Annotated in this window: 307 protein-coding genes, 4 tRNA genes and 1 riboswitch; of the genes, 172 read left to right on the forward strand and 139 right to left on the reverse strand. The window is 57.0% G+C overall.

Annotated elements, in window-relative coordinates; genetic code table 11:
* Nucleotides 1-47: 47 nt before the first annotated feature.
* The 3 genes from PQR63_RS10400 to PQR63_RS10410 form a co-directional block, all read right to left on the reverse strand.
* Nucleotides 48-8,867, reverse strand: coding sequence for a glycoside hydrolase family 94 protein (locus tag PQR63_RS10400; protein WP_408167795.1), 8,820 nt, complete (start codon nt 8,865-8,867; stop codon nt 48-50).
* A 529-nt stretch (nt 8,868-9,396) separates the two neighbouring features.
* Complete coding sequence (locus PQR63_RS10405) at nt 9,397-10,332, reverse strand: exopolyphosphatase (RefSeq protein WP_408167796.1); 936 nt, start codon at nt 10,330-10,332, stop codon at nt 9,397-9,399.
* A 366-nt stretch (nt 10,333-10,698) separates the two neighbouring features.
* Nucleotides 10,699-11,115, reverse strand: a complete 417-nt coding sequence (locus PQR63_RS10410) for a winged helix-turn-helix transcriptional regulator (protein ID WP_408167797.1) — start codon at nt 11,113-11,115, stop codon at nt 10,699-10,701.
* Nucleotides 11,116-11,225: 110 nt separating this feature from the next.
* Here PQR63_RS10410 and PQR63_RS10415 point away from each other — a divergent pair, with 110 nt between their 5' ends.
* Nucleotides 11,226-12,077, forward strand: a complete 852-nt coding sequence (locus PQR63_RS10415; RefSeq protein ID WP_408167798.1) for an SDR family oxidoreductase — start codon at nt 11,226-11,228, stop codon at nt 12,075-12,077.
* 68 nt (nt 12,078-12,145) lie between these two features.
* Here PQR63_RS10415 and PQR63_RS10420 read toward each other — a convergent pair whose 3' ends face one another.
* The 4 genes from PQR63_RS10420 to PQR63_RS10435 all read right to left on the reverse strand — a co-directional run bounded on the left by PQR63_RS10420 (nt 12,146) and on the right by PQR63_RS10435 (nt 15,758).
* Nucleotides 12,146-13,459 (reverse strand): NAD(P)/FAD-dependent oxidoreductase, encoded by a 1,314-nt coding sequence (locus PQR63_RS10420; RefSeq protein ID WP_408167799.1) that lies wholly within the window; start codon nt 13,457-13,459, stop codon nt 12,146-12,148.
* A complete protein-coding gene (locus PQR63_RS10425) occupies nt 13,456-14,229 on the reverse strand; it encodes an amino acid ABC transporter ATP-binding protein (protein WP_408167800.1) in 774 nt (257 codons plus the stop codon). The genes PQR63_RS10420 and PQR63_RS10425 overlap by 4 nt, the downstream gene beginning before the upstream one ends.
* Nucleotides 14,226-14,882: an amino acid ABC transporter permease gene (locus PQR63_RS10430; protein WP_408167801.1), complete on the reverse strand. Its 657-nt coding sequence runs from the start codon at nt 14,880-14,882 to the stop codon at nt 14,226-14,228. The genes PQR63_RS10425 and PQR63_RS10430 overlap by 4 nt, the downstream gene beginning before the upstream one ends.
* Nucleotides 14,883-14,978: 96 nt before the next feature.
* Nucleotides 14,979-15,758, reverse strand: a complete 780-nt coding sequence (locus PQR63_RS10435) for an ABC transporter substrate-binding protein (RefSeq protein ID WP_408167802.1) — start codon at nt 15,756-15,758, stop codon at nt 14,979-14,981.
* 201 nt (nt 15,759-15,959) lie between these two features.
* Here PQR63_RS10435 and PQR63_RS10440 point away from each other — a divergent pair, with 201 nt between their 5' ends.
* Nucleotides 15,960-16,763, forward strand: coding sequence for an IclR family transcriptional regulator (locus PQR63_RS10440; protein ID WP_408167803.1), 804 nt, complete (start codon nt 15,960-15,962; stop codon nt 16,761-16,763).
* 111 nt (nt 16,764-16,874) lie between these two features.
* Here PQR63_RS10440 and mgrA read toward each other — a convergent pair whose 3' ends face one another.
* Nucleotides 16,875-17,912: an L-glyceraldehyde 3-phosphate reductase gene (gene mgrA, locus PQR63_RS10445; RefSeq protein WP_408167804.1), complete on the reverse strand. Its 1,038-nt coding sequence runs from the start codon at nt 17,910-17,912 to the stop codon at nt 16,875-16,877.
* Nucleotides 17,913-18,408: 496 nt separating this feature from the next.
* On the opposite strand from mgrA, the gene PQR63_RS10450 reads away from it, so the two are divergent.
* The 8 genes from PQR63_RS10450 to PQR63_RS10485 all read left to right on the forward strand — a co-directional run bounded on the left by PQR63_RS10450 (nt 18,409) and on the right by PQR63_RS10485 (nt 28,964).
* Complete coding sequence (locus tag PQR63_RS10450; protein WP_408167805.1) at nt 18,409-18,717, forward strand: hypothetical protein; 309 nt, start codon at nt 18,409-18,411, stop codon at nt 18,715-18,717.
* 302 nt (nt 18,718-19,019) lie between these two features.
* Nucleotides 19,020-19,490: a (2Fe-2S)-binding protein gene (locus PQR63_RS10455; RefSeq protein ID WP_408167806.1), complete on the forward strand. Its 471-nt coding sequence runs from the start codon at nt 19,020-19,022 to the stop codon at nt 19,488-19,490.
* Nucleotides 19,487-21,742, forward strand: coding sequence for a xanthine dehydrogenase family protein molybdopterin-binding subunit (locus tag PQR63_RS10460; protein WP_408167807.1), 2,256 nt, complete (start codon nt 19,487-19,489; stop codon nt 21,740-21,742). Before PQR63_RS10455 ends, PQR63_RS10460 begins: the two co-directional genes overlap by 4 nt.
* 84 nt (nt 21,743-21,826) lie before the next feature.
* Nucleotides 21,827-22,246, forward strand: coding sequence for a CHRD domain-containing protein (locus tag PQR63_RS10465; RefSeq protein WP_408167808.1), 420 nt, complete (start codon nt 21,827-21,829; stop codon nt 22,244-22,246).
* 640 nt (nt 22,247-22,886) lie between these two features.
* Nucleotides 22,887-24,170 carry an MFS transporter gene (locus PQR63_RS10470; RefSeq protein ID WP_408168082.1) on the forward strand — a complete coding sequence of 428 codons (1,284 nt, stop codon included), beginning with the start codon at nt 22,887-22,889 and terminating at the stop codon, nt 24,168-24,170.
* A gap of 46 nt (nt 24,171-24,216) precedes the next feature.
* Complete coding sequence (gene garD, locus PQR63_RS10475) at nt 24,217-25,800, forward strand: galactarate dehydratase (protein WP_408167809.1); 1,584 nt, start codon at nt 24,217-24,219, stop codon at nt 25,798-25,800.
* 93 nt (nt 25,801-25,893) lie between these two features.
* Nucleotides 25,894-26,979 carry a lactonase family protein gene (locus PQR63_RS10480; RefSeq protein WP_408167810.1) on the forward strand — a complete coding sequence of 362 codons (1,086 nt, stop codon included), beginning with the start codon at nt 25,894-25,896 and terminating at the stop codon, nt 26,977-26,979.
* A gap of 245 nt (nt 26,980-27,224) precedes the next feature.
* Nucleotides 27,225-28,964 carry a methyl-accepting chemotaxis protein gene (locus tag PQR63_RS10485; protein ID WP_408167811.1) on the forward strand — a complete coding sequence of 580 codons (1,740 nt, stop codon included), beginning with the start codon at nt 27,225-27,227 and terminating at the stop codon, nt 28,962-28,964.
* 297 nt (nt 28,965-29,261) lie between these two features.
* Here PQR63_RS10485 and PQR63_RS10490 read toward each other — a convergent pair whose 3' ends face one another.
* The 6 genes from PQR63_RS10490 to imuA form a co-directional block, all read right to left on the reverse strand.
* The gene (locus PQR63_RS10490) at nt 29,262-30,698 is read right to left on the reverse strand and encodes an aldehyde dehydrogenase family protein (protein WP_408167812.1); all 1,437 of its coding nucleotides are present in this window, start codon (nt 30,696-30,698) and stop codon (nt 29,262-29,264) included.
* Between the two features lie 103 nt (nt 30,699-30,801).
* A complete protein-coding gene (kdgD, locus tag PQR63_RS10495; RefSeq protein WP_408167813.1) occupies nt 30,802-31,716 on the reverse strand; it encodes a 5-dehydro-4-deoxyglucarate dehydratase in 915 nt (304 codons plus the stop codon).
* Nucleotides 31,717-32,001: 285 nt separating this feature from the next.
* A complete protein-coding gene (locus PQR63_RS10500) occupies nt 32,002-32,790 on the reverse strand; it encodes a FadR/GntR family transcriptional regulator (RefSeq protein ID WP_408167814.1) in 789 nt (262 codons plus the stop codon).
* A gap of 190 nt (nt 32,791-32,980) precedes the next feature.
* Nucleotides 32,981-36,136 (reverse strand): error-prone DNA polymerase, encoded by a 3,156-nt coding sequence (locus tag PQR63_RS10505; protein ID WP_408167815.1) that lies wholly within the window; start codon nt 36,134-36,136, stop codon nt 32,981-32,983.
* 14 nt (nt 36,137-36,150) lie between these two features.
* Entirely contained in the window at nt 36,151-37,611 is a 1,461-nt protein-coding gene (locus PQR63_RS10510) for a Y-family DNA polymerase (RefSeq protein WP_408167816.1), read from the reverse strand.
* Entirely contained in the window at nt 37,541-38,236 is a 696-nt protein-coding gene (gene imuA, locus PQR63_RS10515; RefSeq protein WP_408167817.1) for a translesion DNA synthesis-associated protein ImuA, read from the reverse strand. The genes PQR63_RS10510 and imuA overlap by 71 nt, the downstream gene beginning before the upstream one ends.
* A 187-nt stretch (nt 38,237-38,423) precedes the next feature.
* Here imuA and iscR point away from each other — a divergent pair, with 187 nt between their 5' ends.
* The 9 genes from iscR to iscX all read left to right on the forward strand — a co-directional run bounded on the left by iscR (nt 38,424) and on the right by iscX (nt 44,842).
* Nucleotides 38,424-38,927, forward strand: coding sequence for a Fe-S cluster assembly transcriptional regulator IscR (gene iscR / locus PQR63_RS10520; RefSeq protein ID WP_094564528.1), 504 nt, complete (start codon nt 38,424-38,426; stop codon nt 38,925-38,927).
* Nucleotides 38,928-38,943: 16 nt separating this feature from the next.
* Nucleotides 38,944-40,197: an IscS subfamily cysteine desulfurase gene (locus tag PQR63_RS10525; protein ID WP_094564527.1), complete on the forward strand. Its 1,254-nt coding sequence runs from the start codon at nt 38,944-38,946 to the stop codon at nt 40,195-40,197.
* Between the two features lie 64 nt (nt 40,198-40,261).
* Nucleotides 40,262-40,666, forward strand: a complete 405-nt coding sequence (gene iscU / locus PQR63_RS10530) for a Fe-S cluster assembly scaffold IscU (protein WP_007880057.1) — start codon at nt 40,262-40,264, stop codon at nt 40,664-40,666.
* A gap of 36 nt (nt 40,667-40,702) precedes the next feature.
* Nucleotides 40,703-41,026, forward strand: coding sequence for an iron-sulfur cluster assembly protein IscA (iscA, locus tag PQR63_RS10535; protein ID WP_094564526.1), 324 nt, complete (start codon nt 40,703-40,705; stop codon nt 41,024-41,026).
* A gap of 199 nt (nt 41,027-41,225) precedes the next feature.
* A complete protein-coding gene (gene hscB, locus PQR63_RS10540) occupies nt 41,226-41,741 on the forward strand; it encodes a Fe-S protein assembly co-chaperone HscB (RefSeq protein WP_408167818.1) in 516 nt (171 codons plus the stop codon).
* A gap of 6 nt (nt 41,742-41,747) precedes the next feature.
* Entirely contained in the window at nt 41,748-42,362 is a 615-nt protein-coding gene (locus PQR63_RS10545; protein ID WP_408167819.1) for a LysE family translocator, read from the forward strand.
* 7 nt (nt 42,363-42,369) lie between these two features.
* On the forward strand, nt 42,370-44,235 hold the full coding sequence (gene hscA / locus PQR63_RS10550; RefSeq protein ID WP_408167820.1) for a Fe-S protein assembly chaperone HscA: 1,866 nt from the start codon (nt 42,370-42,372) through the stop codon (nt 44,233-44,235).
* A 17-nt stretch (nt 44,236-44,252) separates the two neighbouring features.
* On the forward strand, nt 44,253-44,591 hold the full coding sequence (gene fdx, locus PQR63_RS10555; protein ID WP_007880067.1) for an ISC system 2Fe-2S type ferredoxin: 339 nt from the start codon (nt 44,253-44,255) through the stop codon (nt 44,589-44,591).
* A gap of 56 nt (nt 44,592-44,647) precedes the next feature.
* Nucleotides 44,648-44,842 (forward strand): Fe-S cluster assembly protein IscX, encoded by a 195-nt coding sequence (gene iscX, locus PQR63_RS10560; protein ID WP_408167821.1) that lies wholly within the window; start codon nt 44,648-44,650, stop codon nt 44,840-44,842.
* A 92-nt stretch (nt 44,843-44,934) separates the two neighbouring features.
* On the opposite strand, the gene PQR63_RS10565 is transcribed toward iscX, so the two are convergent.
* Both PQR63_RS10565 and PQR63_RS10570 read right to left on the reverse strand, forming a co-directional pair.
* Entirely contained in the window at nt 44,935-46,254 is a 1,320-nt protein-coding gene (locus tag PQR63_RS10565) for a DUF1501 domain-containing protein (protein ID WP_408167822.1), read from the reverse strand.
* Between the two features lie 7 nt (nt 46,255-46,261).
* Nucleotides 46,262-47,764 (reverse strand): DUF1800 domain-containing protein, encoded by a 1,503-nt coding sequence (locus tag PQR63_RS10570; protein ID WP_408167823.1) that lies wholly within the window; start codon nt 47,762-47,764, stop codon nt 46,262-46,264.
* 489 nt (nt 47,765-48,253) lie between these two features.
* Here PQR63_RS10570 and PQR63_RS10575 point away from each other — a divergent pair, with 489 nt between their 5' ends.
* The 3 genes from PQR63_RS10575 (at nt 48,254) to PQR63_RS10585 (ending at nt 51,060) form a co-directional block, all read left to right on the forward strand.
* Nucleotides 48,254-49,507, forward strand: a complete 1,254-nt coding sequence (locus tag PQR63_RS10575) for an EAL domain-containing response regulator (RefSeq protein ID WP_408167824.1) — start codon at nt 48,254-48,256, stop codon at nt 49,505-49,507.
* A 159-nt stretch (nt 49,508-49,666) separates the two neighbouring features.
* Complete coding sequence (locus PQR63_RS10580; RefSeq protein ID WP_408168083.1) at nt 49,667-50,356, forward strand: response regulator; 690 nt, start codon at nt 49,667-49,669, stop codon at nt 50,354-50,356.
* A gap of 8 nt (nt 50,357-50,364) precedes the next feature.
* Nucleotides 50,365-51,060 carry a response regulator gene (locus PQR63_RS10585; RefSeq protein ID WP_408167825.1) on the forward strand — a complete coding sequence of 232 codons (696 nt, stop codon included), beginning with the start codon at nt 50,365-50,367 and terminating at the stop codon, nt 51,058-51,060.
* A 205-nt stretch (nt 51,061-51,265) separates the two neighbouring features.
* Here the strand turns inward: PQR63_RS10585 and PQR63_RS10590 are convergent, their stop codons facing one another.
* Nucleotides 51,266-51,730 (reverse strand): rhodanese-like domain-containing protein, encoded by a 465-nt coding sequence (locus tag PQR63_RS10590; protein WP_408167826.1) that lies wholly within the window; start codon nt 51,728-51,730, stop codon nt 51,266-51,268.
* 370 nt (nt 51,731-52,100) lie between these two features.
* Here PQR63_RS10590 and glnA point away from each other — a divergent pair, with 370 nt between their 5' ends.
* The 4 genes from glnA (at nt 52,101) to ntrC (ending at nt 56,961) form a co-directional block, all read left to right on the forward strand.
* Nucleotides 52,101-53,516 (forward strand): type I glutamate--ammonia ligase, encoded by a 1,416-nt coding sequence (glnA, locus tag PQR63_RS10595; RefSeq protein ID WP_007880082.1) that lies wholly within the window; start codon nt 52,101-52,103, stop codon nt 53,514-53,516.
* 116 nt (nt 53,517-53,632) lie between these two features.
* Complete coding sequence (locus PQR63_RS10600) at nt 53,633-54,115, forward strand: DUF4124 domain-containing protein (RefSeq protein WP_408167827.1); 483 nt, start codon at nt 53,633-53,635, stop codon at nt 54,113-54,115.
* A gap of 167 nt (nt 54,116-54,282) precedes the next feature.
* Nucleotides 54,283-55,356 carry a nitrogen regulation protein NR(II) gene (gene glnL / locus PQR63_RS10605; protein WP_094564514.1) on the forward strand — a complete coding sequence of 358 codons (1,074 nt, stop codon included), beginning with the start codon at nt 54,283-54,285 and terminating at the stop codon, nt 55,354-55,356.
* A 108-nt stretch (nt 55,357-55,464) separates the two neighbouring features.
* Entirely contained in the window at nt 55,465-56,961 is a 1,497-nt protein-coding gene (gene ntrC, locus PQR63_RS10610) for a nitrogen regulation protein NR(I) (protein WP_408167828.1), read from the forward strand.
* A 216-nt stretch (nt 56,962-57,177) separates the two neighbouring features.
* Here ntrC and PQR63_RS10615 read toward each other — a convergent pair whose 3' ends face one another.
* Nucleotides 57,178-58,470 carry an MFS transporter gene (locus PQR63_RS10615; RefSeq protein ID WP_408167829.1) on the reverse strand — a complete coding sequence of 431 codons (1,293 nt, stop codon included), beginning with the start codon at nt 58,468-58,470 and terminating at the stop codon, nt 57,178-57,180.
* 313 nt (nt 58,471-58,783) lie between these two features.
* Nucleotides 58,784-60,424 (reverse strand): propionate catabolism operon regulatory protein PrpR, encoded by a 1,641-nt coding sequence (gene prpR, locus PQR63_RS10620; protein WP_408167830.1) that lies wholly within the window; start codon nt 60,422-60,424, stop codon nt 58,784-58,786.
* A gap of 273 nt (nt 60,425-60,697) precedes the next feature.
* Here prpR and prpB point away from each other — a divergent pair, with 273 nt between their 5' ends.
* From prpB to PQR63_RS10675, 11 genes are all read left to right on the forward strand, one after another.
* Nucleotides 60,698-61,588 (forward strand): methylisocitrate lyase, encoded by an 891-nt coding sequence (gene prpB / locus PQR63_RS10625; RefSeq protein WP_408167831.1) that lies wholly within the window; start codon nt 60,698-60,700, stop codon nt 61,586-61,588.
* Between the two features lie 45 nt (nt 61,589-61,633).
* On the forward strand, nt 61,634-62,797 hold the full coding sequence (prpC, locus tag PQR63_RS10630; RefSeq protein WP_408167832.1) for a bifunctional 2-methylcitrate synthase/citrate synthase: 1,164 nt from the start codon (nt 61,634-61,636) through the stop codon (nt 62,795-62,797).
* Between the two features lie 105 nt (nt 62,798-62,902).
* The gene (acnD, locus tag PQR63_RS10635) at nt 62,903-65,512 is read left to right on the forward strand and encodes a Fe/S-dependent 2-methylisocitrate dehydratase AcnD (protein WP_408167833.1); all 2,610 of its coding nucleotides are present in this window, start codon (nt 62,903-62,905) and stop codon (nt 65,510-65,512) included.
* A gap of 23 nt (nt 65,513-65,535) precedes the next feature.
* Nucleotides 65,536-66,729 (forward strand): 2-methylaconitate cis-trans isomerase PrpF, encoded by a 1,194-nt coding sequence (gene prpF / locus PQR63_RS10640; RefSeq protein ID WP_408167834.1) that lies wholly within the window; start codon nt 65,536-65,538, stop codon nt 66,727-66,729.
* Nucleotides 66,730-66,843: 114 nt separating this feature from the next.
* Nucleotides 66,844-67,239 carry a hypothetical protein gene (locus tag PQR63_RS10645; protein WP_094564507.1) on the forward strand — a complete coding sequence of 132 codons (396 nt, stop codon included), beginning with the start codon at nt 66,844-66,846 and terminating at the stop codon, nt 67,237-67,239.
* Between the two features lie 295 nt (nt 67,240-67,534).
* Complete coding sequence (locus tag PQR63_RS10650) at nt 67,535-69,433, forward strand: propionate--CoA ligase (protein ID WP_408167835.1); 1,899 nt, start codon at nt 67,535-67,537, stop codon at nt 69,431-69,433.
* A 115-nt stretch (nt 69,434-69,548) separates the two neighbouring features.
* On the forward strand, nt 69,549-70,040 hold the full coding sequence (locus PQR63_RS10655; RefSeq protein ID WP_408167836.1) for an arsinothricin resistance N-acetyltransferase ArsN1 family B: 492 nt from the start codon (nt 69,549-69,551) through the stop codon (nt 70,038-70,040).
* A gap of 11 nt (nt 70,041-70,051) precedes the next feature.
* Nucleotides 70,052-70,315 carry a hypothetical protein gene (locus tag PQR63_RS10660; RefSeq protein ID WP_408167838.1) on the forward strand — a complete coding sequence of 88 codons (264 nt, stop codon included), beginning with the start codon at nt 70,052-70,054 and terminating at the stop codon, nt 70,313-70,315.
* Nucleotides 70,316-70,378: 63 nt separating this feature from the next.
* A complete protein-coding gene (locus PQR63_RS10665) occupies nt 70,379-71,191 on the forward strand; it encodes an AraC family transcriptional regulator (RefSeq protein ID WP_408167839.1) in 813 nt (270 codons plus the stop codon).
* 90 nt (nt 71,192-71,281) lie between these two features.
* Entirely contained in the window at nt 71,282-71,683 is a 402-nt protein-coding gene (locus PQR63_RS10670) for a cupin domain-containing protein (RefSeq protein ID WP_408167840.1), read from the forward strand.
* Between the two features lie 245 nt (nt 71,684-71,928).
* The gene (locus tag PQR63_RS10675) at nt 71,929-73,242 is read left to right on the forward strand and encodes an MFS transporter (protein ID WP_408167842.1); all 1,314 of its coding nucleotides are present in this window, start codon (nt 71,929-71,931) and stop codon (nt 73,240-73,242) included.
* A 70-nt stretch (nt 73,243-73,312) separates the two neighbouring features.
* Here PQR63_RS10675 and xth read toward each other — a convergent pair whose 3' ends face one another.
* The 4 genes from xth to PQR63_RS10695 form a co-directional block, all read right to left on the reverse strand.
* Nucleotides 73,313-74,077: an exodeoxyribonuclease III gene (gene xth, locus PQR63_RS10680; RefSeq protein ID WP_408167843.1), complete on the reverse strand. Its 765-nt coding sequence runs from the start codon at nt 74,075-74,077 to the stop codon at nt 73,313-73,315.
* 127 nt (nt 74,078-74,204) lie between these two features.
* The gene (locus tag PQR63_RS10685) at nt 74,205-75,071 is read right to left on the reverse strand and encodes a dienelactone hydrolase family protein (protein ID WP_408167844.1); all 867 of its coding nucleotides are present in this window, start codon (nt 75,069-75,071) and stop codon (nt 74,205-74,207) included.
* A 98-nt stretch (nt 75,072-75,169) separates the two neighbouring features.
* Nucleotides 75,170-75,919 carry a MipA/OmpV family protein gene (locus tag PQR63_RS10690; RefSeq protein WP_408167845.1) on the reverse strand — a complete coding sequence of 250 codons (750 nt, stop codon included), beginning with the start codon at nt 75,917-75,919 and terminating at the stop codon, nt 75,170-75,172.
* A gap of 138 nt (nt 75,920-76,057) precedes the next feature.
* The gene (locus tag PQR63_RS10695; RefSeq protein ID WP_408167846.1) at nt 76,058-76,513 is read right to left on the reverse strand and encodes a winged helix-turn-helix transcriptional regulator; all 456 of its coding nucleotides are present in this window, start codon (nt 76,511-76,513) and stop codon (nt 76,058-76,060) included.
* A gap of 290 nt (nt 76,514-76,803) precedes the next feature.
* Here PQR63_RS10695 and PQR63_RS10700 point away from each other — a divergent pair, with 290 nt between their 5' ends.
* The gene (locus PQR63_RS10700) at nt 76,804-78,024 is read left to right on the forward strand and encodes an MFS transporter (RefSeq protein ID WP_408168084.1); all 1,221 of its coding nucleotides are present in this window, start codon (nt 76,804-76,806) and stop codon (nt 78,022-78,024) included.
* 8 nt (nt 78,025-78,032) lie between these two features.
* On the opposite strand, the gene PQR63_RS10705 is transcribed toward PQR63_RS10700, so the two are convergent.
* Nucleotides 78,033-78,737 (reverse strand): S24 family peptidase, encoded by a 705-nt coding sequence (locus PQR63_RS10705; protein ID WP_408167847.1) that lies wholly within the window; start codon nt 78,735-78,737, stop codon nt 78,033-78,035.
* A gap of 80 nt (nt 78,738-78,817) precedes the next feature.
* On the opposite strand from PQR63_RS10705, the gene PQR63_RS10710 reads away from it, so the two are divergent.
* Nucleotides 78,818-79,057: a transcriptional regulator gene (locus tag PQR63_RS10710; RefSeq protein WP_408167848.1), complete on the forward strand. Its 240-nt coding sequence runs from the start codon at nt 78,818-78,820 to the stop codon at nt 79,055-79,057.
* Nucleotides 79,058-79,182: 125 nt separating this feature from the next.
* Nucleotides 79,183-79,878 (forward strand): hypothetical protein, encoded by a 696-nt coding sequence (locus PQR63_RS10715; RefSeq protein WP_408167849.1) that lies wholly within the window; start codon nt 79,183-79,185, stop codon nt 79,876-79,878.
* Between the two features lie 112 nt (nt 79,879-79,990).
* Here the strand turns inward: PQR63_RS10715 and PQR63_RS10720 are convergent, their stop codons facing one another.
* A complete protein-coding gene (locus PQR63_RS10720) occupies nt 79,991-81,514 on the reverse strand; it encodes a leucyl aminopeptidase (protein WP_408167850.1) in 1,524 nt (507 codons plus the stop codon).
* 112 nt (nt 81,515-81,626) lie between these two features.
* On the opposite strand from PQR63_RS10720, the gene lptF reads away from it, so the two are divergent.
* The 3 genes from lptF to PQR63_RS10735 are packed head-to-tail and all read left to right on the forward strand — an operon-like array spanning nt 81,627 to nt 84,281.
* On the forward strand, nt 81,627-82,754 hold the full coding sequence (gene lptF, locus PQR63_RS10725; protein WP_408167852.1) for an LPS export ABC transporter permease LptF: 1,128 nt from the start codon (nt 81,627-81,629) through the stop codon (nt 82,752-82,754).
* Nucleotides 82,754-83,887, forward strand: coding sequence for an LPS export ABC transporter permease LptG (gene lptG, locus PQR63_RS10730; protein ID WP_408167853.1), 1,134 nt, complete (start codon nt 82,754-82,756; stop codon nt 83,885-83,887). The genes lptF and lptG overlap by 1 nt, the downstream gene beginning before the upstream one ends.
* Nucleotides 83,888-83,903: 16 nt before the next feature.
* A complete protein-coding gene (locus tag PQR63_RS10735) occupies nt 83,904-84,281 on the forward strand; it encodes a sirohydrochlorin chelatase (RefSeq protein ID WP_408167854.1) in 378 nt (125 codons plus the stop codon).
* Here the strand turns inward: PQR63_RS10735 and PQR63_RS10740 are convergent.
* The 8 genes from PQR63_RS10740 to PQR63_RS10775 all read right to left on the reverse strand — a co-directional run bounded on the left by PQR63_RS10740 (nt 84,273) and on the right by PQR63_RS10775 (nt 91,749).
* Nucleotides 84,273-84,644 carry a tRNA-binding protein gene (locus PQR63_RS10740; protein WP_408167855.1) on the reverse strand — a complete coding sequence of 124 codons (372 nt, stop codon included), beginning with the start codon at nt 84,642-84,644 and terminating at the stop codon, nt 84,273-84,275. The genes PQR63_RS10735 and PQR63_RS10740 overlap by 9 nt on opposite strands.
* 61 nt (nt 84,645-84,705) lie before the next feature.
* Nucleotides 84,706-85,464 carry a uroporphyrinogen-III C-methyltransferase gene (gene cobA / locus PQR63_RS10745; RefSeq protein ID WP_408167856.1) on the reverse strand — a complete coding sequence of 253 codons (759 nt, stop codon included), beginning with the start codon at nt 85,462-85,464 and terminating at the stop codon, nt 84,706-84,708.
* A gap of 102 nt (nt 85,465-85,566) precedes the next feature.
* Nucleotides 85,567-86,892, reverse strand: a complete 1,326-nt coding sequence (locus PQR63_RS10750; RefSeq protein WP_408167857.1) for a sulfate adenylyltransferase subunit 1 — start codon at nt 86,890-86,892, stop codon at nt 85,567-85,569.
* Nucleotides 86,892-87,827 carry a sulfate adenylyltransferase subunit CysD gene (gene cysD / locus PQR63_RS10755; protein ID WP_408167858.1) on the reverse strand — a complete coding sequence of 312 codons (936 nt, stop codon included), beginning with the start codon at nt 87,825-87,827 and terminating at the stop codon, nt 86,892-86,894. Before cysD ends, PQR63_RS10750 begins: the two co-directional genes overlap by 1 nt.
* A gap of 92 nt (nt 87,828-87,919) precedes the next feature.
* Nucleotides 87,920-88,654 carry a phosphoadenylyl-sulfate reductase gene (locus PQR63_RS10760; protein ID WP_408167859.1) on the reverse strand — a complete coding sequence of 245 codons (735 nt, stop codon included), beginning with the start codon at nt 88,652-88,654 and terminating at the stop codon, nt 87,920-87,922.
* Nucleotides 88,655-88,683: 29 nt separating this feature from the next.
* Nucleotides 88,684-89,211, reverse strand: a complete 528-nt coding sequence (locus PQR63_RS10765) for a DUF934 domain-containing protein (RefSeq protein ID WP_408167860.1) — start codon at nt 89,209-89,211, stop codon at nt 88,684-88,686.
* Nucleotides 89,204-90,898 (reverse strand): nitrite/sulfite reductase, encoded by a 1,695-nt coding sequence (locus PQR63_RS10770; RefSeq protein WP_408167861.1) that lies wholly within the window; start codon nt 90,896-90,898, stop codon nt 89,204-89,206. Before PQR63_RS10770 ends, PQR63_RS10765 begins: the two co-directional genes overlap by 8 nt.
* 77 nt (nt 90,899-90,975) lie before the next feature.
* Nucleotides 90,976-91,749 carry a sulfite exporter TauE/SafE family protein gene (locus tag PQR63_RS10775; protein WP_408167863.1) on the reverse strand — a complete coding sequence of 258 codons (774 nt, stop codon included), beginning with the start codon at nt 91,747-91,749 and terminating at the stop codon, nt 90,976-90,978.
* Between the two features lie 195 nt (nt 91,750-91,944).
* Here PQR63_RS10775 and PQR63_RS10780 point away from each other — a divergent pair, with 195 nt between their 5' ends.
* Both PQR63_RS10780 and PQR63_RS10785 read left to right on the forward strand, forming a co-directional pair.
* A complete protein-coding gene (locus tag PQR63_RS10780) occupies nt 91,945-92,886 on the forward strand; it encodes a CysB family HTH-type transcriptional regulator (RefSeq protein WP_408167864.1) in 942 nt (313 codons plus the stop codon).
* Between the two features lie 57 nt (nt 92,887-92,943).
* Nucleotides 92,944-94,257 carry a chloride channel protein gene (locus PQR63_RS10785; RefSeq protein WP_408167865.1) on the forward strand — a complete coding sequence of 438 codons (1,314 nt, stop codon included), beginning with the start codon at nt 92,944-92,946 and terminating at the stop codon, nt 94,255-94,257.
* A gap of 106 nt (nt 94,258-94,363) precedes the next feature.
* Here PQR63_RS10785 and PQR63_RS10790 read toward each other — a convergent pair whose 3' ends face one another.
* Both PQR63_RS10790 and PQR63_RS10795 read right to left on the reverse strand, forming a co-directional pair.
* Nucleotides 94,364-96,310 carry a chemotaxis protein CheA gene (locus PQR63_RS10790; RefSeq protein ID WP_408167866.1) on the reverse strand — a complete coding sequence of 649 codons (1,947 nt, stop codon included), beginning with the start codon at nt 96,308-96,310 and terminating at the stop codon, nt 94,364-94,366.
* Nucleotides 96,310-97,029 carry a protein phosphatase CheZ gene (locus PQR63_RS10795; protein ID WP_408167867.1) on the reverse strand — a complete coding sequence of 240 codons (720 nt, stop codon included), beginning with the start codon at nt 97,027-97,029 and terminating at the stop codon, nt 96,310-96,312. Before PQR63_RS10795 ends, PQR63_RS10790 begins: the two co-directional genes overlap by 1 nt.
* 439 nt (nt 97,030-97,468) lie before the next feature.
* A riboswitch (cobalamin riboswitch) is annotated at nt 97,469-97,783 on the forward strand.
* A 62-nt stretch (nt 97,784-97,845) separates the two neighbouring features.
* On the opposite strand from PQR63_RS10795, the gene PQR63_RS10800 reads away from it, so the two are divergent.
* The 3 genes from PQR63_RS10800 to PQR63_RS10810 are packed head-to-tail and all read left to right on the forward strand — an operon-like array spanning nt 97,846 to nt 101,621.
* Nucleotides 97,846-99,795 (forward strand): TonB-dependent receptor family protein, encoded by a 1,950-nt coding sequence (locus PQR63_RS10800; RefSeq protein ID WP_408167868.1) that lies wholly within the window; start codon nt 97,846-97,848, stop codon nt 99,793-99,795.
* A gap of 27 nt (nt 99,796-99,822) precedes the next feature.
* Nucleotides 99,823-100,806, forward strand: coding sequence for a FecCD family ABC transporter permease (locus tag PQR63_RS10805; RefSeq protein ID WP_408167869.1), 984 nt, complete (start codon nt 99,823-99,825; stop codon nt 100,804-100,806).
* The gene (locus PQR63_RS10810; RefSeq protein ID WP_408167870.1) at nt 100,803-101,621 is read left to right on the forward strand and encodes an ABC transporter ATP-binding protein; all 819 of its coding nucleotides are present in this window, start codon (nt 100,803-100,805) and stop codon (nt 101,619-101,621) included. Before PQR63_RS10805 ends, PQR63_RS10810 begins: the two co-directional genes overlap by 4 nt.
* Before the next feature lie 26 nt (nt 101,622-101,647).
* Here PQR63_RS10810 and PQR63_RS10815 read toward each other — a convergent pair whose 3' ends face one another.
* The 5 genes from PQR63_RS10815 to PQR63_RS10835 form a co-directional block, all read right to left on the reverse strand.
* Nucleotides 101,648-103,369 (reverse strand): methyl-accepting chemotaxis protein, encoded by a 1,722-nt coding sequence (locus tag PQR63_RS10815; protein WP_408167871.1) that lies wholly within the window; start codon nt 103,367-103,369, stop codon nt 101,648-101,650.
* A 230-nt stretch (nt 103,370-103,599) separates the two neighbouring features.
* Entirely contained in the window at nt 103,600-104,535 is a 936-nt protein-coding gene (locus PQR63_RS10820) for a cobalamin-binding protein (protein ID WP_408167872.1), read from the reverse strand.
* On the reverse strand, nt 104,535-105,374 hold the full coding sequence (gene panC, locus PQR63_RS10825; RefSeq protein ID WP_408167874.1) for a pantoate--beta-alanine ligase: 840 nt from the start codon (nt 105,372-105,374) through the stop codon (nt 104,535-104,537). The genes PQR63_RS10820 and panC overlap by 1 nt, the downstream gene beginning before the upstream one ends.
* Nucleotides 105,375-105,453: 79 nt before the next feature.
* Nucleotides 105,454-106,329: a segregation and condensation protein A gene (locus PQR63_RS10830; protein ID WP_094564465.1), complete on the reverse strand. Its 876-nt coding sequence runs from the start codon at nt 106,327-106,329 to the stop codon at nt 105,454-105,456.
* Between the two features lie 9 nt (nt 106,330-106,338).
* Nucleotides 106,339-106,545: a DUF3460 family protein gene (locus tag PQR63_RS10835; protein WP_408167875.1), complete on the reverse strand. Its 207-nt coding sequence runs from the start codon at nt 106,543-106,545 to the stop codon at nt 106,339-106,341.
* 84 nt (nt 106,546-106,629) lie between these two features.
* Here PQR63_RS10835 and PQR63_RS10840 point away from each other — a divergent pair, with 84 nt between their 5' ends.
* Entirely contained in the window at nt 106,630-107,142 is a 513-nt protein-coding gene (locus tag PQR63_RS10840) for an outer membrane protein assembly factor BamE (RefSeq protein WP_408167876.1), read from the forward strand.
* Nucleotides 107,143-107,173: 31 nt separating this feature from the next.
* On the opposite strand, the gene PQR63_RS10845 is transcribed toward PQR63_RS10840, so the two are convergent.
* From PQR63_RS10845 to metG, 6 genes are all read right to left on the reverse strand, one after another.
* Nucleotides 107,174-108,874 carry a Na/Pi cotransporter family protein gene (locus PQR63_RS10845; RefSeq protein WP_408167877.1) on the reverse strand — a complete coding sequence of 567 codons (1,701 nt, stop codon included), beginning with the start codon at nt 108,872-108,874 and terminating at the stop codon, nt 107,174-107,176.
* Nucleotides 108,871-109,668, reverse strand: coding sequence for an HAD-IIB family hydrolase (locus tag PQR63_RS10850; RefSeq protein WP_408167878.1), 798 nt, complete (start codon nt 109,666-109,668; stop codon nt 108,871-108,873). Before PQR63_RS10850 ends, PQR63_RS10845 begins: the two co-directional genes overlap by 4 nt.
* 1 nt (nt 109,669) lies before the next feature.
* Nucleotides 109,670-111,208, reverse strand: coding sequence for a glycerol-3-phosphate dehydrogenase (gene glpD / locus PQR63_RS10855; RefSeq protein WP_408167879.1), 1,539 nt, complete (start codon nt 111,206-111,208; stop codon nt 109,670-109,672).
* Nucleotides 111,205-112,251, reverse strand: a complete 1,047-nt coding sequence (locus PQR63_RS10860; RefSeq protein WP_408167880.1) for a sugar-binding transcriptional regulator — start codon at nt 112,249-112,251, stop codon at nt 111,205-111,207. Before PQR63_RS10860 ends, glpD begins: the two co-directional genes overlap by 4 nt.
* 237 nt (nt 112,252-112,488) lie before the next feature.
* A complete protein-coding gene (locus PQR63_RS10865; RefSeq protein ID WP_408168085.1) occupies nt 112,489-112,968 on the reverse strand; it encodes a GNAT family N-acetyltransferase in 480 nt (159 codons plus the stop codon).
* A gap of 27 nt (nt 112,969-112,995) precedes the next feature.
* A complete protein-coding gene (gene metG / locus PQR63_RS10870) occupies nt 112,996-115,074 on the reverse strand; it encodes a methionine--tRNA ligase (protein WP_408167882.1) in 2,079 nt (692 codons plus the stop codon).
* A gap of 243 nt (nt 115,075-115,317) precedes the next feature.
* On the opposite strand from metG, the gene apbC reads away from it, so the two are divergent.
* The 7 genes from apbC to PQR63_RS10905 all read left to right on the forward strand — a co-directional run bounded on the left by apbC (nt 115,318) and on the right by PQR63_RS10905 (nt 120,462).
* Nucleotides 115,318-116,406, forward strand: coding sequence for an iron-sulfur cluster carrier protein ApbC (gene apbC / locus PQR63_RS10875; RefSeq protein ID WP_408167883.1), 1,089 nt, complete (start codon nt 115,318-115,320; stop codon nt 116,404-116,406).
* A 111-nt stretch (nt 116,407-116,517) separates the two neighbouring features.
* On the forward strand, nt 116,518-116,946 hold the full coding sequence (locus tag PQR63_RS10880; RefSeq protein ID WP_408167884.1) for a DUF4399 domain-containing protein: 429 nt from the start codon (nt 116,518-116,520) through the stop codon (nt 116,944-116,946).
* 111 nt (nt 116,947-117,057) lie between these two features.
* Entirely contained in the window at nt 117,058-118,494 is a 1,437-nt protein-coding gene (gene gltX, locus PQR63_RS10885; protein WP_408167885.1) for a glutamate--tRNA ligase, read from the forward strand.
* Between the two features lie 73 nt (nt 118,495-118,567).
* A tRNA-Ala gene (locus tag PQR63_RS10890) sits at nt 118,568-118,643 on the forward strand.
* Nucleotides 118,644-118,748: 105 nt separating this feature from the next.
* Nucleotides 118,749-118,824, forward strand: a tRNA-Glu gene (locus PQR63_RS10895).
* A gap of 41 nt (nt 118,825-118,865) precedes the next feature.
* Nucleotides 118,866-118,941 (forward strand) — tRNA-Glu (locus PQR63_RS10900).
* A 729-nt stretch (nt 118,942-119,670) separates the two neighbouring features.
* Nucleotides 119,671-120,462 carry an enoyl-CoA hydratase-related protein gene (locus tag PQR63_RS10905; RefSeq protein WP_408167886.1) on the forward strand — a complete coding sequence of 264 codons (792 nt, stop codon included), beginning with the start codon at nt 119,671-119,673 and terminating at the stop codon, nt 120,460-120,462.
* 77 nt (nt 120,463-120,539) lie between these two features.
* On the opposite strand, the gene PQR63_RS10910 is transcribed toward PQR63_RS10905, so the two are convergent.
* Both PQR63_RS10910 and PQR63_RS10915 read right to left on the reverse strand, forming a co-directional pair.
* The gene (locus tag PQR63_RS10910) at nt 120,540-121,121 is read right to left on the reverse strand and encodes a DJ-1/PfpI family protein (RefSeq protein WP_094564453.1); all 582 of its coding nucleotides are present in this window, start codon (nt 121,119-121,121) and stop codon (nt 120,540-120,542) included.
* A gap of 78 nt (nt 121,122-121,199) precedes the next feature.
* Entirely contained in the window at nt 121,200-122,117 is a 918-nt protein-coding gene (locus PQR63_RS10915; RefSeq protein ID WP_408167887.1) for a LysR family transcriptional regulator, read from the reverse strand.
* Between the two features lie 165 nt (nt 122,118-122,282).
* Between PQR63_RS10915 and PQR63_RS10920 the strand changes: the two genes are divergently transcribed.
* The 3 genes from PQR63_RS10920 to mmsB all read left to right on the forward strand — a co-directional run bounded on the left by PQR63_RS10920 (nt 122,283) and on the right by mmsB (nt 126,039).
* Complete coding sequence (locus PQR63_RS10920) at nt 122,283-123,497, forward strand: ABC transporter substrate-binding protein (RefSeq protein ID WP_408167888.1); 1,215 nt, start codon at nt 122,283-122,285, stop codon at nt 123,495-123,497.
* Nucleotides 123,498-123,604: 107 nt separating this feature from the next.
* Nucleotides 123,605-125,113: a CoA-acylating methylmalonate-semialdehyde dehydrogenase gene (locus tag PQR63_RS10925; RefSeq protein ID WP_408167889.1), complete on the forward strand. Its 1,509-nt coding sequence runs from the start codon at nt 123,605-123,607 to the stop codon at nt 125,111-125,113.
* A 32-nt stretch (nt 125,114-125,145) separates the two neighbouring features.
* Nucleotides 125,146-126,039: a 3-hydroxyisobutyrate dehydrogenase gene (gene mmsB / locus PQR63_RS10930; protein ID WP_408167890.1), complete on the forward strand. Its 894-nt coding sequence runs from the start codon at nt 125,146-125,148 to the stop codon at nt 126,037-126,039.
* A 204-nt stretch (nt 126,040-126,243) separates the two neighbouring features.
* Here mmsB and denD read toward each other — a convergent pair whose 3' ends face one another.
* On the reverse strand, nt 126,244-127,218 hold the full coding sequence (denD, locus tag PQR63_RS10935) for a D-erythronate dehydrogenase (protein WP_408167891.1): 975 nt from the start codon (nt 127,216-127,218) through the stop codon (nt 126,244-126,246).
* A 169-nt stretch (nt 127,219-127,387) separates the two neighbouring features.
* Here denD and PQR63_RS10940 point away from each other — a divergent pair, with 169 nt between their 5' ends.
* Nucleotides 127,388-128,164 carry a FadR/GntR family transcriptional regulator gene (locus PQR63_RS10940; protein WP_408167892.1) on the forward strand — a complete coding sequence of 259 codons (777 nt, stop codon included), beginning with the start codon at nt 127,388-127,390 and terminating at the stop codon, nt 128,162-128,164.
* Between the two features lie 53 nt (nt 128,165-128,217).
* On the opposite strand, the gene PQR63_RS10945 is transcribed toward PQR63_RS10940, so the two are convergent.
* From PQR63_RS10945 to PQR63_RS10965, 5 genes are all read right to left on the reverse strand, one after another.
* Complete coding sequence (locus PQR63_RS10945) at nt 128,218-128,766, reverse strand: DUF4865 family protein (protein WP_408167893.1); 549 nt, start codon at nt 128,764-128,766, stop codon at nt 128,218-128,220.
* A 147-nt stretch (nt 128,767-128,913) separates the two neighbouring features.
* A complete protein-coding gene (locus PQR63_RS10950) occupies nt 128,914-129,330 on the reverse strand; it encodes a MarR family winged helix-turn-helix transcriptional regulator (RefSeq protein WP_408167894.1) in 417 nt (138 codons plus the stop codon).
* A gap of 205 nt (nt 129,331-129,535) precedes the next feature.
* Nucleotides 129,536-130,111, reverse strand: a complete 576-nt coding sequence (locus PQR63_RS10955) for an elongation factor P (RefSeq protein WP_408167895.1) — start codon at nt 130,109-130,111, stop codon at nt 129,536-129,538.
* Nucleotides 130,112-130,255: 144 nt separating this feature from the next.
* Nucleotides 130,256-131,443, reverse strand: a complete 1,188-nt coding sequence (gene earP / locus PQR63_RS10960; RefSeq protein WP_408167896.1) for an elongation factor P maturation arginine rhamnosyltransferase EarP — start codon at nt 131,441-131,443, stop codon at nt 130,256-130,258.
* Between the two features lie 138 nt (nt 131,444-131,581).
* Entirely contained in the window at nt 131,582-132,373 is a 792-nt protein-coding gene (locus PQR63_RS10965; protein WP_408167897.1) for an SDR family NAD(P)-dependent oxidoreductase, read from the reverse strand.
* A gap of 90 nt (nt 132,374-132,463) precedes the next feature.
* On the opposite strand from PQR63_RS10965, the gene PQR63_RS10970 reads away from it, so the two are divergent.
* The 3 genes from PQR63_RS10970 (at nt 132,464) to PQR63_RS10980 (ending at nt 134,655) form a co-directional block, all read left to right on the forward strand.
* Nucleotides 132,464-133,420, forward strand: a complete 957-nt coding sequence (locus PQR63_RS10970) for a bifunctional helix-turn-helix transcriptional regulator/GNAT family N-acetyltransferase (RefSeq protein ID WP_408167898.1) — start codon at nt 132,464-132,466, stop codon at nt 133,418-133,420.
* A 138-nt stretch (nt 133,421-133,558) separates the two neighbouring features.
* Nucleotides 133,559-134,035 (forward strand): MarR family winged helix-turn-helix transcriptional regulator, encoded by a 477-nt coding sequence (locus PQR63_RS10975; RefSeq protein ID WP_094564440.1) that lies wholly within the window; start codon nt 133,559-133,561, stop codon nt 134,033-134,035.
* Between the two features lie 194 nt (nt 134,036-134,229).
* Complete coding sequence (locus tag PQR63_RS10980; protein ID WP_408167899.1) at nt 134,230-134,655, forward strand: organic hydroperoxide resistance protein; 426 nt, start codon at nt 134,230-134,232, stop codon at nt 134,653-134,655.
* 273 nt (nt 134,656-134,928) lie between these two features.
* On the opposite strand, the gene PQR63_RS10985 is transcribed toward PQR63_RS10980, so the two are convergent.
* Genes PQR63_RS10985 through PQR63_RS10995 form a run of 3 tightly spaced genes read right to left on the reverse strand, consistent with a single transcriptional unit; the run spans nt 134,929 to nt 137,289 of the window.
* Nucleotides 134,929-135,792, reverse strand: a complete 864-nt coding sequence (locus tag PQR63_RS10985) for an intradiol ring-cleavage dioxygenase (protein ID WP_408167900.1) — start codon at nt 135,790-135,792, stop codon at nt 134,929-134,931.
* A 52-nt stretch (nt 135,793-135,844) separates the two neighbouring features.
* Nucleotides 135,845-136,921 (reverse strand): maleylacetate reductase, encoded by a 1,077-nt coding sequence (locus tag PQR63_RS10990; RefSeq protein ID WP_408167901.1) that lies wholly within the window; start codon nt 136,919-136,921, stop codon nt 135,845-135,847.
* A 53-nt stretch (nt 136,922-136,974) separates the two neighbouring features.
* A complete protein-coding gene (locus PQR63_RS10995; RefSeq protein ID WP_408167902.1) occupies nt 136,975-137,289 on the reverse strand; it encodes a Dabb family protein in 315 nt (104 codons plus the stop codon).
* A gap of 136 nt (nt 137,290-137,425) precedes the next feature.
* On the opposite strand from PQR63_RS10995, the gene PQR63_RS11000 reads away from it, so the two are divergent.
* Nucleotides 137,426-138,367, forward strand: coding sequence for a LysR family transcriptional regulator (locus PQR63_RS11000; protein ID WP_408167903.1), 942 nt, complete (start codon nt 137,426-137,428; stop codon nt 138,365-138,367).
* On the opposite strand, the gene PQR63_RS11005 is transcribed toward PQR63_RS11000, so the two are convergent.
* Genes PQR63_RS11005 through PQR63_RS11030 form a run of 6 tightly spaced genes read right to left on the reverse strand, consistent with a single transcriptional unit; the run spans nt 138,339 to nt 142,827 of the window.
* Nucleotides 138,339-138,863: a DUF2867 domain-containing protein gene (locus PQR63_RS11005; RefSeq protein WP_408167904.1), complete on the reverse strand. Its 525-nt coding sequence runs from the start codon at nt 138,861-138,863 to the stop codon at nt 138,339-138,341. The genes PQR63_RS11000 and PQR63_RS11005 overlap by 29 nt on opposite strands.
* Nucleotides 138,864-138,870: 7 nt before the next feature.
* Nucleotides 138,871-139,092 carry a cytochrome bd-I oxidase subunit CydX gene (gene cydX, locus PQR63_RS11010; RefSeq protein ID WP_408167905.1) on the reverse strand — a complete coding sequence of 74 codons (222 nt, stop codon included), beginning with the start codon at nt 139,090-139,092 and terminating at the stop codon, nt 138,871-138,873.
* 43 nt (nt 139,093-139,135) lie between these two features.
* A complete protein-coding gene (cydB, locus tag PQR63_RS11015) occupies nt 139,136-140,278 on the reverse strand; it encodes a cytochrome d ubiquinol oxidase subunit II (RefSeq protein ID WP_408167906.1) in 1,143 nt (380 codons plus the stop codon).
* Nucleotides 140,279-140,306: 28 nt separating this feature from the next.
* The gene (locus PQR63_RS11020; protein WP_408167908.1) at nt 140,307-141,923 is read right to left on the reverse strand and encodes a cytochrome ubiquinol oxidase subunit I; all 1,617 of its coding nucleotides are present in this window, start codon (nt 141,921-141,923) and stop codon (nt 140,307-140,309) included.
* Nucleotides 141,910-142,200 carry a cytochrome oxidase putative small subunit CydP gene (gene cydP / locus PQR63_RS11025; RefSeq protein WP_408167909.1) on the reverse strand — a complete coding sequence of 97 codons (291 nt, stop codon included), beginning with the start codon at nt 142,198-142,200 and terminating at the stop codon, nt 141,910-141,912. Before cydP ends, PQR63_RS11020 begins: the two co-directional genes overlap by 14 nt.
* A 3-nt stretch (nt 142,201-142,203) precedes the next feature.
* Complete coding sequence (locus PQR63_RS11030; RefSeq protein WP_408167910.1) at nt 142,204-142,827, reverse strand: GbsR/MarR family transcriptional regulator; 624 nt, start codon at nt 142,825-142,827, stop codon at nt 142,204-142,206.
* Between the two features lie 266 nt (nt 142,828-143,093).
* On the opposite strand from PQR63_RS11030, the gene PQR63_RS11035 reads away from it, so the two are divergent.
* Together PQR63_RS11035 and PQR63_RS11040 are read left to right on the forward strand one after the other, a co-directional pair.
* Nucleotides 143,094-144,053, forward strand: coding sequence for a YihY/virulence factor BrkB family protein (locus tag PQR63_RS11035; protein WP_408167911.1), 960 nt, complete (start codon nt 143,094-143,096; stop codon nt 144,051-144,053).
* A gap of 51 nt (nt 144,054-144,104) precedes the next feature.
* Nucleotides 144,105-145,787, forward strand: a complete 1,683-nt coding sequence (locus tag PQR63_RS11040; protein ID WP_408167912.1) for a tetratricopeptide repeat protein — start codon at nt 144,105-144,107, stop codon at nt 145,785-145,787.
* On the opposite strand, the gene PQR63_RS11045 is transcribed toward PQR63_RS11040, so the two are convergent.
* Nucleotides 145,778-147,190 carry a heavy metal sensor histidine kinase gene (locus tag PQR63_RS11045; RefSeq protein WP_408167913.1) on the reverse strand — a complete coding sequence of 471 codons (1,413 nt, stop codon included), beginning with the start codon at nt 147,188-147,190 and terminating at the stop codon, nt 145,778-145,780. The genes PQR63_RS11040 and PQR63_RS11045 overlap by 10 nt on opposite strands.
* A gap of 10 nt (nt 147,191-147,200) precedes the next feature.
* On the reverse strand, nt 147,201-147,872 hold the full coding sequence (locus PQR63_RS11050; RefSeq protein ID WP_007878153.1) for a heavy metal response regulator transcription factor: 672 nt from the start codon (nt 147,870-147,872) through the stop codon (nt 147,201-147,203).
* Nucleotides 147,873-148,175: 303 nt separating this feature from the next.
* Here PQR63_RS11050 and msrP point away from each other — a divergent pair, with 303 nt between their 5' ends.
* From msrP to PQR63_RS11075, 5 genes are all read left to right on the forward strand, one after another.
* Nucleotides 148,176-149,156: a protein-methionine-sulfoxide reductase catalytic subunit MsrP gene (msrP, locus tag PQR63_RS11055; RefSeq protein ID WP_408167914.1), complete on the forward strand. Its 981-nt coding sequence runs from the start codon at nt 148,176-148,178 to the stop codon at nt 149,154-149,156.
* Nucleotides 149,157-149,169: 13 nt separating this feature from the next.
* Nucleotides 149,170-149,853, forward strand: coding sequence for a protein-methionine-sulfoxide reductase heme-binding subunit MsrQ (gene msrQ / locus PQR63_RS11060; protein WP_408167915.1), 684 nt, complete (start codon nt 149,170-149,172; stop codon nt 149,851-149,853).
* Nucleotides 149,850-150,560, forward strand: coding sequence for a peptide-methionine (S)-S-oxide reductase MsrA (gene msrA, locus PQR63_RS11065; RefSeq protein ID WP_408167916.1), 711 nt, complete (start codon nt 149,850-149,852; stop codon nt 150,558-150,560). Before msrQ ends, msrA begins: the two co-directional genes overlap by 4 nt.
* 305 nt (nt 150,561-150,865) lie before the next feature.
* Entirely contained in the window at nt 150,866-151,264 is a 399-nt protein-coding gene (locus tag PQR63_RS11070; RefSeq protein ID WP_408168086.1) for a DUF305 domain-containing protein, read from the forward strand.
* Between the two features lie 56 nt (nt 151,265-151,320).
* Nucleotides 151,321-152,727: a YncE family protein gene (locus PQR63_RS11075; protein ID WP_408167917.1), complete on the forward strand. Its 1,407-nt coding sequence runs from the start codon at nt 151,321-151,323 to the stop codon at nt 152,725-152,727.
* 3 nt (nt 152,728-152,730) lie between these two features.
* Here PQR63_RS11075 and PQR63_RS11080 read toward each other — a convergent pair whose 3' ends face one another.
* The 6 genes from PQR63_RS11080 to PQR63_RS11105 form a co-directional block, all read right to left on the reverse strand.
* Nucleotides 152,731-155,439, reverse strand: a complete 2,709-nt coding sequence (locus PQR63_RS11080) for a bifunctional diguanylate cyclase/phosphodiesterase (protein ID WP_408167918.1) — start codon at nt 155,437-155,439, stop codon at nt 152,731-152,733.
* Nucleotides 155,440-155,853: 414 nt separating this feature from the next.
* On the reverse strand, nt 155,854-156,243 hold the full coding sequence (locus tag PQR63_RS11085) for a hypothetical protein (protein ID WP_408167919.1): 390 nt from the start codon (nt 156,241-156,243) through the stop codon (nt 155,854-155,856).
* A gap of 513 nt (nt 156,244-156,756) precedes the next feature.
* Entirely contained in the window at nt 156,757-157,380 is a 624-nt protein-coding gene (locus PQR63_RS11090) for a TetR/AcrR family transcriptional regulator (protein WP_408167921.1), read from the reverse strand.
* A gap of 239 nt (nt 157,381-157,619) precedes the next feature.
* Nucleotides 157,620-158,315, reverse strand: a complete 696-nt coding sequence (locus tag PQR63_RS11095; RefSeq protein WP_408167922.1) for a Pr6Pr family membrane protein — start codon at nt 158,313-158,315, stop codon at nt 157,620-157,622.
* A 488-nt stretch (nt 158,316-158,803) separates the two neighbouring features.
* Nucleotides 158,804-159,421: a TetR/AcrR family transcriptional regulator gene (locus PQR63_RS11100; protein ID WP_408167923.1), complete on the reverse strand. Its 618-nt coding sequence runs from the start codon at nt 159,419-159,421 to the stop codon at nt 158,804-158,806.
* Between the two features lie 128 nt (nt 159,422-159,549).
* On the reverse strand, nt 159,550-160,377 hold the full coding sequence (locus PQR63_RS11105; protein WP_408167925.1) for a helix-turn-helix domain-containing protein: 828 nt from the start codon (nt 160,375-160,377) through the stop codon (nt 159,550-159,552).
* Between the two features lie 233 nt (nt 160,378-160,610).
* Between PQR63_RS11105 and PQR63_RS11110 the strand changes: the two genes are divergently transcribed.
* Nucleotides 160,611-160,961, forward strand: a complete 351-nt coding sequence (locus PQR63_RS11110) for a nuclear transport factor 2 family protein (RefSeq protein ID WP_408168087.1) — start codon at nt 160,611-160,613, stop codon at nt 160,959-160,961.
* Between the two features lie 70 nt (nt 160,962-161,031).
* On the opposite strand, the gene PQR63_RS11115 is transcribed toward PQR63_RS11110, so the two are convergent.
* The gene (locus PQR63_RS11115) at nt 161,032-162,066 is read right to left on the reverse strand and encodes a M48 family metallopeptidase (protein WP_408167926.1); all 1,035 of its coding nucleotides are present in this window, start codon (nt 162,064-162,066) and stop codon (nt 161,032-161,034) included.
* A complete protein-coding gene (locus tag PQR63_RS11120; RefSeq protein ID WP_408167928.1) occupies nt 162,063-163,181 on the reverse strand; it encodes a YjgN family protein in 1,119 nt (372 codons plus the stop codon). The genes PQR63_RS11115 and PQR63_RS11120 overlap by 4 nt, the downstream gene beginning before the upstream one ends.
* Before the next feature lie 695 nt (nt 163,182-163,876).
* Between PQR63_RS11120 and PQR63_RS11125 the strand changes: the two genes are divergently transcribed.
* The 9 genes from PQR63_RS11125 (at nt 163,877) to PQR63_RS11165 (ending at nt 174,826) form a co-directional block, all read left to right on the forward strand.
* Nucleotides 163,877-164,407 carry a bactofilin family protein gene (locus PQR63_RS11125; RefSeq protein ID WP_408168088.1) on the forward strand — a complete coding sequence of 177 codons (531 nt, stop codon included), beginning with the start codon at nt 163,877-163,879 and terminating at the stop codon, nt 164,405-164,407.
* 498 nt (nt 164,408-164,905) lie between these two features.
* The gene (gene purU / locus PQR63_RS11130; RefSeq protein ID WP_408167929.1) at nt 164,906-165,775 is read left to right on the forward strand and encodes a formyltetrahydrofolate deformylase; all 870 of its coding nucleotides are present in this window, start codon (nt 164,906-164,908) and stop codon (nt 165,773-165,775) included.
* A 375-nt stretch (nt 165,776-166,150) separates the two neighbouring features.
* Nucleotides 166,151-167,779, forward strand: coding sequence for a methyl-accepting chemotaxis protein (locus PQR63_RS11135; protein WP_408167930.1), 1,629 nt, complete (start codon nt 166,151-166,153; stop codon nt 167,777-167,779).
* 46 nt (nt 167,780-167,825) lie between these two features.
* Nucleotides 167,826-168,287, forward strand: a complete 462-nt coding sequence (locus tag PQR63_RS11140) for a chemotaxis protein CheW (RefSeq protein WP_408167931.1) — start codon at nt 167,826-167,828, stop codon at nt 168,285-168,287.
* Nucleotides 168,284-169,645, forward strand: coding sequence for a CheR family methyltransferase (locus PQR63_RS11145; RefSeq protein WP_408167932.1), 1,362 nt, complete (start codon nt 168,284-168,286; stop codon nt 169,643-169,645). The genes PQR63_RS11140 and PQR63_RS11145 overlap by 4 nt, the downstream gene beginning before the upstream one ends.
* Complete coding sequence (locus tag PQR63_RS11150) at nt 169,638-170,384, forward strand: chemotaxis protein CheW (protein WP_408167933.1); 747 nt, start codon at nt 169,638-169,640, stop codon at nt 170,382-170,384. The genes PQR63_RS11145 and PQR63_RS11150 overlap by 8 nt, the downstream gene beginning before the upstream one ends.
* Nucleotides 170,381-172,723 carry a hybrid sensor histidine kinase/response regulator gene (locus tag PQR63_RS11155; protein WP_408167934.1) on the forward strand — a complete coding sequence of 781 codons (2,343 nt, stop codon included), beginning with the start codon at nt 170,381-170,383 and terminating at the stop codon, nt 172,721-172,723. The genes PQR63_RS11150 and PQR63_RS11155 overlap by 4 nt, the downstream gene beginning before the upstream one ends.
* A gap of 1 nt (nt 172,724) precedes the next feature.
* Complete coding sequence (locus PQR63_RS11160; RefSeq protein ID WP_408167935.1) at nt 172,725-173,774, forward strand: chemotaxis response regulator protein-glutamate methylesterase; 1,050 nt, start codon at nt 172,725-172,727, stop codon at nt 173,772-173,774.
* Between the two features lie 17 nt (nt 173,775-173,791).
* Nucleotides 173,792-174,826, forward strand: a complete 1,035-nt coding sequence (locus PQR63_RS11165; RefSeq protein WP_408167936.1) for a diguanylate cyclase — start codon at nt 173,792-173,794, stop codon at nt 174,824-174,826.
* 99 nt (nt 174,827-174,925) lie between these two features.
* Here PQR63_RS11165 and PQR63_RS11170 read toward each other — a convergent pair whose 3' ends face one another.
* From PQR63_RS11170 to PQR63_RS11200, 7 genes are all read right to left on the reverse strand, one after another.
* The gene (locus PQR63_RS11170) at nt 174,926-176,575 is read right to left on the reverse strand and encodes a fatty acid--CoA ligase (protein ID WP_408167937.1); all 1,650 of its coding nucleotides are present in this window, start codon (nt 176,573-176,575) and stop codon (nt 174,926-174,928) included.
* A 95-nt stretch (nt 176,576-176,670) separates the two neighbouring features.
* Nucleotides 176,671-176,940 (reverse strand): copper-binding protein, encoded by a 270-nt coding sequence (locus tag PQR63_RS11175; protein WP_408168089.1) that lies wholly within the window; start codon nt 176,938-176,940, stop codon nt 176,671-176,673.
* A 128-nt stretch (nt 176,941-177,068) separates the two neighbouring features.
* Nucleotides 177,069-177,590 carry a cupredoxin domain-containing protein gene (locus PQR63_RS11180; RefSeq protein WP_408167939.1) on the reverse strand — a complete coding sequence of 174 codons (522 nt, stop codon included), beginning with the start codon at nt 177,588-177,590 and terminating at the stop codon, nt 177,069-177,071.
* Between the two features lie 14 nt (nt 177,591-177,604).
* A complete protein-coding gene (locus tag PQR63_RS11185) occupies nt 177,605-178,987 on the reverse strand; it encodes a multicopper oxidase family protein (RefSeq protein WP_408167940.1) in 1,383 nt (460 codons plus the stop codon).
* A complete protein-coding gene (locus PQR63_RS11190; protein WP_408167941.1) occupies nt 178,980-180,389 on the reverse strand; it encodes a TolC family protein in 1,410 nt (469 codons plus the stop codon). The genes PQR63_RS11185 and PQR63_RS11190 overlap by 8 nt, the downstream gene beginning before the upstream one ends.
* Before the next feature lie 111 nt (nt 180,390-180,500).
* Nucleotides 180,501-180,947, reverse strand: a complete 447-nt coding sequence (locus tag PQR63_RS11195) for a hypothetical protein (protein WP_408167942.1) — start codon at nt 180,945-180,947, stop codon at nt 180,501-180,503.
* Nucleotides 180,948-180,981: 34 nt separating this feature from the next.
* Nucleotides 180,982-182,211: a citrate synthase gene (locus PQR63_RS11200; protein WP_408167943.1), complete on the reverse strand. Its 1,230-nt coding sequence runs from the start codon at nt 182,209-182,211 to the stop codon at nt 180,982-180,984.
* Between the two features lie 114 nt (nt 182,212-182,325).
* On the opposite strand from PQR63_RS11200, the gene PQR63_RS11205 reads away from it, so the two are divergent.
* The gene (locus tag PQR63_RS11205; RefSeq protein ID WP_408167944.1) at nt 182,326-183,717 is read left to right on the forward strand and encodes a CoA transferase; all 1,392 of its coding nucleotides are present in this window, start codon (nt 182,326-182,328) and stop codon (nt 183,715-183,717) included.
* Between the two features lie 6 nt (nt 183,718-183,723).
* Here the strand turns inward: PQR63_RS11205 and PQR63_RS11210 are convergent, their stop codons facing one another.
* Complete coding sequence (locus PQR63_RS11210; RefSeq protein WP_408167945.1) at nt 183,724-186,015, reverse strand: heavy metal translocating P-type ATPase; 2,292 nt, start codon at nt 186,013-186,015, stop codon at nt 183,724-183,726.
* A 388-nt stretch (nt 186,016-186,403) separates the two neighbouring features.
* Between PQR63_RS11210 and cadR the strand changes: the two genes are divergently transcribed.
* The gene (gene cadR / locus PQR63_RS11215) at nt 186,404-186,856 is read left to right on the forward strand and encodes a Cd(II)/Pb(II)-responsive transcriptional regulator (protein WP_094564376.1); all 453 of its coding nucleotides are present in this window, start codon (nt 186,404-186,406) and stop codon (nt 186,854-186,856) included.
* Between the two features lie 106 nt (nt 186,857-186,962).
* Nucleotides 186,963-187,727: a DUF3658 domain-containing protein gene (locus PQR63_RS11220; RefSeq protein WP_408167946.1), complete on the forward strand. Its 765-nt coding sequence runs from the start codon at nt 186,963-186,965 to the stop codon at nt 187,725-187,727.
* A gap of 84 nt (nt 187,728-187,811) precedes the next feature.
* Here the strand turns inward: PQR63_RS11220 and PQR63_RS11225 are convergent, their stop codons facing one another.
* The 3 genes from PQR63_RS11225 to PQR63_RS11235 are packed head-to-tail and all read right to left on the reverse strand — an operon-like array spanning nt 187,812 to nt 191,744.
* A complete protein-coding gene (locus PQR63_RS11225) occupies nt 187,812-188,804 on the reverse strand; it encodes a Gfo/Idh/MocA family protein (protein ID WP_408167947.1) in 993 nt (330 codons plus the stop codon).
* Between the two features lie 46 nt (nt 188,805-188,850).
* Nucleotides 188,851-189,261, reverse strand: coding sequence for a Cu(I)-responsive transcriptional regulator (gene cueR / locus PQR63_RS11230; RefSeq protein ID WP_408168090.1), 411 nt, complete (start codon nt 189,259-189,261; stop codon nt 188,851-188,853).
* Nucleotides 189,262-189,263: 2 nt separating this feature from the next.
* On the reverse strand, nt 189,264-191,744 hold the full coding sequence (locus tag PQR63_RS11235; protein WP_408167948.1) for a heavy metal translocating P-type ATPase: 2,481 nt from the start codon (nt 191,742-191,744) through the stop codon (nt 189,264-189,266).
* A gap of 168 nt (nt 191,745-191,912) precedes the next feature.
* On the opposite strand from PQR63_RS11235, the gene PQR63_RS11240 reads away from it, so the two are divergent.
* Nucleotides 191,913-192,110: a heavy-metal-associated domain-containing protein gene (locus PQR63_RS11240; protein WP_408167949.1), complete on the forward strand. Its 198-nt coding sequence runs from the start codon at nt 191,913-191,915 to the stop codon at nt 192,108-192,110.
* A gap of 12 nt (nt 192,111-192,122) precedes the next feature.
* Here PQR63_RS11240 and PQR63_RS11245 read toward each other — a convergent pair whose 3' ends face one another.
* The 3 genes from PQR63_RS11245 to PQR63_RS11255 all read right to left on the reverse strand — a co-directional run bounded on the left by PQR63_RS11245 (nt 192,123) and on the right by PQR63_RS11255 (nt 194,837).
* Nucleotides 192,123-193,292 (reverse strand): vWA domain-containing protein, encoded by a 1,170-nt coding sequence (locus PQR63_RS11245; protein ID WP_094564374.1) that lies wholly within the window; start codon nt 193,290-193,292, stop codon nt 192,123-192,125.
* Between the two features lie 21 nt (nt 193,293-193,313).
* Entirely contained in the window at nt 193,314-193,901 is a 588-nt protein-coding gene (locus PQR63_RS11250) for a GNAT family N-acetyltransferase (RefSeq protein WP_408167950.1), read from the reverse strand.
* Between the two features lie 81 nt (nt 193,902-193,982).
* Nucleotides 193,983-194,837: an AAA family ATPase gene (locus PQR63_RS11255; protein ID WP_408167951.1), complete on the reverse strand. Its 855-nt coding sequence runs from the start codon at nt 194,835-194,837 to the stop codon at nt 193,983-193,985.
* Nucleotides 194,838-195,014: 177 nt separating this feature from the next.
* Here PQR63_RS11255 and PQR63_RS11260 point away from each other — a divergent pair, with 177 nt between their 5' ends.
* From PQR63_RS11260 to PQR63_RS11270, 3 genes are all read left to right on the forward strand, one after another.
* A complete protein-coding gene (locus PQR63_RS11260) occupies nt 195,015-197,144 on the forward strand; it encodes a site-specific recombinase (protein WP_408167952.1) in 2,130 nt (709 codons plus the stop codon).
* A gap of 243 nt (nt 197,145-197,387) precedes the next feature.
* A complete protein-coding gene (locus PQR63_RS11265) occupies nt 197,388-197,702 on the forward strand; it encodes a c-type cytochrome (protein WP_050476919.1) in 315 nt (104 codons plus the stop codon).
* A 12-nt stretch (nt 197,703-197,714) separates the two neighbouring features.
* Nucleotides 197,715-198,068, forward strand: a complete 354-nt coding sequence (locus tag PQR63_RS11270; protein WP_408167953.1) for a c-type cytochrome — start codon at nt 197,715-197,717, stop codon at nt 198,066-198,068.
* 132 nt (nt 198,069-198,200) lie between these two features.
* Here the strand turns inward: PQR63_RS11270 and PQR63_RS11275 are convergent, their stop codons facing one another.
* The gene (locus PQR63_RS11275) at nt 198,201-198,623 is read right to left on the reverse strand and encodes a DUF1841 family protein (RefSeq protein ID WP_094564368.1); all 423 of its coding nucleotides are present in this window, start codon (nt 198,621-198,623) and stop codon (nt 198,201-198,203) included.
* A 197-nt stretch (nt 198,624-198,820) separates the two neighbouring features.
* Here PQR63_RS11275 and PQR63_RS11280 point away from each other — a divergent pair, with 197 nt between their 5' ends.
* Nucleotides 198,821-200,035: a branched-chain amino acid ABC transporter substrate-binding protein gene (locus tag PQR63_RS11280; RefSeq protein ID WP_408167954.1), complete on the forward strand. Its 1,215-nt coding sequence runs from the start codon at nt 198,821-198,823 to the stop codon at nt 200,033-200,035.
* A 243-nt stretch (nt 200,036-200,278) separates the two neighbouring features.
* Here PQR63_RS11280 and PQR63_RS11285 read toward each other — a convergent pair whose 3' ends face one another.
* Nucleotides 200,279-200,803: a fimbrial protein gene (locus PQR63_RS11285; protein WP_408167955.1), complete on the reverse strand. Its 525-nt coding sequence runs from the start codon at nt 200,801-200,803 to the stop codon at nt 200,279-200,281.
* 674 nt (nt 200,804-201,477) lie between these two features.
* Between PQR63_RS11285 and PQR63_RS11290 the strand changes: the two genes are divergently transcribed.
* Complete coding sequence (locus tag PQR63_RS11290) at nt 201,478-202,005, forward strand: fimbrial protein (protein ID WP_408167956.1); 528 nt, start codon at nt 201,478-201,480, stop codon at nt 202,003-202,005.
* Between the two features lie 208 nt (nt 202,006-202,213).
* On the opposite strand, the gene nth is transcribed toward PQR63_RS11290, so the two are convergent.
* The 5 genes from nth to fdxA all read right to left on the reverse strand — a co-directional run bounded on the left by nth (nt 202,214) and on the right by fdxA (nt 206,959).
* The gene (gene nth, locus PQR63_RS11295) at nt 202,214-202,864 is read right to left on the reverse strand and encodes an endonuclease III (protein WP_408167957.1); all 651 of its coding nucleotides are present in this window, start codon (nt 202,862-202,864) and stop codon (nt 202,214-202,216) included.
* A gap of 22 nt (nt 202,865-202,886) precedes the next feature.
* Nucleotides 202,887-203,600, reverse strand: a complete 714-nt coding sequence (gene rsxB / locus PQR63_RS11300) for an electron transport complex subunit RsxB (RefSeq protein WP_408167958.1) — start codon at nt 203,598-203,600, stop codon at nt 202,887-202,889.
* A gap of 177 nt (nt 203,601-203,777) precedes the next feature.
* Entirely contained in the window at nt 203,778-205,013 is a 1,236-nt protein-coding gene (locus tag PQR63_RS11305; protein WP_408167959.1) for a polyhydroxyalkanoate depolymerase, read from the reverse strand.
* 344 nt (nt 205,014-205,357) lie between these two features.
* Nucleotides 205,358-206,440, reverse strand: coding sequence for an NAD(P)/FAD-dependent oxidoreductase (locus PQR63_RS11310; protein ID WP_094564362.1), 1,083 nt, complete (start codon nt 206,438-206,440; stop codon nt 205,358-205,360).
* 195 nt (nt 206,441-206,635) lie between these two features.
* Nucleotides 206,636-206,959: a ferredoxin FdxA gene (gene fdxA / locus PQR63_RS11315; RefSeq protein WP_007878247.1), complete on the reverse strand. Its 324-nt coding sequence runs from the start codon at nt 206,957-206,959 to the stop codon at nt 206,636-206,638.
* 391 nt (nt 206,960-207,350) lie between these two features.
* Here fdxA and PQR63_RS11320 point away from each other — a divergent pair, with 391 nt between their 5' ends.
* From PQR63_RS11320 to PQR63_RS11335, 4 genes are all read left to right on the forward strand, one after another.
* Nucleotides 207,351-208,511: an ABC transporter substrate-binding protein gene (locus tag PQR63_RS11320; protein ID WP_408167960.1), complete on the forward strand. Its 1,161-nt coding sequence runs from the start codon at nt 207,351-207,353 to the stop codon at nt 208,509-208,511.
* A gap of 205 nt (nt 208,512-208,716) precedes the next feature.
* Nucleotides 208,717-209,889, forward strand: coding sequence for a nicotinate phosphoribosyltransferase (gene pncB, locus PQR63_RS11325; protein ID WP_094564360.1), 1,173 nt, complete (start codon nt 208,717-208,719; stop codon nt 209,887-209,889).
* 157 nt (nt 209,890-210,046) lie between these two features.
* The gene (locus PQR63_RS11330) at nt 210,047-211,468 is read left to right on the forward strand and encodes a sodium:proton antiporter (RefSeq protein WP_408167961.1); all 1,422 of its coding nucleotides are present in this window, start codon (nt 210,047-210,049) and stop codon (nt 211,466-211,468) included.
* A gap of 18 nt (nt 211,469-211,486) precedes the next feature.
* Complete coding sequence (locus PQR63_RS11335) at nt 211,487-212,470, forward strand: 2-hydroxyacid dehydrogenase (RefSeq protein WP_408167962.1); 984 nt, start codon at nt 211,487-211,489, stop codon at nt 212,468-212,470.
* A 113-nt stretch (nt 212,471-212,583) separates the two neighbouring features.
* Here the strand turns inward: PQR63_RS11335 and PQR63_RS11340 are convergent, their stop codons facing one another.
* On the reverse strand, nt 212,584-212,838 hold the full coding sequence (locus tag PQR63_RS11340; protein WP_094564357.1) for an acyl-CoA-binding protein: 255 nt from the start codon (nt 212,836-212,838) through the stop codon (nt 212,584-212,586).
* A 37-nt stretch (nt 212,839-212,875) separates the two neighbouring features.
* Nucleotides 212,876-213,232 carry an FKBP-type peptidyl-prolyl cis-trans isomerase gene (locus PQR63_RS11345; protein ID WP_050476931.1) on the reverse strand — a complete coding sequence of 119 codons (357 nt, stop codon included), beginning with the start codon at nt 213,230-213,232 and terminating at the stop codon, nt 212,876-212,878.
* 286 nt (nt 213,233-213,518) lie between these two features.
* Between PQR63_RS11345 and PQR63_RS11350 the strand changes: the two genes are divergently transcribed.
* From PQR63_RS11350 to PQR63_RS11370, 5 genes are all read left to right on the forward strand, one after another.
* Nucleotides 213,519-214,511, forward strand: a complete 993-nt coding sequence (locus PQR63_RS11350) for a YVTN family beta-propeller repeat protein (RefSeq protein ID WP_408167964.1) — start codon at nt 213,519-213,521, stop codon at nt 214,509-214,511.
* A complete protein-coding gene (locus tag PQR63_RS11355) occupies nt 214,511-215,356 on the forward strand; it encodes a polysaccharide deacetylase family protein (protein ID WP_408167965.1) in 846 nt (281 codons plus the stop codon). Before PQR63_RS11350 ends, PQR63_RS11355 begins: the two co-directional genes overlap by 1 nt.
* Before the next feature lie 71 nt (nt 215,357-215,427).
* Nucleotides 215,428-216,414, forward strand: coding sequence for a sterol desaturase family protein (locus PQR63_RS11360; RefSeq protein ID WP_408168091.1), 987 nt, complete (start codon nt 215,428-215,430; stop codon nt 216,412-216,414).
* On the forward strand, nt 216,414-217,244 hold the full coding sequence (locus PQR63_RS11365; protein ID WP_408167966.1) for an EI24 domain-containing protein: 831 nt from the start codon (nt 216,414-216,416) through the stop codon (nt 217,242-217,244). The genes PQR63_RS11360 and PQR63_RS11365 overlap by 1 nt, the downstream gene beginning before the upstream one ends.
* 72 nt (nt 217,245-217,316) lie before the next feature.
* Nucleotides 217,317-218,126, forward strand: coding sequence for a competence/damage-inducible protein A (locus PQR63_RS11370; RefSeq protein ID WP_408167967.1), 810 nt, complete (start codon nt 217,317-217,319; stop codon nt 218,124-218,126).
* 313 nt (nt 218,127-218,439) lie between these two features.
* Here PQR63_RS11370 and phaP read toward each other — a convergent pair whose 3' ends face one another.
* On the reverse strand, nt 218,440-219,006 hold the full coding sequence (gene phaP, locus PQR63_RS11375) for a TIGR01841 family phasin (RefSeq protein ID WP_408167968.1): 567 nt from the start codon (nt 219,004-219,006) through the stop codon (nt 218,440-218,442).
* 222 nt (nt 219,007-219,228) lie between these two features.
* Here phaP and PQR63_RS11380 point away from each other — a divergent pair, with 222 nt between their 5' ends.
* Together PQR63_RS11380 and PQR63_RS11385 are read left to right on the forward strand one after the other, a co-directional pair.
* Nucleotides 219,229-220,131: a histone deacetylase family protein gene (locus PQR63_RS11380; RefSeq protein WP_408167969.1), complete on the forward strand. Its 903-nt coding sequence runs from the start codon at nt 219,229-219,231 to the stop codon at nt 220,129-220,131.
* 82 nt (nt 220,132-220,213) lie between these two features.
* Complete coding sequence (locus PQR63_RS11385; RefSeq protein ID WP_408167970.1) at nt 220,214-221,140, forward strand: DMT family transporter; 927 nt, start codon at nt 220,214-220,216, stop codon at nt 221,138-221,140.
* Nucleotides 221,141-221,163: 23 nt separating this feature from the next.
* On the opposite strand, the gene PQR63_RS11390 is transcribed toward PQR63_RS11385, so the two are convergent.
* Complete coding sequence (locus tag PQR63_RS11390; protein ID WP_408167971.1) at nt 221,164-221,958, reverse strand: helix-turn-helix transcriptional regulator; 795 nt, start codon at nt 221,956-221,958, stop codon at nt 221,164-221,166.
* 164 nt (nt 221,959-222,122) lie between these two features.
* On the opposite strand from PQR63_RS11390, the gene PQR63_RS11395 reads away from it, so the two are divergent.
* From PQR63_RS11395 to pbpG, 3 genes are all read left to right on the forward strand, one after another.
* Nucleotides 222,123-222,884 (forward strand): class I SAM-dependent methyltransferase, encoded by a 762-nt coding sequence (locus tag PQR63_RS11395; protein WP_408167972.1) that lies wholly within the window; start codon nt 222,123-222,125, stop codon nt 222,882-222,884.
* Between the two features lie 115 nt (nt 222,885-222,999).
* Nucleotides 223,000-223,932 (forward strand): DMT family transporter, encoded by a 933-nt coding sequence (locus PQR63_RS11400; protein ID WP_408167973.1) that lies wholly within the window; start codon nt 223,000-223,002, stop codon nt 223,930-223,932.
* Between the two features lie 144 nt (nt 223,933-224,076).
* Nucleotides 224,077-225,195 (forward strand): D-alanyl-D-alanine endopeptidase, encoded by a 1,119-nt coding sequence (gene pbpG, locus PQR63_RS11405; RefSeq protein ID WP_408167974.1) that lies wholly within the window; start codon nt 224,077-224,079, stop codon nt 225,193-225,195.
* Nucleotides 225,196-225,302: 107 nt separating this feature from the next.
* On the opposite strand, the gene PQR63_RS11410 is transcribed toward pbpG, so the two are convergent.
* Nucleotides 225,303-226,097 (reverse strand): IclR family transcriptional regulator, encoded by a 795-nt coding sequence (locus PQR63_RS11410; RefSeq protein ID WP_408167975.1) that lies wholly within the window; start codon nt 226,095-226,097, stop codon nt 225,303-225,305.
* 429 nt (nt 226,098-226,526) lie between these two features.
* Between PQR63_RS11410 and PQR63_RS11415 the strand changes: the two genes are divergently transcribed.
* From PQR63_RS11415 to PQR63_RS11455, 9 genes are all read left to right on the forward strand, one after another.
* Nucleotides 226,527-227,540 carry a sulfate ABC transporter substrate-binding protein gene (locus PQR63_RS11415; RefSeq protein WP_408167976.1) on the forward strand — a complete coding sequence of 338 codons (1,014 nt, stop codon included), beginning with the start codon at nt 226,527-226,529 and terminating at the stop codon, nt 227,538-227,540.
* 113 nt (nt 227,541-227,653) lie between these two features.
* Nucleotides 227,654-228,244 (forward strand): NADPH-dependent FMN reductase, encoded by a 591-nt coding sequence (gene ssuE, locus PQR63_RS11420; RefSeq protein ID WP_094564344.1) that lies wholly within the window; start codon nt 227,654-227,656, stop codon nt 228,242-228,244.
* A gap of 130 nt (nt 228,245-228,374) precedes the next feature.
* Nucleotides 228,375-229,343: a sulfonate ABC transporter substrate-binding protein gene (locus PQR63_RS11425; protein WP_408167977.1), complete on the forward strand. Its 969-nt coding sequence runs from the start codon at nt 228,375-228,377 to the stop codon at nt 229,341-229,343.
* Nucleotides 229,344-229,408: 65 nt separating this feature from the next.
* On the forward strand, nt 229,409-230,617 hold the full coding sequence (gene ssuD / locus PQR63_RS11430) for an FMNH2-dependent alkanesulfonate monooxygenase (protein ID WP_408167978.1): 1,209 nt from the start codon (nt 229,409-229,411) through the stop codon (nt 230,615-230,617).
* A 9-nt stretch (nt 230,618-230,626) separates the two neighbouring features.
* Nucleotides 230,627-231,487, forward strand: coding sequence for an aliphatic sulfonate ABC transporter permease SsuC (gene ssuC, locus PQR63_RS11435; protein ID WP_408167980.1), 861 nt, complete (start codon nt 230,627-230,629; stop codon nt 231,485-231,487).
* Nucleotides 231,488-231,501: 14 nt separating this feature from the next.
* Nucleotides 231,502-232,347: an ATP-binding cassette domain-containing protein gene (locus tag PQR63_RS11440; RefSeq protein WP_408168092.1), complete on the forward strand. Its 846-nt coding sequence runs from the start codon at nt 231,502-231,504 to the stop codon at nt 232,345-232,347.
* Between the two features lie 47 nt (nt 232,348-232,394).
* Nucleotides 232,395-232,610, forward strand: coding sequence for a TOBE domain-containing protein (locus PQR63_RS11445; RefSeq protein WP_007884497.1), 216 nt, complete (start codon nt 232,395-232,397; stop codon nt 232,608-232,610).
* Nucleotides 232,611-232,748: 138 nt separating this feature from the next.
* Complete coding sequence (locus tag PQR63_RS11450; protein WP_408167982.1) at nt 232,749-233,609, forward strand: EAL domain-containing protein; 861 nt, start codon at nt 232,749-232,751, stop codon at nt 233,607-233,609.
* Between the two features lies 1 nt (nt 233,610).
* Nucleotides 233,611-234,231, forward strand: coding sequence for an RBBP9/YdeN family alpha/beta hydrolase (locus PQR63_RS11455; protein WP_408167984.1), 621 nt, complete (start codon nt 233,611-233,613; stop codon nt 234,229-234,231).
* Nucleotides 234,232-234,677: 446 nt separating this feature from the next.
* Here PQR63_RS11455 and PQR63_RS11460 read toward each other — a convergent pair whose 3' ends face one another.
* Nucleotides 234,678-235,433: an SDR family NAD(P)-dependent oxidoreductase gene (locus tag PQR63_RS11460; protein ID WP_408167986.1), complete on the reverse strand. Its 756-nt coding sequence runs from the start codon at nt 235,431-235,433 to the stop codon at nt 234,678-234,680.
* A 149-nt stretch (nt 235,434-235,582) separates the two neighbouring features.
* Between PQR63_RS11460 and PQR63_RS11465 the strand changes: the two genes are divergently transcribed.
* The 3 genes from PQR63_RS11465 to PQR63_RS11475 all read left to right on the forward strand — a co-directional run bounded on the left by PQR63_RS11465 (nt 235,583) and on the right by PQR63_RS11475 (nt 239,566).
* Nucleotides 235,583-236,473: an AraC family transcriptional regulator N-terminal domain-containing protein gene (locus PQR63_RS11465; protein WP_408167987.1), complete on the forward strand. Its 891-nt coding sequence runs from the start codon at nt 235,583-235,585 to the stop codon at nt 236,471-236,473.
* A 529-nt stretch (nt 236,474-237,002) separates the two neighbouring features.
* On the forward strand, nt 237,003-237,506 hold the full coding sequence (locus tag PQR63_RS11470) for a DUF3304 domain-containing protein (protein ID WP_408167988.1): 504 nt from the start codon (nt 237,003-237,005) through the stop codon (nt 237,504-237,506).
* 89 nt (nt 237,507-237,595) lie between these two features.
* Complete coding sequence (locus PQR63_RS11475; protein WP_408167989.1) at nt 237,596-239,566, forward strand: T6SS phospholipase effector Tle1-like catalytic domain-containing protein; 1,971 nt, start codon at nt 237,596-237,598, stop codon at nt 239,564-239,566.
* A 143-nt stretch (nt 239,567-239,709) separates the two neighbouring features.
* Here the strand turns inward: PQR63_RS11475 and PQR63_RS11480 are convergent, their stop codons facing one another.
* The 7 genes from PQR63_RS11480 to PQR63_RS11510 all read right to left on the reverse strand — a co-directional run bounded on the left by PQR63_RS11480 (nt 239,710) and on the right by PQR63_RS11510 (nt 247,841).
* A complete protein-coding gene (locus tag PQR63_RS11480; protein ID WP_408167990.1) occupies nt 239,710-241,206 on the reverse strand; it encodes a mannitol dehydrogenase family protein in 1,497 nt (498 codons plus the stop codon).
* Nucleotides 241,207-241,218: 12 nt separating this feature from the next.
* Nucleotides 241,219-242,097, reverse strand: coding sequence for an ABC transporter permease (locus tag PQR63_RS11485; protein ID WP_408167991.1), 879 nt, complete (start codon nt 242,095-242,097; stop codon nt 241,219-241,221).
* A 29-nt stretch (nt 242,098-242,126) separates the two neighbouring features.
* Nucleotides 242,127-242,996 carry an ABC transporter permease gene (locus PQR63_RS11490; protein WP_085942288.1) on the reverse strand — a complete coding sequence of 290 codons (870 nt, stop codon included), beginning with the start codon at nt 242,994-242,996 and terminating at the stop codon, nt 242,127-242,129.
* 5 nt (nt 242,997-243,001) lie between these two features.
* Nucleotides 243,002-244,111, reverse strand: a complete 1,110-nt coding sequence (locus tag PQR63_RS11495; protein ID WP_408167992.1) for an ABC transporter ATP-binding protein — start codon at nt 244,109-244,111, stop codon at nt 243,002-243,004.
* A gap of 89 nt (nt 244,112-244,200) precedes the next feature.
* Complete coding sequence (locus tag PQR63_RS11500; protein ID WP_408167994.1) at nt 244,201-245,388, reverse strand: extracellular solute-binding protein; 1,188 nt, start codon at nt 245,386-245,388, stop codon at nt 244,201-244,203.
* Nucleotides 245,389-245,543: 155 nt separating this feature from the next.
* Nucleotides 245,544-246,965 carry a glucuronate isomerase gene (uxaC, locus tag PQR63_RS11505; protein WP_408167995.1) on the reverse strand — a complete coding sequence of 474 codons (1,422 nt, stop codon included), beginning with the start codon at nt 246,963-246,965 and terminating at the stop codon, nt 245,544-245,546.
* Nucleotides 246,966-247,100: 135 nt separating this feature from the next.
* A complete protein-coding gene (locus PQR63_RS11510) occupies nt 247,101-247,841 on the reverse strand; it encodes a FadR/GntR family transcriptional regulator (RefSeq protein WP_408167997.1) in 741 nt (246 codons plus the stop codon).
* A gap of 439 nt (nt 247,842-248,280) precedes the next feature.
* On the opposite strand from PQR63_RS11510, the gene cysT reads away from it, so the two are divergent.
* From cysT to PQR63_RS11530, 4 genes are read left to right on the forward strand one after another with little or no spacing between them, the layout of a single operon-like run.
* Nucleotides 248,281-249,144 (forward strand): sulfate ABC transporter permease subunit CysT, encoded by an 864-nt coding sequence (gene cysT / locus PQR63_RS11515; protein ID WP_408167998.1) that lies wholly within the window; start codon nt 248,281-248,283, stop codon nt 249,142-249,144.
* Nucleotide 249,145: 1 nt separating this feature from the next.
* On the forward strand, nt 249,146-250,072 hold the full coding sequence (gene cysW / locus PQR63_RS11520; RefSeq protein ID WP_408167999.1) for a sulfate ABC transporter permease subunit CysW: 927 nt from the start codon (nt 249,146-249,148) through the stop codon (nt 250,070-250,072).
* 17 nt (nt 250,073-250,089) lie between these two features.
* Nucleotides 250,090-251,190, forward strand: a complete 1,101-nt coding sequence (locus PQR63_RS11525; protein ID WP_408168000.1) for a sulfate/molybdate ABC transporter ATP-binding protein — start codon at nt 250,090-250,092, stop codon at nt 251,188-251,190.
* On the forward strand, nt 251,187-252,122 hold the full coding sequence (locus PQR63_RS11530) for a CysB family HTH-type transcriptional regulator (RefSeq protein ID WP_408168001.1): 936 nt from the start codon (nt 251,187-251,189) through the stop codon (nt 252,120-252,122). Before PQR63_RS11525 ends, PQR63_RS11530 begins: the two co-directional genes overlap by 4 nt.
* Nucleotides 252,123-252,194: 72 nt before the next feature.
* Here PQR63_RS11530 and PQR63_RS11535 read toward each other — a convergent pair whose 3' ends face one another.
* A complete protein-coding gene (locus tag PQR63_RS11535) occupies nt 252,195-253,202 on the reverse strand; it encodes an SDR family NAD(P)-dependent oxidoreductase (RefSeq protein WP_408168002.1) in 1,008 nt (335 codons plus the stop codon).
* Nucleotides 253,203-253,311: 109 nt separating this feature from the next.
* Here PQR63_RS11535 and PQR63_RS11540 point away from each other — a divergent pair, with 109 nt between their 5' ends.
* Together PQR63_RS11540 and PQR63_RS11545 are read left to right on the forward strand one after the other, a co-directional pair.
* Nucleotides 253,312-254,223: a LysR family transcriptional regulator gene (locus PQR63_RS11540; protein WP_408168003.1), complete on the forward strand. Its 912-nt coding sequence runs from the start codon at nt 253,312-253,314 to the stop codon at nt 254,221-254,223.
* A gap of 10 nt (nt 254,224-254,233) precedes the next feature.
* Nucleotides 254,234-254,881, forward strand: a complete 648-nt coding sequence (locus tag PQR63_RS11545; protein ID WP_408168004.1) for a tRNA-uridine aminocarboxypropyltransferase — start codon at nt 254,234-254,236, stop codon at nt 254,879-254,881.
* On the opposite strand, the gene PQR63_RS11550 is transcribed toward PQR63_RS11545, so the two are convergent.
* Nucleotides 254,862-255,329 (reverse strand): Lrp/AsnC family transcriptional regulator, encoded by a 468-nt coding sequence (locus PQR63_RS11550; protein ID WP_408168006.1) that lies wholly within the window; start codon nt 255,327-255,329, stop codon nt 254,862-254,864. The two genes, PQR63_RS11545 and PQR63_RS11550, sit on opposite strands and share 20 nt — an antisense overlap.
* 133 nt (nt 255,330-255,462) lie before the next feature.
* Between PQR63_RS11550 and ocd the strand changes: the two genes are divergently transcribed.
* The 5 genes from ocd (at nt 255,463) to PQR63_RS11575 (ending at nt 260,103) form a co-directional block, all read left to right on the forward strand.
* Nucleotides 255,463-256,527 (forward strand): ornithine cyclodeaminase, encoded by a 1,065-nt coding sequence (gene ocd, locus PQR63_RS11555; RefSeq protein ID WP_408168007.1) that lies wholly within the window; start codon nt 255,463-255,465, stop codon nt 256,525-256,527.
* A gap of 84 nt (nt 256,528-256,611) precedes the next feature.
* A complete protein-coding gene (gene rocF, locus PQR63_RS11560) occupies nt 256,612-257,520 on the forward strand; it encodes an arginase (protein ID WP_408168008.1) in 909 nt (302 codons plus the stop codon).
* Between the two features lie 246 nt (nt 257,521-257,766).
* Complete coding sequence (locus PQR63_RS11565) at nt 257,767-258,546, forward strand: basic amino acid ABC transporter substrate-binding protein (RefSeq protein ID WP_408168009.1); 780 nt, start codon at nt 257,767-257,769, stop codon at nt 258,544-258,546.
* 85 nt (nt 258,547-258,631) lie between these two features.
* Complete coding sequence (locus PQR63_RS11570; RefSeq protein WP_408168010.1) at nt 258,632-259,384, forward strand: amino acid ABC transporter permease; 753 nt, start codon at nt 258,632-258,634, stop codon at nt 259,382-259,384.
* Entirely contained in the window at nt 259,381-260,103 is a 723-nt protein-coding gene (locus tag PQR63_RS11575) for an amino acid ABC transporter ATP-binding protein (protein ID WP_408168011.1), read from the forward strand. Before PQR63_RS11570 ends, PQR63_RS11575 begins: the two co-directional genes overlap by 4 nt.
* Nucleotides 260,104-260,327: 224 nt before the next feature.
* On the opposite strand, the gene PQR63_RS11580 is transcribed toward PQR63_RS11575, so the two are convergent.
* The 4 genes from PQR63_RS11580 to PQR63_RS11595 form a co-directional block, all read right to left on the reverse strand.
* Entirely contained in the window at nt 260,328-261,362 is a 1,035-nt protein-coding gene (locus tag PQR63_RS11580; protein ID WP_408168013.1) for a quinone-dependent dihydroorotate dehydrogenase, read from the reverse strand.
* Nucleotides 261,363-261,464: 102 nt separating this feature from the next.
* Entirely contained in the window at nt 261,465-262,190 is a 726-nt protein-coding gene (locus PQR63_RS11585; protein ID WP_408168014.1) for an arginyltransferase, read from the reverse strand.
* Nucleotides 262,191-262,346: 156 nt separating this feature from the next.
* Nucleotides 262,347-263,069 carry a leucyl/phenylalanyl-tRNA--protein transferase gene (gene aat / locus PQR63_RS11590; protein WP_408168016.1) on the reverse strand — a complete coding sequence of 241 codons (723 nt, stop codon included), beginning with the start codon at nt 263,067-263,069 and terminating at the stop codon, nt 262,347-262,349.
* A 10-nt stretch (nt 263,070-263,079) separates the two neighbouring features.
* Nucleotides 263,080-263,655 (reverse strand): NUDIX hydrolase, encoded by a 576-nt coding sequence (locus tag PQR63_RS11595; RefSeq protein ID WP_408168017.1) that lies wholly within the window; start codon nt 263,653-263,655, stop codon nt 263,080-263,082.
* 259 nt (nt 263,656-263,914) lie between these two features.
* Between PQR63_RS11595 and PQR63_RS11600 the strand changes: the two genes are divergently transcribed.
* A tRNA-Met gene (locus tag PQR63_RS11600) sits at nt 263,915-263,991 on the forward strand.
* 160 nt (nt 263,992-264,151) lie between these two features.
* Here PQR63_RS11600 and PQR63_RS11605 read toward each other — a convergent pair.
* Nucleotides 264,152-264,367, reverse strand: coding sequence for a hypothetical protein (locus PQR63_RS11605; protein ID WP_408168018.1), 216 nt, complete (start codon nt 264,365-264,367; stop codon nt 264,152-264,154).
* 165 nt (nt 264,368-264,532) lie between these two features.
* The gene (locus PQR63_RS11610; protein WP_408168019.1) at nt 264,533-264,958 is read right to left on the reverse strand and encodes a hypothetical protein; all 426 of its coding nucleotides are present in this window, start codon (nt 264,956-264,958) and stop codon (nt 264,533-264,535) included.
* Between the two features lie 205 nt (nt 264,959-265,163).
* Between PQR63_RS11610 and aroQ the strand changes: the two genes are divergently transcribed.
* Nucleotides 265,164-265,754 carry a gamma subclass chorismate mutase AroQ gene (aroQ, locus tag PQR63_RS11615; RefSeq protein WP_408168020.1) on the forward strand — a complete coding sequence of 197 codons (591 nt, stop codon included), beginning with the start codon at nt 265,164-265,166 and terminating at the stop codon, nt 265,752-265,754.
* A 21-nt stretch (nt 265,755-265,775) separates the two neighbouring features.
* Here aroQ and PQR63_RS11620 read toward each other — a convergent pair whose 3' ends face one another.
* A complete protein-coding gene (locus tag PQR63_RS11620; RefSeq protein ID WP_408168021.1) occupies nt 265,776-266,648 on the reverse strand; it encodes a M15 family metallopeptidase in 873 nt (290 codons plus the stop codon).
* Between the two features lie 112 nt (nt 266,649-266,760).
* On the opposite strand from PQR63_RS11620, the gene PQR63_RS11625 reads away from it, so the two are divergent.
* Nucleotides 266,761-267,012: a hypothetical protein gene (locus tag PQR63_RS11625; RefSeq protein WP_408168022.1), complete on the forward strand. Its 252-nt coding sequence runs from the start codon at nt 266,761-266,763 to the stop codon at nt 267,010-267,012.
* A 316-nt stretch (nt 267,013-267,328) separates the two neighbouring features.
* Here PQR63_RS11625 and PQR63_RS11630 read toward each other — a convergent pair whose 3' ends face one another.
* Both PQR63_RS11630 and PQR63_RS11635 read right to left on the reverse strand, forming a co-directional pair.
* Nucleotides 267,329-268,129: a MetQ/NlpA family ABC transporter substrate-binding protein gene (locus PQR63_RS11630; protein WP_408168024.1), complete on the reverse strand. Its 801-nt coding sequence runs from the start codon at nt 268,127-268,129 to the stop codon at nt 267,329-267,331.
* 135 nt (nt 268,130-268,264) lie between these two features.
* Nucleotides 268,265-269,062, reverse strand: a complete 798-nt coding sequence (locus PQR63_RS11635; protein ID WP_408168025.1) for a phosphodiester glycosidase family protein — start codon at nt 269,060-269,062, stop codon at nt 268,265-268,267.
* Between the two features lie 525 nt (nt 269,063-269,587).
* Here PQR63_RS11635 and PQR63_RS11640 point away from each other — a divergent pair.
* The 5 genes from PQR63_RS11640 (at nt 269,588) to PQR63_RS11660 (ending at nt 274,470) form a co-directional block, all read left to right on the forward strand.
* Nucleotides 269,588-270,730, forward strand: a complete 1,143-nt coding sequence (locus PQR63_RS11640) for a branched-chain amino acid ABC transporter substrate-binding protein (RefSeq protein WP_408168026.1) — start codon at nt 269,588-269,590, stop codon at nt 270,728-270,730.
* Between the two features lie 104 nt (nt 270,731-270,834).
* A complete protein-coding gene (gene livH / locus PQR63_RS11645) occupies nt 270,835-271,761 on the forward strand; it encodes a high-affinity branched-chain amino acid ABC transporter permease LivH (RefSeq protein ID WP_094564309.1) in 927 nt (308 codons plus the stop codon).
* Entirely contained in the window at nt 271,761-272,987 is a 1,227-nt protein-coding gene (locus PQR63_RS11650; protein ID WP_408168027.1) for a high-affinity branched-chain amino acid ABC transporter permease LivM, read from the forward strand. Before livH ends, PQR63_RS11650 begins: the two co-directional genes overlap by 1 nt.
* A complete protein-coding gene (livG, locus tag PQR63_RS11655; RefSeq protein ID WP_408168028.1) occupies nt 272,984-273,766 on the forward strand; it encodes a high-affinity branched-chain amino acid ABC transporter ATP-binding protein LivG in 783 nt (260 codons plus the stop codon). The genes PQR63_RS11650 and livG overlap by 4 nt, the downstream gene beginning before the upstream one ends.
* Nucleotides 273,766-274,470 (forward strand): ABC transporter ATP-binding protein, encoded by a 705-nt coding sequence (locus PQR63_RS11660; RefSeq protein WP_408168094.1) that lies wholly within the window; start codon nt 273,766-273,768, stop codon nt 274,468-274,470. The genes livG and PQR63_RS11660 overlap by 1 nt, the downstream gene beginning before the upstream one ends.
* 199 nt (nt 274,471-274,669) lie before the next feature.
* Here PQR63_RS11660 and PQR63_RS11665 read toward each other — a convergent pair whose 3' ends face one another.
* Nucleotides 274,670-275,296 (reverse strand): hypothetical protein, encoded by a 627-nt coding sequence (locus tag PQR63_RS11665; RefSeq protein WP_408168029.1) that lies wholly within the window; start codon nt 275,294-275,296, stop codon nt 274,670-274,672.
* Between the two features lie 304 nt (nt 275,297-275,600).
* On the opposite strand from PQR63_RS11665, the gene PQR63_RS11670 reads away from it, so the two are divergent.
* Nucleotides 275,601-276,236 (forward strand): FMN-binding negative transcriptional regulator, encoded by a 636-nt coding sequence (locus PQR63_RS11670; RefSeq protein ID WP_408168031.1) that lies wholly within the window; start codon nt 275,601-275,603, stop codon nt 276,234-276,236.
* Between the two features lie 51 nt (nt 276,237-276,287).
* Here PQR63_RS11670 and PQR63_RS11675 read toward each other — a convergent pair whose 3' ends face one another.
* Together PQR63_RS11675 and hppD are read right to left on the reverse strand one after the other, a co-directional pair.
* The gene (locus tag PQR63_RS11675; RefSeq protein ID WP_408168032.1) at nt 276,288-276,575 is read right to left on the reverse strand and encodes a hypothetical protein; all 288 of its coding nucleotides are present in this window, start codon (nt 276,573-276,575) and stop codon (nt 276,288-276,290) included.
* A 380-nt stretch (nt 276,576-276,955) separates the two neighbouring features.
* Nucleotides 276,956-278,050, reverse strand: coding sequence for a 4-hydroxyphenylpyruvate dioxygenase (gene hppD, locus PQR63_RS11680; protein ID WP_408168095.1), 1,095 nt, complete (start codon nt 278,048-278,050; stop codon nt 276,956-276,958).
* A gap of 179 nt (nt 278,051-278,229) precedes the next feature.
* Between hppD and PQR63_RS11685 the strand changes: the two genes are divergently transcribed.
* The 4 genes from PQR63_RS11685 (at nt 278,230) to PQR63_RS11700 (ending at nt 281,945) form a co-directional block, all read left to right on the forward strand.
* Nucleotides 278,230-278,748, forward strand: coding sequence for an Lrp/AsnC family transcriptional regulator (locus PQR63_RS11685; RefSeq protein WP_007882311.1), 519 nt, complete (start codon nt 278,230-278,232; stop codon nt 278,746-278,748).
* A gap of 111 nt (nt 278,749-278,859) precedes the next feature.
* A complete protein-coding gene (gene ada, locus PQR63_RS11690) occupies nt 278,860-279,963 on the forward strand; it encodes a bifunctional DNA-binding transcriptional regulator/O6-methylguanine-DNA methyltransferase Ada (RefSeq protein WP_408168096.1) in 1,104 nt (367 codons plus the stop codon).
* Nucleotides 279,960-280,607 carry a DNA oxidative demethylase AlkB gene (alkB, locus tag PQR63_RS11695; protein WP_408168033.1) on the forward strand — a complete coding sequence of 216 codons (648 nt, stop codon included), beginning with the start codon at nt 279,960-279,962 and terminating at the stop codon, nt 280,605-280,607. Before ada ends, alkB begins: the two co-directional genes overlap by 4 nt.
* Before the next feature lie 102 nt (nt 280,608-280,709).
* A complete protein-coding gene (locus PQR63_RS11700; protein WP_408168035.1) occupies nt 280,710-281,945 on the forward strand; it encodes an MFS transporter in 1,236 nt (411 codons plus the stop codon).
* A gap of 81 nt (nt 281,946-282,026) precedes the next feature.
* Here PQR63_RS11700 and PQR63_RS11705 read toward each other — a convergent pair whose 3' ends face one another.
* Together PQR63_RS11705 and PQR63_RS11710 are read right to left on the reverse strand one after the other, a co-directional pair.
* Nucleotides 282,027-283,163 carry a DNA topoisomerase IB gene (locus tag PQR63_RS11705; RefSeq protein ID WP_408168036.1) on the reverse strand — a complete coding sequence of 379 codons (1,137 nt, stop codon included), beginning with the start codon at nt 283,161-283,163 and terminating at the stop codon, nt 282,027-282,029.
* A 410-nt stretch (nt 283,164-283,573) separates the two neighbouring features.
* Entirely contained in the window at nt 283,574-284,857 is a 1,284-nt protein-coding gene (locus PQR63_RS11710; protein WP_408168037.1) for a D-amino acid dehydrogenase, read from the reverse strand.
* Nucleotides 284,858-284,961: 104 nt separating this feature from the next.
* Here PQR63_RS11710 and PQR63_RS11715 point away from each other — a divergent pair, with 104 nt between their 5' ends.
* From PQR63_RS11715 to PQR63_RS11755, 9 genes are all read left to right on the forward strand, one after another.
* On the forward strand, nt 284,962-285,450 hold the full coding sequence (locus tag PQR63_RS11715; protein WP_007882305.1) for an Lrp/AsnC ligand binding domain-containing protein: 489 nt from the start codon (nt 284,962-284,964) through the stop codon (nt 285,448-285,450).
* Nucleotides 285,451-285,505: 55 nt separating this feature from the next.
* Nucleotides 285,506-285,958: a MarR family winged helix-turn-helix transcriptional regulator gene (locus tag PQR63_RS11720; RefSeq protein ID WP_408168038.1), complete on the forward strand. Its 453-nt coding sequence runs from the start codon at nt 285,506-285,508 to the stop codon at nt 285,956-285,958.
* A gap of 668 nt (nt 285,959-286,626) precedes the next feature.
* Nucleotides 286,627-288,198: an ABC transporter substrate-binding protein gene (locus tag PQR63_RS11725; RefSeq protein WP_408168039.1), complete on the forward strand. Its 1,572-nt coding sequence runs from the start codon at nt 286,627-286,629 to the stop codon at nt 288,196-288,198.
* Nucleotides 288,199-288,522: 324 nt separating this feature from the next.
* Nucleotides 288,523-289,464, forward strand: coding sequence for an ABC transporter permease (locus PQR63_RS11730; RefSeq protein ID WP_094564295.1), 942 nt, complete (start codon nt 288,523-288,525; stop codon nt 289,462-289,464).
* Nucleotides 289,465-289,496: 32 nt separating this feature from the next.
* Nucleotides 289,497-290,330, forward strand: a complete 834-nt coding sequence (locus tag PQR63_RS11735) for an ABC transporter permease (protein ID WP_007882299.1) — start codon at nt 289,497-289,499, stop codon at nt 290,328-290,330.
* 26 nt (nt 290,331-290,356) lie between these two features.
* Entirely contained in the window at nt 290,357-291,385 is a 1,029-nt protein-coding gene (locus PQR63_RS11740; protein ID WP_408168041.1) for an ABC transporter ATP-binding protein, read from the forward strand.
* Nucleotides 291,382-292,380: an ABC transporter ATP-binding protein gene (locus PQR63_RS11745; protein ID WP_408168042.1), complete on the forward strand. Its 999-nt coding sequence runs from the start codon at nt 291,382-291,384 to the stop codon at nt 292,378-292,380. Before PQR63_RS11740 ends, PQR63_RS11745 begins: the two co-directional genes overlap by 4 nt.
* A gap of 225 nt (nt 292,381-292,605) precedes the next feature.
* The gene (locus PQR63_RS11750) at nt 292,606-294,942 is read left to right on the forward strand and encodes an FdhF/YdeP family oxidoreductase (RefSeq protein ID WP_408168043.1); all 2,337 of its coding nucleotides are present in this window, start codon (nt 292,606-292,608) and stop codon (nt 294,940-294,942) included.
* Nucleotides 294,943-294,964: 22 nt separating this feature from the next.
* Nucleotides 294,965-295,225, forward strand: a complete 261-nt coding sequence (locus PQR63_RS11755; protein WP_408168045.1) for a helix-turn-helix domain-containing protein — start codon at nt 294,965-294,967, stop codon at nt 295,223-295,225.
* A gap of 16 nt (nt 295,226-295,241) precedes the next feature.
* Here the strand turns inward: PQR63_RS11755 and PQR63_RS11760 are convergent, their stop codons facing one another.
* Complete coding sequence (locus PQR63_RS11760) at nt 295,242-296,699, reverse strand: aminotransferase-like domain-containing protein (RefSeq protein ID WP_408168046.1); 1,458 nt, start codon at nt 296,697-296,699, stop codon at nt 295,242-295,244.
* A gap of 69 nt (nt 296,700-296,768) precedes the next feature.
* Here PQR63_RS11760 and PQR63_RS11765 point away from each other — a divergent pair, with 69 nt between their 5' ends.
* From PQR63_RS11765 to PQR63_RS11800, 8 genes are all read left to right on the forward strand, one after another.
* Nucleotides 296,769-297,437: a glutathione S-transferase gene (locus tag PQR63_RS11765; RefSeq protein ID WP_408168047.1), complete on the forward strand. Its 669-nt coding sequence runs from the start codon at nt 296,769-296,771 to the stop codon at nt 297,435-297,437.
* Nucleotides 297,438-297,736: 299 nt separating this feature from the next.
* Nucleotides 297,737-298,381: a PepSY-associated TM helix domain-containing protein gene (locus PQR63_RS11770; RefSeq protein ID WP_408168048.1), complete on the forward strand. Its 645-nt coding sequence runs from the start codon at nt 297,737-297,739 to the stop codon at nt 298,379-298,381.
* 49 nt (nt 298,382-298,430) lie between these two features.
* A complete protein-coding gene (locus PQR63_RS11775; RefSeq protein ID WP_408168049.1) occupies nt 298,431-298,967 on the forward strand; it encodes a DUF2271 domain-containing protein in 537 nt (178 codons plus the stop codon).
* A 14-nt stretch (nt 298,968-298,981) separates the two neighbouring features.
* On the forward strand, nt 298,982-299,800 hold the full coding sequence (locus tag PQR63_RS11780) for a DUF4198 domain-containing protein (RefSeq protein WP_408168050.1): 819 nt from the start codon (nt 298,982-298,984) through the stop codon (nt 299,798-299,800).
* A 181-nt stretch (nt 299,801-299,981) separates the two neighbouring features.
* Nucleotides 299,982-300,989, forward strand: a complete 1,008-nt coding sequence (locus PQR63_RS11785; RefSeq protein ID WP_408168052.1) for an FAD:protein FMN transferase — start codon at nt 299,982-299,984, stop codon at nt 300,987-300,989.
* The gene (locus PQR63_RS11790) at nt 300,986-302,635 is read left to right on the forward strand and encodes a sulfite reductase subunit alpha (RefSeq protein WP_408168053.1); all 1,650 of its coding nucleotides are present in this window, start codon (nt 300,986-300,988) and stop codon (nt 302,633-302,635) included. Before PQR63_RS11785 ends, PQR63_RS11790 begins: the two co-directional genes overlap by 4 nt.
* A gap of 97 nt (nt 302,636-302,732) precedes the next feature.
* Entirely contained in the window at nt 302,733-304,049 is a 1,317-nt protein-coding gene (gene paeA / locus PQR63_RS11795) for a polyamine export protein PaeA (RefSeq protein ID WP_198361704.1), read from the forward strand.
* Nucleotides 304,050-304,236: 187 nt separating this feature from the next.
* Complete coding sequence (locus tag PQR63_RS11800; protein WP_408168097.1) at nt 304,237-305,043, forward strand: DNA ligase; 807 nt, start codon at nt 304,237-304,239, stop codon at nt 305,041-305,043.
* An 11-nt stretch (nt 305,044-305,054) separates the two neighbouring features.
* Here the strand turns inward: PQR63_RS11800 and PQR63_RS11805 are convergent, their stop codons facing one another.
* Both PQR63_RS11805 and PQR63_RS11810 read right to left on the reverse strand, forming a co-directional pair.
* The gene (locus PQR63_RS11805) at nt 305,055-305,504 is read right to left on the reverse strand and encodes an NINE protein (protein ID WP_408168054.1); all 450 of its coding nucleotides are present in this window, start codon (nt 305,502-305,504) and stop codon (nt 305,055-305,057) included.
* A 204-nt stretch (nt 305,505-305,708) separates the two neighbouring features.
* On the reverse strand, nt 305,709-306,614 hold the full coding sequence (locus tag PQR63_RS11810; protein WP_408168055.1) for a DMT family transporter: 906 nt from the start codon (nt 306,612-306,614) through the stop codon (nt 305,709-305,711).
* 207 nt (nt 306,615-306,821) lie between these two features.
* Between PQR63_RS11810 and PQR63_RS11815 the strand changes: the two genes are divergently transcribed.
* From PQR63_RS11815 to PQR63_RS11845, 7 genes are all read left to right on the forward strand, one after another.
* Complete coding sequence (locus tag PQR63_RS11815; RefSeq protein ID WP_408168056.1) at nt 306,822-307,586, forward strand: AraC family transcriptional regulator; 765 nt, start codon at nt 306,822-306,824, stop codon at nt 307,584-307,586.
* A gap of 270 nt (nt 307,587-307,856) precedes the next feature.
* On the forward strand, nt 307,857-309,206 hold the full coding sequence (locus PQR63_RS11820) for an MFS transporter (RefSeq protein WP_408168057.1): 1,350 nt from the start codon (nt 307,857-307,859) through the stop codon (nt 309,204-309,206).
* Nucleotides 309,207-309,301: 95 nt separating this feature from the next.
* Nucleotides 309,302-310,018 carry a DUF4197 domain-containing protein gene (locus tag PQR63_RS11825; protein WP_408168058.1) on the forward strand — a complete coding sequence of 239 codons (717 nt, stop codon included), beginning with the start codon at nt 309,302-309,304 and terminating at the stop codon, nt 310,016-310,018.
* Between the two features lie 468 nt (nt 310,019-310,486).
* Nucleotides 310,487-311,200, forward strand: coding sequence for an ABC transporter permease (locus PQR63_RS11830; protein ID WP_408168059.1), 714 nt, complete (start codon nt 310,487-310,489; stop codon nt 311,198-311,200).
* A gap of 20 nt (nt 311,201-311,220) precedes the next feature.
* Nucleotides 311,221-312,144, forward strand: a complete 924-nt coding sequence (locus tag PQR63_RS11835) for a glycine betaine ABC transporter substrate-binding protein (RefSeq protein WP_408168061.1) — start codon at nt 311,221-311,223, stop codon at nt 312,142-312,144.
* 10 nt (nt 312,145-312,154) lie between these two features.
* On the forward strand, nt 312,155-312,805 hold the full coding sequence (locus PQR63_RS11840; RefSeq protein WP_408168062.1) for an ABC transporter permease: 651 nt from the start codon (nt 312,155-312,157) through the stop codon (nt 312,803-312,805).
* Complete coding sequence (locus PQR63_RS11845; protein ID WP_408168064.1) at nt 312,802-313,935, forward strand: osmoprotectant ABC transporter ATP-binding protein OsmV; 1,134 nt, start codon at nt 312,802-312,804, stop codon at nt 313,933-313,935. Before PQR63_RS11840 ends, PQR63_RS11845 begins: the two co-directional genes overlap by 4 nt.
* 65 nt (nt 313,936-314,000) lie before the next feature.
* On the opposite strand, the gene PQR63_RS11850 is transcribed toward PQR63_RS11845, so the two are convergent.
* Together PQR63_RS11850 and PQR63_RS11855 are read right to left on the reverse strand one after the other, a co-directional pair.
* A complete protein-coding gene (locus tag PQR63_RS11850) occupies nt 314,001-314,486 on the reverse strand; it encodes a GNAT family N-acetyltransferase (protein ID WP_408168098.1) in 486 nt (161 codons plus the stop codon).
* A 46-nt stretch (nt 314,487-314,532) separates the two neighbouring features.
* Nucleotides 314,533-315,957 carry a DEAD/DEAH box helicase gene (locus PQR63_RS11855; RefSeq protein ID WP_408168065.1) on the reverse strand — a complete coding sequence of 475 codons (1,425 nt, stop codon included), beginning with the start codon at nt 315,955-315,957 and terminating at the stop codon, nt 314,533-314,535.
* A gap of 248 nt (nt 315,958-316,205) precedes the next feature.
* Here PQR63_RS11855 and PQR63_RS11860 point away from each other — a divergent pair, with 248 nt between their 5' ends.
* Nucleotides 316,206-316,583 (forward strand): heavy metal-binding domain-containing protein, encoded by a 378-nt coding sequence (locus PQR63_RS11860; protein ID WP_408168066.1) that lies wholly within the window; start codon nt 316,206-316,208, stop codon nt 316,581-316,583.
* A 70-nt stretch (nt 316,584-316,653) separates the two neighbouring features.
* Here the strand turns inward: PQR63_RS11860 and PQR63_RS11865 are convergent, their stop codons facing one another.
* Nucleotides 316,654-316,971: a DMT family transporter gene (locus tag PQR63_RS11865; protein ID WP_408168067.1), complete on the reverse strand. Its 318-nt coding sequence runs from the start codon at nt 316,969-316,971 to the stop codon at nt 316,654-316,656.
* Nucleotides 316,972-317,056: 85 nt separating this feature from the next.
* Here PQR63_RS11865 and PQR63_RS11870 point away from each other — a divergent pair, with 85 nt between their 5' ends.
* Entirely contained in the window at nt 317,057-317,491 is a 435-nt protein-coding gene (locus tag PQR63_RS11870) for a winged helix-turn-helix transcriptional regulator (RefSeq protein ID WP_408168068.1), read from the forward strand.
* Nucleotides 317,492-317,514: 23 nt separating this feature from the next.
* Here PQR63_RS11870 and PQR63_RS11875 read toward each other — a convergent pair whose 3' ends face one another.
* The 3 genes from PQR63_RS11875 to PQR63_RS11885 form a co-directional block, all read right to left on the reverse strand.
* Nucleotides 317,515-318,270 (reverse strand): alpha/beta fold hydrolase, encoded by a 756-nt coding sequence (locus tag PQR63_RS11875; protein ID WP_408168069.1) that lies wholly within the window; start codon nt 318,268-318,270, stop codon nt 317,515-317,517.
* 12 nt (nt 318,271-318,282) lie between these two features.
* Nucleotides 318,283-318,762 (reverse strand): VOC family protein, encoded by a 480-nt coding sequence (locus tag PQR63_RS11880; RefSeq protein ID WP_408168070.1) that lies wholly within the window; start codon nt 318,760-318,762, stop codon nt 318,283-318,285.
* Nucleotides 318,763-318,902: 140 nt separating this feature from the next.
* Complete coding sequence (locus PQR63_RS11885; RefSeq protein ID WP_408168071.1) at nt 318,903-319,700, reverse strand: inositol monophosphatase family protein; 798 nt, start codon at nt 319,698-319,700, stop codon at nt 318,903-318,905.
* Nucleotides 319,701-319,888: 188 nt separating this feature from the next.
* Between PQR63_RS11885 and PQR63_RS11890 the strand changes: the two genes are divergently transcribed.
* Nucleotides 319,889-320,662 carry an RNA methyltransferase gene (locus PQR63_RS11890; RefSeq protein ID WP_094564266.1) on the forward strand — a complete coding sequence of 258 codons (774 nt, stop codon included), beginning with the start codon at nt 319,889-319,891 and terminating at the stop codon, nt 320,660-320,662.
* Nucleotides 320,659-321,381 (forward strand): pseudouridine synthase, encoded by a 723-nt coding sequence (locus PQR63_RS11895; protein WP_094564265.1) that lies wholly within the window; start codon nt 320,659-320,661, stop codon nt 321,379-321,381. The genes PQR63_RS11890 and PQR63_RS11895 overlap by 4 nt, the downstream gene beginning before the upstream one ends.
* A gap of 159 nt (nt 321,382-321,540) precedes the next feature.
* Here PQR63_RS11895 and hslO read toward each other — a convergent pair whose 3' ends face one another.
* Both hslO and PQR63_RS11905 read right to left on the reverse strand, forming a co-directional pair.
* Nucleotides 321,541-322,461 carry an Hsp33 family molecular chaperone HslO gene (hslO, locus tag PQR63_RS11900; protein ID WP_408168072.1) on the reverse strand — a complete coding sequence of 307 codons (921 nt, stop codon included), beginning with the start codon at nt 322,459-322,461 and terminating at the stop codon, nt 321,541-321,543.
* An 80-nt stretch (nt 322,462-322,541) separates the two neighbouring features.
* On the reverse strand, nt 322,542-323,066 hold the full coding sequence (locus tag PQR63_RS11905) for a gamma carbonic anhydrase family protein (RefSeq protein WP_408168073.1): 525 nt from the start codon (nt 323,064-323,066) through the stop codon (nt 322,542-322,544).
* 91 nt (nt 323,067-323,157) lie between these two features.
* On the opposite strand from PQR63_RS11905, the gene PQR63_RS11910 reads away from it, so the two are divergent.
* Both PQR63_RS11910 and PQR63_RS11915 read left to right on the forward strand, forming a co-directional pair.
* Complete coding sequence (locus tag PQR63_RS11910; protein WP_408168074.1) at nt 323,158-324,012, forward strand: ferritin-like domain-containing protein; 855 nt, start codon at nt 323,158-323,160, stop codon at nt 324,010-324,012.
* Between the two features lie 101 nt (nt 324,013-324,113).
* Nucleotides 324,114-324,485 (forward strand): hypothetical protein, encoded by a 372-nt coding sequence (locus tag PQR63_RS11915; protein WP_408168075.1) that lies wholly within the window; start codon nt 324,114-324,116, stop codon nt 324,483-324,485.
* Nucleotides 324,486-324,583: 98 nt separating this feature from the next.
* On the opposite strand, the gene PQR63_RS11920 is transcribed toward PQR63_RS11915, so the two are convergent.
* The 5 genes from PQR63_RS11920 to PQR63_RS11940 form a co-directional block, all read right to left on the reverse strand.
* Entirely contained in the window at nt 324,584-325,516 is a 933-nt protein-coding gene (locus tag PQR63_RS11920) for an esterase/lipase family protein (protein ID WP_408168076.1), read from the reverse strand.
* A gap of 76 nt (nt 325,517-325,592) precedes the next feature.
* Nucleotides 325,593-326,084, reverse strand: coding sequence for an RDD family protein (locus tag PQR63_RS11925; protein WP_408168099.1), 492 nt, complete (start codon nt 326,082-326,084; stop codon nt 325,593-325,595).
* A gap of 245 nt (nt 326,085-326,329) precedes the next feature.
* Nucleotides 326,330-326,989: a DUF3106 domain-containing protein gene (locus tag PQR63_RS11930; RefSeq protein WP_408168077.1), complete on the reverse strand. Its 660-nt coding sequence runs from the start codon at nt 326,987-326,989 to the stop codon at nt 326,330-326,332.
* Nucleotides 326,990-327,013: 24 nt separating this feature from the next.
* Nucleotides 327,014-327,424, reverse strand: coding sequence for a DUF3619 family protein (locus PQR63_RS11935; protein WP_408168078.1), 411 nt, complete (start codon nt 327,422-327,424; stop codon nt 327,014-327,016).
* The gene (locus PQR63_RS11940) at nt 327,421-327,990 is read right to left on the reverse strand and encodes an RNA polymerase sigma factor (RefSeq protein ID WP_408168079.1); all 570 of its coding nucleotides are present in this window, start codon (nt 327,988-327,990) and stop codon (nt 327,421-327,423) included. The genes PQR63_RS11935 and PQR63_RS11940 overlap by 4 nt, the downstream gene beginning before the upstream one ends.
* Nucleotides 327,991-328,517: 527 nt before the next feature.
* Between PQR63_RS11940 and PQR63_RS11945 the strand changes: the two genes are divergently transcribed.
* Together PQR63_RS11945 and ilvN are read left to right on the forward strand one after the other, a co-directional pair.
* Nucleotides 328,518-330,236, forward strand: a complete 1,719-nt coding sequence (locus tag PQR63_RS11945) for an acetolactate synthase 3 catalytic subunit (protein WP_408168081.1) — start codon at nt 328,518-328,520, stop codon at nt 330,234-330,236.
* Nucleotides 330,237-330,238: 2 nt separating this feature from the next.
* Nucleotides 330,239-330,730: an acetolactate synthase small subunit gene (gene ilvN / locus PQR63_RS11950; protein ID WP_007882202.1), complete on the forward strand. Its 492-nt coding sequence runs from the start codon at nt 330,239-330,241 to the stop codon at nt 330,728-330,730.
* Nucleotides 330,731-330,887 lie beyond the last annotated feature (157 nt).

The following is a 330,887-nucleotide window of genomic DNA, read 5'->3' on the forward strand; positions in this document are numbered from 1 at the left end:
ATCGGGAGCCTTTTTTGTCTATGTCTGACATAAACGATACGACCCCGTCAGCGAGACAGCATGACGTCGATCTGATGCTCCTCGTGATCGTCTACCAGCGTCACAAACGTCTCAGGCACGTCAATGCCGTCGAGCCTGAATCGGCCTGCAGTCCCTGGTTCGTTGTCTGTCTCCGTCCTTGCTGTGTTTTCCATCACCTGCCCGAGTGTGATGGCTATCCGATAACGGGTTTCACCGTAGCGATAGTCGATGCCATAGCCGTTCCATTCGGGAGGGATGCACGCGTCGATGGTCAGTTTGTTGTCTTCGATGTGCAAGCCCAGCAAGGATTCGACGAGCAGGCGGTACATCCAGCCGGCTGAGCCGGTGTACCACGTCCAGCCGCCACGACCGGTATGCGGTGTCACGGCGTAGACGTCTGCTGCGATCACGTAAGGTTCTACCTTGTAGTTGGCGATTTCCTCAGCGTTGCGGGTGTGATTGATGGGGTTGATCATGCGCACCAATTGCCATGCAGACTGGTGATCGCCCATACGCGCAAATGCCATGATTGTCCAGATCGCTGCGTGCGTATATTGCCCCCCGTTTTCGCGTACGCCGGGAACATAACCGCGGATGTAGCCGGGGTTTTGATCGGAGTGGTCGAATGGCGGATCGAGCAGTTGAATCAACTTGTCCTCATCGCGCACCAGGCGTTGCCGCACCGACTGCATTGCCTGCTGTACGCGACCAGAATCGCCGGCGCCCGACAGTACCGCCCAGCTTTGTGAAATGGAGTCGATCTGGCATTCAACGTTGGCGGCAGAGCCGAGCGGACTGCCATCATCGAAGTAGGCGCGCAGATACCAGTTGCCGTCCCAGCCGTTTTGTTCGATGTGCTTTTGCAAGGTCTGCGCATGTTCACGGCAACCAGCGGCAAATTCCTGATCCTGATGCAGCGTTGCGACATCGGCGAAGCGCATCATGACTTCGTAGAAGAAGAAGCTGAGCCAGACGCTTTCTCCCTTGCCATGCTCGCCGACCTTGTCCATGCCATCGTTCCAGTCGCATGAGCCTATCAGAGACAAGCCATGCTGGCCGAACTGCAGTCCGTGCCGGATTGCGCGCACGCAATGCTGATAGAGGCTTGCGCTCTCGGCCGAGCGTTGGGGAAGGTCGTAGTAAGAATCTTCTTCCGGACCGACAGCACGGCCCTGGAGGAAGCTTACTGTCTCGCTCAGCACAGAGACATCACCGGTGATCGTGACATAGCGATGTACCGCCAGCGGCAGCCACAGGTAGTCGTCCGAGCAATGCGTGCGTACGCCGCGATCGGTGGGCGGATGCCACCAATGCTGGACGTCGCCTTCGACGAACTGATGCGCAGCACACAGCAGCAAGTGGTTGCGTACCAGTGCAGGTTCGCTATAGACCAGCGCCATGCTGTCCTGCAACTGATCACGGAAGCCAAACGCGCCGCCCGATTGATAGTAGCCGCTGCGTGCCCACATGCGGCAAGCCAGCGTCTGGTAGAGCAGCCAGCCATTGGCCAGTACGTCCAGTGCAGGCTCCGGCGTGTTGACCTGAATCGTGCCCAGCGTGTGCTGCCAGTAGTCCTTGACCGATTGCAATGCTGTGCGCGCAGTGGCAGCGCCGCGATGGGCAAGGATCAGTGCGCTGGTATCGGCATGGCGGGTATCGCAGAGGCCCAGCATGAACACCAGTTCGCGCTCTTGCCCGGGAGCCAGGTCAAACACCGTCTGTATCGCGGCGCAGGGATCGAAGCCGGCACCGATCTTGCCGGACAAGCGTTGCCGTTCCATCGCGACAGGATTTTGCAGAGAACGATTGCGTCCGATGAACTCATTGCGATCGCAAGTGACCGTCTTTGTTGTGGCGTCCAGGTCGAAGAAGGCGACGCGTTGCGGGAACTCGGTGTTGTAGTGATTGCTTGCCAATAGCGCGCCAGTGGTGGTGTCGGCTTCACTGTTCACATGCATCGCGGTCTTGGCGCGCAAGTCGCCCAGCACCCATTCGACATAGCCGGTGGCAGACAACTGGCGTTGCATCCGGGAGTCGTTGCGTACACGCAGCACCATGTATTTCACCGGCGCATCGAGTGCAACAAACATGGTCAGCACGGAAAAAATGCCTGCTTCGCTATGCTCGAACACGCTGTAGCCGAAGCCGTGGCGTGTCAGATAATCGCCGCTGCCGCGTCGCGGCAATGGTGTCGGCGACCAGCTTGCACCGCTATGTTCATCACGCAGATAGAAAGCTTCGCCACCGCCGTCACTGACGGGATCGTTGGCCCACGGGGTCAGGCGGAATTCGTGTGCGTTCTCGGCCCAGCTATAGGCCTGGCCGCTTTCCGACACCACGCTGCCGAACTGTGCGTTGGCGATGACGTTGCTCCACGGCGCCGGCGTATAGCGATCTTCGCCGGTGGTGATCAGATATTCCCGCCCATCGGCACTGAAGCCGCCCGTGCCGTTCTCCAGCAATAGCAGCGGTGGAGTGGCAATCTGTGCCGACGGCAAAGCAATGTCGACATCCGATACCGGGCCTGTCTTGGGCGACAGCAGCGGCATTTTTACTTCCGGGGCATCGCGGCGAGCGACTTGTTCGGCCAGCGTGCCGCTGGTGTCTTTCAGAATCACGCGTGCGACCGACTGGAACAGGATGCGGTCTTCGTCGGAGATCTGATCCAGCAGGCGCACAAAGATGCCACCCGGGCGGTCGATCGTATGCGCGCCGGTGACGGAAGAGATCAGATTCAGAATCTGTTCTTGCAGTACTTGCCGATAGCCGGCGTGATCTTCGTTCCAGATGACCAGATCGACGGCAAGTCCCTTGGATCGCCAGTAAGCATGGGCCTGTACCAATTGGCGCACCAGCTCGATGTTGACCATGTCGCGGATCTGTACCAGAACGATGGGCAGATCTCCCGATATTGCGTAGCTCCATAACGCCGACTGGCCGCGCCGGTTGCGCGCCAGAATGCTGGCTTCGGCGCGCAGCAAAGGATTGGCATAGACCACCGAGTTGGCCAGACGGCCGTAGAGCTGAGCGTCTGCCTCGCTGGCATTGAGTTGGCGCAGCACCACCTGATTGTGGGTCCATGCCAGTTCCATGACGCGGTCGGCCAGATGGCGATCCTGATATTTGCCGATCAGCTCTTCACAGATATCGCGGCTGGCAGCGACGCCGGTCACCATATCGATGGTGACGGATTGCTCCGTTTCAAGCGTGATGCGGCGACGGATCGACATGATCGGATCGAGTACCGAACCTGCGCTGTTCGACAATGGACCGACCTGGCCCATGACTTGCGGCGTGGCGGGCGTGTTGCCGCGACCGAGAAACTGCATGCGGTCGGTTTCGTAAGAGGCCGCGTCAGCCTCGGCGCCGTGCACCGCCATCAGATGGAACATCCACGGCACGTTTTCGTTGGCCGAACGCGGTCGGCGTGTGCACAGGATGGCGCCACGCTGCATGTCGATCTCGGTCTGGACGAACAGGTTGCTGAACGCCGGATGCATGGCGTCGGCAGCTGCCGGTGCGAGCACGACTTCCGCGTAGCTGGTGATTTCCAGTGTGCGCGTCGAGCGCGAACGATTGGTGATCTTGGTACGGCGCAGTTCAATGTCGTCTTCGGGCGAGACCACGATTTCGGTATGCATCTCGATATCACGGTCGTTGCGCCTGAACTCGGCACGGCCTTCGGAAAAAATGACCTCGTAATGCGTCGGCGTCGTCAGACTCGGTTGATAGGCCGTCGACCAGAATTCATCTTCCCGGATGTCGCGCACATAGCAGAAGCTGCCCCAGTGATCGCGCGTGGTGTCTTCGCGCCAGCGTGTGACGGCGATGTCGTTCCAGCGGCTATAACCACCGCCCGCACTGGTGATCATCACGTGATAGCGGCCGTTGGAGAGCAGTTGTACTTCCGGCGTGCGCGGATCGGGGCGACGCACCACACGGATCTGCTGATCCTGATCACCGGCGGCGATGCGCACGTCAGCCAGTTCTGATGCGCTGGAATAATTGGCGCCGGCCTTGGGAACGCGCTCATGCAGCAGCGACATGGTGGCCTGAAACAAGGGATAGGATTCGAAGCGGCGTTGCATCGGCCGATCCAGCAGCAGGTAAGCCAAGGCTAAAAAGCCCATGCCCTGATGATGCGCCATGAACGAGCGGATCACGGCGTTGCTTTGACCACGCGGCAGGCGCGACGGTGTGTAGTCGATCGCTTCGTACATGCCGAACACGCCTTCGAATCCGGCGGTACTCATCTCCTGCAAGTTATTGCAAGCTTGCTCCGGCGCCACCATCAGCGCCATCATTGAGGCGTAGGGGGCAATCACCAGATCATCGCCCAGGCCACGCTTGAAGCCCAGGCCCGGCACGCCGAAGGTTCGGTATTGATAATTCAGACTGGCGTCGAAGCTGTGATAACCCGACTCGGACATGCCCCAGAATACGCCGCGCTGCGCACCGTAGCTGATCTGCCTTTCGACAACCGAACGATAGGTTTGATCGAGCAAAGTACCGGTGAACGTCGGCATGACCAGCAAGGGCATGAGGTATTCAAACATCGAACCGCTCCACGACAGCAGAATAGGTTCGCCGCCGGCGATGGTGAGTCGTCGGCCCAGCGCAAACCAACTGTCTTGCGGCAGTTGCCCTTGCGCGATACCGACGAAGGTCGCCAGTCGCGCTTCCGATGCCAGCAAGTCGTAGAAACCGGTGTCGCGCCGGCGATCAGTAACGTTGTAGCCAATTGCCAGAAGATGAGTCGCCGGGTCGTACAGAAAACGGTATTCCATGCGCGAGAATTCTGCTGCTTGCATCACCAGCATGTCGATTGCAGCAAGACGCGAGGCCGCCAGATCGCTGCCTTCTTTGAGCAAGCCTTGCAAGGCTGTCAGCGCGACCTTGTTTTCGTCGCTATCGCTGTCTGAAGTTTGCACAGGAAGAGACAACGTAGGCAGTTGGGCAATCTGGCGCAGCGTGAGCGCGCCATTGAGAACAGCCGCGAGCGATGGAAGATTGTCGCTGCAGCGTTTGAAGTGATTGGTGCGTAGCCACGGCGCCAGCGCATGCAGTTCTGCCAGCGCCTCGCGGCATTGACTGGAGATCGCGCGTTCCCATTGGCGGAGCTGACTCAGCCGTTGCAGATATTTGTCGGGTGGCGCGTTGGGTGTAATAGCTGAGGCGGCAGCGCCAGCAATCTGCGCGCTGTTTCCCTGATTCAGGCCACGTGAAAAATCGGCCAGGTGGCGAAGCAGGCCGTCGAGTACTGTGCAAGCATCACTCATTGATGAGGGGGGTGTTGCGCATGCCGCCAGCAATTCGCGCCCGAATAGCGGCGACAGTTGTTGCGCCTCAGGGAGCGGCAAGTTATGCGACAGCTCGTCGAGAATCACATAGGCTGAGCGGAGTCCGGGAAACAGATTCGGATGCAGCACCGGCGCATCGGCCAATGCCTGCAACCCCGGCAGCAAGGTGAGCAAATGACCGGCAAGGTTGCCGCTGTCGACGGTTGAGACATAGGCCGGCGGCAGTGGGTGGAGATATTGCGTGTCGTACCAGTTGTAGAAATGACCCTGATACCGCTCCAGCGCGGACATGGTCTGAAAGGTGTTGCGGGTGCGTTCCAATAGTTGGCCGCCGGGGATGTAGCCAAAATCATACGCCGTCAGATTGGCCAACAGCGACAGTCCGATATTGGTCGGGGAAGTGCGTCGCGCCAGCACTTCCACAGGATGCTCCTGCATGTTGTCGGGAGGCAGCCAGTTATCGGCCGGGCCGACATAGGTCTCAAAGAAGAGCCAGGTCTTGCGCGCCAGCGAATTCAGATAAGTCTGCTGGGTATCGCTCAGATGCGGTGCGCGCTGCGTGATCGGCTGGCTGATGCGGAACACGATAACCGGTGCGAGCCACCACAGAATCAGGATTGGTGCGGCAGCAGCCAGCGCGACGGGGTGACGCAAATCGAGATACAGCGCCACGGCCAGCGCCAGCAGCGGTGACTGCCACATCGCCGCGTAGTAAGAACGCAGCCGATTACCGGCGCGTGCATTGACCTCGCTGGAGCTGTTCCACTCCAGCAGGCGTTTGCCTGAGATGTGCAGACGCCATTGCGTACGCAGGATGGCATCCAGGTGGTACCAGCTCTCATAAGGCAGCAGGCTGATGGCCAGACCGGCGTGCACCAGCTGAGCGCCGAGCGCTGACAGCGATGCCGAGATGTGTTGCTGCAGGCGAATCTCGCCGGATTTTTTCAGCAGATTGAGCAACAGCGAGCACAAGGCAGGCGTCAGCGATACAACCAGTACCAGACCCGTCCAGAGCCATGCCTTAGGCAACAGAATCCAGCCACCCAGTGTCGCCAGTGTCAGCGCCGGCGCAACCAGGCTGCGGCGCAAATTGTCGAACAGCTTCCAGCGCGACAAGGCCGACAGAGGTGTCTTTTCGTAGTGAAGCTTTCCTTTTGCGTCGCGGTTCATTGGTACGCGTGGCCATAACCAGGCGGCAATCTGCCAGTCGCCGCGAATCCAGCGATGGCGTCGGCTGACGTCGGCACTGTAGCGTGACGGGTATTGCTCGTATAACTGCACGTCGCTGATCAGGCCTGCGCGCGCGTAACAGCCTTCCAGCAGGTCGTGACTGAGAATACGGTTTTCAGGCATGCGTTCCTGCAATACTTGTTCGAACGCGTCGACGTCGTAGATCCCCTTGCCGATGAACGAGCCTTCGCCGAACAGATCCTGATACACATCGGAGACGGTGCGGGTATATGGATCGATACCCGTCTCGCCGCCGTACAGCAACTCATAGCGAGAAGCCTGGGCGCTGGGGGAACTGACCGCGATGCGCGGCTGCAAAATGCCGTAGCCGTCGCTGATTTTTTTCTGCGCTGCGTCGTAGACGGGACGATTCAGTGGATGCGACATCGTTGCGACAAACTGGCGGGCCGCGTCGCGTGGCAGTTCGGTGTCGGTGTCGAGCGTGATGACGTAACGTGTGTTTACGAGGCCGGTAGTGTCACCGACGACGGCGCTGAAAGCATCGTGGCTGCTCCCTCGCAGGAAGGCATTGAGATCTCCTAGTTTGCCGCGCTTGCGCTCGTAGGCCATCCACGTCGCTTGCGCCGGATTCCAGCGGCGTGGGCGATGCAGGAGCAAGAAGCTGTCGCCGCCCGCACGCGGATATTTGATATTGAGCTCGGCCATCAGCTGGGTAGAAAACGTCAGCAGGGGAGCATCTTCGGGCATGCTCTCGCTAGTGGCGTCGGCGAAATCGGTCAGCAGACAAAAGCGCAGATTGGCGTCTTGATTGGCGAGAAAGCGTACTTCCAGCGCATCGACCAGAGCCTCAGCGCCGGCGGTCGTGCTGAGCAAGGTCGGCACCACGACGAGGGTATGGCATTCAGGTGGAATGCCACCGGATAAGTCCATTCTAGGTAATAGTCGTGGCGGCGTCAGCATGGGTACCAGCCAGTTGACGACAGATTGCGCCAGCTGGCTGGCAGGCAGCGCGATTAACAATCCCAGCAAGGCTAGCCACAACGGATACCATTGATCTGCGCTGCCACGGTATTCATGATGCACTTCAGCCAGCACCCACCAGGTCGCCAATGCGGTGATCGTAAATATGGTGCCGAGGTACATCGTCATCGGGCGCGCCTTCGCCATTCGTGCCAATTTTGCGCGTAGTGGAACGTGCTGGGTCGCGACCGTCTGCAATGCTTCCAGACCCTGGCCGATAAGGTAATAACCAACGTGCGCGCGGCGATCGCCTCTGTCGATCTGCGTCGCTGCAGTCTGTGCCATCGCAATGGCCTCACGTGCGACTTCGGTCTCGGACAACGCGCCTTCGCGCGATATTTTTTCGACGACATGACGGTAGCGATCACGTGTCGCAAAGTCCATGCGTGCGTAGGTATCGCTGGGGTCTTCGCGCAAAATGTGGTCAACAGTGCTCATGGTCTCGACGAATTCGCGCCAGTCCATACTGGTCAGGAAGCGCAGCGAGCCGATGCTATTGCTGATGGAAACCTGGTCGGCGGCCTGATGCTGGCTTTCCTGCTGAACCAAGTGTTCGATGGTGGTGCCGGATGCGGCCAGGCGTTGGGCCAGCCACGTCAGCGGCAAGGTAAGTGTTGGGCTTTGACCTTGCAGGCGGCGCACCAGCTCGGCGACGAATGAACTCTCCATCGGTGGCGCGGAGCGCGCCATATCGGCCACCAGCAGGATCAGGTTGCTGGGATTCTTCTCGGCCACTTCGAGCATGTCGTCGGCCCAGAAATGTGCAAGGTTGCGATTGATGCGTGTCGCCGACAGGCGTGCCGCAACGCGTCGCAGATTTTCGATCAGTGCCAGCCGCAGCATGATGGGAATCGCCCACAGCTCGCCCAGATTGAGCGTTGTTGTCTGCTGATACGCCACCACGAAGCGGCTCAGGCTTTCCGGATCGACCCGGCCGTCGCCGTGCGAGATCGTTTCCAGCGCAATGTCGTAGACACGCGGACTGCCGGCAGAATGGCCGTGCAGCAGACGTGGCAATTCCTTGCTGTAATTTTTGGGGAGATGGCGTTTGGCGGTACGGATCTGTTCTTCGATCAGATAGAAATTGTCCAGCAGCCATTCCGCGGCAGGCGTGACCTGGCGCCCGGCCTTGATCGCTGCAGTCAGGCTGGTGCAGGCATCGATGATGGTGGCTTCATTGTCGGCCAGTCGTGCCAGCAACTTGTCGGGGCCGTAAACCGGATCAAGCTTGTGTGCATTGGCCAGTACCCGGCCATGCTGTTCCATTTGCTGGGCGCTGAACAGTTCGGCGCGCAGCGGGAGTTCTTCTTCGATTAGTGTCTGGTCTTGGTTCACGATTCACGTCTTTCATCCTGCGTGTACGAACGCCGACGCCTTCGGTCGCAATAGCGTCGAAGGTGCATTTCGTACAAGCGTATAAACGCCGCCGACTACGCCGTTGTGCGCAGAGAGCGGTCATGGGGGAAGTGCGGAAAGAGCTGAATCCAGGTTTGTGTGCTCCAAGTCACACGCAGGATGGCTGGGTTCGATGCAAGTTGAATCACCGTGAGAGCACCTGGGTAGGCGGGGCGATTCAGAGAGCGATTTGGTTGTCGCGTTGGTGTAACTGGCTAGCTTAGTTGATCAGCGTAACTTGTTACTGGTAATTGTCCTGAGTGTACGTGAATTCCGGTCATCCTGTCGGATTCGGCGGGAAGGGCGCAATATGGAGACCGATGCTGAATTTTGGCTGCTTATTTGTTTGCGCCAGTCCAGCTATTCCCCATTGCTGGAAGGTGCAACAAAAAAGCTCCACAAGGGAGCTTTCTTTTCGTACTGCCTGATGCCGATGCGTTCGCGTTTTCAATGCGAGCGCACGGGGCTTTTAACCATCCGCGTTAATGCGCGAAATCAGCACCTTCAACACTTCTTCCGCCTTGTCGTTCTCTACCTGGCAAGTACCCGCATTCTCATGTCCACCGCCACCGTATTCCAGCATCAGCGCGCCGATGTTGGTCTTCGACGTACGGTTGAGGATCGATTTGCCGGTGGCGAAGACGGTGTTCTGGTTCTTCAGACCCCACAGCACGTGGATGGAGATGTTCGTTTGCGGGAACAGGGCGTAGATGATGAAGCGGTTGCCGGCGAAGATGACTTCTTCGTTGCGCAGGTCCAGGACGACCAGGTTTTTGTGCACGGTAGCGCAGCGGCGGATTTGATCCTTGCACTTTTCTGCGTGCTCGAAGTACAGATCCTTGCGTTCCTTGACGTCGGGTGAAGCCATGATCTGATCGATGGTGTGCGTTTTGCACAGTTCGATCAGATCCATCATCAGGTTGTAGTTGGAGATGCGGAAGTCGCGGAAACGGCCGAGGCCGGTGCGGGCATCCATCAGGAAGTTGAGCAGATCCCAGCCTTCCGGATTGAGCACTTCCTGCTCGTTGAAGCGTGCGGCGTCGCCCTTGTCGACGGCGGCCATCATTTCGCCCCACGATGCGGGGAAAGCTTTTTCAGCGCCGTAGTAGTCGTACACCACGCGCGCGGCCGATGGCGCGTCGGGATGGATCACGTGATTCTTGCGCTCACCGGTATTGCGGATGGTTTCCGACAGATGGTGATCGAAGGCGATATGCACGCCCGGTACGAACGGCAGGTTGGTGGTGATGTCGTTGTCGCTGATGGCGATTTTTCCGTCCTGCATGTCTTTTGGATGCACGAACAGGATTTCGTCGATCATGTTCAGGTGCTTCAACAGCACCGCGCACACCAATCCATCAAAATCGCTACGCGTCACCAGACGATATTTTTTTGTTTCCGACATGAGTGTTTCCCCCTCGTTGATTGAAAATTTTGCCTGGCATTTGCCACCACGACGCAATGGCTAATAATACAACTCAAAATTATGCATGGACAGCAATTGTTGCTATTTGAAGCCTATCTCACATAGCCATGGAACAAGCTTCTGTTTTGATGTGCAGGAGGAGGCAAGCGCTGCGCAGGCCTTTGATTTTGATGTCGCGGAATGGACCCAATTTGTCTTTTTTCCACAAATTTGACAATGTTCTGAAGGCAATACTCTTTCGCAGAGATTTATTTCATCTACGACGTTGTTACTGAAATAAAAAACCGCACCAGGCGAGACGCCGATGCGGTTTCTTGTTATGTGCAGAACTGGCGTGTGCTTGCCCTAAGTCCTTTGTATCTCTTCCCGTATTTCCATAATCCGCGGCAAGCTTGATTCTATCCAATCCGTCAGCGCTTCCACGCGTTGCGCCGCTTCCAGTCCCAGTGGCGACAAGGTGTAGTCCACATGGGGCGGCACTACATCATAGGACTTGCGGATCACCAGGCCGTCTCCTTCGAGATCTTGCAGGGTCTGCGCGAGCATTTTTTCGCTGATGCCGCCGATTTTGCGGCGCAGGTCGCTGAAACGATGCGTGCCGGCCAGCAACGCCACCAGGATCAGCACGCCCCAGCGGCTGGTGATGTGCTTGAGGACGCCGCGCGACGGGCAATCGCCGGAAAACAGCTCGCCGCGGCGCAGCCGTTCTTTGAGCGAAACGTGGTCGTCAAGCGCGCCTGGAAGGGGATCTCGTGTATTCATGCGATTATTTTACACTAACCTTTTTGTGTGTACTTACTAAAAGTTAGTACATCCGGTAATCTGCGATTTCTTTCCCCGTAATCTCCATTTTTATTGAATAGGAAATCGTCATGATCGTCGTTACCGGAGCTGCCGGCCAACTGGGCCGTCTCGTCATCGCAGCATTGTTGAAAACCGTCTCCGCTGGCCAGATCGTCGCCGCCGTGCGCAGCCCTGAAAAAGCCGGCGATGTCGCGGCCTTGGGTGTACAGGTGCGCCGCGCCGACTATACCGACGCTGCCAGCCTTGATGCGGCGTTTCAAGGTGCCACTAAGGTCTTGCTGATCTCGTCGAATGAAATCGGCGCGCGTCTCGCTCAGCATCGTGCCGTTATCGATGCCGCCAAGCGCGCCAAGGTGCAATTGCTGGCCTACACCAGCGTCCTGCGCGCGGACACCTCGTCACTGGGACTGGCTGCCGAGCATTGGGAGACCGAGCAAGCCATCAAAGACAGCGGCGTGCCTGCGGCCATCTTGCGCAACGGCTGGTATACCGAGAACTACACCGTCGGCGTGCCGGGTGCGGTAGCGCAAGGCGCCATCTACGGCAGTGCCGGTGAAGGCCGCATCTCGTCTGCAGCGCGCAACGATTATGCCGAGGCTGCTGCAGTAGTGCTGGCAGGTGAAGGGCATGCCGGCAAGATTTATGAGTTGGCCGGCGACAGCGCTTACACGCTGGCCGAACTGGCTGCGGAAGTATCCCGTCAGTCCGGCAAGTCGGTGGAATATCGCAATATCCCGGAAGCGGATTACAAGGCTGCACTGGTTGGTTTCGGCTTGCCGGAAGTTGTTGCAGCTCTGTTATCCAATTCGGATACGGCGGCCTCCAAGGGCGCGTTGTTTGACGAAGGACGACAACTCTCGGCCTTGATTGGTCGTCCGACGACGGCGTGGACGGCATCGGTTACGGCGGCGTTGAAATAAGCTGAATATATCGGCCAAAGCGAACCGGCAAGCATTGCGCTTGCCGGTGTTGACGAAGAGTCGTTCGCTTACGACAGCTTGTCGAGAATGCTGTAGTAGGCCACGCCGGCAGCGATATAAAAACGCTGAAGTCCATGAAAAGGAATCGGCTGTATCGTGCTGATCGGAAACGGGAAACTTGCTGATGCAGTACCGTCGCCTGTGAGGCGTTGCGCCAGGCAGCGCCCCATGGTGCTGGCCATGGCAATACCACGGCCGTTGTAGCCGAGGGCGATCGTTAGCCCGGCGGCCGGTTCGTGGACATGCGGCAGGAAGTCGCGCGTGATCGCCACGCGGCCAGCCCAGCGATATTCATATTCAACGTCCGCCAGTTGCGGAAACAGCAGCGCCAGCGAACGCTCCAGATGCGCAAAGTCCTGCGGTCCTTGCGGATCAGGAAAGGGCCCCCGCCCGCCCATGAGTAAACGGCCCTCGGCATCGCGGCGGTAGTACAGCAATAGCCGCCGTGAATCGGACACCACTTCCTTGTTTCCCAGAATACTGTCGCCCAAGGCTGCAGGTAGCGGACGTGTCGCGACGATGAAGCTGTTGGCGGCAATCACGGATTGCTTCAATTGCGGCCACAGCGAACCGGTGTAGCCATTGGTGGCGATGATGACGCGCTCGGCGGTGATGATGGCGCCTTGCTCGGTATGCAGCAGCCAGCGTTGTCCCTGGCGCTCCAGTTTGATGACAGGTGTACGGCCATGAATAGTTGCACCTTGTGCCAATGCCGCACGTGCCAGCCCGCGGCAATATTTCAGCGGATGGATACTGCCTGCGCGGCGATCAACCCAGGCGCCGACATATGCAGAGGTGCCGATGCGGCGCGCGACCGCGTCACGATCCAGCAACTCAATCGGTGCACCGCGTTCGGCCCATTGCGCCGCACGTTTTTCCAGCGTGGGCATGACGGCTGCTGAATGCGCCGGCTGGATCCAGCCGTTGCGCACGGCATCGCAGTCAATGTTGTGACGTGCGATCAGGTCGAACACGGTATCGGCGGCTTTGCCTATGGTGTCGATCAGGCCTTCCGCTTTGGCGGAGCCGAACATCACGCGCAACTGATCGGGGTCGTATTTGAGTCCGGGAATCACCTGGCCGCCGTTACGCCCGGAAGCACCCCAGCCGGGCTCGCTGGCTTCCAGCACGCAAACCTTCACGCCGGCTTCAGACAGATGCAATGCGGCGGACAAACCGGTGTAGCCGCCGCCGATGATGGCGACGTCGACGGTTTTTGATTCGGTGCAGGGCGGTGTTGGTGCGGCTTCCGTTGCGGTGGCAGCCCAGAGTGAAGGCGGCAGCGCCGCGCCAGCCAGAGATTGATGCAAGGATTTGCTCATGGTGTCACCACCATTCCCTGATGACCGCCTTGTTCTCCTACTTGCGGCGCCAGAATGCGACGCAGAAAATCCTTGGTGCGTGCGTGTTGAGGTGCGCCAAGTACATCCTTGGCCGGACCTTCTTCGACGATGGTGCCACTATGCAAAAAGCAGACACGGTCGGCCACTTCTTTGGCGAAACCCATCTCATGCGTGACCACGATCATGGTCATGCCGTCGGCTGCCAGCGTGCGCATGACGGCCAGTACTTCGCCGACCAGTTCGGGATCGAGCGCAGAAGTCGGCTCATCAAACAGGATCGCCTGCGGCTGCATCGCCAGTGCACGGGCAATCGCCACGCGCTGTTGCTGGCCGCCGGACAACTGGCTGGGGTAAGAATCGGCGCGTTGCGCCAGGCCGACTTTTTCCAGCAGCGCCATGGCGGATTTTTTCGCGACGTCCGGTGCGATCCTGTTGACAAAGATCGGGCCTTCGACCACGTTCTCCAGCACGGTGCGATGCGGGAAAAGATTAAAGCGCTGGAACACCATGCCGACTCGTGTGCGCAGTTGATGGATGGATGGGGACATGCTGTCGACACGTTGTCCGTTGATGAGAATCTCGCCGGCTTCGTAAGTTTCCAGTCCGTTGATGCAGCGGAGCACCGTGGACTTGCCCGAACCGGACGGGCCGATCAGGCAGACGACTTCACCTTGTGCAACTTGCAGCGACACGCCTTTCAATACTTCATGCTTGCCGAAACATTTATGAATCTGCTTGACCTCGATCATTTGGCTTTTCCTTTGCCGGTAAGGATTTCCAGACGTCGGATGATGTACACCAGCGGCAGGCTCAGCAGCAGATACAAGATCGCGACCATGGTGTAGACCGTCATGTTCTGGAAGGTGGAGGAAGCGATCATCTGCCCGGCGCGTGTCATTTCCAGCACGGTGATTGTCGACACCAGCGATGAATCCTTGAGCATCATCACCAGTGTATTGCCGTAGGGTGGCAGGGCGATGCGAAACGCCTGCGGCAACACCACGCGGCGCATGATCATGGGATTTTTCATGCCGATCGATTGTGCCGCCTCAATCTGACCGACGTCGACGGCTTCGATGCCGGCACGGAAGTTTTCCGCCTGATAGGCGGAGTAGGCAATCCCGAGTCCGATCACGCCGGCCTGGAAGGCGCTCAGCTGGATGCCGAATTCAGGCAGCACGAAATAGATGTAGAACAGCTGCACGATGATTGGCAGCCCGCGAATGATATTGATGATGGTCGCGGCGGTGATTGCCAGCGGCTTCCAGCGCGAGAGTTTCATCAGCGCAAAGGCGAGGCCGATCACCGAGCTCAGGATGAAAGCGTAAATCGTGACCTCGATGGTCACCCATGCGCCACGCAGCAGGATGGGCAGGAAATCGAGCATGTTCTGGATAAGCATGGCGTTTTCGCGGAGATAAAAACCGGCATTAAAGAAGGGAGGTTCCGCCGAAGACTGCGCGACCGTGTGGCCGGCAGTCTGGCGAAGAGAGGATGCTTAGTTGAGATTCCACTGCTGCACGATACGTGCAATCGTACCGTCAGCCTTCGCCGTTGCGATGGCCTTGTTCAGGCGTTCCAGCAATTGCGTCTCGCCCTTGCGCACCACCAGGCAGACGTCGCCCATCAGTGTCGATTGATATTCCTTGACCAGGCGTACTTGCGGATTGGCACCCTGCGACAGCTGATACGCCACGATAGGACGATCGCCGAAGCCGGCCTTGATGCGGCCCAGGCCGACGTCGCGCATCATGTCGGCGATGGAGTCATAGACGCGCACTTCCTTGAAGCCGCCTTTCTTGTTGAGCGCGTCAACAAACACGGTGCCAACCTGTGCGCCGACGATCTGATCCTTCAGATCATCCAGCGATTTGTAGACGTGCTTGTCTTCAGCGTTGACGAACAATCCCTCGCCATACGAATAGACCGGATCGCTGAAGTCCACGATCTGCGCGCGTGCTGCGGTTTTGAGCATGGCGGCGGCGATGATGTCGATCTTGTTGGAAGTCAGCGAAGGGATCAGCGCTGCAAAAGGCGTCTGTTGCACGTTGACGATGAAGCCGGCGTTCTTGCCGACGGCGGTCACGGTGTCGACCATCATGCCTTGCAACTTGTTGGTCTTGATATCGAGAAAAGTGAACGGCACACCGGTCGACGTTGCGCCGACGGTGTAAGAGCTTTGTGCGAGGACGGTAGATGGTGCAGAAAAGGCGGAGACGGCGGCAAACATGAGGGCGGCGTGGAGCAGATGTTTGCGGAGAGCGGTGAACGGTTTCATACATTTCCCTTTTGGTATGAGTCCGGCCGTGATCGGCGGGCGACCGGGTTTGACGGAATGAACATCAATAAACGCGACGAAAATAAGTATATTCGCATTTTAAATATCGTCAATAGATATTATTGTATCGATATTCGATACGATTTATAATGTGCCTACGTTGGTCATCCATCACCAAAAATAGCCATCAAGAGGTTTGCCATGAGCGAGACGGACATCAAAGAACCGCGTGAGGGTTCGGATCTGTTGTTCAACCAGTCCCTGGAGAAGGGGCTAGCGGTATTGCGTGCCTTCAGCGCACAGCGCCGCACGATGACGCTGGCTGAAGTGGCGGAGGCGACGTCCATCACCAAGAGTTCTGCCCAACGCATGATCTACACGCTCGAAGCGCTGGGGTATGTGCGCAAGCATTCGCAGACACGGCGTTATCAACTGACGCCCAAGGTCATGGAAGTGGGCTACAACTATCTCGCCGCCGATATCCTCGTCGACGTCGCTAATCCTTTCCTGTCCGAGCTGGCGAACATCACCGGCGAGACCGTCAATCTGACCGAGCCCTATGATCAGGAGATGGTCTATGTGGCGCGCTTCGTGAGCAGCAAATTCATTCCCATCCACATGCCCATCGGCAGCCGTATTCCCATGTATTGCACGGCCTCGGGTCGTTCGTATCTGAGCGCCTTGCCGCCTGATGAAGCGCGCGCCCAGTTGCAAGCCACCGAGCTGATCGTGCGCACGCAACATACGCGCACCGACATCAACGAGATCCTGCAAGTGCTGGAGACAATTCGTGAAAAGGGCTACGCCTGCAATGTGGAAGAACTCTTCCTCGGCGACATGACGATTGCCTCGCCCATCCTCAACAATCAAGGCATGCCGGTGGCGGCCGTGCACGTGGTAGCGCCGACCAGTCGCTGGACGCAGGAAGAAGCGGAGAAGCGTCTGGGGCCGCTTGTACTGGAGTGTGGACGTGCGATCAGCAATTCGATACGCACGCTGACCTGACTTCTTGCGATCGCAGAAAAAGAAAAACCGCCGCAGAAATTTCTTTCTGCGGCGGTTTTTGCTGTGCCGGCAAGAACGGCAAGACCAGGATATGCCGATCATTTTCAATGTTTATTTATGGCGTGACGACACTTCCCACAAATTGAGGTGACCGTCTTTTGCCTGCTCGTCGATCGCCGCCAGTTCTTGTGCGGTGAAGCTCAGCTTGTCCAGCGCCGCCACGTTTTCGCGGATCTGCTTGCTGCTGCTGGCGCCGATCAGTGTCGACGTCACGCGCGGATCACGCAGCACCCAGGCCAGCGCCATCTGTGCCAGCGTCTGGCCGCGCGCCTTGGCGATGTCATTGAGCACGCGCACGCGCGCCAGGTTTTCATCACTCAGATGATCGCCCTTGAGCGAGCCGCCGCCGGCACGGTTGACGCGCGCATCTTCCGGAATACCGTTGAGATACTTGTCGCTCAGCAGGCCTTGCGCCAGTGCGGTGAAGGTAATGCACCCCATGCCCTGGCGCTCCAGTTCATCGAGCAGGCCTTGCTCGATCCAGCGGTTGAACATGTTGTACGACGGTTGATGGATCAGGCAGGGGATTTTCCACTCCTTGAGCAACGCAGCGGCTTCCTTGGTCTTTTCCGGCGAGTACGACGACACGCCCACATACAGCGCCTTGCCTTGCTGCACAGCGGTCGCCAGCGCGCCCATGGTTTCTTCCAGTGGGGTGTCCGGATCAAAGCGGTGCGAATAGAAGATATCGACATAGTCGAGATTCATGCGCTTAAGGCTCTGGTCCAGGCTTGCCAGCACGTACTTGCGCGAGCCGCCGCCCTGGCCGTAAGGGCCGGGCCACATATCCCAGCCGGCCTTGGTCGAGATGATCAGCTCATCGCGATACGGCTGAAAATCCTGTTTGAACAGGTGGCCGAAGTTGGCTTCTGCGCTGCCGTACGGCGGGCCATAGTTGTTGGCCAGGTCGAAGTGGGTGATACCCAGGTCGAAAGCGGTGCGTAGCATTTCACGCTGGTTCGCCAGCGAACTGGTATCGCCGAAGTTGTGCCACATGCCCAGTGACAGTAGCGGCAATTTCAGGCCGCTGCGTCCGCAGTTGCGGTATTGCATGGTTTCGTAGCGGGTGCTTGAGGCCAGGTAGGTCATGGATGTCTCTCCTTGATTCTCGGAATAGTTGATGCACGCCAGCAGGCGAGGCCATGATCTTAGACCAATGCGGAAAAACGCGTCGTACTACACCATGCCGTGTAGCAACCTACAGATTCAGTTGTGATCATTCAGTTGCGATCAATCAAGCATGTGGTTGGCGTGAGTCTGCGATGCAGAGAGTCGAATTTGATTGCCGAAAAGCAAGGTAAAAACCATCACTTTCCTGACAAAAAACTGACTCCTTGCTGACGTGAAACCCTTTACTGGCGCGCTTCTTCAAGTCGTCTTGGTATGTTGTAAAGATTTGTTGCGAAGCGCTGAAAAATGCCGCTTAATATCGGCTGTCCGGGATAAGTTTTTTTGAAACATGAGACGCCCGGTCAAGCGTCTTGGGGGGATCCAAGCACAATAGCAAGTGAAGAGGGTGCGCAAGACATTGCGCACTTGCAGTGACGAGTTATAACAATGATTAACCACTCGGCTGGAGAAGTGCATGCAAAACCTTTTGATCGGGACAGGTGCGGGGCTGTTCGGCGCGGCGTTGATATGGCTGCGCTACGGCAAATCACCAAATTTTGAAAAACCAGTCTCCGACTTCCAGCGCAAGCTGAATTTCATCCACGATATCTGCGACGGCAATCTGAAAAAATCAAACGCGCTGCTCACGGAAAAAATGGAGCTCGACAAATCCTTGTCCTATGAACAGGCCGTCGATTTGGTCTATGCCGACATGCTGGAAATCACCAGCGAAGAACGTGCCGCCGTGCAGAAGTATGGCGAGCGTCGCAAGAAAAAGCGCTGATATATCTCCGGACATTTCGCCATCATTGAACGGCTGCTGATTCGCGTAATCACAGCCGTTTTTCATTGTTGGATCTCTATCTGCTTTGGCGCTTTTGGCCATGGCAGGTGTCGCTTTGACAGTTGCTCTCGGCAGTTCTACGTTCATGAAAATGGCGTGTGGACGGTCGCGGAGAGGATTCCGCCAGCATGCTAGAATCCATCGCGCTACAGGTGTGCAAGTGAAAATAAGTCCAACAACAGATTTGTCCTCAACGTTTCACAGATCGCTTCACAGACCGCTTCACAGACCCGGAGAGCGTCATGCCTACCATCTCTTTCATCGTCAACGGAACGCGCCGTTCCGTTGATGTCCGCGATCCTGAACAACCTCTGCTTTATGCGCTGCGCAACACCATTGGCCTGACCGGACCCAAGTTCGGTTGCGGTCTGGGGCAGTGTGGCGCATGTACGGTCTTGCTCGACAAGACGCCGCTGCGCAGTTGCATTACGCCCTTGTCGGCGGTTGCCGGCAAATCCATCACCACTATCGAAGGTCTCGGCACACCCGACAAGCCGCATCCGGTACAAGCGGCATTCATCGCCGAGCAGGCCGCCCAGTGCGGCTATTGCGCCAATGGCATGGTCATGACCAGCGCCGCCTTGCTGGCCTCCAATCCTAAACCGAGCGAAACCGAAATCAAAGACGCCTTGTCAGCGAATCTCTGCCGCTGCGGCACGCATGTGCGCATTGTGCGCGCGGTGATGCGTGCCTCCGGGAGGACACCGGCATGAACGCGCCATTCGATCTCCAAATGAGCCGGCGCCAACTGCTCAAGGCGGGCGGTGCGCTGGTGGTGACGCTGGCGCTGCCGCTGTCTGCGCGCGCAACCGAGCAGGTGTTACGCGACAAGCGCGGCAACGCGCAGCCCCACGCGTTGTTGGACAAGACGCTGGACGTCAGCGCTGTGGATGGTTTTATTGCCATTCATCAGGACGGTACGGTGACGCTGTTTTCCGGCAAGGTCGATCTGGGTCAGGGCTTGCGCATTGCGATTCGCCAGATGGCCGCGGAAGAGTTGGGCATCAGCGTCGACAAGATCGAGATGATCGAAGGCGATACCGCGCTCACACCCGATCAGGGCCCGACTGCCGGCAGCACCGGCATCATGCGTGGCGGCGTACAGATTCGCCAGGCTGCCGCGACGGCGCGCGAGGCGCTCATTACCATGGCGGCAGAGCGTTTGCAGAAACAACCATCCGAACTGATGGTGCAGGATGGCGTGGTGCGGCCCAAGAGCGGCGGTGGTGGTGGCGTGAGCTACGCCGAGCTGGTCGGTGGCAAGCGCTTCAACCTCAAGCTGGATGCCAAGGCGCCGCTGAACAATCCGACCGCTTATCGCGTCGTCGGCAAACCGCTGTTGCGTCCCGACGTGCCGGCCAAAGTAACCGGCACGCATACCTATGTTCATGACGTGAAGTTGCCGGGAATGCTGCATGGTCGTGTACTTCGTCCGGCGGGTGAGGGCGCGCAGATCATCTCGGTGGATGAATCGTCGGTGAAGAAATTTCCCGGCGTGAAGATTGTACGCATCGGCGACTTTCTTGCCGTTGCAGCGCCCGACGAATGGGATGCGATACAGGCTGCCGCTGCATTAAAGGTGGTCTGGAACGACACCGGCAAGCTGATGGGACATGACAAGGTCGAGCAATGGCTGCGTAGCGGTCCTTTCGACGGTGAAGAAACGCTGGTCAACAAAGGTAACGCCGCTGCCGCATTGCAGGCAGCATCCGGCAAGCTGAGCGCCAGTTATTACTGGCCGGCGCAAACGCACGGCTCCATCGGGCCGTCGTGCGCGGTGGCTGATGTTGGCGCCAAGCAAGCCACGATCTATACCGCCTCGCAGGGCACCCATCGCTATCGTCCCGCTTATGCACAAATGCTGGGTTTGCCGAATGAGGCCGTGCGGTTGGTCTACGTCGACGGCGCCGGTTGCTATGGCATGAATGGGCATGACGATGCTGCGGCCGATGCCGCGCTGATGTCAAAAGCGCTGGGCAAGCCGGTGCGGGTGCAGTGGTCGCGTCAGGACGAACACGGTTTCGATCCCAAAGGTCCGCCGCAGGCGCTGACGCTGGAAGCGGTGCTCGGCCCCGACAACACGATCGCGGCCTGGCGTACCGAGATGTGGTTGCCGCGCGCAACCGCGAGTCTACCGACAGTGCCCTTGCTGGCGCCGCAGACTGCAGGCATGCCGCAACCTAAGGGAATCTCGACCGGCCTGATTACGCAGAACGGCGATCCGCCGTACGAGGTTGCCAATGTTTCGGTCGGCGTGCACTGGCACGACAGCGCGCCTTTGCGTCCGGCCAACATCCGCGCGCCGGGCAAGATCGCCAACATCTTTGCCGTCGAGTGCATGACTGACGAACTCGCGGCCAAAGCTGGTATCGATCCGCTGGCGTTCCGTTTGCAATCGCTCAAGGATGCACGGGGTGCGGAAGTGATCAGACGCACGGCATCGCTGTTCGGTTGGGAAGCGCGTGCCGCCAGCGCCAGCGCGGGAAGTAAAACCAATCAACGCGGACGCGGCATCGCCTATTCGCACTACAAGCACAACGAGACCTACGTTGCCATGGCAATGGAAGTTGAAGTCAATCGTGCCAGTGGTGAGATCCGTGTGCTGCGCGTCGCGTGTGCGCATGATTGCGGACTGATCATCAATCCCGACGGCTTGCGCGCCCAGGTGGAAGGCAGCATCTTGCAGACCATCTCGCGCAGCTTGTTTGAAGAGATCCGCTTCGACACGCGCCGGGTGCAAAACGTCGATTGGGCAAGTTATCCCATCTTGACTTTCCCGGCGATGCCGGAGGTGCGCATCGACCTGATCGACCGGCCAACCATGCCGCCGCTGGGAGGCGGGGAGGCTGCTGCTTCTCCGGTGACGGCGGCCTTGGCGAATGCGGTCTGGGATGCGGTGGGTATTCGCTTGCGCACCGTGCCGTTCACGCCGGAACGCGTCAAAGCGGCGCTGGCAAGCGTCTGAATCGTTTGTGTTCTACACTGCGTTGGCGGTTTTCCAAGATGTAATGACTGAGATTCAACCGAGATAAAAACTAAGGAGAACATCATGATCAAGACACAAAATATCAAGGCAGCGTTGTTGACAGCGATGCTGTTGACCGGTGCATCGGCAATGGCGCAAACCGTCAGCGTCGAACTCAAGAGTAGCAATGAAGTGCCTGCCAATCCATCCACTGCCAGCGGCACCGGCAGCATCAGCGTGGCCGCCGACAAGACGGTGAGCGGCAGCATCACGACCACGGGCATCGAGGGCAAGATGGCGCATATCCATACCGGTGCCGCCGGCGCCAATGGTCCGGTGCTGGTTGGGTTGACCAAGAACGGCGATAACGGCTGGACCGTACCGGCAGGCGCCAAATTCACCGATGAGCAATACGCTGCTTATATGGCTGGCGGTCTGTACGTCAACGTGCATAGCGCAGTACATCCGGGTGGCGAGATTCGCGGTCAGTTGTTGCCGAAGTAAGTCGTCATCCATTCAGTTCGTTCAGAGGAGGAGGGCAGTTCGCCTTTCGTCTGAACAATCTGAATCGGGGAAAGCCGTCATCGTCAGGTGACGGCTTTTTTCATGGGCGAAGCCGTCGTTGTACGCCGATCGTTCCTTATAAATCATCAGACAACATCATTACTATCACGCTGTAAAAAGCCCGATTTTTGTGTGGCAGAAGGCCGTTTTTCACGTCCTGAAATTACAAAAGAAAGTGCGGTTTCACATACTTTCTTGTTGGCTTGTAATCCGCTATGGATAAGGCTTTGCGGGTTTTTTAATTTGTCCTCGATAATTCGTTTGCAAAATGAAATTGGCGTGTTTATACTCCGCTTCATGTTGTATGACGACTGATAACAAATCGGTCGCATGACAGTCCTTTAATAATAATTACTGCTGCTGCAAGCCTGTTGCGCGCCGCAAGACAATAAGCAGGAGACCGCCCTCGGCGCATCAGCCTTTGGCATCCGGATTATTCGTCTTCGTCTCCTCGCACGTCGGCCGAAGCGCGGTACCGGTCGGGAGATAGTCCGTGAGTATTGATCAAGTCGGCGCAAAGGTAGGCGCCTCCGTGCGCGCAGGCGCAAAAGCAAGCCATGTTCGTTATCTGATTCTGTTCATGCTGTTCGTGGTGACGACGGTCAACTACGCGGATCGCGCCACGCTGTCGATTGCCGGCACGTCGATGAAGTCCGAACTCGGCCTCGACCCGGTGATGATGGGTTACATCTTCTCGGCGTTCAGTTGGGCCTATGTGCTGGCACAACTGCCGGGCGGCTGGCTGCTTGACCGTTTCGGTTCCAAGAAGATTTATGCACTGAGCATTTTCCTGTGGTCCTTCTTCACACTGCTGCAGGGCGGCGTTACCTGGTTCGGGACGGCCGCAGCGGTGGTGCTGCTGTTCCTGTTGCGGTTCATGGTCGGTCTGGCGGAGGCGCCGTCGTTCCCGGCGAACGGCCGTATCGTGGCATCTTGGTTCCCAACGGCGGAACGCGGTACCGCGTCGGCGATCTTCAACTCGGCGCAGTATTTTGCTGCGGTGTTGTTCACCCCGCTGATGGGCTGGATCACGCATGTCTATGGCTGGCACCACGTGTTCACCGTCATGGGCGCATTCGGCATCTTGATGACCTTCATCTGGATCAAGGTCATTCACAGCCCCAAAGATCACCCAATGATCAACAAGGCCGAGCTGGAGCACATCGAGCAGGGCGGTGGTCTGGTGGATATGGATCAGGCCAAGCCGAAAGCGGCCGCCGGCACCGACGACGGCAAGGCCAAGTGGGGCTACATCAAGCAATTGCTGAGCAATCGCATGCTGCTGGGTGTGTACATCGGCCAGTACTGCATCAACACGATTACCTATTTCTTCCTGACCTGGTTCCCGGTGTACCTGGTGCAAGAGCGTGGCATGTCGATCCTGAAGGCGGGTTTCGTCGCGTCGATTCCCGCGGTGTGCGGTTTCATCGGCGGTGTCGTCGGCGGCCTGATTTCGGATCGTCTGATCAAGCGCGGCAACAGCGTCACCATGTCCCGCAAGATTCCTATTGTCGGCGGCATGCTGCTGTCGACCACGATGATCCTGTGCAACTACGTCGATGCGCAATGGCTGGTGGTCGGCATCATGGCCGTGGCTTTCTTCGGCAAGGGCGTCGGCGCACTCGGCTGGGCTGTTGTGGCGGATACCGCACCGAAGGAAATCGTTGGTTTGTCGGGCGGTCTGTTCAACACCTTCGGCAATATCGCCGGCATCACGACACCGATCGTGATCGGCTATATCCTGAAAGAAACCGGTTCGTTCTCGGGTGCACTGGTGTTCGTCGGCGCCAATGCGCTGGTGACCGTGATCAGCTATCTGGTCATCGTCAAGGAAATCAAGCGTGTTGAACTGAAGCCGCTTTGATCTTGTCGTTTTATCTTGTAATAAGTTGCAGCAGATGGGAATAGCCATGAGTACCGAAACACACAGCGAAGCCAGTACCAACGTCAACACGCCGCGTTATATTTTGATGCACGAGAACGACAATGTCGCCATCGTCGTCAATGACCGCGGCCTGCCCGCCGGGACAGTTTTTCCGGACGGCCTGACGCTGATCAGCCAGGTGCCGCAAGGACACAAGATCGCTTTGCGCGATATTCCCCAGGGCGAAGCCATCATCCGTTACGACGTCGCCATCGGCTATGCCGCGCGCGATATAGCCAAGGGCAGCTGGATCGAAGAATCGGTGGTAACCTTGCCGCCGGCACGCGAGCTGGACAACCTGCCGATTGCCACGCGCAAGGCTCCGGCGCTGGCTTCCGTGCCGCTGGAAGGCTATACCTTCGAAGGCTATCGCAATGCCGACGGTTCTGTCGGTACACGCAATCTGCTGGCGATCACGACCACCGTGCAGTGCGTGGCGGGGGTGGTCGAGCATGCGGTCAAGCGCATCCGCCAGGATCTGCTGCCGAAGTATCCCAATGTTGAAGACGTGGTCGCACTGGAACACACCTACGGCTGCGGCGTCGCCATCGATGCACCCAACGCCGACATACCGATCCGCACCTTGCGTAATATCAGCCTGAACCCCAACTTCGGTGGTCAGGCGATGGTGGTCAGCCTCGGCTGTGAAAAGCTGCAGCCGAACCGCTTGCTGCCGGAAAGCATCATCCCCATCCACAAGGAGGGCGAGCCTTACGTCGTCTGTTTGCAGGATTCGGAACATGTCGGCTTCAACTCGATGATCGACTCCATCCTGCACATGGCTGAAGCGCGCCTGAAAGAACTGGACAAGCGCCGCCGCGTGACTTGCCCGGCATCTGATCTGGTGGTCGGCGTGCAGTGTGGCGGCAGCGATGCTTTCTCGGGTGTGACGGCCAATCCGGCAGTAGGTTTTGCGACTGATCTGCTGGTGCGTGCAGGCGCTGCCGTGATGTTTTCGGAAGTGACGGAGGTGCGTGACGGCATCGATCAACTGACTTCGCGCGCTATCAATGCAGACGTTGCACAAGCGATGATTCGCGAGATGGACTGGTACGACAATTACCTCAAAAAGGGCGGCGTCGACCGCAGCGCGAATACCACCCCCGGCAACAAGAAGGGCGGTCTCGCCAATATCGTCGAGAAGGCCATGGGCTCCATCGTCAAGTCGGGCAGCAGCCCGATCTCAGGCGTGCTGGCTCCCGGCGACAAGCTCAAGCAAAAGGGTTTGATCTACGCCGCTACACCAGCCAGCGATTTCGTCTGCGGCACCTTGCAACTGGCTGCCGGCATGAACCTGCATATCTTTACCACCGGCCGCGGTACGCCTTACGGTCTGGCTGCGGTACCAGTGATCAAGGTTGCCACGCGCAATGATCTGGCGCGTCGTTGGCATGACTTGATGGACGTCAACGCCGGCACCATTGCCAGCGGTGAAGCGACGATTGCCGACGTCGGCTGGGAGCTGTTCCAACTGATGCTGGATGTCGCCAGCGGCCGCAAGCAGACCTGGGCCGAGAAGTGGAAGCTGCACAATGCGCTGACGCTGTTCAACCCGGCGCCGATTACCTGATTCACGTTCCGCAGCTGTACATAACAAAATCAACAAGCCTCTCGTCGATTGCTCATCGCAGGGCAGGGGCATTCTTTACCCTAAGGAGGAAGCATGAGAGTCATGAATTTCGCGCTGAAGTTGGGCGTAGCAGCAATCTTGAGCGGTTCAGTCTGTGCCGGCGTCAACGCTGCGACGATGGTGTACGTGTCCAATGCCGACAGCAAAGATATCTATGTCATGCGATTGAACAAGGACGGCAGCGTCACGCCGGTCGAGCAAGTGCAGACCGGCGGCACCGTGATGCCGCTGGCGTTCAGTCCTGATCACACGCGTCTGTATGCTTCGCTGCGCTCGCAGCCTTATTCGGTGACCACCTTTGCGGTAGACCAGCAAAGCGGCAAACTCAAGGCGCTGTCCACCGTGCCGCTGGCCGACAACATGGCCAATCTGGCGACCGACAAGACAGGCCGCTTCCTGTTTGCGGCGTCCTATACCGGCCACAAGATTTCGGTCAATCCGATCAGCGCCACCGGTCTGGTGCAGCAGCCTGCTACCGTGATCAACACCGGCAAGAATGCCCACGCAGTGGGCAGCGATCCGAAAAACAAGTTCGTCTTTGCTTCCAATCTAGGCAGCGACGTCATCCTGCAATTCAAGTTTGATGCCGCCACCGGCACACTGACACCGAACACGCCTCCGTCGGTCGCTACCAAGGCAGGCGCCGGCCCACGCCATTTCGTGTTCCATCCAAATTTGCGTTACGTGTTCTCGACCAATGAACTCGATGGCACGGTCAACACCTACGCTTACGATGCAGCGCACGGTACGCTGACCTTGCAAGGCACCGTCTCGGCAGTGCCAGCCGGATTCAAAGGCGATGCGCCGGCTGCCGCCGATATCCATCTGACACCGAATGGCCGCTTCCTGTATGCGTCCGAACGTACGTCGAGCACCTTGGCCGCTTATCGCGTCAATGCCAAGACCGGTGTGCTGACGCTGATCGGCAATGTGCCGACCGAGACCCAGCCGCGTGGTTTCAACATCGATCCGCAAGGCAGGTATCTGCTGGCTGTCGGCCAAAAATCCAATGGCCTGACCAGTTACGCCATCAATCAGAAAACCGGTGCGCTGACCCCCTTGCAGCACTACGAGCTGGGCAAGAATCCTAACTGGGTGGAGATCGTCCACTTCCCCTGAGTTGCCGGGCTTAGCCGACTTGCCTCACAGCATGGGTTCTCGATAATCCCCCGCGATGTTATGCGGGGGATTTTTCGTTGAACGTGCAAAATTGCCGATTCGGCAACGTTGTCATTGATTTTTCGCAAAAATGATGCATAAAAGCGGGCTGTCATTTCAAGCTTGTTTTAAGATGGCAAAGGCACGTCGGCGGATCAGTCGCAGCCTCGTGGAATCAACATAATCAAAATAATCAGGAGCAGGGAATGCGAAATATCACCGTTCGTTTCAGCCTCATGGGCGCATTGGCGCTATTCGCCGCCATGATCGCACTGGGCGCTGCTGTCGGCATCTTTGCGCTGGGACGTGCGAACGAATCGACCGTCATGGTGCACGACGTCACCGCGCGTGCCTTGACCATCAACGACGCATACAAGGACACCACGCGCACGCGGGCGGCATTGACCCGCGCCTACAGCGCGTTGAAAGAGCAGAACGATCAGGAGGTGAAGAGTTCGGCATTGAAGAGCGCACAGACCAGCTATGACCGTACGCTCAAACTGCTCGATGAATTCGACAAGGCTCCTGCCTTCAAAGGACAGGACGATAAACTTAAAGCCGATCTGGTCGACGCCGGCAAGCAGTTGTCGGGTGTATTGAACAAGGCTGCCGACGCCTTGCGCAATAACGATACCGCCGCCTACGCCGAGATCAACGGCCGCGACATCACTGCCAAGGGCGCCAGCTTCTCGACATTGCTGGAAAAATTCCAGAAACTCACCAAGGATCTGTCGGAAGACATCGTCGCTCAGCGCGAGCGCGAGTACAACATGGTCGTCTGGCTGGTGGTGATCGGTCTGATCGCTGCCTTGGCGCTGGTGCTGACTGTGCACTTCGTCTTGCGCGGTATTGTGTTGACGCCGCTCAATCGCGCCGTCACCTTGCTGGATCAGGTTGCCAATGGTGACCTCACCATGAAAATCGCCGATCCGGGCCGCAATGAAATCGGCCGCTTGTTTGCCTCCATCCGCAGCATGCAACAAGGTTTGCTCGACACCGTCTCGCGCGTGCGCAGCAGTACCGACATCATCAATACCGGCGCACAGGAAATCGCCGCCGGCAATCTCGACTTATCGGCGCGTACTGAAACACAAGCCAGTTCGCTGGAAGAGACTGCGGCATCGATGGAGCAATTGACCGGCACCGTGAAGCAGAATGCCGAAAACGCCCAGCAAGCCAACCAACTTGCCCATTCCGCATCCGAGACCGCAGTCAAGGGCGGCGAAGTGGTGGCGCAGGTGGTCGACACCATGAATGCGATCAACGAATCCTCCAAGAAGATCGTCGACATTATCAGCGTGATCGACGGTATCGCTTTCCAGACCAACATCCTCGCCCTGAACGCTGCGGTTGAAGCCGCGCGCGCCGGCGAGCAGGGACGTGGCTTCGCAGTCGTGGCATCAGAAGTGCGCAGCCTGGCGCAGCGTTCTGCCGCTGCCGCGAAAGAGATCAAAGGATTGATTACCGACTCGGTAGAGAAAGTCGACTCCGGCAGCCGCCTGGTTGAGCATGCCGGCAAGACCATGAGCGAAGTGGTCGAGAGCGTGCGCCGCGTCACCGACATCGTCGGCGAGATCAGCTCGGCCAGCCGCGAGCAGAGCGACGGTATCGGTCAGGTCAACAATGCCATCACGCAGATGGACGAAGTGACTCAGCAAAATGCCGCGCTGGTGGAAGAAGCCGCCGCCGCTGCGCAATCCTTGCAGACGCAGGCGGTAACGCTGGCCGATGCCGTCAGCATTTTCCGTATTGATGCCAACGCACAGGTGCTTGCACCGGCGGTGCGTCCGAGGGCGGTATCTGTTTCTGCGCCGAAGGCAATGGCTGCAGCGCCTACGCCAACTAAACCGACCTTGGCCAAGCCTGCATCGAATGCAATCGCTACATCGAAAGTTACCCCGAAGTTGTCGTCACCTGTTTCCGACGGCGACTGGGAACAGTTTTGATTCAGTAGCAACCAAACTGAACAGCGCGCCATATCGTTGGCGTTGTTCAATTGAGAGATTTTTCATCTATCGCCGTCGTCCCAGCGAACGCTGGGATCCAATGTCGTGACTGAGGTCAACAAGACGCTGGGTCCTGACTTTCGTCAGGACGACGGCTTTTTTACATCCCCTTTTTTATCTTTCGAACCCGCATAAAAAAAGCGCCGGAGCATACGCTCCGACGCTGGAAACCGCCGTTACCGGCGGCTGTGGATACCTGATGAGGTCAGGGTTCTTTACGTGGCATCGCCGGCAAAATTACGCGGCGGTGTACGAGGTCTTCACGGTGGTGTAGAACTCGGCTGCGTAAGCGCCTTGCTCGCGCGGGCCGAAGCTCGATGCCTTGCGGCCGCCAAACGGGACGTGATAATCGACGCCGGCAGTTGCCGTGTTGACCATCACCATGCCTGCTTGCGCATTGCGCTTGAAATGGGTGGCGTACTTCAGCGAGGTGGTGCAGATGCCCGACGACAGGCCGAACTCGGTGTCGTTGGCCAGTTGCAGCGCGTGTTCGTAATTGTCGGCGGGGATCACGGATGCGACCGGTCCGAAGATTTCTTCACGCGAGATGCGCATGTCGTTGTTGCAGTCGGCGAACAGCGCAGGCGTCATGTAGAAGCCATCGGTGTCGCGCTTGACGCGCTCACCGCCGAAGGCCAGGCGTGCACCTTCCTGCTTGCCGATTTCCACGTACGACAGGTTCTGGTCTAGTTGCGATTGATCGACGACCGGGCCGATGTTGGTGTCGGCAGTCAGCGCGTGACCGATCTTCAGGCCGGCCAGTTGGTTGCGTGCAGCTTCGATGAAGCGCGGGTAGATGTCTTTTTCGACGATGATACGGCTCGAGGCGGTGCAGCGCTGGCCGGTCGAGAAGAACGCGCCTTGTACGGCTGCCGTGACGGCGACGTTCAGGTCGGCATCGTTCAGGACAACCAGCGGATTCTTGCCGCCCATTTCGAGCTGGAACTTTGCCATGCGGGCGACGCAGCCTTGCGCCACGCGTGCGCCGGTCGAGACCGAACCGGTGAAGGTCAGGGCGGTGACGCGACGGTCGTCGATGAAGCGCTGGCCGACCACCGAACCACGGCCCATCACGAGATTGAACACGCCGGCCGGGATACCGGAGCGGCTGATGATGTCGGCAATCGCCCACGCGCTGCCAGGCACCAGTTCAGCCGGCTTGAAGACGACGGTGTTGCCGTAGGCCAGTGCCGGTGCAATCTTCCATGCGGGGATTGCCATCGGGAAATTCCATGGTGCGATGATGCCGACTACACCGACCGGTTCACGGGTGATTTCGATGTCCATGCCGGGACGCACGGATGCCAGTTTCTGGCCCTGGATACGCAGCACTTCGGCAGCGAAGAATTTGAAAATATTGCCGGCGCGGCCCGCTTCGCCGATACCTTCGGCCAGGGTCTTGCCTTCTTCACGTGACAGCAGACGGCCGAGTTCTTCCTTGCGCGCCAGAATTTCAGAGCCGATCTTGTCCAGTGCGTCGGAACGCGCCTGGATATTGCCGACGCTCCATGCAGGGAAAGCGGCGTGCGCTGCGGCGATGGCGATGTCGGCTTGTGCTGCGTCGGCTTGTGCGTACTCGCCGATGATGTCGGTCAGGTCAGACGGGTTGACGTTCTTGTTGATGCTGGCGCCTTGCAGCCATTCACCGTTGATGTAGTTCGCGAATTGAGTCATCGATTTCTCCTGGATGTGGAAGCCAAAACTGACCGCGGGACGAATCCGGCGGTCAGTCGAGAGGTTTAGTTAGTTATTGTGTCGTGCAATTTCGGCGCTTCAATTACTGAGGTCCCAGACGCTTGATCAGCGCGGCCAGTTCTTCGTGCTCGGCTTCGGTGCAAGCGGTCAGCGGTGTGCGGACCGGGCCTGCATCGTGACCGACAACCTTGGCGCCGGCCTTGACGATACTCACTGCATAGCCGGCCTTGCGATTGCGGATAGCCAGGTATGGCAGGAAGAATTCGTCGATCAGCTTGCCGACGGTGGCGTGGTCTTCCTTGGCGATGGCGTGGTAGAAGTCCATCGCTGTCTTCGGGATGAAGTTGAACACGGCCGACGAGTAGACCGGCACGCCCAGCGCCTTGTAAGCAGCTGCGTAGACTTCCGCAGTCGGCAGGCCGCCGAGATAGGTGAAGCGATCGCCCAGACGGCGGCGAATCGTGACCATGGATTCGATTTCACCGACGCCGTCCTTGAAACCGATCAGGTTAGGGCAGCGCTCGGCCAGGCGTTCCAGCATGTCGGCGTTGAGCTTGCAGACGCCACGGTTGTAAATGATGACGCCGAACTTGACCGATTTGCAGACGGCTTCAACGTGGTCGGCGATACCGTCCTGGCTGGCTTCTGTCAGGTAATGTGGCATCAGCAGGATGCCGTGTGCACCCAGGCGTTCGGCTTCTTGTGCGTAAGCGATCGCAGCGCGGGTAGCGCCACCGGCGCCGGCGATGATAGGCACCTTGCCTTTGCAGGTTTCCACCGCAGTGCGGATGATGTCCGAGTATTCGCCCGGCACCAGCGAGAAGAACTCACCTGTACCACCGGCTGCGAACAGCGCGCTGGCGCCGTAAGGGGCTAACCATTCCAGACGTTCGATATAGGTCTTTGGACGGAAGTCGCCTTGCTCGTCGAAGTCGGTCAGCGGGAAGGAGAGCAGGCCGGCGGAAAGAATCTGTTTCAGGTCTTGTGGTGTGTACATGTCAGTAGGTGCCAGGTGATGAAGTTAAAAATGCCGTCGCGCTTGATCACAAATTCCGAACATAGTCAGCGCTTCTGGATGGAACTTGTTCTTAAGCGTCTTAAGATATCAGTCATCGTACAACATGAATTAAGAGAAAGCCAGCAGTTTTTACTGCCGACTGACGTTACGTTGGATTTTGTGTTGATTTGCCTGGTTCTAGCGTGGTTCTGGGCTGAGGTGCGTTATCAGTTTGTTGCGATCGTGCAGGGCAATTCAGGAATACGTCGTTGCGTTGCTGCGCTGTCAGGTAGCCGATGGCTCCGACGCCTTTTGTGCATCTGCCGCCGACTCGGCTGCTTCCTGCGCACGGCGCAGGCGCTCGCGGCTATTGGTCAGGTGGTTGCGCATGGCCGCGCGCGCCGCTTCGGTGTCGCGGCGGGCGATGGCTTCGTAGATGTCTTCGTGCTCACGCTGCACACGGTCCAGGTAGCTGGCTTGCGGGTCGCGTGCCAGTTCAGCCGTGTTCAGGCGTTTGCGCGGAATCACGCCGGCGCCGAGGTGGCTCAGGATCTCAATGAAATAGCGGTTGCCGGTGGCGGTGGCGATCTGGAAGTGGAAGCGGAAGTCGGGGCCGACGGTGTCGTTGCCCTTTTTCAGGTTCTCGTGGAAGGCGTCGAGCGCCTGGCGGATTTCCAGCAATTGCGCGTCGGTGCGGCGTGCGGCGGCCAGACCGGCGGTTTCGGTTTCCAGGCTGATGCGCAGTTCCAGCAGCGCCAGCAGATCCTTCATCGTGGTGATGGTGGCCGGATCGATATTGATGTTGCCGGCCTTTTGCGCCTCCAGCACGAAGGTGCCGATGCCATGCCGTGTTTCCACCAGTCCGGCAGCCTGCAGACGCGAAATCGCTTCGCGCACCACGGTGCGGCTGACGCCCTGGGTGAGCATGATTTCGGACTCGGTCGGCAGTTTCTCTCCCGGCTTGATGGCGCCGCTGGAGATCATTTCAGAAATCGCGCCAACCACTTCCTGAGACAGGCTCTGGGTCTTCTTGCGTGGGCGCATCAGCGGGCTGGGGGTCTCGTTAACTTCCATTTTTATAGGTCGATATGTATGAAGTACTTCGCACGGAACCGCATTCGGATGAACGCGGCGGGCCTGCAAAAAGATATGAGACATCTTACCAGAGGATGACTGGGTTTCGTACCCTTGATGCGGACTTAAATGGCCTTGGAGCCGCGTTGCGACAGGGTTTGAAGAGATTTTTTGGCTTTTTCCGACGGGTTCAGCAGAAATCCCGGCTGCCGACGTGGATTTCACCCAGCAGATGGGACATATCCACTAAGCGTTTTGCCACCAGATGCTGCACGCCCGCGTGGGTTTGCCAGATGCCGTAGACGCCGAGCAGGGAGGCGTTGAGGACTTCGTTGCGCTGCTTTTCCACCAGCGAGGGCCAGAGGATGACGTTGGTGGAGCCGGTTTCGTCTTCGATGGTGATGAACAGCACGCCCTTGGCGGTGCCGGGACGCTGGCGTACCGTGACAATGCCGCAGCCGCGCGCGAACTGGCCGTCCTGAAAGGTCGTCATGACGTCGTGCGGCAGGAACTTATGCTTGGTCAGTATGGGACGCAGCAAGGCGAGCGGATGGCGTTTGAGCGTCAGGCCGGCGCTGCGGTAATCGGCGACGATGTCTTCTGCTTCGGACGGCGCCGGCAGGCGCAGGATCTCTTCGCGTGAGGGGGCTGTATGCAGCAGATCTTTGGCTGGGGCGGCATCGAGCGCTTGCCACAAGGCTTCGCGGCGATGGCCGCTGAGTGCGACCAGTGCGTTGCCGGCGGCGAGTGCCTGCAGGGTGTGTTTGTCGAGCCGGGCGCGGCGGGCCAGGTCTTGCAAGTCGGAAAACGTCTCTTCATGGCGCGCACGTTCGATGCGCAAGGCGGCTTCTTCTTTCATGCTGCCGAGCAGGGACAGGCCGAGCCGCACGGCAGGACGGATGTCGGGGTGTGCGGGATCGAAGTTTTCCAGCGTGCTGTCCCAGTTGCTGTGCATGACGTCGGCCGGCAGCACGCGTACGCCGTGACGGCGCGCGTCCTGGATCAGTTGCGACGGTGAATAGAAACCCATGGGCTGGCTGTTGAGCAGCGAGCAGAGGAAAGCTTCCGGCTCGTGGCATTTGAGCCAACTGCTGGCGTAGGCAAGGATGGCGAAGCTGGCTGCATGGCTTTCGGGGAAGCCATATTCGCCGAAACCTTTGATCTGTTTGAAGATGGCATTGGCAAAATCTTTTTCATAGCCGCGATCAAGCATGCCTTGCACCAGTTTGTGTTCGTGCTTTTCCAGTCCGCCTTTGCGTTTCCACGCGGCCATGGCGCGTCGCAAATCATCTGCTTCGCCCGGTGTGAAACCAGCGGCGAGCACGGCGATCTGCATCACTTGTTCCTGAAAGATGGGCACGCCGCGCGTGCGTTCCAAAGCTTGCCGCAGGATTTCCTTGGGATAGGTTTCCGGTTCCAGTCCTTGGCGGCGGCGTAAGAAGGGATGCACCATGCCGCCCTGAATCGGTCCGGGGCGGACGATGGCGACTTGCACGACAAGGTCGTAGAACTCTCGCGGCTTCAGGCGCGGCAGCATGCTCATCTGCGCGCGGCTTTCGATCTGGAAGACGCCGATGGTGTCGGCCTTGCAGATCATGTCATAGGTAACGGGATCTTCGGCGGGAATGTCTTGCATGCGGAAGACATTCCCGCGCCGTTTGGCGACCAGTTCCAGCGCGCGGCGCAAGGCTGACAGCATGCCCAGCGCCAGCACATCCACCTTGAGCAGACCGAGTGATTCGAGATCGTCCTTGTCCCACTGGATGACCGAGCGGTCGGGCATGGCGGCGTTTTCAATCGGCACCAGGCGCGAGAGCTTGTCGCGTGCGATGACGAAGCCGCCGCTGTGCTGCGACAGATGGCGCGGGAAGTTCATCAGTTGCAAGGACAGGATGGCCCATTGATGGGCAATGGGAGATTCCGGATCGAGGCCGCATTCGGCGAAACGCTGCATCATGTTGTAGCGGTCGTCGAACCATTGATGCGACTTGGCAACCTTGTCGACAATGGAGGCGTCGACTCCCAGCGCTTTGCCGACGTCGCGCAGCACGCCGCGCGGACGGTAGGTGTGGACGGCGGCGGCGATGGCGGCGCGCATGCGGCCGTATTTGCGATAGATGTATTGGATGACTTCTTCACGCCGCTGGTGTTCGAAATCGACGTCGATGTCCGGCGGTTCGCCGCGCTCCTTGCTGATGAAGCGTTCGAACAGCATGACCGAGCGCGTCGGGTCGACTTCGGTCACACCGAGGCAGTAGCAAACCACGGAGTTCGCGGCCGAACCTCGCCCCTGACGCAGGATGCCGTTGTCTTTGGCAAAGCGTACGATGTCGTAGACCGTGAGGAAGTAAGGCTCGTAGGCCATGTCGTTGATCAGTGTGAGTTCGTGCTCGATCTGATCGGTGACTTTTTGCGGGATGCCGGAGGGGTAGCGCAGGTGCGCGCCGAGAAATACTTCCTGACGCAGATAGCCGGCGGGCGTCTGGCCTTCGGGAACCAGTTCTTCGGGATATTCGTAGCGCAGTTCGTCAAGTTTGAAGGTGCATTGAGCCGCGATGCGAAGTGTTTCGGCGAGTGCCGCTGCAGAAAAAATATTCGCCAGCCGCAGGCGTGAACGAAGATGCTGTTCCGCATTGGGCGCGAGCTCGTAGCCGCAGTCGCCGACCGCCTTGCCAAGACGTATTGCCGTCAGCGTGTCTTGCAGGAATTTGCGTGAACGCACGTGCATGTTGACCTCGCCGATGGCGGTGACCGGCAGGTCGTGGCGGGTGGCGGCTTCTTGAATAACACCGCGATGCAGTTGATCGTAAGGGCGATACAGCTGCGTTAGTCCAAGCCAGGCGCGCTGCGGGAAGGTGCGCGCCAACCAGGCAGCTTGCTGTTCCAGCATAGTTGCATCGGCAGGATAATGCGGTGCCAGGATCAGCAGGCAATCGGGCAGACCGCGCAGATGTGCGTGCGATACCTGTGGCGCCGAAAAATCATTGATGTCGATACGATAGCTGCCCTTGTCGGCGCGTGTGCGGCCGAGTGTGATCAGTTCGGACAGGTTGCCGTAGCCTTCCCGATTCCGGGCCAGTGCGATCAGGGTCATGGGCGGTTTTCCGGTTTCCCATTCGATGCGAAAGCAGGAGCCGATGATGAGTTTGAGGTCCGCTTTTTTTGCTTCCATATGCGCGCGCACCACGCCGGCCAGCGAGCATTCATCGGTGACGGCAAGCGCGGTGTAGCCGAGTTGCACGGCGCGCGCGGCGAGTTCTTCCGCGTGCGAGGCGCCCTCCAGAAAGCTGAAATTGGACAGGCAGAACAGTTCGGCGTAGTCAGGAATGGATGAGGTGTCGGACATGATTTTTTCTCGCATCATCCAAACATGCCGTGCAAATACCAATGCGGTTCGACACCGTCGACATCCCCAATGCGCTCGCGATAAATCCAGTAAAGGCAGTGATCGGCTCCTTCGGCAATGTAATAGTCGCGTGTCACCAGGTCGCCGTTCCACCAGCCTGCTTCGATACGTTCCGGCGGCGAGACGGGGCGCAGGCGCGAACCGTAATAGGGACGATGCTGGCGCATGGTCAAGGCAATCGGTTTATCCAGCAGCCATGTAGGGCGCGGCGGCAACGGACGCTCTTGCAGCGGAGCGGCGGCATCCATGACGGAACACCATCGATTGGCTTGTTCCGGCCGGTAGTCGGCGAGCGGGGCGGCGTGCAAGACATTATCCGCACCCAGTCGCGCGACCAGCAGTTCTATCAGGCGCTTGTGGTCTTCCGGCGAGCCTCCGGGTTCGGGAAACAGATTGTCGCTGGCCGGCGCCATGGGTTCGGTTTGCGCCGCTTCCAGCACGACGGCGATGATGGGGGCGGTAATTTCCAGCCGCGCCAGGCGTTCTTTAAGCAGCCTGATCAGGTGCGCGTCTTGCCAGGTCGGTTCGGCCAGCATGAGTTCGATGGTCGTGGGAGCGACTGCCTGGCGGCCGCGTTCGTGTTCAAGTTGGACACGAACTTGCGTGACGGCCAGATGGCGCGCCGTCAGCCAGCCGCAGAGTTGAGTGAGCAGGGCCTGGACGGTGTATTGGGCGGCGTCAGCGTGTTCGATGCGTTCGCTTAATTCAATGCGTTGCCGAAAGCTGGGCGGCACTTCGAGCCAGGCGTGCAATTCCGGTGCATCGCCATAGGCGCAGTCTAGTGCATCCAGCATGTGCGTGTCGCCGCGCCGTTGCAAACCGGCGCGCGGCAGGCGGCGCAGGTCGGCCAGCGTGCGGCAGCCGATGCCGGAGAGCCAGTCGAGATAAGGCAGCGCTGCCGGTAATGTAGCGACCGGCAGGCGGCCGAGATGCCGGTGCAGGCGATGTTGTTTCAACGTCCGGGCGCCGGTGTGTCGGGCGAGTAAAGCGGCGCCGTTGGCAGTCGGTGCGCAACTGATGACGGCGCTCAGACCGAGTTGCCGGACGGTGGCGCGCACGCGGCGACATAAAACGCGGATGCCGCCGAACAGGCTCAGACTGGCGCCGATGTCGAGCAGGATGGTGGATTCTTCCGCGAAGCTGGCCTGCGGGGTGTATTGCAGCAAGGCGATGGCGGTGCCGAACAATGTCTGTGCCTCGCGATCGGAAGCGCGCTCGTGCATAAGCGCTTTGGGGAGCAGCGCCAGCACGCCGCCGCGGCGCATGCCGATACGCACGCCGGCTTCGCAGGCGCATTGCGAAGCCGCCATGACGCGGGTGTGCTCCAGCACGACGGCAGAGACTTCATCCGACCAGTTCGGATGAAACACTTCCAACGACAGCAGGGGCAGATGTACGGCGATCCACAGGCGCATGATGCAAAAGATTCAGAGAGGGCAAAGAAATAAACAAGGGCGTGTCACGCTGCGGTCCGCGGCGTTTGACGAAACTGACTTCAATGCCGCCGGCTGCGGCTGCCAGCGACAAACGTAGTGGGGCCGGCGAAGCATCCTGCGCACAACTGAGCGGACGCAGCATGACGAACAGGGTGCTGCCGGTTTGCGCCGCCAGATGCAAGCGGCGCAGGCTGTCCTTGCGCATGTGCCGCTGCCAGAACAGCAGCGCGGCGCAACTGCCGGATTTCAATATCTGTTCAGCGGCCCAGGCGGCATCGGCGCTGGTGGCGGCACGCACCGACAGCAGCCGCGCGGCGTCGACACCGATCTGGCGCCAGCCGATGGCTTGCGGTGCATGCGGCGTCTGCACCAATGCGATGCGGCGCGGCGACAGGGATTGGAGTGCCGGACCCAGCAGGCGCAGTTCGCCGACGCCGGGTTGCGGCAGCAGCAAGTCGATCAGCGCGCCGGTCGGCCAGCCTTGCCCGGGGAGCTCTTTAGACAGCGCATCAAATCCGGTATCGAGTCCGCGCACCGTGCTGCGGGCAAGCTGTGAAGCGAGCCAGAGCGAGGCGTGAATACTTTGAGGAAGAGGCGCGGACATGAGCAAGTTTCGAAATACGTGTACTGTATAAATATACAGTAATTGTCGTGCTCCGGCGATCTTGATCGGGTGAGGTTTCTGCGGGTTTTGCAGTACCTGACAAGATTACTCAAGTTTGATATACTTGACGTAAATATTCGGGAATTCAGGGAGTGGTTCTGAAAACTGTTTCTGGAGTCGAGATTTCATGCGATTAACTACTAAAGGCCGTTTTGCTGTGACAGCAATGATTGACTTGGCGTTGCGCCATGGCAATGGACCCGTCACGTTGTCCGCCATCAGCGAGAGGCAGGAAATTTCTTTATCATATCTGGAGCAGTTGTTCGGCAAATTGCGACGCCACCAGATCGTTGAGTCCGTGCGCGGACCCGGCGGCGGTTACAACCTGGCGCGCAAAGCAGGTGATGTGTCGGTTGCCGACATCATCATCGCCGTCGATGAACCCCTGGATGCAACGCAATGCGGCGGCAAGGAAAATTGCCATAGCGTCACCCACCCCGGTGGCACGCGCTGCATGACGCACGACCTGTGGTCGACGCTGAATGAAAAGATGGTCGAATATCTCGACTCGGTCTCCTTGCAAGACCTGGTTGACCAGCAGCACCAGAAAGAACAGAAGCAGCCGGAACACAGAACTCTCGGCACTGAACAAAGCGTGGTTGTCATGCACCGCCCTCACGCAGCGGTTTGATTGGAGCTAGAACAAAATGAATGCACCTCTGGAAAAAAGCCTGTTGGACACCATCAAGGCGCCGCATTTTCCAATTTATCTGGATTACTCGGCAACCACGCCGGTCGACCCGCGCGTGGCCGACAAGATGATTCCGTACCTGCGCGAGCAGTTCGGTAATCCTGCGTCGCGCAGCCACATGTATGGCTGGACCGCAGAGAAGGCCGTGGAAGATGCACGCGAAGAAGTCGCCAAATTGGTCAACGCGGATTCGCGCGAAATCATCTGGACTTCCGGCGCGACCGAAAGCAACAACCTGGCAATCAAGGGTGCTGCGCAGTTCTACAAGACCAAGGGTAAGCACATCATCACGGTCAAGACCGAGCACAAGGCTGTGCTGGATACTTTCCGCGAACTGGAGCGCCAAGGTTTCGAGGCGACTTACCTGCAACCGCAAGACAATGGTCTGGTAACTGTCGAGCAAATCGCCGCAGCCGTGCGTCCCGACACCATCCTGATCTCGGTCATGCTGGTCAACAACGAAATCGGTGTTATCCAGCCTGTGCCTGAAATCGGCGAATTCTGCCGTTCTAAGGGCATCATTTTCCACTGCGACGCTGCGCAGGCAACCGGCAAGGTCAAGATCGATCTGGAAAACTGGAAAGTCGACCTGATGAGCTTCTCGGCGCACAAGACTTACGGTCCCAAGGGTATCGGCGCGCTGTACGTTCGCCGCAAACCACGTGTGCGTATCGAAGCGCAGATCCACGGCGGTGGTCACGAGCGCGGTCTGCGTTCCGGCACACTGGCAACGCACCAGATCGTCGGCATGGGCGAAGCCTTCCGCATCGCCCGCGAAGAAATGGAAACCGAACTGGCCCACATTCGCGCCATGCGCGATCGTCTGGCCAAGGGTTTGCAAGAGATCGAAGAAACCTATATCAACGGCGACATGGAACACCGTGTGCCGCACAACCTGAACGTCAGCTTCAACTACGTCGAAGGCGAATCCCTGATCATGGCGATCAAGGACATCGCGGTCTCGTCCGGCTCGGCTTGCACCTCGGCCAGCCTGGAACCGTCGTATGTGTTGCGCGCCCTGGGCCGCAGCGACGAACTGGCGCATAGCTCGATTCGTTTTACCATCGGCCGTTTCACAACCGAAGAAGATATCGACTTCACCATTGATCTGATCAAGAGCAAAGTCGGTAAGCTGCGCGAATTGTCGCCGCTGTGGGATATGTACAAGGACGGGATCGACATCAGCACGATCCAATGGGCTGCACACTAATATCGCGAAAATGAAAACCGCCCCCATATAGAACGCAGGGGCGACCTCATCAAGGAGCATCAAAATGTCTTACTCGGAAAAAGTACTCGATCACTACGAAAACCCACGTAACGTCGGCGCCTTCGAAAAGGGCGACGAGACCGTAGGCACGGGTATGGTCGGCGCGCCCGCTTGCGGCGACGTCATGAAGTTGCAAATCAAGGTCGGCGCTGACGGCGTGATTCAGGACGCCAAGTTCAAAACCTACGGTTGCGGTTCGGCGATTGCTTCGTCGTCGCTGGTGACTGAATGGGTCAAGGGCAAGACATTGGATCAAGCCTTGTCGATCAAGAACACCCAGATCGCTGAAGAACTGGCGTTGCCGCCGGTGAAGATCCACTGCTCCATCCTGGCAGAAGACGCCATCAAGGCTGCGGTGCAAGACTACAAAGCCAAGCACGGCAGCGTTGAGCAAAAGGCTGCGGCTTAATTCAAGTCGCAAGCGAAGCGAAAGAGGGCAGGCATCATGGCAATCACACTGACTGAAAAAGCTGCAAAACACATCAGCCGCTACATGGAACGTCGCGGCAAAGGTCTCGGCTTGCGCCTTGGCGTGCGCACAACCGGCTGCTCCGGTCTGGCTTACAAGCTGGAATATGTGGACGAAGAAACACCAGAAGATCAGATGTTTGAATCGCGCGGCATTCGCGTCTATGTGGATCCCAAGAGCTTGCCGTACATCGACGGCACTGAATTGGATTTTGCGCGTGAAGGCCTGAACGAAGGCTTCAAGTTCCAGAATCCGAACATGAAGGACGAATGCGGTTGCGGCGAAAGCTTCCGTATCTGATCTCATGATCACCACCGCGATGTCGGCACAGCGATGTGCGACATCACGGCGGCGATTGAAACTGATCACATGTCTAGTGCTTAGCCAGAATCGCGTTGTATCGTTCAGCGATAGCCTCTGAAGAGTAGTTCTGCCAAGCCTGTTGAAGTCCGAACAGGCTTTTTATTTTTTGTTCATCTGAACAATCTTTGCACAACGTATGCAAAATCACTTCGCACTTTTCCAATTGCCGCAACGCTTTGCCGTCGATCAGACTGCGTTGGAAAAGGCGTACCATGGCGTGCAGAATCAGGCGCATCCGGACAAGTTTGCCAATGCGACCGGCGCCGAGAAGCGCGTTGCCATGCAATGGGCCACACGCGCCAACGAAGCCTACCAGACGCTCAAAAATCCCCTCAAGCGCGCCTCCTATCTGTGCGAGCTTAATGGCGTCGATCTTCAAACTGAATCCAATACGTCCATGCCGCCGGCATTCCTGATGCAGCAAATGGAATGGCGTGAAGAGCTCGACGATGCGCGTGCAGGCAAGAATATCGACGCGCTCGAGCAGCTTGATGGTGCCTTGCGCAGCGGGAAGAAAGACACCGTCGCCCGTATCGAAACGCTGCTCGACGCGAATGACTTCACTGGTGCCGCCCAACTGGTGCGCCAACTGATGTTCCTTGAAAAATTCGGCGAAGAGATCGGCAATACCTTCGCCCTGATCGAAGGTTGATGCGCTATGCCTGACGTGTTCCTGTTTCTGATTGCTGCCATGATGCTGACCCTTGCTCCTGGACCGGACAATATTTACGTACTCACACGCGGCATCGCGCAGGGGCGTAAGGCCGGTCTGGTTGCAGCACTCGGTTTTGCTTCTGGATTGTTCTTTCATACCTTGCTGGCAGTGCTCGGCTTTGCCGCCATCATCAAGGCGTATCCGGCCGCTTATCACGCCCTGCAATACGCGGGCGCGGCGTATCTGGTCTATCTCGGCGTCCGCACCTTGCGCTCTGCTGCGTCGATGTCACTGGATGCGACCATGACGCCGGTCAGCCTGTCGCGCATTTACTGGCAAAGCGTAATCGCCAATATTCTCAATCCCAAGGTGACGCTGTTTTTTATCGCCTTCCTGCCGCAATTCGTCAACGTGCACGCCGGTCATGTGGCCTGGCAGATGCTGTTGCTGGCAGTGGTGTTCATTCTTCAGGCGCTGGCAATTTTCAGCGCGATTGCGTTTTTCTCCGGCATCGTCGGCGCGTATTTCAAGCGTCAGGCGCGTGCCGCTCTCTATTTGAACAGGCTTGCCGGCTGTGCGTTTGTGGGACTGGGTATCCGCATCGCCTTGCCGGAATAAATCGACTATGGCTCTTCTCCAAATTTCCGAACCGGGCATGTCCACCGCACCGCATCAGCATCGGCTAGCGGTAGGCATCGATCTCGGCACCACCAATTCGCTGGTCGCCACTGTGCGTAACAGCATCCCTGAAGTCCTCAACGACGAAGAGGGCCACAGCCTGTTGCCATCGGTAGTGCGTTACCTGCCTAATGGCCATGCCAATATCGGCTACAAAGCACAAGCTGCACAAACCACTGATCCGAAGAACACGATCGTTTCGGTCAAGCGCTTCATGGGCCGTGGCCTGAAAGACATCGCTTACGTCGAAAACCTGCCTTACGATTTTCAGGATGCGCCAGGCATGGTGCAACTGAAAACAGTTGCCGGTGTGAAGAGTCCGGTCGAGATTTCGGCGCAGATTCTGGCGACCTTGCGTCAGACTGCGGAAGATGCGCTGGGCGACGACCTGGTCGGCGCGGTGATTACCGTGCCTGCTTACTTCGATGATGCACAGCGCCAGGCAACCAAGGATGCGGCACAACTTGCCGGTCTCAATGTCCTGCGTTTGCTCAATGAACCGACTGCAGCTGCGATTGCTTACGGCCTCGACAATGGCTCGGAAGGTACGTTCGCGGTCTACGATCTGGGCGGCGGCACCTTCGATATTTCCATCCTCAAGCTGACCAAGGGCGTGTTTGAAGTCTTGTCGACAGGTGGAGATTCCGCACTGGGCGGCGACGATTTTGATCAGCGCCTGTTCTGCTGGATTTGCGAACAAGCGCAGTTGGCTCCCTTGTCGGACGAAGACACGCGCATTCTGCTAGTGAAGGCGCGCGAGGTGAAAGAGCTGCTGTCCTCCAAGGCTTACACGCAAATCGATGCGGCCCTGAATTCGGGTGAAGAAGTACATCTGTCTATTACGGCGGAAGAGTTCACTGCGCTTACTCAGCATCTGGTCGCCAAGACCATCACGCCATGCCGCAAGGCACTGCGCGACGCGAATCTGTCCGTGGACGACGTCGACGGCGTGGTGCTGGTCGGCGGTGCGACACGTATGCCGCATGTGCGCAAAGCCGTCGGCGAATTCTTCCAGACTACACCATTGGCCAATATCGATCCGGACAAAGTCGTGGCATTGGGTGCCGCCGTGCAGGCCAATCTGCTGGCGGGCAATCGTGCCGCGGGTGATGATTGGTTGCTGCTGGATGTGATCCCTTTGTCGCTCGGTATCGAGACCATGGGCGGCCTGGCAGAAAAAGTTATTCCACGTAATTCGACCATTCCATGCGCACGCGCACAGGAGTTCACGACCTTCAAAGATGGTCAGACCGCGATGGCGATTCAGGTGGTGCAGGGCGAGCGTGAGCTTGTCGCCGACTGCCGCTCACTGGCGCGTTTCGAGCTGCGCGGCATTCCGCCCATGGCAGCAGGCGCGGCACGTATCCGTGTTACCTATCAGGTTGATGCCGACGGTTTGCTGTCAGTGTCTGCACGCGAAATGACCTCGGGCGTGGAAGCGGCGATCACCGTCAAGCCTTCGTACGGTTTGGAGGATGATGACGTCGCGCGCATGCTGCAGGATTCCTTCCAGTCGGCCGATGAAGACATGAAGCGCCGCGCCTTGCGCGAAGAGCAGGTCGAAGCCGAGCGCATCATTCTGGCGACGGAGTCGGCGCTGAATGTCGACAGTGCCTTGCTGAATGAGCAAGAGCGCATCGACGTCGCCGCATTGATCGAAGTCGTGCGCGAGAAGGCGCAGGGTGATGATCATCTGGCGATCAAGGCGGCAGTGGAAGCGCTGGCGCATGGCACTGAAGAATTCGCTGCCCGCCGTATGGACCGCAGCGTTCACGCCGCGCTGGCCGGCAAGAAATTGGATGAAGTTTCGTAAAGATAGAGGTTAATACCGTGCCACAAATCGTCATACTCCCACACCCCACTTTTTGCCCTGATGGCGCAGTCATCGACGCACCGGTCGGCAAGACTCTGTGCGACGCCATGCTCGATAGCGATGTCGATATCGAACACGCCTGCGAGAAGTCCTGTGCCTGTACCACTTGCCATGTGGTGATCCGCGAAGGTTTTGACACGCTGGATGACCCGACCGACAAAGAAGAAGATTTGCTCGACATGGCCTGGGGTCTGGAAGCGAATTCACGCCTGTCGTGTCAGGTGGTGCTGGGCGACGACGATCTGGTCGTCGAAATTCCGAAGTACACCATCAATCACGCCAGCGAGAATCACTGATTCAGCTGAGGGCTTACGGCTGGCGTGGGTGACTGATCAACATTAGCGAGGCAGCCATGAAATGGACCGACATTCAGCGTATCGCTGAAGAGCTTAACGACAAGTTTCCTGACACCGATCCCAAGACCATACGGTTCACCGATTTGCATCGCTGGGTGATGGAACTGGATGATTTTGATGACGATGCCAATCGCTCCGGAGAGAAGATTCTGGAAGCGATTCAGGCAGCATGGATCGAAGAAGCCGAGTAAGTCGCAGCAGCGTTGCAGCCTGTGGACGTAAAAAAAAGGAGCGTAGACCGCTCCTTTTTTTATGCCCATCATGTTGCTATCTGTACCTGCAATCACACCAGAATATTCGATACGTGCTGCATGCCCGTCGTGTATTGCGGAAAGATCTGTTGCATGGCGCTATCCGGGATACGCATGTGTTTTTCTGCCAGTGTCGACATCACCGCGCGGAAATCAGTTGTGATCGCCAGATCGCGTCCTTCATTGAGTTCTGCCTTGTTCAGCCCCGGCCATTGACCGTAAATGGTGTGTCCACGCACATTGCCGCCGAGTAGCCACATGACGTTGCCATGGCCGTGATCGGTGCCGCCGTTGCCGTTTTCACGGAAGGTGCGGCCGAATTCTGAAACCACCACGATCACCGTGTCATTGAACGCCGGGCCAAGCTCCTGCGCCAGCGTTGCCAATCCGGTCGCCAGCGGCGCCAGGCGATTTGCCAGCTGACCGGCGCCATTGCCCTGATTGGCATGGGTATCCCAGCCACCGACTGCAAGAAAACCCAGGCGAATCTTTGGATCGCCGCGCATCAGGCGACCCAGGCGGGCCGTATCGATGGACAAGCCATTCGGCAAAGGCGCACCGTTGTTGGCCATGCGCTGCTCGTTGCTGCTCATTTCCGCCATCAGCTCTTTGCGTGCCGCGATGCCGTCGCGGTAAGCCTTGCCCAGAGCATCGTTGTCTGCGTACATCGCACCGTAGGCCTGATTGACCTTGGGCTGATCGATCAATGTCTGGCGAGCGGCGTCGCGGCCGGTCGGCATGTTGGCGACGACTTGCCGGCCGCTGAGGATGCGTGGTGTCGATTCGCCCAACGTCAACGCTTGTACCGGCGAATCGGAGCGCGGCAACTGGCCTTGCAGGCGATTCATCCAGCCGTCGCGGGTGTTGTGCTGGCCGGGCGTACCGGTTTCCATGTAGTCCTGCGCTTCGAAGTGCGAGCGAGAACCGTCCGGTGACCCCGACGCGTGCACGAAAGCCAGCTGGCCGTTTTCCCAATAGGGCATCAAGGGTCGCAATGACGGATGCAGGCCGAAATAGCCGGTGAGGTCGATCGCACCATTGTTCTGTCCGGGACGCGCCACGGCGATGCTGGAGCGCGCCTGGTAGTACTCGCGGTCGCCATGCGGCACCACCACATTGAGACCGTCGACGGCGCCACGCAGGAAGACGACAACCATGCGTGGCGTACCGTCGCCGTTGGCGTGGGCACGTTGCTTCGGCGTGCCGTAAGCGAGCGGGGCGTTGCCGGATGAGGATGTTGCTGCGGATGGTTGGCCGACCGGTGCTACGGCGCAGCCGGACAGGCCGATGGGAATGACAATGGCGCTGCCGCCGGCAATGCCCATGTAACGAATGAATTCACGACGGTTCATGATGGTCCTAACGTTTCATGAATGCAGGGCTGCCCAGAATCAGGCCGACCTGCAAGTTCGCGGGTGATGACGAGATCGTCGTCACGTTTTCCTGGCTCAGCGTCGGCGACAGCGTTTGTAGTAATTGCACCGGATCGACGGGGACGACATCGGGTGATGGTTGCGTGCCTTCGGGGCGAGCAATCGGCGATTTGCCGTTGCTCAGGCCGTTGACGAAATTGATCCGCCGCAACAGTGCATCAGGATTGAGCCAGGCTTCTTCCGAATACTTGTAACCCTCCGGAGTCAGCCAGCCATACAAAGGCATCCCGAATTGGTTTAGAACGCCGCTGACGGGTTTGCCGTTGACCACTGGCGTTGCAGTCGCGCGCAGGGACGAGATGACGTACTGATAGGGCGTCTTGAACTGACTTTGATAATTCTTGCGCGCCCAGAATTGCGGACTGTCGAACAAGACGCGCAGCACCGATTTGATATCGCCATTGGTGGCGAGGAAGCGCTGCGACAGTTGATTGACCAGTTCCGGATCGGGCTGGTCGGAGACAAAGTACTGCGCCAGCTTGGTCGAGATGAACCGCGCCGTGGCAGGATGGCGCGCCAGCATGTCGAGCGCGACTTCACCTTCTTGCTGGCCGCCGCGTGGAATGACTCTGCCGAGGAATTGCTTGTCGCCCGTATCGTGACGCCCTGGGCGGAAAATGAAGGTGGCATCGTCTGCATCATCTTTCATCTCGCGCACAGCGATGGTCCAGCCGCTGAGGATGCGCGCCAGAGAAATCACGTCGGCCTGGCTATAGCCGCCGTTGACGCCCAGCGTATGCAGCTCCATCAGCTCGCGTGCATAGTTTTCGTTGAGTCCTTTGAAGCGGCCCTTTGCCTGAGGCGTATTGGCGCCGCTGCTGAGCCAGTTGTCGAGGTAATACAGCATCGCAGGATGATGCGCGACGGCGCCCAGCAGCTGGCGGAAATTGCCGAGAGCATTGGGTCGAATAGCATTCTTTTCGTAGTCTGCATTCCAGTAGCGAACCCATTCTTTTCCTTCAAAAACATTGAAGTGGTTAAACCAGAATTCGGTCATCACCTCTTGCAACTGGCGTGGACTCTCCGTTGCCATCCACAGGCGGGCTAAATGACTGGCCGGCGTGATCTCTTTGGCGGCGCGCTGACGTGCGGCATTTTTTTCTTCCGGCGTTGCCGTGTTGGCAGGGAAGGAGGGCGGACCATATTGGATATAGAGCTGTGACGCGTTCAGATTGTAAGTTGGCAAGCCATCGAGTCTCGCCTGCAAGTCTGCCGGGAAGCGAATATGGTCGGGGTCAAGTTGCGCCTCGATATAGCGTTGCACGCCCATTTTTTCCACCGCGGCGACATCCCCGGGGCGCGGTCCATAGGCTAGGCGATTGAGGACATGCAGGGCTTTTTCCTGCGAGGTCAGCGCTTGCGCAGATGCAATGCTGCACAGACACAATGCCAGCAATCCGATCAAGCCATTTCTGAGCGAGGTTTGCATGATCACTTTGCGGAAAAGAGGGGATGACCTCCAGTATGTACATCCTCGTTTCCTCTCGCTGTAATAAAGTGTAAGGGACGAAACAAGCCTGACAAAATGCTGTCGCTCGAGCGATCAATGGAAATGATCTCGGATATCGAGCCGCAGATATGCATATCTGAAAAAGAAAATACTCTCGGTTATTTTCTTTATCGTGAATGTGTTTCTGTTCAAAATTCTTGTGGACTTTATGAAGCAGTTTTTGAAATGGAATTTCACTCTTAACGTGAAATCCCATTTATCCGCGGAATAAAATTTAGTAAAAATATTGATTTTCCTCGACTGAATTCTTTCCCTGAAGGCGTCCTGAAATTCTTTCGTTATTTATCAAAAAACGAAGACTGAAATTAAGAAGATTCTCATTTACGCTTACTGACAGGGCCGTCAGAATGCCTCCTTGAAATGAGCTATGTAATGCGCTGCAACAAGCGCCACCACGTTGGAGCGACTATGAGAACTATTGCTGATCTATCTATCTTGATCGTCGAAGACGAACCTCTTCAGCGCGCCTTCATCGCTGCAAGAATTAAGGAGCTTGGCGCCATCGATATTCGGGATGCGGCGGATGGCCTCGACGCAACGGCTACGCTCAGAGAGCGCGCAGCCGATTTGATATTTTGCGATATCGGCATGCCTAACATGGACGGCTCGCAATTTGTGTTGGCGCAAACGGCATTGCCAATGCGCAGCAGAGATCTTCCCATGCTGATCTGGATGAGTACGCATGACGGCGATCTGTTGGAGTCGCATCTGCAGATGGCGCGATCGGCCGGATTTCCTTTTGTTGATACGCTCGCCAAGCCGGTGACCTCGGTGGATTTGAGCGCCGCCATCGAGGCCGTTCTGGCCATATTGAATGCGCGTAGTGTTGTGCCGCAAAAGACTCCAAAATCGACTCGGGTTTTTTTTGAAGATGTCATCAATGAAGATGATATTTTGCGGGCAATTTGCGATACCAGCGAATTTGAGGTCTGGTACCAGCCACACATTTCTCTGAAAACGAAGATGGTTACTGGAGCCGATGCACTGGTGCGTTGGAGTCATCCCAAATTCAGTGGCTTATCGCCAAGCCAGTTCATGGAGCTGATTGAGAAGCAGGGACTCGGATTGATGTTGTTTTACCGCACATTCAATCATGCACTGAAGACGCTGGAAAAATTGGAAAAACTCGGTTGCAGCATGCCCATCTGTGTGAAGGCTTCCGCCACAACATTGGAGGCGCCGGAGATCGCCGACTATCTCTACGAACGCATTCAGCGGCATGAAATACCTCCCTCGCTTCTCGTCGTCGGCATTTCGGAGGAAGAGCCGCCGCAACAGGCCTTGCAGCTGGCGGCTTCGCTCAATCGCTTGCGTCTGCGTGGATTTGGCCTGTCCATTGATGATTTCGGCTCGGGGATTTCGACCATGAAGCTGTTATCGCAGATGCCTTTCACCGAAATCCGCATAGACGGTCATTTCGTCCGCCAGTTTCTGCGTCAGGCGCAGTGTCGCGTGATGGTTGAGTCGATCATCGATATCGCCAGTCGACTCAATCTCAAAGTCACAGCGGAAGGCATTGAGAACGCGCGACAGATGGAGGTGCTGGCCGCAATGGGGTGCCTGTATGGACAAGGAGCGATTGCCAAACCAATGCAACAGGAAGAATTTTTGAGTACTGTCGGTGCTGCGCAGCTATTTAACAACGGTCTCGTAGATGCGTGAACTTGCTATTGCATTTTTACTATCTTTGATACACTTGACCATGATTCGTTTGGTCGCGGGCCCGAATGTTGTCGTGATGGGATCCAAGCGAAGCAAGCCATCGATGCCGATCTTTATCGGTTTTGCTGCTTAAATGGGTGCTCGTGAAAGGACGTCATGATGGCATGGGCAGGAACAAATGCAATTCGCATCGCGTTGCTGGATGATCATGCTGTCGTCAGGCATGGGCTTGCAGCGCGACTGAAGGAAGAGTCTGACTTTGAGGTGGTCGGTGCTTATGCGACCAGCAAAGACATGATGTCCGCACTGCGTGCTTCTCCTGCGGACATTCTATTGATTGACTATTCTTTGAGTGTCAACGACATTGACGGGCTGAATCTGATTCGCGCCTTGAAGGTGCGTTTCCCTGGCAGCAAAATCATTGTGTCATCTTCCCATTACAACCCCGCAACGGTCGCGCTGGCCATGAGAGCGGGCGCACGGGGATTCGTCGGTAAGGAGCAGGAGTTGTCGGAGCTGATTGCCGCGGTGCGTTCAGTATCCGTTGGGCGGGTGCATCTCAATCCGCTGATGGCAGCCGAGATTTCCTCCATGCTGTCCAACAACAATACGCAGGAAGATGATTTGTCGGGGGCAGGTGACTCCCTGACTGATCACACCGAATTGTCTCCTCGCGAAAGAGAGGTCTTGCGCTGTTGCCTTGAAGGGATGAGTGTGACGCAGATCGCTGAAAAATTCGCTCGCAGCGTCAAGACCATCAGTGGTCAAAAGCAGGCGGCATTCCGAAAGCTTGGCGTACGCAACGACAATGAATTGTTCAAGATACAGCATCAGCTTCAGGATTTATAAGGCGCATCATGACCACCATTTCGTCGACTCCCAAACCATTGATTCTCGTCGTTGATGACTCCGCCACCAGCCGTGTCGTCATTGAAAAGCAACTGAAGAAGTTGGGATGCAGTGTGGCGACGGCCAATGACGGCACGTCCGGTTTGGAAGCGATGTCAAAGATCGAGTTTGATCTCGTTCTACTCGATTGTCAGATGCCCGATATGAGTGGTTACGACGTGGCAAGGCAGGTGCGCAAGCGTGAACGGCAAGAGGAAAGTGCGCATACGCCGATCATTGCCATCTCGGCGGAAACCGATGCAGCTCATATGCAAATGTGTATGGACAGCGGCATGGACGGTGTGTTGAGCAAGCCTCTTCCGGTGGATGAGCTGACGAAAATATTGTCGCTTTGGTGTGATGTCGAAACTGTTTCGCATCCTGTGACGACTGCAGATGAAGCAAAGAGTGTCGATCTGCAATCGTTGTTTCGTTCGACTTCTCAGGAAGACTTCAGCACCATGCAGACCTTGCTTACGCAAGCCGATGCCATGGGTGTGGGACGCATGGCGCATCGGATGAAGGGCGCTGCATTGACGATGGGCGCATCGCAGATCGTTGAGACGCTTGTGCGTATCGAAGCAATCGCCGTACATAAGACAGCACCATTTTCCGAACTGAATGCCGAGCTGGCTATCTTGAAGCAGCAACTGCAAGCCGTTTGATTTGAACTGAGCTGAATACATGTACATGGAGGTACAGATGCCCAGCACAGCTCAATCACGCTGAATAGCGCCCTCAAGCATTCGACGGTAAATCCTCGCGCATACTGCTTCAGTTTTTTCGGCGGCCCGCCGATTCCGCCGTACTTCCAGCTTCATCAAGCCAGTCGCCAGTCCAGCGGAACGATCGCTAATGCCGCAGCCCTGTTCAAGCGCCTGCCCATGGCAATCCAGCCTTGCACCAGCCTTCTATGGTCTTGCGGTGACCTGCGCTGTCCTTGTTGCCTTCGAAGCCTTCCAGAATATCGTAGCACTGCGTGTAGCCATTTTCGGTCGCAAGCTTGGCGGCATGACGCGAGCGCACACCGGAGCGGCATAGAAAGAGCAGCACGGCGTCTTTGTCGGCCACTGCTGCAAGTTGTTCCAGGAATTGCGGATTTGGCGTGCCTTCCGGATACAGGTTCCATTGCACCGCCAGGTGCTGCTCAGCCGGCAATGTTACCTGGCCGATCCAATCGCGTTCGGCCTTGGTGCGGACGTCAACCAGCTTGACCGTGTTATTGCCTTGAAGCAATGACCATGCTTCTTGTGGTGTTACAGCTCCCGCGTAAGGGAACTGACCGGTTTGGGCACGTTGTTTGGCAGAAGAAAAAATGTCGTTGCTTGAGCTCATGGTGCTTCCTGTTAAATTAATAAGAAAATTTTAAAAGTTGCTAAATAGAACGATTTATCAAACCAATGGCACTGCAATGGTGCAATACGTAAAAAATGTTTTTAATTGGTGCATTTAATTAAATTTGCACCATAATGATTCAATCAAAAGACGTCCATGCACTGCTCGGAAACGCCTGTCCTCCAATAACTCCCTAAAATATGCCATAAGCATCAACACAAGGCAGTTGATGGCATGGAATCTGCTATCATTCCCGCCTGAGTTCTGGCGCACTATCTGTTGTATTTGCTGCACACATCAAGTCGCACGTAGTCGGCTCATCACCCAAATTGTACAAATTTATACTACTTCCTCGTTTTAGGAGATTCGCATGGCAAGGACGGCCGCAGAGGTTTTGAAGTTGGTGAAAGACAATGAAGTCAAGTTTGTTGATTTCCGTTTTGCCGACACCCGGGGTAAAGAGCAGCACGTAACGGTTCCTGTTTCCCATTTCGACATCGACAAGTTTGAATCCGGTCACGCATTCGACGGTTCGTCGATCGCCGGCTGGAAGGGTATCGAAGCTTCGGACATGTTGCTGATCCCTGATCCAAATACTGCCAATATCGACCCGTTCATGGAAGAAACCACATTGTTCATGCAATGTGACGTGATCGAGCCATCCGACGGCAAGGGTTACGACCGTGACCCACGTTCCATCGCCAAGCGCGCTGAAGCGTACCTGAAGTCCTCGGGCCTGGGCGACACAGCCTACTTCGGTCCTGAGCCAGAATTCTTCATTTTCGACGGCGTACGTTGGGGCGCGGACATGTCCGGTTCTTTCGTCAAGATCGAATCCGAAGAAGCATCGTGGAGCTCCGGCGCCAAGCTCGAAGGCGGCAACACCGGCCATCGTCCAGTCGTCAAGGGCGGCTACTTCCCAGTGCCACCAGTCGACAGCTTCCAGGACATGCGTTCGGAAATGTCCCTGATCCTCGAATCCCTGGGCATTCCAGTTGAAGTGCACCACCACGAAGTGGCCGGCGCAGGTCAAAACGAACTGGGCACCAAGTTCTCGACACTGGTTGAGCGCGCTGACTGGACACAAACACTGAAGTATGTGATCTGGAACGTTGCTCACACCTACGGTAAGACAGCGACCTTCATGCCTAAGCCACTGGTCGGCGACAACGGCTCGGGTATGCACGTTCACCAATCGGTCTGGAAAGACGGCAAGAACCTGTTCGCAGGCGACGGCTATGCTGGCCTGTCTGAATTCGCGCTGTTCTACATCGGCGGTATCATCAAGCATGCCAAGGCGCTGAACGCGATCACCAACCCAGGTACAAACTCGTACAAGCGTCTGGTTCCAGGTTTCGAAGCACCGGTCAAGCTGGCTTACTCGGCACGTAACCGTTCCGCATCGATCCGTATTCCACACGTTGCGAATCCTAAGGGTCGTCGTATCGAAACACGTTTCCCGGATCCACTGGCGAACCCATACCTGTGCTTCTCGGCTCTGCTGATGGCAGGTCTGGACGGCGTGCAAAACAAGATCCATCCAGGCGAAGCAGCTTCGAAGGATCTGTACCATCTGCCACCAGAAGAAGACAAGCTGATCCCAACAGTGTGCGCATCGTTGGAAGAAGCTCTGGACGCACTGAACAAGGATCGCGAGTTCCTGACACGTGGCGGCGTCTTCACTGACAGCATGATCGATGCCTATCTGGACCTGAAGGGCCAGGAAGTGCAACGCTATCGCATGACGACACACCCAATCGAATTCGACATGTACTACTCGCTGTAATCGTCGATTTTGTATTGATAAAAAAGGGAAGCTTGCTTCCCTTTTTTTATGGCTTATCGAGACTGGAGATGTGTTGTCATACACTAATCGGCATTTCGATAAGTGGACGCCGGAAAATGAAGTTTCTCGCAGTGGGCGTGTTGTTGTGCGCGGCTTGTCTGGGCGACGCACAGGCGCAAAATGACGTGTACGTCTGCACCGATGAAAACGGTGCTAAAGAATACAAGAATACCGGGACGACCAAGGGTTGCCGCAAAGTCGAATTGCCAGGTTTGCCGACAGCAGTATCGCAGCCAAAGCGTGCGATGCAGGGCGGGGCAACAGGAGCGGCAGCAACTGCTACTTTCCCCAAGGTCGATACCAACGCGCAGAAGTCGCGCGACAGCGATCGCAAGCTGCTGTTGCAGGATGAATTGCATGCGGAAGAAAAGAAGCTGACGGGTTTAAGGGCGGACTTCAATAATGGCGAGCCGGAACGTCGTGGCGACGAGCGCAACTATGCCAAATATCAGGAGCGCGTCGCCGGGATGAAAGACGATATTGCACGATCGGAACGCAATATCGCGGCGCTCAAGCGAGAGCTTGCTAACGTACGTTAATGAACGCGTTCTTCATTGCGTTCGTCAGAAATGCAGCGTCGTCGCAGGCTTGCCCAAATCTTGCTTAGCTGAAGAGAAGCTGACAATCACCTTTGTATGACTGGTTCGATTGTTGGTTGTCTGTCACAGGCATTTCACAAGCATTACACAAGCTTTAACCGGAACGCATGAAAACAACGCTACCTTCACTGGATGGACTTGATCTGCTGGCGTCAGCAGTCATCATCCTCGACGCAAACGGCGGCATCGTCTATGCCAATGCCGCTGCCGAAAATCTGCTGGAGAGCTCCTTCAAGGTGCTTTCCCAACAAAAGCTGAGCGAGCTTTTCCTCAATGGAAAAGAACTCGCCACGCTGTTCTATCAGGCCGTCGCCCATCAGTTTGCCGACAAACGGCTGGACCTCGTTTTGGAGCGCATGGGACGCGAGCCCTTGCAAGTCCATACGATCGTTACCGCGCTCGACAGTGCCGCCACGCCGGTCTTGCTGGAGCTGCGTGAAAACGTCCAGCAACTCAAGCTGGATCGGGAAGAGCGTCTGCTCGATCAGAGTCAGGCCAACAAAGAACTCATCCGCAATCTTGCGCACGAGATCAAGAATCCGCTGGGCGGTATTCGTGGCGCGGCGCAACTGCTGGAACTGGAGTTACCTGAGCGTCATCTGAAAGAGTTGCGCGAATACACCCAGGTCATCATCAAGGAAGCCGACCGCCTGCAGACGCTGGTGGACAGGCTGCTGGCGCCGCACCGCCGGCCGCATATCGTTGGCGACGTTAACATTCATGAAGTCTGCGAACGTGTGCGCAGCCTCATCCTCGCCGAGTTCCCGAATGGTCTGACCATTCGCCGCGACTATGACTTGTCGATTCCCGAATTCCGGGGCGATAAGGAACAGTTGATCCAGGCCTTGCTCAACATTGTTCATAACGCTGCGCAAGCACTTGCCGATCGCATTCGCGCGGGCGACGCCGAGCTGGTTTTGGCAACGCGAGTTGCGCGTCAAGTGACGCTGGCCAAGGTCCGTTACCGGCTGGCACTAGACTTGCATATCATCGACAATGGCCCCGGTATCTCACCAGACATCCAGGACCGTATTTTTTACCCGCTGGTTTCTGGGCGGGAAGGAGGTAGCGGTTTGGGACTGACGTTGGCGCAAACATTCGTGCAGCAACATATGGGCGTAATCGAATGTGAAAGCCGGCCGGGATATACGGATTTCAGAATTTTGATCCCGCTTCCCTGATCACGGTTTTTTACTGGTCGGGAAGGTGGGGACTGAAGCAAATGCAACACCGGCATATGCCTTTGATGCTGTCTATTACACGCTACCAAAGCAGGAAAAGATAAGACTATGAAACCGATCTGGATTGTTGACGACGACGAATCGATACGCTGGGTATTGGAAAAAGCCCTCGCGCGAGAAAATCTCGCCACACAAAGTTTTTCCAGCGCGCGTGATGCGATGCAAGCATTGCAGACCGGCACGCCGCAAGTATTGGTTTCCGATATCCGCATGCCTGGCGCATCCGGTCTGGAGCTGCTCCAGACCATCAAAGCCAAGCATCCCGGCATTCCGGTCATCATCATCACCGCCTTCTCGGATCTCGACTCGGCAGTGTCGGCGTTCCAGGGTGGTGCTTTCGAATATCTGGCCAAGCCTTTCGATGTCGACAAAGCCGTTGAACTGATTCGTCGTGCGCTGGAAGAAAGCCTGCGTGAAACCGCAGTCGAGCAATCGTCTGCAGACGCGCCGGAAATCCTCGGCCAGGCACCGGCGATGCAAGATGTCTTCCGCGCCATCGGCCGCCTGTCGCAATCGAACGTGACGGTGCTCATTACCGGCGAATCGGGTTCCGGTAAAGAACTGGTCGCACGCGCCTTGCACAAGCACAGCCCGCGCGCTGCACAGCCTTTCGTCGCACTGAACACGGCGGCGATTCCGAAGGACTTGCTGGAGTCGGAACTGTTCGGCCATGAGCGCGGCGCCTTCACCGGTGCACAAGCTATGCGCCGAGGCCGTTTTGAGCAGGCCGAAGGCGGCACGCTGTTCCTCGATGAAATCGGCGACATGCCGCTCGATCTGCAAACGCGTTTGTTGCGTGTGCTGTCGGACGGACATTTCTATCGCGTCGGCGGCCATCAATCCTTGAAGGCCAATGTCCGCGTCATCGCAGCGACGCACCAGAATCTGGAGCATCGCGTACGCGAAGGCTTGTTCCGCGAAGACTTGTATCACCGCCTCAACGTGATCCGTTTGCGCTTGCCGAGTCTGCGTGAGCGTCGCGAAGACGTGCCGATCCTGGCGCGTCACTTCCTCACACAAAGCGCGCGTCAGCTCGGCGTCGAAGCCAAGCGTCTGTCGCCGCAAGCGATGCAGTTTTTGTCGCAGCTGGAATTGCCGGGCAACGTGCGCCAGTTGGAAAACCTGTGCAACTGGATCACCGTCATGGCGCCGGGGCAGACAGTTGAAGTCAAGGACTTGCCGCAGGATCTTATCGAAGAACGCAGCAGTAACTTCCAGCCGGTATCGTCACAGGCTGCGCCATCGTCCGCACCTGCGATGGAGTCGCATGGTGGCGCGGCAGCGGCGAATGTCGACGGTGACTTCGGTGGTGCTGATCGCAACTGGATCAGTCTGCTGGAAACCGAAGCCGCGCAAATGCTGGCGGAAGAACGTCCGGAAGTCATGGACATCCTCGGTCGCCAGTTTGAAGCGGCCTTGATCAAGATCGCGCTCAAGCATACTCACGGCCGCAAGAACGACGCAGCTGTGCGCCTGGGTATCGGCCGCAATACGATCACGCGCAAGATTCAGGAGCTCGGCATCGGCGGCGCTGAAGACGACTGATGGTCAAGCAAAAGTACAAGCACAAGTTAAGGGAAGTGGGAGAGCAGTAGCGGTAGAGGGGTAGGGAAGCAAACATCGTCACGGATATGCCTCGCAAAGAATGCAAACCGTACGATGAACAACAAAATGAAAAGGGCCGGATTCGTTGATGAATCCGGCCCTTTTTTTACGTCCAACTTTACTTGCGTCCGACCTGAGCCGGACGCAGTACTAAGATCAGCGCAGTTTCAAAACATAACGTGCCGATGCCGAAGCGATCAAGCTCAACGCAGCGCCGAAGATCACGAAATAGCTGACCGACAGCTTGTTGCCGGTGGTCTGAATCAGCCAGGTAATGATCAGGCCGGCAAAACCGCCAAACAGCATCACAGCGATGTTATAGCTCAGCGACATGCCTGTACCGCGCGTCTGCACCGGGAAGATATCCGACAGCAATGCCGGCATCGACGCAAAGTACATTGTCATCAGAATACCGATCACGATTTGCAGCAACAGCAGATTGATGAAGCTTGGCGAACCAGTCAGAAATACGAACATCGGATAGGTCAGCACAACAAAGGCCAGGCTGCTGGCAATCATGAACGGCGTGCGGCCATGTTTATCCGACAGTTCACCCACCAGCGGTGACGCCAGCATCATGATCAGACCCGACACCAGTGTTGCCGCGTAGGACGACCATGCCGGCATGCCCAGTTGCTTGATGGCGTAGGTCGGCATGTACAGCGACAGATAAACCGACACGGTCGCCATGATCACGCTGCCGGTACCGATCAGCAGGCGCATCTTTTGGGTAGTGAAGGTGTCGCGCAACGGTGTCTCGGTGCGTTCTGCAACAGCGAACTCAGGCGACTCTTCCAGGTGGCGACGGATGTAGAAACCGGCAGGGCCGATCAGCAGACCGAACAGGAAAGGCAAACGCCAGCCCCAGGAGTACAACTGTTCCGGCGTCAGCCAGCCGTTCAGACCGGCGCCGAAAGCGGCTGCCATCAACAGGCTCAGACCCTGGCTGGCAACCTGCCAGCTGGAGAAGAAGCCGCGGCGATGCGGTGCGTGTTCCACCAGAAATGCCGTCGAGCTGCCGAATTCACCGCCCGCCGAGAAGCCCTGGATCAGGCGCGCCAGAACGATACCTGCAGGCGCCCAAAGACCGATGCTGGAGTAGGTCGGCATGAACGCGATCATCGCGGTGCCGATAGTCATCAGCACGATCGACAGCGACAATGCCGCCTTACGTCCAACGCGATCGGAATATGCGCCGAGAATAACCGCACCGAGCGGACGCATGAAGAACGAGACGCCGAACGTTGCAAAGGTCACCAGCAGCGAGACCGTTTCATTGTCGGTCGGGAAAAACAGCTTGGCGATGATCACGGCAAACGCGCCGTAAATCAGGACGTCAAACCATTCCAACGCATTGCCGATAGAAGACGAGATAACTGCTCGCCACGTTTGTGGATGAAGCTTGACTGACGCATCATTGCCGGTTGCTGCAGAACTCTTATTATTCATGCGTTCTCCCGTTGGTGAGATTGTTGAGGGGTGCTGTTTTAGTCGGGGATTGTTTGCCAGGATTCCGATGAGCGGAATGCTTAAAACAATATGCGCACTATCCCCGATATGCCGATGTCTATAGGCAACCGAGCGAGAATACGTGGAGGGGAGAGAGGCTGTCAATCACGCATTTGAGTCGTGCCGTGATGCGATTCTTATTCTGCGGGAATGAGCGCGATTGCTTCTGTCGTTGATTCACCGGTGAATCAACGACAGGTCTCAAATGGCCGGCGATCCGATGTGTAATACATACCTGAAATGCAAAATCGGCTTAAGTTTTTTCGCCCAGTTTGCGCCATAAAGTCGTGCGACTGATACCGAGATATTTTGCTGTCGCAGCACGATTGCCGTCGAAGCGTGCGAGTACATCTTCCAGAGATTCGTCCACCTCCGTGCTGAGTTGTTTGGCAGCTGGAAATGCTGCAGTGCGCATTGTCGATACGTCATCGCTCACAATTTCCGGTGCCACGCGCGCGATCAGGTTCGGTGTCAATGCCTGCAAAGGTTCGGCCGCGAGGAACAAGGCAAGCCGCTCCATCATGTTGCGTAGTTCACGGACATTGCCGGGCCAGTCATGACGAGCCAGCAGCGGTGTGCAACGCAAAATCTCGGCGTGCAGATTGGCATGTGGGCGAATGTCCATCGCCGCGAGCGCGTTCTTCAGGCACCACTCCGCCAGCGGCGCCAGATCGTCGGGACGCTCGCGCAGCGGTGGCAAGGTCATGCGCAACACGCTCAGCCGATAGAACAGGTCGGCACGGAAGCGTCCTTCCTTGACGCGGCTGTCGAGGTCGCAATGCGTCGCACTGATGATGCGAACATTGACGGAGATCGGCCGCGTGCCGCCGACGCGTACGACTTCACGTTCTTCCAGCACGCGCAGCAAACGTGTTTGCAAAGGCAAGGGCATCTCACCGATTTCATCGAGAAAGAGGGTGCCGCGATGCGCCGCTTCGAACAAACCGGCGCGACCGCCGCGGCGCGATCCGGTGAACGCGCCTTCTTCGTAACCGAACAGTTCCGACTCCAGCAACGACTCCGCCAGCGCACCGCAGTTGACCGCGACGAAAGGATGATGTGCTTGCACCTTACCTTGCATTTGCGGATGTGCACGGTGAATAGCTTGTGCCGCCAATTCTTTGCCAGTACCGGTTTCGCCCTGGATTAATACCGTGGCGGGAGATTTGGCAAATAGCGTGATCGACTGGCGCACCGATTCCATCGCCGCAGAGTCGCCGCGTAGATCGTTGAGGTGATGCCGTGCGCGCAAGGTGTCGGCGACCGGCAGGATACGTCCGCGTGTCGACTCCAACTGCGTCAGGCGAGCCAGTTCCAGCGCATCGTCAAAAGCCTGGCGAATGCTGGCGGCGGAGTAGACGAAGATGCCCGCCAGTCCTGCCTCCTGCGCCAGACCGGTGATCAGGCCGGCGCCAACGATGGCCTTGATGCCGGCAGCTTTCAGTTCGTTGATTTGCGAGCGAGCATCTTCTTCGGTGGCGTAGGTGCGCTGCACGATGTTCAGGCCGAAGGTGCTCTGGAAGTCGACCAGTGATGGCATGGTTTCCTGATACGTGATCATGCCGATATCGGGAGAAATCTTGCGCGCCTTGGCCAGTGCCTGCATTACATCGAAGCCGCTGGCTTTGGCGATGATCACCGGCACCGACAAGCGGCTCTTCAGATAAGCGCCGTTGGAACCCGCAGCGATCACGGCATCGCAATGCTCGGTAGCGAGGCGTTCGCGAATATGGCGTACCGCGTCTTCAAAGCCGAGTGGGATCGGCTCGATATCTGCCTGATCGTCGAACTCCAACGTGATGTCGCGGAACAATTCGACCAGGCGCGACACGGAGACTGTCCAGATGACGGGTTTGTCGCTCTGATCCCGATGCTGAGGGCGAGGGTGTTTCATATCTTTTGTTTCATATGCATGTTTCAGTGTTTCAAATGTAACACGAAATGAAACGTTTCAAGATGCGTTAGTGCTCCATTGTCAGAGAAATAACTAGTTCGTAAGTGGTTGATTTTGCATGTTCTTATGGCTTTTCTCCTATGAGATCAGGAGCAAGTTCGAAATGTGACAGGCGGTGGCATGGTGATTGCAATGAAGGGCGCAGTAGCTGCGGATGAAACACTTGAAGTTTCGAAACCCCGCAGCGCATGCAAACACAACCGAGGTGAACACATGGCCATCCAATCCGCCGGCGCCGCATTCCGCAAAGCCGTTCAAGAAGAATCCCCACTGCAAGTCATCGGCGCCATCAACGCCAACCACGCCTTGCTCGCCAAACGTGCCGGCTTCAAGGCCATCTATCTGTCGGGTGGAGGCGTTGCTGCCGGCTCGCTGGGTTTGCCTGATCTGGGTATCTCAAATCTCGACGATGTCCTGACTGACGTGCGCCGCATCACTGACGTGTGCGATTTACCGCTGCTGGTTGATGTTGACACCGGCTTCGGTTCTTCCGCATTCAATGTGGCGCGCACCGTCAAGTCGATGATCAAGTTCGGCGCTGCCGCTATCCACATCGAAGATCAGGTCGGCGCCAAGCGCTGCGGCCATCGTCCCGGCAAGGAAATCGTCAGCAAGCAGGAAATGGTTGATCGTATCAAGGCCGCCGTTGATGCGCGCACCGACGACAACTTCGTCATCATGGCGCGTACCGATGCGCTCGCAGTGGAAGGTCTGGACGCGGCTATCGAGCGGGCTGTTGCCTGCGTTGAGGCTGGTGCCGACATGATTTTCCCGGAAGCCATTACCGATCTGCCGATGTACAAGCAATTCGCTGCGGCAGTGAAAGTACCTATTCTTGCCAACATCACAGAGTTCGGTTCGACACCGCTGTTCACCGTGGACGAACTCAAGAGCGCCGACGTTGGGATCGTGCTGTATCCACTGTCAGCCTTCCGCGCGATGAACAAGGCTGCAGAAAACGTCTATACCGCGATTCGCCGCGACGGCACGCAAAAGAATGTGGTCGACACCATGCAGACCCGCATGGAACTGTATGACCGTATCGGCTACCACGCTTTCGAACAAAAACTGGATGCCTTGTTCGCGCAGCAAAAGAACAAGTAAGAACAGATAGCAATCCAACCCCATACAACCCTTCAGGAGGATTTGATGAGCGAACAAAAAGACGCACCGACACCAGGCTTCAAACCGAAAAAATCCGTCGCCCTGTCCGGCGTCACTGCAGGTAACACGGCACTGTGTACCGTCGGCAAGACCGGCAACGATTTGCACTACCGCGGCTACGACATTCTTGACGTCGCCGACAGCTGCGAGTTCGAAGAAATCGCCCACTTGCTGGTACACGGCAAACTGCCGACCGCAGCAGAACTGAAAGCCTACAAGGCCAAACTGAAAGCATTGCGCGGCCTGCCGGCCAACGTCAAGGCGGCGCTGGAATGGCTGCCTGCGGCCTCGCACCCGATGGACGTGATGCGCACCGGCGTGTCCGCACTGGGCTGTGTGCTGCCGGAGAAAGACGACCACAACACCCCAGGCGCGCGCGACATCGCCGACCGCCTGATGGCGTCGCTGGGTTCGATGCTGCTGTACTGGTATCACTACAGCCACAACGGCAACCGCATCGAAGTGGAAACCGACGATGAATCCATCGGTGGTCACTTCCTGCACTTGCTGCACGGCGAAAAGCCGTCCGAGCTGTGGGAAAAGGCGATGCACACTTCGCTGATTCTGTACGCAGAACACGAATTCAATGCATCCACCTTTGCCAGCCGCGTCATCGCCGGCACCGGATCCGACATGTACTCGGCTATCACCGGCGGCATCGGTGCGCTGCGCGGCCCCAAGCACGGTGGCGCCAATGAAGTCGCGTTCGAAATCCAGAAGCGCTACGACAATCCCGACGAAGCCGAGGCAGACATCAAGCGCCGTGTCGAGAACAAGGAGGTCGTGATCGGCTTCGGCCATCCGGTCTATACGATCTCGGATCCGCGCAACAAAGTGATCAAGGAAGTCGCGCGCAAGCTGTCCAAGGACGCCGGTTCGCTCAAGATGTTCGATATCGCCGAGCGCCTTGAAACCGTCATGTGGGACATCAAGAAAATGTTCCCCAACCTCGACTGGTTCTCGGCCGTGTCGTACCACATGATGGGTGTGCCGACAGCGATGTTCACGCCGCTGTTCGTGATTGCGCGTACTTCGGGCTGGGCGGCGCACATCATTGAGCAACGCATCGACAACAAGATCATTCGTCCATCGGCCAACTACGTCGGTCCGGAAGATCTGAAGTTTGTGCCGATCAGCAAGCGCAAATAAGCAATACGCTAAGCAACACATACGCAACATCTGCAGCCTGCCGCGCCAATATGAAATGGTGCGCAGGCTGCCACTCTTACCTAAAGTTTTTCTCGGGACCGAGCCATGAATACCGCAAACCGCAAACCTTTACCTGGCACCAAGCTGGAATACTTCGACGCCCGTGCCGCGGTTGAATCGATCAAGCCAGGCGCCTGGAACACCTTGCCTTATACCTCGCGCGTGCACGCAGAAAACCTGGTGCGCCGCTGCGATCCGAGTATCCTCGTCGATTGCCTGAAGCAGATCATCGAATGCAAGCGTGAACTCGACTTTCCGTGGTTTCCCGCCCGCGTGGTGTGCCACGATATTCTCGGCCAGACTGCACTGGTCGACCTCGCAGGTCTGCGCGACGCGATTGCCGATCAGGGCGGTGACCCCGCCAAGGTGAACCCGGTGGTACCGGTGCAACTGATCGTCGATCACTCGCTGGCAGTGGAGTGCGGCGGCTTTGATCCGCAGGCGTTTGAAAAGAATCGCGCCATCGAAGATCGCCGCAACGAAGACCGCTTCCATTTCATCAACTGGACCAAGAAGGCGTTTGAAAACATCAACGTCATCCAGCCCGGCAACGGCATCATGCACCAGATCAATCTCGAAAAAATGTCGCCGGTCATTCATAACGAAAACGGTCTGGCCTATCCGGATACATGCGTCGGCACCGATAGCCACACACCGCACGTCGACGCGCTGGGCGTGATCGCCGTTGGTGTTGGCGGTCTGGAAGCAGAGAACGTCATGCTCGGCCGCGCATCGTGGATGCGTCTGCCCGAAATCATCGGCGTTGAACTCTCCGGCAAGCCACAGCCCGGGATCACGGCTACTGACGTCGTGTTGTCGCTGACTGAGTTTCTGCGCAAGGAAAAAGTGGTTGGCGCTTATCTGGAATTCCGCGGCGAAGGCGCTTCTGCCTTGACGCTGGGCGATCGTGCCACGATCTCCAACATGGCACCGGAATACGGCGCGACTGCTGCGATGTTTTTCATCGACCAGCAAACCATCGACTACCTCAAGCTCACCGGCCGTGAAGACGAGCAGGTCAAGCTGGTGGAAATCTATGCCAAGGAAGCCGGCCTGTGGGCTGACAGCCTGGCGTCTGCGCAATACGAGCGTACGCTGAAGTTCGATCTGTCGACCGTGGTTCGTACGCTGGCCGGCCCGTCCAATCCGCATCGCCGCTTGCCGGTGTCGGCGCTGGCCGAACGCGGCATCGCCGTCGATCTCGACAAGGCGCAAGCACAGGAAGCCGAAGGCCTGATGCCTGATGGCGCGGTTATCATCGCCGCCATCACCAGCTGCACCAACACCAGCAATCCGCGCAACGTGATCGCCGCCGGTCTGCTGGCGCGCAATGCCAACAAGCTCGGCCTCACGCGCAAGCCATGGGTCAAGTCTTCGCTGGCGCCGGGATCGAAGACCGTCGAACTTTATCTTGATGAAGCCGGTCTGGGCACCGAGCTGGAGAAGCTGGGTTTCGGCATCGTCGCCTTTGCCTGCACCACTTGCAACGGCATGTCGGGTGCGCTCGATCCGGTCATCCAGAAAGAAATCGTCGACCGCGATCTTTACACAACCGCCGTGTTGTCCGGCAATCGTAACTTCGACGGCCGTATTCATCCTTACGCCAAGCAAGCTTTCCTGGCATCGCCGCCGCTGGTGGTGGCCTACGCGATCGCCGGCACCATTCGCTTCGATATCGAGAAAGACGTGCTGGCCGTGGTCGACGGCAAGGAAATCCGTCTCAAGGATATCTGGCCGACGGATGAAGAGATCGACGCCGTGGTCAAGTCCTCGGTCAAGCCGCAGCAGTTCCGCAATGTCTATACGCCGATGTTTGCCGTGCAGGCTGACAACGGGGAGAAGGTCAGCCCGCTGTATAACTGGCGTCCGCAGAGCACCTATATCCGCCGTCCTCCGTATTGGGAAGGTGCGTTGGCAGGCGAGCGCACCATGACCGGCATGCGCGCACTGGCAGTGCTGCCGGACAACATCACGACTGACCACTTGTCGCCGTCCAACGCCATTCTGGCCGATTCCGCAGCCGGCGAATACCTGACCAAAATGGGCTTGCCGGAAGAAGACTTTAATTCTTACGCCACCCATCGCGGCGACCATTTGACGGCATTGCGCGCCACCTTCGCCAACCCGCAGCTGGTCAACGAAATGGCAGTCGTCAACGGTGAAGTCAAGAAGGGCTCGCTGGCCCGCGTCGAACCGGAAGGCCAGGTCATGCGCATGTGGGAAGCCATCGAAACTTACATGAACCGCAAGCAGCCGCTGATCATCGTCGCCGGCGCCGACTACGGGCAAGGTTCGTCGCGTGACTGGGCGGCCAAGGGCGTGCGTCTGGCAGGTGTGGAAGTGATCGCAGCCGAAGGCTTCGAACGCATCCACCGCACCAATCTGATCGGCATGGGCGTGTTGCCGCTGGAGTTCAAACCAGGGGTGACGCGCAAGACGCTGGGCATTGACGGTACTGAAACCTTTGACGTGATCGGCAAGCGCACACCACGCGCTGATCTGACATTGGTCATCACACGCAAGAACGGCGAGCGCGTCGAAGTGCTGATGACATGCCGTCTGGATACCGCAGAAGAAGTGTCGATCTACGAAGCGGGCGGCGTGCTGCAACGGTTCGCGCAAGACTTTTTGGCGTCGACGGTCAAAGCAGCTTAAGGTCACAAACAGGACACATGCATATGAACCACGTACCGCAAATCAAAATCCCCGCCACCTACATCCGTGGCGGCACCAGCAAAGGCGTGTTCTTTCGCCTGCAGGACTTGCCGGCATCGGCACAGCAGCCGGGCGCCGCACGCGACGCCTTGCTGATGCGCGTCATCGGCAGTCCCGATCCGTACGGCAAGCAGATTGACGGTATGGGCGGTGCAACGTCCAGCACCAGCAAAACCGTCATCCTGTCCAAGTCCAGCCGTCCCGGTCATGACGTCGACTATCTGTTCGGCCAGGTGGCGATCGACAGCGCTTTTGTCGACTGGAGCGGCAACTGCGGCAACCTGTCCGCAGCAGTGGGGCCGTTTGCCATCAGCAACGGTCTGATCGATCCTGATCGCGTACCGATCAACGGCACCTGCACCGTACGTATATGGCAAGCCAATATCAGCAAGACCATCATCGCGCACGTGACGATCACCGACGGTCAGGTGCAAGAGACCGGCGACTTCGAACTCGACGGCGTGACCTTTCCTGCGGCTGAAGTACAGCTTGAATTCCTTGATCCGGCGGATGAGGGCGATGGTGACGCGGGAGGCTCGATGTTTCCGACCGGCAATCTAGTCGACGATCTGGAAGTACCGGGTGTAGGCACCTTCAAGGCGACCATGATCAATGCCGGTATCCCGGCGATTTTTCTGAATGCGGAAGATATCGGCTACACCGGCGCTGAGTTGCAGGACGCCATTAACAGCGATCCCAAAGCGCTGGCAATGTTCGAGACCATCCGTGCCTACGGCGCCGTGCGCATGGGGCTGATCAAGCATGTGGATGAAGCTGTCAAACGCCAGCACACGCCGAAGGTCGCCTTCGTCGCCAAGCCGCGCGACTACACTGCATCCAGCGGCAAGAAGGTCGCCGCCGGCGATGTCGACCTGTTGGTACGCGCAATGTCCATGGGCAAGTTGCATCACGCCATGATGGGCACGGCCGCAGTCGCCATCGGCACCGCAGCGGCGATTCCCGGCACGCTGGTCAATCTCGCAGCAGGTGGCGGTGAACGGACGGCTGTGCGTTTCGGACATCCCTCCGGCACGCTGCGCGTTGGCGCAGAAGCAAAATTGATCGACGGCGAATGGAACGTCACGAAGGCCATCATGAGCCGCAGCGCACGCGTGTTGATGGAAGGCTGGGTACGTGTTCCCGGCGACGCGTTCTAAGGGTAGCAATGACGGGCAGCATGTTGCAATGCAGTGGCAGGAAAGCGGAACAAGGGAACGAAAGTTGGTAAGATGCCGTCCACATTCTCTTTTCACCCTGCACTGGATTAAAACATGACTTTTTTGCAACGTGCTTCCGTACTGACTCTGTCCATCTTGCTGGCCGCCTGCGCATCTGAAAATGTGCCGCTGACCGAAACCAAACCGGTGCCGGCGCCGTTGCAACCGGTTGCAGCTGCTGTGAATCCTGCGTGGGCCGGGCGATTGGCGACCGGTACTTTTTCCTGCGAGATGGGGAACAAGGTGGAAGTCAAGGTCGACGCATCCAATAACGTGAACTTGGTATGGAAAGGCAGCACCTACAAAATGACGCCGGTCTCGACATCCACCGGCGCGCTGCGTTTTGAAGACAAGGGCGATGGCCTGGTCTGGATTCAGATCCCATCGAAGTCGATGTTGCTGAATTCGAAGATCGGCCAGCAGCTCGCGAATGATTGCAAGAATCGCTGATTATTTTTTGACGCCGATTGCTTGCCGATGTGCAGGTAATTCGTGTGTCATCCGATGATTAAAAAAAGGGTGCTCGCGCATCCTTTTTTTCGTCTTGGAAGAATGATTTGAAGTGACGGATTTTGCGAAGAAAAACGCCTCAATTAAGCTGGGCGTAAGCAAGCGCTGTCACTGTAAACATCAATGCACCACAGCACACAACACAGAAAGAAGATGCAGCGCAAAGACGCCGCACTCACTGTGCAATGACATCCCTATCACGTCATTGCTTATCCGATTGCCATGAGGAGACATCATGAGTTTCGCATCGTTTTATCAGCAGTCTGTCGACGATCCCAACACCTTCTGGGCGAACGAAGCCCGGCGCGTCGACTGGCATACACCATTCAGCAAAACACTCGACTATTCGCGGCCGCCGTTTGCACGCTGGTTTGTCGGCGGTGAGACTAATCTGTGTCACAACGCCATTGACCGGCATCTGGCGCAACGTGGCGACCAGGCGGCATTGATCGCCGTTTCGACGGAAACCAATACTGAAAAGACGTATAGCTTTCGCGAGTTGCATCGCGAAGTCAACGCCATGGCGGCGACCATGCAAGCCCTCGGTGTGCAACGGGGTGACCGCGTGCTGATATACATGCCGATGATCGCCGAGGCGGTGTTTGCAATGTTGGCGTGTGCGCGGATCGGTGCTGTGCATTCGGTGGTGTTCGGCGGTTTTGCTTCCAACAGTCTGGCGACGCGTATCGACGATGCGCAGCCGACCTTGATCGTGTCCGCCGACGCCGGATCTCGTGGCGGCAGAGTGGTGCCTTACAAAGGCTTGCTCGATGAGGCAATCCGGCTGGCGCAACACAAGCCGGCGCACGTGCTGCTGGTGGATCGTGGCTTGGCGGAGATGGCGCGCACTGATGGACGCGATATCGACTATGCCGCCGCGCGGGCGCAGCATCTGGATGCGCAAGTCCCGGTGGTCTGGCTGGAGTCGAACGAGCCGTCCTACATCCTCTACACATCCGGTACCACCGGCAAGCCGAAGGGCGTGCAGCGCGACGTCGGCGGCTACGCAGTGGCGCTGACTGCATCGATGCAGCATGTGTTCTGCGGTAATCCCGGCGAGACGTATTTCTGCACTTCCGATATCGGCTGGGTGGTCGGTCACTCGTACATTGTGTACGGACCGTTGATGGCCGGCATGGCGACAATTCTCTATGAAGGATTGCCGGTGTTGCCTGGAGAAACACCGGACGCCGGTATATGGTGGAGTCTGGTGGACAAGTACAAGGTCACGCGCATGTTTTCTTCGCCGACGGCAATCCGCGTGCTGAAAAAACATCCGCCGGAATTCATGAGCAAATACGACTTGTCCTCGCTCAAAAGTTTGTACCTTGCCGGGGAACCGCTGGATGAGACAACATCGAACTGGATTTCCACTTCGCTGGGCGTGCCGGTGATCGACAACTACTGGCAGACCGAAAGTGGCTGGCCGATTCTGTCGATCGCCAAGGGCGTCGACGACAAGCCCACGCGGCTGGGTAGCCCCGGCGTGCCGCTGTATGGCTACAAGATGCACATCATGAACGAATCCACCGGGGAGCTGTGCGGTCCTAATGAGAAGGGCGTGGTGGTAATCGAAGGGCCGTTGCCACCTGGCTGCATGCAGACCGTGTATCGCGACGACGCGCGTTTCGTCAATACCTATTGGTCCAACTTCCCGAAGCAGGTGTATTCAACCTTTGACTGGGGCATTCGCGACGAAGACGGTTACTATTTCATTCTCGGCCGTACCGATGACGTGATCAATGTCGCCGGTCATCGGCTTGGTACACGTGAAATCGAGGAAAGTATTTCCAGTCATGCCAACGTCTCCGAAGTGGCTGTGGTCGGCGTTGAAGACAAGCTGAAAGGGCAGGTCGCGATTGCCTTTGTGATCCCCAAGAAAGCCGATGGTGTCGCTACACCGGAGGGCCGTCAGGCGCTGGAAGCGGAAATCATGCGCGTGGTTGACAAGCAGATCGGCGCCGTCGGTCGGCCATCGCGCGTGTACTTTGTCAGCCTGCTGCCGAAGACGCGATCCGGCAAGCTGCTGCGCCGGTCGATACAGGCAATTTGTGAAGGCCGGGATCCGGGAGATCTGACGACCATCGAAGATCCTAGTTCGTTGCAGCAGATCAAGGCGGCGCTGCAGAGCTAAGGCCGCCTGGGCGTCTGGCGAATCTTCTCGAATCTCCTTAACGATTCCTGATGAGCCAGACGTCCGCAATTTGGTTACACTACGTGTTATCAAATTTTCCTCCACGCCATCTTCCATGAGCTTTTCGATTCGCCCGGCTACTGTCGCCGATGCCGCCGCTATTTGCGAAATTTACAACTACTACGTCCTGAACACCGTCATCAGCTTTGAGCTGGAAGCCGTCTCCGTGACCGAGATGGAAGGCCGTATTACCGAGATATCTTCGCAATTTCCTTGGCTGGTGTATGAAGAAGACGGGCGTATCCTTGGTTATGCCTATGCCACCAAATGGAAGGCACGCAAGGCGTATCAGCATTCTGTCGAAAGCTCGGTTTACATGGCACAGGGCAGTGGCGGCAAGGGTATCGGGTCCAAACTGTATGGCGCTCTGTTTGCGCAGTTGAAAGAACTGGGCGTACATGCGGTGATGGGTGGTATTGCCCAGCCGAATGCCGGCAGCGTTGCCTTGCATGAAAAGATGGGCTTCGTCAAAGTCGCGCATTTCACCGAAGTTGGCCAGAAGCACAATCAATGGATCGACGTCGCCTACTGGCAATTGATCCTGTAAGGAGGAGGCACATGAGATCCACCAGAGCCACCGGCGCCATTGAACGGCTAAACGCCCGCGCAGAGACGAAACAATATTCCATGGTGCGCACCTCGAGTGAACTGTTCTTCCTGGTGCAGCGCACGGCCGGCAATCCGGTCGAAAAATTGAGCGAACCTTTGCCGCTCGACGAATTTGTCGCCTTCGTCAATGCCTATGGCCCGCAAAAGCCGAAGCGCATCAGCAAGCTCGACGTTGCATTCGAAAAGCAGTTGGTCAAGAAGAACAAAGAATAGGGCAGCAACAAGGCAGCAATAAGGCAGCAATAAGGTAGTAAATCAGTGTTGGCAGGAGCATTCATGGAAAAACAGGATCAAGGCAAAGACTGGATACTGCGCACGCAGTCGTCCGGTGTCGAACGCATTGAAGCCTTCTTCCATGGCAGCGGCTACGCCATGCATCGCCACGACACCTACGCGCTCGGCATCACGATGGCGGGTGTGCAATCTTTCCAGTACAAGAAATCCCTGCGCAACAGTTTGCCGGGCAACACGATGGCGCTGTATCCCGACGAGCCGCATGACGGGCAGGCCGGCACCGAGGTAGGTTTTCGTTATCGCATGTTGTACGTCGAACCTTCGGTGCTGCAGGACGCGCTGGGTGGCGTCGCTTTGCCCTATATCGAAGGCGGTATCTCGACCGATCCGCGCATGTTCCATGCCCTCAGAAATCTGTTGGAGCAAATGGATGGTAATGTCGAACCGTTGCAGCAGGATGACGGTATCTTTGAGCTGGCTGCTGCGATGGACGCGGTTTCCGGCAAGCGGCCACGCCGTCACGCCGCTGATTTCCATGCCGCGCAGCAGGCGCGCGAATACATTCATGCGTCACTGGATCGCACGCTCACGCTGGATGAACTGGCACAGGCATGCGGTCGCGATCGCTGGAGCCTGACACGCGACTTTCGCAGCTTCTTTGGAACCAGTCCTTATCGCTACCTGAGTATGCGTCGTCTGGATATGGCACGCCGCCTGATGACGCAAGGGAAGTCGCTTGTGACCGTGGCTGCCATGACGGGTTTTGCGGATCAAAGCCATATGACGCGATTGTTTACCAAGACCTACGGCATTGCTCCGGCACGTTGGCTGCGCATGGTGCAACCGGTCAAATGAAGCGCTTTGCCTGAAAGTTGCACAATCGTTCAAGACCGCGCGAAGCAGACTGCGTAATCTCGCTCCTTGTTATCGACACAGGAGCAAAACATGTCCCTCAATATCGCATCTCCCTCGAATTCTCTACGTGACTACAAGGCCATTAATTTCAGTCAGAAGCTGAGTCTGTTCAGCGAACAATGGTCGCAACGCGTTATCGCCGAAATGAACGACTATCAGTTCAAGCTGGCCAAACTGCAAGGCGACTTCATCTGGCATGACCATGCCGATACCGATGAGGTGTTTATCGTATTGGAGGGCGAACTGCGCATCGATTTTCGCGATGGCGCCGTGCATCTCTCGGCTGGTGAAATGTTCGTCATTCCCAAGGGCGTGCAGCATAAGCCTTATGCGGAAAAAGAGGCCAAAGTGCTGTTGGTCGAACCGCGGGGTGTGGTCAACACCGGCAATGAAGAAAGCGACAGGACGCGGCAGAACGATGTCTGGATCTGATGTAATACCTTGATGGCTTCAGGATCGTATCCGTAATCGTTGTTTTCAGCATTCTATCGGGAGACGATTCGTAAAATCTCTGTATATCCAGACTGATTGCACAGAGATGCTGATGCTATGTGGTCTACGCGTAAAAAGTGCAATGTGCCGTGATATTTTCCGATGCTCACATCGCATCATGTTCTCTCGTATCGAGAGCAGGCATGTGCGATCAGCAGCAATCGAAAAATGATAAGGAGATATCTGTGCACATTGCCATCGACGAGCAAAAACTGATCGACAAAATGGCCTGGAAACTGATGCCGTTTCTGGGATTGTTATATCTGGTCGCTTACATAGATCGTCAGAACGTAAGCTATGCCAAGCTGCAAATGGTCGCCAGTCTGGGACTGAGCGAAGCATCCTATGGTTTGGGTGCTTCCTTGTTTTTTATCGGTTATCTGCTATTTGAAGTCCCCAGCAATGTGATCTTGCACAAGGTTGGCGCACGCATCTGGTTTGCACGCATCATGTTTTCATGGGGGCTGGTGACACTGGCGCTGGCATATACACAGAATGCGACGATGTTCTACATCTTGCGCTTTTTGCTGGGTGCGACGGAGGCGGGCTTTTACCCGGGTGTGCTGTATTACCTGACATTGTGGTTTCCGCAAAAACATCGCAGTCGCATGATTGGTTACTTTTTGATCGGTAGCAGTATCGCCAATATGATTGGTGCACCGATTGGCGGCGCGTTGCTTGATCTGGACGGTTTGTTCGGCATGCAGGGTTGGCAGTTGACGTTTATCTTTACCGGATTACCTGCGGTGGCACTGGCGTTCGTCGTTTTTTATTGTCTTCCGGCCTCACCTGAGCAAGCAAGTTTTCTTAATCCGGAAGAGCGCGGCTGGTTGCAAAGACGGCTCGCACGCGAGCAGAAAGAGTTGGAGCAAACGGGCGAGAGTGGCCACGCTAATCCTTTCAAGACTTTGCTCGATTATCGGGTGTTGTTGCTGGCGTTCTTCCTGATCTTTTTTCCGCTGTCTTCTTACGGGCTGAGCTATTGGCTGCCTACTATTGTCAAGAGTTTTGGCGTCGGCAATACGCTCAATGGCTTTATCAATATGATTCCATGGGTGCTCGTGACGCTGGTCTTATGGTGGGTGCCGCGTAAACCGGGACGCACGGAAGATCCTATCCGCAATATTCTGTTTCCGGCCTTGTTCGGTGCAGTTTGTCTGATCGGTAGCGTGTACTTCGGCAATCCCTTCGTAAAGTTCGCCATGCTCTGTCTGGCAGCAGCGTGCAGCTTTACCGTCTTGCCATGTTTCTGGACCTTGCCCGGCCGCTTTTTGACCGGCGCGAGTGCAGCGGCAGGTATCGCTGCGATCAACTCCATCGGCAACCTGGGTGGCTTTATTGCGCAGAATGTCGTGCCGATGATTCGCGAAAGCACCGGCAGTACGATTGCCCCCATGTTGTTTTTGGCGGCGTGCATGGCCTTCGGAGGATTATTCACGTTAGTGGTGATGTATTGCATCCGGCGTCATGAGAGAACTCTGGTGCCGCTATCTGTGTGAATGTAAAAAAGCTCACCAAGGTGAGCTTTTTTCTGCGCAAGTTTGTCATCCATGGATCTTGTGACGGGCACTATTCCAGCGTCGCAATAACCGGCGTGTGATCCGACGGCTGTTCCCACTTGCGCGGCACCTTATCGATCACGCAAGCAGTACATTGTGCAGCCAGCGGCGCGGTCAACAGGATATGGTCGATGCGCATGCCCTTGTTGAGGCGGAAACCCATCTGGCGATAGTCCCACCAACTGAAGAGTTTCTCTGGTTGCTCAAACATGCGGAACGCATCGGTGAAGCCCATCTTTTGCAAATGCTGAAACGCGGCGCGTTCCGGTTCCGATACCAGATTCTGACCGACCCAAGCGGCTGGATCGTGCACGTCGCGATCTTCCGGTGCGATGTTGTAGTCGCCAAGCAGGGCCAGCTTGGGGTGCTGCAACTGCTCTTGCGCCAGCCATTCGTGCAGGGCAGCCAGCCATTTCAGCTTGTACTGGAATTTTTCCGAATCCGGTGCCTGCCCATTCGGGATGTACGCACAAACAAAGCGGACACCTTCGATGGTCGCGGCGATGATGCGCTGCTGTTCATCTTCGAAAAGGGGATTGTTCTTGACTACGTCATGGATCGGATGGCGCGACAGGATGGCAACGCCGTTGTAAGTTTTTTGACCGGTATAGACGACCTGATAGCCGGCCGCATTGATTTCGGCAAGAGGAAACTTGTCGTCGGTCAGTTTGGTTTCTTGCAGGCACAGCACGTCGATGGGATTGTCGCCCAGCCATTGCAGTACCTGAGGCAGACGAACCTTCAGAGAGTTAACGTTCCAGGTGGCAATCTTCATGAGCAAACTAAGCCTTTGTACAAAAAGTTTCTTGAGCACTATGCGCCTGCAAGAAACAGTGAGCGGTAAAAATAATGAAGTGGGATATTACCCCATTCGCTTGCGATCCTGTCCTGCAAAGGAGTAGTCAGTCACTTTTCTCGTGAGATGGCTGAGTCGTCAAGGGTAGGGCCTCAAGCAGAGAAGCGGCGCGTTGCATGACATCTTCTTTCGCCGCACGGTTCTCTGCGACGGATTGGCGAGACCGACCAGGATCATCGAAGTCATGCGTTGCGCCGGGATATGCGATGACGTTGACCAGATTTGCCGGATCATTGGACGGCATGATGCTGAGGCAATTGCGGGGAGAAACCTCTTCATCTTTTTCTGCAAGAAAAATCCAAACATCGGTATCGCTGCGATAGCGCCGCGTCAGGATTGAACGTGAGCCGCAGCCGGGATAAAGCACCAGTGCGGCGCGAAAGCGCAAAGGTGCGGCCGATGAAAGTCCTTGCGCCTGGCGATACATCACATTGAGCGCCGTGCTGCCACCATTGGACCAGCCTTGCAGCATGATGTGATCTTTGCGTACATCATTGCGGTTCGCCAGGTAGGCGAGAGCGCCTTCGGCGTCGAGAGGGCGTACCGTCATTTCGTTGACCGCCTGGCGTTCGGGCAGGTCATGTGAATTGCGACCGTAGCCGTGCGCGCGATCACGCGGACCGAAGCTGTCTACGTGCAAGGCGAGGTAGCCGTGGTTGGCCCAGTATTCCCCCCACATCTTGTGTCGCTGCGATAGCGTGCCTGCATGGCAGGGCGACGAGACATCGCGCCCGACATGTGAGCATTTTGCATTGACATTGCTGGAGTAGGGGCCACCACGTCCATGCAGCATGACGATGGCAGGATGGAGTGCGTTGCTGTTGCCGGGCGGCTGGAACAGGTAACCCACCAGTTCGGTACCATCCCCGGAAGGGAAATAGACCGTAACGGGCGACGCTGCGAACGCGGTCATCGGCATGTTCCAGAGCAAGGCCGCCAGAAGTGCAATGACGGCTCTCGGACAGATGCAGCGATGGGAGGAAACACGTTGCATCCACATCGCGCAGCGGATTATTTGAAGTGATAGTTGATCGCGACCAGCCCCATGTTCTCGGTGCTGTGATTGACGATGGGGCTATTAGCAATGCCGTTGCCCAGCCACTTGCGGCGGAAGGTGATGTTGCCTACCCAGTTTTCGGCGATCGGCATTTCTATGGTCAGGCCGAGCATAGGCGTGGTCGATGCGCCGGCGTGATATTGGCGGAAACCGCTGGCGGCGGATTCGGAGGCCGTGACGCCGTAGAAGTAGTCGTTGTAGGCGCTGCTGCGGCGTTCAATGCCCACTTGCGGATAGATATGCGCGCGGCCGATGTCGACCTGTGCCGCGTAGATGGCTTCCAGCAGGGTGCCATTGGATTTGTTGACGTCATAGAAGGCGTTAAGGAAGAAAGCGCCGAAACGCGTTTCTTGCAGGGTGCCGATGCCGATAGGGATGGAGTTGGAGCGGCGGTTCAGCCCACGCTCTGCATCCATGTGATCAAAGTTGACGCGCGCAGCCAGTTCAAGATAGCCGGCGCCCATCTTCACGGTTTTGAACCCGAAGGTATCCAGACGCGCGAAGAAACGCTTGTAGTCGAAATAGGCGTAAGGCAGTACGGACGTCTTGTCGCTCTTGCCGAGGATGTTGCGCTCCAGGCGGAACACGCCTGGGCCGATGTCGCCCGTCAGATGATCGGGAAAATCAGCATCAGGGGTAGCTTGCTGCGCGCACGCATGGCCGGCAAACGACAGGAGCAGCGTGCAGAGCAAAGTTTTGTTCATTGTTCACTTTCAAGTAAGTGGAGCCGGAAGGGCCGGTTCGTTTGTTTTGTTCTTTTCAGTATTGCTTTGCCACCCGGGACGACTGGTTTGTCTTGCCGGCAGCAGGGCGGATCGCTTGAATTCATGCCGGTATCAACGTCAATGCGCCCCGGCTTTTTTCTTGATGACCGTATCTTCGGGCTTCAACGGCTTGCCGTCGCTGGTATGCAATTTTATCTTGGGGACGGGTTTGCCGCTGGTGCGCTCCACCATCGGTGCGCAGGACTCGCCTTTTTTGAACAGATGGCCTTCACCCCATTGACGCAGACACAGCACGACTGAAAACAGTTCCTTGCCTTTTTGCGTGAGGATGTATTCCTGATAGGCGCTGCCGTCCGAGGCTGGTACGACGGTCATGATGTCGGCATCAACCAGGTCGCGCAGGCGCGTGGAAAGGATGTTCTTGGCGACGCCCAGACTTTTTTGAAACTCACCGAATCGTCGCATGCCATCGAAGGCATCGCGAATAATCAGCAGCGCCCAGCGGTCGCCGACGACATCGATGGATCGCGCCACCGGACAGGGATCGCTCTTCAGACTTTTCCGCTTTGCCATCGTTTTGCTGCTTCCTCGTGCATGACCAATGGTTGCATTTTAGAACTCACTGACCTACACTTCAACTGGTTTCAATTTAAAACTACTTTGATGTTGTTTTGAAATTGGCTTCAAAACTCAGCTTCACGCTGAATCAGCGAAACATAAAAAGGGGGCGGCGGATGGCCGAAAACAAGGGGCTTGGCAGTGTGGATCGATCTGGCGGCGTTGCCGCCGGGACGCTGTTGGCGAAGCATGAAGTGACGCGGAATGGGGCAGCAGACGATGTCTTCACGCCGGTAGTGTCAGCCATGCCACGCGCCATGGTGCTGTTGTTTGCCATCGCATGCGGTGTCAGCGTCGCCAATGTGTATTACGCCCAGCCACTGCTGGATGCGTTGGCCGCAGAATTCGGCTTTACCCAGGCGACGGTCGGTGTGGTCGTTACAGCAACGCAGATTGGTTCTGCGCTGGCACTGATTCTGGTTGTACCGCTTGGCGATTTGCTGGATCGGCGGCGCCTCACACTGACGCAGCTTCTCTTGCTGCTGGCGGCGCTGGCCGGTGTTGCAACCGCATCGTCTCCCGCTGCGCTGTTGGCAGGGATGCTGTTGGTCGGCATGCTGGGTACGGCCATGACGCAGGGATTGATTGCCTATGCCGCGACGCTTGCAGCTCCCGACGAGCGCGGCAGAGTGGTCGGTACCGCGCAGGCGGGCGTGGTGATAGGGTTATTGCTGGCGCGTACCATGGCTGGATTTGTCGCTGATATCGCTGGTTGGCGCATGGTCTATTTCGTCTCTGCGGCATTGGCGGCGATGCTGTTGGTATTGCTGTACGGCCGCCTGCCCAAACATGGCGAGCATGGCAATCAGGTTCATGGTGGATCAGCGAACGCGCGCCTCTCCTATTTTCAATTGCTTGCATCGATGGTGCAATTGATGTGGCGTGATCGTGTGCTGCAGATACGCGGCGTGATCGCGATGCTGATGTTCGCCGTAATGAATATCTTTTGGAGCGCGCTGGTGCTGCCGTTGCGCATGCCGCCTTATTCGCTATCGCATACCGCCATTGGCGCTTTCGGCCTGATCGGCGTTGTCGGCACCCTTGGCGCCGCAAGAGCAGGCAAACTCGCGGACGGTGGAAAGGGGCAGTGGACCAGTGGTATGGCATTGCTACTTCTGTTGGGATCCTGGCTGCCTCTGGCTTTGCTATCGCAGAGTCTGTGGTTGCTGGCGGCAGGTGTGCTCATGTTGGATCTTGCCGCACAGGCGATTCATGTTACTAATCAAAGCATGATTTTTCGCGCGAATACGGGGGCTCACAGCCGGATGGTAGCGTGCTACATGATCTTTTATGCTGTGGGAAGCGGTGCCGGAGCGATCGTGTCGACGGCGGCATTTGCGGCGTGGGGATGGCTTGGTGTCTCGTTATTGGGGGCCGGCGTGAGCTTGCTGGCGCTGCTGTTTTGGGCCGGGAGTTTGCGGTATATGCCCGTCAGTCAAGGAGGGCAGACATGCCCGGCTACTTAGCCTGAGCGTCAGATCTGTTCGCTGGCCATCAGGATGACGCGACCGATGACGACATCTTTCTTGTCATTGAATTCCTGGCGTTGATATTGTTTGCGGCTTATGTTGTCCGAGCTCAAATACCATCGGCCGAAATCCAGCGCCATACGCCTGACCACGGCCTCGCCCTGATAGTTGATCAGGTAGACGGCATTGTCCTTGACTTGAGTGTCCGCGGTATTGACGACAACGACGTCGCCGTCTTTCAAGGCCGGGGCCATGCTGGAGCCCGTCACACTGATCGCCAGCAGTTTGTCGGCGGACAAATGTCGCTCTTTGAACCAGCTCTTCGAAAATCGCCATACACAGAGCGTTGGATCCACTTCCTCAGATTTGAAGCGGGCCGAACCTGCAGTCAATTTTAATTTGACCTGGAGGATGCGAATTGATTCGTCCGTCCTGGCATCCGTTCTGGCGTGCTGTTGATAGAGCTCCTGAGCAGCGCTTTCACCAGTCGCGAGAAGGTCGAAATAGAGGAAACTCAGTCCCAGTCTGCCTTCCAGGCTGCGCGCTGCTTTTTCGCCGAAGCCCTGGCCGTCCCGGTACGATGCGGAAAGCAGTTGCGCCAGACGCGACTCGCTCATCTCACTGGCATCGCAGAAGGTTTTGCGGTCACCGCCGTAGTTATCCTCAATGAGAGCCTGTAGCCTGTTGCGTCGATGTTCGTGCATATCCATGACGGCATTTGAACGCAAATTTAGCATTTGGTAAATTAGCTTTTGCTTGACTTGTCTGTAGCAAATGCTAAATTATCAATATGACACTGATTGCATATCTCAATTCTCTCTCTGCAGAAAAGCGTAGCCAGCTGGCGCAGCGTTGCGGCACATCGTTTGATTACTTGCGCCAGATTGGCTATGGCAATCGCGCTTGCTCTCCGCTGATTGCTGTTTGCATCGAGGCAGAGTCTCTGGGCGCTATTACCCGCAAGATGCTATTCCCGGACGATTGGGGCAAGCTCTGGCCAGAGTTGCTGGAGAAGCGCGGTGACGGTTGATTTCGCCTCACGGACTTCCTCGCAGGACAAATTGCTGCCGCCTGCATGCCTTTGCTGTGCCTGCGATTCGCGAGCAGCGACAAGTTGGCGCCGCTCCTGATCAAAATCCTCTTTCCAGTCCTTTCATGTCTTTTCTTCTCTCCGCATCGTGCAAGACAGTGGGCGCAGCGGGTACGTCCGTGATTGCGCAGTCATTTCTCTTTGCTGCGACGGTGGTGATATTGCCCGCGACGTTTTACTGGCAATACATACGCCGTCAATGGTGGCGACTGGGGGTTGGGCTGAGCGCTTTTGTCTTAATGCAGGACTGGCTGATGTGGAAAGACAAGGGCAGTCTCGGAGAGACTTTTTTCGGTGCGACAGCATTGTTTGGAATTCTGTATCTGCCGATTGTCGCGCTGTGGGAAGGTAATCGCCGTCTCGCTCGCAAACTTGCCGGTGATGCTTATGCGGAGGTTCCGCTGCGTGCATCTGAATGTCTGCTTCTCATTGCCTTGTCGATCCCGATGCATTTGCTTATGTTTGTTGTCATCAACGTGATGAGTGTGACGAATGTTTTCGCTCTTGATGCTTTGCAGGCCGGCAGCGACGTCGTGAATTGCTTGTTCAGTTTTGCACAGCCAGTGAGTTTGCAGGCGTATCGGGATGCTCTGAATATCCTTTTGGCGGCGATTCCCGTGTTGTTGTCGGTGACTGTACTGGCGTCATGGTTTCGTCGTAGCCGAAGGGACCATCTTGCGATGTCATGGCATGTGTATTTCGCGGTGACACCGGGAGTGCTATGCGGCGGCATGTTGCTGGCGTCGTTGTTCACGCGCTAGCGAAAATAAAAAAGCCGTCATCGTTGAAGATGACGGCTTTTCGTGCTGTGGAGGGGGGCTTAACCAGGCTGGATAAGCCTCCTTGAATCGCGTTAAAACTCCCTCCGTAGATTTACGCGCGTGCTTTTTGTGCCTTCTTGGCTTGATTCAGCAAGAAGGTGGTCAGCAGCGGGACAGGGCGGCCACTGGCGCCCTTGGTCGCGCCACCGCGCCATGCGGTGCCGGCGATGTCCAGATGCGCCCAGGTGTACTTCTTGGTGAAGCGTTCCAGGAAGCATGCCGCGGTGACGCTGCCGGCCGGTTGGCCGCCGATGTTGGCGATGTCAGCGAAGTTTGATTTCAACTGTTCCTGATAGACGTCCTGGATAGGCATGCGCCATGCTGTGTCGCCGCTGGTCTTGCCGGCTGCCAGCAACTCGTTGGCGAGCGCATCATGTGCGTCGTCTTCGCGTGTGAACAGGCCTGAGTTGTGATGACCCAGTGCCACCACACAAGCGCCTGTCAGCGTGGCGATGTCGACCACGACGGCTGGTTTGAAGCGTTCAACATAAGTCAGCGCATCGCACAGGATCAGGCGGCCTTCAGCATCGGTATTCAACACTTCAATGGTCTGACCCGACATCGAGGTCACGATATCGCCTGGCTTGGTAGCGCTGCCGGAAGGCATGTTTTCGCAGGTAGGGATGACGCCGATGACGTTGAGCTTCAGTTGCAGCTCGGCGATGGCGCGGAAGGTGCCCAGCACGGAAGCGGCACCGCACATGTCGTACTTCATTTCATCCATGGCTGCACCCGGCTTGAGCGAAATACCGCCGGTGTCGAAGGTGATGCCCTTGCCGACCAATACGGTCGGGGCTTCCTTGGTTTTGCCGCCCATGTGCTTGAGGACGATGAACTTTGGTGGTTCGTCGCTGCCATTGGTGACCGACAGGAAGCTGCCCATCTTGAGTGCTTCCAGTTGCTTGCGGTCGAGCACTTCGACGCCCAGCTTGTATTCCTTGGCCAGTTTCTTTGCCGTGTTGGCGAGATAGGTCGGCGTGCAGATATTGCCCGGCAGGTTCGCCAGATCCTTGCTCAGTTCCATGCCGTTGGCCAGCGCTACCGCTTCGGCCAGGCCAGCTTTGGCAGCGGCTGTTGCCGCTGTGGAGACACCGATGGCGATTTTCTTCACGCCGGTCGGGACGGGATCTTTTTTGCTCTTCATCGCGTCAGAGCGATAATTGTTGTCGCGTGCGGCCAGCACCAAAGCGCGAATGGCCCAGGCAATGTCGCGGCCCTTGATTTTGTCCAGCGGCAGTGCAACCAGTGCATCGTTGGCGCCGACGGTTGTCAGTGCGCGCACGGTCGCTTGTGTTGCGGCGGAGAAACTTTTTTCGACGATGTCGTCATCAGCACCCAGGCCGACCAGCAACACGCGTTCGGCGGCAACGCCGGTCAGGCCGCGCAACAGTAAAGTGGAGCCGGGTTTGCCGGTGATGTCGCCGGATTTGAGCGCGTTGGTGATCGCGCCCATCGTATCCAATGCTTGCGCAGCTGGAGTCAGCTTGCGGTTTTCAAAGACGCCAATCACGAGTGTGCCGGTCTTGGCGGCGGTGACGGAGGTTTTTGCGTCCAATGTTTTTATGCTAAAGTCCATCGCTTGTCCTTAGTTTGCTGTTTGCTTCCTGATTTTGCTACATCGTTTGCAGTATCTACTACGCATTCTGCTTCGTTTTCTGCTTCATTGACCCTTGTGATTATAAGCCCGAATGATTTTTGAGCGCGCTCTTCGACGCGAATTGATGAGCACCGCCGGCGCAGTGTTCACAACGCTATTTACCATCATCCTCACTGTGATGTTGATCAAGATCCTCGGCCAGGCGGCCGGTGGACAAGTCAACTCGCAGGACGTGCTTGCGCTGATCGGCTTCCAGGCACTGAACTACATGCCCATCATTCTGATTCTCACCGGTTTTATCTCGGTGCTGCTGGTGGTCACCCGTAGTTATCAAGATTCCGAAATGGTGGTCTGGTTCGCCTGTGGCCTGAGCCTGACGCGCTGGATCAAGCCGGTGCTGCGTTTCGGCTGGCCGATCATTCTGCTCACGGGCATTCTCAGTTTCGTGGCGACACCTTGGGCCAACCAGCAAAGCGCGCAGTTCCGCGAACGCTTTGAGAAACGCGAAGACATCGCCCGTGTCTCGCCCGGTAAATTCCAGGAGTCGGCAACTGCCAACCGGATCTTCTTCGTTGAAGGTATTTCCGGCGATGCCAGCAAGGTCAAGAATGTTTTCGTCAACACATTCCGCGACGGCAAGAATAGCATTGTGGTTGCCAAAGAAGGTGAGATGGAAGTTGATAAAGACGGTGAAAAATTCGTCGTCATGAGCAAAGGCCGGCGCTATGACGGCGTACCGACACAGCCCGACTTCCAGATGGTTGAATTCGAACGTTACGGCCTGTTAGTCGGCGGTCAATCCCAGGCCTCGATTGGTGAAAAATCGGTGCGTGCATTGCAAAGCTGGGAATTGCTCGCACTAAACAATAATTTCAGTCGTGCCGAGATGCTCTGGCGCCTGGCATTGCCGCTGATGTCGTTAACACTGATCCTGCTTGCGATTCCACTTTCGTTTGTCAATCCTCGCGCGGGTCGTTCCATCGGCCTGTTAGTCGCGCTGCTGCTGTTCGTTGTCTATAGCAATACCGTCAGTGTATTCCAATCATCGGTGGCGCAAAGCCGCATCTCATTCATGCTGGGATGGTGGCCGCCGCATCTGGTGGTGGCGCTGATTGTGGTCGGGTTGTTCTTCTGGCGACTGAAGGTCAACAGTCGTTATCATCCGGCCGTCTTGTGGTCCGGCATGCGCCGTGCGCTTACTCTGAAACGGCAGGGCTGATGAGAGTCTTACAACGTTATATCACCGCCGAGATCGTACGCTCGGTGGCATTTGCCCTGGCGGCTTTTTTGGCGCTGTTTGCTTTCTTTGAACTGATGGGGCAACTGGAAGCTGTCGGCCGCAATGGCTATCAGCTGCAAACCGCCTTGCTGTATGTCGCGATGGGTTTGCCCGGGAATGTCTATGAACTGATGCCGACAGCGGTGCTGATTGGCACCATCTACGCGTTGGCGCAATTCGCCGCCAACTCCGAGTTCACCATCATGCGCGTGTCCAGCATGTCGACACGCATGACCGCCAAGGCGCTGGCGAAGATCGGATTTGGCTTTGCCATCTTCACGATTTTGTTCGGTGAGCTGGTTGCGCCGAAAACGACCGAGTTTGGCGAGAAGCTTAAACTGCAGGCGCAAGGCTCTTCGCTGTCGCAACAATTCCGCTCCGGCCTGTGGGCCAAGGACGTGATCAAAGACAATGGGTTGGACGGCAACGTCATCGGCACGCGCTTTCTGAATATTCAACGCATGACTCCTGAGGGCATGCTGGAAGGCGTGAAGATCTATGAGCTGGACAAGGACTTCCACATGTCCGACATGATCGTGGCTGCCCGCGGCGACTATTTGGGTGAGCACAAGTGGCAACTGACCGATGTGCAGAAGACGACCTTCATCGCCAATGACAAAGCCAGCGCTATCACGTCGCCAATCACGACCAGCAAAAACAAGACGACGACCTTCATCTCCGAGGTGACACCGGAGATTCTGTCGGTGCTGTTTGCCGATCCTGATCGCATGTCGGCTTACGATTTGCGTGCCTACACCAAGCATCTGGAAGCCAATAACCAACGCACCGAGCGCTACGAAATCGCTTTCTGGAAGAAGGTTGTGTATCCGCTGTCGATCTTCGTGATGATGGCGCTGGCCTTGCCGTTTGCGTATTTGCATTTCCGTGCCGGCGGCGTCAGCCTGAAGATCTTTACCGGCATCATGATCGGTGTCAGTTTTCAGCTGATCAACAATCTGTTCTCACATCTTGGCTTGCTCAACAGCTGGCCCGCGCTATTGACGGCGGCATTGCCAAGCACCTTGTTCATGCTCATGGCAATCGTCGCGTTACGTTGGGTTGAGCGGCGCTAGTTCACAATACACTCTCATGAAAAAATCGCTAATTCTTTTCGCCCACGGCGCCCGTGATCCCAATTGGGCGGAACCGTTTCGCCGCTTGCGCGCACTGACGCAGGTGAGTCTACCGGACGTGGCGGTCGAGTTGGCTTTTCTGGAGTTGATGACACCTGACTTGCCGCAACTGGCGGCGCAGCAGATTGCCGATGGTGCGCAGCAGGTGACGATCGTACCGGTGTTTTTGGGCCAGGGCGGACACGTCCGGCGTGATTTGCCGACGTTGATCGATCAGTTGCGGCAAGCCCATCCGGGTATTCAATTTCAGGTGACAGAAGCGGCCGGTGAAGATGCCGGCGTGCTGCAGGCGTTGGCGAACTACTGTGTCGCGAGTATCAGTAGTTCAAAATAAGCGCGAACCGTCAGGCACAGCCTGATCAGGTGCGAACAACACCACTTCTCCTTGTGCGTCGGGGAATCCCAGCGTTAATACTTCCGACATGAACTTGCCGATTTGTCGTGGCGGAAAGTTGACCACGGCCGCCACCTGCTTGCCCACCAATTGATCAAGCTGATAGTGCGTCGTGATCTGCGCGCTGCTTTGTTTGATGCCGAGCGTAGGGCCGAAGTCAATCTTCAGCTTGTAGGCTGGTTTGCGGGCTTCAGGGAAGGCTTCGGCAGAGAGGATCGTGCCGATGCGAATATCGACCTTGAGAAAATCGTCGAAACTAATCGGCGCTGCGGCCGGGGCGCTGGAGTCGTGTAGCAGGTGCATGCGATGTGCTCAGAAAAATAAGCGTTGTTGCAAGGTGGCTCGGCCGCAATTCAGCCGCGGTTCAGCCGCGATTCGCCAGCGCTTCGCCAATCATGACGAGCACCGGGCCGCTGCACTGAGTCAGGCCTTGTTCCAGCGTGCCGAGTTCCAGATCAAGGATACGCTCGTTGTCGCGGCTGCAATTTTCCACCACCACCACCGGCGTCGTCCGGGCATAGCCGAGGGACAGCAAACGCTGGGCCGTTGCCGTCGCTTCACGGCCGCCCATGTACTGCACCAGCGTATCGCCGTTGGGCATGATGAATTCGGTCGGCTCATCCGGCGCCGTGCTGGAGGTGAACAGCGACACGCTGCGCGCGATCCCGCGTTTGGTCAGGGGGCGTTGCGCGGACGATGCTGCCGCCAGCGCGGCAGTGATGCCGGGAACAATTTCGTAAGGAATGTTTTGGCTGTCGAGGGCGCGCAATTCTTCGTCGGCGCGGCCGAACAGCATCGGGTCGCCGCCTTTCAGGCGCACCACCATACGATACTGGTGTGCACATTCAATCAGGCGTTCATTGATGACTTGTTGCGCCGTAGAGCGCTGGCCACTGCGTTTGCCGACAGAGATCTTGACGGCTTGCGGGCATAATTCGAGCATTTCTTCGGTGACCAGCGCATCGTGCAACACGACATCCGCCAGGGCAAGCAGACGCGCGCCACGCACTGTAATCAGATCTGCAGCACCGGGACCGGCGCCGATCAGATAAACCTTGCCGATGGGTGTCGCGGAAAGAGGAGGCGTTGGCGCGTTGGCTGAATTGGCTGGGGCTGAGCTCATGCTGAAAATAATAAGAATCGCAGCCCGGCACATACCGGCTGCTGTGCGTTCCAGCCCGTCATTTCGGGTGAAATTTAGGGTGAAACGCCACAGCAGCGATTATCAGGCATCCAGACGGATCATGCCAGCGGCAACCGTTTGATGCGTGACTTCGTCGATCAGGATGAAGGCGCCGGTCGCGCGGATGGTGTCGTAGCTGTCGACAGCAATGGCTTGCTGCACGTTGATCGATACACGGGCAATGTCATTGAGCTTGAGCGATTCGGCCGGATGACGTTCCTGTGTGTTGATATCAAGCAAGGTATCAACCTTGGACACGCGCGCCGCGACCTGCTTGGTGGTGTGCTTGAGCCAGTATTTACGGCGTGGATCGAGCGCGTCTTCCGACAGCCAGCACAGATCGGCGTTGACGGTCTTGAGCAGTGTCGGCGCATTTTCCGCCGAGGCCAGCATGTCGCCGCGCGAAATGTCCAGATATTCGTCCAGTAGAATCGTCACCGATTGCCCGGCCGATGCCGATTGCAGCGAACCGTCCAGTGTCAGGATATCTTTGACCGTCGCGGTCTGGCCGCTTGGTTGCACCAGTAATTTGTCGCCTTTGCTGACTTTGCCAGCTTCGATACGGCCCATGTAGCCACGGAAATCGTTGGCTTCGTGGCCGTTGTGGCGCGCCACAAGTTGTACCGGGAAACGGAACGGCTCTTCGTGTGCATCTTCGTACACCGACAGCGATTCCAGAAGTTCGATCAGCGTCGGGCCTTTGTACCACGACAAGTTGTCGCCGGCGGTCACAACGTTGTCGCCCGCCAGCGCCGACAGCGGAATCGGACGTACGTCCTTCAGGCCGAGTTGCGCCGCGAACTCCTGATACGCGCCGACGATGCGGTCGTACACGGTCTGGTCATAGTTCACCAGATCCATCTTGTTGACCGCGACCACGACGTGCTGGATTTGCAGCAGGTGAGCGATGGTCGAGTGGCGCTTAGTTTGTGTCAGCAATTCAACGCTGCCGTCGTCGCCCAGTTTGACCTTGGAAACGTCGATCAGAATGATCACCGCATCGGCGGTCGAGGCGCCGGTCACCATGTTACGGGTGTACTGCTCGTGGCCTGGCGTATCGGCGATGATGAACTTGCGCTTGGGCGTGGCGAAATAGCGGTAGGCCACGTCGATGGTGATGCCTTGTTCGCGCTCAGCTTCCAGACCGTCGGTCAGCAGTGACAGATCGATGGTGTCGCCCACGGTGCGCTTGTGCTTGGCGCGCGAGATGGAGGCGAGCTGGTCGGCGAAGATGCCCTTGCTGTCGAACAGCAGGCGGCCGATTAGCGTGCTCTTGCCATCATCCACCGAACCGGCGGTGATGAAGCGCAGCAGGCCACGTTCATGGGACGTAGTATTCAAGTCTTTTTCGGCAACAGTGGCATTCATCAGAAATATCCTTCTTTTTTACGTTTCTCCATCGACGCTTCGGAGGTCTGGTCATCCATGCGCGTCGCGCCGCGTTCGGTGATCTGGGTGACGGCGGTTTCAGCGATGATGGCTTCCACGGAAGCGGCATCGGATGCCACCGGGCAGGTGCACGAAATGTCTCCCACGGTGCGGAAGCGCACGATACGGTTCTCTACGGTTTCGCCGTCCTTGGCCGGTGTCAGGTCGGTCAGCGGCACCAGCAGGCCGTTGCGCGGGATCACCTGGCGCTCATGCGCAAAGTAGATTGGCGGCAGCGCCAGTTTTTCGCGGGCGATGTATTGCCAGACGTCGAGCTCGGTCCAGTTGGAGATCGGGAACACGCGCATGTTTTCGCCCGGATGGACACGTGTGTTGTACAGGTCCCATAGTTCAGGACGTTGTGCCTTCGGATTCCATTGGCCGAACTCGTCGCGGAAGGAAAAAATACGTTCCTTGGCGCGGGCTTTTTCTTCGTCGCGGCGTGCGCCACCGATACAGGCGTCGAACTTGAATTCTTCAATCGTTTCCAGCAGCGTCACGGCTTGTGCTGCATTGCGTGAATCGGTCAGCGGGTTGCGCAGACGCACTGTGCCGCGCTTGATCGAATCTTCGACTGAACGCACCACCAGCTTTTCACCCAGTTCAGCGGCGCGCTGGTCGCGGAAGGAAATGACTTCCGGGAAGTTGTGGCCCGTGTCGATGTGCACCAGCGGGAATGGAAATTTGCCGGGGCGGAACGCCTTCTCGGCGATACGCAGCAGCACCACGGAATCCTTGCCGCCGGAGAACAGCAGGGCAGGGTTGCTGCACTCGGCCGCAACTTCGCGCATGATGTGGATGGCTTCCGATTCCAGCCAGTCCAGATGGCGGCTGCTGGCGTTATCCAGGAAAAGTTGTTCAACTGCTGTGTTCATACGATGACCTTTGGTTCAAGTCGAATATCAAGTCGAAATCTGCGATGGCGGCAAGGCTGCGCATCGGTGAAAGTAGTTGCGGCGAAAGGAAATCAGGCAGGCGCGGTTTGCGATTTGATGCGGATCAGCTTGCCGTCCACTACGTGCAGGCCGCACTCTTTGGAGTCGGGGTTTTCCCACCACCAGCGGCCGGCGCGTACATCTTCGCCCGGCTGGATCGCGCGGGTACAAGGCTCACAGCCGATCGACGGATAACCCTGATCGTGCAGCGGGTTGTAGGGCACCTTGTTGTCGCGGATGTATTGCCAGACGTCTTCTTCCGACCAGTCGGCCAGCGGATTGAACTTGGCCATGCCGTGTGACGGATCGTCCTCTTGCACGTCGAGTGCAGCGCGTGTCACCGATTGCGCACGGCGTTGGCCGGTGATCCAGGATTTGTTGCCGGCCAGCGCGCGGTTGAGCGGCTCGATCTTGCGGATGCGGCAGCATTCCTTGCGCATCTCGACGCTGTCGTAGAAAGCGTTGAGTCCGTTCTGGCTGACGTATTGTTCGACGGCGGCAGGTTCCGGACGATACGGCGTGACGTCGTAGTCGTAGGTTTCCTTGATGCGGTCGAGCATGCCCAGTGTCTCTTTGTGCAGGCGGCCGGTTTCCAGCGTAAAGATGCCGATCTTGTCCTGCAGCTTGTTGCGCAGGATCATGTCGGTCAGCACCATGTCCTCCGCAGCCATGCTGGAGGCGAACACGGCCGGGGTATATTCGGCGGCGATCTTTTCCAGCGTGACGCGGGTGGCGGCAATCAGGTCTTGCAAAGCTTGTTCGGACATGGCGTTACTTTCTTCCCTTGATGCTGGAATCAATCGCGGGTGACAACCGTCTCGCGTTTGGCGCGACGGAACAACGGGTTCTTCTCATCCCACGAGGTCTGGTACTTTTCCGAAAAATCGGTCAGGCCCTTCAATGCATCGTGGATATCCTTGTCGGCACGCACGGCGAAGGCGTTGAAGCCCACGCGCTGCATGTAGAACAACTGGTCGCGCAGCACATCGCCGACAGCGCGCAATTCGCCGGTGTAGCCGAGGCGGGCGCGCAGGTTATAGGCGATGGAATAGCCGCGGCCATCGGCGAACTTCGGGAAGTCCACGGCGATGACCTGGAATGGCGCCAAATCATCTTTCAGTTCTTCCGGACGCTCGTCGCTGGCGAACCAGACGCCGAGTTCCTTGCGGCCTTGCAGCGCCGCGCGTTGCGCCTGCCATACCTTCAGCGGCACGATGATCTTGCCTTCAGGGACGGCGACGCCTTCCGGCGTTTCGCCTTCGGTCAGGCGCAGTACGGTCCAGTCATCGCTGATGACGACTTTGTCTTTAATCAGATTAGGCACAGACGTCTTCTCCAGTGACATGATCAGCTTTGATCGGGGTTGCATAGACGAAATCCTTGAACGGCGTGACGCCGACGCGGCGCACGGTGTCGATGAAACGTTCGTCTTCGATGCGTTGTTTGACATAGACCTGCAGCAGGCGGTCGATCACGGTCGGCATCTGATGCGCCGAGAACGACGGGCCGATGATCTTGCCGATGCTCGACGTATTACCTTGCGCACCGCCCAGCGAAACCTGGTACCACTCGGCGCCATCCTTGTCGACACCCAGAATGCCGATGTTGCCGACGTGGTGGTGGCCGCAGGCGTTGATGCAGCCCGAGATGTTCAGTTCGATGTCGCCGATGTCGTGCTGGAAGTCGATATTGTCGAAACGTTCTGCAATGGCTTGTGCGATCGGGATCGATTTGGCATTGGCCAGCGAGCAGAAGTCACCGCCAGGGCAGCAGATGATGTCGGTCAGCAGGCCGATGTTTGGCGTGGCCAAGCCGTGCGCCTTGGCTTCTTTCCACAGCGCGTACAGTTCGCTTTTCTTGACGTCGGCCAGCACCAGATTCTGCTCGTGCGTGACGCGCAGTTCGGAGAAGCTGTAGCGGTCTGCCAGATCGGCAACGAAGTCCAGTTGGTCGGCGGTGATGTCGCCCGGCGGCACGCCGGTTTTCTTCAGCGACAGGATCGCAGCGGCGTAGCCGGGGACCTTGTGTTCCTTGACGTTGCGCTTGATCCAGTTGGCGAAGCCCTTGTCTTCAGCCTTCAGGCGTTCGTATTCGGCGTCAGTCGCCGGTAGCGTTTCGTAGGCAGGCTCGGTGAAGTAGTTCGCGACGCGTTGCAGTTCTTCTTCGGTCAGTGTCGAAGGACCGTCCTTGATGTGCTGCCATTCTTCTTCGACCTGGCGTGCAAATTCTTCAGGGCCGATGGCCTTGACCAGGATCTTGATGCGGGCCTTGTAGATGTTGTCGCGGCGACCGTACTGGTTGTACACGCGCAGGATCGCTTCCAGGTAAGACATCGCGTGCTTCCATGGCAGGAAGTCGCGGATCTGGCTACCGAGGATTGGTGTGCGTCCCATGCCGCCGCCGACCAGCACGCGGAAACCGACTTCGCCTGCTTCATTCTTGATCACGTGCAAACCAATGTCGTGCACGGCAGTCGCAGCGCGGTCTTGCTCGGAACCGCTGATGGCGATCTTGAATTTACGCGGCAGGTAAGCGAACTCGGGGTGGAAGGTGCTCCACTCGCGGATCAGTTCGGCGTAAGGACGCGGATCGACGATCTCGTCGGCAGCGACGCCGGCCAGTTCGTCCGAAGTCGTGTTGCGGATGCAGTTGCCGGAGGTCTGGATGGCATGCATTTCAACCGTGGCAAGTTCGGCCAGGATGTCCGGCGAATCTTCCAGCTTGATCCAGTTGAACTGGATGTTCTGGCGGGTGGTGAAGTGGCCGTAGCCACGATCGTATTTGCGCGCGATATGGGCAAACATGCGAACCTGGCGCGATGCCAGCAGACCGTAGGGAACCGCGATACGCAGCATGTAGGCGTGGCGTTGCAAGTACAGGCCGTTCTGCAGGCGCAGGATGCGGAATTCATCCTCGATCAGTTCATCGGAGAGGCGGCGGCGCACTTGGTCTCGATACTGTGCAACTCGCTCTTTGACGATCAGATGATCGTATTGGTCATAGCGGTACATCTTGTGGTCCCTGTTAACGTCTTGTCGAAATCTTGCAGTCGAGATTCCGTGTGATTAAAAAAATAAAGGCCTGTAACTTAAAAAACCAGCTTCAGGGCAACGCTCGTCAGCGTAACTGCCAGCAGGCCGCGCAAAAATTTCTCCGGCACCGCACGCGCAGCGAGCGAACCGATGGTGATGCCTGGCACCGAACCCAGCAACAAAGCGCCCAGCAGGCTCCAATCAATCGAACCCAGCCACCAATGGCCGAATGCAGCGATGGCCGTCAGCGGTACCGCATAAGCGATATCGGTGCCGGCAATCTCAGCGGGCGACAAACGCGGATAAAGCAGCACCAGAAGAGTGGCGCCGACAGCACCGGCGCCAATCGACGAAATCGTTACCAGTGCACCAAGCACAGCACCTGAAAGCATGGTGGCATTAGCAAGTTGACGACCTTGCAACTGGCGGTCAGGATGGGCATTCAGCCATGCCTGAAGTTTACCCTTAAACAGCAAAGCAATCACCGTGAGCAAAACGGAAATGGCGATGGAATAGCGGATGACCTGACCGATCTCATTACTGACCGCGCCGAAGTGCTTCAGCAGCAGCGTCGTTACCACGGCGGCGGGCAGCGCGCCGTAGGACAGGCGACGCACGATATCCCAACGCACAGTACCTTTGAAACGATGCGCAAACGTTCCGGCCGTCTTCGTCGCCGAAGCAAAGGCCAGGTCTGTGCCGACCGCCACGCTGGGGTGGATGCCGAACAGCAACGTCAGTAAGGGCGTCATCAGCGAGCCGCCACCGACACCGGTCAATCCGACCAGCAATCCCACAGCAAATCCGCTGACTACATAAGAAACAGTCATAACACCTCGTCTATAACGGGTCGAATCGTAATAAACTTAGGCCCTAAACCAAACTACTTACTATTTATTTGCTTATATGCACATTCGGCATATACAAATACAGTCGCTGAAAAACCTGTTGAAAGTCTTCCTGCGAGGCCATGAGACCTCTTGTTGCGGACTTAAGCGGGTTCCGAACATACAGAAGGACGGGTCATGAATCTGCATCAATTCCGCTTCGTCAGGGAGGCGGTAAGGCAAAACTACAACCTCACCGAAGCCGCCAAGGCGTTGTACACCTCGCAGCCGGGTGTCTCAAAGGCAATCATTGAGCTGGAAGAAGAACTTGGCGTTGACATCTTCACGCGGCACGGTAAGCGTATCCGCGGCCTGACCGAGCCGGGGCGCGCGGTGTTGCGCTCGGTTGAGCTGATCATGCAGGAAGTCGACGGCCTGAAGCGCATCGGCAAGGAATTCGCTGCCCACGACAGCGGCAGTTTCACTATCGCCACCACGCATACCCAGGCGCGCTATTCGCTGCCGAAGGTGGTGCAGGCGTTCACGCAAAAATATCCCAAGGTCAGGTTGTCGTTGCTGCAAGGCAATCCAAAGCAGATCACCGAGATGGTGCGCAATGATCAGGCCGACATTGCCATCGCGACCGAAGCGTTAGCCTCGGGTGAAGGACTTGTCTCTTTGCCATGTTATCAATGGGAGCATGTCGTCGTCGTATCTGCCGATCATCCCTTGCTGAAGTCGAAAAACTTGTCGCTTGAAGAAATCGCCAGCTATCCGTTGATCACCTACGATGCCGCCTTCAGCGGCCGCAGCAAGATTGACCACGCCTTTTCTTTGCGCGATCTGAAGCCGGACATCGTGCTGGAAGCCATCGACGCCGACGTTATCAAGACCTATGTCGAACTCGGTATGGGCGTGGGCATCATCGCCGGAATGGCCTTTGACGCCGAGCGTGATCGCGGATTGCGGTCGATTCCTGCCGGCCATTTGTTCGGCACCAATGTGTCACGCGTGGCGTTGAAGCAAGGCGCCTACCTGCGCAGCTATGTTTACACCTTCATCGAATTGCTCGCCCCAACGCTGAATCGCAAATTGATTGCGCAAGTGATGGAAGGTGAGAAGGATATGTACGAACTCTGATGAATTTTGACTACATCGGCTGGTGTGGGTGCCGGCCGATGATCTGGAACTGATGCAATGATGCGAATGCTTACCGGCCTGCATGGCCATACTCTGCGGCGTGTACGCCGTCTCTGGCTGCAATACGGAATTCTCTGGACGGGCGCGGTGCTGGTCGGTTTGGTGGCGGTGATGTATGCGTGGCTGATTGATTTCGGCTTTACGATGTTCCGCTCGATGCAGCGCAGTCACGAATGGCTGCCGCTGATCCTGACACCCGCCATGAGCGCCTTGTGCGTATGGCTGACGCGACGTTTTTTTCAGGGGGCGGAAGGCAGTGGTATTCCGCAGGTCATCGCCTCGCTGGGCGAAGAGGGCGAGCTGCATGCCAAGCGTGCGCCCAAGCTCCTGTCCTTGAAGATCCTTGCCGGTAAGATCGGTGTGTCCTTCCTCGGTATTCTTGGGGGTTTCACCATCGGGCGCGAAGGGCCGACCGTGCAGGTTGGCGCGGCGCTGATGTTCCAGATGCGCCGCTTTTATCCGCGTCCCAGTGCCTTGCTGGAAAAACGCCTGATTCTCGCTGGTGCAGCCGCGGGTTTGTCGGCCGCGTTCAATACACCCTTGGCCGGTATCGTTTTCGCAATTGAAGAGCTGTCACGCAATTTCGAGCAGCGCGCCAGTGGCATCGTCATCACTACGATTATCTTTGCTGGTATCGTGGCGTTAGGATTGAACGGCAACTACACCTATTTCGGCACGATCAATGCCGGCGGCGACAGCGCACGCGAGCTGATCGTCGCGGTGGTCGTCAGCGGCGTGTTGATGGGCGTGGCAGGCGGTATCTTTTGCTGGTTGCTGCTCAATACCCATAAATGGATCCCCGCGCCTTTGCGTACCTTGCGGGCAGAGCGCCCGGTTGTATTCGGTGCATTGTGCGGTCTGGTCGTGGCAATTGTCGGCATCTGCGCCGGTGGCATGACCTTCGGCAGCGGATACGCTGAAGCCAAGGGCGTGCTCACCGACCAGACGCAATTGTCGGCGTGGTATCCACTCGCCAAAATGGTGTCGATGGTGGGGTCTTATTTGCCGGGTATTCCGGGAGGCATCTTCGCACCATCGCTGTCGATCGGTGCCGGTTTTGGCAATCTGCTGCACATGGTGTTTGAGCATACCTCGCTGTCGATGCTCATTGCGCTGGCGATGGTGGGCTATCTGGCGGCAGTGACGCAATCGCCGATCACCGCGTTTGTGATCGTGATGGAAATGATCAACGGCCACGCGCTGGTGATTTCATTGATGGCGACCGCCTTGCTGGCGAGCCGTGTGTCGCGTTTCTTTGCGCCGCCCTTGTATGAAGCGTTGTCGGAGCGTTACGCGCAGCCGCATCATTGATGCATTAGCTTGATTCATAAAAAAAGCTGAGACCGCGAACGGGCTCAGCTTTTTTATTTGCTTCCTGGCTTACTGCTCAGTCTGACCTTGCTAGTCAGTCAGAGTATCAGACCTGCGCAACTGCCTTGGTAGCGGCGCGACAGCCTTCCAGCAGGAAGGACAGGCCGACCACCAACACCAGCTCACCTTCCGCAGAGCGCGCGGTACCGGTGATGCCGTTGGTTTGGATTGCGGTCAATGGTTTGATCACCAGATCAGCGGTGCCTTCCACGGCTTCGACGCCGAGGATATACGGATGCGGCACAGCCATGACGATGCCGACGCGTTCGCTACCGGGTTCATAGCCAAGCACGCCAGCCAGCGAGTGCACCGGCAATGGTCGACCCTGATCGCGCAGCACCGGCGCACCACCGACTTCGTCGAACTCGGCTGGCAATTCCACCACACGTTCCACGACTGCCATCGGCAATGCCAGCGCGGCACCGGCGGTACGCACCAGCATGGTCGGGATGATCGACAATTCAATCGGCAAACGGATAGAGAAGCGGGTACCGACGCCCAGTGTGGAATCGATGCGGATTGTGCCACGGTGTTTTTCCACCGCAGTTTTCACCACGTCCATGCCGACGCCGCGGCCGGATACGCTCGACGCCACTTCCTTGGTCGAGAAGCCCGGCAGGAAAACCAGTTGCAGCGCTTCGTCATGACTTTGTGCTTCGTGTTCGCCGATCAGACCCTTGCCGATTGCCTTCTTGCGCAGGAAATCGGGATCCATGCCCTTGCCGTCGTCAAAGATTTCAATCATGACGCTGCTGGCTTCTTGCCATGCCTTCAGCGAAATGGTTGCCTTGTTCGGCTTGCCGGCAGCACCACGGTCGGTTTCAATACCGTGGTCGAGTGAGTTGCGCAGCATGTGAACCAGTGGATCGTAGAGGCTGTCCACGACCACGCGGTCCACTTCGGTTTCTGCACCGGAGATCGCCAGATCAACGTCTTTGCCCAGATCCTTGGCCAGTTCGCGCACCAGTCGTGGGAATTTTTGGAACAGACGGCCGACCGGCTGCATGCGCGTTGACAGTGTGGCGCGTTGCAGTTCGCTGGAGTAGCGCGAAGCACGGCCCAGAGTTTCGGCGAGCGTCGACATCAGCGAAGCGGCGGTGCCTTCGAACTTGAACTGTTGCAGCTTTTCCAGCAACACGGCAGCCTGATTGGCGGCCTGTACGGATTCACCTGCAACTTCCAGCAATGCATCGAGCTTGCCGGCATCGATACGGATGCTTTCTTCTTTGCCGCCGCCAGGTTGATTGTCGGTTGCACGACGGGCAGGCGCCGCAGCGGGTGCAGCTGCTTTCGGCGTTGCCGAAGGCAGCGATTTTGGATGGCCGGAGGCGGCAGCTTCGGTGCCGGCTGCTTCAGAAGGCACATCAGCCGCGACGGTAGCTGCTGCAACTACCGGAGTACTACCGGCAGAGGCATTGTCGACACCGCCGGAAACCGCCTGATACAACGCGTTCCAGTCCAATGATCCATCTGCGCCAAGAACACTGGCGCCGCCATTGGCGGAAGGCGTCGAGACCGCAGACGATGTTGCCGAAGCTGCTGCCGGAGCAGAAGCCGGAGCCGGAGCTGTCGCTGGAGCAGGCGTCGCAGCAACAGGCGCTGCCGCGTTGCCCTCAATGGCCTGCGTCAGGATGTCTTCCAGATCTTGCGGCATCGATGCGAGGCTCGCAGGATCGGCACCGTTGGCCAGCTCCGTGAGCTGATCGGCGACAAAACCGCTGGCTTGCAGCGCTGCCTCGATCGCCAACGGCGTGACCGGTGCTTTACCGTTACGCAGTGCATCGAACAGGTTTTCCGTCAAGTGACAGGCCGATACCATGGCCGGCAGATTGACGAAGCCAGCCCCACCTTTGATGGTGTGGAAGGCTCGGAAAACCGCATTGAGAATTTCCAGGTCGTCAGGATGCCGTTCAAGAGTCAGCAGATGCTCTTCAACGTTAGTCGCGAGGTCCAATGCCTCGACGACAAAATCCTTGAGCATTTCGTCATCCATTAGAACCCCAGGCTATCGAGTAAGTCGTCCACATCATTTTGCACCATGGCGGAGCCGGGAGCGGAAGGCCCGTTAAGCAGTTCTGGTGGTTTTTCCATCGCCGCTTTGACTTCCGGCGGTGCGTTGTCGCGCAGCAGTTGTGCCAGTTCGCGCTCGGCGATGGCGGTGATGCCGACAATCTTCTTGATCAGTTGACCGGTGATGTCCTGAAAGTCCTGCGCCATCATGATTTCCAGCATGCGGGCTTTTTCGACCTCGGTAGCTTCGATGACGGCGGAAGAAAACTTTTTGGAGTCAGTCGCCAGATTCTTGAATTCATCGATATTCATCTGGCCGGCGAACAGGCGCGCCCAGCGGTCGTCGATATCCTTGGCTTTACTGGCTAGCGCATCCTGGGCTGGCATGCCGGCATCGATCGTGTTCAAGACCTTGTTGGCGGCTTGTTCGGTCAGTGTCGCAACGTGTTCCAGGCGGCCTTGTGCATCGCCGATCTGCGATGCGACATCAGACAGGGAACGGTCATAGCCAAGCTCCCGCATCGAATCGTGCAGCAGGCGGACAATGCCGCCCAGACGTTCGTACATGGGTTTGTCGGACTGATCTTCTAGCGATGCAGCCGGGCTCGCGGAGGGCGCCGGTTCTGCTGCTGCCGTAGCAGCAGGCAGCGTTTGCGCTGAAATCTCGTCGAATAGTGCCTCTAAATCAACATCGTCACTCATGATCTTCTTTTCTCCATACAAATTTGATGCGTTATTTGCTTCTGCCGCAGATGCAGACAATCTGTCACAACTGAATTACATGGGATTACGACGAGATGGTTCGGTGATAGAGGCTCCTGTTCTGACAGATGGCTCAGGCAATTCATGTCGTCTATGCATATCGGCCAGGAAAAACAAACCTGTAGCAACCTGACCGTTGCACTCGCTTGCTGTACCGGATGTGTTCTGTTGCTGAATTCCCCGCGTGATGCCTCGGTCGAGGCAGACTTCTGCTATTTGTTGAACGGATTATAAGTCCCTGTCAAGCAGCTCCATCGGCTAAAAAGCGATGAAAATTCCCCATTTCAATGACGTTATAACGACGACGTTTGTTTGCAGACAATCTTACTGCAAGGGTGCTTCGTTTGTCACGACAGATTGCCGGACGTGGCGTTGCCGCATACAATTGCGCCGTTTTGGTGCTCGCTGGCGCATGTGCGCCCCTCGTCCAGCTAGTTAAACGGGAAGTACGGCGCGGAAAGACCGTTCAAATATTGTCGGCCCGCCAACGTACGCTGCCCCCGCAACGGTAAACAAGCGCTGTCGTGATCGATAGCAAACTGCCATGGTTCGCCACTGTGCTCGTCCTCGTCCTGACGCTGTTCAAAGCATAGTCAGTATGCATGGGAAGGTGTGGTAGTCGGCACGGCCGTTGTTTTTTTGGCCATTTATGCCAGCGTGTAGCCCGGATACCGGCCAGACAGGGGAAGGGTAATACCTTCAAATTCAATCCGGCTTGCGGGGAGGCAGGCTGGAGATGCATAGCAGAAACAGATCATGAAACATTTCGCTTTGTCTTGGCGCGTTGTCGCTGGGCCCGCCATTGTGGCTTCCGCCACCTTATACGTTCAAAGTGCTACGGCACAAACATCAACGCAGAGTGCCACCGGTTCAAACTTAGAACCGGTTGTCGTGATCGCTTCGCGCTTTCCCAACGACCCTGCATTCAGTCCGATCGGCGCCACCGTCATCAGCGCCGATGACATCCGTAACGCCGGCATCGACAACGTCAACGAAGCCATCCGCAAACTCGGCGGTGTGTATGGACGTCAAAGTCTGGCCGGGCCGGGAGACCATGCACTCGACATGCGCGGGTTCGGCAGCAACGGCGATCAGAACATGGTGATCCTGATCGACGGCGTGCGCCTTTCGGAAAACGAATTGTCTACCGCCTTGTTATCGTCGGTGCCCATCGACAGCGTCGAGCGTATTGAAATCATTCGCGGTGGCAGCAGTGTGTTGTATGGCGACGGCGCGACCGGCGGCACGATCCAGATCATTACAAAGCGACCGACGACGGATGCTATTCATGGCACGGTGATCGGTGAGGTAGGCAGCTACGGCCTGCGCAGCGGACGGGCCAGCGTCGCAAAGGGATGGGACGGCTTTGCACTCAATGCTGCTTACAGCAAACAGCGTGCCGACAACTATCGCGACAACAACAATAGCGATCAGGAAAATTTCAGCGGTACAGCGCAATGGTTTTCCAATCAAGGGCGCTTTGGACTGCGCATTGATCTGGCGCGCGCCAACTATGGTTTGCCAGGCTCGCTGTCGATGGCGCAGTTTCTTGCCAATCCACGTCAGACCGTCAATCCGAAGGACTATGGTTCTTATGACAGTGATCGCATCACCGCCTTCTTCGAGCGCAAGTTGGGCACATTTGATCTTGCCGCAGAGCTGTCGCATCGCGAGAAAATTTCGCGCTCCAGCTATGGTGGCGCTGCCGTCACCGAAGTGCACAGCCGCACCACGCAGTTCTCACCGCGCGTGCGCCACGTTGCTGAAGGCCGGTTGTTGAAGAACGAAGTGGTCACGGGAATCGATTATTCCGAATGGCAGATCGGCAACATCAACGGTAGCAGCGATGCTTCGCAGGCCGCGCGCGCTGCTTATGTGCGCGACGAATTGCAGATCGCCGGGAACACGCGCATCGCGCTCGGCGTACGCCGTGAAGTATTCGACAAGAAGAGTGTCACCGGCGGCTATGACAAGGGGCAGGGAGTCAACGCCTGGGATGCGCAATTGAGCCACGCGGTCGCGCCGTCCATGCGCATCTTCGGAAAGACAGGGCAAAGTTATCGTTTGCCGACTGCGGATGAAAATGGGTTCACTGCCTTGGCCACAGGACAAATTCTCAAGCCGCAAACATCGCACGATCTGGAGTTCGGCGCGACGCTGGGCGAGGCGAACAACAACGCCACGCTCAAGTGGTTTCGCCATCGTCTCAAGGACGAGTTGTTTTTTGATCCGACTGTTGGCGCATTCGGCGCCAATGTTAATCTGGACCCGACCAAACGTCAGGGCGTCGAATTGGAAGCCAGCGCGCGTCTGAATCAAGACTTCAGTCTGAAAGCCAACTTCCAGCATGTCGTCGCCACCTTCACCGGTGGCCCCAATGCCGGCAAGGAAATGGTGCTGGTGCCGAAGAACACCGCATCCGCTCGCCTGAACTGGAATTATGGAAACCAGACTGTCAACGTTGGTGTGTTGTGGGCCGATTCCCAACGCTACGGCAGCGACTTCAGCAATACCTGCAATGCCCGCATGCCGTCGTACACGACGTTCGACGCGCGTTACGCTGTACGCGTAAGTGCGTGGGAGTTCGCGCTCACAGGTAGCAATCTGACCGGCAAGGACTATTTCTCGCAGGCTTTTGGTTGCGCCAGCGGCATCTATCCGGATAGCGGGCGTGCAGTAAAATTCACCGCACGTTACGACTTCTAAAGCAGACCGTCGACTTCAAAGGACTTCATGCGCCGTGCAATCCTGCTGCTAATTTCCCTGACGGTACTCGCCGGGATAGTACTCATCTTCGCAGGTCTCTGCGGCAGCACCGGTTGCCTGCGCCTGAATGGCGACCCGGACAATATCGCCATGCTGCTGGCCTTGCGTGTGCCGCGTGCGCTTACGGCATTCACCGTCGGCGCGTTGCTGGCGATGGCTGGCGCATTGATGCAGGTCTTGTTACGCAACCCCTTGGCAGAACCATACGTGCTTGGCGTCTCCGGCGGCTCTGCTGCAGGTGCTTTATTGGCGATGCTGATGGCGGCTTCCATCGGCCTGCCGCGCCAACATATCGCGGCTGTCGGCGCAGTGCTGGGGGCGGGTGTCGCGGTCGTCTTGTTGTTCGGACTGGTTGGCAAGTCTCTGCGTCGTTTGCCGCTATCGCCGATGGCGGCGGGTCATCGATTGCTCCTGACCGGGGTCATGCTTGCAGCGGGATTTGGCGCGGTGATAACACTGGTGCTGACGTTGGCGGCAGACACGCAATTGCGTGGCATGGTGTTCTGGCTCATGGGCGATCTTGAAGACAGTCGATTTCTACCGATTGCCGCGCTGATCGCTTTGGCAGTTTTGCTGTGGTCGATATGGAATGCGCCGCGGCTGAATTTGTTGGCGCGCGGTGAGAGTTTTGCGCAGTTGCTGGGCGTGCCTGTCGTGCGCTTGCGCGTAGCTACCTTGTGCGCAGCATCGCTGGCCACTGCAGCGGCGGTCACGATGGCCGGTACGATCGGCTTTGTCGGTCTGGTGGTGCCGCATGGTTTGCGTTTGTTGATCGGCAACGACCAACGCGTCTTGTTGCCGGCGGCGGCGCTGGCTGGAGGTGCAGGACTGACGCTGGCCGATCTCGCTGCACGCACGGTGGTTTCACCCACACAATTGCCTGTAGGCGTCATCACTGCTCTGATCGGCGTACCGTTATTTCTGTGGTTGCTGTCGAGGAGCCGCACATGATGACGACAGTACCCCAAGGAACCAAGACCGACATGATTGCCGGTAAGGTCGCGGATGTCTTACTTCATGCCGATAGACTGACGCTGCGCAATGGTGGAACGACCTTGCTAGCGGATTTCAATTGGCAGGTGCGTGCCGGCGAATTTTGGTGCGTATTGGGTAAGAATGGCATTGGAAAAAGTACGCTGCTGCATGCGGTGGCAGGCTTGTTGTCACCGGAGGGAGGATGTATTCGCTCTCCTGATGGCGACATTGCCGTATCGACTCCGCAGCAACTCGCGCGATGGCGAGGTATGGTGGCACAACAGCAATTCGACGCTTTTTCATGCAGCGTGATCGATTACGTGATGGCAGGTTTGCATCCGTATCGCCCTGGTTGGGGATGGCCTGACGAGGCGGATCGACGGACCACGCTCGCGGCGTTGGATAGGCTTGGCATGGCGTCCTGCGCCGATGCCGATGTCACGCAGTTATCCGGCGGCGAGCGTCAACGTATTGCGATCGCCACGTTGATGCTGCAAGCCCCGCAACTGTATCTGCTTGATGAGCCGGCCTCGCATCAGGACGTCGCCTCTCAGCAGATGCTCCTGCGATTATTGCGGGGATTGGCAGACGACAAGCATGCCGTTGTCGCCAGCATGCACGACATCAATCTGGCGGCGCGGTTTGCGACACATATCATCCTGATCGGACCACAGCGATGGTGGAGTGGTGCGGTTGACGATGTGCTGCAGCCGGAACTGCTGCAAGCCGCGTTTGGTTGCCGCTTCAATGTCATTTCTTCAGAACAGGGAAAGTGGTTTTCCCCGTTCTGAGTGTGTCAATGTGCATCTCGACTTAACTAGAATGTTTCCCAGTCATTGCCGTCGGATGTAGCCGAAGCTTGTGGCCTGTGCGTCAGTTGCGCAGGCTGCGATTGTGATTTGGCCGGCAGATGCTTCATGCTCGTGCTTGCGACTGTCGAGGGCTTGTGACGCAACACGGGTTTGTGTAAGGGATCTGCGAGGCCGGACTGTTCGGTCAGCTTGAAGACACTGACCACACGCGACAGATTCTGGGCCTGGTCTTCCAGCGATTTGGCTGCTGCGGCGGCTTCTTCCACCAGCGCCGCATTTTGCTGTGTGACTTCATCCATCTGCCCGATGGTGTTGTTGACCTGTTCGATGCCGCTGCTTTGCTCCTTGCTGGCGGCTGAAATTTCAGACACGATGCCGGTGACGCTGCGTACACTGTCAACCACTTCATTCATGGTAGCGCCGGCTTGTTCAACCAGCTTGCTGCCGGACGCGACCTTTTCCACCGAATCATCAATCAGGCCTTTGATTTCTTTGGCCGCCGTAGCCGAGCGTTGCGCCAGACTACGCACCTCCGACGCCACGACAGCGAATCCGCGACCCTGCTCACCGGCGCGCGCAGCTTCCACGGCCGCATTCAGCGCGAGGATATTGGTCTGAAAAGCGATACCGTCAATCACACTGATGATGTCGACGATTTTGCGTGCGGAGGTGTTGATTGAGTTCATGGTCTCAATGACCTGGGCGACGACGGCGCCGCCGCGAATGGCAATGTCGGAAGCAGAGCTCGCCAGGCGGCTGGCCTCTTCAGAGTTTTCGGCGTTGCTTTTGACGGTTGACGTCAGCTCCCGGGTCGATGCCGCAGTTTCCGCCAGCGAGCCGGCCTGTTGTTCGGTTCGATTGGAGAGATCCAGATTTCCCTGCGCAATCTGGCCTGATGCGGTGGCGATCGTTTCGGTGCTCTGGCGGACTTCGCCGACAATCTTGAGAAGATTGTCGTTCATGTCCTTGAGGGCACGCAGCAACTGACCGGTTTCATCCTTACCCGACGGCGGGATCGAAGAGGTCAAATCGCCGGCCGCAACGGTTTGTGCGATCCTGACTGCAGCAGCCAGAGGGCGCGTGATATTGCGATTGAGCCAGTAAGCCAGAATCATGGCGGCCAATACGCCGATGACGCCACCTGTGAGCAGTGTCGCCGTAGTGGTCGATGTGAGTGAGCTGACGGCTTGCGACCGACTATTCATCAAACTGGTTTCTGCGGTTTTGATGTCGCTGAAAATCTGCCGCATGTTATCCATCAACGTCCTGCCTTTTGCTGCCTGCTCAAAACCGATGACTTTTGCGATGCTGCTTTCCGCGTTTTCGCGGCGCATGGCGATGGATGGCGTCACAGCGGTGTCCATCCATTGACGTTGGAGATCGATCAGTTTGCTGATTCGTTCCTGCTGCTGAGGGTTGTCACTGGTCAGATCCTTGGCGCGCGCGATTTCCTTGTTGAAGGATTGCTGCCCGGCGGTAAGTGGTTCCAGGGATGCCTCTTTGCCGGTCAGGGCGAAACCGCGCTGTCCGGTTTCCATGTTGATCAGGGATAGCAAGCTGCCATCGACGGTAGCAAGCACTGTATGGCTGTGCTCGTTCCAGTCGTTCGCTTCTTTGAGGCGAAAGAAGTTGAGGTAGGCAATCGCGATGATTATCACGAGCAAAGCGGCTAGCGCGCCGAAACCCAGATACAGGCGTACGCCGATTTTCAGATTGGATGTTTTCATGGATCATCTCCGGAGTGCCGCAATGGAAGAACATTGACCGTCCTGCCAACGGACAATGAGAGACGCTACGCAAAAGCTGAAATCGATCCTATGCAATGCCGCATAAACTTGTCAATTTGAAAATATTTTTATTTGGAAAATCTAGAATAAATTCGAGAGATGCTGAAAAGTAGGATGCTTTTCGAGCGTGATGGATGGTGTTGCGGATTTTGCCGACGTGAAGCCGGTGCTTATCGGGCGGGCTTAGTAGATAGGGGGGATGGGGCTGATTTCGCCGAACGTTTGGTTCGGACTTGGTCCAAAAATTCACAGACTTGTTCCGTCGCATCGAGAATGCGCGGTCCCGGCCGGTTAAGCCAGTCTGCATTGACGGTGAAGAGGGTGTTGGCGCTTACTGCTTTCATTTTGCCAAAACGGCGCCAGTCGTCCAGCGGATGATCTTTGGCGTCGTCGGGCGCGAGAATGGCATCGGGATCGGCTGCAATCACCGCTTCCAGACTGACGTGCGGAGCCAGTTGCGGCAGCTCTGCAAAGATGTTGCTGCCGCCGCAAGTGCGCAATACGGTCGACACCATATGCCGCCCATTGAGCGTCATCAAGGGCTGTCCCCAGATTTGATAGAACACGCTGACCGGTTGCCGGTCGCGGTATGTCCTGGTCAGGGCTTGCCAGCGTGCGCGGAAATCAGCGGCTGCCTTGCTGCCTTTGCTCTCCGTTCCGCTGAGCATTGCAAGTCGTTCAAGCGAGGTCGCAATTGTTGCATAGTCTGCCGGCTGGCTTTCAAATACGGGTAAGCCGAACGAGCGCAATTTCTGCAATTGCGCTGCCGCATTGCCGCTGTGCCAGGCAACGATCAGATCGGGTTTAAGGGTGAGGATTTTTTCAATGTCGACGGCGCTGATGCGGCCGACTGATGCGACTTGCAGCGCTTCCGAAGGATAGTTGCTGTAGTGGCTGACGCCTACCACATATGGCCCGGCACCGGCGGCGTAGAGCAACTCCGTGGTGTGCGGCGACAAACTGACGATACGACGGGCGGGGCGTTCGAGATGGACGTCGTTGCCGTAATCGTCCTTGACGGTGATGCCGGTCGCAGATGCGATATTGGTTGCAGCGCTGCTGACGCAGAACAGGGGTATCAGCGTCGCTGCGAGCCAACGCCGCATCAGATTTCCAGATTGTCGATCAGGCGTGTCTTGCCGAGTTTTGCAGCGGCGACGACGACCAGTTTTTCACCTTGCGCCAGATCCTCGGCCGACGGCGCTTGCAGATCCATGCGCTTGCGGATCGAGATATAGTCCGGCTGCCAGCCGCGCTGGGCCAATGCATCCATGGCTTTGCGCTCAAGCTGAAGCACGTCGAGATGGCCGCCACGTACTTCGTCGGCAACCTGATTGAGTACTTTGTAAAGCGCCGGTGCTTCGGCGCGCTCGTCGGTCGAGAGATAACCGTTGCGCGACGACAGCGCCAGGCCATCATCCGCTCGCCAGGTTTCGGCGGCGATGATTTCGGTCGGCAGGGCGAACTGGCGCGCCATATTGCGCACGATCATCAACTGTTGATAATCCTTCTTGCCGAAGACGGCAACGCGCGGCTGCACACAGGAGAACAGCTTGAGCACTACTGTCGTCACACCAGTGAAGAAGCCAGGACGGAATTCGCCTTCGAGGATGTTGCCAAGGTCATCCGGCGGTTGGACGCGATATTCCTGTGGTTCCGGATAGAGATCTTTTTCGGTCGGCGCGAACAAGACGTAGACGCCTTCTTTTTCCAGCTTATCGATATCTGCCTGAAAAGTGCGTGGATATTTGTCGAAATCTTCGTTTGGTCCGAACTGCAAACGGTTCACGAAAATCGATGCCACCACCGGATCACCATGTGTGCGTGCAAGGCGCATCAACGACAGATGGCCCTCATGCAGATTACCCATGGTCGGGACGAATGCTGTGCGCAACTGGCCACGCAGTTGATCGCGCAGTTCTTCGATGGACGAGATGATTTTCATGTTGTGTTTCTTTGAGTAGGGTACGGAGGCAGGCTGGGCAGATACCAGAACTAGGAGCCAGATTCAGCGCGCTGAAAAATCAGCTCGGAGAATACGACAGCCGCACGTAAATCGGTGCAAAGGCTTCGGCCTGGGTGATCTCGATCAGCGTTTCCTTGGCCAGTTCGAGCAGGGCGATGAAGTTGACCACGACCACCGGTACGCCGCGCATCGGGTCGAACAAGTCGGCGAACTCGACAAAGCGCGCCGATTGCAGACGACGCAGAATACCGGTCATGTGCTCGCGCACCGACAGTTCTTCACGGCTGATGTGATGGTGGGCAGTCAGTTTTGCACGACGCATGATGTCGGCCCAGACAGACTGGAGATCGTCGAGATTGACGTCCGGCCAGCGGGTCACCACGGTTTGTTCGACATACACCTGAGTGCGCACATAATCGCGGCCGACTTGCGGCAGCGAGTCGAGTTCTTGCGCAGCCAGTTTCATTTGCTCGTACTCAAGCAGGCGGCGCACCAGCTCGGCGCGTGGATCTTCCGCCTCATCGCCGGTGTCGGCCTTCTTAACCGGCAGCAGCATGCGCGATTTGATCTCGATCAACATCGCTGCCATGAGCAGGTATTCTGCGGCCAGTTCGAGGTTGTGCTTGCGGATCTGTTCCACGTATTCCAGATATTGCAGGGTCACCTGCGCCATCGGGATGTCGAGAATATTGAAGTTTTGCTTGCGGATCAGATACAGCAACAGATCCAGCGGACCCTGGAACGCTTCCAGGAACACTTCGAGTGCATCGGGGGGGATGTACAGGTCTGTCGGCAGCTTGAACAGCGGCTCGCCGTACAGCTTGGCGAAAGCAACGCCATCGACCACATCCGGCGTCGTGTCCGGCTGGCCCGCTACCGTTAGTTCTGCTGCGTCGGAGGATTGATTACCTTGACTCCCGGCGTTTTCGATCATGCTGACGAATTAGTGATTTTGATAGACGTAAGGCTGTTGCTGGACGCGGGATTCTTTTTCGCGTGCGGTCTTGTCCAGATCCAACGGAGCCTTGTCCCACAGCAGGGCGCGGCCGGCGCGTTGTTGCTCTTCCAGTTTCGGATTCTTTTCCTTGAGTTCGGCGATGAATTTAGTCGCTTCGGATTCGTAGGATTTGAAAAGTTTGAAGAGTGGCATGATTTTTCCTGAAATTCTTATTAACTGGGTAATAGGCGCTATTCTACCCTGTCTTGAAGCCCTAATAGGATGACAGGCGCAAAGATGGCAACGATGAGAAACAGGGTATTGGCGTGGTGCATGGCCGCTTGCGCGGCGCTGCTGGCGCTGGGATGTGATCGCAATGGCAATCCCATACAGGAGTTTGGCTTGGATAAGTTGAATAAAGGTGTCTCGACCGAGGCGGACGTACGTGGCGTCATGGGACAGCCCGACAGCGTGCGCGAGGAGAGCGGTGAACGGATTTTGGAATACCCGAAAGGGCCGCAGGGAGTCCGCACCTGGATGTTCCGTATCAGCGCTGATGGAAAATTATCAGATTATCAACAGGTGTTGACGGACGAAAACTTCGATAAGGTGCAAAAGGGCATGACCCGCGACGAAGTGCGCAACATGCTCGGCCGTCCACGCACCGTGGTGCCGTTTTCCCGCAAGCAGGAGGAAGTGTGGGACTGGAAATACCTGCACGTCCACGAAGAGCGCTTGTTCAATGTCCATTTCGACATGCAGACCGGCAAGGTCGTGCGGATGTCGATTTCAGAGATTTCCGGGCACTGATCATACGGATCAAGTTCGCATGCCCGGGCAATCAGGGCGGATGCGAGTAATCGCCGAATTCCTGCCGGGCTTGCACCACCACCGGATCGTCGCCGATGTTCATACGGCTTTTACGTAGCATGCCTGCCTCGTCCAGCACTGCATAGGCGGTCGAGCAAAACAGCGAATGCATCCGGCGCATGTCGCTGATCAGATCCAGATGCAGCGAGCTGGTTTCGATGCTTTGCTGGGTCTCACCAGCCAGGCGAATAAGATGAGTCTTTGAATAAGCGCGTTCGAGATCGCGGAAAGCTTCTTTCTCGACCAACAGTTTTTGCGCGCTCTTCAGGTCGCCATCAAGGAAGACGGACAGGCCCAACTGCAAGCTCGCCACCAGACGCGTGTGCATTTCGCAGACTTCCGTCATGCCGGCGTCGGAGAAGGTGCGTTGTGGCGCGATCTTCTTGCTCTCAATTCCCTTGACGATACGTTCGATGATGTCGCCGGCCTGTTCCAGATTGATGGTCAGCGTGACGATATCGGTCCAGCGGCGCACTTCCTTGTCGTTCAGCTCTTCACGCGACACCCGTGCCAGATACATCTTCACAGCCGTGTAGAGTTTGTCGACGTCGTCGTCAAGTTTGCGGATTTGCTGTGCACGCAATTGATCATTGTTGCGGATGACGGGCAGCAAGCTCAGCAGCATCTTTTCAATCAGATCGCCAATACGCAGCACTTCACGCGACGCGTTTGCCAGGGCGAGCGATGGTGTATCGATGGCAGCCGGATCAAGATGACGCGCGGCGATGGTAGCGTCGTCGTCCTTATGCAACTCCGGTAGCAGACGCGTACAAAGACGCGCCATCGGATCGACCAGCGGTAACAGCAGTCCGCAACGCACGGTGTTGTAAATCACGTGGAAAGCGACCACGCCGAAGCGCAAGTCTTTGGTCAGCAGACTGATCCATACTTCCAGATAATTGATGAAGGGCAGCACCACGATCGCGCCGGAGAGCCGGAACAGCATGCTGCCCAGCGCCACACGTCGCCCGGCCACATTCTGGCTGGCTGCCGTCAGCAAGGCCAGGATGCCGCTGCCCAGATTGGCGCCGATGACCAGGCACAACGCCACCTTCAGCGAAATGATGCCGGATGTCGCCAATGTCGCTGCCAGCAGCACTGCGGCAAGGCTGGAGTAGGTCAGCATGGCAAACACGGCGCCGATCAGCGCATCAAGAATGATGTCGCCGGTCAGCGTCGAGAACAGCACCTTGATGCCCGCGCCCTGGATCATCGGACGCGTCGCGGCAGTGATCATTTCCAGCGCCAGCAGGATCAGGCCAAGACCGATCACGGCGCGCGCCATACGTCCGATCGAGGTGTGACGGCGCGACAGATACACCACCACACCACCGAAAATCAGCAGTGGAGAAATCCACGACAAATCGAAACTCAACACGCCCGTCATCAACGCCGTGCCGACATCCGCACCGAGCATGATCGTCAGTGCTGGTGTCAGGCTGACCAATCCTTGCGCAACAAAAGAGCAGACGATCACGGCGGTAGCATTACTGCTCTGCACCAGGCTTGTCACGCCGACGCCGGCCAGGAAGGCTAGGCTGCGGCGTTTGATACTGGTGCTCAGGATGCGGCGTAGCTGCGCGCCGTACACGCGCAGCACGTCGGTGCGCACGATGTGGGTGCCCCAGACCAGCAAGGCCAATGCAGAGAGCAGGTTGAGTAAGGTGGTCATGGCTCCAGCAAATGTTGAGTCAGTTCGGCAAATCCGGCACCGCTGGGTTGGTGCGTGATGAAGCGAGGCGGATGCGGCAGTCGGTCGGCAAAATCAAGCACGTTGGCCACGCCCACTGAAAGCGGGAAATAGGCGAACATTGGCGCATCGTTGGGCGAGTCACCCGCGAACACGCAACGATGGCGTTCGGTGTCGTCGTCCAGATTGATGTCGTAGCGCTCCTGCATCATCAGGCGCGCCATGCTGAGTTTGTCGTAATCGCCGAACCAGCCATTGACGTGAATCGAGCTGATTTTGGCAGTCATGCCAGCATCTTCCATAATCCTTACGATGCAATCGATTACATCAAGTTCCAAAGGAGGGACGTCTTCGCAGAAATCAATGGCCAAATCGTACTGGCGGCAGAACTGGTCCGAAGCGACCGCGCAGCCCGGGACTTCGCGCAGAATTTTTTCGCGCACTGCAGCAAGGCGCGCCGTATTTTCGCGCCGGATGTTTTCTTCCAGCAGATGGCGCGTATGCAGCTTGCCGGTTATGTTGTCGTGCCACATATACAGTGCGCCGTTCTCGCCGATGACGCCGTCAACCGGCCACATGCGCGCGATGTGATCGCACCATCCCGCAGGACGTCCGGTCACGGGGATGACACGCAGACCGCTGCGTTGCAACGACTCCAGCGCCTCATACGCCTGGGCGCTGAGCTTGCCGTCTGTGGTGAGCGTGTCGTCGATGTCGGTAAAGACCGTCCGGACTTCTCTGGCTTGCGTACGCGGCAATTGACTCAAAGGTTGCATGTCAGCTCCGGCGCGCGCAGCGTTCGTTGAACCAGACGGAAAATTCGGCGCGCTGTTGCTCGGTCATGTGCAGGCCACACTTGGTGCGGCGCCACAGGACATCGTCCGGCTGATAAGCCCACTCATGCGTGATCAGATAGTCGACTTCGCGCTGCACCAGTCCACCACCAAAATCGAGGCCGAGTTCGGCCGGCGTTTGTGCCTCTTTCAGGATCACATGCGCGTTGCGTCCGTGGCGGCCGAAGAGGCGTGTCAGGAAATGCGTGTCGAGCTGGGCGTACTTCTTTTTCAGGTAATCCAGTTCCTGCGCACGGTCGGCGCGCTTGAACTTGCCGCCGGGAAGGGCTTCCTGATTGCTCCACGAACCGCGGCGCGTCTTGGTCCAGGGGGCCAGCTTTTCCAAGACCGATTCAGCGAGGCGACGATAAGTTGTGATCTTGCCGCCGTAGACGGACACACAAGGCGTGTTCTCTGCGTCTTGCAACACCAAGGTGTAATCGCGCGTGACGGCCGAGGGGTTGTCTGACTCGTCGTCGAATAACGGACGCACGCCGGCATAGCGCCAGACGATGTCGGCGTTGCCGATTGGTTTGGCAAGATACTGGTTGACGGCGCGCAGCAGGTAGGCTTCTTCTTCCGTGCTGATCTTGGCGCCGTTGTCCATATTTTCTTGCGGGACGTCGGTGGTGCCGATCAGCGTGAATTTGTCTTCGTATGGAATCATGAAGACGATGCGCTTGTCGTCATTTTGCAGAATGTAGGCATGTTCGCCTTCAAACAGGCGCGGCACGATGATATGGCTGCCACGCACCAGCTTGACTGCGGCATGCTTGCTGCCTTGTGAAGAAGGATTGAGCAATTGATCCATCTTCGCAACCCACGGACCGGCGGTATTGACGATGGCGCGCGCGGTGACACTTTGGCGGGCACCGCTGATGCTGTTTTCCAGTTCGCATTGCCAGACACCGTTATTGCGTTTGGCACCGGCCAGGCGGGTGCGGGCAAAGATGTCCGCGCCATGCTCCTGCGCGCTTTGCAAATTCAGAATCACCAGGCGGGCATCGTCGACCCAGGCGTCGGAATAAGCGAAGCCACGGGTGATGTCGGCGCGCAGGCCGCTGGGTGCACCCATACGGTCGAGCCCGATGCTTTGCGAATGCGGCAGCGTGATTCGGCCGCCTATATGGTCGTACATCCACAAGCCGAGACGGATCATCCAGCGTGGGCGCAGGCCTTTGACGTGCGGCATGACAAAGCGCAGTGGCCACGCAATGTGAGGTGCGATGTTGAGCAGGTGTTCACGCTCGGCCAGCGCTTCGGCGACCAGGCGGAATTCGTAATATTCAAGATAGCGCAGGCCGCCGTGAATCAGCTTGGTGCTGGCTGAGGAGGTGGCGCCGGCGAAATCGTTCTGTTCGCACAAGGCGACTTTGAGGCCACGACCGGCAGCGTCGCGCGCCACACCGGCGCCATTGATGCCGCCGCCGATGATGAGGAGATCGTAGGTTTCCGAACTGGCTATAGGAGTCAGTGAGGTCATTGCTTTGCTCGCTTGCGGTTGGTTTTGTTGTTTGGTGCGGTGTTGGTTGCTGTATCTGTTGCCACTGCTTCTTCTTGCTGTTCCAGTTCTTCCACCAGCAATCTGGCGGTCGGTTCATCAATCACCAGCTCGTTGATGTAGCCACCCTGCAGCGCTGCGCGCAGGCCGGGAATCTTGCCCTTGCCGCACACCACGCAGATGGAGTGAGGCGCACGCTGGAAGCGATCCAGATCCGGGCCGCTGCTGCGCGCGTTCAACGCGACGTCTTTCCAACTGCCGTCTTCGCGGAAGAATACTGTCGCGATGTCGCCAATCACGCCATCCTTCAGAATGTCTTGCTGGTCCTGCTTGTCGAGGTAGCCGCCGGTGTGGATGTGGCTGCCGGTTTCTGCGGCGCCGATACTGAAGAGCAAAATTGAGGCGCTGCTTTGCAAGGTGCGGATGGCTTTGATGCTGCGTTCGCGCCAGAGGGCGTTCCGCGTGTCGGCGTAGTCGAAAAAGGCCGGCACAGGAAAGCTATGCGCCTGCGCGCCGTAATTCTGTGCGAAGCGAGAGACGATGGATTCGCCGAAGGTGTTGACGATGTTGGCGCCGGCGCCAGAGCCGTTCAATTGAACCACTGCGACACCGTGCACATGTTTTGGCACCAGATTGTCTGCGATGGCGGCGACGGTATTACCCCAGGCCAGGCCGATGACGGTCGACGGCAAAACCAGCGAATTCAGATAGGCCGCTGTATGTGCGGCAACGCGTTGCATGCTTTCACGTTCGTTGGCCGAGACCGGAACAGGCACGACCTGGATCGAGCGCAGTGCATAGTGTTTCTTTATCGCCGCTTCCAGATTGCCTGACAACTCCAGCGGATCATGTACGCGGATTTCGACCAGACCGTTTTCCATGGCGTAGGACAGCAGCCGCGACACGGTGGCGCGCGAGGTGCCCATCTCTTCCGCGATGGCGGCTGTTGTCATGTTCTGGAAGTAATACAGGCGTGCTACGCGAACGGCGGAATGCGCGATGCTCTGACGATCTGCTGTTGCCATATTTTCAATTTGGACAAATGATCATTGATGTTGAACGTTTGTACAATAATCCAACTTCCAGGAGAAATCAAGCAGCGAACGCAGCCGGGTGTCGCATCTCTACGTGACGAGCGATGTCAACGATGACATGGGGAAACGGAATGTGGATGCAGGCGGATGCATTCAGACGTAAAAAAACCGTTGTCTGCCGGCAGATGCCGGTCGACAACGGTTTAGAGGCGCGTCTGATTCAGGGAATCAGTTGCGCAGCCAGCGACGCATCACGATAGGAGAAGGTTCCATCGGATTGGCGCGGGTGTATTCCAGTTCCGGGGCGATTTCAAAACCGAAGGCGGCGTAGACGTCGAGCAATTGTTCCTGGTCGGTTCTGACTGCCAGGCGGAGTTCACCGATGTCGGCGGCCAGCGCACGGTGGATCAAGGCTTCCATCAAGTGCTGCGACAGGCGCTCGCCGCGATAGCTCGGCAAGATGCCCATGCGGAGGATTTCCCAAACGTCGAGTTCGGTATCCAGCGGCAGCCAACGCACCGATCCCGCCGGGGTGTTGTCGCGCAGCAGTACAAAACCGCCGCCACGCTGCAAGTCTTCGGCAACGCGTTTCGGATCTTCTCGGTGGCCGCTGGAGCTTGGTGCCACCTTATTGGCCCAGCTGCCACGCGTGATTTCCGCGATCAGCTCGGCGTCGTCGACGGTCGCTTCACGAATCAAAAGGTCAATGTCTGCCATGGAGTGCGATAGTCAGGATTAACGAACGCGCATGCCAGGCTCGGCACCTGGCCATGGGTTCAGCACGTAGATGCCCGGTTTTGCCTTTTCATCCTTGGCGGAGGCGGCCAGCACCATGCCTTCGGAGATGCCGAACTTCATCTTGCGCGGTGCCAGGTTGGCAACCATTACGGTCAGTTTGCCGACCAGCTCTTCCGGTTTGTAAGCCGAAGCGATGCCGGAGAAGACATTGCGCATGCGACCTTCGCCGGCGTCCAGTGTCAGGCGCAGCAGCTTGGTCGAACCTTCGACTGCTTCGCAGTTCACGATCTTGGCAATGCGCAGATCGATCTTGGCAAAATCATCGATGCTGATTTCAGGCGCCAGATCTTCGATGCCGGCATCGGCGGTCTCTACGGGAGCGCCAGTTGCTGGAGTAGCCGCCGCTTCGGGCGCATCGAACAGCGCATCCAGCATCTTCGGATCGACGCGTTGCATCAAGTGAGCGTAAGTGTTGATGACGTGACCGTCAGGCAGCGCAGTTTGCACATCAGCCCAGGAGAACGGTGCGACATTGAGGAATCCTTCAACTTGTGCTGCCAGTTGCGGCAGCACCGGTTTCAGGTAGACGGTCAGGATGCGGAAGGCCTCAAGCAGGCGGCTGCAGACTTCGTGCAGTTGGGCGTCCTTGGCGGTGTCCTTGGCCAGTTCCCATGGTTTGTTGGCGTCGACGTAGGCGTTGATCACGTCGGCTTGCTCCATGATCGCGCGCAGGGCTTTGCCGTATTCGCGTTGTTCGTACAGCGCCAAAATTTCAGGAGCAATGCCACGCAGCTTGGACAAGAATGCGTCGTCGGCAGTCGCCCACGCAGTCGACAGCTTGCCGTCGAAGCGTTTGGCGATGAAGCCCGCCGCACGGCTGGCGATGTTGACGTACTTGCCGATCAGGTCGGCATTGACGCGTGCAACGAAGTCGTCCGGATTGAAGTCGACGTCTTCTACCTTGGCGTTCAACTTGGCGGCGATGTAATAGCGCAGCCATTCCGGATTCATGCCGATGTCTAGGTAGCGCAATGGCGAGATGCCGGTGCCGCGCGACTTCGACATCTTCTCGCCGCTGACGGTGATGAAGCCGTGCGCGAACACATTGTTCGGCGTCTTGCGGCCGGCAAACTTCAGCATTGCAGGCCAGAACAGCGTGTGGAAGTAGGTGATGTCCTTGCCGATGAAGTGGTACTGCTCGGTCTTGTCGTCGGCCATGAAAGCGTCGAAGTCGCGGCCTGTTTTGCCGAAATAATTCTTCAGCGAAGCCAGGTAGCCGATCGGCGCATCCAGCCAGACGTAGAAATACTTGCCCGGCGCATCGGGAATTTCGATACCGAAGTAGGGCGCGTCGCGGCTGATATCCCAATCGCCCAGACCGCTCTCGCCGTCCAGCCATTCGCGGCATTTGTTGGCCACTTCCGGTTGCAGACGGTTGTTGTCGAGTGCCCATTCGCGCAGGAAGGCAACGCATTTCGGATCGGACAGCTTGAAGAAGAAATGTTCCGACGACTTCATCACGGGCGTTGCGCCGGACAGGGTCGAGTACGGATTCTTCAGGTCGGTCGGTGCATACACGGCACTGCAGTTTTCACAGGAGTCGCCGTACTGGTCCTTGGTGCCGCACTTCGGGCATTCGCCCTTGATGTAGCGATCCGGCAGGAACATGCTTTTGACCGGGTCAAAGAACTGGTCGATCGTCTTGGTCGTGATCAGCTTGGCATCGTCGCGCAGCGCGCGGTAGATATCTTGCGAGAGTTGATGGTTTTCTTCGCTGTCGGTCGAGCTCCAGTTGTCGAAGGCGATGTGGAAGCCATCCAGGTATTGCTTGCGTCCGGCCGCGATGTTGGCGACGAACTGCTGCGGCGTCACGCCGGCTTTTTCAGCCGCGATCATGATCGGTGCGCCGTGGGCATCGTCAGCGCCGACGAAATGGACTTCATGGCCCTGCATTCGTTGGAACCGGACCCAGATGTCGGCCTGGATGTATTCCATGATGTGGCCGATGTGGAACGCGCCGTTGGCGTAGGGAAGGGCGGTGGTAACGAAAAGTTGGCGTGGCGATGAAGTGCTCATTGGCAATGCTTACTGGGTGGGTAATGGAGAAAAGAGGGTCATTTTAGCAGTCACAGGGCCTTTGGCGCAGGGTTGATGGACAAACAGGGTGCAAAGCATGGTCGCCGGAGTAGTGGTTTGATGTCTTAATGGCAATTTTGTGCCGGCGATGCTTTGCCGATCTGCCTGTGGCAGTGGCCCGATTAGTTTAGACTTGCGGGTGCATTAAGGCTGGACCATCAGCCGGTCTATCAAGGAGAGGTAATGAGCATCACCCCAGAAGTCGTCAAAACAGCGCTTTCCCAGGTCGTCGACCCCAACACCGGCAAGGATCTGGTCGCAGGAAAGTCGATCAAGAACATCCAGCTCGATGGCGCCAATGTCGCCTTCGACGTCGAGTTGGGCTATCCCGCCAACAGCCAGATCGAACTGATCCGCAGCGCCGCCGAGGCCGCCGTGCAGGGTGTGGCGGGTGTCGGTTCGGTCAAGGCCAACGTCTATTTCAAGATCGTCGCGCACGCCGTGCAGCGCGGCATCAAACTCAAGTCCAACGTCAAGAACATTATTGCCGTGGCGTCCGGCAAAGGCGGCGTCGGCAAGTCGACCACCGCGGCTAATCTGGCGCTGGCGCTGGCAGCTGAAGGCGCGCGCGTCGGGATTCTGGACGCCGACATCTATGGCCCGTCGCAGCCGATGATGCTGGGCATCGACGCCAAGCCGGAAACCAAGGACGGTAAAACCATGGAGCCGCTGGAAAACCACGGCCTGCAAGTGTCTTCGATCGGTTTCATGATCGATCCGGACGAGCCGATGGTATGGCGCGGCCCGATTGTCACGCAAGCCTTGCAGCAGTTGCTCGACCAAACCAACTGGCGCGATCTGGATTATCTGATCGTCGACATGCCGCCGGGCACCGGCGACGTGCAATTGACGCTGTCGCAAAAGGTGCCTGTCACCGGCGCAGTGATCGTGACCACACCGCAGGACATCGCCTTGCTGGATGCGCGCAAGGGTTTGAAGATGTTTGAAAAGGTCGGTATTCCCATCCTCGGTATCGTCGAGAACATGAGTACGCATATCTGCTCCAACTGCGGCCATGCTGAAGCAATCTTCGGCACCGGCGGCGGCGAGAAGATGTGCGCCGACTTCAACGTCGATTTCCTGGGCGCCTTGCCGCTGACGATGACGATCCGCGAACAGACCGACTCGGGCCGTCCGACCGTCGTGGCCGACCCGAACGGACCGGTTGCAGAAATTTACAAGAACATTGCGCGCAAGGTCGCTGTCAAAGTGGCGGAAAAAGCCAAGGACATGACCAGCAAATTCCCGAGCATCGTGATCCAGAACGACTGACGTCGCTCATGCCTGGCCAAGCCTGCGGGTGTTGTTTGCGTGTTCTGTCTGTGTTCTGTCTTTTTCGTCGCCGTTGTATTTGACCAATGTAGTGTATTGAGGAGACATGTAATGACACCCCTGGCATCGCGTTTGATTCAAACCTTGTTCTGTTCGGCTGTGTTGCAGGTATCGGCAGCATCGACGGCATCGCTGGCGCAGGCGGCAGAGCCGTCCGTTTCCTTCACTGCGCCGATGGACGGCGCCACCGTCACCAGTCCGTTCGACGTCAAGTTCGCCGTCTCCGGTATGGAGATCAAGCCGCTGGGCGACATGACGCCCAACACCGGCCATCATCATCTGCTGATCAACACCGGCCCGATCCCGAAGGGGGCGCCGATTCCGATGGACGAAACGCACCTGCATTACGGCAAAGGCCAGACCGAAGCCAAGATCACGCTGCCGCCGGGCAAGTACAAGCTGACCATGCAATTCGGCGACGGTGCGCATCAGTCCTATGGCCCGGCCATGAGCAAGACCATCAATATCACCGTCAAGTAAATCGCGGTTGGTGCGCGGCATGATTCCATGACTGCGCCCGACGCGGTAAAATGACGGCTTTCCGATCAGACTGACAACGGCTTTGGCGTTCCAAGGCCGTTTTTATTTATCATGACATCCACAGACCAGACTGCTCCTGCCACCGAATCCGTACACACGCCGGTTCGTACCCGTTTCGCCCCCAGCCCGACTGGCTATCTCCACTTGGGTGGCGCGCGTACGGCCTTGTTCTCGTGGGCCTATGCACGTCGTTTCGGCGGCACCTTCATCTTGCGTATCGAAGACACCGACCTGGAGCGTTCCACTCCGGAAGCGGTGCAGGCCATCATCGACGGCATGCAGTGGCTCGGTCTGGAGCATGACGAAGGCCCGTTCTATCAGATGAAGCGCATGGAGCGCTACCGCGAAGTCGTGGCGCACATGCTGCAACAAGGCACGGCTTACTACTGCTATTCCTCGCCGGAAGAAGTCGAAGCCATGCGCGAGCGTCAACGCGCCGCGGGCGAGAAGCCGCGTTACGACGGTACCTGGCGTCCTGAGCGCGGCAAGACCTTGCCGGAAATCCCGGAAGGCCGCAAGCCGGTGGTGCGCTTCCGCAATCCGCTCGATGGCGACGTGACCTGGGACGACGTGGTCAAAGGCCCGATCACCATTTCCAATCGCGAGATGGATGACCTGGTGATCGCGCGTCCGGATGGCACGCCAACCTATAACTTCTGCGTCGTGGTCGATGACTGGGATATGAAAATCACCCACGTGATTCGCGGTGATGATCACGTCAACAACACGCCACGCCAGATCAACATTCTGAAAGCGCTCGGTGGCACGCTGCCGCTGTACGGTCACGTACCGATGATTCTCGGCGCCGACGGCGAAAAGCTGTCCAAGCGTCACGGCGCAGTCAGCGTGATGGATTACCCGGCGCAAGGTTTTTTGCCGGAAGCCATGCTCAACTATCTGGCTCGTCTGGGCTGGAGCCATGGCGACGAAGAAATTTTCTCGATGGAACAGTTCTGCGAATGGTTCGACCTCGACCATCTGTCGAAATCGCCGGCGCAATTCAATCCGGAAAAACTGGCGTGGCTGAACAACCACTACATCAAGCTGGCGGACAACGAGCGCCTCGCTGCGCTGGTGCGTCCGTTGCTGGAAAAAGATGGTGCGCAATTCGACGGCGCACCGGCACTGGCGCAGACCATCGCGTTGCTCAAAGAGCGTGCCAACACCGTCAATGAACTGGCTCCAGCCGTCATGATGTTCTATCGCCAGCCTGCGCCTGATGCTGCACTGGTCACGCAACACATCACCGACGCCATCAAGCCGGCGCTGCAAGACTTCGCAGCACGCTGCGCGACAGTCGAGTGGAACAAGGCGGCGCTGGGCGCGATGATCAAAGAAGTGCTGGCTGCGCATACGCTGAAGATGCCATTGCTGGCGATGCCTTTGCGTCTGATCGTTGCCGGTCAGTTGCAGACCCCGGCGATTGATGCAGTGTTGGAATTATTCGGCCGCGAGGTCGTGCTGGCGCGTTTGCAAAACTATTTGTAATAAAGAAGAGGGTTTTTCAGAAAACCCTCTTGCTATTTACCAATGCATGTTGCATAATCTCGCTTCTTCGCAAGGGGGTATAGCTCAGCTGGGAGAGCGCTTGCATGGCATGCAAGAGGTCAGCGGTTCGATCCCGCTTACCTCCACCAGCGGCTCAGTATTAACTGAGTGGTAAAAGTAGTAGAGTAAATGCTAGTAATAAACTGTGATGCCACACAGTCGGTAGTAAGGTAACAGCTGCGGGACAACACAACGTCCCCATCGTCTAGAGGCCTAGGACATCACCCTTTCACGGTGAGTACGGGGGTTCGAATCCCCCTGGGGACGCCAGCGTTATCGAGTACTAACTGAATTACTGCAACCGGACAATTGTCCCCATCGTCTAGAGGCCTAGGACATCACCCTTTCACGGTGAGTACGGGGGTTCGAATCCCCCTGGGGACGCCAAAACATAAAACGCCCGCTTCTGCGGGCGTTTTTGTTTTTGCGTCACCAAGTGATGTGCCTGCGCACATCACGCGGGGGATTCGAAGGGTTTCGCTTACCAGCGAAACCGCGGCCTGCCGAAGGTAGGCGAATCCTCGGACGCGCAGCGTTCGTTAGCCGGCGGGCGGGCCCGCACCGAAAAAATAAATTCCAAGAACAAACAGCAATGTTTCTGCAAAGCCGAAACGAACACGTCCGCAACGCGGACGAAGCTGAGGTCGGACCCGCGCAGCAATCAGTCCAGCAAAGAAAGCAGCGATGTTCCAGCGAAGCCGGAACCAGCAGCGCGCCCGCAAAGCGGGCGAAACAGGCGTCCGAGAAAACGCGGTAGCGAGTCAACGCCATCAGCCAAAAACATCGCTCCACACACGCTAAAACGCGACGTCGCAATCATCCATCACCAGCAACGCCACTGGATTCTCGCGTTCGCGAGAACGACAGACAGGAAGAGGGCAGAATGATGAAGTACATCAATTCATCAACCCACCAATTTCTCCAGCCAAATTTTTTGCGGTGCATCTCCACCCAACCCCAAACTTTGTCCTCCCAAAGACAACCCATCCCCCCATTTCCCGCTAATCTCCCTCCTCAAATTCCACCAATCCCATTTTTCTTTTACTATCTATCGATAGCAGCACCAAAACCAGACGCCCAAGGCGCACCGAAGAACCGACACCCAAGGAGCACACCATGAGCCAAGCCGCCGATCTCGTCATCGACGCGCGCGGGGTAGCAACCATCACCCTGAATCGACCCGAAGTCCACAATGCCTTCGACGACCTGCTGATCGCGCATCTGATCAATCTGATTGCGCAGGCCAGAGACAATCCGCAAGTCAAAGCCCTGGTACTTGCTTCAACCGGCAAATCTTTTTCTGCCGGCGCCGATCTCGGCTGGATGCGCCGCATGGCGGATGCCTCGCGTGAGGACAACATCAAGGATGCGCATCAGTTGTCGGCACTGATGGAAGGCCTGAACAATTTTCCTTGTCCGACTGTCGCCAAAATCCAGGGCACGGTCATGGGCGGCGGCGTTGGCCTTGTGGCTTGCTGCGATATCGCCATCGCCAGCGACAACGCTTTTTTCGCCTTATCCGAAGTCAAGCTTGGTCTTGCTCCCGCCGTCATCAGTCCGTATGTGATCGCCAAGATCGGCGTCTCTCAGGCGCGCCGTTATTTCGTTTCGGCAGAGCGCTTCTCTGCAATTCGCGCCGCCGCCATTGACCTCGTGCATGAAGTGGTGCTGGCGACTGAGCTGGATGCAAAGACCGAGCAGATCATCGCCACGCTGCTGGCTAACGGTCCGCAAGCCATGCGCCGCGCCAAGGAGCTGGCGCAAGCGGAAAATCCGTTGCCGTGCACGCCGGCGCTGCGCGACTACACCACGGGAGTGATCGCAGATCTGCGTGCTTCGGAAGAGGGAAAGGAAGGGTTGCGTGCTTTCCTCGAAAAGACACAGCCCGGCTGGATTGCCAAACACTGACCGGGCATCTTTGCTGGCGTCAAAAAGAAAAAGCCGCCGTCCATTACAGACGGCGGCTTTTTTATCGCACCGAAATCCTAGAGCTTGATCTCGGTTCCCAGCACTTTGAGGAATTGCGCCAGCCATTCCGGGTGTCCCGGCCAAGCAGGCGACGTCACGAAATTGCCATCGGTGACGGCGCTGTCGACTGCAATATCCGCATAGTGACCGCCAGCCAGTTTGACCTCCGGAGCGCAGGCCGGATAGGCCGAGATCTTCTTGCCTTCAATCACACCTGCAGCAGCCAGCAACTGCGCGCCATGGCATACGGCGGCGATCGGCTTCTTCGCTTCCGCGAAATGACGCACGATGGCAATCACCTTGTCGTTCAGGCGCAGATATTCCGGCGCACGGCCACCGGCGATGACGATGGCGTCGTATTTGGCAGGATCCACATCATCGAAACTGGCGTTGAGGGCGAACTGATGACCTGGTTTTTCTGTGTAAGTCTGATCGCCTTCAAAGTCATGAATGGCGGTCTTGATCTTGTCGCCGGCTTTCTTGCCGGGGCAGACGGCGTGCACGGTGTGACCGACCATTTGCAGCGCCTGGAAAGGCACCATGGTTTCGTAATCTTCGGCAAAGTCGCCGGTCAACAATAAAATCTTCTTTGCTGCCATGCTGATCTCCTTGGTTGCGGGCCGGATGGCCCGGTTGGGGTGTTTCACTTCCGTAGCTTGCGCGCTGATAGCGCGTTCTTATTTGATCCACGTCATCTGACGCGACTTCCCCATTAAAAATTCCTTGTTCGGCTCCATGCAGTCGCGCAAATAACTCCACAGTGCCGATACCCGCGCCACATGTCGTTGCTCGCTGGCCGCGACAAGCCAGAACGAACGCATGATTTCCACTTCATTCGGCAGTACCGGCACTAACTCATCCGATTGCTGCGCCAGGAAGCAGGGCAGGATCGCCAGTGCCTGACCGCTGCGCGCCGCCGTGTATTGTGCGATGACGCTGGTACTGCGAAAGGCGCGGAAGGCTTCCGGCGCGATGTTTTCCTTGTAGCGCAGCTCTTCGCTGAATACCAGGTCGTCGATATAGCCGATGAAGTTGTGGCGTTCCAGATCGGCGACCTTGCCGATGGCGGAGTGATTTGCCAGATAGGCCGGTGTGGCGTAGAGCTTCAGTGCATAGTCCGCCAGTTTCGTGACAACGTAATTACCGCTGACAGGCCGCTCGATGGTAACGCTGATGTCGGCTTCGCGTTTTGACAAATTGACGAAGCGCGGCATCGGCAGCATATCGACCGAGATATGCGGATTGCGCGCGCAGAAGTGGGCGATATGCGGCGCCAGTACAAAGGTGCCGAAGCCCTCCGTCGCCCCCAGCCGCACCTGGCCCGACAGCAGGCGGTTGTGGCCGCCCAGTTCTTCGGAGGCGGCATAGACGGTGCTTTCGATCTTTTCGGCGTATTCGACCAGGCGGTAGCCATCGGCGGTCAGACTGTAGCCGTGGTTGTTGCGGTCGAACAGCTGGCTGCCGACTTGTTCTTCAAAGCGTTTGATGCGGCGCGACACGGTCGAGTGATCGATGCCAAGTTTCTTGGCGGCATCGACCAATCCCTGACTGCGCGTGAGTTCCAGAAATACGCGGAGGTTATCCCAGTCCAGCATGTTGTCTCCATTCAGCACTTCGATCTGCTTTGTTGCAGGTGTTTTGCAATTATGCAAAAGCCTTTTGAATTATTGGTTATTGTAACGATATTAACGCACATGCAAAATGAGTCTCGAAATCGCCACAGAGCAATTTCATAAAAAAACATATAACGAGGAGACTCCATGCAAAAAAACATCCGTGCCGCCCTGGCAATGGCTGCGCTTTCCCTGACCTGTATTTCCGCCGCCGTTCAGGCGCAAAATTCCGACACCGTCAAAATCGGCATCCTGACCGACATGTCCGGCCCGTATTCCGCCATGGGTGGTCAGGGCTCGGTAGTCGCCGCCAAGCTGGCGATCGAGGATTGCCTCAAGGCCGAATGCAAGGGCATGAAAATTGAAGTGCTCTCGGCTGACAATCAGAACAAGCCTGACGTCGGCGTCACACGTGCGCGTGAATGGCTGGACCGCGACAAGGTCGAGGCGATTGCCGATCTGACCAATTCGTCGGTGGCGCTGGCGGTGCAGAAACTGATCAAGGAAAAAGGCGGCATCGCCATGTACAGCGGCCCGGCAACCGGCGCGCTGACCACCGCTGAGTGCGCGACGAACGGCTTCCACTGGATGTTCGACACCTATTCGCAAGCGGCCGGTGCAGCTGCTGCGCTGACCAAGCTGGGTAACAAGTCGTGGTATTTCGTAACCGTTGATTATGCCTTTGGCCATTCGCTGGAGAAGGACGCTTCCGACGTCGTCAAGGCCAACGGCGGCACCGTGCTGGGTTCGGTGCGCCACCCGCTGAACGCTTCCGACTTTTCGTCCTTCCTGCTGCAGGCGCAGGCTTCCAAGGCCCAGGTGATCGGCCTGGCTGACGGCGGCACCGACGTCGTCAATGCGATCAAGCAGGCGCGCTCATTCGCCGTGGGCGGCAAGGATCAACGCTTGGTCGCGCTGCTGGTGTTCCTGTCCGACGTCCATGCGTTGGGCCTCGATGCGGCCCAAGGCCTGGTCTACACCGATGGCTTCTACTGGGATTACGACGAACAGACACGCGGCTTCTCCAAGCGTTTTGAAGCGCAATTCAAGAACAACAAACCGACCATGGTGCAGGCCGGCGTGTATTCCAGCGTGTATCACTTCCTGAAGGCGCGCGCCGCAGCGAAGACGTCGGACTGGAAGGTCGTCTCGCAAAAGATGCGTGAGATTCCAATCAGCGACGTCGTCATGCGCAATGCGTCCATCCGTCCTGACGGCCGCGTGATCCATGACATGTATCTGTACCAGGTCAAGTCGCCGGCCGAATCCAAGGCGCCTTGGGATTATCTGAAATTGTTGTCGACCATTCCGGCACAGCAGGCTTTCCGTCCTATGGATGCCGCTTGCCCGCTGGTCAAGTAAGTTAGTTCAAGCAGAGATTCAAGATTTCCCGAGAGTCGTGTTTCAACATTGTCTGTCATCTCCGACATGGCTTTCGGTTTCTACTTCATCACTATGGAAAACGCATCATGAGCCAAGCCAACATTCCTAACGTTCCCCTCTACATCAACGGCGAACATGTCCAGTCGACTTCCAAAGAATGGCGTGACGTGATCAATCCGGCCACGCAGGAAGTCGTCGCGCGCGTGCCGTTTGCGACTAAAGAAGAAGTCGATCGTGCCGTCGCCAACGCCAAAGAAGCCTTCAAGACCTGGCGCAACACCTCGCTGGCGCAACGCATGCGCATCATGCTCAAGTTCCAGCAACTGCTGCGCGACAATATCGCACCGTTGGCCGAACTGATCACGCGCGAGCACGGCAAAACCTTGCCGGACGCCGAAGGCGAAGTCATGCGCGGTCTGGAAGTCGTCGAGCACGCCTGCTCGATCACCTCGCTGCAACTGGGTGAACTGGCCGAGAACGTGGCCGGTGGTGTCGACGTCTACACCATTCATCAGCCAATCGGCGTGGGCGCAGGTATCACCGCGTTCAACTTCCCGGTGATGCTGCCTTGCTTCATGTTCCCGATCTCGGTTGCCTGCGGCAATACCTTCGTGCTGAAACCATCCGAACAGGATCCGACATCATCGCTGTTCCTGGTCGAACTGGCCAACAAGGCCGGTCTGCCACCAGGCGTGCTGAACGTCGTGCATGGCGGCCCTGACGTTGCCAACATGATCTGTGACCATCCCGATATCAAGGCCGTGTCCTTCATCGGTTCGACCCATGTCGGTACGCACGTTTATCGTCGTGCCAGCGAAGCAGGCAAGCGCGCGCAATGCATGATGGGTGCAAAGAACCACTGTATCGTGCTGCCTGATGCACCGAAGGATCAAGCCATCAACAACTTGCTCGGCGCAGCATTCGGTGCAGCGGGTCAGCGTTGCATGGCCAACTCCGTGGTGGTGCTGGTCGGTAAGACCAAAGAATGGATTCCGGAAATCGTCGAGCGTTCCAAGGCCATGAAGGTCGGTCCAGGCAGTGATCGCAAGGCCGATGTCGGCCCGCTGGTTTCCAAAGCCGCGAAAGAGCGCGTCGAACGTCTGATCGGCATCGGCGTGGAGCAGGGCGCCAAGCTGCTGCTGGATGGTCGCAATTGCAAGGTCGCCGGTAATGAAGCAGGCAACTTTGTCGGTCCGACTGTCTTCACTGGCGTCAAGGCAGGCATGGACATTTACGAACAGGAAATCTTCGGACCAGCGATGTGCATCGTCGAAGTCGAAACCCTGGACGAAGCGATCGCCTTCATCAACGCCAATCCGAACGGCAACGGTACTTCGATCTTCACATCGTCGGGCTGGGCTGCACGCAAGTTCCAGAACGAAATCGACGTCGGTCAGGTCGGCATCAACGTGCCGATTCCAGTACCTGTCGCGTATTTCAGCTTCACCGGTTCGCGCGCTTCCAAGCTCGGCGATCTGGGCCCGAACGGCAAACAAGCCGTGCTGTTCTGGACGCAAACCAAGACCGTGACAGCGCGCTGGTATGCGCCGGATGAAGAAGCCGGTCAGGTCAATACCACGATTTCGCTGAAGTAATCCGCATCCACTCAGAGAAAAAGGAGAACAACATGAGCGCCGATATCGCTTTCATTGGTCTGGGTAACATGGGTTTGCCGATGGCGCAAAATCTCGTCAAGGCGGGATATTCGGTTAGCGGCCACGACCTCGTCAAAGCCAGTGTCGACAAACTGGTCGAAACCGGTGGCGTGACCGAAGCCGATGCCATGGCTGCGGTCACCAAAGCCAAGGTGGTGATTACCATGCTGCCGGCGAGCAAGCATGTGGAATCCATCTATCTCGGCGACAAGGGTATCCTGGCCAACATCAAGCCGGGCACCTTGCTGATCGACTGCTCGACCATCGCACCGGAAAGCGCCCGCAAGGTCGCCGCCGCAGCGCTTGAGAAGGGCTTCACCATGCTGGATGCGCCGGTCTCCGGTGGCACCGGCGGCGCAACGGCGGGCACGCTGACCTTCATGGTCGGCGGCACCGACGACGGCTTCGGTCTCGCCAGGCCTTATCTGGAAAAGATGGGCAAGGCGATCTATCACGCAGGCGGCAGCGGCAGCGGCCAGACCGTCAAGGTCTGCAACAATATGCTGCTGGGCATCCTGATGATCGGCACCTCGGAAGCAATTCGTCTCGGCATCGCTAACGGCATGGACCCCAAAGTCCTGTCGGAAGTGATGTCCAAGAGCTCTGGCCGCAACTGGACGCTGGAGGTCTATAACCCTTGCCCCGGCGTGATGGAAACGGCGCCGGCGTCGAAGGGCTATGCCGGAGGTTTCGGCGTCGACCTGATGCTGAAGGATCTGGGGTTGGCGGTAGAGAACGCACTGGCTACGGGCAGCAGCGTGCCGATGGGTTCGCTGGCGCGCAACCTCTACGACATCCACAGCAAATCAGGTGCGGGCGGCTTGGATTTTTCCAGCGTGTTCAACATGCTGGCGAAGGCGAAGTAGCAGGGAGTTGTAGTTGGTAGTTGCTGTTTAGCTGCGCGCCGTGGCGGGGGAGTCGACACGGTTGCGCGGTCTCCGTTGGTATCATCTGGCGCGGATGTCCTTAGTGATATCCGCGCTTTTTTTGTACATATAGATGGTGTGCGCAGAAAAGAAAAACGGCGTCATTGCGGACGCCGTTTTTTCTTGGAAAATGAATGTGGAAAATTACTTCTTCACTTCATCTTCAATATGCGCTTTCACGATGCTGGCGAAGTCGCTGTCGGCGGTGAAGCCCAATGCCTTTGCGCGTTTCGCTTCAAAGTTGCCAGGCCAGGAGTTGACAATGCGCTTGATGGCTTCGTCTTCTTTCCATTCGATCAGCTTGACCACGTCGGCACCGGCGACTTGTTCCAGTGCATCGACCATCTGACGCACGCTGACCGACAAGCCGTCGATGCTGAGGAAGCGTGCCAGGCCCAGATCGGCGCCGTTGATTTCGTGACCATGGATCAGGTTATCGATTGCTTTGCGTGGCGACATCAACCACATGCGCGTGTCAGGGCTGACCGGGCACACCGAAGGCTGACCGTTCAGCGGTTCGCGGATGATGCCGCTGGCGAAGCTCGATGCCGCCTTGTTCGGTGCGCCGGGACGCACGGAAATAGTCGGCATGCGCAGCGCGCGGCCGTCGATAAAGCCTTTGCGGCTGTAATCATTGACCAGCAATTCGCCCATGACCTTTTGCGCGCCGTAGGAGCTTTGCGGCATCAGCAGGGCGTTGTCCGGAACTTGTGCCGGTAGTTCGCCCCCGAACACAGCGACTGAGCTGGTGAACACCAGACGCGGTTTTGTGCCGAGCGCGCGGGCGCGTTCCAGGATGATGCGGGTGGCGTCGAAGTTGATCTTCATGCCGAGTTCGAAATCGGCTTCGGCGTGGCCGCTGACGATGGCTGCCAGATGGAAGATCGACTGCGTGTCCTTGTTGATGACGCGCTCGATCACGGCGGCATCGGCGATATCACCGACCACAGACTCAATGCGCGCATCGTCGAAACCTTGTGCAGCGACCACGTCGAGCAGGGTGATGCGGCTGATGGTTTGCTGCTTGCCGTCGCTGCCGGTCAGTTGACCGCGCTTGAGCAATTGACGCGCCAGACGGCTACCCAGAAATCCAGCGCCGCCGGTAATAACGATATGCATGTGATGTTCTCCTGAAACCCGCTCATGGTCCTGCAGGAAGGCCCTGAACGGTTTTGTTAGTTAAGTGAAATCTTAAAGTTGTCATACAACTTTGCGGTCAGTGTAAAAAGAAAGCGGTATCATGTCAATCAACATGAAAAATACTCAGCTCTCAAAAACTAATCTCAACATGCCGCTGCCCACCAGTCTGGTTTCGGCCAAGGGTACGCTGGCCGACCGCGTTACCACGACCTTGTACGACCAGATCCGTCAGGGCGATTTTGCGCCCGGCGAGCGCATGCCGTCGGAGAATGAGTTGACCGAGCGTTTTCAGGTTAGCCGTACTGTGATTCGCGAAGCCATCTCGCGGCTCAAATCGGAAGGGCTGGTCGGGTCGCGCAGAGGCAGCGGCACTGTCGTTCTGGCGCCAAACAACGCCACGCCGTTTCGCCTCGATATCGATGTACAGGACTCGATTCAGGCGGTGTTGCGCGTGATTGAGTTGCGGCGCGGCGTGGAGGGCGAGATGGCCGCGCTGGCGGCTCAGCGGCGCACCAAGGCGCAGAACCTGCGCATTCAGCAGGCGCTGAAGAGCATCGACAAAGCGGTGCACGAGGGCAGGGATGGCGTGCAGGAAGATTTCGCTTTCCATGCGGCTATATCCGAGGCGGCGCACAATCCGCTCTATACCTCGTTGCTGGAATTTCTGAGCCAGTTTTTGCAGGCGGCGATCCGCGTGGCGCGTATCAACGAAGCGCGGCGCGAAGATTTTCGGCAGCAGGTGCGTGATGAGCATGCCGTAATTGCGCAGGCCATTACTGATGGCGATGCCGATGCGGCGCGTGCGGCGGCATTGCGGCACATGGAGAATTCAGCAGTACGCATTCATGCTGCTGACAAGGAGTTCTGGGCCAGCGAAGGCGGCAAGGCCGCCCGCCATCTGGCGCAGGTAAAAGGGCTGGAATAGATTGCAGGCAGATGCAGGTTGATCTGCCTTTTTGCCTTATTTGGTTTTCCGACTCATGCCATGCCCGGTGCCGAAAGATGCGCCACTTCAAAACTTTTCCCTTGGTGGGAAGATACCGGTGCCACATGCCACAGCGATATCCTCATTAATTTCCACGCATTGGTGTCCAGCCCGAGAAAGACGGAGTGCAGACCATGTTCATGCGTCATCGCTTCGGCATCGGTCGCTTGCAACTCGCACAGTTGCGCCAGATCGACGTCTTCAGGGATATCAATGAATTGCTGAATCGCCAGTACCGGCGTTTGCGTCGCCGCCTGTCCTTTGAAGAAGGCGATCTTGTTCCAGCGCTGTACGACCGGGCGGCCATACTTGGCAATCACCGCGCGAAAGGCATCCGACAGCAGGAAGTCGCTCATGCCACTTAATTCATTCCAGATATAGAACGGCGTGTAGCGCGCCGGACTTCCATCGATGGCGTCCGCGACCAAAAAGGCTTTTGTATAGAGTCCCGGAAGCTGATCAAATCGGCTGCCGATTTCTTTGACGCGTTGCCTGACGGCTTCCGCATCGGTAACGTCAAATCCGTATTGCATGGCGAACATGGTTTTCTCCTGGTGTTGAAAATGGAAGTGGGGGTGAATCAAATGGGTCTTTGCCGATGGGCTGTGGTACGCGTATTTGTTGGGCGCAAGTAATTAGCAATGCAACTATATTGGCTAAAAAATAGGCGCCGGCATAAGGAGTAAAAATCACTCCAGCGCAGCGCGCACATCTCTGATTTTCAGGACTGCATCGGCAAATTCTTCCTTGCCCAGAATCTTTCTTATCTTCTCTGCTGCGCCGCCTGCAGAAGCATTCAATGGCACTTTGATTTCTGTGCCGGCAGCAGTCGGATAAACCGATATCTCCCGGCCATCTCCTTCTGTACGACGGCGTTCAAGGAGGCCTTTTTGTTCCAGCGTGTCTAAGGCGCGCGTGGTGGTCGAGCGTGCGATGGCAAGCTCTGCCGCCAATTCGCTCTGCAGCATCCCGGGCCTGTCGATAATGGCCCTGAGCATGAAGCCCTGCGGTGCAGTCAGGCCAAACGGCGCGAAGGCTTCCGCCCACTCACGCTCAAGCCGGCGGGACAATGCTGCGGTATTGAAATAGAGGCAGTGATCAAACATGAATCAACGATACGGCAATTTAATTCGCAATGCAACTATATTTTTATTAGATGTATTCTGTAGTGCAGTGCCAGGTAACGTCGGGGGAAGGGGCGGATGGAAAACGGCAGGGAGGAGGGGATTCTGATATTTGGGCGAATGTCCGAGAAATAAAAAACGCCGCGAAGAACGCGGCGTTTTTATATGCACTTCTGAATAACTAGAATCAGTTACGAACAACCTTCTTGTATTCGTTGGTGCGTGTGTCGATTTCGATCTGGTCATCCTGGCTGACGAACAGCGGAACCATCACGACGATCTGATTTGCTTCGATCGCGTTTTCGATCTTGGCTTCCTTCAGGACGTTGCCCGAAGTGTTGCCCTTGACTGCCGGTTCCGAGTAGATAACCTGACGAACGATAGTTGTCGGCAGTTCGACCGAGATTGCCTTGCCGTCATAGAAGACCGCTTCGCATGTCATGCCGTCCTTCAGGTAACCCAGTGCGTCGCCCAGGTTTTCGCCTTCGATTTCGTACTGGTTGTATTCGGAATCCATGAACACGTACAGCGGATCAGCGAAGTAGGAGTAAGTCACTTCCTTCTTGTCCAGCACGACCACTTCGAACTTGTCGTCGCCGCGGAAAACGTTTTCTTGTGGGCTGTTGGTCAGCAGGTTCTTCATCTTCCACTTGTAAGTGAAACCAGTGCGGCTCGAACCGTTGACGTCAGAGCGCAGGACGATCATTGGCTTGCTATCAACCATAATGATGTTGCCGACGCGAATTTCTTTTGCAAATTTCATAGCGAATATACGTAAAAAGTAGGTTGCGTAAAAATCTTCTGTAGCCTACTGGCAAAAAAACACCGCAAGCCCACGTACGATTAAATTGTTAATGCATTGATGCTTAAAAATTAGCCCTATATTTTAACCTAATTTTCTGGCGCTTCAGACTCTCGGTGGAACTGTTTCTACAAACTTCAGCAAATTCGTCGCCAAATCGCCGTTTGCCAGCAACACCTGCTCCCAATCCGTGGACAGGCTGGCAATGTTTGGCAGGTCAGCTTCCAGGTTGTGCCACAGCGCAGCGACGTTGACCGCTTCTGCCGCAGCGCCATTCCATGCCAATGCCAGTGCGGTCAGGCTCTCTGTTGCCGCCGTGCAGGTTTTCAGGAAAGCCTTCAGTTTGACGTGATGCAGGTTCTCGTCTTGTGGATAGATATGCCAGATAAAAGGCTTTGCGGCCCATTGCGCGCGGACGAAGGAGTCTTCGCCGCGTACAAAATTGACGTCGCAGGCCCATAGCAATTTGTCGTAGTCGGGTTGCGGCACAAAGGGAATGACGCGCACGGTCAATCTACCGCGCGTGGCATGCGCACCCGCAGTCACGGGCTGGCCGAGAAAGTCCGTCACGGCATCACCGCCGACGCCTTCCGGCACCAGGCACAAAACGTCCCGCTCGCTTGTGTTCGCTTGCCACGCCGCAAACAAGTCCGAGATAGGTGCTTGCGGATAGCAGAAAAGCGACATCTTGAGCGCGGCCATTTCTGTGACGGTCACGCCGAGCCGCGCAAGAAAATCGGCAGCAGCGACAGGATCAGCCAGAAAAGCTTCACGTTCTGCAATCAGGTCCGATTCCACTTGCAGGCCGCCGGTGCGCTTGTTGAAACCGGGAAAGAAGAAGTACTTCGTCAGCGGCAATTGCGGATGTGGCGAAGGCAGCATATGGCAGCCTTCCACCCAGGTTTCGGCCGTCAAGCCTTCCAGATTCAGCCACGCCGGACGCGGAGTGCATTCGGACATCGCCTTGATGTAGCCAGGCGGGATATCACAGGCGAAGAATTCAATAACGATGTCGGCAACGTCGTCGGCGGCAAAGACGCCATGTTGATCGCGCCAGTGTCGCACGGTGATGCCCAGTACATTTTGCACATCGGCATTGCTGTCGACGTCGGGGCAGATCCGCTTGAAGCTCGCCAGATCGTCAACCCACAAAGTGACGGCAACGCCATGTTCGTGCGCCAGTTGCCGCGACAGCCGCCAGCAGATGCCAATGTCGCCGAAGTTGTCGACCACCTTGCAGAAGATGGCGAACGAGATGTCGAGAGACGACTGCGAGGATATTTTCGAATGCATTTCTGGAGTGTTCGGTATGCGGATGGCAGGCAATAGTCGGCATTTTTTCGACCGTTATCGTGCAGCCACGCATGATACAGGGGATTCGCGGCGTCGAGCGAGGGCTTGTACATGCGGGCGCACACTGGCCGTAGGCGTTCATGACGCGAGGAATCCTCCATCCGCGGCCAGCACATGACCGACAACATAAGATGCTGCATCCGATAGTAGCCAGAGCACGGCTTCGGCGACTTCCTCAGGTTGTCCCATGCGTTTGAGTGGCAAGCCCGCCGCCACTGCGGACATGTCGGCAATGCCTGATGCCAGCATCATGTCGGTGACTACCCGGCCCGGAGCAATCGCGTTGATGCGGATGCCTTGGGGTGCGTATTCCATGGCTGCCGATTTCATCAGAGAGATGGTGGCGGCCTTGGAGGCGGAGTAGAGCGCCAGTCCGGGATTGGGATTGCGTACACCGCTGACAGACGTGTTGATGACGATGCTGCCGTTGCCGCGCGCCAGCATGGGCGGCAATTGATATTTCATGCACAAAAATACGGCACGGACGTTGGCGTCGAAGACGGCGTCGTAAATGCCGGATTCCTGTGCGTGCAGAGATGCGCGCCGTTCCTGGCGGCCGGCGTTGTTGAAGGCCGCATCCAGGCGTCCGAAGCGTGTCAGGACAGTGTCGATCAGCCGCTGGACGTCGTTTTCCTGTGTCACGTCGGTTTGTACGTAGCAGCTCTGTGCGCCGGCGGCGAGGCATTCGGCGGCTACGGCTTCTCCCTCTGATTGACGCCGGCCTGCAATCACCACGGCGCTTGCCCCCGCCTGCGCCATGCGAATCGCTGCGGCACGGCCGATGCCGCTACCGCCGCCTGTCACCAGAACAACCTTCCCGGCCATGTTGTGCGGACTGGCGTTGGATTCCTTTTTCGGCATCGTTTCCATGTGGTTTCTCCTGATGAGAGGCATTTCTAGCGTGATGATTTTTGGATTTATAGTTGTATAATACAACTATATTGAAAAGGAATGGAAAACATGCAAAAAGCGGACTCCTCAGTAGATTTTTCTTTCGTCGACGGCATCCGTACCGCTTCGCGCCGGATGGTGCGCGAGCTGGGCTTCATGCAATCCACACTGGCGGCGACCGACTATCCGCCGTCCGCAGTCCATGCGATTATCGAGATCGGCGCACGCAAGTCGATGAGTGCCGCACAGCTTGCCGAATTCCTCGGCCTGGAAAAATCCAGCGTCAGCCGTATGGTGCGCAAGCTGGTGGAGGCCGGCGAATTGCAGGAGCAGGCCAGCGACGTTGACGGCCGCGTCAAATGGCTGGCGCTGACGCCTCAAGGCCGCCGTACACTAACCGCCGTCCAGTCGTTTGGTCGCAAACAGGTCGTTGGCGCACTGGAGCAACTGAATGCAGATCAGCAGCAGGCTGTGGCCCAGGGACTGAGCGTGTATGCCCAAGCGCTGGAGGCGCGCCGGTCGGGCGAGGCGATCGTGCAAGCCGATGACATTCGCATCGTTGCCGGTTATCACACCGGAGTGATCGGCCGAATCGTGCAGATGCATGCGATGTTTTATGCGCGCAGCGTGGGCTTCGGCAGTTATTTCGAAAGCAAGGTGGCGGCAGGACTGGCGGAATTTGCTCCTCGTCTTGAGCATGCGCGCAACGGGCTATGGTTGGCGTTGCAAGGGGAGCGAATTGTCGGCTCGGTCGCCATAGATGGCCAGGATCTGGGCGACAACAAAGCGCACCTGCGCTGGTTCATCGTCGACGATGGTTTGCGTGGGGCAGGGGTAGGACGCCGTCTGATGGATGCCGCCATGGTATTTTGCGATGCGCAGGAGTTTGCCTCCATCCAGCTATGGACCTTCAGGGGACTTGATGCGGCACGCCGTCTGTATGAAGGCTACGGCTTTCAGCTCAAGGAAGAATGGCCGGGTGCGCAGTGGGGCAAGGAGATGGTGGAGCAACGCTTTGAACGTTGACTGGCGTTGGTGGTGTATTGAAACAGGCTGATTCAAAGGCAAACTTGCATCTTCGCAAGTTTGTTGTATTTTTAAATCAGTGCAGATTTTCATTTAAATTGCTTGCAATTTAATTTTTGACTATGTATTATTCAATCCATGGCAAACGCAAACACATCGACGACACAGGCAGCAGCGATTGATCAGGCACTCATGCTTGAAAATCAATTGTGCTTCGCCATGTACTCGGCGTCGCTGGCGATGACCAAGGTGTACAAGAAGATACTGAAAGACATCGATCTGACGTATCCGCAATATCTCGTGATGCTGGTCTTGTGGGAAAAGGACGAAGTCACGGTTTCCGATCTGGGCGGCAAGCTGTTCCTCGATTCGGGCACCCTGACACCTTTGCTCAAGCGCATGGAAACGATGGGTTTGCTGCATCGTGCCCGTGATGTGGAAGACGAGCGCCGCGTGGTGGTGCGCCTGAGCCAGGAAGGCCGTGCTCTGCGCAAACGGGCAATCGCCGTTCCGCAGCGACTCATGTGCTCCTTGCCACCGCTCGAACAGGTTGCTAATCTGCGAGAAGAGCTTAAAGTCCTGCGCAAGGGCTTGCTGGATGGCGCAGAAGATTAGTCGTACAGGTTGATCGTTTCACCCATGCTGTCGTTATAAAAGTGACAGCAATCGGTAAGTAGCAGAAGTGAGTTTTTATACATATTATTTATATTGTTAACAATTTTATTGTTTAAAATTTATTTGCAGTTCCCTATGTAATTTAATCGATGCTTCCCCTGCATCATTCTTCATACCACTCGAAAGGAATCAAAATGAAAATCGAAAAAGCACTCTACCAAGCAACTGCAACTGCAACCGGCGGCCGTGAAGGTACGGCTAAGTCGTCCGACGGCATTCTGGATATCAAGCTGACCACACCGAAGGAACTGGGCGGCGCCGGCGGCGCAGGCACCAATCCTGAGCAACTGTTCGCAGCCGGCTATTCGGCTTGCTTCCTGGGCGCACTGAAGTTTGTCGGTGGTCAGGAAAAGGTTGCGATTCCAGCGGATGCCAGCATCACCGGCACAGTCGGCATCGGCACCATCCCAGGCGGCTTCGGCATCGAAGCAGCGCTGGCCATTTCCCTGCCAGGCCTGGACCGCGCTGTTGCACAATCGCTGATCGAAAAGGCACACCAAGTTTGCCCCTATTCGAACGCAACACGCGGCAACATCAACGTCACACTGACACTGGTATAAACCATTCGTTAGCTGGTTGCATCGTTGGATGTAAAAAAACGCCCTTCATAGAAGGTAATGCTGTTCAGTTAAGACAAAAAACGCCGCTGCGAAGTAATTCGAAGCGGCGTTTTTCTTGGTTTTACGGCTCTTTTAGCTTCAAAAACTGAACCTGATTGAGCTTAACTGAACGGCATTACCTTCATAGAAGGGCGTTTTTTGTTGATGCGATCGTAAGGATGTATCGTCATCTGAAATGCATCAGGTATCGACTGCGTACCGATCAAATCCCGATCAAGCCGGTGCCAGCCTGAAGTCGTAACGCAAAGCTGCCGTTGCAGCGGCAATCGCATTGCCGCGTGCGGTGATGCCTGCCGCTTGTGCTTCCAGCTTGCAGATCAAGGCGTCTTTGACGCCGAACACCACGTCTGAATCGAGGTAGGGATCATCAGCCAGGAACAGGTGTGTCACCAGTGTGTCGCAGCCCGGTGCGCTGATCATGAAATGCACATGTGCCGGCCGATAAGGATGGCGGCCTTGCGCATCCAGCATCTTGCCGACCGGACCATCGTTGGGAATCGGGTAAAACGCCGGCACGATCGAGCGAAACCAGAACCGGCCGTCGCTGTCGGTGACGAAGCGCGCACGGTCGCTCAGATGTTGCAGACCATCTTGGCGCTGTACATCGTAGTAGCCGTCGCTGTCCGAATGCCAGACATCAACGACCGCACCGGCGATGGGTGTTCCATCGAGCGCTGCAACGCTGCCTTCGACCAGCAATGGCGCGCCATCGGCATCGTGCGAGATCATGTCGCCCAGTGCATGTTGCTTGGCGTTCTCGACATAAAACGGGCCTAGTACCGTGGTTTGCGTCGCCTCGCCTGGATGACGGTGGTTGATGGCGTCGACCAGCATCGATGCGCCCAGTGTGTCGGACAGTAGAATGAATTCCTGGCGCGTGTCGCTGCACATCTGTCCTGTCGCGGTGAGAAACTCGATCGCCGCCAGCCACTCTTGCTGACTTGGTTCGATTTCTTGAATCAGTGCGTGCAGATGGCGAACCACCGCCTCACTGATCTGGCGCGTACGTGGCGAGACGGAGTTTTGCAGTCGCTCCAGTACGGCGCGGGTGATATTGTTTTCGTCGAAATTTCGCATTGTCTCTTCCTGTCACCGCAATTCAATTCGGCTTGGTTCTTCTTGGTTCAACTCAACTGGCTGGTGTCTCACCGGCCCACGCGCGCGCCAGCATGGCGGCAATGGCTTGCTGCTCCAGCGGGCGTGGATTCCAGTAAGCATCTTGCATGACCAGTTCTGCTGCGCGTGCGACGCCGCTTCCCGGCATGCCGATATCGCGCAAGGCCAGCGGCGTATCCAATTGCTGTGCCAGCGCATACATGCCGCGTACGGCATCGTCAGTGCCGAGTGCATCGGCGATCACACGCATCGCTTGCGGCGCCGCCGGCGCGTTGTAGGCAAGCGCATGCGGCAGCATGACGGTGTGGGTGGGGGCATGCGGCAAATCAAAGGTGCCGCCAAGCACGTGGCAAATCTTGTGATGCAGGGCCATACCGACTGCCCCCAGACAAGTGCCGCACAACCAGGCGCCGTATTGCGCGTCGCTGCGGGCGGCAAGGTCATCAGGATGCGCGACCACGCGCGGCAGACTGCGCGCCAATGCCCGTATGCCCTCAGCCGCCATCAGCGAGACGATCGGGTTAGCATCCTTGGCATACAAGGCTTCGACTGCATGCGCCAGCGCGTTCATGCCGCTGGTGGCGGACAAGGCGGGTGGTAGTGTCAAGGTCAGGTTGACGTCGTAGATCACTACTTCAGGCAAAATGCGCGGCGAGCGCTGCGTGGTCTTGATGCCATTTTCGGTCTGGCCCAGGATGGCGGTTACTTCCGATCCCGCATAAGTGGTTGGCAGCACCACTTGCGGCAGATCCGTGCGCAAGGACAGTGCTTTGCCCAAGCCGATGGTGGAGCCACCGCCCAGCGCCACGATGCTGTCGCATTGCTGCGCCTGCAGATAGGCGAGGGCTTTTTCAGTGACGGCCACCGGTGTGTGCATGACTGCTTCGGTGAAGCTGCCGCCGTAGAGTTCGCCGAGCTGCTGCGCGATTTGTTCCGCCAGTTGCTGCTGTGCCGGCGTCGACAAAATCAGTGCGCGGCGGCATTCGAGGCGGCGCAGTTCGTCGGCAATTTCCGCAGCGCGGCCAGCGCCAAACAAGATGCGCGCCGGCGCCGCGTTATAGGTAAAGGTTTGCGTTTGGTTCTGGGTCATGATGCCGTCCGTTCAAGGCAGGGGGGATTCGCTACTGCGCTACTCTACACGGGCTAGTTGAAGTAGTAGTCGACCTGATGCCGCGCGACGCGGATCTCGCCTATCTGCTGCTTGGCCGCCATGTGAGCCGGATGCTGCTGATAGACGGCCAGCGCCTCGGGACTCTCGAATTCGCTCAGCAAGACCACGTCGCATGCGTAGTCCACGGCGCTGTAATCGATGCCGATCTCCAGCTTGAGCAAACCGGGAATCGCGCCGCTGTCCGCGAGCGTCTCGAAGGCCTGTTTTAGCGTAGCCAGATTGGCTGCGTGCTCGGGGCTGCCGCGCGTGCCGGCGACATCCCACATCACGATGTGTCTCACTTTCATTATTACCTCATGGTTTTTTGGGTAATATAGTTGATCAAATAATGAAAAAGAATGCCTTATTTGAAATTCTTATTTTCATTTAATGAAAAACTGAGTGCGAGACTGAGATCGCCAATCCAAGTGCAAAGACCTCATCATGGATCGCTGGACCGAATACGAATTGTTCGTCAATACCGCAGAACTCGGCAGTCTCTCCAAGGCGGCCGAGCAGATGGATATTTCCAACGCCACGGCAAGCCGCTACCTCGCTTCACTGGAACAGCGCCTGGGCACACGGCTGATCGAACGCAATACACGCCGCCTCATGCTGACGGAGGCCGGCGAACATTTTTGCCGTAGCTGCAAGGCCGTGCTGGCCGAGATCAGCGACGCTGAAGCCGCTGTCAACGCCACCAATGTTGCCGCCAGCGGCACCTTGCGCATTACCGCTTCGCTCTCGTTCTGCCTGAAGCACATCACGCCCTTGCTGCCGGAGTTCACACGGCGCTATCCCGACATCGAGGTGCAGATTGTCGCAGCCAATCGCTACTTCGATCTGATTGAAAGTGGTATTGATATCGCCATTCGCACGCGTGAATTTGAACCGGATTCGGCAATCACGGTACGCAAGCTGGCCAGCACACCGCGTGTGCTGGCAGCCTCACCAGCTTACCTGCAGCAACACGGCACGCCCACTACGCCGGATCAACTGGCGACCCACAAGCTGCTGCTCTACACCCATGCCAACAATATGAACGAGCTGCGATTCACGCGTAAGGGCAAGACCACGAATGTACGCGTGCGACAACTGCTGGAAGCCAACGATGGGCAAATCCTGCGTGCGGCTGCGCTCGACGGTCTCGGCATTCTGGTGCAGCCGAGCTACATCGTGCATGACGACATCGAAGCGGGGAGCTTGATCAAGATCATGCCGGATTGGGAGCTGCCGCTGCTGGCGATCAATATCGCCTATCAAAACCGGCGGCATCTGCCGGGCAAGGTGCGTGTTTTTATCGATTTCCTGGTCGAGCATTTCAGGACTGTCGACTATGAAAAACGGTGGCGTGGCGTCAGCGGGTCAAACGGTTCAGCATCGTAGGCACGATACGACGGTGAAACGGCATGATCACGGCCAGGTAAGCGCGTCCCAGCCATTGATTGGTGCGTACGACCGTCGTCACCGTCAACTGTGCCGACAACTCAGAGGTGCCAGGCTCACGCCGCACCCAGATCCGAAAATCCAGATGCTTATCGTCAAAACCAAGCTGCACCTGATCTTCACTTTGCGTCACCACAGGAAACCCGGCGACCGATGTCGGTCTCGATGAAGCATCGCCGTCGATGTGCAAGTCGGCTTGCTTCAAGCCAAACAGTGCGACCACGCGATTGCGGGTTGCCAGCAGCAGCGACACCCATTCCGGCGTGCGGCTGAACATTTGACGTGTCAGCTCGCCGGCCGACAAGCGGCCTTGCTCGTCGGTCAATGCGATACGAAAAGTATCCGCAAAGTCGGCACCGGCCAGCGCTTGCAACAGCGCCGGATCGGTGGCGACCAGGCGCGCCGAATGGGATGAGCATGCAGAGACAGCGCTCATGATGGCCTCACTTTGTACCGGGGCCAGGACGAGTGCCAGGACCAGAACTAGGGGCGGGGCCGGGACGTTTTCTGGCGAGTTCGGCTTTGGCGTTGGCAGACGCAAAGCGCTCGTTGGTTTCATCCTCGTTGCGGCGGCCGAAAGCGTAGTTGGCTTCGAGCCACATGACGTTGATGATGCCGAAGGCCAGTGCCAGGCCGACGCCGAGTATCCAGGCGAAATACCACATGATGTTTTCCTTCTCTGAATCAGTTAATCGGTTACTCAGGTTGTTAATAAGCGGTGTGTTCGTTGTCGGCAATGTGCTTGAGCGTCACTTTGCCCCGCATCACGCGATACACCCAGGCGGTGTACAAAATGATCAGCGGCAGGAAGAACAGCACCAGCCAGAACATGATGCCCAGCGTTTTCTGGCTCGACACGGCATCCCAGACGGTGAGGCTGCTGCGTGGATCCAGTGATGACGGCATGATGAACGGGAACATCGCAGTCGCTGCCGTCAGGATGATGCCCGCCACGGCGATGCCGCTGCAAATGAAGGCCAGACGTGCCTTGCGCCATGCGCCGAACGCAGCGACCAACAGCAATGCCACGATGGCGGCAATAGGAATCGCCTTGGTCTCAGGCCAACGCTCGTAGTTGTCCATCCAGGCACCCGAGGTGATTTCCACCGTCTTCGCCAGCGGCATGAAGGCGGAGTTCGCGCTCGGCATGGAGGTGATGCTGTATCCGTCGATGCCGCGCGCCACCCAGTAACCACCGATCACGAATAGCGCCAGTGTTGCCAGCGAGGCGTAGATGGCGATCTTGCGAACACGTGCGGCGATCTCGGCTTCGGTCTTCACCATGGCGAAGGTTGCACCATGTGTCAGCAGCATCGCCACGCTCAACAGGCCGGCCAGCAGACCGAAGGGATTAAGCAATTGGAAGAAGTTGCCCGTGTATTCCACCCGCATGGTGTCGTCGTAGTGGAAAGGCACGCCCAGCAGCAGATTACCGAAAGCCACGCCGCAGATCAGCGGTGGGACGATACCGCCCACGAACAGACCCCAGTCCCAGGCATTGCGCCAGCGCGGGTCGGCAACCTTGCTGCGATAGTCAAAGCCGACCGGGCGGAAGAACAGTGAAAACAGCAGCACCATCAGCGCAATATAAAAGCCCGAAAATGCCGTCGCATACACCAGCGGCCACGCCGCAAAGGTGGCGCCGCCGGCGGTGATGAACCAGGTCTGATTGCCTTCCCAGGTCGGGCCGATGGAGTTGATCAGCACACGGCGTTCGGCATCGGTTTTGCCGACGAAGGGCAGCATCATGCCCACGCCAAAGTCGAAGCCGTCGGTCAGGGCAAAGCCGATGATCAGCACGCCGACGAATGCCCACCAGATGATTTTTAAAGTTTCGTAATCGAAGATCATGATTGTTTCCTTGGGTGTTCTTCTGCAATCAGCGGGTTGGTTTCGGCAGCGGCGGACGCGGAGGCATTTTTGACGGGGCGGCCGGCTTCTTGTCCAGCAGCTCCCAGTGATACTTGCCGGTGTGCAGGCTGCTCGGGCCGCGCTTGGCGTACTTCACCATCAGCACCATTTCAACCACCAGCAGGAAGGTATAGAACAGGATGAATCCGGCCAGGCTGAAGTACAGGCTCGACGGCTGCAAGGTCGAGGCCGACAGATGCGTAGGCAGGATGCCGGCAATCGTCCATGGCTGACGGCCGTATTCGGCAACGATCCAGCCCAGCTCTGCGGCGATCCACGGCAGTGGAATGCTGAACACCGCCAGACGCAGCAACCAGCGTTGCGGCGCGAGCTGTTTGCGGATCAGGAAGTAGAACGAGGTCGCGAAGATGAACAGGAACAGCATACCCAGCGCCACCATGCCGCGGAACGACCAGAACAGCGGCGCGACATTTGGAATAGTGTCGTCGACGGCTTTGGCGATCTGCTGCGGTGTGGCGTCGATCACGTTCGGCGTGTACTTCTTAAGCAGTAAACCATAGCCGAGATCCTGCTTGAGCTTGTCGAACTCGGCGCGTGCAGCAGGCGATTTGTCGCCGGACTTCAGTCGCGTCAGCGCAGCGTAGGCGAGCATGCCGTTGCGGATGCGGACTTCGTGTTCCTTCTTTAGATCCTTGATGCCAACCACCTGTGTGTCGGTCGAGCGCGTCGCAATCAGGCCCAATACGTAAGGGACTTTGAATGCGTAGTCGGTGCGTTCGTTTTTGCTGTCGGGCATGCCGAATATCGTGATGCCGGCAGGGGCCGGATGGGTTTCCCATTCGGCTTCGATGGCGGCTAGCTTGACCTTGTTGACTTCGCCTGCGGTGTAACCGGATTCGTCGCCGAGCACGATTACCGACAGCGTCGACGCCAGGCCGAAACCGGCGGCAACGGCAAACGAGCGCAAGGCGAATTGCGTGTCGCGCGCCTTGAGCAGGTAGTAAGCCGATACGCCCAGCACGAACATCGACGCCGTTACATAACCCGCCGCCACGGTGTGCACGAACTTCACCTGCGCTACCGGATTGAAGATTACATCGGTCATGCTGACCAGTTCCATGCGCATGGTTTCAAAATTGAATTCCGCGCCGACCGGATTGTTCATCCAGCCGTTGGCGATCAGAATCCACAGCGCCGAAAGGCTGGAGCCCAGTGCCACCAGGAAGGTCACCATCAGATGCTTGACGCGAGACAGGCGATCCCAGCCAAAGAAGAACAGGCCGACGAAGGTCGATTCAAGGAAGAACGCCGCCATGCCCTCGATCGCCAGCGGCGTGCCGAAGATGTCGCCGACGTAGTGGGAGTAATACGACCAGTTGGTGCCGAACTGGAACTCCAGCGTGATGCCGGTAGCCACGCCCATGGCGAAGTTGATGCCGAACAGTTTGCCCCAAAAGCGGGTCATGTCCTTATAGATCGGGCTGCCGGTCATGACATAAACAGCCTCCATGATGACCAGAATCCAGGACAGGCCCAGGGTAAGCGGAACAAACAGGAAGTGATACAACGCCGTCACGGCAAACTGCAGCCGCGACAGACTGACGACCTCGTCAATGGGAAGCATGGGTGACCTCGGAAGTGGATGGTAATGTGGAGACGGCGCTTGTCGTTATTGTTGGGGCAGAAGCAGGCGCCGGCGCCAGCAGATGCTGCTCCACCTGCTCGGTGGGCATGCGCATCTTTTTGGCTTGTGGTTCAGAAAAAAAAGTTTTTGCCAGCACGGTCAGGATCGCAATCTTGACCACCAGGATGAGCGCGATTTCCGCGCCGAGCGGCAATTGCGTGAGACGGGGCAGGCGGGACAGATGATGAATACGGAACAACCATGAGGGCCTGGACATTCTTCACTCCTTCTTGGGAGATTCGGAAAACTCTTCTTCAGTTGCGTCCTTGCCGGTCTTGCTGCCGGTTTTATCGCTACTAAAGCGGAATTTATCTTTGACGTCCAGCAATTTCTTGATCTTTGAGCCCATCTTCATCAGCGAAGACAGCGTCTCCGGTGACAGACGCTGGACGTCGTCGAACCAGGAACTGGAAAGCTCGATCAGGTCGTACATCTCACGCATGCGTTTTTGCGCGTGCTTGTCATCGGGATTGGCCGGGGTTTCCAGCAGCGCGTCGCGCAGCATCGACAGCGTCGGCTCGATTTCGCGGCGACGGCGCTCTTCCAGCAAAGCCTTGAAAATGTCCCAAATATCCTTGGGCGGCTCGAAATACTCGCGGCGATCACCGGGCTGGTGGAGCAATTTGACCAGCCGCCAGGATTGCAGCTCTTTCAGACCCATGCTGACATTTGAGCGCGAAAAGCTCAGATATTCGGCGATTTCGTCGGCATTGAGCGGTTTAGCCTGTACATAGAGCAGGGCGTATATCTGTCCGACGGTGCGATTGATGCCCCAGCGGCTGCCCATTTCGCCGAAGTGAAGGATGAAGCGTTGCATCAGGGGGCTGAGTGTATTAGGTTCCATTAATTCTTGAATTTTCAGTAATTACTGAAATATACGGCAATGCGAAAATTTAGACAATTGGACTATTGCGCAAAGGTGCACGCACAGCTTTGCGCCAGATCATAAGAAAGGGATTTATCGGCAATGCGAAGCGATTTGTCTCGATGCGATCAGTGATAAATCGCGATAAACAGGATTTCTTGAATTTTTGGAAGGATAAAAAGGCAAAAAATGCACTCCGACTCTTATCTGTATTTAAAAAATTGGAAGATTTGGAGAGAAGCACCATGGATCAAAGTCTGCACAACCCAACCAAGCGCCGTTTCGTGCGCAAGCTGCCCAACGAAAGTCGCCTCCAGCAAGCCTGGCAATTGAGCAAGGGCGCGATCACCGCGTGGCTGGATGACTTTGCGCCCAGCATGGGGGCGGCGATTGCGTATTACACGATTTTTTCGCTGGCGCCGATGCTGGTGATTGCGATTGCCGTCGCCGGGATGATTTTTGGTCACGACGCCGCACAGGGCGAAATCGTCGGCCAGATTCAGGGCATCGTGGGGATTGAAGGCGCGATGGCGGTACAGGGTTTGCTCAAATCAGTCAGTGAGCCGCGCGACGGCATCATTGCTGCCGGCCTCGGCATTGTGACGCTGGTGATTGGTGCCACCGCTGTGTTTGCCGAGTTGCAAAGCGCACTCGACCGCATTTGGCGCGTGCCGGCAGTGCCGAGGGAGAGCGGCATCATGCCCCTGATACGCAAGCGTTTGTTGTCGTTCGGACTAATCTTGGGGCTGGGGTTCATGCTGACAATCTCGCTGGTCGCCAGCGCCGGCCTGGCGGCATTGGGAAAATGGTGGGGCAGTTGGTTCATCGGCTGGGAAATCCTGCTGCAAATTCTCAATTTCGTGATTTCCTTCCTTGTCTTTACGGGACTGTTTTCGGTCATTTACAAATACATGCCGCGCGTGAGTCTGTCATGGCATGACGTGCGCACCGGCGCCATTGCGACCACACTGCTGTTCATCATTGGCAAATACCTGATCGGTCTCTATCTCGGCCGCACCAGCATGACATCAGGTTTCGGCGCAGCCGGTTCGTTCGCGTTATTGCTGGCGTGGATCTACTACTCGGCACAGATTTTTTTGCTGGGGGCGGAATTTACCTGGGTGTATGCCAACAGATACGGATCGCGGTCGGGATCAGCTTTGGCTTCAACTGCCACCCCGAAAGAGCAGGTCACTGGCCCCTAAAGCCGGCGACGCGGCAGCACCGAAACGCGCGCGCATGTTAACATCCGGCGCATGAATAACGACGCCATTGCCCAAGCCTATCTGTATTTCCAGCACGGCAAGCTGGAAGCCGCGCACGCCATTCTGCAACCGCTCACGCTGGGCGCTGCCGATTTCAATCTGCTGCATTTGTCCGGTGCGGTGGCTGCCGGTCTCGGTCTGCACGAACAGGCGATCGACTGGTATGTCCGCGCGCTGGCACTCCAGCCCGGCGATCTGGCAGTCAGCTACAAACTCGGACGTGTTTTCTATGACGCCGGTCGACGTACTGAAGCGTTAAGCCTATATCTGCAACTGATCGCCTCCGGCGTGCAGCATGCCGACATTTACGTCGCCGCAGCTTTGCTGCTGCAGGATGCTCAGCGCAACGACGAAGCCTTGCAGACGCTGGAACATGCCTTACGTCTGGCGCCGCAAAACGTAGAGATCTGGTATCGCCATGCGGTAGCGCTCGGGCGACTGCAACGCCATGCCGACGCCTTGCACAGCATCCAGCAGGCGATTTCGCTGGCGCCTGACAACCTGCAATATCGCCTCGATCTGGCATTGACGCTCTATCGTCTGCATCGCAACGAGGATGCATTGCTGTGTATCGATCAACTTCTGTCGGCCGCACCGAATGCTGCTGATGCATGGGCATGCCGGGCGGCCGTGTTGAGCCGTCTGTGCCGGTATGAAGAATCCATCGCCTGCAGCGAAAAGGCGCTTGCACTACAACCTGGCGATGCAGATTCCAATGTCAATCTGGCGCTGACCAGTCTGACCTTGGGCAGGCTTGACAGTGCGTGGCCGTTGTACGAGTCACGCTGGCAGGGTGAGCTTGCCGATCCGGCACGGCATCAGGACATCCCCCGCTGGAACGGATCAGACGAGGTCGAGGGCAAGACGATTTTGTTGTGGGCGGAGCAGGGCCTGGGCGACACCATTCACTTTTGCCGCTACGCACAGCAAGTCGTAGAACTCGGTGCATTGGTGGTACTGGAAGTCCCAGCAACATTGACGGCACTCATGGAGACGCTGGCCTCCAGCGGCCGCATTCAAGTCATCGCAGTCGGGGACGCCATTCCGCGCGTGGATTTGCAATTGCCGCTGATGAGTTTGCCTGGTGTGTTCAGCACCACGCTGGAAACGATTCCGTCCCGCTCTGCGTATCTGCAAGCGGATACGTCGAAGCAGGCGCAATGGCAGGTTTCGCTGACGCAAAAAAAACACCAGCATGTCATGCGCATCGGCATCGTTTGCTCCGGCAATGCAGGCAATCACAACGACCGCCGCCGTTCGATTCCGCTTGAAGCTTTTGCTCCGCTGCTTGCCGTGAGTGAGGACATCGAATTCATCCTGCTGCAACCAGAAATCCGCCAGAGTGACGAAGCTTTTCTGCAAGCCAATCCATGCATCCTCTGGCCGGCACCACAACTCCGTGCATTTGATGACACCGCTGCACTGGTGGCGAATCTGGATCTGGTCATCGGTGTTGATACAGCGGCCATCCATCTGGCCGGAGCGCTTGGCGTGCCGGTATGGGTCATGTTGTCGAAAGCCGCTGACTGGCGCTGGTTCCTGGGGCGCAGCGATAGCCCTTGGTATCCGTCAGCCAGCTTGTTCCGTCAGGCGATCGCTGATGATTGGGACGAGCTTGTCGGCCGCGTGCGTCAGGCTTTGACCTCCACGCTGGCAAAAATTAATCAGTCTTGACGGTCTGGAAAAAACAGACTGAAGCTGATCCATCCATCACCGGTGCACGCCACCGCAGCCGTCCCGCGATGCAGCGTCATGATGGCCTTGACGATAGCCAGACCAAGCCCGTTGGACTCGGTGTATTCGCTGCGTGATTTGTCGCCGCGATAGAAGCGGTCGAACATGCGTTCCATCTGCTGCTGCGTCATGGCAGCGCCGCGATTTTCTACGGCGATGACGACGCCGTCAGCGCTGCTTTGCACCTTGATGCGAATCGCAGTGCCTTCTTCACCATAGCGCACGGCGTTGACCACCAGGTTGCTGACCGCGCGCCGCCACATGATGAGATTGGCGCGGCAGGCGACACCCTGATTGGCGCTGACTTCAAAATGCATGTCGCGCTCGGCGGCGACGCCTTCAAAATAATCGGCGATCTTATGCAGTTCATCTGCCAGTGCAATTGGCGTGCGGTCGACGGTGAGATCGGCGTGGTCCGCCTGCGCCAGGAACAGGATGTTTTCAATGATGCGCGACAGGCGCGTCAGTTCTTCAAGATTGGATTCCAGCAGCTGTTCATATTCTTCAGTGTTGCGGCGCTTGCCCAGCGTGACTTGTGTCTGGCCCATGAGGATGTTGACCGGCGTGCGGATCTCATGCGCCAGATCGGCGGAGAATTGCGACAGATGTTCGTAGCCGTTTTCCAGGCGATCAAGCATGGCGTTCAAGGCACTGGCAAGCTGACGCAATTCAGCCGGTGCGTCTTCTTCGCGCAGCCGGGTGCTCAGATTGGTCGGCGTGATTTCAGCCGCGCGCCTGCTCATGCGTGTGAGCGGCATCAGGTCGCGGCGCAATACGGCAAAGCCCAGCACTGCGGTCAGCAATACCGTCAAGGCCACCGCCGCGATCACGCGCCACAGATACACCGTCATCATGCGCGACTCTTGCGTCATGACGTAGGCGGCGACGATTTCCACCGTATCGTTGTGATTGCCGACGTCGGCCAGCGCGGCTACCCAGCGCACGCGCACGCCGTCGGCACGCATGCCGTCGTGCAGCGACGTGATTGCCAGCGGCATGCCGATTGCGACAGGCGCCATGGGTGGTGGCGTCAGGTTGTCGGGATTGATGTTGATGAAAGGCGCCTCGCCCTGACGGCGAAAAATGCGTACATCCTGCTCGTTGCCGAGCATGCTTTCAAACAGCGCCGGACGCTGTTCCATCTGTTCGACGTTGTAGAGATCGTGCAGGAGGTTGCGGAAATGTTCGACGCGGCCGATCAGCGTGTAATCGGCGCGAATTTCCAACGACTGCCGTGCCGAGTTGTAGAGGTACATTCCCAGGCCGGTGACGACCAGGCAGGCGATCAGCGCGAAAAGGGCGCTGACGCGGAAGGCCAGCGTCCAGGAACGCCATGGTTTCATGCTGATGCTTTCATGGTGTTTCCGAGAACATGTAGCCGATGCTGCGCACGGTATGGATCAGTTTCTTTTCGAAAGGGGCGTCGATCTTCGCACGGAGCCGTTTGACGGCAACGTCGACGACGTTGGTGTCGCTGTCGAAATTCATGTCCCAGACTTGCGAAGCGATCACCGAGCGTGACAAGGCTTCACCACGGCGCTTGATCAGCAGATGCAGCAGCAGGAACTCCTTGTTGGTCAGCACGATATTGACGCCTTGCCGCGTTACCTTGTGACGTACGTGATCCAGCTGCAGATCGGCGACCTGATACACCTCTGCATCGCGCGTGACGCCACGGCGTAATAATGTGCGGATACGCAACACCAGTTCAGTGAAAGAAAAGGGTTTGACGAGATAGTCGTCAGCACCCAGTTCCAGCCCGCGGATGCGGTCATCCACCTGATCGCGTGCCGTGAGAAAGATGACCGGCAGGTCGCGTTTGGCACGCAGGGCGCTCATGACTTGCCAGCCGTCGGTGCCGGGCAGCATGACATCCAGCACAACCAGGTCGTACTCCTGTTCCATCGCCATGTGCAGGCCATCGGTGCCGTTGCGCGCCAGATCGACCGTATAGCCGGATTCGCGCAACCCTTTTTTGAGGTAGTCGCCGGTTTTGGGGTCGTCTTCGATGACAAGGATGGCCATACGGAATTCCAGGTGAGTGTTGCTACGGTGTTGCTGCGGCGCTGCGACAATTGCTGAATAGTTGCGGATGCGCCTTTCATGGAGGCATTCTAACAACTCGCCATGGCCTGAACGATGACAAATTTGTCATCAAAATGCCATGTTGATGACACTGCGCATGCCCTAGGATGATCGTGCGAGAAAAGTCTTTTGCCTTCCGCGATATGATTTACCTTCAGTGAACGCTTGTTTGTCGCGGTATTTATTCATCCAAGGTGCCTCAGGGCAACAGACCGAACCCATTCATTATTTCAGGAAAACGCCATGCTGATCAAAATCCGTCCCGACCAGATCGATATTCCTCTTGCTTCAGAGATCACACCGCAGGAAGTTTTTGCCTCGCGCCGCGCGTTCATCGCGAAGATGGCCGCAGGCGCCATCGCCGGCAGCGGCATGGGTCTGATCGGATCGGGCAACGCGTTTGCCCAGTCCGCCACCGCGCGCAAGCTGGCAGCCAAGCTCAACAGTTCGTATGCCGTGATGGAAAAGCCGACGGCCTATCAGGATGCGACTACCTACAACAACTACTACGAATTCGGTACCGACAAGTCTGATCCGGCTAAAACCGCAGGGACGCTCAAGACCAATCCCTGGACCGTCAGCATCGAAGGCGAAGTGAAAAAGCCCTTCACGCTGGATCTGGATGCCTTGACCAAACTGGCTCCGCTGGAAGAACGTATTTATCGTCTGCGCTGTGTGGAGGGCTGGTCGATGGTGATTCCTTGGATCGGCTATTCACTGTCGGCGCTGATCAAGAAGGCCGATCCGACCGGCAACGCCAAGTACATCGAATTCGTTACCCTGGCCGACAAGAAGCAGATGCCGGGCTTGTCCGATCCGATTTTGCAATGGCCGTACACCGAAGGTTTGCGCATGGATGAAGCGAATCATCCGCTGACCTTGCTGACATTGGGTATGTATGGCGAAGTGCTGCCGAATCAGAACGGCGCACCGGTACGTGTGGTGGTGCCATGGAAATACGGTTTCAAATCGGCCAAATCCATCGTCAAGATCCGCTTCCTCAAGGAACAACCGAAGACCGCCTGGAATATGTACGCCGCGCGGGAATACGGGTTCTATTCCAACGTCAATCCTGAAGTCGATCATCCACGCTGGTCGCAGGCGACTGAGCGTCGTATCGGTGAAGACGGTTTCTTCGCCCGCAAGCGCAAGACCTTGATGTTCAACGGTTACAACGACGTTGCAGGTTTGTACACCGGCATGGATCTCAAGAAGTATTTTTAAGCAGGGTAGGAAGATGAACGCACTGAACGCATTGAAAAATCTCTCGACGAGGCAGGTTTTATACCTGCGCAACGTCTTGTTCGTACTGGCCTTGTTGCCTTTGGCGCGTCTGGTGCTGTTCGTTTTCCTGGACAAGCTCGGCGCCAATCCGATCGAGTTCATCACGCGCAATACCGGTGACTGGGCCTTGTACTTCTTGACGATCACGCTGGCGGTCACGCCGCTGCGCCGGCTGACGGGATGGAACTGGCTGGTGCGCCTGCGCCGCATGCTGGGCTTGTATGCGTTCTTCTATGTGTTTCTGCATTTCACGATCTTCTTCTGGCTCGATCATTTCTTCGATTTTCAGGAAATGTGGAAGGACATCGTCAAGCGTCCTTTCATCACCATCGGCGTGCTGGCTTTTGCATTGCTGATTCCGTTGGCGATTACCAGTACCAATGCCATGGTGCGCCGTCTCGGCGGCAAGCGTTGGCAATGGCTGCATCGTCTGACCTACGTCATCGTGCCGCTGGGTGTGCTGCATTTCTGGTGGGTCAAGGCAGGCAAGAATTTGCTGGCGCAGCCGATCCTGTTCACGACTATCGTGGCTGCTTTGCTGCTGATGCGTATCTTGTCGCAAAAAAATCGTCAGCAACTGACGCAATTGTTTTCCCGGCGTGACGCCGGTGTGGGTTTAGTGAAAGAGAGTAAATGATGAAAGCGCATTTTAAGAAATTCGGCTTGCCGGTGATGCTGGCGGCAGCCGCAATGACGATGCAGATCCCGTTGTCGCAGGCAGCGGAATCCGCATTCAAGATTCCGGCACCAAAAAGTGCCCCGGCAGCTTCCACCGCAACAACCGAAACCGTAGTTCTCGCGGGCGGTTGCTTCTGGGGTGTGCAGGCGGTGTTTCAGCACACGCTTGGCGTGACCAGCGCCGTGTCGGGCTACGCCGGTGGCAGCAAGGAGAATGCGCATTACGACATGGTCGGTTCCGGCTCCACCGGACATGCCGAGTCGGTCAAGGTAACTTTTGATCCGCGCAAGATTTCGTACGGAAAGATTTTGCAGATCTATTTTTCCGTTGTGCATGACCCCACGCAGCTCAATCGTCAGGGGCCGGATATGGGCACGCAATATCGCTCCGCGATCTTCTATCAGAGCGACGATCAGAAGCGTATTGCAACTGACTATATCGCCCAGCTTGATGCGGCGAAAGTCTACCCGGCGCGCATCGTTACGCAATTGACGCCACTGCAGCCTGCGGCGTTCTATCCTGCTGAAGACTACCATCAGGACTTCGCCACACTGCATCCGCAGCAGGGCTATATTGCACGTTACGATCTGCCCAAGATCGAAAATTTCAAACAGATGTACCCCTCCGACTATCGCGCCGCGCCGGTCACTGTCTTCCGCAATTAATTTGTTCTGATTGCTTCCGTCCATTCGGGCGGAAGCATGACAAATTTGTCACCGCTTTGTCATCCGTTTAACTCCGCTCGGCTTCTAGACTGATCGTATGTGCTGCTTACAGGTTGATTTACCTGTGGCGCGCCGTATTGATGCGATCAACAGAAAAAGAGGAGGTTTTAATGCAAACAACACTGACGGCAGTGAACCGTTTTGTGCGTCCACACCGCCATGTCGCTGCAGCAGCTGTGATAGCCGGTTCGGTGGTCATGGCTGCGGTTTTTTTATGCACCAGCGGCAACGCCATCGCCCAGGAAATGCAGGATATGCAAGGCATGCAGGGAATGCACCATCATCATGGTGCAGAACCGGCTGCTGCTACCACCACTGCTAAAGATGCACCACCAGTCTTCATCGCCAGTACCGCAAAACCGTTTTCCGGTTTGATGGATGACGCCATGGCCGTCATGGATCACGGCATGACGCACGCGCCGATGAATGACAACGCAGAGCACGACTTCATCACCATGATGATGCCGCATCACCAGGGCGCAGTGGATATGGCCAAAGCAGTGCTGCTGTATTCCGACGATCCGGAAATCCGCAATCTCGCGCTGGGCATCATCACCGAACAGCAAAACGAAATCCGCGTCATGCAGGCATGGCTCCAGCGTCACGCTGACAAGACCGGCAAGTCAGACAAGACAAATAAATAAGTTTTACGCAGTCGTTTTTTGAATTTTTTTACACCAACACCAGGGACAACATCGATATGAAAAAAATCTCTCTCATCGCCAGCGCGGTGTCCGTATTGTTTGCTCAGGCGGCGTGGGCGCTGCCATCGGCGCAGGATCGCGTTTATACCGCCGACCAGAACAGCAACACCGTGACCGTCATCAACCCGGCTACCAACACGCTGGTCGGTCAAATCCGCCTTGGCAATCCGCGTCCCGATGTGCTGTCGCCGCTGTACAAGGGACAGATCAATGTGCACGGCATGGGCTTCTCACCGGATCATAAGACCTTGCTGGTGGTGTCCAACGGTTCCAACTCGGTGACCTTCATCGATACGGCGACCAATCAAGTCAAGGGCATCACCTATGTCGGCCGTTCGCCGCATGAAGGTTTCTTCAGCGCCGATGGCAAGGAAGTGTGGGTAGTGGTGCGCGGCGAAGATTACATCTCGGTTATCGATCCGGTCAGCTTTAAGGAAACGCGCCGTATCCAGACCGGGGTCGGTCCGGGCATGGTGCAGTTCATGCCGGATGGAAAACTGGCGTTCGCGGTATCGAGCTTCACGCCGCAAGTTGATGTGATCGATGTCAAGTCGCATCAAGTGATCAAGAAGATCGACGTAGTCAGCCCGTTTTCACCTTTCCTGCAATTCACGCCGGATTACAAGGAAATCTGGATGACACATAAGGATGTCGGCAAGGTCACCCGCATCGATACCAAAACGATGGAAGTGACCGGCGTCATCGATACCGGCTTCATCACCAACCATTTGTCCTTCGCCAAGGTCGATGGCAAGGTGCTGGCGTATGTGACGATCGGTGGCGAGAACGTGGTCAAGGTATTCACCACCGACAAGGTGGCGAAGCTGGTGGCGACTATTCCGACCGGCGCATTACCGCACGGGATATGGACTTCCGATGACAGCAGCCGCATTTATGTGGGATTGGAAAACGGTGATGGCGTTGAAGTCATCGACCCGGCCAGCAACAAGGTGATCGCACATGTCGGCGGCGGGCAAGCGCCGCAAGCGTTGGTGTATCTGTCGCATGTGGTGGGCGCGGATGGCGGTACGAGCAATCTGGTGCCGCGTGTCAATAGCGATCCGCTGAACATTCGCCTGCAGGCGGTAGTACAGTCTGCGGAACCGGCGCGCGGCTTTGTCGTGTCGCGTAATCTGGGCGTCATCGATGCGCTGGAAGTCTCGCTGTTCAAGCTCAAGCCGCAGACCACCTACAGTGTCTATCTGGACGGCCAGTCGGCACCGGTGGCGCGCTTCCTTACCGATGCCAAGGGTGTCGCCAACGGTACCGCCATCGGGCCGTTGCGGGAACCTGCAGCGCCCGGCGCGTCGCCGGTTGCAACAACCGGCTCCAGCCGCATCATCGTGATGGAAGGCAATCAGCCGGCCGATGCCAGCAAGGCAGTGCTGGTCGAAGCGAAATAACAATCAGGCAGGTGTGAGCGGAGAGACAGGGAACAGATAGCGGCGACGCATCAATCCCGGGATCTCCGCCGCCGGCAGCGGGTGCGAGATGTAATAGCCTTGCACCTCATCGCAGCCGAGCGCTTGCAGCAGTTGCAGTTGCTGCACGGTTTCCACGCCTTCCGCCACGACGGTCATATGCAGGGCATGTGCCATGGAGACGATCGCGTTGAAGAAGACTTCACCTTCAGCCCGTACGCCCAGCTCGGCAGTGAAGGCCTTGTCGACTTTCAGTACGTCGAGATCGAGGCGCTGTAACTGCGACAGCGATGAATAACCGGTGCCGAAATCGTCGACCAATAATTTGATCCCCAGCTCCTGGAACGACGCCAGTTCTTCAGCGATTTCAAGCGTGTCGGCCATCATGCAGGATTCGGTCAGCTCGATCTCTATTTGTGCCGGATCGATGGCGTAATCCCTGAGTGCCGTGGCGATGATGGTATTGAGATTGCCCTGGTTGAGCTGACGCGAAGAGACATTGACCGACGTCGGCAATGCAGGCAATCCTTCCGCCTTCCATTGCGCCAGTTGGGCGCAGGCCTTGCGAATGATCAACTCGCCGAGTTTGAGGATCAGACCGGTTTCTTCTGCCACCGGAATAAACTCCAGCGGCGACACCATGCCACGTACGGGGTGCTGCCAGCGCGCGAGTGCCTCCATACTGCAGAATTCACCAGTCGCCGTGTTCACGCGTGGTTGGAAGTGCAGGATAAACTCATCGCGTTCAATTGCCAGGCGCAGGGCGTTTTCATTTTCCAGTTTTATCTGCAGGCGTTCAGACAATTGCGGCTGATAAAAACGGAAGCGTTTTTTGCCATCCGATTTGGCAGCGTGCATGGCAGTGTCGGCATGTTTGAGCAAGGCATCGACACTGTCGCCATCGCGCGGATACATGCTGATGCCGATCGACAGACTGACTTGCAATATGCTCTGGTTGGACAGCATGATCGGGCGGGAGAATGCCTGCAAAATGCTTTCTGCGAGCTGAGCGGCATCTTCGACGCTCCCGCTTTGTTGCTGGATGATCGTGAACGCGTCACCGCTGAAACGAACCAGTTCGTTTTTCATCGGTGATAAAGGGCGCGGATTGTCGAGTTCCGATGCGACCGCATTCGCGGCGAGCAGTTCTTGCAGGCGCTGCGTGACTGATTGCAAGAGCATGTCGCCACTGGAGTGACCCATGGTGTCATTGATGTTCTTGAAGTCATCCAGATCGAGGAACAGCACTGCAAAGCCGCGTCGTTCGCTGGCGGCATCATTGAGCACTTTGTGCAGATGATCGATAACCCAGTGCCGGTTGTGCAGACCGGTCAGTTCGTCTGTATTGATCTGTTCGAGCAGGGCCAGCTCATGTGCTTTGGCTTCGCTGATGTCGCGCACGGTAATCACGAGGCCTAGCTTGTTGCGCACCATCTTGCGATACAGCCAGGTCGACTTCAGCGGGCTGTCGTCGGGGATCATGTACTCGTCTTCGTAGAGACCGACCTCCATGGCTTTCTGAAATGTCGGCAGCAGCTTGACGAAATATGCCGGGGAATAGTGTCGCGACATGTAGCTGCCAATGAACTCAGCCTTGTTCTTGCCGAAGACCGTCGCGCCACGTTCATTGCAATCGAGCACTTCAAAGTCGATCACGGTGCCTGCCTTGTTGCGCACCGCGCGCCACATGTAGAAGCCGTCATTGCCGCCTTCGGTGACAACGCCGTAGGCTTCACGGGCTTTTTCGGCTTCGCTCTTGCGAATGGCAAGACGCAGCGACAGCAGCGTGCCGACCAATGCGCACAACGCGAGGAAAACCGAACATGCCGTTGCGATGACGGTGTAATCGTTTGCGCGCTCGCGGAAGGATGCGTAGATATCTTTGGTCGACATGCCGGTCACGGCAAGCAGGGGATAGTCGTGCAGGGCATACCAGGAAACGATGCGCTCTTCTCCGTCGTTGAAGGCAGAGCCCGGCATGACGCTGACGCCGCTATCGCCCGACAATGCAGGCAGGGATTTGAAGATGTTTTGCTGGGCGATAGTCGCTTCGGTTGTACGCGATACCAGCGCGGTGCCATCCTGCTTGAACAGTGCCATGAAATCGTTTTTGCCGATGGCGGATTCATCCTGCGAGGGTGCGAGGAAGGCCGGTTCCACCGCCACCATCACCAGACCATCGAAAGTCCCGTCTGCGGTATCGAGGCGGCGAGAAAAACGAATCAGCGTGCGTTGCGAACGCAAACCGACGGATGGGTTGCTGATGAGCAATCCACTGTTCGGATGTGATTTGTGCGTGACGAAATAATCGCGCTCTGCCACGCTGACCAGATCTTTCAGCGGCAGCGAACTGGTTTTCAATATACCGTCACGATCGGAAATCGTGGCATACAACAAAGCGGACGTCGGATAGAGACCTTGTCGTTGCTGGTCTTCTACACTTAGGTTCCCGTTGGTATAGGTCCAGTAGTACTTGAGATTGAGCGTGATCTGGTCAACCTGAGAAACCGAACGGGCCAACTGATCTGCATACGATTTGGAATGTGCGCGTGCCTCTTGAACTGCTGTTTTGCCGATTTCGGCTTCCCGGTCGCTGAGCCGGGATAGCAGCAGGGACCACATCAACATGGCAAGAAGCAGGCAGCCAACAGGCCACGAGAGAATGCTGATGACTTTGAGTAAACGCTTCTTCACTGTCGTCTGCTTATAGAGTGATATCTCGTTGTGATGTGAATGCACATAATGCGTGATCGGCCCGGTCGATGTGATTCTTTAATCCATTTTGTTTTTATTGATCTGCACCGGGCAGATTTGATATTGGTAAATGATTATATAGAAACGTTCGTACGGTTTATACGATTCTGCGCATCATAAAGAGAGATGATTGTCGCTACCGTTTGGTAGGCACAAATGGGCGGATGTACTGTCCGCATCGTGGTCGTGAATTGTGTTTTTCGCGGTGACAATCTACAACGCGATTGGCACGATAGTCGCGGCAAGGAGTTCGGCGAAAACTGCGGCAGTGAACCCGCCTTGAATCGGATAGTCACTGATATCGGCTATCGCCGATGTCGTGAATGTGACATGCGCGGATGACGGCGACTGAACTCAATTGCACTGGCCACGCGACAGTCTCCTGCAGTTCCAGATCCTGACGCCGAGGGCGCACCAGATGAGGAAGATCATCATGTTGGCCGGCAGCCACACGAGTTGCAGCCAGACGTAATAGCGCATCCAATCGCTCCAGTGCTCGGCCTGCTGCATGTTGCCGAGACCCAGCCAGGGGACGGGGCCTTTGACCGAGACGTATTGCGACCAGCCGAGAATCACCAGCACGGGGATCAGGATAAAACTCCAGAAGAACCATGTGCGATGTACCGCCACACGGCAAGATCCGGCGTTGGCGCTGCATAGCGCGTTGTGGTGATCATTCCGCTCATCGCGATCGCCGTGATGATGGTTCAGATTGACGGTATGATTTGCGACATCGTTTTGCATAGTGCCCCCGCATTTGCAAACTGGCTTGGTTGAATTTGTTTGGTTTCTTATTTCTTCACAGCGCTATTGCGTGGGATCACATCATGGCAGCATTCGTGCGGATATCAGGGTGCCCGGGCCATGGCGAACGGCTACGTGCCTTCTGACGGACAAGCGTCGTGACACGTCACTGCAAATGGTCAAGCGACCGCGCGCAGAAGGCATCAGCGAAAATACGAGTGAAGGAGCCGACGAAAGAGAGTGCGAAACGACGCGCGAAATTATCCGCGACGACGGGGCCGTACTGCACAAATGCATGCGGTTCTCTGGCTGACCGGAAGCAGCCAAACGGTGACAAGGCATTTACGGTTCTCGCTGATGTGACAGATCCATCCTTGTTATTGCCAGCAAATAGCATTCGCAGCAACGTGGACAGATAAGTTTGTTATGCAATAGGAAAAACAAGACGATACGTTTCGTCTTGGATTTTAGGTGCAAAATTCCTACTACGCAACAAAACTTACGAGAATGTTGTTAAATTAATTCGGTTTTTGGTTTTGCGTGAGAGATACCGTCGAGCACGAGGGCAACGTGCAAGTCGATATGACGCTCGTCGATACCGGCATGACGCATCAGCATGCGCTGAATAATCGGGCCGTAAAGCAGGTCGAAAACAACATCGAAGTCGAGATCTTCCTTGAACTCACCGTTTTTAATACCGCGCAACAAGACTTGTTTTGCGGCACTGCGACGTGGGTCGAGGAAGTTGTCATTGAAGAGACGCATGGTTTCTGCGTCGAATTGCGACAGGCCGATCATTTCACATACGACGCGACCGGTCTTGCCACGGTAAAGCTTGGCCAGTTTGCGGATCTGGTTCTCGACGTCATGGCGGGCCGATTCTGTTTCCGGAAAGGCCACGGTAGGGCCGACTTCGCGCAGCAAGGCTTCCATCGCCAGCGAACTCTTGTTGGGCCACCAGCGATAAATCGTCGCCTTGCCGACACCTGCACGCGCAGCCACGCCTTCCAGAGAAAGCTTGTCGAACCCGATTTCATCCAGCAGGACACACGTGGCGTCAAGGATGGCGTCATGGGTTGCAGGGTTGCGGCGTCTGCCTGTAGCGGGATCAGGCATATAGGTGAGAGAAATGGTCATGCTCCAATAAGGAAGTGCAGTCTGTCTACAGCCTATATCGGTCGCATATGTCACAACTTGAGAAAGAAACGGCTCCTGCGCCAACTTTTCATAACATTTTTTTACATACCGTTTGGAATGAGGCGGTGGACGAGGTGCCGCCGGCATGATGCGAAGCCTGTTGATTATTTCGTGCGGTCACGGAAATTGCGATTCGGCAATGTTTGTGTTGCCGGCGATAGATAGCCGTGCCGGGCGAGTCAACGTCGCAGCAGCAGGGTCTTGCCGGATTCGTTGATAAAGATCAGCAAGCCCATCAGCACCAGAAAGCCGGCCACCAATCCTGTTGCATTGAGCAGAACGTGCGGATAGCCGAGTTCATTCACATTGATGAACGGGTAGGGATAGAAACCGGACATGCCGCCACGCCACAAGGTGATGAACAGATAGGACATTGGATAAATCAGCCACAGCAGGCTTTTCTTCAGACTTGGCTGGAAGCGCGGTACGAAAAAAATCCAGTACACCATCGACAGTAGCGGTGTCACCGTATGCAGGCTTTCATTGACCAGGGCGCGAAAGCCGGTCGGCTGCCACAGCTGGCGTAGCAACACGTTATAAGCGATGCCGACAAAAATCATATAGGCGACCACCGCCGTGATGACTTGCGGCTTGCGGAAGAAGCTGCTGATCGGATTGCTGTTGCGCAGGGCCAATGCAGAAAAGCTGACGGCGCTGAGCAAGATCGTCAGATTGGTCAGGTAACTCGTCAAACGCTCCACGCCATCCAGTACGGTCATGCCGCGCACCAGCACACGGTCGATAGTGATGTCGGTCTGGGCGCTCAGTGCAAACCAGCTGATGACGGCAATGAGCAGCGCCAGCATGCAAGAGAGGCTGGAGAGTTGGCGATCGGGGAATATTTCAGCGGACAGCGTTGGTTCGGGCGTGGACATCGGCAGGCTAAAAAGGTGGCGTCATGAAGGGGCTCATACAACGGGAGTTGCGCTACAGGCGTCGTGCACAGCTCAGCGATCATTGAATCACGATATGGAGTGGCATGGCCACATATTGTTCCCGTTGAGCGCTCAGTTCACGGCGTTTTACACCTGCTTACCTGTAACTTGTCGGCGCGCTGTGGGGGGCGGGCTGGCAGCAAGTTTTCGGTTCTTTTTCCTATGCGTCTGTTCCGTTCGGGCGTTGTGTCAGATGAAAACGAAGTCTTCATTCTGATTTGGCACCAGCTTGATGGTTTGCAGCAGTTGGAACAAGAGTGACGCCCCGATGGGCAAAGTGATGACGCCGATAGTAACCAACATGATGCTCTCCCTATTTAGCACGATAGTGCGAAATTAATTTAAAAAAATGCAAAAACGAATTTTTGTCTGAAAAACAAACCGGCCGAATCTGTAAAGCTTGCCCTCGGATAGAACTAGATGCGAAATCAACCGTGATAATTAAAGCTGCGGTAGGTTGAAATCAAGCGTTCATACGCCGTCCGCACGCGCTCCAGCGCCTTGGGATCACGCAGGAAGCGCGCATCGTGCATCAGCCCGACCATCAGGCAATACAGTTCGAATACCAATTGTTCCGGATCGGTATCCGGACGCAATTGGCCTTCTTCCAAGGCTTGTTCTACCGTCCGATGCAGCATGCCGCGCCATTGCAGGATGTTTTGCTTGATACGATCGCGCATCGGGTTGTCGACGTCGTCATATTCAAAGGCACCCGCGATATAGAGGCAACCGACCTCATTGCTCGTGCGCTGCAGCCAGTTGCGAATCATCGCGTTCAGGCGCGGCAGCCCACGTGGCAAGGACATGGCCGGTTTGAAAATTTCTTCAACGAAACGCCGGTCGAATTCATCCAGTACCGCTTGTTGCAAGGCCTCGCGCGAACCGACTCGCGAGAAGACACCACTCTTGCTGATGTTCAGGCGCTTGGCGACTTCGCCCAGCGACAAGGCTTCAAGGCCTTCGTTTTGCGCCATATCAAGGGCGGTGTCGACGATGGCTGCCAGGGTGAGTTCGCTTTTGGCGGTACGGGGAATGACGGTATCCATGGGACGTAATTTAGCACACATGTGCGAAATGTAAAGATGGATCTTCTCAAATATGGAGGGCGCGTAGAACTACGGTAGCCGTACGTTGCATGCAAGCGTCGATGATGCCGTATGGAAATTTTTGTGAGCTACGGCAGCAGTCGCTGCAGCGCTGCCGAGGTTTCCATATCGGCGGGGAAGAAGCATTCCATCGCCAGTTCGGACAAGGTGATGTCGACCGGCGTACCGAAAATTGTTGTCGTGCTGAAAAATGACAGCAGGCCGTATTCTGTCTTCAGTTGAAAAGGCACGGCCACGGCGGCGTAGGGCGAGAGCGCCTGTTCATTTGAAGGCACATCGTGGCCGGGCGTCGGATAGGCGTGCAACTCCTTGTTCAGATCGATCAGGACGGGATCGGCGCTTAAGGCAATTTGCTGGCGCAGACGATCCAGCATGTGCTGCCGCCATTCTGCAAAGTTGGCAATACGGGGCGCCAGTCCTTGCGGATGCAACGTCAGGCGCATGACATTGACTGGTGCTTCCAGCAGCGCAGGTTCAACACCCGCCAGCAAAAGAGGAATGATGCGATTGGCAGAAACCAGATTCCAGTGACGGTCGACCGCCAAAGCAGGAAACGGCTCATGTCCGGTGAGGATCTGGTCGATCGCCTTGCGTGCCGCCAGCAAAGCGGGGTCATGCAGTGCCCGTTCCGGAAACAGCGGGGCGAAGCCGCCGGCCATCAGCAAGGCATTGCGTTCGCGCAAAGGTATTTCCAATCGCTCTGCGAGGCGCAGCAGCATTTCACGACTGGCTTGCGAGCGCCCGGTTTCGAGAAAACTCAGATGGCGCGTCGAAATTTCAGCCTCACAGGCCAGATCGAGCTGGCTCATGCGACGGCGCAGGCGCCAGTCGCGCAACATGTCGCTGACCGACCGCGCAGGCGAGGAGGAAGGTGAGAGCGTAGGTGTCGTGATCATGCGTCGATCATAGCGTATCGATGCTGCAGATCACATTACCTCCGAGGTAATTGTCCGGCATCAGGCCCTGCGCAATGATGTGCCTGACGTTGCGCTTGCCGTACTGCAGGACGTGCCGGACAGCGGTCACACTTTTCGCTTTCTTCTTAATTTTTATGGAGCTCAGCATGGCAAATTCAATCAGTACAACGCATTCAAGCCACTCAACTTCGGCAACCGCCACTGGCGAACAAATGAACAATCTCGTGGATCTATACATTGCGGTCTGGAACGAAACCGACGCTGTACGCCGCGCCGGCCTGATTGCCGAAATCTGGACCGCCGACGCCAGCTACCGCGATCCATTGATGCAAGGCGATGGCCATGCTGGTATCTCGCAACTGGTAGCGGCAGTGCATGAACGCTTCCCGGCCTTTCGTTTTAGCCGCATCGGTGAGCCGGATTTCCATGGCGACCATCTGCGTTTTTCCTGGGCGCTGGGTCTCGATGGTGAAGAAGCAATGGTCAAGGGAACCGACTTCGCGGTGCTGGAGGAGGGACGGCTGCGCAGCGTAACCGGCTTTCTGGATCAGGTGCCGGCCTGAGTTCAACAGATTCGGGCGGGGCAGCGACGGTGATCGTTACAACTGTCGCTGCTCAATCTGATAGATCAGGTTATCGCGCGTTCAGGATGCGTTCCACCCGTTCGGCGCTGGCGGGGTGGCTGGACAGATAGGGCGGTACGCCGCCTCCACCGGCTTCTTTCTCTCCCAGCTTTTCAAATACATAGGCCAGCTTTTGACGGCTCATGCCATTGGCCTTGAATAGAGCGATGGCATAGTCGTCGGCTTCACGTTCGACATCGCGCGAATACTTCATGTCCAGCAAGACGGTTGGTATGTTGGCGATCACCGCAGAAACATCGCCGAACAGCACCGTTGCCGCCGCGCCGATGGCCGAGCTCTGGATCAGCCTGCGCATCAGATGGCGCCGCTGCAGATGGCCCAGTTCGTGCGCCAGCACGCCCATCACAGCATCGTCGTCGTTGAGCATGGTCACGATCTCGTCGGTCAGCACGATCTGGCCGGAAGGCAAGGCAAAGGCGTTGGGGCCGATGCGGCTCTTGCGGAAGACGATCTCGTACGGCGGTATGGGCTCAACCGCATCCATCGAAGCCGTCAGCGTCTTGAAGCGCGCCGTGATTGCTGCCCGTTGCGCGCTGGGCAGCGCCGTCGGAGCCAGGATATGTTTATCGAGGAAGTCCAGTGCACCTTCGCCGATACGCTGTTCCACGCTGATCGGTAACGAGCGCGCAATCACACCGGAGGCAGCCGGCAGCAGGTAGAGGTAACTCACGATCAGCAGCACGATCAGCGCGGCCGCAGCCGCCAACGTCGCGCGCCAGTTCTGCTGCATACGCACCACCAACGAGTCGCGATGGCTGGTGCTCTCCAGTAAGACGGCGAACGCTGCCTGATCCTGGATTTCCAGATAGGCACCATCTGGATAGGTCACCTTGCGCGCGGCCCGACTGAGCCGTTCGGATACCCTCAACTGTGTGATCGGGCACACGCGCTCCATAGGGGCTGTATCGCCAGAGCTCTCATGGCTACTGTAAATACGCGCCATGCCGTCAATCACCTCCAGCGTGACGGCGTGGCGGCGTGAGGTTTTACCGTCGAAATAAAAAGCGGCGACTGCTGTCGTCATAGCGACAAATCAAAATCGAGCAAGTCCGTCATGCCTTCGCCCATGGCCGAACCGGATGGTTCGTTGTCAGCGATGAAGTCATCCAGGCTGCCTGCAGGATGCAGGCTCATCGATTCCACCCGATAGCGCAGCGCACGAATCTGAGCGAAGGGCGTGTACAAGCCCAATGTGCAAACGATGCCGATGATATTGGTAAAGGCGATGAACATCATGCGGCCCCAGCGCATCTCGCTGCGAAAACCGTGTTCGCCAAGCTTGGTGTGATTCCAGATCAGGTTTTGCATCAGCGTCAGAAACAGCGGATACATCAGGAAAGTCCAGGCGTACAGCGCCAGAATCACCAGCACGAACGAAAAGACATGTCCGGCGCCGAACGATTGATCGCCCACGAAGGGATAAGCGCTCGCACCGATCGTGAGCAAAATGGCAACGAAGCCGGCAAGGTAAATGCCGAAGCCGATCAGATAGGTTTTGTAAAATGCGCCCACCGACCCATCGAAAGAAAAATGGCTGGCGCCGAAGCGCGACTCAGTATGTTGAAAGCGTTTGATACGCTGGTGTGTAAATGGTGTCAGTAAATACAGCGTGAAGAAAGTCAGCAGCGGCAGCCACAAATACACTTTGTAGGCACCGGCAGCGTTCCCGCGAAAACCGAAGCGGATACCGCGATAGCTGGTGTTATAGAGCTTGAACTGCAAGCTGCGCCAGATCAGCCAAGGCATCGCCACCATGAAGGCGATCAGCACCAGCAAGCCAATCAGGGCGTTGAGCTTGAACGCAAACTGATAGCCGAACAGCAGCACGACAGTGATGATGCGACCCTTGAGAATCGCCATCGGGTTGCCGTGATATTCAAAGCTGGTGCCTGCGACCGTGGTGTTGTCATAAAAATAACGCAGCCGCCGTACCTTGGCCCAGGCGGAATAAATCCCCAGCGTGACGACCGACAGCAGCAGGTTGACGATCCAGATGCGGAAGTATTCGGACCCGCGTCCGCTGAAAGAAAATGCCTCCACGGGAGCCTGCGCAGGTGGTGCAGGTGGTGCAGGTGGTGCGGAAAAATTCGGGCTGGCAGGGAAGTCGGGCTGGCCGGGTTGGTCGAAAGTGTCGCTCATGTGTTCCCCATCCGTTTGTTTTTGAAGTTGATTGATCCCTCAGAGTGCGCCAAAGAATCTCTTGCGGCCTTAAAAAAGTCAAGCGCGTCCGGTTACATTTTTGGGCGCGGCGCGAGTTCGTCGGTCGCGATCCTTTCTCAAAAAAATGTAACAGCACTTGCATTGCTTCATATCGCCGTATTGACTTCGAATGATCACATCGGGAAGCAGTCGCGAGTAGTTAAATACGACGAATGGATGCGCTGAATGAATCGCCGGTTGAAGACGTAAAGTGCCGCGCAAATTGGGGTGACGTATGCTCGATCAGTACGGTTGCCTCTCTACGTTTGCGAGACGTGTTGCGCGATGAAGGCGCAGACATTCGCAGTAATAAACGTCGTCGAAAAATAGCAGACACAGTTAGCTCAGCGCAAAAAATTCGCAGCGCGAAAATGTGATGCGCGCACACGCGGAAAATATTTGCGATCTCATTTCACTGTTACAAAATTCTCGTGAACTTTCTATTTATTGATGTGCCGAAACGCTGAGATCATTGCACAGCTCGTGTCCTTCAACATCAGTCGGCATCAGCTTTTCAGCGATCTCGCCCTCCGCGGCGGAGATGTTCATCGCGATTGAAAAATTGGATGAACGCATCGCCGATTCGTTTTATCAGTGCCACGTCTTGCACCGCACATTTATCTTCAGGAGATACCATGCTTCGCTCAGAAACTCTCTTTGGCAAAAAAGAGACCAATTCGCCAAATTCCCCTTTCAGCGCCAGTAACAATTTGACGCAACCGGGCGTATCCAATGTGTCCAAGACGAACAATATGACCAACACACCATCTTCTTCTACCGGCTCCCAATCGAGCTCCGGCTCCGGCGAAATGGGCAGCAAGCTGATCGTCGGTCCCAACATCAAACTGAAGGGCGTGGAAATCAATGACTGCGACACGCTGGTTGTTGAAGGCCGTGTTGAAGCGACGATGGACTCGCGTGTGATTCAGATCGCAGAGAAGGGTGCTTTTAAGGGCTCGGCGGAAATCGATCTGGCAGAAATTCGCGGCGATTTCGACGGCGATCTGACCGTGCGTCAAAAGCTGGTTATTTATTCCAGCGGCCGGGTTTCGGGCAAAATCCGTTACGGCAAACTGGTCATTGAAGAGGGCGGCCAGCTCAGCGGCGACGTGCAGGTTGGCGGCGCAGCGGAGCAGCGCGAACTTTTGCAAGCTAAAACCGCGTAATTCAGCCAGGGCCTCAGGGCCTGAACCACGGAGAGCCTCAGTCAGGCGTGGATTAGCACACTGATCGGTGTGCATGTCGCTGTGCCGGTAGCTGCGTCTGTCTCGCGGAAACGCATCGCCGTTGTTTGTAGCAGCAGCGGTGTTTGTTCTTGTCACCGCAAATGAAGCCTTCCGGGCGGCGTCCGGACGGTTTTATTGCTGCGCACGGGGCAAGGGCATGTTTGCGCGGCGAAAATCGCTGCCTGCTTCGTGCTGCCTTGACACTCCATTTCAAGGCGTATCCGGGGCGGGAGCAGCTTTTTTGCGCGTCTCCATTTTCCTCGTTGGGCCTCGTTTTTACCTTTCCGATCCGCCTGTGGGGCAGGCGGGGGCTTTGTGCGCGTGCGCCGGGCATGCGACAATAGCGCTTTTTCGTCCTTCGATATGCTTTTTTACTGCACTCGGGAAACATCCCGGTAAGGTACGGAGCAGCGGACGGCTGTGTTTTTAAGATTGACTATGACCCACCCGGAATACATTCTTACCATTTCCTGTCTCGACCAGCGCGGCATCGTGCATCGCGTGTCGGGTTTTCTCGCCGATCACGGCTGCAACATCATTGATTCGGCGCAGTTCGGCGATGCGCAATCGAAGCTGTTCTTCATGCGCGTGCATTTTTCTTCGGAAGACACCAGCGTCACCGACGAAGCGCTGCGGGCCGATTTCGCTGTGTTGGGCGGCTTGCTCAACATGGATTGGGAACTGCACGACGCCGCCGCCAAGCCACGCGTTATGCTGATGGTGTCGAAGATCGGTCACTGTCTCAACGATCTGCTGTTCCGCTACAAGAGCGGCCTGTTGCCGGTCGAGATTCCGGCGATCGTGTCCAATCACACTGATTTCTATCAATTGGCGGCGAGCTACAACATTCCGTTTCATCACCTGCCACTGGCAGCCGGTGCCTCGGAAGACGCCAAACTGGCGCAAGAAGCGCGCATCCTTGAAATCGTTGAAGCCAACCAGATCGATCTGGTGGTGTTGGCGCGTTACATGCAGATCTTGTCGCCGTCCATGTGTGCTGCGCTCAAAGGTCGCGCCATCAACATCCACCATTCCTTCCTGCCGAGCTTCAAGGGTGCCAAGCCTTACTATCAGGCGCATGACCGCGGCGTGAAGCTGATCGGCGCCACGGCCCACTTTGTCACCAGCGATCTGGACGAAGGCCCGATCATTGAGCAGGGCGTGGAGCGTGTCGATCATTCGATGGGGCCGGATACCTTGACCGCCATCGGTCGTGATATTGAATCCGTGGTGCTGGCGCGTGCGGTGAAATGGTTTACAGAACACCGCATCCTGCTTAACGGTCACAAAACGGTCATTTTCAACTGATTCAGGCTCCATGATTCAAGCCCTTTGGTGTAAGCCAGAGGTGGAGATAGAGTGAGTTTTCCAACGCCGGCGCAGATCCTTTCTGCCGCCGGCGTTTTTGCGTCTGCGGCCTGAGTTTTTTGCGGGTTTGCGCCGGGTTTCGGCCGCGGGTCGGGGCATGCCCTCTATTTTTGGCCAAAAAGCAGGCTCCACGCGGGAATCCGCTGTTTTCACGTATGGCAATACGGCAACGATTCGGCCATAATGCCGGTGGAGCAAGAATCTCGCGTTTTATCGATATTTTTGCAAAATAAATTTCGCCTCACGCAGCTCTACGCAGCTTTGCGCTGCTCGTGCCGTTGCACCGCATCTCTTCTTCAGGAAAGCCCGCTCAGTATGAAAAATTGGACGATCAAACAGCGACTACTCAGCAGTTTTGCGGTCATCCTGATCCTGATGGTCATCATGGCGGTAGTGGCTTCCACGCGCCTGGCGAAGATCGATGACGAGGCGACAAGCCTGCGGCAGGACTCCACGCCGGGTTTGTACTACAGCACCATGATCAACGCCGCCTGGTACGAGAACCTGCTGCTGGGCCAGCAGATTGCTCAGGTTGACGAAAGCGACGCCGCACGTCAGGCCGACATCGCCCTGTTGCGCGCCAACAGCGAGCGCCTGAATCATTTGCAGGAAGAGTACGACAAGACCATCTACACCACACGCGACCGTACACTGTTCGACCAGTTCAAGCAGGCGCGCATGGCCTATCGCCAGATTCAGCAAGATATCCTGAAGATGGATCTGTCCAGTCCGAGTCCTGCCGTCAACAAAATCATTGCCGAGCAACTGCGCCCAGCCTGGCGTACGGGTTACGCCCTGACGCAAAAGATGGTGGAGATCAACAAGACCATTTCCGACGATTCCGCCCAGCGCATTACCGACGCTGTGACGCAAGCCAAGACCAGCATGCTGATCTCCGTGATTGCAGCGGTGGCGGCGGCGGTCGTGTGCGGTTATTTCCTGCTGCGCGCGATTACCGGCCCGATGGAACGCCTGATGGGAATCCTCGACGTCATGCGTGCCGGCGATTTTTCGCAGCGCTTGTACTTTGAGCGCCGCGATGAGTTCTCGCATCTGGCCGCAGGATTTAACCGCATGACGGATGAGCTGACCGCGCTGGTGGGGCAGGCACAAAAATCTTCGGCTCAGGTCTCGACCTCGGTGACCGAAATCGCGGCCACCTCCAAGCAACAGCAGGCCACTGCTGCTGAAACTGCGGCGACGACGACAGAGATCGGCGTCACCTCGCGTGAAATTTTCGCCACCTCGCGTGATCTGGTGCGCACCATGAACGAAGTCTCGCTGGTCTCAGAACAGGCGGCGACACTGGCAGGCAGCGGTCAAGGCGGTCTGACGCGCATGGAAGAGACGATGCACGACGTCATGGACGCGGCCGGTTCGGTCAGCGGCAAGCTGGCGATCCTCAACGAGAAAGCCGGCAACATCAATCAGGTTGTCACCACCATCACCAAGGTCGCCGACCAGACCAATCTGCTCTCGCTCAACGCCGCCATCGAAGCCGAAAAAGCCGGTGAATACGGCCGTGGCTTCTCAGTCGTCGCGACTGAAATTCGCCGTCTTGCTGATCAGACTGCAGTTGCCACTTACGACATCGAACTGATGGTCAAGGAAATCCAGTCGGCAGTCGCCGCCGGCGTCATGGGGATGGACAAGTTCTCCGATCAGGTGCGTCGCGGCATGTCCGAAGTCCAGCAGGTCGGCACGCAACTGTCGCAGATCATTGCGCAAGTGCAGGCGCTGGCGCCGCGCTTCCAGATGGTCAACGAAGGCATGCAGGCACAGGCCAACAGCGCCGAGCAAATCAATCAGGCGCTGCTGCAACTGAGCGAAGCCGCTCAGCAGACCGTTGAATCGCTGCAGCAATCAAGTCAGGCCATCGACGAACTGAATCTGGTATCCAACGGTTTGCGCAACGGCGTTTCCCGTTTCAAGGTATCGGCCTGATGGTAAAGACAGGAATGACTGCAACACGCACAGCACGAGTCTGAGCATGCTCTTTTTGATTTTTCAGATTGGCAATGATCGCTACGCCCTGGATACCAGCCAGGTCGCCGTGGTATTAGCCCCTGCGTTATGCAAGCAGGTGCCGGATGTGCCGGCGTGGGTGCGTGGCATTTTCAGCTATGACGGCCGCAATGTGCCGGTGCTGGATGTCAGCATGCTGGCAATCGGCAGACCGGCGGCAGAGCGCTTGAGTACACGTCTGGTGCTGGTGCATTACACCCCCGCAGGGCAAGAGCCGCAGTTGCTCGGCCTGATCGTTGAAAAAGCCACCGATACGCTGCGCTGCGACGCTGAGGACTTCACTGCATCCGGACTGCTGCACGAAAATGCGCGTTACCTCGGTCCGGTCATGCGGCATCAAGGCGAATTGATCCAGTGGGTCAAGGTCGCAGATATGCTGGACGAAGCGGCGCAAGCCTTGCTGTTCCCGGAAGAGAGCCGGGCATGAGCGCGCAGATAAACAGCCTCAATCATGGCAATCATGGCCTCGGCAATGGCTCAGCCAATGCTCAGGTGATTGAGCAGATTGCCTCCATGCTCAAGCAGCACATGGGGCTGGATGTTGCCGCAGTCGGCAGCTCGCTGATCGAGCGCGGTGTGCGTGAGCGCATGAGCCAGCTTGCCCAAAACGACATCTACGGCTATCTGCATACCTTGCAGTCGGGCGTAGGCGAGCTGCAGGAACTGATCGAACTGGTGGTTGTGCCTGAAACCTGGTTCTTCCGCGATCGTGAAGCGATTCTCTCCGTGGCGCGCCTGGCGCGTGACAAGATCGTGCGCTCGCCCAACGCTCACGTACGGATTCTGAGTCTGCCATGCTCGACCGGCGAAGAGCCGTATTCCATTGCCATGGCGCTGCTGGATGCGGGTGTGCCCGCGGGGCAGTTCCGGGTTGACGGCATCGATATCTGCAAACGCTCGTTGTCGATTGCTCAGCGCAGCATTTACGGTCGCAACTCTTTCCGCGGCAAGCAGCTGGAATATCGCGACCAGCATTTTTCCCCCTTCGACAATACGGCATCGGCCTTGTCGGAAGAAGTGCGCCGCCAAGTCAGTTTTCGTCATGGCAATATGCTGGCCGGCGATTTTCTGGCGAGCGAAGCACCCTACGATTTCATTTTTTGTCGCAACGTGCTGATCTATTTTGATCGCGATGTGCAGGCGCAGGCCGTCAAAGTGCTGGAGCGTTTGCTCGGCCAGGACGGTTGTATTTTTGTCGGCCCTGCCGAAGCGGGCATCATGCTGCGCCCGCATGTCGAATCGATCGGCATTCCTTTGACTTTTGGTTTTCGCCGCAAATCGGTGACGACGGCAAAAGCAGGGGAGATGCCTTTGTCTCCAGCGTTTGCGAAACCGGCTACACCCGCGTGGATGCCGGCACTGACACCGACACCTGTAATACGGGAGCGCAGCAAAACCGTTGCACCATTGCCGGTCACCAGGCCGGCCATCGAGAAAATATCTGCTCCGGCGCAAGATGACTTGCTCGTGCGCGCACGTGTCTGCGCCGATCGTGGCGAGCTGGCAGAAGCGGAATTCCTGTGCGAACAGCACCTGCGTGCCGCCGGTCCATCCGTTGACGCCTATTATCTGCAAGGCCTGATCAACGACGCGCGGCAGGACACAGCGACCGCCTTGCAGTTGTACCGCAAGGCCATTTATCTGCAACCTGATCATCGCGAGGCCTTGTTGCATTTGTCCGCCTTGCTGGCGGCGCAGGGCGATGTCGCCGGGGCACAGCGTCTGCAGCAGCGTGCCGAACGTGTACAACTGACGAAGGGCAACGAGGAGCAGCCGCATGTCTGATGTTTTGCAAACGATGCCCACCGTGGAAGTCGCCGTTGACGACTGTTGGAATCGCATCGGCGTGCGTGGCGACAACAGCTGTCCCAAGCTCAAAGACTATTTCCGCTGCCTGAATTGCCCGACCTTTGCCACAGCCGCTTCGGCTTTGCTGGACAGACCCGTCTCGGCGGCAGGTTTTCGTCAGACAGATGAGATGCCATTGCAGTCCGGCGGCGATCAAGGCGATGTGGACAATATGCTCAGGCGCGGCCGTGGGGACGCGACGGCATCGATGCTGGTGTTTCGTGTCGGTGAAGAATGGCTGGGCCTTCCGACGACCGTCATTGTTGAAGTGATTGAAGCGCGCGCGATTCATTCCCTGCCGCATCAGGCCAACCAGTCGGTGCTGGGGCTGACCAATATTCGCGGCGCGCTCAAGATTTGTGTATCGCTGGGACGCATGCTTGGCATTGGTGGCATTGGTGGCAACGGTGGCAGTGGCAGTGGCAGCAACGGCATCGCTGCTCATGCCGGTCAGCGCCTGCTGGTGGTGTCGCATGAAGAACAGATTCTTGCGTTTCCCGTCAATGAAGTATCGGGTGTGCATGCCTATGCGGCCGATGCCGCGCAGTTGCCGCCGTCCACTATCGCTCAAACCGGCTCTGCTTATACCCAGGCAGTGATCGGCTGGCGCGACAAGAAAGTAGGCTTGCTCGATTGCGGCCTGTTGTTCTATGCCTTGAATCGGAGCCTGACATGAGTTCGACCGATATTCGGCAGATGACCATGCTGGAGTTGTTCCGGCATGAAGTGGAAAGCCAGGTGGAAGTACTTAACGCCGGTCTTCTGGAGCTGGAGCGCCAGAGCGATCACAGCGACCGCGAAGCTTTGCTGGAGCCCTTGGAAGCATGCATGCGCGCGGCGCATTCGCTCAAGGGCGCGGCCCGCATTATCAGCCTCAATGCAGGCGTCAACGTCGCCCACGTGATGGAAGACTGCTTCGTACTGGCACAACAGGACAAACTGCGTCTGCGGCGCAAACAAATCGATGCGCTGTTCAAAGGTGTCGATCTGCTGACGCGTATCGCCAACGCGCCGGGAGACGATGAGACCTGGGGCGAGCATGCCGGCAAGGTGGAGATCGACACCTTCATGCTCGCGCTCAGTACCGCGATGGCGGACGTCAGCGACGACGAAATAGCACCTCCGGCTACTGCAATAGCAGCAACTACAGAATCAGCTCAACCTACAGCGCCTACAGCATCTGCAGCATCTGCAGAGAGGGCTGTGCCGGTCGCGCAGAACGATGGGCGAGAGCAGCGTGAACAACGCGATTCCGCCTCACCCAACGGCGTGCGCTCGGTACGCGTGAGTGCCGACAACCTCGACCGTCTGCTGAGTCTGAGCGGAGAGTCGCTGGTCGAGTCGCGCCGTCTGAAACCATTTGCTGCCTCGATGCTCCGCCTGAAGCGCTTGCAGCGCGATGCCGCGCAGGCGCTGGATCTGTTGCAGCAAAAGATGACCGGCAGCGATGAGGCCACGCAAGTGGCGCTGGCGGAAGTGCGCACACTGATGCTGCAATCTCAGCATATGGTCGGCGATCAACTGGCCGAGCTGGAAATGTTCGACCGCCATTCCGTCAATCTGTCGCAACGCCTGTATGAAGAGGCATTGGCTTGTCGCATGCGTCCGTTTGCCGACGGCACCGGCGTCGGGTCGGGCAACTATGCGCGCATGGTGCGCGATGTCGGACATACGCTGGGTAAATCGGTGCGACTGGAAATCGTCGGCAACGCCACCCAGATCGATCGCGACATTCTGGAAAAACTCGATGCGCCCATTGGTCATCTGCTGCGCAATGCGGTCGACCATGGCATCGAATCGCCAACGCAGCGCGCGCAGGCCGGCAAGCCGGAGCAGGGCAAGATCACGCTGGAAGCCCGGCATAGCGCCGGCATGCTGCAGGTGAACGTCATCGACGATGGCGCCGGTATTGATCTTGAGCGTCTCAAGCAAAACATCGTCAGTCGCAAGCTGTCCACCGAAGAGATCGTGGCGCGTCTGAGCGAGTCGGAGCTGCTCGATTTTCTGCTGCTACCGGGTTTTAGTCTGCGTGACACCGTCACCGAGATTTCCGGTCGAGGTGTCGGTCTCGATGTAGTGGCCGACATGCTCAAGCAAGTGCGCGGCACCGTGCGCATTACAAGCACCGCGGGGCAGGGCACGCGTTTTCAAATGCAGTTGCCGCTCACCTTGTCGGTGATCCGCAGTCTGCTGGTCAGTATCGACAACGAACCCTATGCTTTTCCGCTGGCTTACGTCAATCGTACGCTGGAGTTGCAACGCGATCAGTTGGATATACTCGAAGGCTATCAGCATTTTCATTTTGAAGGCCGCCAGATCGGCCTTGTCAGCGCACATCAGATTTTGCAAAAGGGCGAGTTGCGCGCCAAGGGCGAATCGGTCATGGTGGTAGTCATCGGCGACAACGAAAATACCTATGGCCTGGCAGTCGATCGCTTCCTGGGTGAGCGCATGCTCGTCGTGCAGGCGCTTGATTCACGCCTCGGCAAAATCCCTAACGTGCAAGCCGGTGCCTTGATGGAAGATGGTGCGCCGGTGTTGATCCTTGACGTCGCCGACATGCTGCGCTCGGTCGAGAAGCTGAGCGTCTCCGGTCAGTTGGAGAACGTTCGTCAGGCCGCCAGCGAAGACGCGGGTGCGGCGCGCAAGAAAGTGCTGGTGGTGGACGACTCGCTGACCGTACGCGAACTGGAGCGCAAGCTACTGACTAATCGCGGCTATCAGGTCACCGTGGCGGTCGATGGCATGGATGGCTGGAATGCGGTTCGTACCGAACAATTCGACCTGGTCATTACCGACATCGACATGCCGCGCATGGATGGTATCGAGCTGGTTACGCTGATCCGGCAAGCACCGCATTTGCGTACCTTGCCGGTGATGATCGTGTCGTACAAGGACCGGGAAGAAGATCGCCAGCGCGGGCTGGAAGCCGGCGCGGATCATTATTTCACCAAGAGCAGTTTCCACGACGAGACCCTGTTGCAGGCCGTGGTGGATTTGATCGGAGCGGCCTGACGTGAAGATTGCAATCGTCAACGACGTACCCATGGTGGTGGAAATCTTGCGGCGGGTACTGGCCGATTGGCCGGAGCATCAGCTGTTATGGGTAGCTCAGGATGGTGCTCAGGCAGTGGAGTTGTGCGCCTGGCAATTGCCGGACATCGTCCTGATGGACATTGTCATGCCGCATCTCGACGGCGTCGAAGCGACACGCCGCATCATGCAGAAGACCCCGTGCCCCATTCTGATCGTGACTGCCGATATCGGCGCCTGCGCTGATAAGGTGTATCAGGCGCTCGGTTACGGCGCGCTTGATGCTGTTGATACGCCGGCCTTATCCGGTAGTGGCAGCGACTGGCGCCAGGGTTCGGCGGTGCTGATGGACAAGATCGCGCGCATCGGCCGCATGGAGCACAAGCCCGCTCCAGCGAAGGTGACACCGCAGCGCGAGCGGAGCGCTGCCAAGCCATCGATACTGGCGGGCGACGCAGCGCCGACAGGCGCTTCCAACAAGTTGGTGGCCATTGGCGCATCCGCGGGCGGCCCCGGCGCATTGGCGTCGATATTGCGTGAACTACCCAAGGATTTCCCAGCTGCGGTGGTGATCGTCCAGCATATCGATCCTGGTTTTGCGGGCGGCATGGCAGCGTGGTTGCAGCAGCAAACCGGATTGAAAGTGCGCGTGGCGCAAGAAGGCGACCGGCCGCAATCCGGTACCGTGATCATGGCCGGCACCAACCAGCATCTGTTGTTCCGAAATCGCGACAGCCTCGGCTACATGCCGGAGTCGCCGGAGGATGTCTACCATCCCTCGATTGATGTGTTTTTTCATAGCGTGGTCCGGCAGTGGCGCGGTCAGGCTGTGGGGGTATTGCTGACCGGCATGGGGCGCGATGGCGCCATCGGTCTCAAGGCTCTTCGCGATGCGGGCTACCACACCATCGCGCAGGATCGACAAAGCAGTTCCGTGTACGGCATGCCGAAAGCCGCCGCCGCACTGGACGCCGCCACCGAAATTTTGCCTCTCGGCGCTATCGCCAAGGCATTGGTCAGTCAATTTACGTAATGCAAAGGAACGACAACATGGAGTCACCGACTCTTAACAATAGCGACGACAGCGAGCTGGGCATACAGCTGCCGCCGGCGGATTACAAGATCATGGTGTTGCTGGTGGATGATCAGGCGATGGTCGGTGAGGCAATTCGCCGTGCTTTGCTGAGCGAATCCGACATCGATTTTCACTATTGTCCGCGTGCTGAAGATGCCGTGCGTGTCGCCGAGAAAACCCAGCCTACCGTGATCCTGCAGGATCTGGTCATGCCGGGTGTCGACGGTTTGACGCTGGTCAGGCAATACCGAACCAATCCGCTGACGATGGATATTCCGATCATCGTATTGTCGAGCAAGGAAGATGCCCTGATCAAGCGCGATGCCTTTGCCACCGGCGTCAACGACTACATGGTGAAGCTGCCGGACAGTATTGAACTGATTGCGCGCATTCGCTACCATTCGCGTTCGTACAATAATCAACTGCAACGCGATGCCGCCTATCGTGCATTGCGCGAGAGCCAACAGCAATTGCAGAAGACCAATTTTGAGTTGCAGCGCCTGACCAATACCGACGGGCTGACAAGTATCGCCAACCGCCGTTATTTCGATGACTACCTCAATGCTGAGTGGAAGCGCGCCAAGCGCGTGCAGCAAGAGATTTCGCTGCTGCTGATCGACGTCGATAATTTCAAACTGTACAACGACAACTACGGCCACGTGGCCGGCGATCAGGTGTTGAAGAGCGTTGCACGGGCGATGGAATCAAGCGCGGTGCGCTCATCGGATCTGAGCGCGCGTTTTGGCGGCGAAGAGTTCGCTGTGATCCTGCCGAGCACCGATGAAGTCGGGGCTGTAGCCGCCGGCGACAAGCTGCGTGAAATGGTGGAAGCACTGCATATCGGTCACGCGCATTCGACGACCGGCGAATGGCTGACCGTCAGCGTTGGCGTTGCGACCATGATTCCGAAAGACGATCAGACGCAGAGCGATTTGATCCGTCTGGCTGACAAGCGTCTGTACAAGGCCAAACAGCAGGGCAAGAATCGCGTAATAGCGAAAGACGACTGAGCCGGCTCAGTGCAATTCAGTACAACTCAGTACATCAACTTACGCTGAACACCTGCCTCGATTCCGGAAATAAAGATCCGGAATCGAGGCAGGTTTTTTTTAGCCAGGATATTGTTCGCGCATCACGCGTTTGTTGAGTTTGCCGACGCTGGTGCGCGCCAGCTCGCTGACGAACTCAATGCGATCCGGTACGCCGTATTTTGAGATCAGGCCGTCTTCGGCTGCGGCCAATACCAGCTTGCGAATATCGTCAACGGTGACCTCGGCAGCCTGACCGGCTTTGAGCACTACCAGGGCCACCGGGCGCTCGCCCCATTTGGCGTCTTTGATGCCGATGACCGCCGTTTCCGCCACTGCCGGATGACGCGCGATGATCTCTTCGATTTCCAGTGACGACACCCATTCGCCGCCGGTCTTGATCACATCCTTGATGCGATCAGTGACTTGCAGATAGCCGCGCGAATCGATGTTGCCGATGTCTTCCGTATGCAGCCAGCCGCCTTCCCACAAGTCTTTCGACGCTTCCGGATTGTGCAGGTAGCCTTGCGTGAGCCAGGGTGCGCGCACTACGACTTCACCAGTGCTCTTGCCATCGTGCGGACAATCGTTCATGTCGCCGTCGACCGTACGTAAGGTAACCAGCGGTAGCGGGCGGCCGGTTTTCACGCGTGTGGCAAGGTCTTGCTCCGTACCCAGCTCTGCCGTCGGCACATGCGCCAGTGACAGGATGGGGCAGGTCTCCGACATGCCGTAACCGGTGAAGACGTCAATGCCGCGCTCGCGTGCCGTCTGCGCCAGAGCGCTGGTCATGGCGGAGCCGCCGATGATCATTTTCCATTTCGACAGGTCGACATCTTTTGCTGTGGGGGCGCTCAGCACCATGTGCAGGATGGTTGGCACACAATGCGAGAAGGTGACTTTTTCGGTCTCAATCAGCTTGAGGATAGTGTCGGGGACGTAGCGGCCGGGATAGACCTGCTTGAGTCCGGCCATGGTCGCTACGTAAGGAAGACCCCAGGCGTGCACATGGAACATTGGCGTCAGCGGCATATAGACATCGTCGCGATGCAGGCGTCCTTGTTGCGGTGCCAGCGCCAGTCCGGCGGTTACCGCCAATGTATGCAGTACCAACTGACGATGGCTGAAGTAGACGCCCTTGGGCATGCCTGTGGTGCCGGTCGTATAGAAGGTGGTGGCGCGCGCGTTCTCATTGAAGTCGGGGAAGTCGCATTTGGGCGAGGCCTGTGCCAGCAATTCTTCATATTCGCCGGCGAAGCCGGGGCCGCGTGGTGCAGGTGTGTTGTCATCGGTGATCAATACACAGCGCGTGAGCGTGGTCAGTTCGCCGCGGATCTGCTTGAGCACCGGCATGAAGTCGGAGTTGACCAGCAGCACGTCGGCCTGGGCATGGTTCAGGGTATAAGCAATCTGTTCCGGCGACAGGCGTACGTTGACGGTTTGCAGCACATAGCCAAGCATCGGAATGGCGAAGAAGCATTCCAGATAACGATGGCTGTCCCAGTCCATCACGGCGACGGTATTGCCGGGTTGCAGACCCAGCTCGCGCAGCATGTTGCCCAGACGCTGTATGCGTTCGTACAGATCGGTATAAGTATGGCGGCGCTGGTTGGCGATACCGTAGACGATTTCCTGATCGGGCGCGGTCGCCAGCGATGAGTGAAGCAACTGCTTGATCAGCAGCGGGTAGCCGTAGGCCTCGGGCGTGGTGTCGATGATGTGGACGCTCATGGGGTCTCCTGTCGTTGTTGTAAAGGACGGCGACGTGGTCTGCCGCCGTCCTCATGTTCATCGACCGATGATAGCCCGAATTGCTGTCGTCAGTCTTACTTCTGAGGAAGAAGCTCGATACTGGTGACGGTCAGTGCGCCGTTACTCTTCTCCGCAGTGAAGAGCACCTGATCGCCGCCTTTTACCGTACTGAGCATATCGGGCGAAGCGACACGGAACACCATGGTCATGGGTGGCATTTCCAGATTGGGGATCTCACCGTGACGAATCGTGATCTTGCCGGCATCGGTATCGATCTTGCGGATTTCACCGTTGACTTTTGGGGCTACATTGCTCTGCACCGCGGCAGGCATTGGATGGTGCATCGTATCTGGTTTCAGGTCTTGCGCCGCTGCGAACAGAGGCACCGACATCGCTGAAGATGCAGCGGCAAGCAAGATGGTGCTGACGAAAGCAGTTTTCATATTTTTCCTTTCTTGATAACGGATTGGTCTCAGTGTTTGTGCGCGTCGCCAGCGGCATTAGCAGTGGCGACGGTGACGTTGCCTTTCATGCCGGCGTCGTAATGGCCGGGCTGCAGACAGGCGAAATTGGCAGTGCCGGCTTGTGTGAACTGCCAGATCAGCTCACCGCTCTTGCCGGGGGCCAGGCTGATCTGGTTGTCGTCGGCGTGTTCCATCTCCGGATTTTTCAGCATCGCGGCGTAGTGGGATTTCAGTTGCGCATCGGTGCCAAAGACCATTTCATGTTTGATCTTGCCGCTATTGCTGACGACAAATCGAATCGTGTCGCCGGCTTTCACCTGCAGTTTTTCCGGCGTGAAGCGCATGTTGTCGCTCATGTCGACTTTGATGGTGCGCGTAACTTTGCCTGCGACGCCAGGCTGGCCGACCATATCGTCTGTATGTTCAGCGTGATGGTGCGACGTGCTTCCCATGGTTTGTGCACCTGCATGGAACGAGACTGCGGCCAGCAGGGCGGTGATGAACAGATTTTGTGTGTACGTATGTTTCATGGTTTTTTCCTTGATCAGTGTGGATGATTGCGTCGGGTAACGTTGACGGCATTGCCGTCCGTGCCGGCTTTTTTATCGGGTGCAAAAGTTGACGGTTGTTCGGTGCCGCGCCATTCGTAGGCGACCGTGCCGGGAGGTGCTTTGTACCAGCCGGGATCGCGGTAATCGTCGCGTGCCAGGTTCTTGCGCACTTTCACGACGCTGAACATGCCTCCCATTTCCAGCGATCCGTAAGGACCGCTGCCTCCCATCATCGGCAACGTGTTGTCGGGTAGCGGCATTTCCATCTCGCCCATGGAACCGCCTTTATCACCCATCACCATGTAGTCGGGTATGAGCTTGTTGATCTTCTTCGCCAGATCGCGCTGGTCGACGCCGATCATGGTCGGCACGTTGTGGCCCATGGCGTTCATGGTGTGGTGCGCCTTGTGGCAATGCAGCGCCCAGTCGCCTTCTTCGGTGGCATCGAATTCAATGGCGCGCATCTGGCCGACGGCGATGTCGGTGCTGACTTCGGGCCAGCGTGAAGCCGGTGATGTCCAGCCGCCGTCGGTACCGGTGACGACGAATTCGTGACCGTGCAGATGGATAGGATGATTGGTCATCGTCAGGTTGCCGACGCGGATGCGCACGCGGTCGTTTTGCCGCACCGGTAGCGGATCGATACCGGGGAAGACCCGGCTGTTCCAGGTCCACAGATTGAAGTCGAGCATGGTGTTGACCTTGGGCGTGGCGGCACCGGGATCGATGTCGTAGGCATTGAGCAGGAAGACGAAATCGCGATCTACACGCATAAAGTTCGGGTCTTTGGGATGCGTGATCCAGAATCCCATCATGCCCATCGCCATCTGCACCATTTCATCCGCATGCGGGTGGTACATGAAGGTACCGGCGCGCCGTGCGGTGAACTCGTAGACGAAAGTCTTGCCCGGCGGGATACCCGGCTGTGTCAGGCCGGTCACGCCATCCATGCCGTTGGGCAGGCGCTGTCCGTGCCAATGTACGGAGGTTTGTTCGGGCAGCTTGTTGGTGACGAAGATGCGAACGCGATCGCCTTCGACGACTTCGATCGTCGGGCCGGGACTTTGACCGTTGTAACCCCACAGGTTTGCCTTCATACCTGGTGCGATTTCACGTACCACCGGCTCGGCGACGAGGTGGAATTCCTTGACGCCGTTGTTCATCCGCCAGGGCAGCGACCAGCCGTTGAGCGTGACGACAGGATGATAGGGGCGGCCATTGGGCGGCGTCAGCGGTGCTTGCGTGCCGGCGCTGTTTTGCGTGACAGCTTCGGGCAACGATGCGGCGCCGATGCGTGTGACGGCAGTCGCGCCGACGGCTAGCGCAGAGCCTTGCAGGAAGGCGCGCCGGCTTAGTGTGTTGCTGGAATTACTCATGGATTTTTCCTTCAGTCTTGTTCTGTGCCGATGTCGTCATGGAGAGGTTTGACGTTGGCCCGCCCAGCGCCAGTTGCAAGTCGCTGTCGGCGATCCAGTAATCGCGTGCGGCATCAATGGCGGCGTTGACGGCATTGGCTTGTTCGCGTGCATCGGCCAGCAGTTCGAACACACTCGCCAGCATGCCGTTGTAGCGCAGCAGGTATTCGTCGGAGATGCGTTTGCGCAGTGGTACCACTTCGTCCTGATATTGGCGCGCCAGCAGGTAGGCATGCTGTTGCACGGCATAGGCGCTGCGTACTTCCGACTGTGCTTGCACTGCAGTGGCAGCGAGACGATGCACGGCCTGCATGTAGATTGCCTCGGCCTTGGCGACGCGGGCACCGCCCCAGTCGAACAAGGGAATCTCGATGCTGGCCTGATAGCCGATTTCGGCAGGCTTGCCGCTTTCTGCATTGCGGACGTAGCCAAGATCGAGCACGTTGATGAAGCGCGTGGTTTTGGTCAGACCGAGCGAGCCTTGCAGCGCAGAGACTTCCAGCTTTGCCGATTGCACGTCGAGCCGCTGTTCCATGGCGACTTGTTCGCTGTTGTCGAGCGTGATGGCGCTCTTGGGTAAATCGGGCAGGCGAGAGGGTAATTGCAACATGCCATCTTGTTTGCGCAGGCCAAGCAGGCGCATGAGGTTTTCGTTTTCTTGCATCGCCTGTGTGCGAACGCGCGTCAGTTGCGTAGAAGTCTCCAGATAAAAGGCGCGTTCGCGTGCTACATCCAGTTGCGAAAAATTGCCCTGCTTCGCCATGCGGGCGGCCAGTTCATGTGCGACTTCCGCGGCCTCGCGAACCTGCTCTTGGTAGCGCACGCTCTGCGTTGCCGCGATGCTTTGGTAGTAGGCCTTACGGGTCATTGCGGCAGTTCGCAGCATGACGTCGGCTAGTTTCAGCTTGGTCTGTTCGAAGCGGCGTGCTTCGATGCGCGAAGCCGCCGGCATGGTCAGCAAACTCATCACCGACAGCGTCAGACTGCGGTCGATCTTGATGTCGTCGCCGGTGTGCGTGCGGCCGAAGCTGAAGCCGGGATTGGGCAGTCGTCCGGCTTGCACCAGATCGGCTTCAGCAATGCCGAGTTCACTGTAGGACGCTTGCAACTCGCGATTGTTGAGCAAGGCGATCTGCACGGCGTCATCGACGCTAAGAGATTTGGATAGCATGGCGCGCACGCGTTGTGTCACGCCGTCGGCGTCCTGTTCGGAACGGCTCCAACCGGTTTGTTTATTAAGCCGCTGCTGTGCGGTCTGGTTGACGGCGTCAAAGCCGCCGTCGGCGCTGAAGCTCGCACAGCCGCTCAGCACAAGGGCGAGCAGCGGCGGCGCGAGTTTTCGCAAAGGGGGAAATGTATTCATGTAAGCCTCGTGCAAACGAAGAGTTCACCGGCGGGAGTTAAACGCCGGAACGGTTGCAAGAAGATGCAGGCCGAGCAATACCAACTTCCTCGACTCAGGCAGCTTCAGTGATTACACGGGCAGTGAAGGGGGACGTTCGGGATTTTCCGGCGTATAGCCGACGAAACCATGTTGTGCCATGGCGACGTGGATGTCCGCCGAGACGGGCAGGTTGATGAGTTTGTCCAGCGCCAGCGGCAGGATGGCGCCGATGGTGCAAACGCTGCAGGAACTGCACGAAGCGGCGGATGCTTTGTGCTGATGTGGCATTGAGTGATCAGCGGCCGGGCCGGAGTCGGCTTGCGCAGTGATGCTCGCGTCATCCATGGTGTGCATCGCATGCATGTCATGACCGGAATGCTCATGCAGTGAGGCGGCTGGTGAGGGGGCGGCGACCTCATGGATTGCCGGCCTCAGCTGCGAAGGCGCGCAACCCATCTGCACCGCGGCAGCGAATCCCTGAACGGGAATCGCAAAGGCCAGCAGCCAGAGCAGGAAGATTTTTACGCGCGAAGTCATGAGCCGTAGTGTAGCACTGCTTGAAATGGCCTCGTTATTTTGCGAGGCGCTGTACGAGATTCGTGGGGGAAGAAAGCGGGCGCGGCCCGGTGTAAGCCGCGCGTGGCCGGATCAGTTCGCCGGTGGCGCGCTGCTCCAGCGCCTGCGCGATCCATCCCATGCCGCGTCCCAGCGCAAACAGGCCGAACGCCGCGCCGACCGGTAACTTCAAATGCCGTCGTACGGCGACCAATGCAAAATCAACTGAGGGATGATGGCCGATCAGGGCATGGGCCGCCTTGGTCATTTCCTGCCAGGCTGGATGCTGCGGCAGGATATTTTCGAGCAAGGCGATGGCGCGCAGGTCGCCATCGGGATACAGGTGGTGGCCGAAGCCCGGCAGGTCTTCGCCGCGTGTCAGGCGCTGCTGCATTTTGTCGGCAATATTTCTGCTGCCGGCTTGAATATCAATTTCATCAAACATCGCTTCAACGCGCGCCGTCGTGCCGCCGTGCTTGCCGCCGGTGAGCGCTGCCAGTCCGGCAATCGCCGAGGCGCGCAAGCTGGTGCCGGTGGAGGCTACGCAACGCGCCGTGAAGCTGGAGGCATTGAGTTCGTGATCGGCGCACAGGATCAGCGCCATGCGCACCAGTGCGGTACCTTGCTCGTCGAGCTTCCACGCTTTGGCGCATTGTTCGTGGATCGGAGCGGCGCTTGGCCGTGTGCTGAGCAAGCTGGCGGCGAGCAGGCGCAGGAGTACGCCGCAGCCTTCGGCTATGCGCTCTGGAGAAGTTTGCCAGGCGGCGGTGGCGGCATCGTCGCTGGCGATGGTGAACAGCGGTAGCAGCGAGTCTTCGGCGCGGCGTTCGCTGAAGTGTTTGAGCATGCCGGTATAAGCGGCGTGGACTGGTACCTCGGTGGACGCGAATGCCTGCTTCGCGCTGCAATTCCACAGCAGAGCGGCGACGTCTTCCACGCTTTTTGTTGCTGCAAGAGTGACCGCATCGTGGCCGCGATAGTAGAGCTGGCCGTCTTCGATCAGCGTAATAGCGGATTCCAGGACTGGTAATCCCCAACTGAGCGTGGCTTTGGCGACTTCTTTCGGTTTGCGTCCGCGTGTGCGTTGCGTGGCGAGACGTTTGACTTCTTCTTCGAGGTAACGGCTTTCGCGCACCTTATTGTCGGATTGAGCGGTCAGCAGGCCACGGCTGACGTAGGCATACAAGGTCTGGCGCGACACGCCGAGCGCAGCGGCAGCTTCGGCGGAACTCAGGTAAGTAGGCATGGTGTCGAATAAAAAAGGGCGGCTTATATTGATTATATTAATCAATATTGACAATTAAAACGAGCGGAATATGCTTCAGTCATCTTCATTTATCTTCACGATGCGAGGTCCGGTATGTCCACTTTGTCTGCTATTTCCGAAGCAAGCGCACGCGGCTTTCTGCGTGAAATCTGGCTGGCTGCCAAGGGCGAGCGCCATTATCTCGAACAAGTACAACTGACCGACAGTGGCAGCTTGCCGTCAATCTTTGCGGTGACTGACCTTGCGGTCGGTGCAATGGGTGCCGCAGGTCTCGCCGTTGCCGAATTACTCCATGCCGCCGGCAACGATCTCGCCGAAGTACATGCCGACCGTCGGCTGGCCTCATTCTGGTTCGGGACTTCAATACGGCCACAGGGTTGGGAGCCTCCGGCTTTGTGGGATGCGGTCGCGGGCGACTATCAGGCTGCCGACGGTTGGATACGTCTGCACACCAATGCGCCGCATCACAGGGCGGCAGCATTGACCGTGCTGGATGCAACGGTGGATCGTGCAGCGGTCGCAGCGGCCGTGGCCGGCTGGTCGGCGGAGGAGTTGGAAATTGCCGTGGTCGCCCAAGGCGGTTGCGCGGCGGTCATGCGCACAACGGATCAGTGGCGCGCTCATCCGCAAGGCATGGCAGTCAACAGCGAACCCTTGTTGCACATCGTTGATGGGCCGGCGGCGGCCAAACCTGACTGGACCATCGGCAGACAACGTCCTTTGCAAGGCATTCGCGTGCTGGATCTGACGCGCGTGCTGGCGGGACCGACGGCAACGCGTTTCATGGCCGGGTTCGGGGCCGACGTGTTGCGCATTGATCCGGCAAGCTGGGACGAACCCGGCGTGATCCCGGACATGGTGCCGGGTAAGCGCTGTGCGCGGTTGGATTTACGCACGTCGCTGGGACAGGAAATCTTTACGCAGTTGCTGGCGCAGGCTGATGTGCTGGTGCATGGCTATCGCTCGGATGCACTGGCTGGCATGGGCTTCGATGCGGAAAACCGTCGCCGCATTAATCCCGCACTGGTTGATGTCAGTCTCGATGCTTACGGTTGGAGCGGCCCGTGGAAGACGCGCCGTGGTTTCGACAGCCTGGTGCAAATGAGCAGCGGCATTGCCGAGGCAGGCATGCGCCAGCTCGGACGTGACAGGCCGACACCGCTGCCGGTGCAGGCGCTCGATCACGCTACCGGCTATCTCATGGCGACGGCAGCCATCCGTGGACTGACGCAAAGGCTGAAGACCGGGAAGGGCATGGAGGTGCGCACTTCGCTGGCACGCATGGCGCAATTGCTGGTGACGGGTTCGGGACAGCAGGTTGATGAAATCCTGGTGCCGGAAAACAAGGACGATCTGGCGCCGGCAATTGAACAGACCTTCTGGGGGCCGGCACAACGCCTGCACGGTGCAGTCAAGATTGGCAGTACAAGCATGTCATGGGATCGGCCGGCTGCGCCCTTGGGTTCGGCGCAACCGGAGTGGTAGGGCGAGTTAAAGCGAACGCACCAGCCGCAGGCCGTTGAAGACAACGATCAGGCTCGCGCCCATGTCGGCGAATACGGCCATCCACAGGGAGCTTTCACCGGTCAGCGCGAGGACGAGGAAAACTGCCTTGATGCCGAGCGCAATCGTGATGTTTTGCATCAGCACGCGATGGGTCTTTTTGCTCAGGCGGATAAAGTCGGGAATCTTGCGCAGATCGTCATCCATCAGCGCGACGTCGGCAGTTTCCAGTGCGGTATCGGTACCTGCAGCGCCCATGGCGAAACCGATCTGCGCACGTGCCAATGCGGGTGCATCATTGATGCCGTCGCCGACCATGCCGACGTAAGCGTGTTTCTCGATCATGTCGCCGATGGCGTTGAGTTTGTCTTCCGGCAGTTGATCTCCACGCGCATCGTCGAGTTGCACGATGTCAGCAATGGCGCGCGCGGTATGGGCGTTGTCGCCGGTCAGCATGGTGACGCTGACGCCGAGTGTTTTCAATTGGGCAATCGCATCGCGGCTGCTGTCGCGCACCGTATCGGCGACCGCCAGGAGCAACTCCGCCTTGCCGTCGCGGCACAGGATGGTTGTCGTCTTGCCTTGCTTTTCCAGCGCCAGCAAACGTTCTTCCAGCGCCGGGCTGCACATGCCGAGTTCGTGCACCAAGCGATGATTGCCGAGATAAAACGCGCTATTACCGATGTTGCCTTTCACGCCGCGTCCGGTCAGCGCTTCAAAGTCGCTGACGTCTTTTGCGATCGCATCGGCCTGCTGCGTTTTCCAGAACGCCACAATCGCCGCCGACACCGGATGATCAGAGCGCAGGGCGAGGCTGGCGGCATGCGTGAGCAGGTTTGCCTCATCGCCGTCGGACAAGCGTTGTACGTCAGTGACGACGGGTTTCCCGTGCGTGATGGTGCCGGTTTTGTCGAGTGCCAATGCCTTGAGCAAACGGCCTTGTTCCAGATAGACGCCACCCTTGATCAGGATGCCGTGGCGCGCCGCCGCAGCCAGTCCGCTGACGATGGTCACGGGCGTGGAAATCACCAGTGCACAAGGGCAGGCGATCACCAGCAATACCAGCGCCTTATACAGCCATGGATAGAACGGTGCGTTGAACAGCAGCGGTGGCAACACTGCCACCAGCACGGCCACCGCTACCACGGCGGGAATGTAATAGCGCGCAAACTGATCGACGAAGCGCTGCGTCGGCGCGCGCTGACCTTGTGCCTGCTGCACGCTTTTTACGATGCGTGATAGCGTTGATTCGCTTTGCACGGCGGTGACGCGATAGTCGAAGGCGGTATTGCCGTTGATGGTGCCGGCAAACACCTGATCACCTGACTGCTTGGCGACCGGCATGCTTTCACCGGTAATCGGCGCTTGATTGATGGCGGGTTGACCATTGGTGACGACGCCGTCAAGCGGGATGCGTTCACCCGGCTTGACGCGCACCTCAGTATTCAATGCCACTTGTTTGGCGGAGACGTTGACCCAATCGCCACCCTGCAACACCGTGGCCTGATCCGGCGACATGGCCATCAATCCGGCGATGGCATTGCGCGCCCGATCCAGCGACAGCGATTCGATCATTTCGGCCAGCGTGAACAGGACGATGACCACCGCCGCCTCCGGCCATTGGCCGATAATGGCCGCGCCGATGACGGCCAGCGACATCAGGAAATTCATGTTCAGCGACAGATGGCGTAGCGCGATCCAGCCTTTTTTCAGTGTGTCGACGCCGCCGACGGCAATCGCGAACAATGCCAATGCGATGACGCTGAGCGAGCGGTCGTTGCCGGTGGTCCAGGCGATGACTTCCGACGCGAGCGCGGCAACGGCAGCGACGCCGACCATCAGCCATTTGCGTTTTGGAATGGCGTAGGACGCGCTGTGATCGTCATCATCGATACCGACTGTCGCGTCGAGCGTATCGCTCTTGACCTTGGGCAGCATGTCGAGCGCAGCGAGCGTGGTCACGATGGGTTCCACCGAGGGCAGGCGATGTTGCACCGTCAGTTCGCGCTGAATCAGGTTGAACTGCATCGCGGCGATGCCATCCATGTTGGACAGGCGTTCGCGGATCAGCTTTTCCTCGGTCGGACAATCCATCTTCTGGATGAAGAAAACGGCTTCCTCGGAATCTGTCAGGCTGCTCGGCTTGATGTTGTCGACGGTAGACACGGCTTCGCCATGATCATGCGCGTGGTCATGATTGTGTTCATGGCCATGATCATGTTGATGGTCATGGTTTTTGCCATGTTGATGGCCGTGATCGTGGTTACAGCAATTGGACATGCGTGCTCCTGATATGCAGAATATTAGGGCCTGTTATCAAGTAATTTGCGAGATGCGTTTCAACCAGAAGGCGTGTTGGCAAGGCGCGTGGCGTAACAGGTGGTAGGCCCACCTGTAAGCCATGCAACGCCGCCAGCGCGCCTTCTGGTTGAAACCCTTCGGGAACGGCTGCAGGCGTCGCCTGCCGTTGTTGCGACTCCTTGCCGTAGCACCGCTACGCCGCGTCGCCGCGCCTAGGCAGTCAACGCCTGCCGCGCGTTCGCATTCGCAAATTACTTGATAGCAGGCCCTAGGCTTGCTGTATATTAAAAACCCTAAACCAACTACAGGGTCAAGCCTTTAATGACCCTGCTTGCAGGGCGGTTATGCAAATACAAAGGAGCACTCGATGGACAACCTGAAGATAGGCGAACTGGCGGCACGCACCGATTGTCCGGTGGAAACTATCCGTTATTACGAGCGTGAGGCTTTGTTGCCGCAACCGACGCGTTCGCAAGGCAACTACCGCTTGTATGGCGATGGTCACGTTGAGCGCCTGCAATTCATTCGCCACTGCCGTTCGCTTGATATGACGCTCGACGAAGTGCGCAGCCTGTTGCAATTCCGCGATGCGCCGGAAGACAACTGTGGCGAGGTCAATGCCTTGCTGGACAAACATATAGGTCACGTTGCCCAACGCATCAGCGAATTGAAGAAATTGCAAACGCAATTGAAGAGCTTGCGGGCGCAATGCGACAGCGCGCAGGCGGTCAAGGATTGCGGCATCTTGCAGGGGCTTGCCAATATGAGTGACGACAGCAAGCCGGTCAATCTGGGCAGTCACGGCAGCGGATGTCATTAGGCGGGACGTCGTACATTTAGCAGCTTTTCCAAACTTCTTTCGACGAACTCTATCCCCTGTGTCATTTCTAACGACGTTCCACATCCCCTATTCGATAAGGACGGTCGTGACAGAATTTCATCTGGTTAGTCCCGCCAGCACTGGCGGATCAATGCGCATGGCCTTTCCTCATGCCCAAGTATTTTGTGCACTGGACGACTATGGACTGGGGCCGCTTGGCGACGAAAGCGCAAGAGATGCTTTCTGGCGGGACATCGGGGGCGGCTACGACGACGAATACTGGAAGTCTACGTCGGACTGTTTCACACCCTGGCGCGAATTGCACACGGCACTAGCCCAACAGCCAGGATGCCCTGTGTATATCTGGCACAGTGGCAGTGGGGCCGAATATGTTTTTTTACGGATGGCATGTTATTGGCTGGCCGATGTGGAGCATCCACTGTTGGCAGTCAGTGTTCCTGCGCACGAAGAAGGGCTGCATTCGACGGCCGTCTGGCCACCGGAGCGGCTGAGAGAATTTGCTGCGAATGCGGTGAAAATTTCTGAAGTCCAGCGTCGGACGTGGGCACAGGAATTCGCTGGCATCTCGGCGCGGGCGGAGATGTTGCGCGAATGCGATGACATCGGATGTTTGCATTTTCGCGATTTGAACGTGCATGACGATCTGTTGCTGGCGTCTTGTTCAGATCAATGGGAAATCGCTTCGGCGGTGGTGGGGGCTGCGATGGTGCGGTCAAATCCCCGCAATGCATTGAGCGATATTTTTCTGAGTTCTCGTTTGCAATGTCTCATTGACGCCGGATTACTGGATGTCGATGGAGAGCGTACCGCGATGAGGAAATATCGAGTACGCCGACGGTCAGGAATATAAAACATAGTAAAACGGCTCGCGGGGACTATGCCGCGAGCCGTTTTGCCATGAGCAAGCTTATTGCAGCGTGCTGTGCCTGTGGCGTTAAGAGAGATTGCCCAGAATGCTGTCCATTGCCCAGCTCGTATGCGCCGCCGAACGTCCGTTCGATGGATGTTTGCCGGTGCCGCGTAAATGTTCGTGCATCTTGCGCACGTGGTAGAGCTGGATATTTTCGGGGTGCGCAATATCCAGTTGCTGTGTGCCGCCAGCATTGGTCAGCGTCAGCGGTACATCGCCAAAAATAGAAAAAACAATCTTTCCTTCGCTGCCGGTGATCTCAACATGGTCAACGCGCTCGAAGCTGCCAAAATTCCAGCTGCCGCTGCCGGTCACGCCGGAAGCGTGCAGCCAGCTCGCGCTCACCGCGTCTTTGGCGGAATACAGTCCTTGTTGATTGGTGCTGGAGCCTGACGCTTCCAGCATGTCGCCGAAATAATGCGCGAACAGATTCAGTCCGTGACTGGCCAGATCGTCGAAGTAGCCGCCCGGCGCAATCCTGGCGTCGGTACGCCAGTTGGCCTCGCGGCCCAGGTCGGTGAGCGAAGGCGTGCGGCTGAATTGCCAACTGACGTGTCGTGCGGTTCCTATCTTGCCTTCGTTGATCCAGCTCTTGATCTGCGCAAAGCGCGGTAATGAACGCCGGTAGTAGGCGACGAACAAGGGCAGGTTCAGCGTTTCGAAAGCGGCACAGATCGTCAGGCAGTCGTCGTAACTTGGCGCCATCGGCTTTTCGATGCAGCAGGGTTTGTTCGCTGCTGCGACTTTGAGTGCGTAATGCAGGTGTGTGTCGGGCGGTGTGGCGATGTAGACGGCGTCAATGTCCGGATCTGCGATCAGCGCGTCGGCGTCGCTGTAATGTTTGGCGACGCCGTGGCGCTGCGCATAATCGGCTGCTTTTTCTGCATCGCGGCGCATGACGGCATGTAGCGCGAATCCGGGCGTCTTTTGAAAGGCCGGGCCGCTCTTGCGTTCGGTGACGTCGCCGCAGCCGATGATGCCCCAGCGGATGATTTCGGGAAGATCGGTTTTTATCATGATGATCGATTCTTGTTTTGTTACCGAGACTGATTACGCCATTACATCACGTCGCGTTCGCGCTGGGAAGCGTTGCGCCAAGTGCGTCAAGTATCGGGCAGTCCGGACGGTTGTCGCCATGACAATCATGCGCAAGATGTTGCAGCGTCGACTTCATCGCCTGCAGTTCATGGATCTTCGCGTCCAGCTCGGCAATATGCTCATTCGCCAGCTGTTTGACCTTGCGGCTCGGGCGTGATTGATCCAGCCACAGGCCCATCAGATCGGCAATCTGTTTCATCGAAAAGCCGAGTACGCGGGCTTGCCGGATAAAGCGCAACAGATGCACGTCGCGCTCGCTGTAAATGCGATAGCCGGCGTCGGTGCGCGCCACCTTGGGCACCAGACCGATCTCTTCATAGTGACGAATCATTTTTGCCGATACGCCGGAGGCTTGTGCGGCGTCGCCGATGTTCATGCTCATGTTGATTCTCCTTTGCGGCCTTTTTTATCTTGTGGCTGCCAGCGCTTCAGCAGCAGGGCATTGCTCACGACGCTGACGCTCGATATCGCCATTGCCGCACCGGCGATCATCGGGTTCAGCAGGCCGAATGCCGCCAGCGGAATACCGACGATGTTGTAGATGAAGGCCCAAAACAGGTTCTGGCGGATTTTGTTATAGGTGCGGCGCGAGATGTCGATTGCATCGGCCACCAGCGCAGGATCACCACGCATGAGCGTAATGCCGGCTGCCTGCATGGCGACGTCGGTGCCGGTGGACATGGCAATGCCGACATCGGCCGCCGCCAGCGCCGGCGCATCGTTGATGCCGTCGCCGACCATGGCAATGCGCTGGCCATGCTGGCCGCTTTGATTGTTTTGGCGCAAGTCGGTAATGGCTTGCGCTTTGTCTGCCGGTAAGACGTTGGCGCGGAAGTCGTCGAGACCGAGTTCTTTTGCCACGTGTGCCGCCGCGCCTTGATTGTCGCCGCTCAGCATGACCGTGCGGATGTGCAAGTGATGCAGGCGCTCAATGGCTTGCCGTGCATTGCTCTTGATAGTGTCGCCGAAGGCTAGCAGGCCCAATAGCGTCACTCGATTATGTGTATCGGCTTGCGCCAGCCACGAGATGGTGCGGCCTTGCTGTTCCAATTGTTTTGCTAGCGCATGGAGTTCTGGCTGACTATCGGGCGTCGCACCGAGTTCCTGCATCCAGCGCGCACTACCGAGATAGGTGAGGTGACTATCAATCAGCGCTTGTGTGCCGCGTCCGGGAACGGCCTTGCTGTCGCTGGCATCGGTCGGGGTAAGGTCTTTGCCGCGAGCGGCATCCATAACGGCATGGGCAAGTGGATGTTCGCTGTGGCGCTGCAAGGCTGCTGCAATGCCGAGCAGCTTGTCGTCATCGTGGTCAATCGCCTGCAGCGCTGCCAGCACTGGTTTGCCTTCGGTCAGCGTGCCGGTCTTGTCGAAGGCGACAACGCCGATGCGATGGGCGATTTCGAGTGCTTCCGCATCCTTGATCAGAATGCCGTAGCGCGCCGCCACGCCTGTGCCGGCCATGATCGCAGTCGGTGTCGCCAGACCGAGCGCGCACGGGCAGGCGATCACGAGTACCGCCACCGCATTGAGCAGCGCTTGCTCCCAATCGCCACCGATGAGGCCCCAGCCGATCAGCGTCAGCAGCGCCAATACCAGTACCACGGGAACAAACACGGCACTGACCTGATCGACCAGACGCTGGATCGGGGCCTTGGCGGCTTGCGCATGTTCAACCATACGGATGATGCGTGCCAGGACTGTTTCGGCACCGATCGCGGTGGTGTTGACCAATAACAGGCCGTCACCGTTGATGGCACCGGCGGTGACTTTGTCGCCGGGCTGTTTTTCCATGGGCAGGCTTTCGCCGGTGAGCATGGATTCATCCAGATGGCTAAGACCTTCTTGCACGATACCGTCGACGGCTACGCGTTCCCCGGGGCGCACAACGACCTGGTCGCCGATGCGGATGGAGGACAGCGCAACGTCGCTGTCGACGCCGTTGCGCCTTAATGTGGCTTTGTCGGGCCGCAACGCGTTGAGTGCACGGATGGCGTCAGCGGTCTGGCGCTTGGCGCGCGTTTCCAGCCATTTACCGAGCAACACCAGCGTGATCACGGCCGCCGATGCTTCGAAGTAAAAGTGCGACACATGATGCCCGCCGTGGGTGTTCATGAATTGATTGAACAACTGATATAGCGACAAGCCATAAGCGGCGCTGGTGCCGAGCGCCACCAGCAGATCCATGTTGCCGGTATGTGCTTTGACGGCGCGCCAGCCGGCACGATAAAAACGTGCGCCCAGCCAGAACTGCACCGGCGTTGCCAGCAGTAGTTGCCAGACGCCGGGCAATTGCCACTCGGTGCCAAAGGGCATCAACAGCATCGGCAGCATCAGCGGCGCTGTCAATGCCGCTGCAACCGCGACCGGCCACCAAGTCGGCAAAGCAGGGCGCGCAGGTTCGGTTTGCGCGATGGACGGCAGCGCGGCGTTGTAGCCGGCGCGTTCGACGGCGGCGATCAAGGTATCGACGGACACTGCGCTGGTGGTGGTCAGCGTGGCCTTTTCGCTGGCAAGATTGACGGAGACCTCGCTGACGCCTGGAACTTTGTAGAGTGCTTTCTCGACACGGCCAACGCACGAGGCACAGCTCATGCCGTTGATGTCGAGTGTGATCTCTTCTTGTTTAACGTCATAGCCGGCCTTGTGGACGGCGGCGATCAACTGGTCGGCATGCACGCCGGGTTCAGCTTGTACGGTGGCCAATTCAGTCGCCAGATTGACGCTGACGTCACGCACCGAGGGTACGGCGCGCAAGGCCTTTTCCACACGGCCGACGCAGGAGGCGCAGGTCATGCCTTCGACGGCGAGGGTCAGTTCTTGCAAGTGGTGTGAAGCCAGGGGAGTAGAGATAGTAGACATGATGGTCTCATTGACGGTTTGATCATGGACTCAGCATGATCCTTCCCATCATGGTAAGGTCAAGGCCTATTTTGACACGATTGTTGAGAATGTGCGCTTGACCTTGCCCTTGTGGCAAGGTTTAAGCTGCCCTCATCAATTCTCACTAACTGAAAAAAGGAAAACATCATGCTGACATTCAACGTTCAGGATATGACTTGCAACCACTGTGCGAGCGCTATTACGCGTGCCGTGAAAGAAGTGGACGCCAACGCCAAGGTTGACGTTAAGGTTGCGGAGAAGCTGGTCAATATCGACAGTGGCGTGGCCGCGGCGGAATTTGCCGAGGCTATCAAAGAGGCCGGCTATACGCCGGTAGCCGCTTAAGTTTGACGATGACTATTTGCTGAGCAATCGCATCGCGCGTTCCAGCCCATCAATGGTCAGCGGAAACATGCGCTGACTCATCAATTGCTGGATGATGGCGATCGATTGCCGGTATTGCCACAAGCCTTCGGGTTCCGGATTGAGCCAGGCAAAATTGCTGAAAGTGCTCGTGAAGCGCTGCAGCCAGACTGCTCCGGCCTCGGCGTTGTTGTATTCAACCGAGCCGCCGGGTTGGACGATTTCGTAGGGGCTCATGGTCGCGTCGCCGACGAAGATCAGTTTGGTGTCCGCTGAGTACTTGTGCAGCAGATCCCAGGTCGGGAAACGTTCTGCATGGCGGCGGCGATTATTCTTCCATACGTAGTCGTACACGCAGTTGTGGAAGTAGAAGAACTCCATGTTCTTGAATTCGGTCTTGGCTGCGGAGAACAATTCTTCGGTACGCGCGATGTGATCATCCATCGAACCGCCGACGTCGAACAGCATCATCACCTTGATGTTGTTGCGCCGCTCCGGCTGCATCTTGATGTCGAGGTAACCGGCATTGTTGGCCGTGGCGCGAATGGTGTCGTCCAGCGCCAGCTCTTCCTCGGCGCCATCGCGTGCAAACTTGCGCAGGCGGCGCAGTGCGACCTTGATGTTGCGTGTGCCGAGCTCACGCTCGCTGTCGTAGTCCTTGTAGGTTCGTTCATCCCACACCTTCACGGCGCTGCGGTTCTTGCTCTCGCCGCCGATGCGGATGCCTTCCGGGTTGTAGCCACTGTTGCCGAACGGTGAGCTGCCTCCTGTGCCGATCCACTTGTTGCCGCCTTCGTGACGTTCGTGCTGCTCTTTGAGCAACTCCTTGAGCCGATCCATCAGCTTGTCATAGCCGAACTTTTCCAGTGCCGCTTTTTGTTCCGGCGTGAGTTCGCGCTGCATGCGTTTCATCAACCAGTCGAGCGGAATCTCGGGATTCTTTTCGAAGATCGTTTCTATGCCTTTGAAGTAGCTGCCAAAGGCTTTATCGAATTTGTCGTAATTGGCTTCGTCTTTGACTAACGTGATGCGCGAGAGATAGTAGAAGTCATCGATAGCCGGCGAGATGACGTTCTTTTGCATGGCCTCAAGCAGGATCAGGAACTCTTTGATGGAGACCGGAATCCGTGCGTCTTTGAGCGTAAAAAAGAAGTCGATCAGCATAAGTAAATAGTTGAATCTGAATCAATGTCCAAGCTTGAACTGCAGATGGCGCTTGACCGCAGGCCATTCGGATTCGATAACCGAAAATACCACCGTGTCGCGCAGCGAGCCGTCAGGTGCGCGCTGATGATTGCGCAGGATGCCGTCCTGTTTCGCGCCAAGCCGCAGGATGGCTGCGCGCGATTGCTGGTTCAGCCAATGCGTGCGGAACTCCACGGCGATGCAATGCAATGTTTCGAAGGCGTGGGTCATCAGCATCAGCTTGCACTCGGTGTTGATACCGGTGCGCTGGGCGCTGGCGGCAGTCCAGGTTGAGCCGATCTCGACGCGGCGATGTATCGGGTCGGCGTTCATGTAAGTCGTCATTCCGCACAATCCACCGGTGTCATGGCGCCGTGTGACGAAGGGCAGCATCGAGCCTTGTTCTTGCAGCTTGAGGCGGCGTTCGATTTCGGCGCGCATGTTTTCCGGCTTGGGAATCGAGGTGTACCAGAGCTTCCACAGCTTGCCGTCCGATACCGCAGCGATCAGCGCATCGTGATGGTCGAGCGACAGCGGTTCAAGCGTGGCGTACTGGCCTTTGAGCGTGATCGGGTGCAAGAACTGCATGGTGGACTCCCAGGGGTGGCGACAGTGGATGACGATTTATCTGCTTCTTCTCGATTTCTTATTTTCTGATTGCGTGGTTGCCTAGCGATTGTTGCGCGACATGAACACCAGACGCTCGAACAGGTGCACATCTTGTTCATTCTTCAGTAATGCACCATGCAACGGCGGAATGGCAGCTTTGCCATCCTTGCTGTGCAAGGTTTCCGCCGGAATATCTTCGGCCAGCAACAGCTTGAGCCAGTCGATCAGTTCCGACGTCGACGGTTTTTTCTTCAGGCCGGGAATATCGCGCACTTCGTAGAAAGTTTGCAGCGCCTGCGCCAGCAGATCGCGTTTGAGATCGGGGAAGTGCACGTCGACGATTTGCTGCATCGTGTCCTTGTCAGGAAACTTGATGTAGTGGAAGAAGCAGCGGCGCAGGAAAGCGTCCGGTAATTCCTTCTCATTGTTCGAGGTGATGATGACCAGCGGCCGGTGCTTTGCGCGCACCATCTCGCGCGTTTCGTAGACATAGAATTCCATCCTGTCGATCTCGCGCAGCAAGTCGTTGGGGAATTCGATGTCAGCTTTGTCGATCTCATCGATCAGCAGGACTTGCGGCTCGTCCGCGCTAAAGGCTTGCCACAATACGCCTTTGAGGATGTAGTTGTGGATGTTCTTGACGCGTTCGTCGCCAAGCTGGGAGTCGCGTAATCTCGATACGGCGTCGTACTCGTATAAACCCTGCTGTGCCTTGGTGGTTGATTTGATGTGCCATTGCAGCAGCGGACGATTGAGCGCCGCAGCAACTTCTTCGGCCAGCATGGTCTTGCCGGTGCCGGGCTCGCCTTTGATCAGCAGCGGGCGTTGCAGGGTCAGCGCGGCGTTGACGGCCAGTTTCAGGTCATCGGTGGCAACGTAACTGGAGGAACCTTCAAAACGTGTTTCTTGTCGCATGGCGGGATGTCATCAGGACGAAAATAAATCTGAGTATAAGGTAAAAAGATTCACAGCCATTTTCCCCGTTATTCGATTGAATTCACGCTTTTCATCCCCAAATATTGTAGTTACGAGGTTCTGACTTGCCTGACGGGTAAGTCGGGATCCTTTTCCCTCATAAAAACAGAGTGAGGCATGAAGTTTCTTTTTCTTAAAATACGCGTGATCTGGCGACGTTTTCGCTATGGTCAGCAAGCGCGTTATGAACATCACATTGATTATGCGCCGCAGCTGGAAGCATTGATGCGGCGGGCGGACATCGACGCAGTCTGGCACGACCGCGCCAACTGGATGATCGACGTCGCCGAATGGCTGCGCCATCAGCCGAAAGTTTCGCTGCTCGATGCGGAAGGACGTCGCCGCGTCAGGCATCAGCGCGTGCGCGCCATGCTCGATTGGCTGGATGAGCATCGCGATGTGCGCCGGCTGGTGCAGAATTGCCTGCAAAAGACGTTGCGTGAGGCGAGCGGGCCGGAGTTGTTTTCGGTCACGGGTCTGCCACACGAATCGGCGTTTTTCAGTGAGCTGACTGAGCGCGCCTTCAAGATGGTGCTGCCGCGCCACTTGTCGCCGAGCGAATTGCCGACTTTGTTTGCGGCCATGTTTCCTGATCCGGAAGATGCCGAGTGGCTGCTTGAACTCGATCAGGATCAGCAAGAGCGTCTCTGGAAGCTGGCTGCCGACGACGGCATCTCTCACGCCTACTGGCAGCAGATCGAAGAAGCCTTGACGTACCTGACCACCGTGGTCGTCGCTGACGGCATCAGTCCGGCGTTTCGCCAACGGCTGGAGCCGAAGATGCCTTTGCAGGCAACGCCTTTCATGGCCTTGCGGCGAGAGATGGAAGCCTATCTGCGCGCCAGTCCGAACGATGAAGGCGCATTGCGCAGTGCGCGCATGCTGATCGCCGTGTGCCAGGCACAGACCGACCGCATCTACGCGCATCTGGATGAATATGGCGTGTCCGTAAGCCTGGTCTACCGTATTGAACGCATGCGTGCGCAGCTTACGCGCATGGGGCGATTGATCGATGTGCGCTCGGCGACGTGGCGCGAGCCCGGCCCAGGAGCGGGTGGAAGTGCCGGACGCGTGCAACTGCTGCTGGCTGATCTGATTGCCGCGCATCACAGCCGCTCATCGGTGCGCAGCCTGGTGCGCCGCAGCTTCGCGTTGTTGGCGCGCAAGATGGTTGAGCGCAGCGCTGACCATGGCGAACATTACATTGCGCGCGATCGCTCCGGTTATCGTGCGATGGTCAAAGCAGCCTGCCTGGGTGGTGTCGTCACAGCCTTTACCGTGCTGATGAAAATTGCGCTTGGCAAGCTGGGGCTGGCGAATTTCTTTGAAGGTGCATTTGCTTCAATCAACTACGCGATCAGTTTCCTTGTGATTGCCGCCATTGGTGGCGTGCTGGCGACCAAACAGCCGGCAGTGACCGCACCGGCGCTGGCAGCCAAGATGGGAGAGCTGGATACGGTCGATGGCCTGCGCGCCTTGCTGGGCGAGACGGCGATGCTGCTGCGCTCGCAGGCAGCGGCGATCTTCGGCAACCTGACGGCAGTGATTCCGACCATGTTGCTGATCACGGCCGGGTTCATGCTGGCGTCGGGTACGGCATTGATGAATCCGGACAAGGCGGCTCGTGCCATGCACGATCTGTCGCTGATTGGTCCTACGCCTTTGTATGCGGCGTTCACCGGGATTTTGCTGTGGCTGTCCAGTCTGGTGGCAGGGTTTGCCGACAATTGGTTCGCCCTGCGTCGTCTGCGCGAGGCGCTGGCGCATCAGCGCCGGCTGGTGCATGCGCTGGGCCCGACCCGTGCTGCGCGCTGGGCGGCGTGGCTGGAGCGTCATGTGGCAACCATTGCCGGGAACGTCTCCTTGGGTGTTTTGCTGGGGATGACGCCGGTCGTGGCACAGTTTTTCGGCCTGCCGCTCGATGTTCGCCATGTCACGCTGGCGACCGGTACGCTGGTGGCTGCGTCCGCAAGTCTGGGTTGGGGCGTCATGTCGACGCCACCGTTTTGGCTGGCTGTCAGCGGCATCGTATTGATCGGCGTCCTCAACGTCGGTGTGGCGTTTGCCAGTGCCATGGCGCTGGCTTTGCGCGCACGTGATATTCCGGCGAGGATACGACGTGTCGTTTTTCGTGCTGTGCTGCGACGATTTACGGCTTCGCCCTTGAGTTTTTTCTTCCCTGAAAAAGCCGCGACGGCTTCTGCCAAGCCTGTTCCCAGCGAATCGGAAACGGAAGAAGAGCGCTGAAGCACTGCAATAAGAGAATCGTAAGCGGGAGGATGTTGTAATTTGGAGCGCCCTGACAGTTTGACTCAGGGCGCTGTTGGGGTAAAATCAACCGGTTTTTTGGCATCGCAGGGGACGGGCGAGAATGCTTAAGCCGAAATGGTTGAGCCAATAATGTATAGCCAAACCTGTGGGACCAGCTTCGAACAGTGTCGTTTTCGACTTAGTTTGTGCCTTAGTTTGATTTTATTTACCCCTGCCAATATGAAAAAACTATTCGTACTGCTCGCATTCGCGGGTGTTGCCAGCGCGGCCTCGGCCGTCGATCTTGCAGGTAACACCGGTAAGGTCAATGTGTCGATGTGCATCGGTTGCCACGGCATTCCAGGATATAAAGCGACCTTCCCCGAGGTCTATCAGGTCCCCATGCTGGGCGGCCAATCCGCAAAATATATCGAAAATGCGCTGAAAGCCTATCAAAAAGGCGAGCGTAAGCATCCGTCCATGCAGGGTATCGCCGGTAGCTTGTCCGACAAGGATATCGCCGAGCTGGCTGCTTACTACTCACAGCAAAAATAAGGGAAGCACGAGATGAAAAAGATCATGACTTTGGCGGTTTTCGCCGCTTCTTTCGTTGTTTCCCTGAGTGCGGTGGCTGCCGGCAATGCTGAATCCGGCAAGCTGCTGACCGAGAAATACAACTGCGCGTCCTGCCACGGCAAGGATTTCAACTCGCCGATCGACCCATCCTATCCGAAGCTGGCCGGCCAGCATCAGGACTATCTGCAACATGCGCTGGTGGCTTATCGCCGCGGCAATGACGGCATGAATGGCCGCACCAATGCCATCATGTCGGGCCAGGCCAAGGCGCTGACCGACAAGGACATCCAGGACATCGCAGCTTATCTGCATAGCCTGCCGGGTTCGCTGGTGCTGGAAAAGTAAAGGCAAAGCTGGCGAAGTTGACGTCATTGACGTCGCCAACTTCTCTGGCCTGCAATAAAAAGCCACGGCATGCCGTGGCTTTTTTCATGGGCGCGTCATTTGCGTGTCATCTGTAGGGAGCAGACTGCAAGTTCAACGGCGCCGGATGCTTTCGATATAGGCGGCGCTGTCAGGCGGCAAGCCGCTGCGCTGGGAGTTCCAGATGACTTCGCCCAGGCATTCCATGATTTCGTGCTGGGCTTCGTGTTCGGACCCCTTGCGCTGTGCCAAGGCCTGGAAAGCTTTACGGATGCCGGGAGGCTGATCGATGGAAATCTGCTCGCTGATCGACAGATGCATCGACAAATGCAGGAAGGGGTTGGTCTGGCCTTGCTCGACCGAGTAGTCGGCTTCCAGCGCGCGCTCGACATCGATCAGTTCGTCGTCGTACTCGGGATGCTGGATGATCCAGTCGCGAGCGATGGCTTCGAGCGGGGTCAGGATTTGATTTTCGCGATGTTTGCGGAAGGCTTCACAAAAGAAGCGGCGTACATCGTGCTGGCTTGGGTTGAACATTGCGGCTGCTAGGACGGCGTAAAGCCATCATTGTACGTCTTATCACCGAACTCTTCCCGCCGCAGGGTCGGGATGCAGGGACTTCCTCAGGCTGTCATACTTCATTGCACCAAAATATGCAGGCTTGAGTTGTCGTGCGGTAATATGAGTGCAGATGGCGAGGACACATCGCCACATTTCGGAAAGGGACGCCGATCATGAAGCACCGGTTTTGCACCTGGAGTCTGCCTTCGCAGCTGGTTTCGTTGGTATGTGCACTTTGCCTTGCAGCGAGTCCGGACACGCTTGCTTCGCTGAAAACAGACAGGGCAGAAAAAGTAGAAAAAGCCGGCAAGGAAACGCAGACCGTACTCATTGGTTACGCCGGACCGCTGAGCGGTACGTCATCAGGTGTCGGCAAGAGCATGGCAAACGCCGCCCAAATGGCCGTCGATGAAGCCAACAAGCGCGGCTTGCAGATCCAGGGCAAGTCTGTGCAGTTGCAATTGCTGCTGCAGGATGATCGCACCAATCCTCGCACGGCAGAATTCATCGCCCGTTACCTCTCCAAAACTGGTGTGATCGGTGTGATTGGGCACTGGAACAGCGCCGCCAGTCTTGCAGCGGCACCCATCTATAACGCCGCCGGCGTGATCCAGATATCGCCGGCGACGATGAGTACGCTCTATACCCAGCAAGGCAATCGCGCGACCTTTCGCACCATCGGCAACAACAGTAACGCCGGCAGCTATACCGCCGACTACGCCGTGAAGGTTCTGCAAACCAGACGCGTTGTTGTGGTCGACGACGGTACGCCGTTCGGGCGCGGTTTCGTTGAGCAATTCAGTCGTACTGCCAAGGAACTCGGAGCGCAGATCGTGGGGGCGCATACCGTCAGCGACAAGACCTCGGATTTCAATGCCGTGCTGGTGGATACGGAGAGGCTGCATCCTGACGCAGTGCTATTCGGTGGCCTCGATCTGCAAGCCTCGACGTTGGCGCGGGCCATCAAGCGACGCAAGCTGCAGATTCGTTTCCTTGGCGCAAGCGGTACAGTCGGCTTGCCGTTTTTGAGAGCTGCAGGAGCGGACGGCAATGGCAGCATCGTGGTGGAGCCGGGACTGCCGATGGACAAGCTGCCAGGCTGGAAGAATTTTGAGAAGAGCTATATGCAGAAATTCGACAGCAATATCGATTTGTATGCACCGTTTGCTTACGATGCTGCGCAGGTGTTGATTGCCGCCATGCGCCAGGCCAACTCGATCGATCCGAAGAAGGTGGCGGAGGTGCTGCACGACATTCGCTTTGTCGGGATGACAGGGACGATTTCATTCAACCATGAAGGAGATCTTATCAATCCTGCTTTTACCATTTACGAAGTGCAGGATCAGAGTTGGGTGGTGCGTAAAATCATTTCTGGTAGTGTGAACTAGGTCGCTGGCAGTGGGGGTGATCAAACACGCTTAGCGCGTAATTGAGCAGTGATCTCCTCTTGATTATTCTTCGTTGAGTGATATTCCCGCTGCGGTACATCAACTACTTCATCACCTGCGCATCATTTCATTCAGCCTGACTCAACATTTCTGGTCATTGGATCTTGATCGCCTTGCTTCATGAGCCATCATTTTCTAAGCTGTCGTTCTGCCTACTCAACCTGAGCCGCTCAGTTCAAGCGATCATTGAAACTCGATGGTGTAAGTCACGCTGGTTGTGACCGTGCCAGAGGTTGCGGCACCTGTTGCTACATATTGCGCCATGTAAGTCAGGTTGGCGTTGCCGCTCGAGATTGGCACATAAGTAGTGCCTTGCGCGCCGGAGGCAGCACCGACTGCGATATTGCTGCCATCAACATTTGTCAGGCCAATTTGCACATTCGTTGCGGTACCGGTGTTCTTCAGACGACCGGTCGCAGTGTCGACATTCGCGCCGACTTCAAAAAAGGCGCGGACGTTGCCGCTGGCCGGAGTGCAACCCGTCAGAGCGATGGTGAAAGGCGTTGCACCTGCCTTGGCGCCGGCAACGGCCAGTGCAGTAGCGGAAATCTTCGGCAGGGTAACGGCGAGGTTAGGTGTGCCACCGTTGATAGTGCAGGTCTGAGCAGTGATGCTGCCGCTGAAAGTGATGGTGCCATCTGCAGCGAAGGACGCCAGAGGGGCCAGAGTAGCGATAGTCAACAGGGCTTTGAGGATCGATTTTTGCATGATGTTCTCTAGGAAATTTATTAAATAGGTGTCTGTTTGAATTCGGTGTTTTGCTGCGTTTTGTTCTCAACCACAGGACACATGTTACGGATTGATGGTCGCTGAAAATATAGGAAAACTCTCAAAACGAAGAACTGTTACGACCAAGAACTCGACGAATGACGATTCAATAAAGAGAGGTGATTTGATCCGCAAAAGAAAGATGTGCAGCGCTTTACGAAAGAGCAGAGGAGCAGCGAAGAGAGAGGACTGTTTTAAGGAGAATTGGGGCAGTCAATACCAGCAGGCGGAATTGGCCTCGCTGATGCCGTGCTGCAATGTGCCGCGAGATGCCGGCCACAGGAGAAGGGTTTCATGGGGAAAGTACGATGGTTCCTGCAGAAAGCACTGTTGTTATGCCACATCCGAAGTGTGGCATCCCGCGCTCTTCATAACAGACACCTTGCTTCGACGACATCTGACATCCGGCCCCGGCATTTCTTGATGTGGTGTTTGTCCCTGGAAAATTCAGATGACGGTCATCTTTGTGCGGGATTTCTACATCGATGTTTTTTGAGAGTTTTCTTATATTTGTCCGGATAGTTAATCCGTAAGATTCGTCTTGTGGTGAGAAGCAAACGCAGCAAAACACCGAATCAACGACAGACATCTACTTAACTTTCTTGGGGAATATTATGCAAAAATCGATCATCGCTTCGTTCCTGGCTATCGCTGCTCTGGCTCCTGCTGCGGCCTTCGCTTCCGACGGCACCATCACCATCAGTGGCACTGTGACTGCTCAGACCTGCACCATCAACGGCGGTACTGCGAACTTCACCGTGACACTGCCCAAAGTGCCGGCAGCTTCCCTCGCAACGGCTGGCTCCAAGGCAGGTGCAACACCTTTCACCATCGCCCTGACAGGTTGCACCGCAGGCAGCGGCAGCGCCCGTGCCTTCTTCGAAGCCGGTCCTAACGTCGATACGGCAACAGGTCGCCTGAACATCGCGGGTGGTGGTGCGGGCAACGTGCAAGTCGGCCTGGCAACAGCCGCGGGTACGGACATCAATGTCGGTGCCGCATCCGGTGCACAAAACTCGACTTATGTTCCCATCGCCAGCGGTAACGCCAATCTGACGTATCTGGCTCAATACGTGGCTACTGGCACGGCAACAGCGGGCGCTGTCACGACTTCCGTCACCTACACGATTGAGTTTCAGTGATCGTTTAGGCCGTATTACTGAGAACGTATCTACGATCTCAATAATTTACGAAAATACCGTGATGAAAAAAGGCGGTTCAGGCGTTGGAGTGAAGCAAAGAGGGCTTGGGCGAAGAGCGCAGTATTCTGCGCCGGCACCGGTTATACGTGGCAGTCGTTTGAGCAAGGCATACCTGACATCTTGGGCGCAAACCTGACTGTACAGGTTCTTAGACGCCTTTTTGCGGCAGCGGTGTTTTTTGCTTGAACTCGCACAAGTCAGCAATGATGCAGTTCCAGCATTGCGGCTTGCGCGCGATGCAGGTGTAGCGGCCATGCAGGATCAGCCAGTGGTGGGCGTCCTGCAAAAACTCGGGCGCGACGAATTTCATCAGCTTGCGTTCAACTTCATCCACGTCTTTGCCTGGCGCGATGCCGGTACGGTTGGAGACGCGGAAAATATGCGTGTCGACGGCAATAGTTGGATGACCGAACGCGGTATTCAGCACCACGTTGGCAGTCTTGCGGCCTACGCCGGGCAGTGCCTCCAGTTCTTCACGTGTCTGCGGGACTTCGCCGCCGTGCTGCTCCAGCAGGATGCGGCAAGTCTCGATCACGTTCTTTGCCTTGGTACGGAATAGGCCGATCGTCTGGATATAAGGAATCAGTTCATCCACGCCGAGTTTATAGATCTTGGCGGGCGTATTGGCGACAGGATAGAGCTTGCGCGTGGCCTTGTTGACCGATACGTCGGTGGCTTGTGCCGACAGCAGCACGGCGATCAGCAACTCGAACGGCGTCGTGTATTCCAGCTCGGTGGTCGGGGTAGGGTTGGCCTGACGCAGGCGGGTGAAAATTTCGCGGCGCTTTTCGCTGTTCATGGCTGGCTGGTGGCTTGGCTGTTCAATGTGGTTTAGCGCTGGGATTGTCGCCAGTCGCTGCTGCTTGTTCCTTCTTCAGGCGTGCGCGTTCGATGGCGGCCTGGATGATGGCTTTCTTGCGGTCTTGTTCGGCTTTTTCTTCCGGCGACAAAGCACTCGCCGATTCTACTTCTTTCAGTTTCGCAGCAGCCTTGGCGGCGAGGCGGGCGTCGTTTTCTTCTTTCTCGCGGCGCAGCCGGAAGCTGCGGAAATCGTGCTGCGCTCGTGCGGTGTCGGCCTGCTCTTGCGACCATGCGTCCCAGCCGGTTTTGCCAGGCGTCACCTCGATCATGGCGATGCAGTCGACCGGGCAGGGCGCGACACACAGGTCACAGCCGGTACAGGCGTCGGTCAGTACGGTATGCAATTGTTTCGCTGCGCCGACGATGGCGTCGACAGGGCAGGCCTGGATGCACAGCGTGCAGCCGATGCAAATCGCCTCATCAATGACGGCGCGGGTACGGCTGCGCTCAATGCCATTGGCCGGATTAAGTGGCAATAACGGGCGCTCCAGCAATTGGGCGAGGCGAGCGATGCCCTCGGCACCACCTGGCGGACATTGATTGTAGGAGGCGCTGCCTTCGGCGATGGCTTCTGCATAGGGACGGCAGGCAGGATAGCCGCACTTGCTGCATTGGGTTTGCGGCAGCAGGTTTTCGATCTGGTCGGCGAGTGACAGGACAGCGGAAGAAGACACGGTGAATGCGTAGCGTTGGCAGTGGAAATTGCAGTAGTGGTAAGCAGCGTCGAGGACGATACAAGGATTTGGAGCCGTATTATCCGGGAAACCGGCCTGGCGTGGGAAATCGCCTGACAATAAAAAAGCCTTTGCCGGTTTGAGCCGGCAAAGGCTTTTTGTTCAAACCGTCCGGTTTCAGGAATTCGCTTGGATGAATTCGCCGATTTTTGGACAGATCGTTTCACGCCAGCGGCGCCCCGAGAAAATCCCGTAATGGCCACACTTCGGTGCAGTGAAGTGCTGTTTGCGAGATTTTGGAATCGACGAACACAAGTCTTGCGCCGCCTGCGTCTGGCCAGAGCCGGAGATATCGTCCAGCTCACCTTCGATGGTGAAGAGGGCAACAGACTTGATGTCTTGCGGGCGCACGGTTTTGCCGTCGATCTCCCATGTGCCTTTCGGCAGGTCAAAGTCCTGGAACACGATCTTGATGGTTTCCAGGTAAAACTCGGCAGGCATGTCCAGCACGGCGTTGTACTCGTCGTAGAACTTGCGATGGCTTTCCGCGGACTCGTCGTCGCCGTCGCGCAGATGCATGTAGAAGTCCCAGTGGCTTTCGGCATGGCGGCGCGGGTTCATGGCGACAAAGCCGGCGTGCTGCAGGAAGCCGGGATAGACCTTGCGGCCAAAGCCGGGGTAGTTCGGCGGCACACTGTAGATGACGGTGTTTTCAAACCAGCTGAATGGCTTTTCGGTCGCCAGATCGTTGACGGCGGTCGGCGATTTGCGGGCGTCGATCGGGCCGCCCATCATGGTCATGCTCTTGGGCAGCTTGGGATCGTTGGCGCTGGACATCAGTGCAATCGCAGCCAGTACCGGCACGGTCGGCTGACAGACTGAGATCACGTGGACATCCGGACCCAGCGTGCGAATAAAGTCTTGTATGTAGTAGACGTAGTCGTGCAGGTGGAAAGAGCCTTTGTCCTGCGGCACCATGCGAGCATCGGTCCAGTCGGTGATGTAGACGTCATGGTCAGGGAGCAAGCCGCGTACGGTGTCGCGCAGTAGCGTTGAGTGGTGGCCGGACAGCGGTGCAACGAGCAGAACGGTCGGTTGCTTCAGTGCGGCCAGTTGCTTGGCGTCCAGATCCTTGCGGAAGTGGATCAGGCGGCAGAATGGTTTTGTTTCAGCAACTTTTTCGATGATCTCGACGGTCTTGCCGTTGATTTCGGTCGATTCAATCTGGAATTCGGGTTTTTCGTAGTCTTTGCCAAGGCGGTAGAGCAGTTCGTAACCGGCGGCAATGCGTTGTGCGAAGGGCGTATGCGCGAATGGAGAAACTGGATCAGAGAAGAGTTTTGCTGAAGTTTCCGCCCATTGCATCAGGGGATTGAGAAAGGTGCGATTTAATTCGTGAAGTTGATAAAGCATGGCTAACCTTTACACATATTACGCATGAAGCTGGCTGATATATCCATAACGGCATTGTGTGCCGTTCAGACTACAAAAACTTGCTATGTTGCAATGCAATATTTTACCACGGTTCGCCCTTCGCCGTCCTTGCTGGGGCCATGATAAAAACACCAAATGTTGACAAACAATTTTCAGGTTGTTGATTAAATAAAGACTTTTTATTCAACGATTTATATCGACATTATTGGCATTAGTATGTCTTTTCTCGGGCTATATGGGGAGGGGCATGCAAGAAAAAAGCCCCTGTCCGGAAGGAGAGGAGCTTTTTCTTCAGGCCGACCTGATCCGCAATGTTGCGCAGATCAGTCGAAAACTGGCGTTTCCACGCCGAGGATTTTGTGCAGTTTCGGCGACGTTGTCGTGTATTGCATGTGGATCTTCTTTTCAGGGAAGATGTACGGCGCCGCGCCGAAGGCTGCCAGTGCAGCTTCGTGGAAGCCCGACAGGATCAGCTTTTTCTTGCCTGGGTAGGTATTAATGTCGCCAACCGCGAAGATGCCCGGAACGTTGGTTTCGAATTTTTCGGTGTCGACCACTTTCAATTGTTTGCGCTCAATATCCAGGCCCCATTCAGCGATCGGGCCCAGTTTTGGCGACAAACCGAAGAACACCAGCAGCATGTCCAGCGGCAGGCGGCGGGTCACGCCATCGGCGCCGGTGACTTTGATCTCGGACAGCTTGCCGTCCTTGGCTTCAAAACCGGTAGCCTGCCCAACCAGGAATTGCATTTCGTACTGTTCGCACAGTTCCTTCATCTTGGCAACCGATGCAGGCGCCGCGCGGAATTCTTCGCGACGGTGCAGCAGCACGACGGATTCAGCCTTGCCGACGAAGTTCAGTGCCCAGTCCAGTGCGGAGTCGCCGCCGCCGCAGATGACAATGTTCTTGCCTTCAAACTGTGCAGGATCCTTGACGCGATAGAACAGTTGCGAGCCGTCGAAGGCTTCGATACCGTCAACCTTCAAGGTGCGAGGCTGGAACGAACCCACGCCGGCTGCGATGAAGATGGTCTTGGTGATGAATTTGGTACCTGCGGATGTTTCCAGGTCAAAGCGGCCGTCTTCGCGCTTTTGCACGACGGTGACTTCCTGGCCCAGATGGAAAATCGGATCAAACGGCTCGATCTGCTTGAGCAGGTTGTCGGTCAGTTCCTGGCCGGTGCAGACAGGTACGGCTGGAATGTCGTAGATCGGCTTGTCCGGATACAGTTCGACGCATTGGCCGCCGACATTGGCGAGCGAGTCGATAACGTGCGCCTTGATTTCCAGCAAGCCCAGTTCAAATACCTGGAACAGGCCGACAGGGCCTGCGCCGACGATGACGGCATCGGTTTCGATCGGCGTTGTTTTGCCGGCGTCAGCGGCCGCAATCTTGAAGTTGTCCATAAAAAATCCAATTCCCGTTTCAGTTGAGAGGTGTTTCCAGACTCAATTGGCTATCGGCCAAGGCAGGTTCGCGCGGCATGGTGCTACTGCCTGTGCATTCCCGATCTTGGCTATATGGCTAGAGGTGAAGGCTGTGTTCGTTGCAGTCAATTGCTGGTGGAGGTATCCAGCACCAGCATTTGACTGTTGCGGCGCTTAGCGTTGCAGGAACTCCAGTTTGTTCTTGGCGTCTTTCCATTCCTCGGCTTCGGCCAGAGGGGCTTTGGTCTTGGTAATGGAAGGCCAGTTGCGCGCCAGTTGCTCATTGAGCTTGATGAATTCTTGCTGATCGGCCGGGACGTCTTCTTCCGCATAGATCGCGTTGACCGGGCATTCTGCGACGCAAACGGCGCAGTCGATGCACTCGTCCGGATCAATGGCGAGAAAATTCGGGCCTTCGCGGAAGCAATCAACCGGGCATACATCAACGCAGTCCGTATAACGGCAGCGGATGCAGGAGTCGGTCACAACGTGGGTCATAACAGTCCTATCTGTAAAATTTCTTTAAAACCGATGTCAAACTCAGCCGGATTTAGTGGCAATATGGCGCGCAATGTGTCGCGATTAGGTAGCGATCAATTTGCGTATGTATTGTTGCCGCAGCTTTCGCTGATTGTTGTGCGTTTTCAGGCAGACTCGGTGCAAATCCGTGACTGAAGCAACAATTCCTAGGTAACCGGCTGGAAAGCCTTGTATTTTAAGGCAATTCAACTTTTCTCACAAATGAGGCTTATACAGATTACGTATAAGTAAATATGAAATATTCATTCGTCAAAGGACAGGTTTAAAAGTGCACGCCGGACAAACAAAAAGAAAAGTACTACTCGGCCGCCTGACCAGCCCGACAAGCCTTGTTGCAGCCTGCCTGTTCATGCTGACGGCAATTGCGCAAGCACAAAATATCCGCATCGGCGAAATCAACAGCTACAGCGGTGTGCCGCAATCCAGCCAGTCGTACCATAACGGCGCGGAACTGGCTGTGGCGGAGGTCAACGCTGCGGGCGGCGTGTTGGGGCGCAATATCGAGTTGATTTCGCGTGACGACACTGGGATGCCTGATGAAGCGGTCAAACATGCCGAACAATTGGTCAAGACCGACAAGGTGGACGTGCTGAGCGGCTCCATGCTGTCGAATGTGGCGCTGGCCGTGTCCCGGGTTGCTGCGTCGGAAAAGAAGCTGTTCCTCGTCGGCGACGCCCTGTCGGATGCGATTACGCTGGATAAGGGCAATCGCTACACGTTTCGTTTGCGTCCATCGACCTACATGCAGGCCGCGATGCTCGCCGAAGCCGCCGCCAAGCTGCCGGTTCGCCGCTGGGCCGTCATTGCGCCCAACTATGAATACGGCCAGAGCGCTGTTTCCAACTTCAAGTTGCTGCTCAAAGAACGCCGTCCCGACGTCGAATTCGTCGCCGAACAATGGCCGGCACTGGGCAAGCTGAAGGCTGCCGATGCGGTGAAAGCGTTGCGTCAGGCGCGTCCGGATGCGATTTTCAACGTGACTTTCGGCACAGATCTGCAGCAATTCGTGGAAGAGGGGAGCCGTCAGGGTTTGTTTGCCTCCAGCACGGTGTACTCGATGTCCGCCGGTGAGGCGCTGGGTGATATGCAGGCGCAATACGAGGCGATACGAAACTGGGTCGTGCTGGGCTATCCCACGGATCAGATCGCCACGGCGGAGCACCAGCGCTTTCGCGAAGCCTATCTGAAGCGCTATAACGAAAAGCCGCATCAGGCTGCCATCTTTGGTTACAGCACCATCATGGCGCTTGTTGGCGGTATCAAGAAGGCCGGTTCGACTGACTCGGACAAACTCGTGATTGCCATGCGTGGTCTGAGCATGGACAGCCCGGTCGGCCCTATCGTGTTCCGTAGCCAGGATCAGCAATCCAGCATGGGCGCTTTTGTCGGTACGCTGGGTTACAAGGATAGTCGTAGTCCGTCGAGCGACTGGCGCTATCTGGACGGTACACGCTACATGCCCGACGAAACCTACGTCAAAGGCCGTCGTCCAGCTTCGGCAATGCGATAAAGGTTGCCGGCATTAGCTGCAGCGAAAGTCTCAATAACGAGGTTCTCGGCTGGTGTTGCCGGCAACATCGCGGAATGCTCGTATCGTGCCTGATGTGCATGAAAATAAACCATGCACACAGGCGGGGCAACTTCTACGCGTTCCAAGGTAAGATAGTGCCCCTTGTATCCTCTATCGCACACATGGTGGTGCGTCGCCAGGTCCCATGATTATTTCTTCTTTGCTCGATACCGATCTGTATAAATTCACCATGATGCAGGTCGTATTGCATCATTTTCCCGGTGCCCAGGTCGAATACCGATTCAAATGTCGCAATGACGATGTTGACCTGACACCCTACATCGATGAGATCAAGGCCGAAATCGCCGCGCTATGCCGCTTGCGTTTTCAGGAGTCGGAACTGGCTTATCTGCGTAGTTTTCGCTTCATCAAAAGCGACTTCGTCGACTTTCTCGATCTCTTCCACCTCAACGAAAAATACATCAGCGTCACGCCGTCGCCTCTCAACAATGGTGAGATCGACATCCAGGTCAAAGGGCCATGGCTGCACACGATCCTGTTCGAGGTACCGGTGCTGGCGATTGTCAACGAAGTGTATTTCCGCGCGACGCAGCGTGCACCCGACTACGAAACCGGTCGTACGCGTCTGCGCGACAAGATTGCGCTGCTGACGGACAACCCTTTGCTCGAAGGCTGCAAGATCGCTGATTACGGCACGCGTCGTCGCTTCTCGCGCAGCTGGCATGCAGAAGTGATCCTGGCGATGAAAGACAAGATGGGTAGCCATTTCGCCGGTACCTCCAACGTGCAGTTCGCGATGCAGCATGATCTGACGCCGCTGGGCACCATGGCGCATGAGTATCTCCAAGCCTGCCAGGCCTTGGGGCCGCGTCTGCGTGATTCTCAGATTTACGGTTTTGAAATGTGGGCGCGCGAGTATCGCGGCGACCTCGGCATCGCCTTGTCGGACGTCTACGGCATGGACGCTTTCCTGCGTGATTTCGACATGTATTTCTGCAAGCTGTTCGATGGTGCGCGCCACGATTCCGGTGACCCCTTCGAATGGGGTGAGCGCTTGCTGGATCACTACAACAACAACCGCGTCGACGCCAAGAGCAAGGTCCTGGTGTTCTCGGACGGCCTCGATTTCGACAAAGTGGTTTCGCTGTATCTGCGCTTCAAGGATCGCGCGAAAGTGGCATTTGGTGTCGGCACCAATCTGACCAACGACCTCGGCTATACGCCGCTTCAGGTTGTGATGAAAATGGTGCGCTGTAACGGCCAGCCGGTCGCCAAATTGTCCGACACGCCAGCCAAGAATATGTGCGATGACGAGGCGTATGTGAAGTATTTGCGGCAAGTGTTCGAGATCAAATAATTGCCTGCATCAGGCGCAATTTTGCTAGAAACTTGCGCGAGTTGAAATATTTTAAAGCAAGCCGATTCCGGCCATCCGGGCCGGTCTTGCTGGTATAGTGTGCCCTCGATTGATTCGGATTTCTCGAACGGATTTCCTCGACTCTATAGGGCCAAAATTGCATAAAAAACTCCTCACAACCTCGGCCTCGCTGGCCCTTGCCTTGCTGCTTCCCAACCTGGCTTTTGCGGCCGATCTTGATGGCAGTACCTTGTCTGCGTTGTGGGGAATTCCCTTCATTGGTCTGCTGTTGTCGATTGCTCTCGGGCCGCTGTTGTTCGCGCATTTTTGGCATCATCATTTCGGCAAGATCGCCTTGGCGTGGGGTGCGGCATTTTTGCTCCCTTTCGCGCTGGCATTCGGTGGTTACGCGGCAGTGGCAGGGACGGTACATGCCTTGTTGGCGGAATATATTCCTTTCATCGCCTTGCTGACGGCATTGTTTGTCGTAGCCGGTGGTATCTGCGTGCGCGGTAATCTGCACGGCACGCCGGCACTCAATACCGGTCTGCTTGCCTTGGGCACCGTGCTGGCCAGTTTCATGGGGACGACGGGCGCATCGATGCTGCTGATTCGGCCGCTGATTCGCGCCAACGACAATCGCAAACATGCCGTGCACATCGTCGTCTTCTTCATTTTCCTCGTAGCCAACGCGGGCGGTTCCTTGACGCCGCTGGGCGATCCGCCGCTGTTCCTCGGTTTTTTGAAGGGCGTGGATTTCTTCTGGACCATGCAGCACATTTTTCCGGAGACGCTGTTCGTCTGCATCTCCTTGCTGGTGATCTTTTATCTTCTGGATCGGCATTACTATCTGAACAAGGAAGAAGAGCTGCCGCCGGCGCTCGATCCGACGCCGGATTCGCGGATCCGTTTCGAAGGAAAGATCAATTTCGTCTTGCTGCTGGTGGTCATCGGCCTGGTTCTCATGAGTGGTTTCTGGAAGTCGGGTGTGGAGTTCTCCATCATGGGGACGCCCGTCGAATTGCAGAATATTTTGCGCGATATAGCTTTGGTTGCGGTGATATTGATTTCGCTGTGGGCGACGCCGAAATCGGCGCGAGAAGGAAATGACTTTGCCTGGGGACCGATTGCCGAAGTGGCGAAATTGTTTGCTGGCATTTTCATTACCATCATTCCCGTCATTGCCATGCTTAAAGCGGGGGAGGCGGGTGCCTTTGGCGCAGTCGTGCGTGCCGTGACGGGGGCTGATGGTCAGCCTGTCAACGCAATGTACTTCTGGATTACCGGTCTGTTGTCGTCTTTCCTCGATAATGCCCCGACTTATCTGGTCTTTTTCAATACGGCCTCAGGCGACGCCAAAACCTTGATGACGACGCTTTCGTCGACCTTGGCGGCGATCTCGGCCGGCGCGGTGTTCATGGGTGCCAACAGCTATATCGGCAATGCGCCCAACATGATGGTCAAGGCCATTGCCGAAGATCGCGGCATCAAGATGCCATCGTTCTTCGGCTACATGGTGTGGTCGCTGGCAATCCTGATGCCGCTGTTCATTGTGATGACCTTCATCTTCTTTGTTTAACGATAAAAAGAGACAAGCATGAAACCTAAGATTTTTGTAGCCCGCGCAGTGTTTCCTGAAGTGCTGGAGCGCTTGGCGCAACATTTCGACGTCGAATCGAATCAGGAAGATCGCATCTTCACCGCCGATGAGTTAATGGAAAAAGTGCGCGGAAAAGACGGCCTGTTTTCCACGCCCAGCGAGCCGGTAACGGCGGCCTTGTTCGCCGCCAATCCGCAATTGAAAGCGGTCTGCAATATGGCCGTCGGCTACAACAATATCGATGTTGCTGCGGCTACGCAGGCAGGTGTGCAAGCCACTAATACACCAGACGTACTCAACGAAACCACCGCTGATTTTGGCTGGGCCTTGTTGATGGCGACGGCGCGCCGAGTGACTGAATCCGAACACTGGCTGCGGGCCGGCCATTGGAAAAAATGGAGCTACGACAGCTTCACCGGCCCTGATGTGCATGGCTCGACGCTGGGCATCATCGGCATGGGACGTATTGGTCAGGCGATTGCCCGCCGCTCGATGGGTTTCGACATGAACGTGATTTATCACAACCGCTCACAGCTGTCGCCGGAACTGGAAGCTCGCGCCAACAAGGCTCGTTATGTCGGCAAGGAAGAATTGCTGAGTACGGCTGATCACGTGATCCTCGTGTTGCCGTATTCGAAAGAATCGCATCACACCATCAAGGCTGCCGATATTGCATTGATGAAGCCGCAGGCGACGCTGATCAATCTGGCGCGTGGCGGCATTGTTGACGATGCGGCCCTGATTACGGCGTTACGCGACAAGAAGATTGCCGCAGCCGGACTGGACGTATTTGAAAACGAACCTGCTTTCAATCCGGGTTTCCTCGGTCTGTCGAACGTGGTGCTGACGCCGCATATCGCCAGCGCCTCGACGCCAACCCGGCTGGCGATGGCCAATTGTGCGGCGGATAATCTGATCGCCGCCTTGTCGGGCAAGACACCGCCCAATCTGCTGAATCGCGATGTTCAGCCGAAACGTTGATTTGTGTCGATTGATGTTGCTGTTTGATCAATAAAAAACCCGCCGAGGCGGGTTTTTTATTGTGCTTCTCCTGAATAGGTTGAAACCGGAAGGGCTGCATTCAGCCCCTGAGTTCAACCCTTCAGGTCAGCGATCAGGTCGATGTATTGCTGTTGCGCTTCTTCTTGCGGCAGACCCTTGATGGCGGCCCATGCATCCCACTTGGCGCGCGCCACAAAATCCGTCATGCCTGGACGTTCACCTTGCACATCGCCGCTGCTGCCTTGTTTGTACAGACCGTACATCTTCAGTAGCGTCATGTTGTCAGGGCGTTCCGACAGGTTCTTGGATTCCGCTACTGTTTGCTCAAATTGTTCCTGCAGACTCATCGTCTTCTCCTTCAATAGGGAATAAGGCTAAACGGCCTCAGACAGCCAGCAGTTCGACTTCAAAAATCAGCGTTGCGTTCGGCGGGATGACGCCACCGGCGCCGCGTGCGCCGTAACCCAGCGAGGCTGGAATGATCAGCTTGCGGATACCGCCGACTTTCATGCCCTGAACGCCTTCGTCCCAGCCCTTGATCACATGACCTGCACCCAAAGGGAACGCAAATGGATCGTTGCGGTCTTTACTGGAATCAAATTTGCTGCCGGCGCTGCCATCCGGATTTTGCAACCAGCCGGTGTAGTGCACGCTGACATGGTTTCCCGCTTTGGCTTCGTCGCCTGTGCCAACCTGGATTTCTTCGTATTGCAGTCCAGAGGAGGTAGCGATAGTAGACATTTTTATCCTTTCAAAGAGTACGTTTATGCCATTTTGAGGCAATTGATTAGCTGTTTTTTTCGCCGCGCGTTCGGGAGGTAAGACCTTTGAAAGGCCCGATCTCCCTGTGTTCTGCGCATCTAGATGCTGCGTTACTGAACGGGGTTGGTCGCAGTGTAAACCAAAACATAGTGTTCAACATCTCTCGTGTCAGCCGAATCGGCATCAGAGGCGTTATGTGCCCTGGGGCGTGCTTTTCACCGATGTTTCGCACGATAAGATCGCAAATTTTTAAGTAAAGTTCTTCATGCTGCATAGTTTTGCCCGACTTTCCCGGGTTTCCCGGTTCTTCTCCTTGGTGCTGTCGCTGTGCATGCTGCTTGCTGCTCCGGCATATGCGAACGTCGTCGTCGTTCTTAATTCCGGCGACGCGACCGTGACCCTGCTTGATCAGTCGACTTATAAGGAAATCAACACATTTTCCGTCGGCAAGGAGCCGCATCACCTGATGGCGACTCCGGACAACAAGTCCCTGATCGTCGCCAGCGCCACCGGCAATCAACTGATTTTCCTCGATCCGAAGACGGGCGAAATTCAACGCCAGTTGCGCGGCATCATTGATCCATATCAAATTGGCTTCTCGCCAGACCAGAAGTGGTTTATCGCCAACGGCCTGCGTCTGGATCGCGTCGACGTCTATCGCTATGATGGCCGCGATCTGGAATTGGCCAAGCGTGTCCGCCTGGCAAAAACGCCAAGCCATATCGCTTTCGATGCCGCCAGCACGACTGCCTTCATCACCCAGCAAGGCAGCAACGAAATCAGCGCTATTGATCTGGCCACCCAGCAGGTCAAATGGACCATGCCGGTCGGCAAATTGCCTGCCGGTATTTTCATGACGCCTGACAACAAGTATTTGTTGGTTGGCATCATGGGTAAGGATTACGTCCAGGTCATTGACTGGCGTACTCAAAAGACAGTCAAGACGATTCGTACCGGCGAGGGCGCGCATAACTTCCGCGCCCATGGCGACAAGCGCTATGTCTATGTCTCCAATCGCGTCTCCAACACGATCAACGTCATTGACCTGCAAACTCTGGAAAACGTCGGCAATATTCAAGTGCCAGGCGGTCCGGATTGCATGGAAATCACTGAAGACGGCAAGACCATGTGGGTAACTCTGCGCTGGATCAAGAAAGTGGCGGTCATCGATCTCGCCAGCAAGAAGGTCATGAAAGTCATTCCGGTCGGCCGTTCGCCGCACGGTATTTATTTCTTCAATCGGGCTCCCGACCTCTGATGCGGACTTCGCTGCCAGTGTTGCCGTCTCGCTTGCGCAAGATCGCCGCGCTGGCTGCCACAGTCGCTGCAGGCGCTGCAATCTGGCCAGCGCAAGCTGCGACCGATAATGTCGCTTCTTGCAAAGGCACGATTTATCTGACCTTTGATACCGGCAGCCAGTCGCATGCGGATTACATCGCCCAGACGCTCAAGAAGCATCACATCAAGGCGACTTTTTTCCTCGCCAACGAAAAAACCATACACGGCGATTACACGCTGGACCCGGCCTGGGCACCTTACTGGAAGTCCCGGGTGGCGGAAGGGCATGCTTTTGGCACGCATACTTTCGATCACGTGTATGTCCAGCGCGATTTGCCGGATGGCCGTATCGAGGTCAAGCCGCAGTTCGGCGCACAAGCCGGCAAGAAAGAAGTCTGGACCGCAGCTCAGTATTGCAGCGAACTACAACGGGTTGCAGACCGTTTCACCGAGCTGACCGGAGCCAAACTGGATCATCTGTGGCGCGCACCGGGCGGCAAGCTGACGCCGCAATTGCTCGCAGCAGGCCGTGCTTGCGGTTATTCTCATGTTGCCTGGGCAGAAGCGGGTTTCTCCGGTGATGAGCTGCCGAGCGACAAATGGCCGAATGCCATGCTGCTGCAAAAAGCCTTGCAAAAACTCAAGGACGGCGACATTGTGATGGCGCATCTTGGCATCTGGTCACGCAAGGATCCATGGGCTCCGGCTGTGTTGGAGCCGTTGATTTCCGGACTGGAGCAAAAGGGCTATTGTTTTGCGACGTTACGCGACCATCCTGCTTACCAGGCTGCCCTCAGCAAGCAACAGACCGCCGTGATCAAGTGAATACACTCTGATACGGATAGTTAGCCAGGCAACGAATTACGTATTGAATTACTGAGTGACTCATGATGCACCTGATCCAAATTTTTTCAGATTTGTTCGCCACGGCACAAGGATGGCTGTTCGAGACGTTCGTTCAGCCCGCAGTGTTTGCACTTGGCTTGGGTGAATTCGTTGAAGAGGCATTTACCGGCACCGAATGGTTTCTGGTCGGTGTGTGCGAGCTGGCCGTGCTGTTCATCATCCTGCGCCCGCTGGAATCCATGATTCCCGTCCACCCAATCTTGGACAAGCGCGCCCGCTGGAACGATTTCATCTATACCGCCTTGCATCGCCTCGGCGCGTTTTCCATTATTGTCTTCTTCCTGCTCGATCCAGCGATGTCCTACATCAGCGAATTTTTGCATTGGGAAGGGTGGGGCACCTTTAATCTTGACGACGTCTGGCCCGGCGTGACCGACCAGGCCTTGGTCAGTTTCCTGTTCTACCTGATCGTGCTGGATTTTTGCGACTACTGGTATCACCGCGCTCAGCATGGTTTTCGCTGGTTGTGGGCTTTGCACAGCTTGCATCATAGCCAGGAAAACATGAACCTCTGGAGTGACGACCGCAATCACCTGCTCGACGACTTGGTGAGGGACGTGCTCATGGGATTGGTCGCGTTGGCGATCGGCGTGCAGCCGGGGCAATATATTCTGCTGGTATCGGCATCGCGCATGTTGCAAAGTTTGCAGCATGCCAATGTGCGTATTCATTTTGGCCGTATCGGTGAATACCTGCTGGTGTCGCCGCGTTTTCATCGCCTGCATCACGCCATCGGCATCGGCCATGAAAGCCGTGGCAAGAATTCGCTCGGTGGACATAATTTTGCGGTGCTGTTCCCGATCTGGGACGTCATCTTCCGCACGACGCATTTTGGTGAGGCGTTTGCCATGACCGGTGTGCGCGATCAATTGCCGCCTCCCGCTGGTAAAGGACGCAATTACGGGCGCGGTTTCTGGGCGCAACAGTGGCTGGGCCTGAAGCGCATTGTCGAATTCTCTCGCAAGGCTGCCCGCTGATGCGCCTGTTTGCAACCTCATTCGGTCGGGCGCTGTTGTCGCAGCTGCACATCAGGATGCTGTTGCTGACCGTGCTTCCCTTTGCCTTGTCCATCCTGATCTGGGGCATCGCCTTGTGGTGGGGATTGCAGCCGATGATCGACTGGCTGCAGGATTATTTTGTCGGGCATAACGGCTTCGGCGTGGCCGGCTCAATACTCAACTGGTTCAATATGGGGGCGCTGAAAACGGTCATCGTCCCGTTGATCGCGATGTGGGCCTTGCTGCCGCTGATGATTCTGACTGCGCTGGTGTTTGTCGGATTGTGGGCAGTGCCTGCGATTGCGCGCCATGTCGGCAGTCGCCACTATCCGCATCTCGAGCAGCGCCACGGCGGCTCGTGGTGGGGCAGTATCTGGACCTCGCTGTGGTGTTTCGCCGTATTTGTTTTTGCGTGGATCATTACGCTGCCGATCGCCATTTTTCCGCCGCTGGCCTTCGTGATTCATCCGGTGCTGTGGGGCTGGCTGACTTATCGTGTGATGGCCTACGACACACTGGCTGATTATGCGACGCCTGCCGAGCGGCGCGCCATACTGCATGAGCATCGCTGGCCTTTGCTGTTGGTGGGTGCGATCGCCGGCACCATGGGCGCTGCGCCAACTTTACTGTGGCTGGGCGGTGCACTGTCGGTGATCTTTTTCCCTATTTTGGCCGCCGGTGCTATCTGGCTGTATGTACTGGTGTTCGTCTTTACCGGCTTGTGGTTCCAGTACTATTGCCTGGAGGCCTTGAGCAAGCTGCGCGCCGGTAATCCTGCAGCGGTTGATGTGCTGGAAATCCAAAACTAGAGATCGTCCAGCCTGATTTTTCGGATCAGGGCATAATTCCGGGTTACCACCTGCAGGAGTGAACGGATACATATGGCTATCGGACTCATCATCATCGGCGACGAAATCCTGTCTGGAAAACGCGTCGACAAGCATTTCCCCAAAGTACTTGAACTGCTCACCGCACGGGGCCTGCAACTGGCCTGGGTGGAATATCTCGGCGACGACCCGGAGCGGATTACCGCGACATTGAAGAGAACCTTCGCCAGCGAAGATATCGTCTTTTGTACCGGCGGTATCGGCGCCACGCCGGATGACCATACGCGCCAATGCGCCGCAGCAGCTTTGGGTGTCTCGCTGGAACTGCATCCCGACGCCAAGGTAAAAATCCAGGAGCGTATAGCGGACACCGCGCGGGAAGCCGGCATTACACCTGTCTACGATGCGCCGGAAAACCTGCATCGTCTGAAGATGGGTGAGTTTCCTGTCGGCTCCTCAATCATTCCGAATCCTTACAACAAGATTCCCGGCTTCTTCGTCCCCAATGTCAGCGGCGAAGGTGCGCATTATTTTGCGCCCGGTTTTCCTGTGATGGCGTGGCCGATGTTCGAATGGGTGCTCGATACGCGCTATGCGCATTTGTTTCACCGTCTGGCCTGGGCGGAAAAATCGGTGCTGGTTTATGAAATGCCGGAGTCCACGATTACGCCGCTGATGGAAGCGATCGAAGCGGAATATCCGCTAGTAAAAGTATTTAGCCTGCCGCACGTCGGCGACGAACAGACGCGCCGCCATATCGATCTTGGCGTCAAGGGCGAGCCGTCGCAGGTGGAAGATGCATTCCGCAAGATGGAAGACGGGCTGCGCAAGCTGAATGCGGACTATCAGCAGAACAGCAAATAAACGATATCGAAATAAGAGGCAGCGGAGCGGGCAGGAGGGCTGAGTCGAACGGGCAAAAAAATGCCCCGGCTCACCGAGGCATCAGAAACGGTATCTTAGGAGGAAAATCAGATACCGAGGAGACAAAGATTGCTCTGAGGCGCTACGGGTAAAACGGGGTGCGCCTCTTTGCTGAATTCGTGTCTTGCACAAGCGTCGTTGCGTGAAACTCAGGGAATCTTGCAGCGTTACAACTGTGTCAACGTGATGAAGCAACCGGGCAGAACAGTCATCATATCCAATTCTGTCCGCCCGGGTTGGGTTGTTGCTCAAATTATTTTTTCGAGCCGCGGCTTGTTGCTTTTACGGTTGCTTGCGATAACTGGTCAACCGCAGTCGTCACATTGGATTCCATCGCTTCAGCGGCTTGCTTCGCGCTCTTGGTGAGCTGCTCATAGCCTGCATTGAAATTACCAATCGCTGTCTTGACGAAAGAGATGGCGCCTTCTGTACCGGCAGGTGCATTCTTCGACGCTTCGTCAATGATCGAAATCACCTTGCGATTGACTTCCGCCAACTGGGCTTCGGCTGTCTTGGTCAGTTCGGCCTGGGTGCTGGAGAAGATGCCGGCGACGTGGCGACCATAAGCGATGCCTTTTTCCACGCTCGGCTGGGCTTGTGCACCTGACAACGAAAAGAATTCCTGGGCATCCTTGGCGGTCAGCAGTTTTTGAACTGCATCATGCGTTTCTTCCAGGGAAGATTTTGTGGCTTTCAAATTCAGATCCACCAGCTTTTCGACGCCCTCGAAAGTTTTGCTTGCGAACTGGTTGAACAGTGCGATTTGAGCTTCGAAGTTCGCTTTGGTAGCGGCGGAAAATTGGTCGGCGAGAGTCGTCATATTCGTGGTCCTTTGGTTCGATTAAAAATAGAATGAAGGGTTCAGGGAACATGCACACGTATTGTTGGAAACTGAATTTGTGCGGTGCACAATTAGGATTTTAGGTGAAAATACTTACAAGTCAATATTTTTTGTCGGCGATTTTTAAAAAGATTGTCAGCTGTTTTTTTACGCCAACATACATACTTCCGCGTCGGTTTTTTTGAGAGAAAGAAGGCTGTTTTGAGAGCGTTTTATAGTGACCATTTTGTGCTGCCGCTACCGGCCGGTCATCGCTTCCCGATGGTGAAATACCGCATGATTCGTGAGGGGGCGGCCAGTGCTGTACCTGATCTGGAATTCCATGAAGCGGTGGCTGCCAGCGATGGCGTGCTCGCGCTTGCTCATCATCCGAAGTATGTTGAGTTGGTGTCGCGTGGTCAGTTATCCGACCATGCGCAAAAAGAAATCGGCTTTCCCTGGTCTCCTGAAATGGTCGAGCGCTCCCGGCGGTCGGCGGGTGCGACTATCGCCGCATGTCGCAGCGCAATAGAGCAGGGCGTCGCCGTCAATCTTGCCGGCGGTACCCATCACGCCTATGCAGATCATGGTGCCGGGTTTTGCGTGTTCAACGATGCCGCCGTGGCATCGCGTCTGATGCAGGCCGAGCGTCGCGTGTCTCGCGTCGCGATCGTCGATCTCGATGTGCATCAGGGTAATGGCACCGCATCGATTCTTGCCAATGACGATTCCGTTTTTACTTTGTCATTGCATGGCGAGCGCAACTATCCCTTCGAGAAAGAACAAAGTGATCTCGATGTCGCTTTGCCGGACGGTGCCACCGATGCGCAATATCTATCGACCTTGCAAGACGCATTGAGTCAATTGATGGTGCGTTTTGATCCGCAATTGATCATTTATCTGGCGGGGGCCGATCCGCATGAGGGCGACCGGCTTGGTCGCATGAAGCTGAGTCTGGCAGGCCTCGCCGAGCGCGACAAACTGGTGTTCGAACTGGGTCGCCAGCAAAAAATTCCGATCGCGGTTACGATGGCGGGCGGTTACGGAAAAAACATCGAAGACACCGTCGCCGTTCACATACAAACAATTACGCTTGCCAGTCGATATGCTGCCGACTGGCGTTGATCGCGCTGTGCCGACCTCATGACTTGAGGCCCATCATACGGTGCGATCCGGCGGAGACACCAGGCAGTCGTTTTGGACAATCATGATTCGCGTCACCACCGGTAACCAGTCCGATCCTAAACAGGAAAATCGTTCCTGGCATCCTCAGTTGCTCAATCTTGTGCCGCTGGCATTTGTACTGATCTGGAGCACGGGCTTCATTGTCGCCAAGTTCGGGCTGCCTTACGCACCTCCGTTGACATTTTTGATACTGCGCTTCATTGGCGTGTTGTTGTTCTTGCTGCCGTTGGTGTGGGTGTTGCGTGCGCCATGGCCGCGCGGCAAGCAGGCTGTGCATATCGCAATCTCCGGCATCCTTCTGCATGCGGCTTATCTGGGTGGCGTCTGGACGGCGATCAAGCTGGGCATGCCCGCCGGACTCAGTGCATTGATCGTGGGCTTGCAGCCGGTGCTGACGGCTTTTGCTGCGCCGTTCGTCGGTGAGCGCGTCAAAGGGCGGCAGTGGTTGGGGCTGGGACTGGGCCTGTGTGGCGTCGGCTTGGTGGTCGCCAACAAGATTTCACTGATCGGCCTGTCATGGACGGCGATCTGGTTATGCGTGATGGCGCTGGTAACCATCACGATCGGTACCTTGTATCAAAAACGGTTTTGCGCGCATTTCGATTTGCGTACCGGCACCATCATTCAATTCTTTGCCTCTGCGCTGGTGTTGTTGCCGTTCGCGATTTTCGTAGAGGATTTCAGTCTTGACCTGCATACGGTCACGTGGACGTCGCATTTCATCGGCGCCTTGCTGTGGTCGATTTTTGCTTTGTCGATCGGTGCGATCTTCCTCTTGTTCGCCTTGATCCGTAGCAGCGCGGCGACGCAAGTTACCAGCCTGCTTTATCTGACGCCACCGACGACAGCGGTGATGGCCTGGCTAATGTTTGGCGAGGCATTCAGCATGGTGGGTATTGCCGGCATGGTGGTGGCCGTGATCGGTGTCGCCTTCGTCGTCAGGAAATGAGGCGAACCTGAAGCATTGCAGAGTCAGGCCGGCATCAGCGTAATCAGTTTGAGGTCCGGCCGGTTTGCCACACGAAAATTCACTTGCTGATATTTCAACGCCCCGCGCACAGGATGTTGGAATAAACGCTCGCCGCCTTCACGTTCGACTACGTCCTGCAAACTCCACGCGCGCTTAAAAAGACTGCTGCGTGAAGAGAGTTCTTCAATCATCTGCTTGATCTGGGGATCGTCCAGATACTGTCCACAATCAGCACGAAATTCGCCAACAAGACGGCGGGCCCGTTGCTCCCAATCCGTGATCAATCCCTGCGACGCTGATGTGCAAAAGGTGAAATAGAGAAGGTTGCTGTGTTCACTTTTGGGGCTCAGCCAACCCGTGAATAAATTCTTTGCCGGAACATTGCAGGCCAGCGCATTCCAATAGCGATCCAGCACGTAAGCAGGCTGGCGAAAATTGCGCACCACATCCAGGATTTCCGGTGCCACGATTTCCGCATGGTCGTCCTGATGCACGGGATCTTTCTTTTCCGCCAACTCAAACAGATAGGTACGCTTGGCGCGCGGCAGGTGCAAGGCGTCGGCAATACGCGACAAGGCTTGTGGTGATATCGAGTCGGTTCGTCCTTGTTCTATCCAGGTGTACCAGGTCACGCTGATGCCACACAGTTGTGCCACTTCTTCACGACGCAAGCCCGGCGTACGGCGGCGAGTGCCATGCGACAAATGACTGAGGCCGGCCAGCGCGGGCGAGGTTTGCTCGCGCTGTGACTTGATGAATTCGCCGAGTGCTTTGCGTTTGATGTCGTCGTTTTGCATGGTGTGCGGATAGGGCGGCGTGAGGCGTCAGGGTAGTAGTCAGTCCATCAAGACTATTGGTTTTGATAATAGTATAAACACTGAACTTGTACCAGAATAGAAGATCGCTAGACTAGCACTTCCCAGCCGTTGTTATTAACTCTCTTTCCCATCAGGAGCCAGGAATGCGTAGCCATAACCAAGTGATCTCAGAACAATTCGGTACCACCGCAGCGTCGTATCTGACCAGTGCCGTCCACGCCCAAGGCGCAGATCTGCAAGATCTCGCAGCTTACGCTGCGGCCTATCCACAAGCGCGCGTGCTGGATCTGGGTTGTGGTGGTGGCCATGCCAGCTTTGCCGTCGCGCCGTTTGCGACACAAGTGGTTGCTTATGACTTGTCGGCGCAGATGCTGGAAGTCGTGCGTATCGCGGCAGAAGACCGCAAGTTGCCAAATATCGAAATCCAGCAAGGCAGCGCCGACAGTCTGCCGTTTGCCGATGCAAGCTTTGATGTCGTCTGTACACGTTTCAGCGCGCATCACTGGCGTAATTTGCCGAAAGCCTTGAAAGAAGCTGCGCGGGTACTGAAGCAGGGCGGTCGTTTCATCGTGATCGACACTGCTGCGCCCGCAGACGTGTTGGCCGACACCTACGTGCAGGCGATCGAACTGTTGCGCGATACCTCGCATGTGCGCAACGTCAGCATGTCGTCGTGGAAGAAGCTGATTGCTCAGACTGGTTTGCAAGTGGAGTTCTCCAAGAGCTGGAAGCTCACGCTGGAGTTTGCTTCGTGGGTGGCGCGCATGCGTACTTCGCCCGAACACATCACCGCGATTCAATCCTTGTGGCGTGCTGCCCCTGCCGAGGTGCGGGATTATTTCCATGTCGGCGAGGATTACTCTTTCGACATCGATACCGTGTTGATCGAAGCGATCAAAAAGTGACGTTTGGTAAATAATATAAACTGCGACTCAAATCTGTCTCAATAATATATTAGACCAAGGATGAGGCGGCGCTTAAGCTTGCGGGATTTCTTCTCACGCCAGTCTCTGCCAGCCTATGAAAGCTCCGCGCTCATCCAGCTCATCCAGCTTCCTCGCCGTTCTGGCGCTCGCCACGGCAGCGCTGTTCTGGGCCGGCAATATGCTGGTCGGCAAAGCGCTCAATCAGCAAGTTGCTCCGATGGCACTGGCATTTTGGCGCTGGGTGTTGATCCTTGTGATCCTGGCGCCGTTTGTGCTGCGCGACGTAGTGCGCCATTGGCAGGCAATCCGAGCTGCGCTGCCGCTGCTGACCTTGTTGGCCTTACTCGGCACGGGCTTGTACAACGCTCTCATTTTTGGTGCCTTGCACTTCACCAGCGCGACTAACGCCGCCTTGCTCAATTCCTCAATTCCAGTCTGGACACTGCTGCTGTCGGTATTGCTGCATCGGCGTCGTCCGGGACGCATGGAGCTGGCCGGCGTGATCGTTTCTCTCTATGGCGTGGCGATGATTATCAGTCACGGTTCGTTCGGCGGTCTGGCAGATTTTCAACTCAATCGCGGCGACGGCTGGATGCTGGTAGCGATGGTGATGTGGAGTCTCTATTTACTGCTGTTGCCGCGACGTCCGCGCGCTTTGCCGAGCTTTGCTTATCTGTGGGTGACGGGGGTGATCGGACTGATCGCATTAACTTTTCTGATGCTCGTCAACGGAGGCGGGCGGGCGTTCGTTATACCGCTCAATCAAAGCAGTTTGATCGGTGTTTTTTATCTGGCAGTGTTTCCCAGCATTCTCGCAACACTGGTATGCAATTACGGCATAGACCGTATCGGTTCCGTCAGGGCATCTCAATGCGTTCATCTGGTGCCGGTATTTGCGTCTGTTATCGCGATGGCGTGCCTCGGGGAGACGTTACACTGGTATCATGCTTTGGGTTTTATTTTTGTACTGGCGGGTCTGGTTATAGCAAATTACAGGGGTATCGCGACACAGAAAAAAGTCGCGTAGGTTTCTAAAAAGTAAAAAAAAGCGCATTGTTGAAGAAAGTTGTTTAAATAGTTGCGCTAACTACCTAATTATCTTGCGATTTTTCCTTGATTTGCTACACTGCCAACAGTTTCTTGTATGTATCAATCAGGGGGAGGTTCACCAATGCTTAAATCTGCGCTAGCTGTCGTTACTACGCTACTTTTCGTGGTGGCCGGCATTTCTCCCGCACAGGCCCAAACGTCGGCCAATACCAAGAAAACTGCAGCTAAAAAGACCGTAGTCAAGAAAGCCGTCGTCAGACGACAAGCTGCTCCCAAGCGCGCCGCCCCTCAAGCATCCCTCGATCACCGCGAAAAACTCGTCAAAAAAGTTGCTTACGTACACGGCAAGCGCCGCGTCGTTTATCAGCGCGTGTCCGCGATGCCGACCGTGCCGGTCGTTCCTCCAGTCATGACTGCCGGTGACATGGCCGGACTGAACCTGACACAAGATCCGTTGGCACTGCGTTCCAACGTTGCACTGGTGATCGACCAGGCGAGTTCGCAAGTTCTGTTTGAAAAGAATTCCTCCGTTGCCTTGCCGATCGCTTCGGTTACCAAGCTGATGACATCGCTGGTCGTGGTTGAAGCGCGCCAGAATATGGAAGAGACATTGACCGTCACCGATGACGACGTCGATCGTCAAAAGCACAGCAGCTCCCGTCTGCGCGTCGGTGCGCAACTGTCGCGCGACGATATGCTGCACATCGCGCTGATGAGCTCCGAAAACCGCGCGGCATCAGCACTGGGCCGCAACTATCCGGGCGGTCTCCCGGCATTCGTTGCCGCGATGAACGCCAAGGCACGCTCGCTGGGCATGATGGATACGCACTACGTCGATTCGACCGGCCTGTCCAGCAACAACGTTGCCAGCGCACGTGACCTCGCCAAACTGGTGGTCGCTGCTTACAACTATCCAGTCATTCGCCAATACTCGACTGATGCCAAGTACATGGTCGAACCTAGCGGCCACGCTCTGCAATACGCCAGCTCCAATCGTCTGGTTGCCAGCAAGGATTGGGATATCGGTCTGCAAAAAACAGGTTACATCAACGAAGCGGGCCATTGCCTGGTCATGCTGACCAAGATCGAAGGCCGTTCGGTTGTGATGGTGTTCCTTGATTCCAAGGGCAAGCTGTCGCACGTCGGCGATGCTGCGCGCATGCGCAAATGGCTGTCCGAACAAGGCCCGCAAAATCTGACCCGCGTGAATCTGCGTGGCGGACGTGCTGACGAAGGTTGATTTCAGATCAAGTCGGCTATCTCGGATATGCGAGATAGCCGAACAAATAAAAAAGGCGAACTGAGGTTCGCCTTTTTTATCGCCTGTTTCCAGGCTAAATCATGTGATTAAGCTGCGCCATCCTGCTGACTCACAAAACCCAGCGCAGAAGAAATCTGCGCCGCAGTCGTGATCAGATCTTCCACCCAGTCTTCCTGCAGGCGGTCTGCCGGCGCTGAGATCGAGAGGCCTGCAACCAGCTTGCCGGAGTCGTCGCGGATGCCGGCTGCCATGCAGCGCACACCCAGTTCCAGTTCTTCATTGTCGCGCGCGTAGCCAAGCGCACGCACCATGCTCAGTTCGCGTTCCAGCTTGCTGAGATCGGTGATCGAATTTTTGTTGTGTCCGGCCAGCCCGGTACGGGTCGCATAAGCGCGTACTGCCTTGGGATCGTCAATCGACAGGAACAGCTTGCCGGTCGATGTCAGATGCAATGGCGCACGGCCACCAATGGCGCGCACCACTTGCATGCCTGAGCGTTCGGAGAAAGAACGGTCGATGTACACGATCTCATCGCTCTGACGGACCGATAAGTTGATTGTTTGATGCGTCTTGCGGTGCAGGGCGCGCATGAAGTCGAGTGCCGCTTCACGGACGCTCAGGCGGCTCTTGACGATATTGCCCAGCTCCAGCAGGCGCATGCCAAGGCGATATGAGCCAGGCTCGGAACGGTCGACGAAACGCTTCACCACCAGATCGTTGAGGATGCGGTGAGCGGTCGAGGGGTGCAGCTTTGTCGCAGCCGACAATTCCTTCAGGCTGACCGGATCCGGATACATTGCCAGAGCGTCCAGCAGAGATACCATGCGCTCAATGACCTGAATCGATATCGCGCCTGTCTCGTCTTGGGCTTCTTTTTTCATATCAGTGTTTGATGCATTGCAATAGGTTCTTTATACCACATTGTGAAAAAGAGAAGAAGGCGGTGCGCTAAGACGAGGCATTTTTCCGGGCTTTCCAAGGCGCTTCCAGTAGTTCTACTGGCATCAAAATGAAACGGCATTTATATATACAAGTGAAAGCAACTGAGGTCGTTTCGACAGCGCAGATCGAAAGAAACGGTCGAACATTGATTCGGCGATAGGTCGCGATACCACGCCCAAACGCTATATTGCTGCCAGTGATTCCCTTATACGAATTTGATATGAACAGGCGGCGTCTATATTCAGCGGCGTTGCTATTGCATATCTGTTTTTCGCATATTGAGAGAAGAAAGTATTCGTTCGTTTTTTCTTGCCCACTCATTAATCTGTGACCTCCAGAACAAAACTGAACCAAGAGGGATGCAGATCATGTTGAAAAAGTTTATCAAGTCGGTTGCGGTGGCAGCCTTGTTTTCGCAGGTCGTGCCGCTGGCGCACGCCGCAGATATCTCGTTGCTGAACGTATCCTACGACCCGACTCGCGAACTCTACGCGGACTACAACAAGGCCTTCGCCAAGTACTGGAAAGCCAAGACCGGCGATAACGTGACCATCAAGGCATCCCACGGTGGTTCGGGCAAGCAAGGCCGCTCGGTCATTGACGGTATCGATGCTGACGTCGTCACATTGGCGCTGGCTTACGATATCGATGAAATCTCCGAAAAAGCCAAGCTGCTGCCGGCTGACTGGCAAAAGCGCCTCGAGCACAACAGCTCGCCGTACACCTCGACCATCGTGTTCCTGGTGCGCAAGGGCAATCCAAAGCACATCAAGGACTGGGACGATCTGATCAAGCCGGGCGTGTCGGTGATCACGCCGAATCCGAAGACTTCCGGCGGCGCACGCTGGAATTACCTTGCGGCATGGGCCTACGCATTGAAGAAGGGCGGCAATGACGCCGCAGCACGCGACTACATCTCCAAACTGTTCAAGAACGTGCCGGTGCTGGATTCTGGCGCACGCGGCGCTACCATCAGCTTCGTTGAACGCGGCCTCGGCGACGTCCTGCTGGCATGGGAAAACGAAGCGCTGATCTCGCTCAAGGAATGGGGCCCGGACAAGTTCGACGTTATCACACCATCGATCTCCATCCTGGCTGAGCCGCCTGTCGCAGTCGTCGACAAAGTCGTTGATCGTCGCGGCACACGCAAGGTCGCAGAAGAATATCTGAAGCACCTATATTCCGACGAAGGTCAGGAAATCATCGCCAAGAACTACTACCGTCCGATCAATCCGAAGATCGCTGCGAAGTACGCTTCGCAATATCCGAAGGTCAACCTGATCACGGTCGACAATACTTTCGGCGGCTGGCAAAAAGCCCAGAAGGATCACTTCTCTGACGGTGGCAGCTTCGATCAGTTGTACGTGCCGAATAAGAAGTAATGCAGGAGTAATTAAGAAGTACTTCAGCTACCGTACTTCAGCTACGCATGAATCCGGAAGCCTGACAACGGCTTCCGGAGTCTTCACCGAGATTCACCCTTAGAGCTTTCACCATGACGATTCTTTTGCTGGCCGGTAGTCCCTCCGCACCATCCCGTTCCACGCGCTTGCTGCATCATGTCGGCGACAAGCTGGCGGCCTTGGGACATCGCTATTCCAAACTGGATGTACGCGACTTGCCGGGACAGGCGCTGATCCGTGCCGATTTCAACGATCCTGAAATCAAGGCTGCGTTGGCCCGTGTCGAAGAAGCTTCCGCTGTTGTCGTCGCAACGCCCGTCTATAAAGCAGCGTACAGCGGCGCGCTGAAAGCCTTCCTCGACTTGCTGCCGCAATTCGGCCTGACCAACAAACTGGTGTTGCCGCTGGCGACCGGTGGTAGTCAGTCACACATGCTGGCGCTCGACTATGCGTTGCGTCCGGTGTTGTCGTCGTTGAATCCCAAGCATGTCTTGCCAAGCATCTACGCAACGGAAGCGCAGGTGGTGTGGTCGGATCAGGATGGCCTGGTGCTCGATGCGCCGATCATTGCGCGTGTCCAGGAAGGCGTCGAACAACTGTCGAGCAGCCTGATTGCTCTGCACAAGACCGCACCGGGAGAATTCACCGACGTTCCGTTTTCGCAGATCCGATGTAGCGTTTAGACGCAGCATTTAGCACTCATCATTCAGCAATACTCAGCGCTTCACTTTTAACCAGAACATTCCACTATCCGCGACATGCATAGCAACGCGGAGGGATCTTGTTACGCCAAAAAAACATTCGGGAAACAACATGAGCACACAACAATATTTTTCCAGACGCCGCGTTCTTAGCCTGTTTTCGGCCTTGACCGTCGCTGTAACTGCTGTTGGCTTCGGCAATGTCGCCTCGGCACAGTCCAAGCCTGTCTTGCGCATTGGCTATCAAAAAGCCGCCAGCACATTGGTGCTGCTCAAGGCGCACGGCGCATTGGGAAAACGTCTGCAAGCGCAAGGCGTGGAAGTGAAGTGGGCCGAATTCACCGCAGGTCCGCAACTGCTAGAAGCATTGAACGTTGGTTCGGTCGACTTCGGCTATGTCGGCGAAGCTCCGCCGGTATTCGCACAGGCAGCGGGCGCCAACTTTGTCTACACCGCCTATGAAATCCCGACACCGAATGCCGAAGGCTTGCTGGTGCAAAAGGATTCCCCGATCAAAACCGTCGCCGAACTCAAGGGTAAGAAGATTGCCTTCAACAAAGGTTCCGACGTGCATTGGCTGGTCGTCGCCTTGTTGAAGAAAGCCGGTCTCACATACAGCGATATCCAGCCGGTCTACCTGGCGCCCGCCGATGCGCGCGCTGCATTTGAAAAAGGCGCTGTTGATGCGTGGGCAATCTGGGATCCGTTCCAGGCCGCCGCCGAAAAGCAAATCGGTGCACGCCGTCTGGCTACAGGTGTCGGCGCAGTCAGCCACCACCAGTTCTTCCTGAGCGCACGTCCGTTTGCTGAAAAGAACGGCGAGATCCTCAAAGTCCTGTTGGAAGAAATTACCAAAGAAGGTCAATGGATCCGCGCCAACACCAAAGAAGCAGCAGCACAGCTGGCACCGATTCAAGGTCTGGACGCCGACGTGATCGAAGTCAGCCTGAAGCGCTACGAGCACATCTTCAAGCCGGTCGACGCCAAGGTGCTGGAAGAGCAGCAACGCATCGCCGATGCCTTCTTCGAGCTGAAGCTGATCCCGAAAAAACTGAACGTCAAGGAAGCGGTGCTGAAGTAACAGCATCCGTGTACCGCGCTCTTCGGAGCGTGGTGCAAATACGAATTTACTGATTGGAGTCTGCAATGAACGTTTTCTGGTTTCTTCCCACCCATGGCGACAGCCGTTATCTCGGCACTTCGGAAGGCGGCCGTCGCGTCAGCCACGACTATCTGAAACAGGTCGCCGTTGCCGCTGATACTCTCGGCTATGACGGCGTGCTGCTGCCGACGGGGCGATCCTGTGAAGACGCCTGGGTGACGGCGTCGAGCCTGATTGCAGAAACCAAACAACTCAAATTTCTGGTCGCAGTGCGTCCAGGCCTGAGCGCGCCGACTTTGTCCGCACGCATGGCGGCAACCTTCGACCGTCTGTCCGGTGGACGTCTGCTGGTCAATGTCGTCACCGGCGGCGATCCGGCGGAACAAGAGAGTGACGGTATCTTCGGCACCCATAAGGAACGCTACGAAATCTCTGACGAATTCCTGAAGATCTGGCGTGAAGTGTTGACCAAGACCCACACCGGTGAAGAGACCAATTTTGAAGGAAAGCATCTGAGTGTCAAGGGCGCGAAGGCTATTTATCCGCCGATCCAGACACCGTATCCGCCACTATATTTTGGCGGCTCGTCGGACGAAGCCATCGACCTGGCGGCAGAGCAAGTCGACGTGTATCTGACCTGGGGTGAACCACCAGCAGCCGTGGCGGAAAAAATTGCCAAGGTGCGCGCCCGCGCCGAAAAGGCCGGCCGCAAGCTGCGCTTCGGCATTCGCTTCCACGTCATCGTGCGCGAAACCAACGAAGCCGCCTGGCGCGCCGCGGATGAACTGATCAGCAAGCTCGACGACGAGACCATCGAAAAAGCGCAGAAGTCGTTCGCCAAGATGGACTCGGAGGGGCAGCGTCGCATGGCTGCGCTGCATGGCGGCAGGCGCGACAAGCTCGAAGTCAGTCCGAATCTGTGGGCTGGCGTCGGTCTGGTGCGCGGCGGCGCCGGTACGGCGCTGGTCGGCGATGGCCCGACGGTGGCCGCGCGCATGAAGGAATACGCCGATCTGGGCGTCGACACCTTTATCTTGTCGGGCTACCCGCATCTGGAAGAGTCCTACCGTTTTGCAGAACTGGTGTTCCCGCTGTTGCCACGCAAGCAGAAAGAAGATCTGCCGGGCTTCAACATCACCGGTCCTTTCGGTGAAATTGTGGCCAACACCCACGTGCCGTCGGCGCCCAAGGCAACGGCAGCCAAAACGGCAGCCAATAAAGAGTCGCAAGAACTTCGCGTCTCCGAAAGCTAAGGAATCGACATGAGTGCAGGCATCACAAGTTCAGGCGTGCCGGATGCGGTGGCGGTGGCAGCGACAGTCTCCGCACCAGCTAAATCGGTACGCAAGACCGAACGCGGTGACAGTTTCGGCGGCAAGCAACTGGCGTCGTGGGCTTTGCCGGTCGGACTGATCGTCTTCTGGCAAATCGCCGCGCAGGCGGGCTGGTTGTCCAGCCGTATCTTGCCGGAACCGTTCGCCGTATTGCGTGCAGCCTGGCATCTCGCAGTGACGGGTGAACTGTGGGTTCATCTGGGTGTGAGCACCGGTCGTGCGGCATCCGGTTTTGCGGTCGGTGGCGGGTTGGGTTTGTTGCTCGGTCTGTTGACCGGTACCTTCCGTCAGGCCGAAACCTTGCTCGATACCACCTTGCAGATGGTGCGCAATATTCCTGCGCTGGCGCTGATTCCGCTGGTGATCCTGTGGTTCGGTATTGATGAAATGTCGAAGCTGTTTCTGGTGTCTATCGGTGTGTTTTTTCCGATCTATCTCAACACTTTTCATGGTATCCGCTCGGTCGACAAAGGCCTGATCGAGATGGCCAAGAGTTATGGCTTGTCCGGCTGGCCGCTGTACCGCGATGTGATCCTGCCGGGCGCCTTGCCATCGATTCTGGTCGGCGTGCGTTTTGCGCTGGGCCTGGTATGGGTACTGCTGATCGTGGCAGAAACGATTTCGGCCCAGGCAGGCATCGGTTACATGACCATGAATGCACGTGAGTTCCTGCAGACTGATGTCGTGCTGGTCGGCATCCTGCTCTACGCCTTGCTGGGCAAGCTGGCCGATGTACTGGCGCGCGGTCTGGAAAAATTCTGGTTGCGTTGGCATCCGGGTTACCAATGAAAGAGGGTGACATGATGCAAAACAATCACGTGGAAACGACTGAAGTAAAAAACACCGCTGAACGCCAAGTGCGTGGGGTGCGCGGGGTTCGAGTCCTGGCCAGGGCGCTGTCCAAATCCTACGGCGGCCGCGAAGTGCTGAAGTCGGTTGAACTCGACGTCAAGCCGGGCGAGTTCGTCGCCATCGTCGGTCGCAGCGGTTGCGGCAAGAGCACCTTGCTGCGCCTGATCGCCAAGCTGGAAACTGCCACCAGCGGCGACATTGCCTTTGCTGAGGACGGGCATCAACCTGAGACGCGCATCATGTTCCAGGATTCGCGCCTGTTGCCGTGGAAGCGCGTACTGAATAACGTCGCGCTCGGCTTGCCGAAATCGGCGCTGGCGTCGGCGGCACAAGCCTTGCGCCAGGTCGGTCTGGAAGAGCGCGGCGGCGAGTGGCCGGCCGTGTTGTCCGGCGGCCAGCGTCAACGCGTGGCCTTGGCCCGCGCACTGGTGCACGATCCGGAACTGTTGCTCCTCGATGAACCCCTGGGCGCGCTGGATGCGCTCACACGTATCGAGATGCAGCAACTGATCGAATCGCTGTGGCAAAAGCGCGGCTTCACCGCCGTGCTGGTGACCCACGATGTGCAGGAAGCGATCGCGCTGGCGGACCGTGTCGTGCTGATCGAAGATGGTCGTATCACGCTCGATCAGACCATCGATCTGCCACGTCCGCGTGCACGCGGCAACCTCGTGTTCGCCCAGATCGAAGAAGCCATTCTGTCGCGTGTGCTGCAACATCCGGCCAGTGCGCCGGACAGCACGCTCGGCGATATCTCATTGCAAAAGAGCGTCAGCCAGGTGCAGTGGGCCATTTGATTTATCGCATTTTCATTTTTTAACCGCAGTCCCTCAAGGAGCAAAGCATGACCATTCAAGCCATCAACGTCCGTAACCAATTCAAGGGCAAAGTAAAAGCCATCATCGAGGGATCCGTTGTCTCCGAAGTCGATGTCGAGACACCAGCCGGTATCGTTACCTCCGTCATCACCACACGCTCGGTCAAAGACCTTGGCCTGGTGATCGGCAGCGAAGTCGTTGCACTGGTCAAGGCGACCGAAGTATCGATCGCCAAGCTCTGATTCTGGCTGCATCTTTAGAGCGGCTAACAAAGCGCCGATGGCAAGGCGCGCCGACGAAGACAGTACGAAAGTACGGCTAGGAGAAGCAACGCCGACAGCGGCGTTTTGTTAGCCGCTCATATTGCATTGGAGCCATTGATGAAGTATCAAGCCCTGGAAAAATATCTTGCTCGTCTCAACGGCTCCGTCAGGGAAGAGTCCAGGGTGTGGCTGGATGCGGACGGGCGGGCGCAAGGCAAGTATTTCAATACAACGCTGACGTCCGCCTTCCAACCGATACGAGCGTTTGGCAGCAAGACGACCGCTGACGCCGCTATCGTCGCGCACGAAGGATTCGCGCGCAGCTATTCGGAAGACGACAGCGGCTTGCACTTGTGGCGTCTGCTCGATCAGGCCGCCAGCGATGACGAATCGGTCGAACTGGATCGTTTGTGCCGCATGCTGCATTCCATCAATTTTTATCGCCAGGTTGAGGACAATGTCAGTCTCCATCTGAGTGTGCATGCGCGTCTGTTGGCAGCGGTCGACAGCAATCACGGTATTGCCTTCCGGCGCATTCTCAACATGCTGGAGTTGCCGCATGAGCAGATCATTCTGCAAATGCCTGTGATCACGCAGAATCAGAGTTGGCTGCTGAACTATGTGCTGGACAATTACCGGCGCAATGGATTCAGGCTCGGCATCAGTGCTGCCGATGCACGCGACGCATTGGCTTTGCTGGATAAGGTCAAGCCGGATCTGATCAAGGTCGATGCGCGTGAAATTGTCGATGAGCAAAGCACGGAGAAGCTCTTGCGCATCGCCGGTGAGCAAGATATCCGGGTCGTCTTCAAGCGTGTTGAAAATCCGGATGTATTCATCAAACTGCAGGCGTTCGGGCAAGCTCTTGCGCTGCCGGTGTATGCTCAGGGCTATCTGTGGGATACACCGAAATCGACGCTGGCATTGCCGGTCGGACATCATTCGGCGACCACGCATTCCGACATCAAGGTGGCCTGATATGAGCGAGACGGCAGCAGTGCAATCGGAGAGTGGCAAAGCGCATCGGAGCAGTTCGCCGCGTCTTGCTGATTTTCGTGTGCTGGTCGTCCCAGGATTGCACGGCAGCGGGCCGGAGCATTGGCAGTCGCGCTGGCAGCGTCTTTATCCTTCCTTTGAACGCGTCGAGCAAGACCGCTGGGATACGCCGGATTTGCCGGTGTGGTCGCAGCGCTTGCTGGATGTTTTGCAGCGCGATGCGCGGCCGACGCTGATTGTTGCACATAGCTTTGGTTGTCTTACTACGGTGTATCGGGCTGCTGCTGATGCCGGGTTGATTGCGGGCGCTTTGCTGGTGGCGCCGGCGGATCCGGTCAAGTTTGCTGTAGCGGATTCCGTTCAGGTGGCGTTGCCGTTTCCGTCGATTGTGGTGGGGAGTGGGGATGATCCCTGGATGACTGCTGAGCGGGCGCAGCACTGGGCAGGCGTGTGGGGGAGTGAGTTTGTTTATGCCGGGGAGGTGGGGCATATCAATTCGGAGTCGGGGTTGGGGGATTGGGTTGAGGGGCAGGGGGTGTTGGGGAGGTTGGTTGCTCGTTCTTTACCTTTCTATAGATCAGCTTCTGCTTCCACTTCTGGTTGAGTTGTTCCTGTTTCCTTCTTCTGTCATTGATTCTTTTCTTTCTTCGATCAACCTTTGCCGGGGGCGGCCCGGCAGCCGCTCACTTTTCTTGCTCCGCCAAGAAAAGTAAGCAAAAGAAGGCGGCCGCTGGGTCGTAGCCCTCTTCGAGGGTTCCCGGCGTCGGCAGGCACAAATCGGGAAGGGAAAACAACTCGCTTCGCTCAGACATTTTTCCCTTCTTTTTCCGATTTGCACCCGCCGTCACCGGCTACTCTCAAGCGGACTTCGAGACTGGCTCGCTTCGCATCGCCAGGGTGCTGCGATGGTTTTCGTTTGCCTGGCCTTATTTCCTCCGTCGTTCCAACGAAAGTTGGAACCCAGCTTCGTTATAACTGTTGATTGATGCGCTAACGTCACTGGATACCAGCGTTATCGGGGACGACGGATTTGGAGCTATCCGCAACAACTCAAATCCCCTGACCACCCGACACTTCAATCCGCTGTGCGGTCACCCAGCGATTGTCTTCCGACAGCAAACTCGCGATCATCGGCCCGATGTCGTCCGGTAGGCCGACGCGACCTAGTGCGGTCATTCCTGCAAACAGTTTGTTGACGTCCGGGTTGTCGCGTACGGCGCCGCCGCCGAAGTCGGTTTCGATGGCGCCGGGCGCGACTGTGTTGACGGCAATGCCGCGTGGGCCGAGTTCTTTGGCCATGTAACGGGTGAGTACTTCTACCGCGCCTTTGGCCGCTGCATAGGCGGCGTAGCCGGGGAAGGAGGTGCGGGTCAGGCCCGACGACAGGTTGACGATGCGGCCGCCATCTGCAATCAGGGGCAGCAGGGTCTGGGTCAGGAAGTAGACACCCTTGAAGTGGACGTTGACCAGGCCGTCGAACTGGGCTTCGGTGGTTTGGCCGAGCAGGGCGTAGTCGCCATGGCCGGCGTTGTTGACGATGTGGTCAACGGTATCGCGCGACCAGGTTTCGTGCAGCGTGCCGCGCAGGCGGTCGGCGAAGGCGTCGAAGGTGGAGACGTTGCCGGTGTCGAGCTGGAGGGCGGCTGCCTTGCATCCCATGGACTGGATCTCGGCGACGACGGCTTGGGCATCTTCGCTGCGGCTTTGGTAGGTTACGATAACGTCGCCGCCGTGGCGTGCGATGCTCAATGCGGTGTTGCGGCCTAAGCCACGGCTGGCGCCGGTGACGAGGGTGATTTTAGACATGATGCGCTTCCTTGCTGATGAGATGCTGCGTGGATGGGAAGCCGCAGTATCGGATCCGGGCAGGGCGCGTGGTTACCGGAAACTCGACGTTCCTTGCCTAATCCTCCAAATGGGATGCGCGTTCGGCTGCGACGAGGTAGGCTTGCAGCATGACCACTTTACTCACTACCGTGCATCGCTATGCCGAGTCCCATGCCGACAGGATCGGGCTGGCGCAGACGCCCATTGCGGGGTTGACGATCGTGCGTGCAACCGAGGTCAGTGATCTTCTGTATGCGATTTCGCGGCCATTGATTTGTCTTGTCTTGCAGGGAAGCAAGCATGTCACGATGGGCGCGCAGGCTTTTTCGTTTTCCGCCGGTGACTCACTGCTGATCACGGCGGATGTGCCGACGGTCAGTCAGATCACGCGTGCAAGCCTTGCCGCACCTTATCTGTCGCTGGTGATGGAGCTGGACCCGGCGGTCATCGCTGATCTGGCGATGCAGATGGATGTCGTCAAGGAAGACGGCGCGTGGCCGATGCGTGTCGATCCAACCGATAGCGAAGTGTCTGATGCAGCGTTGCGGCTGATGCGCTTGCTTGATCGTCCGGCCTCGCTGCCGGTGTTGCATGCGCAACTGGTGCGGGAGTTTCATTACTGGCTCTTGGCCGGCAAGCACGGTGCGGCGATTCGTAATCTTGGATGGCCGGACAGTCAGGCGCGCCGGGTCGCACGTGCGGTTGAGGTGCTGAGAAGCGGATTTGCACAGTCATTGCCGGTGGAGCATCTGGCAGCCGTGGCGGGGATGAGCCCGTCGTCGTTTCATCAACACTTCCGCAGCGTGACTTCGCTATCGCCGTTGCAATTTCAAAAACAGTTGCGTCTGATCGAGGCGAGGCGGTTGATGTTGTCGGAGGGCGTGAGCGCGAGCAGTGCCGCGTTTGCAGTTGGATATGAAAGCGTGCCGCAGTTCACGCGGGAATACGGCAGGATGTTCGGCCTGCCGCCGGTGAAGGAGACGGCGGAAGCGAAGAGCCGGGTGCGTGCGTCTGCCTAAGAACGTGGTGATGGTCTGTGAATGGCATGCTCAAGAATTCTTGACCGGAAAATTGCAAGCTGGCGTTGCCCCACGAGCCTCTCACGTGCGTTATCCATCTTATTTTTCAAGCCCCTTTTCCACATGCCGAGACCGCCGGGGCGAACAGTTTTTGACAAGACATTTTCCGCGGGCAGCCGGTGAGTTGCATATAGAACACCTGGCAGAGCTACTCATAAAATTTACTGTATCTGACCTCGTGCGCTTCTTCGCCTCTTCAAGCACGTAGACAATCTCTTCAAATTCCTTAGGGATCATATCGCTCATATAGAGCGTGCATGTTCTGCTGCCAAGGACAATTACAAACATATTTTTGAATCCTGCTAACGACAAATTTTCCCGATAGCAGGCAGAAATACACTCTCCATATTTGACGAATTTTCCTGGTTTTATTGAGCCTGCAGCTGAGTGTGTGTTTACAACGCCCTTATCTTCGCGGAGATTGGCAGGTTGTACTTTTCTCAGGGAATACGTTCTAAGGAAAACAACGATGACGATTAAAAAATTACTACTTCTACTACTACTATTCGCAAGCATCTCTGCATTGACTGCCTGCAATACGCCTTTGCCGGCCGTACAGGAGAGGGCTGACACGATATCGTATGTGCCCATACCAAGGGAATATGTCTCGGTTTCTTGTGTGACACACGGCACCGGCTATATCCATTCCTTTTACATTGAGGAACCTGCATCAAGCAGTCGGTTGGGAGGTCGTGAAGCTGGAGGCACTAACTGCGGTGGCATCATCGCCGCCGGCTACGCCCTGCCCAAGACGTGGTTTCCGGGAATGAAAGTCAAGGTGCGCTGGAAACCCAATGGACGGGAATGGGTGGAAAAGACGACCAATATCATGCGGTATGACGAGGTGGGGACGATCTATGTTCACTTTTTCCCGGGAGATCAAGTGCGCGTTGTATCCGCACTGCCCTACCCAGAAAGCCTAAAACATCCTATACCAGCCAATGCCACCGTCCCGCCACCGGAGGAACAATAGTCATGAGCGCACCAATTTATTCAGCTTCGCCGACGATCGCGGACAACGCTGCACAAGAAATGATGACCACGGAGCAGCAAGAGTGGGCCTTGGCCGATCTGCTCAGAGAGCCTCCCGTCTACAAACCCAACGGTCAGAGGATGCCTTCCTGCCAGTCGATGGTCAGAATTGGTCTGTTCTTCGACGGCACCAGTAACAACAAGTATCGGGATGAGCCCAAGCAGGAACATACCAATGTCGTCAAGCTGTTCAATGCGCACAAGGACGTCAGGGGCGAAGGTTTTCTGGACGATATGGACTGCTTCCGTTTCTATATCCCCGGTGTCGGCACCCGCTTTCCTGAAAATCAGGAGTGGAAAGAAACACAGGAAGGCAAGGCCATGGGCAAAGGTGGGCAAGCGCGGATTTTGTACGGAATTCTAGAGATCTATAATGCCGTTCATCGCGCTTTTAACAGCGATAGACCACTGTTTTCACCACCTGAAATTACAGCGAAACTAAAAAGCTACACCCGCGACGTCGAAAGCAACTACGACAAGGACTACCCCCAGCACGAGCGCCGCAAACGCTGGTTCATGCAATTGCGCGATGAATTGAACGACAAGCTAAAAGCCCAGCGCGACATCATTCTCCAGCCGCGTATTCCCCTCATTCGCGTGGCCGTATTTGGTTTTTCACGCGGGGCGATTGAAGCGCGCAGTTTCTGCTACTGGCTGCACGCCGCACTGGAAGAGAAATCCACGCTCGCGGGTATGCCCATCGAGATCAACTTCCTCGGCCTGTTCGACTCGGTCGCCTCGGTCGGCCTGCCGCATTCGACGGCGCAAACCACGCCGTTCCGTTTCATCGACGGCCACTTCAGCTGGGCGGCAGAGACTTTGACGCCACTTCCATCACTGGTCAAACAGACGGTGCACTACATTGCCGCGCATGAACAGCGCATGAACTTTCCCGTCACACGCGTGCAGGGCAACAACGTGCAGGAAGTACTGTATCCCGGCGTGCATGCGGATGTCGGTGGTGGCTATTGCCCCAGAGAGCAAGGACGAGGAATGAGCGTCGGGCAGATGGTGTCGCAGGTGCCGCTGTTGCATATGCATAAAATTGCGCGTCTGGCAGGTGTGCCCTTGGTGACCTATCGCCAGATGTCTTCGGATCTACAGGCCGACTATGCCCTCAGTCCCGAACTAGCTGCCAACTGGAACGCCTACATGGCTGCTGGAGATTTCGCCGGAACGTATGAGAGTCAAGTACGCGAACACATGCGGATGTACTACCGTTTTCGCTATCACTGGCTAGGCCGCATGGCGCAACTGCCGGCCTGCCAGCATGCCACTCCCCAAGAGCAGCAAGACATGGTCAGCTACGACGATCTGTTCAAGGGAGACATGGAGCTGCTGCGTGAGCGTGCCAAGGGTGGCCGTCCAAGGATGTACCGAGACAACGGCGATGAAATCAAATTCTTTGCACCGGGCCACAGTCACATCGCCAACCGCGAGCAGTTACTGCGCGCGGATATGCGCCAAGCACCCGACGACAGGGAAGCGCTGGCGCTCCAGGTATTCGAAGAACAACGGGGCCAGTCCAAGGCCGATGGCATCGCCTTGCTGGAAGAACAGGTGCACGATTCGCTGGCTGGTTTCTATCTAGGTGGTTACGTCAGCGCAGAAGAGAAAGTAGAGAAACTGCACACATGGCAGACCAAGCCGCCGTCGCGAGAAGATAGCTACAACTATCAGGCCTGGCAGAACTTTGAGAAGGCCAAGGCGCAGAATCCTGAGCTGCAAAAGATTCTGGATGATAAGGCGGCGTTGGTAAAGCAGGCAGAGGCTGCTCGTTTCAATGGTCGTTTGGGAGACATGGAAGATATACAGCGTGAAAGCGCCTTCACCGACAAAGAAGCCACGTTGTTGACGCTAGATGCCAATGGTCAGTCGATCTTCCCCGTACAAAAGGACAGCGACGCGGGAGCATTGTGTAGTGTCTTTGTCGCCACGCAGACGGAGACTCTACGCGAAGGCGGTGGGTATCTGGTGCCGCGTGTTGTATTCTTGCCATAACAACACGTCGTGACATAGACCCTTAACGCCGCACGAACAGATTATCCAGCCCCGACGGGTATTCGCGTGCTGAGAGGGGAGCGAAAAATTAGATAGGCGCGCCGGCAAGCAGTTTTTTGGCGCGCCTGTGTTTAATCCTCCACTCAGACATTCTTTGTGGGACTACTCAGGAAATCGTGAACATTTTTTGCATCGATTTTCCCTAATGCTTGCAACACGCCTTCCTCTTCGATCCTGCGCAGGAAGCCTTTCACCACGGAGACAAACTCAATCCGCATGGCGAGATCGTTGCCGAACACCGCTTCAATCGCCAGCAGCGCATCGACGCGCTGACTGATGTCCGTGATACCGGCTGCCGCCTGTAAGGTGTCAGCAAGCGGATCCGAAATCGGATACGCCCGTCCAGCTTCATCTTCCGCGCGCAGATAGCGCATCCAGCCGGCTACCGCAAAACACAGGCGCTCGCAGGGCAGACCGGCATCCAGGCGTGCGCGTATCGTGCCGAGCAAACGCTGCGGCAATTTCTGCGATCCATCCATGGCGATCTGCTGCAGGCGATGCTTCAACGCCGGGTTGCGAAAGCGTGCCACCAGTTCGTCACGGTAGTCATCCAATCCCGGACGCTGCAAGGTCGGTGCGATTTCTTCCGTCATCATGCGTTCGATGAAGCCGCGCAAACCATCATCGCGGATCGCCTGATCGACCGTGACATAACCCGCCAGCGAACCCAGATAGGCGAGGCTGGAGTGGCTGCCGTTGAGCATGCGCAGCTTGGCATGTTCGTACGGTTCTGCTTCGTCGACCATGGTGGCGCCAGCCTGTTCCCATGCCGGACGCGGGCCTGCGAAACGGTCTTCGATCACCCATTGCGAGAACGGTTCGGTCACGACCGGCCAAGCGTCGTCGACCGTGAGTCGGGCGGTGATGGCGGTGCGGTCTTCATCCGTGGTTTTTGGCACGATACGATCCACCATCGAGTTGGGGAACGCGCCATGCTGCGAGATCCATTTCGACAATTCCGTATCGATACGCTCGGCAAACGCCAACACCAGCGCGCGGGAGGTATTGCCGTTGGACGGCAGGTTGTCGCAGGAAAGTACAGTGAATGGCGGCAACCCGGCATCGCGGCGTTTTTCCAGCGCACGCACGATGAAGCCGATGGCTGAGCGCGGTGCGTCGGTATGCGCCAGGTCGTGCGCAATATCGGGATGATCGAAGCGCAGCGTGTTGGTCGCCGGATCGTGGCAATAGCCTTTTTCCGTCACAGTGAGGCTGACGATATGGCAATGCGGATGGCTCATGGCCGCCAGCACGGTGGCAGGCGATTCCGGCGCGACCAGCGTATCGATGATGGAACCGATGATGCGCAGTTGTTCGCCTTCGCCTCTGATCCCCAGCGTATAGAGATTGTCCTGCGGCGCCAGCGCATCGCGGGTATCGGGGCTGCGTAGCGACACGCCGACGATGCCCCAGCGCAGGTCGCCTTCCGCCAGCACCGTGTCGGTATAGACCGCCTGATGCGCGCGGTGGAAGGCGCCTAGTCCCAGATGCACGATGCCGGGCAGCAGGGCGGTTCTGTCGTAGGTCGGCAGGGTCGCCTGCTTGCTCGCTTGCGCCAGCGTTTGCTTGTTCAGCTTCATTTTCTTCCTGCGTCAGTTTTGCGGATGTTCTTTGACGCGGGACACCAGCTGTGTCGGGCTGACAAAGCGCATCGCGATCAGCAGCCAGATCAGCGTGACGATCATGTAGACCATCGCCATGGCATCGATCGATTGCGAAGCGCGCACGCCTGCGGCAAACACCGAGTAATACAGCGCCACCACCAGCGTTTGCGTATCCGCGCCTGCGGTCAGGAAGGTCAGCTCGAACATCGCGATCGTGCGCACCAGCACCAGTAGCGAGGCGGCCAGAATGCCCGGTGCCAGCAGCGGCACCAGCACATGGCGGAACATCGTGAAGGTGCGGGCGCCGAATACGCGTGCAGCCGATTCCAGATTCGGATCGATCTGCTCAATGAAGGGCGTCATTACCAGAATCACGAACGGCAAGGCCGGCAGCAGGTTGGCGATGATCACACCGGGCAGCGTGCCTGCCAGATGCAATTCATACATCAACGTCGCCAGCGGAATACCGTAAGTGATCGGTGGGATCATCAGCGGTAGCAGGAACAAACCGGTCAGCAGTTTCTTGCCGCGGAAATTGCGGCGCGCCAAGGTGTACGCCGCCGGCACGCCGATCAGGATCGACAGCACCACCACCGCCAGCACAACCTGCATCGTTACCAGCAGCACATCGCCGAGCTGGAATTCCTGCCAGGCGGCGGAATACCATTCCAGCGTCCAGCCGCTTGGCAGCCAGGTGCCGAGCCAGCGCTTGGCAACCGAATTGGTGGCGACCGAGGCGATCATCAGGCCGACATTGATCAGAAAGAAGGTCATCAGGCCGACCACCAGCCCGCTCCAGGCGCGACTGGCCCAGTGGGTGCGGCGCTTCGGTGCGGGCTGCCGTGAGATCGATTGTGAAGTCATCATGGGAGAAGTTGTCGTTGCTTGATTCATAATTAACCCTTGCCTCCGGTGACCGGACCGCGATAGAACAGATTGCGTGCGCCGAGCACGATCACCACCACGCCCAGTTGCACCGCACCCATGATCATCGCGACTGCCGACGCCATGGAATAGTCATAGTTCTCGAACGCCGCTTCGTACGCCGCAATCGAAATCACGCGTGTCGCACCGGCAGGTGAACCCAGCAGCACCGCCGAGGGAAATACCGAGAACGCCTGCACGAACGACAGGCAGAACGCCATCGCCAGACCCGGCAAGATCAGCGGGAAGATCACATAACGAAACTGATTGAAAGGTGTCGCGCCCAGCGTCGCAGCAGCACGCGGCAGCACCGGATCGATGCCGGTGATGTACGACAGGATCAGCAAAAAGGCGAATGGAAAGCCCGAGATCACCAGCGAGATCACCACACCTGCATAGTTATGCGTCAGGCGGATCGCGCCTTCGTAGATGTGCAGCGTCTGCAGGATCTGCGCGAACCAGCCCTTGGGGCCGAAGTAGGTCAGCATGCCTTCGGCGATCAGCACCGTACCCAGCGTGATCGGGATCACAAGGATGGTGGTGGCGATCTTTTGATACGGCGTCTTGTGGCGCAAGCGATAGGCCACGGGCACGGCGATCAGGATGTTGATCAGCGTTGCCGGCAAGGCCAGCTTGAGTGTCACGCCGATGGTCATCCACAGATTGTCGGTGCTGAAGAACTTGATGTAGTTCGACAGCATGCCGCCTTCCAACGGCTGGAACGACAGGATCAAACCGTGAATGAACGGATAGACGAATACCGCCAGCATGAAGATCACCGCCGGCGCGGCCATCCACATGGCGGGATCGCGCCAGCGCGAACCGGCTGTTTGTGAAGACATCAGCATCATGCCACCTGCTCAAAAGAATAAGCCAGTACGCGGTCGGCCGGGACGGACACGCGGATGGTTTCGCCCGGGGAGGCTTTGCCTTCCGCGCGGACATAGAGACGCGTGTTGTCTTGCGTGCGCAGCATGAACAGCGATTCGCGGCCATAGTATTCGACCGACTCCACGCGTGCGCTGATGCTGTTGCCCGGCGTGGTGCCATCGGCGCAGATGCTGAATTCTTCCGGTCGGATCGATACGGCGGCACGGCCGTTCAGGCGCATCTTCGGAATGCCGACCAGATTGACGCCGGGGCCGGCCAAGGTGACGGTCTGCGCATCCTGACCGACCACATCCAACACCAGCTCATTGCGATAGCCCATGAAGCGTGCGACTGCCAGATTCGAGGGCTGACCGTAGACTTCCGGCGGCGTGCCGATCTGCTGTACCTTGCCGTCTTTCATGACGACGATGCGGTCGGCCAGCGACAGCGCTTCATCCTGATCGTGGGTGACGTAGAGCGTGGTGCGGCCGAGTTCACCGTGGATGCGACGGATCTCGGAGCGCATTTCCAGACGCAGTTTGGCGTCGAGGTTGGACAGCGGTTCATCCATCAGAATCAGCGGCGGTTCAATGACGATGGCGCGGGCGATCGCCACGCGTTGCTGCTGGCCGCCGGACAACTGGCCGGGCAGCTTGTTCATGTGTTGCGCCAGTTGCACCAGATCGAGGGCGCGTTTGACGCGGGTCTGGATTTCGGCGGCAGGTACGCCGCGCATCAACAGGCCGAAGCCGACATTCTTGGCCACCGTCATGTGCGGGAACAGGGCGTAGTTCTGGAACACCATGCCGAAGCCGCGCTGTTCAGGCGGCAAGGTATCGATACGGTGATCGTCAAGGTAGATGCCGCCGTCCGACAGCGGCAGCAGGCCGGCGATACAGTTCAGCGCGGTCGATTTGCCGCAGCCCGAAGGGCCGAGCAGGGCGATGAATTCACCGCGCGCAATATCCATTTGCAAACCATCAAGTGCTGCGACTGCTGCGACTTGCTGCGCTTCGGTAGTTTTTCCGGTGCCGCCAAAGCGACGTGTAACGCGATCCAGTCGCAATGTCTTGAAGTCAGGTTTCATGCTTGCCTCTTATTGATCGTAATGAGCCGGGTGGCGTGGAAGATCTTGTTGCCACCCGGCTTGTCTCTGCTTTTTTCTGCTGCGTTTGCTTATTTGAATTTTTGAGCGCCGACTTGCTCATCCCAGATACGGAATGCTTTCACCATTACCTGCGCATCCAGCGGTTGCACGTGCGGGAACTTGGCGATCCAGTCTGCGTACTCGGCGCGGCCGAATTCTTTCAGTGTGTCCTGGCTGGCTTGCGGCGCCATCGTTACCGGCACGTTCTTGATTGCAGGGCCAGGATAGAAGTAACCCTTGTCATAGGTCTGCGCCTGTTGCTTCGGTTGCAGCAGATAGGCCATCACGTCCAGCACCACGGCTTGCTTGGCGGGAGCCAGACCCTTCGGCACGATCATGTAATGCGTGTCGTTGACCCAGGTCATGTTCTTGAAGGCGCCGACCTTGAACTCTTTCGGCACCACGCCCAACGCACGTGGGTTGATATCCCAGCCGGTCACGGTGACGGTCATGTCGCGCGAACCTTCGCCGAGTTCTTTCATCACGGCGCCTGTGCCGCCCGGGTAGTACTCGATGCAGGTGTTCAGGTCTTTCAGATAAGCCCAGGTCTTATCCCAGCCCTTGACCGGATCTTTCGGATCCTTGTCGCCGAGCAGGTAAGGCAAGCCCATCAGGAAAGTACGGCCGGGGCCGGAGTTGGCTGGACGCGCATAGATCAGCTTGTTCGGATTGGCTTTGCACCATGCCAGCAATTCCTGTGGCGTGGTCGGTACTTGCTTGACCTTGTCCGGGTTGTATTCCAGCAGCGGACCGGCAGGCATGAAGGCGACGGCGAGACCCTGGTTATGCGCCAGTTCCTGCATCTTCTTCACTTCCGGCAGATAGTTATCGGTCAGCGGTGCGAACTTGGCATTGTTTTCCGGCAGCAGTGTCACCCACAGGTTCTGCTCGATGCCGGCTGCCAGGATATCGGTGCCGCCGAGGACCAGATCAATGTCGCTGCGCTTGGCGTTTTGCATCGCCTTGAGCTTGCTTGGCAGCTCAGGCGCGGGCGCTTTGGTGAAGGTGAATTTGACGTTGGGATGCGTGGTCTTGTACGACTCGATGGCGTCTTGCAGCAAAGCCAGCGAACCGGCGACGTCGACCACGTTGATGGTGACGGCTGCCTGCGCATGTGCTGCAGGGCTGCCGACCATTGCGGCCAGGCCCAAGCCGATGGCGGCTGCCATGACGGTGCGACGGGTCGCTTTGTGCAAGGTGTTCAAAACCTGTTTCATTACTGTCTCCTCCTTGGAATAGATATTAGGTATCGGGATAACGCGGACGTCTTATAACGTTCTGATGCATCTTCAATCCGTACTATTTATTGCTTATTGCTTATTGCTTATTGCTTATTGCTATTTTGCTGGTGTGCTTCTCTTTCAAAAAACGGTTACAAGCGATAAGCCTGTTTGGCCAATCGGTATGTCAGGTCATGCGCCAGTTCCAGCGCTTCGTCTTCCTTCAGGCGATGTTCGGCGACCAGTCGCGCCAGATAGCCGCAATCGATACGGCGGCTGACGTCGTGGCGCGCTGGGATCGACAGGAAGGCGCGGGTGTCGTCGTTGAAGCCGACCGTGTTGGCGAAGCCGGCGGTTTCGGTCGTCAGTTCGCGGAAACGGCGCATGCCTTCCGGCGCATCGAAGAACCACCATGCCGGGCCAAGCTTGAGTGCCGGATACACACCGGCCAGCGGCGCCAGTTCCCGTGAGTAACTGGTTTCGTCCAGCGTGAAGAGAATGATGGACAGACGCGGATCGAGACCGAAGCGGTCGAGCAGCGGCTTGAGCGCACCGACATATTCGGTCTGCATCGGAATGTCGAATCCCTTGTCGCGGCCGAAGCGTGCCAGCATCGTCGGGCTATGGCTGCGCCAGGAGCCGGGATGGATCTGCATCACGAGGCCGTCGTCAATACTCATCGCCGCCATCTCGGTCAGCATCTGCGCGCGGAACAATTCAGCCTCATCGCGGCTGATCTTGCCCGAGAGCGCCTTGTCGAACAGTACTTTGCATTCGGCCAGCGGCAAGTCGGCGGTACGTGCGCTCGGATGGCCGTGATCGGTCGAGGTCGCGCCGTGTTCCTTGAAGAAGGCGCGGCGATTGCGGTGCGCGTTCAGATAGCCTTCCCAGGTGCGGGTGTTTTCGCCGGTCAGCTCGCCGAAGCGGGCAACGTTGGCGGCGAAGCCTTCAAAGTCCGGATCGATTACCGGATCGGGACGATAGGCGGTGACCACACGTGGACGGCCTTTGGCAGTTTGCCATGGATCGTTTTTCAGCTTGCCGTGATGGGCCAGCGGATCGAGCGGCGACTCGGTGGTGGCGATGACTTCAATGTTGAAGCGCTCGAACAGCGCGCGCGGACGAAACTCGGGACGCTGGAGGCAGGCGTCGATATGATCATAGAGACTATCGGCATTGGCGACGCTCAGGCCTTCTTCCAGGCCGAATACTTCCTGGAATACATGATCCAGCCACATGGCGGACGGCGTGCCGCGAAACAGTGGCCAATGCTTGGCAACCAGACGCCAGATACGGCGCGGATCGGTTTCGACCGCACTGCCGTGGTGTGTTGGGATGCCGAGGTCTTCCAGCTTGACGCCCTGGCTGAACAGCATGCGAAACACATAGTGATCCGGCTGGATCAGCAGGGCGGAAGGATTGGGGAAGGCGGCGTTGTCGGCAAACCAGCTCGGATCGGTGTGACCGTGCGGGCTGACGATAGGGGCATCCTTGATCTCTTTATATAGACGGCGCGCAATGGTACGCGTGTCCGGATCAGCGGGAAATAATCGGTCTGGGTGCAGCAATGGCATGTCGTCTCCTGATTTCCAATGTCTGTCTTTATCGCTTTCGGCATCCTCGGCTCTGTCGGGTTGGGTACCCTGGCCTCTGGCGGACGTCGTTGCGTTGATGTCGCGGTTACGTTGTATCCGGTGTCGCTTCTATCCTTACTCCGGGTGATGCGGCATATAAGCCTTGCCGCCGCCCCAGCCGCGCGAGAACTCCGTGGTCACGCGTTCGAGATGGGCATGCATCGCCTTGCGGGCACCTTCCGGATCGCGGTCGACGATGGCCTCAAGGATGCGGCGATGGTCAACCAGCGTTTGCTGGCGCAATTCTTCGGTGTGGAAGTGCTCTTCCATTTTGATCCACAGGCGGCCGCGCTGATCCCACAGATTCTCGATCACGCTGACCAGGGCGCTGTTGCCGGTGGCGCGGGCAATCGACAGGTGGAAGGTGCGGTCGGCTTCTTCGTTGTTGGGGCGGTCGTGATAGAAGCGCTCCATGTCGTTGAGCGCGCGCAGGATTGCATCGAGTGCGCCATCGGTGGCCATGCGCGCGGCAATCGCGGCAACTTCGCCTTCGATCATGCAGCGTGCCGACAGGATCTCGAAAGGGCCGGGGCCGATTTCCTGGATGGCCGGCGCTGCGCCTTTCTTCTCGATCACATAAATTCCGGAACCGCCGCGTACTTCGATCACGCCGGTCAGTTCCAGCGCAATCAGTGCTTCGCGGACCGATGCGCGGCTGACCTTGAGCTGCGCGGCCAGATCACGCTCCGAGGGCAGGCGCTCGCCGGCGTGAATCTGCTCATCGCGGATGAATGCCTGGATGCGATCGGCGACCACGCGGTAAAGCCGCGTTTCGGGGGCGCTGAGTTCGGCGAGAGCAGTGACGACTTTGAGCATGGCGTGCTTTTCTAAAGGTCGCGAAAAATTGGTCAGGCCATTCTAGGTTGGCCTGACCAATATTGCAATATGGTCTGGCCGATTTATTTTGTGGTTTGCCAAAGTGCCTGTGGGTGCGGCTTGTAAGGCAATTGAAAGCTCATTTCTTGCTGTCTTAAGTGGTTGACCAATTTTTAATTTTGTATGTGGTCAGTCGTCGGATGACTATAGCTGAAGCCGCTTCCCGAGGAAAGAGGGGGCGCCAGTTTTGCGCAACTCAAGTTGTTTTTGCGGTTTTCTATATACGTAATCTTTCTATAAACATGCAAAAAAATTCGTTCTCTTTATAACAATGCGATGCGAATATCGGCCCTCATTAGTCGTATTTGTAATAAGAGATGCCGTTGTGTCACCCCAAAATCGGTCTGACACCGGCGCAAAAGAAGAAGGAAGTGCAAGCGTGACTGTGCCAATCGCCTTACCAGTTATTAATAAAGCGCCGTTCCGAGTGTTGCCGGGCTTTCGCCTGTCGCTCGGTTTTACGCTGTTCTATCTGACGCTGATCGTCCTGATCCCCTTGTCGGCGGTGTTCCTCAAGACTTTCACCATGACCTGGGATGCCTTCGTCAGCGCTGTGACGTCGCCGCGCGTGATGGCGTCGTATCGCCTGACATTTGGCGCCTCGTTATTGGCGGCGCTGCTGAACGTGATTTTTGGCGGCATCGTGGCATGGGTATTGGTGCGCTATAAATTCCCGGGCAAGCGCATCATCGACGCATTGGTCGATTTGCCGTTTGCCTTGCCGACCGCAGTGGCGGGCATTGCATTGACGACGCTGTATTCGCAGAACGGCTGGATCGGCCGCTATCTCGCCCCGCTCGGTATCAAGGTTGCCTTCACCCCGTTGGGCGTCTTGGTAGCGTTGACCTTCATTGGATTGCCTTTTGTCGTCCGCACCGGACAACCGGTGCTGGAAGATGCGGAACGCGAACTCGAAGAAGCTGCCGCCAGCCTCGGCGCTTCGCGTTTGCAAACCTTCGCCCGGGTGATTTTTCCTACCGTCTTTCCCGCTTTGTTGACCGGCTTCGCGCTGGCGTTTGCCCGCGCCACAGGCGAATACGGATCGGTGGTTTTCATCGCCGGCAACATGCCGATGGTGTCCGAGATCACGCCACTGTTCATCATTACCAAGCTTGAGCAATACGACTACACCGGCGCAACCGCCATTGCCGTGGTGATGCTGATCGTGTCCTTTGCCTTGCTGCTGACCATCAACCTGTTGCAAGCCTGGGTTCGCAAGCGCGGCCAGGCCGAGAAAGTCTGACATGAGCGCCGTCATTACTCCTGGCATTACCGCATCCCCGGCGGTAGCACCGCGCGGCGAACCCGCCTACACGCCGGCCGCCACATTGGAACCGTTATGGGTGCGCCTGCTGTTGATCGGGATCGCCTTCGCCTTCTTGACGCTGTTCCTGTTCGTACCGCTGGTCGCCGTATTCTATGAAGGCCTGAAAAAAGGCTGGGACGTCTACATCGACAACATCATCGAACCGGACGCCTGGTCGGCCATCAAGCTGACCCTGCTGACCGCCGCCATCGCCGTGCCGCTGAATCTGGTGTTCGGCGTGGCGGCGGCATGGTCGATCGCCAAGTTCGAGTTCCGCGGCAAGAACATCCTGCTGACGCTGATCGACCTGCCGTTCTCGGTGTCGCCGGTGATCTCCGGCCTGATCTACGTGCTGCTGTTCGGCCTACAGGGCTATTTCGGTCCGTGGCTGCGCGAGCATGACATCAAGATCCTGTTTGCCGTGCCGGGAATTGTGCTGGCGACAGTGTTTGTGACTTTCCCCTTCGTGGCGCGTGAGCTGATTCCGCTGATGCAGTCGCAGGGCAGCGAAGAAGAAGAGGCTGCGCTGGTACTGGGCGCCTCCGGATGGAAGACCTTCTGGCACGTCACCTTGCCGAACATCAAGTGGGGGCTGCTGTACGGCGTGATCCTGTGTAATGCCCGTGCGATGGGCGAGTTCGGCGCAGTGTCGGTGGTGTCGGGTCATATCCGCGGCGAGACCAACACCATCCCGCTGCAGGTGGAAATTCTCTACAACGAATTCAATATCGTCGGTGCGTTTGCGGTGGCGTCGCTGTTGGCTTTCCTTGCGCTGGTGACGCTGGCGATCAAGAGCTTTATCGAGTGGCGTCTGCACAAGCAGTTGACCGCACACGTCGCCCATCCCGGCGCAGATCTGGAATAAAAGATTAGGAACAGGCCATGAGCATCGAAGTAAAAGACATCAATAAGCGTTTCGGAAATTTTGTCGCGCTGAACAACGTTTCGCTGAATTTCCCTGCGGGCGAACTGACCGCTTTGTTAGGCCCCTCCGGCTGTGGTAAGACCACGCTGCTGCGCATCATCGCCGGTCTGGAGTCGCCTGATTCCGGTCAGGTGCTGCTGGACGGCGACGATGCGTCGGCCCGCCACGTGCGTGAGCGCCAGGTCGGTTTCGTTTTTCAGCACTATGCCTTGTTCAAGCATATGACGGTGTTCGAAAACATCGCCTTCGGCCTGCGCGTCAAACCGCGCAATCAGCGTCCATCGGAAGCGCTGATTCGTGAAAAGGTCACCAGCCTGCTGGAACTGGTGCAGTTGGACTGGCTGGCCGATCGCTATCCGCCGCAACTGTCCGGTGGTCAGCGCCAGCGTATTGCCCTGGCGCGTGCATTGGCGGTGGAACCACGCGTGCTGCTGCTGGATGAGCCATTCGGCGCGCTCGACGCCAAGGTACGCAAGGAGCTGCGCCGCTGGTTGCGCCGTCTGCATGACGAGCTGCATGTCACCAGTATTTTCGTCACCCACGATCAGGAAGAAGCGTTGGAAGTCGCCGACCAGATCGTACTGATGAACAAGGGCAACGTCGAACAGATCGGTTCGCCAAGCGAGGTCTACAACCACCCGGCGTCGCCGTTTGTCTACGGCTTCCTCGGCAACGTGAACCTGTTCCACGGCCGCGTGCACGAGGGGGTGCTGGAAGCCGGCGGCGTTACCTTTGATGCACCGGATCACGCGCAGGCACAGGATGAAAAAGGCATCGGCTACGTGCGTCCGCATGACCTGGAGGTGGATCGTTATTCGCCCGGCGCCGAAGGTATCGTTGCTCAGCTCAGGCGCTCGCACGCCATTGGCCCGCTGGCGCAACTGGAGCTGGAGCGTGACGATAATTCGGAAATAATCGAAGCCGTTATTTCCAACGAGCGTTTTGCACAATTGAATCTGAAAGATGGCGAAACACTGGTGGTGCGACCGCGCCGCCTCCATGTCTTCGTCGACAACGCGGCCTCTACCGGGGCTGCACAGAATAAGGATGCACGATGAATTTCCAGCAACTGCGTTCCATCCGCGAAGCCGCACGTTGCGGCTTCAACCTGACTGAAGTCGCCAACGTGCTGTTCACGTCGCAACCTGGTGTGAGCCGCCAGATTCGCGAGCTGGAAGAAGAACTCGGCGTCGAAATTTTCGAGCGCAACGGCAAGCGCCTGATCGGTCTGACCGAGCCGGGCAAGGGCATCTTGCACATCATCGAACGTCTCTTGCTGGAAGCGGAAAATCTGCGCCAGGCCAGTCAGGAATACGCCGGCGAACAGAGCGGTACGCTGACCATTGCGACTACACACACGCAGGCCCGTTATGTACTGCCACGCGTGGTGCAGGCTTTCCGTGCGGCGTTTCCGCAAGTGCGGATTGCGCTCCAGCAGAGTGCGCCGGAACATATCGCAGAGTGGGTCATGTCCGGCAAGGCCGACGTCGGCATCGCGACGGAAGGTCTGAGCCAATTCAAGGATCTGGTTTCTTTCCCTTGCTATACCTGGAATCACGTCATCGTCGTGCCGCAAGGACATCCGCTGTTGTTGCTCAAGCATCCGATCACGCTGGAAGAGTTGGCTGCGCATTCGCTGATTACCTATGACGTCGGCTTCACCGGCCGTGGTCACATCGACGATGCCTTCCGCAAGGCCGGCATCGAGAAGGATATCGTGCTTACCGCCATGGATTCAGACGTGATTCAGCAATACGTCGCGCTGGGCCTGGGCGTCGGCATCGTGGCATCGATGGCGATCGAGCAGGGCAAGCATCACGGTCTGGAAGCGATTGAGGCATCGCATTTATTTGCGCAGAACATCACACGTCTGGCGGTACGTCGCGGCGCGTATCTGCGTGCCTACACCTACGACTTCATCCTGCAATTCGCGCCGGAACTCAAGCGCGCCGATATCGTTGCGGCATTGAACGAGCCGACCACGCATTGACGTTAGGTTGGCACTGTTCTGCTCAATCAAAACCGCCTTCGAATTTCCAATGAAGGCGGTTTTTTTATGTGCTCAGATTGTCGCTGCACTACGCAGTCTGGACGCAGGCAGGCAACCCAGACCTTCAAGCGTCGTGCGCACCGCCTCATCCAGTGGCGTATGCGGCTCTTCACCCAGTACCTGCAGCAGGCGTTGATTGCTCATGCGCACCGGCTGTTGCCATAGGTAGCGCATCTCTTTCATTTCTTTGAACAGCGGCACAAAAGGCGAGGCCGGAGCCAGCAGCCACCATGGAAAGCTGCGCAATGGCAACGCGGGGTTGCCGACCACGCGGCGGATGGCGTTGATCATCTGCATGCCGTCGGCATCCCAGTGCCCGTGCATCTGGAAGGTCGCAAACGTCTCCAGCGCTTCCTCTCGTTCGATTAGTCGCATCATGGTCTCGGACAGATCCGGCAGATAAGTCCACTGATGGCCGAGTCCTTGCTTCCCGGGATTAGAGATTGACGTCGGCATCTTGCCCGGCTTGACCAGACATTGCGAAAACCAGTTGTTGCCCGAACGCGGGCCGAAGAAATCACCGGCTCGGACGACCAGGCTGCGGACATTGTCGCCGGCGGCGGCTTGCAAACGGCGCTCCAGCTCGACGCGGATCGCACCTTTGCGGGTGACCGGGCGCTGTGCCGAGTCTTCGCTCAGGTTCGGCAGAGCATCCGGCCCGTAGTTGTAGACGGTGCCGGGCAGCAAAATACGTGCTCCAAAATCCTGCGCGGCGGCGATGCTGTTGGCTATCATGGGCAGCACCAGCTCGGCCCAGCGTTGGTATCCCGGCGGATTGACTGCGTGGACGATCAGGTCGACGTCGCGTGCCGCCGCAACCACGTCCGCGCGCTGCATGGCGTCGCCTGCGATCCAATTGTACTTTTGCATGCCGGGGCGGGCGGCAACTTCGGCGGCGTTGCGATGCAGAGCGCGTACTTGCCAGCCGCGCGCCTGCAGCTTGCGCGCCATTTCGCCCCCAATGCCGCCGGTGGCGCCGAGCACCAGGGCGGTCTTTGTCGTCGTCGTTTCATTGTTCATGATTTGCTCCGTGGTTGAAGGTTGATCGCGAGATCTGATGAAGCCAGTGTCGGATAAATGCGGGCTAAATGGAATTGTTGAAAATAAGTGAGGTGCTATACTTATTTGTATGGCTAAACAAATCACTGCCGATCCCGGTTGGGAGCTTTATCGTTCCTTTCTCGCGGTACTGACCGAGGGTTCGCTCTCGGCGGCTGCACGTTCGCTCGGACTGACGCAACCGACGATCGGGCGCCACGTGGATGCGCTGGAGCAGGCTGTGGGCTTCGCTTTGTTTACGCGTTCGCAACATGGCTTCATGCCGACGGAAGCGGCGCTGAGCTTGCAGCCATACGCGGAAAGTCTGGCCTCAACCACGGCGGCCCTGATGCGCGCGGCATCGGCCCACGGCGGCAAGGACGCGTCAGTACGCGGCACTGTCCGTATTACGGCAAGTGAAGTAGTGGGCGCGGAAATCCTGCCGCCGATTCTGGTCAAGCTGAAACGGACGCATCCGGAGTTAGTGGTCGAGCTGGCCTTGTCGAATCGTGTCGAAGACTTGCTGCGGCGTGAAGCCGACATCGCCGTGCGCATGCTGCGGCCGACGCAGGAGGTGCTGGTCACGCGTCGCGCCGGCGCGATTGAACTTGGTTTTCATGCGCACAAGGATTACCTTGCACAACATGGCACGCCAAAGAACATGGATCAGTTGACGGAACACACGCTGGTCGGGTTCGACAAGGAAACCGCCTTCGTCCGCAATGCCGCCAGGGATGTGGCGATCATGCGGCGCAGTCATTTTTCATTACGTACCGACAGCGATCTGGCGCAACTGGCGATGATCCGTGCAGGCTATGGCATCGGCATTTGCCAGGTACCGCTGGCCAGGCGCAATAGGGATCTGGTGCGCTTGCTCCCCAAACAGTTTTCCATGCAGCTTGATACCTGGGTGACGATGCACGAGGATCTGCGTAACAGCGCACGCGTGAGCGTGACCTTCGACGCCCTGGTTGAGGGCTTGCAGGAATACATCGCATCATGAGCGCCAAGTCATGAGCACCGGTCTGAATCCGAAACGAGCGATGTGCTTGCGTTGTCTGCGTGCGCAGAGCAGTTGTATTTGTGCTTGGATCAGGGCCCTGGCGCCGTTAGCGCAGGTGCTGATTTTGCAGCATCCGCTGGAAATCCATCAGGCCAAAGGGAGCGGACGTTTGCTGCATCTCAGTCTGGACGGCAGCGAGCTGGTCAACGGTGAGCAATTTGAGGAAGAGACCTTGCGTCGGTTGCTGTATGCCGATGTCGGAGGTGAGCAGGTGCGACCGGTGCTCCTGTATCCGGACACACCGGGCGAACCACGCGAATCACGCGCGCAAGCGTTGCCAGAGTTATCCGTGCCGACGCGCTTGCGACTGGTCATCCTTGACGCGACCTGGCGCAAGAGCCGCAAGATGCTGTACCTGAATCCTCTGTTGCAACAACTGCCGCGCCTGCCGCTGATTGATCCGCCGGCGTCGCAATACCGGATCCGCAAGGCACATCGCGCCGATCAGTTGTCGACGCTGGAAGCCGCCTGCCATGCGCTGGCGCAACTGGAAAACGACGAAGACAAATATCTGCCGCTGCTACAGGCTTTTGACGGCTTTGTGGCGCAGCAAACTTCTTATCTCCCCGCAGAAGCGCTCAACGATCCTCCAGCGTAATCGGCAAGCCCGAATGCGGTTTGACTTCTTCAAGGCAAATCATTGAGCGCAGGCCGGCCACGCCTGGCACTTGCATCAGACGGTCGGTCAAAAAGTGCGACAGGCTCTTGAGGTCGTGCGATACCACCTTGAGCAGATAGTCGAAATCGCCGGAAATCGTGTAGCACTCGATGATTTCCGGAAACGCCCGGATCACGCTTTCCACCTCGCGCACCTGCTTGAACTGGGCGCGGTCGAGCGACAACGCCACAAAAGCCGTGACGTCCAGTCCCACCGCAGGGGGCGAAACCAATGCCGCATACCGGCGAATCACCCCTTGTTCTTCCAGCACGCGCACGCGGCGCAAGCATTGCGGCGGCGATAAGTGGATGTTTTCCGAGATGTCGACATTGCTCATACGACCGTCGTTTTGCAGCAATTCGAGGATCTTGACGTCGAGTTTATCCATGGAATCTCCTTGTAATGAAATAAAGCTGCATAACTATCTCTTTATTTATAGGATAAAGAAAGCAAATTTCCAATGTTCATCTGTAAAATTTCTTTCATTGAAACAACGGCGGCGCGCAGTAACGCTGATCATCATGGTCAAGTACATCGGAACCCGGGAATTGCAGTCTTTTGTGGCCAACCGCTCAGTGGAAGGCGTCATTGATGCGCTGACGGGCTATATCAAAGCAGACTACTTGCGCTGGCAACAGTTCGACAAAACTGCGCGGACGGCGAGTCATTCGACGCTTGGCGTGATTGAGTTGATGCCGATTTCGGACGGAAAGCTGTATTCATTCAAGTACGTCAACGGCCATCCCAAGAACACTTCGCATGGTTTGCTCACGGTAACGGCATTCGGGGTGCTTGCCGACGTGGACAGCGGTTATCCGCGCCTCTTGAGCGAGCTGACCCTGACGACTGCGTTGCGCACCGCAGCGACGTCGGTGCTGGCGGCCAAGCATATGGCGCGTCGCAACAGCCGCGTGATGGCGCTGATCGGCAACGGCGCGCAGAGCGAGTTTCAGGCGATTGCTTTTCATTGCCTGCTGGGTATTGAAGAGCTGCGCGTGTTTGACGTCGATCCCGCAGCGACCGACAAGCTGTGCCGCAATCTCGGCGCCTATCCGGACTTGCGCATCGTGCGTGCTGGAAGTGCTGCTGAAGCGGTGCGCGGCGCCGATATCGTCACGACCGTGACGGCGGACAAGCGCAATGCCGTCATCGTCACGCCGGACATGATCGAGGCCGGTATGCATCTCAACGCCGTCGGCGGCGATTGCCCCGGCAAGACCGAGTTGCATCGCGATGTATTGAGCAAAGCGCGCGTGATTGTGGAGTTTGAGCCGCAATCGCGTATCGAAGGAGAATTGCAGCAGATGCCGGCCGATTTTGCCGTGACCGAGCTGTGGCTGGTGTTGTCGGGCGCAGCGGCGGGGCGCGGCAGCGATACCGAGGTGACGGTGTTCGATTCAGTTGGCTTTGCTCTGGAAGATTTTTCCGCCCTGCGCTATCTCGACGAGCAAGTGGGCGATGACGATGCGCAATCCATCGACCTGGTGCCTGAACTGGCCGATCCCAAGAATTTGTACGGCGTGGCCCTTGGCGGCAAGCCGGTTGTGCTGGACGTGCTGCAGAAAGCGGCTTTGCTGCATGCATGATGTTCTGACCCGTCGGGCAATGTACTCACGATTTGATTTATCCGCTTCACTTGTCTCACTTGCCTAAATTGTTAAGGAAACCACATGAAACAACTCAGACTGATTGGCGCACCTACCGACATCGGCGCCGGTCGTCGTGGCGCATCGATGGGGCCAGAAGCCCTGCGGGTGGCCAATCTTCAGCAGGCTTTGCAACAGCACGGCCTCAATGTGACGGACGGCGGCGACCTGAGCGGTCCGGCCAATCCGCAACAAGGGCCTGTTGACGGTTTCCGTCATCTGGAACAAGTCGTGGCCTGGAACCGCAGTGTGCATGAGGCTGTGCACGCGACCTTGCAGCAGGGGCAGTTGCCGGTGCTATTGGGTGGTGATCACGCGCTGGCCATCGGGTCGATTGCGGCAGTTGCGCAGTATTGCCGCGAGCAAGGCAAGAAGCTGCTGGTGTTGTGGCTGGATGCGCATGCCGACGCCAATACCAATACCTCGACGCCGACCGGCAATATCCACGGCATGCCGGTCACCAGTTTGCTCGGCATTGGCCCTGATCAACTGACAAGCATCGGCGGCAAGGTGCCGGCGCTGCAGCCGGATGCAATTCGCCAGATCGGTATCCGCAGTGTCGATAGGGAAGAAAAGCAGCACCTGCACGAGCTTGGTTTGCGGGTCTACGACATGCGCCATATTGACGAGCATGGCATGCGAGTAACGATGGAGCAGGCGCTGTCCGGCATCGATGCCGACACCCATTTGCACGTCAGCTTTGACATCGACTTCCTTGATCCGGCGGTGGCGCCGGGAGTGGGCACCGCCGTGCCAGGCGGGCCGACTTACCGCGAAACACAGCTTTGCATGGAGATGATTGCCGATACAGGTCGTCTCGCGTCGCTGGATGTGATGGAGCTCAATCCCGCGTGCGACGTGCGCAATCAGACGGCGGAGCTGGTTGTTGAGCTGGTAGAGAGTTTGTTTGGCAAATCGACACTTATTCGATAAAAAAGCGACAATTTGTCAGTTGACGGATCGAAGCATACGCCGGATCATGTCGGGTTTCGCGCGCTCGACGCGCCCGGCATGCGCCCGGGATGACTTCCGGCAATTTGCGCAAATGCGAGTCGATGCCGACCGGAAAATCATCGTCGCAGCAAAGAATTCTGTGAGTTTCATTTTTACCAGTGCCATCGATTTGGCATGTTTCATCAACAAAAAGCTTCACTACCGCTTCACCTCAGGGAGAAAACAATGTCGTTCAAGAAATTTGTCGTGCTCGCCAGCAGCGTTCTGGCGCTGACACTGTCCGCCACTGCAGCTCAGGCAGCCGACCAGACTTACGTCGTCGGCGCCGGCGGCACTTACCGTCCATTTGAATTCGAAACGCCGAAGAAGGAACTGGTCGGTTTCGACATTGACATCATCAAGGCTATCGCCAAGGCATCCGGCTTCCAGATCAAGCTGGTCAGCACACCATGGGAAGGCATTTTTGCCACTCTGGGCCAAGGCGACCGCGACATCATCATCTCCGGCATCACCATCACTGAAAAGCGCGCCCAGATGGTCGACTTCTCGCTGCCATACTTCCCGGCTGAGCAAGTCATCATCACTGGTTCCGGCTCCAAAGTCGCTGCACTGGCTGACCTGAAGAAGCTGCAAGTCGGCGTGGTCAATTCAACCGCAGGCGATATCATCCTGTCCGAAGAAGTCGGCAAGTCCAGCACCGCCATCCACCGTTTCGACAATACGCCGCTGATGCTGGAAGAGTTGTATCGCGGTGGCGTTGATGCGGCCATCGGCGACGTCGGTGTGATCAAGTTCTACATCAAGAGCCATCCTGAAAAACAATTCAAGGTGGTCGGTGATGCCAAGTTCACCCGTCAATACTTCGGTATCGCAGTGAAAAAAGGCAACAAGGAACTGCAAGACAAGATCAATGCCGGTCTGAAGAAGATCGTTGCCGACGGCACTTACGCCAAAATCTACAAGGAATGGTTCGACGCCAACGTGCCGACACTGCCACTCCAATAAGCTGACAATCCGCACTTAAGTACGTTTTCCCCATGCCCACGTTCTCTCTGTAGACCGTGGGCAGATTTTTACCCGGATTGCATTCATGAATTCTTTCTTTCAATGGGAAATCATCGGCGAGTACCTGCCCCTGTTTGTCGAGGGCACGTGGATGACCATCAAGGTCGCGTTTATTTGCGTGATCTCCGGCACTTGCTGGGGCCTGGCGTTGGGCGTCGGTCGGCTGGCTGAAGCACGCCACGGTTTCTGGAAATATTTCCTGCGTTACGCGGTGCAGTTACCGGTGCGTTTTTACGTCAGTTTCCTGCGCGGTACACCGTTGTTCGTGCAGATCCTCTTGATCCATTTCGCGCTGATGCCGATGCTGATCAATCCGAGCGGCGGCCTGATTCTGAGCGGCGATATCGCGCGTGAAATCCGCTCGCAATATGGCGCGTTTGCCTCTGCGGTGCTGGCCATTACGCTGAACTCGGGCGCGTATGTGTCGGAGATTTTTCGCGCCGGCATCCAGTCAATTGATCGCGGGCAGAGTGAAGCGTCGCGCTCGCTCGGCATGACCTACATGCAGACGCTGCGCAAGGTGGTGTTGCCGCAGGCGTTCCGCCGCATGCTGCCGCCACTGGGCAATAACGCGATCGCCATCGTCAAGGATTCGTCGCTGGCCTCGGCCATCGGCCTGGCGGAACTGGCATATGCCGCACGCACGGTCTCCGGCGCGTATGCGCGTTACTGGGAACCGTACCTGACGATTTCATTGGTCTACTGGGCGATTACCTTGCTGCTGTCGGCATTTGTCCGTCACCTCGAAACCCGCTACGGCAAAGGAGATGCACGATGATCAGCGTCAAGCAATTGCAAAAGCAGTACGGCCAAGCGCATATCCTGCGCGGCATCGACTGCGAGATCAAAGAGAGCGAAGTGGTGTGCGTGATCGGCCCTTCTGGCTCCGGCAAGAGCACCTTCCTGCGTTGCCTCAATGGCCTGGAAGAAGCGACTGACGGCGAGATCTTCATCGACGGCGTCAAGGTCAACGATCCCAAGGTCGATCTGAATACGCTGCGCGCCAGCCTGGGTATGGTGTTCCAGCGCTTCAACCTGTTCCCGCACATGTCGGTGCTGGAAAACCTGATCATGGCGCCGATGCAAGTGAAGAAGTTATCGCGCCGTGAAGCAGTGCTGGTGGCGGAGAAGCTGCTGCAGAAAGTCGGCTTGCTGGACAAGATCGACGCCTTCCCGAATCAGCTGTCGGGCGGCCAGCAACAGCGTGTGGCGATTGCTCGCGCGCTGGCGATGGAGCCGAAGGTCATGTTGTTCGACGAACCGACTTCCGCACTCGATCCTGAGCTGGTAGGCGAAGTCTTGACCGTGATGAAGACGCTGGCCGAAGAAGGCATGACCATGGTCGTGGTCACGCACGAGATGGGTTTTGCGCGCGAAGTGTCAGATCGTGTGCTGTTCATTGATCAGGGCGTGATCATGGAAGAGGGCCCGCCGCAGCAAGTGTTGGGTGAGCCGAAGAATGACCGTACCCGCGATTTCCTGCGCAAGGTGTTATAACGCCAGGCGCATCCGCCGTCGTCCTGACGAAAGTCGGGACCCAGCGTCTTTGTAGTTGTTGGCTTATGCGCTCTTTGCCTGCACTGTCACGACACTGGATCCCAGCGTTCGCTGGGACGACGGCTGATGTTGATGAGACTATCGCGTCATCTATAAAAAACCGCCATTGCACGCAAATGCAATGGCGGTTTTTTTACGTCAGTTGATTCGATCAGTTCGACCGCTTAGCGCAGTGCGTCCGCACATTCCTTGACCAGTGCGGGGCCGCGATAGATCAGACCGGAATACAACTGCACGAGCGACGCGCCGGCTTGCATCTTGGCCTTGGCGTTGCTGCCGCTGAGGATGCCGCCCACGCCGATGATCGGCAGCGCATCGCCCAGTTCTGCCTTGAGACCGCGCACTACCTGATTCGACAACTCAAACACTGGTGCACCCGACAGGCCGCCGGCTTCTTCGCCATGCTGCAAGCCTTTGACGGCATCGCGCGTGATGGTGGTGTTGGTGGCGATGACGCCGTCGAGCTTGTGACGCAGCAGCGCGTCGGCGATGTTCTTGATCTGTTCCGCGTCGATGTCCGGTGCAATCTTCAATGCGACCGGGACATAGCGCTTGTGCTTGTCGGCCAGGCGCAACTGGGCTTCCTTGAGTTGCGACAGCAGGGCGTCCAGCTCGGAGGCACCTTGCAGCTGGCGCAGGTTCTTGGTGTTGGGTGAGGAGATGTTGACGGTCACATAGCTGGCGTAGGGATAGACTTTTTCGAGGCAGTGCAGGTAATCGTCGGCGGCGCGTTCGATCGGGGTGTCGGCGTTCTTGCCGATGTTCAGGCCCAGCACGCCTTGCTTGCCCTGATAGAAGCGCGAGCCTTGTACGTTGGCGACGAAAGCGTCGACGCCGCCATTGTTGAAGCCCATGCGGTTGATGATCGCATGTGCGGCCGGCAGGCGGAACATGCGCGGCTTCGGATTGCCCGGCTGCGCGCGCGGTGTGACCGTACCGATTTCAATTGAGCCGAAGCCGAGCGCGGCCAGACCGTCGATGTATGAACCGTCCTTGTCCAGGCCGGCGGCCAGACCGACCGGATTGGGGAAGGAAATGCCCATCACGGTACGCGGATCGGCGGCAGGTTTGCTGATGAAGCCGGTCAGGCCGAGCGCAGCAGCGCGGCGCAGGGCGGGCAAGGTCAGGTGGTGAGCGGATTCTGCGTCGAGGGAGAACAGCAGCGGACGGGCAAGGGCGTAGAGGAATTTATCGGACACGATGGGTCGGCTAGAGGGAAAAGTGCCGCTATTTTAACGTGTCCGGAGTGGTTTTCCGCTGAAAATGGGCGCAGCAAGATGGTCGCAGCATTGATTCCGGGATCAGGGTAATTCACCCCAATTGCCGTTCTGCAATGCTTCCAGCGGCCTGAAGTTGGTTTTGTACGCCATCTTGGCGCTTTCCTTGATCCAATAGCCCAGATAGACGTAGGGAATGCCCAGTTGGCGGGCTTGTTCGATCTGCCACAGGACGTTGTAGGTGCCGTAGGAAGAGCCTTCGACATCCGGATCGTAGAAGGTATAGACCGACGACAATCCGTCATCGAGCACGTCAATGATACTGACCATGCGCAGCGTACCGCCGGGTTCGCGGAACTCCACCAGACGTGTATTGACCTTGCTTTGCAGCAGGAACTGCGCGTACTGGTCGCGGCTGTCCTGGTCCATGCCGCCACCGGCGTGGCGCACTGACTGGTAGCGCAGGTAAAGCTCGTAGTGTTCGTAGGCGTAGGTCAGGTTGGTGACCAGCGTCACCAATTGTTGATTCTTAGTCCAGGCACGGCGCTGGCTGCGATTGGGGATAAATTCTGCCGTCTTGATGCGCACCGGCGTACAGGCCTGGCACCCGTCGCAATAGGGGCGGTAGGTAAAGATGCCGCTGCGCCGAAAACCGGTCTTGACCAGTTCGGAGTAGACATCGGCGTTAATCAGATGAGAAGGCGTGGCGACTTGCGAGCGGGCTTGCTGATTATCGAGGTAGCTGCATGGATAAGGAGCCGTCGCATAAAACTGCAACGTGGAAAACGGCAGGTCTTTAAGGTGCGTCATGTGCGTCCTGTGGTGTCCTGTACTGCAGTCGCCGGCATCAATTCGCTGTGCTTGCCGCAATAGTGTCGGTGTAACAAATTCGTCATGATTACCAGTAATTTACACTACTTTTTCGAACCAGTAACTGCGTCTGCCGAATGGGTTTTTACGCAACATTTACGGCTTGGTGAACAGATCCAACGGATGCCAGAAGGTGATCTGCGGCGCTTCGATGGCCTGGCGCAAATGCTTGAGGAATTCCTGGCGGTGGATCGGTGCCGCGCCCAGTGAGGCCAGATGCGGGGTTTCCTGTTGGCAGTCGATCATCTGCACGCCATGCTGGCGCAGAAAATGCACCAGATACGCCAGCGCAACTTTGGATGCATCGGTTACGCGTGCAAACATCGATTCGCCATAGAACATCTGTCCGATGGATACGCCATACGCACCGCCCACCAGCTTGCCGTCCAGCCAGACTTCGGATGAATGCGCATAACCGGCCCGATGCAGCCCGCAATAGCCGTCAACGATATCTTTCGAAATCCAGGTGCCGGCATCGTCCTTGCGCGGCGCAGCGCAGGCACGCATCACTTCACGGAAAGCCGAGTCGAAGCGTATCTCCCAGCGGGCGTCGGTATGACGGCTGCGTTCGATCTTGCGCAGGGTTTTTTTGAGGCTATCGGAAATGATGAAGCGGTCGGTGTACAGCACCATGCGCGGATCGGTGCTCCACCACAGGATGGGCTGACCTTCTGAGAACCAGGGAAAGATGCCGTGGCGATAGGCATTGAGCAGACGTTGCGGCGATAAATCGGCGCCTGCGGCCAGCAAGCCGGCCGGCTCAGTCAGCGCCTTGGAGACATCCGGGAAGGGAGAATCGACATCCAGCCAGGAAATCATGGGTGGTTCTTCAGTCTGGTTGCATCATGCGTTTGCGGATATCGTCGGTATGCAGGCCGAAACTGCCGTCGCCGGTCTTCACCTTGGCCAGATCCGCAAAGTAGGAACGCAGTGTGTATTCGACGGTAGGGAAGGCAATCTCCGACCAGGGGATTTCTTCTTCCTTGAACATGGCAACTTCGAGACTCTCGGTGCCGGCGGCGTAATCAAGGTCGAGTAGCTCAGCCAGGTAAAAGAGATGCACCTGGTGCACATGTGGAACATTGATGAGCGAGAACAGCGGGCCGAGCTTGATGTGCGCACCGGCTTCTTCTTCGGTCTCGCGCGTGGCGGCGTCGGTGGTGGTTTCGCCGTTTTCCATGAAGCCGGCTGGCAGCGTCCAGTAACCGTGACGCGGCTCGATGGCGCGGCGGCACAGCAGCACGCTCAATTTACCGTCGCGTTCCCAGACTGGGATCGAACCGACCACCATCTTCGGATTTTGATAATGAATGGCACCGCAATTGCCGCACACGAAGCGCGGGCGATTGTCATCAGGAGGAATCTGCAGAGAGACCGGATGAGCGCATTCAGAACAAAATTTCATAAAAGACGATCGACGTGTTTTTGTAGAAATGGTCGACGGCGATCAGGCGCCATCGCGTGATAGATGATTCATGGCAAAGTGCGGGTAGAAGTGTATCACTGTCGTCTGTAGGGATACTCTTTTATCGTCGGCGGTGCGCGCGGCCGCGTTGCTACAGCTCAGTGCGTCCGCGTGGTGCGGATAAAAGCAGAGTAGGGAAAGAATTCCAGTAATAGGTTTGCATAGTTCGCGAATATGTCATATAATCTTTTTCTTCAGACGCGGGGTGGAGCAGTCTGGCAGCTCGTCGGGCTCATAACCCGAAGGTCGTAGGTTCAAATCCTGCCCCCGCAACCAAACATGTTGAAAACCGTTGATAGCTTTTGGCTCTCAGCGGTTTTTTGCATTTCACGGCATCATTTTTATGATGCGCGTCGCCGTCTTACTATCGACAGCAATAAAAAAGCCACGCGAACGTGGCTTTTTTACTTTCCGGCGAAAACAACTCACTGAAGACTTAACTGCTGACCTTGGTGCCGTCGGCGTTTTGAGCAACTGCCGTGACGGAGCTCGAATTGCCTTGTTTTGTCGCAGTGTTGGTATCGGTCTTGATATCGCCGGCAGTACTGGCCATGACCTTGGCAAAGTCTACGGTCGATGGTTTGCGTTTGGCAGCTTGTTGCGCGTGAGCAGCTGTCGCTGCATTGGAAGAAGAAACGGTATTGATCGTCATGGTGCACCCCTCTGATGAAGAAACGAATTCTGTAGTGTCGATCCAGCGAGGCCAGTATAGGCGAGGAAGACGGCTCGTCTCATGACGTGCGGAATAACTTACACAGCTTTACGTTTATGGCCGGGCAGCTTCTCTTCTTAACAAACGCAAAGAAGGCTAGCGTATTCAGCCGAGGCGGGCGAGGGGATGCCGATGGGTGTTGCGAAAACTGTTGTGCGTGCCGAGCTTGTGTGTCGCCGGTGGCATGTATTGTTTAGGGGACGATGGCAGGGCAAGTTCTTCCGGTTCATCACGCATCTGTTGCATTTCCTGATACGCGATTTGTGCTGCCAGGCGATAGGCGGGTGATTCACGGCGTCGTTGCGCGACAGCCAGTTCCAGCATTTCAAGAGAGGCGCGCTGCGCTTCCTTGCGATGGGCAGGACTGTGGCTGGCAACTTTCTGTGCTGGCGCTGTCATGGTTGTCGCTGTCGTAGTGGTTGCCGGTAAGCTTGGCGTGGTGAGCCGATTGCTGCTTTGGCCGGGGCGCGTCAGCCATGCCAGCAGAACGGGCAATAGCAGGACAGGCCAGATGAGAAAGACAATTTGCATGGGACATCGCTAGTGGATTCGGATGCCTTGCATTGTGGAGAATTCGGCTCGTTCGACATATAGGAAAAGTCTTAAAGTGCCGACAGCTGTGGGAATTGGCTGTGGGAAAGCAGCTATGAGAAACTAGCTATTTGGTCATGTAGCACAAGAATAACGATGCAGAGCAAAACATATCGACAGCTAAATGGAAATCAGAATGACGCCAATGAAGACAAATAAAACAAATAGCTTGCTGCTCTTGCTGTGGAAAGTGCTGGCAGTATCGTTGCTGCTCTCGGCCTGCCAGTCGCTGCCGACCGATATACCTGCCGCCGACCAGCAAAAGATTGATCGTTTGTTGACGTTGATGGATCAGCGTTTGAACGTCGCTGTCATGGTCGCCCAGTCAAAGTGGAATTCCGGTGCGCCCATTAACGATCCGGTGCGTGAACAGAAGATTCTGGATGATCTGAGCGCATCGCTGACAAGTGCAAGCGAGGACGAGAAAGCATTCATGCGTCGTTTCTTTCAGGCGCAATTCGATGCCGGCAAGTTGATTCAGTTGGATCTGCATGCGCAGTGGCGCAGGGAAAAGCGTGAGCGTTTTATCGCGCCTCCGGATCTGGCTCGCGATATCCGGCCGGAGCTGGATCGGTTGACGCCTCTGCTGATCGACACCCTGAGTCAAACGCTGCCTTCGCTTAAACAGGCCGCGGCACGCCACTATTTGCAGCAACGCAGCGAGATTTTGCTGCGCGGCGATGTGAGTGGCGCAGCGCGTCGTGAAGCGGTGCGTGTTCTGCTTGAAATACGCTGAACGCGTGCGTTTTTTTCGGTTTCAGCGTTTACTTTTGCCGGCGCAGGCTTTCCCTCGTATTGCCAGATTTGCTATCGCACTATCAGACATGCAGGTCGCATACGTCGCGGCGTAAGAAGAAAACTCACGACGCGCCTGTTGCAGCGGCAAACTCAGCAAGTGGGCAATGAAGTCTCTGCTGCCGATTTCAAAATGCTGGTAGTCGATTGGTTGCTTCCAATTCCCGCCCCAGATCATGAACCCGTGCCTAAAAAAGATATCCCGCACCTCTTCGGCCATGCCCGCGCGCACGGGCACGCGTGATTGGTACTGCCCACGCGCGGAAGGAGGCAATACGACGACTTGCTTGTCGGTGTCCTTGCTTATATAGGGATTCTGCAGTGGGTTGATATCGATGGCGACGCCATAGGCATGCTTCGACCAGGTGCTGCCACCCGTCATCGGGCGGCCATTGAAGGCGGAAGTATTGTTGTCCGACATCGATGCCTCATCGTCGCCCTGATATGCCTCCAACGATCTTGCCTTTTGCAACGGGAAGCCGCGTTGCAGCAGCGCATTGAAGATTGCTTGCACTTGCGGTGCAACGACATCCAGCACAACCAGCCGGCCATCATCGTGACGGCGTCCTTCAAAATCCTGATAGGCAAACGAGACCTGCATCAGGCGTTCGCATTTCACCGGGTTTTCTGTGCTGAGGACTTTGTTCTGTTGCATCGTTGCGCATTGCTCGCCTGTCAACGGCGTTATCTCGGCATGCGCGAAGAGTGGCAGTGCTAAAGAAACAATACAAAAAAACAGTGTTGAGGTCAGAAATGAAGGTTTATTCGGCATGCGGGAGCGAAGAAGGAATTGTTGGAATGGATTGTCGCAAAGACTTACGCAAAGAATGTCCATTCTCCTACAAGATGCGGCCTGCCGGGCGGGAACAATTGAACCTGAGCGCATCTAAATTTGTGCATGGAGTCACTTATGTTCAACTTGTGTTCAATAACTCATTGGAGGAACTATGTTAGTACGTCACGCAGTGTTAGCTTCTGTCATGTTTACCGCCTTGCTGGCGGGGTGTAACAAACGCGATGAGGCGCCGGCTGCACCAGCGGCCAGCGATTCGTCTGCCGCCACACCTGCACCGGCAACGCCAACTCCACCAGCCATGACGCCGCCGCCAGCACCGGCAGCTGATGCAAAACCTGCAGATGCAGCGCCACCGGCAACCCCGCCGGCCGACAACGCTACCAACACCGACAAGAAGCCTTAAGGTTCACTTCAGGTCGCGTGCGGGCTTAAGAGTTCGGGCACGCAGGTTTTTCGTATTGGTTTGGTAGTGGAATAACGCCCATGCCGGAGAAATCCGGGATGGGCGTTTTCACGTTCAGCCTCAAATGAAGCCAATGAAGCAAATTTGAAAGTGTTTTTGAAGAAATGCGAACTTTGTGGTGAGGAGGGAATCCTAAAAATGGTTGAACTGTTCCTTCAACCTCCCTCTTGAAAGGGAATTTGACCCGCAGTCCATTGCTGCGGGTCTTTTTTCTTCTGGCGCGACATGATTTTCTGTCGTCTACCGATGATGCCGCTCAGAATGCCGGCACCAGTGATCCCTTGAACTCGGCCTCAATGAACTTGCGTACTTCGTCAGACTGGTAGGCCTTCACCAGTTTCTTCGCCCAAGGCTTGTCCTTGTCTTCCACGCGCGTCACGATCAGATTGGCATAACGGCCTTTAGCATCTTCAACGGCGATGGTGTCGCGTTGCAGAGAGAGACCGGCCTTGAAAGCGTAATCGTTATTGATCGATGCGGCAGCCAGGTCATCCAGCGAGCGCGGCAGTTGTGCGGCATCCAGTTCCACGAGTTTCAGTTTCTTTGGATTCTCGATAACATCCAGCGGCGTGGCGTTGGTACCGTTTTCGCCGACACCGGGTTTGAGTTTGATCAGACCTGCTTTTTGCAATAGCAGCAGGGCGCGATTGCCGTTGGATGGGTCATTCTGGATACCGATGCTGGCGCCTTGCGGCAATTGGTCAATTGACTTGTATTTCTTTGAATAGATGCCCAGCGGCGCGGTGATCGTCAGGCCGACCGGCACCAGCTTGTAACCGCGCGTCTTGATCTGGCTATCGAGGAAAGGTTTGTGCTGAAACGCATTGGCGTCGAGGTCGCCGGCAGCGAGTGCTTCATTCGGTTGCAGGTAATCGCTGAAGGTGATGATCTGAATGTCGAGGCCGTCGCGGGCGGCAACGCGTTTCACGACTTCAAATGTCTGTTCCGAATTGCCGACCGAAACTCCCACTTTGATCTTGGTTTTATCTTGTGCTGACACGGCAGTGCCGCTCAGAGCAAGGACGGTGAACAGTACTGAAATTGACCAGCGACGCATTTCTTCTCCCGAGGTTGTCTGTGCCTGTAAGCCGGCAACGACGCCGGCGAAGGCAAGGCGGGATGTTCACATATCGCTCGTTCCGGACGAACGAATGATTTTGCATGTCGATATGCGTAATGCGTCTCTGCCGGTCTATTTTTGCGTGACCGGCTTTTCCACACCGATGATGGCGCCGAAGGAGGGGCCGATGTCTGCTTCCAGCGAGGGATAAATGCGCGAGATGTTGCCATCGAGGTAGAGCGCATCGACGCATTGCAATTTATCGCGCAGGAACTGGGCGAAGTCGTGGAAGGTGATGGGATTTCTTGCCATCGCCAGCACGACCTTCTTTGACGGATCGATGCAGACCGCATTGCGCACGAACAGGTTGATGGAGCCGGGATCGAAGGCCGTATTGATCTCGCCGTTGCGCAGCATGATTGGCCCCGACTGCGTGGCGTACAGGGCTTGCGACAACCAGCGCGGTCGGTCGCTGTCAACGCTGGCGGTATCGACAATGCGTGCCTGTTTTTCTTCCACGATAAGGACGCCGTTCGGCTGCAGATAAAAGTTGCCGTAGGCGTTCTGGCGCGTGTTGAGCTTGCGCAGCGTGACGCCGTTCTCGATATAGAGGCCAAGCGGTTTATGTTCTTTGTCGTAGATGCCGGCGTTGGTGGCACAAGTCAGATCCTTGCCTTGCGGACGCAGCCATGCGCGCAGATTGGCAAAGGTACCGAAGATAGTTCCGGCCGGATCCTTCCAATACATGCGCAAGTTGTCTTGTTGCAGATCAATCTGGCAGGTCGTGATGCTGATCTGGTTGTAGCGATACTGCCGCAACTCCGCAGCATGAGCTGCAGGCGTCAGATTGCTGTAGAGCGCAAAGCCTGCAGTCATTGCGAGGATGAGCGAACCGGCGACGTTGTTGATTTTGCGAAGAAACAAAAGCATGCAAGAGTGGCTAATGATCATGGAGCGAAAAGGGCATCCCTCAAAGAGACATCGGGCTGTGGCGGGTTGTCGTGCGGTATTGTGACTTCTGCCGACCTATCCCGCCAGTGATAAAGAAGCCACTTCCCTGATTGAGCATCTGGAAGAGCAGGGTATCTGTTTGCTTTGGACGCGGTGGCAGGACGCTGGCGGGCGTCTGTCGAGCGTATGCCGGGCGAACCTCGGGGTGCAGCGCAACAAGATCATATATAGAAATATCGATTAATTTTTTTTGTTTTTTGAATGAAAGATGTGTGAAATATTATCGGGATGCGCAAAAAGAGCAAATATGGGGGCATCCGCATAAAAAAAGCTGTCGTATATGACGGAAATGTTACACTCCTGCCCCATAGCGCCAGCATCAGTAAAAATGAAGCGCTTTGTTCGTATTTTGTTCGTATTTGTTCATACGTAACGTCTATAACGTCTGCTCAATGTTGTTGTTGGTTACAGCCTGCAACGAATAAATATATTGGAGGAAATTCAATGAAATCCGTATCCCCTTTGAACCGCCGCCTGACAAAAATCGCCATCGCCGTTGGTGTTGTCGCATCCGCAGTTTCCTTCGCCGGCACAGCCCAGGCTGAAACAGTGAAGATCGCGATCGCCGGCCCGATGACTGGCGCCGTGGCCCAATACGGTGACATGGTCAAAGCCGGTGCACTGACTGCAATCGAACAAATCAATGCAGCCGGCGGCGCTGGTGGCAACAAGTTTGAAGCCGTCCTGATGGATGACGCCTGTGAGCCGAAGCAAGCCGTGGCCGTCGCCAACAAGATCGTCAGCCAAGGCATCAAATTCGTGATCGGTCACGTTTGCTCGGGTTCGACCATCCCGGCTTCCGATATCTATGAAAACGAAGGCGTCGTGATGATCACGCCGTCGGCGACTGCGCCTCAGCTGACCGAAGCCAAACCGCACAAGTATATTTTCCGCACCATCGGCCGCGACGACCAGCAAGGTCCTGCCGCTGCCAAGTACGTGGTTGAAAAGCTGAAGCCAAAGAAGGCTGCCGTTCTGCATGACAAGCAATCCTATGGTCAAGGCGTGGCGACTTCGGTCAAGGCCGGTCTGGAAGCGGCAAAGATTCCAGTCGTCGTGTTTGAAGGCGTGAACGCCGGCGACAGCGACTACTCCGCCGTCATCACCAAGCTGAAATCGCAAGGCGTGGACTTCGTCTACTTCGGTGGCTATCACCCTGAAATGGGTCTGATCATGCGTCAGGCGCGTGAGCAAGGCGTCAAAGCCGTGTTCATGGGGCCTGAAGGCGTCGGCAACAAGGACATCACTGCCATCGCCGGTCCTGCTTCCGAAGGCATGCTGGTCACACTGCCGGCCGACTTCGCTGCCGATCCTGCCAATGCTGCACTGGTCAAGGCTTTCGCTGCACAAAAGCGCGATCCTAACGGCCCGTTCCAGATGCCTGCTTACTCGGGTGTGAAGGTGATTGCCGATGCCATCACCGCCACCAAGTCGACTGATCCGACCAAGGTTGCAGCGTACATCCACGCCAATTCCTTCAAGACACCAATCGGCACGGTTGAATACGACAAGAAGGGCGATCTGAAGTCGTTCAAGTTTGTTGTTTTCACATGGCACAAAGACGCAACGAAGACTGAAGCCAAGTAATTTTTTCTCTGGCTTGCAGTAGTCGTCCATACTGACGTCCGATGCAAAATGCCCCATTGCGGTAAGAATGGGGCATTTGCACATCTATATTTGCCAGGTTTCCTATGAATGAACTGCTCCCACAACTAACCCAGCAGCTCGTCAACGGGCTGAGTCTGGGTGCGATCTATGCATTGATCGCCATCGGCTACACCATGGTCTACGGGATCATCGGCATGATCAATTTTGCCCACGGCGAAATTTACATGATCGGTTCCTACGTCGGCCTGGTGACGCTTACCGCCATCGGCGTGCAGGCGGGCTACCCGTTGCCCTTGCTGCTCGGCGCTGCGTTGATCGTCTCCGTCGTGGTCACCGGCCTGTACGGCTGGACCGTTGAACGTGTCGCTTATCGTCCGCTGCGCGGCGGTCCGCGCCTGGTGCCGCTGATCTCGGCAATCGGCATGTCGATCTTCCTGCAGAACTATGTACAGATCGGCCAAGGCTCGCGCGACATGTCGGTTCCTGTCCTGATTTCCGGTGCGCTGGAATTCCAGATGGGCAGCGACTTTACCGTCACCATTCCTTATTCGCGCATGATCATCGTCGGCGTGACGCTGCTGTTGATGGTCGGCCTGACGCTGTTCATCGCGCGCTCGCGTATGGGCCGTGCCTGCCGCGCCTGTGCGGAAGACATGGGTATGGCCAATCTGCTCGGTATTGATACCAACCGCGTGATTTCCTTCACCTTCGTGCTGGGCGCGATGCTGGCGGCGGTCGGCGGCGTGCTGATCGCACTGACCATTGGCAAGCTCAATCCTTACATCGGTTTCATCGCCGGCATCAAGGCGTTCACCGCCGCTGTGCTGGGTGGTATCGGCAGCATTCCCGGCGCGATGCTGGGCGGCGTGCTGCTGGGTCTGGCCGAGACATTCGCGGCGGGTTATCTGCCGGCGGAATACAAGGATGTGGTGTCTTTCGCCTTGCTGGTCTTGATCCTCTTGTTCCGTCCCACAGGTTTGCTGGGCAAGCCGGACGTGGAGAAAGTCTGATGCCTACAACATTTAAAAACGCCGTGGCGGCGGCAATTCTGACCGCCATTCTGACTACGCCGCTGCTCGGTCTGCAATTGCAGCTCGAAGGCTATCGGGTGGTCTTGCAGGCGCACTGGACGCCGGTGCTGATCGCGGTGCTGGCGGTGTTCGTGTTCCAGCTGATCAAGCCGGCACTGACGCGCAGCACCAAGGGAGTACGTCTGCCTGCGTTGCCGAAGCTGCAGCCGCGTCAACAGAAGTACGCCTTGCTGATCCTCTTTGCGATTGCCGTGGTGTGGCCGTTCTTCGGTTCACGCGGCAACGTTGACGTGGTGACGCTGGCCCTGATTTACGTGATTCTTGGTCTCGGCCTGAACATCGTGGTCGGGTTCGCCGGTCTGCTGGATCTTGGCTATGTTGGTTTCTATGCCGTCGGCGGTTACACCTATGCGTTGCTGAATCAGTACTTCGGTTTTACCTTCTGGGAGTGTCTGCCGATTGCTGCTGGTATGTCGGCCTTGTTCGGCTTCATCCTCGGTTTCCCCGTGCTGCGTTTGCGTGGGGATTATCTGGCGATCGTGACTCTGGGCTTTGGTGAAATCATTCGCTTGCTGCTCAACAACCTGACCTCGTTGACCGGCGGTCCGGATGGCGTATCGGGCATTCCGAAGCCAAGCGTGTTCGGCATCGAAATGGCGCGTAGCGCCAGCGTTGAAGGCGGTACCACTTTCCATGAAATGCTCGGCCTGACGTATCAGGGTGGTCACATGGTGATCTACCTGTATTTCGTCGCCTTGCTGCTGGTGCTGTTCACGTACTTCGTGACCAGCCGTCTGATTCGCATGCCGATGGGACGCGCGTGGGAAGCACTGCGCGATGATGAAATCGCCTGCCGCTCGCTGGGTATCAATCCGACCAAGATCAAGCTGTCGGCGTTCACGCTGGGTGCTGCATTTGCGGGTCTGGCAGGCAGCTTCTTCGCGGCGCGCCAGGGGCTGGTGAATCCGGAGTCCTTTACCTTCATTGAATCGGCATTGATTCTGGCGATTGTGGTGCTGGGTGGCATGGGCTCGCAGCTGGGTGTGATTCTGGCGGCGATCCTGCTGACGATTTTGCCGGAAGTGGCACGTAGCTTTGCGGAATACCGCATGCTGATTTTTGGTCTGGTGATGGTGTTGATGATGATGTGGCGTCCGCAGGGCTTGTTGCCGGCAACGCGTCCTCACGTGGAGTTGCCAAAATGATGCCCGTGACGACTAATACTACTTTGCTGCAGGTCTCGGATCTGTCGATGCGCTTTGGCGGTTTGCTGGCGGTCGACGGCGTGTCGTTGTCGGTGATGGACAAGGAAGTCTTTGCCATCATCGGCCCCAACGGCGCCGGCAAGACCACGGTCTTCAACTGCATCAGCGGCTTTTATCAGCCGACCACCGGCGACATCAGTCTGGCCGGCGCGTCGATTGCACGCAAGCCCAGTCACGTCGTGGCGCAACAAGGGCTGGTGCGCACCTTCCAGAACATCCGTTTGTTCAAGACCCTGACCGTGGTGGAAAACCTGCTGGTGGCCCAACACAATCAGCTCAATAACAATCTGGTGTCGGGATTGCTCAAGTTGCCCGGCTATCGCCGCGCCGAGAAGGAAGCGCTGGATCGTGCCGCCTACTGGCTCGACCAGCTCGGCCTGACCGCGTTGGCCAACCGCGAAGCCGGTACCTTGTCGTATGGCCTGCAACGCCGCGTTGAAATCGCGCGTTGCATGATTACCAAGCCGCGTCTGCTGTTGCTGGACGAGCCCGCAGCCGGTCTCAATCCGCAAGAGAAGCAAGAGCTGCAACAGCTCATCGACAAGCTGCGCCGCGAACACGGCGTCGCCGTCTTGCTGATCGAACATGACATGAGCCTGATCATGGGCATTTCCGATCGTATTCTGGTGATGGAACACGGGAAGCCGATCGTCATCGGCACACCGGACCAGGTGCGCAACGACGAGCGTGTGATCAAAGCTTACCTGGGAGAAGAATGATGTTGCAGTTTGAACAGGTACATACCCATTACGGCGCTATCGAAGCGCTGCATGGCGTATCGCTGAATGTGCAGCAGGGCGAGATCGTCACGCTGATTGGCGCCAACGGCGCAGGCAAGACTACCTTGCTGATGACCTTGTGCGGCAAGCCGCGCGCATCGAGCGGCAAGATCGTCTTTGAAGGCCTGGACATCACCCAGCGTGCGACGCATGAAATCATGCGCATGGGCATGGCGATTTCGCCGGAAGGCCGTCGCGTTTTCCCAAGCCTGACCGTGCTGGAAAATCTCAAGATGGGCGCATTCTTCGCTACGAATGAGCAAATCGAAGAGGGCGTGCAATACGTCTTCGGTTTGTTCCCTCGTCTGAAGGAGCGCACCAACCAGCGCGCCGGTACCATGTCCGGTGGCGAGCAGCAGATGCTGGCGATCGGCCGCGCGCTGATGAGCAAGCCGCGTTTGCTGTTGCTGGATGAGCCGACGCTGGGTCTGGCGCCGCTGGTGATTGCACAGATCTTCGACATCATCCGCACCATCCGCGACAACGGTGTAACGGTGTTCCTCGTCGAGCAAAACGCCAACAAGGCGCTGGGTGTGGCCGACCGTGGCTATGTGCTGGAAAACGGGCACGTGGTCTTGGCCGACACCGGCGCCAACCTGCTTGCCAATGATGCTGTGCGCAAGGCGTATCTGGGGCATGCCTGATCACGCAGCTCGATAACGACCATCGCAAAAAAACGGCGCCTGCATTTTTTCAGGCGCCGTTTTTTAATGGATACCGCAATCTGACACCAGCCCGAGTCAGTGTATTTTCGTCATCAGAGCCAGGCGTTGACAGCTGTACCCGCGGTTGAGCCAGCCGGCACGTAACAATACTGGCGTGCCGGCTGGGAGCGGCTTACGGTTAGACTTTGGTGTCCACGAATACTCCTTTTTGCGAGGCGACGGTTTTTCCTTTGACGTCATACACGTCCTCGGCAATGATGTGCTTTGGGGCGACGGATTTATTTTTTCGGCCTCTCCTTGTTCCTTGGCTTTCTGCAGCCGGCAAGCGATCGTTCAAATCGGCCATTTGTTTTTCGTCCGATACGGATATCTCTGATTTGTCCTTGTTCCTTGCGTCGCGTTTCTGTGCGGTCGCCGTTCCCGGTAAATAAGGCGGGATGTTCTCGTTCTTGTCACTATCCGCAGCGTCAGCGGTGGCAGGATCATTCTTCTTGTTTTTTCCGACGATTTTTTTCTTGTCAACTTCGTCTGCCTCTGATGGCGACGATTTTTTTGCACTCTGGCTTTCTGCTTCTACCAATTGCGCTTTTAAATTTTCGATCTTTTTCTGAGTTTGATCGCGAAGCTGCTTGGCTTTTTCCGGTGACAGTTCTTGCTTGTCAATGTCCGCTGCGTATCGCTCAAGAGCAGCGATTTCGGCTTTCAGACTCTGTGACTTGCGACGATCCTGCTCAAGTTGACGTGCACGATCAGTATCGGTTGGAGAAGGCCGTTGGGACAGTGTTCTTGATGATGTAATTTGCATGTTGTCCTCGCAAAGACTGGTGACATGCCGGCTTTATCGGTTGTTCATCTCGGCGACTCCAGTTTTTCTTGTCGAATTCCGGATATATAGAATTATTTCTAGTGATATTGAAAATTAATTATGTTTCCCTCGCGATTCCCAGTATCTTGCCGTGCGCAATGAGGGATTGATGAGATATGGCCCCGTTGTCGAATTTTTCACAACGAGCGACCAACATTGTCGAGTGTTTTGCCCGCTATAAAAAACCGGCGGGCTCGGTTACAGTAAGTCGCTTACAGCAATCTAATCACACCGAGGAAAACACGTGTACCTACCCAGCCATTTCGCCGAATCCGACCGTCAGGTCTTGCATCGCCTGATGCAGGACTATCCTTTATCGACACTGATTACGCAGTCGTCGGCCGGTCTGGACGCCAATCATATTCCGCTGATCTTGAGCGCCGAAGAAGGCGAGCATGGCGTTTTGCGCGGACACGTTGCGCGCGCCAATCCGGTCTGGAAAGACTATGTGGCGACGACCGAAGTACTGGCAGTTTTCCAGGGCGCAGATGCCTACATCTCGCCATCCTGGTACCCAACCAAGAAAGAAAACGGCAAAGCCGTGCCGACCTGGAACTACGCTGTAGTGCATGCCAGCGGTCCCTTGCGCGTCATCGATGACGCCGAATGGCTGCGCGCGCTGGTGACCAGACTGACAACGCATCATGAAGCTGCAATGGCGCAGCCATGGTCAGTCGGCGACGCGCCGCCGGACTATATCGAGAAGATGATCAGCGCCATCGTCGGCATTGAAATTCCGATCACAAAACTGGTCGGCAAATGGAAGGTCAGCCAGAATCAGCCGGTGCAAAATCGTGCCGGTGTGGTCGACGGTCTGCTCAGCGGCGCACAGCCGAATGGCGCTGCCATGGCGGCGCTGGTGGCGAGCAAGAAAGAGTGAAGCGGAATAGGTGGGGCGACGTTGAAGCCGCGCCGAAAAAGCGCATCTTCTTCAGGCGTTGCTGGTGGCAACCGACAGCACGACACTGAGATAACTGCTGCTGCGATTGCGGCTCTGGGCCTTCTCTTTTTCCAGGCGGAAGATTTCCTGATAGTGCGCCTGGATACGTTGGCGCAGCTGGTTCAGATCTTGTTCGGAGACGGACGACAGCATTTGTTGCAATTGCTGTTGCAGCTCACGAATCTGGCGGGTCAGCAGCTGGATACGCTCGGAAATATCCTCGACGACGGCAGAAGCGGCGTTGGCGGCGTATTTTCCAAATTGAGCGCTGGCAGGCATGGTGTTCCCTTGCAGATGTAGTACTCCTTTTACGACCTTATCTGCGATTTCTTAAGGGCCTGTTAACAATCAATTTGCGAGTGCGAACGTGCGGCAGGCGTTGACTGCCTAGGCGCAGCGACGCGACGTAGCGGCACTACGGCAAGGAGCTGCAACAACGGCAGGCGACGCCTGCAGCCGTTCCCGAAGGGTTCCCGCCCGAAGGGCGCGCTGGCCGCGTTGTACGGTTTGCCTGCATACCCTTCTGGCGGGAACGCATCTCGCAAATTGATTGTTAGCAGGCCCTAGGGCCAGACAAAAATAAAGAGACGTTCCGGATCGCCCGGAACGCCTCTCTGGTATTGCATTTTTGATAATTTAAACGTTCGGATCAACGAGGTTTAGATGACTCCGCGACGGATCTGATCCAGTTCAATCGATTCGAACAATGCCTTGAAATTGCCCTCGCCAAAACCATCATTGCCTTTGCGTTGAATGATTTCAAAGAAGATCGGCCCGATCAGCGTCTGCGTAAAAATCTGCAGCAACAGGCCCTGGCCTTCGGTCGGCGCGCCATCGATCAGAATCTTCAATTCGCGCAGCGCTGCCAGGTCTTCCTTGTGGCCGGGAATGCGGCGCTCCACCAGATCGTAGTAGGTGTTGATGGTGTCTTGCAGCGGCACCTTGCGCTGATACAGCGTGCGTACAGTCTGATAGATATCGTCTGTGCCCAGCGCGATGTGCTGGATACCTTCACCGTTGTACTGCTTGATGAATTCTTCGATCTGCGACTTGTCGTCGGCGCTCTCATTGATCGGGATGCGGATCTTGCCGCAAGGACTGGTCATGGCGCGCGACTTCAGGCCGGTCATCTTGCCTTCGATATCGAAATACTTGATCTCGCGGAAGTTGAACAGGCGCTCGTAAAAGGAGGACCATTTATCCATCGCGCCGCGCACCACGTTGTGCGTCAGGTGATCGATGTACGTCAGGCCGACACCGACCGGATGGCGTTCGACGTTGGGGAAGAACTCAAAATCAATATCGTAGATCGAACCGCGGTCGCCATAGCGATCCACCAGATACAGCAGCGAGCCACCGATGCCCTTGATGGCAGGAATGTTCAGTTCCATCGGGCCGAGCTTGGCCGGTACGCCTTCGGCACCCATTTCCAGCGCGCGCTTGTAGACCGCAGCCGCATCCTTGACGCGGAAGGCCATGGCGTTGACCGAGAGGCCATGTACCTTGGCGAATTCAGTGGCATTGCTGTCCGGCTCCGCATTCAGGATGAAGTTGATCTGACCCTGACGATACAGCGTCACGTTTTTGGAGCGATGACGCGCGACAGCGGAGAATCCCATCGATTCCAGCACGGCGGCGATCGGCATGGGGTCCAGTGCGGCGTACTCGACGAATTCAAAACCGTCGGTACCCATGGGGTTGTCGAACAGGTCGGTGCTGCTGCGGGTGGAAGTAATCTGCGTGGCTTGGCCCATCATGGTCTCCTGGAATGTGGAGCGGGGCAGGTGCCTTGTGGGCGCCTTGCACCAGCTCAGTACTGGGTAATGTATGAATCCAGTTTATTGCAGGAGTTACGCAAAATGTGATTGTTATTTCCACATTTGTCGCGGTATGATGCACAAATTGTTCAATATTATGGGGAAAAGAGGGCGATATGAGCACTATCACCGTAGATCGGTTTGATCTGGCCTTGCTGGCTGAGTTGCAGCGCGACGGTCATATCACCAACAGCGCCCTCGGCCAGAAAGTACACCTGTCGACTTCCCAGATCAGCCGGCGCGTGCAGCGTCTGGAAGAAGCGCATGTCATCGAACGCTATACCGCGGTGCTCGATCCGGCCGTCGTCGGCCTTGGCGTCACGGCATTCACCAACGTTACGCTCGACCGCCAAGGCGAAACACGCGGCGACCAGTTCGAAAAAGCGGTGCAGAGCATGCCGGAAATCATGGAGTGCTTTTCCATCACCGGCGAAGCGGATTATATCCTGCGCATCGTCGCCCCCGACCTGGCGGCGTTTTCCGAGTTCATGATGACGCGTCTGCTGCGCCTGCCCGGCGTCACCAACGTCAAATCCAACATCACCATGAAACAGATCAAGCACTCGCATGTGCTGCCGCTGGATCACGTCACGCAACCGGCGCAAAGCCGTCAGCGCATCAAGTTTTCGTCCTGATTTTTCCGGAGAAACAATACCGGATTTGAAAGCAAGAGGCGGAGTGTAAGGCTCCCTCCCGCCGACCATACTGCGATGACCGTGTAACTAAAAGGTGTCATCATGTTCAGTATGAATACCAGCAAGTCCATTTCATCCGCTCCGGTTTCCAAACTGGTCGCCAGTCCTGACGACCAGCGCTGGCAGGCCGTCACGCAACGCGACAAAGCCGCCGACGGTAGTTTTTACTATGCCGTACGCACCACTGGCGTCTATTGCCGGCCATCGTGTCCTTCGCGTCAGGCGCGCCGCGAAAACGTCGCCTTCTACGATACTGTGGCACAGGCAGAACAAGCCGGCTTTCGCGCCTGCAAACGTTGCAAGCCGAACGAAGCTGCACTGGCTGAGCGTCAGGCGCAGGCCATTGCCGCAGTCTGTCGAGCTATCGAGCAGGCAGAGGAGTTGCCTTCGCTCGACGACTTGGCACAGATCGCCGGTATGAGCCGCTTCCACTTTCATCGCATTTTCAAAGACAAGACCGGCGTCACGCCCAAGGCCTACGCCGCAGCGCATCGGGCGCAGCGCTTGCGTCAGGGCTTGGCGCAGAGCGATACCGTCACCAATGCCATGTATGACGCCGGCTTCAATTCCAGCGGACGGTTTTATGCAGAATCTACCGGTCGCCTGGGGATGACGCCTAGCGCCTATCGCAGCGGTGGCAGCGGTGCGCAGATCCGTTTTGCGGTCGCGCAGTGCTGGCTGGGTGCGATTCTGGTGGCAACTACCGCCAAAGGCGTTTGCGCGATTACGCTGGGGGATGACCCGGATCAATTGGTACGCGATCTGCAGGATCAATTTCCTCAGGCTGAGCTGATCGGCGGCGATGCCGAATTCGAAAAGCTGATCGCCAAAGTGATCGGCTTCATCGAGTCGCCGCAAGGCGATCTCAACCTGCCGCTCGATGTACGCGGCACGGCTTTCCAGCAACGCGTATGGCAAGCACTGCGCGAGATCCCGGCCGGCGCGCGCGTGACGTATTCCGACATTGCCCAGCGCATCGGCAAGCCGTCTGCAGTACGCGCCGTCGCCAGCGCCTGTGCGTCGAATACCATCGCCGTATTGATCCCATGTCATCGCGTGGTGCGCATGGACGGTTCGTTGTCGGGTTACCGCTGGGGCGTCGAGCGCAAGAAGGCTCTGCTGGAGAAAGAGGGAGAAGGAGAAGTTCTGTCATGACCGGTGATCTGTTCGCTGCCTTGCGCGTGCCGTCCGTCGAACGTATCGACGACGGCGCGATTTGGCTGCGGGCCTTTGCCGACGAGCAGGTGGCTGTTCTCGTGCAGGCTATCGACCAAGTGACCGCGCAAGCGCCTTTCCGGCAGATGCAGACACCGGGCGGTTACACCATGTCGGTGGCGATGAGCAACTGCGGTGAACTCGGTTGGGTCACCGACCGGCGCGGCTATCGCTATCAGCGTGACGATCCGCTGTCGCAGCGGCCATGGCCTGCCATGCCGGACGTGTTTGTCAAGTTGGCTGTCGCCGCTGCAAATGCAGCAGGCTTCGACAACTTCATGCCGGACGCCTGCCTGATCAACCGCTATGTTCCGGGTGCGCGCATGTCGCTGCATCAGGACAAGAACGAAGGCGACATGACGCAGCCGATTGTGTCGGTGTCGCTGGGGTTGCCGGCGACCTTCCTCTTCGGCGGCAACGAGCGCGCTGACAAGCCGGTACGCATGCGGCTCGAGAGTGGCGACGTGGTGGTGTGGGGCGGCCCGTCGCGTTTGCGTTTTCATGGCGTCGACACGCTGGCGGAGGGCGTGCACGAACTGACCGGCCAGTGTCGCTACAACCTGACTTTTCGTAAGGCGGGTTAAGACACTTTTTGGCAGGGCGGTCCAAAATGGGGCGTCAAAAGACAAATCGGACCAACAGGTCTAAAATTTCGGGTTTCCCAATCCAAAATAAAACAGGCCATCATGGAGACAGCGCTCAACCCGCCGGAAATGCCTCAGGCAGCCGAAAAACAGGCTGCAGAAAAAACCGGTTTCCGCGTCCTTGGCGCGATCAGTTTTTCGCACTTCCTCAATGACATGATTCAATCGCTGCTGCTGGCGATTTATCCGCTGTTGAAGGGCAATTTCCATCTGAGCTTTGCCCAGATTGGTCTGATCACCCTGACATTCCAGGTGACTGCTTCGCTGTTGCAACCTCTGGTCGGCCTCTACACCGACAAACATCCCAAACCGTATTCGCTGGCCATCGGCATGGGTTCTACCTTGTGCGGTTTGCTGCTGCTGTCGGTCGCGCCGAATTTTGGTGTGCTGCTGGTTGCTGCTGCGCTGGTCGGCACCGGTTCTTCTGTCTTCCATCCTGAAGCTTCGCGAGTGGCGCGCATGGCATCAGGCGGTCGCCATGGTCTTGCACAATCGCTGTTCCAGGTCGGCGGTAACGCCGGTAGCGCGATGGGCCCCTTGCTGGCGGCATGGATCATCATCCCAGGCGGACAACGCAGCATCGCGTGGTTCACCATTGCGGCGCTGATTGCCATCGTCGTGCTGCGTCAGATCGGTCACTGGTATCAACGCCAGCAACTGGCTGGCAAGACCAAGGCGAAGAAGAAGGCCACCGGTTATGTTCAACTGCCACGCAAGCAAGTGATCCAGGCGGTCAGCATCCTGTTGCTGCTGATTTTTTCCAAGTACTTTTACATGGCCAGCCTGTCGAGCTACTTCACGTTTTATCTGATCAGCAAATTCCAGCTGTCGGTGCAGGATGCGCAGATTCATCTGTTCGTGTTCTTGTTTGCGGTCGCCATTGGCACCGTGGTCGGCGGCCCGATCGGTGACCGTGTCGGGCGCAAGCTGGTGATCTGGGTATCGATCCTGGGTGTTGCGCCGTTCACGCTGATGCTGCCATACGCCAACCTGTTCTGGACTGGCGTATTGACCGTCATCATCGGCATGATCCTGGCGTCGGCCTTCTCGGCAATTCTGGTGTTCGCGCAAGAGCTGATGCCTGGCAAGGTCGGCACCGTGTCGGGTTTGTTCTTTGGTTTCGCGTTCGGCATGGGTGGTATTGGCGCGGCGTTGCTGGGCAAGCTGGCCGACGTGACCGATATTTTCTTTGTGTATCAGGTCTGCGCTTTCCTGCCGCTGATCGGCTTGCTGGCAGCCTTCCTGCCGAAGCTGGAGAAGGCGCCTGCAGCTGCTTAGCGCTATATTCTCTCGCGCATGAAAAACCGGCTTTCCACGCAAATGGAAAACCGGTTTTTTATTTTCTGCCGATGAATTTTTCTACCGCTTGCGAGATTTCGATGGTTTGACTTCTTCCTGCAAGCGTTGTTGCAGCAGCGCCAGCACCGCAGCTTCTTCCGGGCTTAACGCGTGCAGGTCGTGAACCAGATTGTCGCGCACCTGTTTCTTGAGTGTGCCGGCCGTGACGCCGTCCAGATACGAAGAAATCACGTCAGGGTGCACATAGCATTTGCGGCAGATGGTCGGTGTATTCCCCAGCTTCATGGCTACGTGCTCAATAGCCTGGACGATGTTTTTCTTCGCCTGGGCCTGTGAATCAAATTGCTGAAATTCGTTCAGCGCCAGTGCTGCCAGCACGGTTCCCGCCCAAGTGCGAAAGTCCTTGGCGGTGTAATCCTCGCCCGTAATCTCGTGCAGGTAGTCGTTGACGTCGCTGGAGCCAATGCTGTGCGTGTCGCCGGCCTCATCAACATACTGAAACAAATCCTGCCCCGGCAAATCGAGCAGCTTGCGCACGATGCGCACCATGTAGGGATCGTGCAGTTTGATGGTGTGCTGCACACCGCTCTTGCCGCGAAAATGGAATCTGACATCGGCGCCATCGACCTTGACGTGGCGATTGCGTAGCGTGGTCATGCCGAATGACTGATTGCTGCGCGCGTACTCGTCGTTGCCGACGCGCATGAGTGTGGCTTGCAAGAGATAAATGACTGTCGCGAGTACTTTTTGTTTGCTCAGGCCGGGTTTCTTGAGATCGTGCTCAAGGCATTTACGGATCTGCGGCAATACTTTCGCAAAGCTGATCATCCGCTGATATTTGACTTCATCGCGCACGATGCGCCAGCGCGCGTGATAGCGGTATTGTTTGCGTTGACGCGCATCGCGTCCGGTGGCCTGGATATGGCCGTTGGCCCACGGGCAGATCCATACGTCTTCCCATGCGGGCGGCACCGCAAGCGCCTTGATGCGGGCGAGAAGGGTGTTGTCATGGATGGTCTTGCCGTCGCTGTCGATATAAATGAAATCGCCGTGATCGCGTTTGCGGCTGATGCCGGGTGTATCGTCGTTGACATAGCGCAGACCGCTTTCCCGGGCAATTTTCTTTGCACTCGGCACAGCCGGAGTTGAGCCCGAGTTTGCTGAGCAGGCCACGTCGCGATGGACTTGTGTATGCATACGAAGGTCTTTCCTCAAGCGAACTTGCGTTTGCGGATGACTTAACAAATGCTGGAGGTGCCGTGTAATCCATCGCGGTCAATGACATGCATTAAGCGAACGGGCGGCAGCAAGGTTCAAGTGCGGCCTTGCTGCATGGTAATGACTTGGAAATGCAGTCTCCGGCATATTGTCTTCGTCGTAAACGGCGGAGGGAATTGTGAGATACAACCGTCGATGGATTGATTATCGGCGCATTGCTTCGGAAGGAATGTCAGCGCAACCAGACAGCGCGTGTGGGACGTTTCCTACGTGGGCCACTCGTACACTATCGAATGCCCACAGCGCGCAAAAAACAAAAAGCCGAAGCATGAGGCTTCGGCTTGGTAGGTTGTAGCGCTGCTGCTGATTTTCGGTAGCTTCCTGATAGATCAGGCAGTCGCAGTAGCGTGGAATTGCTGCTGACCCATATAACGCGCCACCGACAAATCGTCCGAAGCGATAGCAGGGCGTCGGCCCGAAATCAGATCCGACAGCAATTGACCGGAGCCGCACGACATCGTCCAGCCCAGCGTGCCATGGCCGCTGTTGATGAACAGGTTGCTGATCGGTGTGGCGCCGACGACTGGCGTACCGTCCGGCGTCATTGGACGCAGGCCGGTCCAGAAGCTGGCTTGTGCCGTATTGCCGGCACCCGGGAACAGATCGTTGACGACCATCTCCAGCGTGGCGCGGCGCTTCGGATTGAGCTCCTTGTTGAAACCGACCACTTCCGCCATACCTCCCACGCGGATGCGGTTGTCAAAACGCGTGACGGCGATCTTGTAGGTTTCGTCGAGGATAGTCGATACCGGTGCGGCCTCGGCGTTGACCACTGGCACGGTGATCGAATAACCCTTGAGCGGATATACCGGAATGTCGACGATGTTGCGCAGGAAGTTGGTGGAGTACGAACCCAATGCAACGACGTAACTGTCGGCCTTGACCAGTTCCTTGCCGCATACCACGCCGTCAATCTCGCCACCGGCCACCGCCAGCGCATCGATATCGACGCCGTAGCGGAAGCGCACGCCGAGTTCCTCGGCCATTTTCGCCAGCTTGGTGGTGAACAGCTGGCAGTCGCCGGTTTCATCGTTCGGCAGGCGCAGGCCTCCAGTCAGTTTGTGGCTGACTTTGGCCAGTGCCGGTTCGGCGCCGGCGAGCTGATTGCTGGTCAGCAGCTCGTAGGGCACGCCGGTCTGGCGCAGTACGTCGATATCCTTTTGCGCGCCGTCGAACTGTTCCTGCGTGCGGAATAGTTGCAGGGTGCCTTGCTGGCGGCCTTCGTAATCGATGCCGGTGTCGGCGCGCAGTTCGCGGAAGCAGTCGCGGCTGTATTCAGCCAGGCGCACCATGCGTTCCTTGTTGACGGCGTAGCTGCCGGCATTGCAGTTGCGCAGCATTTGCCACATCCAGCGCAATTGCTGCAGCGTGCCGTCCAGGCGGATCGCCAGTGGAGCGTGTTCTTCAAACATCCACTTCAGGGCCTTGAGCGGAATGCCGGGCGCAGCCCATGGCGAAGCGTAGCCGGGCGAGATCTGGCCGGCGTTGCCGAAGCTGGTTTCGAGTGCCGGACCGGGCTGGCGATCAAGCACCGTGACCTGATGACCTGCCTTGGCGAGGTAGTAAGCACTGGTGACGCCGATGACGCCGCTGCCCAAAATAACGACACGCATGGTAATTCCCTGAAATAGTTGTGTTTAATTAGAATTTAAAACTATGATATTGAGAATTAAGTAGTCTTTGTTTGTGTATTAATTAGTAAAAACGAGAATAAATCATGAGAACGCAGCAGCTTTCAGTACGCACTCTGGACAAGCTGGATCGCAAGATCCTGGCGGTCCTGCAAAAGGACGGCCGCATCTCGATGAAAGACCTCGGCGAACAGGTCGGCTTGTCGATCACGCCGTGCATCGAGCGCGTCAAGCGTATGGAACGCGATGGCGTCATCAGCGGCTATTACGCGCGCATCAATCCGGAGACGCTGGGGGCGACCCTGCTGGTGTTTGTCGAGATTACGCTGAACCACAAATCGGGCAATATGTTCGAGCAGTTTCGCCGTGAGGTGTTGCGCATTCCTGAAGTGCAGGAATGCCATCTGGTGTCGGGCGACTTCGACTATCTGATCAAGGCGCGTATCCGCGGCATGGCGGAATACCGCAAGCTGCTCGGCGACATCCTGCTGCAACTGCCGGGAGCGGCGCAGTCAAAGAGTTATGTCGTGATGGAAGAAATCAAGGAAACCCTGGCCTTGCCGCTGGAAGAGTAATTGCCGGCTTGTCGGGACGCTGCAGAGATATCGTCAATTCTTGTTTATTAAAAAAATGTCAGATCAGTCAAATCAATCGGAACTGGAAACGCATCTTTTCTTCCTGTGCACGCAAGTCGTGTATCGGCGCAATCACTTGCTGCAGGATGCCTTGCGGCCGCTGGAAATCCTCCCCACGGAATACCGGATCCTGAGCGCGGTGTTGCGCAAGGGGCCGTTGACGATGCAGGAGCTGGCGCAATGGACGGCCTACGAACGCACGCGCGTCACCCGCATCCTGCATGCAATGGAGGCGCGAGCATGGATTGAGCGGAGCACGTCGGCGCAGGACAAGCGATCGGTGGTCGTGCAGATTACGGAGAGCGGACGCGAGATGTTCTGGCAAGCCAAGGTGATCGTCGATCAGGTCACCGATCTCGCCATGAGCGATAACTCCGAAGAGGAGATCGCGCAACTGCGGCATGGTCTGACCGTCTTGCGCAAGAAGCTGATGGCGATGGAAAGCTGAACTGCTTCTCGTCTGCACGGGGCACGATGCTGAGTGTCGAGGAGTGCAGCATCTTGTCCTTCGCTGTACTTCTTCTTGTTATGACGTTCCTTCCTTCTCTTCTTTTTCTCTGTAGCGACGCCCTCCGTCTCCACGATCCGATTCTGTTGCAAAAAATCCACCCAGTGTTTTTGATCGGTTCGCTGAGTCGGACTGCTGCAAAGCGCAATTTCACCCCATGCACCATCTCGTGACGCGAGAGGATTTTTGTTTTCTCCGTTCACGCTCCCCAGCGGCATTCCGGGTCGCATTCCTGCTGCAATTTTTCGCCGCGACGCATCAATCAGGTGACGCCCTTGTTTGGTGATTGAGGTTCTTCGTGCGCCTGTTTTTGGGGCGGTGCAGCATTTGTGTTACTAAATAACAGTGCTTTCTTTTTCTTGTAATGCTACATAGGTAATGGGTTTGCAACCTTCTTAGGATGTTTACTGATTGCTGCATTAAACTTCGTGATATAAACTACCAAAAAATTTGAACAAGCAGTTGCAGCAAAAGAATAAGAAATAAAGCATCAGCAAGCGGCGCAATACGGATGTGGCCTCACCGGGAGTTCTGAGAAAACCGGTAGCCGTCCGATCGCCGTTGCATGGCCAGGATTTTTAACCCAGCAGGCATGTAGGAGAGGGATGATGACAGTGCGATCTTTTTTACCGTCGTTCAACAAGGGCAGGCGTCTGCTATTTCAATGTGCGGCAAGTGCGGCGGTGCTGCTGTCGGTGAGTGTATCGCCACTAGCACAGGCCGCTCCGGGCGGCGTCGCTAATCTGGCGATGGTGGCCGAACCGCAAACACTGGATCCGATGGCGTCGACCACCGATCTGGTTGCGACCATCATGCAGCACGTCTATGAGCCGCTCTATACCTTTGACGCCAAGTGGAACATCCAGCCCATGCTGGCTGAGAGCCTGCCGAAGGTGAGTGCGGACGGCAAGACCGTCACCATTGAGCTGCGCAAGGGCGTTAAATTCCACAACGGCAAAGAGATGAAGTCCGACGACGTCGTCGCTTCGCTCAAGCGCTGGATGGATATCGCACCACGCGGCAAGGCGGTATCGAAAGAGATCAAGAGCCTCGACGCCAAAGGTCCTTACACCGTCGTGTTGAACATGCAGAATGCCTACGCACCTTTGTTGGCGCACCTGGCGCTGCCGTCCGGTTTTGCTGCGATCATGCCGAAGGAGTCCGCCGTCAACCCGTTGAAGGACTTCATCGGTACCGGCCCTTACCAGTTCAAGGAACGCAAGCCAGACCAATACGTGTTGCTGACCCGCTTTGACGGCTACAGCGCGCGCAAGGAAGCGGCCAGCGGTTATGCCGGCAAGCGTGAAGCTTTGCTGTCTGAACTGCGCTTCATCCCTGTGCCGAATCCCAATACCCGTGTTGAAGGCTCGCTCTCCGGTCAGTATCAGTTCGCCGATCTGCTGCCGGCAGAAGCCTCGCCGCGTCTGGCAGGCAAACCGAATGTCGTGCCGGTGATCACTGCGCCGTTCGGCTTTCCGTATGTGGTGCTGAACACGGTGCAAGGCCCGCTGCAAAAGCAGGGCGTGCGCCAGGCGATTCAGGCAGCGCTGAACATGAAGGAAATCATGACCGCCGGTTTCGGCGATCCGAAGTTCTTCTCGGTGGAGGGTAATCACTTCCCGAAGGGGTCACCGTTCTACTCCATGGACGGTACGGCTTCGTATAACCAGGCCAATGCAGCCAAAGCCCGCGACCTCGCCGCCAAGGCCGGTTACAAGGGCGAACCGGTCAAGATCCTGACCAGCAAGCAGTATGAATTTCACTACCGCATGGCATTGGTGATGGGCGAAGAGCTGAAGCTGGCAGGCTTCAAGGTCGACATGCAAGTGGTCGACTGGGCGACGCTGATCCAGCGCCGCAATGACCCGGCGCTGTGGGATATCTACATGACCCATTCGGCTTTCCTGCCCGAGCCTACACTGTCGCCACCGCAACTGAGCGACGGCGCACCGGGAGGCTGGAAGAGCGCCGGCAAGGACGTCTCGGTCACCGTGTTCTCGCACGAGATGGATCCGGCGCATCGCGGTGCGTTGTGGGGCAAGGTGCAAAGCGTGGTGTACGACGAAGTGCCGTATATCCGCCTGGGCAGCTTCAACAGCCTGACCGCGAAATCGTCCAAGCTGCAAGGTTACACACCGATGCCTTGGCCATATTTCTGGAACACCAAGCTGGCTGATTGATTAATTAACTGATCAATCAACTTCCCGGCGCATTGCTTAACAATGCGCTGGTAAAGGACATCTCTCTGAACGCATTTTCATTCATCGCTGTCGTCCCAGCGAAGGCTGGGACCCAGTGTCTTGAAAACGGTCGATAAGACGCTGGGTCCTGACTTTCGTCAGGACGACAAGAATAGGGGAGATGTTGTATCAGATCTCGTGCCTTCACCCGGCGATGTCGTTACAGTGATATTCCAGATCGACTTGCTGCAATTTGAATTCAAACGTTTTCATTTTTGATGAAGCTGGTTGGCTGGCAACTTTTTTCTAACTGATTCCACGTCTATGCTCCGTTATCTTTCAGGACGTTTCACCGGCATGGTGATCGTCATGCTGATCGTCGCCGTGCTGGTGTTTTTCATCACGCGTCTGGCGCCGGGCGATCCGGCTGCGATCATGCTGGGCGACCAGGCCACTGTGGCCGACATCGCCAAACTGCGCGCCCAATACGGCCTCGACAAGCCGATGCTGGTGCAATTCGGCTTCTGGCTCAAGGAGCTGGCGCAGGGCAATCTCGGTCAGTCCATTTTCTTACAGATGCCGGTGACCGAAGCGCTGGCTTCGCGTGCCGAGCCGACTTTCTTTCTGACGATTTTTGCGGTGGCGCTGGCCTGTCTGATCGGCATTCCCTGCGGCATCGTTTCCGCTGTGTGGCGCGGGCGCGTGGTGGATCAGGTATTCACCGGTATCGCGATGCTGGGTGCCAGTATCCCGAGCTTCTGGTTTGGCCTGATTCTGATGCAGCTCTTTGCGGTCAAGATGGGCTGGTTTCCGGTGGCGGGTTATGGCGATCCAGGTGCGCCGCTGTGGGATCGTCTGCATCACTTGCTGCTGCCGGCGGTGGTGCTGGGCGTGCTTAACTCCGCGTTGATCATCCGCTTCACGCGCGCTTCCATGCTCGACGTGCTGTCCGATGACTACGTCCGTACCGCACGCGCCAAAGGGTTGAACGAGCGCCGCGTGATTTTGCGTCACGCCTTGCGCAATGCCTTGATTCCGGTGGTGACCGTGATTGGTCTGACGGCAGCGCTGATGATTGGCGGCGCGGTGGTGACCGAGACGGTGTTCGGCTTGCCGGGCGTCGGCAATCTGGTGGTGTCGGCAGTGCAGCGGCGCGATTATCCGGTGATTCAGGGTGCCTTGCTGGCGATTGCCGTGATCTATGTGCTGATCAATCTGGCGATCGATTTGCTCTACACGCTGATCGATCCGCGCGTCCGGTATTGATCCGGCTCTTGAACAGAATCACAGGATTTCCCATGTTTGCTTTTCTTTCCAAATTCATGCGGCGCAAGCTGGTCATGTTCGGCGTCATCAGCCTGGTGCTGCTGGCCGTGCTGGCTGTCGTGGTGCCGTTGACTTCTCCTTACGATTCCTCCGCGCTGGACATCATGGCGCGGCTGCAACCGCCGTCGGCGTCGCATTGGTTCGGCACCGATGAATTCGGCCGTGACATTTTCACGCGCGTGCTGACCGGCGGCCGTTATTCGTTGACCATCGGCGCGCTGGTGGTGGTGATCTCGTTGGTGGCCGGTGTGCTGATGGGTTTGTGCGCCGGTTTCTTCAAGCGCATGGATGCACCCATCATGCGTGTGGTGGACGCCATGATGTCGTTCCCCGACATCTTGCTGGCGATTGCGCTGGTGGCGATTCTCGGCTCGTCCCTGATCAATGTGGTGCTGGCGCTGGCGATTGTCTATACGCCCCGTGTAGCGCGTATCGTACGGGCCTCGACGCTGGTGGTGCGCGAGCTGTTGTTTGTGGAAGCGGCGCGTGCGCTCGGCGTGTCGACGGTGCGCATTGTGTTCTTCCACGTGCTGGGCAATATCCTGTCGCCGATTCTGGTGCAGGGTACTTTTATTTTCGCCTACGCGATTCTGGCGGAAGCAGGCTTGTCTTTCCTCGGCGTCGGTGTGCCGCCTGAGCTGCCGACCTGGGGCACGATGATTTCTTCCGGGCAGGCCTATGCCGAGCAGGCGATCTGGCTGGTGGTGTTCCCCGGTATCGCCATCGTGCTGTCGGCCTTGTCGCTGCAGATGGTCGGCGACGGCCTGCGCGACATGCTCGATCCGCGCCTGCGCAAGAGCCTCTAATTCCTCCAGCAAAGAGAGTACAGATCATGCAAGAACAGAGAGTCCAACAAGGGACGCCGCTGCTGGAAGTCGATAACCTGCAGACACATTTTTTCACTGAGCAAGGCACCGTAAAGTCGGTTGACGGCGTGAGCTTCACCGTCAACGCCGGTGAGACGCTGGCGGTAGTCGGCGAGTCGGGTTCCGGCAAGTCGGTGACCAGTTTATCTATCATGGGTTTGATCCCGGCCGATGCCGGCCGTGTGGTTGGCGGCAGCATCCGCTTCAAGCGCCGCGATGGCGAAACGGTCGACCTGACGCGCCTGCCGCAACGCAGCCTGCGCCAGTTGCGCGGCAATGAAATCGCGATGGTGTTTCAGGAGCCGATGACCAGTCTGAATCCGGTCTTCACGCTAGGCGACCAGATTGCTGAAAGTGTGCGCCTGCATCTGGGCAAGAGCCACAAAGACGCGATGATCCATGCGCAGCGCATGCTGGAGCTGGTCGAGATTCCCGCTGCCGCACGCCGCTTGTACGAGTATCCGCATCAGTTGTCGGGCGGCATGCGCCAACGCGTGATGATCGCCCTGGCCTTGTCGTGCAATCCATCGCTGCTGATTGCCGATGAGCCGACCACGGCACTGGACGTGACGATTCAGGCGCAGATTCTGGCGCTGCTGCAAAAACTGCAGCGCGAAACCGGCACCGGCATTTTGTTCATCACCCACAACCTCGGCGTGGTGGCAGAGATCGCCGACCGCGTCGCCGTGATGTACGCCGGTCGCATGGTGGAGCAGGGCAGCGTGCCGCAGATTTTTGACAACCCGCAGCATCCTTACACAGCCGGTCTGCTCAATTGCCTGCCGGGGCGCAGCAAGAATCACGCGGTCGCCGGTGAGCGTCCTCGTCTGGCGGCGATTCCCGGTCAGGTTGCCAGTCCGCTGGCGCCACCGCCGGGCTGCGCTTTTGAACCGCGTTGCAGCCATGCCTCGGATGCCTGCCGTGTCGCCATGCCATCGCTGACGCTGGGTAATGACGGTCACAATGTCCGCTGTATTTTGAGGAAGTCGGCATGAGCACGATGAATACGAACGGCACCAACATCACACCGCTGGTCGAAGTGCGCCATCTGAAGAAATACTTCAGCGGCAAGCAAAAAGACGCGCCTATCCGCGCCGTCGACGACGTCAGTTTTTCCATCATGCCGGGTGAAGTGCTTGGCCTGGTCGGCGAATCCGGCTCGGGCAAGAGCACCGTCGGCCGTACCTTGCTGCGCCTGATGGAAAGCAGCGGCGGCGAGATCCGTTATCAGGGCGAAGACATCTCCAACCTGTCGGCTTCGCGCATGCGCGCTTTGCGCCGCGAGATGCAGATCATCTTTCAGGATCCGTATGCCAGCCTGAACCCGCGTCAGCGCGTACGCGACATCATCGGCGAAGCGCTCGATACGCATGGCCTGCATCGCGGTGAAGCGCGTGCCACGCGCATTGCCGAGCTGCTGCAACTGGTGGGGCTGCGCGCCGAACACGGTGTGCGCTATCCGCATGAGTTTTCCGGTGGTCAGCGCCAGCGTATCGGCATCGCCCGCGCGTTGGCGGTGGAGCCGCGTTTCATCGTCGCTGACGAGCCGGTGTCGGCGCTGGATGTATCGATTCAGGCGCAGGTGATCAATCTGCTGCAGGATCTGCGTCAGCGCTTTAATCTAGCGATGTTGTTCATTTCACATGATCTGGACGTGGTCGAATACATCTGCGACCGCGTGGTGGTGCTGTATCTGGGCAAAGTCATGGAGATCGCGCCGGCGTCAGCCTTGTTCGAAAAGCCCTTGCATCCGTATTCGCAGGCCTTGCTGGCGGCTTCGCCCAAGCCGGAGTCGGATGCGCGGGAGCAAGCCAAGAATCGCCGCACCTTGCAGGGTGACTTGCCCAGCCCGGCCAATCCACCGTCGGGATGCGTATTCCGTACGCGCTGCCCGTACGCGCAGGAAGCTTGTGCCGCAACGGTGCCAGAGCTGAGGGAAGTATCTCCCGGTCGTTGGAGAGCCTGTATCCGCGACGACCTGTTACTTTGAGGATGGCTTGCTGCACTTTACCTGTCGTCCTGACGAAAGTCAGGATCCAGCGTCGTATCGACCGTATTCACGACACTGGGTCCCAGCGTTCGCTGGGACGACAGGGCGTTTAAAGATGCAATATTTCTCCGCTGTACTCCTTTTTTAGCTGCTTGACTGTGTACGCCACGACTACCGGCAGCAGGTAGACTCCCTATCATCTGAAATTGTATTGGTGGAGCAAAAATGGCGAAGGCAGGCAAGGCAAAGATCGAGACCTATAACAACCCCGCAGGCGGTTGGGGCGCGCTCAAGTACGTGGCGCTGAATCTGGTCAAGGAGCACGTGGCTGACGGCAAGGGCTTGCGTACGCTGCTGTCGCAAAACCAGCCGGATGGCTTCGACTGCCCCGGCTGCGCCTGGCCGGACCGCGAGCATACCTCCACCTTTGAATTCTGCGAAAACGGCGTCAAGGCGGTGGCGGCGGAAGCCACCAAGAAGCGCGTGACCAACGATTTCTTCGCGCAACACACTGTTGCCGAGTTGATGGAGCAGTCTGATTACGAGCTGGAAGATCATGGCCGCCTGACTGCACCGATGGTCTACGACGCCGTCAGCGACAAATACGTGCCGATCGCCTGGGATCAGGCTTTCGATCTGATCGGCCGCCATCTCAATGCGCTGCCTGACCCGAACATGGCTGACTTCTACGTCTCCGGCCGCGCCAGCAACGAAGCCGCCTTCCTGTTCCAGTTGTTTGTCCGCCAATACGGCACCAACAATTTCCCGGACTGTTCCAACATGTGCCACGAGCCGACCAGCGTCGGCCTGCCGGTTACCGTCGGCGTGGGCAAGGGCACCGTGTTGCTGGATGACTTCGACCTGTGCGACACCTTGTTGCTGTTCGGTCAAAATCCGGCCACGAACCACCCGCGCATGATGGGTGAGTTGCGTGAGGCCTCTAAGCGCGGCGTTGCCATTGTCGCCATCAACCCGCTCAAGGAGCGTGGTCTGGAGCGTTTCGCAGATCCGCAAAGCAAAATCGAGATGCTGACCATGGGCAGTACCCAGATCAGCTCGATGTTCATTCACCCGACGCTGGGCGGCGATCTGGCGCTGATCAAGGGCGTCATCAAGCGCACTATCGAACTGGACGACGAAGCCTTGCTGAAGGGTACCGAGCGCGTTCTCGATGTGAAATTCATCGAAGAACATACCTCCGGTTTTGACGCTTTTGCCGCAGATGCGCGCGCTGAAAGCTGGACTGACATCATCGGCGAGTCGGGCGTGTCGCGCGAAAATATCGAAAAGCTGGCGCAAGTCTACGTCAAGGGCAAAGCCGTCATCGCCACCTGGGGCATGGGCCTGACGCAGCACAAGCATGCGGTCGGCACGATTCAGTTGCTGTCCAATATGATGATGCTGCGCGGTAATATCGGCCGTCCGGGCGCTGGCCTGTGCCCGGTGCGCGGCCACTCCAACGTGCAGGGTGACCGTACGGTCGGCATCGATGAAAAGCCGACTGACGCTTTCCTTGATCGTCTGGAACAGGTATTCGAATTCAAGGCACCGCGTCACCACGGCAATGACACCGTCGGCTCCGTGATGGCGATGCTGGAAGGCCGTACCAAGGTATTCATCGGCCTGGGAGGCAACTTTGCCATGGCCACACCGGATACGCCGCGCACGTTTGACGCCATGCGTTCGTGCAACCTGACTGTCCACATCACGACCAAGCTCAACCGCAGCCATCTGGTACACGGCAAGGACGCGCTGATCCTGCCGACGCTGGGCCGTACCGAGATCGACATGCAAGCCAGCGGCGCGCAAGGCGTGACGGTGGAAGATTCGATGAGCATGGTGCACGTTTCCTATGGCATCAACAAACCGGCATCGGAAAACTGCATGTCGGAAACCGCCATCGTCGCGCACATTGCCGAAGCCACAATGAAGCATCGCAACAACGGCAAGAGGATCGACTGGCTCTGGTACGCCGAAGACTATTCGCGCATCCGCAACGCCATCGAAAAGGTCTACGACTCCTTCAAGGATTACAACCAGCGCATCGCCAACCCGGGCGGCTTCCATCTGGGCGTCGCCTCGCGTGAGCGCGTCTGGAAGACCAGCACCGGCAAGGCCAATTTCGTGGTCAACGCGATTCCGCTGGATACGCCTATCCATCGTGCACGCAAGATGTACGGCGAGAAGCTGATGACGCTCATGACCACGCGTTCGCACGATCAGTACAACACCACCATCTACGGCATGGATGACCGTTATCGCGGCGTGTTCGGCCAGCGTCGCGTGATTTTCATCAACAAGCAGGATCTGGATGTGCTGGGTCTGAAGGACGGCGAATGGGTTGACGTTGTCAGCGTCTGGGATGACGGCATCGAACGCCGTGCCGACGGTTTCCTGCTGGTGGAATATGACATCCCGCGTGGTTGCATCGGCAGCTACTATCCCGAGACCAACCCGCTGGTGCCGCTGGAAAGCTTTGCCGATCAGGCACGCACGCCAACGTCGAAATCGATTCCTGTGCTGCTGCATCGCGCTGCTGTACAGCACGCGAAGGCTGCTTAAGAGCGTAACCGAGGGCATCTGCATGGACGACGCACAAGATTCGTTGCAGGATCTGCTTCCCCCGGAACTGGTCCGCATCCTGGATGCGCTGTACCAGGAGTATCAGCGCAGTCAGGCGCCGCTGTCGCTGGCGCGTCTGTCCAAGCGCACCGAACTGCGCATGAGTACTTTAAGACGGTTTTTGACGGCGCTGGAAGAGGCGGGGATTGCCATCGTCGTGGTCAACGACGACGGTACTGGCAACGCGATCCTGACGGTGGCCGGGCTCAAGCTGCATGGCTGAACTGAGCTGAGAAGTTTCAGCTCAGTTCGGCGACGATTTTGGCGATCGTCTTCAAGGCTTTTTCAATCTCTTTCGACCACGTATAGCTGTAGTTCAGCCGGATGTAATGGCTGTAGCGATTGGTCGCCGCAAAAATGCGTCCCGGTGCGATCGTAATGCCAAGCACCAGACAGCGCCGATACAACTCCATCGCATCTACGCGCGGCGGCAGTTCGATCCACAGGATGTAACCGCCCGCCGGTTCCGACACGCGCGTCCCTTCAGGAAAAAATCGCAATACGAAATGCCGCATCAGATCGCGCTGCTGCAGCAGGCCGCGCCGCACCCGGCGCAGATGGCGTTCGAAGCCGCCTTGCGTCAGGTACTCGGCAATCGCGCGTTGTGGAATCGTCGGCGTTGCCAGTGTGTTGAGGAATTTCAGCTTCTCCACCTGAGAGCGGTAACGGCCCGGAATTGCCCAGCCCACGCGATACGCCGAGGTCAGGCTCTTGGAGAAGGACGAGCAGTGCAGCACCAGACCGTCGCGGTCGTAAGTCTTGAGCGAGGTCGGATGCGCAGCGCCGTAGAACAGTTCACTGTAGACCGCATCCTCGATCAATGGCATATCGTATTGATGGGCCAGATCGACCAGTCGCTGCTTGTGCGCGTCCGGCATCATCGAGCCGAGCGGATTCTGGAAGTTCGGCATCACCATGCAGGCGGCGATCTTCTGGGTTTGCAGCAAGGCTTCGAGCGCATCGATATCCATGCCGGTCAGCGGATCAGTGGGGATCTCGACGGCGCGCATGCCCATGCGTTCGATCGCATGCAGCATGGCATAGAAGGTCGGCGTCTCCACCGCGATCGTGTCGCCGGGCTGGGCCACGGCTTGCAGGCAGAGATTGATCGCTTCGGTCGCACCGACAGTGATAATGATGTCCTCGGGACCGACGTTGAGGCCGGTTTCCAGATAGCGGCGCGCGATCTGGCGCAGCAGGTCAGGGTGGCCCGGCGGCAGATCGTTGAAGACGCTGAAGCTGTCGCTGTTGCGCGTGATACGGCTGGCGTACTGACCGATGCGCTGCGAAGGGAAGAGTGCGGGGTTCGGATAGGGCGAGCCGAGCGGAATGGTGCCGTCTTGCTGGATGGTCTTCAGCGTGGCCAGCACCAGCCGGCTGACATCGACCTCATGCGACTGCTGGGTGGCCGGATGCGTGGGCGGCAGCAGCTTGCCGGCTGCGGACGCGGACGCCGAGGCAACCGTCTTGCGCACGAAATAACCCGATTGTGGATGACTCTCGATGATGCCGCGGCTTTCGAGCAGCTCGTAGGCACGTACGACCGTGGTGACGCTGACGTTGTGCTGCTGGCTGGCGGCACGCACTGATGTCACGCGTTCGCCCGGCTGCAGAACACCGGCGTGAATGGACGCCGCCAGTTCATCGGCGAATTTTTTGTAGAGTGGGACTTGGGGCGTAGAGGTTGTACGGGCCATACTTTATTGTTCTGCTTTATTCTGCTGTTAGAGTAGCGCTGCTACGCATTCTACAGAAAGGCGCAATACATGATCACTGTCCATCATCTGAACAACTCCCGCTCGCAACGCGTGCTATGGCTGCTGGAAGAACTGGGGCTTGAGTACGACATCAAGTTTTATCAGCGCGACCCCAAGACCATGCTGGCCCCGCAGTCGCTGCGCGACGTCCATCCGCTGGGTAAATCGCCGGTAATTACCGACGGCGACCTGACGATTGCCGAGTCCGGTGCGATTGTCGAATATCTGGTCGAACGCTACGGCAACGGCAAATTCATCCCTGAGCCTGGCACCCCGGAGCGCCTGCGCTATCGATACTGGCTGCACTATGCCGAAGGTTCGGCGATGCCGCTGTTGCTGATGAAGTTGATCTTCAGCCGTCTGCCAAAATCGGTGCCGGGCCTGATCCGGCCGGTCGCGCGCCTGATTTGCAATGGCGTGCTGGGTCGCATGGTCGATCCGCAGCTCAAGCGGCATCTGCAATATCTGGAAGGCGAACTGTCCAAAAGCACCTGGTTTGCCGGCAATACCTTCTCGGCGGCCGACATTCAGATGAGCTTTCCGGTCGAAGGCGCGCGCTCGCGTGGTGGTCTCGATGGACACTATCCGAATCTGCTGAAATATCTCGAAGCCATCCATGGACGTCCAGCCTATCAGCGCGCGCTGGAGCGGGGTGGCCCGTATGAGCTGCTGCGCTGAGGTGGTCTGACCTGAGCTGCCAGCAGCCTGGGTCGTATTTCATGGATGAAACAGAATCGCCGGGCATTTGCTGCGGCGATTTTTTTGCAGCCAAGTTTCATGAATTGTCATTTTCATCATGTTATTCAATGTCAAAAATTCTGCCGCAGTTGGGGGAGAGCGCGCTTCTGTATCGTCTTGCAGCCTTATGTATCGCAAAGTAAATCCTGAAGAAAGGCTGCATTTTTTCCTTCTGTCGAAGTTATAATTGAGAATTATTATTATTTAGATTGGCCCTTCAAGGCCATCATCAGTGGAACATGAGGGAAGCTGCCGTCGCCGCAAACATGCCAAAACAGCAACGCCGTTCGTTTTGGCTCAAGCATTTGCATCAGTGGCATTGGATCAGTTCGGCTATCTGCCTGATCGCCATGCTGCTGTTCGCGGCAACCGGTCTGACGCTGAATCATTCTGCGCAAATCGAGGCGCATCCGCAGGTGACGAGCAAGCAGGCGCAGTTGCCCAAGGACTTGCTGGTGCAACTGACTGCAGAAGAACACAAGGACAAGGATGCCTTGCCGAAGGCGCTGAAGACCTGGCTCGACAAGCAATTGTCGGTTGCCGTCGACCAGCAAACCGGCGAATGGTCGGCCGATGAGCTGTACGTCTCGCTTCCGCGTCCGGGTGGCGATGCCTGGTTGCGCGTCGACCTCGGCAACGGCAAGGTCGAATATGAAAAAACCGATCGCGGCTGGGTTTCCTATTTCAACGATTTGCACAAAGGCCGCAATACCGGCGCGGCGTGGAGCTGGTTCATCGACATCTTTGCGGTGGCGTGCCTGGTGTTCTGCATCACGGGGATGTTCCTGCTGCAACTGCATGCCGGTAATCGTCCGGTGACCTGGCCGCTGGTGGGGTTCGGACTGGTGGTGCCGCTGTTGCTGGCGATCATTTTCATCCACTGATTTTTTTGGTTTTTCTCTTCTTTTCTCTTCACAAGCGAGGTTGATTCATATGCGCGTGCTGGTTCCTGGTCTGTTGCCGACAACGTTGTCGGCTGCCCTGATGGGCGTGGTTTCATTGCCGGTGGTTGCGGCAGAGATGAATGTCAAAGTCGAAATCCCGCGATTGAACGTGGCCGAATATCACCGTCCTTATGTTGCTGTGTGGCTTGAGCGTCCCGATCAAAGCGTCGCGGCGACGCTCGCAGTCTGGTACGACGCCAAGAAGAAAGACAAGGAAGGTGAGAAGTGGCTCAAGGATTTGCGTCAATGGTGGCGCCGTGCCGGTCGCGACGTGCATATGCCTGTCGATGGCGTGAGCGGTGCGACGCGTCCTGCGGGCGATCAACAACTGACGTTCAGCAGCGACAAAGGCCCATTGGCGCAATTGCCTGCCGGCGACTACATCCTGATGGTCGAAGCGGCGCGTGAAGTGGGCGGTCGCGAAGTGGTCAAGGTACCGCTGCAATGGCCACCTAAGGCCGGGCAAAGCGCCAAGGGCAAGGGCGAATCCGAACTTGGCGCCATCACGCTGGACTTCAAACCGTAATCGGAAGGAACGACATGAAACGCTCATTCAAAATCGCTGCGCTGGCGATGACCCTGGCGATTGGCTTGCCGCTGTCGGCCAACGCCCATCGCACCTGGCTGTTGCCGGCATCGACAGTCCTGTCGGGCAATGATCCCTGGGTCACGGTCGATGCTGCCGTGTCCAACGACCTGTTCTTTTTTGAAAGTTTTGCGCTGAAACTGGATGGCTTGCAAGTGACTGCGCCGGACGGTACGTTTGTCAAGCCGGAGAATGCCTACACCGGAAAATTTCGCACCAGTTTCGACGTGCATCTGACGCAAAGCGGCACCTACAAGATCGCCGTCATCAGCATGGGATTATTCGGCAGCTACAAGGATGCCGCCGGCCAGACCAAACGCTGGCGCGGTACCGCCGAGACGCTGGCAAAGGAAATTCCGTCCGATGCCAAGGATCTGCAAATCACGCAGATGCAAGGCCGCATTGAGACCTTCGTCACCGCTGGCAAACCATCCAAAAAAGTGTTGGAAACAAGCGGCTCAGGTCTGGAGCTGCAGGCGATCACGCATCCGACGGATCTGATCGCCGGTGAGACGGCGAGCTTCCGCATGCTGCTCGACGGCAAGCCTGCCGCCAACGTCAAGGTGACCGTGGTGCCGGGTGGCACGCGCTATCGCGACAAGCTCAATGAAATGACGCCGACGACTGATGCTGACGGCAAGTTCAGCGTGACCTGGCCTTCGGCTGGCATGTACTGGATGGAAGCGACGGTCAAAGACAACAAGCCAAACCTGAAACCGGCCACTGATCGTCGCGCCAATTACACCGCTACGCTGGAAGTATTGGCACCTTAAGAACTTGTTCTGAGGTGTATTTCCGCATGGAAGCTTGTCCGGAAAATCAGTCGGATAACTTGTCGTTGCAGGTGTATCAGGCGTTCGCCGTACCGGCGGCGAACGCCGTTTTTACAGGCTGTCATTCGACGGCCATCTTTTGTTCCCTTGATCTCTATCCGGAAAAATTGTTTGTGCCGTCATGAATCGCGTCTTTATCCCGCTGACCCTTGCTCAACCTGATCCCGTTCCGGCCGATGCCGTTGTCGACAGCCTGTCCGGGCTGACGATGGGGACGTCTTGGTCGATCCGGCTGATCCGGCCGGCAGGCCGCAGCCTGGAGGTGATACAGGAAGGCATACAACGGCAACTCGATCTGGTCGTGGCGCAGATGAGTACCTGGAGTGCCGACTCCGACCTGAGCCGCTACAACCAAGCTGCTGCCGATAGCTGGCATGTGTTGCCTGAGCATTTTATGAAGGTGCTCGATTGCGCGCTTGCGGTCGCCGAACGCAGTGGCGGGGCGTATGACCCGAGTGTCGGCCCGCTGGTCAATCTGTGGGGCTTCGGCCCCGATCCCAAGCGCGCGGATCGGCCGGACGACGCGGCCATCGCACGCGAACGTCAACGATGTGGCTGGCAGCGCATTCGCATCGATCGCGCCCGTCATGCCTTGTTGCAACCGGGTGGCCTGTATCTGGATTTTTCTTCCATCGCCAAAGGCTACGGCGTCGATCTGGTTGCCGCTTATTTGCGCAGCATCGGCGTAGTTAGCTATCTGGTGGAGGTCGGTGGAGAGTTGTATGGGCACGGCATCAAGGCCGACGGTCAACCGTGGTGGGTCGGTATGGAACATCCTCCCGCGACATCCGATACACATGAACAGGTGCAGAGCATCGCGGCGCTGCATGGCGTGGCGCTGGCAACTTCCGGCGACTATCGGCGCTACTTTGAAGACGGCGATCGCCGCTACTCGCACACTATCGATCCGCGGTCGGCGCAGCCCGTTGTCCACGCGCTGGCATCCGTCGCCGTGCTGCATGCCGATTGCATGACCGCCGATGCCTGGGCCACGGCATTGATGGTGCTCGGCGATGAAGAAGGACTCACGTTGGCGCTGAATAACGGCCTGGCGGCGTTATTCATCAGCCGCGATGGCAATGGCTTCCGCGAACGCCTTACCCCAGCGATGCAGGCGATGCTGGGATGAGCAAACCTGTACGCACGCAATTCACACAATTCATACCCGGCCCCGGGCTGGTCGGTTTGGCTTGTGCCATCTGCGCGACGGTGGCCATTGGTCAATTACCATTGCTAGACGGAGCCGCCGGACGCTTGTTCGTGGCCGCGTTGGTGCTGCTGTTCTACATGGTGTTCTGTTTCGTCATTTTCGTCGGTCATCGCCGCAAGCAGCAGGCGGCGTTGGCGTGGCAGAACAGTGACGCAAGCCGGTCAGGTGAGGCGTCAAAAGAGGTATTGATCGCCTTCGCCAGTCAGACTGGCTTTGCCGAGCAAATCGCACAACAGACTGCACAAGCCTTGAAAGACGCCGGCATGCAGGTTCGCGCCTGCAGCCTCGCGCAACTGGATCTGGCGCAATTGCAAGCGGCGCGGCGCGTGTTGTTCGTGGTCAGCACCACGGGTGAAGGCGACGCTCCCGACAGTGCGGCAGGGTTTGCGCGGAAGGTCATGGGGCAGGCGGCGACGCTGCCGGATTTGCACTACGGCATGCTGGCTCTCGGTGACCGCAGCTATATGCAGTACTGCGCATTCGGCCACGCGCTCGACACCTGGCTACGCCACCACGGCGCGCAGGCCATGTTCGATATGGTCGAAGTGGACAACGGCGATACGGGTGCATTACGTCACTGGCAGCATCACCTTGGCGTGCTGAGTGGACATAACGATATGGCCGACTGGAGCGCGCCCGGCTACGAGCGTTGGACCTTGTCCGAGCGACGCCTGCTCAATCCCGGTAGTGCAGGCGGTGCGGCTTTTCATTTGTCTTTCAAGCCAGTCGATGTACAACAGTCACTGTCATGGCAAGCCGGCGATATCGCCGAAATCGGCCCACGCAACGATCCTGCCAGAGTGCGCGCCTTGCTGGATACCTTGAAACTGGATGGCAGCGCGCCCGCGTATGGCGAAGCGTTGGGCGATGTCCTTGCACGCAGCCTGTTGCCGCATGATGCGAAGGAACTGGCCTCGTTGCAGGGGATGACGGCGCAAGCTCTGGCGGACAGTCTCAAGCCGCTGCCGCATCGCGAATACTCGATCGCTTCTCTCCCTCAGGATGGTCAGTTGGAATTGCTGGTGCGCCAGACGCTGCTGCCGGACGGCCACCTTGGATTGGGATCCGGCTGGCTCACGGCGCATCTGGCCGAGCGGGGCGAACTCGATTTGCGCGTACGGCCGAATCGCAGTTTTCATCCTCCGGCCGACGATTGCCCGCTGATCCTGATCGGCAACGGCACTGGTCTTGCAGGTTTGCGCGCGCACATGAAGGCACGTATCGCTTTGGGCCGTCGCCGCAACTGGCTGCTATTCGGTGAACGTTCCGTGCAACATGATTTCTTCCATCGTACGGAAATCGAGGGGTGGCAAGCCCAAGGCATGCTGGAGCGTCTGGATCTGGCTTTTTCGCGTGATCAGGCACAGCGCATCTATGTGCAAGACCGTCTGCGCGAAGCTGCCCATCTGCTGCTGCAGTGGGTCGACGATGGCGCCGCTATCTACGTCTGCGGCAGTCTGGAGGGCATGGCGGGTGGTGTGGCGCAGGCGCTGAGCGGGATTCTGGGTGAAGATGTGCTGGAAAGCATGGCGGAGCAAGGCCGCTACCGCCGCGACGTCTATTGAGAGTCATGAACAAAGCGCCGCTGGCTAAGCCGCGGATTGTACTTTTCAGCTCCGACAGGAGAGAATAGGGACATAGTGACTTCAAGAGATAAGAAAAATGAGTTTTTTCGCCAGCTTTTTACTGATCCTCTTGCTCGTGGTCATCAGCGCATTTTTGTCTTGTGCAGAAATTTCTCTCGCCGCCTCGCGCAAAATCCGTCTTGAAATGCTCGCCAAGGAGGGTGATGCTAATGCCTTGCGTGTACTCGCCTTGCAGGCGCAGCCGGGTAATTTCTTCACCGTGGTGCAAATTGGCCTGAATGCTGTCGCCATTCTTGGCGGCGTGATCGGCGAGCCGGCGCTGACGCCGCACATGGTCAGCGCGGTGAGTACGGTGTATCAGGGGCCGTGGCTGGAGACGGTGAGCTTCTCGATTTCCTTCCTGTTGGTGACATCCTTCTTCATTTTGTTTGCCGACCTGATGCCCAAGCGTCTGGCGATGCTGGCGCCTGAGCGCGCGGCGATCATGCTGGTCAGCCCGATGCTGTTCCTGGAAAGCGTATTCAAACCGTTGATCTGGCTGTTCAATGGCCTGTCTAAGCTATTTTTTACCATGTTCGGTTTGCCGCAAGTGCGCCATGACGTCATCACGCCCAATGAAATCCATGCCATCGTCGATGCCGGCGCGCAGGCGGGTGCCTTGCTGCATCAGGAGCATCACCTTATCGAAAACGTGTTCGAGCTGGAAAGCCGTTACGTACCCTCGGCGATGACGCAGCGCGAGAGCATCGTCTATTTCCTCGTTACCGATACCGAAGAAATGCTGCGCCAGAAGATCATCGATCATCCGCACTCACGCTTTCTCGTGTGCGAGAACAATATCGACGATGTGCTCGGCTACATCGACAGCAAGGACGTGCTCAAGCGCCTGCTGAAGGGCGAGCAGTTTTCCTTGCGCGACAAGGGGCTGATCCACGTGCCGCTGTCGATTCCCGACAGCCTCAATCTGTGGGAAGTGCTGGAGCGCATGAAAGCGGTTGACGAAGACCTCGCCGTTGTCGTCAACGAATATGCACTGGTGGTCGGCATTATCAGCATCACCGACGTCACCAGCGTGTTGATGGGCAATCTGCTGAACCTGTCGTCGGAAGAGCAGCAAATCGTCAAGCGTGATGAGCACTCCTGGCTTATGGATGGTTTGACGCCGCTGGCCGAGGTGATGAATGCACTTTCCATCAGTGACTATCCGAATCCGATGGGATACGAAACATTGGCCGGTTTCATTATGTACATGCTGCGAAAAATTCCTAAGAAAACGGATTTTGCATTGTTCGCCGACTATAAATTTGAAGTTGTCGACATCGAAGGCAATAGAATTAACCAACTCCTGGTGACACGATTCAAGCCGGAGAAAGTCGAAAAGCCCGAACAATAAAAGCGTAAAAAAAGACTCTGAAGATGGATTCTGAATAAGCGCGGCAGAGGCAATTCATCATCAACAGGGAGGGCTCGCAGGAGCTCATATGCAACACATGAAGTACTGCCGTGCACAAGCATGTGCACGGTTCGCAGGATATATTCCGCGTCCGTTTTCTTTCCTCGTTTTTACATTCCTCTTCTTTATATTTTTCTCTGCCTTTCCCAGGCAGTCCGTGGCGGCGCGCGCGCCCGTCATGCTGGCCAATGTCTATCGACCGGGCATCGTCCTTGCTGATTATTGGGTTAGTGAAAAATACGATGGTGTGCGCGGCTATTGGGATGGACACCAGTTGTTGACGCGTGGCGGTGAAGTGATTCATGCGCCTGACTGGTTTGTCGCAGCCTGGCCGCAGATACCGATGGATGGCGAGTTGTGGGCCGGACGTGGACGGTTTTCACATGCCGTATCGACAGTCCGGCAGCAACGCCCCGACGATGCAGCGTGGCGGCAGATGCGTTTCATGGTGTTTGATTTACCGGGCCACAAAGGCCCCTTTGATGAACGTCTGCCGGAACTGCGTGTAACCGTGAAAAAGATAGCTTTGCCGTGGGTACATCTGGTTGAACAGATCAAGGTACCGACGCATGACGCTTTACAGACGATGATGGACAAGATCGTTGCGCAAGGCGGCGAAGGTCTTGTCCTGCATCGCGGTACGTCGCTTTACCGTGCTGAGCGTAATGACGATCTGCTGAAATTCAAACCATATGATGACACCGAGGCGCGCGTCGTCGGCCATGTGCCGGGCAAGGGAAAGTATCAGGGAATGGTGGGCGCCTTGCTGGTGGAAACGCCGGACGGAAAACGCTTCAAGCTCGGTAGCGGCATGACGGATGAGCAGCGGCGTCATGCGCCTGCAATCGGCAGTCTGGTGACCTACCGCTATCGCGGTGTCAACGATAGCGGTATTCCACGATTTGCCGTGTTTATGCGGGTAAGGGAAGAATGACTACTTAACCATCAGGACGACAAACCAGCAGCGTGGTTACGCTCCGAGATCTGCGTGTTGAGCGTCCAGAAGTCGTACAGCACGCCAAAACCGAACACGCCAAAGGTGAGGAGCCAGATGATGCCGCTGAGCCATTTACCCATGTACATGCGATGGATCCCGAAGAAACCGAGGAAGGTCAGCAGCAGCCACGCGACCGAATAATTGATGTTGCCACCGCTGAAGCGCTGGTCGGCTTGTTTATCCATTCCGGGGATCAAGAACAGGTCGATGATCCACCCGATGCCAAGCAATCCCAGCGTAAAGAACCAGATGGTGCCGGTGATCGGTTTACCGTAGTAAAACCGGTGCGCCCCCGTAAAGCCGAAGATCCAGAGCAGGTAGCCAATAGTCTTGCTGTGCGTGTCATGGGGAAGCATGCCGGGCGTTCCGGTAGTGCTGACTTCTGAACTCATATTCATGCAATTTCCTCACATTGAGATTGATGGTGTGAACAGGCGAATGGCGGGGTGATTGTACCCAGCTTGCCTGTTGCAGTCTTGTTTCTTTGGGAGGGAAAAGCACGAATCGTTCCGGAAAACGTGCTAATCCGCCGCAACCTTGAAGCATGCTACGGCGGATAAGGTGGCCTGAAGCAGTGACGTAAATGCGGCATCAATGATGCATCAGCGATACCTCATGCGCGAACCGAACAGCGGTCGTTGCACGATTTGCGTCAGCAGCACGCCGATAAGACTGATGCCGCCACCGATAAGGTGATAGGCATGCATGGATTCATGCAGCCACAGAATGGCGGACAGCGCCGTCAATACCGGCAGCAGATTGATGAATATGCTGCAGCGATTCGGCCCGAGTTTTTTTACGCCTTCGATCCACAGGTAGGACAGCAGAATCGACGAGCCGATACCTGAATAGCCGATCAGCGGCAATGTGTGTGCATCGAGTGCCGCGGTTCCGGCCGGCAGCAACACAAATTGCGGCAGCATCAGTACGAGGGCGGCGATGGCTTGCATATAAACCGCTTGCCACACTGGCACGCTCATCTTCCATAAGCGCAGCAGCACGCCATACAAGGCGTAGGACAAGGCCGCCAGCAGCATCAGTGCATCGCCCAGATGCACCCCATCGCGCAATACGGTGCCCATGTCGCCATGCCCGACCAGATACAGCAAACCGCTGAATGACAACACGCCGCCCACGGCCATGCCGATGGTAACGGCTTCACCGAGTACGATCACGCTCAGCAGTGCCGTCAGCAAAGGAATCAGCGCGGTGACGATTGCCATGTTGGTGGCGGTGGTGCTTTCCGCAGCGCGATAAGACAGGCTCTGGAACAGCGCCATGGCCAGCAGGCCGGAGAGGGCGAGCTGCCACCAATGACGGCGGATCTGTGCACGGTTGCGCCACAGCGGCCGCAGGGTGAAAGGGCTCATCAGCAGCAGCACCAGGATCAGGCGATAGAAAGTGATCGCCGTCGGCGAGATGGCGGAGGCTGCCATTTTCGACACAATCACATTGCCTGCCCACAGTACGATGGCGAGGAAGGGATAAAGATAGGAAGTCAGTGGCATGAATGTTCTCGTTAGTGTTGCTCGTATGTCGGCGACAAGGGAAATCGAGGAAGAAAAAGACGCATCGGATGCGGAAGATGACGCCTATCTTGCTTGGAATCGAAAAGTCGGTCGCGTGCTAACATGTCTTTGCTTATCGCAAAAGTGACAGTTCGTTTTTTCTGTTCGTCTTTTCTGGTTTCTTCTGCTTTTTCCCTGTTCGCGCCCATGGACACCTCCAATTACCATCACCTGATCGATTCCAACGCGCCTGCTGCGGCGCTGGCGATTGACTATCCGCACGGGCACGTGATCGAATCGCACCGCCATGCCTATGCGCAGTTGTTGTATGCGATCGAAGGCGTGCTGGTGGTGGAGACGGTGGCGGGACGCTGGGTGGTTCCGCCGACGCGCGGCGTCTGGTTGCAGCCCGAAGTCGATCATCAGGTGCGCATGCGCGGCGACGTCAAAATGCGTACGGTGTTCGTCAACCTGCAGGAGCTGCCGAACCTGCCGCAGCAGAGTTGCGTGCTGGATATTCCGCCGTTGTTGCGTGAGCTGATCGTGGCGGCGGTCGGTATCGGTCCCGAGTTGAATGCCGATACACGCGACTGGCATTTGCTGCGTCTGCTGGTGCACGAATTGCGGTCGGTACCGGTATTGCCGCTGTACTTGCCGTTGCCTGTGGATGCCGGTCTGCGCAGGATTTGCGAAGCGTTGATGGCGCAACCGGATGAGACCGCGACGATTGACGCGCACGCGGAAGAATTGGGTATCGCCACGCGGACATTTCACCGCTTGTTCCTGCGTGAAACCGGTATGCGTTTCAGCCATTGGCGACAGCAGGCAAGGTTGTTGCTCGCCTTGGAAAATCTCGCCCGCGGAGACAAAATCATTGACGTGGCACTCGACCATGGCTACACCAGTCAGAGCGCATTCGCGGCGATGTTCAAGAAGCATTTCGGCATGTCGCCGAGTCGTTTTTTTCGCTGACTGTTCGTTGATTTTTGCTGATATTTCGACCACCGGCGTTGTTGTGTTTCAGCGAAAATGTCGATGATTTGTCGGTAAAATTTTCTGCCCGCAACGCTAAAACCGTAAGTGGTGTAAACTGGTTCAACCTTAGAAGGCTGTCAGAAGCGAGGCCGGTGCCTGTAAAGCAGTAGCCAAGCCCGCCGAAACAGCCCGAACTCTTTCCTGTCGTACCGCATCAACGTGTCCCCCTCGCTTATCGTTCCGCTTATTGTTGGCTGTGCGTTGTTCATGGAAAACATGGACGTCACGGTCATCGCCACTTCCTTGCCAGCGCTGGCGCGCGACCTCGGACAGGACCCCATCACCCTGAAACTTGCCCTGACCTCGTATGTGGTCAGTCTTGGCGTGTTTATTCCGATTTCGGGCTGGGTGGCAGACCGGGTTGGCGCGAAGACAATTTTCCGTTCGGCGATGATCACCTTCATGGCGGGTTCCATCCTGTGCGCCTTGTCCAACACGTTGTTCACCTTCGTGGCGGCGCGTTTTCTGCAAGGGATCGGCGGCGCGATGATGGTGCCGGTAGGGCGCATCATCATCGTCCGTTCGGTATCCAAGGCCGAGCTGGTCAAAGCGATCAGCTACCTCACCTTGCCGTCGCTCCTGGGGCCGGTAATCGGGCCGCCGCTGGGTGGGTTCATCACGACCTATTTTCACTGGCGCTGGATTTTCCTGATCAATATTCCGATGTGCATTCTCGGTCTGTATCTGGCCGGCCGCTATATCGAAAACTTCCGTGAGCCTGATGCGGCGCCGCTCGACATGAAGGGTTTCTTGCTGACGGCGTGCGGCGGCGGGGTAGCGATGCTGGGCTTCTCTTTGATCGGCAATCACCTGATCCCGCAAGAGTGGCCGATCATCATGTGCGTGGTGGGTTCGATCGCCTTGTATTTTTACTTTCGTCACGCGATGCGTGTCGAACATCCCTTGCTTGATCTGCGGTTGCTGAAGATCCCAACGTTGCGCGCCAGTGTGCTGGGGGGCTCCTTGTTTCGCGTCGGTTTGGGTGCAGTGCCTTTTCTGTTGCCGCTAGCGCTGCAGGAAGGCTTGGGACTTAATCCGTTTGAAGCTGGGACGATCACCTGCGCCTCCGCATTCGGCGCCATGTTCATGAAAGCGTTGGCGTCGACGGTATTGCGCCGCTATGGTTTCCGTACGGTGTTGATGTTCAATGCCGTGTTTGCCGGGATGGCGATTGCTTCCTACGGTTTGTTCACTTCGCACACGCCTTACCTGGTGATGCTGCTGTCGGTGCTGCTTGGCGGTTTTTTCCCGTCGCTGCAATTCACTTGCCTCAACTCGATCGCCTATGCGGACATCAGCAATCGTGATGCCGGTCGTGCGACCAGTCTTGCCAGCGTGGTACAGCAATTGTCTCTCGGCATGGGCGTGACGATTGCCGGTCTGGTGCTGCAGATTTCTAATTATGTGCAAGGTCATGCCACGATCGTGGAAGCAGACTTCTGGCCGGCTTTCCTGGTGGTGGGATTGTTCTCGGTCGCATCGGTGCCGGTGACCCGTCGCCTGCCGCACAATGCCGGGCGCGAGCTGACGCATGGTAAAGCAGCGGTCGGCAAGTAGAGTACCGATAAATCAACATTCAAATCGATATTCGCCGATAGTCCGGCAGGCAGGGCGCGTATTATGATGGCACGGTCATTTTTCACGGAGCCTCCATGTCTCGCATTCCTTTCAAGTCTTCTTTCAAGCCAGCCAAACACGTTTCCATCGCTGTGAGCCTCGTCTTGTGTAGCACGCTGGTCTTTGCTTTTTCGCTATCCGATATCAGCAACCAGGACGCGACCAGTGGTTTGAAAGCGGCGTTGGAGAAGGGCGCCAATGTTGCCGTCTCCAAGCTCGGCGTCGAGAATGGTTTTCTCAACAACGACAAGGTCAAGATTCAATTGCCGGGGCCTTTGCAGCAAGCGATGCCGTTGCTGAAGATGACCGGACAAGGGCAGAAGCTGGATGATCTGGTGGTATCGATGAACCGCGCTGCCGAGTCCGCCGTACCTCTCGCCAAGCCTTTGCTGATCAATGCAGTCAAGTCGATGTCGGTGACGGATGCGAAGAATATCCTCTCCGGCGGCGATACCTCCGTGACCGATTTCTTCCGCCAGAAAACCGCCACGCCGCTGGGTGAAAAGTTTCTCCCCATCGTCAAGAAAATCACCGATCAAAACGGTCTTTCGGCCAAGTACAACACCACCATGGGCCAAGTCGCCAAGACCGGTCTGGTATCGGGTGAGCAATCAACCGTTGAAGGCTACGTCACACAGCGTTCGCTTGACGGTTTGTTCTACATGATCGGGGAAGAAGAAAAAGCCATTCGCCGTGATCCTGTCGGAGCCGGCAGCGCCATCATCGGCAAAGTGTTTGGTGCGTTGAAGTAAGGAGTTGAGGCTTGTTCATTCAGGCTAATGTGCGCTGACTTAGCGACGAAAAATTACCTTTCAACAATAAAAACCGGTTTAAAAGCCGGTTTTTTTACGTCTAAATATCTGAAGGTTATGATTATTTTAAATATCATGCTTGAAATTCATTAAGAAGTTGGGGTATAGTCATGCCTGTCCCAGCGACAAAACTTGTTCAACTACTAAGTAATTCCTGGCCCGTTACGGGTTGTCTCGTTCTCCGGTGTGCTGATTTTTCATGCAAGCCGGGATGCATAAATTGTCGATCGCGCAGCATGTTGTTTCACTGCCATCGATTTCATCGCCGCGTCTTGCGGCATCGGTTCGCATCCAAATGATCTGCCCTGTGGGGGCAAGCGAACCACGAAAAATAGTCAAACGCGCTGTCGCGGTATCGATATCGGCATTTCATTGATCTCGACCATGGCGGCCATACAGGGGGTAACCATGACGCGATGTTTCCGCAACGTCATCGGTGGCGCAGCCGTTTCCGTGCTCGTCATCGCCGGTCTGATCCATTGGATCGGGACGGACGTAATCATTCAATACCGCAGCGACCTGATCTACTACACCGGCAAGCATTTGCAATTGGTGGCGTGGTCGATGCTGCTGGCGATGGCGGTCGGCATCCCTGCCGGCATCCTGCTTAGCAGACCTTCAGTAGCGGGCCGCGCCGAGTATTTCATGCAGATATTCAACATCGGCAACACGATTCCATCGATCGCTGTCCTCGCATTGGCGCTGGCGCTCTTCGGTATCGGCAACTGGCCGACGATCATTGCGTTGTGGCTGGCTTCCATGCTGCCCATCGTGCGCAACACCTTTGAGGGTTTGAAAAATGTGCCGGCGCCTATGCGCGAGGCCGCCAAAGGCATCGGTATGAAACCGTATCAGGTGCTGTTCCGTGTGGAATTACCGAACGCCTTGCCAATCATCGTCGGGGGTATTCGCACGGCGCTGGTGATTGACGTTGGCACAGCGCCCTTGTCGATGCTGATTGGCGGAGAAAGCCTGGGCGGGCTGATTTTCCCCGGAATCTATCTGAACAACCAAGGCCAACTGCTGCTGGGCGCTGCTGCAACCGCCTTGCTGGCTCTCGCGCTGGACGCGACAGTCAGTCTGCTGAGCAACTGGTACCTGTCACGCCGCGGCCTGGCATAACAACAAAAGGGAACCGCAAGATGAAAAAATCATATTTAGGCCGAGTCTTCACCGTATTGGCGTTGACGTTGGGCACACTGACAATGGCGCTGACGACCGCGCAAGCTCAGGCTTCCAATCTGGTGGTAGGCGGCAAGAACTTCACTGAGCAATTGATTCTGTCGCAAATGACGGCGCAATATTTGCGTGCCAAAGGCTACGACGTCGATCTGCGCAACGGCCTCGGCTCAACGCTCATGCGCAAGGCGCAGGAAAGCAATCAGCTCGACATTGTTTGGGAGTACACCGGGACCTCATTGATTGTCTATAACCACGTCGATGAAAAACTCAATGCCGAAGAAACCTACGAGCGCGTCAAAGCGCTCGACAAAAAGATCGGCCTGATCTGGCTCAACGAATCCGCGCTGAACAATACCTATGCCTTCGCCATGCCGCAAAAACTGGCCGATGCGCAGGGCATCAATACGCTGGAAGATCTCGCGCAGCGCATTACACAAGAGCAGCAGGCCGGTGGCAAGCCGCACCTGATGGGTGTCGATTATGAGTTTGCGTCGCGTCCAGATGGCCTCGATCCGATGCAAAAACTGTACGGTTTTCAGCTCGACCGCAGCGAGGTCAAGCAGATGGATCCCGGGCTGGTCTACACCGCTTTGCGTAACGAGCAATTGTATGTCGGGCTGACGTATTCATCAGACGGCCGTATCAAGGGTTTCAATCTCAAGCTGCTGGAAGACAACAAGGGTTATTTCGCGCCTTACAAAGCGACGCCGGTCGTGCGGCAAGAAGTGCTGGAGCAGAATCCGGAACTGGCCGGGCAGCTCAACGCGCTGTCCGCCACCATCGATACAAAAAAGATGACCGAGATGAACAAGCGCGTCGATATCGACCAGGAGCCGGTAGGCAAGGTCGTCACCGAATTCCTGCAGCAGCAGGGTTTGATTTGAGGAGCCTGCCATGAATCTGATTCAATATCTCTCCAGCGACTGGCACAACATCCTCACTCTGACGTTGCAGCATCTCAAGCTGGTCGGCATTGCCGTCAGTCTTGCCATCGTGATCGGCGTGCCGCTGGGTATCGCAATCACGCGGCATCGCTGGTTGGCGACGCCGTTGCTCGGCCTGGCCACTGTAGTGTTGACCTTGCCGTCGATTGCCTTGTTCGGTCTGATGATCCCGGTGTTCTCGCAATTCGGCGCCGGCATCGGCCCCTTGCCGGCGATCACGGCAGTGTTTCTGTACTCACTGCTGCCCATCATGCGCAACACCTTCCTCGCACTCGACAACATCGACAGCGGTATTCAGGAAGCCGGAATAGGCATCGGCATGACCTTTTGGCAGCGTCTACGCATGGTGGACCTGCCGCTGGCTGTACCCGTGATTCTGGGTGGCGTACGTACTGCGGTGGTGATGAACATCGGCGTGATGGCGATTGCTGCCGTGATTGGCGCAGGTGGGTTGGGTGTGCTGATCCTGCACGCGATCAGCCAAAGCAATATGCAAAAACTGGTTGTGGGCGCTGTACTCATCAGTCTGCTGGCGATTGTCGCCGACATTCTTCTGCAAGGCCTGCAACGACTTCTGACACCGAAAGGACTGCAAAAATGATCGAACTCGACCAACTCAGCAAAACCTATACGCAAAAAGACGGCAACCTCGTCAAGGCTGTCGATTCCGTCAGCCTGAAAGTGGCAGAAGGCGAAATTTGCGTTTTCCTCGGGCCATCCGGTTGCGGCAAAACCACGACGCTGAAAATGATCAACCGATTGATCAAGCCGACCTCGGGCCGCGTTCTGTTGAACGGCGAAGATACGACCGGCATTGATGAAGTCAGCTTGCGTCGCCACATCGGTTACGTGATCCAGCAGATCGGTCTGTTCCCAAACATGACCATCGAAGAAAACATCACCATCGTGCCGCGCCTGCTTGGTTGGGACAAGAAGCGTTGCCGTGATCGTGCGACGGAATTGATGGCCATGGTGGCGCTGGATCCGGCGAAATTTTTGAAGCGCTATCCGCGCGAATTGTCGGGCGGCCAGCAGCAGCGTATCGGCGTGATTCGCGCACTGGCGGCGGATGCACCGGTGCTGTTGATGGACGAGCCGTTTGGCGCGGTCGATCCGATCAATCGCGAATCGATCCAGAACGAATTCTTCCAGATGCAGCGTCAGCTCAATAAGACGGTGATCATGGTCAGCCATGACATCGACGAAGCGATCAAGCTGGGCGATCAGGTGGCGATTTTCCGCGCGGGCAAGCTGGTGCAGTTCGACCATCCGGATACCTTGCTGGCGCGTCCCAAGGATGATTTCGTCAGCGCTTTCGTCGGTCAGGATCACACGCTGAAGCGCTTGCTGCTGGTGCGCGCAGGCGATGCCGCAACAACCCCTGCGACAGCGCGTCCCGGTTTGCCGCTGCAGGATGCAATGGTGTTGATGGACGACCAGGATGCGCGCTATCTGACCATCACCGACAACCACAATCGCGCTCTCGGCTACGTCAGCCGCCGCGATATTCGTGGTGTGCAAGGTGTCAGCGGCGACAAGGTCAAGCCATTCACACTCAACGCCACGCCGGATGAAAATTTGCGCGTGGTGCTGTCGAAGATGTACAAGCACAGCGCCAGCTGGATGCCGGTTATCGATGCGGACGGAATGTATCTGGGAGAGGTAACGCAGGATTCGATTGCCGACTATCTCAGTTCAGGCAAATCGCGCGGGCAGAAACTGGCAGCCTGAAGTTTTTCTGTGTCCGTAACGCAGAAATAAAAAAGCCCCGGATGTCCGAGGTTTTTCTACGTTCTTTAATGCTGCAAAGGACGTTGCATGAAGATGGCTTTGCCGGTTGCGGGATTCAATTCATATCCGCTGAACCCCGTGCTCGCGTAGAGTGCGCGAGCGACCGTGTTGCCTTCCAATACTTCCAGCGTGATCTTGCAGCAGGTGAGTTCGCGTGCACAGTTTTCAACGGCTTGCATCAACTGCTTTGCAATGCCGCGTCCGCGATAAGCAGGTGCGACCGCAAAGTCATGAATATTGAGCAGCGGCTTGCAGGCGAAGCTGGAAAAGCCTTCGATGCAATTCGCAAATCCGGCCGGTGTGTCGCCATCGAACGCCAGGAACACATGCACGGAAGGGCGCTTACGCAATTCATCGATCAGATGAACGCGGACGAAGTCAGTAATGCCTTCGCCGCCGCCCATCAGATCGGATGCATACGCATCAAGCATGTCGAGAATGGCGACGCCATGTCGCGGATTGTTGAGATCTGCCTTGATGACGTCGATCATTTCTGCCATTTCGATACCTCGCGCTGTTTAGTCGAAAGCAGCTATTTTACCTGCCGCGACCACCGGAGCGATGTGTCGATGCCGACGGACGTGCAGCAGGTCCGCGGTTTTGTGCTGGACCCTGGCCTTGTGGCTTGGCAGGGCCGCCTTGACGCGGCTTGGCCGATGCTTGCTGGCCTTGACCAGCGCCGGTACTCGGTTTTTTCGGTTGCTGCGCGCGACCGCCGCCGCCACCGCCGGCATTGCCGCCACGACCACCGCCACCGCCTTGGCGACGTTGACCGCCACCACCACCGCTGCGCAGTTGAATCGGTTGCGGCTTCGCCTTTGGATCAGGTTCAAAACCAGGAATGATTTCGACCGGGATTTCGCGCTTGATGAAGCGTTCGATGTCGTGCAGCATGTCGCGCTCGTCAACGCACACCAGCGACACGGCAGAGCCGGTTGCACCGGCGCGGCCGGTACGGCCGATACGGTGAACGTAGTCTTCCGGCACGTTCGGCAGATCATAGTTGACCACGTGCGGCAGTTGATCGATGTCGATGCCGCGTGCTGCGATATCGGTGGCGATCAGTGCCTGCAGCTTGCCGTCCTTGAACTCAGCCAGCGCGCGGGTGCGTGCAGCCTGGCTCTTGTTGCCGTGGATCGCCATGGCGGTGATGCCGTCGCGTTCCAATTGTTCGACCAGCTTGTTGGCGCCATGTTTGGTGCGGGTGAACACCAGCACTTGCGTCCATTTGTGCGTGTTGATCAGGTGCGCCAGCATCGGATGCTTCTTGTCGCGGTCGACCGGGTGGATTTTTTGGCCGATCACTTCAACGGTCGAGTTGCGACGAGCGACTTCGATCATGGCCGGTGAATTCAGCAGGCCATCGGCCAGTGCTTTGATTTCGTCGGAGAAGGTCGCCGAGAACAGCAGGTTCTGACGTTTCTTCGGCAGGATCGCGAGAATCTTCTTGATGTCACGGATGAAGCCCATGTCGAGCATGCGATCGGCTTCGTCCAGAATCAGGACCTGGATATTGCGCAGGTCGACGGTGTTCTGTTGCATGTGATCCAGCAGACGGCCTGGTGTTGCAACCAGAATGTCGACGCCTTGCTTGAGCTGGCGAATTTGCGGATTGATGCCGACGCCGCCAAAGATGCAAGCGGAAGTCAGTGGGAGATATTTGCCGTACAGACGGACGCTTTCTTCAACCTGTGCAGCCAGTTCACGTGTCGGAGTCAGGATCAGTGCGCGGATCGGCACATGACCGTTGATCTTGACGCGCTCGACCGACGACAAGCGTTGCAGCAGCGGCAGCGTGAAACCGGCGGTTTTACCCGTGCCGGTTTGTGCGCCTGCCAGCAAGTCGCCACCGGCGAGCACTGCAGGTACAGCTTGCATCTGAATTGGAGTTGGCGTGGTATAGCCCTGTTCGGTTACGGCACGAACGATTTCCTCGGAAAGACCGAGAGATGAGAATGACATAGTGGAATTTAAAAATATCGGCCTGTCGCCGCAGTGGGCGCCAGTCGCAGGCAAACGGGATTGAAACGTCGGGAGGACAGCGGACTTTGACTGGAGAATGTGCCGCACGGGGCGGAGTATAACAGCAGAAGTCCGGAAAGAGGCGTTTCTGTGCAATTGCTTGTTGTGTCAGAATGTGAGCGGCGATTTTTCTGCTCGATTGCTATCGCCGAAGTCTTACTAATATCAACAATATTTGGGGTCAAAGAATGATTGGGAAATCCACGAAGTATGTTGTCACTGTAGCTATGTTGGCGCTGATCGCCGGTTGTGCATCTTATCGTACCGACACCAGTACTACATTTGCGTCAACCAAAGGATTATTGAACGCCAACAAGATCATCATCAGCGAGACCGCCTTGTCCGACAAGAAGTACAAAGAGCTTGGACCAGTCGAGGGTGAAGTGAAGAAATTGACGATTTTCCATCGTGATCCGACCAAGGAACAGGTCGACATCATTTTGTCCGACAAGGCTGCGGCCATGGGGGCCGATGCGATCGTGAATGTGGTCTACAAGAGTGGTGTCGGCATGACAACGTGGGGTTATATCGAAGCCAAGGGAACGGCAGTCAAGTTTGCTGACTGATTGAATAACCCTATGTAAGTTGGTGAAAGCGGCCGTCCTCGTGACGGCCTTTTCTTTAACTCCAAACCGATCATGCATCCAACAAGCGTAAGCCGATGGTGCCGCCGATGATCAGTGCGATGCACAGCAGCCGCAATGGCGACAGCGCATCGTTGAACAGGTAGACGCCCAACACTGCGACACCCACAGAACCGGAGCCGGTCCAGATGGCGTACGCCGTGCCGGCGGGCAAATTGCGCATTGCGAGCGTCAGGAACAACACGCTGCATGCCGCAGCGCCGACACCGATCAGACTGGGTGTAAGTTTCGTCCAGCCGTTTGCATACTTGAGCGCGATCGCCATGATAATTTCCACTACACTTGCCAAAGACAGGTAAATCCAAGCCATTTGTTTCTCCGTAAGGAATCAATTGAACAGGCACTCAGCATAGGTAAAGGGCGAAAGTGCAACAAGTAGGTACTTTTTGGTAACCATGAAGCCAGCAAACAACATTTCTGCAGAAGAGCCGCAAACCGATATTTACAGTCTCGCATGTCCATCGCGTAAGGCGCTCGAACTGGTCGGCAGCAAATGGGCCTTGCTGATTTTTCCTGCGCTGGCAACGGGGCCGATGCGCAACAATGCTTTGCTGCGCAAGATCGAAGGCATCTCGCAAAAGATGCTGACGCAGACATTGAAAGAACTGGAGCGCAACGGCCTGGTGACGCGCTGCAATCTGGAGACGGCAGCGCCGCACGTGGAGTATGAGTTAAGCCCGCTGGGCGAATCCTTAAGCGAGACGCTGATTGCGTTGGACAACTGGGCGGAGCGGCATCATGGCGATTTGCAACGTGCGCGCGAACAATTCGACATCGATGAAAAAGCCGGTGAAGAAGTCACCGGCCGTATCGTGCATAAGTTGAAATGAGTTGAAATAAGCTGCTCAGCAAATCAGGCCGACTGCCCAGCCAGAAAATCCAGCACCGGCGGTAACACCAGCTTGCTCTGCATCAGCCCGCCGAAATGCGTTACACCCGGCAGGGATACAAATGAGGCGCGGGGCAGCAATTCGGTGCAGCGTTTCACTGCTGTATGACGCGCATCGGCGTCGCCGCAGAACATCAGGCAGGGCATATCGATCAAGGGCAGCAATTCTTCCATGGAAGCGCGTGGCTGTTGCGCTGCTGCTGCCAGCGCCTGCAAATCATTGGCGCGAATCATCATCTTCACTTCAGCGGAAATTTTTTCATTGAGTACCGATTCAAAGGCAGTGATGAAGGCTGCGGGATCGGTGCCGTCGAGTCCTTTAAACGCATCCCAACTGGTGTCGGCGTAGGGATGGGCGGCACCGAGGATCAACGACCGCAAGCGATGCGGCGCATACCGCACCATGCCATAGCCGACCCAGCCGCCGAGCGAGTAGCCGCAGTAGTTGACCTTGTCGATGCCAAGATCGTCGAGTGTCGTCACAACGTCTGCGGTGCGCTGCCGCAGCGTGTAAGCGTGGGTGTCGTGCGGCTTGTCGCTCAGGCCGTGGCCGAGTGCATCGATGGCGATGACGCGATAGTGTTGCTGCAAGACTTCGGTGAAGCCAAAAAAGCGCCAGGCTTGCGAGCTGCTGGTGAAGCCGTGATGCAGGAGCAGGTCAGGGCCTTCGCCGCTGGTTTCATAGTGGATGCGCCGACCGGCACTGGTGACAAATGGCATGGAGCAGACGGCTTAGGCCGGAGTTGGTTTGCACTTCTTGAGCAGTGCCTGCGAGCGGCTGCGTATCTCTTCGTTGGACAAATCTTCTTTGTGCGTGGCGATCGACCAGATATGGCCATAAGGGTCGCGCAACATGCCGGATCGGTCGCCGTAGAACTGATCTTGGACGGCGCGCAACTTGGCGGCGCCCATGGCAATGGCCCGGCTGAAAATGGTGTCGACGTCATCAACGTAGATCAGCATGCTGACGCCGGCACCGCCGAGCGTCTTGGGACAATGGATGCCCATTTCGATGAACTCGTCGGCGAGCATGACGCGCGCGTTGCCGATCTGAATTTCAGCGTGCCAGATTTTATTGTGGGGACCGTCGAGACGCATGACCTCGGTTGCGCCGAAGGCTTTCTCGTAAAACGAAATGGCGCTGGCGGTATCGGAAACGATCAGATAAGGCGTTACGCTGCTATAGCCTTCAGGAATGGGATTGACTGCCATGCTCGTCTCCTTGGGTGGCTGGGAAGCGCGCTGCAAATCGAATTGGATCGCAGCGCCTCCCTGGCGTGACTTGGTGACTGCTCCGGCTCTCCGGCCGGATTGTACTGAGTGATGCGTAAGGCGGAACTGAAGCTTGAATCTTATGCGAATTCAGACAGCAAATTGACTTGCTGCGAGAAAATCTTTGGATTGCCGGCCAGGACGTCGCCCTTGTATAGATAATCTGCTTCACCCTTGAAGGTGCCGACGAGACCGCCGGCTTCCGTCACCAGCAACGAACCGGCGGCGATGTCCCAAGGCTTCAAACCTTTTTCGAAGAAGCCGTCGAGACGACCGGCGGCGACATAGGCGAGATCCAGCGCAGCAGCGCCCGGACGGCGCAGGCCGGCACAGCTTTCGGTCATGATCTTGAACATCTTCATGTATTCGTTCAGGCCATCCATGTCGCGGAATGGGAAGCCGGTACCGATCAGGCCGTCAGCGATCTTGTCGCGCTTGCTGACGCGGATGCGCTTTTCGTTCAGGTAAGCACCGGCGCCTTTGGAGGCGGTAAACAAGTCGTTGCGGGTTGGGTCGTAGACCACGGCTTGCGTGATGATGCCGCGCTGTTGCAGCGCGATCGAGACGCAGTATTGTGGAAAGCCGTGAATGAAGTTGGTGGTGCCGTCGAGTGGATCGATGATCCAGACGTTTTCATTTTCGTCGTGCAGGTTGGCCGATGGGCCGGACTCTTCCGCCAGGATGGCGTGATCGGGATAAGCGGTCTTCAGGACCTCAATGATGGCGTCTTCCGCTGCCTTGTCCACTTCGGTGACGAAGTCGTTGTGCTGCTTCTTGGTGACCTTGAGCAAGGAGACGTCGAAGGAGGCGCGATTGATGACGGCGGCGGCGCGGCGGGCAGCCTTAATCGCCGTATTGAGCATTGGGGGGATGAGCATCCTGAGGGTTCCGTTAAAATGGCGTCTTCGCCGCCGGTTTCGTTACCGTCGGGAGAAGTTGCACAACAATGAAATTAATGAGCGGTGCACCGTCTAAAAATTGCCAATTTAACATCAAAGCGGCATTGCCGAGCCTCTTTTTGGCTGGGCTTACGAGATTTTTGGACATGCGAATACCGCTATTTTAAATGAACACGCCCAAAATCGATAATTCTGTTTTCAAGCGCCTGCGTTTCGTGTTGGTGGAAACCAGCAGTCCAGGCAATATCGGCGCGGCTGCCCGCGCCATCAAGACCATGGGTTTCGGCGAGCTGGTGCTGATCAATCCACGGTTCCCCAATGCTGTACAGGAGGAGGCTGCGGTAGCGTTTGCCAGCGGTGCGCAGGACGTCTTGTCCGGCGCACGGATCGTGTCGAGCATCGAGGAGGCGCTACAGGACTGCAACTTTGCCGCTGCGATCAGCGCCCGCCTGCGCGAGTTTTCGCCGCCGGTGGTGACGCCGCGTGCGATTGCTGAGCAAGTCGCCGGCGACACCGGCCTGAAGGCTGCCCTGATTTTCGGCAATGAGCGCTTTGGTTTGCCGAATGAATTAGTGCAGAAATGCAACGTTTTGATCAATATCCCGGCTAATCCTGACTATTCGTCGCTCAATCTGGCGCAGGCGGTGCAGGTGCTGGCCTATGAGTTTCGGATGGCGGAGCTGGGCGATCACAAACAGGCGACCGATATCGGCTTTCAGGGCGAAATGGCCGGGGTGGCAGAAATCGAAGGCATGTTCCGGCACCTTGAAGAAGCGCTGGTGGCCATTGAATTTCTCAAGCCCGACAGCCCCAAAAAACTGATGCCGCGTCTGAAACGTCTGTTTTCACGTACCCAATTGGAAACCGAAGAGGTCAATATTCTGCGTGGTATCGCCCGCCAGATTCTGACACCCAAACAAGAAAGAAAGCCGAAGGAATGAGCAAGTTGAGTCTGGATCGCATCCTGCAATCGCAAGGTTTTGGATCGCGCAAATATTGTCGTTCATTGATCGAAGATGGCGAGGTTGTCATCAACGGCGAAGTAGTCGACGATTATCGTTTTACGCCGGATACCGAAGGCCTGGTTTTCACGCTGTTCGATGAAGAATGGACGTATCGGGAACATGTCTATATCGCGCTGAACAAGCCGGCCAATTTCGAATGCTCACGCAAGCCCAGCCATCATCCGGGCGTGCTGACGATTTTGCCGGAACAGTTTTCCTGGCGCGACGTGCAGCCGGTCGGCCGGCTTGATCATGACACTACCGGCTTGCTGCTGATGTCGGATGACGGCGCATTTATCCATGCGCAATCGTCACCCAAACGCCATGTACCGAAGGTCTATGCCGCAACCACGCACGATGCGGTGACGGACGAGCTGATAGCGCAATTGCTCGGTGGCGTGCAGCTGCATGACGAGCCCGCGCCATTGGCGGCTGTGACTTGCCGCAAACTCGATACACATCTGCTGGAAATCGTGTTGGAGCAGGGCAAATACCATCAGGTCAAACGCATGTTGGCCGCTGCCGGTAATCATTGCAGCGCCTTGCGCCGTGTTGCCATCGGCGGCTTGCAATTGGATGCGTTGGAGCTGGAAGAAGGGGAGTGGTGCTATCTCGATGCGGCGCAGTTGGCCTTGCTGGTGCCTGCTCAGGTTTGATGTCTGATCTGATGAGGGTTGATGGACTCTCATCCTTGAATCATCGGGGCAGTCGTCCCAGCGAATGCTGGAACTCGGTATCGTATTTGATGGCTATTGAATCGTGCGAAGACTAAGACGCTGGGTCCTGACTTTCGTCAGGACGGCAGCATCGAGATATCAGTGACGGGTATCCGTTTGCGGCACGGCATCGGCAGGTGTTTCCGGCAGAAACAGATGGGCGCAATCGATCGCGTCAAACTCGTAGTGCTGGCCGCAGAATTCGCAACTGATGCCGAGTTTTTCTTCGCTCGCCAGTGCATCTTCAATTTCTTCCTGCCCCAGCATCTTGAGCATCTTGCCGACTTTTTCGCGCGAGCAGGAGCAGTAAAATTCAGGGTGCGCGGGGTCGAAAACGCGGATGGTTTCTTCCCAGAACAAGCGGCGCATCAGAGTCTCAATATCAGTACTTAGCAACTCTTCCTTGCGCAAGGTGTTGCCGAGCATCGACAGGCGATTCCAGGTTTCCAATTCTTCTACGGGAGCATTCTTGCCGCCTTGTGTCGGCAGTTTTTGCAACAACACGCCGCGCGCGACTTTGTCGTCCGCTGCCAGCCACAGCTTGGTGTCAAGCTGCTCAGAGCGCAGCATGTAGTTTTCGATCACGGTAGCGACGTTGTCGCCGTCCAGCGGCACGATGCCCTGGTAGGCTTGTTGGCCCGGCATCTTGTCTTTCGGGTCGAGCGTGATCACAAAGCGGCCTTCGCCATTGGCATTGACGAGCTGTTCCAGCGTGGCGTCGTCGGCCACGTCCTGGCCTTCGACAAGTTTTGCCGTGGCGCGCAGACGCAGATCGGAGTCGCATTCGACCACCAGCAACTTGACCGGGCCGTCGCCATGAATCTGCATGACGATCATGCCGTTGAACTTGAGATTGGCCGACAGCAGCGCCGCTGCCGACAGCATTTCGCCGAGCAGCGCTTTGACTGCGACCGGATAATCGCGGCGTGCAAGTATCTGTTGCCAGGTTGCAGAAATCTCTACCAGTTCCCCGCGAACCGGTGCATCTTCAACCATGAATTTTTGCAGCGTATCTTTCATTGTTTCTTTCTATTGCTCAGTGATGCTCACGAGAGGCGGCTCACGCCGCATCGTGTTGTCTGCCTTGTTTTAACGACGCGTCAGGCGATGCGTTTGATACTGGTTTTAAACAACTGCGCGCGTTCAACGTAGCTGTCGGTGCCGGCACGCATGCGTGCGATGTCTTCCGGTGTCAGCGTACGTACAGCCTTGGCGGGCGAACCGATGATCAGCGAGTTCTCAGGAAACTCCTTGCCTTCGGTAACCAGTGCGCCGGCGCCGACCAGGCTGTTTTTGCCGATCTTGGCGCCGTTGAGCACGATCGCCTGAATGCCGATCAGGGCGCCTTCGCCGATCGTGCAGCCATGCAGCATGGCCTGGTGGCCGACAGTCACGTTCTTGCCGATGTGCATCGGGTAGCCGACGTCAGTGTGCAATACTGCACCCTCCTGAACGTTACTGTTTTCACCGATGGTGATTAATTCATTGTCGCCGCGAATGCTGACGTTGAACCAGACGCTGGCATGCTCTTCGAGCTTGACCTTGCCGACTACTACAGCCGACTCGGCCACCCAGGCGGTTTCCGCGATTTCCGGCGTGTTTTCTTCCAACTTGTAAATTGCCATAATAAAATTGTCTCCTCGGTTATTCGGGGACACAGACATCCATATTGGGACAAACTGTGTTCCATCAACCCGCCATTTTACCGCTGCTTGCATGAATTCACCTTTGACCTCTCCTTTGAATGCCGATTTGCATTACAGCAATCCTTTTAATCCAACGGAATTACGGGCGGGAGCACTGGATTGCCTGATCCAGACCGAGAGCGCCATGAAGGTCGCCGGTATCCAGGCGTTGGCGAGCGAGTGGCATGCCGGTCGCCTGGTACTGCGCAGTAGTGCGGCCTTGTCATCCGATGCTGCGACCATCCCCGGCAGGCCCGCACGTCCCGAGCTGGTGTCTCCACTGCTGGTGAAGCATCGTTCCATGCGCACGGAAGAGGGGCGTGCCACCATGATTCATGCGCTGGCGCATATTGAGTTCAACGCAATCAATCTGGCCTTGGATGTGATCTGGCGCTTTCCGGATATGCCCGAGGCGTTTTACGTCGACTGGCTGCTGGTGGCGAGCGAAGAGGCGTACCACTTTTCGTTGCTGGCGGCGCACTTGCAGGTGCTTGGGTATGCTTACGGAGATTTCCCGGCGCATAACAGCTTGTGGGATATGGCCGAGAAAACTCGCTCCGACATTCTCGCCCGCATTGCACTGGTGCCACGCACGATGGAGGCTCGCGGCCTGGATGCTGCGCCACCGGTACGCAATAAGCTGGCGCAGGCAGGCGATCAGGCTGCCGCGGAGATTCTCGACATCATCATGCGCGACGAGATCGGTCATGTGGCCATCGGTAACCGCTGGTATGGGTGGCTGTGCAAGCAACGCGATCTTGACCCCATTGCAACGTTTGCCAACTTGTCTGTTGAGTTCAAGGCGCCTGTGATGCGTGGCCCGTTCAATATGAAAGCACGTCGGGCGGCAGGTTTTACGGATGAAGAGTTGGCCTTGATGGAGTAACGGCAAGACCTTCGAACTTTGCCTGTTTAAGTGGGATATTTTTACTGTTTTGTTGTGTCTGAGAAGGACAAGATCCGCCAACGTGCTATCGTGCCGCACGCATGTTTTTCACGCGTCTTCCGGACGATTCTGATTTTGAAAGGGTAAATATGAAATTCACTAAATTAATAGGCGCTGCGTTGGCAGTTGGAGTAGTGGTTCTTGCAGTTTCCGCTTGCCAGAAAAAAGAGGAAACCCCGGGGCCTGCAGAGTCGATGGGCAAGCAAATCGACAGCGCAGTAAAGAACGCCGGTGATCAGGCCGCCGTAGCTGCCGACAAGGCGCAGGACAAGGCAAGTGAAGCCGGTCAAAAACTGGATCAGGCAATGAGTAATGCCAAAGACGAGGCGAAGGATCTGACACAAAAGGCCGGCGAGAAGATTGAAGCCGCTGGTCAACAGATTCAGGATGCAGCCAAAGACGCCAAGAAGTAAGTCTGCAAGAAGGTAGGTGGAGGCGTCAGTACATTCTGTACGCTTCTATAGCTTGCTGAGGCAGTTCAAGAAACCCGCATTTTCCGATGCGGGTTTTTTTATTTGTCGGCCTTATGGATTTCTTCGATGACGAGTGCCTGGATAGTAGGATCCAATGCCAGGGCGACGTGGCCGATACCGCTGATGGCGATGTTTTCCGCTCCCGGCAAATGAGAGGATATTTGCGGCGATACGATATTGTCGTGATGAGAATAAATGGACAGGATGACCGCGCGCGTTTCAGGATTTTCTGTAGCGGCCAATTTGTGCAGCCATTCGCTGCTGGTGCCTTCTTCTGCGCGCCCGAGCCAATTCATTTCGCCACAATTAATGCCGATGCCGAAGTTTGCGATGGTGGTGCCATGATGTGGCGTACCTAGCGTAATGACCTTGGCGATGTTGGTGTGGCCATGGTCTCGAAGATAGGCACGCGCCGCCAGGCCTCCCATGCTGTGGGCGACGATGACGATTTTGTTCTGCCCGCTTTCGGTGACTAGCCGTTGCACGGCTTCATGCACAATGGGTGCGTAGCCGTCGATGCTGCCGAATACCGGTTCCATGTCGACGGCATAGTGAGTGATGTGGGCTTCGCAGAGAGCCTTGCTCATCCAGTGCCAGTAGCCGCTATTGCAGCCATACCCGTGAATCAGTAAAACCGGCAGGGAGGTTGTATCGGTAAAGATGCGTTTATCGAAACGCTGAAAAGGCATACCCCAGGACGAACACACCATGGTGGCGCAATACTCACCTGCGAATAATCTGAAAATGCCCGGCCAGGTCAGCTCGGGCGTATGGGCGGATTTGGCACGATAAGGCCACGTCAGGAAGAAGCTGTTGGCCGTAATGGACGCGCGAAACAAGGCAACCAGGGCAAGGCTGAGAATGATCGCAAGAGGGACGTTGGTGACGTGCAGCTTGACGAGCAGGATGTAGAACAAAATGGCAACGCCAAATTGGGTGAGCAGCAAGGTTCTGGCGATGCGGGCGATCATGCAGCGGCGGCCTCGTGAAGATGGACAAAACGGCTAGCGTAACAGGATTGCGTGACCGTTTTGTTTCAGCGTGTCTTTATTGTTTCTTTTTGCGAGGATTCAGATCGATGATGCGTGTGCCAGCGATTCTGTCATGGGCGAACTGGCGTTGCGGATCGAGATAGATCAAGCCGGCCCACACGATGATGTTGGCGACAGGAACCCATATCAGCATCCAATTTTGCGCTCCCAAAGCCCAGGCCAGCGCGAGGCCCGGAATGAACCACAGCCAGCTCAGCAGGAAGCGCGCAAGTGCGCGCAGTGTGCTGACGGGCAGGCCGTCATTGCCGACTACGCGAATACGCCAGGTTTTCATTGCCAGCGTTTGGCCGCCATGAGTCCAGAACCAGATGAAATACAGTCCCAGAACGATGAATAGCCAGCTCTCCAGTGCATGACGCAGATACAAGGCGTGACGTTGCTGAAGCAGGGTGGAGAACAGCCAGGCTGAAATGAACAGCACGCCAAACAGCAGCATGGATTCATACAGCATGCTGCACAGGCGGCGTCGGAGTGAGGGTGTAGGCAATGTCTGAGGTGTCTGATTCGCGGTGCTGTGCAATGTGGCGCTCAAGTCTGTCTCTTCTCTTGATGGTGAATCTGGCCTGCTGTTGAGCCGCCGGTGTGCCCGGCGGGATAGGGCATAAAGGGGATCATCATACGCGGCGTCATTTGTGTTCGCCATGAAAAAATGCCATGTCGGCGTTCTCGCGCGGACATGGCATTTTACATTCTACGTTTTGGCTCGAACTACTTCGTTCGGGCTGGCGTGGATTACTTTGCTTCGACGGCGATTGGCGCTGGAACTGCCGGAGTGGCGACGGCAGCAGGCTGCGGTGCCCGAGATTGTTCGAGTGCTTCTTGCGGCAGCTGGATCGTCGGTGCGGCCTTGCTTTGCGTTGCGGGCAACGCAGCAACATGCTTTGGCAGTTTGGCCTGAGACAGTTTTTTCTTCTGTTCTTCCGATAATTGCTGATATTCCTTCCACTGAGCCGATTTCTTGTCGGCATCCAGCTTCTTGGCGCGGGTATAGCTTTCACGCACGGAACGTCGCTGTACAGGCGTCAGTTTGACCCAGTCGCGCATGCGCTCTTGCAGACGCTCTTGCTCAGCGGGATTCATGGAGGCGAATTTATTGCCAATGACCAGCCATTTTTCCTTCCTGTTCAAAGGCATTTTGTTCCATTCGCCGGCCAAAGGGGCGAGCGCATGCTGTTGCGCTGGATTGAGTTCCGCCCAAGTCGGTTTGGAATCAGGTTTTCTTGCTACCTTCGATGGAGTAGGTTGCTGTGTGGATGGTGTAGTCGTAGCTGCAGGTGCGGGAGCCAATACCGGAGCGGGTGCTTGTGCAAGAGCGGTAGCACCAGCCAAACAGGCAAGCACGGCGACAATCGCAACAGGAAGGTTCAGGATCTTGCGTGTTGCGTTGCTCATTGAAGTCCGGATACGCACCATCAATTATTCGCCTTGCTGTGCCAGATAGGCGTTGAAGCCATGATCAAGGTAAGCCGACAGCGGCAACTCGTCCGACAAGACGCCCGCGTCGATTTCCGCCAGTTCGCTAATGCGTTGCTGATGTTCGTGCTCATACAAGCCGGCAAACAGCATGACGCCCGCCAGCAATGGGATGGCGACGCCCAGGCGTCCAAGCCACGCGAACGATTGTGGCTCGCGGAAGCTGCCACCCATTGCGCCTGCCAAGGCAAATTGCGGCACGACGGCACGGACCGGAGCGGCTTTTTTCTTGCGGGCAATCGCGACCCGGCGCGCTTCAGCCAGGCTTTGTGTGGTCGATTCGGGCAAGTGTTCCAGATTTGCATCCAGAGCTCGCTTTACCCGATAAGCAAATTGTAGTTCTTTGTTGTTCATAAAGTGATTCCTTTAGCCCTGAGTGCTTGAGCCAGAGCGTGTGTGGCGCGAGAACAGTGGGTTTTGACGCTACCTTCGGAACATCCCATCGCGGCAGCTGTTTCTGCGACATCCATGTCTTGCCAGTAACGCATGAGGAAAGCTTCGCGTTGACGAGTGGGGAGTTTTTGTACCTCGGCGTCAATTAGGGCGAGTGTTTGCTCGCGTTCGACTTTATCTGCGCTCGACTCTGCGGCTTCCGTGCCATCTTCCGCTTCATAGCTTTCCAGCAAGTCAAAGTCTTCCTGATTTTCCGTATCGCGGCCGATGCTGGAAAAGAGGCTGACCCAGGTGGTTCGGACTTTTTCCCGTCGGAAAAAATCGTGAATGGTGTTTTGCAGGATGCGCTGAAACAGCAGCGGGAGTTCGTTGGCCGGCTTGTCGCCATATTTCTCGGCCAGCTTGATCATTGCATCCTGAACGATGTCGAGTGCGGCTTCATCTTTGCGCACGGCGTAGACGGCCTGTTTGAAGGCGCGGCGTTCGACATTTTCGAGAAAATCGGAGAGTTCTTTGTCAGTTGCCATGCAATGCGGCTTATGGATGTGCAGCCGGGAATAGATGAATCGAATGCATTTCCGACATGTTGGTGGAATGTACGGATTTGTAACAAGAGCGCATGCTAGCAAAAAAGCCCTTGTTTGTGGTGGTGTTTATCGGAAACGCACAATTTTCGGGCGGTTTGCCGATGTATTCAAAGAAATTCGCTTGACCAAAATGATGCGACGCATTAACGTGTCAGTCCGCTTCATCAACATGAAGTTCTATGGTCTTTACCGTGGCTACGCATAATGTAGCGATTGTCAAAGACGCGCTTTATTTAAAAAGCTGTTTGTTCTAACCCGCGCCACAAGCGCGAGAAATTCGTAACGGTGTACTTGCACCAAGGCTGAACGAGTCGCGCTAAGCGCCATTTTGAACCTCACTACGGTTGGGGCGCAGAAATGACGTGACCGCACAAAGAAGGGATGCCGGAGGAAGCAGGTCGATCAGTACGATTTCGTCAGGAGAGAACATCCGATCAATCTCCAATGGACCTTGAAAGGAAGTAGTAATGAGTGCAGAAAACCTCACCGGCGCGGAGATACTCGTCCGTTGCCTGGCTGAAGAGGGCGTTGAGCACGTCTTCGGCTATCCCGGTGGCGCCGTGCTTTATATTTACGACGCTATCTTCAAGCAAGATAAATTCCAACATATTCTGGTACGCCACGAGCAGGCTGCGGTGCACGCAGCGGATGCCTATTCGCGCAGCTCCGAAAAAGTCGGCGTCTGTATCGTGACCTCCGGTCCCGGCGTCACTAATGCGGTGACCGGTCTGGCGACTGCGTACATGGATTCGATCCCGATGATCGTGATTTCCGGCCAGGTGCCTTCGACCGCTATCGGTCAGGATGCATTCCAGGAGTGCGACACCGTTGGCATCACGCGTCCTTGCGTCAAACACAACTTCCTCGTGAAGGATGTGAAAGACCTCGCCGCGACGATGAAAAAAGCATTCTATATCGCCACAACGGGCCGTCCAGGTCCGGTGCTGGTCGATATTCCGAAAGATATCTCGATGCACACCTGTGCTTACGAGTATCCAAAAACTGTCGAGATGCGTTCGTACAAGCCGGTAGATAAAGGCCATTCGGGGCAGATCCGCAAAGCGTTGCAGCTGTTGCTGACGGCTGAACGTCCGATGATCTACACCGGTGGCGGCGTGATTCTCGCGAATGCCGCTCCCGAGCTCAACAAGCTGGTGGATCGTCTCGGTTTTCCTTGCACGAACACGCTGATGGGCCTAGGCGCTTATCGCTCGACCAGCGACAAGTTCGTTGGCATGCCGGGCATGCACGGTACGTATGAAGCCAACATGGCGATGCAGCACAGCGATGTGATGATCGCCATCGGTGCGCGCTTCGACGACCGCGTGATCGGCAACCCGAAGCACTTTGCGTCGAATGCCCGCAAGATCATTCACATCGATATCGACCCGTCTTCGATTTCCAAGCGCGTCAAGGTCGACATTCCTATCGTTGGCAACGTCAAAGACGTGCTGCAAGAGTTGCTGTCGCAGTTGGACGCTTCCGAAACCAAGCCAAACGCACCTGCCGTCGCCAACTGGTGGAAGCAGATCAACAAGTGGCGCGAGCGCGACTGCCTGAAGTTCGCAACCTCGGACGAGTTCATCAAGCCGCAGGCCGTGATTCAGAACGTGTGGGAAATCACCAAGGGTGACGCTTTCATCACGTCGGATGTGGGCCAGCATCAGATGTGGGCTGCGCAATATTATGGTTTCGACAAGCCGCGCCGCTGGATCAATTCCGGCGGTCTTGGCACCATGGGCGTCGGCTTGCCGTACGCAATGGGCGTGCAAAAAGCCAATCCGGACGCAACTGTTGCTTGCATCACTGGTGAGGCATCGATCCAGATGTGTATCCAGGAACTGGCGACCTGCAAGCAATATCATCTGACGCCAAAGATCATTCTGTTGAACAACCGTTTCCTCGGTATGGTTCGCCAGTGGCAGCAAATCGATTACGGTTCGCGCTACTCCGAGTCGTACATGGATTCCTTGCCCGACTTCACCAAGTTGGCCGAATCGTATGGCCACGTTGGGATGAAGATCGAAAAACCGGGCGATGTGGACGGTGCGCTTAAAGAAGCGTTCGGCATGAAAGACAAGCTGGTCTTCATGAACTTCATTACGGATCAAACCGAAAACGTCTGGCCAATGGTCAAGGCTGGTAAGGGTTTGACTGAAATGCTCTTGGGTTCGGAGGATCTGTAATCATGCGCCATATTGTTTCTGTATTGCTGGAAAACGAAGCCGGCGCTCTGTCCCGTGTTGTGGGTTTGTTCTCCGCACGTGGCTATAACATCGAGACTCTGACTGTTGCACCTACCGAAGACGCCACCTTGTCACGGATGACCATCGTGACCAGCGGCTCTGACGACGTGATTGAACAAATCACTAAACACCTGAATCGCCTGATCGAGGTGGTGAAGGTCGTGGATCTGACAGAAGGCGCGCATATCGAGCGCGAACTCATGTTGATCAAGGTACGTGCCGTAGGCAAAGAGCGTGAAGAAATGAAGCGTACTGCGGATATCTTCCGCGGTCGCATCATTGATGTCACCGAAAAGACCTACACCATCGAATTGACAGGCAACAAGGGCAAGCTGGACGCGTTTATCGACTCGATCGACCGTGCGGCAATTCTTGAGACTGTTCGTACCGGCGGCTCCGGTATCGGCCGCGGCGAACGGATCCTCAAAGTCTGATCGACGCCGATTGTTGCGTAGCTCTCTCTGTATTTAATTCAGCATTTAATATTTTAAAAATTAGTTAATAGGAAAAATCATGAAAGTTTTTTACGACAAAGACGCAGACCTGTCCCTGATCAAGAACAAGAACGTGACCATCATTGGTTACGGTTCA

It is taken from the genome of Herbaspirillum rhizosphaerae (assembly GCF_046025915.1).
Taxonomy (GTDB): domain Bacteria; phylum Pseudomonadota; class Gammaproteobacteria; order Burkholderiales; family Burkholderiaceae_D; genus Herbaspirillum; species Herbaspirillum rhizosphaerae_A.

Excerpts from the sequence above, each read along its gene's own strand:
- PQR63_RS10405 (WP_408167796.1), bottom strand. The coding sequence starts at position 10,332 with ATGTCGGAAACAAAAAAATATCGTCTGGTGACGCGTAGCGATTTTGAT.
- PQR63_RS10410 (WP_408167797.1), bottom strand. The coding sequence starts at position 11,115 with ATGAATACACGAGATCCCCTTCCAGGCGCGCTTGACGACCACGTTTCG.
- PQR63_RS10415 (WP_408167798.1), top strand. The coding sequence starts at position 11,226 with ATGATCGTCGTTACCGGAGCTGCCGGCCAACTGGGCCGTCTCGTCATC.
- PQR63_RS10420 (WP_408167799.1), bottom strand. The coding sequence starts at position 13,459 with ATGAGCAAATCCTTGCATCAATCTCTGGCTGGCGCGGCGCTGCCGCCT.
- PQR63_RS10425 (WP_408167800.1), bottom strand. The coding sequence starts at position 14,229 with ATGATCGAGGTCAAGCAGATTCATAAATGTTTCGGCAAGCATGAAGTA.
- PQR63_RS10430 (WP_408167801.1), bottom strand. The coding sequence starts at position 14,882 with ATGCTTATCCAGAACATGCTCGATTTCCTGCCCATCCTGCTGCGTGGC.
- PQR63_RS10435 (WP_408167802.1), bottom strand. The coding sequence starts at position 15,758 with ATGAAACCGTTCACCGCTCTCCGCAAACATCTGCTCCACGCCGCCCTC.
- PQR63_RS10440 (WP_408167803.1), top strand. The coding sequence starts at position 15,960 with ATGAGCGAGACGGACATCAAAGAACCGCGTGAGGGTTCGGATCTGTTG.
- mgrA (WP_408167804.1), bottom strand. The coding sequence starts at position 17,912 with ATGACCTACCTGGCCTCAAGCACCCGCTACGAAACCATGCAATACCGC.
- PQR63_RS10450 (WP_408167805.1), top strand. The coding sequence starts at position 18,409 with ATGCAAAACCTTTTGATCGGGACAGGTGCGGGGCTGTTCGGCGCGGCG.
- PQR63_RS10455 (WP_408167806.1), top strand. The coding sequence starts at position 19,020 with ATGCCTACCATCTCTTTCATCGTCAACGGAACGCGCCGTTCCGTTGAT.
- PQR63_RS10460 (WP_408167807.1), top strand. The coding sequence starts at position 19,487 with ATGAACGCGCCATTCGATCTCCAAATGAGCCGGCGCCAACTGCTCAAG.
- PQR63_RS10465 (WP_408167808.1), top strand. The coding sequence starts at position 21,827 with ATGATCAAGACACAAAATATCAAGGCAGCGTTGTTGACAGCGATGCTG.
- PQR63_RS10470 (WP_408168082.1), top strand. The coding sequence starts at position 22,887 with ATGCTGTTCGTGGTGACGACGGTCAACTACGCGGATCGCGCCACGCTG.
- garD (WP_408167809.1), top strand. The coding sequence starts at position 24,217 with ATGAGTACCGAAACACACAGCGAAGCCAGTACCAACGTCAACACGCCG.
- PQR63_RS10480 (WP_408167810.1), top strand. The coding sequence starts at position 25,894 with ATGAGAGTCATGAATTTCGCGCTGAAGTTGGGCGTAGCAGCAATCTTG.
- PQR63_RS10485 (WP_408167811.1), top strand. The coding sequence starts at position 27,225 with ATGCGAAATATCACCGTTCGTTTCAGCCTCATGGGCGCATTGGCGCTA.
- PQR63_RS10490 (WP_408167812.1), bottom strand. The coding sequence starts at position 30,698 with ATGACTCAATTCGCGAACTACATCAACGGTGAATGGCTGCAAGGCGCC.
- kdgD (WP_408167813.1), bottom strand. The coding sequence starts at position 31,716 with ATGTACACACCACAAGACCTGAAACAGATTCTTTCCGCCGGCCTGCTC.
- PQR63_RS10500 (WP_408167814.1), bottom strand. The coding sequence starts at position 32,790 with ATGGAAGTTAACGAGACCCCCAGCCCGCTGATGCGCCCACGCAAGAAG.
- PQR63_RS10505 (WP_408167815.1), bottom strand. The coding sequence starts at position 36,136 with ATGTCCGACACCTCATCCATTCCTGACTACGCCGAACTGTTCTGCCTG.
- PQR63_RS10510 (WP_408167816.1), bottom strand. The coding sequence starts at position 37,611 with ATGCGCCTGTGGATCGCCGTACATCTGCCCCTGCTGTCGTTGGAAGTG.
- imuA (WP_408167817.1), bottom strand. The coding sequence starts at position 38,236 with ATGTCCGCGCCTCTTCCTCAAAGTATTCACGCCTCGCTCTGGCTCGCT.
- iscR (WP_094564528.1), top strand. The coding sequence starts at position 38,424 with ATGCGATTAACTACTAAAGGCCGTTTTGCTGTGACAGCAATGATTGAC.
- PQR63_RS10525 (WP_094564527.1), top strand. The coding sequence starts at position 38,944 with ATGAATGCACCTCTGGAAAAAAGCCTGTTGGACACCATCAAGGCGCCG.
- iscU (WP_007880057.1), top strand. The coding sequence starts at position 40,262 with ATGTCTTACTCGGAAAAAGTACTCGATCACTACGAAAACCCACGTAAC.
- iscA (WP_094564526.1), top strand. The coding sequence starts at position 40,703 with ATGGCAATCACACTGACTGAAAAAGCTGCAAAACACATCAGCCGCTAC.
- hscB (WP_408167818.1), top strand. The coding sequence starts at position 41,226 with ATGCAAAATCACTTCGCACTTTTCCAATTGCCGCAACGCTTTGCCGTC.
- PQR63_RS10545 (WP_408167819.1), top strand. The coding sequence starts at position 41,748 with ATGCCTGACGTGTTCCTGTTTCTGATTGCTGCCATGATGCTGACCCTT.
- hscA (WP_408167820.1), top strand. The coding sequence starts at position 42,370 with ATGGCTCTTCTCCAAATTTCCGAACCGGGCATGTCCACCGCACCGCAT.
- iscX (WP_408167821.1), top strand. The coding sequence starts at position 44,648 with ATGAAATGGACCGACATTCAGCGTATCGCTGAAGAGCTTAACGACAAG.
- PQR63_RS10565 (WP_408167822.1), bottom strand. The coding sequence starts at position 46,254 with ATGAACCGTCGTGAATTCATTCGTTACATGGGCATTGCCGGCGGCAGC.
- PQR63_RS10570 (WP_408167823.1), bottom strand. The coding sequence starts at position 47,764 with ATGCAAACCTCGCTCAGAAATGGCTTGATCGGATTGCTGGCATTGTGT.
- PQR63_RS10575 (WP_408167824.1), top strand. The coding sequence starts at position 48,254 with ATGAGAACTATTGCTGATCTATCTATCTTGATCGTCGAAGACGAACCT.
- PQR63_RS10580 (WP_408168083.1), top strand. The coding sequence starts at position 49,667 with ATGGCATGGGCAGGAACAAATGCAATTCGCATCGCGTTGCTGGATGAT.
- PQR63_RS10585 (WP_408167825.1), top strand. The coding sequence starts at position 50,365 with ATGACCACCATTTCGTCGACTCCCAAACCATTGATTCTCGTCGTTGAT.
- PQR63_RS10590 (WP_408167826.1), bottom strand. The coding sequence starts at position 51,730 with ATGAGCTCAAGCAACGACATTTTTTCTTCTGCCAAACAACGTGCCCAA.
- glnA (WP_007880082.1), top strand. The coding sequence starts at position 52,101 with ATGGCAAGGACGGCCGCAGAGGTTTTGAAGTTGGTGAAAGACAATGAA.
- PQR63_RS10600 (WP_408167827.1), top strand. The coding sequence starts at position 53,633 with ATGAAGTTTCTCGCAGTGGGCGTGTTGTTGTGCGCGGCTTGTCTGGGC.
- glnL (WP_094564514.1), top strand. The coding sequence starts at position 54,283 with ATGAAAACAACGCTACCTTCACTGGATGGACTTGATCTGCTGGCGTCA.
- ntrC (WP_408167828.1), top strand. The coding sequence starts at position 55,465 with ATGAAACCGATCTGGATTGTTGACGACGACGAATCGATACGCTGGGTA.
- PQR63_RS10615 (WP_408167829.1), bottom strand. The coding sequence starts at position 58,470 with ATGAATAATAAGAGTTCTGCAGCAACCGGCAATGATGCGTCAGTCAAG.
- prpR (WP_408167830.1), bottom strand. The coding sequence starts at position 60,424 with ATGAAACACCCTCGCCCTCAGCATCGGGATCAGAGCGACAAACCCGTC.
- prpB (WP_408167831.1), top strand. The coding sequence starts at position 60,698 with ATGGCCATCCAATCCGCCGGCGCCGCATTCCGCAAAGCCGTTCAAGAA.
- prpC (WP_408167832.1), top strand. The coding sequence starts at position 61,634 with ATGAGCGAACAAAAAGACGCACCGACACCAGGCTTCAAACCGAAAAAA.
- acnD (WP_408167833.1), top strand. The coding sequence starts at position 62,903 with ATGAATACCGCAAACCGCAAACCTTTACCTGGCACCAAGCTGGAATAC.
- prpF (WP_408167834.1), top strand. The coding sequence starts at position 65,536 with ATGAACCACGTACCGCAAATCAAAATCCCCGCCACCTACATCCGTGGC.
- PQR63_RS10645 (WP_094564507.1), top strand. The coding sequence starts at position 66,844 with ATGACTTTTTTGCAACGTGCTTCCGTACTGACTCTGTCCATCTTGCTG.
- PQR63_RS10650 (WP_408167835.1), top strand. The coding sequence starts at position 67,535 with ATGAGTTTCGCATCGTTTTATCAGCAGTCTGTCGACGATCCCAACACC.
- PQR63_RS10655 (WP_408167836.1), top strand. The coding sequence starts at position 69,549 with ATGAGCTTTTCGATTCGCCCGGCTACTGTCGCCGATGCCGCCGCTATT.
- PQR63_RS10660 (WP_408167838.1), top strand. The coding sequence starts at position 70,052 with ATGAGATCCACCAGAGCCACCGGCGCCATTGAACGGCTAAACGCCCGC.
- PQR63_RS10665 (WP_408167839.1), top strand. The coding sequence starts at position 70,379 with ATGGAAAAACAGGATCAAGGCAAAGACTGGATACTGCGCACGCAGTCG.
- PQR63_RS10670 (WP_408167840.1), top strand. The coding sequence starts at position 71,282 with ATGTCCCTCAATATCGCATCTCCCTCGAATTCTCTACGTGACTACAAG.
- xth (WP_408167843.1), bottom strand. The coding sequence starts at position 74,077 with ATGAAGATTGCCACCTGGAACGTTAACTCTCTGAAGGTTCGTCTGCCT.
- PQR63_RS10685 (WP_408167844.1), bottom strand. The coding sequence starts at position 75,071 with ATGACCGCGTTCGCAGCGTCGCCCGTTACGGTCTATTTCCCTTCCGGG.
- PQR63_RS10690 (WP_408167845.1), bottom strand. The coding sequence starts at position 75,919 with ATGAACAAAACTTTGCTCTGCACGCTGCTCCTGTCGTTTGCCGGCCAT.
- PQR63_RS10695 (WP_408167846.1), bottom strand. The coding sequence starts at position 76,513 with ATGGCAAAGCGGAAAAGTCTGAAGAGCGATCCCTGTCCGGTGGCGCGA.
- PQR63_RS10700 (WP_408168084.1), top strand. The coding sequence starts at position 76,804 with ATGCCACGCGCCATGGTGCTGTTGTTTGCCATCGCATGCGGTGTCAGC.
- PQR63_RS10705 (WP_408167847.1), bottom strand. The coding sequence starts at position 78,737 with ATGGATATGCACGAACATCGACGCAACAGGCTACAGGCTCTCATTGAG.
- PQR63_RS10710 (WP_408167848.1), top strand. The coding sequence starts at position 78,818 with ATGACACTGATTGCATATCTCAATTCTCTCTCTGCAGAAAAGCGTAGC.
- PQR63_RS10715 (WP_408167849.1), top strand. The coding sequence starts at position 79,183 with ATGTCTTTTCTTCTCTCCGCATCGTGCAAGACAGTGGGCGCAGCGGGT.
- PQR63_RS10720 (WP_408167850.1), bottom strand. The coding sequence starts at position 81,514 with ATGGACTTTAGCATAAAAACATTGGACGCAAAAACCTCCGTCACCGCC.
- lptF (WP_408167852.1), top strand. The coding sequence starts at position 81,627 with ATGATTTTTGAGCGCGCTCTTCGACGCGAATTGATGAGCACCGCCGGC.
- lptG (WP_408167853.1), top strand. The coding sequence starts at position 82,754 with ATGAGAGTCTTACAACGTTATATCACCGCCGAGATCGTACGCTCGGTG.
- PQR63_RS10735 (WP_408167854.1), top strand. The coding sequence starts at position 83,904 with ATGAAAAAATCGCTAATTCTTTTCGCCCACGGCGCCCGTGATCCCAAT.
- PQR63_RS10740 (WP_408167855.1), bottom strand. The coding sequence starts at position 84,644 with ATGCACCTGCTACACGACTCCAGCGCCCCGGCCGCAGCGCCGATTAGT.
- cobA (WP_408167856.1), bottom strand. The coding sequence starts at position 85,464 with ATGAGCTCAGCCCCAGCCAATTCAGCCAACGCGCCAACGCCTCCTCTT.
- PQR63_RS10750 (WP_408167857.1), bottom strand. The coding sequence starts at position 86,892 with ATGAATGCCACTGTTGCCGAAAAAGACTTGAATACTACGTCCCATGAA.
- cysD (WP_408167858.1), bottom strand. The coding sequence starts at position 87,827 with ATGAACACAGCAGTTGAACAACTTTTCCTGGATAACGCCAGCAGCCGC.
- PQR63_RS10760 (WP_408167859.1), bottom strand. The coding sequence starts at position 88,654 with ATGTCCGAACAAGCTTTGCAAGACCTGATTGCCGCCACCCGCGTCACG.
- PQR63_RS10770 (WP_408167861.1), bottom strand. The coding sequence starts at position 90,898 with ATGTACCGCTATGACCAATACGATCATCTGATCGTCAAAGAGCGAGTT.
- PQR63_RS10775 (WP_408167863.1), bottom strand. The coding sequence starts at position 91,749 with ATGACTGTTTCTTATGTAGTCAGCGGATTTGCTGTGGGATTGCTGGTC.
- PQR63_RS10780 (WP_408167864.1), top strand. The coding sequence starts at position 91,945 with ATGAATCTGCATCAATTCCGCTTCGTCAGGGAGGCGGTAAGGCAAAAC.
- PQR63_RS10785 (WP_408167865.1), top strand. The coding sequence starts at position 92,944 with ATGATGCGAATGCTTACCGGCCTGCATGGCCATACTCTGCGGCGTGTA.
- PQR63_RS10790 (WP_408167866.1), bottom strand. The coding sequence starts at position 96,310 with ATGGATGACGAAATGCTCAAGGATTTTGTCGTCGAGGCATTGGACCTC.
- PQR63_RS10795 (WP_408167867.1), bottom strand. The coding sequence starts at position 97,029 with ATGAGTGACGATGTTGATTTAGAGGCACTATTCGACGAGATTTCAGCG.
- PQR63_RS10800 (WP_408167868.1), top strand. The coding sequence starts at position 97,846 with ATGAAACATTTCGCTTTGTCTTGGCGCGTTGTCGCTGGGCCCGCCATT.
- PQR63_RS10805 (WP_408167869.1), top strand. The coding sequence starts at position 99,823 with ATGCGCCGTGCAATCCTGCTGCTAATTTCCCTGACGGTACTCGCCGGG.
- PQR63_RS10810 (WP_408167870.1), top strand. The coding sequence starts at position 100,803 with ATGATGACGACAGTACCCCAAGGAACCAAGACCGACATGATTGCCGGT.
- PQR63_RS10815 (WP_408167871.1), bottom strand. The coding sequence starts at position 103,369 with ATGAAAACATCCAATCTGAAAATCGGCGTACGCCTGTATCTGGGTTTC.
- PQR63_RS10820 (WP_408167872.1), bottom strand. The coding sequence starts at position 104,535 with ATGCGGCGTTGGCTCGCAGCGACGCTGATACCCCTGTTCTGCGTCAGC.
- panC (WP_408167874.1), bottom strand. The coding sequence starts at position 105,374 with ATGAAAATCATCTCGTCCATCGAAGAACTGCGCGATCAACTGCGTGGC.
- PQR63_RS10830 (WP_094564465.1), bottom strand. The coding sequence starts at position 106,329 with ATGATCGAAAACGCCGGGAGTCAAGGTAATCAATCCTCCGACGCAGCA.
- PQR63_RS10835 (WP_408167875.1), bottom strand. The coding sequence starts at position 106,545 with ATGCCACTCTTCAAACTTTTCAAATCCTACGAATCCGAAGCGACTAAA.
- PQR63_RS10840 (WP_408167876.1), top strand. The coding sequence starts at position 106,630 with ATGGCAACGATGAGAAACAGGGTATTGGCGTGGTGCATGGCCGCTTGC.
- PQR63_RS10845 (WP_408167877.1), bottom strand. The coding sequence starts at position 108,874 with ATGACCACCTTACTCAACCTGCTCTCTGCATTGGCCTTGCTGGTCTGG.
- PQR63_RS10850 (WP_408167878.1), bottom strand. The coding sequence starts at position 109,668 with ATGCAACCTTTGAGTCAATTGCCGCGTACGCAAGCCAGAGAAGTCCGG.
- glpD (WP_408167879.1), bottom strand. The coding sequence starts at position 111,208 with ATGACCTCACTGACTCCTATAGCCAGTTCGGAAACCTACGATCTCCTC.
- PQR63_RS10860 (WP_408167880.1), bottom strand. The coding sequence starts at position 112,251 with ATGGCAACAGCAGATCGTCAGAGCATCGCGCATTCCGCCGTTCGCGTA.
- metG (WP_408167882.1), bottom strand. The coding sequence starts at position 115,074 with ATGAGCACTTCATCGCCACGCCAACTTTTCGTTACCACCGCCCTTCCC.
- apbC (WP_408167883.1), top strand. The coding sequence starts at position 115,318 with ATGAGCATCACCCCAGAAGTCGTCAAAACAGCGCTTTCCCAGGTCGTC.
- PQR63_RS10880 (WP_408167884.1), top strand. The coding sequence starts at position 116,518 with ATGACACCCCTGGCATCGCGTTTGATTCAAACCTTGTTCTGTTCGGCT.
- gltX (WP_408167885.1), top strand. The coding sequence starts at position 117,058 with ATGACATCCACAGACCAGACTGCTCCTGCCACCGAATCCGTACACACG.
- PQR63_RS10905 (WP_408167886.1), top strand. The coding sequence starts at position 119,671 with ATGAGCCAAGCCGCCGATCTCGTCATCGACGCGCGCGGGGTAGCAACC.
- PQR63_RS10910 (WP_094564453.1), bottom strand. The coding sequence starts at position 121,121 with ATGGCAGCAAAGAAGATTTTATTGTTGACCGGCGACTTTGCCGAAGAT.
- PQR63_RS10915 (WP_408167887.1), bottom strand. The coding sequence starts at position 122,117 with ATGCTGGACTGGGATAACCTCCGCGTATTTCTGGAACTCACGCGCAGT.
- PQR63_RS10920 (WP_408167888.1), top strand. The coding sequence starts at position 122,283 with ATGCAAAAAAACATCCGTGCCGCCCTGGCAATGGCTGCGCTTTCCCTG.
- PQR63_RS10925 (WP_408167889.1), top strand. The coding sequence starts at position 123,605 with ATGAGCCAAGCCAACATTCCTAACGTTCCCCTCTACATCAACGGCGAA.
- mmsB (WP_408167890.1), top strand. The coding sequence starts at position 125,146 with ATGAGCGCCGATATCGCTTTCATTGGTCTGGGTAACATGGGTTTGCCG.
- denD (WP_408167891.1), bottom strand. The coding sequence starts at position 127,218 with ATGCATATCGTTATTACCGGCGGCGCTGGATTTCTGGGTAGCCGTCTG.
- PQR63_RS10940 (WP_408167892.1), top strand. The coding sequence starts at position 127,388 with ATGCCGCTGCCCACCAGTCTGGTTTCGGCCAAGGGTACGCTGGCCGAC.
- PQR63_RS10945 (WP_408167893.1), bottom strand. The coding sequence starts at position 128,766 with ATGTTCGCCATGCAATACGGATTTGACGTTACCGATGCGGAAGCCGTC.
- PQR63_RS10950 (WP_408167894.1), bottom strand. The coding sequence starts at position 129,330 with ATGTTTGATCACTGCCTCTATTTCAATACCGCAGCATTGTCCCGCCGG.
- PQR63_RS10955 (WP_408167895.1), bottom strand. The coding sequence starts at position 130,111 with ATGAAATTTGCAAAAGAAATTCGCGTCGGCAACATCATTATGGTTGAT.
- earP (WP_408167896.1), bottom strand. The coding sequence starts at position 131,443 with ATGCATTCGAAAATATCCTCGCAGTCGTCTCTCGACATCTCGTTCGCC.
- PQR63_RS10965 (WP_408167897.1), bottom strand. The coding sequence starts at position 132,373 with ATGGAAACGATGCCGAAAAAGGAATCCAACGCCAGTCCGCACAACATG.
- PQR63_RS10970 (WP_408167898.1), top strand. The coding sequence starts at position 132,464 with ATGCAAAAAGCGGACTCCTCAGTAGATTTTTCTTTCGTCGACGGCATC.
- PQR63_RS10975 (WP_094564440.1), top strand. The coding sequence starts at position 133,559 with ATGGCAAACGCAAACACATCGACGACACAGGCAGCAGCGATTGATCAG.
- PQR63_RS10980 (WP_408167899.1), top strand. The coding sequence starts at position 134,230 with ATGAAAATCGAAAAAGCACTCTACCAAGCAACTGCAACTGCAACCGGC.
- PQR63_RS10985 (WP_408167900.1), bottom strand. The coding sequence starts at position 135,792 with ATGCGAAATTTCGACGAAAACAATATCACCCGCGCCGTACTGGAGCGA.
- PQR63_RS10990 (WP_408167901.1), bottom strand. The coding sequence starts at position 136,921 with ATGACCCAGAACCAAACGCAAACCTTTACCTATAACGCGGCGCCGGCG.
- PQR63_RS10995 (WP_408167902.1), bottom strand. The coding sequence starts at position 137,289 with ATGAAAGTGAGACACATCGTGATGTGGGATGTCGCCGGCACGCGCGGC.
- PQR63_RS11000 (WP_408167903.1), top strand. The coding sequence starts at position 137,426 with ATGGATCGCTGGACCGAATACGAATTGTTCGTCAATACCGCAGAACTC.
- PQR63_RS11005 (WP_408167904.1), bottom strand. The coding sequence starts at position 138,863 with ATGAGCGCTGTCTCTGCATGCTCATCCCATTCGGCGCGCCTGGTCGCC.
- cydX (WP_408167905.1), bottom strand. The coding sequence starts at position 139,092 with ATGTGGTATTTCGCCTGGATACTCGGCGTCGGCCTGGCACTGGCCTTC.
- cydB (WP_408167906.1), bottom strand. The coding sequence starts at position 140,278 with ATGATCTTCGATTACGAAACTTTAAAAATCATCTGGTGGGCATTCGTC.
- PQR63_RS11020 (WP_408167908.1), bottom strand. The coding sequence starts at position 141,923 with ATGCTTCCCATTGACGAGGTCGTCAGTCTGTCGCGGCTGCAGTTTGCC.
- cydP (WP_408167909.1), bottom strand. The coding sequence starts at position 142,200 with ATGTCCAGGCCCTCATGGTTGTTCCGTATTCATCATCTGTCCCGCCTG.
- PQR63_RS11030 (WP_408167910.1), bottom strand. The coding sequence starts at position 142,827 with ATGGAACCTAATACACTCAGCCCCCTGATGCAACGCTTCATCCTTCAC.
- PQR63_RS11035 (WP_408167911.1), top strand. The coding sequence starts at position 143,094 with ATGGATCAAAGTCTGCACAACCCAACCAAGCGCCGTTTCGTGCGCAAG.
- PQR63_RS11040 (WP_408167912.1), top strand. The coding sequence starts at position 144,105 with ATGAATAACGACGCCATTGCCCAAGCCTATCTGTATTTCCAGCACGGC.
- PQR63_RS11045 (WP_408167913.1), bottom strand. The coding sequence starts at position 147,190 with ATGAAACCATGGCGTTCCTGGACGCTGGCCTTCCGCGTCAGCGCCCTT.
- PQR63_RS11050 (WP_007878153.1), bottom strand. The coding sequence starts at position 147,872 with ATGGCCATCCTTGTCATCGAAGACGACCCCAAAACCGGCGACTACCTC.
- msrP (WP_408167914.1), top strand. The coding sequence starts at position 148,176 with ATGCTGATCAAAATCCGTCCCGACCAGATCGATATTCCTCTTGCTTCA.
- msrQ (WP_408167915.1), top strand. The coding sequence starts at position 149,170 with ATGAACGCACTGAACGCATTGAAAAATCTCTCGACGAGGCAGGTTTTA.
- msrA (WP_408167916.1), top strand. The coding sequence starts at position 149,850 with ATGATGAAAGCGCATTTTAAGAAATTCGGCTTGCCGGTGATGCTGGCG.
- PQR63_RS11070 (WP_408168086.1), top strand. The coding sequence starts at position 150,866 with ATGCAGGATATGCAAGGCATGCAGGGAATGCACCATCATCATGGTGCA.
- PQR63_RS11075 (WP_408167917.1), top strand. The coding sequence starts at position 151,321 with ATGAAAAAAATCTCTCTCATCGCCAGCGCGGTGTCCGTATTGTTTGCT.
- PQR63_RS11085 (WP_408167919.1), bottom strand. The coding sequence starts at position 156,243 with ATGCAAAACGATGTCGCAAATCATACCGTCAATCTGAACCATCATCAC.
- PQR63_RS11090 (WP_408167921.1), bottom strand. The coding sequence starts at position 157,380 with ATGACCATTTCTCTCACCTATATGCCTGATCCCGCTACAGGCAGACGC.
- PQR63_RS11095 (WP_408167922.1), bottom strand. The coding sequence starts at position 158,315 with ATGTCCACGCCCGAACCAACGCTGTCCGCTGAAATATTCCCCGATCGC.
- PQR63_RS11100 (WP_408167923.1), bottom strand. The coding sequence starts at position 159,421 with ATGGATACCGTCATTCCCCGTACCGCCAAAAGCGAACTCACCCTGGCA.
- PQR63_RS11105 (WP_408167925.1), bottom strand. The coding sequence starts at position 160,377 with ATGATCACGACACCTACGCTCTCACCTTCCTCCTCGCCTGCGCGGTCG.
- PQR63_RS11110 (WP_408168087.1), top strand. The coding sequence starts at position 160,611 with ATGAACAATCTCGTGGATCTATACATTGCGGTCTGGAACGAAACCGAC.
- PQR63_RS11115 (WP_408167926.1), bottom strand. The coding sequence starts at position 162,066 with ATGACGACAGCAGTCGCCGCTTTTTATTTCGACGGTAAAACCTCACGC.
- PQR63_RS11120 (WP_408167928.1), bottom strand. The coding sequence starts at position 163,181 with ATGAGCGACACTTTCGACCAACCCGGCCAGCCCGACTTCCCTGCCAGC.
- PQR63_RS11125 (WP_408168088.1), top strand. The coding sequence starts at position 163,877 with ATGCTTCGCTCAGAAACTCTCTTTGGCAAAAAAGAGACCAATTCGCCA.
- purU (WP_408167929.1), top strand. The coding sequence starts at position 164,906 with ATGACCCACCCGGAATACATTCTTACCATTTCCTGTCTCGACCAGCGC.
- PQR63_RS11135 (WP_408167930.1), top strand. The coding sequence starts at position 166,151 with ATGAAAAATTGGACGATCAAACAGCGACTACTCAGCAGTTTTGCGGTC.
- PQR63_RS11140 (WP_408167931.1), top strand. The coding sequence starts at position 167,826 with ATGCTCTTTTTGATTTTTCAGATTGGCAATGATCGCTACGCCCTGGAT.
- PQR63_RS11145 (WP_408167932.1), top strand. The coding sequence starts at position 168,284 with ATGAGCGCGCAGATAAACAGCCTCAATCATGGCAATCATGGCCTCGGC.
- PQR63_RS11150 (WP_408167933.1), top strand. The coding sequence starts at position 169,638 with ATGTCTGATGTTTTGCAAACGATGCCCACCGTGGAAGTCGCCGTTGAC.
- PQR63_RS11155 (WP_408167934.1), top strand. The coding sequence starts at position 170,381 with ATGAGTTCGACCGATATTCGGCAGATGACCATGCTGGAGTTGTTCCGG.
- PQR63_RS11165 (WP_408167936.1), top strand. The coding sequence starts at position 173,792 with ATGGAGTCACCGACTCTTAACAATAGCGACGACAGCGAGCTGGGCATA.
- PQR63_RS11170 (WP_408167937.1), bottom strand. The coding sequence starts at position 176,575 with ATGAGCGTCCACATCATCGACACCACGCCCGAGGCCTACGGCTACCCG.
- PQR63_RS11175 (WP_408168089.1), bottom strand. The coding sequence starts at position 176,940 with ATGCACCATCCAATGCCTGCCGCGGTGCAGAGCAATGTAGCCCCAAAA.
- PQR63_RS11180 (WP_408167939.1), bottom strand. The coding sequence starts at position 177,590 with ATGAAACATACGTACACACAAAATCTGTTCATCACCGCCCTGCTGGCC.
- PQR63_RS11185 (WP_408167940.1), bottom strand. The coding sequence starts at position 178,987 with ATGAGTAATTCCAGCAACACACTAAGCCGGCGCGCCTTCCTGCAAGGC.
- PQR63_RS11190 (WP_408167941.1), bottom strand. The coding sequence starts at position 180,389 with ATGAATACATTTCCCCCTTTGCGAAAACTCGCGCCGCCGCTGCTCGCC.
- PQR63_RS11195 (WP_408167942.1), bottom strand. The coding sequence starts at position 180,947 with ATGACTTCGCGCGTAAAAATCTTCCTGCTCTGGCTGCTGGCCTTTGCG.
- PQR63_RS11200 (WP_408167943.1), bottom strand. The coding sequence starts at position 182,211 with ATGCCTACTTACCTGAGTTCCGCCGAAGCTGCCGCTGCGCTCGGCGTG.
- PQR63_RS11205 (WP_408167944.1), top strand. The coding sequence starts at position 182,326 with ATGTCCACTTTGTCTGCTATTTCCGAAGCAAGCGCACGCGGCTTTCTG.
- PQR63_RS11210 (WP_408167945.1), bottom strand. The coding sequence starts at position 186,015 with ATGTCCAATTGCTGTAACCACGATCACGGCCATCAACATGGCAAAAAC.
- cadR (WP_094564376.1), top strand. The coding sequence starts at position 186,404 with ATGGACAACCTGAAGATAGGCGAACTGGCGGCACGCACCGATTGTCCG.
- PQR63_RS11225 (WP_408167947.1), bottom strand. The coding sequence starts at position 188,804 with ATGATAAAAACCGATCTTCCCGAAATCATCCGCTGGGGCATCATCGGC.
- cueR (WP_408168090.1), bottom strand. The coding sequence starts at position 189,261 with ATGAACATCGGCGACGCCGCACAAGCCTCCGGCGTATCGGCAAAAATG.
- PQR63_RS11235 (WP_408167948.1), bottom strand. The coding sequence starts at position 191,744 with ATGTCTACTATCTCTACTCCCCTGGCTTCACACCACTTGCAAGAACTG.
- PQR63_RS11240 (WP_408167949.1), top strand. The coding sequence starts at position 191,913 with ATGCTGACATTCAACGTTCAGGATATGACTTGCAACCACTGTGCGAGC.
- PQR63_RS11245 (WP_094564374.1), bottom strand. The coding sequence starts at position 193,292 with ATGCTGATCGACTTCTTTTTTACGCTCAAAGACGCACGGATTCCGGTC.
- PQR63_RS11250 (WP_408167950.1), bottom strand. The coding sequence starts at position 193,901 with ATGCAGTTCTTGCACCCGATCACGCTCAAAGGCCAGTACGCCACGCTT.
- PQR63_RS11255 (WP_408167951.1), bottom strand. The coding sequence starts at position 194,837 with ATGCGACAAGAAACACGTTTTGAAGGTTCCTCCAGTTACGTTGCCACC.
- PQR63_RS11260 (WP_408167952.1), top strand. The coding sequence starts at position 195,015 with ATGAAGTTTCTTTTTCTTAAAATACGCGTGATCTGGCGACGTTTTCGC.
- PQR63_RS11265 (WP_050476919.1), top strand. The coding sequence starts at position 197,388 with ATGAAAAAACTATTCGTACTGCTCGCATTCGCGGGTGTTGCCAGCGCG.
- PQR63_RS11270 (WP_408167953.1), top strand. The coding sequence starts at position 197,715 with ATGAAAAAGATCATGACTTTGGCGGTTTTCGCCGCTTCTTTCGTTGTT.
- PQR63_RS11275 (WP_094564368.1), bottom strand. The coding sequence starts at position 198,623 with ATGTTCAACCCAAGCCAGCACGATGTACGCCGCTTCTTTTGTGAAGCC.
- PQR63_RS11280 (WP_408167954.1), top strand. The coding sequence starts at position 198,821 with ATGAAGCACCGGTTTTGCACCTGGAGTCTGCCTTCGCAGCTGGTTTCG.
- PQR63_RS11285 (WP_408167955.1), bottom strand. The coding sequence starts at position 200,803 with ATGCAAAAATCGATCCTCAAAGCCCTGTTGACTATCGCTACTCTGGCC.
- PQR63_RS11290 (WP_408167956.1), top strand. The coding sequence starts at position 201,478 with ATGCAAAAATCGATCATCGCTTCGTTCCTGGCTATCGCTGCTCTGGCT.
- nth (WP_408167957.1), bottom strand. The coding sequence starts at position 202,864 with ATGAACAGCGAAAAGCGCCGCGAAATTTTCACCCGCCTGCGTCAGGCC.
- PQR63_RS11305 (WP_408167959.1), bottom strand. The coding sequence starts at position 205,013 with ATGCTTTATCAACTTCACGAATTAAATCGCACCTTTCTCAATCCCCTG.
- PQR63_RS11310 (WP_094564362.1), bottom strand. The coding sequence starts at position 206,440 with ATGGACAACTTCAAGATTGCGGCCGCTGACGCCGGCAAAACAACGCCG.
- fdxA (WP_007878247.1), bottom strand. The coding sequence starts at position 206,959 with ATGACCCACGTTGTGACCGACTCCTGCATCCGCTGCCGTTATACGGAC.
- PQR63_RS11320 (WP_408167960.1), top strand. The coding sequence starts at position 207,351 with ATGCTGACGGCAATTGCGCAAGCACAAAATATCCGCATCGGCGAAATC.
- pncB (WP_094564360.1), top strand. The coding sequence starts at position 208,717 with ATGATTATTTCTTCTTTGCTCGATACCGATCTGTATAAATTCACCATG.
- PQR63_RS11335 (WP_408167962.1), top strand. The coding sequence starts at position 211,487 with ATGAAACCTAAGATTTTTGTAGCCCGCGCAGTGTTTCCTGAAGTGCTG.
- PQR63_RS11340 (WP_094564357.1), bottom strand. The coding sequence starts at position 212,838 with ATGAGTCTGCAGGAACAATTTGAGCAAACAGTAGCGGAATCCAAGAAC.
- PQR63_RS11345 (WP_050476931.1), bottom strand. The coding sequence starts at position 213,232 with ATGTCTACTATCGCTACCTCCTCTGGACTGCAATACGAAGAAATCCAG.
- PQR63_RS11350 (WP_408167964.1), top strand. The coding sequence starts at position 213,519 with ATGCTGCATAGTTTTGCCCGACTTTCCCGGGTTTCCCGGTTCTTCTCC.
- PQR63_RS11355 (WP_408167965.1), top strand. The coding sequence starts at position 214,511 with ATGCGGACTTCGCTGCCAGTGTTGCCGTCTCGCTTGCGCAAGATCGCC.
- PQR63_RS11365 (WP_408167966.1), top strand. The coding sequence starts at position 216,414 with ATGCGCCTGTTTGCAACCTCATTCGGTCGGGCGCTGTTGTCGCAGCTG.
- PQR63_RS11370 (WP_408167967.1), top strand. The coding sequence starts at position 217,317 with ATGGCTATCGGACTCATCATCATCGGCGACGAAATCCTGTCTGGAAAA.
- phaP (WP_408167968.1), bottom strand. The coding sequence starts at position 219,006 with ATGACGACTCTCGCCGACCAATTTTCCGCCGCTACCAAAGCGAACTTC.
- PQR63_RS11385 (WP_408167970.1), top strand. The coding sequence starts at position 220,214 with ATGATTCGCGTCACCACCGGTAACCAGTCCGATCCTAAACAGGAAAAT.
- PQR63_RS11390 (WP_408167971.1), bottom strand. The coding sequence starts at position 221,958 with ATGCAAAACGACGACATCAAACGCAAAGCACTCGGCGAATTCATCAAG.
- PQR63_RS11395 (WP_408167972.1), top strand. The coding sequence starts at position 222,123 with ATGCGTAGCCATAACCAAGTGATCTCAGAACAATTCGGTACCACCGCA.
- PQR63_RS11400 (WP_408167973.1), top strand. The coding sequence starts at position 223,000 with ATGAAAGCTCCGCGCTCATCCAGCTCATCCAGCTTCCTCGCCGTTCTG.
- pbpG (WP_408167974.1), top strand. The coding sequence starts at position 224,077 with ATGCTTAAATCTGCGCTAGCTGTCGTTACTACGCTACTTTTCGTGGTG.
- PQR63_RS11410 (WP_408167975.1), bottom strand. The coding sequence starts at position 226,097 with ATGAAAAAAGAAGCCCAAGACGAGACAGGCGCGATATCGATTCAGGTC.
- PQR63_RS11415 (WP_408167976.1), top strand. The coding sequence starts at position 226,527 with ATGTTGAAAAAGTTTATCAAGTCGGTTGCGGTGGCAGCCTTGTTTTCG.
- ssuE (WP_094564344.1), top strand. The coding sequence starts at position 227,654 with ATGACGATTCTTTTGCTGGCCGGTAGTCCCTCCGCACCATCCCGTTCC.
- PQR63_RS11425 (WP_408167977.1), top strand. The coding sequence starts at position 228,375 with ATGAGCACACAACAATATTTTTCCAGACGCCGCGTTCTTAGCCTGTTT.
- ssuD (WP_408167978.1), top strand. The coding sequence starts at position 229,409 with ATGAACGTTTTCTGGTTTCTTCCCACCCATGGCGACAGCCGTTATCTC.
- ssuC (WP_408167980.1), top strand. The coding sequence starts at position 230,627 with ATGAGTGCAGGCATCACAAGTTCAGGCGTGCCGGATGCGGTGGCGGTG.
- PQR63_RS11440 (WP_408168092.1), top strand. The coding sequence starts at position 231,502 with ATGCAAAACAATCACGTGGAAACGACTGAAGTAAAAAACACCGCTGAA.
- PQR63_RS11445 (WP_007884497.1), top strand. The coding sequence starts at position 232,395 with ATGACCATTCAAGCCATCAACGTCCGTAACCAATTCAAGGGCAAAGTA.
- PQR63_RS11450 (WP_408167982.1), top strand. The coding sequence starts at position 232,749 with ATGAAGTATCAAGCCCTGGAAAAATATCTTGCTCGTCTCAACGGCTCC.
- PQR63_RS11455 (WP_408167984.1), top strand. The coding sequence starts at position 233,611 with ATGAGCGAGACGGCAGCAGTGCAATCGGAGAGTGGCAAAGCGCATCGG.
- PQR63_RS11460 (WP_408167986.1), bottom strand. The coding sequence starts at position 235,433 with ATGTCTAAAATCACCCTCGTCACCGGCGCCAGCCGTGGCTTAGGCCGC.
- PQR63_RS11465 (WP_408167987.1), top strand. The coding sequence starts at position 235,583 with ATGACCACTTTACTCACTACCGTGCATCGCTATGCCGAGTCCCATGCC.
- PQR63_RS11470 (WP_408167988.1), top strand. The coding sequence starts at position 237,003 with ATGACGATTAAAAAATTACTACTTCTACTACTACTATTCGCAAGCATC.
- PQR63_RS11480 (WP_408167990.1), bottom strand. The coding sequence starts at position 241,206 with ATGAAGCTGAACAAGCAAACGCTGGCGCAAGCGAGCAAGCAGGCGACC.
- PQR63_RS11485 (WP_408167991.1), bottom strand. The coding sequence starts at position 242,097 with ATGATGACTTCACAATCGATCTCACGGCAGCCCGCACCGAAGCGCCGC.
- PQR63_RS11490 (WP_085942288.1), bottom strand. The coding sequence starts at position 242,996 with ATGTCTTCACAAACAGCCGGTTCGCGCTGGCGCGATCCCGCCATGTGG.
- PQR63_RS11495 (WP_408167992.1), bottom strand. The coding sequence starts at position 244,111 with ATGAAACCTGACTTCAAGACATTGCGACTGGATCGCGTTACACGTCGC.
- PQR63_RS11500 (WP_408167994.1), bottom strand. The coding sequence starts at position 245,388 with ATGAAACAGGTTTTGAACACCTTGCACAAAGCGACCCGTCGCACCGTC.
- uxaC (WP_408167995.1), bottom strand. The coding sequence starts at position 246,965 with ATGCCATTGCTGCACCCAGACCGATTATTTCCCGCTGATCCGGACACG.
- PQR63_RS11510 (WP_408167997.1), bottom strand. The coding sequence starts at position 247,841 with ATGCTCAAAGTCGTCACTGCTCTCGCCGAACTCAGCGCCCCCGAAACG.
- cysW (WP_408167999.1), top strand. The coding sequence starts at position 249,146 with ATGAGCGCCGTCATTACTCCTGGCATTACCGCATCCCCGGCGGTAGCA.
- PQR63_RS11525 (WP_408168000.1), top strand. The coding sequence starts at position 250,090 with ATGAGCATCGAAGTAAAAGACATCAATAAGCGTTTCGGAAATTTTGTC.
- PQR63_RS11530 (WP_408168001.1), top strand. The coding sequence starts at position 251,187 with ATGAATTTCCAGCAACTGCGTTCCATCCGCGAAGCCGCACGTTGCGGC.
- PQR63_RS11535 (WP_408168002.1), bottom strand. The coding sequence starts at position 253,202 with ATGAACAATGAAACGACGACGACAAAGACCGCCCTGGTGCTCGGCGCC.
- PQR63_RS11540 (WP_408168003.1), top strand. The coding sequence starts at position 253,312 with ATGGCTAAACAAATCACTGCCGATCCCGGTTGGGAGCTTTATCGTTCC.
- PQR63_RS11545 (WP_408168004.1), top strand. The coding sequence starts at position 254,234 with ATGAGCACCGGTCTGAATCCGAAACGAGCGATGTGCTTGCGTTGTCTG.
- PQR63_RS11550 (WP_408168006.1), bottom strand. The coding sequence starts at position 255,329 with ATGGATAAACTCGACGTCAAGATCCTCGAATTGCTGCAAAACGACGGT.
- ocd (WP_408168007.1), top strand. The coding sequence starts at position 255,463 with ATGGTCAAGTACATCGGAACCCGGGAATTGCAGTCTTTTGTGGCCAAC.
- rocF (WP_408168008.1), top strand. The coding sequence starts at position 256,612 with ATGAAACAACTCAGACTGATTGGCGCACCTACCGACATCGGCGCCGGT.
- PQR63_RS11565 (WP_408168009.1), top strand. The coding sequence starts at position 257,767 with ATGTCGTTCAAGAAATTTGTCGTGCTCGCCAGCAGCGTTCTGGCGCTG.
- PQR63_RS11570 (WP_408168010.1), top strand. The coding sequence starts at position 258,632 with ATGAATTCTTTCTTTCAATGGGAAATCATCGGCGAGTACCTGCCCCTG.
- PQR63_RS11575 (WP_408168011.1), top strand. The coding sequence starts at position 259,381 with ATGATCAGCGTCAAGCAATTGCAAAAGCAGTACGGCCAAGCGCATATC.
- PQR63_RS11585 (WP_408168014.1), bottom strand. The coding sequence starts at position 262,190 with ATGACGCACCTTAAAGACCTGCCGTTTTCCACGTTGCAGTTTTATGCG.
- aat (WP_408168016.1), bottom strand. The coding sequence starts at position 263,069 with ATGATTTCCTGGCTGGATGTCGATTCTCCCTTCCCGGATGTCTCCAAG.
- PQR63_RS11595 (WP_408168017.1), bottom strand. The coding sequence starts at position 263,655 with ATGAAATTTTGTTCTGAATGCGCTCATCCGGTCTCTCTGCAGATTCCT.
- PQR63_RS11605 (WP_408168018.1), bottom strand. The coding sequence starts at position 264,367 with ATGACGATCAATACCGTTTCTTCTTCCAATGCAGCGACAGCTGCTCAC.
- PQR63_RS11610 (WP_408168019.1), bottom strand. The coding sequence starts at position 264,958 with ATGCAAATTGTCTTTCTCATCTGGCCTGTCCTGCTATTGCCCGTTCTG.
- aroQ (WP_408168020.1), top strand. The coding sequence starts at position 265,164 with ATGAAGACAAATAAAACAAATAGCTTGCTGCTCTTGCTGTGGAAAGTG.
- PQR63_RS11620 (WP_408168021.1), bottom strand. The coding sequence starts at position 266,648 with ATGGACATTCTTTGCGTAAGTCTTTGCGACAATCCATTCCAACAATTC.
- PQR63_RS11625 (WP_408168022.1), top strand. The coding sequence starts at position 266,761 with ATGTTAGTACGTCACGCAGTGTTAGCTTCTGTCATGTTTACCGCCTTG.
- PQR63_RS11630 (WP_408168024.1), bottom strand. The coding sequence starts at position 268,129 with ATGCGTCGCTGGTCAATTTCAGTACTGTTCACCGTCCTTGCTCTGAGC.
- PQR63_RS11635 (WP_408168025.1), bottom strand. The coding sequence starts at position 269,062 with ATGCTTTTGTTTCTTCGCAAAATCAACAACGTCGCCGGTTCGCTCATC.
- PQR63_RS11640 (WP_408168026.1), top strand. The coding sequence starts at position 269,588 with ATGAAATCCGTATCCCCTTTGAACCGCCGCCTGACAAAAATCGCCATC.
- livH (WP_094564309.1), top strand. The coding sequence starts at position 270,835 with ATGAATGAACTGCTCCCACAACTAACCCAGCAGCTCGTCAACGGGCTG.
- PQR63_RS11650 (WP_408168027.1), top strand. The coding sequence starts at position 271,761 with ATGCCTACAACATTTAAAAACGCCGTGGCGGCGGCAATTCTGACCGCC.
- livG (WP_408168028.1), top strand. The coding sequence starts at position 272,984 with ATGATGCCCGTGACGACTAATACTACTTTGCTGCAGGTCTCGGATCTG.
- PQR63_RS11660 (WP_408168094.1), top strand. The coding sequence starts at position 273,766 with ATGTTGCAGTTTGAACAGGTACATACCCATTACGGCGCTATCGAAGCG.
- PQR63_RS11665 (WP_408168029.1), bottom strand. The coding sequence starts at position 275,296 with ATGCAAATTACATCATCAAGAACACTGTCCCAACGGCCTTCTCCAACC.
- PQR63_RS11675 (WP_408168032.1), bottom strand. The coding sequence starts at position 276,575 with ATGCCTGCCAGCGCTCAATTTGGAAAATACGCCGCCAACGCCGCTTCT.
- hppD (WP_408168095.1), bottom strand. The coding sequence starts at position 278,050 with ATGGGCCAAGCCACGCAGATTACTTCCACCCGCAGCAGCACCGACCTG.
- PQR63_RS11685 (WP_007882311.1), top strand. The coding sequence starts at position 278,230 with ATGAGCACTATCACCGTAGATCGGTTTGATCTGGCCTTGCTGGCTGAG.
- ada (WP_408168096.1), top strand. The coding sequence starts at position 278,860 with ATGAATACCAGCAAGTCCATTTCATCCGCTCCGGTTTCCAAACTGGTC.
- alkB (WP_408168033.1), top strand. The coding sequence starts at position 279,960 with ATGACCGGTGATCTGTTCGCTGCCTTGCGCGTGCCGTCCGTCGAACGT.
- PQR63_RS11700 (WP_408168035.1), top strand. The coding sequence starts at position 280,710 with ATGGAGACAGCGCTCAACCCGCCGGAAATGCCTCAGGCAGCCGAAAAA.
- PQR63_RS11705 (WP_408168036.1), bottom strand. The coding sequence starts at position 283,163 with ATGCATACACAAGTCCATCGCGACGTGGCCTGCTCAGCAAACTCGGGC.
- PQR63_RS11710 (WP_408168037.1), bottom strand. The coding sequence starts at position 284,857 with ATGCGTGTCGTTATTTTGGGCAGCGGCGTCATCGGCGTCACCAGTGCT.
- PQR63_RS11715 (WP_007882305.1), top strand. The coding sequence starts at position 284,962 with ATGAGAACGCAGCAGCTTTCAGTACGCACTCTGGACAAGCTGGATCGC.
- PQR63_RS11720 (WP_408168038.1), top strand. The coding sequence starts at position 285,506 with ATGTCAGATCAGTCAAATCAATCGGAACTGGAAACGCATCTTTTCTTC.
- PQR63_RS11725 (WP_408168039.1), top strand. The coding sequence starts at position 286,627 with ATGACAGTGCGATCTTTTTTACCGTCGTTCAACAAGGGCAGGCGTCTG.
- PQR63_RS11730 (WP_094564295.1), top strand. The coding sequence starts at position 288,523 with ATGCTCCGTTATCTTTCAGGACGTTTCACCGGCATGGTGATCGTCATG.
- PQR63_RS11735 (WP_007882299.1), top strand. The coding sequence starts at position 289,497 with ATGTTTGCTTTTCTTTCCAAATTCATGCGGCGCAAGCTGGTCATGTTC.
- PQR63_RS11740 (WP_408168041.1), top strand. The coding sequence starts at position 290,357 with ATGCAAGAACAGAGAGTCCAACAAGGGACGCCGCTGCTGGAAGTCGAT.
- PQR63_RS11745 (WP_408168042.1), top strand. The coding sequence starts at position 291,382 with ATGAGCACGATGAATACGAACGGCACCAACATCACACCGCTGGTCGAA.
- PQR63_RS11750 (WP_408168043.1), top strand. The coding sequence starts at position 292,606 with ATGGCGAAGGCAGGCAAGGCAAAGATCGAGACCTATAACAACCCCGCA.
- PQR63_RS11755 (WP_408168045.1), top strand. The coding sequence starts at position 294,965 with ATGGACGACGCACAAGATTCGTTGCAGGATCTGCTTCCCCCGGAACTG.
- PQR63_RS11760 (WP_408168046.1), bottom strand. The coding sequence starts at position 296,699 with ATGGCCCGTACAACCTCTACGCCCCAAGTCCCACTCTACAAAAAATTC.
- PQR63_RS11765 (WP_408168047.1), top strand. The coding sequence starts at position 296,769 with ATGATCACTGTCCATCATCTGAACAACTCCCGCTCGCAACGCGTGCTA.
- PQR63_RS11770 (WP_408168048.1), top strand. The coding sequence starts at position 297,737 with ATGAGGGAAGCTGCCGTCGCCGCAAACATGCCAAAACAGCAACGCCGT.
- PQR63_RS11775 (WP_408168049.1), top strand. The coding sequence starts at position 298,431 with ATGCGCGTGCTGGTTCCTGGTCTGTTGCCGACAACGTTGTCGGCTGCC.
- PQR63_RS11780 (WP_408168050.1), top strand. The coding sequence starts at position 298,982 with ATGAAACGCTCATTCAAAATCGCTGCGCTGGCGATGACCCTGGCGATT.
- PQR63_RS11785 (WP_408168052.1), top strand. The coding sequence starts at position 299,982 with ATGAATCGCGTCTTTATCCCGCTGACCCTTGCTCAACCTGATCCCGTT.
- PQR63_RS11790 (WP_408168053.1), top strand. The coding sequence starts at position 300,986 with ATGAGCAAACCTGTACGCACGCAATTCACACAATTCATACCCGGCCCC.
- paeA (WP_198361704.1), top strand. The coding sequence starts at position 302,733 with ATGAGTTTTTTCGCCAGCTTTTTACTGATCCTCTTGCTCGTGGTCATC.
- PQR63_RS11805 (WP_408168054.1), bottom strand. The coding sequence starts at position 305,504 with ATGAATATGAGTTCAGAAGTCAGCACTACCGGAACGCCCGGCATGCTT.
- PQR63_RS11810 (WP_408168055.1), bottom strand. The coding sequence starts at position 306,614 with ATGCCACTGACTTCCTATCTTTATCCCTTCCTCGCCATCGTACTGTGG.
- PQR63_RS11815 (WP_408168056.1), top strand. The coding sequence starts at position 306,822 with ATGGACACCTCCAATTACCATCACCTGATCGATTCCAACGCGCCTGCT.
- PQR63_RS11820 (WP_408168057.1), top strand. The coding sequence starts at position 307,857 with ATGGAAAACATGGACGTCACGGTCATCGCCACTTCCTTGCCAGCGCTG.
- PQR63_RS11825 (WP_408168058.1), top strand. The coding sequence starts at position 309,302 with ATGTCTCGCATTCCTTTCAAGTCTTCTTTCAAGCCAGCCAAACACGTT.
- PQR63_RS11830 (WP_408168059.1), top strand. The coding sequence starts at position 310,487 with ATGACGCGATGTTTCCGCAACGTCATCGGTGGCGCAGCCGTTTCCGTG.
- PQR63_RS11835 (WP_408168061.1), top strand. The coding sequence starts at position 311,221 with ATGAAAAAATCATATTTAGGCCGAGTCTTCACCGTATTGGCGTTGACG.
- PQR63_RS11840 (WP_408168062.1), top strand. The coding sequence starts at position 312,155 with ATGAATCTGATTCAATATCTCTCCAGCGACTGGCACAACATCCTCACT.
- PQR63_RS11845 (WP_408168064.1), top strand. The coding sequence starts at position 312,802 with ATGATCGAACTCGACCAACTCAGCAAAACCTATACGCAAAAAGACGGC.
- PQR63_RS11850 (WP_408168098.1), bottom strand. The coding sequence starts at position 314,486 with ATGATCGACGTCATCAAGGCAGATCTCAACAATCCGCGACATGGCGTC.
- PQR63_RS11855 (WP_408168065.1), bottom strand. The coding sequence starts at position 315,957 with ATGTCATTCTCATCTCTCGGTCTTTCCGAGGAAATCGTTCGTGCCGTA.
- PQR63_RS11860 (WP_408168066.1), top strand. The coding sequence starts at position 316,206 with ATGATTGGGAAATCCACGAAGTATGTTGTCACTGTAGCTATGTTGGCG.
- PQR63_RS11865 (WP_408168067.1), bottom strand. The coding sequence starts at position 316,971 with ATGGCTTGGATTTACCTGTCTTTGGCAAGTGTAGTGGAAATTATCATG.
- PQR63_RS11870 (WP_408168068.1), top strand. The coding sequence starts at position 317,057 with ATGAAGCCAGCAAACAACATTTCTGCAGAAGAGCCGCAAACCGATATT.
- PQR63_RS11875 (WP_408168069.1), bottom strand. The coding sequence starts at position 318,270 with ATGCCATTTGTCACCAGTGCCGGTCGGCGCATCCACTATGAAACCAGC.
- PQR63_RS11880 (WP_408168070.1), bottom strand. The coding sequence starts at position 318,762 with ATGGCAGTCAATCCCATTCCTGAAGGCTATAGCAGCGTAACGCCTTAT.
- PQR63_RS11885 (WP_408168071.1), bottom strand. The coding sequence starts at position 319,700 with ATGCTCATCCCCCCAATGCTCAATACGGCGATTAAGGCTGCCCGCCGC.
- PQR63_RS11890 (WP_094564266.1), top strand. The coding sequence starts at position 319,889 with ATGAACACGCCCAAAATCGATAATTCTGTTTTCAAGCGCCTGCGTTTC.
- PQR63_RS11895 (WP_094564265.1), top strand. The coding sequence starts at position 320,659 with ATGAGCAAGTTGAGTCTGGATCGCATCCTGCAATCGCAAGGTTTTGGA.
- hslO (WP_408168072.1), bottom strand. The coding sequence starts at position 322,461 with ATGAAAGATACGCTGCAAAAATTCATGGTTGAAGATGCACCGGTTCGC.
- PQR63_RS11905 (WP_408168073.1), bottom strand. The coding sequence starts at position 323,066 with ATGGCAATTTACAAGTTGGAAGAAAACACGCCGGAAATCGCGGAAACC.
- PQR63_RS11910 (WP_408168074.1), top strand. The coding sequence starts at position 323,158 with ATGAATTCACCTTTGACCTCTCCTTTGAATGCCGATTTGCATTACAGC.
- PQR63_RS11915 (WP_408168075.1), top strand. The coding sequence starts at position 324,114 with ATGTTTTTCACGCGTCTTCCGGACGATTCTGATTTTGAAAGGGTAAAT.
- PQR63_RS11920 (WP_408168076.1), bottom strand. The coding sequence starts at position 325,516 with ATGATCGCCCGCATCGCCAGAACCTTGCTGCTCACCCAATTTGGCGTT.
- PQR63_RS11930 (WP_408168077.1), bottom strand. The coding sequence starts at position 326,989 with ATGAGCAACGCAACACGCAAGATCCTGAACCTTCCTGTTGCGATTGTC.
- PQR63_RS11935 (WP_408168078.1), bottom strand. The coding sequence starts at position 327,424 with ATGAACAACAAAGAACTACAATTTGCTTATCGGGTAAAGCGAGCTCTG.
- PQR63_RS11940 (WP_408168079.1), bottom strand. The coding sequence starts at position 327,990 with ATGGCAACTGACAAAGAACTCTCCGATTTTCTCGAAAATGTCGAACGC.
- PQR63_RS11945 (WP_408168081.1), top strand. The coding sequence starts at position 328,518 with ATGAGTGCAGAAAACCTCACCGGCGCGGAGATACTCGTCCGTTGCCTG.
- ilvN (WP_007882202.1), top strand. The coding sequence starts at position 330,239 with ATGCGCCATATTGTTTCTGTATTGCTGGAAAACGAAGCCGGCGCTCTG.